This is a genomic window from Idiomarina sp. D18, assembly GCF_057748155.1.
This window is the reverse complement of sequence record NZ_CM173240.1, coordinates 692,058-1,153,430: the sequence shown is the minus strand read 5'-3', so window position 1 is coordinate 1,153,430 and position 461,373 is coordinate 692,058. Positions and strand designations below refer to the sequence as shown.

Genomic DNA, 461,373 nt, shown 5'->3' with positions numbered 1-461,373 from the left:
GAGACTTACTTGCGGGCTGCCTGCCCAATCTAAAAAGCTGAATTGCGTACTCTCAGTGCGGTAGCCGATTCGTGCACCACGCAATTGGTCGGTGGAATACGAAGCGGATACGTGCCATTCATCGGCTTTTACAGGTAATAAAAAGGTTGCTGCTGCCAATGCGACAGCCGCGGTTTTGATACTGCTCATACTACTTCCTCTCACATACAGGTAATGATAAATACGTGACTGTATGTAAAAGGATCAGAAAAAATTAAGCTTTTCTTAATGTGAGATTCACACGTGTTTGTTGCGTGAGCGGGTGGGTGCCTTCGACGAGTTTATCAATTCCATGATAATTGAGTCGGCTAGGTCCGCCCCAAACTAATACATCACCGTGATTAAGGGGAATACGCTGCTTTGAGCCTGTGCGCGTTTGACCCGCCCAAATAAAACGCGCGGGCAAGCCAAATGAAAAGGACACCACCGGTTGGCTAAGATCTGACTCATCGCGATCCTGATGCAGTCCCATTTTAGCACTGGGTTTGTATACATTTATTAAGCAGGTATTAGGCAAAAATCCGGGGTAGCCTGCTTGTTCAGCGACTTGTGTTGCGTCATTAAGCAAAATCGACGGCATTTCAGGCCAAGGTTTATCTGACTTGGGGTCGGTTGCTTGATAGCGGTAGCCTTTGCTATCCGAAACCCACCCGAAATCACCGCAGTTACTACTCAACACTGACATCGTCTTATTGCCAGGCGTCATAAAATGACGAAGCGGCGCTTGACGCACACACTCACGTATCGCCACCAGTATATCCGCAGCCTGTTCTGAGGCATGATTCGGAAAGAGCCATGCCCCAGGCGCAAACTCAATGGGTTCAGACGCGTCCAACAGAGGCATTAAAGCGTCCCATACAGTATCAGACCTGCAATTAACCAAACGCCGGCAATAATACAAAGACCGTTCATCAGAGAGTCGCGCCATGAGTTACTGCTACCATGGTCGTGATCATGATGATGGTGGTGTTCGTGATGGTTATGTTGCTTTTTCTGCCGCTGAGTCAAATAGATTAAACCCGCGCTCACAGCTAAAAAGATCAGGTTAAGAATGAACCCGTAGTCGACCGAGAAGAACGCACGTTCGGTGATTTTTTGTTGTTGGGAATGGTCGGGCAGGGCGTCAAAAGCAAACAAGCCATAATGCAACGTTAAGGCGGTTAATACCAAACAGACGAATAACATCAGGGCAATGTATAACGCCATTTTCCAACCGTAGTACTTAGCGTTGATACGCAACACTGGCAATACGATTAAGTCGGAGAATATAAACGCCATGACGCCCGCAAAGGCGACTCCCTCACCGTATAGCACTGCGGCGAGCGGAATGTTACCCATTGAACCAATAAAGGTGAAGAACGCGGCTAAAGGACCCACAATGGTCTGTTGTAGCACTTCCAAAAACGATGCGTCAGCGACATTGGCGCCAGAACCTTGGAATAACCAGTTAAAAAACTCACTGGGTACAAAGGCGGAAATGATACCCGCAGCAGTGAAGCCAAGAAGCACGTCTTGCCACACCATCTGCCATTCCATTTGGTATTTTTTTGCGACTTGTTGCCATGTTTCGCGTGTCAGCAAGGCGCTCCATGGCTTCGTTGAGTTGTCCTCATCTTCAGCGTTTTCGTTTTTGCGAGCCGATTTAATCAAACCCGTAGGTGATGTCAGCTTAATATATAGCCAAGCAAAAGCGATAAGTAACACGCCACCAATATATTCACCTGCGACAAACTGCCAACTCAAGAAGATCGCAATCACGAACCCAAGTTCGATAACGAGGTTGGTGGATGCAAGTAAAAATGCCATGGAGGCGGGGAAGGAGGCGCCTTTATTAAACAAAGCGCGCGTTGTTGAAAGCGCTGCGAAACTGCAAGAGCTCGAAATAAACCCAAAAAAAGTGCCGAGTGTCATCGATTTAGCTGAGTCGTCACCCATCAGGCTTTTCATATGTCCACGACTGATCATGACCTGAATAAGACTACTTATTAGATATCCGAGCGCGAACGCCCACAAGGCCATCCAAAAGAAGCCAACACTGGTGTGTGCTGCATTTGCCCACTCTTGTAAAAAATTCATGGCTAATCCTTGTTTGTGATTTTCCTCTGCATTATGAGTCTGTGTTCACGCAGCCCGAGGTAATGCTCAGCCTTTCTAACAACTTCGAAACCAAGTTTTTGGTATACGCTGATTGCGGCTGCGTTGCTTGGGGCGACGCTTAGAAGGACACATGTCACCCCCTGCTCATCTAAACTACGCAAACTATCGCTTAACAGTTTTGTGCCCACGCCACGGCCTTGGCAACCTGGCTTTACTGCGGCGGACATCAACCATAATGTATTGGCCTTTTCGGCCGGCGCGTACATGGCATACGCAAGGATGTCATTGTTATCACGACAAATAAACTGAGAGTTCGGCCATTGATGTGCGGCCTGATAGAACAATAGTTCAGGATAGGCGAGGTTATCGTAGAGCTGTTGTTCGATAGATACCACCTTTGCAATCGCGTGACGATCTAAATTAAAGCGCTCAGTCTTTAGGCTGGAATTGGGCATATTGGCGACTCCTAGGATGCATCGATATCTTTGACTTGTAACTTAAGCCAGTTAAGTAGCGCGACGAGCGCAACGGAATAGCGACGCTTTTTACGATACTGCGCATACACAGCTACACTCTGTGACGACTCAGTTTTGCCCAAAGTGTGCCAGTCTGATAATGATGGATGCTGTGTCAGTTGTTCATCGACAATAGCCACTCCTTGATATGTGTGTGCCAAGTCGAGCGCCATAGTCGTATCGGCACATTGATTAATAGTCAGCGGGTGAGTGCGGTTTGTGTGCTGTTCTATCACTCGTTGATGCATGGGGTGTGCCTTATCGACAAACCACGTTGCCTGAGTCGAGTCACAATTTGCATCGGGGCTGATCGCGACATAACTCGGTTTATAGAGTGTGGTTTGCTGTATTTGCGTATCCCGTAAAAGACTTTGGCTGATAAGCAGATCAATGTTTTCGTGTTGAATTTGACTCGCCCAGTCAGCTTGCTGTGCATCATTGACTTGCTCATCGCTACGAACAAAGCTGAGTTGGATATGTGGGTAAATCGAGTGAAAGTCAGCAAGGCGATCTTGTAGCCAGTAACGTAGACGCTCAGAACTAATAGCCAGTGTAAGCCGGGTAATGTTATGATCCGCGGTGGAGCGGGCACGTTGTATGGTGTGATCTAACTCGCGAAAAATACTTTCGAGTGCGGGGGCAAGCTCTAATCCCGCCGGCGTTAGTGCATGAACACGGTTGTCGCGTTGAAATAAGCGCATGCCTAACTGATTTTCGAGTGTCTGAATCTGTCGTGTGACAGCCGCTTGGGTGACGCCCAACTGCTGAGCGGCTTGTTTGAAGGTGCCTGCACGCGCCGCGACGTCAAACACGCGCAGAGCATTCAGCGATAAGTTTGATTTAGTGCTCATAGTTGACCAGTTTTATTTAATTTGAATTAACTAAAAGTTAACCTTAATTGCATGGAGGCGCAAGTCGTGTCTTATTGGGCTGAGTTTATTACTATTGCCACCTATCATCTGCTCGCCGTTGCAAGTCCTGGTCCAGACTTCGCGGTGGTGACGCGTTATAGCTTATCTTACGGTCGCAAAATCGGCGCGTTTGTGAGCTTGGGCGTAGCCGCAGGTATTATTTTGCATGTGACTTATTCACTGGTGGGTGTAGCCATTATTATTAAACAAACGCAGTGGTTATATGCAGCTATTTTGACAGCGGGTGCGCTCTATTTAGCCTACATGGGCGTGGGCGCATTGCAGTCAAAACCGAAACCTGCGCCCGACACCCATGAGCACGACCCGCAACGTCCGTCTGAAAGGCGCGCGTTTATGACGGGCTTTATTACTAATGGGTTGAATGTCAAAGCAACGTTGTTCTTTCTGACATTGTTTACTGTAGTGATTAGCCCTGACACACCATTTGCTTGGCAGTTAAGCTATGCCATTTATTTAATTCTCGCCACGGGCGTATGGTTTTTGTTTCTGTCCCGAGTGCTGTCGTCGGAGCGCGTATTTAAACGCGTGTGGCGTTACATGCACTGGGTTGATCGACTCATGGGTGTGTTATTGATTGCCCTCGCTGTGCATTTATTCATTGATGTACTCAGCGAACTGAAAATTATTGTTTAAGCCGATGAGCACTGGGTGCGTAACCCAATGAATAGCGTTATAATTGAACCGATTTTTATGAGATGTAAGCGAGAGCTATGCTGTTATTTGTAGATGATTTGACCGTGATTGATTGTTCTTACCTATGTGCCGAGCGCGGCATCGTGGGCGAAAGCTGGATTGTAGATATTGAGCTCGATGGCTCACTTAATGAACAGTCGATGGTGCTTGATTTTGGTCGCGTGAAGAAGCAGATCAAAGCGATTATTGATCGGTCAGTTGATCATAAGCTACTGGTACCGAGTAGCCACGCATACACACGTGTCACACACTCTGATGACGACGAGTCTCACTGGGTTGACTTTATGCGTCCCGAAGGGCGCTCGATTCATCTATTTTGTCCTGCTGAAGCCTTTGCTTATATCGATGCGGAAAAAGTGGATGCACTGACCGTGACCGACTACTTACGCGCAGTAATAAAACGCGAATTGCCCGGTAACGTACAAGGATTGCGCTTGTCGCTGCGCCCCGAAGCAATCGATGGCTTCTATTATCATTATACGCATGGGCTCAAGAAGCATGACGGTAACTGCCAGCGTATCGCTCACGGTCACCGTTCAAAAATTCAAATTGCGTTGGATAATATTCGTCAACCAGTGCTCGAGAAACAATGGTCTGAGCGATGGGCTGATATTTACATTGGTTCAGAAGAAGACAAAGCAGAGATTAAACGGTTACAGCGGTCAGAATCGGCTAAGCAGCTCAGTGAAGCGACTCATGTGGGTTACAGTTATGTTGCTGATCAAGGCTTGTTTGAATTGATCGTACCTAAGAGTGAGAACGATTTTATTGATTCGGACTCTACGGTGGAGTGTATTGCAGAGTTTATTGCTGCAAAAATCAAACAAGACCATCCTGAGCAACGTGTACGGGTTAGAGCGTTCGAGGGAGTAGGCAAAGGAGCAATTGCTTATGCTTAACCGTTTCAAAGTGATTATCCCACTATTATCGATAGTGAGTATTGCGTTTGGCAGCGCAGCTAAAGCGGCTCAGGAAGAGACACCCGTGACAGAGACACCCGTGACATGGTACGGCGAGTTGACTCAGGGGGCGTTGCTGATCGGTCAAGTTGAGCCCAACTCAGAGGTAGTTTATCAAGGTGAGCGCCTTGATATCAGTGATGATGGTTACTTTGTTATTGGTTTTGGTCGCGATGCTGCGTTAAATCAAACCCTTGAAGTGGTTGAAGGCTCAGAAAAAACACCGATTAATCTGACTTTAAGCAAACGTGAATACAAGATTGATCGAGTTGAAGGTGTGCCGCAAAAAACAGTCACCCCGGATCCCGAGCAGGTTAAACGCGCCAAGGCTGAAGCAGCTAAAGTATGGCGTGCTCGCCAAACTGACTCGAAACGAATGGACTTTATGACCCCGGTACGTAAGCCTGCGGAAGGGCGTATCAGTGGTGTTTATGGTTCACAGCGATTCTATAATGGTGAACCTCGCCGCCCTCATTATGGCGAAGATATTGCCGCACCGACTGGAACCCCCGTCTACGCGCCTTGGAGTGGTGTGGTGACGCTAGCAGAACCTGATTTGTTCTATTCAGGTGGCACACTCATTATCGATCATGGGTACCGTGTGAATACCACGTACCTGCACCTAAGCAAGCTCTCGGTTGAGGTCGGTGATACCATTCAGCAGGGTGAAAAGATTGGTGAAGTAGGCGCATCGGGCCGCGCCACGGGCCCACACCTTGATTGGCGCGTAAACTGGGGCAATGAGCGCCTCGATCCTGCACTATTACCCCAGCTATATCCTCTCGCAAATAACTAAAGGTTGATTTTCAACCAATCATTAAGATACTCAGGCTGCGTGATAGAAAGCACGTAGCTTGTTTTCTTAGGTGCTTGCCAAGTCAGCTTTAATGTTCGCAATTCGTCACGTCTAAAGGCGTGCACAGTAACGCTATCGCCCGGCTTGAATGCATCTAATATTTCGTTGATGTTATCGCTGGTAACTTGGAGATGGTCGATGGCTATTAAGCGGTCATTGGCTGATAACCCTGCTTCATAAGCGCTTTCATCGTGGTATACCTGCGTTAACTCCAATCCTTGAGGATGGTTTTTGTAACGCGCTCCTAAGGTCACTTTAGCGGACTTTTCGGGTAATTTGCCGTTACTTTGTAAGTCGTTGGCGGGCACATGTCGTGACACCTTTACGCCAAAATTCTCTAACAGCTCTGACACGGGCAGTTGCTCACGAGAATATAAAGCGTCGTGAAGGAACTCATTCACGTCAAGGGCTGTATAGTGGCTCAAGTATTCGAAAAAAGTGTGATCTTCAGTACCTTCGCCGGTTTTACCGTACCGATGCCAAAAGTCATGCATTATTTGCTGTAAATCGAGTTGATGATCGCTTTGTAGACGAATGGTTAAGTCCAAACACAAGGCGATAAGAGCCCCTTTAGCATAGTAACTAACAATGCTATTGGGCGCGTTTTCATTCTGTTGGTAGAACTTGGTCCAAGCTAAAAAGCTCGATTCAGTCACGGATTGTTGATGCTGTCCGACACCGCGTTCAACACGCGCCAAGGTGTTGCCCAGCAAACGTAAATAACGATCAGCAGAAATAATGCCGGCACGATGAAGTAGGTAATCATCAAAATATGAGGTCATGCCCTCGTAGAACCACAGTTGTTCTGTGTAGGTTTCTTGCTCCAGCGGGTAGGGAATAAAAGCTTTAGGCTTCAGCGTTTTAATATTCCAGCTATGGAAATACTCGTGGCAGCATAAGCTTAAAAACGTCTCATAGTTATCGTCTACCTTAGTCTGCCCAGGTTTAATGAGGTCCTTGCGGCTGCACACCAGCGCAGTCGAGTTGTTGTGCTCAAGTCCGCCAAATCCATCGCCTACGACCATGGTTAAGAATGTGTAGTGCTTAAAGGGTGCGGGTTCGCCAAACATTTTTAGCTGATATTCACAAATACGCGCTAGGTCAGCGGTGATGCGCGAAGTATCGGCTTTGTGTCGGCCGCTCAGTACTAACGAGTGTTTTATTCCATGGGCAATAAACTCTTCAATGGTCAGTTCACCGAGCAAGAAAGGATAGTCGATTAATTTATCGTAGTTTTCCGCTTCAAATTCACCCCAACCGTGCGCATTTCCGGATACGCGCGGCATACCGGTTGCAATACGCCAGTGTGCGATGGCATCGCTTGGCTCGAGGCTCAAGCGACAAGGGTTTTGCTCTTGCCCGGCGACGGCAAGACAGAGTGATGTGTTGTTGAAAAAGCCTTGTAGTTCGTCAAGATAAGCGCTTCGCACGGAGAGGTCGAACGCGTATACTTGGTACTTTACCTGAATAGCATGCTCCGAGGATTCAAGGCGCCAGCGGTTTTTGCTGATTTGATCGAGCTTAAGGGAACGTCCATCGCTTTCTGCATAGATACCGACGATATGTTTGCTAAAGTCGCGTATGAGATAACTTCCCGGTATCCAATTAGGTAGCCAAAGTTCTTGACCATTGGGATCGGGCTTTTCAATATGCAGCGAGACCTCAAATAAATGACCTTTGGGGTCAATTGGGGTAATCTGATAATGGATCAAACGGATACTCCTTTGCTTGACAGTCAATGACTTATAGCGAACATATTAGCATACTTGATTTTATTAGTAGGGGATTGCATGGCAGCAAAAATCAAGCAGTTGACGGTAGGGCAGAAAGTTGAAATACAAATTTCTGGTCTCAATGTACCGGCACGTTTTCAAACCGAGTTTATCGGTGCTGTTTTAGGACGTTGGTTCATTGTCAATATGCCTGATTCTAGGCGTTATGGAGAGTTACGGGAGCATCTTTACGAGGGCGTTCCGATTATTGTTCGCTTTGTTCTTGAGAACGAAAACGGCGAAATTTGTGCGTTTAGAAGTGATATTGACTTTGTCGTCGCCCACCCAACCAAAATGTTGTTTTTAGACTGGCCTAAGCAGGTTGAAAGTCGCGTTATTCGTCAGGGTCGACGCTTTGACGCTTACTTACCTTGCAAGGTATCGCGTTTGTCTGAAGATAATTCGGTGGATGCGTCCGTTGAAGCTATTATTCTCGATGTTTCTGAAACCGGGTGTAAATTACAGTACGTCAACGCCGAAGCGGCTGCCGACGATACCGCCAGTCCGATTAAATGGGAGACAGGACAGCGGGTTAACATTACGGTTAATCAGAAGTCTGGCAACACTGTTGAATTGGGAAGTATTGTACGTCAAGTAAAGGCTGCAGAAACTGAAACGACGCTAGGTGTTCAGTTTAATAGTCAGCAAAAAGAGGCTATTAACAGCTTGTTTTCCGGCAGCTTAGTGGATATTGATGCGCTCTCGCGGTCGCAGTCCTAACTTATAGCTCGCTCAACGAGAAGGTTTCAAGGTTGTTAAAATCATTGCTCAGCAAATCATGGTTTCCAAGTTCGGACCGCGGCTTTTGGCTACTGCAATTCGGCGGATGGGCAGGGTATGCATTAGTCAATTATATCGGTTCCTTAATGCATGAAATGCGCGATATATATGGTGTTGTACTTGTCTTAGGGGCTTACTCTGGTTTCTTGCTTACGCTTCCGTTACGGTATTTTTACCAACGCGTTTGGGAATGGCATCCACTGTTATTAATGTTTGTTGTTATTCTTGCAAGTTACATTACCGCGTGTCTCTGGGCCGTGGTCGATAACGCGACATATTGGGAGATTTATAAGTTTGGTTTTACACCAGACAGTCATCTTGCCTATTTTAAAAATAATATAGCCAAGTTCTACATCGTATTGAGCTGGAGTGGCTTATATTTTGGTATTAAATATTACCGTATGTTGCAAAACGAAAAACAGAAGGCGCTGATGGCTTCCTCAATGGCGCACCAAGCGCAGTTGAAAATGTTGCGTTATCAACTCAACCCCCACTTTTTGTTCAACAGTCTTAATGCAATTTCTACGCTGATCTTGGTCCAAGATACAGCTATCGCCAATAAGATGGTTAACCGCTTGAGTCATTTCTTGCGTTTCTCGCTCGACAACGATCCCATTAAGAAGATCACCTTAAAAAAGGAAGTCGAGGCGTTGATGTTGTACCTCGATATCGAAAAAGTGCGCTTTGATGAGCGCTTAGAGATCCTGATAGATGTGAGTGATGAGGCTAAACGGGCATTGGTGCCGAGTCTACTTTTTCAGCCGTTAATTGAAAATGCTATTAAGTATGCAATTGCTAAAACTGAGGAACAAGGCGTATTATCACTAAAGGCTTACGTTGAGCGCAATCGCTTAATTGTGCAACTGTGTGACAATGGACCTCATGCTCCTGAACAGCCTGAATTGCTGATGAAGAATGCAGGCGTGGGTCTTAAAAACACACGCGAGCGATTAGCCGCGCTCTACGGTGATGAATTTACGTTCAGTATGACAAAAAATGAACCACAAGGCTTATGTGTTGAGATCGTATTGCCTTTTGAAACGTTGGAGAGTGTATGAGTCGTAGTTTTACTGCTTACATCGTGGACGATGAGTCTTTAGCACGTAAAGGACTGGCGATCCGATTAGAATCATTTGACGAAATCACGTTGGTAGGGCATCAGGGGAACAGTCGCGAAGCGGTTGCTGAGATCAGTGCGTTGAAGCCCGACATTGTATTTTTGGATATTCAGATGCCCGGTTTGAACGGGTTTGATGTGCTAAAGTCTTTGCAACAATGTATGCCGACGTTACCCGCGATTGTGTTTGTTACGGCGTTCGACCAATACGCAATACGTGCTTTCGAAGTGCGTGCTCTGGATTACTTGCTTAAACCTGTTGATGAAGAACGTTTAGTAGAGACTATCGAGCGAGTGAAGCAAGAATTAGAACCCAATGAGTTCGATGCGACGCAGCAGAAATTAGTCAACTTGGTCGCCGAGGTTACTGGCGAAGACTGTGATGTTATTCTGGAGCGTTTAGCAAGCGGTGACGACGTTCCGATGAGTCGTTACCCGGAACACATTGCGATTAAAGACAGTGGCGAGATCACGCGAGTACCAGTGAATGCTATTGAGTGGGTTGATGCGGCGGGTGATTACATGTGTATTCATGCGAGCGGGGAAACGTTTATTCTTCGTCGAACCATGAAAGAGCTTGAAAAAGAATTAAATCCTCATTTATTTCAGCGCATCCATCGTTCTGCCATCGTTAATGTCAACCAAGTCGAAAAATTGTGCACGCGTCAGAATGGTGAATATCATATTTCGCTTAAGAATGGTCAAAAACTAAAAGTCAGCCGTAGTTACAAAGATAGGATCAAACAACTTATCTTAAACTAATGCGTCGAATTTATACGGCAGTACTTTGTTTATCTGCGTTGCTAATAGGCTGTACCGCACAGTTTGGTTATCGTTATTTAGACACTTTTATCGAGTGGCAACTCGATGATTATGTTGAATTAACTGATGACCAACAAACGCGCGCATCGAGGATTATCGATGAGTTGCACCAGTGGCACGCTACCCAACAAATTCCTCAGTATCGAATGCGTTTACAAAGTTTGCGGCAGGCGCTTGCTGAAGACACAGTCGATAAGGAACTCATCGCACAACTTGAAAGCGATGCGTGGTATTTTTGGCAGCAGATTAAGGACCAAATAGCGGCGCATACTGCGTTTCTGAATGAGCTCTCAGTTGATCAAAAGCAGCAGTTAATTACCTCGATGCAAGAAAAGCTTGATGAGCAGCGCGAGGAAGAAGCGGAAGCGGGCGATGACTTATTTGCTTCTTATGATCGCGTTAAGCGTCGTCAAGAGGCTTTGGAAGAGCGGCTAGGCTCGCTCACCGATGAACAGCGCCAGTTGGTCAAATCCTGGGTATCTGAGTCTGACGCTGTTCCTAATGAGTATGATTGGTTAGCTTACCGCCAGCGTTGGCTCGATAGTTTCAAACAGGCACTATTAGCATCGCCTATGCAGGCTAAGGTGATAAAGTCGCTGATTACGGACCCTGAACAAATGTTATCAGAGGCCCAACAGGATAATCGCCGCGCAAAAAGCACGATTCGCCATCGTTACCTTGCCAAGCTCAGTGGAAATCTAACGCAAGAGCAACGCGAGAACCTCATCGAGCAGCTTGATGAATATATCGAGTTATGTCGTGACATTGAGGCGCACTTCGGCGCGTGACGCCGAAGTGCGGTCAGCTTACTGAACCTCGATAACTTTACAGGTATTGCTTGAGCCAACGGTTTCCATGACATCGCCGTGTGTAAGCACAACGAGATCACCTTTTGCAACATGCCCCAAACCCTTTATTACCGCAATCGCGTCTAATATCGGATTTTTTGATTCGGTTGAGTCAAATTGAATAGGGTATACGCCTCTGTACAATGCACACTTATGACGACTACCCGAGTGACGAGATAGCGAGAAAATAGGCAAATGAGAGGTAATACGAGACATCAATTTAGCCGTAAATCCGGATTCCGTGAGTGCGATAATTGCTTTTACACCCGTTAGGTGGGTGGCTGCATACATTGCGGACATGGCCGCCGCCTCGGAAATACTGGAAAAATGTTCTTCTAAATCGTGATGTTTAAGTTGGGCACTTGGATGCGTTTCTGCACCCAGACAGATTTCAGCCATTGCTTTTACGGTTGCAACTGGATGTTTGCCTGCCGCCGTTTCAGCAGATAGCATCACGGCATCTGTGCCATCTAGCACTGCGTTGGCAACATCCATCACCTCTGCGCGGGTTGGCATCGGATTTTCTATCATGGACTCCATCATTTGGGTTGCCGTAATAACGACTTTATTGAGTTGGCGTGCCCGACTAATTATCAGTTTTTGTTTACCGACGAGTTGTGCGTCGCCAATTTCGACACCTAAGTCACCCCGTGCGACCATCACAGCGTCGGATGCTCTTATAATCTCATCCAACGCGTGCTCCGATGCGACGGCTTCTGCACGTTCAATTTTGGCACAAAGTACGCCATTCCCGCCTGCCGCACGTAATAGCTGACGTGCCTCGTTAATATCGTCACCGCTACGAGGAAAAGAGACTGCCAAATAATCCACACCGATTTGTGCGGCTGTTTTTATGTCTTCTAAGTCCTTTTCTGTCAGTGCTTTTGCAGAGAGTCCGCCACCGAGCCGATTAATACCTTTATTATTAGATAACTGACCGCCAACAACGATCAGCGTATGTACAGCAGACCCATCGATACGTTCAACTTGCAAACGAATACGGCCATCATCCAGTAGGAGGATGTCACCCGGCTCAACGTCATGTGGTAGTTCTTTATAATCAAGTCCGACAATGTGCTCATCACCCGATTGGCTATCGTACTGGGCATCGAGGGTAAACTTTTCACCCTGCGAAAGTGTGACTTTGTCGTTTTTGAAGCGTGCTACCCGTATCTTTGGTCCTTGCAGATCACCTAAGATAGCGACATGTGCTTTTAATTCAGCGGATAGCTTACGAACCATTTCAGCACGTTTGATATGGTCGTCCGCCGAACCATGAGAGAAGTTTAGACGTACTACATTAGCACCTGCTTGTATAAGTGATTTAAGAACACTAGGGTCATCAGTAGCAGGACCTAGGGTGGTAACGATCTTTGTACGGCGCAACATGTAAAACTCCGAGCAGCTGAAAGTGATTGGATGTTAAGTCTAACACAGTGTTTGTTAACAAGGTAAGACAGAACAGAGACATAGGTGAGTCATGAGTAATCAACAAAGCGATACTAATTGGAACGACCTGAGTGATGAACAATGGCGTGAGCGATTAACACCTGAGCAATATCAGATCCTGCGTCAACAGGGTACCGAGGCACCATTTAGCGGCGACTTTATTCAGGTAAATGAACACGGTGAATATCACTGTGCTGGCTGCGGGCAATTATTGTTTACTGGGCAACGACAGTTTGAAGGTCATTGTGGCTGGCCAAGTTTTGATGAAGCTATCGATGGAGCTATCGAATACCGCGAGGACACTAGTCACGGCATGCAACGTATTGAAATTGTCTGTAGCCGCTGTAAAGGCCACTTGGGTCATGTTTTTAACGATGGCCCAACGGAAACAGGGCAACGCTATTGTGTTAATTCGTTGGCACTGACCAATCGGGGCGAAGATTAAAACGCCCCTCCGTGATTCGGTCTGTGAGTCTGTCAGCAATGTCACGAAGTTGCTCTTTGCGCTCATCGGGTTGCGTAAAAATATCATCGAGCTGCTCAACATCGAGTACCTTGGATTTGAAATTGACGGCAACGAGAGACCAGACATAGGCCTTATCAACCGATCCTTGGTTTAGGTAATAGGTTGCTAAAGATTCGGGGATCTCGACATTGAAGCGTTGACCCGGTTGATACAGCTGTAATGCGCGATAAAGATAGGCAAGCATTTTATCGGTGTTTTCTTTCGCGTAATAGGTGGCTAAAGCAAATTGTAGTTCAGAGGTTTGCATGATGGGTGCCCCCTCAAGCGCTAATAAACGTTTGAGGGCCGCTTGGTTGTTGCGGTTCGCCCAGTGCCAGTAGAGTAATAAAGGGTGCTCACTTTGACGAGTCTCTTGCGCGCGCTTTTCGATATTGCGCAGACTATTAATATAAGCTTCGATACGATGTGATTGCTTTTCCTTGAGCTTTTTGTGTTCAATCGCCGAAGCGAGCTCAATGCACTGAGAGTAATTTTGTAAATCCTTCAGTAAATAATATTTACTTTCTGCAGATGGATTCATCTTATGACTGTAGCGCGTTAATATCAGCTGACGCCGTTCAGCATTGCACCAATTATCTTGATTTAAGTCTGAACACATAGTCGGGTCGAAGTTACAAGCTTCACGGACAGTTATTGGGCGATCGCCACACCCGACGACGAGCGACGCCAACACGACACTGCAGACTCCGATAATATATCCATATTTCATCGCTATTTTCCGTTAAGTAAACGAGTAACTAATAACTTGGCCAGCATAGGTTGGCTTATCTGTGCGCTTTTCAGTACAATATGCATCGAGATTTTTTGAGCATATCATACCATGAGGACTTAGCTAATGAATGCTAACCAGCAGGACCCGACACTCTCAAGTTGGCAGGAGCGCCAAGAGTACGCAGAACTCATGCAGCCATTGATCGGTAAATTGTACCGTAACTTTGGTGTTGAGATTCTTGTTTATGGTCGTTCACTTTTAAACGTCTCGACAATCAATATTATCAAAGCACATCGTTTGATTCGCCGTTATGAAGGTCAGAAAGTACGTTTACGTGAGAGCTTCCCATTCCTAGAGGCTATGGCAAAAATGCAGATGGCGCCGGCACGTGTCGATCTGGGTAAACTTGCTTACGGTTATCACCACGGTGGCAAAGCCGACGGCTTATCAATTGAAGACTATTTGCGTCGTGAATTGAGTGACGTTGTTGATGCAGACGATAGCATCGAACCACGCGATATCGTGTTATACGGTTTTGGACGTATTGGACGCTTATTGGCGCGCTTACTGATTGAGAAGAATGGTGCGAACAATAAAATGCGTTTACGTGCGATAGTTGTCCGTGGGGGTCGCGAGGGTGATCTTGAAAAGCGTGCGAGCTTGCTACGTCGCGATTCAATTCATGGCCAGTTCAATGGTTCGATTACTATTGATAAAGAAACAAATAGCATCAAAGCCAACGGCACCTCAATTAAAGTCATTTATTCCGATGGCCCTGATCAAGTCGATTACACGCAGTATGGCATTGATAATGCAATCGTAATTGACAATACCGGTATCTGGAAAGACGAAGCAGGTTTAGGTCTCCACCTTAAATCTAAAGGTGTCGCTAAGGTATTGTTAACTGCGCCTGCAAAAGGTGACATCAAAAATGTCGTGTTTGGCGTCAACGATAGCGACATTTTAGAAGATGACCGGATTCTCTCTGCAGCAAGCTGCACAACCAATGCAATTACGCCAGTACTTAAAGCGGTTCATGATGAGTATGGCATTGAAAATGGTCACGTAGAAACGGTTCACTCCTACACTAACGATCAAAATCTGATTGATAACTACCATAAAGCAGAGCGTCGCGGTCGTTCAGCGCCCCTCAACATGGTCATTACCTCAACCGGCGCGGCTAAGGCCGTTGCGAAGGCTTTTCCTGCATTAAAAGGCAAATTAACAGGTAATGCGATTCGTGTACCGACGCCTAATGTGTCCATGGCTATCATGAATTTGAATTTAGGCCAGTCAACTGATCGCGAAGCGTTGAACGAATACCTTCGTAAAACCGCTTTGCACTCTTCTCTTGAAAGCCAGATCGATTACACTGCCTCGACTGAAATTGTGTCGAGTGATTTGGTGGGTAGTCGCTATGCAGGTATTGTTGATTCACAAGCAACGATCGTTGAAGACAACCGCGCTGTGTTGTATGTGTGGTATGACAACGAATTCGGCTACAGCTGCCAAGTTGTGCGTGTTGCTGAGCAAATGGCAGGTCTTAAAGTGCCAAACTTGCCTCGCTAAATGCGAAAAATCGAAAAAAGCGCCCTCGGTGGCGCTTTTTTCGTATACTGGTATGCACTCGTTTTAATTACTATTAAGGAAACGCATGATACGTATTAATACAGCCTTTGATAGCGGTAACATCGATGTTATTGAAGCGCAGTCTTGTGAGAATATTCGTCTTGCAATTCGCAAGGATCATCAATCGGACTTCTATCAGTGGTTTCATTACAAGTTGTTTGCCGAGATTGGCGAGGAACATGTGATGGTCATTGAAAATGCAGGTCAATCAGCGTATCCCGATGGCTGGAAGGATTACCAAGCGTTGGCTTCGTATGATCGCGATACGTGGTTTCGCGTACCGACCGAGTATGATGGTAAGCAACTCACTATCCGCCATACGCCAGAGCAAGAATCAGTCTACTACGCCTACTTTGTCCCGTATTCGTATGAGCGTCATTTAGATTTGATTCAGCAGGCGCAACAATCTGTGGATTGCTATCACGAGTTACTCGGTGAAACGCTTGATGGACGTGAGTTAAACCTGCTGATAATCGGCGAACCCAGCGACGATAAAAATACCATTTGGGTGACTGCACGCCAGCATCCCGGCGAGTCGATGGCAGAATGGCTAATGGAAGGATTTTTAGGGCGTTTGTTAGATGATGAGGATGGCGTCGCTCGGAAACTGTTAGATGAAAATGTGTTCTATGTCGTACCCAATATGAACCCAGACGGCAGTGTTCGAGGTCATTTGCGAACTAACGCGGTAGGTACTAACCTGAATCGAGAGTGGGCGGAACCTAGCCTAGAGAAAAGCCCAGAAGTCTTTTATGTACTTAAGCGGATGCAGGAAACCGGCGTCGACATGTTTTTAGATGTGCATGGTGACGAAGCGCTTCCCTATAATTTCGTGGCAGGTTGTGAGGGTATTCCCTCGTATGATGAGCGACATAAGCAGTTAGAAGAAATGTTTAAAAATGCTTTGTTAGCGGCAACGCCTGAATTCCAAGATGAATATGGCTACGAGAAAGATGAGCCAGGCAAAGCGAATATGACGGTTGCGTGTACCGCCGTTGGTGAGCGTTTTAAATGCTTATCGTACACTTTAGAAATGCCATTTAAGGATAATGCCGACTTACCTGATGAAGACTTTGGGTGGTCGTTGACACGTAGCCAACGTCTAGGCGAGGACTTGCTAACGGCTATATTGGCCGTGTCACCTATCTTGCGTAAGGCTTAACAAGCTCGGTGAAAATAACAATAAATAAAGGGGATACACCTTGGAAACGCTGAATAATATTTTGTTATGGATTGATGGGTTTTTGGGCTCGGCAGCCTATTTCCCATTTCTTTTGTTGGGTGTGGGCTTATTCTTCACACTTTATTTGGGCTTTCCTCAAGTACGCTACTTTCGTCACGCGTGGCGCGTATTGAGCGGTAAGTTCGATAAAAAAGACTCACAAGGGGATACCAGCCACTTCCAAGCGCTTTCGACCGCGCTCTCTGGAACCGTGGGTACCGGTAATATTGGTGGTGTAGCATTGGCTATCTTCTTAGGTGGTCCCGCCGCTATTTTTTGGATGTGGATGACTGCGTTCATGGGAATGACCACTAAGTTTGTTGAGGTCACCTTATCGCATAAGTATCGTGTAAAAACTGAAGATGGCACCATGGCGGGCGGACCTATGTATTACATGGATCGCCGCTTAAACATGAAATGGTTAGCAGTGATTTTCGCTATCGCAACCATTATCAGCTCCTTCGGTACGGGTAACATGCCCCAAATCAATAACATCGCTCAGTCAATGGAACAAACGTTCGAGATAGACCCTGTTGTTACTGGTGCGGTGTTATCGATTCTACTCGCCATGGTTATCATCGGCGGTATTAAGCGTATTGCAGCGGTCACCTCTAAGATTGTACCTATTATGGGTATCTTGTATGTGCTTGGCTCGCTGAGTGTCATTGCATTTAACATTGATAATATCGGTGAGTCTTTTGTTTCTATTTTCCGCGATGCATTTACGGGCTCTGCGGCCGCTGGCGGTTTCTTAGGCGCAAGTTTTGCTTATGCCTTTAACCGCGGTGTTAACCGAGGTTTGTTCTCGAACGAGGCGGGTCAGGGTTCTGCACCGATTGCCCACGCATCAGCACGCGCGAAAGATCCGGTTTCCGAAGGTTTGGTTTCAATTCTTGAGCCTTTCCTAGATACCATCTTAATCTGTACGCTGACGGGTCTCGTGATTCTATCCTCAGGCGTTTGGACCCAGAAATTTGAGAATAACTTCGCACGAAGTGACCTCGACTTCATTGCTGGGCACTATGATGACACCATAACGGCTGACCGTGAGAAACTCTATGCGTATCTGAATCAGACGGATGAGAACCAGATCAAGCGGTATAGTGGTGTGGTGAGCGTTGAGAATGGTGTTGCTCAGACTAATGATGAGTTTACTATCTTACATGCACGTTCGGTGGCTGAAGATGTACGCTTTATTGTAGCCGGCGAGGATGCTTATACCGGGACGGTGAAAGTTAAAGATGGTAATTTGATCAAAGACGATATCGAAGTAGTCGGTAAGTCGTTGGTTCACTCGGCGGCGCTAACGTCACTCGCTTTTGCAAACGGTTACTTGGGTGACTTTGGGCAGTACATTATTCCTGTGACGCTATTGCTGTTTGCCTTTTCGACGGCGATTGCTTGGTCCTACTATGGTGATCGCGCTGTGGTCTATCTATTTGGTCAGAAGGGTGTCATGCCATACCGTATTTTATACGTAGCAGGCTTTTTCTGGGCATCGTTTGCCGATACGACATTGATTTGGACAGCATCAGCGGTCGCCATCGTGTTAATGACCTTACCAAACCTGATCGGTATGTTGTTATTACACAAAGAGATGAAGAGTACTGTTAAGTCGTACTGGCAGGACTTTAATAAAGAACAAAAACGTAAATAGCCATAACGTTTATTCTAAAAAAGCGAGGCAAGCGCCTCGCTTTTTTTATTTAAACCTCATTTATTGGGGCTGTCCCTTGAATTTAGTGATAAAAGCCTTATATTGCTTGGTATATATCGGTAAAGGTGTTTGATATGGCATTAGTTAATTGCCCTTCGTGTGGTAAGCGCGTGTCTTCTAAGGCAAAAGATTGCCCTCATTGCCAATTTGTTTTTGCGGGCAATTCAAAAGAAGACATCGAGCGTGAAGCGATTCGATTGAGGCAGGAAAAGTCAGATAAATTGGTTTCTCAATCGATGTTGGCCTTGTTGCTCTCCATTGCTGCCTTTGTCTATCTATTTTTCCAACAACCTCTCGCCAATAGTTGGCAGCGTAGCGCTGCATTGTTGTTTATTGGCATTGGTTTGGTTTGGTTTGTCATTAACCGTGTACGCCTCATCATGCTTAAAAGAAAGCGGTAAAGCTAATAATGCAATTTGAAGATCTCATCAACAGTATGAGCCAAGATACGTATGAACGCTTGGTCAGTGCCGTCGAAACAGGACGTTGGCCTGACGGTGCAAAATTATCGGAAGAACAACTGGAAAACTCGCTCCAATTAGTAATGGCTTATCAAGCACGGTTTCTTGATAGCGACCAACATTACTCAGTAGGTAAAGATGGACGTATAGTCACTAAATCTAAAAGTGAACTTAAGCGGCAGTTCTCGGAGCAGAGCGGAGCCGATACCATTGCGCGTTTTAACCTAAATGAAGATGAGAGATAAGAGGTACCATGCAAGTAGTATCAGTACGTGATGATATCGTGACTCAATGCGAAGCCATCACAAGTGGAGAATCCGATTTAATTGCTAATTTAGCGAATATTTCAGCACTCATTTTTGACCAGTTTGAAGACATTAATTGGGCTGGGTTTTACCTCACTCGAGGTGAGCGCGAGCTCGTATTAGGGCCGTTTCAAGGCAAGGTTGCTTGTGTACGGATTCCCTTCGGTCAGGGTGTATGTGGTGTAGCAGCCGACTCACAAGCCTTGCAACACGTGCACGATGTGCATGAGTTCAGCGGTCATATCGCCTGTGATGCCGCTTCAAACGCAGAGGTTGTAGCCCCTATTATTGTCGATGGAAAAACTGTCGGCGTACTCGATATAGATAGTCCTACCGTAGGACGATTCAGCGCAGAAGACGCAGAGATGTTCGCGAGAATTGCGGCAATCTGTGCTACTTTTAATTGGAATCAAGCCTAACCCTATGTTTGCAGATTTTGATATCCAACTTTATTTGGTCAACTACGAAGACACAATTTTCTTTGAAGGCGAGGAAGAAGCCGCGGCTGACCAAATCAATGAAATGCTGCATCTAATTAATGATCAGCGTATAGAAACCGATACCGTAGAGCAGCTGGAAGAGGCTGTGCGCCTTACGTTATATGAGTGGATCGAGGAGCCTCGGCTGCTTGAACTTGAATTCGATGATATGGACATGTTTGTTCGTACTGTTTTAGAAAACGTCCGTGAACAGGAAGAAGATTGGAATGAGTGAGTCTGAAAAACTGACGAAAAGTAAAGACGTCATTGCGTATTTGGCTGAACAGTTTCCGAACTGTTTTAGCCTTCAGGGTGATGCAAAGCCATTAAAGATCGGGATTTTTGAAGATCTTGCGAAGCGTCTAGAAGACGACGAAAAGGTAAGCAAAACTCGCTTGCGTACTGCATTACGTCATTACACGAACAGTTGGCGTTATCTTCGCAGTGTGAAAACAGGAACAGAGCGTGTCAATCTGGACGGTGAAGCTGTTGAAAAGGTACTTGACGAGCATCAACAACATGCTGCGGAGGCACTTAAGGAATCAAAGGAACGTGCCGCTGAGCGAGCGAAGCAGCGTAAAGCAACAGATACAAAATCTGAAGAAGCACGTACTAAACCGAAGCGGAGAGCACCCAGTGCGAACAAGGCTGCTAGAAAGCCAAAGCCGGCGCGAAAACCAACCCCTAAATTGAAAGATGTGGAACTTAATAGTCTTTCTGTGGGTCAACAGGTTCAAGTTAAAGCAGGTAACAGACCGATGCCAGGCACGGTGGTTGAGATCGATAAAAGCGATGTTCAAGTCCAGCTTGCCAATGGTCTGAGTATGAAAGTAAAAGCCGAAAACGTATTCGTAAAACAATAAGCGTCTGTCAGGAGTCGTCAATATGAAGTCAGGATTATTCAAGTTAAACGCGTTAGCTCTGTTAGTTGTAGCCCCGAGCGCGCTGGCGATTCCACCGACGCACGATATTTCTGAATTACCCCAATTAACGCAAGATAGTCAGCACGAGACAGTCAGTGAGCGTGTGTTAGCGTATTTTACACGTTATCACTTCTCTCAGCCTGAGCTAGATGACTCGCTATCAGAGCAGATTCATGACCGTTACCTAGAAATGCTCGATTTCAATAAAATGTTTTTGTTGAAGTCTGACGTTGACGCGTCAGAAGAGTATGCTCGGTTGTTTGATGACATGCTTGAGAGCGGTGAGCTCGAAATTGCCTATGAGCTTTACCAAACAAGTTTAGAACGTCGTTTTCAACGTTATGTATATGCGCTTTCTTTGCTTGATAAAGATAAGCCCATGAGCTTCGATGAAAAGGGCGAAAAATATTACTACGATCGTGAAGATGCCGACTGGGCGAAAGATGAAGAGGCATTGAACGAGCTTTGGCAAAAGCGCGTCAAATATGATGCTCTGAACTTGAAATTGGCGGGCAAAGAGTGGCCAGATATCGTTGAGACCCTTGGTAAACGCTACAATAGTGCGTTGAACCGACTCACTAACTCAAAGAATGAAGATGCCTTTCAAACGCTGATGAATGCGTTTGCTCGTTCCATCGAACCTCATACGAGCTACTTATCACCCGCTAACTCTGAACGATTTCAGCAAAACATGAATCTTGAGTTGGAAGGTATTGGCGCCGTCTTACAATCAGAATACGACTACACTGTGATTCGTAGTTTGGTTCCAGGAGGACCTGCTGACAAGACGGGTGAGCTCTCTCCAGAGGACAAAATCGTTGCCGTTGGGCAAGGTGTTGGTGAGGACGCTGAGGATTTTGTGGATATCATTGGCATGCGTCTCGATGACGTTGTCGATATGATCAAAGGGCCGAAAGGTTCTTCTGTTCGCCTACAAGTCTTAGAGGCTTCACAAGGCGTTGGCGGCACACCGAAAGTGGTTGAAATAGTCCGCGATAAGGTCAAGTTAGAGGATCGAGCTGCAAAAGCGCACGTAGAGGTACCGGAAGAGGGACCTAATAAAGGGCGTAAAATGGGTGTCATTGAGATACCTGGCTTTTACAACAACTTGACTGCAGATGTCAAAAAGCTGCTTGAGGATCTTAAGTCTAAAGAGGTCGAAGGTATCGTTATTGACCTTCGAAGTAACGGTGGTGGCGCACTTAATGAAGCGATTGGATTAACGGGCTTATTTATTGACCAAGGCCCCGTCGTTCAGGTCAGTGATGGGCGCGGCCATGTTGAAATCAGTAAAGATCGAGATGGTGTTACCTATTACGAAGGTCCGCTGGTGGTGTTAGTTGACCGCTATAGTGCGTCCGCATCGGAAATCTTTGCTGCGGCAATGCAAGACTATAAGCGTGCGCTGATTGTAGGCGAGAATACGTTCGGTAAAGGGACTGTCCAACAGCATCGCGGGCTTAACCGTCGTTTTGATTTCTTTAGTGAGCCGTTAGGCAGCGTGCAATATACGATCGCGAAATTTTATCGGATTGATGGTGGTAGTACGCAGTTAAAAGGTGTGGCGCCTGATGTCACCTTGCCTTCATACGTGGAAGCGTCGGAGTGGGGCGAGAGCCGTGAAGACAACGCGCTACCGTGGGATCAAATCAAGCCAGCGCAATATGACACCTTCAGTTATCTTGATAGCGCTGAAATCCAGTCGTTAAACAAGAACGCTCACGAGCGTTTAGAGAAAGATCCTGAGTTTTCGTACATATTCAAAGATATCGATGAGCTACGTAAAAACATGGAAAAAACATGGGTTAGCTTGAATATTGAAGAGCGTGAGAGTGAGCAAGCTGCGGACAAGAAAGAGCGCCTAGCCCGAGTCAATGATCGTCTCAAACGGATGGGAATGAAGCCAGTTGAATCGATTGATGATGTTGACGACGAGGTGCTTGAAGTGGATCCGTATCTTGATGAGACCATTTCTGTTGCATTTGAATTTATTGATGATGTGAAGCTCGCTCAAAACGACTAAGTCAATAGTCATAGATATGCTCAAAAAACCGCCGCTTTATGGCGGTTTTTTTACGTATGCTTGGCAACCCACGCAGTTTGTGGTCAACTACCGCGTTATACTAAAAAAATGATCTAGAACAACAATGAAAAACTCAGCATCAATATCAAGTCGTTGGTCAAGTCGATTGTCATTTATTTTGGCATCGTCGGCGGCCGCCGTAGGCCTTGGCAATATCTGGAAGTTTCCCTACGTGATGGGAGAAAACGGAGGCGGTGCTTTCGTTTTAGTATATCTGCTTTGTATCGCATTCATTGGCATCCCTATCATGATGGCCGAAGTGGTCATTGGTCGACGAGGTCGTCACTCACCGGGATACGCGGCAGAGCAAGTCGCAGTCGAGTCTAAACGTAGCCGGCATTGGCAATTGGCAGGTTGGCTAGGCATGTTGACGGGCTTTCTCGTCTTGAGCTTTTATGCCGTTATTGCAGGGTGGGCGCTCGATTACGTGTTTAAAGCGGCGGGCGGCGCATTCAATGGTGCCTCAGCCGAGCAAGTCGGGGGGCTATTCTCTGGCATGTTGTCATCGGCGAGCGAGTTGATGCTGTGGCACACACTCATATTGATTGGCGTAGTGGTTGTCGTGGGCAAGGGAGTCAATAAAGGACTCGAACGCTCGGTTCGTTTTTTATTGCCGGCTATGTTTGTATTGCTGATCGCTTTGGCGGTCTATGTTGGAAATATTGGGGCGTTTGGCGAAGCCGTAGAGTTCATGTTTAAACCTGACTTTTCAAAGCTTTCGATTAACGGCGTGATGATTGCGCTGGGTCACTCTTTCTTCACGCTCGGTTTAGCATCCGGCGTTGTCATTATGTATGGCGCTTACTTGCCCAAGGAAACTTCGGTCGTACAAACAAGCGTTTGGATAGCGGTGATTGACACACTGGTTGCTTTAATTGCAGGTCTCGCCATTTTCCCGTTGGTATTTGGCTTTAATCTAACACCGAGTGAAGGACCTGGATTAATCTTTACCACCTTGCCACTGGCTTTTGGTGAAATGCCAGGGGGACAATGGGTAGGCACTCTATTTTTCACCATGTTAGTGATTGCCGCATTTACTTCGGCGATAGCAATGATTGAAGCGTCGGTGGCTTTTGTCTCAGAAAAATTCAATCTATCGCGTTGGCCCTCAACGATCATTTCCGCCAGTGTATTATGGTTGCTGGGGCAGCTCACGATCCATTCGTTCTCCGGGAGCTCGTGGGCGCAACTGAGTACACAGTGGCTGGGTAAGCCATTGAATTCAATTTTTGATGTGATTGACTTACTCACATCGAGTCTATTATTACCGTTAGGTGGCTTGCTGCTCGCCGTTTTAGCGGGCTGGGTAATGACGCGTGATAACGCTAAAGACGAGCTTGATGCTGGCAACCACATTTTTGATATTTGGCATTTGTGCCTCAAATACGTTGCACCGATCGCTATTATTATAATTTTTCTTCAACTTATCGGCATTATCGAGATTTAGGATAACGCATTCATGACACAACAAATAAAACAGCCCACACTTTTTCAGGCACTGATTCCGCTGGTCGCTTTGGTCATTATGTTGGCCTCATCAGTGTATTTCTTTGGCGAAGACTCATCCTATGGACCTAACCAAATAGCGCTTTGGATAGCTGCAGGTATTGCCTGTATTATCGGCTTTAAAAATGGCTTCAGCTGGGAGCAAATTGAAAAAGGTATTCAAGAAGGTATCTCTGTTGCTTTAGGCGCCATGTTGATTATTCTTGCGGTAGGCTCCTTGATTGGTACTTGGTTGCTCTCAGGTACCGTACCGACGCTGATTTACTACGGTTTAGAGTTGTTAAACCCGGGGCTGTTTTATGCTGCTAGCTGTATTATTTGCGGTATCATTGCATTGTCGATTGGTAGCTCTTGGACGACGGCTGCAACCATTGGTGTTGCGTTAATGGGAGTCGCATCGGGCATGGGTCTTGACCCTGCTATCGCAGCCGGTGCTATCGTTTCGGGCTCGTATTTTGGCGACAAAATGTCGCCGCTATCAGACACCACGAACTTGGCACCTGCAGTCAGCGGAACCGAACTGTTCGCACATATCCGTTACATGGGCTATACCGCAGGTCCCGCGTTTATTATTTCAGTGACAATTTTCCTATTCTTGGGGCTGAACGCCGACTCATCGGTATCTCTTGAAAAGCTGAATCAAATGCAAAGCCTGCTCGACAATACCTTTAATGTAGGTTGGGCAATGTTAGTACCCTTAGGTGTCCTGCTATTTTTAGCAGCAACCCGTAAACCTGCGTTACCGACTGTGTTTTTTGGTGCGTTGCTAGGTGGCGTTTGGGCACTCATTTTTCAACCTGATATGGTGCAGCAGATGGCGGGTGGTAATGACACCTTCTTATCGCACCTGAAAGTAATTTGGCTCGCAATGTCTGATGGTACGACGGTCAGTACCGGAAGCACAAACCTTGATTCGCTGCTGAGTGGCGGCGGTATGTCGAGCATGCTTAATACCCTATGGTTGATTTTAAGTGCAATGACGTTCGGCGCCGTCATGGAAAAGCTCGGGCTGTTAAAGCGCTTTATCCAGGGCATGCTAAAGTCAGCGAAGTCAGTAGGCAGTTTGATCACTGGTACGTTATTTACCTGTTTTGGTGCCAACGTATTAACTGCCGACCAATACATGGCCATCGTATTGCCTGGCCGTATGTTTAAAGAAGAATATCAACGTCGAGGGCTGGATCCTCGAGTACTTTCTCGTACATTGGAAGACAGTGGTACTTTGACTTCCGCATTGATTCCATGGAACACCTGTGGCGCATACATGTTTAGTGTTCTGGCTGTAAGTCCGCTAGACTATGGTATATATGCATTCTTTAACTATTTGACACCATTAATTGCGATTGTACTGGCTTATACTGGATGGACGATTTTACGCCGTGAGCCAGAAATGACTGAAAATACTCAAACGTCGTAAAGAGGGTTTATGTCACAAAAAACCGCGAAGTATCGGAAAGATTACCAAGCACCTAAGTTCACCATCGATACGGTGAACTTAGTTGTTGAATTGGACGAGACAAACACACGCATCACTAATACCATGAAAATAAAGCGCCAAGGCGAGCACAGTGATGCGTTGGTACTCGATGGAGAGCACATCGAACTGGAAAAGGTTGTTTTAAACGACCAAGCTCTCAGCACTTCAGATTATACAGTCACTGACTCAACGCTGACCATTGAGGTTGAGCAAAATGAGTTCACACTGACAGTGGTCAATACATTGAACCCATCGACCAATAAAGCGCTGGAAGGGCTTTATCTGGCTGAAGGTACTTTTTGTACCCAATGCGAGGCAGAGGGTTTCCGCCGTATAACTTACTACTTAGATCGCCCCGATGTATTGGCGACTTTTACTACCAAAGTTATCGCACCGAGTGCAGACTATCCGCATATTTTGGCGAATGGCAACAGCGTTGAGCACGGTGAGGAAGAGGGCAAGCCGTTTGTCACTTGGCATGACCCATACCCTAAACCGAGCTATTTATTTGCGTTGGTGTGTGGTGATTTTGATTTACTTGAGGACACCTTCGTGACGCGCGAAGGACGCGAAGTCGCACTGCAGTTATTTGTCGATAAAGGTAACTTAGATCGCAGTGAGTACGCGATGGTGTCGTTAAAAAATGCAATGCGTTGGGACGAGGAACGCTTTGGTCTGGTTTACGATCTCGATATCTACATGATTGTCGCGGTCGATTTCTTCAATATGGGCGCTATGGAGAACAAAGGACTTAATGTCTTTAATTCTAAATATGTGCTTGCTAATCCCAAAACCGGCACCGACCAAGATTTTTTAAATATCGAATCGGTGATCGGTCATGAATACTTTCACAACTGGACGGGAAACCGAATTACTTGCCGCGATTGGTTCCAGCTTTCGCTGAAAGAAGGCCTGACGGTATTCCGTGATCAAGAATTTAGCTCAGATTTAGGTTCACGTGCGGTTAATCGTATTCAAAACGTCAAGGTGATTCGTAGTCACCAGTTTACTGAGGACGCAGGGCCAATGGCTCACCCCATTCGACCTGACAAAGTTGTGGAGATGAATAACTTTTATACGGTGACCGTGTATAACAAAGGCGCTGAAGTCATTCGTATGATGCATACATTACTGGGCGAAACTGGCTTTCAGCGTGGCATGAAGTTTTATGTCGAACGCCATGACGGTGCCGCAGTGACCTGTGAAGATTTTGTCAAAGCGATGGAAGATGCCAACGATCGGGATTTTACACTATTCCGTCGCTGGTATGAGCAAGCTGGGACACCGAGTGTGGAAGTCGAAACCGCGTTTGATACTGACAAGCAACAACTCATTATCAACACCCGTCAGACGGTTCCAGCTACACCAGGTCAGGCGGAAAAACGACCCATGCATATTCCAATGCGTATATCTGCCTATGCACCTAACGGTAACCGTATAGTGCTCGCTGAAAACCTGCTCGAACTGACTGAAGAACGTCAAAGCTTTTACGTCAATGGCGAATTTGCAGCTCAATTGGCGTCGAATGAAGAACCGATTGTCTCGGTCTTCGATGATTTTTCTGCACCCGTTAAAGTGCAACGTGATTTACCTGAAGCAGCGATGTTGACCTTAATGGCGCATGCAGACGATCCGGTGAGTCGCTGGGACGCTGCACAGCAGCTATTTACAAGTCGCGTGGTGGATGCGGTCAAGTCGCAATCAACAGTCGAAGTGGATAAGGCGCTTGTCGATGCGTGTGAACGTTTGATCACGTCGGATACTGATCCTGCGTTAATCGCATTGACGCTGACGTTGCCAAATGCGGCTACCGTTGGCGAGTATTTTGAAACCATTGAGATTGATACCATTGTTCACAACTTGCGACAGTTAAAACGTCATTTAGCTGAACAGTTGCACGGCACGATGAGTGCACGTTATGCCGCTATTTATGATGAATTGCAGCAGCGTGACTACCGCTTGTCAGGTGAGGATATAGCGCTACGGCAATTGCAAAATGTACTATTGAGTTACCTCACCGTAGCGGGCGATAATTACGTGAATCTGAGTCAAACGCAGTTTGATAACGCAACGAATATGACGGATCGACTGGCGGCACTGCAGGCATCGGTTTGGGGCAACGCATCAAATGCTATCACGCTTGTGGAAGCTTTTGATCAGCAATGGCGCGGTGATAAACTGGTGATGGATAAGTGGTTCCAGACGCAGGCATTAGCCGATACGGACGGTACCATTGCCAATGTTAAAACCTTAATGAAACACCCCGATTTCAGTCTAGATAATCCGAACCGAATTTATTCATTGTTGGCGGCGTTTACACAAAATAGCGCAAGATTTCATCAGTTTGATGGAGCCGGTTATGCGTTAATTGGTGATGTCATTTGTCAGTTAAATGATAAAAATCCGCAGGTAGCGTCGCGTTTAATATCAAGCTTTATGTCTTGGAGACGGTACGATGCCGAGCGACAGGCATTGATGAAGCAACAACTGGAAAAAATCCAAGCGTTGCCGAACTTAGCAAGTGATTTACAAGAAAAAATAGAAAATAGTTTAGCTGCATAACTATTTTCACGAAATAGCGAGTTGGGAGTCATCCTGTGATTGAATATCGTTTTTCAATTTCTATGTCGTATCAGGAATTTATCGATATTTACTACGGTGGTGGCGCCCAACATTTAGTTGTACTGTCTGATACTAACGTACGAATTGCTATTCCGGCCGGTCGTATGGTTCCTTTTGTGGACCCAACTGGCGTATCCGGTCGGTTCATTATACAGCTCGATAACAATAATAAATTCGTTTCCCTCAAGCGTATTTAGCTCCTAATTTGGATAGTTATTGAGTTATTTTTCATAAGCTTTACTGCTCGCTGGTCTAAACACTCATTTATTGCACGAATATGCGTTGAAAGCCTGCCTTAAATGTCCGACAATAACATCAATCATAGGTAGATTATCAGGCCGTGGGCCGCTTTGTGGCTTGCCTACGACGTTTCATCAAAAAAATAATCTCAAGGACTCTGCAATTATGTCGTTGGTTGATGGTCAATCCCCAGTACTTTTAGAAAAAGTAGTCGAACTTATTCAAAAGAAAGTTGCTTCAAGCCAAGCACCGCTTGTGCAAGATTTCGCGAAACGTCTTTATCGTAATATTTCCTCAGATGATTTGAGTCACCGTAATGACAGTGATATGTACGGTGCTGTGCTGGGTTTATGGCACAGCTTTAATGAATATAAACCCGGCGATAAAGCACTGATTAAAGTATATAACCCAGACGTGCCGAATGATGGCTGGGAATCACCGCACACGATTATTGAAATTATTCAGAGTGACATGCCGTTTATGGTGGACTCAGTCCGCATGGCTTTATCACGCTTGGGTATCACGAGCCACTTATTGTTGCACATGCCTATTAGCCATAAGCGTGATAAAGATAATCAGGTCACTGATTTATTACGCCCGGGTACTCGTGATGATAATTTTGTCGATACCGCATTCTTAATTGAGGTCGACCGCCAGAGCACCAAGGACGAATTAAAAGCGCTGAAGAAAGAATTGAGCTCTGTCATGGAAGAGATCAGCTTGGCGGTCTCCGATTGGCAGCCGATGGTGACCAAGCTCTCTGAAGTCGCAGAAGAAGTGACTGCCGATTATTATCCAGGCTCGAAGGAAGAAAAACAAAATATCCAAGCGTTTTTACGCTGGTTGGCGGATGATAACTTTACCATTACAGGCTATCGCTCTTATGACTTAAAGCCTGTTAAAGGCGATTACGAACTCAGCCAAACCGAAGATAGCAGTTTGGGCCTAATGCGTAATTCGGTCAGTGAAAAAGGTCGTTTAATTTCAAGCTTGCCAGAGGATGCGCGTGAAATTACACAGGACGATCGCATTCTGTTACTCACGAAAACCAATTCAAAATCACGTGTTCATCGCCCAGCGCATTGCGACTACATTGGTGTCAAACGCTTTAATAAAGAAGGCGAGGTCATTGGTGAGCATCGCTTTATTGGTCTTTACGCGTCGAACTTCTACAACAATAGCGCGCGTGATATTCCACTGGTTTCGCAGAAGCTCAAGCGCGTGATTGAAGCGTCTGGTTTTGCTCCACAATCGCATGCAGCAAAAGCATTAGTTAATATTTTAGAGACCTATCCGCGTGATGAAGTCGTGCAAGCAGAGGATGATGACCTACTGCAAGTTGGTTTGGGCGTTTTGCAGATGCAAGAACGGGATATGACTCGGATTTTCTTGCGTCGCGATATTTTTGGTCGCTTTATGACATGCATGGTGTATGTACCTAAAGAGCGTTACAACACTCTATTACGTGAACGCACTCAGCGCATTTTAAAACAAACCTTGCGTACTCAACACGACGTTGACTTTACCACTTATTTCTCCGAATCAAATCTCGCACGAACGCATTACACCGTGCGCCTAGAAGACGACCAGCAGGACGTAAATGTGAAGGAATTGGAACAGAATCTTATTGAGGCCGCTCGCACTTGGGAAGATAACTTTGAGCGTATTTTAAACTCAACCTTTGGTGAGGCGCGCTCAACACGTTTGAATAAACGTTATGGTCAAGCGTTCCCGCGTGCTTATAAAGAGGATGTGCTGCCTTCTGTTGCGATTTCAGATATCAACCAGCTTGAGTCCCTTGACGATGAACATAAGCTCGGCATGGTGCTTTATCGCGCTCAGGAAGAGAAAGACGACAGCAAATACTTGCGTCTCAAGCTTTTCCATAAAGATCAACCCATCCACTTATCAGACGTGCTGCCGATGCTCGAAAACTTTGGCCTGCGTGTGATTGGCGAGAGCCCTTATCCCGTTAAAGCGGCAGACGGCAATGTATTTTGGATTTTAGATTTTCATATGATCCATACCGGTGGGGCGCTCGATTTAGAAACCAGTCGCGAACTATTCCAAGATGCGTTTGCAAAAGTTTGGAAAGGTGAACTTGAAGATGATGGCTTTAACCGGCTCGTACTTGGTGCCGGTATGACGGGTCGCCAAGTCACTATTTTACGTATGTTTGCGAAGTACATGCGTCAGATTGGTACGACCTTCAGTCAAAGCTATATTGAAAGCACGTTTAGCAAGTACCCGCTACTCGCTAAACTCGTCATTAAGATGTTCTACACGCGTTTTGAGCCCGGCACTAAAGGTGTTGAGAAGAAACTGGACGCGTTACATACGCGCATCAATACCGAATTAGATAGCGTCGCTAACTTGGACGACGATCGTATTATCCGTCGCTATGTTGAATTAATTGACGCCGCTTTACGTACAAACTTCTTCCAGAAGAATGAAAAAGGCAATGATAAACCTTACATCTCAGTTAAGTTCTTACCTGAACTGGTACCTGAGATGCCGTTGCCGTTGCCTAAGTTCGAAATCTTTGTCTACTCGCCGCGGGTAGAGGGTGTCCATTTACGGGGTGGTAAAGTGGCTCGTGGTGGCCTGCGTTGGTCGGACCGTCGTGAAGACTTCCGTACTGAAATTTTAGGCCTGGTGAAAGCACAACAAGTTAAGAACACCGTTATTGTACCTGTGGGTGCAAAAGGTGGTTTCTACTGTAAACACCTGCCCGAAGACCGTGAAGGTATGATTGCAGAAGGACAGGCGTGTTATAAAACGTTTATTCGTGCGTTATTAGATATCACCGACAATATCGTCGAGGGTGAAATCGTACCACCTGTTGACGTTGTTCGTCAGGACGAAGACGACCCTTACTTGGTTGTCGCAGCTGATAAAGGCACAGCGACGTTCTCAGATATCGCTAACGGTATTTCTGCTGAATATAACTTTTGGCTGGGCGACGCCTTTGCTTCCGGCGGTTCAGTTGGCTACGACCATAAGAAAATGGGTATCACCGCTCGTGGTGCTTGGGAGTCGGTTAAACGCCACTTCCGTGAAATGGGCATTGATTGCCAAACCACTGACTTTACCTGTGTTGCGATTGGCGACATGGCGGGGGATGTGTTTGGTAACGGCATGTTGCTATCTAAACATACTCGCCTACAAGCTGCGTTCAACCACATGCATATTTTTATCGACCCAGAACCAGACGCAGCCAGCTCTTGGAAAGAGCGTGATCGCTTATTTAAATTGCCGCGCTCAAGCTGGGAAGATTACAACAAAGAGTTGATTTCTAAAGGTGGCGGTATCTTTAGTCGTAGTGCTAAAGCAATAGAGCTGTCGCCAGAAATGAAGAAGATGCTGGGCTCCCAGAAGAAATCAATGACACCTAACGAGCTCATTCGTGCGTGTCTAACCATGGACGTTGATCTTATTTGGAACGGCGGTATCGGTACTTACATCAAAGGTAAGGATGAAACCGATTCTGATGTGGGTGACCGAGCCAATGACGCACTGCGCGTTAATGGTGCAGAATTGAAAGCCAAAGTGATCGGCGAGGGCGGTAACTTAGGTTTAACTCAGTTGGGTCGTATTGAATTTGCTCAGCGCGGCGGTCGTATTAATACCGACTTCGTTGATAATGTTGGCGGCGTGGACTGTTCAGATAATGAAGTCAACATCAAAATCTTGCTGAATGGTTTAGTCAATAACGGTGACCTCACGAAGAAACAACGCGATAAGTTATTGTACGACATGACTGATGAAGTGGCAGAAATCGTTCTTGACGATTGTAATCGTCAAACACAATCGCTCTCGATTACTGCGCTTCGAGGTAGTGACCAAATCAAAGAATTGCAACGCTTTATTCACCAGTTAGAACGTGACGGTGCATTAAATCGTTCGCTGGAGTTCTTACCTTCAGACGACGAGCTGGCGGAACGCCAAGCCCAGAATAAAGGTTTGACACGTCCAGAACTATCGGTTTTAACAGCCTATGGCAAAATGGTGCTTAAGGAGCAGTTAATCACCGATGAAATCACTGAAGATCCGTTCCATGGCAAAGCATTGTTCCGTTCGTTCCCTAAACCGTTGCAAAAACAGTTTGCTGATTCGATGGCTTCACACCCGTTGAAGGGACAGATTATCGCGACTAAGTTAGCTAATACGATCGTCAATGATATGGGTCCTAACTTCGTGTTTCGTAAACAAGAAGCCACCGGAGCGACCATCGCTGAAGTTGCATCGTCATTTGTAGTGGCTCGCGAGTGTTTCCGCGTTGAGGAACTTTGGGATGCCATTGAAGCGTTGAACAATAAAGTGCCGGCTGAAACACAGAACGATATTCTGTTCCAGGTTCGCCGTATGGTGCGTCGAGCTACACGTTGGTTCTTGCGTCACCGCAACACTAAATTAAATGGTATTCAAGAGCACATTGACTTTTACATGCCCGCTTTTGATGACTTGCGTAAAAACTGTCTAAGTTATATGAACGAAGATGAAGCGGCTGTGATTCAAAAAACGATCGACCGCTATATTGAGCAAGGACTTCCGAAAGAGTTGGCTCAAGAAGTGGCGAGCTTGAGTACCGTATTTTCGGCAATGGACATTGCCGAAATTGCTGACGAAACCGAACAGTCGTATCAGACCGTTGGCAACATGTACTTCTATTTAGGTGCTCGTCTGAATCTACATTGGTTCCTCAATCAAATTAATAATCAACCGGTTGCTAACCACTGGCAAGCGCTGGCACGTGCCGCATTCCGAGAAGAACTGGATTGGCAGCAACGTGCGTTGACCTTAGTTGTATTGAAATCGGCCTCAGAGATAGGTGAGCCGTTGCAAATGTTGGATGATTGGATGGACCAAAACGAATCCTTGCTGCAACGTTGGCAGTCAATGTTATCGGACTTCCGCACCACGAAGAGCCACGAGTTTGCTAAGTTCTCAGTTGCATTGCGTGAACTCATGTTGTTGAGCCACAACTGTGCGCCTAAGGTTGCGGGCTAGTGTATAACCTGGTCAGAAAATGGCTGTTTAACCAAGATGCCGAGCGTTCTCACGACTGGACGCTCGGTATGCTTCGGCGGTTTGCTAATACGCCATTGTCACTCGCGTGGCGTCAACGTCTGCCGGCCAAGCCTGTGACCGTGATGGGGATCGAGTTTCCGAATCCTGTCGGTCTTGCAGCGGGTCTCGATAAAAATGCGCGTTGCATGACTGCATTTGGACAGATGGGCTTCGGTTTTATTGAAGTGGGTACGGTGACGCCGAAACCACAGCCAGGCAACGAAAAGCCAAGACTGTTTCGGTTGGTTGATGATGAGGCCATTATTAACCGCATGGGTTTTAATAATGACGGTGTCGAGGCGTTGGTTGAACAGGTCAAGCGACGTACTTATAAAGGTGTGCTGGGCATTAATATTGGTAAAAACAAAGTCACTGAAGAGCAAGATGCTTTACAAGACTACGTTGCCTGCCTAACTCAGGTTTATCGTTATGCCGATTACGTGACCATCAATATTTCTTCGCCAAATACACCGGGCTTACGCAATTTTCAGCACGGCGATGCTTTAAATGGTTTGCTAGCAGGCTTAAAAGCTGAGCAGAAAAAACTAGCAAAAGTGCATAGCAAGTATGTACCGCTTGTTGTTAAAGTCGCACCTGATCTGAGCCCAGAAGAAGTGCGTATGATGGCTGAGGCGTTTAACGAGCAGGGCATCGATGGTGTTATTGCAACGAATACAACGCTTTCGCGTGATGGTGTTTCGCATAGCAAACTAGCGGATGAAGCGGGTGGCTTGAGCGGCAAACCAGTGCGTGATCGCAGTACCTGTATTATTCGGCTGTTACGTTCAGCGTTGGACTCGTCAATTCCTATTATCGGAGTAGGCGGCATCGATTCTGCAGGCGCCGCGAAAGAAAAGCTTGAGGCGGGCGCATCGTTAGTGCAGGTTTACACCGGTTTTATTTACAAAGGACCTAGGCTTGTAAAGGACATTGTCAATAACTTGTAAAACTAGGTGACTTTGGGTAATCTATTTGCCAAATTTATAACAACATTCATAATAATAAAGGTGTGCAAGTTGGAAATTAATCAACACATGTGTTGGCTATACGACGATAAAGCTCAGCCACTGTCAATTCAGGCGGGGGATGGCGCACCTTTCCGTTTGCCTTATAAAGGCAAACAACTCGTGAATGTCGATTTTTGCTCTGCGCCTTTTAATGTTGAAGATTTGACTCTCTTACAGAATTTTGTCGATGTATTAGAAGGTTACTCAACAGATGACTTAGGTACGAGTGTCGAAGAGGCATCGTTGTGCGCAGCGGCATTTGTTCGTTTTGGGTGTCCGCAAATGCCTCAAAGTTGGCATTTTCAAAAGTCGAACATTGAAGAATGGGCGCCCGAACGTCATATCTGTGAATTGAATAGCGGTTTTGATGACGGTTTATTCTTGATAATCGACCGTGATGATGAATTTGCTTCATGTCTATTGTTGTCAGGTGATATGAAATTGTCACCGATTAAAACGATTAAACAGTATCACGTCATCAAAGTGCTTCATAATCGGTTGCTTCCCTCGACCCTAGAAATGCGTCAAACAATGCTATCTAGCCAACAGCTCGCATAAATTACTGCGCGTGAAGTCAATTGAGTGCTTTCGATAGTGTGCCGAGAATACTTTTATGGAAGATGTGATCTTGGTAACAGCTAGAAATGCTTAATGAAGGCATCGGAGTTGGTTGCGGGGGCAGGATTTGAACCTACGACCTTCGGGTTATGAGCCCGACGAGCTACCAGACTGCTCCACCCCGCGTCCGATGTGGGGTGCATAATATACATGTCCCACCGCTTGCGCAAGCGCTTTTTAATAAAATACAGTTCAAATGCATAAAAAACACACATACCGAACAACCTTTGTTCAGTTTACAGTGTTTTAAAGACACATTGATTGAGAAACGCTATAATCGCGGCCAAATTACTGAATGGAATAAACTATGTTGCGTTTATTTGTATCGTGCGCAAAAGGCATGGAACAATTATTAGAGAATGAGTTGCAGGGGCTCGGTGCCAAATCAATTACTGTGACTCAGGCGGGGTGCTATGTCGATGCAGACTTAAAACTTGCGTACACCATTGCTCTATGGTCGCGTCTAGCTAGTCGTGTGCTCGTCGAGTTAGGCCGCGCTGAAACACTCAACGCAGAACAGATTCAGCAGGCGATTAGTGTCTTCGATTGGACACAGGTCATGCGTGATACACATAGCTTTGTCGTTGACTTTCATGGCACCAATGATGAGATACGTAACACGCAGTTTGGTGCCCAGGTCGTTAAGGACGGTATTATTGACTTTTTTCGGGGTCGTAACGCACAGCGCCCGAATGTCGATAAACAGGTTCCTGATATTCGAGTAAACGCGCGTTATCACAAGAATGAACTTATCTGGTCTTTAGATTTCTCTGGAGGTGGGCTGCATCAGCGGGGTTATCGCAAACAACAAGGTGAAGCGCCACTACGAGAAACACTGGCAGCCGCGGTGCTCATACGTGCTGGAATTCATCAACAATTAGAACACGATGAACCTGTTATCCTTGACCCGTTCTGTGGTTCGGGCACATTGGTGATTGAAGCGGCCATGATAGCGGCCGACCAAGCGCCGGGCCTAAACCGTCGCGACTGGGGCTTCCTGCGATGGGTAGGGCATGACCGCAGTATTTGGCACAGTGTGCTTGAAAACGCCGAAGAGCGCTTTAAGGAAGGTCGCAACAAGATGACTGCGCGTTTTTATGCCAGTGATATGAATCCCAAACTCATCGGTATTGCGAAAGAAAATGCGGCCCGCTGTCAGCTTGGTCAATTTATTCAATTTGATACATCCGATGTGCTTGATATGCAGGCCCCTGCTGATCAAGGTCTTCTGATTGCAAACCCGCCTTATGGTGAACGCCTCGGTGAAGAAGTCGAAACACTATTACTATACCGCCGTTTGGGCCGTCGATTAAAACAGTCTTTCTTAGGCTGGCAAATAGCACTTCTTGCTGGCGACGAGACATTATTAAAACGTCTAAAACTGCGTAGTCATAAAAAATATGCGTTTATGAACGGTCCGATCGCCACCACATTGGCGCTATTTGACCTAACTAAAGAGCAAGTTGAGTTTACAGAAAGTCAATCTGAAGATTTGTCTAACAGGCTTAAAAAGAATTATTCAAAACTTAGCAGGTTGGCGCGTAAAGAAGGGCTCGAAGCATGGCGTGTTTATGATGCCGACTTACCGGAATATAATGCGGCGATTGATATCTATGGCGATCACTTAGTAATACAAGAGTATGCGCCCCCCAAAACTATTCCTGATGGGGTTGCAACCGATCGTCTTTGGCACTTAGTGGAAATGGTTGCTGAGACTTTGCCGTTTGATTCAAGCCACATTGTATTAAAGGTGCGTAAACGGCAGAAAGGGCAAGAGCAATACGAGCGTCGCAATCGTCAGAAACAAGATAGCGTTATTTTCAACGTGCAGGAATATGGCGCCGAGTTTGAGGTTAATCTGACCGACTATCTCGACACTGGCTTATTCCTCGATCATCGCTTGGTTCGCAAAGAGCTGTTTGATAAGTGCGAAGATCTCGATGTTCTGAACTTATTTAGTTACACCTGTACCGCTTCAGTGCAAGCGGCGTTGGGCGGTGCGCATTCGGTCACGTCGGTAGATATGTCGAAAACGTACCTTGCTTGGGGTGAGCGTAATTTTCATTTGAATGGGTTGCGTGGTCGTCAATACGAGTTTATTCAAGCCGATTGTTTTACTTGGATGCGTGATCAACGCGACGATAGACGTTACGACGTCATTTTTATCGATCCCCCAACATTTAGTAACTCAAAACGCATGACGGGTACGCTGGACATTCAGCGTGATCATGTTGGCTTAATTAAAACGGCTGGACGACTGCTGAACGAGGGCGGCGTGATCTTATTCTCTAACAACCGCAAGAAGTTTAAGATTGATGAAGCGGGTTTAGAGAAGGCCGGTTATTCGGTAAATAACCAAACTGAGGCCTCTATCCCTGAAGATTTTAAACGTCATAAAGGGATTCATCACTACTTCATTATTAGTAAAGAGTACTAGGTGGAAATGTGTTTTATTTATTAACTAAGCCACATTGTCCTCTGTGTAAAGAGGCGTTACTGCTGCTCAATCAAATAGATTTAGATGAGTCGATTGAATTGAGTGTTGTCGATATTTGTTCGGATGAAAGATTGCAAAAAGAATATGGTTGGCTCGTTCCGGTGTTAGTTGATGCCAATGATAACGAGCTGCGTTGGCCTTTTGATGCTCAAAAGGCAAAGGAGTTTATTGAATCATGAGTTTGATACGCGTTCAGGATGCACAGCTGGCTTTTGGCGCTGATGCAATTCTGGATCATGCTGAGTTTATTTTAGAGGCCGGTGAGCGAGTCTGTTTGGTCGGACGCAATGGCGCGGGTAAGTCGACGCTTCTTAAGGTCATCGATCAAGAAATTCACTTAGACGATGGTCAAGTTCAGTATGTGGGAGATACGATAGTCACCCGGTTGCCTCAAGACCCGCCCGCGCAACTCGAAATGTCGGTTTATGATTATGTGGCTCAGGCGTTAGCCGATGTGGGCGAGAAATTAAACGAGTTTCATCGTTTATCAAATATGATTGCAGACGATCCGAGTGATGAAATGATGAAAGCGCTCGATAGTCTGCAAACACAGATCGATGCAAAGAACGGCTGGCAATTTGCGACTCGTATCGAGCAGGTTTTAACGCGCTTAAGTCTGCCTGCCGACGTATCGATGTCGCAATTATCGGGCGGCTGGTTGCGTCGTGTTGCACTCGCGCGTGCGCTCGTCGTTGATCCCGATGTGTTGCTACTTGACGAGCCGACTAACCATCTGGATGTCGAAATGGTGCAGTGGTTAGAAGAGCAATTACTGCAATTTAACGGTGCGATTTTATTTATTAGTCACGACCGTGCCTTTATTCGTAAACTTGCGACACGAATCGTTGATTTGGATCGCGGCGCTTTAACTTCATTTCCAGGTAACTATGACAGCTATGTCACGAAAAAGCAGGAGTTGCTAGAAGTTGAGCAATCACAAAACGCTGAGTTTGATAAAAAGCTTGCGGCAGAAGAAACCTGGATTCGCCAAGGAATTAAAGCACGTAGAACTCGTAATGAGGGACGCGTTCGGGCTCTACAGCAATTGCGTAAGGAGCGTGCGCAGCGACGTGAGTTGCAAGGTAATGCCAAGATGCAGGTCAATCAAGCGCAGCGGTCTGGCAAGCGCGTGTTTGAGGGCGAACATGTTGAACTGAGCTTTGATAAACCGATCATTCGTGATCTTGACTTACTGCTACAGCGCGGCGATAAAGTGGCGCTTGTGGGACCTAACGGTTGTGGTAAGAGTACGCTGATTAAAGTTATTTTGGGCGAACAAGCCGTTGATGCGGGAAATATTAAGCTCGGTACAAATCTGGAAGTCGCGTACTTTGATCAGCACCGCTCCCAACTTGATCCTGAAAAGTCGGTGATGGACAACGTGGGCGATGGCAAGCAGGACATTGTGTTTCAAGGTCGTCCACGTCATATTCTCAGTTATTTGCAAGACTTCTTATTTAGTCCCAAACAATCAAGGACTCCGGTACGCGCCTTATCTGGTGGTGAACGCAACCGTGCCTTGCTGGCTAAAATATTGCTAAAACCAAGCAATATTTTAGTACTCGATGAGCCGACTAATGATCTTGATATAGAGACCTTAGAGTTACTCGAACAGATTATTGCGGATTACGAAGGCACTGTCTTATTAGTAAGTCACGACCGTGAATTCGTGGATAATACGGCGACCTCCGTTTTGTTATTTGAGGGTGAAGGTCAGATCACCGAGATTTTCGGGGGATTCTCTGAAATTGAGCATTATCTCGCTCGTAAAAGTTTGCCCAATGATGGAACAAAATCAGCGTCTAAAGAGTCAGAGAAGCCGTCTTCAGAACAAAGTAATAACAAGGGTTCAGTAACAAAGCAGAAAAAGTTATCCTACAAGTTACAACGTGAACTCGATGAGTTGCCTGCAGCAATAGAAAAGATAGAAAGTGACATCGAAACCTTGCAGCAACAAATGAACGAACCGGAGTTTTTCTCTCAACCCATTGATATCACGCAGCCCGTGATGGAGCAAGCGGGCGCTCTAGAGGAGCAGTTAATGAGCTACTTAGAGCGTTGGGAAGAACTCGAAAATTTATCAAAACAGAGTAGTTAATCGTGATGAAACCATTTTCTAAGCATTTATTGGTAGCGAGTGTATTAGCAGGTTGCAGTGTTACGGCAAGCGCGGATACGTTCTCAATTGAAGAAATTGCAACGGCGGATAACTTTCGTAATAGCTTTCCGCGTGACTTAAACGAGCAAGGATTCATCGTTGGTGTCTCAAGTTTTCAGACCAATGTTGACATCGATTTAAGCCAATTAACTGCGACGCAGCTTGCGGCTTTGGGTATTACAGATATTGAAGAGGTGACTGAATTGACGCCTGCTCAATATGATTACATCGTCAACGCGTTGGCCGCTAACGTAAACAATAACTTTCTGCAAAAGTCGATTGCGCCGTATCAAGCGTTTATGTATGACGGTGTGACCCAGTCAGTGTCTTTCTTTGATCAACCTGATGATGTCTCCACAATAACGCACTTAAACAGTATCAACGCTGCGAATACCGCTGTGGGGATGGGGTACGGTGCTTATAAACCGGTCGAGTTCACGTATAAAAATGCGGATGATGAAGATGTCACGCGCACATACTATGTGCGAGATTTTATTTCTCGAGGTGTTTGGTATCAAGATGGCCAGACGACCACCATCGCGCCACCTGACCAATCTGTATTGGGTGGCGAGAGCGCATTGATGGACGTAAATGATAGCGGACTAGCTGCAGGCTATGCCAGTATTGGTCTAAGCCCTGGCGCGACCACGACTATCGACAACTGTACACCTGCCGAAGATAGCGATGCGATACAAACACGACCGTTGGAAGTGTGTGCCTCTGAGCTGTGGATAGACTTGCACAACGCTACAGCGAATAACATTGCGCCGATTTTATTCTACAGTCGTTCAAATTACGCCTCACGGCGTTCGATTTACGATATTCGTGGTTTTTTGTGGCAGTTAGATGCAAACGGTGAAGTGATTTCATCCACTGAACTAGGCACGCTTGCGGAGCGCCGCGAAGACGATCAATCTGACTTCTCAAGCTACGCGTTTGCTGTCAACAATAATGGTATCGCTGTTGGTCAGAGTTTCACTTATCACCCTAGTCGTGGTCCCATTCGCATGCCAGCCATTTTTATTGATGGCGAAGCTATTCCAGTCACTGAGAGTGATGAATATTATTGGGGCTCTGCGAATGCGATAAACGACAACAATCGCGTTGTCGGCTATTTAACTTCAACACGCGCCGCAAATTTGAGAAACACCGGCTTTTACTATGACGTGGATAGCGCCACGCTCGAAACGTTACCGGGTTTCTTTGAAGGGTCGTCAACGGTGCCCAGTGATATTAATAATAATGGCGTAGTGGTCGGTACAGGAGAGATCGAGCCTTCGCTATCGTCATCGCGTCGCCGGGTTGGGTTCGTGTACGATACAGCTGCCGAAAACGCTGAGTTCATTAACCTTAACGATGCCATTGCGTGTGACAGCCCGTACTTTATAGTCGACGCACGCGCGATTACAGACTCTGGCGAGGTCGTCGCTTCGGCACTTAAAACTGAAGAGTACGTTGATGGTGAAGGGAACACTCAAACCCGCCAGGTTTCAGTTACTATAAAGATGGATCCGATCGAAGGTGAGTTGAACAACTGTCGTGAAGAAGAGAATAAAGTAGAGCGTAGTGGCGCTAGTTTTGGCGGCTTCCCGCTAGCGGGATTATCGCTACTCGGTTTCTTTATTACACTTTCGCGCCGTCGTCAGCTAAAAAATATCAAAAAATCATAACGAAAATATCATAAAAAAGTAACACAGTTTCAACTTGTTAAGTTTTTTCAAGTAGGCTGTGTTACTTTTTCACATTGAACTATCCTGGTTTCGCGTTATCAATTATAGGGAGGGCATTAGTTAATGCGCTCTTTTGATAATCACAACCGAATAAGAAAGTGAAAAAGGGGTAGTTTTATGAAAAGACAGAAGCGTGATCGCTTTGAAAGAGCCCACACTCAAGGCTTTAAAGCCGGATTATCAGGACGCTCGAAGGATCAGTGTCCGTATCAAACCCAAGACGACTTCAGGTCTCAATGGTTAGGCGGTTGGCGAGATGCCATGGAGGCTAGGGGGACCGGCTTGTTCCGCTAAATGTCTCAGCAAATTAATATACAAACGCCGGCAAGTAGCCGGCGTTTTTTTATTGCACTTGGTACATCGTTTTAGAATGTACTGGTATCGGTAAATAAACCAACCTTTAAGTCTTTAGCGGTATAGATAGGGCGGCCGTCAACTTCGACTACGCCATCACCCACACCCATGAAAAGTTTGCGCTTGATGACACGTTTCATGTCGATCTTATAGGTGACTTTGCTATGGTGCGGCAAGATTTGACCCGTGAATTTGACTTCACCCACACCAAGCGCACGTCCACGACCGGGGCCACCTGACCAACCTAGATAAAACCCAACTAATTGCCACATAGCGTCTAGGCCTAAACAACCTGGCATCACAGGGTCACCCTTAAAGTGACAGTCAAAAAACCACAAATCAGGATTAATATCTAATTCTGCATGAATAAACCCTTTGTCATGCGCGCCACCTTTCTCGGTAATATTCACGATGCGATCCATCATCAACATGTTAGGGGCGGGTAAGCGACTGTTACCTGGGCCAAATAATTCGCCTTCACTGCATGCAATCAGATCTTCGCGAGAAAAACTCGATTGATTCATAACGACCTTTTATGTTGTATACCACTGAAATCAGATTGCAGTTTAGCGTACAGCTGTACGCTAAACAACTCCGATTAGTGGAAGTGGGTGCTTTGAATCAACTAAACCAGCGTTGCCACCATGAACGATTCTCCGATTCTTGTTCATGATGTGCGTTTAGTTTGACTTGCCGATATAAGTCTTTCACAGGCATATCACATAAATATGACAACGCCTCATCAACGTGGTCAACGGTATGGATATGAAACTGACCTTGTTCGACCGCTTGGACTATGTCGGGTCTCAACACTAATTGCTTTTGGTTCGACTTGGGGATTAATACACGATGATTGCCATCTAAGCCACGCAACGCGCATAAATCAAAAAAGCCTTCGATTTTCTCATTAACACCGCCAATCGCTTGCACCTGACCAAACTGGTCAATAGCGCCGGTTAGCGCAACTGATTGCTTGAAGGGGACATCAGCAAGCGCACTGATTAAGCAACAGAGCTCACCTAAGGAGGCGCTATCACCGTCGACCTCATGATAAGACTGTTCAAATACCACCGTAGCAGAAACCGACATGGGTTCATGACGGGCAAAATGATGTGCTAAATAAGCGCTCAAAATCATCACACCTTTTGTGTGAATGTTACCCGAGAGCTCCGATTTGCGTTCGATATCGATAATATCGCCATCGCCATAATGGATGGTTGCCGTGATCCGCGATGGCTCGCCGAACTCCACGCCAGCGACACTGACGACCGTTAAACCGTTCACCTGACCCACGACTTTACCCGCAGTATCGATACGGACTTCGTTATTTAGAATACTGCGCCGACTCACTTCTTCTATATAACCACCGCGCTCACGTTGGTGTTTCACGGCACTACGTATGCTGTCACTGTCTATTTGTGTCTTTTCCTCGTGTGAGGCAACGGCATTCGCTTGTTTAAGCAATTGAAGGAGGGCGATGGCATCTAAGCTCAGTTCATGTTGATGCTCAGCCCAGCGCGACAACTCCGTTAGCACAGCGGCGTATGCGTCTTCGGTTAATGGCAATACGTCGGCAACATCCCATACATAGTCGAGGAATTTAAAATATTCTGAAACGGGCTGCTGTGTTGTGTCGTAACGCGACTGAAAGTCCGCTAAAAACGGGAATAGATCGCTGAAGTCGTCGTCATAGTCAGTGAGCGTCGCATAACTGCTGCGGCTTCCCACCAAGATAATTTTTATATCGATAGGTACCGGCTCTGGACGATAAAAATAAGCGGCTCCCGCTTCCATGGTGGGCTGCGGCCACTCAAAATAGCCACTCTTAAGCACTTCTTTTAAGCGCTTGTACATTGCCGGTTGGTCCAACAAAGCATCAATATCGATGGCTAGCACACCGCCATTGGCTTTTAGAATCCAACCGGGCTCTAAAAGATGAAGATCTGAACGCACAGTGCCACCAATGGACTGTACACCCATTTGGCCGAATAACTGCGATTCTGATACCCGATCACAATAATAATAAGGAGCAGGGTGCTCATGTCCGACAATCACTGTCGCAAATTGGTCGGACGCAAAATCATCAAAGGTTTTTTGTTTAACACGTTGGATATAGTCGCGCAGAGCGCGCGTATCGAACGACGTAACGAGTTCTTCAATAAGGTCATCACGCTGGTCGAGCGGTTGCTGCAAGATGTGCTGTAACGCACCAATTACCGCAAACGCGTTACCCGATGGCACATTGACACACAGCGGGCGCAACGCATCGTCCGGGTCAGCTAAATACAGCCAATCAAACCAACGACTGTGTTGCCATGTGGTCGTCGCAAAACACTCATCAAACACTTCTCTATGATTAAAGCCACGAGGGACGATCGCAAAACAGTGACCGTAAGCACCCGTTTGCCGTAAAGCGGCCGCTAAACCGTTTAAGGCACGCTGTTGACCGACAAGCAATTGTGAACTGCATTCTTTCGGCCGTTGCGATAACCATGTGTGTGTTTGAGGAGTTAGTTGCGAAGCGCTCAGCTGCATATAAATCGAGTTCCTTATCCTATGGCCAGCTTAGATATGACCACAACAATCTTAGATGAAATTAATCGACCGATGTTAGCACAGGTTGGCTTTAGCTGTTAGCTAATAGCACGACGATATTGCTAAAGCTCGTACGCAAAATCTGCGATACATAACAGCCAAAACTGGACAAAATTTCACGTAGCAGCGCCTGAATAAACAGGCGCATTTTAGAGTCGAAATCCTTAAATCGACTACGGCAAAGGCCGAGCGAGTGAAGCCGCTTATCGACCGCCCCAAACTACCATATTAATGATTGCGTATAATGTATATTATGTTAAATCGTAGGTATATAAGCATATGAGCAAGGTGAAGTCCTCACATTTTTACGTGAGCGCTGCCCTGTGTATGGTTGTTAGTAATTAAATAACTCGGCGCGTTTGGGTAAGTTTTCGGTGAGATAATCTATCAACACGCGTACCGCTGGCAGTAATCCACGTCGGTGTGGATACGTGAGATGCATAATGCCCACAGGCAATGTCCATTCGGGTAACACTTGCATTAATTGTTGGTTTTGTACGGCTTCATTACATAAGTAAGTTGGTAAAGCGGTCACACCTTGTGCCTTGATAGCCGATTCACGCAAAACAATCATATCGTCGGTAATAAGGCGTGGCTCAAATTTAATGGTTTGCTGCTCGCCTTTTTCGTGGGTCAATAAATAACGGTACTGACCGCTGGTGTAATGTAAAGACAAATGATTCAGTGCTAATAAGTCGCTAGGCTCGTTTATTGGGTGTTGTTCTAGTAATGCCGGTGCGGCAAATAATGTCAGTGGCGATTCGCTCAATGGACGTGCAATTAAACTCGAGTCCTCAATATTTGGACGTACCCGTAACGCAACATCGATGCCTTCATCAATTAAGTTAATCGGGCGATTAGTTACTACTAAATTAATGTTTATTTCTGGATACAGTGTCATAAACTCGGGCAATACATCCACAAGTAAACTTTGGCTTAATGCATAAGGCGCACTGAAATTAACTCGACCGCGTGGCTTTTCTAATAAGCGCTGGGTAACTTGCTGTGCACTTTCTGCGGCTTCGACCAGTTGCTGGCAATGTAATAAAAAAGCTTCGCCTACATCGGTGAGCCGCACCCCCGACTGAGACCGGTTAAACAAACGCATGCCCTGCTCTGTTTCGAGCTGTTGTAATCGCCGGCTCACCGTGGCTTTGGGCAAGCTTAACGCCCGAGCCGCAGATGAAATACTGCCAGCCTCAACCACTTTGGCGAATAAATAATAGTTAGTGATATCCGGAAGCGCCATAGAGTGTACCAATTATGGAACGAGAGTTCTCATTTTAGACATCTTTTTAATTTTATGGAACACCATACAATAGCAGTATCAAATAATTGGAGGTGGTTTATGAACATTTTACACGTAGATTCTGGTATTTTCGTCGAGCAATCAGTCAGCCGTAAGCTCAGCGCTGATGTTGTAGCGCAGTTAAAAGCAAGCAATCAGAACGCACGCGTCACCCATGTTGACCTTATTCAAGCCCCGCTTGGTCATCTAACAGCAGAAGAGTTGTTGGCTGAAGAAAAACCGCATTTCGATAAGTACGTAAGCCAGTTACAAGAAGCTGATGTACTCGTGATTGGTGCACCGATGTACAACTTTACTATTCCGTCTCAGTTGAAAGCATGGATTGACCGTGTTTTACAAGCTGGTGTGACTTTCCAGTATACCGAGCAAGGTCCTGAAGGGCTGCTTAAGGGCAAAAAAGCAATTATCGCCTCAGGCCGTGGCGGTGTGTATTCAACAGGCGATTTAACTGAACTTGATCATCAAGAAAGCTACCTTAAACATGCCCTCGCATTTATTGGCATCACGGATGTCGAGGTCGTACGTGCTGAAGGCATGAACATGGGTGATGAAGCACGCGAACAAGGTTTTAAAAACGCAGCCGAGCAAATCGAACAGTTATAAGCTCATTCGTCATCGCGGCGCGCAATCAGTTGCGCGTCGTCCCCTATTTGTAAGATCTCTAATTCTATCGGCTGACAGCAAATCTGGCAGTCGACGATTTGGCGTGTGCCTAAATCATTAATCCAATCTAACTCGAGTTCATTAATGGCCATACAATATGGGCATTCAAACGTTCTTGCTTCAGCTAAACTCATCGCTACACTCCAGTACACGGCAATGATTAAAATCCAACCGCGTTGTTTTTCGCGTATACAAGTAAACTCAATAACGACCGCAGGCTGTTATGAAACCCTATACTTTACTGTTTGCATCGCTAGTTGCTATGCCTTCATTGACTGTAGCACAAGATACGCAAGTGACCGTTGATAAGGCTCACTTTCGTGCGCCGATGAAGGAAGTGCGTGTACCTTCGGTTGTAAATACCATAGAACAAAGCCAGCTGAGCTTTGCTGTGGAAGGCCTACTTAAAGCCCACAACGTTGACGTGGGCGCCAAAGTAGTTCAGGGCGAAACTATCGCGGAACTCGATAAACAACAAAGCGAAGCACAGTTGACAGAGTTGAGCGCGCAGGTGCGCGCAAGTCAAGCGACGTTGGATAATCAACAACAACAGTTTGATGAACTGAACGCACTCACCGCGAGTCAATCCGTGGCAAAAAGTGAACTTAGACGCGCTCGTGCCGCGCTCAATATGGCACGCGCTGAATTAGAAAGCCGTAAGGCGGCGTTGCAGCGTGCACAAGTTGAACTTGATTTTCATTCGTTAAAAGCGCCCTTTGATGGCGTTGTATCGGCGCGCTATATCGATCTAGGTGAATGGGTAACGCCTGGCTCCTCGGCGTTTGAGCTAACGCGTTTGGATAAGCTATACATTGATGCCTTCTTACCTTTTCGTTACTTACCGTATGTTGATAAAACGACCGATGTAACCGTGGTTCGCAAAGATCTTTTCGGTGATATTCAGCAATATGACGCGTCCATTTCGGATATTGTGCCGACGACGACAAACAGTGAACGCGCTTTTAGAGTACGCATCAGTGAATTCACGGCCGATAGGCTCTATGTGGGTATGCCCGTTGATGTTCAATTTGAAGTAAAGCTGTCAGAGCCAAGCACGGTAATAAATAAGGATGCGCTGATACGCTACAGTGACGGACGGACATCGATTTGGCTGGTTGAGAGCGAAGGTAATCAAACGCTCGCAAAGCAGCAGTTTGTTAACGTGACCTACCGTTTTGGCGACTTTATAGCCATTGAAGAACGTTTACCTGAAACTACGCAGATTATTGTGCGTGGAAATGAATCGTTGAATGATGGGGATAAAGTAACCATCGTATCGGGTGATCAATATGATTGAATGGCTCATCCGACATAAGCACACGACCATAGTTGCAGTCCTGATCCTTTGTCTGCTTGGTATCACGGCAGCGTTTCGCATTCCAGTCCAGATGATCCCCGATCTTGAAGTCAGAACCATCAGTGTTCAGACACAGTGGCCAGGAGCAACACCGCAAGATATTGAAAAGGAAATTCTCATCGAGCAGGAAGAGTTTTTAAGAACGATTCCGAACTTACAGCGCATGGAAAGCACGGCGAGTACAGGGCAAGCAACCATCGAATTGGACTTTCCGTACTCCATTAACGTTGCCGAAACATTAATACTGGTTAACAATGCGTTAACTCAAGTGCCAAATTATCCAGAAAATGTCGATGAACCTAAGATTTTTGCCGCCTCATTCTCGAGTAATGCGTTCATGTACTTCCGAGTGGCGCCTGTTGAGGGAAATCCTCAGCAACTGGACATGATAATGATGCGGGATTACATCGAAGACAATGTAAGACCGCGCATGTCGTCCGTTGCCGGCGTCTCTCAAGTTGAGGTAAGCGGCGGTGCTGAGCGACAAGTAAGAATCCAGCTTGATGATGCAGCATTGGTTCAACACAACGTTTCAGTCGCTGATGTTCAGCGCGTGTTACGCGCTCGGAATCAGGACACCTCTGCCGGCGATTTAGAGCAAGGTAAACGGCTATACCTGCTTCGCACAACGGGGCGTTACGATGCATTAGAGGATATCGGCGATACTATTATTCGTCGTGATGGCCAGCAATTAGTGCGGTTGAGCGATGTTGCATCAATTACCCTCTCCCACTTTGAACTGCGCAGCGAATCTTGGTTTAAAGATAATCAGGTGCTGAGTCTTCAGGTGCAGCGCGAGAGTGGCAGTAATGTTATCGATATTAAGTATGCCATGCTTGATGAAGTGGAGCGTATTAACCAAGAGTTACTGCGCCCTGCGGGCATGGAGATTATCTTAAATTCCGATGATGTTCGTTATGTCGAACAGTCAATCTCGAATGTATTAGTGAACCTGTTCATCGGTGCGGTGTTCGCTACATTAGTCATGTACGCGTTCATGCGCACTTTCCGCGGCACTATGATGGCGGTAATTGGCATCCCTATTTGTACCCTTGCCGGATTTATTGGTTTACTGCTGCTTGATCGCACGATAAATGTAATCTCGCTTGCAGGTATCGCGTTCGCACTCGGAATGACACTCGACAATGCGATCGTAGTATTAGAGAGCATTGAACATGAGCGGCGGCAAAATAGAAAGCCTATGCAGGCGGCGATTGATGGCGTCAAGCAGGTTTGGACCGCAGTACTCACATCGACACTGACAACGGTGTTGGTCTTTTTACCCATTCTATTTATTCAACAGGAAGCCGGACAGTTATATTCTGATGTCGCAATAGCGATTTCATCAGCGATCGTCGCGTCGATGATCCTCTCCGTCACACTGGTTCCACTACTAGCCGCTCAGTTACCTCCACCACTTAAAAAGCAAAATATGGATTGGGCAGATGCCATCACTTCACGTGCTGAAAAGGTATATAAGCACCGAGGCCGTAGTTTAACCACAGTGGGAATTACTACGGTCGTTGTTGTTGGTATTTGGTGGTGGTTAATGCCCCCTGCTGAATATGAGGGTTGGCAGGGATTTGATTGAAAAATTTCAAATGCCCCATTAGGTTATTGAATAATATAAGGTAATGATTTAATCACCCCATTCCCTGGCGTTTAACTGCATTACAAAAATTAATTATCTCCAGCTGTTACTAATTAGAAAATCAGAAACATCTCTTCATTGCATCTAACTTCCACCAATTCAATTATTATCGAAATCCGATAACGGTATTCGTTAATGATAGTGTTATGCAGCAATGAACTCTACTTTGTAAGGGTTGGACTGGCACCTTTCAGCTCGCGCCCTGCTTACAATTAAAGCCCTATCCACTGCTGAAATAATAAGCGGGAAGATGTCGTATGTGTAATCTTCGTGCAGTTTTGCAGTGATAAAACTGAAAGGTGTGGATTGTATAGTTTTCTACATACAAATTTAAATGAGACGAGGAGTGAGTGGCGTGTCTAACAAATTAGTTAGGGGAACAGGATTGCTTGGTGCACTTGTTATCGGACTAGGTTCGATTCTTGGTACTGGTGCCTATGTCAGCATTGGTTTGAGTGCTGACATTGCCGGAGATAACCTTGTTTTTGCCATTTTGATAGCTGCTATTACTGCCCTAATGAACGGCCTTTCATCCGCTCAGTTAGCCGCGGCACACCCTGTGAGCGGCGGAACCTATGAATATGGCTACCGATTTTTGAGCCCGCTAAGTGGTCGGGTTGCCGGTTGTCTTTTTGTTGCTGCCAAAAGCGCCTCTGCGGCAACAGCGGCGCTGGCTGTCGCCTGGTATATTAGTCTTACTTTCAACATATCTGCACAAGTTGTCGAGTATATTGCTGTCAGTCTGCTGCTTATGTTTACCGTGCTGGTGTTATCGGGTATTCGCCGCACAAATTGGCTCAACGCATTGCTGGTTCTAATAAGCCTGCTGGGCTTACTTACCTTCATTGGAATTGGCTTAACCAGTAATGCTATTTCTAGAACAGACACTGCCGACTCTTCATCTTTATCATTGTTTCACGCCGCGGCACTAACGTTTGTCGCTTTCACCGGGTACGGAAGAATTGCAACAATGGGAGAGGAAATACGTGAGCCCCGACAAAATATACCCAGAGCAGTTATCATTACGCTTGCAGTTATCAGCACTATTTATATCGCGGTGGGCTATACGATTTTGCATTTGGGAGGTATTAAATCGTTCGAACAAAGCAAATTTAATATTGCGACCCTGATCTCTAATCATAACTGGAGCAGGCTTGTAGTAATTGGCGGTGTAATTGCCATGAGCGGCGTCGTGCTTAATTTAGTGTTAGGCGTTTCTCGTGTCATTCTTGCTATGGCTCGTCGTGGTGATTTACCTGCCAAGCTGGCGAATGTGAGCAGTGACAGCAAATCGGCTCCAGCAGCGACATGGATGACATTTGCGATAATGTCGGCTATTGCTTTGCTTGGTGGTATTGAATCAGCCTGGACACTAAGCGCTTTTACCGTGTTACTTTATTACGGAATCACCAATATTGCAGCACTTAATGTACCACTCTCTGATCGTTTTATACCCAAATGGGTGTCTGTATTTGGCTTACTGAGTTGCTTTGGACTGATAGCGCTAGCAACTCTTTCTTACGTCATTGCGTAGTCCGCTCCCAGTCAATTTGTAAACGTCGCCTAACCGCGTTAAGCCATATTAAATAATTGACAATATAAGGATCAATGAGTGACACACATGGTTGGAAGCAAACTATAATGACGTCTGACTCACCCACCAATTTATTTATTCGTCTGGCAGTTGGCTGTGTTTTTTTACCCGAAGGTATTCAGAAGCTAATCTTTCCTGAAATTCTAGGCTCGGGTCGCTTTGCAGATATTGGCATTCCATGGCCTGAGCTAATGGGACCTTTCGTGGGATGGGTCGAGCTGATATGTGGGTTATTCATTCTGCTTGGTTTCGCCACCAGAGTCAACGCTATCCCGCTGACGGGCATCATGATTGTTGCACTAATTTCAACGAAAGTGCCGATCTGGCTTGGGGAAGATTGGTGGATATTCAATGTGCGAGAGTTGGATCGTTACGGCTTTTGGAGTATGGCTCATGCATCTCGCACCGACTGGGCAATGTTAATGGGATCGATTTATCTTCTGATTGCTGGCGCAGGGCGGTGGTCCGTTGATGCATGGTTAACGCGTAGAAAGTATAGTCGTTTGGCCGATTAAAGGTAAGCGTCACATAAACCACACAACCGGCCAAGATAATTGTCGCTGAGATGATTTCGGTGCCACCCGATCACGCGTTTCGGTTTAATCCGATCATTGATTTCGGTCTATCCGAACAGTCTTTGGCGGGTCAGTTTGATTGACCGTTTTTGTCGGCGTTGATGTGCCAGGGCAGCAGTTGGTCGAGGTCATCACCGTCGTTGAGTAGCGGCAGTTGCTCGAACAACATCATGAGATAGTCGACCGGCATCAGGCCGTTGGCCTTGGCGGTTTCGACCATGCTGTACAGGATAGCGCTGGCCTGCGCGCCGCCTCGTGAGTTTGAGAACAGCCAGGCTTTGCGACCGATAACGAACGGTTTTATTGCGCGCTCGGCACGGTTGTTATCGATATTAACGTGGCCGTCATGCAGGTAAACCTGCAGTTTGTCCCATTGTTTAAGCGTGTAATGGATGGCTTTGCCGAGCAGTGACTGCGGGTTGACCTGCAGCGCCGACTTATCCAACCAGGTTTTTAGCTTGTCCATCACAGGTTGTGCTAAGGCGGTGCGTTTTTCCTGCTTTTGCACCGGGCAGGCGTCTTTGATTTTCTGCTCAACGCCGTACAGTTTCTGGATAAAGCTCAGCGCCTGGTCGGCTTTGCCGCTTTTGCCTTTACCTTGTACGGTTTTGGCTTCAATAAACTTACGACGGGCATGCGCCCAGCAACCGGCCAGCCGGGCGCCGGTTTGCTCATAGCCCTGATAGCCGTCCACCTGCAGTGGACCGCAATAGTCAGCTAAAAACGCAGCGGGGTGGGCGCCACCGCGCCCGTCCTGGTAATCATACAGCACGATATTCGGTGATTTATCCGGCCTCGGCTTATCGGTGCCACAGCCGTAAACCCACATGTAGCATTTGGATTTATCCACATCGAGCACGTTTAAGGTCGTCTCGTCAGCCCAGAGAGCCGGTTGTTTTAGCAGGATGTCGTGCATGCGCTGATAAAGCGGCCGCAGTTTGTCGCTGACGGTCAACATCCAGCGACTCATGGTCTGGCGACTCAACTCGATGCCGTATTGTTTGAACATCGCTTCCTGACGATACAGCGGCAACCCGAACTGGAACTTGGCGCTGATGATTTGTGCCAGCAAGCTCGGCGTTGCGATGCTCTTGGGCAGTAGGCTCGGTTTAACCAGTGCGATTTTGACAGCGGTTTGTGTGCCGTGCTTTTCGCAGGCGCGGCAGCTGTATTTCGGGCGTACATGGCGCACCACCCGGCTGGTGGCCGGGATAAATTCCAGCTCTTCGCTGGTTTCCTCGCCCATACGGTGCAAGTCATGGCCACAACAGTCACAGACTTTGTCTTCGTCTGCGATATCGTGCAACACCTCTTCGCGCGGCAATGATTCATCAATACGCGGGCGGCGCGGTTTTTTACGGGTGTAGGTAACGGTTTGCTCTGCGGCTACTTCTTCCGCTGTCGGCTCAAGAGCCTCTTCAAGCTCGTTAAACAATTCACCCTGACCGGGCAGCCCTTCGCTACTGGCACCGAAGCGTTTTTGCACCAACAGTTGCCACTGCTCTCTCAGGTAATCGAGTTGATGTTGCAAACGCGACTTCTCAGCCTGCTCTGTTTGCAGCTGAGATTGCATGTCGAGAACCATCTTTTTCAGGCTCTCAACATCATCCGGGAGTGTGTTTGCATCGCTCGTTTTCATGGGGGCTATTATACCCCAAAAATACCGTCGAAGCCGTTGTTTTAGCGGGTTTACTTAGACCAATTCGTGATCGTAAAACGGTTTTTATGCAGGATCTTTATAAGCCGTTTTCGATCAGATGGTGGCACTAAAATGCAATGGCTGATGGCCTTTCATCAGGGTAATATCGAGGCCCTCGAGCAACCACTGCCATTGCTGTGCGCTTAAATTAAGGACATCGCCTTTTACCTTGCGCGGCCATTTAAACTTATTCTTTTCCAACCGCTTATACCAAAGACAAAAACCGGTTTTGTCCCAGTAAAGCGCCCGGACTTTATCGCGCCGGCGGTTGCAGAACACAAACACGGCACCGCTGAACGGCGAGCGGTCCATCTCGGCTTCGACAATAGCACTGAGGCCATTGATGCTCTTGCGAAAATCGACCGGCTGCTTATACAAATAAATCGCCGGCGGCTCGACGAACATCTTCATACGCTGAGGGCTTTGACCAGCTCAGCCACCCAGCGGGGCGATACCGACATCGGCAATACTAACTGCGCATCGCCGACGCGAACCTGCATGGCCGCCGCGGATGCCGGCGACGACTCAGTCGCCACCTGTGCAAAACCGGTACTCTCGGTTTCCTGCTGCAACTGACGGCGGCGCTGACTAAAGTAGTTCGGATTAATACCCCGGGCTTCACAAAACGCCTTGCGGCTTAGACCGCTTTGCTCAAACTCATTAATTAGCGCCTGCCACTGCGCTTTAGAGCGGTATGCTCGACTCATAAATCACCTCGTTGGTTAGAACGTGGCGATAAATTAGGCTATCTGCAACGTGCTGACTAGGCGTGGTTTATGTGACGCTTACGATTAAAGCAGGTTGCGCAGGAGCATAACATAAACCCAGCCAACTTATTGTTACCCGGCAGGATTTGCTCATTAAAGGGGCGTCAAATGGAACATAGAGACTTATATACCGGATTTATTCGCCTTCATATTTTACATCATGCAGCACAGGAGCCTATTTTTGGCATGGGAATGATTGAAGAGCTTCGCCATCATGGCTATCAAATTAGTCCTGGTACCTTGTACCCAATGCTGCATAAGCTTGAAAAATACGGTTGGCTCACCTGTTCGACGAAAGAGGTAAATGGCAAAACTAGAAAGTATTATCGCTGTACAATGGAAGGGCTAAACGCGCTGAATGAAGCGAAGATTAAATTAAAGGAATTGATAGGCGAGTTGTTGTAAGCTACCAGCAACGGAACGCTCAACGGTTTTAATTACATAATGTGGTGTGGTGACTGGACTATTCTGACAAAAGACGAGGAATTATGTACAGTACCACTGACTATGGCAAAGCTTGACTACGTTGTCACTCTCAAAACGCTTTTAAGCAGACAGATGAGAAAAAAATGAATCGATTTTATTCGTGTCGAGACAGCGAGATCCCTCCCATTTTCAGGTAGCCGGTTTTTCACAGGTACCGCTCATGGTCATGAATACTTTCGAGGCCGAGCAGCTTATCAAAAGAAAACCCGTAGCTGATTCTACCCCGGCTAGCATTCTAAGATGTCCGGTTGGCTCAATACTGCCAAGGCCAAGCGTAGTGATTGTTGTCAAAGAAAAATAGAAAATATCGACAGCTGCAGCAGGCTGTTTAAAACCTCCCAATTCCAGGGTCAGCCCTGTTGCATAGGCCAATGCAAAAATGACAGCAAGTAAAAGCTGGCTGCAAATAGCAATGAATACCACGGCCTGTGTTTTTGTCCAAACTTTACTCAGTTTTCCGACAAATTTGTCAGCAACCACCGATATATTAAAAAGGTGTAAAGCCACGCTTAATAACAGCGCTATCGCGCTGATAATTATTGCAAAAAGCATAGCTATTCCTCCAGTGGTACGAATCTTGAACTCACGTATATTTGTTCATTTATTCCCTCTTGGCGAGAGAATATTACACAAATAGTCTTTTCTTAAGTAAGGATTACATATGAAATACTCAAAATTTGCTGCAATGATTGTAACATCGACTGCCGCGATGTTTATCATGATGTACCTGAACACGTACGCAATATCGCATGTATGGTTCAGTGAAACGCGAACTTATATGGCATTGTATATGGGAGCGGGCATGGCAATCATCATGTTGGCGTTTATGCTGGGTATGTACAATAATAAAAAGCTTAACGTGACTATTTTTCTGATGGCAGCAGTGATCTTCGTCGCTTGCGTTTATCTTGTGCGTTCTCAAAGTACCGTATCTGACACTGCCTATATGAAAGCGATGATCCCTCACCATTCCATTGCCATTCTTACCAGCGAGCGCTCCAATATCGAGGATGTGCGGGTGCGTGAACTGGCAGATGGGATTATCAAAGCGCAACGAAAAGAAATTAAAGAGATGGAATGAGGGTCGGCCGGGATTCGTGTAAAATTCGCCAAAGAGAAGTTAACTTTTTGAAAATAATGCCTATTTATAAATTCAATAAACGTTATTTTTATTAAAAGCTGGTTAGTTCGTGTTGAAATAACTCAAGAAATCGACGTGTTCCGGAACGATTGCCTGCCCAAAAATCACTGAAAATATCTGTTATTACCCCGCATAGAACCTTCTTTCATTGAGGTTAATACCTTAAAGGGGAGATAAATTATAAGTTTATCTCCCTTTAGGCAATTTCAGTCACACCCCAGTGCTTATTCGCTTTGTTTAGCGATGGATTTCTGTGCTTTTAACGCTGAGCGTATTCCTTGCGCCAGTTTTTCGGGATCTCCTTTGCCCCAATAATGTAAAAAGTAATAAGGAGGAGTTTCACCAACCATATGGTTGTGCAACGCAACAATATGAATATTGGCCTCGCGTAATGCATGCATCACAGCTTGGACTTCGTCAGCGGTCATAGCGAAATCTCCGTCAACAACCGCATGCTCTTTATTGCCAGAGAAAGCTGCCCAGGTTGACAAACCCATTGGCGCACCAAATTCAGTACCATGCATCGTCGCGGAACGTTCAAACGTGAACTTGAGTACTTCGCCGTTGAGACTGCCCTCGGCTCCCAAAATACCTTCAAGTGCCTCAGTTTTGTACTCCCCGGTAATATCAGGAACACTGCCTGGGAAGCGATCTACTGGTTTGGCGTGTTGTTTACGAACTTCCTTAATAGCATCCCACATCGCTTTTACGCCTTCGGCAAGCTTTGCAAGGTTTTTTCCGTGGCCACCTATGTGCATAAAGTAAACAGAAGGGCTATCAAACACAAAGTGGTTGTGGAGTGCTGTGATTTCTAGGTCGTGTGCGAAAGCTGCGTCCATCGCAGGCGTGATTTCATCTTCGAAGACCACGGTATCGCCCATCAGCATAAAACCGCCGTTAGGCATTTCTTTAAAGCCAGCCCAACTTCCCAACCCGGCCGGAGTAGGAAGCTTTAGGCCGTCAACCATGACAGGCACATCGTCGCGCTGCCATCCCACGCGCACAACACCATTCGCTTTTACCGTTGCAGGTGTGTCGACGATGTCACTGATAATATCAGCACTGTCACCGCCGGGTGAGCTTGCAAAAACGACAGGTGCATACAAAAATAATGCGCAGGCAATCAAGAGCATTTTGGGTGAGAGAATATTCATAACCATCTCCATTGATGTCAGGAGTGTTTGATAGTACGCGTGATTATGACGTATATCAACGAGTCGGAGTCAAGTCCGAGTAGAGAACTATCTCACGACCGGTACTCGAATTAAGACTCTCCGTGTGGGGAGAAGGTTTTAAGTTGCCCGGAAGTAAACCAGTGCTCAATCATTTCTTTTTGTGTTGCAATCACCGCGTTCAGTTGCACTGATTCATGCTCTAACGCCTGTTTTTCCTGCGTAAGCTCCGTGAGCGATGTTTGTAAGCGCTCCTGTTTGTCTTGGGCACCTTGTAATTCGCTCGTTACGCTTACAAACCGGTTGTCCAGTCGATCGTACTGTTGTTTTAACTCGGATAGCTGAGCGTCCGTGCTTCGACTTTCCTGGTATACGGCGTCGTAGTGTCTTTTAAGCTCCGTCAATTGGGTTTCCAATTGGGTATTGCGTTGCGTCAGCTCTGAATAACTGTGCTGCCGTGCGGTCAATGCCTGCTCCAGCTCGTTGATCTCACTTTGCAGCCCCTGAACGTCGCGCTCGTAGCGCCGCTGCTCGTGCTCTCGTTGCTCACGGACCGAATCACGATAATGATTTAACGCTTCCCGGGCTTGTGTGTGTTTTTCTTCCAGTGACGCAATACGCTCATCTTTTTCAGACAGGCGTTGTTTCTGTGAGGACAGATCGGACTGGAGCCGCTCATTATCTACCTCCAGCCGGTGGTTTGTCTCCTGAAGTTGCTGTTGTTGCTGCTCGGCTTGTTTCAACGTTTGCAGCAGCTCTTCAACATGCGCTTGTGTGGCCAATAACTCCTGGCTTTGTTGCTCAAATCGCTCCTGCCACGCCGTCACCTGCTCGCTATGCCGCTCTTCTTGGGCTTCCAGCGTCTGATGTGCCTCAGCTTTGAGACGACCGGAGAGTTGGTTGACCAACGCGATGAGCTCGTCACTTAAAGACTCTGAAAGTGCCGTTTTGTCGTCTTCGGTTTCCAGCTCTTTTAAGTAACGGTGAATGGTGGTCTTTGAGCCGGTATTCCCGAGCTCGATACGAACGGCATCAATGGAAATTGACTCTCCTCGTGCGAGTAACGCATTGCGCGCCTGCTCGACCGCCTTTTTGGTTATACCGCCTCTGGCCATTCTGTCCTCCTGATGATTTCATACTGAGGTATGTAATATGTATTTACATATTAAACTATATTTCAAATTTGTCTAATTTAAACTGTTTTTAATATTAGATAATCTGAAATTATGATGGGTTAGCCTGTTTCTTATTGATTTATCGGCTATTCTGTTACGTAATAAACGAGAATAAGCGACTGAGCAGTACAGAGCACCGACGGTCAATTCGAGCCGTCAACTGTACTGTCCGAATGAGGACATCATGAGTGATTTGGATCGATACCTGCACGCCGCGACCCGGGAGAATACACGGCGCAGTTATCAATCAGCCATTGAGCACTTCGAGGCGCACTGGGGCGGCCGGCTGCCGGCCACAGCGGAGCAAATTGCCCGGTATCTGTCGGATCATGCCGGTGTGTTGGCGCATAATACGCTGAAGTTACGGCTGGCCGCGCTGGGACAATGGCATCAGTCGCAGGGCTTTGTCGATCCCACCAAATCGCCGTTGGTTCGTAAGGTGTTAAAAGGGATCCGCGAGTTGCATCCGGCTCGTGTTAGGCAGGCGCGCCCCATACAACTCGAAGCCCTGGAGCAGACCTGTGATTGGTTAGATCATTGTCGCCTGGCCGTACCAACCATCAATGCCACCTCTCTTCGGGCGAGCCGGGATAAAGCGCTGCTGCTCATCGGATTTTGGCGGGGATTCCGCAGTGATGAGATCACCCGGCTGAATGTAGAGAACATTGATTTGGCGCCGGGTGAAGGCTTGTCGATCTACTTACCCCGCAGTAAATCCGACAGAAACAATCAGGGTCAGGCCTATCGTACACCGGCGTTGTCGACGCTTTGCCCGGTTCAGGCCTATCAGGATTGGTTAAACGATGCAGCGATCACCGAAGGCCCTGTGTTTCGAGGGATCAACCGATGGGGGCAAATGGCTTCACTGCCCATGAATTCGGCCAGTGTGTTGCCCTTATTACGGCAACGCCTGAAAGAAGCGGGTGTGTTAGAGGCTGAGCAGTACAGTAGCCATTCACTGAGACGCGGATTTGCCAACTGGGCGACCCAGCAAGGCTGGTCGCTGAACGAGCTGATGGAGTATGTTGGGTGGCGCGATCTCCAGTCAACCGTGCGCTACCTGGAAGCCTCTACCCCCTTTGAAACGATGCCCTCCAATGCTCAAGTGGTACGCCAGAGTAAAAAACTGACCGAAGCCACGCCCATTGTACTTACAGTTGAACTGCGCTTATTAAAACTTGATCACAAAACACGAGCAGAGCGAACCGTTCAAAAACGTCTCGAGCGGTTCGGCTTAAAGGCCTTTAGTGAGAACGTGGAACAGATAGAGCCGCATGGTTATCGACTACAGTTGGCACCCGGGCATCAATCGGGGCTCGATACGGTGGCCGACGAGTTACTGGATCGGCTGCATAGCATTGCCAGTGACGAACGTTATTATCTGGAAGCGGTGATCCGCGAACCGGAAACGCAGCGCCAATGGGAATAACAGAATGAGAGGCGGTACCGTGCCATGACACAACGAGTGCAAACCGCGTATCCGAAACTGGAGGCGCACTTTACCTATGCCATTTTATCGGCCCGGTATCACCCGACGGAAAATGAACGCCAATGGGCGGCGAGCATTTCACAACCCATCGCCCGCTTAGGTTTTTTGGTGCAACTGAAACTGGTGCAACGACTCGGTTACTTTCTGTCACCCGCGGAGGCACCAAGCCCCATCATTGAGCACATCCGAAAAGTCGCCGACATTCACGTAAAACCCACCCCTGAGCAATGGGCAAACTATCAACGCTCGGGTACCCGGCAACGTCACATTACTCAGATCCGCCAACATCATGGGATCCGGCGTTTTACCCAATTAGAGCACGGCTGGTTACGTCAGGTCGCTGAAACCGCGGCGCTTACGAAAGAAGCCATTACCGATATCATCAACGTGATGCTCGAAGAGCTCGTTCATCACCGTTTTGAGTTACCCGGACTCAGTGTCTTAGAGCGACAGGCCCAACAGAGCCGACAACAGGTCAATGATCAGCTGTACGCAGGGATCACGACAAAACTGAGTACGGTGGCTAAAAAACAGTTGGATCGGTTGCTGTCAACGCAAGTCTCATCAGGCACGTACAGTGACTGGCAGCGACTCAAACGTGAGCCTAAAAAACCGACCAACAAGGCGATCCGAAGTTACTTACATCACGTGGAATGGCTGCGGACGCTGGAAACCCAAATGCCAACCTTGTCATTACCCACCGCCAAGTACCGGCAGTTTATGCTGGAAGCCCGGGCACTGGATGCCAAAGAAATGCGCGACTTAAGGCCCAACAAACGGTACGCTCTGGCCGTGATCTTGATCCGCAGTCAACACGGACAGGCGCTGGATGATGTGGCTGAGCTGTTTATTAAGCTTATACGAGGGCTGGAGAGACAGGCGCAAGACAACTTACAACGCTACATCCTGCAGCAACAGGCACAGACGAACGAGCTCATTGGCACCCTGCGCGATATGCTACTGGAAATGGATACGCCCGGCAGTGCCGCAGAGCGTCTCAAACGTCTCGATGAACGCGCGGGTCCGGATAAAGAAGCGCTGATGGCAAAATGCGATGAGCACCTGGCTTACTCCGGCAATAATTACTATCCCTTTCTTTTGCGGCCTTATCGCACCAAACGGTCGCTGTTATTCAATTGCCTGTCCATCCTCACATTGCGCAGCACCTCCAGCGACAAAACCACCGAACGTCTGATACGTTGTCTGTTATCGTTGCGCGATGTCCGTCAGGAGCACATTGACACACGCTATGTGTTGGAGGCCTTTGATGGTGTCAAAGGCAGTAAATGGTTATCTACTGCCTGGAAAAAGCTGGTACTGGGACCGCCCAAGCGGGACGACGATTTTATGACGTTTCACCGCAAATATCTGGAGCTGTGCATTTTACTCCACATTAAACAGGAATTGGCATCTGTGGATCTGTACGTGGTCAACAGCGAGCAATACAAGGATTATCGCAAGGGGCTGATTGATGAGGCAACCTACGCACGCGAGCTGCCACGCTACGCGCAGCAGGTCGAATTACCACTGGAGAAGCCCGGTGAACTCATTCAGCATTTGAAATCTAAACTGGCGCGGTTGGCACAGCGAGTGGATGAACGTTTTCCGGAAAATACCTACGCTCAGATAAAAGAGGGTCGGATCAGTTTAAAGCGATTATTAACACAGCGACCCGGAGCGGCCATCCAGCGTGTGGATGATGCCATCAGCCAACAACTGGAGCCAACGAGCATCGTTGACATTTTGGTGGACAGCGAACGTTGGTTAAATCTCAGTGATTTATTTTATCCCTTGTCCGGCCAACAAAGCCGGGTGGATGATCCGGCCAGACGTTTCGTTACTACGTTATTTTGTTACGGATGCAATTTAGGGCCCACACAAACGGCGCGCTCTATCAAGGGGATCAGCCCTAAGCAGGTGGCCTGGTTGAACTTAAAACAAGTGACGGATGATCGTTTAGATAAGGCCATTGCCAACGTCATCAATGCATACAACCAGTTCGATCTGCCGAGGTTCTGGGGCAGCGGGCAGCACGCGTCGGTAGACGGAACCAAATGGGAGTTGTACGAGCAGAACCTGATGTCTGAGTACCATATTCGCTACGGTGGCTACGGCGGCATCGGTTACTACCACGTATCCGATACCTACATTGCGTTATACAGTCATTTTTTGTCCTGTGGTGCCTACGAGGGAAACTACTTAATTGACGGACTACTGAATAACCAATCCGAGATCCAGCCTGAGTTTTTACACGGCGATACTCAGTCGCAAAGTTATCCGGTATTCGGGCTCTCGTACTTGCTGGGTATTCAATTGATGCCGCGGATCCGAAACATCCATGATTTAAATTTATTTCGACCCGACAAGACCTGCCGCTACGAGCACATCGATCAACTGTTTGCCGGCAGCATTGATTTTGCGTTGATTGAGCAGCTGCTTCCCGACATGCTGAAAATCATTTTATCCATAAAATTGGGCCGCATGCCCGCATCGTCTTTGTTACGCCGACTCGGCACATACAGCCGGAAAAACAAACTGTATTTTGCGTTTCGGGAGTTGGGCAAAGTGATCCGAACACTGTTTCTCCTGAACTACATTGATAATGTGGACTTACGGCAGGTCATTCAGTCAGAAACCAATAAATCTGAAGAGTTTAACGGTTTTATTAAATGGCTGTTCTTCGGCGGTGAAGGTGTTATTGCACAAAATGTCCGTCACGAGCAAAATAAAATCGTGAAGTACAATCATCTAGTGGCGAACATGGTCGTGCTGTACAACACCGAGCGCATGACGCGTGTGCTCAAGCAGCTAATGGAGGATGGTACCGAAATCACTGCCGACATTATTGCCGGGTTGTCGCCATACCGAACCGCGCACATTAATCGTTTTGGTGATTATATACTGGATATGAACCGGCAGGCACTGCGCCCGGATTATCGTATTGAGGTACTGAATAAGCCAAGCGATCACGAATAGCCAACTTCCTTTTGATGTCGCACTGCAAGGATGATCGTTTCAAAGCCATCGTAACGGTAGAGTGCAACATAACCGCTTTGACCAAAATCAATGAGCCACTCTCTGAATTCAATGGGCATATCATCCAGCGGGCGGCCAATTTCGGGTTGACCAGCCAAAATAAGGACGTTTTGGCGGATGCTTTTGACGGCCTTACGGGCCACTATCGGATCTTTCTCTCGCAAAAAATCATGCAGACGTTGCACATCCGCTAAAGCGGCCGGGGACCAAATTACTTGTGACACGTTGGCAACTCAGCATTGTCACCCGATTCAAGTTTGGCTAACCATTCATCGGCTTCCGCTGCCGTCAAATGCAAACCATTACGTTGGTAATCTTCCCAGGCACGACGTGCATCTTGCTTAAACGTTTCACGTTTTTCTTCACGTTCAACATAATCCTGGATCGCCTGACGCATGATCCAATGCGCTGAGCGATGACGAACATCTGCTAAGTGCTGCACGCGTTTTTTCATATCGTCATTCAGTTTTACGGATGTTGCCATTTCTAACCTACCTAAGTATTAAAAGGTACTACCGTTTAATACTATCGCAAAAATGTCGTGTTATCCAATAATGTTTACTGAATAATAAATCAATGTCTTACCGTATGTTTTCAATTAAGCTAGTGCTGCCAACAGCACTAATCCAAAACAACTCAGCAAACCAAGAATAGATACCCATTTCGGTATAAACCGTTGTGTCTGAGAGACTTTCAGTGCAGCTATGTTCGTGATCCCGTAATAAATTAATACGGTGAAGGCACTGAGTGTCCAGGCGGCTTTAATCCCCCCAAACAAAGCGATTAGGGACATTATCGCGAAAGTTATCCATGTCGCTGCCGGTGCTGATTTACTATCGCCGCTCAACCCTGCCACTTTCGCTGGTAGATCGCCGCGCCGGCCCATTGCAAGAATGACACGGGACACCCCTAACACCAGGTTCAGAACGACACCACTCATGGCGATTACGCCTCCAGTAACCACAAGCCATCGCCAGCTATGATTAGGGATCAAGTTAGCAATATTGAAATTACTTTGCTCGAATGACTGAATACCACCTAAATGCAAAATCGTAAGGCCGACCGCAATGTAAATAGCGCTAATAACAGCCAGTGTTATGATGACGGCTTTGGGGATGTTTCGACGTGGAGCACTAATCTCTTCACCCATGGTTGCAATCCTTCCATACCCCGTAAAAGCAACAAACATCAGTGCTGCTGCGTGGAATAGTGACAAGGAAGATGATGTGACTGGGTCTACTCCAGACATGCCGCTACTGCTTAAGCCTATTCCTACGAAAGCAATTAAGCCTAGTAAACTGACGAAAACCAATAATGCATTAAGCCAATTTGTCCGGCGTACACCAGACAAGACTAGCACGGTAAACGTTAGCAGTAGTCCGACAGCGATAAATTTGACGATCCACGGAGGGACATTCAAGCCTAGGCTAATATACCAGGCAACCGCAAGCGCGGCCGTAGCTGCAGAAGCGCTTTTGGCTATAACAAAAAGTATACCAGCAATTCGGCCACTAAACGGGTTCAGGAACTGGTAACCGTATTCATACGTTCCGCCGCTAACCGGGTGCGCAACGGCAAGCTGTGCCGACGATAGACCGTTCATTAAGGCAGTCGCAGCGGCGACCAGTATGGCCAAAACCAAGCCTGAGCCCGCAATTTCAGCGCTTAAACCAACGCTGACATAGGCTCCCGTACCAACGATTGAACCCAGACCGATGACAAGTGCACCAAATAAGCCCGTTTCCCTAACTAACTTGTTCGACACGTCAATAACTCCTATTCTTGCTCGAGCTCAAATAGCGATTGATTGTTCATATAGCCAACACCTTCTGCCTGATGACAGGCCATGCAAGCGCGTTTGGCTTCTCCGAAAGCATTCCATGCAGTCTCTTTATCAGCGCTATCAAACGCTTCTTTTACGCTTTCCCATGTTCCATTGAAAAAAATACTATCAGCATTTGGTTTACGCTTAGGGCGCTTTAAGTATCCATTTTGAATAGTGGTTCTGATTTTTCGCCAGTGATAACCGGCTAGCTGATAATTTTCACGCGTCAAAGCCTCATGAACCTTTTCATAACGCTCTCCAACTTCCCACATGGGTTGATCAAAGCCGCGTAAATACCCTTGAATAAGTTGAAAACGTTCTTCACTTGAGTCCGCATTTAAAATCCAGTCATTCGGGTTTTCCTCTTGTGCTAAACTGAACGTGCTAAACAGTAACGCATAGGCCAAGAGCAAGGGGCGTGATAAAACTTTCATAGTTTCTCCTTGAATAACACAAGTTCTGGCGTACTTAAGAAATAAATATCGGATTTCGATATCGATACTCGATAACGATAGTATTGCTGAGGGTAAAATGCAAGATAGAGATTTGTTTTCTGGTTTTATTAAGTTACATATATTGCACCATGCTGCCCACGAGGAAATATTTGGCGCTGGGATGATAGATGAGCTAAGCACTCACGGCTATAAACTCAGTCCCGGGACACTCTATCCGATGCTGCATAAGATGGAAGTAAATGGTTATTTAAGAAGTGAAAAACGCGAAGTCAACGGGAAAATTCGTAAATACTATCGTTGCACTGAAGATGGTCAACGAGCACTGAGCTTAGCAAAGGAAAAAGCTCGTGAATTATTTGGCGAGCTTTTGGAACCTCAGGCTTAGGCCAGTTGACGCGATATTACGTTATCTAAAAAATGGTAAAACCATTAAATATCAATACATTAGGATTCTTTTGGCGAATTCTGTACGAATCCCGGCAGACCCTCCTTAATGCCGAATGTTAGCGCTATTGAAAGGCATGTCGGCCAGCTCGCCTACAATCCGCTGTCGGTCAAAGACGGGCAAAAGCACGGATCTCATAAAGACGGCTCAGATTGTTGCGAGGACGGTTGCTTCTGCACAATGGCGAATTGCAATCATGTATCGACGTTGGCTTGTTTCTCTCACAGCCATTTAGCGCTCAACTATGCTGAGCAATATGATTTTATTAGCCTTGCCGTTCCTGTAGGTATTTATTCCCCCCCATATCGACCACCCATAGCCTGACTTTCGAATACCCCAACAAGATATTTTCCCAGGTTGAAGTTTTTCTGCCTGAATACAATCATATTTAAAGGCTAACTTTATGCGTAATTCATTTAATGATGGTCGTCGCAGATTCGTTCTTGGCGCTATGACTGCGAGCGCAGCGGCGGCCCTGACTAAGGTCAGTCCGCTTTGGGCCGCGCCCGCTGGTCGTCACTTTAAAGATCAGGTGCTGACTGATGACATTAAAAATCTGACGATTTCTGAGGCCAATTTAGCAATAGGCTCAAAAACTGGCCTGCCTATTACCATCAACGGCCAGATGCCGGGGCCCCTGATAAGGCTAAAAGAAGGTCAGCGTGCTCAACTGAATGTTACCAACCGACTTGAACAAGATACGTCTATTCACTGGCACGGCATTATTTTGCCCGCTGGGATGGATGGAGTACCAGGCGTTTCGTTTGCTGGGATAAAGCCAGGTCAGACATTCAATTATGCGTTTGATGTAGTGCAAAACGGAACATATTGGTATCACAGCCACTCCGGTCTTCAGGAGCAACGCGGGCATCTTGGCCCACTCATCGTTGAGCCTGCCGACGGGGACATCGGCGCAGACCGGGAACACACTATCATCCTAAGTGACTGGACCTTTGCTGACCCTCACGACGTGATGAGAAAGCTGAAAGTGGCTGAGGGTTATTACAATTACCAAAAGCGAACTATCTTCGACACATTGGAAGATGTTGAAAAAAAAGGTCTTAGCGAAACATGGAAGGAACGCGCCATGTGGGGCGCAATGCGCATGAGCCCTCGTGACATCGCAGATGTCACAGGCAGCACTTACACCTACCTGATGAATGGCCGCACCCCAGAGGATGACTGGCAGGCGCTGTTTAATGTGGGTGAGAAAGTGCGTTTACGCATCATCAACGGTTCTGCTATGACCTACTTTGATTTTCGTATTCCGGGATTAGAGATGACGGTTGTTGCTGCTGACGGTCAGCCCGTTAAGCCGGTCAATGTAGATGAGTTCCGAATTGCAGTAGCTGAAACTTACGATGTCATTGTCCAACCAAAAGAACGAAAGGCTTATACCTTTTTTGCTGAGAGTTTTGACAGAAGCGGCTATGCCCGCGGTACGCTCACCCCATCGATAGGTATGACCGCAGCGATTCCACCACAACGAACCATCACGGAGCGCGGCATGGCAGCCATGGGCATGGACATGTCAGGGATGGACGGAATGAACATGCAAAAATCAGAAAGCATGAAAGAAGGGATGACTTCTTCAGAGATGGATATGAAGAAAATGGCACAGCATGGCGAACATACAATGCATAGCAACATGATGCAGGGGGATATGAAATCTTCACGGGTGCTGCCCGTAGAAAAGATAGACATTGTTCATAGTGAAGACGGGCATGGTCAAGGCGCCGCTATGATCGCACAAAATCCACGGCCGCGTTTAGACGAGCCGGGCATTGGGTTGGAAGACAGTCCACATCGCGTATTGGTTTACGCTGACCTAATAGGCGAACATGCATGGCCTGATGAGCGAGAGCCAGAGCGTCAAGTCGAGCTTCATTTAACAGGAAACATGGAAAGATACATGTGGTCGTTCGACGGCAAGAAGTTCCGCGAAGTAGATGGGTATGTCCGTTTTAATTTTGGAGAGCGGCTTCGTCTAGTTCTGGTTAACGACACCATGATGGACCATCCCATTCATTTACATGGTATGTGGATGGAACTGGAAAATGGCCAGTATCCAAGACCGAGGAAGCATACCATCAGCCTCAAACCCGGTGAGAAAGTATCGTTGCAGATTAGCGCAGATGCACCCGGAGAGTGGGCTTTTCATTGTCACCTGCTTTACCACATGGAAGCGGGCATGTTTCGTGTTGTTCAGGTTGCATAGGAGATGAAGATGAACAAGATATTGTCAACAGGGCTCATCGCCTTTGCTCTAGGCTTCAATAATATGGTAATGGCGCAGTCAAAAGATAACTGGCCGTCTCCTATTCCGAATGAGAACTTTGGTCAGGTACTGTTTGACCGACTCGAGTATACGCGAACTGATGAACAACAAAATCGGGCTGTGTGGGATATGCAGGCCTGGTATGGCGGTGATTATCATCGCTTAGTGTTTAAAAGCGAAGGTGAAAATACCCAAAACGACGGCATGCCCACGGATCTTGAACGCGCCGAGGTACTTTACGGGTACCTCGTTTCTGCTTTCTGGTCTGTGCAGGTCGGCGTTGGTACGAAAGGCGAAATGTCGTCAGATGCTGACATGGAAAACTATGCGGTGATCAGTTACCAGGGACTCGCCCCCTATTGGTTTGAAATGGAAAACTCACTTCGTATCAACGAAGACGGTGACATGCAGTTCATCAATGAAACAGAATACGACTGGCAGTTAAGTCAGGTTTCCTATCTGCAACCGCGCCTGGAAGTAGTAGCTAACCTCACCGATTCGGAAAAATATAACCGTCAAAGCGGGCTGAGTAACATTCGTATCGGTTTGCGATACCGCCATGAGATAGTGAGGGAGATAGCGCCCTATGTTGGCGTTTATTACAGCAAAGCCTTAGGGAATACAGCTGATGCGTTAAAAGCAGACGGCGAGTCAACCAGTGAAACTGGCGTAGTAGTAGGGGCTAGGATCTGGTTCTAACACCACGCATAAAAAATAGCCGAAAACATATTTCGGCTATTTTCTCTGTCTACTACGGGAGAGCCAGCAGCGTTCATTCATTATGGTTATTACGCATTATTTGTACTTCACTAGAGAAGATGTGCAGTATGAGCTGCATATTAAATATGCATTATTTTCAACTAACTCTTAACGTTTGAAATATTATCGTATCAGTATATTGAAGGGCATACTAATGATATATCATCCCATCTTCTCTTTAACTGAGATAGATTTTAAAAAAGGAGGATAGGTTAAGGGTAAATATTTGTGAGACTTACTATTATCTATTCGACGTCGGATTTATTAGCATCAAACTTCGCTTAGTAAAAATAACAAAACCACCACTGATTGCGATGCTAATAATCGAAAAATCCTCAAAAATCACTCTACCGGGAAGGAAGCTATGGTCGAAGTCTGTTACCTCTGCTTCACTGGTAATATAAAGCTGCTTATCTAACTCGACGAGGATACCAAAATGCCCATACTGACGAAGTGCTTGCCTGAAACGGGTCGTGCTTTCACTCCAAGTAACGAACCTTCGCTCTGTTGAAGGGATTGCCTGATAAGACGACAGGGCTTTTACTTGTGGTATCGCCTTGTCATAAATTTCATTAAAATCATTCAACAGCTTCTCAAGCAGTGACTCTGCGAGCAACTGAGACTTTACCATTAAAGATGAAATAGTTTCGTTATGATCAATATCAAATTTCTCTTGAACAAGAATATCTCCATCGTCTGGAGTCTCGGTGAGTTTGTGTATGGTAACGCCTGCATATTCTGGGTTATCAATCAAATATGTCAAAGGCGTGGGTCCCTTTCCTTTGGGTAATAATGATGGGTGAATATTGACGGCATATTGTACATCTGTCTTTGGTAATATATAACCATAATCAGCTACGATAAAAATAGTTGTATCAATACTTATATATTGATTAAGAATCTCTTTTACCGGTCGGTCTGAACGCCACTTTATGTTATTCTCATCTGAAATTTTCTTAATGAAGTTCGCGTTACCTTGTAAGTCATTAATAAAAACGACTTCAATACTTATTCTTTTTCTGATTAAAAGTGATAAACAGTTCGAAAACAAATCACTTCCAAAATAAATGATCTTCATATTTGACAGACTCTCTCACATGCTAACTGCAAAGACATTAAAGCTGATGCATTATGGAATAAACATGTCGGTAATGACCATTCCCTTGTTCGAGCACAAGGTTCGCCCCATTGTTTAAACCCCGAATTGAATTATCGTTTTGTATTCTCACTTCTTTGTGTTTTGATAAATATTTTTTCAATTTGTCCTACATCCGCTTGGACAAAGTTAATTAAACTGTTCCTCGTACGTACTCACTTTCTTATAAACCTTACTTGACCCATCATTCATTAACAGGAGTATTTCGTAGGGTTGAAAGCGATCATTAAATTCCATTCCAGGACTTCCTAGCGGCATGGCAGGTACACTTAATCCCACCACGTTTGGCAAAGGATTAGCCTGAAATTGTCGAATAAATTTAGCAGGGATGTGACCTTCAAATACAACACCATGCTGATCTACCGCTGTATGGCAAGATTGATAACGAGGCTCGATTGAATATTGAGCCTTAACTGAAGTTAAGTGTTCATGGTTTATGATTTTTGTCTCAATTCCAGCTTCCTCTATGTGACTTACCCATTTTTTACAACACCCGCAAGACGAGGTTTTGTGAACAGTTAATTGATAAAGATCCTGTGCTACCGCACTCAACGAAAAATGCGCAGTTGCAAAAATTAACGCAGACAAAAATGCTGACTTTTTAGTAATTTTGTATTTCATTGTTTCCCCCCGGGAATGCAGTTCATGGTGCGCAAAGGCACCCATTTAATTTTGACAGAATAAGACTATGCGCTTTCGATGCGCACTAACAATAGCTTAGGAAAGTTTTGGAGGGCGTAGGTAGGGTTTCGACATTACTTCGAAGCTGGGTTGGTCAGTCATTTGAATTTTGCCATCAGGCGTGTGAGCAGATGCCAGAAATAGAACCGGAACAATAACAGAAACTTGATGACAGACCGTCACGAGACAGCTGCATTCATCGGGGCAGTGTTGACCGGAGTCATTCGAGTGAAAGTTATGAACTGAATCAACGATTTCGCCCGAGAAATGATGGGCTGTCGATTGGGCAGAACTTGCCATGACATTGTGATGACTATCCATTTCACATTGCGGAGACGCAACCACGAGTGATTGAGCCACAAGCGCAACCACACAGAAAATTAACACAGTAACTCTGCTAATAATATGTTTCATCACCCCAGCAAGGTAGCAAATTATAAAGATATGTACAACATTAAACACTCAAATCTCTCTGTTAGTTGACGAACCACTGGCCTTATCATTAATTTGTTTGATAGTTTTGATATTTAAAAGATGAGCGCTGCCCTGAGTTTGATCGTTGCGACACATCTCTTGCGTTTTGATCTATTTTCAGTGGAAAAACTTTAAAGGTAAAACAAGACAACTCGTTCAGGTGTGATATGTGGAATGCTAAATAGTCTAAACAAAACGAACAATCCAATTCCATACCAGAAAACTTTACCCAATTAGCGAAAGAGGATGATTGACGATGAATGATCACGAGCATTCAAACAGTAAAGATTCGTTAAGTCTTTGGGGCGCAGTGTCAATGGGAACCGGTGTGATGATTGGCGCAGGTATATTTGCCTTAACCGGTCAAATTGCTGAGCTGGCTGGCACATGGTTTCCTTTTGCGTTCCTGGTAGCGGCAATAATTGCAGGGTTTAGTTCATACAGTTACGTCAAAATGGCGCAGAAATACCCTTCCGCAGGGGGTATCGCCATGTTCTTAAAAAAAGCTTATGGCAGAGGCCTGATGACCGGAGCCTGCGCATTGCTGATGTTTTTTTCCATGGTTATCAATGAAAGTCTTGTTGCCCGTACTTTTGGCACTTATGTTCTACAGCTGTTCGACACCCAGGGCGCTGAGTGGCTCATTCCAGCACTTGGGGTAAGTCTTCTTATTGTTGCGTTCATTGTCAATATTCTCAGCAATCAATTCATTCAGACGCTTTCGTTTATTATGGCTTTTATCAAAATAGCCGGGCTGGCGATTTTGGCAATAGGCGGGCTGTGGGCAACTGGTTTGTCGTTTGAGAGTGTTTCAGCACACCCCCAGGAAACCAGCGCAACCGGATTTCTGGGGGCAGTAGCACTGGGTATTTTGGGCTACAAAGGCTTCACAACAATCACAAACAGCGGCGGAGAGCTAAAACAACCGGAAAAAAATGTAGGAAGGGCCATCATCATTTCTATTTCGATCTGTGTGGTACTTTATGTTTTTGTGGCGGTCGCAGTAGGAGCAAACCTGTCAATTGACGAAATAATACAGGCTAAAGACTACTCTTTAGCTGAGGCATCACGACCTGCCTTCGGCCAGTATGGCGCATGGTTTACTATAGCCTTTGCGATTATTGCCACCTCTTCCGGTGTCGTTGCCAGCATATTTGCAGTTTCTCGCATGCTATCGATGCTTACATCAATGCAACTTGTGCCTCATCGTCACTTTTCGTTACCAGGAGATTTAAGAAGACATTCCTTAATTTATACGTTGGTAATCGCGATCATTCTGACCATATTCTTTGATTTAAGCCGTATAGCCTCGATCGGTGTAGTTTTTTACATCGTAATGGATATTTTCATCCATTGGGGCGTGTTTAAGCATTTGCGAGAAGACGTACACGCTAAAGCCTGGATCCTAGTAAGCGCGATTATTCTCGATTTCGTTGTCCTTTTGGCGTTTTTGTGGGTGAAAGCAAAGTCAGATATCTTCATTGTTTGGGTTTCTGTGGCCGGAGTTCTTATTGTATTTGCGGCTGAGAAGTGGTTTCTAAAGCTACACGCGTATGAAGAAGATGACAAAAATTATAACTGATGTGAGTCACTGTGCAGTATACGAATCACGCCCACTGGAAAATACAACCGTAGAAGCGGGCTGAATAACGGTCGAAACAGTGTGCCCTGCTGTCATCGGGCAGTAAGGGGAATAACCGGCATTAGCGCGCCGGTTATTTCTTCTCGCGGCATCCTTTAGCCGCTTTTTTGTTGCTTTATTGTATCCAGTATTTCAGCAAACTCTTGTCCCTGCTGCTTTGACTCAGAAGACTGGCTACAGCCCGATTTCTCTGTACTGGGTTGGTCGAGTAATTGCGCAGCGGGCTGCAAGGTTTCTGGATTACTAGTGATCATAGGTGCCTCACTGGTTGGTTAAAAACATTAATACGCAAATACTGTTCCGAAGTTAAGATTTTTAGAGCGAAGTATTTACAAAACCATGCGTCCTGAAGTTGTATATCATACATTATTGGCAATAAACCATCCCAACTTACTGGCTAACAACACACACTGATTTCCCCCTATTATTACACCAACTTCGCATTTGCCATGCCTTTCCAGTCTGTGTGTGCCACACATCATCTGTTGTGGAAAACAAGAGGCGCTGTCAGTATGAAAATATTATTTGGAGAGCTTCAGCAAGCTCTTGGCTTCGCTTAAGATGAATTAGTCTACGTCGTGTTACAGTTTACCCCGATCCACTCTCTAAATGGCCTGTTCATCCCCCTTCATCGCGATCAGTCTGAACAGCAGTGAGCTGGGTTAGGCTTTTTATTTGCAGTAACTGCTCAACAAATGTCTCTTTTGCTTTCAATGCTGTACTCAGTTGAATATTACTGTGACGTAATTGTTCCATTTCTGCTTGTTGCGTCAAAACTTGACGCTTATATCCAGCAAGCTTTTCGCTTTGTGCTATCACCACCACCTCTTTTTGTTTCAAATTACCTTGTATCACTGTTAACTCACTCTTGAGCTGAGCGGCATGCTGCTGCTCCTTTTCAAGATTTTGACGGGCGCTGGACAACTGCTCATGTGTCACCTGCAACCTGGCTTCTAGCGAAGCGTGGTTATGCATTGCCTTATCGAGGCTTTCCTGAACAACAGCAACCTGCTGCTGCGCCTTGCGCAATTCAGCCTGCACCAGTTGCACCTGATGCTCGTGACGTTGCAGATCTTGTTCGCGCTGTGTTTTCGTTGCTGCTCTGAAATGTTCCAGCGCTTCCCGGGCATGGGTATGCTTTTGCTCTAGCGAGGCAATATGAGCTTGCCGTTCGCTTAGACGCTGATGCAACCCTGATTCTTTTTCGGTAGCCTGACCCAGCGAGATCCTCAGTTGCTCTCTTTCTTCACGGAGTGACGCCCCGATACTCTCCAGCTCATTGACTTGCGCGATAAGCGACGCGCTTTGCGCCTGAGCGCTGGCGAGCGCGTCCTCCAGCTCCTGTTTCTGGGTCTGCCATTGCTCTCGCTCATTTTGATAGCGTGCCTCATTCTGAGGTCCGGCCGGTAAAAGCGTTGAATTTAGCCACTCAGAGCATAATTCATTGAGTTATATAGATTTAATCGACAAGCAGCTCAAATGTCATGGGTTTGACTTGCTTAGTCAGGTCCAGCTCAAAACTTCCCAGCCGGCCCAAATGCTCGGTATGGTAAGGTGAGAATGCGGCCATATGGTCGCGGGTGATATTGTGGCCTTCTGACCTCATCTGATTAAACACCTCTGTCATCGCGTTCACGTTGTACAGGATCGCAAAGTTTGCCAGCAAATGATTGTATTTCACGATTTTACTTTGCTCATGCTTTAAGTTGGCGGGAATTTTTCCGCCATTAGCAAAAAACAGCCAGCGGGCAAATTCACTAAACTCCTCGCTCTTACAGGTCGCGTCCTGGATCGTTTTGCGCAGGTCAATATCGGTAATGTATTCGAGCAAAAACATGGTTCTGACCACGCGTCCAAGCTCTCGGAGCGCAAAATACAGCTTGTTTTTCCGGTTCTTTGTGCCAAACCGACGCAAGATCGTTGACGCGGTAATTTTACCTGCTTTCACTGACATTGCTGTTCGAAGCATATCCGCATAATGCTTTTCAATGAGATCCCATTCAATCCGTGGCCGGAGACCGCTTCAAAATGGGTGTCCTGCTTTACGACGGAGATCACACGACAGCCTTTGGTGACCATCTTTACGCCGTACCGCTGGGAGCCCTTTGGTCATGACGTCGCATTACGCCATCGGTCAACTGGCCAAGACCGCTGGCGTCAATGTCGAAACTATCCGCTATTACGAACGCCAAGGTCTCATCACGCAACCGCCGAAAACAGCCCTAGTGCAAGTGAAAAGTTTAATTCACCCCTAACTACGCTTCACATCATCCCGACCATCTTTTCCATAAGTATCATCAAGCATTTCGGAGAGCTTGACTCTGTAGTGGCTACAGGGTTTATAATGCGATTAATTATCATTAACAATCGTATAAGTAGAGATATCGACCATGCTAATTCGCTGGATGCCCCATTTTACAGATCAGAGATGGTCAATGGTGAAAGCCATGCGGCTATGCCTGCTGTTATCGTTTGCGTTGCTCACAAGCGTCAGTCATGCGGCCGATAACAGCCATCGCCAAATTCGACAATTGGCTCAACTGGCTGAGTACATCGGTGCTGACTATGTTGCTGCGGTAGATCACAACACGGTGGTCAATCTCGATGAATACCAGGAAATGCTTGAGTTTGCGCAATTACTGGTCGATAAAAGCGCAATGATTGCCAAGCCCGCCCTTGATTCTCACAATCTACAAGCCGAAGCGGGCGCTCTACAGCAAGCGGTTCAAAACAAACAGGACGTTCGCCTTGTTCGCCAACTGAGCACTCAACTGCGGCGCTCTTTACTGGCCTTGATGCCGCAATCCACATTGCCAGATCGCTTGTCGCCCAAAAGGACGGTTGAATCGTTATTCAAGGATAACTGTACAACTTGTCATGGCTTAACGGGAAAAGGTGATGGGACTCTGTCAACGCAGCTGAATCCCGCACCCACCAATTTTACCGATAAGGAACGGGCGTCGAATCGATCAGTTCTCGGGCTGTTTGATGCCATATCCAATGGTATCGATGATACTGCGATGCCTGGCTTTAATCAGCTGACCGAGCAACAACGCTGGTCACTGGCATTCTACGTAGGCAGCCTGGCGTTTCAGTCTAACCCCAAACCATCTGTCAACGATTCGAATATTTCTTTGTCCCAACTCGTCAACTTCAGCCCAGCACAGATTGCCGCCGGGCAGTCGCAAGAGGTCGAATATCTTGCCGAGTGGCTGCGCGCCCATCCAGAGCAATTGTTTGACAAGCAACAAAACCCTCTTGCCATCAGCCGCGAGCGTTTAATGGCCGCCCATGCCGCTTACCAGAAAGGTGATTATCAAGCGGCCAGCGAACTGGCAATCAGTGCTTATCTGGACGGCTTTGAGCTGGTTGAAAACAGTTTGGACACGCAAGATCCAACGCTTCGTAAAAATATTGAAGTCAATATGATGAAGTTGCGCCAGGTCATTAACCGGGCACAACAGAACGGTGAGTTGGACGCCCTCATGACGGAAACACTGGCGCAGTTGAGTGAAGCTGATCGCCTACAGAATGAATCGACCTTATCCGGTGGGACGTTATTTACGGCCAGCTTGATCATCTTGTTGCGCGAAGGGTTGGAAGCCCTGCTGGTCATCATTGCATTGATGACCGTGCTGATCCGTACGCAACGACAAGATGCCCTCAAATACGTACACACCGGTTGGATCGTGGCACTCCTGTCGGGCGGTGCAACCTGGGTAGCAGCCCAGTCGTTGATCAGTATCAGTGGGGCTAGTCGAGAGGTGATGGAGGGCGTCGCCGCATTGTTCGCAGCGCTGGTATTGTTTTATGTCGGGATCTGGATGCACAGCAAGACCCATGCGGCGCAATGGCAGGCTTACATACAGAAGCACGTCAATGAGCGGCTGAAATCCGGCACTCTGTGGGGGCTGGCAGCGCTCTCTTTCATTGCAGTCTATCGGGAAGTCTTTGAAACTGTCTTATTCTATGAGTCTCTCCTGACACAAGCGGTCGAGGCACAATATTCAGTTGTTGCCGGAGGCTTTTTGCTTGGTGTTGCCATGCTGGCTGTGTTGTCCTGGGTGCTGATCCGGTATTCAATCAAGCTACCCATTGCCAGGTTTTTTTCGACGACGACCTACCTGCTCTTAGCGCTGTCTTTTATTTTAACAGGGAAAGGGATTTCCGCATTACAGGAAGCGGCCCTCATTGGAATGTCGCCGTTACCGGTGAACGTTGATTTGAGTTGGATAGGCCTCAAATCCACTTGGCAGGGGATCACGGCACAGGCCTTGATCCTGGTGGTGTTTATGGTGTTTATCTGGGGATCAAAAGTGAAGCAGCGCTTGCGTCCGTAAGTTTCCAAAGCGCCAGGCATGAAGGGCTTACCGGTTACCGCTTCGGAGTCCGATTAGCTGACAAATTGTGCAAAATGCCACACTGCTCAACGGTTCGCTCATTTGAGCAGCTGTTGCGCAAGGTTTTTAACTGTTGTCGAAGGTGGCTGAGTTCTTGAATTCGGGCTTCCACTTGCTCGATGTGTGTGTCGATCATTCGGTTGACGTCATCGCATTGTGTGTCAGGCGATCCGGTTAACGCTAACAGTTGCCGGATCTCTGATAAAGCGAGGTCAAGATTGCGGCAGTGCTTGATAAACATCAGCCGTTCAATGGCAGTTGCATCATACAAACGAAAATTCCCTTCGCTGCGCTGGGTAGATGCCAACAACTGTTCTTTTTCATAATAACGAATTGTCTGCACTGAGCAGCCGGTCATTTTCGCCAGTTCACCGATTTTCACCGCATTGATCTCCAACACTTGACTCTATAGTTACAATAGAGTTTAAACTGGGCACTACGGGTATAACAAGGGCTTTTTATGGCAGAGCAATGCAGCGGCACCTGCGGGACTGTGAACAATTCAGAGGGTTGTGTCACTCAGGATTCAGTAGACAAAGCAAAGATAGATACCGGTTACGTTAGCGAATACCGTGTAGCCAAGATGGATTGCCCTTCGGAAGAAGGCATGATCCGCATGGCGCTGGATAGCGTTAACCCAAAGGTGACGTTGGAATTTGATACCCCCAATCGAAAGGTTCGCATTTTTCACGGTGACAACGCGGCAACCATTGAGGCTCGAATGCACGCGCTTGGACTGGGGGCGACGCTTGAGCACACTCATCCAGTGGAAAATAATGTCTTCATCCAGGCTCAAGTATCGGCCCAACAAACGTCACAAAATGAAGCCCGTATACTCAAATGGTTGTTAGTCATTAATGCGGTCATGTTTGCGGTTGAAATCACGGTCGGCTGGCTGGCTCAATCCACGGGATTAATCGCCGACTCACTGGATATGTTTGCCGATGCTGCGGTGTATGGCGTATCGCTTTATGCCGTTGGGCACAGCGTTCGGATGAAGCTGCGCGCCGCACATTTGTCCGGCTGGTTGCAGGTGATATTAGCCTTAGGCGCCTTGAGTGAAGTATTGCGGCGATTTTGGTATGGCAGCGAGCCAGTTTCCAGCCTGATGATGAGCTTCGGTTTGGTCGCATTGATGGCTAATGCTTGGTGTTTGGTATTGATTGCTAAAAACAGAGATGGCGGTGCACACATGAAGGCGAGTTGGATTTTCTCCGCCAACGATGTCATTGCCAATCTTGGCGTCATTTTGGCGGGCTTTTTGGTCGCTTGGACGGGATCGCGGTATCCGGATTTACTGATCGGCCTCCTTATTGCTGTGATTGTGCTCAGTGGCGCACGTCGAATTTTACAACTTAAGTCCTAAGGTGCGGACCAAGTGGCTAAATTCAACGCTTTTACCGGCCGGACCTCTAAAAGACAGAAAGTTTTGTAACTTCGAAGGGTTACGGTTCAAAACTTACTTCACTTACAATTATAATTACTTATCAGATAGTTAGCCTTAATTTGGCGATTATTGTACAAATCCCGGTGTCCCCTCTAAAACCGTCAGATCTCGATAGCCTGCCAGTCATTCAACGCGATGGACGGCCAGTATTTTTATCATCAGTTGCTGATATTGTGGAAACGGTGGATACGAGTACTGTAAGGCGCGTCGATAGTCGTCGCACTGTCACTTTAAATATCATTCCACCTGACTCGGTTGCCTTGGAGCAAGGTGTCGAGCAAGTTCGCAACGATGTGATTGGCTATTTGCGTGAACAAGGAGTCATACCTAACGACATGACTACGCAGTTGTCAGGTGCAGCGGACCAGCTTGCTGAGACACAAGCCGCATTGATGGAGAATTATCTGTTAGCGGTGGCTATTGTTTATTTACTCATGGTGGCCATTTTTGCTCATTGGGGACATCCGTTACTGATCATGACGACGATTCCTATGGGCATCAGTGCAGGTATCGCTGGGTTAGCCCTGCTTAATGGAGTTGGCTTATTTCAGCAACCTTTCGATATGATTACGATGCTGGGTTTCCTAATTCTCATGGGTACCGTGATCAATAACCCCATACTCGTTATTGAGCGCACGCTTTATTTAAAGCATCAACAAGCGTGTTCGGTTCAAGATGCGTTGAGCGGCGCATTGAAAAGTCGTATTCGCCCTATTGCCATAACGACAGTAACCACCTTATGCGGTATCGCACCGTTAGTGTTCATCCCGGGCGAAGGTACCGAGCTTTATCGCGGCGTTGGCACCATCGTGATGTTTGGCTTAATGGGGGCTGCCATCGTTACAGTAACGACGTTACCGGCATTAACGGCACTATTCTTGCGAAGTAAACTCAGTAAATGAGCTCATTTGTAGCGACAAGACCTTGTCTACAACCGGCGCAAGTTGGGTAAGATCAACGCTGGGGTATCCGCTAACGATATACTCCAGCGTTAACTCACTATCGCTGAAGGTCAAGGTCATCGTACCGTTTAACCCCAATCCCTGCAGCGGACCTAAGCCGCCTGTGAGACGAAGTACACGGCCGGGATCGACATAGGCAACGGTCATATGTTGAGCTTGTCTATCCCCTGCTATCTCGCAAAAACAGCCGCCGGCGACAGGGTCAATTGTCAGCGTGCCGTCGGCACCAAACCAAGTGTGATCAACAGGCCACCAGCTATCAATGTCATCGACAAATACGCGATATGCATTTGTCGCGCCGTCTTCATAGCGATGCGTTTGTTTGATATGAAAACCCGTACTGTCACTTGATACAACGTCTGCCGAAGCAAAAGGTGATAAGAATAACGCGCTCACTAGGAAGGACAAGTGTGTGGTTTTTCGCATAGTTATCTCGTTAATATTTTAATTAAACGAGCATAGCATAGCGGACATAAAAAAAGCGGCAATATCATTGCCGCTTTTTTTCTTAGGGGTCAAAGCTGGACTTATTGACCAGGCATCAACACGGCATCAATCACGTGGATCACGCCATTTTTAGCTTTGATATCCGCTTTAATCACCATCGCGTCATTAATCATCACGCCATTTGTTGCATCAACGGCAATAGTAGAGCCCTCAACGGTTTCTACATCGGTGGTTTTACCTTTGATGTCTGTGCTCATAATGTTGCCAGGTACTACGTGATAAGTCAGTACCGCACGCAACTTATCTTTGTCTTTAAGCAACTCGTCAAGTGCGCCGTCTGGCAGCTCCGCGAACGCATCATTAGTCGGTGCGAACACGGTAAATGGACCGTCACCTTTTAATGTGCCTACTAAACCGGCTTCTTTAATAGCCGTGACTAGGGTTGAGAACTGCGGATCTTTAGATGCAATTTGTACAATATCCTAATCACCTTTCATCTCTTTTTTACCACCGTGATGATCGGCCAACGCTTGGGTTGATGAAAATGCGAGTACACCGCCTACTACTGCAAACATGAATTTACGAAACATAATATGCCTCCTCGAATAATTAGGGCATCGAATAATACGACGGCGTGTTTGATTTCGATTAAAAATAAAACTGTAAATGTTCTGTAATTTTGCCGATAAACCTATTTAGGAAGCGTTATCTGCATTGGAGCAAACATGGCTATACTCAATCGCTACTCGATCGTTCAACGACTCATTGCCCTACTCGGCATCGCAGCTATTGGCACCGCACTGATGGTTGCCTTTATGATGTTTATTCTGCGTGGTGTATTTGTCGATGAGGAAAAACACAAACTTGATGCCGTGCTGGATTCTGCGATAAGCGTTATAAGCTACTATCATAGTCTTCAAGAACAAGGTGAACTGACGGAAACTGAAGCCAAACAACGCGCGTTTGCCCGTCTTAATGAAATCCGCTACGAGGGAGAAGAATATATTTTCACCATCAACCGTAGCGGTGACATGGTGCAACATCCGTTTGCTAAGCAGCTTGTTGGGACAAATGTACTCGATTACAAAGATCCCAACGGTACGCGGCTATTTCAACAAATGGTGGACGGGGTAAAAAATCAAGATCGCGCAACGGTTGAATATATTTGGCAAAAAGGTGCCGATAAGAATAATTTGGTTGATAAGATCAGTCGAGTGCAAGTTTTTCAGCCATGGAACTTGATTGTCGGCACCGGCCAATACGTTGATAACATCGCCGCCCTACTTTGGGCGCAATTCTTTAAGCTAGTGTTACTGGCGATATTTCTATCCGTGCCATTGCTCGTTCTCTTTTTATTAATTATTCGAAGTATCGTACGTCCATTAAAAGCCATTAATCAAGCGATGGAAAATATTTCCGAAGGTGACGGTGATCTCACCAAACGACTTGAGACTCAAGGCAATGACGAACTCACTCGAGTGGCTGAGTCATTCAATACCTTTGTTCATAAAATCCAGCAGCTTGTCACCAATGTGCAGGATTCGGTTGACGCTGAGCAGGCGGCGGCTGAGCAGTTGGCAAAATTATGTGATTCGAGTTCTTCGCAAACCGAGCGCTTAAGCCAACAAACCGAAGCCGTTGCTACAGCCGTCAATGAGCTTACATCTTCCGCCGGCGAAGTCGCAGATCATGCGCGCGAAGCAGCGGAATCAGCCAGTGTCGCGGATGAGCAATCGGGTCGTTCAGCCACCACAGTTCGGCGCGCCGTTCAGAACATTGATGAGTTGACACAACGTTTGAATCAAGCCAATCAACATGCAAAAACCTTGACGGAAGGTTCTAAGGAGATTGGCGACATTCTGAATGTTATTATCACAATTGCTGAGCAAACCAACTTGCTTGCGTTAAACGCCGCTATTGAAGCGGCTCGAGCGGGTGAAGCGGGACGGGGCTTTGCTGTGGTTGCAGACGAAGTTAGGCAGTTGGCGACCAAGACACAGAAATCGACGGATGAAATTGGCAGCATTGTCGACAACATTCAGCGCGCCATTAGTGATGTAACGAATATTATACGCGAAGCTGAATCAAGTTCTGAGCAAACCCGCGGTGAAACCATCGAAGCCGAACAAGCCATTAGTCAGATCCAAGAGGCTGTCGCAAATATCTCAGGAATGAATGTACAAATTGCGTCTGCAACGGATGAGCAAAGCCGTGTAACGCAAGACATTAGTCAGAATATAACGTCGATAAGTACGCTGACACATGACACTAAAGACGCGAGCCAACAGGTAAAACAAGTGTCTGATTCACTTATTAAAAACAGCGTTGATTTGAGTCAAATGATACGGCGGTTTCGCGTAAAATAGCCTTTTAGTTTATGGGGATATTGTTAATATGTCCTCTGTACGTTTATAGCCGTAAGGTGTAAACTATTGGCACTTTTACAAGGGAGCTGACTTTTATAAGTAAGCGGGTAAAAGTCGTCTTTTTCCTGAACTCAATCACCGCGGAATATCAAGATGAGTGAAACACTTCAAAACCAACCGATCGAATATAATATGAAGGTCGTTCGGCAGTTTACTGTCATGACCATTATTTGGGGTATCGTCGGCATGGGCTTGGGCGTGCTTATTGCTGCACAACTTGTGTGGCCTGAGCTGAACTTTAATACGCCTTGGCTTACCTACTCTCGCCTTCGTCCACTTCATACCAATGCCGTTATTTTTGCTTTTGGTACCAGTGCATTATTTGCAACCTCCTACTACGTTGTTCAAAAGACATGTAAAACCAAGCTGTTCTCGGACCGCTTAGCAACGTTTACATTTTGGGGTTGGCAGGCTGTTATCGTGGCGGCAGTCATCACATTGCCCATGGGCTTAAGCACTACAAAGGAATATGCTGAGCTTGAATGGCCGATTGATATCCTGATTGCCGTTGTGTGGATTGCTTATGCAATCGTATTCTTCGGTACGTTAGCGATTCGTAAAACCTCGCACATCTATGTTGCAAACTGGTTCTACGGTGGCTTTATCGTGGTTATCGCGATGCTACATATCGTGAATAGCATGGCGATTCCGGTCAATTTCGTTAAGTCGTACTCCATCTACTCGGGTGCGGTCGACGCCATGATTCAGTGGTGGTATGGACACAATGCGGTAGGCTTCCTGCTCACAGCCGGTTTCTTGGGTATGATGTATTACTTCGTACCTAAACAAGCTGAGCGCCCTGTCTACTCATACCGTTTGTCGGTTGTTCACTTCTGGGCCCTTATCTCACTTTATATTTGGGCAGGTCCTCACCATCTTCATTACACTGCGCTTCCAGATTGGACTCAATCAGTGGGTATGGTGATGTCTGTAATCTTGTTCGTACCTTCTTGGGGCGGCATGATCAACGGTATTATGACCCTGTCTGGCGCATGGCACAAACTGCGTACTGACCCCATCTTGCGTTTCTTGATTGTTTCTCTATCGTTCTACGGCATGTCGACTTTCGAAGGCCCGATGATGGCGATTAAGTCTGTAAACGCCCTATCGCACTACACGGACTGGACCATTGGTCACGTTCATTCAGGTGCCTTGGGTTGGGTTGCGATGATTACAATCGGTTCAATGTACTACTTAGTTCCACGTTTGTTCAACCAGAAACAAATTCATAGTATCAAGTTGGTCAACGTGCACTTCTGGCTACACACGATCGGCGTAGTTTTCTACATCGTTTCGATGTGGATTTCAGGCGTAATGCAAGGCTTGATGTGGCGTGCAACTAACGCTGACGGCACCTTGACTTACAGCTTTGTTGAGGGCGTACAAGCTTCATATCCGTTCTGGACGGGCCGCTTTATCGGTGGTTTGTTTATTATCATAGGTATGCTGCTAATGGCTTACAACTGTTATCAAACCATCCGTGCCGGCCGTCGTGAGACTGCCGCAGGTAACGTCGTACAAACAGCCTAAGGGAGATAACAATGAGTCGTGTAAAACATGAATTTGTAGAAAAGAACCTTGGCTGGTTGTCTGTTTTGATGATTATCGCAGTGTCGATTGGTGGTCTTGTAGAGATCACCCCACTGTTATTCCAAAGCCAAGTACAAGAGCCGGTTAAAGGTTTGAAACCTTACACCGCACTTCAGTTAGAAGGCCGCGATATTTACATGCGTGAAGGTTGCTCTAACTGTCACAGCCAGATGATTCGTCCGTTCCGTGCAGAAACCGAACGTTACGGTCACTATTCACTGGCAGGTGAAAGTGTTTGGGACCACCCTTTCTTGTGGGGCTCAAAGCGTACTGGACCTGACTTGGCTCGTGTAGGTGGTCGTTACAGTGATGATTGGCACTATGTGCATTTGATGAATCCACGTAACGTTGTACCTGAGTCAAATATGCCTGCCTTCCCTTGGTTAGCTGAAAACACGTTAGATGGTGCTTACACAGCTAAGAAAATGGAAGCACTTCGTACATTAGGCGTTCCTTATACGGATGAAGATATCGCTGGCGCAAAAGAAGCTGTTCAAGGTAAGACCGAGATGCAAGCGCTTATTGCTTATCTTCAATCACTCGGGACCGCTCTGAAACGCGCGGATAACGAATGAGTTACGAAGATTACGGCACTTGGCGGGGACTCTTCTCCATCGTGATTTTGGTAATTTTTATTGCCATCGTACTTTGGGTTTACCTGAGCCGCCGCGCCAACAAACAATTTGATGAGGCTGCTAACTCAATCTTTGACGAGAATGAGTCGGAGTCCTCATCTAACGAAAATAGCGAGAAACCGGAGTCCAAGAAAGATGAGTAACTTCTGGAGTGCATGGATCATTGTTCTAACGTTGGGGTTGTTGTTTGTCCTCATCTGGCTATTGCGTTGGAACATGAAAAACTATACGGACATCGATGAAGGCCAGGAGATGGACCATGAGTTCGATGGCATCGTTGAAGTCAATAACCCACTACCTAAATGGTGGACCTACTTGTTCTGGGCGTGTTTTGCTTGGGGCTTTGTTTACCTAGCACTGTATCCGGGGCTTGGTAAGTTCGACGGTTTATTAGGTTGGAAAAGCTCGAACCAAGATGTGCAATCGTTAGCTGAGTCACGTGCAGCCATGAAAGCTTCAAAAGATGACGGCTCTATCGTTCAGTACGACCGCGAAGTGCGTGATGCTGAGGAAGAGTTTGGTCCAATTTTCGAAGCCTATGCTCAAACGCCGATTCAAGAGCTGATCAAAAATGAGGACGCTTTAGAGGTGGGCCAGCGCCTATTCCTGCAAAACTGTTCTCAGTGTCACGGTTCAAACGCAATGGGCGGACGTGGCTTCCCTAACCTGACTGATGACGACTGGTTATATGGCGGTACTCCGCACGACATCAAGACGACCTTGCTTAACGGTCGTCAAGGCAACATGCCTGCATGGGGTGAACAGTTCAGTGATCAGGAAATTACTGAGTTAGCGAACTATGTAGCGAGCCTAAGTGGTCGTGAACGTGACCCAGAACTCGTTGCCGCAGGTAAGAAAAACTTTGCGGTCTGTTCAGCGTGTCACGGTCCAAATGGTAAAGGTAACCAGCAGCTAGGTGCGCCTAATTTGACTGATAATGTTTGGTTGTACGGTGGTTCTATTGCCACTATCGAGGAAACTTTACATTACGGAAGAAACGGTGTGATGCCAGCGTGGAAAGATATTCTCGGAGAGGATAAAATACACGTTGTCTCAGCGTACATTTACAGCTTGTCTCACGATGAGTAAGTAAATCTGGTTTAAAGCCCCGCTACGGCGGGGTTTTTTGTTAAAGAGGATTATTATTATGCAGAAACCCTGGTATAAGCAGTTTTGGCCTTGGTTTCTAATCGCCCTGCCCGTAACCGTCATGTGCGTGTGTGCGACGATTATTTACCTCTCTGCATCCCAAGGTGGTTTTTCAATGGTAGTCGATGACTACTATAAACGCGGCAAAATGATCAACGCGGTCATTGAACATGTAGAAAAAGCAAAAAAACTGGGAATCTCATTTAATGTCACCGCTCACGACGGTAAGTTCACGTTGCAATATGCGTCTGGACAGCCTAGCGAACTCTCAGCACTCACGGTTGAGTTTGTCCATGCAACGCAATCCACTAAAGATTTTACTCGTCAAGTGACGGTTGGTGCAGATGGTGTATATCGAACCGATATACCTGCTGACATGTCAGGCAAGTACACGATTACCGTGACACCTCACAGTGCTGATTGGAAAGTCAGTGAACAGTTTTATTTTCCATTAGACAAAGCCACGTTGTTGGAGCCGAACCTCTATGGCGTCTGACGTTGAAGACGGCGTTTGTTTTCACTGTTTGCAACCGATACCGCACGGCGTCGAGCTATCGGTTGCGTTCCAAGGTGACGACAAAGCGGTGTGTTGTGCTGGCTGCCAAGCGGTCGCTGAAACCATCATTGAACATGGTTTAACAGCTTATTATAAACATCGTGATTTAGATAAACCTCAACAAACGCCATTATTACCCGAGCAACTCAAAGAACTCGACGTATATGACAACCCTGACGTTCAGTCAGATTTTGTCCGAAACACGGGTGATCATAGTAAGCAAACCACCCTTACCGTGAATAATATCACCTGTGGTGCCTGTGCATGGCTTATCGAGCGAGAACTTGCAAAAACACCCGGGATGATTAAATCGGTCGTTAACGTGAGTAACCAACGTCTTCACATAGAGTGGGACGGTAGCATAATCAAGTTAAGTGATATCATAGCCCGGCTCGCCCGTATTGGGTATCAAGCTCTACCCTTTCAGCAGAACCAAATAGAAGCCAACATCAACGCGCGGCGCAAAGGATTTATTAAACGGTTGGGTGTCGCTGGCTTAGCCACCATGCAAGTCATGATGATTGCCTTCGCTCTTTATTTTGGCGTGGTTTCCGATCTTGACCCAACAACTCAACAATATCTGTGGGTTGTCAGTTTAGTGTTTGCAACTCCCGTGATCTTATACAGTGGCCAGCCTTTTTATAAGAGCGCGCTCAAAAGTATTCAGGCGGGTAGCGTTAACATGGACGTTCCCGTCAGTATCGCGTTAATCGGTGCATACATTGCAAGTTTATATGCAGTCATTATCGGACGCGGTGAGGTCTATTTTGAATCGATCTCGATGTTTACCTTTTTCCTGCTGACGGGTCGTTTTTTAGAGTTGTTAGCCAAAGAAAAGGCTCTCAAATTTTCTACCAATCGCCTTACTTACATGCCCAACTTGGCGCACCGTGAATATGATGGTGGACTAGAGGATATTGCAGCCAAACAACTCAAAATTAACGACATTATTGTTATTAAACCTGGCGAAACCATACCCGCGGATGGCGTTCTCTTGAGCGATAAGGCCTCGGTCGATGAAAGCTTGCTGACGGGAGAAAGTCGCCCAGTCACCAAAGCAACCGGTGACGGTATTGTAGCAGGCTCGGTTAATCAAAGCGCGACACTGAGAATTAAAGTCACAGCTACCGCTCAACAAACCGTATTGGCTGGCATTGTTGCTATGCAAGATGCTGCTTTAGCCGACAAGCCCAAAGTGCAGAAAGCGATTGACCATATCGCGCAGTATTTTGTGATGACGCTGCTTGCGATCGCCGCGGTTACTTTTTTAGTGTGGTCTTGGTTTGATCCCGATCATGCCCTGTGGGTGACCTTGGCAGTATTGGTAGCTACTTGTCCGTGCGCCCTGTCGTTAGCCGCGCCCACATCGATTACAGGCGCCGTGCATCGACTCAACCGGATGAACGTTTTAGTCAAAGGTGCACAACTGCTTGAGAGCGTAAAACACCTTGATACGGTGGTGTTTGATAAAACCGGTACACTCACTTACGGTCAATTTAAACTGATCGCGCGTGAAGACTATGCCGACATCGATATGATAAATGCGATTGTAAGTGGTTTAGAGCAGCGCTCTGAACACCCGATTGCGGCCGCCTTATCTCAGTTAAGCGATCAACCCACATCACCTGATGCCATTCAAAATTACCCTGGACAAGGCATACTGGCGGAAATTGCTGGCACCGACTATCGATTAGGTCGTTGCGAGTTTATCCAAATCTGGCACCCTAACTGGCAACCCAAGCGACAAAGCAATGTTATTTTAGCCAACCGTCAAGCTGTGTTGGCAGAATTTCAGGTAGATGATGAGGTGCGAGAGGATAGCCATGACGTCATTTCTGCGTTAAAACTGCAAGGTATCCGAACCATCATGTTAACGGGTGACAGCGACGCACGGGCTCAAACACTTGCCTCTCAGTTGGACATTGACGAGGTGCTCAGCGAGCAGTCGCCAGCTGATAAGGTTGATACCATTAAGTCACTGCAGCAACAAAAGCATACTGTTTGGATGATCGGTGACGGGATTAATGACAGTCCCGTTTTAGCACAAGCGGATCTTTCAATGACCTTTGCTCATGCATCCGATATGGCGCAAACAGCGGCGGATGTGGTGCTACTTAATGACCAACTAACACGTGTATTGGATGTTATCGAAACGGCACGAAAAACGCGTATCATTATGCGTGAGAACTTTATCTGGGCAGCAGGCTACAATCTGACCATTTTACCTATCGCTGCGTTAGGTTTAGTTGCGCCTTGGGCGGCCGCATTGGGTATGTCGTTAAGCTCGTTAGTCGTGGTGGCAAACTCACTAAGGTTGTACCGTTTATGAGTGTTATTTACGCATTAATTCCTGTCGCTATCCTGTTTGTCATTTTAGCTGTCGTTATCTTTTTTTGGGCTGTACGCTCAAATCAATTTGAAGACATTGAACGTCAAGGTATGACGATTCTAATGGATGACGATGACGTAAAAGAGCAAGAAAAGCCAAACGATGACCGATCAGATTAATTGGTTTACTCCTCTTTTGATGGGGCTTGCGGGAGCGGGCCATTGCTTGGCGATGTGTGGCGGCCTTGCCGCAGCCATGGGTGTTAATCAGAACCGCCTAACTGTGTTTGTTTATAATTTAGGCCGTCTTACATCCTATTCGTTGTTAGGCGCTATTATGGGTGGCGCAGTAGCATTACTCGCCCCCGACACGCCCTACACGACCCCTGTTCTTAGAATTTTTGCCGCCACCATGATGATACTATTAGGCCTATACTTAGCTGGGTGGTGGCCAATACTGGTTAAACTTGAGTCATTAGGTCGCCCGGTATGGCGTAAGCTCCAGCCGTTCGCCGCAAAATTGCGTGGACAACACGGATTACTACCTGCTTACCTTGCGGGCATGTTTTGGGGCTGGTTACCTTGCGGTTTAGTGTACAGTGCATTGAGTTACGCAGCGGCTTCGGGGAGTGCCTTTAGTGGTGCAGGTTATATGGCTTTATTTGCTTTAGGTACGTTTCCCGCGATGATCGGTTTGGGACTAATTAGCCAGCATGTTGCTCAGCTATTCAGAAGCCAAGGGGTTAGAACAGCCTTAGGCGTCATGATGCTACTCTACGGTTTATGGTCGCTTTTGATCGTAATCAAAGCGTTGCTACAGGGTTAATGCTGATCACTGGTATAGCATCCATTATTGCGCTAAGTTAATGGTAACAATCATTGGTTATGTGTGTGGGAGCATAACATGGAACGATTTAAACGGATTCTCGTCGTGGTTGACCCCGCTGATGAAGAGCACAAAGCGATAAACCGATCATTGCATATCGCTCGTTTAACGCAGGCAAAAATCAGCCTACTCCTCTCTATTTATGATTTCTCTTATGAAATGACCACGATGTTATCGCGCGATGAACGCGATACGATGCGCACAAACCTGATCGCTGATCGTCGAGCCTGGATTGCCGACTTACTAGAGGGCTTTGATACGGATGGGCTCGATATTGATATTACTGTCGTTTGGCATAACCGTCCGTTTGAAGCGATCATCGAGCATGTTCAAAAGCTCGAAGCGGATCTGTTGGTCAAAGCAACTCAAGTTCAACCGAGTTTTCAAAATCTATTATTCACCCCGACCGACTGGCACTTACTGAGAAAGGCACCCTGCCCAGTCTTGTTGGTCAAGGAACATGCTTGGCCACAACATGGACAAGTGTTGGCCGCCATACACAGTGGATCGGAAGAGCACGAGCACCAACAGCTTAATGACCGTGTTGTAGATACCGCTCAAGCAATGACTGAAGTGCTCAATGCGAGCTTGCATTTAGTGAATGCCTACCCGGCGGCACCTATTAACGTCGCGGTAGAGATTCCCGAATTTGACGTGACTCAATATAGCGACGAACTCGAAAAACATCACAAAAATGCAATGGCTAACTTTGCTCGTAAATACCGTATACCTAATGCACAGCAGCATGTCGAACAAGGTTTGCCTGAACAAGTGATTCCCGACTTAGCTAAACGACTGGATGCAGAACTTGTCGTTTTAGGGACGAAAGGACGGACTGGCTTTTCGGCGGCGCTGTTGGGAAATACCGCTGAACATGTACTAGAGCGTCTTAACTGTGATGTCCTTGCTATAAAGCCCGCTGATTTTAAATCGCCAGTGGCATAATAAACAGTGGTTCGCTATAATCGCGCCCTATTTTTCGACGATATCAATATAGGCGTGAGTGGGTATGCAAACGGATCGCACTGAAGCGAAAAAACAGTACGGTTTTAATAAACTGCAAAAGCGCATCCGCAGAGAGACCGGTAAGGCGATTCAGCAGTTTTCGATGATCGAGCATAACGACAAGATCATGGTTTGCCTCTCGGGAGGCAAAGATAGCTACACCCTGCTCGACACCCTAATGTACCTAAAGCGTGTGGCCCCTATCAGTTTTGATATTGTGGCAGTTAACCTGGATCAGAAGCAACCCGGGTTCCCAGAGCACGTGTTACCCAATTATCTCAATAGCCTCGGTGTTGATTACGAAATTGTTGAGGAAGACACCTATAGCATCGTAAAAGACAAAATCCCCGAAGGAAAAACCACTTGCTCACTCTGTTCACGCTTACGCCGAGGGATTCTATATAAAACGGCTAAGCGATTAGGCGCTACTAAAATTGCGCTTGGTCACCACCGCGATGACATGATAGAAACGCTGTTTTTAAATATGTTTTATGGTGGGAAACTGAAATCGATGCCGCCGAAGTTAGTCAGCGATAATGGCGAACACGTGGTTATCCGACCACTAGCTTTTTGCCGGGAGAAAGACATTGCACGTTATTCTGAGGCGATGGCGTTTCCAATAATTCCATGCAACTTGTGTGGTTCACAGGAAAATCTTCAGCGCAAAAATATCAAGGCAATGTTAAATCAATGGGACCGCCAATTCCCCGGCCGTATTGAGAGTATCTTTACTGCTATGCAAAGTGTGACGCCATCGCACCTAGCAGATAGTCAGTTGTTTAACTTCGATGAGGTGCGAGCCACTGGTTTAGAAACGGAAGAAGGCGACACCGCATTCGATGCGCCCTCTTTTAACCAGTCATTCGCTCCTGAAGACGATGATGAACAGTTGATGTCCTCTATCAAAATTACACATATCGCTTAATTTGAAGAAACGGCGGCTTCTGGAGTCGCCGAGTTTTCTTGTTCCATAATAGCTTCAACGATCGGACGATTAACCCGAATCATCGCTTTCAGCTCATCAATGTAATCTTGTCCGCGCTCGGAATAGCTGTGCAAACCGCTTAGTAGAGGAATCGCACGTACTTGCTCCTCTCGATCACGCATCACTTCACGGATCTGACGTAACTCAAGATACGGTTCATGTGTGTTAATGTTGCGCATGTAACTTCGAACCGATTGCGCCACGTGGTCAAACTTTGCCACTTCGTGATTCATCCCCTCAGGTCGTTGGCTTGGTACTAGTCCACAACCCTCGCGATAACACCACTGGCCAAATAAATTGAGCCCTTCTTGTGCAAACCGTGATGTACCCCAGGCGGACTCGTTCGCCGCTTGAACGAGCACCATCATGGTCGGAATAATATCCACCCGGCGCTTGAGGATTTCAAATTGCTGTTCGTTATCTAGGGTTGGATCAACTTCGTAGTAATCGACTAAACGAGCGAGTTGACTTTTATCTTGTTCGTTTTCAAAACCTCTGCTGTACGCATTCTCGATGGCAAATAGCTGTTGTCTTTCGTGCAGAATACGTAAATTCTCCGCTTCAATGATGGGCAGTAGATAGCGAAAAAACTCCCTCTTTTTCTCTTGTACATCATTAAACTCGTCAAAATTAGGGATCTCTGTACGAGGTTTTAGGGTTGGCACTGGAGGCAAACCGTGGCTCACTATATCTTTGTCGCTTGTCGGCTTCTCATATTTACTAAAAAACGGTAACAACAAAGCGGCTATACATACCAAGATAAAGAAAATAATAAATAATTTTTTTCGCATTTGAACTCCTTTAAGCAGTCCAGTCATCGGATTGATTAGATTGAGAGGGTGGCTGCAAGCGCACATTGACACCGATGACTTGGCGATAAACCAAACCCAACAGATTTACTAAATAAGGAATCAAAACAAAAAGCAATAGCCCATATGTAATGAGACCCATGATAAAAACCATGTAAAAAGCAAATGTTAGCGCAATAAAAAACGGCAAATGATAATGAGTAATACGGATTGAATAATAGATTGCGTTCAATGGCGATATGCGGCGTTCGACAACTAAGGGTATCGCTAAACAAAAAATCGCTGATGTATACAAGGTCACTATGTAGCCTAGTAAAGGCGAGATGCTTGCAGCCAACCAAACAAACAGTTGTGAAATTAACGTAGTGATCACGCCCGCAGCAATGAGCGAGGTCACCACTTCAAATCCCTTAAAAATGTGCAAGCCCTTGGTCGGAATATCGATGCTGTGACGTATGCCCATCAGAATAATGCCGCCAAACAACGGAGCCGCTATCGCAGTACTAAACACGGCTAAGCCTAAGCCTTGAATGGGCGTCATTTGATTAATCGCTTCGGGAGATGAAAGTACTGACATCGGCAACACAACTTGAATGACAGTGACGATAACGAGTAGTACTGCGAGAAAGCTGATCATGGCCGTTACCAGAGGCCAAAAATGCCGCCCAGTAATAGCAAACGCTTCCTTTAGCCATTGCACCGGATGAACACGGTAGTTTCCCTTCAATGCTTCGGCTAAATCTCCGCCCACAATCATTTGTTCTTTTGATTCGTTTTGCTGCAATTTCGACCCCATAAAGCTCTATACATTTGATATAATTAGCGTCAACCATCGATTTTACCATCGATTCTGTAGCTGAGGAAATTTATGCCCACTCAACATCGACGTAAGCGCAGCCCGAAGCGTCCACGTCCAGTAAACCCGAAACTTGTTCTACTCAATAAGCCTTATGGTGTACTCAGTCAGTTTTCTGGGGAGCCAGGTGATGTCACCCTTAAAGATTTCGTTCCTCATTCAAACGTTTATCCCGCCGGGCGGCTTGATAAGGATAGTGAAGGTTTAATGTTACTGACAAATGACGGCGTCTATCAGGCGCGTCTTGCAAATCCGAAATATAAAGTAGCTAAGACTTACTGGGTACAAGTTGAGGGCATTCCCGATGAAGCACAATTAACGGCATTGCGTAATGGTTGTGAATTAAACGACGGACTTACCAAGCCGGCACAAGCTTTTGCAATTGACGCGCCTATAGGTTTGTGGCCGCGCAACCCGCCGGTGCGTGAGCGTAAAACAGTTCCCGACTCTTGGTTAAGCTTATCGATCACTGAAGGGAAAAACCGTCAAGTTCGTCGTATGACCGCTCACGTAGGACTGCCTACCTTGCGATTAATCCGTGCTCAAATCGGTCCGTTTAAGTTGGCTGGGTTACAGCCAGGAGAATGGCGCGAAGAGCCCCCAGTATGGTAAACTGGGCGACTAGCGTTCCGTGTAGTAACAGAGACAGTAAATCATGACTGAGTCCAAGAAAAACCCCAGTGAAACCAAAGTCATCGTCGGTATGTCTGGCGGCGTAGACTCTTCCGTATCCGCCTACCTGCTTCTTCAACAAGGCTATCAAGTTGAAGGCCTCTTTATGAAGAACTGGGAAGAGGATGATGACGATGAATATTGTGCCGCCGCTGATGATCTCGCCGATGCAGAGGCCGTGTGTGAAAAACTGGGCATTGAGCTACACACCGTTAATTTTGCCGCGGAATATTGGGACAACGTGTTTGAGCATTTCTTAGATGAATATAAAGCCGGCCGCACTCCTAACCCTGACATCATGTGCAACAAAGAAATCAAATTTAAAGCATTTCTGGAATTTGCAGCGGAAGCCTTGGGCGCCGACTATATTGCTACGGGTCATTACGTGAGACGCGCTTTTAACGATGGCAAGTGGCAGTTATTACGCGGTTTAGATAATAACAAAGACCAAAGCTACTTTCTTTATACGTTGAGTCACGAGCACGTTGCTCAAACGTTGTTCCCTGTTGGTGAGCTCGAAAAGCCAGAAGTGCGCCGTATTGCCGAAGAGCAAGGTTTAGTTACTGCCGACAAAAAGGATTCGACAGGTATCTGTTTTATTGGAGAGCGCAAGTTTAAAGACTTTTTGCAACAATACCTTCCTGCTCAGCCGGGTAAGATCGAGAGCGTTGATGGTGAAGAGCTCGGTGATCATGAAGGCCTAATGTACCACACCATAGGTCAACGCAAGGGACTTCATATTGGCGGTTTAGCTGACGCCGGCGATGATCCGTGGTACGTCGTTGATAAAGATGTCGAGCGCAATGTACTCGTCGTTGCTCAAGGCAAGAATCATCCTCGCCTATTCTCAAAAGGCTTAATAGCGAACCAATTACATTGGGTCAATCGTGAGGAAATAACAGAGCCGTTGCGGTGTGTGGTAAAAACACGCTATCGCCAAGCCGATATAGCTTGCCAAATAACACCTGCCGAAGATGGACGTATTACGGTTTCTTTCGATGAACCTGTGGCTGCGGTAACGCCTGGGCAATCGGCGGTGTTCTATATCGATGATGTCTGTCTGGGAGGCGGAATTATTGAACAACGTATTACCGATTTTGAGGTGCGTTTATGAACGATTGGCAACAACGGGTTGTTGCTTTAGCGGGAATGGCACAAGCCGCTATCGCCGTTCAGCAGGTCGCACGTACGGGCCGAGTCCATCATGAAGCTGTAGTGGACACCCTTATCAATAGCGTACTTAACCTAGAACCAGAGTCGACAGAAGCGGTCTATGGTGGTTTAGAAGGTGTTCGTCCCGGGTTGATTTTACTCGCCCAACAGTTTCGCAATAATGCCCAGCGTGACCTCGAAATTACTCGGTACATGGTAGGCATGGTGCACCTATCTAAACGCTTGCTGAGTCAGCCAAAGTCGCTCAACTTATTAGCAGAGCGGCTGCATCAGGTTGGCCGCCAGTACTATGAGTTTGGCTTCGATAAATATCAAATAACGGCGAGTCTCGCTTCGATTTACCGTGAAGTGATTAGCCCATTAGGGCAACCGATAAGAGTCAATGGCAATCCTAAACTATTAAAGCATGAGGCCAACCAACACTTGATTAGAGCCTTGCTTCTATCAGGTGTACGTAGCGCAGTATTATGGCAACAAGTCGGTGGTAAACGACGTCAGTTTTTATTAGGACGCAAGCGTATGCTGGCGGCCGTCAATGAACTACTCAGCGTGAGTGCATAACTTAAACTGTTTAACTTGGAGAACTTTGGATATGTTACCTTTTTCAACCCTTACGGCTATATCGCCTGTTGACGGGCGTTATGCCAGTAAAGTTGAGCCATTACGCGCCATATTTAGTGAGTATGGCCTAATTAAATACCGCGTGACTGTCGAAGTGCGTTGGTTACAAATGTTGGCTCAGCATGAGGGCATTAAAGAAGTTGCTCCACTTAGCGATGAAGCGAATCAACGCCTTAATGCGATCGTTGAAACATTCAGCGTCGAAGATGCTGAACGTGTGAAAGAAATCGAGCGCACAACAAACCATGACGTGAAAGCGGTCGAATACTTATTGAAAGAGAAAGTCGCTGACTTGCCAGAATTAGCCAAAGTCAGTGAGTTTATTCACTTTGCTTGCACGTCAGAGGATATCAACAACCTATCACATGGTTTAATGCTTACAGCTGCGCGAGACGATGTCTTAGTGCCTGTTATGCAAGATATTGTCGATACTGTAAAAGCAAAAGCACGTGAATACCGCTCGGTAGCAATGATGGCACGTACTCACGGCCAACCCGCTACGCCAACCACCATGGGTAAAGAGTTTGCTAACGTCGCGGTGCGTTTGCAACGTCAGCTTGAGCAAGTGCGCGCAGTGGCACTGATGGGTAAAATAAACGGTGCAGTGGGTAACTACAACGCGCACTTAGCGGCTTACCCGAACGTTGATTGGCATCAGGCTTCAGAACAGTTCGTGACTTCTTTAGGCCTGACTTGGAACGCTTACACCACCCAAATCGAACCGCATGATTATATCGCCGAATTATTCGACGCGGTCGCACGCTTTAATACCGTGTTAATCGACTTTGATCGTGACTTATGGGGTTATATTGCGCTTAACCACTTTAAGCAGAAAACGATTGCTGGCGAAGTAGGCTCATCAACCATGCCGCATAAAGTAAACCCCATCGATTTTGAAAACTCCGAAGGTAACTTAGGCATCGCCAATTCGGTTATGAGTCACCTCGCGCAAAAGCTTCCGATTTCCCGCTGGCAGCGCGATCTGACCGATTCAACCGTGTTACGTAATCTCGGTGTTGGTATCGCCCATGCGGTTATCGCGTATCACGCTTCCTTGAAGGGCCTGAGCAAACTTGAAGTGAATGAATCTGTACTCACGGCTGAGTTAGACGCAAACTGGGAGTTGATGGCCGAGCCCGTACAAACGGTGATGCGTCGCTACGGCGTCGAAAAGCCATACGAAAAACTCAAAGAGCTCACGCGTGGTAAGCGTATCAAGCCGGCCGATTTGGTAACATTCATTGATGCGCTCGATGTTCCTGAAGCCGCGAAAGATGAAATGAAAGCCATGTCACCGATGAACTACATTGGTCGTGCTGAAGCATTTGTAGACGAGCTTAAGTAATGCATTTACAGAATGTCGATAAGCAAGTCTTTCTCGATTCTGACTGGCAAAAACGCCCGCGCTTGTTTAAGCGTGGGCTCGCCAACGTTGACTTGATCGAACCCGAAATTTTAGCCGGTTTAGCCATGGAAGATGGCGTTGATGCTCGTATTATCGAACATCGAGATCAAGCCTGGTCAGTCACTCACGGCCCTTTCGAGGAGTACGAATCGCTCGGTGAAGAGAATTGGACGTTACTCGTGCAAGCAGTCAATGAATGGATGCCCGATGTCCACTCGCTGTTGCAGGCGTTTCGTTTTTTACCCGAGTGGCGCATTGATGATGTGATGGTGAGCTTCTCCGTTGAAGGCGGTGGCGTTGGGCCACACGTTGACGAATACGATGTGTTTATTGTGCAAGGTGCGGGTCGTCGTCATTGGCGCGTGGGTGCACGTCAATCGACTACGCCAACTTATCCGTGCGAGGATCTCAAGCAGATCAAAGAGTCCTTTGATGCGATCATCGATGAAGTACTAGAACCCGGTGATGTTCTGTATATTCCAGCCGGCTGCCCACATGATGGCATCGCACTTGAACCTTGTCTCAATTATTCCGTCGGTTTCCGTGCGCCGAATCAAGCCGAATGGCTTGCTCAGCTCGCTGACATGGCATTACAGACTGAGCAACTCAAACAACGTTACACCGATCCGAACCTCTCGTGTGACAACCCAAGTCATATCGTAACTGAAGCTCAGCTAGGCCAAGTCAAACAACTCCTTAAATCAGCGGTTGAATCGAGTGATTTTGATGAGCTCATTTTACGTGCTCAGTCAATGAGTAAGCGCCCTCTTCCTGAGCCCGAGTTGCCGATGGTGCCCGAACAAGTGCCTGCTTTACTAACGATGGATAATGCAACCGTCGTTCGTACACCGGGTTCGCGTTTACTAAAGCACTTCGACAAACCACATTACTTTGCCAACGGTGAGTTGTTTGTGGTGACCGCTGAAGCTGAGGCACTGGCTAAGCAGCTTGCAGAGCTCACCGATGAAACAGCGATTACCGAATTGGCGCCCGTGTGCAGTGACGCGTGTGGGCAAGCGCTGATCGCATGGTTAGTCAATCAGGGTGTTATTGAGCTATTAATTGACTAATTTTTGTTAACAAGTTGCCGTTTACGTCAACTGTAAACAACAGTTGCTAAACACCCGTTTGAATAACGATTTTAGTTTTGTTTTTTAGTAGCGCGTTAACATTCCAAGTGGTAATGTGCGCGCAATTTTGAAAACCAATGAGGATGGAAATTCATGTCTCTATTTGAGCATATTGAATTCGATAATCACGAACAAGTGACCTTCTGCCATGATGAAGAATCTGGTCTTAAGGCTATTATTGCCGTTCACGATACAACGCTCGGCCCGAGCTTGGGCGGTACGCGTTTATGGAACTACGCTTCATCGGCTGAAGCATTAACCGACGTGTTACGTCTTTCACGTGGCATGACCTATAAAAGCGCCATGGCTGGCCTTCCTCTAGGTGGCGGTAAAGCCGTGATCATCGGCGATGCTAAAACCATTAAAAGTGAAGCCCTATTCCGTGCTTACGGCCGTTTCATTGAAACCTTAGGTGGCAAATACATCACCGCTGAAGACGTTAACATTCGCACGGCGGATATCGATATCGTTGCTAAAGAAACAAGCCATGTTGCCGGTACTGCAGATAAAGCAGGCGATCCATCGCCTCACACTGCGCTCGGTACTTATTTAGGCCTTAAAGCGGCGGCAAAACACCGTTTAGGTTCTGATGACCTTAATGGCGTAACGATTGCAGTGCAAGGTTTAGGTGCTGTTGGTTATGACTTTGCCGAATATTGTGCTAAGGAAGGCGCGAAGTTGATCGTAACGGATATCAACGAAGACGCCATGCAACGTGCTAAAGATGAGCTCGGTGCACAGGTTGTGGGTCTTGACGAAATCTATGGCGTCGAGGCTGACGTATACGCGCCATGCGCACTCGGTGCAACAATTAACGATGAAACGCTTAAGCAGTTAAAAGTTAAGATCATTGCAGGTAGTGCAAACAATCAGTTAGCGACTCCAGCACACGACCAGAAAGTTAAAGACATGGGTATTCTATACGCACCTGATTATGTCATTAACGCAGGTGGTGTTATCCACGTCTGTTCTGAAGCAGCTAACTTCTCGCTTGAAGAGACTGACAAACGTGTGCGTGATATCTACAACACACTCGATAAGCTCTTTGCTCGTGCCAATGAAGAAAACCGTCCAACCGGCGAATTGGCCGACGAGATGGCGCGCGAAATCATCGCTAACGCGAAAAAATAATAGCGTAATGGGCTACCTTAGTGATTAAGGTAGCTCAAAATAACTTCAAGCGGGTGTCTCACCCGCTTACCTTCCAAACGTTTTACCTGCGAGCGGCAAGAGAATCCAGTCGCAGTAATACCACTGGTTCCGTACTGTTTAACCGCTTCAGCCCAATCCATTTGATACAAAGCAATACTCTCTTTCAAATTGCTACGTTCATGCCCAAACGTTCCGGCCATACCACAACAGCCCGCTTGGACAATATCGAGCTGCAAGCCGACACTGGTAAATAGCGCCTGCCAGTGCTTTGCTGACTCGGGAATGAAGCTCTGCTCGGTGCAGTGTAACAGCAAACCGTAACGGCGATGACTGCTCTCGAGATCGAGTTTCTCTGCCTTGCCCTGTAACCACTCGATGACTGTTTGCACGTTCAATGCTGCAGCTTTATCACCTAATACGTGGTGATACTCGTCGCGGAATACCAATGCGGTGGACGAATCAACACCCACGCGTTCAATTTCGGTATCGAACAAGGGCGCTAGGTACTCATAAACACGTTCAGCCGTTTGCTTAAACTCCGATAAGAAGCCTTTCACATGTTGAGCTTTACCTTGTCCAACAAACGGTATCAATACAGGTTGATAACCTAAACGAGCGGCGAGTTGCGCGAAAGCATGCACGATCTCAGCTTCGTAAAAGCTGGTGAAAGGATCTTGTACGATAGCCACTAGCTGTTGTTGCTGTTCTACTGGTAACTGGGCGAGCTCACTCGGCTCCGCGACTCTAAACTCTGACTGTTGCCACCGTTTAACCAAGTTAGGCACTGAAAACGCGGGCGTATCGACATAACCCACAACTTGTTTCAAGAAAAAGTTGCTCAGTGGGTTTTTGATAATGGCATTACTAAACTTAGGAAACTTTGCACCCACCTTAGCCGTGCTTTCAACACTTCGCACAAGATGATCTTTAATGGGGCGCGGATACCGAGAGTAGTAATGCTGTAAAAACTCAGCCTTAAACGTCGGCACGTCGACACTCACTGGACATTGATTAGTACAGGCTTTGCACGCCAAGCACTTGTCCATTGACGCCTTCACTTCATGGCTGTAGTCATCTTTCGAATCATTGCGGTTACGCCACTTTTCAAACCAAGATACTTCGTCATCAGGCTGCTTATCCGCGCGGTAATTCTGTTCCGCAGTTAAGCGCAACCATTCACGCATCAATGACGCGCGTCCTTTGGGCGACATACGACGGTCACGTGTCACTTTATACGAAGGACACATTGCTGCTTTGGTATCGTAGTTGAAACACAGTCCGTTGCCATTACAACTCATGGCATTGGCGTAGTAGTCACGTGTCTCAATGGGAATTTGACGGTCAAAATAACCGCGCTTTTGCGCATCAACAGAAACTAACTGCGCTTCGCTGTTTAACGGCGTAGCGATTTTACCGGGATTAAACTGGTTAAACGGGTCAGCGGCTGCTTTTACTTTTTGTAGTTCTTGATAAAGCGCCTCGCCAAAGAATTTCGGCGCATATTCTGAGCGATAGCCTTTACCATGCTCTCCCCACATCAAGCCACCGTATTTGGCTGTCAATGCAGCTACTTTATCACTGATTTCGCGCAATAGAACTTCATCATCTGGATTGGTTAAATCCAGCGCGGGGCGCACGTGCAACACCCCTGCATCCGCGTGACCAAACATGCCGTAATGGAGGTTGGCATCGTCTAAGATGTCGCGAAACTCCATTATAAAAGCCGCCAACTGCTCGGGAGGAACCGCGGTGTCTTCTGCGAAAGCAACGGGTTTACGCGCACCTTTAGTGGCACCTAACAGCCCGACCGCTTTTTTTCGCATGGCATAAATGGTTTGGATACTTTCTAGGTCATCGCATATTTGATACCCGATCACCCCTTTATTATCTTTAGCTTTAATAAGCTTATCCAAGCGTTTACAAAGCGCATCAATTTTCCGCTGATTTTCCGCTTGGTCCGTCGCGGCAAACTCGACCATGTTGATGCCATTCATGACCTGTCCCTCGACCTCTTCTAGCAGCGGCGAAACGCTATGCCAGATGATGTCTTCACGCGCCAAGTTCAGCACATTGGAATCAATGGTCTCTACTGATGTTGCTTCAGCTTCAACTAAGAACGGTGAGTTATTCAGTGCCGCTTGGAAATCGGAATACTTTACGTTGATTAAGGTACGGTATTTGGGGATCGGTGTGATGTTGAGTTTTGCTTCTGTGACAAAGCCTAACGTACCTTCGGAACCCGCAATCAGGCGCGATAAATCGAGCGTATGATGCTCTGCATCGAAGGTGTGTTTTAAGTCATACCCGGTTAAAAAACGGTTTAACGGCGGAAATTTGGCGTCTATCGCCTCGCGCATACCCACACAGGTATTTAGTGCTTGTTTATATAACCGCCCTACCCGCGAATCAACTTCGCTGTACGTTTGTGCCTGCTGTAAGTCCACCGGTTCACTGGCTAACAGCTCACCACCTTGTAAGACCGTGCGTAACGATAAAATATGATCACTGGTTTTACCGTATACCAACGAGCCTTGACCCGATGCATCCGTATTAATCATCCCGCCGAGCGTGGCACGATTGCTGGTTGATAAGTCCGGTGCAAAGAAATAGCCATGTGGACGCAACGCGTCGTTCAGCTGATCCTTTACCACGCCGGTTTGTACACGCACCCAACCCTCATCCGCATTGACTTCCAACACGCGATTCATATGGCGACTCAAGTCCACCACAATACCCGGCGTTAACGATTGTCCGTTAGTGCCCGTACCACCGCCACGAGGGGAAAATGTCACTGAATGAAACTCATCTTGAGCTGCGAGTTTCAGTATCGTTTGAATGTCGGCTTCGTTGACAGGATAAAGGACGGCCTGCGGCAACTGTTGATAAACACTGTTATCCGTCGCCGCGATAAGCCGTCCTGAAAACGTGACATCAATCTCCCCACTAAAATCTGACTGTTCAAGCTCACTAATATATGCCTGATACAACGACGGCAGTGCGCGCTTGGCGTCTAACTTAGGGAGTTGTGTCATAACGTTTTATAGTCCTCTTACAGTTGTTCTGATAAGTACATCCAAGTTTCAATAACAGTGTCAGGGTTAAGCGAAACCGAATCAATTCCCTGCTCGACTAACCATTGAGCAAAGTCAGGATGATCTGACGGACCTTGACCACATATACCGACGTACTTACCACGTGCTTTAGCCGCTTTAATGGCCATTTCAAGCAATGCTTTAACAGCGTCGTTGCGCTCATCAAATAAGTGTGCAATTAAACCTGAGTCCCGGTCGAGTCCCAACGTTAGCTGGGTTAAATCATTCGAACCAATTGAGAAGCCATCGAACATATCAAGGAATTTATCGGCCAATAGTGCGTTTGATGGTAGTTCACACATCATGATCACACGTAAGCCGTTCTCACCTTGTTTCAGTCCCTGCTCTTCAAGTAAATCGATAACTTGGCGACCTTCCTCTAGAGTACGTACGAAAGGAATCATGATTTCGATGTTGCTCAGACCCATTTCATTACGTACACGCTTAATCGCTTCGCACTCAAGTGCAAAACAATCACGGAATTCCTCTGAGATATAGCGCGATGCGCCACGGAAACCGAGCATCGGGTTCTCTTCGTCAGGCTCGTATTGACTACCACCGACTAAGTTTGCGTATTCATTCGACTTGAAGTCTGACATACGCACAATAACGCGCTCCGGCGCAAACGCTGCGGCTAAGGTTGAGATCCCTTCAGCAAGACGCGCTACATAATATTCACGAGGTGATTCATAACCGGCGATCATGGTGCTGATCGTTGCTTTCAACGCATCTGGTTGATCGTCAAAGTTAAGTAATGCTTTTGGATGCACACCGATCATGCGATTAATAATAAACTCAAGGCGTGCAAGACCTACACCCGCATGCGGTAAACCAGCAAAGTCAAAAGCACGGTCCGGGTTACCGACATTCATCATAATTTTTAATGGTAAATCTGGCATTGCATCAACGCGCGACTCAGTAACTTCAAAGTCAAGTTCGCCTTCGTAGATGTATCCGGTATCACCCTCTGCACAAGATACGGTTACTGCTTGGCCATTGCTAATCAGCTGAGTTGCATTACCACAACCTACAACCGCTGGAATGCCTAACTCGCGAGCGATGATAGCCGCGTGGCATGTACGACCACCGCGGTTGGTCACGATAGCCGCCGCGCGCTTCATAATAGGCTCCCAATCCGGGTCGGTCATATCAGTAACCAGCACATCACCAGGTTGGACTTTGTCCATTTCTTCGATGCTATCCAATACGCGTGCCACACCTTTACCGATGCGCTGGCCAATCGCACGACCTTCACAGACCACCGCACTGGTGTCTTGTAGCGCAAAGCGTTCGATCGCTTGCCCTTTTTGGTTTGACTGCACCGTCTCCGGGCGTGCTTGTACGATATATAACTTGCCATCGATACCGTCTTTAGCCCACTCGATGTCCATCGGACGACCGTAGTGTTTCTCGATGATTAATGCTTGGCGAGCCAGTTCTTCTGCTTCTGCATCGGTAATCGAAAAGGTTTGGCTTTTAGCTGAATCGATGTCCTCGATCAATGTTTGCTTACCATGTGCACGATCTTCAGAAAACACCATTTGGATTTTCTTACTACCCAAATTACGGCGCAACACCGCTGGACGTCCCGCGTTAAGCGTTGGTTTGTGCACATAAAACTCGTCTGGGTTTACCGCACCCTGAACGACCATCTCACCCAAGCCGTACGATGAGGTGACGAAAACGACTTGGTCAAAACCGGATTCAGTATCAATTGTGAACATCACGCCTGATGAAGCAATGTCACTTCGAACCATGCGCTGTACACCCGCCGAGAGAGCTACGCCTCTATGGTCATAACCTTGGTGCACGCGATAAGAAATCGCACGGTCATTGAATAACGAAGCGAAAACGTGTTTGATGGCTTCCATCACGGCATCAAGACCGCGGACGTTTAAGAAAGTTTCCTGTTGGCCCGCAAACGAAGCATCCGGCATATCCTCTGCCGTTGCCGAGCTACGTACAGCAAAGCTGAATTCATCGTTGTCTTCACTGAGTTGGCTAAAGGCTTGCTTGATATCGGCTTCGAAGGCAGGTTGGAAAGGCGTGTCGATGATCCACTGACGAATGGTGCGGCCCGCTTCGGTTAATTTATTGACGTCATTAACGTCGAGGCCGTCGAGCAATTCATATATTTTGTCATTCAGACCACTTTGCTCAAGAAACTCGTTATATGCATCTGCTGTCGTCGCAAAGCCGCCGGGGACTTCAACCCCTGCACCCGCGAGGTTACTAATCATTTCACCGAGTGAGGCGTTTTTACCCCCCACTCTGTTGACATCTTGCATTCCTAGTTGCTGATACCACAGTACGTTTTCTTGCACGTCTTTTTCCTCGATTTAATCCGATGGGAGGTATGATGTGGCGAACATTTTACACATACTTAGCCAACAAGTTAATATCCGATTTACAAAGCTTTCGATTTTTATCTATAGAATAAGGAATAAACGGTCATGAGAACCGCGTTTTACGTCTCTGATGGGACCGCTCTCACTGCAGAGGCGTTTGGTCATGCTTTGCTTTCGATGTTTACCACCGAGTTTCGACATAAAACACTGCCATTTATCGATACCCAGGCTAAAGCGGAAATGGCGTGCAAACAGATTCAGCGTGCCGCTGAGGACGATGGCGAACCGCCGCTCATTTTTCACACCTTTGTCAATGTAAAACTCAAGCAACGTATTACCCAGTGCGGTGGAATTAGTTATGATTTTCTCGATAACTTTGTCGGCCAAGTCGAGCACGAGCTGGGGATTAAAGCAAAACCAAAAACTCACCGTACTCATGGCGTGCATAAGGACTACAACTTTCGCGTCGAAGCGATTAACTACGCGCTCGATAACGACGATGGCAAAAAGCTGAACCAGTTGGATCAGGCTGATTTGATTCTTGTCGGTGTATCACGCACGGGTAAGACACCAACCAGTCTTTACTTAGCTATGCAATACGGCATCAAAGTAGCGAACTACCCGATAACAGAAGATGACGATTTCGAACGACTCAGTCTGCCCTATGAGTTAAAGATGCAGCGTCACAAATTGTTTGGACTCACGCTCGATTCGCAACGTTTACATGAAATTCGCAGTCAGCGACGTGAGGGTAGCCAGTACGCGTCGATGCAGCAATGTCGATTCGAATTGTCGGAAGTCGAAAAGTTATATCGCAAAGAGGCCATTCCCTTTATTAACTCGACACGTTTTTCAGTCGAAGAGATCGCTGCCAAAATCCTCGCACAAACGAATCTTCAACGCCGCCGTTACTAGTTCGTTATTGGTCAGTTCCAACAATAACGGCGACCTTTTGGTCGCCGTTCAATACTGCTAACGCTGAGTTTAACTTGCGTTGGTGCTTTCGAAAATCTTATCCGCAGATGCCGCAACGAAGCCCGAATACAATTTACCTGGCTCAATTTCGTAGCGTTTAGCGAACTCATAAAAGCATGAGGGAATTTCTACTGTCTTATCGCTGAACTCGACTGGATGGTGATTAGCCATGGTCGAGGACTGTTCAAGGTATACTTCAGGAGAGCCTTTGATTTCGCCACCCGAAGTGTTCAGTTTAAAACCATTATCTTTAAGCGTTTGGTTGACCTCTTCTAGATCGGTGTAACCCGGTAATTGGTTAACACTCACGGTGAAGTGGTTAGCACAGAAACCGAATGCAGCCATCCACGCCGCGTATTCGCTTTCTTCTAATAACGCTTGATAATCTTCATGACTGACTTGCCAATGCGTTCCCGAGTACAAGAAGTCGTCCTTTTTGACATCTTCTGGATTAATGTGGCTCACCATTTCTTTGACCTTAGCCTGCAAGCTATCACTAAACTCCTCAGTCATCAGCTCGCTGATGAAGACCTTAGGCAACGTTGGATCTTCGTGCTCAAAGTGCTTCGCACGGAGTTTCTTGGCTTCAAAGTGATAGTCTCCACCCTCTTTGTAGCCTAGATCTAAAAAGTGTTGCGCGAGCGCTTCAAGACGTACCGGGGCAATATCAAACGTTCGGAAAGCAACGTGATCGTTTACAATCGGATGCCCTTTCCCGAGGACTTCGTGCACCTTAGGTGCCGATGGTGTACGAGAAATGTAATCTTGCCAAAGACGTTCAAACAGCTGCTCGACATGTTGAGACATGAAATTTAATCCTTTTAACGTAAAAGTTACTCAAAAATAGTGGCGAATTAACCGTGCCCATTTCGTGCGGCCCCGAGTGACTCAGCCACTAAAAAGGCAAGCTCTAGCACTTGGTCGGCGTTCAGCCGGGGGTCGCATTGGGTGCGGTAGCGGCTGGATAAATCAGCTTCGCTAATTTGGTACGCACCACCTGTACATTCTGTCACATCCTCGCCGGTCATCTCCAGATGGATACCACCTGCATAGCTTCCCTCTGCTTGATGTACCGCAAAGAATTGACGTAATTCTTTATGTATGGCGTCAAAGTTACGTGTTTTCAACCCACTATCCGCTTTTGTTGTGTTGCCATGCATAGGATCACTCGACCACACCACATTCCGGCCTTCTTGCTGTACACGTCGAACCAGACGCGGAAGGTTGTCGGCTAAATTGTCTGCTCCCATCCGTGAAATGAGCGTTAGACGGCCTGCCTCATTATCAGGATTGACCGCGTCGATTAATCGAATTAGCTCGTCAGGATCCATGGTCGGCCCCACTTTGACGCCAATCGGGTTGTGAATACCACGCATGAATTCAACATGCGCGTGGTCAAGTTGGCGAGTGCGCTCACCAATCCAGATCATGTGCGCCGAACAGTCGTAGGGTAGACCGGTCAATGTGTCGGTACGTGTCAAAGCTTGCTCATACGGCAATAATAAGGCTTCATGTGAGGTGAATAGCTGAGTTTCATGTAAGGTTGCATTATTTTCAGCATTAATTCCCAACACTTCCATAAATTTAAGCGCGGACTGAATTTGCTCGGCAATCTCTTGATAGCGTTCTTTCAGTGGGTTCGCGGCCAAAAAGCCCAAGTTCCACTTATGAACTTTATGCAAATTAGCGAGGCCGCCTTGAGCGAATGCGCGCAAAAGATTTAGCGTTGCTGCAGAGTGATGGTAAGCCTTCAACATGCGTTCTGGATCAGGCGTGCGAGCCGCGTCAGTAAATGCCATATCATTAATGATATCACCGCGATAGCTCGGTAAGCTCACACCATCGATCGTCTCAAGATCACTTGAGCGTGGTTTTGCATACTGCCCGGCCATTCGTGCGACCTTAGTCACTGGGCACGAACCTGCAAAGGTCATCACGATGGCCATCTGCAAAATCACTTTGAATGTATCGCGGATCTTTGGTGCATTAAAGTCTGCAAACGATTCAGCGCAGTCACCGCCTTGCAGTAAAAAGCCCTCGCCATGACAGACATCCGTCAACTGACTACGTAACGCACGTATCTCTTCTGCGAACACTAATGGCGGAAATTGACTCAGTTGTGACTCAACGTGTTGTAAGTGTTCTTTGTTTGGGTATTGCGGCTGTTGCTTGATGGGTTTATCACGCCAACTACGTGCACTCCACTGGCTCATAACATCCTATCCAGTTGTGGTTATCGAAACCACCAATCTAGCGAGGTCAGGCGTGAAAAGCAATGCCCAACCCCGCGTGAATGCTAAGTTTTTATTTAAATTCTGCGTAATGCATCAATTCGCTCGCTCAAGGGCGGGTGTGACATAAACAAACGACTCAAGCCACTGCGTTTACCGTTGATACCAAAAGCCAACATTGAACCCTTTAATTCAGGTTCCTGCCCCCGCTGTAAACGCTCGAGTGCGGCTATCATTTTTTGCTTACCAACCAGTTGAGCCGACCCCGCATCAGCACGAAACTCACGTTTGCGTGAAAACCACATCACGATGATGCTCGCCAAAATACCAAATACGATCTCTAGCACCATAACGATCCCAAAGTATGCCAGGGTTCCAAGACCGCCACCTTGCTGATTATTGCCACGGGTCGCGTTATCAATCGCACTCGCAATAATGCGAGCAAAGAACATCACGAACGTATTCACTACGCCTTGAATCAGCGTCAATGTCACCATGTCACCGTTAGCAATGTGGCTCACCTCATGCGCTAACACCGCTTCGATCTCATCTTGATTCATCTGTTCAAGCAACCCGGTACTGACAGCCACCAGAGAAGCAGACTTACTGCGACCGGTGGCGAATGCATTAGGCGCGTGAGACGGGAAGATAGCGACTTGTGGCATCGGTATACCGGCTTTTTGTGTTTGTTGCTTAACCGTTTCAACCAACCAGCGTTCAGCCGGTGTCCGCGGTTGCTCGATAACTTGCGCGCCTGTTGCCCTAACCGCCATCCAGCGCGAAATAAATAGTGATACGAAGGCACCACCAAAGCCAAACAAGCCACACAGTATTAGAAGCCCTAGCGGGTTTTGCACGGTGAGACCCGTGTTAGCGCTTATGATATTAAACACGAAACTAACGACCACCAAAATGGCTATATTGGTCATCAAAAACAGCAAGATGCGTTGCATACACATTCCCTCAGTAAGCCAGGACAAATCGGTCTAGATGATATGCTAAATATGGGTGATTGGCTTACATTTCTAGTGGCGAATACGTAAAATATTTTAATTATTCACGTTAGAACTAGAGCTAACCCATGACACAACATAAGAATCTATTACTTTTAAGCAGTTCTCGCGTCGGAGATACCGACTATCTTGCCCACAACAGAGAATGGATTAAGAACGCCGTAGGCGATGCAACCGTGCTTTTTATTCCCTATGCAGGCGTGGGTATGACGCATAGCCAATATACCGATAAAGTTCGCAACGCGCTTGCACCTGTTAACGTGGCCGTCACTGGTATAGAGGAATATGCCGATCCGATAGCAGCCGTGCGTGAGGCCCAAGCAATTGCTGTGGGTGGTGGCAACACCTTTCAGTTATTGAATTTAATTTATCAACAACAGCTGATTGAGCCGCTTCGCGATACCGTAAATGCGGGGACTCCCTATGTTGGCTGGAGTGCAGGTTCAAATATTGCGGGTAAAACGATCAAAACCACCAATGATATGCCGATTGTTGAGCCACCAAGTTTCAATGCTCTGCGTTTAGTTGAGCTACAAATGAATCCACATTACACCGACTATCATCCACCTGGCTTTAATGGCGAAACGCGCGATGATCGCCTCAACGAATTTATCGCACTCAATAGCGCCGAAACAGTCTTGGGTTTGCCCGAGGGTACAGGGCTCCAAATACGGACCGGAGAGTGTTACTGGCGCGGAGATGCAGAGCCCGTGCTCATTGATAGCGCGGGCAAACAGATTCAACACAACTTAGAACGCATTCGCACATTAATCGGGTAAATTAATTAAGTGCCCGAGTGCCAAGTTTTGCCAGTTCGCATCAAAGCTTATCGAGCCAAGGTGCGAACTCGCCATACGCTGCTTTAGGGTGTCGAGGTTCTGTTCAAGTCGTGCCATGGGTTCAACAGTGGGTTGATTAGTTATCCAGCCAGAAATAGGCACTGACGATGAAAATATCGCTTGTTCAGTAAGCATCGCATGATTCAGACAGCCAAGCTTCATGCCCACGGTTAGAATGACCTCAGCATTAATTGCTTTTACAAACTCGGGCATCATTAATCGCTCGGAGAGCGGTAAAAGCCAACCACCGGCTCCTTCAACAACAATGGCATCGGGGTTCAACGCAACAAGTCGCTCAAACTGCTGCAGCATATCCTCAAGTGATAATGAGACACCGGCTTCCTGTGCCGCAATATGAGGAGCGATTGCCGGCTCAAATGCAAATGGGTTAGTTAAACCATAATCACAATCCAACGTCATATGGCGTCGTGCATTGGTCGCATCAGCATTAATCCAGCGCGTCCCATCCCAGTCACAACCACTCGCAACGGGCTTCATAGCCAGCGTTTTGAGCCCTTTGTCTGCAAGGTGTTGTAACACAGCTTGGGTAACAACAGTTTTACCAGAGTCTGTGTCAGTACCTGTAATAAAATAAACTTTCATATTAACCTTTAATTAATACATCTTGTCTTTAATTAATGTTACTTCTAGCACTTTCCAGGTCAATGGGAGTCCTTTTGATGTGCGTTTTTGCTCATAATTGGCTTTCAATTTTTGCCATCGTGTCGGCGTCATTAGACCGCGATCTTGCTGTGGTGTTTGGCTCGCACCCACACCTTTTATATGGCGCAGTAAACTCTCAAACTGCTCAAAATAATCCGTATAAACGACAACCTCACTGGCAACTTCAAATCCTGCTTGACGGAACTTAGCTTCAACTTCAGCTTGTGTGCGGTAAGCTATCGTGTGCTGTTTATCATCTAGCGCTGAATAGGCGTCCACAAGTTCAGCGAACGTCCCCGTGAGTAAAGTGTTCATCAGTACTTGACCGCCGGACCGAGTGACACGACAAAGCTCATTCGCCACGGTGTTTATATCAGGGCACCATTGCAATGAAAAATTAGCAAATACGGTGTCAAACTGAGCATTTTCTGCCGGAATACATTCTGCGCTACCCTGCTTATACGCAACCTGCGGAAACAACTTGCTCGCCTGAGCCAGCATGCCCACAGCGGGGTCAACACCGAGGTAATTACGACAGTGCTCAAGTAGTAGCTGTGTTTCTGAACCCGGTCCACACCCCAGATCTAAGCAGTCGCCCAGATTGCTACTTTGTGCTTTTTGGTATAAACGCTGCGCAAAGACGTGCTGTGTTTTATTAAATTGCGTATATGTCGTGGCTGCTTTATCAAAGCGCTTAGCTACTTGAGTGAGCCATTGTTCAGGTTGCATTGTCACCGGTTATGTCCTTTCTGCATTAAGATGATCGAACATCACATCAATCATCTTCATATCAACCGTACTATTGAGGCTAATACGTAGACGCGCTGTGTCTTTTGGCACTGTAGGTGGGCGCACGACGCTGACATCGATACCGGCTTGCTTTAACTGTTGGCCTGCAGCCATCGCTCTGGCCTCATCGCCCAAAATTATAGTTTGAATGGCGCTATCAGAATCTACCGAGCGATACTGATGCTTTTTGATAAGCTGTTTCACTCGCCAAATTCTCTCGTTTAACGCATCTCTTCGTAACTGCCCTTCGCGTCCTCTAACAATCTCAATCGATGCGAGTATCGCTGCCACCTGCATCGGTGGCATCGCAGTCGAATAAATATATTCGCGACAAAATTGGCGAATCTCGTCGATGTCATCTCGACTGCCAACAAGCGCCGCCCCACTGGCACCCAGCGCTTTTCCAAAGGTGATGGTGCCCAGCTTAACCTGTTGGTTGAGCTGCCCTAGATAACCTTCACCGTGCTCTCCGATGACACCAATACCATGTGCGTCATCCAGTAACCACTGAACAGGTGATTGTTCAGTGAAGTCCCGGCTTTGAGCAATGCTAAGCCGATCCCCATCCATGCTGTAGATACTTTCACTGATAAACCAGTCGTGAGTTTGAGCTGTTGATGGCCAAGTTAAGTGAGGCACGCGCTTAAATCGAATACCGCTATTTAACATGCCTTCCACCATGGACGCGTGTATCAAGCGATCAGCGTAAATGCGTCCGCCCTGTGCTTGGCAATGCGCCTGCAATAAACAGGTAATGGCACCATGATTTGCCGCGAATCCTGTATTAAACAGGATAGCATCCTCGAACCCCAACCAGTCGCACAGTGTTTCTTCAAGCTGTTGATGCAACTGGGTGTAGCCACTCAACAAGGGGGAGCCTGTACTTCCCACTCCCCAGTTATCAATTGCTTGTTGTGCCGCGGCTTTTACCCGTGGATGTTGCGCTAAACCCAAATAATCATTCGACGACAACTGCGCAGGTCGCACACTGGCGGTGCGCACCTGCTGCGTTCTATAGAGATTTGAATCGCGACGCTGCTCAAGACGCGTCGTAATAAAGTGGCGGTTGCTGTTGTTCACTAATCGCCTCGTTAATGACGGTTTGATGGACTTCATCGTCATAGCCATCACGGGTTTCTGGCGTAATACCTAAACGGTTAAACAATTGCAGGTCGGCATCGGCTTCGGGATTACTCGTGGTGAGCAACTTCTCACCATAGAAAATAGAGTTTGCGCCGGCTAGAAAGCACATGGCTTGCATTTCATCACTCATGTACTCGCGACCTGCCGACAGACGCACATGCGAAGCAGGCATCAAAATACGTGCAACAGCAATGGTGCGCACGAAATCAATCGGATCTAAATCGTCTAGGTTTTCAAACGGCGTACCTTTCACTTTAACCAACATATTAATTGGAACGCTTTCAGGGTGCTTGGGCAAATTAGCTAACTGGACCAACAATGATGCACGATCCTCAACGGATTCACCCATCCCAACGATACCGCCCGCACAGACTTTCATACCCGCATCACGCACATTACGCAAAGTATTGAGTCGGTCTTGATAAGTACGGGTAGTGATAATGTCGCCATAAAACTCGGGCGAGGTATCCAAATTATGATTGTAATAATCAAGCCCTGCCTGTTGCAGCGCAGCGGCTTGTTCGGGCGATAACATACCAAGCGTCATGCAGGTTTCTAAGCCTAACTCTTTTACACCTTTCACCATCTCAATAACATAAGGCATGTCGCGATCTTTTGGATTTCGCCACGCAGCCCCCATACAAAAGCGGCTCGCACCTTTATCTTTTGCGAGTTGTGCCTCTTGCAATACTTTTTCAACGGCCATGAGCCGCTCACGATCAAGCCCCGTGTGGTAATGCGCACTTTGTGGGCAGTATTTACAATCTTCGGGGCACGCACCTGTTTTAATTGATAGTAAAGTGCTGACCTGCACTTGATTAGGATCAAAATGCTGACGGTGAACAGTCTGGGCTTGAAACACCAAGTCGTTAAAAGGCATTGTCAGTAATTGGCTGACCTCTTCCGGCGTCCAGTCATTTCTCACTTCTGTCTTTATTTGCGCGCTCATATCGCTGTTCTCTTTTATTTATTGGCTTCTCATGCTCGACTAGATTACTGCTAATCGATAAACTGTCAATTTTTTACGAACGCAAAACTTTACAAGAGGTTATAAAGTGAGCAACTCGTTACAGCAAGCTATCCAGTTTGACCAGCAACACATATGGCACCCTTACACCTCTATGACGGATCCCTTACCTTGTTATCATGTCAAATCCGCAAGCGGATGCGAAATTGAGCTGTCATCCGGCGAAATCTTGGTGGACGGTATGTCCTCTTGGTGGGCCGCTATTCACGGGTATAACCATCCTCAACTCAATGCGGCATTGCATGCGCAAGCCGATAAGATGAGTCACGTGATGTTTGGTGGCCTCACCCATCAACCCGCAATCAACATGGTTGAGCGTTTAATAGACCTCACACCTGCACCTCTTGACCGCGTGTTTATTGCGGATTCGGGATCAGTCAGCGTCGAAGTCGCGATAAAGATGGCACTCCAATACTGGTTCTCTATCGAGCAGCCCAAGAAAAACCAATTATTAACCATTCGTGGTGGCTATCATGGCGATACGTTTGCTGCTATGTCAGTGTGCGATCCGGTTAATGGCATGCATCATATGTTTCGTCACGCTTTATGTAACCAGCATTTTGTCGAGCGTCCGGCAGTGGAATTTGACGATGAATGGGAGCCCAGCAGTTTAAGCAGTATTCAACAAGAGCTGGAGCAACATCACACAGAGATTGCCGCGGTGATCATCGAGCCCGTAGTGCAAGGTGCTGGCGGAATGCGATTCTATCACCCAGAGTATTTAACGCAGTTGAGAGAGCTCTGTAATCATTATGACGTCTTGTTGATCGCAGATGAGATTGCCACGGGGTTCGGTCGCACGGGTCAACTATTTGGCTGCGATCATGCCGGTATCGTACCGGATATTATGTGTGTCGGTAAGGCACTGACCGGAGGCTATATGACGTTAGCCGCAACGGTGACACATGCTAAGGTTGCAGAAGCCATTGGTCAGGGACAAGGCGGTGGCGCATTAATGCACGGACCTACCTTTATGGGAAACCCACTTGCCTGTGCCGTCGCAAACGCGTCCTTAACCATAATTCAAAGCGGTGACTGGAAAACGCAAGTACCGCGTATCGAATGCCAGTTACGCGAGGAACTTGGTCCATTAAAGCGTCACCCGAGTGTTGCGGATGTCCGAGTATTGGGTGCAATCGGCGTTGTTGAACTGAATAAACCTGTTAATGTGGCGCGCACGCAAGCACTTTTTGTCGAGCTCGGTGTGTGGATACGTCCATTTGGTCGTCTCATGTACATTATGCCACCCTACTGCATCAACGGACAGCAACTCAGTAAGCTTACGCATGCGATTGCGGTCTACCTTGAAACAACCACTAATTAGCTAAAACCGTAAAAGAATAATAATAAGCCACTGATACTGGCGAGCCCCAGTATCAGTGTATTCACCCATATATGCGTTCGACGTCTTCGGTGGAGCCATATATTCAGCACACACGCGACACAACTCACTACAAGCCCCAGCGCCATTAGGAAAAGATAAAGCTGAGCTAGGCTCGCAATCCAACCTGAACGAAGGTCTACATCCAACCATTCACTGAGTAATGTACCCGTTTCCGGTTTTGCGTAGTCATAGACTATCAATGCAGCAATAAAAATAAGCCAGCCGAGGATAGAAAGCGTCCCCATGACTCGCCGCCAGGCACCCAATTTCTGCAATCGTTTACTGTCATTGCTACGCATATCGTCAGTTTTAATAGGATCCTACTTGAGTCTGTGCCAAAGACAGGTAACATAGCAACCTTTATTTAGTTAAATTTGCATTTCGGAGATTTCTAACCCATGTCGTATGCTTCTGTCGTGGATGTGTTAGCAGGAAAAGTCGCCGTTGATGAAACAGTTACGGTCCGTGGATGGGTACGGACGCGGCGTGATTCAAAAGCGGGTATTTCATTTATTAACGTACATGATGGCTCATGCTTTGATGCCATCCAGGCTGTTGTGCCTGCTGAATTACCTAATTATGAGTCCGAAGTGCTCAAATTAACGACTGGATGTTCAGTCGCTGTAACCGGTGTGGTGGTTGAGTCACAAGGTAAAGGTCAATCGTTTGAGCTACAAGCGACTGGCGTAAAGGTATATGGCTGGGTCGAAGATCCCGATACCTATCCGATGGCACCTAAGCGCCACAGCATGGAGTATTTGCGCGAATACGCTCATTTACGCCCGCGCACCAACGTGACCGGTGCTGTAATGCGCGTACGCAATACATTGTCTCAAGCCATCCACCGATTTTTCCACGAGCACGGTTACCTGTGGGTCAGCACACCGATTATTACTACGTCGGACTGTGAAGGCGCCGGTGAAATGTTCCGTGTTTCGACGCTTGATTTGATGAATGTCCCTAAAACCGAGCAAGGTAATGTTGATTTCTCACAAGACTTCTTCGGTAAAGAAGCGTTTTTAACGGTCTCGGGGCAGCTCAACGTTGAATCCTATGCATGCTCATTGAGCAAAGTTTATACCTTTGGTCCGACATTCCGAGCGGAAAACTCAAACACGAGTCGCCACTTGTCAGAATTTTGGATGGTTGAGCCAGAAGTTGCGTTTGCCGACCTCGATGATGTCGCGCACCTTGCCGAAGACATGTTGAAGTATGTCTTCAAAGCGGTACTTGAAGAACGCCCTGACGATATGGCGTTCTTTGAGCAACGCATTAATAAAGACGTGGTCGAGCGCCTCACACGTATGGTCGACAGTGACTTTGTTCACATGGACTACACGGATGCCATCGAGATCTTGAAAAACTGTGGTAAGAAATTTGAGTACCCAGTTGAATGGGGAGTCGACCTACAATCGGAGCATGAGCGCTATTTAGCCGAGGAGCACGTCGGAGCGCCTGTCATCTTGAAGAACTACCCTCGTGATATCAAAGCTTTTTACATGCGTCAGAACGAAGACGGCAAAACCGTTGCAGCGATGGACGTATTAGCACCAGGTATTGGCGAAATCATTGGCGGTAGTGCGCGTGAAGAGCGCCTTGATGTGCTCGACCAGCGTATTGCGGAAATGGACCTGCCAGCTGAAGAGTACGAGTTCTATCGCGACTTGCGTCGCTACGGTACTGTGCCACATGCAGGTTTTGGCTTAGGCTTTGAGCGTTTAGTGTCTTACGTTACGGGTATGCAAAATATTCGTGATGTGATCCCTTTCCCGCGTGCGCCCAAATCGGCACAGTTCTAAGCTCGCCCGCTTATCCAATATGAATATAAAAAAGCCAGCAACTGCTGGCTTTTTTATTATTGACACTCTATTGCGCTACTCGCCCACTTGGCTCGCGGTTAAAAAGTAAGGCAAATAGTCCTTCTCAGGTTTTATAGGTGTGGGTACTGCGGGCGTTCCAATGTAAAGAAAACCTACAATTTCATCATCTGCGCTACATTTAAATTGCTCGCGCACGTAGTCGCTCTGAGCTGGCCAACCCGTACGCCAAATAGCCCCAAGCCCTTGTGCAAAAGCCGCCTGTTGCATCGCCATCAGCGCACAGGCTGTGGTAGCAAACTGTTCGTCACGAGGCACTTTATCGTGCTTTTGATAACGCAAACAGGCAGTAATGATAAGTGGTGCCCGAAATGGGATTTGGCCCGCTTGTTCAACTCGTTCTTCGGAAAAATCGTTAAGCCTCGCAGCCTGTTGATAGATGTCCGCCAGTATTTGTCGATCACTCCCCATAAATTGATAAAATGCATAGGGACTTAGGTTCACGTGATCGGGTACTCTCACAGCAGCTTTTTTAATGATTTCAAGCTGTTCGGGGGTTGGCGCTGGTTCTATTAAGCGCGGCATTGATGAGCGTGTCTGTAGCAGTTCTAGCGCGTCCATATTACCTCTATTTTTTCTGCTTTTGTCATGCTTCGTTACATTCTTACTCTGGTTATGCCCATACGGATTGTATAAGCTACGGAATAATATCTTAAGTTAGGAAGGCCCTATGCGTTTTATTGGCTCTATATTTAAATATATTTGGCGAATCATCAATGGATTACGCGTTGTAATCCTTAATATCATTTTCTTCGCATTATTAGTCGGCTTTATCGCCGTTCTTGTCAGTGAAGAAGATCCCGTTGAAGTACCTGACAATAGCGTACTCGTATTGAACCCTCACGGTATCTTGGTCGAAGAACAGACATACCGTGACCCGGTCGACCAATTTTTTAATCGTGCATTTGGTGCTGAAGATGAGATCCCTGAGGTCCTATTATCAGACGTCATTGATGCCATCGAGAAAGCGAAAACTGATGATCGCATCGGTGCATTATACCTCGACCTTTCGGCACTGTACCCAAGTGGTGTGAATAAGTTACAGGCCGTTGGTGAGGCTCTGAGTGATTTTAAAACCAGTAAAAAACCTATCATCGCTGCTGGCGATTACTTTGAGCAGTACCAATATTATCTCGCCTCGTACGCGGATAAAGTCTATTTAAACCCTTTAGGTTCAGTCGCTTTTGATGGGTTTGATTATTCCCAAGTCTATTTCAAAGAGCTACTCGATAAGCTTAAAGTCAAGCCACACGTATTTAAGGTCGGTACCTATAAGGCAGCGGTTGAACCCTTCATACGTAATTCAATGTCCGACGAAGCGCGTGAAGCGAACGAATATTTGTATGATGCGATGTGGGAAAACTTCAAAGCAGATGTCACCGCACAACGTCAACTTTCAGACACTATCACTAGCGGTCAGCTTGACGACTATATGGCGGCGTTTGAATCAGCGAATGGCGATATGGCGCAAATGGCACTCGATACCAACCTTGTCGACGCACTTAAAACACGCACCGAAATTCGCAATGAGTTGATTAACCTGTCAGGTTACGATGAAGATGCGAAAACCTTCCGTAACATTGGTTTTTCATCCTACATTACTGAACCTGATGAAGATCTTAACCCTCTTGCTGAATCCAAGAAAGATCAAATTGCGGTTGTGGTAGCCCGTGGGCAAATTGTCAATGGCACACAGCGCGCAGGCATGATTGGCGGTGACAGCACAGCTGCCCTATTGCGTAAAGCAGGTGAGGATGAACGTACAAAGGCAGTCGTTTTGCGCATCGACTCACCGGGTGGTAGTGGTTTCGCTTCAGAAATTATTCGTCAAGAAATTCTGCAGCTAAAAGAAAAAGGAATCCCCGTTATTGCGTCAATGAGCAGTGTCGCCGCTTCTGGTGGCTACTGGATTGCCGCTGAAGCGGACGAAATCTGGGCGGCGCCAACTACAATCACTGGCTCAATCGGTGTATTTGGCTTGGTCATGACGTTGGAAGACAGTGCTGCTGCAATTGGCGTACATAGTGACAGCGTGAGTACCACAGAAATTGAGTCACTGAATACCCTTGAAGGTATCAGCGACAGTCAAGCACGTATCTTGCAACGCTCAACTGAGAACTTTTACAAGTTCTTTATCACCATGGTCGCCGAAGCACGCAATATGACCCCTGAAGCTGTCGACGACGTGGCACAAGGTCGTATTTGGACAGGACGTCAAGCACTGGAGCGTGGCCTGGTTGATAACTTAGGTGACTTTGATGATGCCATACAGGCGGCAGCTAAACGTGCGGATTTAAATGATTATACGGTTAACACTATTACTCAAGATTTAAGCCCGCAACAACAGTTTTTCGCCAATTTGATGGGTCAAACAAGCCTATCATGGCCGTTCGTATCTAATGAACAAAACTGGTTGATTCGTAACGTAAGACATGTTGTGAGCGAGTCTCAGGCGTTGCAAAACTTTAATGATCCAAAAAATATCTATACCTACTGTGCACTGTGCGTCCAACCGCGGTAAACTGTGTCTCAACACACAGTCACCCTTTGGAGTAGAGTTTGGAGCGTAAGAATATTTACGTCGCCTATACAGGCGGTACCATAGGTATGAAGAAATCGGCTCAGGGTTATGTCCCAGCAGCGGGACACCTGAGCCAATGTGTCGAAAATCTACCTGAGTTTTTCCGGGATGAAATGCCTCGCTTCGATATCCATGAGTATACACCGCTCATGGACTCGTCAGATATGACCCCTAGCGATTGGGTTCGTATCGCGCGAGATATAGAGCGTAACTATCATCAGTACGACGGGTTTGTCATACTGCACGGTACTGATACCATGGCTTATACCGCATCCGCTCTCTCTTTCATGTTGCAAGACCTAAGCAAACCAGTGATTGTGACAGGCTCTCAAATACCGCTCTCTGCTTTACGATCAGACGGGCAAATTAATTTGCTTAATGCGTTATATATTGCCGCTAACTATCCGATAAATGAGGTCAGCCTGTTTTTTAACAACACCTTATTTAGAGGTAACCGCGCCACTAAAGCCGATGCTAATGGTTTTAATGCGTTCTCGTCACCTAATTATCCCTCCTTGCTGGAAGCCGGAATTCAAATAAAGCTCAATGCCGGTGAGTTAGGTAAACCGCCTACGGTCCCCATGTCCGTAGCAGAAATGACGCCTCAGCCAATTGGCGTTGTCATGCTCTATCCTGGCATTTCGGCAAAGTTAATTGATAATATGATGCAGCAACCGGTAAAGGCGCTCATCATTCAAAGTTACGGTGTTGGTAATGCGCCACAGGATAAACAGCTACTCGATAGCTTTAAGCGTGGCATCGATCAAGGCATTATAATTGTTAATTGTACGCAGTGTTTTAAAGGTCGAGTCAACATGGATGGTTACGCTACGGGCAACGCGCTCGCGCAACTGGGTATTGTCTCAGGTAGTGATATGACAATTGAAGCAGCGCTCACTAAGTTGCATTATCTGTTATCACAAAACCTCTCTCGCCAAGCCATTATTGAACACATTACAACGGACTTGCGCGGCGAACTAACACAATAATTTACAACAATAATAAGAACAGTATATGGCAACTCAAAAACCAGCTTTTGCCTCACGTTTAGGCTTCATACTTGCCGCTGCGGGTTCCGCGGTAGGCGTTGGCAATATTTGGGGCTTTCCCACTCAGGCCGCTAGTAACGGTGGTGGGGCATTCCTGCTCGTATATCTCGTCATGATATTGCTACTCGCCTATCCCATGTTGGTTGCTGAAATCACCATTGGACGGCTCAAGCGCACCAACCCTATTGATGCCTTACGGTCGATGTCTGAACATAAACTTGGACGTATGTTTGGCGCTATCGCTGGTATTGTCGGATTGTTAGTACTAGCGCTTATTTTGAGCTTTTATGCGATTGTCTCGGGGTGGCTTTTATCATATATGTTGGCTCCACTCATGACACTTATTGGACTAAACGCAACAGCAGCTTGGCTTACTGAATTCAGTGTTGAGCGCAACTTAATTGCGATGCTTGTGTTCATGTTGTTGACCGTCTATGTCGTTCGCGGTGGTGTCAATCAAGGGATAGAACGTTGGTCTCGGCGGCTCATGCCAATGCTATTTGTGCTCCTAATTGGTATGGCTTTTTATATTCTTGCTCAACCGGGTGCCTCTGAAGGTTTGATTATGTATTTGCGTCCAGACTTCAGTGAGGTTTTTAAACCGGAACTGATTATCAGCGCAATGGGACAGGCATTCTTTTCCCTTTCGCTGGGTGTTTGCGTGATGATGACCTACGGCGCGTACCTTTCCAATCAAGAAAACATTCCTAAAACTGCCGGTTGGGTGACGCTAATTGATACCAGTGTTGCGTTTTTAGCGGGCCTTCTGATATTACCGGCTATGTTTGTCGCACAAAATAATGGCGTAGAAATCTACGCGGCAGATGGCACGTTAAAATCCGCAGACACACTCGTATTCACTGTGCTCCCGGCAATGTTTGATAGCTTAGGTGTTGCTGGTCTGTTTGTTGCGTTTGCATTCTTTTTGCTAATGCTGATAGCCGCAATTACATCATCCATTTCAATGCTTGAAGCACCTGTCAATGCGTTACGTGAAGAGCTTAATCTTGAGCGACACTCTGGGACTTGGGTTATTGCAACAATAGTTACTTTAATTTCTGGCGTGATTGTCGTTAATTTCGAATCGTTATTTGGTGCCGTCATTACTTTCAGTACGGTTTATATGCAGCCCATTATGGCCTTGGTATTTGGTGTGATGTTGACTTGGATTTTGCGTCAACACTTACTGCTTAAGGCGTTGCAGCAAGGTGCAGAAGATATTGAGCGGTCACTTTTCTGGAAAATTTGGCCATGGTACGTGAAGTTTATCTGTCCAATACTCATCGCACTCGTTATCTGGCAAGGCTAGAGCCTTGCCAGATAACGCCATGGTTAGGCTAATGAAAATAGCTGCATAAATTCGTCAGCGGTCATCCTCAAAGTCGATGAAGCATCATCACACTGAGACATAATATGATTCGCACGCTGCGCAGGGTAGCAAGTCTTCAAGTTGGCTAAAAACTTGGATTTTAACACTTCCATACCCTCCTCTCGGCGTTTCCTATGACCGATCGGATACTCAACAGTCACTTGTTCTGTTTTTCCTCCATCTTTAAAGAATACTTGCACCGCATTCGCAATCGAACGTTTATTCGGATCTAAGTAATCAGCACTGAAGGATTCATTTTCAGTGACTTCCATTAACTCACGAAGTTGGTCAATTTTAGGATGCTGCTCATGGAAGCTATCCTCGTAGTGATCAGCTGTGAGCTCACCGTAGGCGAGACATACTGCGGTCATATATTGTAGGCAATGGTCACGGTCGGCGGGGTTATTCAGTGCGCCACGCTTAGAGATAATACGTATAGCTGACTCATGTGTAGTTATTTCGATGCGCTCAATTTCGTCTAATCTATCTTTTACCTGCTCGTGCAATTTAATAGCTGCTTCACAGGCGGTTTGTGCATGAAACTCGGCCGGAAAACTCAGCTTAAACAAAATGTTTTCCATAACATAACACCCGTAATCACGCTCAAAAAAGAACCGCCGCTCGCTTTCGGGCTTCACCTTTTGGTCTCGATTAGTTTTGCTGAAGAGGACATCATAGAACCCCCATTGAGGCGCCGACAACGCGCCTGGGATCCCCATTTCACCTCTTAATGCAATATCGGCAAGCCGAACCGCGCGCCCACATGCATCGCCAGCCGCCCAAGATTTGCGCGAGCCCGCATTAGGCGCATGACGGTATGTGCGCAGCGCTTGACCGTCGACCCATGCATGCGACAAAGCGACTTCAATTTGTTGTTGGTTTCCGCCCATAAGCCAAGTAGCGACCGCTGTGCTTGCGACCTTAACGAGCACTACATGATCCAAACCAACCCGATTAAAGCTGTTTTTTATTGCTAAATTACCTTGTATCTCGTGCGCCTTGATCATCGCTTCTAAAACAGTATCCAGACCAATGGCCGCTTTCCCCTCCGCGCGATTTCGTTGACTCACGAAGTCGGCAACGGCGAGAATAGCGCCGAGATTATCGGAGGGGTGTCCCCACTCTGCGGCAAGCCACGTATCATTGTAATCTAGCCAACGAATGATGCAACCGATATCCCAAGCCGCTTTCTCAGGATCAAGTTGAAAGTGTGTTCCAGGCACACGGACCTGTCCTGAGTTTGCGTTGAGCCCCAATCGCGGACCTAAATGCTTGACACATTCTGGATATCTTAGTGCGAGTAGCCCACAACCTAGCGAATCTAATAAACATGCATAAGCGGTATCTTTTGCTTCATCACTCGCTTTCAGTGGCGTAGCAACGTATTCAGCAATGTTCTTGATTTCAATATCAAAATCTGGACGCTCGTTACTATCAAATTGATCCGACACGTATCACCTCCCTGCTATATTTATTACATGGCTACGTTGCTGTGGCGAGATTCGATCGCTGACATCGGACAAAAAAAACCCGAAGCAAATGAATAGCCTCGGGTATAGGGGAATGGCTCAAATGATGAGCCGTGCGCTAATCAAACTATTAAGTGGCTAAAAAGTAGCCACTACATCTTAGTCTAGAACAGATTTTTGAAAGATCTACTTAATTTAAATAAATTTTAAAAATTTAATGAATCAATTGATTAGCGCTTGTAGTCGCATTTAAATCACAGCATGCCAACAACTTATGCACAACCTTTAAACAGGTTGTAGAAGTTCTGCGTCGTAACCCGAGCAACCTCTTCTAACGATACACCTTTAGTATCCGCGACACATTTTGCGACATCGGTCACATAAGCGGGTTGGTTCTGCTTGCCGCGATGCGGTACAGGAGCAAGCCAAGGACTGTCTGTTTCAATCAATAGACGTTCCAACGGCAGTGCTTTAACCACATCTCTAAGCGCTTGCGCATTACGAAAACTTGCGATACCTGAAATCGAAATATAAAACCCGAGTTCTTCAATCGCGCGCTCGGCCATCTCCAAAGTCTCAGTAAAGCAGTGCAAAACACCGCCGCAACGCTCAGCATGACCATCTTTAAGCAAAGCCAATGTGTCTTCTCGCGCATCGCGTGTATGAATGATCAGAGGTTTATCTAGTTCAACGGCGACATCGATATGTGTTGCAAAACTTTGTTGCTGAATCGCTTTGCTATCAGGATCATAAAAGTAATCTAACCCGGTTTCACCGATAGCTACCACGCGAGGTTCACTTGATAGCTGTTTAAGATGTCCATGCATATCAGCAAGTGGCGTCTTGTTATCATTCACATAAAGTGGATGTAAACCACAGGATATACTCACATCATCGAATTCCACCACGCTATCTCGCATATGAGGAAAATCTTCTAAGGTCACGTTCACACACAAAATCTTCTCAACTTTCTGTGCGCGCGCGTTGTCGACCACTTGTTGCAAAGTCAGCCCAATTTTATCTGGATCGATTTTGTCTAAGTGGCAGTGGGAGTCGACAAACATTTTTGCTCCTAAATACTAAAACAACCTAGCTAAAATGGTACCACATAATTGCCGATGAGGCTGAATCAAGGCTAAACAGCGCATTCGTAATAAGGCGTGTTGCTCATTGATCATGAACCCGGCGAAATGAATACCATTGATACCAATCAGGTGCGCACTGCGCGCTAATTTACCGACGTAAGGTGGTAGGTGGTCGGGCAATAAAATACTGATACGCACATCATGATGGGGTTGAGCCGATACGGGACACCAAAGAATAAGCTGGCTATCGATTTGTGTGATGTGCCGTGCGAGTTGCTCGGCTGAATCAAAGGTATAGCTCAGCTGTGGGATCAGTTGCATATTCTTGCGTCCAAGTTAACCAATGGTTCTGCAAGATTATAGCGATATTAAGCCCGCGGGCTTGTGTTGATAACTGTCTTAATTGTCGAATATCGCGTATTTTTTCCTCAAGCGGAGCTAATCCGCCTAAGCCATTAACCACTATCAAACGATAGGCTTCGTAACAGTCAGGAAATGTCAGCTGGGCGATAGGTGCTGTAGCACTCACCCGCCATAAATCCGTTAAAACATGCTCACTTACGTCAAGCCATTGCTGCAAGCTATGTTTGGCTCCTAAAGCGGGCCAAGGTGAGCGCTTATCGATGGCACTGATCAACTGTTCAGCTAATCGTTGCTCAGATTCGTATTCAGGCTTAGGTAAGGCAATGTGGATCCACTGCATTCGACTGCGTAAAGTCGCTAAAATTCGCTCGGGTTGCTCAACAGACAATAACCAAACGACATTTTCTGGCGGCTCTTCTAAAATTTTTAAAATAGCATTGGCGGCTTGTTCAGTCATTCTATCCATAACTTCAAGGTAAATGACACGTCGACCGCCTTGGTTGGCTGTTTGATGAATAAAACGCGTTAGGCGCCGCACCTCATCTACACCTAAGGTACTTTGCTTTTCATCCACATTAAACTGAATTACGTCCGGATGATTATTGGCCTGACGTAATAAGCACGCCTTGCAGCGTCCACAGGCTCTTTGCCCTGGTTGACGACATAACAACAAAGAGATAAATTCCTGCGCAAGCGCCTCAGTACCCTGTTCGGGAGCATGTTTAAAATAGTAAGCATGAGATAATCGTTGCGCCTTAAAGGCTGCCAATAAGTGCTGCCAGGGTTGTCTCATCCAAGGAAAGCTCATTAAAACAAATGCTCCTCTAGCGCTCTTAATATGGCTTGGTGAACGTTTAACATTTCTTGGTTTGCATTGATTATGACGATGTTTGGATCGCGTTTAGCCAGTTCTAAATAGCGAGTTCGTGTGCGTCGGAAGAATTCAATATCCTCTTCCTCAATACGGTCGAGCTCTCCGCGACCACGAGCACGCTGTAAGCCTGTCTCCTCGTCAACATCCAAATATAACGTGAGATCGGGCACAAAAGAGCCGAGCGCAATGTCCTTTAGCTTTTCCAGTAATTCGGCACCTAGCTCGCGACCTCCCCCCTGATACGCTTGCGAGGAAAGATCATGACGATCACCAATAACCCAGGCTCCCTGTTCAAGAGCAGGCTCAATAACTGTTTTTACCAACTGCACACGGCTTGCGTACATTAAAAGTAATTCGGTCGCCGGTTGAACTTGCTCTTCCCAACGTTGCTTTACAAGACTGCGAATAGCCTCGGCCATGGGTGTTCCCCCCGGTTCTCTTACGGTCTCGGTACGAATACCTTTGGCTTGAAGGTGGCTTACAACGCTCGCTATGGCAGAACTTTTACCGGCGCCCTCTAAGCCCTCAATGACGACAAATTTCCCTTCCATTTAAACGTTTTTCCCTATTCGGTCTCTTAATTTAACTGATAACGGTTCACCGCACGTTGGTGCTGCTCTAAGGTTTTAGAAAACACATGTTCACCTTTCTTGTTGGCGACGAAGTAAAAGTATTCCGACGGTTCAGGCTGTGCTGCTGCCCATATTGATGCCTCGCTGGGGATTGCAATCGGTGTTGGTGGCAGACCATCTATTCGATAGGTATTATACGGTGTTTTTTCCCTTAAATGTGCCCGCGTCAGGTTGCCATCAAAATTATTAATTCCATAAATCGTCGTTGGATCGGACTGCAAACGCATCCCTTTGCGGAGTCGGTTATGAAATACGCTAGACACCATGCGCCTCTCACCCGACACGCCGGTTTCCTTCTCAATAATCGAGGCTAAAATAAGTAGTTCATACGGCGACTGTACTTCGCACAATGTATTACGCTGTTGCCACGCCCTATCGATAAGCGTCACCATCTTAGCATGTGCACGACGCAAAATTGATAAATCTGTTTCGTGCGCACGATAATGATAAGTCTCGGGGTAGAACCACCCTTCTGCGGAGTCTTGCTTGATATTCAGTAAGTTGGATAAAGCCTGAGTATTTTTGATTGATTGACGGAGGTAGTCGGCACCATGTAGCTGTTTTAGCCACTGTTCTAGCGTCTTTCCTTCGATCAGCGTAACACTAAATAATGCTTCATCATTGTTTTTAATACGTGCCCATAACGAACGCCACGTATCTTGATGCGATACACGATAAACGCCAGCTGGCAGGTTATCAACACCCACTAAAACTTGGCTTAACCGATAATCAAGCGTTGCAAAGTCTCTACTAAAACGCGTGTTAATGCGCGTAACAATGGTACGCGCTGTATCACCCGGTGCGATTTCGAACACGCCATCCTTTGAGTCCACTTTGGCCAATGGCTGGGCCAATCGCCAATCGACTAACACAAACACCGCGCTAGTCGCTATGATCAAGAGAGACAACAGTAAAATTAAGAGCTTAAGCGCACGTTTCATCAGTAAAGGCTTTTAGGTCCGCTGGAATCGTATTATCAATAACCTTATCATGAATTTGCGAAACGGGAATCACACCGCGTACTGAATTTACAATCAACATCGCATCAATATCAGTCAGATCAGTGAGCTCTTCTTCAACTATCGAGACGGAGGGTAACAACCCTTGGTCCAGTATCGCCTGTCTCAATATGCCGGCAATACCGCATCGCTCGAGTTTAGGGGTAAACCAGCGATCATGACGCCGCCAAAATAAATTGCCTTGTATTGCTTCAATAACGTACCCCATACTCGAACATACAATCAGATCGTCAAACCCCCTTTCCGCTCGCTCTTTGTGCAACATAACTTGTTCCAAACGGTTAAGCGTTTTCAGCCCAGCCAGCAACGGCTGTTCACCGAGTTGCATGTCGGCAAAGCCCACATGACACGATGAATTAAATCGTGAGGGTAATGGTGAAGTCGTCAGGTACCAATTGGGTGAAGCTTGCTCCGGTAAACGGTAGCCTTGTTGACTGTTTCCGCGCGTGACAATCACTTTCATAACACCGTTTTGCTGTTTCTCGCATGTCTTAAAAACGGCTTGCGCGATGTCGTTAAAACATGCATCGCCGAGTCGCATACCTAAGCGTTCGCTTGTAACCAGCAATCGTCGCTTATGGTAAGACCACAGCTGCGGTTGTCCATGTTTGAATACTAACGTCGTAAAATGACCGTCACCAAACTGAATTCCGCGATCGAGACCTGCATTAGCATCGTAAAGCGTATCGAACATAACTCAACCTCGGCTATATCAGGGATCCCAGCACCATCTGATATAAAAAAGGCGACCTGTGGTCGCCTCTCAAAATCTTGCAAGCAATGCCGTTTATTAGTCGTCAGAGTGAGACTTCACGTAATCGATTGCCGCTTGAACAGTTTTGATTTTCTCTGCTTCTTCATCAGGAATTTCAGTTTCGAACTCTTCTTCAAGAGCCATTACCAGTTCAACTGTATCAAGTGAATCAGCACCTAAGTCGTTTTCGAAAGAAGCTTCTGGTTTAACTTCTTCTTCTTTAACACCTAGTTGCTCAATGATGATTTTTTTAACGCGTTCTTCGATAGTGCTCATGATTATAAAATCCTTAAATAGTCTTCACGAGTGTCAAAATTTTCGGCTAGTTTAGTGAAACCAGCGCGAAATATAAAGTAAAAATTTAAAATTATCCTAGAGGTCGTACCCCTAAGACTTTACACCATGGCCATACCACCATTCACATGAATGGTTTCACCGGTGATATAGGCTGCCCCTTTGCTCGCTAAAAAGACCACAGCAGAGGCAACTTCCTCAGGTTGACCTAAACGCTCTGCTGGAATATTAGCATAGATCGCTTGTTTTTGATCGTCCGTTAATGATTTCGTCATATCGGTGTCAATAAAACCAGGTGCGACACAGTTTACGGTGATACCGCGCGCTGCTACTTCTTTGGCTAGCGACTTGGAAAAGCCGACTAATCCAGCTTTCGCAGCACAGTAATTAACTTGTCCTGGGTTTCCAGTCGTCCCAACGACAGAGCTGATATTGATAATTCGACCATGGCGTCGTTTCATCATGCCACGGATAACCAATTTACAAATACGGAATACAGCAGTGAGGTTGGTATCAAGAACCGCATTCCACTCATCCTCTTTCATACGCATCATCAGGTTATCTCGCGTTATTCCGGCATTATTGACCAGAATATCGATTTTACCATGCGTCTTTTCAAGATCTTTGATTTTATCCGCCAGCTCGTCTGTTTCATTGACGTTTAACGCCAAGCCCTGCCCTTTATCACCCAGGTATTCCGCAATCGACGCCGCGCCTTTGTCACTTGTCGCTGTACCAATTACAAAGGCTCCTTGAGCCGCTAACTGCTCAGCAATTTTGCGACCTATACCGCGGCTTGCACCGGTCACGAGTGCAACGTGTTCGTTCAATGAAAACATGATTAACCTCTTTACTTATTCTGTTTCAAACGCTTCAGGTGTATTAAGTGCTTGGCAACCAAAAGCTTTAGTAATTCGTTTTGAGAGACCGGTTAATACTTTGCCCGGGCCTACCTCATAAGCGGCCTCAACACCCATTTCAGCTAGCTTTTCTACCGTTTCTGTCCAACGAACTGGAAAATACAATTGCCGAACTAGCGCGTCTTTAATTGCCTCAGGATCATCGTTAATAGAAACATCCACATTGTTGATTACATCACATGATGCCGGCTTAAAAGTGACCGCTTTTAACGCTGACATGAGTTGTTCAGCTGCGGGCTTCATTAATTCACAGTGCGACGGCACACTCACCGGTAGAGGCAATACACGTTTCGCTCCGGCTTCTTTAAGTAATTCACTTGCCCGCGCAACGGCATTGCGGTGTCCTGCAATCACAACTTGACCTGGAGAATTATAGTTTACCGGTGTCACCACTTCATCTTCGGCCGTTTTCTGACATAACTCAGCAATCACCTCGTCGTCCAGACCAATGACTGCAGCCATTGCCCCTTCACCTGGAGCGACCGCGTTTTGCATCGCTTCACCTCGCAATGCAACAAGACGAACCGCATCACGAAACTCTAAAACACCCGCGCAAGTTAACGCCGAGTACTCACCCAAGCTATGACCCGCCATCACTTGAGGCTGGCTCAACTCTTTTTCCTGCGCCAAACGAAAAAGTGCAACACTTGCCGTTAATAATAAGGGTTGCGTGATCCGCGTATCGTTTAATTTTTCGTCCGGACCCTCTTGCGCGATAGTCCATAGATCGTAGCCCAGTTCCTCGGACGCTTCTGCAAAAGTTGTTTGAATAATATCATTTGTTTGCGCTAACTCAGCTAACATGCCTTTCGCTTGTGAGCCTTGACCTGGAAATACATAAGCTATTTTTGTCATAGTGTCCTCTAAAATTTGACCAACGCGGAACCCCACGCAAAGCCGCCACCAAATGCTTCTAGTAGCAAATTGTCACCGCGCTTAACGCGACCATCCCGCACTGCCACATCCAACGCTATAGGCACCGACGCAGCAGATGTGTTACCCGTTCTATCGAGTGTTATAATGACCTGTGACATCGGTAGTTTCAATTTTTTAGCGGTTGCTTTAATGATTCTTAAGTTCGCTTGATGCGGAATTAACCAATCTAATTGCTCGGGTTGCAGATTATTCGCCGCCAAGGTATCTGTCACTAATCGACTCAGCTTATCAACTGCGACACGAAATACCTCGTTGCCTTTCATATACATCCAACCTTCGCTCGAGCTCGTTTGCGTGCCTCTGACCGGCTGTGATGCGCCCAATAAATGCCCAAACTCACCAGCGCTGGCAAGATGCGTCGAAAGAATACCTGCATTGTCATCAGACTCGAGTACAACGGCTCCTGCTCCATCACCAAATAGAACCAACGTATTACGGTCTTCTGGATGGCACATTCGCGCTAACACGTCGCTACCAATAACCAAGACGCGTTGATGCTGACCCGTTTTGATATACTGGTCTGCTACACTTAACGCGAAAATAAAGCCAGAGCACGCAGCGCCAATATCAAATGCGGGTATCTCAGTGACCTCTAACAGGGCTTGAATTTCGCATGCGGCACTCGGAAATGCATGGTCAGCCGACGTTGTTGCAACGACAATCATATCGATATCATTTGCAGTAAGACCAGCGGCTTCTAGCGCCTTTCTAGCAGCGGCGGCCCCCATGGAGGCAACGCCTTCGTGGGTATCGGCGATGCGACGCTCTTTTATTCCTGTTCGCTCTGTAATCCATTCATCAGAGGTATCAACTTGTTGACTGAGATCGTCGTTCGTACGTCGTAGACTCGGGAGGTAATGTCCCGTGCCGACGATTTTTGAATACGTCATAAAATGGGTACTTAATGTTGTTCTAATAGGACCGATTCAACACGATCTTGAATTTTTTCTGGAAGACGATGGTTCGCTTCCTTAATCGCGTGAGAAATCGCGCTTTCAAATGCCTTTGCATTCGCACTACCGTGGCTTTTCACAACCACGCCACGCAATCCTATCAAACTTGCACCGTTATAGTGGTCGGGCTTCAACCGTTGCCAGGACTTTTTAGTCCGCTTTTGTAGAAACTTAAAGAACCAACTATACAGCCAATGAGACGTCAACGATGCTTTCAATTCATCGATAATTAACGTTGCCAGACCTTCACAGCTCTTCAATGCAATATTTCCAACAAAGCCATCACATACAATAACATCCGCACGTCCGCTAAAGAGGTGATTACCTTCAATAAAGCCGATATAATTGACATGCTCTGACTGACTCAACAACTGTGCCGCACTGCGCACTTCATCGTTGCCTTTCAGTTCCTCCTCACCCATATTCAGAAGCGCAACAGATACATTTTTGTCAGACTCCAGCACATGCGCCGCTACCGAGCCCATGACACCAAATTGAAATAACGTTTCTGAATCGCAACTTGGATTCGCACCCAAATCAAGCAAATAAGACCGTCCTCCGGTCATATTGGGTATTGCTGCCATTAGCGCTGGTCGCAGCACGCCCGGGATGGGCTTCAAAATAAAATAGGCTTGGGCCATCAAAGCGCCTGTATTGCCGCCACTGACAACGCCATCGACTTCGCCGTGAGCATGCATGTCGAGCGCAATGCGCATGGACGATTGTGGCTTTTGACGCATCGTCGCACCTGGCTTGTCGGTCATTTCGACGACTTGTTCGGCGTGAACACATGTTACTTGAGGATGATGAGAGAGTTCAAACTGGTCAAAAAGAGGAGATAAAATAGTCTCGTCACCGACCACGACGAATTGTGTCGTTGTGTTCTGTTTAAGACTATTTTTTAAGGCTTCGAGCACAACAGAGGGGCCGTTGTCGCCCCCCATTGCATCGATCGCTAGTTTTAATTCAGGCATCGCCTGGAATCAACAATTACTTGTTGACGACCTTGCGACCTTTATAATAACCGTCAGCTGTTACATGGTGGCGACGATGAGTCTCACCAGAGGTAGAGTCAACCGACAGTGTAGGGCCGCTTAGCGCATCGTGTGAACGACGCATGTCGCGTTTTGAACGACTTTTACGATTCTGTTGAACAGCCATTTACGCTATCTCCTAGTTATTTACGCTTTAATTCTTGTAACACAGCAAACGGGTTGTCAGAAGGCTTTTCATCGTCTTCTTCGATTTCACCCCATGTCATTGCGTCACGGTCTACGGAGCAATCCTCTGGAGCATGTCTTGCTACAAGAGGCATTGCCAAAATAAGTTCATCTTCAATTAACCCGTGAAGGTTAACTTCGCCGAATTCGTTAGCCTCGATCGCTTCATAGCGTTCAGGTAACTCATCAGCTCCCTGCTTGGAAGAAACAGGAGCATACGCAAATTGTGCAGTAATATCAACCTCAAATGGTTGATTACAGCGCTGGCAGGTTAAAATAACGCTGACCGACGCCGTACCGGAAAAATAGCTCATGCCCTGCTCATCTACACCAAACTCAACCACCACATTGGGATCGGCCTCGCAAGGCTTTGCAAGCAACTCCTGCAAACGCTTTAAAGTTTGGACGGGGACGACCCCATCAAACGTTTGCTTTTTATTCGCGCTCTTTACCGGGTCAACGCTGACCGGAATTCTGACCTTTTGCATAGGCGGTTAATGATACCTTTAATAACTGACTCTGACAAGCTTAATCCTTTTAGGTAAGCGGGTTAACGCCGACATTACGTAACAGTTTAAGCAACTTAATTGTGGGTAACCCGATCAAGCTGTTCGGATCACTACCTGATAATTCTGCGAATAATGCCGTACCTAAGCCTTCACTTTTGAAGCTACCCGCGCAATTCAGCGGTTGCTCAAGCTCAACGTAACGACTGATTTCTGCCTCTGTTAGATCGTTACGGAAAGTGACATAGAAGGGTTCGCATACGGTTTGTGCCGTATCTTCTCTCGCATCGTACAAGCTTAAGCCGGTAAAAAAAGTGACCTTTTGTCCTACGAAACTGAGTAGTTGCTCTACTGCTCGCTCATGAGTGTGCGGCTTACCGAGGATCTTGCCGTTACAAACAGCAACTTGGTCTGAGCCAATAATCAGAGCATCTTCTGCACCGCGCATTACGCGACTTACCTTTTTAGCTTTTTCTTCAGCGAGCCTCTGTACCAACACTTGCGGTGCTTCGCCGGATAAAGCTTGTTCATCGATTTCCGGTTTAAACGTTTGGAAATCGAGATGCAGACGCTTCATCAGTTCGCGTCGGTATGGAGAAGACGAGCCAAGAATAAGTGTTCGAGCCATATCATTCATCCTTTATACAGCAGTTTTTATTCGTTTCAGCACGGTGGGCAAACCCATCAGATCATCTATCACCGTCACAGCGCCATGTTCGATAAGCCGCTCTCGGGCATGGGTGCCAAAGCTTACACCCACCGCTTTTACGCCAGCGTTGCTCGCCATTTGCATGTCATGAATAGAGTCACCGATAAGCACTGTCTCGTGTGCGTCAACCTCGAGTTCAGTCATGAGCTCATGCAACATTCTAGGCGAAGGCTTGCCTTCGCTCTCGTCGCTGCATCGCGTTGCCGCAAAAAAACCGCCGGTTTGAGTTTCGAGCAACACGCGATCAAGCCCTCGTCGCGCTTTACCCGTCGCAACCGCCAACTTAAGAGCGTCTTGCTGCAGTTGCTGTAGCAGTGTCAAGGCACCGGCAAACAAAGGAGATGGCGTTTGGTTGCGATCTACATACTCATCCCTATACACCGCTAAGAAGGACTGATGAGTATCGGCATCAAGCCGACCAAATAGACGTTCAATCGCTGGTTCTAAGCTGATGCCGATAATCTCTTGCACGTCACTGCGAGAAGGTATTGGAAGCGATAGCATACGTGCAGTTTCTTGCATTGCAGAAACGATACGCGGGACAGAGTCCATGAGTGTTCCATCCCAATCGAATACGACCAGTTTGACCACGTTAACCTCGTTTACTTATTAAATACGCGTCAGCTCACTGAGAATAGCCGTTAACGAGCTATCCATTGGCGCCTCGAATGACACTGTTTTTTCGGTAACGGGATGTTTAAATGACAGTTGCCAAGCGTGTAAAAACAATCGCGTCAGTCCACCTTGCTGCATCCGTTCATTGAACGATGCGTCACCATATTTAGGATCGCCGGCAATTGGATGACCTGCGTGCAACGCATGTACGCGAATTTGATGGGTACGCCCTGTCACCGGTGAAGCTTCAACGAGTGTCGCCTCCGCGTATCGTTGGTTAATTCTGAAGCGGGTATGAGAAGGTTTACCTTCGGCATCTACGCGAACAATTCGCTCACCCGACTTCAGCGTATTCTTTTTTAAGGGGGCTTCGACATTGCGCACATTCTTCTGCCACTGACCACGAACCAGCGCGAGATATTGCTTATTCATCTCTTTATCCCGCAATTGAGCGTGCAGAACCTTAAGCACATTGCGCTTTTTCGCAATCATAATTAAACCGCTGGTATCCCGATCAAGCCGATGCACTAACTCGAGCGCCTTATCTTGCGGACGCAGTGCGCGTAACCCTTCAATCAGCCCAAAGTTCAGTCCAGAGCCACCGTGCACAGCAAGTCCCGAAGGCTTATTCACGATCATAAAGGCATCATCTTCATATACGATCGCCTGCTCGAGCTCAGCTACCTTTGCCAATTTAGGTGACGGTAATTCAGGCTTAGGAGACACCTTAACAGGCGGAATTCGGATAGCATCCCCAGCTTTTATTTTGTAGTCCGGCTTTGTGCGCTTTTTATTTACGCGCACTTCGCCCTTTCTCAGAATACGATATACCAACGACTTCGGGACGCCCCGCAGCCGCGCGATTAAAAAATTGTCGATACGCTGCCCTGCTTCATCGCTGGCAACGTCGTGCCACTGCACTTGATTGAATTCTGTGTTCATGACGCTATTTTAACACCAATCTGCTTGTGCGTGTGTATAAAAAAACATGCTTGTCTTGCAGGCATGGTTTGTGATTTAATGAAGTGTCAAATTTTATACCTCGCTGAGTATGCTTTTGCAGCCGTGTGTGGCGCGCGCTCGGTGAAGGGTTTGAAACGACACAAATCGTGTGGTTGGTGACAGACCATGCTCCTCCCCTACGTCGAGATACGGTTTTAGCCGAGATGTCGAATGCACAGGGCTGTTTTGGAGATGTTTTTGTTCGCCAGTCACGTTTGTAATTAACGCTACTTGGTAGCGTAGCCCCCATCCACTGCATGTGTTGGGGAGCGGATTTGAAGACAGACAGTCAATCAGATAAAGAATAGTTTGCGGCACACGTTCCGTTCAGCGAAGTTAGAACTCGACGGGTGGCCATGCAAGGTTCCTCACGAACCCCAAGTACAATCAGTTATAGAAGTAAAGCACGTCTGCTACCGCTATACGCTTACCAGTGGCACAATAATATTGAGTCACTAAAATGAAGAGAATGTTAATCAATGCCACGCAGCTCGAGGAGTTGCGTGTCGCGCTGGTTGATGGTCAGCGCTTGTACGATTTAGACATCGAAAGCCCAGGTCATGAACAAAAGAAAGCAAATATTTATAAGGGTAAAATCACCCGCATCGAGCCGAGTTTAGAGGCTGCTTTCGTAGACTATGGCGCCGAGCGCCACGGCTTTTTACCCCTCAAAGAAATTGCTAAAACCTACTTCCCCGATGGTTACACATTTAATGGTCGCCCCAACATCAAAGATGTTGTCCGTGAGGGTCAAGAAGTTATTGTCCAAATTGATAAAGAAGAACGTGGTCAGAAAGGTGCTGCTTTAACCACCTTTATTTCATTGGCCGGCAGTTACTTGGTGCTCATGCCCAATAATCCACGCGCTGGCGGCATCTCACGTCGAATCGAGGGAGAAGAACGCTCCGCTCTCAAAGAAGCGCTGAGTGAAATAAATGTTCCCAAAGAAATGGGTCTTATTGTACGTACCGCAGGTGTCGGTAAGTCAAAGGAAGAGCTCGAGTGGGATTTGAACGTTCTCATTCATCACTGGACGGCTATTAGCGAAGCGGCACAAAAGCGCCCCGCTCCGTTTCTAATCCACCAGGAAAGTAACGTTATTTTTAGAGCGTTACGTGACTATCTTCGCCGTGATATTGGTGAAGTGCTCATTGATAGCAAAAAAGTATTTGAACAGGTTCGCGACCATATTCAGTTAATTCGTCCCGATTTCGTCAATCGCGTTAAATTGTACGAGGGCGATGTACCTCTGTTCAGTCACTACCAGATTGAAAGCCAAATAGAGTCGGCGTTCCAACGCGAAGTGCGCTTGCCATCCGGCGGTTCTATCGTGATTGACCCGACTGAGGCGCTGACGTCCATTGATATTAACTCAGCGCGCGCAACCAAAGGCGGCGATATTGAGGAAACGGCATTCCAAACAAACCTCGAAGCCGCTGAAGAAATTGCACGCCAATTGCGTCTGCGCGATGTTGGTGGCTTAGTCGTTATCGACTTTATCGATATGACACCAACACGTCATCAACGTGAAGTTGAAAACCGTTTACGCGACAGCCTTGCACATGATCGCGCACGCATTCAAGTCGCAAGAATTTCTCGCTTCGGCTTGCTCGAAATGTCGCGCCAACGCCTGCGCCCTTCGTTAGGCGAGTCTGCTAACGCCATTTGCCCGCGTTGCAGTGGTCAAGGCACCATCCGCTCAAGTGAATCTTTAGCACTATCGATCTTACGCCTCATCGAAGAAGAAGCAATCAAAGACAATACCGTGCAGGTTCAAGCGCAAGTTCCGGTGTCGGTTGCGACCTTCTTACTAAACGAAAAGCGTGCTTCAGTTATCAAGATCGAAGAGCGCCATAACGTAAAAGCCGTTATTATTCCAAACCACCATATGGATACACCTCATTTTGAGGTTGTCCGTATCCGTGATGACGAAGTGCCAGAGGCGGCAAGTTTTAATCAGGTGCAAAAACCGGAGCAACAAGAAGAAAGCGTTGCGATAACGCTGACTAAAGAGCGTCAACAGCTTGAAGAGCCAGCACTTAAAGGCCTACAAGCACCGACGGCGCCACCGGCACCTACACCACAGTCACAACCTAAAGCTAAAGCGGGTTCTGTCTCGCTACTGAAACGTATTAGTCAGTGGTTGAGTCAGTTATTTGGTACCGATGAAGTTGAAGAAAAGCAGCAGCCTAAGCCGCGTAACAACAACAATCAACGCCGTGGCCGCAATAATAACCAGCGTCGCAACAATCGTAACAACGGTCGCCGGAATAATAATCGCTCAGCGAATAATCGCGATAGTGACAAACCAAACACGAGCACAGACAGCAAACCTCAGGATAAGTCGAAGACTGAAAATGAACGCTCCAACTCAGAGGGTCGTGCTAATTCGAATCGTCGCAATCGTCGTGGTCGCAATAGAAACCGTAATCAACACCAGAACGCATCAGCTAACAAAACGAGTGAAACTGTCACTAATCAAGCTGAAGAGCAAGCTGTTGAAAAGTCTAAAGGTGAGACTCAAGACAAACGTGAATCACAGCCTAAAAAGCGCCGTGAACCAAGAAAACTAGAGCGTTCGGTGCGTGTTAAAGGTGATCAGACTGAAAACCCAACGGCCAAAAAGGATGCGGCAAAATCAGCTGAACCTGAGCAAAGCAAGGCAAAACCTGCTAAGCAAAAGCAGAAAGTGCAACAAACTGAGGTTGTAGAGCAACCCAAAGAGGTAACAGCGTCAAACGAAGCAAAACCTCAGGTCCAGTCAGCACCGGCCGATGACGTAATTAAGCAAAAGGTCATGGATCCGCGGATGCAGGCGGCTGCAGAAATTGTTAAGCAAGCAGCAGATAGCAGCGACAAAGCGCCGCAGCAAGATCCGCAAGAAACGCCTAAGGAAGCAACTAACTCAGCTCAACAAGAACGCACGAACGTTGCTACAGGCAGCGAATCAGAGTTGCCTGAGGAACCGGTCGCGGCTGATGTTGATGAACCTGCTCGTGATATTGAGGCGGATACGACAGCAGAGTCAGAAACGTCACCGACGGCCGCAACTGAGCACGCGTCTGCACCGACTGCATCACCGACAACGGAACAACCACCTAAAGAACGCAACCGTTCACGCCGCTCGCCTCGTCACATGCGAGCAGCGGGCCAACGTCGTAAGCAGGAACGCGAAATGAGTCAGCAAAGTAAATCAGTGACTACACCGGTTATTCCATCTACGATTACCGGCGGCAAAGCGTTTGCTCAGATGACAAAGGCGTCAGCTCAACCTCGAAACTCGGAGTTTAGTGCTTTATCGATTGCAGCGGCTGAAACTCGCATGCCGTTTGCTAAATCAGAGCGTGTGGCATCTTTCGCTTCGGCGACCCATTCCGCGCACGCTGTGATGACAAAATGCACGAGCAATTAACCCGTCGTTGAAGGTTAAATGTGAGAAAGGCTGCAACTATGCAGCCTTTTTTTGTAGCTTCGTAATGTGTACAGCCTACTCGATAGTTAGTCGATCTCGGTTTTTATCGAGCGTGCGCTGACCAATCCCCTTCACCTCAAGTAATTGGTCAATTTTTTTAAATCCACCTAACTGCTCACGAAATTTAACAATATTTTCAGCTTTCGATTTCCCTACGCCAATCATAGCCACGGCTATTTGTTCAGCCGTCGCTGTATTGATGTTTAACTTCTCGTACTGACTTTCGGCAGCTTGCACATAAGGCATTAAAGGTGAGCTCATTGGTGTAGGTGTAGGTGCAGCTACTGCCGCTTTACCCATTGAGAGACCTGAGAGCACAACTACTGCTGTGGGTATTAGAAATTTACGTAACATTGATTTCTCCTCTTGCTACGCTGATCGATTCAGCGCAACAAGCATAGTGAAAAGGAGAAAACTTTGCGGGTCTTTTTAGGGAATTACGTCATTACCTCGATAGAGAAGCAATAATGTCTGACACTGCCTGAGCGGGATCGCTGGCTTTTGTAATCGGGCGTCCTATGACCATGAAGTCAACGCCTGCTTGTTGCGCTTGCTGGGGCGTCATCACTCGCTTTTGATCATCCTGTTGGCTTCCTTTGGGACGGATACCTGGTGTCATAAGTTTAAAAGACTCACCCAATGTAGACTTAAGTATTTCAGCCTCTTGTGCTGAGCAAACAACGCCATCTAAGCCCGCACTTTGAGTCAGTTTGGCTAATGCCATCACCTGCTCCTGAGCAGTTCGGTGCACACCGATTTCAGTCAGATCCTCATCCATCATACTGGTAAGTACAGTCACGGCAATGAGTAGAGGTTGGTGAGGTTCCTTTTCCAAGGCTCGTTTGGCGGTAGTCATCATCTCCCGCCCGCCCGAGGCATGAACGTTAACTACGTCCACACCAAGTCTTGCCGCCTGTACGACCGCTTTTGCGACTGTGTTCGGGATATCATGAAACTTAAGGTCGAGAAAGACTGAAAAACCATGTTCAACCCAGTTTTTAACTAATTCGGGTCCTGCCGCGGTGAATAACTCTTTGCCGACTTTGAGTCCAACTAATTTCGCATCCAGTTGTTCAGTGAGACGATTAGCCTCTTCTGCAGTTTCAAAATCAAGTGCAACGTAAATCAAAGGTAAGTTTTTATTATTCACCGTCTAATCCTTTAATGGGTTTAGTGGAACCCCATGTTTTACACGAGGGGCATTGCCAATAGAGGGTTTGTCCAGAGAAGCCGCACTGGCGACAGGCATAACTCGGGCGTTGTTTAATATGCTCAGCAACCATTTTTTGCAACATGCGCAAGCTCTCCCGAGCATTGCCTACATCTGCTGCACGAATGTGAAAGTCCATAAGTTGGTGGAAACCTCGCATGGTTGCATGTTGTTCCATCGCTGAGCGAATAAAGCGTTCTGCCGCATCACCGCCTTGATTCTCAAACAGGTATTCGGACAATTCAATGACCGCACTCGTACCTGCGTTAGCGGCCACACATCGATTAAGGAACTCAATGTAGCCGGCTTCATCCTGTAAACTCATGTAACATGCTTTCAGGGGCTGCAATACATCACGTATGAACTGTTTATCTTGTTCAAGCACATACTCATAGCTATGAATGGCCTCTCTGAGTTGGTCTCGCCCAGCGTAAATTTGACCGAGCAATATACTCGCTCGCACGCACCGCTTATCGTATTTCAGCGCCTTTTTGCAATATTTGATTTGCTTCGGAACCGATTGTTCAGTGAGAGACAATTCACAATATAGCTGCCCTACCACAGCTTCGATGTGATCATCACGATTTAACCTTAGAGCGACTTTTATCGCCTTATCCCAATCATGGGTTGCTTGGAAGAGTTCGAGTAAATAGTGTCGGCTTGCAGTTCTAAATAGCTTGTGATTTTGCAACCGCGAAAACATTTGTTCTGCGCGGTCATAAATACCCGCTGATAAGTAATCCTTACCCAGTTCAAACATCGCATTCAGTCGATCGTATTCGGTAATATTACTTCTATTGATAAGATTCTGATGGATTTTAATTGCACGTTCGACTTCGCCACGGCGACGAAATAATGTACCTAACGTCCAATGAGTTTCAAGCGTGTCGCTATCAACGTCAAGCAGTTCGACAAATAGATCAACCGCCTTATCAGGTTCATCAGATAGTAGTAGGTTAAGACCCGCTGCATACTTCTTAGAAAACTGTTGCTGTTCTTTGCGCTCTTCTGAGCGCACACTGTTACGTCCCATGAACCAACCATAGGCAGCTGCAACAGGAAGAAGTAAAAACAGCAGCTCTAACATAAACGATTACGACTGCTTTTCACGTGATTCAGTCGCCTTATGCTCGGCTCTTTTTAAGCGTCTCTCAAGCTTAGCATTACGCATTCGCCACTTTACACCATACAGCACTAGCAAAATGAGACCTATGGAAAATCCAACGGCAAGAAAAATGGCCGCTAAACCAGCGACAGAAAAGTCAGTTTTTGCTACAAGAAAGTTTACACTCACCACCGTTGGGTTCTGTGCACCAAACGCGAGTGCTAGCAAAAACAAGAGGATAATGGGAACTAATATTAATATCCGTCTAAGCACGTTCCGAACCTCATATAAATAAAAACGGCATGCTAGTATAGCATGCCGTTTTCAACGAACGAACGCAAACTAATTAAAATTGTCGACGCGCTCCCGTAATTCTTTACCCGGCTTAAAGTGAGGAACGTACTTACCATCCAACTCAACTTGATCACCCGTTTTAGGATTACGTCCAATTCGAGGTGCTCGATAATGAAGCGAAAAGCTTCCAAACCCACGAATTTCAATACGCCGACCCTTTGCTAAACTTTGAATCATCTGTTCAAGAATATCTTTCACAGAAGACTCTACCGTTCGCGGAGGCAGGTCCGAGAACTTCAGTGTTAATTTCTCAATCAACTCCGACTTTGTCATCTTACCTACCTCCTCGCTAAAGGTTTAATTAATCGTCAGTCTTAGCCGCTTTGAACGCATCAGCCATAGCGCTGTTGATACCAGAGCTTTCTTGCTGTTTGTTCACTTGTTCAACGGCTTCTTTCTCTTCAACTTCGTCTTTCGCACGGATAGACAAGCTTAACGTACGGTTCTTACGATCGACGCCCATGAAGCGCGCTTCAACGCTATCGCCAACGCTTAACTCAGTGCTTGCGTCTTCAACGCGCTCGCGTGAGATGTCAGCTGCACGGATATAACCTTCAACGCTGTCTGCTAATTCAACTTTAGCACCTTTAGCGTCTACTTCAGTGATAGTACCGTTTACGATAGAACCTTTCTTGTTCGCTGCCAAGAAGTTGTTGAACGGATCTTCTTCAAGCTGTTTGATACCTAAGGAAATACGCTCACGCTCAGCGTCGACTTGCATCACAACCGCAGTGACTTCTTCGCCTTTCTTATAATCGCGGACCGCTTCTTCGCCAGTCGCGTTCCAGCTGATGTCTGAAAGGTGAACCAAACCGTCGATACCGCCTTCTAGGCCAATGAAGATACCAAAGTCAGTGATTGACTTGATCTTGCCAGAGACTTTATCGCCTTTGTTGTGGTTCTTAGCAAACTCTTCCCAAGGGTTAGGTTTACACTGTTTAAGGCCAAGAGAAATACGACGACGTTCTTCGTCAATTTCAAGGACCATAACTTCAACAGTGTCATCCAAGTTAACCACTTTAGAAGGATGAACGTTTTTATTCGTCCAATCCATTTCTGACACGTGTACAAGACCTTCAACGCCTTCTTCGATTTCAACGAAGCAGCCGTAATCAGTCAAGTTAGTCACGCGGCCAGTCAGGCGAGTGCCCTCTGGGTAGCGGTTTGCGATATCCGCCCATGGATCTTCGCCAAGCTGCTTAAGACCAAGTGATACACGAGTACGCTCGCGATCAAACTTAAGTACTTTAACAGTGATTTCGTCGCCCACATTAACGATTTCGCTTGGGTGCTTAACACGTTTCCAAGCCATGTCGGTAATGTGTAATAGGCCATCTACGCCGCCAAGGTCAACGAACGCACCGTAATCGGTAAGATTCTTAACGATACCTTGAACTTCTTGACCTTCTTGCAAGTTCTCAAGAAGCTCTTCGCGCTCTGCACTGTTTTCTTTCTCGATAACTGCGCGGCGAGAAACAACAACGTTGTTACGCTTCTGATCAAGCTTGATAACTTTGAATTCAAGGTCTTTGTTTTCAAGGTGTGCAGTTTCACGTACTGGACGTACGTCAACCAATGAACCTGGCAAGAACGCGCGAACGCCACCCAGATCCACAGTGAAACCACCTTTAACTTTACCAGAAATGATACCAGTAACAGTTGCGTTATCTTCGTATGCTTTTTCCAGCTGCAGCCAAGCTTCATAGCGCTTAGCTTTTTCGCGTGAAAGAATTGTTTCACCGAAACCGTCTTCAACCGCGTCTAACGCTACGTCGATCTCGTCACCTACGGTGATTTCAAGTTCGCCGTCAGCATTACGGAATTGTTCGGCAGGGATAGCACTTTCAGATTTCAGGCCTGCGTCGACTAAAACAAGATCTTTTTCGATCGCAACGACAGTACCTTTAACGATAGAACCCGGACGAGTTTCGACTTCTTTCAGGCTCTCTTCAAACAGCTGTGCAAAATTTTCTGACATATGTATTAACTTCACTTTTTAGATGACATCCACTGGACATCCTGTTCAGCGGGGTTATTAAATTCACCTGCACGTATCCTTACAGCAGGTCCCTAAATAGCTCGTCTTAATGACCAGCTAGCTAGTTTGTGACAGTTTGCTATGTGCAAACTCCATAACCGAATCGACAACTTCCTCTATGCTTTTATCACTTGAATCGATGTACAAAGCATCTTCGGCCGGTTTAAGCGGTGCGACAGCACGATTTGTGTCGCGATCGTCGCGCTCTTTAATTTCGGTTATTAATTGGTCAATGTTAGCATCAAAACCTTTTTCCTTCAATTGCAGGAAGCGACGTTGTGCACGCTCCTCAGCAGAGGCGGTCAAGAATACTTTGGCTTCAGCATCAGTAAATACCACTGTGCCCATGTCTCGTCCGTCGGCAATCAGGCCTGGAAGCTCTTTGAAACCACGTTGACGCCTTAACAACGCTTCTCTAACCCTTGGTAGCGCAGCGATCTTAGATGCCATGTTACCCACGCTTTCAGTGCGAATTGTCAGGGTTACATCCTCACCTTCTAAGATGATATGCGTTAGGCTTTTGTCTTCCTCGGCTTCGAATTTCACATCTAGGTGTGAAGCTAACGTGACAAGTTTTTCTTCTTCTTCGGGCTTAAAGTCGTGATGAATCGCGGCTAATGCCAAAACACGATAGATTGCGCCACTATCAAGAAGATGCCAGCCTAATTTCTCGGCCAACAAACGGCTCACTGTGCCTTTGCCTGAGCCACTTGGCCCATCGATTGTAATTACGGGTACGCGAGTCGCCATAAATTCCTCTATTTGCCCTGCTCTTTGCAGATTTAAGCGCGCAATTATACTGATTTGTGAAAATTTTGCATCTTTTGTCACGCGCCGTTTACATCAAAGTTTGATGTAAGACTATATTTTAATCGTGACAAAGCCGTGAAAACTCATCAAAAAATTGCGGATAAGTCTTTGAGCAGCATTGAGGATCGTTGATGCTGACGCCTACCGGAGAAAACGCAATCAAAGCACTACACATCGCCATGCGGTGATCATCATAGGTATCTAGCAAAGCATGTTGCCAATGCGCTGGAGCCATCACTGATAAATAATCTTCGCCCTCTTCCACCTGTGCACCGACTTTACGTAGTTCAGTCGCCATCGCTGCCAATCGGTCGGTTTCTTTTACGCGCCAACTGGCGACGTTACGAATCACCGTCGTTCCTTGAGCAAATAATGCCATAGGAGCGAGCGTCATTGCGGCATCAGGCAGATCATTGCAATCCACATCGATGGCTTTCAATTCAGTGCTCCGGGATACACGAATTGCGTTATCCAACATCTCGACGTTTGCACCCATTTGCTGCGCTAGTTCAGCAAAATGTACGTCGCCCTGAATTGAATTTTTACCCACGCCATAAATCGTGATTGGACCACCACTAATTGCTGCCGCGCCGATCCAGTAGCTCGCTCCGCTTGCATCACCTTCAACAAAGTAACTGCCTGGCGAACGATAGCTCTGGCGACCGGGAATTTTGTAATGACGGTCACTGTGTTTATCAATTTGAATGCCAAAATCACGCAGCATCGATAAGGTGAGTTCGATATAAGGAACCGAGATAACCTCGTTCACTAATAACAATTCGCTGTCGTCAGCAAGCAAAGGTAAAGCCATCAACAACGCCGAGATGTATTGACTCGACGCGCTACCATCAATAGTCACCTCTCCGCCCTTAAAACCACTCTCGATAGTCAACGGTAAGAAACCGGGTTCTGCATGACACTGAATGTTTGCGCCGGCCGCGGTTAAGCTGTCAATTAGCGCCGCGATTGGGCGCTCGCGCATGCGCGCATTGCCATCAAGCCGCATCACTTGCGTGTTGCTCAATGAGGCGGCAAGCACAGCGACAAGAGGACGGACGGCAGTGCCTGCATTGCCAAGATAGAGTTCGTTATGAGCGGGTTGCCAACGGCCACCACAGCCTTCGACTTGGTATTCGGAGGGATCCAAATCACTGCGTTTAACAGATACGCCGAGTGTCGTTAAGGCATCGATCATGCGCGCCGTATCATCACTTTCAAGCACATTCTTTAAGGTCACAGGTTGGCCACACAATGCCGCCATCAGCAGTGCACGGTTTGAGATGCTCTTCGAACCCGGCAGTGTAACCGTGCCGCTACACGCTGAACGCGGTGCAAGGTGTAGCGGATCAGGTAAATTCAACAACGTAATACCTTTATTTAACAATGCGCACCATTGCTTCGATGAACGCTTGGTTCTCTTCTGGCAGACCGATACTTACACGCAGATGATGAGGTAATTCGTAGCCTGCGACTGGACGTACAATCACGCCTTCATGCAATAACTTTTGATAAATATCATCAGCATCCGCTCCCACTTCAATAGTAAGGAAGTTGCCGTACGAAGGAATATAATTGAAGTTGTGTTGCTCGCAAAAGCGAATCAACTGCTGCATCCCCTGTGCATTAACGCGCACCGCTTCAGCGAGATAATCATCATCGTCTAATGCCACTTCCGCCGCTTTCAATGACAGCGCATTAACATTAAATGGTTGGCGAATACGGTTCATTAAGTCGGCAATCGCCGCAGAACTCACCGAAAAGCCAGCACGTAACCCTGCAAGGCCATAGGCTTTTGAAAAGGTGCGTGTCACAACCAAATTATCGAATTCAGCTAACCACTCAATTGAAGGCGCGCGCTCGTCATTCGGAATATATTCGTAATAGGCTTCATCAAGCACAACCAAAACGTTATCAGGTACTTGTTTGACAAAGTCATACAACGCATTTGTCGTCAAAAAGGTGCCCGTCGGATTATTTGGATTAGCGACGAATATCATCTTCGTTTTCGGTGTTATCGCCGCGAGCATCGCATCGAGATCATGCCCATAATCTTTGGCGGGAACCGCGACCGGTGTTGCCCCAATCGCTTTCGTCACCAGTGGATAAACAACAAACGCATGCTGAGAGAAAATGACTTCGTGCTGGTCACTGACAAAGGTACGCGCTAATAGCTCGAGTACGTCATTTGAGCCATTGCCTAAGGTCACTTGATTTGTCGCTACCGAGAACTTGTCAGCAATTTTGCTTTTAAGATAAAAGCCATTAGCGTCCGGGTAACGAATCAAATCATCGATTTCACCCTGAAGGGCTTGCTTGACACGAACACTAATACCCAACGGATTTTCATTTGAAGCCAACTTAACGACTTTATCTAAGCCTAGTTCACGCTGCAGTTCATCCATTGGTTTGCCCGCTTGATAGGGTTGTAACTCCCTAACGCCGCGGTTTGCCATCTGGGTTGCATCAAACTTTGCCATGCTCATTCCTTCTTTTGTTCTTTTATTTTGATAAGCAGATTTAGCCGTTTGTACGCTCAAATTCGCGCATAAAGTCAATCAACGCCTCAACGCCCGCATAAGGCATGGCATTGTACAGGCTCGCACGCATGCCACCGACAAACCGGTGACCTTTGAGACCGACTAGGCCTGCCTGATGAGCTTGCTCTAGAAAGTGCTTGTCGAGCTCATCGTCAGCTAATTGAAAGGGTACATTCATAATAGACCGATAGTCAGGGTGAACTTCATTTCGATAGAAGTCAGACGCGTCAACATAGTCATACAAAGCCTTGGCTTTACGCTGGTTGAGCTCACCAATACCCGCAAGACCGCCTTGCCTTTTCAGCCACTTAAACACGAGCCCAGAGAGGTACCAAGCAAAGGTGTTGGGCGTGTTGTACATCGAGTTATCTTTGGCCTGTAACTGATAGTCCATAATCGAACTCACCTCAGGTTGTGGTTGACCTAAAAGTGACTTTTTAACAATCGCGATAGCAAAACCTGAAGGACCAATGTTTTTTTGAGCGCCTGCGTAAATAACCCCAAACCGGCTAACATCGAGGGGTGCAGAGAGGATATTTGAAGACATATCGGCAACGATAGGTGCCTGCACATCAGGAATATCGTGAATCGCGATACCATCCACTGTCTCATTCGGGCAATAGTGGAAGTAACGCGCATTGTTACTTAATTGCCATTCACTGGCGGGTTGGATACGTTTGCCCTGCTCTGTTTGTTGAGCTGCGCCCACAACATTAACTTGGCTCACATACTTCTCAGCCTCTCGAATGGCATATCCTGACCAAGTGCCGCAATCAAGATAATCGACAGTGTCTGTCTTTGCTGCAATGTTTTGTGGTACGGCAGAGAACTGACCGCGACCACCGCCTTGCAAAAACAGTACATGATAATCATCCGGTACGCTCAACAACTCTCGCAAGTCTTGCTCAGCTTCTTGCGCCATTTTTACGTAAGCAGGATCGCGGTGTGAAAACTCCATCACCGAGACACCTGTACCGTTCCATTGTAAGAACTCTTCCTGTGCTTGCAGCATGACCTCGGCCGGTAACATCGCCGGCCCGGCCGAAAAGTTAAAGATCTTACTCATCGTTTGCCTCAGATTTATCAGACGACTGTTGTTCAGATGTCACTTCACTTGCTTCACCTTCAACAACCACATCTTCGAGATCGTCCTCGTCGACTTCATCAATGCGCTGTAAGCCAACAACTTGTTCATCGTCACCGGTACGGATCAAACGCACGCCTTGCGTGTTACGACCGACCATCGAGACTTCATTGACGCGCGTACGAACCAACGTACCTTTGTTGCTGATCAGCATGATCTCATTGCCATCTACAACTTCCATCGCGCCGACTACAGCACCATTACGTTCGCTGACTTTTATCGACACAACACCTTTAGTAGCACGGCTCTTAGTCGGATATTCCTCGACCAAGGTGCGTTTACCAAAGCCGTTCTCTGTGACCGTCAGAATCGCCGCTTGTTGCTCATCTTCGTACGTGCCCGGAACGATAAGGCTAACGACTTTCTGTCCTTCCTCGAGACGGATACCACGCACACCGGTAGCCGTACGACCCATTGAACGTACTTGGTCTTCTCTAAAGCGAACAACTTTACCGCCGTCTGAGAACAGCATAATCTCTTGCTCGCCATCGGTGATATCAACACCTATTAATTCGTCGCCTTCATTCAGGTTGAGCGCAATAATACCGCCGTTACGTGGGCGTGAATATTCAGGTAATGGTGTTTTCTTAACCGTGCCGTGCTTAGTCGCCATGATGACGAACTTATCTTCTGGATAATCACGGGTTGGTAGAATCGCCGTAATACGCTCATCCGATTCAAGCGGTAATAGGTTGACAATAGGCTTACCGCGCGAAGCGCGACTCGCCAACGGCAACTGGTAGACCTTCATCCAATAAATACGACCCCGGGTCGAGAAACATAAGATGGTGTCGTGAGTATTGGCAACCCACAGGCGTTCAACGAAGTCGTCGTCTTTCATCTTCGTGGCTGCTTTACCTTTACCACCACGGCGTTGCGCTTCGTACTCAGTTAATGGCTGATACTTCACATAGCCTTCGTGAGACAGCGTTACCACAACGTCTTCTTCGTTGATCAAGTCTTCCATGCTGATATCGTGCGCAGCCGCGGTGATTTCGGTTTTACGTGCATCACCGAAGTTGTCACGAATTTCAACCAACTCTTCGCGAATCACTTCCATCAAACGTTCAGTTGAGCGCAAGATATGCAGGAGTTCTTCGATCTGTTTCAACAGACCTTTATATTCGTCAAGGATCTTCTCGTGCTCTAAGCCGGTCAGCTTATGCAAGCGAAGATCCAAAATAGCCTGTGCTTGCTCTTCGGTCAGGTAGTAGCTACCGTCACGAATACCATACTCTTCTGGTAGGTGTTCAGGACGCGCTGCATCCACACCCGCGGATTCTAGCATGGCCGCGACATTGCCTAACTGCCAGCCACGCGCGACCAACCCCTGCTTAGCTTCTGCTGGGGTTGGCGAGCGACGAATAAGCTCAATCACTTCATCGATATTCGCGAGTGAAATCGCCAAGCCTTCTAAAATGTGAGCGCGTTCACGCGCTTTGCGTAATTCATATACCGAGCGACGTGTCACCACTTCACGGCGATGACGAACAAACGCATCCAATACCTGATAAAGGTTGAACAGCTTAGGTTGACCTTTATCAAGCGCAACCATGTTAATACCGAACACGACTTGCATTTGCGTATTGGCGTACAGGTGGTTGAGTACCACTTCGCCCACATCACCACGACGAATCTCAATAACGATACGCATACCGTCTTTATCCGACTCATCGCGCAAGCCACTGATACCCTCAAGGCGCTTTTCTTTCACCAACTCAGCGATTTTCTCGATCAAACGCGCTTTGTTCACCTGATATGGAATTTCACTGACGATAATGCTTTCACGACCTGACTTTTCGTCAACTTCGACCTCGGCTTTAGCACGCAAATGAATGCGGCCGCGACCTGTTTTGTAGGCCTCGACAATACCGGACCGACCCGAGATTGACGCCGCCGTTGGGAAGTCAGGTCCTGGAATAAACTCCATCAGCTCTTCAATGCTGATTTCTGGATTATCAATCAGCGCTAAGGTGCCATTGATAACTTCGGTTAAGTTATGTGGAGGAATGTTGGTCGCCATGCCCACCGCTATGCCCGATGAACCATTGACCATTAAATTAGGCACTTTAGTTGGCAAAACGTCTGGAATACGCTCGGTACCATCGTAGTTATCAACAAAATCGACGGTTTCTTTGTCGAGATCGGCTAACAACTGATGGGCAATTTTTTCCATCCGAATTTCGGTATAACGCATGGCTGCGGCTGAATCACCGTCAACTGAACCGAAGTTACCTTGACCATCAACCAAGGTGTAGCGCAGCGAGAACGGTTGTGCCATACGCACGATGGTATCATAAACCGCACTGTCGCCATGTGGGTGATATTTACCGATAACGTCACCCACCACACGGGCAGACTTTTTATAGGGTTTGTTGAAGTCGTTCCGCAATTCATTCATCGCGAAAAGTACGCGACGATGCACGGGTTTCAAACCATCCCGAACATCTGGAAGCGCTCGACCCACAATCACGCTCATCGCGTAATCAAGATAAGAACTTTTTAATTCATCCTCGATATTGATGGGTGAGACTTCTCTAGCCAGATCGCTCATATATGTATCCCTAAACTCAAGCTATACTTAATCGTTGTTATAATTAATCAGGTATTGTACCCGTCACGGGGTGAACACGCACCCTCTTTTTCAAAAACGTCCGCTGATGTAAACTCTATAGAAGTTACGCCAATTTGGAACCTCTAACACATGTCAGAACGAGCCTCTTTAAGTGCCCTTAGCAATAACGTTGACGAAAAAGAAATCGAAAAATTTTCCGCCCTTGCTTCGCGATGGTGGGACACCGAAGGCGAATTCAAACCGCTGCATCAAATTAATCCATTGCGATTAACCTTTATTGAACAGCAAGTAGGCGGGTTATTCAACAAGCATGTTGTTGATGTGGGTTGCGGTGGTGGTTTATTAACCGAAGGTATGGCAAGTCGTGGTGCTCGAGTAACCGGTATCGATCTCGCTCACGACTCGTTAGAGGTCGCTCGGTTACATGCATTGGAATCGCAACTCAGTATCGACTATCAACAAGTCAGCGCTGAAAACTTTGCTGCAGAAAATTCCGCACAGTTTGATGTCGTCACGTGTCTGGAAATGCTCGAACACGTTCCTGACCCTGCCGCCATTGTAAGCGCGGTATGTGAGATGGTGAAGCCGGGCGGTTACGCTGTTTTCTCTACATTAAATCGCAACGTGAAGTCTTGGCTGCTGGGTATTGTGGCAGCTGAACATGTTTTACGTTGGGTGCCCAAAGGGACTCACCAGCATCAACGATTTATCAAGCCTTCTGAATTGCTGCGTATGACAGATGCCCATGGATTGCAAGCAATGAAGATGAATGGCATCGTATATAAGCCATTGCAAGGCTTTATGCTAGACGAACATGATGTCGACGTGAATTACATCGTTGCACTTCATAAACCAGACCGTTAACTCATTAGGGAACTCGCGTGAACAAACATCCGGTAGCTGCAGTTTTGTTTGACCTCGATGGCACATTATTAGATTCAGCACCGGATTTGGGCTTTGCGCTTAATCAAGTCTGTCGCGAAAATGGACTTCCGGAGATACCCGCAGAGGTATTTACGCCTGTTGCTTCGCACGGTTCTCGTGGGTTATTAGGTTTAACGCAATTGGATGAGGATGCGCTACTTGCGCTAAAACCAAGGTTTCTCGATATCTATCGCAGCAACTTAGCGCTTCACAGTAAGTTATTTGACGGTATCGAGATGTTACTGAGTTCGCTTCGCCGCAATCAGATTAAAATAGGTATCGTCACCAATAAACCAGAGTTTCTTACGCACCCTCTGATTGCGCAGTTTGAAGCATTACAAAGTATCTCGGTAGTCGTCTGTGGTGATACATTGGAAGAAGCCAAACCGTCTCCCAAACCACTTTACTACGCAGCAGAACAACTTGCTGTCGATCCCAAGGACTGTGTGTATATAGGCGATGCAGAACGCGATATCGTGGCCGGGCGTAATGCAGGTATGGTGACGGTACTTGCAGAGTATGGCTATATCTCGAGTACTGACCAACCACAACAATGGTTAGCGGACTACACCATCGCTCACCCCAATGCCTTGATGGAGCTACTCGCTTTACCAAAGTAGATGTTCTAAATCGTTCATTTTTTAATAGTTTTTATGACACCTTTTTTGCATAGAACGCTTGTTTCTAAATGCATGATTTTTTCAACTAAAAAATTATAAAATTTACACTTTCACGCAAGCCTATGCACCATAAGCGCTTGCAAAATTTCAAGCGGCTTTAAACGAATATTTACTACTAAATAGACTTGATCGATGTGCGGGTTGTATCTAGTATGCCTGTAACACATCGACTACTAGATATTGTGTTCATTTGGTGTACAGACCGAAAATCACACAATATCTTGTGGCCACAAATCTATAACAAACAGCTAAGAGTCGGCGCTAAAATGAACGAGCAACTTTTCGTTACCAAACGCAGTGGTCAACGCGAACCGCTGAATTTAGATAAGATTCATCGTGTCATCATGTGGGCTGCAGAAGGTCTTAATAATGTTTCTGCTTCTCAAGTCGAAATTAAGTCACATATTCAGTTCTATGATGGGATCAAAACCGAAGATATTCATGAAACCATTATCAAAGCAGCGGCTGACCTAATTTCAGAGGAAGCGCCTGACTATCAGTATATGGCTGCGCGTCTGGCCATTTTTCACTTACGAAAGCGTGCGTACGGCAAGTTTGAGCCCCCTCGCCTCTACGACCATGTCAAGAAAATGGTTGATGAGAAGCGTTACGACGCACATTTGCTAGAAGATTTTAGTGAGCAAGAATTCGACCAGATGGACGAGATCATTGATCACTGGCGTGACATGAACTTTTCTTACGCTGCAGTTAAGCAGCTAGAGAATAAGTACTTGGTGCAGAACCGAGTCACCGGTGATATCTACGAAAGTGCTCAGTTTCTTTATATTTTAGTGGCGGCTTGTTTATTCGCTAATTACCCTAAGTCCACTCGCATGGACTACATCAAGCGCTTTTATGACGCGACATCAACGTTCAAAATATCGTTGCCAACGCCTATCATGTCTGGCGTGCGCACGCCGACCCGCCAGTTCAGTTCATGTGTATTGATTGAGACGGGCGATAGCCTTGACTCAATTAACGCGACAGCCAGTGCTATTGTTAAATACGTATCACAACGCGCGGGTATTGGTATCAATGCCGGACGTATTCGCGCACTCGGTAGCCCTATTCGCAATGGTGAAGCGTTCCATACGGGTTGTATCCCATTCTATAAGTATTTCCAAACAGCAGTGAAAAGCTGTTCTCAAGGCGGTGTACGTGGTGGCGCGGCAACGCTGTTTTATCCGCTGTGGCACCTTGAGATTGAAAACCTGTTGGTACTTAAAAACAACCGTGGTGTGGAAGAAAACCGTGTTCGCCATCTCGACTACGGTGTGCAGTTCAATCGCTTGATGTATCAACGCCTCGTCAAAGATGACTTCATCACACTGTTTAGTCCATCGGATGTGCCTGGCTTGTATGACGCATTCTTTGAAGATCAAGAAGAGTTCGAGCGTCTCTACGTCCAATACGAAAACGATGAAAATATTCGTAAGAAGCGTATTAAAGCCATCGAGCTGTTTAGCTTGTTTATGCAAGAGCGTGCGAGCACCGGCCGAATTTATGTGCAAAACGTCGATCACTGTAATACTCACAGTCCGTTCGATTCAAAAGTTGCGCCTGTTCGTCAGAGCAACCTGTGCTTAGAGATTGCGCTACCGACCAAGCCACTCAGTCACGTCAATGACGAAGAAGGTGAAATTGCGCTATGTACTTTATCAGCGTTTAACTTAGGTAAAATCGAATCGCTCAGCGATTTCGAAGAGCTCGCGGATCTTGCCGTACGTGCTCTCGACAGTTTGCTTGATTATCAAGAATATCCCGTACCTGCGGCTTATAACGCCACCATGAACCGTAGAACGCTCGGTATAGGGGTCATTAACTTTGCGTACTATTTAGCTAAACACGGCGTGAAGTATTCCGATGGTTCAGCCAACGGTCTTGTGCACCGTACCTTTGAAGCGATTCAGTTCTATTTGATGAAAGCGTCAATGGAACTCGCTAAAGAGAAAGGCAAATGTCCTAAATTCAATGAAACCACCTACTCTCAAGGTATTTTACCGACAGATACCTACAAGAAAGATTTAGATGCGTTTTGTTCAGAGCCACTCCACCTCGACTGGGAGCAGCTCCGTAAGGACATTCAAGAACACGGCATGCGTAACTCAACGTTGTCCGCCTTGATGCCTTCAGAAACGTCGTCGCAAATCTCTAACGCGACCAATGGTATCGAACCACCGCGTGGGTTTGTCAGTGTCAAAGCCTCTAAAGACGGTGTGACAAAGCAAGTGGTGCCCGATTACGAAAACCTGAAAAACAATTACGAGCTATTGTGGCAGATCCCGGATAACAAGGGATATTTGCAACTGGTCGGCATTATGCAGAAGTTTGTCGATCAAACTATCTCGGCCAACACCAATTACGACCCGGGTAAGTTCAATGGTGCTAAGGTACCGATGAAACAATTACTTCAGGATCTATTAACAGCGTATAAGATGGGTGTGAAAACACTTTACTATCACAATACGCGCGACGGTGCAGCCGATAACCAATCCGACATTTCCGCCGAACAAAAGCGTCAACGTAAGCAAAGTGATCGCCCTGCCGAGGTGGTGATTGAAGAAGACGACGATTGCGCAGGCGGTGCGTGCAAGATTTAATAAGGAGCGATTTGCGTGTCTTATTCAACGTTTAACCAAGAACAAACTAATCCGTTGGCCGAACCCATGTTTTTTGGGAACTCGGTCAACGTTGCACGTTACGACCAACAAAAGCACAGTATTTTTGAAAAGCTTATCGAAAAACAGATAAGCTTCTTCTGGCGTCCAGAGGAAGTCGACGTGAGTCGTGATCGTGTTGACTTTAACAAGTTAACCGCCAGTGAAAAGCATGTGTTTATTTCAAATTTGAAATATCAAACACTGCTCGACTCGATCCAAGGTCGAAGCCCTAACATTGCGCTACTGCCTATCGTTTCGCTGCCTGAGCTCGAAACTTGGATTGAAACATGGTCTTTCTTTGAGACCATTCACTCGCGTTCGTACACGCATATTCTGCGTAACTTGTTTAGCGATCCAAGTGAAATTTTCGAAGATATCGTCATTAATGACCAAATCAAATTGCGCGCTAACGACATCTCTCGTTACTACGACGATTTGATTTTCTACACGCAGCTGTGGCAAACCCATGGCGAGGGCAAGATCACCGTCGATGGTGAAGAGCATAACGTGACTCGCCGCGAACTGAAGAAAAAACTCTTCTTGTGCATCAACTCAGTTAACGCGTTAGAAGCGATTCGTTTTTATGTCAGTTTTGCCTGTACCTTCGCATTTGCAGAGCGCGAACTCATGGAAGGCAACGCAAAAATCATTCGTCTTATTGCGCGCGATGAGAACGTACATCTAACCTCGACACAGCACATGATCAACCTGTGGCAAGACGGTGAGGACGATCCTGAAATGGCTGAGATCGCCGAAGAACTCGCCGACGAAGCCTATGAGATCTTCATGACAGCCGTTAAGCAAGAAAAACAATGGGCCCATTACCTGTTTAGAGATGGCTCCATGATTGGTCTTAACGAAAGTATGTTGTGTCAGTACGTCGAATATATTGCCAACTTGCGTATGCAGGCGATCGGCTATGATGCGCCTTTCCCGGAGCAGCGCTCAAACCCATTGCCGTGGATGAATAAATACTTGGTATCCGATAACGTACAGGTTGCACCACAAGAGGCTGAAATCAGTTCTTACTTGGTCGGTCAGATCGACAGCAGTGTGGATGCCTCGGACTTAGGCGACTTTGACCTTTAGCGCGCCTGATGACAGCAAAACTGTTTAAAGTCAAAGTCAACGGTCAGCATGAGCTGACCGTTGACGCTTCAGAAGGCACTTTACTCGATGCGCTCGAAAAGCATCAGTTAGAGGTACATTATCACTGTAAAAGTGGTTTTTGCGGTGCCTGTCGTTCTAAACTCAAAAGTGGCTCAGTTCGCTATTTGACGGATCCCCTCGCCTACGTACGTAAAGGAGACTTCTTACCCTGCTGTTGTGTCCCTGAATCCGACCTTGATATCGAACATTAATCTCACCATTCGAAAAAAACGATAACCGCCATCGTTCGGATACATTGTAGAGCACCGGTTAAATATGGATAATAGAGTCAAATTCAAGGATTCGAGGATTATTCATGTTTACAGTTATTTTTGGTCGCCCAGGTTGTCCCTTTTGTGTTCGCGCTAAAGAAGTCGCTGAACAGTTAAAAGCAGACCGTGATGACTTCGATTATCGTTACGTTGATATTCATGAAGAAGGCATCACCAAAGCTGATTTAGAAAAAACAGTCGGGAAACCAGTGCACACAGTGCCACAGATTTTCGTTGATGAAACACATGTTGGTGGCTTCACCGAATTTGAAGCCTATGCTAAAGAGCACCTAGGTTTATACGCCGCTTAATTTTTTTGATTAGGTGAGTAAAAAATAAAGGCACCTCAAGGTGCCTTTATATCGTTTATGGCTTGCTTAATCCGCTTCTCGGACACAGGGTACTTAGTCCCCAGCGTCTGCGCAAAGAGTGATACGCGTAACTCTTGAATCATCCAATAGATCTCTCGAACCTCAGTTGGTACGATACGACGATAGCGTTTAACCAACGCATTGTAGCTCTCAGTCAATTCATCAAGCATTAACGTTGCCAGCCTGTCCTTGTTCGGATTTTCAGGTAACTTTTCCAGACGACGCTGCAACGCACTCAAGTAGCGTTCAATATCTTGCAACCGTTCGGCACCAACCTCAGATACAAAACCGCGATAAACAAGTGACTCAACCTGCTTCTGCACATCGCCACGCGATTGAATCTGGTCCAATGGGATTTTTCCTTTCAGTTGTTTCTTCAAATCGTTGGAGCGGATTAAACATTGCTCAACTTGCTGCGCGATACGCTCAACGCGCTCATTCAGCTCAGCACGGGTTTTTTCCACTAAAGCGTTGAACGCAGACTCCGTGCGAACCTCGTCTTGCTCCGCAACAAAATCTTGATACAGATTATCCACTGCCGCATCGATACAGTCCTTGATAAGTGCATCAACTTTACCCCAGGGGTTGAAGTACATCGCCAGCTTGGCTTTATTAGACAAGCTTTTCTGTAAGTATTTGATAGGGGAAGGCACTTGTTTAAGCACTAAGGCACGAATTCCTTGTGCATGCGCCAGCTCCGCCTCTTTTTGATGATCGAACATCTGAACTTGTAATTGATCATCAGGCGTTACCGTTACCGCTGGGTATGCCCGCATTTCAAAACCGTGCTGCTTTTCGCTTACCACCTTGGGCAAATCGTTGATCGACCAGGTTTCCAATGGTTCACGTTCAACTTCCTGCCCCGCGGTCTTATCAAGACGCGCCTGTACGCGACCCGATAGCGCATTTTTAAGCGCCGTGAGGTCACGGCCCTGACGTATTAGCTTCTTACCATCAAGAATTTTAAAATTCATTTGCAAGTGAGCATCAATTTGTTCGGGCTTAAAGTCACTGGGCTCCACTCGCACGCCCGTCATACGCAGTAGCTTCTTACACATGGCTTCAAGCAGACTCAACTCACTCGGTTCAATATCCGCAAATACGGCCTGAGCAAAGTTAGGTGCCGGCACAAAGTTTCTGCGAATCGGCTTGGGCAATGATTTAATCAACGCGGTTATTCGTTCTTCACGCAACGCGGGAATATGCCAGTCAAATCCTTCATTTTCGACTTGATTGAGAATTGCCAACTGAATATTCACCGAAACCCCATCATCTTCAGCGGAGGGTTCAAAATGATAGCTCAGCGGCAATTTCAGGTTACCCTGTCGCCAAAACTCGGGGTAACTTTGTTCCGTAATATGGCTGGTATCTGCGTCAATCAAATCGTCACGCTTGAAGAACAGCAACTTAGGCTCAGACTTTGCGGCCTTATGCCACCAGCCTGCGAGTAGCTTCTCGTTATAAATTCCCTCTGGAATATGACGCTCGTACGCCTCAAATAATTCCTGTTCATCAACGAGGATATCCCGACGGCGCGATTTTTCCTCCAGCGCTTGTACACTCGCGATCAAATCCAGATTGTGCTTGATAAAAGGCAATTGACGTTTGATTTGGCCCTGCGCCAGCCCCTCACGAATAAAAATATGTCGCGCGAGCGTGGGATCGATGGGACCAAACTGTACGCGCCGACGCGCCACCAGTATCAGCCCGAGCAACGTCACTTGCTCGTCAGCAACAACGCTGCCTTGTTTGGCTTCAAAATGCGGTTCAAGATACTGTTTCTTAACCAAATGCCCAGCAGCCTGCTCAATCCACTCAGGCTCAACTTTGGCGTTAACGCGCGCATATAACTTTGATGTTTCAACGAGTTCAGCACTGACAACCCATTTAGGTGGTCGTCCAAATAAATGAGAGCCGGGGAAAATATGAAAGCGAGTTTGACGCGTACCCTGATACTCGTGCTTGGCATCCTTTAAACCGACTTGAGACAGTAAGCCTGCGAGTAGTGCTCGGTGCACCTGTTCGTAAGTCGCCGCTTCCTCATTAATGCGTAATCCTAACTCACGTGCCGTTTGTCGGCTTTGGGTATAGACATCCTGCCATTCACGCACACGTAAAAAATGCAGGAACTCTTTCTTTAATTGCTTACGAAACTGATTACCTGAGAGTGCTTGCTGTTGCTCTCTTAAATAATTCCATAAGTTGAGAAAACTCATAAAGTCTGAATTGTCATCGGCAAACCGTGCGTGTGCTTGGTCCGACTTTTCCTTTGCATCACTCGGGCGCTCGCGAGGATCTTGAATACTGAGCGCCGAGGTAATAATCAGCATTTCGCGCACGCAGCCCTGCTCATGTCCGGCGAGCACCATACGTGCGAGTTTAGGATCGAGCGGTAAACGTGCCAGTTGTCGACCGGTGTCTGTTAATCGTGGTTGCTGTTGTTTTCGGTTGGGCGCAATCGCGTTGAGTTCTTCCAGCAGATTTAAACCATCTTTAATAAAACGTTCATCCGGTTTCTGGACAAATGGAAAGCGCCTAATATCACCGAGTCGCATCGCGGACATCTGCAATATAACTGCCGCCAAATTAGTCCGCAGAATTTCAGGATCGGTATATTCTGGGCGACTGAGAAAATCTTCCTCGCTATATAAGCGAATACAAATACCTGGTCCCACGCGACCACAACGACCTTTACGCTGATTCGCGCTTGCTTGCGAAATCGGTTCAATAGGAAGACGCTGTACTTTAGTTCGGTACGAATAACGACTCATGCGCACGGTACCCGGATCGATCACGTAGCGTATGCCTGGCACCGTCAGTGATGTCTCCGCAACGTTAGTCGCAATCACCACACGCCGTTGGCTGTGCGACTGAAAGACACGGTTCTGCTCACTCGACGATAACCGCGCATAGAGCGGCAACACTTCGGTATCGCGCAATTGCAGTTCTTGAATCGCCTCCGCGTAATCACGTATTTCACGTTCGCCGCTGGCGAAAATCAAAATATCACCGGGACCTTCAGCTTGCAGCTCTTGCACCGCATCTAATAAACTTGCCAGAACATCATTCTGAGCCTCAGGTTGCTCCGATGGGTCACGATAACGCACTTCGACGGGGTACGTGCGCCCGCTTACAGTGAGTACAGGCGCATTATCAAAATGCTTAGAGAAGCGTTCGGTTTCGATAGTGGCGGAGGTGATAATAATTTTAAGATCCGGGCGCTTGCGACGTAGTTGGTGTAACACGCCAAGCAAAAAATCGATATTTAAGCTCCGTTCATGCGCCTCATCGATGACAATTGCGTCATACTGTAGCAATAAAGGGTCATTTTGCAGCTCCGACAATAACATACCATCGGTCATTAATTTGACCGCAGTGGTCGGTGCCGTTTCGTCTTGAAAACGGATCTTATAACCGACCTGCTGCTTTTGCGTATCACCGAGCTCTTCACCTATACGCGCGGCGACACTACGTGCCGCCAGTCGACGAGGTTGCGTGTGTGCGATAGTGCCTTTGCGTCCATACCCCAGCTCTAGCAACATCTTAGGTAACTGAGTCGTTTTACCCGAACCCGTTTCACCCGCAATAATGACCACCGGATGTTCGCGCATCGCTGTTAAAATACGCTCGCGTTCCTGCGCGACCGGCAGTTGTTCGGGGTAATCCAGTTTAAATTGTTGCTCTTGCCGCGCGAGCAAATGCAATTGCGCTGTCTCGATATCTTGCTCAATTTGGCTTTGAACGCGCACGCGTCGCTCAGTATCTTTAATTTTGACACTGCCACGCAGTCGCCCTCTAAGAAGCGCGGCATCCGCTAACGTACATTCTGCCAGTGCATTTGCAAATTTATCGAGCACCTGTTTTTGCGCTTGTTTTTGCTCCGCAGATAGCGGTTTAGTTTTTTTGGGGGTACGACTCATAAACGCCCGCTTTAATCCTCATCTTTGTAAATCGCAGTATGCACTTTGCCATTGCGAATATAACCCCGGTACATACCTTCGGTGTTAAACGGTGTTGCAATGTGACCTTGTGCATCCATAATAATGACACCACCTGTGCCACCCGCTTGTTCTAAAATACCATGAATAACCGCATCACCCGCTTCTTGCACGGTTTGATTCTGATACTTAACACGCGAACAAATATCCGCAGCCACATGATAACGAATAAAATACTCGCCATGTCCAGTTGCTGATACACCACAACTACTATTGTCCGCCCAAGTGCCAGCGCCAATAATCGGTGAATCCCCTATTCTACCATAACGCTTAGCAGTCATCCCGCCGGTTGATGTACCAGCACTGAGGTTACCCGACTGATCCAGTGCAACAGCGCCCACGGTGCCGTATTTATAATCGAGATCGAGATAGCGCCAAGCTTGTTGTTCCGGTTGCTCACTTTTACGAATCGTTTGTTTGGCTTTAATTAACTGCTGATAACGATGTTCGGTGTCAAAGTAGCTGTTATCAACCAACGCTAAGCCTTGCTGCTGAGCAAATTGTGCCGCGCCGTCGCCACTCAACATCACATGGACCGACTTATCCATAATCGTACGCGCCAATTCAATCGGGCTTTTTACGGTTTTTACGCCCGCGACAGCACCGGCATTGCCCGTCGCCCCGTTCATGATTGAGGCATCAAGCTCATGCTCGCCATCCCAGGTATACACCGCGCCTTTACCCGCATTAAATAACGGTGAATCCTCCATCACTTGAATCGCACTAATCACCGCGTCGGTGCTACTGCCGCCATGCTCAAGTACTGCATAACCCGCCTGCAGAGCCTCTTCGAGTTTCGCGTGGTACGCGGCCTCTTGTTCTGCGGTTAAATTAGCTCGGGTAATCGTGCCTGCACCGCCGTGAATAACCAGAGCAATGGGTGTCTTGTTATCCGTGGACTCATGTGTTTCAGCTTTCGTTGCCGCGGTAGTGAACGTTCCCGCCAATGCAAGCGTAAGCATAGTCAGTGTTGTTTTTATTTTCATGGTTCTATCCTTAATGACGGATTCGAACTACACATTACAGGGTAATCGACACCACAATGCAATGTTTTTGGAGGTAACTCTATGCCCACTTATCGCGTTAACTACGATCATCTTGGTGCACCCGAGCAGGTGCAACTCAACGTACCGACGGTTGAGCATTCAGATAGCGATCGCGACTTGCGCGACGAAATCGCTCGTCGACTCGCTGAGCGTGTTCTACCTCATGCCGAGCTGGCGGTTAATCACGATGACCACCGTAACGTCGAAGAAAAACTCTACAAAGCATACGACTTAAAAATCACTCAAATTGAGCGCCTTTAGTTGCCGCTCTTAACGACTTCAATATCAAAGTGCTAATATTGCAGGGCTACCAACAATGGTGTAGCCTCCAAGCCAACTAAATTAAGCCGGTATGAGACATGCAATCCGTTCCAGAAAATAATAAAAACCAACCCACCTTCTACTGGCACGACTACGAAACGTGGGGTGCACGGCCACTGATTGATAGGCCTGCGCAATTTGCTGGGATGCGCACCACGTTGGACTTTCAACCCGTGGGACGCCCTCTAACGATCTATGCGCAACCCACGCCGGACTTTTTACCCGACCCCGAAGCGGTACTCATTACCGGGATCACTCCGCAATATGCGCTGAATCAGGGCGTTAACGAAGCCAACTTTGCGCAAGCCATTGTGCAAGAAATGAGTCAACCTAATACCATTATTATTGGTTATAACAACATCCGGTTTGATGACGAGGTAACGAGGTCACTGTGTTATCGCAATTTTTATGACCCCTATGCTCATACTTGGCAAAACGGTAATTCGCGCTGGGACCTGATTGATGTGGTACGCGCCTGCTACGCACTGCGTCCCGAGGGTATTCATTGGCCGGAGGACGAAGATGGCCGTGTGACCTTGCGACTTGAAAAGTTGACCCAAGCAAACCGTATTGATCATGGGCAAGCGCATGATGCTATGTCCGATGTCCGAGCGACCATCGCGATGGCACAACTGCTTGCAGAAAAGCAACCGAAACTGTGGCAGTTTGCCTTACAGCATCGCCATAAGAATGACCTGATGAACCTCATTAATTGGCAACAGATTAAGCCTTTGGTGCACGTCTCGGGTTTGTATGGCGCCGATAATTTCTTCGTATCGGCTGTGCTGCCGATTGGTTTTCACGCTCAACGTGCTAACGCACTGATCGCTTGGGATCTACGTATTAATCCAGCAGATTTTGCGGATTATTCGACTGAGCAATTACGAGATTTACTCTTTGCCTCACGTCAGCAGCATGAAACCAACGGAACCCAACGACCCGGCGCCACCCAGATTACGCTAAATCGTTGCCCGTTCTTAGCGCCGCTGGCAACGCTGACTGCGGAAGCGCAACAGCGTACCCAAATCGACTTGGTCACGCTTAGGGAGCGGACTCGTTGGTTAGCCGAGAACAGTGACTTCCGTGATCGCATCATGACGATTTTTGATAGCGCACGCGAGCGTGGCGAACAGCCGCCTTTAGACGTTGATCAACGTTTATACGATGGTTTCTTCGACGCCCAAGATAAGCAGAACTTACAGATGATCCGTGCGATGAGACCCGAACAGTTAGCCGGTATTGAGCTGAACACGCAAGATAACCGTCTACCCGAGCTATTGTTTCGCTATCGTGCACGGAATTATCCGGCGACACTCGATCAAAGCGAGCTCCAACGCTGGCAGCAGTTCTGTCGTCAACGCCTTACTGAACCTACCAACGGGCAACTTTCGATAACCGAGTTTGCAGAAAAACTTGAAGGTTTAGCGCAGCAGTATCAGGATAATAAACATCGCATGCAGCTGCTGAAATCACTTTATGACTACGCACAAGGGCTTTGAACACAGTTTTGACTATATCATCGTCGGTGGTGGATCGGCTGGCTGTGTGCTTGCCAATCGACTGAGTGAAGACGGACGATTCCGCATTTTACTCTTAGAAGCTGGGCGCAAGCCGCCCGGCTTTTTCTCCGCGATGCCCTCTGGCTTTGCCCGCTTTATTCATAGCCCGACCTTTAATTGGCTTTACCGCGGCCAAAGCTTCGCTCAACAAACAACCTACACACCTCGGGGTAAGGGGTTAGGTGGCTCAAGTGCCATCAATGCAATGATTTACTGCCGAGGTAGTCAACAAGACTATCAACGCTGGGCCGATGCCGCTGGCCACGAGTGGAGTTATGCTGCATTACTTCCTTACTTTAAAAAGTCCGAAGCTAATCAGCGTGGTGCTAGCTATTACCATGGCGCTCAAGGTCCGTTAAAAGTCAGTGATAAAGTCCCCTATTACCCCGTTTGTCGTGCATTTTTGGAGGCCTGCCAAGAGTTCGGGCTACCGTACAATTCTGATTTTAATGGCGACACCTTAACGGGGGTCGGTCCATTCCAATTTACTATGGCGGATGGCGAACGTTGCAGCACCTATAAAGCTTACTTAAAACCGGTGGCAGACCGACATAACTTAACCATACTGTCGGGTTACGATGTTCATCGTGTGCTATTTGATGGAAACAATGCCCAAGGTGTCGAGGCGTTTTGTGAGGGGCAAAAGCAACATTTTTATGCCAATCGTGAAGTCATTCTTGCCGCCGGTGCACTCGCATCACCTGTTATTTTGCAACGTTCGGGAATTGGTGACAGCGAATCACTTAAATCGGTGCATGTTCCGGTGGTATACCATGCGCCCGAAGTGGGTAAGAATCTTGCCGAACACGCAGATATTTGTGTCCATGTAAAAAATAGAAAACGTAACGGACTGACACTTACACCTTGGGGTTTGCTGAAACTCTTACCCGCGTTTTTTTCCTACCTGATCAATAAAAATGGACAGTTGAGCCATTCATTGGCTGAGGTAGGCGCATTTTTTGATGTGAGCGATAACGATTGGGCGAATGGCAACGAACCTAGATTTCAGTGCCACGTGTTACCCGTCATGTTTAAAGACTCAGGTTATAACTGGTGGCCCACATTAAAGCATGGCTTCAGTATTCATGTCTGTTTGCTCCGACCTGAGTCGCTCGGAAGCGTTCAAATTAACCCCGAGGATCCGTTTGGAAAACCACTCATCAATTACCGTTTTTTCGAAAATCCCAATGACTTAGTCGCGTTGACAGCGGCGGTTAAAAAGGTGTGTAGCTTACTCGAGACCGATGCCCTAAAGCCATTCGTAGGTAAACGGTTGTTTCCTCGCCCCTACAATCGAGATAGCGAACTCGCCCAGCAAATTACCGAGGAAATCGGCCTGATCTACCACCCTGTAGGTACGTGTCGGATGGGTCAAGACCAGCATTCCGTCGTTGATCCACGATGCTGTGTGCGCGGAGTCAACAAATTACGAGTTATTGATGCGTCAATAATGCCAACGCCTATCAGTGGTAATACCAACGCCCCTACCATCGCTATAGCTGAAAAAGGCGCCGACTTGATTAAAGCCGACGCCTTTTGACTTTTTTCCATAAATTATACGCGTTTATTTTTGATGCAGTTTTCCGACCTTAAATAGACGCGCCAACGCAGGTATCAAGATCAGCGCACCAAGCATGTTCCAAAGGAACATAAAGGTGAGCAAAATACCCATATCGGCTTGGAACTTAATCGGTGAGAAGATCCACGTCGCGACACCAATCGCTAACGTCAATCCAGTAAAGCCGACCGCTTTACCCGTGTTCTCAAGTGCATAACGATAGGTAGCAGGCAGATCCATACCACGTTGCAGGCCTTCCTTAACCTTACTGTAAATATAGATGCCATAGTCGACACCAATACCGACACCGAGTGCAATAACAGGCAAGGTCGCAACTTTAATACCTATCCCTAGCACTGCCATTAACCCTTGACTCATGACCGTTGTAAACGCCAGTGGCAAGACGATACAGGCGACTGTGCGTAGGCTTCTAAAGGTCACTAAACAGAGGAAGATGACCACACCGTAGACCCACAGCAACATTTTGTTCTGTGCGCTTTCAATAACAGAGTTTGTCGCCGCTTCAATACCTGAGTTGCCTGCTGCCATCAGCAGATCAATACCTTCTTTTTGGTAGTTCTGCTTAAATGACTCCACCGAGGCGACCACATTTTTCAGCGTCTCAGCTTTGTGGTCATCAAGATAAATGATAATCGGCGCCATCGAACAATCGTTATTAATTAAGCCATCAGGGATACGGCTCAACGATGCATTGGTAACAAACTGGTTACGGTTTAAGGTGAACCATTTTAAATTACCTTCGTTAATGGCAAACATACCCATTTTGGACACATACACAATCGATTTTACGTCTTGTACACCGTTGGTGTTTTGCATGTGCCAACTAAAGCGATCCATAAACTCGAGGTTATTGTACGCGATACATTGCTGTGGCTCAGTCGCAGCCATAACCACAAAAATATCGGTACTCGAGCTGTAGTTATCGACAATATAGGCATTATCGAGGTTATAACGGCTATCTGGACGTAACTCGGGTGAGCCTTTATCCAAGTCACCAATCTGCATTTGCTGGCCGTAATAAAGACCCCATGCCAATAACACTATCGCGATACCCAAGGCACTGTAGGCCCACTTCGGTTGAGCAAACTTCTCAAAGGTACGCACCACGATGTGTTTTTCGCTTTCCGCTTTGCTGTGATACTCGACACCTTTATCAGATACCCCGAAGTACGACATCACAATAGGTAATAAACCTAAGTTAGTCAGTACCACAACCGCTACACCGATACTGGCCGCAATCGCAAGCTCTTTTATCACAGCGATATCAATCACCATCAGCGTGGTAAAGCCAATCGCATCACTCGCCAATGCGGTTAGACCCGCAATGTATAAGCTCCGAAAAGCAAGCTTGGACGCTTCAAATTTGTCGAAACCATGCGTGCGATTGTAACCAATGGCATTAATAATTTGCACACCGTGAGAGACGCCAATAGCAAACACCAAAAACGGTACTAGCATCGAGTATGGGTTTATCCCGCTACCAATCAGGTCGATAATTCCCAGTTGCCAAATCACGGCAATGATTGAGCAGCCCAGTACGGTGAAGGTACTACGCCAGCAGCGACTGTACACATACAACATAGCCAAAGTGATAAGGATCGCTAGCAAGAAGAACAAACCCACTTGCTCGGCACCATCGATCAAATCACCAATCAACTTGGCAAAACCGGTAATGTGAATACCAATTTCATCACTTTGATATTTGTCACGTACTAAGGTTTCTAAGCGCTCCGAAAATTCCCCATAATCCAGCTTTTCGCCCGTTTCGGGATTCACTTCGTCGAGAGGGACATAAATGATAGTTGACTCGAAGTTGTTCGCAACCAGGTTACCCACCTCACCGGAGCGAAGCACATTTTCCCTCAGTTGAGCTATGGACTCTTTGCCACCATCGTAACCGTCTGGGATAACCGGGCCGCCCACAAAGCCTTCCTCAGTGACTTCCATCCAACGTACATTGGGTGTCCATAAGCTTCGTAAACCTGAGCGATTAACACCAGGAATGTAGAACACTTCGTCGGTAATTTGCTTGACCGTTTCTTGGAACTCAGGCTCAAAAATATCGCCTTGCTTATTTTCAACGGCAATACGCACCACGTTGCCAAGACTCGATAGATCCTTTTGGTATTCAAAATAATTTTGAATAAACGGATGCTGAGTCGGAATCATTTTGGTGAAAGAAGCGTCTGGGCGCACTTGAACGGCGTTGTAGCCCAGCACAAGGGTGACCGCCGCAAATAACAGTAACCAACCTAAACGAAACTTAAATAATGCCCGCTCGAGTAAAGAGGGTTTTTTATTTTCGATATTATTATCCACGCTACTCTAGCCCCTTTTCCGCTGTGTCACTTTGGGTTGTTTTTGCTGGCCAATAGTAAATACCAGAACGACTGGTCAGTACTTTTTCGCCGTTAAATTCAACCATATCGCCGAATACAGCACTACTTGGATGTGTGTGTTCAGTCACGTCGAGAGAGGGCGTAATTTCTAAAATGACACCTGAGTTACCCACGATCCATTGAGTACCTTTAGTACCCGCGTAGCCACTCATCAAGTTGGCATCCGCAGGGCTATCAATTGCGGTATAACGCTCACCTAAGTCGTCCGAGACAAAAATATTGCCACGTAGTCCATAGGTCCATAACCGACCTTGGTTATCAAAGTGAGCACCAAACAATGAACCATCGTACGGCGGTGCAACCGACGACCATGATGCGCCGCCATCTTGGCTCGCATACGCGGTACCCGCTTCACCGGCGATAAATACATTGTCGCCCTGCGTAGCGATGGCGTTTAAGTGAAAACCATTTGGGTTATCTAGACGACCACTAATAAGTTGCCAATTCGCCCCCTTATCTTGGCTGACCAACAAAGTGTTGTAAGCGCCTACCGCCAGCACATCGCCATTGGCTAGCGTTTTAATATCTAATATCGGTTTTGAAGGGCCTGTCTCTTGTTTTGCACGTTGTGCATTTTCTAAATAGAACTTGGCATCATCGAGCGCCCACTGCAAATCACCCGACTCATCACCGTCTGCGGCTATTTTTTGTTCGAGTTCTGCAATGCGTTGCTGATAAAACGCAACTTCAAGATCGAGCAGATCAAAGCCATCAAAGATACGCTGCCAAGTATTGCCGCCATCGGTCGTTTTTAATATCACGCCATGGTGACCTGCGGCATAGCCTATCGAGTCAGATTCGAAGTCGACACTGGTCAGTAACACACTGGTCGGAACATTAGCCTGTTTCCATGTGTTACTATTGAGATCTCGAGTAATGATATTGCCATGTGAGCCGACCGCAACAAGGCGGTTAGATAGCTTAGCGGTTGCAATAAGCGGGTTTTTTATAATTAGTTTGCTGCTTGCTTGCATTGCCGGCGCGTAAATCACATCAAATTCTTGCTGCGACGACACATCGGTTTCTTGTGCGAATGCAAAAGTGCTCAAAACCCCACTGAGCAACAACCCAATATGGGTTGGGGACAGACGCATGGAACCTCCTAAACAAAAAAAATGTCTTAGAATTGTATAAGGTTATATTCATTTGAAAACCTTTTTCGCATATTTTCCTGCTTTTTTTAGTGAAACTATTGTCTTACAGGTCTAACCTCTGGCAAAGTGATGTACGAAAGTAGAACAACAAGGAAATTACCCATGAATAAACTGATGCTAAAAGCGGGTGTATTCGCCCTATCAGTTATCTCCGCCAGCGTAATGGCTAAGGTCACGCCTGACCAAGCCGATCGTTTAGGCAAGGATTTAACACCGATTGGTGCTGAAAAAGCCGGTAATGCAGACGGTTCAATTCCAGCTTGGAATGGTGGTTATTCTGATGCAAGCGTTGAGATTGTGCGCGGCACGGACCCGTTCGCAAGTGACGAACCACTGTTCACGATTACTCACGATAACCTCGATCAATATAAAGACAACCTGACGCCAGGTCAGATTGCGATGTTTAATAAGTATGACGATTACAAAATGATCGTTTATCCAACGCGTCGCTCTGCAACCTACCCTGACTCACTTTGGCCAAAAATTAAAAAGAACGCAGAGAATGCTGAGTTAGTTGCGGGCGGTAATGGTATTCAAAACTTCGAAGTTACAACTATCCCATTCCCGATTCCGGAAACAGGTGTTGAAGCGGTTTGGAACCATATCACGCGTTTCCGTGGTGGTAAGGTTACCCGTAACGTTGCCCAGTTCCCAGTATTGGCAAGTGGTGATTTTGTTCCCGTTGAACTAAAAGAAACTCTAGTATTCCCAGAGTACCTAGAATCAGGCCGTGGTCCAGAAGATGACAACATCCTGTTCTATTTCCTACAAGAAGTAGAAGCGCCTGCACGTTTAACAGGTACTGTATTGTTGGTACATGAAACCATTAACCAGGTTAAAGAAGGTCGTCGCGCGTGGATCTACAACGCCGGTCAACGCCGCGTTCGTCGTGCGCCTAACGTAGCCTATGATGGACCAGGTACAGCAGCTGATGGTCTTCGTACCTCAGACAACCTTGATATGTACAATGGTGCACCTGACAAGTATAACTGGGAGTTAAAAGGTAAGAAGGAAGTTTATATTCCTTATAATAACTTCAAGATCATGGATCCTGAGCTCGATTATGATGAAATCATCCAAGCGGGCCACATGAACCAAGACTTGATTCGTTATGAAAAGCACCGCGTTTGGGTTGTCGAAGGTACATTGAAAGATGGCGAACGCCATATCTACTCAAAACGTACTATGTATCTTGATGAAGACACGTGGACAGCGTCTATCATTGACCACTATGATGGTCGTGGTGAACTCTGGCGCGTCGGTGAAGCGCTTAATACTCAGTTCTATAATCAGGACGTGCCTTGGATGGCAGCCGAAGCATTGTACGACCTTAACTCAGGTCGCTACATCTCATTGGGCTTAGGCAATGAAGAGAGTGATTACATGGATTGGGACATTGAACCTAACCGTAATGACTTTACTACTAACGCATTGCGTCGCACGGGTTTCCGTTAAGCCGTACGCTTTGCAAGCATCAGAAAAGGAGGCATCAGCCTCCTTTTTTATTATTCCCAATCGCCAGCTAATTTATCTAATCGTACCATCAAGCTTGAAGTGTCCCAGCGTGAGCCACCGAGGCTTTGCACTTCAGCATAGTATTGATCAATCATCGCAGTCGACGGCAGCGCAGCTCCGTGGCGGTTAGCCTCTGCAATCGCAATACCCAAGTCTTTACGCATCCAGTCAACGGCAAAGCCGTGATCATATTCTTGGTCCCACATGGTTCTGTACCGGTTAACTAACTGCCAGGAGCCAGCAGCGCCAGCGCCAATTGCATCGACCAATGCATCGGGGTCAAGACCAACTTTTCGTGCCAAATGCAGACCTTCGGCGACGCCTTGAATGACGTTGGCAATGCACACCTGATTAACCATTTTAGCAAGTTGACCCTTGCCGGCTTCACCCATACGAACGATTTTCTTCGCATAGCAGTTCAATACAGGCTGCGCTTTATCAAAGGTTGCTTGTTCACCACCGACCATCGTTGTGAGAATGCCCTTCTCTGCGCCTGCTTGGCCGCCAGAAACCGGAGCATCTAAGAATTCACCCTGATGTTGTGTAACTGCCGTATCGAGCTCACGCGCAAGATCGGCCGATGCCGTCGTATGGTCAATAACGATTGCGCCTGACTTCAACTGTGCGAGTATGCCGTCCTCACCATAAAAAACGCTACGCACATCGTCATCATTACCCACGCATACCATCACAAAGTCTGCATCAGCCACCGCTTGAGCGGGTGTATCGGCACGACAGCCTTGATACTCATTGACCCACTGCTCGGCTTTACTCGATGTGCGGTTATAAACACAAACATCAAACCCTTGTTGCTGAAGGTGCCCAGCCATTGGGTAGCCCATCACACCCAAACCAATAAAACTACAGCGTTGTCCCATACGTTTTCTCCCTTTACTTGTCCGGCTTGCGGATCAACCAATGTTGATAACGGCCTAACTCTCGAAACGGTGATTGTTGATTATATTCCATTTCAAGATCCAACAACTCGTCATAGCGTTGCTGGTGCTCGACTTCGCGCAGATAGTCATGAAAACAGCGCACGCCCGTTTTAGTATCCACCTGCAAGCCCGCCTCTGTGAGCCACTTTTCAACATCCTGCGGTCTGCGCGGCTGTTGAGGACTTAAACGGACCGTTTTTTTAACTTTTAAGCCGCGCGCGATATAATCAAAGTTACCATAGACCGCATTTGCCATTAATTGTGCATCGCGATTATAAAACATTAAGGACAAAGTTCCGCCAGGCTTAAGTAATTGAGATAAGCACTGAATTGCCTGCTCACCGTCTTCAACCCATTCGAGTACCGCGTGGCATAACACCAAACTAAACTGTTGATCAGGTAACTGCGCTGTGAGCGCTTCGAGTGGAGCCACGATGTACTGAGCTCTTCGTGTTAAACCCAATTGCTCATGATTTTGTTGTGCTTCTTCGACCATATCGGCAGCAATATCAGTGTGAATCACCGCATGCCCTTTCGTAAGAAACCATTCATTCACTTGGCCTAAGCCTGCGCCAACATCCAATATTGTTCGCTTAGGCCCATCAATGAATGGCGCTAAGTCACGCTTCAACACAGCCATGCGCAGTCGGCCCTTGGTCGAACCGTAAATATTTCGGGCGAATTTTTGACTGATACCCGTGAAATCGCCACGTGCTTGTTTTTTATTCATGCAGGGTTATCGATATCGACAAAGCTCACGTCGAGGTTAAATTGCTGTTCCAAATGTTCGCCGAGTGCTTTGGCTCCGTAGCGTTCGGTCGCATGATGCCCAGCGGCGAAAAAGGCAATCCCCTGCTCGCGAGCACTGTGCACCGTTTGTTCTGATACCTCGCCTGTGATAAATGCATCAACACCGAGTGCGGCCGCCTCGTCAATAAAGCCTTGCCCACCACCTGTGCACCATGCCAGCCGCCGAATAGGTTGCTGACACGGAACATAGCACGTTAAATCGCGGTTGAGCTTTTCGATCAACGCATCCGCCAACTGTTCGCTTGTGTGGGGTTGTTCAACATGACCGTGCATCAACACATTGCCAGGATCGCTCGGGTTAGCCGTACCGTCGATTGACCAACTCATTAGCTTGGCCAATTGCGCGTTGTTGCCCAATGAAGGGTGGGCATCGAGTGGTAAATGATAGGCAATCAAATTGATATCGGCTTCCAACAACGCCTTAATACGACGTTTTTTCATCCCCACAATAGGTTGATGTTCGTTTTTCCAGAAGTAACCATGATGCACTAATAAGGCATCAACGTCGGCAGCAACGGCTGCATCGACCAACGCCTGACTCGCAGTAACACCTGTCATGATACGCTTTACATGCGATTTGCCTGCCACTTGCAAGCCATTGGGGCAAAAATCCTTTATTTGACGTGCTTTTAACAACTCATCTAAATAGTCAGTGAGCTGACTTACTTCAATTGTCATTTATTCACCTACTTTTACGGCGTGTTTGCGACTTATTTTACCTTAAATTAGACATAAATCCGAAAAAACGGTATAAACAATCAGGTAGATTACTTTTTAATCGTTTCTGTTAAATTTTTATAATCGAATAGGGTTTGATTAATGAGCAAACTGGATAAAGAGAAAGTTCTTGCAGATTACACCGCAGCTTACAAGAAAGCACACGGTAAGGCGCCATCCATTGAGGCAAAAAGCGGTTGGTACAGTGTAAACGGTGGTAAAAACGTTCGTTTAGCTCAGCTTGCGGAAGAAGCAGAGTCACTCGCTGAGGGCGCAGGCACGCCCGCAAAAAAAGAGAGCAAACCCAAAGCAGCGGTGTCCAAATCAGCGCCCCAAAAAGCTACCGTAAAATCAAGTAGCAAAGGCGGATTAACGGCAAAAGAGCTGTGGCAACAGAAATTGCAACAAAAATCCGGTCGCTGTCGCTTCCCCAGAGGGTCTTAATGGAACTAAAAAACCAACCTTTCGGTTGGTTTTTTTATTTATAGCACGTCGGGATTTTTACCTGCGACACGATCGATAGGGACTCGGATTTTGCGGTAGCGATACACGATAAACTCTTCACGTTTAAAGCTAATAAGCTCATCACCAAAATCAGCCTGAGATACCACATAAGAGCCATCTTTATTTTGTTGCTTTACAATACCTAGCTTACCGCAGTGGGGACCTCTTTTTACAAAAATGGTCTGACCGTTAATGCGCGGATTATTGTAAGAAAACGTCGGTCCTGCCATAAATGACTCATACACCCTAATATTCAAAGATGCTCATTATATCGACCAGCGCCCTATTTTCTACAACCATTTCTTGTAAATGCGTTACTGCTTTCCGATATAGAGCGTAATTTCACCCACGGGCAAGCCGTATTTATACATTTGCGTGCGGTTAATCATATTGTTTTCATCAACCAAGTACATCCAATCATCCAACGAGAGCGCCATCATTTCGCCATCGACTTCAACCTGTAACACGTATTCCCAGTTAAGTGCATTACCCGCTGTGGTACCAACAGCGACACCTTCAACATCCGATGCCCGCCCCTCGTAGGTGTTGGGACCCGTTTTTGTGAGCTTCCAAATACGTTCCTGTGTGCGACCGTCCGCGTAGGTGAATTGCTCGTCAAGTGTGCCTTGGTTACCATCCCAAGAGCCTTGCATTTGCACGGTAAAACGCTGAATGACCTTACCAGAGTAATCTTGCACGACACCATGAGCGACCAAATCGCCCTTAAAAAACTCCTCTAACTGTAACTTCGGTTGCTCACCTTGATACTCTTCTATCGCTGTTGAACACGCCGAAAGCGATAACAAGGCAACCACTGCCAATAGCCATTGAGATACACGCTTATTACTGTTTTCCAACCAGCTCATCTCTTTCCTCCTCAAAACGCGACCCAGGTGATAACCAAATCGCTAAAAATTGTTCAGTAAACTGACTCGAGTTAATCACACCCAAGCTTTTATCGCCTTGATAAAATGCCGCATAACCCTCTTTGGTCTCTTTCAATAAGATACAGTCATCTTCTTTGATATCAGGCCACATTTCCGAAAGCTTATCTAACCACTGCGACTGTTCCTGACTATTGAAGCCAAGTTTCTCCCACTCTTCTGACGTGGTTTCCACCAACTCCTTTGCTTCAATATCACGTAAGTAGCGCAACAATAGGGCTTTGCGTTGCTGCTTGCGTTGCGACCAGTCAAAATCGCCATCTGTCGTATAAAGGAAGGCATCGTAAACGTCCCAAAACAGCACACGGAGACGTGTTTGACCAACTTCTTTATATTCATCAGCCAATGGCTTCTTACATTCATCGATAGATTGTGCGCCGACAGCCGTGCTCAGCCCAGCACATACTAAGGCACTTGCTAAAGCTAATGACTTGGTTTTCATAGAACTAACCTCTCATTTGGACTGGCTCGCATAGCACGACAGAAAAACAACATAAAGAGTCCCCACACAACCGCGTAGACGAGTAACGTAAAGAATAGCGATTCAGCCGCCCCCGCACCGAACCCTAATCCAACATAGTAAGTAAACGGGCCAGAAACTGCGCCTAATAAGGCTGCAACGAACGGCATCTTAACGAGCCAATCCAATGCGACCGGTGCCATCGCAGCAAATCCGACCCATAACAACGCCAACCACAACGGAAAAACCGAGCCCACAAAGTCAATCGCACCGAGGCTAATGGCTATCGCCTCGAGTAATAAGCCCACAGCTAACAGTTGTGCCATTTTCTTAACGGGTATTTCAGCAATCCAGTAGCTATAGGCAAATTGGGCGATGGCCAGCACAATAGTCAGCCATAGGTAATCACTCCGTCCTGCAACTGCACTTAACCACAATAAGTTAAACAGTACGAAGCTAACGATCTTGTGTTGTAGCGAAGTTGACATAGGTCTCCTTGGAAGCGCCTTATGACGTTTTGGATGCAGTGACTTGTACTACAGATACGGTCTTTTCTAAAAATCCGCCTTCGCAATAGCCAAAATAATAATTCCACAAGCGCGAAAATCGAGCATCGTAACCAAACTGCTCTAGTTCACCGGCACGACCATTAAACCGATCACGCCAAGCCGCTAATGTCTTGGCATAACTCTCACCAAAATCTCGCACATCGCGAACCACCAACGATGTTTCTTTCTTAAATAAGTCGGTCATTAGAGAGAGCGATGGTAAAAAGCCACCGGGGAAAATATGTTTCTGTATGAAGTCGACCGAGCGGGAATAACTCGCGTAACGTTGGTCAGCAATCGTAATCGCCTGAATACACATCAGTCCATTCTGCTTTAGGCGATCATTACAAACTTGGAAAAAACCAGGCAAATAACGCTTACCGACCGCTTCGATCATTTCGACCGATACCAATTTATCGTACTGACCGGTGAGGTCGCGATAGTCTTCTTTCAACAGTGTGATACGGTCTTCCAGTCCGAGCGATTTGATACGCTCCGCTACATATTGATACTGCTGCTCTGAAATCGTTGTAGTCGTCACTTGACAGCCATAATTCTGCGCAGCAAAAATTGCTAAGCCACCCCAGCCAGTGCCTATTTCTAAGAGGTGATCCGTCGGCTTCAACTCCAATTTCCGACACAGACGATCCATTTTATTCAATTGCGCTTGTTCAAGTGTCTCGTTGCCTTGTAAGAACAGAGCACTCGAGTACTGCATATTTGTGTCTAAAAAGCGGGTGTACAGCTCATTACCTAAATCATAGTGTGCCGAAATATTCTTCTTAGCTTGCGCCTTGTGATTTCGGTTGGCCCAATGACGGTATTTATTAATTGGAAAGGTGAGCCAAGCGACTTTTCGCTCCAATTTATCAAGCGCGTCCATATTGCGAGCAAATACCTGGATCACTGCCGTTAAATTTGGTGTTTCCCACGCTTTATCAATAAAGAGTTCAGCCGCGCCAATACTGCCACCGGTCAACAAGCGCACATAAAATTTAGCGTCTAATACATTTATCTCAGCGCATAAGTCTGAAGACTTATCTCCATAATGACCGACCAGTTTGCCTTGTTCTTTAACAATCAACTGGCCTTCGCCTAAATGAGCAAGCAACGCCTGCGTCATACGTTTTGCTGCTTTATCTATCCAGCCGTAAGTCAGCGGTGCTTGCATTACAGTTTCGCCTTGAGACATCGATCGTACCCTTTATCTAGTCTTACTTTTTTTTGTTTTAGGATGGTCGTATATGGGAGTGCGCTTGATGAACAACTTTAACGCTTGCCAATAAATTCCACCGATTATTCTTAGCGCCATAAACGGCACAGTTTTTATTACGTGTTTTATTGATTTACGGTTTAACTCACTTCTAGACAACTTCATGCCTGCGATAAACTCAGCCCTTTCGCGGCAAGCTTTTATGGTTACCGACAACTTATCAGTTGGTGGCTCGATATACCATCGATAACGCATATCCATCGGGTTGAAAGGAGAAACATGGAATGCCTTTTCGTGCTCAGGCACGGTTTCGGCCAAGTCAACAAGGTAATAGTGCCTCTCCAGCCAAGGTGTATTGCTGACCTCAGCGAGCACGTGGGTAAAGTGCTCACCCTGCTGCAGAAAATATAGGTTGAGAGGAGAGAAATAAATACCAAAAGTTCGCAGATTACCGACAAACCAGATTCGACCGCTAAGCGCTCGCGAATTGAGCTGGTTCATTTTTTCAAGCACAGCGGTTTTTAGGTCCCCTGTTGAGCCCCGTAGGTAATCATTACGTCTGAACCACAGCGGCGCAAAGCCTCGGGTACTGAGCCAGCGGCTTTGCTGGTGTACCTCGTCAAGCTCGTCTAGGCACACGCACCACTGCATAAACCGATAGTTAAACTGATGATGTTTTGGGGTTCGGCGTTCATGAAAAACTTGCCCCCAATAGATACCGCTATCCATTATCTACATTAAGCTCCGACGCAATCATATTAACCACGTCTATGGCACTGTGTACACCGTCTTCATGGAAGCCGCTGTACCAGTAAGCACCACAAAAATAGGTGTTGCGATGACCATTGATCAGGTCTCTATCTTTGCGGGCAGCCATTGAGGTTGTGCTGTATTGAGGGTGTGCATAAAACAGTTTTTTAATCACCTTGTCCGGATCAACAGCCTCACTATTATTGAGCGTAACAAGGTAGTGCGCTTGCGTCTTTAAACCCTGCAAAATATTCATGCTGTAGGTCACTGAACTTGGTTCGCGCTGCGCCGACTCACCGACTCTTAAACGATAATTCCAGCTTGCCCAAGCGGCCTTTCGAAGCGGCAATAGAGCACGGTCGGTGTGCAATACAACCTCATTTAGTTTATAGGGGATGCTACCCAAAATACGCTTTTCGGCATCATTAGCGTCTGCTAGCAATGCCAATGCTTGGTCGCTGTGACAAGCAAACACAACACGATCGAAGTGCTCAACATGACCATCTAAGAAGGTTAACGATGCGCCATTCTCAGTGCGTCGGACTCCACTAATATCTTGAGACAAACGAATACGGTCACTAAATTTAGCGGTTAATTTGGGAATATAAGCGCTAGAACCACCTTCAATCGTATGCCACTGGGGGCGATTGCTGATGTCCAACAGACCATGGTTTAAGAAAAAGCGCAAGAAAAAGCCTAATGGAAACTGGTAGGCATCTTTAATACTCGATGACCAAATCGCGGAGATCATCGGTAGCAAATAATAATGCGCGACTTGCTCATCTAAATCCAGCGAATCGATGAACTCACCCAAGGTTATATGGTCGTTATCGCTATTCTCTTTTGCAGCCTTTTTTGCCGCTTCGTTAAACGTAACAATACCTTTAAGCAATCTATAAAACTTGGGTCGAAACAAGTTACGTTTTTGGGCAAACAAAGTAAGTAAAGTATGTCCGTTATACTCAAGACCTGACTCTGGATCTTGCACACTAAAGCTCATTTCAGTGTCCCGCCACGTCACACCCACTTCAGTCATTAGACGTTTGAAACGCGGATAGGTTCGGTCATTAAACACGATAAAGCCCGTATCGACACCAACAGGGCCTTTCTCATCATTGACCTCAATGGTATTTGTATGACCGCCGATATAATCGTTTTTTTCGAATACCGTCACCTCATGGTGGTCAGTTAAGTAATATGCCGTTGTTAAGCCTGCAATACCACTTCCTACAACTGCTATTTGCATTAATTTCCCTTCGACATACGTTTACTGAGCGCTACTTGCCACGCTTGAGGCAGAATAGACATGGTTTTTAACATCAATGTAAAAATGGTAGGAAAACCGATATCTCGTTTGTTCTTGTCGATACCTTTGCGGATACACTGAGAGGCATAATCGACAGAAACTCGCATCGGCATTTCAAAATCGTTAGCATCGGTCATCGGGGTTTTAACAAACCCAGGTGAAATCGAGAGCACCCGAATACCTTTAGGGGCAAGATCCACTTCGAGTGAGCGACTAATATAATGAATCGCTGCTTTTGATCCGCCATAGGCTTGAGCCCGCGTAAATGGCAATAGTCGTGCAAGACTACCTACCAGCACTAATTTCGAACCTGGTTGAAGCGTCCGCAACAAACCTTGCACGCAATTCATTGTGCCTTGCACATTAACGGTAAATACCCGTTCAAAGAGCTCTGCGTCAAATGATTCAATATCCAAGTATTCACAGACACCCGCACTCAAAATGGCAACATCGATTTGATTGATTGATCCCAAAAGCTCAATTGTTTTATCGCGATCAACCGTGTCGAATTGTAACGTTTCGACATAGTCAGGGAACTCGTCTGCCAATTTTTTCAGCGCATCGGCGTTGCGCCCGCAAGCGATCACGTTATGACCCTCGCAGGCATAGTCTGCAACGAGTTGTTGACCAATCCCACTGGTAGCACCGGTGATGAGTACTTTCATGATGACACCAGCCTCTGTTTGATCTTATCAATAACAAACCCGACCAACGGTACATGCTCGTATAACATGGCACCCAAATCATAGTGGTCTTCTTGTAATCTTATTTTTTCGTCTTCAAACTGAACATGTGAAACACCTGGCAGAATGATTTCACGACCGTTGGCGAGCTTTGGATGCGAAAATCGCATTTGCCAACTCAAGTAGGCCTGCTTATCACCAATGACTTCGTCTTCAAACGTAAAATGACAATACTCTACGTTTTCCATGGTGTGCTCAAAATAGTTGCGCAAGTCATCTCGGCCCACGACTTGGTGAATGGGATCATTAAACGCAACATCGTCATGATATATCGAGTCTAAATCATCGAGTTGATCCGTCGAAAATTCCTCGTAAAAGCTCTTAAGCTTTTCCACTAACTCTTTGTTATCCATTTTTCACCTGCTTAAACGTCGATAAAAATCGCTCACGCGCCTCGCTATGATCGACTATCGGAGACACGTACCCCGTTTTATGCTGTTTCAAATACGAATGTGGCCAATGAATATGTTTACTCGGTACATCCGCTAGTTCTTTTATCCAAGTACGAATGTAGATTCCGTCGGGATCAAACTTCTCACTCTGCCGGACAGGATTAAAAACCCGAAAATAAGGGACCGCATCAGTACCAACCGATGCACTCCATTGCCAGCCGCCGTTGTTAGCTGGAAAGCTGCCGTCCACAAGGTTACGCATAAAGTACTGCTCTCCTTTGCGCCAGTCGATCAGTAGATCTTTGACTAAAAAATTAGCCACGATCATACGTAAACGATTATGCATCCATCCGGTCTCATTGAGCTGTCGCATGCCGGCATCGACGATAGGAAAGCCTGTGCGCCCGTCACACCAAGCTTGAAAATCTTCTTCAGCGTCTCGCCAAGGTAACCCTTGGGTTTCTGTCTGATAGTTCTCTCCTCGACTTAATCGCGGTTCATGAAACATGAGGTGCTGATAAAACTCTCGCCACGCAACTTCTGTTAGCCAAGTGTCTGCGCCGGGCTCGAGCCCATACGGAAACTCTGGTGACAATGACGAGAGTGCGCGCGCTACAGTTTTCGGTGCAATCGCTCCCATTTCAAAATATGCAGACATCATCGAGGTACCATCAACGGAGGGTTGATCGCGACGCGCTTTGTAGTCGTCAACCTGATGTTCAATAAATTGACCCAGTTTACCCATAATGGCTTGTCGTCCGACCGGGTAGGTTTGACTATTTTTACGCTCTAACGGACACTGCGGTAGCTCGGTACTGCTCGCTACGGTATTTTCAACGCGCCAAGACTCTGGGGTCCAATCACTGATTTTAGCAACCTCAGTACGCCAAGCTCGGTTAAATGGCGTGAATACTTTGTAGTAGCCGCCCTGTTTTGTTTCCACAGCCTCTGGCGGCACGAGTAAGTTACCGTCAAATAATTGAAACTCGATATTACGCTGCTCAAAGCATGCCCTGGCTTGCTTATCACGCTCTATCTCATCCAGTGGATACTCTCTATTTGCGTATACCGTATTGACTTTATGTTTCTCACAGAAATCGGCAATCGTTGCGCCACTTTGGCTAAATCGATCGATTGTAAAAATCGAAAAACCAATTCCTTTGTCAGCGAGCTCCTGCTTAAACTCTGCTAAATGACGCCACCATAAATCGACTTTAATGGGCGCCCAGTCATGCGCCTGCCAAGTACGCTGGGGTACTAAAAATAACGCATAAACGTGTTTGTGATTAAGACAGGCTGCATCGAGCGCCGGATTGTCTACCGTTCTCAAGTCACTTCTAAACCAAACAACTGCCGCCATAGTTATAGTCCATATCTTAATTTTAAATCTTCAGGGTATGGTGTGACATACCACTGTTCGGCTAGATATTCATTGGGAAACTCGCGTAAGTAATGACGAATAAGCGTCAAGGGAGCCATAAGCGGTAACGTACCATCGTGATAGTCGAGTATTAGTTGACTTAATTCGTGCTTCTGTTCTTTATCTAAATGCTGCTTGAAGTAACCTTGAATATGCTGCAATACATTCGTGTGGTTACGCCTTGAAGCCGGCTTACTAAGCGCGTTCATAACTTGTAAGATGTAACGTTGGCAGAAGCCCTCATCAATTGATTTTGCTTCACCGACCTCGCGCCCCAGGGCGCGATATTCGGCTTGGTTGTGAGCCATCAAAATCAATTTAGACTGTGTGTGAAATTTTAATAATGCCGACTTACTCAACGGATGCGGCAAGGATTTCCAGCGACCGTATAAAAATACACGCAAGATAAAGTTTTCTCGTAAGTGAGGGTCATTCAGACGACCATCTTCCTCAAGCGGTAGTGCAGGTTCCAATTCATGCAATCGCTCGGCAAACAAGCCCATCGCCTCTTTGCGCGCGCTGCCGGTTTTCGGATCGTAGAGTTTTACCCGCTCCATACCGCAACTGGGTGACTTCGCGCACAACACGTAACCCGATAGATCCTTAAGTTTTGGTTGAACTCGGTCTGCAAAACTTTTCAATGAATCGGTTACGTCTTCACCGGTTTTAGGAATGACAGCGCGTATCTGCTGATCGTGAAACTCAAGCCTAATGGTGGGTCGAGGCACTGGTAAACCAATGCCCACTTCCGGGCAAAACTTGACAAATTCTACGTGTTTGGCAAGTTCATTTTCACAAAAAGGTGAACGCTTATGTCCACCATCGAAACGCACTTCGTCACCCAACAAACAGGCACTTATTCCAACTTTTAGACGCATCAAAACTCCGTTTATTTACAAGCTTATAATACATTATATATATTGTTGCATCGGTGTTGCCATCTACCATAACGGACTTACAGCAAAAAAGGTTTGCTTAAGTTATACAAATTTAGATCCAAGCTGAATAAGCATGCGTAAAGCATGTTAAATCAAACCAAATTCAGGATAGTTGTATCGTATGGAAAAAGTGCAGCGTTTACCCTTATTTCCCTTGACGGCGCATGTCATGCCGAATGGGAAGCTTAAATTGCGCATCTTCGAACAACGCTACACACGACTGGTTAAACATTGCATGGCAAGCCAAAGCGAGTTTGTGGTGTGCATGTTTGACCCGGGTATCGACAAATATGATGCTGACTATATTCTGCCCTTTGGCACCGCAGTCACTATTGTTGACTTTGAAATGCTCAACGATGGCTTTCTGGGTATTACTGTACAAGGTGAACGTCGAGTTCATATAAAACATCACGAATTCGAGGAGGATGGTCTTCGAGTCGGTGACGTCGAAGCGCTGCCTTTTTGGCAGCCGACACCGATTACGGATGAGGTTGCCGTGCTTAGAGAACGTCTTGAAGAAATTTATGGTGTTTATCCAGAACTCGGGGATTTGTATGATGAAAAACCGTTTGAACAACTCGACTGGGTGTGTCAACGTTGGCTCGAAATTTTACCACTCGACGTTCACACCAAACAAGAGTTAATTAAATCGCAATCAAGTGAGCAAGTTGCTGATTATCTGCTAAACTTGGTTACGTAACTTTTTTGAGATCGACTGATCCAAACTTAAACTTGTTCTCGTAGTTAGATATACCAACTAACAACAATAGCAGGTCTAGTTATGCAAACGGTGACATCTCATACTTCACAACGGGGAGTTATGACCACATCCCAGCAGGACACTGCAGAAAAAGCTGCGCAACTTTTGGCTCAAATTGCTGAAACGCGTAGCCGTCAAGCGTTCAGTGAATTGTTCTCACACTTTGCGCCTAAGTTGCAAGCTTATGGAACGCGTCAGTTTGGTAACGAACAAACTGCGATGGATCTTGTGCAAGAAACAATGACTAACGTATGGCACAAGGCTCATCTATTTAAGGCCGATAAAGGTTCTCCCTCAACGTGGATCTTCACAATCGCGCGTAATATTCGATTCGACTTATTGAGAAAGAATAAAAAACGCAAAGATGATATAAGTGCAGATGAACTTTGGCCGATTTTGGCTGAACAGAATGATAACCTAGATGACGATTACGCGTTGGATCAAGACATTCTGTTGCAAGAGATTTCTCACTACTACGGTCAGTTGCCAGATGCGCAACGTATCGTGGTAGAAAAAATATATGTCGAGGGTAAGTCGCAACAAGAAGTTTCCGACTCTCTTGGAATTCCATTGGGCACGGTTAAGTCTCGTACGCGCCTTGCATTAAAGAAATTGAAAGAGTTAATAGTTGAGCATGATTAAGTCACATCCCTCTGAAGCAATTTTGTATCAGTACGCTTCAGGCGACCTTAGTGCGTCAATGACATTAGTTGTTGGTACACATATTGATATGTGCCCTATTTGCAAGCGAACAGTTTGTGAAATAGAGGAAGGTTTATGTAACAAGCATTTGGATAGCCTTGTTGAGACGATTTGTGCCCCCTCTAAAGGTGCCATGTCGAAAACTCAATGCGACCAAATGTTAGAAGCGATTTTTAACTCTCAGGCTAAACCAGCGGCTCAACGCGAAGACTTAATTAGCCTTGAGGGTCGTCGCTTTAATTTACCGACGACTTTGGCGCACAACGCTCATCGTATCGGAGAATGGACTCACTTAGTGGGTAAGCTATGGAGAGCACCAGTTGCTTTGTCCGATGATGGGCAGACCAACTTAATTTACATGGAACCTGGTGCGCAAGTACCGGAACATACTCACAAAGGGCAAGAAGCCACACTGGTGATTGATGGCGTATTCAATGATGAGCACGATGCTTATTATGACGGTGATTTCATCTTGTTGGATGCGGATCGTAAGCATACCCCTCGCACTGCGACGGAAGACTGCTTAACGCTCGCGACACTCGATGCGCCGTTATTCTTTACGTCGGGTATTAGTCGCCTGCTCAATCCATTTAGTAGTTTATTTTTTCGCTAACGTTTTAAGCATAACGTAATAACAAAGCCCGAGCTAATGCTCGGGCTTTGTGTTTTCTACGCGGCTTTTGAACTTTTGACCGGGTTTAAAGCTCACCACTCGGCGAGCTGAAATAGGAATATCCTCACCCGTTTTTGGATTCCGGCCTGGGCGCTGATTCTTTGTTCGAAGTTCAAAGTTACCAAAGCCTGATAACTTGACCATTTCCCCCGACTCTAAAACAGAACGTATTTCTTCAAAAAACGCCTCTACTAAATCCTTAGCGTCTTGCTTACTTACACCGTACTTGTCAAAAAGTACCTCAGCGAGTTCTGCTTTAGTCAGCGCCATATCCTAATCCCTCAAGGTTGCATCAAACTCCGACTGTAACGTCGATACTAGCTTTTCCATAATGCCGTTTATTTCGGTTTCTTCAAGTGTCTTTTCGTTATCTTGAAGTGTGACAGAAAGAGCTAAGCTACGCTTACCTTCTGGCAAGTTATCGCCTTGGTACACGTCAAATAAGTTTAGGTCAATCAACTGATTAACGCCAATGTTCTTCAACGTAGTTAACACTTCACCCGCCGCGATACGCTCATCTAAAACAACCGCTAAGTCTCGGCGGATACTCGGAAACCGCGACACGGGTTGAGCCGATGGAATACTACGTTGGTTAATCGCATCAAGTTGCAATTCGAACACAAACGCGCGTTGATTAAGACCGAATGTCTTCTCAAACTTAGGATGTAAGGCGCCCATATAGCCAATGCACCGCTCACCACGGTATATCGCTGCCGATTGCCCTGGATGCAGAGCGCTGTGTTCGCTCGCTACAAAACGAACATCATTGACGCCCGTTTTTTTCAACAAGGCTTCGACATCACCTTTTACATCATAGAAGTCGACGCCACGGTCTTCCGCCGACCAATGTTCGCCATAGGCCTTACCTGAACGCACGCCAGCAAACATCGGTTGCTGCACCACACCATTTTCAGCCGCTTCATCAGGGATAAAACGTAAGCCTGTTTCGACAAAAGCTAACACTGATTGCTGACGCTTTTGGTTATGCGCTAGCGCATTCAATAGACCTGGCCACAAGCTTAACCGCATTGATGACATGTCCACCGAAATAGGATGGGGTAATGTTAACGATGCACTTTCATCAAATAACGCCGCTTGATGTTTCGGATCGACGAAGCTATACGTAATTGCTTCTTGATAGCCCCGCTCGATCATCGCATCCACTAAGCGATGTGTGCTGATCAGTGATTCCTGTTGTGGGCGCATACGTAATTGTGCAGCAGGCGCAGCTGCCTGAATATTGTTATACCCAAATACGCGTGCGACTTCTTCGATAAGGTCTTCTTCAATAGCAATATCAAATCGATAAGTCGGCACTTTGACCAACCACTCGCCTGTCTCCACTTTGACGTCAAAGCCTAGACGCTCGAGAATTTCAGTCACGCGAGCAGTTTCAATATCAATTCCTAATACACTCGCGAGCCGTGCTGCACGTAGTGTCACCTCAGCTGGCTTAGGTAGATGCTCGTCTGACTTCGCTTCGACGATAGGACCCGCCTCGCCACCACAAATTTCAATCAATAACTGTGTTGCGCGCTCCATGGCTTGACGTTGCAATTCGGGGTCAACACCGCGCTCATAACGATGAGACGCATCCGTGTGTAAACCAAAACGGCGTGCTTTACCTAAAATCGCATCAGGTGCAAAAAACGCGCTTTCGAGGAATATATCTTTGCTTTCTCGTGTTACACCACTGTCGAGACCACCGTAAACGCCCGCCATAGCCAATGCCTGCGTGTCATCAGCAATAACTAGCACATCGTCATCGAGCTTCACTTCTTGCTCATCCAATAAAGTTAAGGTCTCACCTTTATTGGCATAGCGCACATGCACATCGCCTTGAACGCGCTCGAGGTCGAATGCGTGCATCGGATGGCCGAGCTCCAACAATACATAGTTGGTGATATCAACCACAGGATCAATGCTACGTATACCACTGCGACGTAGTTTCTCACTCATCCACAACGGTGTTTGTTGCTTAACATCGACATTTTTTACTACGCGCCCCAAGTAACGAGGACACCCAACCGGTGCATCTAAATGAATCGCCTTAGTCTCTTCGAGGGTTACTGCAACCGCGTCTACTGTCGGCTCGGACACATCAATGTTATTCAGTACACCGACCTCACGTGCTATGCCACGAATACTCAGGCAGTCACCGCGGTTGGGTGTTAAATCGATATCAATAGTTAAGTCATCCAGACCCAAATACTCGCGGTAATCTTTGCCGATGGGTGCGTCTGAAGGTAGCTCAATGATACCGTCGTGGTCATCAATTAGACCCAGCTCTTTAAACGAGCACAACATACCATGCGATGGATGTCCGCGCAGCTTTGCCTTCTTAATTTTGAAGTCACCCGGTAATACCGCGCCAACCTTAGCGACCACAACCATTAAATTCTTACGGCAGTTTGGGGCACCGCAAACGATATCAAGTAATTCATCCTCACCCACATCGACTTTAGTGACCTGCAACTTATCAGCGTCTGGATGAGGACCACATTCAACGACTTTACCAACGACAACAGTATGAAAGTCTGCTGCAACCGGCTCTAAGCCATCAACCTCAAGGCCAGCCATACTGAGTTGCTCACTCAGTGCTTCACTAGAAATGTCTGGATTGACCCAACTTCTTAGCCAATTTTCACTAAATTTCATGTTCGCCGCCCTCTTAATTAAACTGTTTTAGGAATCGCAGGTCGTTCTCGAAGAACGCACGCAGATCGGTCACGCCGTAACGCAGCATGGTTAATCGCTCAACACCCATGCCAAAAGCGAAGCCCGTGTATTGCTCAGGATCAATACCGACTGCACGAAGCACATTGGGGTGAACCATTCCGCAACCCAATACTTCTAACCATTTACCATCTTTACCCATTACATCCACTTCAGCAGAAGGTTCAGTAAACGGGAAATAAGAAGGACGGAAACGAACCGTTAACGACTCCTCAAAAAAGTTATTTAAGAAGTCTTCTAAAATGCCTTTTAACTGCGTAAAGCTCACGTCTTTATCAACCATCAAGCCTTCTACCTGATGGAACATCGGTGTGTGCGTTTGGTCATAATCGTTACGATAAACGCGACCTGGTGAAATGATGCGTAATGGTGGCTGCTCAGCCTCCATAGTGCGGATTTGCACACCCGAAGTTTGCGTTCTTAGCATCGTTGAGGGAGTAAAGTAGAACGTATCGTGGTCTGCACGTGCGGGGTGATTCGCCGGAATATTGAGTGCGTCAAAGTTGTGAAAGCCGTCTTCCACTTCTGGGCCCTGCTTCACACTAAAACCTAAGTCACCAAAGAATGATTCAATACGGCGAATGGTTTGTGTAACGGGATGTACGCCACCCACTTGGCTAGCGCGTCCAGGTAAGGTCACATCAATACGCTCAGCATCAAGCTTTGCTTCGAGCTCAGCCGCCTTTAAAACCTCTTTACGGGCGTTAATATCAGCTTGGACTTGTTGTTTAGCTTGGTTAATTTTTTGTCCCGCGTCCCGACGCTCAGATGGTTCAAGTTGACCTAAGCCTTTTAACAGCTCAGTTAACCGACCTTTCTTGCCCATGTATTCAACGCGCACTTCGTCCAGTGCTTGCGGCGAATCAGCTTCAGCAATAGCTTGCTGCGCCTGTTCAACAATTTGTTCTAACTGCATTCGTTCCCTCAACCTATCATGCAAATTACGAAAGCTCTATTCTAACGAAAAAGCCATAAAAAAGGGAGCCAAATTGGCTCCCTTTTAAATCTGTTTATCGGTTTTTGGCAAAGCCTTTATTGCCGATTACAGTGCACCTTTCGCCTTTTCAACCAAGGCTGCAAAACCGCTTTGGTCATGTACAGCGATGTCGGCAAGGATTTTGCGATCGATTTCTACCGATGCTTTCTTCAGACCGTTGATAAAGCGGCTGTATGACAAACCGTTTTGACGCGCTGCCGCATTGATACGAACAATCCACAATTGACGGAATTGACGTTTCTTGTTGCGACGGTCACGGTATGCGTATTGACCTGCTTTAGTAACTGCCTGCACCGCAACGCGATATACGCGACTACGAGCACCATAATAACCTTTCGCCTGCTTTAGGACTTTCTTGTGACGCGCACGCGCGATCACACCACGTTTAACTCGTGCCATTTGCTAATCCCTCCTTACGCGTATGGTAACATACGATCGACTAATTTGACGTCGGCCTCGTGGACCATGCTCTTCGCGCGAAGCTGACGCTTACGCTTAGGTGTCTTCTTAGTCAGAATGTGACGCAAGTGAGATTGCTTGCACTTGTAACCGCCTGAAGCAGTCTTTTTAAAGCGCTTTGACGCGCCCTTGTTTGATTTCATTTTTGGCATGAAATAAAACTCCGCATTGTTGATTAAAAGTGTGACAGGGTGAGTTCAACCGAGGCTGAACTACTTGTGTACCACAATCACTTCTTAGCCGGTGCCAGAACCATAATCATCTGGCGACCTTCGGCCCTTCTAGGGAACGACTCAACAGTTGAGATTTCGTCTAAATCGTCTTTAATACGAGTTAGCAGCTCAATACCCAACTCTTGGTGTGCCATTTCCCGGCCACGGAAACGGATAGTGACTTTAGTTTTGTCACCTCCCTCGAGGAAACGACGCAGGTTGCGCAGTTTTACCTGGTAGTCGCCCTCATCTGTGCCAGGTCGGAATTTGACTTCCTTAACCTGAATCTGTTTCTGCTTTTTCTTCTGCTCTTTCTGGTCTTTACTCTTTTCGTAGAGAAACTTACCGTAATCCATAAGGCGGCAGACAGGTGGCTCAGCATTTGGACTCATTTCGACCAAATCAACACCAGCATCCTCTGCTGCTTCAAGAGCTTCATTGATACTTACAATACCGATCTGTTCACCTTCCGTGCCAATTAAGCGAACTTCATTAACACGAATTTCGTCATTGATACGATTTTTGTCAGCGCTTTTCTGAGTTCTTTTTCCGCCTTTAATGGTTTATTCCTCCAAACTAATTAATTGATTTTGCGTGTACGCACTTCTGCTTGTAACTGCTCAACAAACTGTTCGAGCGGAAACTTACCTAAGTCTTCACCGCTACGAGTACGAACCGCAACCTCGCCAGCCTCGACTTCTTTGTCGCCGACAACTAGCAAATAGGGAACACGTTTTAAAGTGTGTTCTCGGATTTTAAAGCCTATCTTCTCATTTCTCAAGTCGGCTGATGCACGAATTCCCTTTTCATTCAGGGATTTCACTACTTTATTGACGTAATCGCGTTGATTATCGGTAATATTCATCAACACAACTTGCGTCGGTGCAAGCCACAACGGGAAATTCCCCGCATACTCTTCAATAAGAATGCCCATAAAACGTTCAAGTGAACCAAGAATGGCTCGGTGAATCATTACAGGCGTATGGCGATCGTTATCTTCACCTACGTAGGTCGCATTTAAACGACCTGGTAAGGCGAAATCTAACTGTATTGTACCACACTGCCACGCACGACCTAAGCAATCGAATAAAGTAAATTCAATTTTAGGACCATAAAATGCGCCTTCACCGGGTAAATAGGTGAAGTCGATATCATGTGCTTTCAAGGCATCGGCTAAAGCTTTTTCACTGCGATCCCAGGTTGCATCATCGCCGAGACGTTTTTCTGGGCGTGTTGAAAGCTTCACATCGATCTTATCGAAACCAAACGTTTCGTATGTTTCGTAGACCATTTTGATACACGCAGCGACTTCTTCTTGCACCTGATCTTCAGTACAAAAAACGTGCGCATCGTCTTGTGTGAAGCCACGTACACGCATCAGCCCGTGCAACGCACCTGAAGGTTCATTCCGGTGACACGAACCAAACTCTGCCATACGTAATGGCAGATCACGATAAGACTTAAGGCCTTGGTTAAAGATCTGTACGTGACCTGGGCAGTTCATTGGTTTTACCGCGTACTCGCGGTTTTCCGATGATGTCGTAAACATCAGGTCTGAAAATTTCTCCCAATGACCGGACTTTTCCCACAATACACGGTCCATCATCATCGGACCTTTAACTTCTTGGTATTGGTATTCGCGTAGTTTCTCACGCACAAAGTCTTCGAGTTCGCGGAAAATGGTCCAGCCATTATGATGCCAAAATACCATGCCTGGCGCTTCTTCTTGCCAGTGGAACAGGTCTTGCGCCTTACCAATTTTACGGTGGTCGCGTTTTTCGGCCTCTTCTAAACGTTGCAGATACGCTTTTAACTGTTTTTTATCCGCCCACGCAGTACCGTACACACGCTGCAACATCTTGTTATCTGAGTTACCACGCCAGTATGCGCCCGCCATTTTCATCACTTTAAAATGTTGGCAGAATTTCATCGTTGGCACGTGTGGTCCACGGCACATATCAATGTATTCTTCGTGGTGGTAAAGACCCGGCTTAGCGTCCGTTGGAATATCTTCGTCGAGAATTTCGACTTTGTATGGTTCATGGCGCTCGACAAACGTTTCACGCGCTTCTTGCCAGCTGACTTTCTTCTTGATGACCTGATACTCGGTTTTCGCGAGTTCTTTCATGCGTTGTTCAAGTTTATCGAGATCGTCCTGCGTTAAGGTGTGATCAACGTCAACATCGTAATAGAAGCCATTATCGATGACTGGACCTATCGCCATTTTTGCGTCCGGCCATAATTGCTTAAACGCATGGCCTAATAAGTGAGCACAGGAATGACGAATAATATGTACACCGTCATCATCTTTCGGTGTCACGATCTCAATACGCGCATCGTGCTCAATCATTTCACAGGCATCGACGAGTTCCCCGTCAATACGACCTGCCACGGTGGCTTTAGCTAAGCCAGCACCAATATCTTGAGCCACATCCATAATAGATACAGGTTGATCAAATTCGCGTTGACTACCGTCAGGGAGAGTGATTACAGGCATGAAACTTCCTTTCTACAGTGGTGACACCTACCAAGTGCCACATGCGCTAACATCGATTCTTTGTCGAACCATACGAAATTGTTTACGTTCGGTACCATCGAACGTAAACCCACACTATAATGCAGGCTTTTTGTGAGAGCAAGGGTAACACATGGATCTAGCGAGTGTTTGGGGGCAGCTAGCAGCGTTAACAGCAGCCGCTTTTTGGGCAGTGGCTTCGATACTTTATCATCGCGCCGGTGCACACTTTTCGGCGTTACAAATGAATCTCATCAAAGGCGCAATTGCCAGTCCGTTGCTATTCGGTATGAGTGCCCTGTTTGGCGCACCGTTGGTATTTAGTGCAGGGCTCTGGTTACTCGCCCTCAGCGGAGTAATTGGTATTACCGTAGGCGACAGCTGCCATTTTGCCGCATTGCGCCGTTTGGGCCCCTGGCACGCCATGCTACTCGAATACTTAGCGCCACCGCTAGCTGCGTTTATGGCTTGGTTATTTTTAAACGACGGTCTTTCAGGTATCGAAATTATCGGCGCGTTCGTGACTTTGTTGGGTGTTTTGTTGGTCATCACCGAACGTGCGCCTAATCAGCAGCCGACGCTATCCATCAGCGGAATCCTGTTTGGCTGTGGTGCTGCGCTCTGTCAAGCAACTGGGCTGGTAATGGCTTTTTCGGTATTACAAAATGATGTCATTGATCCGCTCAGTGCGGCATTTATTCGCCTTGCCGCCGGTTCTATTCTATTAGCGCTGATTGTTGGAATATCACAACGCCACGCTTTTCAAGCCATTTTTCGCCAGTGCCGAGCCATTAACCCACTGCCACTGCTGGGTGCTATCTTTTTTGGGACCTTTTTAGCGATTTGGTTACAGCAGCTATCTATTGCACATATTAATCCGGGTTTAACACAAACACTTCTGTCCACTGCACCACTTTTTTTAATTCCAATTTCTTTATTGAAAAAACAAAAGATTACCGTGCGTTCGCTGTTCGGCGCACTGGTATCATTAGGTGGTATTGCGATTCTCTTTCTATAATTAAGGCTATACGAAAAAACCAAACGGTGTCCGTTATGCACGAGGAAGACCTGACCCATACCATCGTTCGTTGCCCCCACTGCGGGCATACCACGCAACTCGGCGTAGATACCAGTAACGGCAATCAGGATTATCAAGAAGAATGTTCAGCCTGCGGTGATCTGATTCATATCCAGCTCACCGTGGACCCCATTAATGCCCAAACTCGTTTAAGGGTCGACGGCAACGATGAACAATTCTATTGACCGCGTGCAGCGAGGACGCGTTCCACCGTTGTGACAGTCGTGATAGTTTGTTGGTCCATTTCAATGTTCACATTATCGCCTGGCTTCAGTGCAGCCAAGTTCGTTAAACGCAATGTTTCGGGAATAAGGTGCAAACTAAACTTATTACCCTGTACCTGCCCAACCGTCAAACTCGCACCATTCACGGCAATAAAGCCCTTCGCGAACAAATAAGGTACTTGAGCTTGCGGTAACGACAACCAAGCTGACCAATTATGTTCACTGACTTCAATATCAAGGATCGAAGCGGTGCAATGAATGTGCCCTGATACGTAGTGACCGCCCATTTCATCGCCAACCCGCAACGAGCGTTCGAAGTTAACCTCCGAGCCTACTTTTAGTTCGCCTAGGTTAGTCAGCCGCAGCGTTTCATCGATCACATCAAATGAAACCTGTGTCTCATCAAAGTGAACCACTGTTAAGCAAACACCGTTTATCGCTATACTGGCCCCCAGTTGAACGCCATCAAGATGGTGCGGCTCAACTGAGACGGTCAAATGACGAAAATCGCTTTTATCAGTCAGCGATTCCACTTTGGCTTTGGTTTGAACAATACCTGTGAACATTTAGCTTATGTCCTTAGTTGACAACACAATACTGACCAGTTTAAAGCTTTTATTTACGCGACTCCAGCCAAAGCGTTGTGTCAACGCATGGACAGTGGCAATTTTATTAGTTTCGTTGGTAGGTTGTTCGCAGCCCTCGACTGTATCCAGTTTGCACGATCTACACGAGCGCGTAGCCTTTACCTTAGATATTGAATTAACGCCGCTCACATTCGAGCCCCGACCGCCACAGTTACCTGACGTTCGCGTCCTCAAGCCGACTGCGTCAACACCCACCATGCGCTTTTTAACAGCGCTGCAACTGAATCATTGTCGCGCGGGTCAACTGATTGCTGAGCGTAACAGTGCATTAGGTCGCCTTGATGATGGATTCTCTCGTTTTCAAGATGATCAAAGCCTCATTAAAGCGCTCAGACAATGTGCTAAGTCACCGCAGTCAGAAGCTTTTGCAGCTGAGCTCATTACCGCTGCGCAGCAACTGAGCGACACAACGTCTGCTCGTCTGGCACGCGCGCTTGCAACGGACAAAGGACTCAGGCACGCGCTAACGATGGCTGCAACGCCATTAGTAACCATTTCCGACACTGAATTTAGTCACAGTATAAATGCGTTGAATGCGGTCACTTCATGGCTTGAGGAGCCAAATACAGCCGTTGACCTTAATGAGCCCTTAAAAGTCTTGGCGCAAGAAAACTACTTGCCTCAACTGATGCGAAGCATCGCTGAGTACTCTGTTTTACTCACGCAATTTTCCTTGCAACTCGATAACCTTGCTCAGCCTGCCGGTTGCTTATCGAAAGGTATACCCGAGCGCGCTCACCGTTTACATAGCGCCTTTATTTCAGTTTTTATCAAACAAACGCAAGGCGACTTAGCAGATATACAACGCCAGTACCAACGTTTTAGCGAGGCATTAAACACGCTTGCAATGAAAGCGCCGCAACCTGAGCTTAAACACTATTTAAATCAATGGGCCCTTTACGACGCGCGGTTAACGCAAGCAACTAAGTCTTTCGTCCAACCCTGGCAACAGTTTTTTGAAGCATGTGGATTTAAGGCTGGACGCTAAATTTCGTACACTTTGGTGATTTAACAAGCAAACACACGCTATCCGATAAAAAAGTACTTGCATGCTTAACTTCAAATCAATAATATAGCGCCCGTCTTCACGACAACCCCAAACAGTGCGTCCGTAGCTCAGTTGGTTAGAGCGCTGCCTTGACATGGCAGAGGTCGGTAGTTCGAGTCTACTCGGACGCACCACTTCCTTAAATTTAACAATTTTTATTTTTATACCCTCTGATCCGCTCAAGTTGCTCTATTCGTAAGTTTCGCACATAGTTAATCTGCATCGTCAGTACACTTACCTGTAGCGAGGAGCTTCATGAGCCAATATAAAGCAATTAAACTAGTCAAACGTCCTCAGCCTGGTCCTGTCTCCAAGGATATTTTCGAGATCGTTGAACTCGATCGTCCCAGCGTCGACGACGGTCAAATACTGATTAAACAAACCCACATGTCATTGGATCCCGCCATGTTTGGCTGGATGAGCCCAGACAAAGAAAGTTATATTCCACCGGTTGAACTCGGCTCTGTGATGCGCAGTTCAGGTGTCGGTGAAGTCGTTGCAAGTAAACACCCTGATTTTGCCGAAGGCGATCGTGTCATGGGAATGATGGGCTGGCAGGAGTATGCGCTTAGCGATGGTCAAGGAATTAATAAAGTGCAAACAGATGCGCCCGATGAAATGGTGCTTTCGGTGTTTGCTCTTCCCGGCCTTACCGCAACACAAGGTCTATTAAACGTGGGAAAACCCAAACAAGGTGAAACGTTGGTAGTCACAGGCGCAGCCGGCTCCGTCGGCTCGATTGTCGGTCAAATGGCTAAAGCCGATGGCCTCTCGGTTATTGGCGTAGTCGGTTCAGACGAAAAAGCAGAGTGGATTGTTAACGAACTTGGGTTTGACGGCGCAGTCAACTACAAGACTGATGATATTCCCGCCAAGTTAGCTGAATTAACGCCTAATGGCATTGACCTCTATTTTGAGAATACCGGCGGTCCGATTCAACATGCGGTCATGGGACGCATGAATGCACATGGACGCATTGTTGTCTGTGGCATGATTGCGGATTACGATAAAGAGCAACCAAGCCCTGGACCGAGCTGGATTCCAATCATTAAGAAGCGACTGACAATTCAGGGCTTCACGATGCCTGACCATTTTGATCAAATCCCGACCTTACTGAAACAATTAACGCCTTACGTGACAAATGGCGATATCAAATATCGGGCTCACGTGCTTGAAGGCTTAGAGTCTGCGATTGAAGGACTTAACATGTTTCTAAGTGGTGAGAACCAAGGTAAATTACTGGTCAAACTATAATAGTTCAGCCGCTTGCGTGTTCATCGCAGGCGGCTGTACAACCGACTACTCGTCAAAAAAAATGTCTTCAATAGAGCATTGAAATACCTTGGCAATTTTAAATGCCAGCGGTAAACTCGGGTCAAACTTCCCTGTTTCAATCGCGTTGATTGTTTGACGCGAAACCGACAGTGCTTGCGCAAGATCATTCTGAGTCCAGTTTCTCTCAGCCCTTAACACTTTGAGTCGGTTTTTCATTGGTATTTCCTCATCCCTAATAAAAGCGCAACAATATAAGTGACGCCGAGTACCATCATCAAGTGTGAAATCTCAAAATCAAAGCCCAACAAGCTATTTTGCGTTAGAGATGTCGCCGCAAGGCCTAAAACAACACTGATGCCAAGCGCTAAACTCATGGCCTCGAGTTGAACTTTTCGTTGTAGCTCGTCTTGATGGTCTAAGTGGCGTTTGTTCGCCCATATCATGGCAGCGCCCATAATAATATTTACCACCGTAGCTAAATAGGTCATTGTCGCGCTTTCCCACCATTGTTGTGGTCCAAAGCTCGACAACGCCAGTGTCAGTACCCATAACCCTGTCCAAACCGCCAGTAACTTATTCGATCGGCACTGCTGTTGCTGCCATTCGTTACGTTCAGTCATTTTTGTTCTCCATTCAGTAAAGTAAATAAAACACGTCATAATGTAAAATACACTTTACCATAGTAGACATACAAAGAATAAAGTCAAGTTTATTTGACATGCGAATCAATTATTGTGGAAGAGTCTCTCAGCGCGCCAACTCAACTCGATTTCGACCGTTTCGCTTTCCTTTGTAAAGCATCTCATCAGCGCGCTGAATGAGCAGATCCAAGCTGCGCTCATTGCCTTTCATTGCGAGACCGACTGTGATACTGACCGAAACTTGGTTGAGCGGGGGTGGTAACTCGATTGCGTTGATATTGGAAGTTAATCGCTTAGCTAACTTGACCGCCTCTTTATGGTGCGTGTTCGGCATCGCCACGATAAACTCTTCACCACCAAAACGACCAACCAAATCGACACGTCGAAGCGATTGACGAATGGTTTTAGCAACCTGCTTAAGTACCTCATCACCCCGCGTATGACCCCAAGTATCATTAATTTGCTTGAAGTGATCGACATCTATCATAAGTAAGCAAAATGCCGTGTTTTCGCGTAAAGCTCTTTCTAATAAAGCTTCAGCACGTTTAATGAAATGGCTACGCGTATCAAGCTCGGTTAAGGTATCCCGTTCGGCTAATCTTCTTAACTGTGCTTCGAGAGACTTTCGGTGTTCTACTTCTTGTTGCAAGGCTAAATTCTGGTCGCGCTCTTCATTTAATAAAGAAAACTGCTTACGTTGGAGTATTTCAAGTCTTAACAACGCGCAATAACCGACAATATTCGCCATGATAAGAAGAAGAACGAGACGCGTAGCAGTAGGTGCGGATACGTCGGCATAGGCCACTGAAGCTACTATAAATCCAACACTGAGAAATCCACTCGCCCAACTGGCAATGGTTAATAGACTTGGAATGAGTAAATAGAATGCCATGATGGCGACAACAACCGCCGTAATTTGAGTATAAAGGCTTTCGGGTCTTAATGGGACAATCGAGATAATACCCGCGGCAAGAACCCATAACGGCAAGGCATGTAGAAGTGGTTTTCGAGAAAAACTACCGACCCGTCCAAGAATTAATGCCAACACGACACAACTTGAAACCACGACCACTCGCATCGATATTAAGGTATAAAAATCAGTTGAATGACCGAGCAGATTATAATCGGTGACAGCAAACATCGCGAAAATAAGGGAAACCAGCATCAGTGCTAAGCGAGAGTCATGCCTAACCCGTAATTTTATCGAGTCGCGATAGCTTGCTTCGAGCCGTGAATCCCTAAACTGCCCTGTTAGCCAATTAATGTCATTGTATTTTTGTTGTAATGACAAGCGAGAAAGTCCTTGTACATAAGTTATGATGGTGAGCACCGTTATCGTAATTCACGCAGAACTGTTTAACAAATAAAATACGCTGAAGCCGAGAAAATAGACAGGGCACTTGACGAATCTATTGATTTAAGTGCGACACAAATATATATTCATAGCACGATGTTAAAAATAAGTATCCTTTAAATGTCATAGCGATTCGCTTGCATGTTATCTGCAATGTGAGTTCTATAGACGTTGAGTTAACGGTAGCGAGGAACCGTGATGCCACGTAGAAGTAAATCATTAATCGAGGGGTTGCTCGACTTATTCTCAACTTGGCCTTGGTATATCAGTCTTTTTCTTGCCCCCATTACCTACTTTAGTATCAATCTCATTGTTCAGTCGCATACATGGGGTACCGTTGAAATAGACATTAATGATCCCACCAGCATGACCGCTTATATGGCCCACTTCATGGGGCAACTGCTGTTACCTCTATTGCAATTTGCGCTCCCTGCACTTCTAATTTTGGCCAGTATCGTTTCATTAATAAACGCTTTATCGAACCAACAACGCTATGAACGTGTTATCCAATCGTCCGAACCTGCCGTATTAAAAACTGTGGATTGGGAGCATTTTGAACAACTCGTTGGCGAATTTTTTAGCCGCGAGGGCTATCATGTGAAGCCAACACCTACTGGACCAGATGGTGGAATTGATTTAAGGATCGAACGAAACGGTCAGTTGTATTTGGTGCAATGTAAACAGTGGAAATATCGCAAAGTACCTGTTTCAGTCGTAAGGGAACTATTTGGTGTTGTCATAGCAGAAGGCGCCGCTGGTGGCTTTATCGTAACGTCTGGCGAGCTGACGCATGACGCGCACATTTTCGCAAAGGGAAAACCCATACATATTATCGATGGCGAAACCTTCCATCGATTTGTGCGACAACGCGAAAAAGCCGCTGTTAGATTTCCCCCAAGCCCAAACACACGTCCAACCACACAGGTTTGTCCCAAGTGTGAAGGGCCTATGGTAAAACGCATAGCCCGTCGTGGACCCAATAGGGGCGAATCTTTTTGGGGTTGCAAGCGGTTTCCAAAATGTCATGGCACGCGCCCATAGTGCTGGGTTAATCGCGTATGATGCGCGACCTACGCAACATGGGTGTCATAGTAATTGAGTAAAAGAGATATTGCATCGTCAAGCGGCGAGTCACTTTTCAGGATGTCAGCACTGTCGAGTAGCAAACGCATCATCACTTGGTTATCCTCCTCCTCTCGCCACATCTTAATGTAACTGCCCTCTCTATAGCCCCGTTGTTGGCGCACATGATTCAGCGCATTTTTCCCTACGTAACTGATATAAACCGCTTCTGCAGTACCGTAGGCTTGATATAACATGCTAAATAGTTGCGTCAATGATTCATTACCAAAGCACAACGGACGGTTTAAGTCTGGGCGTCCTTCTAACGCAGTATGACGCAACAACCACCGGGCGTCTCGAGCTTCATCAGCATGTGCGCGAATACTCGCTTCAGCGAGCTTAAGTGCGGCTGTCTCAACGGGACTGGCACTGTCATCTTCTACCAAAATTTCGATAACGTCAGACACCGCGAAGTGCAGCACATCGATCAACTCCATATTGGCTTGGGCGTGGTCGACGGTTTGCTTTTTCCACCACTTGTAGCCAAGGTGTTCATAGCGTTCACCAAGCTCCACAATGACAGCCGCGAAATCATCACGGACCAGTTTTGGCGCTATCGGCCAGTGTGCATCGAGGCCCTGATTAAATTGAGTCTGTAACTTAGCAATTTGTTGGGCTTGTTTGACCGTTAATTGAGTATCGGCGGGCATGAATGCGTCCTTGGTTGACGAATAGGGCAAAAGCGTACCTTATAGTAGCGGTTCGTAGGTTGCCCATGCAATAGGAAGGGTCAATAGATGTGGGTTACCTGGAATACAGATAACCCAGTTGCAACATTACTTAGGCATGATCCATGAGCCACCCACGCAACTTACGTTAGGTAACGCGAGGTAGTCTTGGTAGTTGCTCTCGTTGATACCGCCTGTGGGGCAAAAGCGAATGTCAGGGAACGGTCCATGAATCGATTTCAATAATTTTACGCCGCCAACGGCTTCAGCCGGAAACAACTTAAACCGATCATAGCCGTACTCGATCCCCATCATTAATTCAGATACGGTTGCAATGCCGGGAATCAATGGAATATCAGCGCCCTTGCCTGCCTCTAATAAAGCGGGCGTGGCACCTGGACTTATCGCAAATTGTGCGCCGGCCGTTTCCACTTGGGTAAGCTGAGTGATGTTTGTGACGGTACCCGCGCCAACAATAGCATCGGGTAGCTCGCGGCGCATTTCCTCAATCGCGTGCAACGCAGCGGTCGTCCTTAAGGTCACTTCCAACACTTTAAAGCCTTGCTTACAAAGTGTTCTCCCGAGCGGCACAGCCTGTTGAATGTCATCAATGACAATGACTGGAATAACGCTTGACGCATTAAGAATATCGTTAGCAGAATAGTTCATTAGAGTCCTCAATCGATATCAGCTGTCGCTGGTGCTTTACGCAATGTTTGTTTTAAGTACTGTGCCACGCCGCGCATGCCCGCATGTTCGGCGGTTATCACATAACAGGGAATCGACTCGGCTAAATTACAGAAACGACCTTTTTGTTCAAATCGTGTTCTAAATTCGGAAGCGGCCATGAGTGGCAATAGTTTGGGTACCACGCCCCCTGCGATATACACACCGCCGCGAGTGTTAAGCGTGAGCGCAAGGTTGCCCGCAAAACTACCCAGGCTGGCAAAAAACTGATTGACGGTCTCTGTCGCTATCGCATCGCAGTTAGTTAAAGCGCGCGCTCCAATTGTCTTCGCGCGCAACGGCGGTACTGCTCTGTCGTGGTAGTGCGCAATGGCTTGATAAAGGTTTTCAATGCCGGGGCCGGAAAGAAGACGTTCTGCTGATACCCGACCATCAAAACGACGTGCCAGAAATTCGTGAATCGCCCACTCCTTTTCATTAAGTGGTGCCCAATCGGCATGCCCGCCCTCACCCGGCAACGGCATTACATCACCGTTAGGCATGTGCACCAAATGTCCCACACCGAGACCGGTACCTGCGCCAAGTACAGCACAGGGAGCCGTTTCCACCTTTTTACCGCCGCCGATTTTCTTCATCTCGCTTTTATCGAGTGTCAGCAAGCTCATCGCAGCGGCCGCAAAATCGTTTAATACGATAAAACTGGTTAATCCCAGTGCTTCACGCGTACCACGCACGGAAAACTGCCAGTGGTGGTTAGTCATTTGAATCGAGTCACCCTCTGCTGGACAAGCAATGGCAATCGCTACATGTTCTAACGCAACGTCTTGTTGCTCACGATAAGCAATGAGCGCATCAGTTAGATTCAAATAATCCGCACAAGGAAACACTTGTATGCGATCGAGTTCAAAGGTTTTTAAGTTGATACGACCGAAACGCGCATTGGTACCACCAATATCTGCGACCACGGCAAATTCCGTGCTTAGGTCGAGTTGTGAGTCATTTACCATTTACTGATCTTCCCTAAAGAGCACGGATGCGCCTGACTCAGCGCCACTCAAATTAGCTCGAAAGTTGCCAAACAACTCTCGTCCCATGCCAAATTGATATTCTGATAAGTCTGGCGCGACTATATCACGCGCATTGAGTTCATTCTCGTCAACAAGCACCTCTAAACGGGCATTTTCAAAGTCAACGCTAACCAAGTCACCATCCTTGATCTTCGCGATCACCCCTCCATCGACCGCTTCGGGCGTTACGTGGATAGCCGCAGGCACTGTCCCTGATGCGCCTGACATACGCCCATCCGTGACTAAAGCCACGTGGTAACCGCGCTTTTGTAGAACACTCAGTGATGGCGTTAGCTTATGCAGCTCAGGCATACCGTTGGCTTTGGGTCCTTGATAACGCACAACGACTACACAATCTTTGTTGAGCTTATCCGCTTTGAATGCATCAACCAGTTCATGCTGGCTGGTAAACACCGCTGCCGGTGCAGTGATCGGTTTGATGCCCTCAGGTAGAGAGGATGTTTTGATGACCGCACGGCCCAAGTTACCAGACAGGACCTCTAAGCCTCCATGCTTATTGAATGCTTGGGTGTGCGGTCGTAAAACGTCTTCGTCGAGCGATTCTTCAGCAATATCGACCCAGGTCAGCTGCCCTTCTTCGGTGAGCGTTGGGCGCTGCTGATATTTGTCGAGCCCGTGGCCGACAACCGTCTCAACGTCGTTATGTAATAAACCGGCTCGCAATAGTTCACGAATTAAGAACGGCATACCGCCGGCGCGTTGAAAGTGATTAATATCCGCTTGTCCATTAGGATATATTCGTGTCAATAACGGCGTAACGGATGATAACTCAGCGAAATCATTCCAATCGACTTGATAACCTGCGGCTTTTGCTACCGCTACAAGGTGCATGGTGTGATTGGTCGAGCCGCCTGTTGCCAACAGACCAATGATCCCGTTTACGATAGTCTTAGCCGTCACAATTTCGCCGATAGGCCGATAATCGGCTCCCAGATCGGTGATACGCGTGACGTGCTGCGCAGCGGCACGAGTCAATTGCTCACGCAGTTCACTGCCAGGATTCACGAACGAAGCACCGGGCAGGTGCAACCCCATCATCTCAATGACCAGCTGATTCGAGTTGGCGGTGCCGTAAAACGTGCACGTTCCCGCCGAGTGATAAGATGCAGATTCAGCGTCAAGTAACTGTTCCTTATCAACTTTACCTTCCGCATAAAGCTCGCGGATACGCGCCTTTTCTTTATTAGAAATACCCGACGGCATGGGACCTGCAGGTACGAAAATAAATGGCATATGACCAAAGCTCAATGCAGCGATCAATAGACCGGGTACGATCTTATCGCAAATGCCAAGCATCAAGCCGCCATCAAACATGTTGTGTGACAAACTCACAGCGGTTGCCATGGCAATGACGTCGCGACTCAGTAGGCTCAACTCCATGCCCGGTTGTCCTTGCGTAACCCCGTCACACATAGCGGGCACACCGCCGGCGACTTGTGCGACGCTGCCAACATCACGAATCGCCTTTTTTAGCTTTTCCGGATAATCATGGTAAGGCTGGTGAGCTGATAGCATATCGTTATACGCTGTCACGATACCAATATTTGCTTTCGTCAAGCTGCGCAGCTCACTTTTGTCCGATTGACCACAAGCAGCAAATCCATGCGCTAAATTACCGCATGACAAAGCGCTACGGTGTGGACCTTTGCGTCGCGCATGTTTCATGCGCTCCTGATATGCGTGACGTGTTGCTTCGCTGCGCGCTTCAATACGCTGCGTTACGCGTTCTACTACCGGATTCATAAGCACCTCTTACGCGGCTGAATAGTAAACATTAATAGGCGTTGTTCCCGCGTGAACAAAATCACTAATCGGATATTTTTTCGGATCAGGTTGCTCGAGCGCTGTTTGCAATACCGACCATTTATCATCGCCCGTAATGTGAAAAAACACATTATGACTGTTCAACAGGCGCTGTTTGGTTAAACTCAGTCGTGTATAAGGTGCCGTTGTTGGCTGCGTCGCAATCAGTGCCTGCGGCTGAGTTAGCCCAGCTTCAAGTTGCTCGCAACATGGAAAGAGTGAAGCGGTATGCCCGTCGTTACCCATGCCCAACACGACCACGTCAAATGTGGGTAAACTCGCTATTCTGGTTTCTAATGCTTTAGCAGCATTTTCAGCATGTTCATGACCTGTAAAAAGACTGACGTACTTAGCAGCAGCCGCTTTATTCTTCAATAAACAAGTTTTTATCAGCTTATCGTTGCTGTCGTCTGAATCGGGTAACACCCAGCGTTCATCAGCTAACAATATAGTAACCTTTGACCAATCAATAGACTGTTCATTAAGCTCAGAAAATAAAGGTTTCGGTGTGCGTCCACCGGATACCACTAAGGTCGCTTCGCCCTTTTGTTCGATGGCGCACGCAAGAATTTCTGCGATACGATCGCTTAATGAACTCGATAATGCTTGGTTACTATCAAAAGTATTCACGTTGATTCCCTCTATTTTATTCATCCCACTGTCTTCCGTCATGCGCTAATAAAGAAACGGCGGATACAGGTCCCCAGGTGCCTGCGTGATAAGGTTTTGGCGGCTGTTCATTTTGTTCCCATGCAGCGAGAATGCCATCGACCCAACGCCATGCATACTCGACCTCGTCACGGTGCACAAATAGGTATTGGTTACCCTGCATTGCCTCGAGCATGAGTCGCTCATAAGCATCGGCAATACGCTTTTTCTCGAACGTTTCATCAAAACTTAAATCCAGTGTGGTCGCCTTTAGGTGCATTTGTTTGCCAAGACCCGGGATCTTATTCAACATTTGCACTTCCACACCTTCGTCGGGTTGGAGGCGAATAACCAATTTGTTTGGCTGTAAATCTGCGGTTGTATCGCTAAAGATGTTGTGAGGCTGTTTCTTAAATGTAATGACGACTTCACTGCGTTTTTCTGGCATGCGCTTGCCTGTACGCAAATAGAATGGAACGCCTGACCAACGCCAGTTATCAATATTGACTTTTAGGGCGACAAAGGTTTCTGTATCGCTATTCTCGCGAGCGCCCTCTTCCTGCAAATAACCCGGTACTTTTTGCTCACCGATAAAACCACCTTGATACTGACCTCGTACCGAAACATCTTTGCAGTTTGACGTATCAATCGGTCGTAGAGCTTTCAAGACCTTTAACTTCTCCTCACGAATACTCTCTGCATCAAGCCGAGAGGGTGGCTCCATTGCAATGAGCGAGAGCACTTGCAGTAGATGATTCTGCACCATATCACGTAACTGACCCGCGTCATCGTAATAGCTCCAACGCCCTTCGACACCCACTTTCTCGGCAGCCGTAATCTGAATATGGTCAATAGCCGAGTTGTCCCAGTTGGAAGCAAATAGTGCATTGGCAAAACGTAGCGCGAGCAAATTTAATACGGTTTCTTTACCGAGGTAATGGTCGATTCGATAGATTTGACTCTCTTGAAAGTACTGCGCCACCGCTTGGTTAATCGTTTGTGAAGAAGCTAAATTGTGACCGATAGGTTTTTCCAGAATAACCCGCGTACTGTCATGAATCAGTGACTGGCGGCTTAAGCCGGCGCAAATAGTGGCATACAGACTAGGTGGCGTAGCGAGATAAAACACGCGATCGACTTCATCGGAGGTCGAGGCTTTGAGTGCTTGGTAAGCTTCATCTTGAGAAAAATCCATTTCAACATAATGAAAGCGCTTACAAAAACGTGCCAATACATCGTCAACTAACTCATCGTTAGACACAAACGTTTGCAGCGTATCCTTAACGCGCTCTTCAAACTGGCTGGCACTTAATTCCTCTCTGGCGACACCAATAATTTTACTCTCTTGATGCAATAACCCACTGCGATCTAATTGAAAAAGCGCAGGAATTAATTTGCGCCGTGACAGGTCACCCAGCACCCCGAATAACACTAAATCACTGCGTTGCAAACTGTCTGTCATGCATGCCTCGATTAATTTTAGTTGCTTGTTTTTGTAACTTTACTACATTTAGACTAGTTTAAGGGTGATAACTTTGTCAATATAACAAATAATTTCGTAACTAAATTACATAATGAGTCGTAAAACATATGGATTTGATTAACCGTATCTCGTCAGAGCAGAGTCAGTTCAGCAAGTCTGAACGCAAAGTGGCTGCGCTGATTTTGCATGAGCCCGAGCAAGCCATCCACCGAAGCATTGCCAGTTTGGCGGCTCTGGCGGGTGTCAGCGAACCGACCGTCAATCGATTTTGTCGTCGCTTGGGATGCAAAGGCTATCCTGACTTTAAGTTACAGCTAGCACAAAGTCTGGCGCAAGGTACGCCGTACGTGAACCGCGATATCGAAGAGAACGACAATGTTGATCAAATCACACAGAAGATTTTTGACTCAACATTAAATGCGTTGAGTATTGCGCGGCAGTCGCTGGATAGCCGCCCTATTGCTGCCACCGTTGAAGCCATGGTGAGTGCTCGAAAAATCGCATTTTTTGGTTTCGGTGCGTCCGCCTCTGTCGCCCACGACGCACAGAACAAATTTGCCCGATTTGATACGCCATCGGTGTTTTCAGATGATCCACTGGTCCAACGTATGTGGGCTATTAATAGCGAACCTAATGACGTCCTTGTTTGCATAAGCCACACGGGCCGCACCAAGGCACTCTGTGAAATAGCCGCCATAGCACACAACAACAAGGCAACGGTCATCGGTATAACGGCACCGAATAGCCCGCTATCCGAAAACTGTCAATTTACTGTGTCGACAAACGTGCCCGAAGATACCGACCAATATATGCCAATGGCCTCTCGTATCGCTCAGTTGGTACTAATTGACGCGATCATTGCCGGTTACACATTGCAACGAGGCCCTAAATTTAGAGAAAAACTCGCGCGTGTAAAAGAGGGTCTCAAGGGCTCCCGTTACAGCAAACAAACCACAACAAAAGAATAGTTAGGAGTAGTTATGCCCATTCGTATAGCAATTAATGGTTTTGGACGAATCGGAAAAAATATTGTACGCGCTCTTTATGAACGAGGTCTGACTGACCATATCGAGCTCGTCGCGATTAACGACCTTGGCTCACCCGATGTACTTGCACATCTGCTTCAATTTGACACGGTTCACGGTCGATTTGCTGCACAAGTGGAAGCTGGCATCGATAGCTTGTCGATAGATAGCCATACTGTAAGTGTTTACGCTGAGCGTGATCCGAGCCAGCTACCCTGGCAGGCACTAAACATTGATGTTGTACTAGAATGTACAGGCTTATTCACGGAACGCGATAAAGCCAAAGCACACATTGATGCTGGCGCAAAAAAAGTAATTATCTCTGCACCAGGCAAAAACGTTGATGCGACCGTCGTGTTCGGTGTTAATGATGAAATACTAACAGCAGACATGGATATTATTTCGAACGCCTCCTGCACAACTAACTGTTTGGCACCGGTGGCGAAAATACTGCACGAATCCCTGGGTATTGAGTCCGGTTTGATGACCACCGTGCATGCATACACTAACGATCAGCGCTTAACTGACTCCTATCACAGCGACTTACAACGTGCCCGAGCAGCTGCACAAAACATGATTCCATCAAAAACAGGCGCAGCTGCCGCGGTTGGACTCGTTATTCCCGAGTTACAGGGTCGTTTTGATGGTTTGGCTGTGCGTGTCCCGACCCCGAATGTGTCTTTAGTGGACCTCAACTTTATCGCAGCACGTGATACAACCGTAGAAGAGGTGAACGCTATCGTTAAAGCCGCTACAAACCAAGCGCCTATGAGCCAGGTCTTGACGATCAACGAGTTACCTTTGGTTTCCTCTGACTACAATCATAATGATCATTCGAGTATTTTTGATGCGCGCCAAACTCGGGTCAATGGACGATTAGTTAAAGTGATGGCGTGGTACGACAATGAATGGGGCTTTAGTAATCGTATGCTTGATAATACAATAGCTCTGATGAATGCGGCGTCCAAAAAGGTTGTCACAAATTCTAAACAAGAAGTTGATACCACACATTGACGTTGTTAATTTTTTGTTCTAATTTGTGAAAGCGCTTACATTTTATACGCAGCCGTACAACAAGAACGATGAATCAGGAATTCAATTATGAACCCGATAACAACAAAAATACGCCCTATTGCCGCAGCGCTCGTAGCGCTCGGCTTAGTGGGGTGTGGTGGCGACAGTGTCGAAACCAACACTGACTACACCCAAATTGATACTACTGCTCCCGTTGAGGACTGGGAACTTGTTTGGAGTGACGAGTTCGACGGTAACAGTATTGACGAACGTAAATGGAACTTTGAAGTCAACTGCCAAGGTGGCGGCAATAATGAGCAACAATGCTACACCGACAGTCCTGACAATGCGTATGTTTCCGACGATACTTTGAAAATAGTTGCCCTGCCCGCTGGAGAAGGTGCTGAGAAACCATATACATCAGCACGTTTAAACAGCAAAATGAAAGGAGACTTCAAGTACGGCCGTATCGAAGTACGTGCAAAAATGCCGTCCGGGCAAGGTAGTTGGCCCGCAGTCTGGATGATGCCAACCGATTCAGTCTATGGTACTTGGCCGAAATCTGGCGAAATCGATATTGTCGAAGCCGTTAACCTCAAAACGACCGACGAAGAAGGTAACGTTGAGAACAATGTCCACGGTACCCTTCACTATGGTAGCGAATGGCCTGATAACGATTCTTCGGGTAAGTCATACGCTGTAGAAGGTAATCCAGCAGATGCTTTCCACACCTATGCTATCGAATGGCAAGAAGGCGAAATTCGTTGGTACGTAGACGATTATCTGTATGCAACTCAAATGGAGTCCACGGTTCGCTATAACAGCAAAGGTGAAGCCATTGGTTTGAATCATCAAGGTTGGTATACCGAGTTTTATAATCAGAGTACAGGTGAGCTAGAAGTTGCCTATGGTCCTGAGCCATTTGACCAACGTTTTTACCTCATCATGAATCTCGCTGTCGGCGGAGACTGGCCAGAAAATACGAATAACACGGGCATAGATGAAAGCGCTTTCGCAGAAGGTCAAACATTAGAAATCGACTATATTCGCGTATTCCAATGCTCACAAAATCCGGATACGGGTAAAGGTTGTGAAACCGTTCGTGCAGGTTATAAAGACGAAGAAACCCTTGTCACAGGTAAAGCCCCTATTCCAGTACCTCCAAGTACAACTATCCCCGACACGTTAACCATTTTTGACGGCACGCCTAATCCAGCATGGCCTGCATGGGATTGCTGTGGTGGTTCAACACCCGAATTGGTCAGTGATGCCGACAAAGGTGATGTTTACAAGTTTGTGGTCAACGAAACACCGACTGTAAATGGCTTTGTAAGTCGCGAAGCGTTTATTGAAGACGAAACCGTTTCGCCACAACCTTACGATGCTTCACAAATCATCGATTCAGGCTATTTCACCTTTGACTTAAAAGTGGTAACGCCACCCAGTAACGGCAGCGCAGAATGGCTGTTCAAGGTTGAAAACAATGACGGTCAATACGCAGGACAGCTGCCGCTAACTGCGAGCGAAGAAGGTGTCGCTCCAACAGTCGGCGAATGGCAAACTTATACCTTCCCAATTAAAGCATTGGTCGACGCCGGCTTAAAAGAAGCCTCAGCAATCGATGTGTTAATGATCTTCCCGACATGGGATATGGGTAATGGTGCTGAATATCTCGTTACTAACGCCGAGATCGTATCACCAGAAGCGGCATCGCCTGAACTGGTTTTATTCGGTGACAGCGAAAACCCTGACTGGCCCATGTGGGATTGTTGTGGCGGTACGACACCCGTTGTTGTTACTGATGAAGAACGTGGCAATGTCGCGGAGTTTTCTGTTGGCGCTGAACCCGCAGTATTGGGCTTTAAGCCACCCGAAGATTCAGGTATCAAGTTTGATGCGAGCGCCCTAATGGTCGAAGGTGTGGTTCAGTTCGATTTAAAAGTCGTCGAGTCACCCTCTAACCCTGACTCTGTTTGGAAATTCAAAATTGAATCCAACAACGCGAAATCAGCACTTGAACTTGACCTTACTGAGGGTAGTGGTGGCGCAGAGCCGGTCGTGGGTGAATGGCAAACTTATACCTTTAGTTTGCAAGAACTCGCCAATCAAGGTTTTGACCTCTCAGCCATTGACGTTGTCATGATGTACCCAGCTTGGGACACCGGTGAAGGCGCTGTCTATCGTGTTGATGAGGCACGCATTTATAATCCTAGTGCTGGGCAAGAAGGTTTGGCGATATTTGAAGAGTCCTTGAATGAAGACTGGAACCTGTTTGATTGCTGTGCCGGTTCCAAACCTGGTGTCGTCGATAGTGGCGATGACCATGGACAAGTCACTGAGTTCGTCATTCAAAGTACCCCTGAGACGGTACTTGGCTTCCAAGCGAAGGACGAGGTTTCTTTTGACGCTTCAGCGATGTTAGCTAACGGTGCAATCAGTTTTGATATGCGAGTTATGAGTCAGCCGGAAGGTGCTGACGCACAGTGGTTATTTAAAGTTGAATCGAGCGATAGCAAAATATTCGTGGAAGTGCCTCTGGCCAGCGGTAACTACGGCGAAGAGCCAATAGCAGGTGAATGGGCGACTTATAACTTTACCCTGCAATCACTGTTTGACGCAGGTTTAGATATTAGCGATATCAAAACCATTATGATTTTCCCGACCTGGGGTCAGTCGCTCGGTGCTGAGTATCAAGTCGATAACTTAGTCATCGATAACTTCTAAGCAGTACGACAAACAGAAATGGATAGAACAATGAAAAAACCAATGACGTTTAGCATAAGTCCTGTTGCGACGGCAGTGTCACTCGTACTGACCGCGGGTCTGGCGTTTCCTGTATATGCGCAAGATCAAGGACAAGATAACGAAGAAAAAGCCAAAGAAGAATCCATTGAAGTCATTAATGTCAGTGGTATTCGCGGTAGCTTAGCACGCTCAACTGACTTTAAACGCCAGTCAAGCGGTGTTGTCGACGCAATTTCTGCTGAGGAAATGGGTAAATTCCCAGATACCAACTTGGCAGAATCACTGCAGCGTATTACCGGTGTCTCGGTGAGTCGAAATGATGGCGAAGGTAGCCAAATAACCGTACGTGGTTTTGGCCCAGAGTTTAACTTGATCACCCTCAATGGCCGGCAAATGCCAGGTACTGGCTTTAGTCGTTCTTACAATATGGAAGCCCTTTCGTCTGAGGGAGTTACAGCACTTGAAGTGTATAAAACTGCACGGGCTGATACACCCAGTGGTGGTTTAGGAGCAACGGTAAATATTGTTACTACTCGCCCATTCCAGCACTCAGGACAAAAGTTCGTAATCATGGGCAAAGCCCTGCACGATAGCTCAGTCGAAAAAGGCGATAGCGTGACGCCAGAACTGGCTGCGGTGTACAGTAATACGTTTGCCGATGATACGTTCGGTATCGCTTTCTCGGTTTCCCAGCAACGCCGTGACTTCCGCCAACAGTACGCCAATATACAAGGTTGGCAGGCGAATGTCGGTTTACCTGACCTTGACGAAGGGGACTATGTTGATCCTCGCCCCATCGGCGAGGATGGTGAGCGTATCGGCAACCACTTCTTTCCTAAAGATATGAACTATGGCTTTACCGACGTTCAAAACGAACGTACTAACGGTCAAGTGACGCTACAGTTTGCACCGACCGATACCATGGTACTGACTGCCGACTACACCGGTTCACGCCGAACGTCGGGTCGCGTCGGCTTTGGCTGGGGTATTTGGAACGAATTTGGTGGTAACATCAATTCCTATATCTTAGATGAGAACGGTACAGCGGTTTATGCCGATATCGCAGGTAATGATGCCTCATTTACCGCAAACTGGGATACCACTGAAATCGAGGCGGACTCCGTCGGTTTAAACCTGACATGGGACATCACGCCCGACTTTAGACTTTGGGTCGATGCCCATGACTCAAGCAACAGCATCGACAACGGTGCCGATCCCGGTCTCGGTTCAAATGGTCAAATCATTATGGGTTCTGACCAGTTGCAAACCAAATTCTACGACTATCGCAACGGCGAAATTCCGCAAGCGAGCGTACTTTGGAACAATGGGACTTCGGTGCTAGCACCCAACGAAATTGGCTCTAACTTTGGTCAATTCATCCACTCTCCAGGCGAATCCAACGTAAAACAGTATCAGATTGAAGGTACTTGGTATAATTCGGTGTTGGATATTCCTCTGGTCTCTGTGAAAGCGGGTATTTCACGCACCGATCAAGATATGAGCGGTTACGAAGCTTGGAGTGGTTTACGCGGTGGGCCCGGATTCAGTCCTAGTTTCGCCGAAATATTCCCAGACGGTATGTTCGAATACCATGACACCAGTGGTTTCCTAGACGAATTTGAAGGTGGCGGTTCTGACCTCGCACAAAACTATTATTACACCTACGATTACAACGAAGCGCTTGCGCGTCATGTGGCTTATCTAACCGAAGATCTCATGGGTGCTGATGAGTTTGTAGCCGATGCCTACTATGACGGTATTGATAGCCAAAGCTACGTGCGTGAGAAAACAGATGCCATCTTCTTGCAGACATCATGGGAATTCTCGCTCGGTGCGTTTCCAACCGAGCTCAATGTCGGCGTTCGTTATGAAACAACGGATGTTACCAGTACAGTGCGTCAACGAGTTGAACAGCAAGTCAACTGGGTCAGTGCTTCAGAGTGGATCATGCAGTATGAAGAAGGTGATGCGACTTTCTTGACGCAAACCGGTGAACACGACGTGTTCTTGCCAATGCTCGATTTGAAGGTCAACTTTACTGATCAATTGATTGGTCGCTTCTCAACAGGCAAAACCATCTCTCGTGCACCATTAGGCGCATTAGCCGGTGGTCGAAGTTTATCAGCAAGTCCAAAACCGGGTGCTCGCACAGGTAGCTCAGGTAACCCTAACCTGTTGCCATTTGAGTCAACCAACCTCGACTTAGCCATTGAATATTATTATGGCGAAGGTAGCTATGCATCGGTTGGTTACTTTAAGAAGGATGTTGATAACTTTGTTCAAACCACCATCACCGAAACGACGGTAGAAGGTTTGCGTGACATCTTTGAAGGGCCTCGCTATCAGCAAGCTGTCGCTGATGTTGAAGCGCGCGGTGAGCAAGCCACCAGTACTGCAATCTTTGAGCAAATGATAGCCAATGGTTACGGTAATGCGGATGGTGCTATTGAGCCAAATGCAGATGACCCTTTAATTGTTTGGAGCATCAGTCGCCCAAGCAACACCGATAGTAAGAGCGTCGACGGTTTCGAAATTGCGGCGCAACACCTCTTTGGACGTTCCGGATTTGGTTTAGCTGCTAACGCAACGTTCGTCGATGGCGATGTTCGTTTTGACGTAACCAGCCTTGAGCAGCAAGCACCGCTTACAGGCTTAAGTGACTCAGCTAACTTCCAAGCATTCTACGAGAAAGATGGTTGGTCTATCCGCGCTACATACGCGTGGCGTGATAGCTACCTGATTGGTGTTGGTCAGGCACAGGGCTCTTCTGATGCGCCACCACAGTTCGCTAAGTCTTATGGACAGTGGGACTTAAGTGTTAACTATGACGTGACTGAAAAGCTAACGGTATTCTTTGAAGGTATTAACCTCAACAACGAAACCGAAGAAGGTTACGGACGCTACGAAGAGCAGTTCCTGTTCGCACGTCAATACGGTCCACGTTACGCAGTCGGTGCACGTTACACCTTCTAAGTTTGCGTAACTCAGTTGCTTGTTGTCTTCCCTGGACCAGCAAGCAACACCCATTAAAAAGGCCAGCTAATTTATTAGCTGGCCTTTGCTTTTGCCTTATCAGCGATTGGTGAGCGAACTAATTATCGTCTTCCGACAAACATAGCACTTCATCGTTTATGGCTTTGGTGACTTGCAAGCGCGCATCGCGAATACTGACATGGCTATCCGCAGAGCTTCCCAGACGCAGTACTTCACCCGTACTCGCCGTGTCTACGCCGGCTTGTTCCAAGCATTGAACCGAGAAGTTTAACGTGGTCCATTGTTGCGCTGAGTCTTCATTTAGATACGCTTCAATATTCTGACTAAACTCACAGGCATCAGGTCCGCAGTTCAGTGACAATGTCAGCGGCTTATCTGGACTCGCTTTAACCGTCACACTCAACACGCCATCCTCGACACTATACGCCCGCAAATCTCGTGGAAAAGGACTTACAAAACTAAAGTAGTTTGCACCCTCGCCTTCAAACATAAAGCGTCGGGCATCCTCTTGAACTTGATCATCAAAAGTTTCAGCTTTTACGCCGTTCAGTGACTGGATGCTGCTTGTCACTTCAATACGCTTTGCGCTATTGCCTATCATCAAGCGCCAAGGCGCTTGTGGCGAGCGCTCAAAGATCGCCATTTCTAACGGTTGGTCGCCAGTCGCAAAGTCGGTGTTTAACGTATCAAGGGTTACATTATCGTCAAAACTCAAACCATAGCCGAGTTTAAATAGTGGATCGTAATTGGCCTCATCACCGTTTAAGCGTCCCTGAGTTGGCGTCTTCGGCCAAGAAAAAGGCAATTGACCAGAGATAGGGAAACGTGTCTGTCCTTCTGCATCTGTCACAAGTACATCCGCAACGCCTGCGCCCTCGCTACCTGGTAACCAAGCCGCTACAAAGGCATCAGAAGCATTGAGCTCCGGGTTCACATACATGGGTCGACCACTGATAAACACCGAAACAACAGGAATAGCCTTCTCTTTAAGTCGTTTTAACAGTTCAAGATCAACCGCATTACCGCGTTGATAATCTACATTATCAATATCGCCATTACCTTCGGCGTAAGGTGTTTCACCATAAACGACCACTGCAACATCAGGTTTTTCTTGATACTCACCATTAACAGCAAGCTCAGTTTCGCCGCCGGCTTGTTTTACAGCATCAGCGATGCCATCGTAGATCGACGTGCCACCTGGGAAGTCTTCATTGCTATTCCCGGTACCCTGCCAGCTTATCGTCCAGCCACCGGACTGTTGACCAATGTTATCGGCTGCCGGTCCAGCAACCAACACACGTTGGTTCGGCTTTATCGGTAACACGTTGTTGTTGTTCTTCAGTAACACTAAAGACTCTCGCACGGCTTGACGAGCAATTGCGCGGTGTTCTTCAGCACCAATGAGTTCGGTTTTACCCGACAATGGACGGTTAGCGGGTGACGGCTTATCAAATAGCCCAGCACGCATTTTTACACGCAAAATTCGGCGCACTGCGTCATCAATACGAGATTCTGCAATAGTGCCATCTTTTACCTGTGCAATGAGGTTTTCGTATAGCGGTTTCCAAGCTTGGGTTGGCACCATATAGACATCAAGCCCTGCGTTCGCTGCTTGTGGGCAATTATCATTGGTGCAGCCTGCAATTTGTCCATGACCGTTCCAGTCACCCACGACAAAACCATCAAAGCCCATTTTTTCTTTTAAGACATCAGTCAGCAGGTATTTACTACCGTGAATCTTATCACCATTCCACCGGTTGAAGCTTGCCATCACCGTTTGTGCGCCAGCCTCGAGGCCTCCCACATAGCCTTGAGCATGGATATCAAATAAGGTTTGCTCATCGACTTCTGTATTTCCTTGGTCGATACCGTCGGTCGTACCACCATCACCAATAAAGTGCTTTACCGTGCTAATGACATTCTTTTCTGAAAGAAAGTCGCCATCCACATGGCCTTGCAATCCGCGCACAATTGAGGCTGCATAATCGCGCACTACCGCGGGATCCTCAGAGTAGCTCTCGTAGGTGCGTCCCCAGCGCACATCGCGTGCCACCGCAACAGTCGGCGCAAACACCCAGTCTATCCCAGTGACCATCACTTCGGTCGCCGTTACTTCAGCGATAGCTTCGATAAGCGCCGGGTTGCGTGCGGCTCCTAGACCAATATTATGCGGGAAGATGGTCGCACCCAATACATTGTTATGACCGTGCACCGCATCGGTACCCCACATCGTAGGAATATCAATACCATCGACACTATCATCAACAGAAGCTTGGTACATTGACTCTGCAAGAGCAATCCAATCCTGCGGTGTGGCATATTTATCGTTATTTGGGAAAGCACCACCACCGTTTAGGTAGCTACCAAAACCGTAACGACGCATATCTTCAACCGTAATGTCACGAATTTCAGGCTGGATCATCTGTGCGACTTTTTGCTCGAGCGTCATCTCGGCGAGTAATGTGTCAATACGTTGTTCCATTGCTGGCTTTTGAGCAACAGGAATATCCAACTGTGGCCAAACTGAGTCCTCACTCATAGGTGCCGTTGTGTCTGCCGTACAGGCCGAAAGAATGGCTGCGGGTAACGCAGCCAATAGCCATTTTTTTTGTCTCATTATTCTGCCACCTCAGCTGTTTGCTTTGCTTTTTTAAAGGCACGGGGTACATAGCCAGCCAGACCGTAGTATGCGATGTAGGCATAACACATAAGGGGCACAATAAAGGCTGTTTGCACGCCTACCACATCAGCCAACGCTCCTTGACATAGTGGCAACACCGCGCCACCGACAATAGCTAAACACAAGATGCCAGAGCCTTGACCCGTGCTTTCTTTCAAGCCTTGTAATGCAAGACTGAAAATCGTTGGGAACATAATTGAGTTGCACAATCCAACAAATAGAATCGACCACATTGCGATGGCACCTGAACTCAAGATGGTAGTAAGAACAAGCAATATCGCACATGTTGCGTTAAACAATAGCACTCGATTGCCAGCAAAACGTTGCATGACGGCGGCTCCGATGAAACGTCCAACCATAGCACCGCCAAAATACCAAGATATATAATGAGAGGCTTGCGATGTCGTCATTCCGCCAATGTGGTCTTGTGACAAGTAAATCGCTAGAAAACTGCCAATACCAACTTCTGCGCCGACATAGACAAAAATCCCCAGCGCTCCTAATACCAGGTGCTTTTGACCCCATGCACCGCCTCCCGTTGGAAGTGGTGCCGCTTGGTCGACTTTGCCCATCGCGGGGAGCTTCAACCGAACGAAAATCAACGCCATGATGACGAGTGTTGCCGCTAAGATAAAGTAAGGTAACGAAACGGTATCCTTTGACACACCGGATACCTCGGGATCGGCTACACCACCAAAAATAAGCCAAGTGCCAAAGAACGGCGCTACTGTTGTGCCCAAAGAGTTAAAAGCTTGTGTCATCGTTAGGCGGCTGGATGAGGTCTTTTCTGGACCTAACCGTGTGACATAGGGATTCGCTGCGACTTGTAGAATCGTAACCCCGGATGCCAAAATAAATAAGGCACCTAAAAATAAACCGTAAATTTCTAGCTGTGCAGCGGGATAAAACAGCACACAACCTGCCCCCGCGGTTAGTAGGCCAACGATAATCCCAGACTTATATCCGATTCGACCCACCATCAACCCTGCCGGTACTGAAATGATGAAGTAAGCACCAAAAAAACAGAATTGGATCAACATAGACTGCGCGTAATTTAAATCGAATAACAAACGCAAATATGGAATAAGAATGTCATTGAGGCAGGTAATAAAGCCCCAGATAAAAAATAGTGATGTGAGCGCGGTCAGAGCAAACCGATAATTGGTCGGTTGTTCACTCCCGTGTAACGCTGAGGTTTGTGGAGTTGTCATAATTCCCTCTTGCTTTATTTTTTGACGATAGCCATCAGACCATCTAATATTATGTAAGCGCTTTCATGTATAGCATAATTTAATTCAAAGGCAATTAAAACCTGCCTGGCGAGCGAACTCTTATGAAAAAAATAACGCTACCTTATCAGTCACGACTAAACCATCCGAGTTTCACGTTTGGTGTTGCTACATCATCATTTCAAATTGAAGGCGATATTGCTGGCCGCGAACCCTGTATCTGGGACAGCTTTTGTCAGCAACCGAACGCGATAAAAGATGGCAGTAACGGCAACGTGGCTTGCGATCACATTCACCGTTGGCAAGAAGATGTTGAACTAATTAGCGAGCTGGGTGTTGATGCATATCGCTTTTCCATCGCATGGGGGCGTGTAATCAAAGCCAATGGTGAAATTAATCGAAGCGGTTTAAACTTTTATATCAAGCTCGTTGAGGCACTCGCGGAGCGCGGAATCCAATCTCACATAACGCTATACCACTGGGATCTACCTCAGTATTTGGAGGATCAAGGAGGATGGTTAAATCGCGCAACTGCCTATCGTTTCGCTGATTACGCGCGTGTGATAGCCGATGCACTCGGTCACCAAGTATCAAGTATTGCAACACTGAACGAGCCTTTCTGTAGTGCATATTTAGGTTATGAGGCAGGTATTCATGCTCCAGGACCTCAAGCAGGTGATGCTTCACGTCGCAAACAAGGACGTCAAGCTGCTCACCATTTGCTTTTAGCACATGGTTTAGCATTACAAGCCCTGCGCGACAGCTTCGCTGATGGTAAAGCGCCGGCGTTAGGCGTGGTACTTAATTTTAGCCCGTGTCATCCGCTGACTTCGCAGCAAGCCGATCGCGACGCCGCTGAATTTGCTCATCAGTACCACAATTTATGGTATCTACAACCAATGCTTAGCGGTACTTATCCCGATGTTATTGAGCAATTGGCTGTTACGGATCGTCCGCAAATAAATGCCGGCGATATGGCGATCATCAATCAGCCACTCGACTTTCTCGGTGTAAACTACTATACCCGAACCGTATTTAAGGCCAACCAACAACATGGTTTCAGTGATGTGCCGGCATCGGGCGACGGGTTAACCACCATGGGTTGGGAAGTTTATGCGAAGGGGCTGACTGAAATTTTGCTCACACTGGATCGCCAATATGACAACCTACCACCGATTTACATTACCGAGAACGGTATTGCGACCGCCGACAGCTGTAATAAAGGTGAAGTTGACGATGTGATGCGTATCGATTATTTTCAGAGCCATTTATTGGCGGTTCACGACGCAATTAATCACGGTGTGGATATAAGGGGCTATTTTGCCTGGAGCCTGATGGACAACTTTGAGTGGGCAGAGGGCTATACACAACGCTTTGGGATTATCTATGTCGACTACAATACACAACAGCGCACATTTAAAAACAGTGCAAAAGCTTTACAGAAACTCTTCTTAGCTAGACAATCACAGCATCACGCTGTGGAGGATATATGCTAAGTCGCACCGAAAAAATAGCCTACGGCTTAGGTGACACAGCCAGTAACATCATTTTCCAAACGGTTATGTTGTTTCTGGCTTTTTTTTATACAGACATTTTTGGTATCTCAGCCGCCGCTGTGGGCAGTATGTTCCTCGTTGTGCGACTTATCGATGCCGTCACCGACCCACTCATGGGTTTACTTACCGACAAGACACGCTCGCATCACGGTCAGTTCCGCCCCTACCTAGTATGGATGGCAGTACCCTTTGCAGTTTTCAGCGTATTGGCGTTTACTACTCCCGAAGTAGACGGTTTCGGTAAACTTATTTATGCATACATTACGTACACGTTACTCATGTTGGCCTACACGGCGATCAATATTCCTTATTCCGCACTTGGTGGCGTATTAACGGAAGATCCATCGGAACGTGTATCAATTCAATCGTATCGCTTTGTACTTGGCATGTTAGGTGGCTTACTAGTCACCACTTGTACGTTGCCTCTGGTCGATTGGTTCGGCGATGGTAGTCCAGTCATTGGCTATCAACTCACTATCGTCACGTTGAGCATATTCGGAATGATACTTTTTGTTGTATGCTTTTTGGGTACAAAAGAACGTCTCAGACCACCAAAGCAACAACATCTTTCGTTTCGACAGGCGCTTCGGACCTTATGGCAGAATGAACAATGGCGCCGACTATCCGTTGCAGCAGCGCTTGTACTGACAGGTATCGCTTTAAAAAATACACTCGCTGTTTACTATGTAAAGTATTACCTTGTGCGCGATGATCTAGTGACCGCCTTTGTAAGCACTGGTATGGTCGGTAATATCATGGGTTGCGCATTAGCCCAGTATGTGTGTCGATATATGGATAAAGTCAATGCCTACATTAGTATTCAGATACTCGCTGCTATTGTTTGTATTGCTGCCTTCTGGGTGAGTCCCGAACAGTTGGTTACCGCTTTTGTCATGTATTTTTTATGGGGCTTATTCCTGCAAATGGGTACGCCTATGTTATGGGCAAAAATAGCAGATGTTGCAGATTACGGGTATTGGAAGACCGGCGTAAGAGCCACAGGTTTGGTGTATTCATCGGTCGTCTTTTTTATTAAGTTTGGTCTTGCACTGGGTGGCGCCATTAGTGGTTGGTGGTTAGCTTTTTACGGCTATACCCCCAATCAAATTCAAAGTGAAGAGGCACAACATGGCATTCAACTCGCCTTTACCATTTTGCCTGCCTTGGCTTCGTTGCTGGTGGCAGCGGTAATGCTACGCTACACCTTGAAGCAAAAACGCGTACAACAAATTTCAGAAGCCTTGGAGCAATACTCATAATATGGCGACCATTTACGAAGTATCTAAACTGGCGGGTGTTTCTTTAGCAACCGTATCACGCGTGATTAATAATAATACGCCGGTGCGTGAAGCAACTCGAGTCAAAGTACTTGAAGCCATGGATAAACTGGGCTATCACCCCAACTCCATTGCACAGTCCTTGGCTTCGAGCCGCTCCAATTCCATTGGTATTGTGGTTTCAGAACTCAACGGTCCATTTTTTGGAACTTTGTTAAGTGATATTGAGGCTGCTTTCAGACGTGCAGGAAAGCATGTCATTATCGCTGCGGGTCACAGCGATGAACGGTTGGAAAAAGAAAGTATTGCCTTTCTAAAAAGTCGCAATTGCGACGCACTTATTTTACACGTTGAAGCGGTCTCAGATGATTACTTACGCCAGCTCAATGAGGGCGGCACGCCATTTGTAATTCTCAACCGATTTGTCGAAAGCATGTCCGATCGCTGTGTCACTTTGAACAATCAGCACGGCGGCTACCTCGCCACTCAGCATTTGCTTCGCAACGGGCACCGTAAAATTGGTTACATATCGGGTCCTATGTGGAAAAACGATGCGGAGCAGCGCTATCTTGGTCATCTGCGCGCCCTCGCCGAGTACGGTATCGAATCCAAAAGTAGCTTATTTTACGAGGGCGACTTTCATGAACTCGGTGGCGTTAAAGGCGTTGCTGCACTACTACATGCTGATGCTGACATCACCGCTATCGTTTGTGCGAACGACGAAATGGCGGCAGGCGCTGTCACAACGGCACGCGAACAGGGCCTGCGACTGCCCGAGGATTTATCAATTGTCGGGTTTGATAATGTAAATTTTTCACATTACATGTACCCTAAATTGACTACCATTGATTATCCCATTGGCGGCATGGGTGTCATGGCGGCGCGCTGGGTACTCAAACACATTTATCAGCAAAAACTCGATAATATCCAGACCGTGTTTGAGCCTCGGGTGATCGAACGCGATTCAGTTCACAGTATTTAAACGCATAAAAAAAGCTCGTGCTTCACGCACGAGCTTTTTTACGCCTGAGCGGTTAAAGCAGACTAAGCTGCTTTCACATCAAAACGGTCTGCATCCATGACTTTGACCCACGCATTGATAAAGTCTTTTACAAACTTCTCTTGGTTATCATCTTGCGCATACAGCTCAGAATAAGCACGCAAAATTGAGTTTGAACCAAATACCAAATCGATACGATTGGCTGTCCACTTGACCGTATCAGTCGCTCGATCACGGACTTCATAATGATCACCCGCTTTTTTCCAGACATTTTCCATATCCGTCAAGTTGACAAAGAAGTCATTGGTCAATGTGCCCACACGGTCAGTGAAAACGCCATGTTTAGATTCACCATAGTTCGCGCCAAGTACGCGTAGACCACCGACGAGCACTGTCATCTCAGGTGCCGTTAACCCCATCAGTTGAGTTCGGTCGAGCATCAACTCCTCTGCTGGAACTTGGTAGTCCTTCTTCAAGTAATTGCGGTACCCGTCGTGTAAGGGCTCAAGTGGTTCAAAGCTCTCAGCGTCGGTCCACTCGTCGGTCGCGTCACCGCGCCCTGGCGTGAACGGCACAGTAAAATCGTATCCTGCTTTGTGCACAGCTTTCTCAACTGCGGCCGTGCCGCCTAAAACAATCAAGTCAGCAATACTAACAGGCTTTTCGAGTTCGCGTCGAACACGCTCTAAAGTCGCCAACACACGTTGTAATTTCTCGGGCTCATTACCGTGCCAATCCTTTTGTGGCGCAAGACGAATGCGGGCGCCATTAGCACCGCCACGATAGTCTGAGCCACGGAATGTACGTGCACTATCCCATGCCGTAGAAATCAACTCGTAATCGGTTAAACCGCTTTCAAGTAGCTTTTTCTTAAGCTCAGCCACTTCGCTATCAGACAGGCTGTAACCCACTTTCGGAATCGGATCTTGCCAGATCAAATCCTCTTCAGGTACATCGGCTCCAAGGTACCGATCTTTTGGACCCAGATCGCGGTGCGTCAACTTAAACCAAGCACGTGCGAACACTTCGGCAAAATAGTCGGGATTATTGTAAAACTTCTCAGAAATCTTACGATACTCAGGATCTTTAATCATCGCCATATCGGCGTCCGTCATAATTGGGTTATGGCGAATCGAAGGATCTTCTACATCAACGGGCTTGTCTTCCTCTTTGATGTCGATAGGTTCCCACTGCCAAGCGCCCGCCGGGCTTTTCTTAAGTTCCCAATCATAGTTGAATAACAAGTAGAAGTAGCCGTTATCCCATTGAGTAGGATGAGTTGTCCAAGCGCCTTCAATACCGCTCGACATTGTGTCACGACCCATGCCCTTGCCAGCGCTGTTGCGCCAGCCTAGGCCTTGCTCTTCCACATCGGCGGCTTCTGGTTCTGGACCTAAGTTCTCTTCCTTACCGTTACCATGACATTTACCAACCGTATGACCACCGGCTGTCAAAGCGACCGTTTCCTCATCATTCATAGCCATGCGTTTGAACGTTTCTCGCACGTCTTTCGCAGTACGCAACGGATCGGGTTGACCGTCAACACCCTCTGGGTTGACATAGATAAGACCCATTTGAACAGCGGCTAACGGATTCTCGAGTGACTCACGCTCTTGATCCGAGTCATAACGGTTCTTAGTTGCATCCAACCATTCTTTCTCACTACCCCAATAAATATCTTCTTCTGGATGCCAGATATCTTCGCGTCCCCCAGCGAAACCGAACACCTTAAGCCCCATTGACTCATAAGCCATGGTGCCAGCAAGAATGAACAAATCTGCCCAAGATAGCTTGTTGCCATATTTCTTTTTAACTGGCCACAACAGACGGCGAGCTTTATCCAAGCTGACGTTATCAGGCCAACTGTTTAACGGTGCAAAGCGTTGGTTACCTGTACCGCCACCGCCGCGACCGTCAGCGAGACGATAGGAACCTGCAGAGTGCCACGCCATACGAATCATAAAGCCACCATAGTGACCCCAGTCAGCTGGCCACCAAGACTTACTGTCGGTCATCAAGTCTTTTACGTCTTTCTTTAACTCTTCCAAGTTTATTTTTTTAAACTCTTCAGCGTAGTTAAAATCCGGATCCATTGGATTCGCTTTGGTATCATGCTGGCGCAGGATCTCGAGTTTGAGTGAGTTGGGCCACCAATGTGTATTCGTTTTTCCGGTATTGGTCATGCTACCGTGCATGACAGGACATTTACCTGAACTCATATGTCGCTTCCCTCTTTTCGTTGTGTTGAGATAACTACGAACCTTTCTACTGATTAGATTTATAGCACTCAGAGGGTAAATAGCCCAAGGTTATTAAAACGGTCACCTTAAAAGGTTTTTTCGATTAGAGTTTAAGGGATACTTGATCTTTGTTGATTTATTAAACAAACTAAATGATAACATACGCATTACTTTTACAAGCCCACTCTGCCTTATGAAACGATTTCTACTTTATTTTCTTGTTTTTGTGACCCCACTCGTATCAGCCAGCGATTTTGCGGGTATTTGGCGCGGTGAGCTTGAAGTTGGGCGCGGTGCTTCTATCGTATTAGGGTTTGATATCAATCAAGATACAGACGGTGAGATTAGCGTCTTTATCGACAGTCCTAATCAAGGCATGTACGATTTTCCAGCGTCCTCAGTCACTGTGAATAATAATCAGCTAACCATTAAAGTTGACAAGCTCAAAGCTCAATTTGTCGGTCAAGTTGATGACCAAGTATTGAACGGTGAATGGCAGCAAGGCCAAGCGACGCCGATTAAACTGACGCGTTTAAACAACGAAGACAAACAACGGCTGCGTTTTGAAGGGACCTACAAAGGCACATTAGAGATAAATACTCGCACAACATTACCCCTACAACTTAACATTGCGGTTGTCGCCGATGGGTACTTAGCGACCCTCGATAGCCCAGCCCAAGAGTCCTTTGGCATTCCAATTAATCAAATTAACATCGGTGACCAACAACTTACTTTTAGCTCTAGCCTGATTGGCGCATCATACACAGGCACTCTGACCAAGGATGGATCATCAGGTTGCTATCAAGGACAGTTTTCCCAGGGCGGGCAACTACCTCTTACCTTGTGTCTTGAGCAAACGCAGACCGCTTCGACCCAACAACAGTTAGACCCTGCCGGGTTCAACGTCGATGGTGCGGTGATCACTTATAATAATGACCGCTGGCAAATAAAACGATTTACTCACCAAGTACCTGCGGATGCTCAATTTGAGATTGGTTCAGTGACAAAAACTATGGTGGCGTTTTTACTGGCTAAGGATTTGGCAAATGGAGTATTAGCGAGTGATGCGCAGTTGGGTAACATTTGGGACGAGTTATCAAAACCGGTCAGTGAAATCAGTTTAGTTTCGCTTGCTACCCATTTTTCAGGCTTACCGCGTTTACCTGCCAACCTCGACGTCGACGACGATCAGAATCCGTATGCAGACTATCATCTCAATCAGTTATCGGACGCCCTTCGCGACACCGATTTAGCATCACCCGTAGGTTATCAGTATTCTAACTTTGGCTACTCCGTGCTCGCCGAAACATTGGTTGCTTTTCATCATCAATCGCTCGATACACTGCTCACTGAATCCGTATTTAGACCATTAAACATGAACCATAGTTATCTTGCTCTGGAAAATGAGGAGCATGTTAAAGCGCATATTCACGCGCTTGCTCAAGGACATCGGTTTGATGGTCGTTCAGCACCACACTGGTATTTCGATGCGATGGCGGGTGCTGGCGCCGTGGTATCCACGGTTGATGATATGGTTGCTTATTTAAAGCTGATGATGCAACCGCCCGACTCACAAACAGAAACCGTCGCGACCGTGTTAGCACCACGCGAATCACTCAGCCAACAAACGCAACAGGCACTGGGTTGGTTAATTCAACGCAACGGCCAACAAGAATGGGCTTGGCACAACGGTCAAACAGCGGGGTTCACCAGTTATGTTGGATTTACATTAGATGGTCGTCGCGGCGTCGTGCTACTGAGTAACCAGGCACGCCCAGTTACTCAGTTAGGTCAGCAGCTGCTGCTAGCACCTGCGGACTAATTACTCTAGGTTAAGCGGATCGTCCAACGACCGAGAGGGCTCAGTAAACCATTTCGGTCCCTCATCGGTCATATAAAAATGATCTTCTAACCGGACACCAAATTGTTCTGGCTGTATTAACATGGGTTCATTACTAAAACACATACCGCGCGCTAAAGGTGTTTCGTCTCCGCCCACTAGATAAGGCCATTCGTGTAAGTCCATGCCGATACCATGCCCTGTTCGATGAGGCACTCCCGGTAGCTGATAATCCGGTTTAAGGGATAAGCGAGCAAGCTCCTGCCGCACTGCGTCATCCACGCTAGAGCATGGCTCGCCTAGATGCGCCGAGTCGAAAGCGACTTGTTGCAATTGACGCTCATATTGCCAAAATTCACGTTGCTCAGACGTCGCTTCACCAAAAGCGTACGTACGCGTGATGTCAGAGTGATAACCATGCAACTTGCAACCTGTATCAATCAACACCCAGTCGTTAGCGTTCAAGTATTGTTCGTGCTGAACGCCGTGCGGATAGCTGGTTGCTTGACCAAATAGGACGATACAGAAAAAAGAGCCCGAAGCACCAACTCGACGATGTGCTTCATCAATGAATGTCCGCACTTCCGTCGCACTCATCCCCTCTTTCAGCATCGATGCTGTCGCGCGATGAACAGCAATCGTCATATCCATGGCAGTTTGAATGAGTGCAAGTTCGGCCTCTGACTTGTGCATTCGACATTCAGCAATAACTGTTTTGGCATCACATAACTGCTGTGCCGGGACGTATTCCTCCAGTCGAGCGACGAAACTGTAGGCCGTTGACTCGTCAATGCCCAGCCTTAATTTAGCGCCGAACGTATCCTTTAACGTGCTTGCCATCAGCTCAATGGGCGATTCATGCTCCTCCCACAGTAATGGCTCAAGGGGGACCTGCATCGCTTGCTTTAGTGAACCGAGTTCGAAAGCCGGAGCAATAAGCCGCGGTGTACCTTCAACTGGGATAATTGCCCCCACTAACCGTTCGCTCGGATACCAACGCAACCCTGTAAAGTACTCAAGATTCGTGCCCGCATTAAGATAAATAGCATCGATCCCCTGCGCTTTCATGAGAGTCTGAGCGCGCTCGATACGTTGATTAAACTCGTCAATACCAATTGGTTTAGCTCCCTTTGCCCTATTCACCAATTGAGTTAATGCTTCGTTCTGTGTTTGATAACCAATACCGCGCGTCATACTGCACTCCAGCCTTAAGTAATGAAAACTCAAATATTGAACAGCAAGGCTCGCATGGCGCAGACCAAAAGGCAAATCATTGCTTTTTGAATGCACACTCAGAAGGGTTTCAATTATTTAAAATAATAGTACAATAGATGCTATATTCATTCGAAAATATAGGGGTATCGTGTGTTCAACTTTGACATACTGAGTCAGTATTTTCTTGCGATTTATTTTACTATTATAGCCGTTCACTACAGTAGCGTTGCGCTTGGCCGAAAAGCAAGAACACAACAAAAACAAGTGCACGTAGGCAAGGCTCTGAGCGCACCATGGTGGATAAGACAAACCTTCAACATGTTTCGTTCGGCAATATTAGCCATTTGTATTGCTCGTTTACTGTGGGATATTGACACCCAGCTTGGCGTGATTGAGGTGATTTATCAGCCCGTAACCGTTTATTCTGGGGTTATTCTGATGCTTTGTTCGTTTTTCTTAGTAAGTTTTAGTCACGCTTACATGCAATCCCAGTGGCGTTCAGGCATTGATGAAGATTCGCAACACCCCCTGCTAGTGAGTGGTCCTTTTAAACGAACCCGCAACCCTATCTTTAAGGGCGTGTTGCTCGGTCAACTCGGTTTGTTTTTAACCTTCCCTTCACTATTTACACTCGTCTGCCTTATCACGGGCGTTACCATGATTTGTCTCCAAGTTCGTCAGGAAGAAATAGCGCTCGAAAAAAGCCATGGGGACGTCTATATCCAGTACAAGCAAAAGACACCGCGTTGGCTCTAATTCAGTGTTATAAATTGCACTGTTCACAGCGAGCTTGCCCGGTAACCCAGCGTGATATACGGTTACGATGTTTGGCAAATAATAAATAAGCTCGGTCAGCAAACCAACGGATCACAGGCCATCGCAGGGGCGCGATATAAGCGCCCTTCCCAACCGCCTGCCAAGCAGCGTGAGTCACATCAAGACCGTATATTGCGTTCCCATCGGCGTTGATACCATGTAAAAATTGATTGGCGGCATCTGGATCGATGTCGGGATACCGCGCACTGAAATCCTTCACATTAATATTTTCAAACGCCAGTTTGTTGTTGGTATCTAAACGCTTTAAGTGACGCATTTCCTTCACACATAAAGGGCATCCGCCATCATAAAAAATGAGCACCTTGCCACTGGTCTTTGGTTTACTTTTTGACACAAGACACCTCAAATTAGGTTTCAATTTGTTGCCTTTAAAATACGATTTATTCCAAGTTATCGATTAATGAGTCGAGCCATTTCTCAGTTAAAGCGTACACCGTTTGCGGCTTTTTACCGATAGCGAACATGATTATTCGAACTAATCTAGTCAACGAAAGTCACTTTAACTGAGAGTCTTTATGAAAGTTTTTTTTAATATTTCAGCATTCGCCTTAATTGCATCAGTTTCTTTTCCTAGTTTTGCTCAAAGCGCATTTACCATGCCCGCACAATCCCTCAACCAGTTAACATTTAGCGGTTTAAGTACTGAAACCGACTTAGATGGCGGCTCTAAACAAAATGCATTTGATGGTGGTGGCGCTCGTGCTGAACTTCAACTGCAATGGCAAAATGATTGGTACGTTGGTGTCTCAGGTCAATTTTCCGAAGTCAGCCATAACGACATTGACATGCTCACTGACCAAATGAGTGTACGACTAGGCACACAACATTTCTTATCAGCGAACACACGGTTGTTTTCAGAGTTATTCATACAACGTCTTACGGTTGAAGTTGACGACGGCACCACGCGTACAGAAGATCAAGAAACGGGTCCTGGCATTGAGCTCGGTATTGAACACCAAACTCAAACTCAGCTAACGCTATTTGCTTCTGCGAGCTATAGCCGCCTCACACGCGATGTGCGCTATTGGCAGACCGAATTGGGCGCGTTTTACATGATGAACCCACGCACTGCACTTGGCGTCAGCTATCAACGCCGCACTGCCTCTGATACCGACTATCGACAAGACAACTATCTTCTTAACCTACGTTTTTGGTTTTAAGTGGGGTTGTCCATCTGAACATGGCATACTTGGCATTTTGTGAGACAAGTATGCCCTATGGATCTTGACCATCAATGCCCCTGTGGTAGCGAAAAGAGTTTTAAACACTGCTGCCATTTGTTATTGAGTGATCGAACACTCGCACAAACCCCCGAACAACTCATGCGATCGCGTTATACGGCGTACGTAATTGGCGACTTGCCCTATATCCGCAAGACATGGCACCGAGATTACTGTCCCCCAGACCTATCACTTGAGGGATTACCTGAATTCATCCGTTTACAAATCGTATCTCACAGTCACTCAAATAACCGAGGTTACGTTCACTTTCGCGCATTCTATTATACGCGGGATGAACTCACATGGATGGAAGAGCAAAGTCAGTTTGTTAAGCTATCGGAGTGCTGGCTCTACACAACAGGAGAAGTAAAATAGCCGGCTCACCACTCAAACCCTCTGTCATTTGCTATAAAAACAAGGGTTTTTACTCGCGTGGGTGAACTGTTTACTCTAAACTTCGGTAAAATAAGTGTAAATTTGCAGAATGTACTCACTAATCACAACAAATAAAGGGGATGTCCATGAGCGAAAACAAGGATATAGATGAAAGTAAGGCGGAGAAGGATCCGATGATCCCGGATGGGGAAGTCAACCCCATCAATACCGATTACAAAGTTGGACAAGACAACGTCGTGATGAATTTAGGCCCGTTTGGATTAGACTTCCACAATCGGGTTTTTGCTGTTTCAGGCCTTGCAATCGTTGCATTCGTTCTCTTTGCTTTAATTTTCCAAGAACAAGCTGAACCATTATTTAGTGGAATTCGTGGTTGGCTTACATCAAATCTTGATTGGTTCTTCTTAAGCGCGGCTAATATTTTTGTCGTGGTTGCACTGGTCCTAATCTTTACACCACTCGGTCGCGTTCGCATTGGCGGCACAGAGGCCAAACCAGACTTCTCATACATGGGTTGGTTCTCGATGCTGTTTGCTGCAGGTATGGGTATCGGCCTTATGTTTTATGGTGTGTCTGAGCCGATTTCCCACTTCTCGTCTTCGCTCGGGGGTATCTCCATGGAAAATGGAGTGCGGACCGACTGGGCGCCATTAGGTGCTGCGGGCGGCAATGAAGCAGCTGCACGCGAATTAGGCATGGCAGCGACTATCTTCCACTGGGCACTTCACCCATGGGCTATTTATGCAATCCTAGCGTTGGGTCTAGCGATCTTCTCATTTAACAAAGGCTTGCCTCTGACTGTTCGTTCAATTTTCTACCCGATTTTGAAAGAGCGCGTTTGGGGATGGCCAGGTCACATTATCGATACCATCGCTATCTTAGCGACGCTATTCGGGCTTGCGACCTCGCTCGGGCTAGGTGCCTCACAAGCTGCCGCTGGACTCAACTTTCTGTTTGATGTACCCAAAGGGGATACGACAGAAATTCTTCTCGTTATGGGTATCACAGCCATCGCACTCACATCGGTGCTGGCAGGTTTAGAATCAGGTGTACAGCGTTTATCGCAGATCAATATGACGTTAGCGGCGCTACTCCTTCTATTCGTCATTATTGTCGGTCCCACGCTCGCAATTATCACTGGTTTCGGCGAAAACTTAGTCAACTACATTGCTAACCTACCTGCCTTATCTAATCCTGTAGGACGTGAAGACTTAAACTTCACTCAAGGCTGGACATCGTTCTACTGGGCTTGGTGGATTGCATGGTCACCGTTCGTTGGTATGTTCATCGCACGTGTATCTCGCGGTCGTACTGTGCGTGAATTCCTAGTATCGGTATTGTTGGTACCTTCACTGGCTTGTGTATTCTGGATGTCTGTATTTGGTAATATTGCTATTGAACAGGTGATTAACGGAGCACAAGACTTGGTTGACGCGGATCTTTCGTTGAAACTATTTGTTATGCTTGAAGGATTACCATGGGCGTCAGTGACTTCATTCATCGGAATCATACTGGTCATCGTGTTTTTCGTCACCTCGTCTGACTCAGGCTCTTTAGTTATCGACACCATCAGTGCGGGTGGTAAAGTTGAAGCGCCTGTACCCCAGCGTGTTTTCTGGTGTACCTTCGAGGGATTGGTCGCAATCGCCTTGATACTTGGTGGTGGACTTGTCGCACTACAAGCAATGGCTGTTTCTGCGGGTCTACCATTTACTATCGTATTATTGGCGGCCTGCGTCGCGGTTATTCAGGGCTTGCGTTCTGAACCACGAATCGGTAAAAACGGATAACACGCAGCTGTTGTCTTCAAACAAAAGCGGCGCACTAAGCGCCGCTTTTTTGTACCTGAGGTGATGTCATGGAAGCCGAACACGTCGAAATACTAAATTTCATTAAACAATATGCACCCTTCACTATTCTGCCCGAAGCGGAATTACAAACGATCTCACAACAAATCGAGGTCGGCTATTTTCAGAAGGGTGACCAGGTGCTTGATTACAACCAACCTATTTCTGATCTCCATGTGATTCGTAGCGGCGCCATAGAAACGTATAAACGCAACGGCGAACTTTTTAATCGCTTAAGTGCCGGAGGTTTTTTCGGTGAAGCCGGCTTATTACGTAAAGGCCGTGTACGTTATCCTGTAAAAGCGTTAGAAGACAGCCTGATTTACTATGTACCGGGTGCCCTATTTAATCGGCTTTACGACGAATACGACGCCTTTGCGGATGCGGTTGAGGTTGAAGAACATCAACGCGTTAATTTAGCCGTGCGCGAACGCGAGCAGCGTAACGATTTATTTATTGAAACCGTCGAAACATTGTTGAGTCGCCAGCCTGTTATTATCGAGTCTGATGCCAGTATTGTAGAGGCCGCTCAAAAAATGACTGACGAGCAAGTTTCGTCATTACTCATTTGTGGTGATAACCCTGATGACGTACTCGGTATTATTACCGACAAAGATTTACGTAAGCGTGTACTCGCCGTTGAACGTTCTCCCAGCGATCCCGTACGTGACGTGATGTCCTCGAATTTAGTTTATATTGAGCATAATCAACGCATATTTGAAGCGATGTTAACCATGCTGAGGACTAACCTGCATCATTTACCTGTATTAAAAAAACAGCGCTTGATCGGTGTTATTGCCTTATCTGACGTCGTGCGTCACGAATCGAAATCAAGTCTGTACGTAGTCAGTAGTATCTTTAAACAAAATACGTTTGAAGAGTTGGCGCAGTTAAAAGAGAGTGTAGAAGCAAGCTTTGTGCGTTTGGTCAACGAAGACGCTAATTCACGAATGATTGGCTCAGCCATGGCCACCATCGGTCGTAGCTTCAAGCAACGCCTTTTGGAGTTAGCGGAAATCGAATTAGGCCCACCACCCATTCCCTACTGCTTTCTCGCACTTGGTTCAATGGCGCGTGATGAACAATCTATCGTAACCGACCAAGATAACGCACTGGTATTACACGACGACTTTAACCCTAAAGAACACGATGCCTATTTCAAAGCTTTGGCTAAGTTTGTCTCGGACGGTTTGCATGAATGCGGCTATACGTACTGCACAGGTGGTATTATGGCAACCAATAACCAGTGGCGACAACCGCTGCGCGTTTGGAAGAAATACTTCACCGACTGGATTGATAACCCCTCTCCCGAGCGCTTACTGCACTCCTCTATCTTTTTTGACTTAGACGGCGTATGGGGTGAGTTTAGCTTTGCCAAACAACTGAATGAATTAATTCGTGTAAAAGCCAAAAATAATAAACGTTTCTTAGGCTCTATGGCGCGTAATGCGTTGAGTAGAACGCCACCGCTCGGCTTTTTCAAAGATTTCGTGATGGAAAAGGACGGTAAGCACCGCGACAGTATCAATACGAAGCGCCGCGGCACAGCACCGGTGGCTGACCTGATTCGCGTGCATGCGCTGGCGGTCGGCTCGACTCAACGTAACTCGTTCGCTCGCTTAGAGGACATAATGGAGGCCAACATACTCCCCAAAGGTCGTGGACCGGATTTACGTGACGCCCTTGAATTAATCTCAATGGTGCGTATTCGACACCAGGCTATTGCCCTAACGGAGGGCGACACGCCCGATAATAATGTCGCACCAGAGCAACTTTCAGACTTTGAGCGTAAAAACCTAAAGGATGCGTTTCAAATTCTCAGCAATGCACAGAAATACTTACGTTACCGCTATGCAGGAGGCTAAGCCGGCATGTTTTACTTAAAACCGCGTGAGGTGATTAACTCCGACGCTGAGCGCGATTGGTCGACGGACTTTGCCACTTGGGCAGCGCACGTCAAAACGCCGATGTTTAAACACTATTTTGAACAGGGCATGGTTAATAAAGAGACCTTGATTAAAGACGCACCGATGGTCGCTGTTGATTTCGAGACCACCGGCCTAGATTGCCAGCGTAACAGCATCGTTAGTATCGCTGTCGTCCCCATGACAACACAGCGTATTTTTATGTCACAAGCGCGGCAGTGGGTCGTCAAACCACGACAAGACCTAACCGACGAATCGGTAGTGATTCACGGCATAACTCATTCTGATATTCAATCAGCACCGGATATCGAAGATATTTTACCTGAACTGCTTGAGTTAGTTGCAGGCAAGGTCTGGGTAGTACATTACAATGGCATTGAGCGCCCTTTTCTGCAAAAAGCGATGGATGCACGATTTGATGAGCATATTCACTTCCCTGTCATCGATACCATGGCCATTGAAGCCCGCTTTCATCGTCAACGGCGGTCATTATGGTCAAAACTAATGGGCAAACAGCCTTTATCCATCCGTCTTGCGGACAGTCGCGAGCGCTATAACCTGCCCTTTTACGCACCCCATGATGCGCTCACCGATGCGCTTGCATGTGCTGAACTTCTGCAGGCACAAATCCGACATCGCTACAGTCTCGACACACCACTTCAAGACATCTGGCTTCCCTAATCCAACGTGCAACTATGCAACACGTTTCGGTGGTGTCACCACCAAGTCTTCTATAATCTGCACGTTGTTGGTAGTGCTTACAGGACGCTCGTGACGTTGCAGTGGCAACTGCGCTTGTACGGAGCGAGCAAGCGTCTGATATTCACTGAGTACTTGAAACAACCAGATCTCGCCGTGCCACTGCAGTTCGTGCTGGGTAAGGTAGCTAAGCGCAGATTGCGCCTGCTGACTTTGAGCAACATTAATAAAGAACTGATCAACATCTTGTTTTAATTGGCGTTGCTGGGTCTCGAGTATCTCATCGTCAAACTGCTCGGTCGCTTGCGCTGATTCACTCAAAGGTGTTTGTTCACCACGCAAATGCCGCGTTTGCTGTAATGCATCATGCAAAGCCGCTAAGGTTTCACGCTGAGCATCTGAATTGTGGACATCGACATGCGCTGCTGCGCGAATAGCACGAGCTTGATTAAACAGCGTCGGTACCTGACTCTGTTCGGTATAATCACTGATCTTGAGTTCGGGATGCTGACGAAGAAACTGCGCCATATTACCAACCAATAAACTGCGCGACTGTTGCTCACGAAAGCGACTCATTAATTCAATCATACGGTGTTGAATTTCTAGCATGCTGGCGCGCTGCAAGCTCGTGCGTCGCTGTAACTGAACGACTAAAAGGTGCCGCAGCTTTACATGACCATCCGCGAGCGCAATACACTCGTCGTAGTCAATCATTGATAGACCTTCGAGCAAGCGTTCAATTTGATTCTGCGCGCGTTGATTTTCAGCCACCTTTTCGTCAAGGTTAGCGGCAAAACCAAAATCGGTATTCAGGCGATTCCATAAGCTGTGAATCGCCTCATCAAACTCAGCTACCAAATCATGTACACGCTCTTCAATCACCTGTAGTTTCAACTCTGCCAGATAGATATCGCTGCGCTGCTGCGCTTTTCTGAATGCATCCACCTGACCACGAATCGCTTCAAGCTTATCCGCGACGTCCGCTTGAATGGAACGCCGCCGCTCGTCCACAACCAAATTAGCAATCAGTTGTGCAACAGGTGCTCGTAAACGATATCCTTGGCCGCTCTCGGGCTGATAAATGATACGTGCATTTAAAAGGTTGCGTAATACACCCTCATTAACGCTGAGCTCATCTAAAACACCGGTTTGGTACGCCTGCATTAAAATAGCTGCGTGCCGACCTATCAGATTAAGTCGCTTTTCACCTTGCTCGATTCGCTGATCAGAAACATTTATTTGCTCGCCCGCCATTTACAGTAAAGCCTCTTGCTCTGGTTTTTCGTCAACTGGTAAATTTTCTTCGTCACGAATGAAGCGAATCACATCAATCAAATAATCCACTTTCCCAGTTACAATAAAGTAAGGTCTGTCACCATGAGGCTGCATTAAATAACCATGCTCGACCAACCGCTTAGCGATTTGCTTGATTTGCGCATCGACGGTTTCAGCTTGCGAGTTAAAAAAGCGATCACGCGCTAAGTTTGCTAGCCGTTGCTTTAAGCTTGGATTGTCCTCACAGGCCATCACCCACTCTGGCAGTTTTACCGTATCGCCCGGTACCAACGTACTATCATGACCGAGTGCTTCTTGCGTCAAGGTGAGCCACTCTAGTAACGGCATCAATGTAGCCAGAGTCTGAGTAAACTGTTGACGTAAATGCTCGCGCCCCTGCTTATCAAGCTGCTGATAGCTCAAGAAAAATACACTGCCGTCCGCCGCCTGGCTCACTGTCCTGTTCAGCGGCCGTAAATAATCATTTATCTGATTTTGTAATGTCTCATCCTGTAACTGCTGGTGATACTCTGGAAAACGTTGGGTACAGATAAACTCGCCCGCCAGTAGCGTCTCGATAATGGGACCAAATGTCATCATACGTGGTGCTCCTGTTGAACAAGGTAAGCCAGCTTCTCAGATAATCCAGAAACCTTTGGTTGAATGCGTTTCAACTGTCCTTTTCCCACCTTATCTGGATGTGCCTCAATTAAGTAACGATGCTTAAATAGCATCAAAACATCAGACTCAGGATTAGGAAAGGCGCCTACAATTTGAATGTGATTGCTATCACACGCATCAAAAAGTTTCTCGACGTTGTGATAGGCCAAGGTACCGATTTCGTCAATCGGCCAATGGAGCGTTATCGCCTCGCTATCCGTGCGCAACAAACGTGTGAAGGCTAATAAGAATTTACACAAGATCAGATAAGCCATTCCATGGCTCGACGATTCAGCAAGCTGGCGATCATTCCGAATCACAAGCTCATTGCCAGCTTCGGTCAAGAACAACTCAATCTTCAATAATGATTCGATACTGTATTTTTGATCGGCCCGCAAAATATCGGCGACCATTCCCAACTGCAACAAGTAGTCTTCGTTTGGGAGTCTATCGCCGGACTGCTGCCATTGCTCATAACTTGCTACAAACTGTGTGAGCGGTTCCCAAAATCCCAACGCATCGATAGTTGAACTGATTTTTACTTCGGCGCGGTCAATACCAGACAGTGATAATTCATTACCCACCGCATCCGTTAAACGACGACTGTATTGAGCCACGCGTTTATGGATATCATTGAACACAGTAAAGAAGTCGACTAGATCTTTACTAATATTATGACCGGTCGCCAATATCGCTTGCTGATGTTCCTCAAGGTAATTCAGCATGGCTTGGTACAGCGCTAAATTGGAAGCAATATCGTCACCTACATTCATGCGTTCTCGACTTTCTTCCATGAAGTTAAGGAAATCAGTTTGGGCATCACGGCGCAATTGATTATCAAACTGACGAAGCTGCTCATTCAGCACTTTATCACTATGCAAAAAGCGCTCATATACGTCGTCGCAGCGTCCTATAAGTTCACTACTATCACTGTGTTCTAGCGACCCTTTTTGCCTGCTCTGTTGTAACTCGGGTGTCAAAGTCGGTATGTGTTCGAGCTTGTTTACACTCTCTCGCAAACGCTGTAAGAGCGTAGTGGACTGCTCTAACGTTAACTGGGTACGCTGACGTTGCTCGACATCTTGGGCCTTGCTTTGCTCAAAGGCATCTTTAGCCAAGCGTTTTTTATCTTCAAGCGCGAGAATTTCAGACTGCAGCTGTTGCTCTCTCTGCTGCCATTGTGGACGTGCCGACTGCCAAACTGACTCTTTAAAGTGGCGATACTCTCGCACTAGTTCTTGGCGCTCAAGCGCTTGCTGTATCGCTTCGTTTAGCTGTTCCTCACGCTGCTTTAACTGGTTAATATCGTGCTCATTAACGCCCTGCTGGGCAAGCTTGTCACTGAATGCACGTTCCAATGCTTTAATGTCATCTTTGAGTTGTGCACGTTCCTCAGCCTGCTGCTGCCGCTCAAAGTCTTGAGATTCGTGCAATTGCGCAACCGCGTCTTGCTGCTCCGCTTTTAACTCTATCTCAGCGCTACGCTGCTGTTCTATCAATTCTTGCGCACTGAATTCAATATGTTCATTAAGGCTCTCCAAGCGTTCCTCAAGTGTCGCTTTCTGCGCACTTAGTTGTTCAGTCCGTTCAGAGATTTGTCGTTTGATCGCTGCTTTTAAGCGCGCTTGCGCATCGAGTGCATATTCTAATTCACGTTGCTGCTTGTGAAGCTGTTGCTGCACCATTCTTAGCTGCGCCTCGGCATCAGTGACATGTTCAGTTTCACGCGCTAACTGTTGTTCGGTTTCGTCGACGCACTTAATCAGTGACTGTTGTTGTTTTTGCAACCGTTCTAGTTCAGCTCTACCCTCTGTGTCATCGTGATAGGTCGCTTCAATCGCCGCAAGATCAAGCTGCAAGCCAAATACACTGGTGTTATCTTGTCCAAGCACGGGATTCAGATCAGTTCGCTCTAACAACGCGGGTGAAATGACCTTACCAATCGTCTCATGCCACTCCGGTGCTTGGCTATGTAAAAAGCCTCGTAAACTATCGGGTTCGGGCTCAAGCTCAATGCTCTTTTGCTTAATTGCGATCTTGACCGAAGCGAGTTGCTCACGCTCACGATTAAGTTCTTCGCTGACGCGTAAACGGTTGCGTTGGGCTAAGTTTAATTGCTCACGCGCATGCTCCAGTTGGTCGCGCTGCAACGTCAGCTGCTCTTGCGCGTCAGCGACGCGTTCAACCATCGCATCCAATTGCTGTTGCTCTTCCGCATTGGCATTATGACTCTGTTCAGAGTGAAGCGCAGCCAACTTGAGTTTGACCGCCTCGCGCTCATCGCGCCAACGTTCGGTTTGTTCATTGCGACGCAGTTGATGTTGCTCACGGAGCGCGGCCAACACCTCACTGTGGCTCGCGTGCAGTTCAGCAAGCTCAGTAGCAAGCCCATCGAGTTTGGCTTGATGCTTACCATCACGGCGCTGCTGTCGCTCAGTCAGCTTGAGCTTCTCGCTATCCAGTTGTTGGCGTTCACTCTGATGCGCCTCAAGTAACACAATACGCTGTTGCTTAACTTCATCAGCTTGCTCCCGCAAGGCTGGCAAACGCTCAATTTTGTGTTCCCACTCCTCAATATTCGCATCGCGAAAAGCATCGGCTTTACTTTGAGCTTCATCTAACTGCCGCTCTACTTGCTTAAGCTCAGCCTTATGTTCGCTTAGCGTTTCATTAACTTGGTCACGTTGCTGTTCATAATCGGCCGTACGTTGACTGATCCGTTGTTCTATCGTTCTTAACGTTGCTTTTAAATCACGTTCTTGATCGGCTAACTGCTCTCTATGCTCAAGCAATAAAGGTTGAATAGCCCAAAGCTCTGCTAACTCATCGCCATAGCGATGAGCACCGCTTGAGAGTTTGGTGAAAGCGGCCTGTAGATCATCCAAGCGCATCGTTTGCCGCATTTGTTCAATCCATCTGCGGATCTTTTCACCACGAATCGAACTGTGGGGGACAGCATGTCCGTCTTCTTCTAGAATCGCTGCTAACATGCTACGTAAAGTATCCATTTTGCCTTCTTTAGCATGCACAGCACTGACCAGTTTTTCGATATGACGTAATTTATGAGGCGCTTTCACCAACGCAAAGCGTGCCGCCAATTGACGCAGTTTTACGCTATCTTTTTGGGTATGTTGCAACGCTTGTACATCATTTTGAATCAGCGTACGAAACTCGCTTGTTGCACTAATTTTATGGCTAAAAAGATGCCCTTTCGCGCGCAATCGCTTCAACCACTCCTGATAGTCAACCGCAATCACTTTATCACCTTGCTCGTCGAGGTAATCTTGTGGGCAATATTCAGCATCGATAAAACGGTAATCAACGCCATCGTTACGTTTGGTCAACACCACTTGGACGTCGCGTTGCGCCGCAGACTGATATGAATAAATAATGTAGCTATTACTATACGGCAGATAGAACTTGTCAAAGTTGTCGCGGGTTTTAGGCACCACTTTATTGGGTTGCTCGCCATAAAACACGGGGATCATACGTTGTAACGTGGTTTTCCCCGACGCGTTACTACCACAAATATTGGTGTGCCCTTCTAAATCCAGTTCCACGATACCCGGGAGGTGACCGTTAATCATAATTATTTTTTTAAGACGAGCCGCATTACCTGCCATATTGTTCCTCGTAACACCTTCACCAAAGCCGTTAATGATAGCATGCATTCTGCATCGTGAGCGATGCACTAACGGACAATTTACATCCGTTAAAACCATAAAAAAAGCGCCCCAAAGGACGCTTTCAGCAATCGTTATGAATTAGCGGGTCATTAATCCAACACCTCTGCAGGTACTCTCACCCAGCCTTCCATAAGCACACGTGCACTTCGACTCATAATGGCTTTGACAGCACGCCATTCACCATCTTTTAGGAGCGTTTCAGCACCGACTTGCAACGTACCCGACGGATGACCAAAGTTGACCATCGTGCGCTCACCGCCACCGGCGGCTTGGTTTACTAATGTACCTGGAATAGAAGCGGCTGTGCCAATTGCCACCGCAGCCGTTCCCATCATCGCGTGATGTAGTTTACCCATCGACATAGCACGGACAAGCAAGTCAACATCACCGGCCTCAATCACTTTACCGCTCGAGGCGGTGTAGGTCTTACCGGGTGCTACAAAGGCTAATTTCGGCGTATGTTGACGCTGCGCGGCTTCTTCTACTTGATCGATCAATCCCATGCGAACCGCGGCATGAGCCCGAATCGTCTCGAGTCGCGTCAAGGCTGCTGCGTCACCATTTATCGCTTCTTGCAACTCAGTTCCCTCGTAGCCTAACGCCTCGGCGCGCAGAAATACGGTAGGAATACCCGCATTGATAAAGGTAGCCTCTAAGGTTCCGACGCCAGGCACCTCAAATGTATCGACAAGATTTCCGGTGGGAAACATCTGCTCACCATCGGCGGAGGGATCCATAAACTCGATCGCGACTTCAGCCGCTGGAAACGTCACACCATCAAGCTCAAAGTCACCCATTTCTTGTACTTGTCCGTCTTGCATCGGTACCTTATTGACAATAGTTTTGCCAATGTTTGCCTGCCAAATACGGACTTCAGCGATACCGTTTTCCGGCACGCGATCGGCGTCAACGAGGCCTTGAGTTATTGCAAAAGCCCCCACCGCAGACGACAAATTACCGCAGTTACCGCTCCAGTCAACAAAGGGGGTATCAATCGATACCTGACCAAATAGGTAATCAACATCATGGTTGGGTTGCGTGCTTTTCGACACGATGACCGTTTTACTGGTGCTTGATGTCGCGCCGCCCATACCATCAGTATGCTTAGCGTAAGGATCGGGGCTGCCAATCACGCGCATCAGAAGTGCATCGCGCACCTTACCTGGCTGCTGCGCGGCCTCAGGTAAGTCCGCTAAGTTAAAAAATACACCTTTTGAAGTCCCGCCACGCATATAGGTGGCGGGAATTTTCAACTGTGGCCTAAATTTCATATCAACTTGCCTCAGCCTCAAGAAAGTCTTGTGCAAACCGTTGCAGCACACCACCCGCCGAATAAATGGATACTTCTTCTTTGGTATCCAAGCGGCAGATCACGGGCACTTCAATATCTTCACCATTGGCTCGGTGAATCATTAAACTCAGTCGCGCACCAGGAGCCGGTTCGCCCTTAACATCATAGGTTTCAGAACCATCAAGTGCTAATGTCTTGCGGGTTGTGCCCTCTTCAAACTGCAGCGGCAAGACGCCCATACCAATTAAGTTGGTACGATGAATACGCTCGAAACCTTCTGCGACGATAGCTTCAACCCCAGCTAAGCGGACACCTTTAGCGGCCCAGTCGCGCGATGAACCTTGACCATAGTCAGCACCTGCCACGATGATCAATGGTTGCTTTTGAGTCATGTAGTGCTCAATCGCTTCCCACATGCGTACGGTTTTACCTTCAGGTTCAATCCGTGCCAACGAACCTTGAATCACATTGCCAGCATCATCCCGCACCATTTCGTTAAACAATTTCGGGTTGGCAAACGTTGCACGTTGAGCCGTTAAATGATCGCCACGGTGGGTCGCATAAGAGTTAAAGTCTTCTTCTGGCAAGCCCATTTTAGCGAGGTATTCACCCGCTGCGCTGTCAGCAAGAATCGCATTCGAAGGTGACAAATGATCCGTAGTGATGTTGTCGCCAAGTACCGCTAAAGGACGCATCCCTGTTAAGCTTGGCTTAGCGGCCAATGCACCTTCCCAGTACGGGGGCCGACGGATGTATGTCGACATTTCACGCCAATCATAGAGTGGGTTAATATCGTCACCGTAATCGACCGAAAGATTAAACATCGGATCGTACACTTTCCGGAACTGCTCAGGCTTAACGCTCGATTTAACGATAGCGTCAATTTCTTCGTCACTTGGCCAGATGTCTTTTAACGTGACTGCGTTGCCGTCAGTGTCATAGCCCAACACGTCTTTCTCGATATCAAAGCGCATAGTGCCCGCAATCGCATAAGCAACAACCAATGGCGGTGATGCTAAGAACGCTTGTTTTGCATAAGGGTGAATCCGACCATCAAAGTTACGGTTACCCGATAGCACTGCTGTCGAGAATAAATCACGGTCGATAATTTCTTGTTGGATCTTAGGATCAAGTGCACCACTCATACCGTTACAGGTCGTGCATGCAAACGCCACGACACCAAAACCGAGTGTTTCCAGCTCTGGCAACAATTGCGCTTCTTCTAAGTACATCTTAACGGTCTTAGAGCCCGGTGCGAGTGAGCTTTTTACCCATGGCTTACGCGTTAAACCCAATTTATTGGCGTTACGCGCTATCAAGCCCGCCGCAATCATATTGCGTGGGTTACTGGTGTTTGTACAGCTCGTAATAGCTGCGATAATTACCGCGCCATCAGGCATTTTTCCATCTTCAGGTGACTCAATATGCTTCGCCACTCCCCGCTCAGTCAACTCGCCAGCGGGCAACAATGAGTGAGGATTAGATGGACCGGCTAAGTTACGTTTTACTTGGCTTAAGTCAAACGTTAGAACGCGCTCATATTCTGCGGTCTCAAGACTATCGCCCCATAACCCTGTCTCTTTGGCGTATTGTTCCACCAACTCAACCTGATCGTCATCACGTCCGGTTAATTTAAGATAATCAATGGTCTGCTCATCGATGTAGAACATCGCTGCCGTGGCACCGTATTCTGGCGTCATATTAGAGATGGTCGCCCGATCGCCGACAGTCAGGGCTTTAGCACCTTCACCATAAAATTCGAGGTAAGCACCGACCACACGTTCTTTACGCAGGAACTGAGTCAATGCGAGTACCAAATCGGTGCTGGTAATGCCTGGCTGTAACTTACCAGTCAATTCAACGCCCACGATATCGGGCAAGCGTAGATAAGATGCACGCCCAAGCATGACACTCTCAGCCTCAAGACCGCCCACACCTACCGAGATGACACCCAAGGCATCAACCATCGGCGTGTGGCTGTCCGTGCCTACGCAGGTATCTACAAAGGCGACATTGTCACGCACTTGCACAACCGGTGACATCTTCTCCAAATTGATCTGGTGCATGATGCCGTTACCTGGAGGGATAACATCCACGTTTTTAAACGCAGTTTTAGTCCAGTTAATGAAGTGAAAGCGATCATCATTGCGACGGTCTTCAATCGCACGGTTCTTCTCGAACGCGTCCTTTTCAAAGCCTGCGTGCTCCACCGCGAGCGAGTGGTCAACAATCAACTGAGTGGGAACCACCGGGTTCACTTTTGCCGGATCACCACCTTTCTCAGCGATAGCATCACGCAACCCCGCTAAGTCGACCAACGCGGTCTGACCTAAGATATCATGGCAAACGACACGGGCTGGAAACCACGGAAAATCATACTCACGTTTGCGGTAAATTAATTGCTCAAGTGACTGTTTAAGAAGCTCCGGTTCACAGCGGCGCACCAAGTTCTCGGCAAAGACACGACTTGAGTACGGTAGCTTGTCGTAGGCGCCCGCTTCTATATCTTCCACCGCCGCTCGAGCATCAAAGTACTCGAGCGTGGTGCCTGTTAACGATTTACGATAATTCGAACTCATCCCACCACCTACTTATCGTTCGCTGATAGCGGGTACTGGACGCGCTTCTGGACCGGTGTAATCCGCCGAAGGACGAATGATACGGTTGTTTGCACGTTGTTCTTTCACGTGTGCCGTCCAACCTGTAACACGTGACATCACAAAGATTGGCGTAAATAGTTTTGTAGGAATGTTCATATAGTTGTAGGCTGACGCGTGGAAAAAGTCCGCGTTCGGGAACAGCTTCTTCTCACGCCACATGACTTCTTCACAGCGCACTGAAACATCATACAAGCGAGAATCCCCATTCTCTTCGGCAAGCTTCTTAGACCATGCTTTGATGATGTCATTGCGTGGGTCAAACTCGCGATAAATCGCATGACCAAAGCCCATGATCTTTTCTTTACGCTCGAGCATACCCATGAGTGTTTTCTCAGCATCTTCTGGATCTTTCATGTCCTCGATAAGCTCCATTGCTGCTTCGTTGGCACCACCATGCAGTGGACCACGCAATGAACCGATCGCACCGGTCACACACGAGTGAATGTCAGACAACGTCGATGCACATACACGCGCTGTGAAGGTTGATGCATTGAACTCGTGCTCTGCATACAAGATCAACGACGTGTTCATCACGTCAGCATGTAATTTAGACGGTGATTCATCATGCAATAAGCGTAGGAAGTGCGCTCCAGTGGACTGCTCTTCAGAGTCAGTATCGATACGCACGCCATCGTGCGTAAAGCGGTACCAATACAACACCATACCTGGGAAAGTTGCGATCATACGTTCAATTTTATCGTCCGCTTCATCGAAGCTTTCTTCAGTCTCGAGGTTGCCTAACATTGAGCAGCCTGTACGTAGCACGTCCATCGGATGCGCTTCTTTTGGAATACGCTCCAGTACGTCTTTGACTTCCTGCGGTAGGATGCGCATGGATTTTAGACGCTTACGGTATGCATCTAATTCAGCTTGATTAGGCAATTCACCTTTCGCGAGCAAATACGCGACTTCTTCAAAGCTCACCTTCTCCGCTAACTCTTTAATGTCATAGCCGCGATAAGTGAGGCCAGAACCTGATTTACCCACGGTACATAGTGCGGTTTCACCCGCTGATTGGCCACGTAATCCTGCACCACCTAGTTTTTTCTCTGCCATGGTTTTATTCCTTCTTAATTTGTTGTGATTGACTTGCGCCTAAGGCGCAAGCTACATAATCAATTCTTGCGCCTTAGGCGCAAGCTACCGAGCTTATTTTTTGAATAGGTTGTCTAGTTTTTCTTCGAACTCATGGTAGTTCAAAAATTCATAGAGTTCTGCACGCGTTTGCATATCATCAACAACCGCTTTCTGATCGCCGTTCTCAAGAATACTATTGTAGACATTTAACGCTGCTTTGTTCATCGCACGGAATGCGCTCAACGGATACAATACAATATCGACACCGACGTCAGCCAGCTCTTGCTTATTGAACAATGGCGTTGCTCCGAATTCGGTAATGTTAGCCAATACTGGCACATCAAGCGCTTCAGTGAAGGCTTGATATTGCTCCAGTGTGTGCACCGCTTCTGCAAAAATCGCATCCGCACCCACGTCGACACACGCTTGCGCGCGCTCAATGGCAGCATCTAAGCCTTGTTGCTGTAACGCGTCAGTACGCGCCATAATTAGAAACTGGTCATCAATACGGGCATCAACGGCCGCCTTAACGCGGTCAACCATCTCAGCTTGAGTAACGATCTCTTTATTTGGGCGGTGACCACAACGCTTTTGCGCAACTTGGTCTTCAATATGAATACCCGCTGCACCTGCACGCGTCATTTCTTTAACAGTGCGTGCGATATTGAATGCACCACCCCAGCCTGTGTCGGCATCAACTAATAATGGCAAGTCTGAAGCGCCGGTAATACGGCGAATATCTTCGCACACGTCATTCAGTGAAGTCATACCCAAGTCAGGTAAACCAAAAGAGGCATTAGCAACACCTGCGCCCGACAAATAAAGCGCTTTGTGGCCCACTTTTTCAGCCATCATGGCTGTGTAAGCGTTAATCGTACCGACGATCTGCAAAGGATTTTCTTGTTCAATTGCACGACGCAGTTTTGCGCCCGCACTTTGGATTCCGTTACTCATTATCACTTCTCCTGTTGTGCTAGTTTAATTTCGATGTTTTTACGCGACGCGCTAATATGACGCCGCATCAATAAGTCCGCGAGTTCACCGTCACGATTGCCAATGGCGGTCAAAATCGCTTTATGCTCATCAAAGGCGCGTGAAACACGAGGTCCATTCATCCCCATCTGGACGCGATACATCCTGACCAAATAGTAAAGTTCATCACAGAGCATATTTATCAGATAGGGATTCTTGCTCCCTAAGATGACACGATAATGAAAGTCCAAATCGCCCGCTTCTTGATAGTAACTTTCACCTTCGCGCACGCGCTGATGCGCCAAGTGTTGATCAAGCAAACTCTGAAGTTGCTCGATTTCCTCGGTTGCCATGTACTCGGCAGCCAACCGACACGCTAACCCTTCTAATTCTTCACGAATTTGATATAAATGGATGAGTCCTTGATAAGATAGCTGAACGACACGGGCTCCGGCATTTGGCGTTCGTTCAATGAGATGGCAGCGCTCCAACCGAGCAAGTGCCTCGCGCAGAGGTGCACGGCTGATGTTAAATTTACGAGCAAGCTCAGGCTCGCTAATTTTGCTCCCAGCGGCAATTTCGCCCTCGACCACGGCTCTTTGAATCTGAACAAGAACCCGGTCAGCGGAGGTTACAGCTGGTTTGGCAATAGGTGAAAGCACTTCCATATGAAATTGTCGACATAATTAAGTGTTGTCACTATTCTGCCCGATCATTTAAGTATATTACAAGCATATTTATAAAGTATTGTCGACAATACTGGAAAGATTGCTTTTCAGTTGAAGACCTTCACTATAATTTAAGACGTCAAATTTCGGAGAAGATTATGTTTGAGTGGATCGCCATGCCCGAGGCATGGATTGCATTGGCTACACTGACCGCATTAGAAATTGTACTGGGCATTGATAACATTATTTTCATTTCTATTTTAGTTGGTCGTTTGCCTGAACACCAGCGGAACCGAGCTAGAACGCTGGGCCTAATATTAGCAATGGGCACGCGACTATTGCTTTTATTCTCCCTCACTTGGGTCATGTCATTAACAACTCCCTTATTCGACGTCCTTGGTAAATCAATCTCGGGGCGTGATCTCATCTTACTGCTGGGTGGCTTATTCTTACTTGGCAAAAGTACCTTAGAGATACACCATGCGCTTGAAGGCGAGTCGAGCGAGGGACACGGTGCTGTACAAGCCAATTTTGTCGCTATACTGGTGCAAATTGCAGTGCTCGATATCGTATTCTCACTTGATTCAGTCATTACTGCGGTCGGTTTAGCGGATCATCTGTCGGTCATGGTGATTGCGGTTATCCTATCCGTTGGCGTCATGCTGATTGCGGCTAAGTCGGTTTCAGATTTTGTCGACAAACACCCCACTATTAAGATGTTAGCGTTAAGTTTCCTCATTTTGATTGGCATGACCTTAGTTGGCGAGGGAATGGGCTTTCATGTGCCTAAAGGGTATGTCTATTTTGCCATGGCGTTCTCACTTGCGGTGGAATTTTTAAACATCCGCGTGCGTGCCAAAAAACGGGCTTCAGAACCTGTACAGCTGAGAAAGTCTATCCCGGGGGACAGCCAACCCAAAAACCAATAAATTCATCGCTAAAGGTTTTAATCATGGGCATTGGCTAGTAAAGTATGACCACTTTTTTCGACTTCGACCAAAGTCGAATGGGTCAACATTAATTTTTATAACAAACGGATAATTAAAATGGATCCAAAAAATATTGTCGACAAAGACGCTAGTTTTTTCGGACAGCCAGGGGGACTTCAAACCCTGTTCTTTACCGAAATGTGGGAGCGCATGAGTTACTACGGCATGCGCGCGTTGCTCGTGCTGTTTATGACCGCCTCAATGCAAGAAGGTGGACTTGCCATTACCGTCGCCTCCGCTACAGCAATTTACGGTCTTTATACCGGTGCTGTTTATTTCATGGGTCTTCCTGGTGGTTGGATTGCTGACCGCCTTCTGGGTGGCCAACGCGCAACCTGGTATGGTGGCATTATCATCATGCTGGGCCATATCGTACTGGCAATCCCAAGCGAAGCCAGCTTCTTTATCGGTATGATCCTCGTTGTTCTTGGAACAGGTCTTCTCAAACCGAATATCACGGCGATGGTGGGTCAACTGTATAGTTCAAATGATGACCGTCGTGATGGTGGCTATACCCTTTACTACATGGGTATTAACATTGGTTCTATTATCGGTTACTTCGTTACCGGTTACTTGCAAGAAAATGCCGGTTATCACTGGGGCTTTGGTGCTGCAGCCGTCGGTATGGCTTTTGGCCTAATTCAATACAAATTGACACAGCCCAAGTTAAAGGGTGTTGGCGAGAAGCCAGCTAAACCGATGAGCGCAGGTGCTGCCAAGCGTAGCTGGGCAGTAATTTATTTGCTATTGGCGGGTCTGGCAACCGTCACCTATCTAGCGCTAAACAATATTATTGTTATTGATCCAGTGGTATTAGCTGGCAACGTGGCCGTTATCTTTACTATCATTTTCTTCGTGTATTACCTGAGTATTTTCCTGTTTGGTAAACTGACACGCAATGAAATGAAACGCCTCGGCGCCTTGTTCCTCGTGTGTATCGCATCAACCATGTTCTGGGCAGGCTTCGAGCAAGCCGGTTCTTCATTTAATTTGTTTGCACGTGACTTAACCGATCGTATGATTGGCGACTTTGAAATTCCAACCACTTGGTTCCAATCGTTAAATTCAATTTTCCTGGTCACGTTGTCACCATTCTTCGCGGCGCTTTGGATTAACCTCAGTAAACGCATGATTAACCCTTCTTACGGCTTTAAGAGTGCAATCGGTCTGATGATCATGGCAACCGGCTTTATCGTCATGTTCTTCGCCTCTCAAGCCGCTGCAAGTGGACTTAAGGTCGCGCCTTACTGGCTAGTTGCTGTTTACTTCATTCACACCGTGGGTGAACTATGCTTGAGCCCTGTCGCATTAAGTGCCGTCAGTAAATTGTCGCCAAAACGCATGGCGGGCCAGTTAATGGGCGTATTCGTACTGACCTATGCGATGGGTAACTTAATTGCTGGCTTGTTAGCAGGTGGTCTTGATCCTGAAAACCCTCAAGCCATGCCAGAGCTCTACTGGACGATATTCCTATTCGGTGTCAGTGTGGGTGCGGTAGTATTCGTTCTCGCCTTCTTCACTCGTAAGTGGGAAAAGCTGCCACCAGACGACGGTGAAGCTGACAACGATGATCATCCAGGTGCAGTTATTGACGCTAATGAGCCAGTCAATAAACCGTAAAGTGAGATGTATCGCATCATTAAAAAAGGGGCTTAGGCCTAATGCTTGTCAGTTAAGCTAACGACTAGCATTTTTTCTAGGCGACCGCATCGGATAACGTTGCGGTCGCCTTTTTATTGCTCGTGGATAGTGCCGTTCTCGTCGGTCAGGTAATACAAACGCGCTGGCCATTTCCATCATCTGCTCCATGACTTTGGGTATTTTCCCTGGAGAGATATTTACGAGCATATGAAGCTGTCCAACGAGGTAGTGCGATGCCTGTTTAAAGCTGATTTGATTGGGCTCGACCTGCTTCAGGCTGTAAGCCATTTGAGCCATCATATATCGTAACAAGTTGTATGCTACGAGCATGCCCCAGAGCTCTTGTTCAACTAGCTCGGGACGCTTACTTCGCAAGGTCAGTTCATTTTTCAGCATATACTGCTTCATTTCTCGGTAAGCTTGTTCGATTTCCCAGCGGTGAGCATATAAGTCCACGATATCCGCTTCCGGATAGCGCATCGTATCTGTCATTGAGGTTAAGATAGCCACATCTTTCTTACCGACTTTCTTGCTCACCAACCGAGCTTCAACGGTTTCGGGTGCGTTATCCCACTTCTTTTTTGCCTGTGGGGATAACTTAATTTCCACCAGTTTATCGGTGCTACTGAATGATGTTTTTACAGTATATTGCGCGCCTTTTCTGAGCGGGATAAGCCAGTGGCGCTCTTCACCCGCCCGATGCCACTGCTCTAATAGCCCCAGCGCATAGAAGCCCTTATCGAATAGCGTCAGTGAATGGTCAGGCGTTCGCTCGATAAGTTTAGCTGCCAAATCAACTTCACTGGCTTGTGCAATACTGCCAAACTCCGTTGCTGTCACTAAATGACTGCTGACTTCCATTTGATTAACCATACGAATTTGAGGATAGTCTGACTCTTTGAGTTGATTCGCTGTGCGTCCAAACCTCGCACTATTTTCAGGCGTATCGGGTGTACGCCAGACAGTCCCGTCTACTGCCAAAATCGATAGGTTATTCCAATGAGACGTGGGTAATTTATCGAACCATAACTGATTAGTGAGCTCAAACATCCGCTTCATCACATCAGCGCCTAAGCGCTGACGTGCCTGAACCACAGCACTGGGTGCAACGTAGGGCCTGTTACCAGGCAACATTAAATCAAGATGCGAAACCAGTTGCCGCATGGGCATGTCTCTGAAAAGCGCCATGCCAACAACAGCCCACACCATAAAATCCATGGGCAAACGACGCTTACGCACCGTCGTAACGCCTGTATCCTGCAAGCATTGCTCGACTAATTCAGGCTCGAGTAAGTCGGGTAACTTACTGAAATCATCTGGGGTAAACTCTTGCAGCTGTTCTAACGCTTGACTTAAAAACATAAAAAAATCCATAGCCAGAAATTCTGACTATGGATTTTGAAGACTCTGCCGGATCGGTCAACCGATCATTGAAAATTTCTTAACTGATCGGCATTAGGCTTAGGCCCCTTTTTTAATGGTTTATGACTTAGGCTTTACCGGCTTTTCCGAAACATAAATCGTAATATGCCCTGCGGCCACCACAGTACCATCGTCTCGATAGGCAGTGACTTCGATAGGCTGATCGCCAACTTGCCATGTTTGCTCTGTCGCTCGCGCTTCAATGCGCACATCACTATTGGTCTTAGCCAAGTAATTGACCTGCATCCCCTTAGGCAGCCAACGTAAGTGCTTAGGAATGGACGCCTCAGCTAATGCCCCCATCGCCATTTCCATGCCATTACATACAGCAATCGCGTGTACGGTACCAATATGATTTTCAACCGCTTTGCGTTTTTTAAACGTCAGTTGACAAAAGTTAGGCTCAAGCTCAGTGACTAGCGGCTTTATCGAAGCAAAGTAAGGCGCTTTGCGAGCGAACATCATGGAGAAGATACGCGCCCCCAACGGCAGCTTTAAACACTGTGCTCTCAGTTTTAGTAGATAATTTTGTTCACTCACGTGTGTTCCTCAACAGTTAGACATAAAAAAAGCAGGCCGCAGCCTGCTTTTTATCACAACCTTATGTCCATTATAAGCTTGCGAGCGTCTCGTTCAATACTGAACATGGGCGCATAGCAGCAGATACCTTATCAGCGTCTGGCTGATAGTAACCACCGATCTCGACTTGCTTGCCTTGAACACCGTTCAATTCGTCCATGATGGCTTGCTCGTTCTTCTGCATAGCTGCAGCGAGTTTCTCAAAGCGCTCTTGAAGCTCTTTGTCCTCAGTTTGCTTAGCCAGAGACTCAGCCCAATACATCGCCAAGTAGAAGTGCGAGCCGCGGTTATCAATCTCACCCACTTTACGCGAAGGCGATTTGTTCTCTTCCAAGAACTTCGCGGTCGCATTATCAAGCGCATCTGCCAAAATCTGCGCACGACGGTTGTCGGTCGCACGGCTGAGATGCTCAAGTGAAGCCGCCAACGCAAGGAATTCGCCCAGTGAATCCCAACGTAAGTGGTTCTCTTCCACAAACTGTTGTACGTGTTTAGGAGCTGAGCCACCCGCGCCGGTTTCGAATAAGCCGCCACCGTTCATCAATGGGACAATCGAGAGCATTTTCGCAGAAGTGCCCAACTCAAGGATCGGGAACAAGTCAGTCAAGTAGTCACGTAATACGTTACCCGTGACTGAGATCGTGTCCTTGCCTTCTTTCACGCGCTTCAACGTGTGGCGTGTTGCTTCTTCAGGCGACATGATTTGGATATCCAAACCATCGGTGTCGTGCTCTTTTAAGTAAGTCTCAACTTTGCTGATCAACTGAGCATCATGGGCACGGTTTTTATCGAGCCAGAATACGGCAGGCATGCCACTTAAACGTGAGCGATTAACGGCAAGCTTAACCCAGTCACGGATAGGCTCGTCTTTAACCTGACACATACGCCAGATGTCGCCTTCTTCAACCGCGTGTTCAAATACTACATCACCCGCTTGATTCAATACTTTTACCGTACCATCCGCCGGGATTTCGAAGGTTTTATCGTGCGAACCGTATTCTTCCGCTTTTTGCGCCATCAAACCAACATTAGGCACTGTACCCATGGTTGCAGGATCAAACGCACCGTTTTCACGGCAGAAGCTAATCGTCTCTTGGTAAACACCCGCATAGCAACGATCGGGGATCATCGCCTTAGCTTCTTTCTGTCCACCTTCTCGGTCCCACATTTGGCCCGAGTCACGAATCATGGCAGGCATTGAAGCATCAATAATAACGTCGCTTGGTACGTGTAAGTTAGTGATACCTTTGTCTGAATTAACCATTGCTAACTCAGCCTGTTTGGCATAAACGGTATTCAAGTCATTCTCGACTTCCTGACGCTGTTCATCGGTCAGTTTATCGAGCTTAGAGTACAAATCGCCAATACCGTTGCTGGCATCAAACTCAATTTCTTTCATTAAATCGGCGTGTTTTTCAAGTACATCTTTGAAATAAACACGCACCGCGTGGCCAAACATGATCGGGTCAGAAACTTTCATCATGGTGGCTTTTAAATGCAATGACAGTAGAACGCCCTGCTCTTTAGCAGCAACCGTCTCTTTCTCGAAGAACGCTTGTAGCTTCTTGCGGCTCATAACAGCAGCATCAACAACTTCGCCGGCCAGCACTTTGATACCGTCCTTAAGTACGTTTTGCTCACCGTTACTCTCCAATACGATTTTAAAGCTATCGTCTTGGCTTGAAGTCATTGATTTTTCTGATCCGTAAAAATCGCCTTCTTCCATGTGCGCAACGTGGGCTTGGTTATCTTTACTCCAAGCGCCCATGCGATGGGGGTGCTTCTTAGCGAAGTTTTTAACCGCCATCGGTGCACGGCGATCTGAGTTACCTTCACGTAACACAGGGTTCACCGCACTGCCTTTAACGCGGTCATAACGTGCACGAATATCTTTTTCTTCGTCAGTCTGTGGATCAAACGGGAAGTCAGGTAATTTGTAGCCTTGTGCTTGCAGCTCTTTAATGCACGCAGTCATCTGTGGAATAGATGCACTGATGTTCGGCAATTTAATAATGTTAGCTTCTGGTGTCTTCGCTAATTCGCCTAACTCAGCCAATGCGTCTGACTGGCGCTGTTCCTCAGTAAGATACTCAGAGAATTGCGAAATGATACGACCTGCAAGTGAAATATCACGCGTTTCAACTTTAACGCCTGCCGCTTTAGTAAAGCTTTGGATGATAGGCAGCAGCGAGTAAGTAGCTAAACGTGGTGCTTCATCCGTTTCAGTATAAATAATCTTCGATTTGTCGTTCGACATAATGATTCCTATCGTTTATCAGACTTCGTAATAGGTTGAACTGTGGGCGAATTATACGGGATCTACCCTCTAATTACCATTCACCCGTATTTTCCATCGTGTCCCAAGGTGCCTCTGGTTCACGCGCGCCACCTTTTTGCAGTAGTTCGATCGAAATGCCATCCGGAGAGCGGACAAATGCCATGCGTCCATCACGTGGCGGACGGTTAATCGTCACGCCGTTATCTTGTAACTTTTTGCACAGTGCATAAATATCGTCCACTTCATAGGCTAAATGGCCAAAATTACGCCCGCCGTCATACGACTCTGGATCCCAGTTATATGTCAGCTCCACCATCGGCGCTTTGTTTTCGTTGGCCGCATCTTCGTCTTCGGGTGCAGCTAGAAACACCAATGTAAAACGCCCGGCTTCAACTTCTTTCCGGTACATTTCTTTAAGGCCCAACAAGTCACAATAAAAACGCAATGACGCGTCGAGATCCTCGACCCGAACCATGGTGTGTAAATATCTCAACGTTAACTCCCTACAACAGTATTTACTTCAGTTTAATCATATCGTTAATACAACACGATTCGACCTTTGGCGAATGTTTCAGCCAAACAGTTTTCTCTTCACCGCTCGACCAGCAATGCGCAGCTTCTGACGGGTCGGAAAGCGCTTAAAAGTTGACTTTACCGTACCTTGAGTAAAGCGCGTGGGTTTACTGTAATCAATATTAACATCAACCAATACACTCTGTCCTTTAGCTGCGACGTCGAATGCTTGGGCTATATACGCATCGAGCTCAGCTTCGGTTTCAATACGAATATAATGCGCTCCGGTCGCTAATGCCATGCCTTCAAATTTCGCACCCACCAATGCCGTACAGGGTTTTCGCGCATAAGGCGTTTGCTGCGCTTGCGCGATTTGAGAAAGTTCGCCGTCGTTGAATACAAAACAAACAACGCCAACCTCCTGCTGTTGCGCTGTCAGCAACTCCATTCCCGTCATAACAAAACAGCCATCTCCCACAATGGCAATGGTTTGTCGCTCGGGCTGAGCCAGCTTTGCACCGATTGCGGCAGGAACAGCATAGCCCATCGCGTTATAGTCAGTGGGAGTCAATAATGTCATGCCGGCTTTTAGGGGCAATAATTCCGCCGCTAAGTACGTATGATTTCCATCATCCAAAACAAGGGTCGCGTCATCCATCATTTGTGCGGCAATTGACCTAAAAAGCACGTATGGATTAATGCGCTCGTGACTATCATGCGCTTGCCATTCGTCAAAATAATCCTGTTTTAATTGCTTAATTGTAGCCTTGAGCGATGCATTTTCGGGACGTGGAGGCTGCCCGTGTAGCGCATCATTTAACAATCTCAGTACCTCGGTCGCGTCTCCTCTGATACTCACTTTGCTCGGATAATTTCGATTGAATACCGACTCATCGATATCAATATGAATGAGGTTTTCGGGCACTTTTGCACTGAAACTGCCTGTTGGGATTTCGGCAAAACGTGTACCAATCGCGATCATTAAATCGCAGTCTTTAAAGCTTGCTTGCGCTGCGGGTACCGCCGAAGCTGAAAAACCAAAGCCCACATGCAGTGGATGATCATGAGGAAAAACCGACAGTCCCTGCAAGGTGGTCGCCACCGGTGCTTGCAGATATTCTGCTAAATCAATTAGTTGCTGTTGCGCGTGTCGAGCACCCCAACCGACAAACAGTCCGGGTCTCTTACCCGCTGATATGAGTTCAACAGCCCGTTGAATGGCTTGCTCATCGATAGCCGGTGTAGTGGGCTGAGGCGGCTGTTGAGGTTGAGCAACGGTTGCATCAAATAGCTGCAAATTGACAGGGATTTCGACTAACACAGGACCTGGCTTTCCTTCAGTCGCCAGTTGGTAAGCTTGATACAGCACATCGGTTACATCATTTTGATGATTAACACGAAACGCGCCTTTGGTGATCCCTTTTGCCAGTTCCAACTGGTCAACACCATGCAAGACAAAATCAAACTCGGTATCAGTGCGCACCCCACCCGAAATCACAAGCATCGGAACACCATCAAGATACGCCTCACCAATACCACTCGCTGCATGAGTGAAACCCGCTGCGGGAACAATAGCGAGTACACCAATGCCCTCGTGCATTTGCCGAACGCGACTCATGCCATCGGCCATAAACGCGGCGCCCCCCTCATGAGTGACTAAGATAGGGGTAATCTGCTCACTGGCGTGCAGCGCATCATAAAACTCTGTGTTGTGCACACCGGGAATACCAAACGTATGCGTCACCCCGAGTTTTTCGAGCGCTGCTACGGCTAACTGTGCTGCATTTTTTCTCACACCCGCTCCTTATTATTAGCTTCTTATTAAGTGCGATTCATTGAGTTGATTAATGTCGTTGCACCCCATTAACGCCAAGCTAACGGAGAGCGCTTTCCGCCACTGTTTAAGTAGTTGTGTCACGCCAAACTCGCCATAGCCAGCCAGTGCGTATATCCATGCACGCCCTAATAGCCCACCATCGGCACCCAGCGCTAGTGCAATTAACAAATCCTGTGGGTTACGCAGCCCGCCATCGAGCCAAAGTTCAATGCGTTCGCGACATCCCTGATTCAATAAGTGTTGGTGAATTTCGGGTAATATATCAATTGGACATGGCGCGCCATCCAGTTGACGCCCCCCATGATTAGAAATGATCAAACCGTCGGCACCGACTTTTACAGCCTGCAGTGCATCATCAGAATGCAAGATACCTTTGATTACTAACTTGCCGGGCCAACGGGAGCGAATCCACGCAATATCATCCCACGTGACACGAGGATCAAACTGTGCGTCGACCCAGCTTTTGAAGTCTGTCAATTGTCGTGCGTTGGGCACCGCGTCGGTGAGATTACCAAAAACGTGGGGGCCACCTTTTAAGCCTACGTCCCATAACCATTGGGGATGTGATACAAAGTCATAGAATCGCTTTAACTTAGCGAGCCCCGTGCTTGATTCGAAGCCATTTCTGACATCTCGATAGCGCACACCCAACACCGCCAAATCGACCGTCACAACGAGCACTTCAACACCTTGTGCTTGCACGCGATCAAGTAGCTGTGCAACAAACTCGCGATCGCGCATCATGTATAATTGAAACCATGCTGGTTGAGTATCACGGTGCTGATGAATTTCATTAATACCACACAGTGACACGGTGGATGCGCAGAAAGGAATGTGTTCGTGTTGAGCAGCTCGGTATGCCTGTGTTTCGCCACGACGCGCCATCATGCCTGCTAAGCCGACAGGTCCTAGCGCAAGCGGCGCTGCATAAGATTGACCCAGTCGATTCACCGCAAGGTTTATATGTTCAACATCACGCAGCACACGTTGTTGTATGCGCCAGCGTGAAAACGAATGGACATTAGCGTGTGCGGTTTGTTCAGCGAATGCACCGCCATCAATATAATCAAATAGTGCACGTGGCAAACGCCGCTTAGCAGCTTGCCTAAAATCCTCACTGCCCGCTGGGGTAATCGGGTATCTCATAATGGTTCAAACGTTGTTTTAATGAACGCCAATTCGGCAGAAATGAGTCCATTAACGCATAAAAACGCCTGTTATGGTAGCGCTCAAATAAGTGCGTAAGCTCATGAACAACAACGTACTCAAGCAACTCCAAGGGAAAGTGCACTAATTGGAAGCTCAGCCAAATCTTCTCGGTTCTTGTGTTACAAGTGCCCCATCGTGTATGCATTTTGCGGATGCCGAAACAACTTGCTTTGACACCCATCAAGGGTTCCCAATAAGTAAGGAGCGCCGTGATCCTCTCACTTAAGTAGCGGCGCAGTTGTCGTTCGACGTGTTGTTCAGTCAGTCCCTTATCGCCCCGTACAGTCACGTTGAACAGTGCCGAATCAGCCTCAGGGCCAGCCGCCTTGGCGTTCCGGCAAGCCTGGCATAGATACCAGCGACCCGCGAGTAACACGCGCTCCGTACTGAGTAACGGCACGCTGGGCGAGCGCGCCGTATCACGCAACTGTGCACGACGTTGTGTAATCCAGTCATGCCGCTCTGCAATGAGTTCATCAATGTACTTTTGAGGACAGCGTTTAGGTGCACTCACCTCTAGCTCATCAGCCGAGCGTAAGCGCAAATAAATATGCTTTATCGGCTTACGCAGAATGTTAACTTTAAGAGGCGTCGTTATTTGTTCCATGCCCACCTTGTTTGACGATAAGCTGCTTTAACTCGGTGATCTCTGACCGTAAACCAGCGATTTGCTCGTTTAACTGCTGCTCGCGACTTTGTTCAAGCTCTTGCTCACACGCTTGCAGTTCAAGTCGGCTTTCTTTATCCATTACATTGACAACAATACCGATCACCATGTTCAGAAAAGCAAAAGCGGTCAAAAAAATGAACGTCATATAGAACAGCCAACTCCATGGATAGACTTCCATTGTCTCATATTGGATATCCGTCCAGTCTTCAAACGTCATCACGCGGAACAGAGTGAGCATCGAACGTGCGATGTTTTCCCAGAGGAACGGATTAATATCTTTAAATAGATAACTCCCCAGCGCAGCGTAGATGTAGAAGATAATGAACATCAACAATACGACGTAACCCATCTGCGGCAGTGCTTTTAGCAAGGATGTAATGAGCGTTCGTAATTCGGGAATGATCGATATCATTCGAAGCACTCGGAAGACACGCACAAGGCGAGCCAACAAAGCAAGTTCCGAGTCGTTTACTGGAATGAGGCTGACCACAACTACCAGCGTATCGAACACGTTCCAGCCATTTTTAAAGAAGTGCTTTTTATCGCTATCGGCGATGAAACGAATGGTAATTTCAACCACAAAAAAAACTGTGATGAACCAGTCCAAGCCCACCAGCATCGTATTTACCAAGTTCGGTAGTTCGTAAGTTTTGGCACCAATTTCCAACGCCGAGATGATGATTACGGTAATCACCGCAAACTCAAATAAACGGTTGTTCTTTAACGCGGCTAAGCGCCCTTTTAGTGCTTCATACATACGATTGTTTTACCTTAAATATCGAAACACGTTTACAGATAGAAAACCCAAACTAAATAGCCTGCCAGTAGAAAACGGTAAATCACGTAAGGCCACATACCAACTTGATTTAACCATTTCAAAAACAGGTGAATTGCAGTGATAGCCGTTATAAATGAGGCCAAGGTACCTATCATGAATGCAGTCCAATCGATCAATATATCCTCGCTGACCACATCCATTAATTTTAGGGTTGCCGCTGCTAAAGTGATAGGAATCGCCATGAAAAACGAGAATTTTGAGGCGGTTTCTCGCGTCATTCCCAAAAATAGCCCTGCCGTAATCGTCGACCCTGATCGAGACGTACCAGGAATCAGAGCAACGGCTTGAAATAAGCCGACAATGATGGCGTCTTTTAAACCAATTTGATCGAGTGTTCGCGTTCCGCGACAAAACTTATCCGCCACCGCGAGCAATACGGCAAACACGACCGTTGTCGTAATGATGACTGCGACGGCGCGTAATACCGAATCAACGTAATCAATCAGGAAATAGCCGGCTACACACGCTGGAATGGTCGCGATCACGACCATCCATGCAAGTTTGCTCTCACCAACATGTTTTCCTCTCGGTATGGAACGCAAGCCATCAAAAAGCAAAGTCCCCACCTCTTTGCGGAAATAGCCAATAACGGCTAACAACGTTCCCACGTGAACCGCTAAATCAAAAGCAACCCCTTGATCTTGCCAGCCTGTAAGCACGGGCAACAAAATTAGGTGAGCAGAACTAGAGATGGGTAAAAACTCAGTAATCCCTTGTAATATCCCCAACCAAATAGCGTGTAAAAGATCCATATTAATGCCTACTAACTGATGTTTTTATCATTTTCGCAGGCATTATACGCACAACCGCTTTTAATTTAATAAGCGAAAGAATAAATTTTCGGTCTCTTATCGCTTAATGCGCGCATGTAATCGCGTGACCACGTCAATCGTATCCCTCTCTGGAATAAGAAAACACAGGTTAAATTCACTGGCACCCTGGCAAATAAGCCGCACGGGTGTTGGTGCGACGGCATCAAACACCCATTGGCTGAGCTGGGACTGACGACCAATTTGATTACCTATAAGTGCTATGAGCGTTAAGTTGTACTCAAGTTCAACTTTAGCAAACAGTTCAATCTCTGCGATGGCTGCGGCTGGCACAGATACCGCGTGATTAGCTTGACTACCTCCCTCATCTAACGTGAGCGCAATACTTACTTCTGAAGTCGTGATCAGGTCAACACTAATATCGTACTTAGCGAAAATCGAAAACAACTGCGCGAGAAAACCCGAAGCATGAAACATATCAATGCTATGTACGGTCATCAAAGTCTGCTGTTTACGGACTGCGACTGCCCTAACATCGGGTTTATGAGTACTGTTCTTTACCAAACGAGTTCCGCCACGAGCAGGATACGCCGCATGCCCGACAAATACCGGTATCTGATACTCAATAGCAGGCAATAAGCTCGCAGGATGTAAAACTTTAGCGCCAAAAGTCGCCATTTCAGCCGCTTCATCAAAGCTCATTTCAGCGATTGCAAAAGCATCTGAACATAGTCTTGGATCCGTCGAATACACGCCCGCCACATCGGTCCAAATTTGTAACTCTTGAGCTTGGACGACAACCGCGAGCAACGCTGCTGAATAGTCACTTCCGCCGCGTCCCAGGGTTGTTGTTTGACCCCTCTCATTTTTTCCGATAAAGCCTTGGGTTACATAGAGCCGACCAGGCTCTAAGGTTTTAAGCCATTGTGGTGCTTTTTCTATCATGGCTTTAAGCTGCGGTCTCGCTCGACCGTATCGACTGTCGGTAAAGAGCCAAGTTTTCGCCTCAAGTACTGCGCTCGGTTGTTCTGTTTTCGCTTCCCAAGCCCAGCTAAATAGTAGGCTTGAACAATACTCACCAAAACTCAAAAGCTGGTCTCGCCACGCGACAAACGAAGCATCATGGGGAGTAGGTCTGCGCGCCACATGTTGTCTCAGTCGGTCATGCAAGTCATCAAGCGCTAATTGCTTCTCCACCGCGCCGCCTCTGTTTAAACGGGATAATTCATCGGCGATCTCTGTATGTCGATGCACTATCTCAGACAATATAGACTCCACATTGTCAGACTCGTTAGCGAGCATCACTAGCCGGTCGGTAACGCCAGCACATGCACTTACGACCACTAAGATAGGTTGGTTTTGTGATTTTACGTTGGCAACCGCGGCGCATATTGCCGAATAATTAGCGACACTGGTTCCACCAAATTTTGCAACTCGAAATGTATGTTGGGGATTAGTCATTTGATCCTCTGAACAACTTACAACAATGTTCAGAGAGCTTGGTACATGATGAGGATTCTCAATACTGCAGCCAGAAGCTCTCCACCCGTTTGGTGACAACTGCAGGTGTTCAAACCCAACAGCCGATAACTAAGCATCCAACCGCTCAGTTACCTCGGCGAAAAACTCCCTCACATTTCTTAAGTGTTGGAACTTATCAAGAAATGCTACCTAGCTATCGCGCCTCTTCCTAAGCCTTATTATTAATCGTTCGTTGATGAGATTCAACTGCCGAAATGAAACTACAAACCTGGTTACGACCATTTGACTTTGCTTGATACAACGCTCGATCGGCTTGTGAGATTAACTCTTCTGGGCTCTTAACTCTGTCAGCGCTCGATACACCGATGCTCACACTGGTCGTTACCGATTCAGTAATTGACATATTCAGACTACGGCGAACGCGTTCCGCGAGTCCTAAAGCATCACTTTTTGAGGTGTTCGGAGCGATGATTAGAAATTCTTCACCTCCCCAACGGCCGACAACATCGTCATCACGAACGACCTCAGTGAGACGTTGAGCCATTTTGACGAGCACTTCGTCGCCAAACAGGTGGCCGTGTTCATCGTTAATTCTTTTAAATAGATCAACATCGAGTAATAGGACAGAAATCGGTAATGTCCGACGCTCTTTATATAAACTGAATAGCGTTACGTCGAGATACTGTCGGTTATACAACTGTGTCAGTTTATCCGTCTTCGCCATTTTTTCTAAGCGAATACTTTGTTCTTGTAATAACTCATTGGCCTCGGTTCGCGTCTTTTCATAAAAACGGTACAAAAGAAGACTAATAACAAATACCTCGAGCGTATTTAAAAAGCCGCCGAGTGATAAGTAAGGCACTTGTTTAACGAAAATGCTGATGTAGAGCTGAATCAGGAAGATAGTAAAAAAGACAACGGTTAACCAAAAACCCCGTGTCTTACCTAAAAGAAAAAACGCAAAAGGAGGAAAAACAGCGGTCCATAAGTAGCCATTATTGCTTCCAGCCGCCAATGATAAAAACGCAGTGATCAATAATCCCAGAGTGAGAACAAAAAGCCAACTTACCAGCTCTAGTAATCGCTTCCGTTTAACAAGGTACAGCAGGCTCGCCGCAATAACCGCACCCAACGCATCAAGCAGAGCGAGTACCGGGTCACCGAATACAGCTAAATTTATTACCGCCAGTAGACACAGTGCGCCGACCCCCATCATCAAGCACGCTTGTAACAGTTGGCTGCGGCGATAATTAGGATCAAGCTTATCGATGATATATGTAGGACGAAGTAATTTTTTCACTCAGATTGATTAACCGCCCAAATAAAAAAAGATTGACGGAAAAATAAACACCCGTCAATCTTTTTTGGAATCGATTAACTCAATCAAGCGGATTGTTTTAACGTATCCATGTCAATAACAAAACGATATTTAACATCACCTTTTTTCATTCTTTCGAAGGCTTCGTTAATATTCTTGATATCAAGCATTTCTACATCACAGTGAATGCCATGTTCACCACAGAAGTCCAACATTTCTTGGGTTTCTGGCATTCCACCAATCAGCGATCCTGCAAGTACACGACGCTTCATTACCAGTTGCCCTGCCTGTAATGCGGGATCTACTGGCTCAAGCAAGCCGACCAAAATATGCGTTCCATCAAATTTCAGACAATTCAAATACGGATTTAAATCATGCTGAACAGGCACGGTATCAAGCATAAAGTCAAAGGTTTCTGCCACCGCTTCCATTTGTTCCGGATCAGTCGAAATAACAACGTGATCAGCGCCTTGCTTTTTAGCTTCTTTGACTTTACTTTCCGAGCGCGTGAAGAGGGTCACTTCTGCGCCCATCGCTTTGGCGAACTTTACACCCATGTGACCTAAGCCACCCATTCCAATCACGCCGACTTTGTCACCCTGCTTAACACCGTAGTGACGCAGTGGAGAATAGGTGGTTATCCCTGCGCATAACAAAGGAGCACTCTTGGCAGGATCGAGGCTGTCGGGAACGCGAACAACAAAACGGTCACTGACAACAACATTTTCTGAGTAGCCGCCGTAGGTAATTGAGCCATCATGCTTGTCCTCACCGTTGTAAGTCGGCACCATGCCACTCAAGCAATATTGCTCTAACCCTTGATCACATGCCTCACAGCTACGACAAGAGTCAACCATACAGCCAACACCAACAATGTCGCCTTCTTTATAGTCTTTAACATCCTTACCGACAGCCGTTACGCGACCAATTATTTCATGACCGGGAACCACCGGGTAAATCGTTCCACCCCAGTCATTCTGTACGTAGTGAATATCCGTGTGACAAACACCGCAATACAGAATATCGATGGCTACGTCATCTGCGCGAGGCTCACGCCGTTCAATAGTATGGGGAGCCATACCTGAGTTTTCAGATTGAGCCGCATAAGATTTAGTCATGCTTTATCTCCAAAGTTGATATAAATTTAGATTCAGCTATTACGAATGTTGTAAGTAATGGTAATCAATTTACAATTCACGTACCATTTGAAAGTCAGCAACCTTCAAAGTCGTGACAAAATGCTCAAACACGTGATGCTCAGTAAGCTTAAAATCATTTCACTCGTTACCGCTGTTTCAATTCTTAGCATAGGCAGCTTCGCGCATAGCGCACCGACTGATCCTTCCATCAATACGACGCAGTTCGATCTGCCGGTCGATCAGTCAATTCACTATATGACTCGTCAGACTTGGACAACCCGCGATGGCTTGCCCCACAACTCGATAAATGCCATTGCACAAGATAAGCAAGGCTTTCTCTGGTTTGGAACTTGGCAAGGCCCGGTCCGCTTCAACGGCAAAGACTTTGAGATCTACGATGATATACGCATTACTGGATTACCCGACATCGGTATTTTCTCAATTGCGCTCAATCCGTGCGACGATAGTATCTACGTTGCGGGTGCGCGCGGAGGACTTAGCCGCTTTCATGACAACCGCTGGCTTCCACTTGAGCCTGCACCTCCATTTGTCAACGAAGTAGAAATCGACGCGCACTGCACGATTTGGGTTTCAAGTAGCGAACAAGGCTTGCTCACGTACGAAAATAATGAACGTGTATCGCAATTTACTACCGAAAATGGCTTACCCTCAAATAACGTCTATCAAGCACGTATTGATGACAAAAGCAATTTATGGGCGGCAACGTCTGCCGGGCTGGCGGTCAAGCCTGCGGGTTCAACACGGTTTAAAGTCATCGAAGGAATTCCCGCTGACCGTATTCGGAAACTTTTTCTCGATACGGATGGTCAGCTCTTGATTGGCACCGGCAACGGGGTTTACCAACAACAACCTAATACATTTGAATTTAAACAGTTGTTGCCAAATATCAATTACACCATCAGCGCGATCAATCGTACAAGAGACGGAGCCCTGTGGTTAGGGACCTACCGTAATGGCGTATTGCGTCTGTACAATGGCGAATTGCAACAAGTTACTACGGCCAATGGACTCCCCAATAACCACGTCTTAGATATTCTTGAGGACCAAGAAGGGAGTGTTTGGGTATCGACCCACGGTGGTCTCATGCAGTTTCGGCGTTCATTGTTCACCACGATGCAATCTCATAACGGTCTTGCTGGCGACTTTGTAAGGTCGGTTTATGAATATAAAAACCAACTATACGTTGGAACAAGCAACGGCATAAGTACCGTCAACGAGTCACGTCTCGCAACCTTTAACCCCCCTCACCCTTTGGCAAATCAATCTGTTCTTTCGTTTGCTGATTATCAAGGGCAACTGGCCATTGGTACCTATACCAATGGCTTATTCATCTGGGATGGTGAACGCGTTACCGACCACTTAACTACCGATAATGTTCTTAAATCAGAAGAAGTGCGTGCCATCGCAACGTCAGAACAATATGGTGTATTCCTCGGTACGCCGATTGGGGTTACCCAACTAGTGAAGACAGCCAACGGCTGGCAGTCAAAATTAATAACGACCCGAGATGGACTGCAAAATAATTACATCACCACGCTCCGAGTCATTGGCGATGAACTTTGGGTTGCCTCAGTCAGTGGTGTTTCTGTCATTGACTTAGCCGCGTCATCAGATCATTCGTTTAAGATTAATAAGCTTGATTTCAGTGGCTTGAATGACGCCCAGTTAACCTTTCAAATTAGTCTGAAAGGTCCTTACGTTTTTCTCGCTACCGATCGAGGTCTAATATATCACCATCAAAAGAATGATACCTGGGGCATCATTAACCGAGATCAAGGATTACCATTGGATAACTATATGTCCATGGCCTTTGATGGGGATGCAAACATTTGGTTAGGTTCTAACCGTGGCGTCCTGTTTATTGCCCATGATGTATTTGATGACTTTCTCAATGGCACGATCGATAAACTGACCTATCAACGCTTTACCGAAGTCGATGGTATGGGGAGTTCACAAATTAACAGTGGCAGCCCTGCAATGATACGCAGTAGTACGGGACGAGTATGGATGAGCACTGCGCGTGGCGTATCGTCGATTGCACCCTCCGATTTGAAGTCGATGGTACAGGTCGCCCCACCCGCGGTTATTTCATCCGTGACAGCCGACGGCGAGCGAGTGACTTATGGAGGCCATATACCGGCGGATACGCAACGCCTTGTAGTCAATTACGCCGGATTAGGATACCTCATGGCCGACCACATCGAATATCAAGTTCGCCTTGTGGGTTTCGATGATAATTGGCTTGCTCGCGGTTCAATGACCACATCTGAATATACGTCCTTACCCGCCAATGATTACGTATTTCAGGTCCGCGCTGCTTATCCAGGAGGTGCTTGGAGTGAACCCGTCAGCTTCGCCTTCACTCGTTCTGAACATCCCTGGCAACAATCATGGTTTTGGCTATCTATCATTTTTGCCTTGGGATTGGCGGCAACTATATTAGTGCGAGCACGAATTCGCTTTTTGAACAACCAACGGGCTCAACTCGAGCTGATGGTTGCCGAAAAAACCAAAGAGCTTAAAGGGCTTGCACGTCAAGACTCACTGACTCAGTTAGGTAATCGGCGAGCATTTGATGAGCAGCTTCAGTATGAATTTAAACGTTGTGAGCGATCGGAACAGCCTCTATCGCTTGCTATTATCGACGTCGATCACTTCAAATCTATTAATGACCGTTTTTTACATGTGATCGGTGACCAAGTACTGATAGAGCTCTCGGCGCTATTAAGCAACATGTTAAGAGATATAGACTACATTGCGCGCTGGGGCGGCGAAGAGTTTGCATTGTTAATGCCCGAGACAACCGCTAAAGAAGCGCTACAAGCAGCCGAACGAATTCGTCAGCGGATAGAGGACACATCTTATCAACATCTTGCCGATGAGCTAGCTGTGACAGTGAGTATTGGCGTGGCCTCGAGCGAACATTACCCTAATCACAGTGCGCTGTTAGTAGCTGCTGATAAAGCGTTATATAAAGCCAAGCAAAGTGGTAGAAATAGAACGGAGTTAGCCTAAATATGAAAAAGTCACTTATCGCGTTGACGGTGGTCGGGCTGCTCGCTGGTTGCGGCGACGCCACCACTCATGAGCAAAACGCTAACACCAAAGTGTCGGTCAAAAGCGTCTCAATGTCAGAGAAGCTCAATGAAATTTATCAAGGGTATTTTACCGAAAATCTCGATTTAAATCCTCTCACGGCGACGTATATCGGGCGCGAAGGCTATAACGACAAACTGCCTAATTTTTTGTCACCAGCCCACCGTAAAAAACAACGCCAGTTAGAGCAGACATACCTAGATAAAATCGATTCTATTGATATCGACTCATTAACTGAAAAGCAGAAAATTAGCTATCAAATATTTCGTCAGGACCGCATTAACGCCATCGCAGGGTTTGCGTTTCCTTCGCACCTGATCCCGATTAACCAGTTTTATAATCTGGCAAATCAATATGCGATGCTTGGTTCAGGTGACTCGGCTCAACCATTTAATGATGCTGAAGACTATGCCAATTGGGCAAAGCGGATGCATCAGATCCCTGTCATATTTGATCAAGCTATCGCAAATATGAAAGAAGGCGTAGAAACAGGTATTGTTCAACCTCAGGTACTCATCAAAAAATCAATAACACAAATCCGAGCTCAGCAAGTTAATGATGTTAAAGAAAGTATTTTCTGGCGCCCCATTGACCAGTTTCCAGATACGTTATCGGAGCAACAACAGGAAGCGTTCCGCACTCAATACGCCAACATATTGAATAACGAAGTTATTCCCGCCTATCAACGCTTAGCAGACTATTTAGAGCAAGAATACTTACCTCACACACGCACCAAGAGTTTCGGAATTGGTCAGCTTCCAAACGGAAAAGCATGGTATCAGCACCAAATCAAAGTCAATACATCAATCGATATCAGTGCCGACAAGGTTCACCAACTCGGTAAGCAAGAAGTCGCGCGTATTCATGATGAAATGCGTCAAATAATGACTGAAATCGACTTTCAGGGTGATTTAAAAGCATTCTTTAACTTCATGACCAACGACGAACAATTTATTTACCCAAGTCGTCAAGCCATGCTGGAAGACTACCGTGCTCTCCGCGCAAAAGTGGACGCGCGTGTGCCGAAACTATTTAATATTTTCCCGCAAGCGGACTACGAAGTGAGACCCGTTGAACGCTTCCGCGAGCAGTCAGCCAGTTCCGGTAGTTATCAATCTGCACCGAGGGGGAACACGCGCCCTGCTATATTTTACCTAAATACGTACGATCTTCCCTCTCGCCCCACGTGGGCAAAAACCGCTCTATTTTTGCACGAGGCAGCACCGGGACATCATTTCCAAATTAGTATTCAGCAAGAATTGGAGGACTTACCGCTATTCCGTAAGTACGGTCGACAAACAGCATATACCGAAGGCTGGGGTCTCTATGCTGAATCGTTAGGCGATGAGCTGGGATTGTACCAAGATCCTTATCAGCGATTTGGTGCGTTAGCGGCTGAGCTCTGGCGGTCTATTCGTTTAGTTACTGACACCGGCATTCATGATAAAGGTTGGACCCGCCAGCAAGTGCTCGACTACATGTACGATAATGCTCCAGTAGCAAAAGCACGGGCTGTTTCAGAGGCAGAGCGCTTCATGGCGTTACCGGGGCAAGCCCTCGCTTATAAAATAGGTCAGTTGAAAATCGCAGAGTTACGACGCATGGCAGAACAAAAGCTCGGTCCTAAATTCGATATCAAGCGTTTTCATCGCATCGTGCTAGAAGATGGCGCACTGCCTCTATTTTTACTCGAGAAGAAAGTTCGTCTATGGATAGCACAGCAACTTTAATCCTCATCCGACTGCTGGCGCGCCGCGCGGCGTGCCAGCCCAGCACAGCGTTTCGAGCAGTACTTAACCTGTTCCCAATCGCGCTCCCATTTCTTTCTCCACGTAAAGGGTCGATGACAATGGGCACAGCATTTGGTGGGTAAATTAGATTTTTTATGTGCCATGTTAAAGTAAATGATCAACGGGGAGCCGAGCGGTAAGCCATACAACAAACCGACGTCGCCAGCCGGCATCAGGTTCGCGATAAATACGTTTGACCGGAACATGACTGCGATCCACCCAATAAAGTTTATAAAAACGGTTTAACCTAACTTGATACGCCCGCAGCGGTAATTCATGATCAAAAATCTCGATGATGCGTTTTGCCAGACTTGGCGATTCGATAATGAGGCCCGCTTCGGTATTAATTTGTGCTGACCGTGGGTCAAAATTGAACGACCCAACGAAGACCGAACGCTCATCAACAGTCACCGTCTTAGCATGCAAACTTGTCGCTGAGCGACGAAAATAGGGCAACACCCGATTTTGGGGAGATTCTTCAGTGCGCCGTATTTCGTATAGTTTTACACCCGCGGTTAGCAGGCGTCGCCGACGCCGTTGATAACCCGCGTGTACTGCGGGTACATCTGTTGCTGCTAACGAGTTCGTTAGTACTTGAAACTGAACACCCTGCTCGAGCATCGCTTCAATCTGTTGAACACCATTTTGCGTTGGCACAAAGTAAGGCGAAACCATACGAACCTGTTGTTTTGCACGACTCAACACCTTAACCATTTGTTGAACCACTAAACGCGATGGCTTGCGTGACATTGATGCTTTGTACGGATCATCACTAATCCATTGGGCTTCTGCCGAATGCCAGGTTAATCGACTTAAATCGAGATCCTCGTCAGCGAGACCACCGAATACATACTCATTCAGTTGCTCTGCATGGGCTTGTTTACTGAATTGCTGCCAACGCGCAATAAACGCCTCGGTCCGACTGCGACCCGATATATTGTCAATCGACACAGCGAGATCACACTGCCAATAGTTCGACCAGTCCTCAGCAATAGCGCTCACGCAATCACCCTTGACGAGTACATCTAAATCTGAAAATAGCTGCCCTGCATGGGTTCCAAAATACTCGTCACCAATATTGCGACCACCCACGATGGCATAGCAGTCATCGACAATGAACGCCTTATTATGCATGCGTCGATTAACGCGTCGAAAGTCAGTAAAGTAATTAAGCCAGCGCAGTTTGCGATGAACTAAGGGGTTAAACAACTTAACTCGAAAGTTCGGATGCTGACTGAGATCACGTAACAACTGTTCGGTTGGCTTACTCGTAAAATCATCCAACAGCAAATAAACCTTCACGCCACGCTCAGATGCCAGTTTGCACTCATTCAACAGCGTTAAGCCACTGGCATCATCGCGCCACATGTAATATTGCAGCTTGATTGAGTGCGAAGCCATGCGGATGAGCGCAACGCGTTGGCGTAGACTTTCTCGGGCATCATCAAGCAAAGCAAACTGGTTGTGCTGTTTCATCGCAGGTGCTCGATTGCCTGCTGGATTCCCGCCAGTGTCAGTGCTTCCATCCGTCCGGACATGATCTCATCGATCATCTGAATAGAGGGGTAGTACTTCCAATGACTTTCAGGCTGAGGGTTGAGCCATACTGCGCGCTCAAATCGAGCCAACAGACGCTCTAACCAGACCTTTCCGGGCTCCTCGTTCCAGTGCTCAACACTCCCACCGGAGAATGCAATTTCATAGGGCCCCATGGTTGCATCCCCAACGATGATAAGTCGGTAATCCTCACCGAACCGTTTAATCAGAGATTCGGTGCTAACAAAGCTTGAACGCCGACGCGCGTTGTCATGCCAGACGCCTTCATAAACACAATTATGAAAATAGAAGCGTTCGAGGTTATGAAACTCGCCCTTCAGTGCTGTAAAAAGTTGCTCGACCTCGTAGATGTGATCATCCATCGAGCCACCAATATCCAACAGTAACAACACATTTACGGCATTGTGTCGTTCAGCTTGCCATTGCAGATCCAGCAGCCCACCTTTTTTACTTGTCGCTCGGATTGTTGCTTCAAGATCCAACTCGGTCTGAGCTCCCGTTCTTGCGAACTGACGCAAGGACCGCAAAGCCAGTTGATATGAGCGTTGCTCTAATGCAGCATGCTCGTCTAAATCACGGAATTCTCGTTTATCCCATACTTTGGCTGCACTTCGATTTCGGTTCCCCTCTTGCCCAATACGGATACCGTTTGGATGATAACCGTAGGCGCCAAACGGCGAAGTACCTCCAGTACCTATCCATTTGTTGCCACCTTGATGCCGAGACTGCTGCTCCTTTAGCCGCTCCTTAAAGGCCTTCATTAGCTCGTCTAGGCCACCTAACTGGTTTAGCTTCTGTTTATCCTCTTCGGATAGATTTCGCATCAGCGGGTTATTCAGCCAGTCCTCAGGGATACGTTCGGCCACATCCACATCGACGACTTTATCGATATACTCGGAAAAGGCGCGGTCAAATCGATCAAAAAAACGTTCATCTTTGACCAATATAACTCTCGATAATCGATAAAAGTCATCGATACTCCCCCAAATCACTTTTTTTTCTAACGCTTCGAGCAACGTGAGATACTCAGTGATAGAGGTTTTTAGGCCGTGTTTTCGAAGCGTAAAGTAAAACTCAATAAGCACGAGACGCCCGCTCGATCAATTCGATATCTTGCTCATGTTTCAACAGTGCACCGGCTAACGGCAACACAGATGGACGCTCGCGATACTCAGCAAGTTGCTCGGGTGAAATATCTTCGGTTAGCAATAAACGCAACCAATCCAGTAACTCCGACGTTGACGGTTTCTTCTTTAAACCTGATATCGAGCGCACACCAAAAAATACCGCGAGTGCCTCATCAAGTAATCGAGCTTGCAGGTTTGGAAAATGAACTTTCACGATCTCAGCCAACGTAACTTCATCCGGAAATTGGATATAATGAAAAAAGCAGCGACGTAAGAAAGCATCGGGTAATGTTTTTTCATTATTAGACGTGATAATAACGATAGGTCGCTGTTTTGCCTCGACCTGCTCCCCGGTCTCATAGACGTGAAAAGCCATTTGATCGAGCTCTTGTAATAGATCGTTAGGAAACTCAATATCGGCCTTATCAATTTCATCTATCAATAATACAGGACGTTTTTCGGCGCTAAAGGCTTGCCACAACTTGCCCGGCTTAATGTAGTTTGAAATGTCATGTACTTTGTCGCTACCCAGTTGACTATCACGTAAGCGCGAGACCGCATCGTACTCGTAAAGGCCTTGTTGTGCTTTTGTCGTCGACTTGATGTTCCACTGCAAAAATGGCGCATCAAGTGACTCCGCAAGTTCGATTGCTAAACGAGTCTTGCCGGTACCCGGTTCTCCTTTTAGTAGCAACGGCTTTTCGAGTGTCACCGCCGCGTTTACGGCCTGTGACAAGTCATCAGAAACGATGTAATGCTCTGTGCTTTTAAAACTCATTAATTTTTAACCTTATCAAGTCGATTCAAAATTCTGGCTAAATCCGCTTTCACAAAGGGTTTTGTCAAATAATCATCCATCCCCGAACGCAGAGCGTGAGTGCGGGTTTCAGGGTATGCATTAGCGGTCAATGCAACAATATGTGGTTGATGTATCGGTAGGTCACGAATTTTTAACGTGGTCTCAATACCATCCATGGTCGGCATATGAAGATCCATAAAAACAACATCGACAGTGTTCTGTTTTAGCATCTCAACAGCCTCATGACCACTCGATACTTTTGTCACATGTTGATCGAGTGATGTTAGCATCTCGCTCACGATCAGCTGATTGATAGGATTGTCATCCACAATCAATATACGGCGAGGCACAAGCGTAGGTAGTTTCGGCTTATCAAGCGCTTCGTGATTAACATCATCACTATAAACCGCATACATGGGTAGACGTAGACTAAAACATGTCCCTCGATTCGGCTCACTATCGACTTCAATTTCACCATCTAATAGCTGTACTAAGTTTCGTACGATGGCTAAGCCAAGCCCGCTGCCGCTTTGCTTTTTACTTAAGCCTTGATGTTCTTGTTCAAAGAGTTGCCAAATACGTTGTGTGTCACGAATGCCCGCACCTGTGTCACGTACTTTAATCAGCAACTCGCCCTGCGCTTGCGTTTGAGTCGTTGTGGCTGGATCGACAGACCAGTCAATCGACAGCATAATAGTGCCTTGTTCAGTGAACTTAACGGCGTTGTTCAGCAGATTTGTCAATATTTGTATCAGTCGGGCGCGATCACTAAAAATCCGTTCGGGCAACACTTGGCTGTGATGAATAATAAACTTCACACCCTTTTCTTCGATTGGCGCACGATACATCGACTCAATGTGTTGCAGAATCCGCGCTAGCTCTAACACGTCTTTATTAAGCTTCAACTGACCTTCTTCTGAGCGTGTTAGATCCAATAAATCATTGAGCATCTGTAGCAAATGATCACCGCTCTCTTTAACGGTCATGAGTAATTGATGTTGATGAGTATCCAAAGCAGTATTCTCGAGCACACTGACTAAGCCCAAAATACCATGTAACGGTGTCCTCACTTCATGGGACATATTGGCTAAAAATACATTCTTAGCACTGGCCGCACGACGCGCATTAATTTCTGCCTGCTTTTGTTCAGTGACGTCCGTTACCGTTCCGGCGTAGCGCGTTGCTTTTCCGTGTTCATCCCGCTCAATGACACGACCTCTGTCAAGAACATAAACGTAATGTCCGTCACGGTGGCGAATGCGATGTTGGCTCTCATAAAACGGTGTAATTCCATCCAGATGATCTTTAACCGCTCGCCATACGCGGTCATAGTCATCTGGGTGAAGTCGGCTTGACCAACTATATGGACTTTGCTCTATTTCCTCTCGTGACCAGCCGAAAATCTGCGCCCATCGGTCGTTGAAAGAAGTTAAGTTAGATTGAGGATTCCATTCCCAGGTGCCGAGTCGAGTCGCGTCGAGTAGCAATTGTAACCGATTACGCTCAGTTTCTAATTTTATCTCTAACTCTTTGCGCTCCGTAATGTCGATTAAATAGCCAAATAATAATGGCACGCCGTCATCAGTATCCATTTTTATAATCGTGGTATCGGATACCCACACATGACGTCCATTTTTATGCTTAATGCGATAATCATTGTGTGTGATACGAAAACCCGTTTCGCCGCTTTTTAAGCGTTTAACTTCCTCATTGACACGAGGTAAGTCATCCTCATGTATAAGAAACTTAAAATGAACTTCACGGTCGATAAACTGCTGTTTATTGTAACCAAAGATGGACTCAACATTATCCGACACATAACGCACCGGCCACAGTTCCGAGTCTTGCCAGACAAACAAGCACACACTGTTGCCCGCAGCAAGTAACTCTGCAAAGTTTTGATTACCGATCTGCTCGGGGTTAGGTACACTCAATGTTTCTTTCATTTACTCACGCGTCGCATATCACAACTCAATGCATTCTAACCATAACGTACATAAACTGACAGCACCCTTGGACGACTTAAAACAACTAGTCCCATAGTGAAACCCGGTCAGCTAAACGACCATTGGCTAAAGTGGTTTGAAGTTCATCCGCCATCCAACGGCCGGCATCGATCGCCTTGCTCCAGTATTGAATTCGTTGTGCCGCATCTAATTGCGCGAAGTCATTTCGATCGGGAATTTTTTGATAGGGCAACTTATTTAGAAAAGCCTCAGTTGGACTAATAAAAATGGTATTGGGCCAATTTCGTCCTGTACTGCGCCGCCATTTCAGACGTTTATCAAACCACCCAGGAATCGCTTCATGATGAAAATGCGGATAAAGGGTCAAGCCATCGACACCCGACAAATCAATATCAAAATGATAGTCAGTAATCCCACCGTCGCGATAGACTCCACGCGGAGCGCCCGGGATATCGCGTACCCCTTCCAACACCATCGGAATGGAGCCGGTAGCCAACAACGCTGGCTGGAAATTGCGCTCAGTTAAAGCAACATGCTGTGTGGGTAAGTCGTTCCAACCTTTTGAGAGCGCTAAATTTGACGCTGGATGGTGAAACACGACACGTTCATAATAACGCCCCAGCCAGCTACGGTTAATGCTATTTGCAAGAGCAGAGGACAGCAGTCCCAAAGCTTGTCGACGTCCCTCTTTAGCGGTAGACCGCAAACAACGTACGGCAATAAAGTGATGATGCACACGCGTCTGTGACAAAATCGAGGATACGGCTGATTCTGGAACATATCGATGCAGTAGCTTCTCGGCTTCGGCAGTAATCTCCCGTTGATCAGGTCTCGCACTGTAAGTTTGATGACTGTAGAGCTCAGCGAATAGACGACTGGCAGCGACCGGATCCTCTTGACCTAACGATGCAAAACGCCAAGCGCCGGCTGAAGTGCCAAGGGTATTAAGAGGCTGCTTTTTATCGGCGAAGAATTCCCCGAATAGCCACTCATCAATACCTTGTAATACAAACCATTTCGGCCCCCCGGAAGCGCCCATTAAAAGCCCAATATCATCAGCGGTCAAACCGTTCTGTTGAATATGAGCTAAAGCGCTCGCTCCTGCACGAATGGAAACAAATGATTGCGTCATGGCGCCACGTCCTTATAGTTGTTTTTTTCGTTCTGCCAATACACCCAACACCAGCAATAAGCCAAGGACAGCGGGTCCGAGCAAATGCAATGGAATGGTATAAATCCAACTCGCTAGTATCGGCGTGAAGCCAATTAACAAATAGCCATAGCCAAAGGCACACAAAGCCACAAAAATTAGTGCTCGCACAATGAACGGGTAGTTCGAAACTGATTTTTTAACTAAACGGTTCACCTCATCACCATAAATCACTAATAATGTAGCCAATATCATCATAGCGATTTCATGGGTGTGTTGCCGAAGCATCATGCCTAGCTGGTTCATCAATTGCAGCAATCGAATTCTCCTTAAGCTTACCTAAGCTTCGAAGTATACCGATTTTTACTTATTCGAACATCCCCCGTCCCCTCTTTGCTACTCGCAGCGCCGCGTCAACTTTGGTATCCTCATACTTATCATTAATCAAAAATACACATGACAACGCATGAAATTTATCTCATTTAATATCAATGGAATCAGGGCTCGACTTCACCAATTGCAAGCGATGATCGATAAACATCAACCTGATGTCATCGGACTTCAAGAAACCAAAGTTCATGATGACCAGTTCCCGCAACAGGCCGTGGAAGATATGGGTTATCACGTGAACTTTTTTGGGCAAAAAGGTCATTATGGCGTTGCTTTACTGAGTAAGAAACCACTCACAAACGTGCAAAAAGGCTTTCCAAATGAGCCCGAGGATGCTCAACGCAGAATGATCATGGGGGATTACCCGCTCGATGATGGTGCTACCGTACGCGTTTTAAATGGTTATTTTCCACAGGGTGAAAGCCGCGACCATCCCACAAAGTTTCCAATGAAAGCGCAGTTTTATCGTGACCTCATTAACTACCTCAATGATGACTTATCCCCAGAACAACCCGTTATTGTGATGGGCGATATGAACATCTCTCACCAAGATCGTGATATCGGTATCGGCGAAACGAATGCTAAGCGCTGGTTAAGAACAGGTAAGTGTAGCTTTTTACCCGAAGAACGTGACTGGTTAAATGAAGTACTTGATTGGGGACTGATCGACACTTATCGCACGTTAAACCCCGAGCAAGATAACGAGTTTAGTTGGTTTGATTACCGTTCTCGTGGATTCGACGATAATCGTGGTCTTCGTATCGATTTAATTCTTGCCACGCAAACGCTCGCCGAGCGTTGCGAAGAAAGTGGCATAGACTATGAGCTACGAGGCATAGAGAAACCCTCGGATCATGCTCCAATTTGGAGTCAGTTCTCTATCTAACTTATTAGTAAAAGGATCGCGGTAATGGCGCTGCTACTTAATATTGTTGCACTTTGCATCGTCATCGCTACTTGGGTGAATGACAGTTGGCGCATATTGAGAAGCAGCCGCCTATTACAGCACTTATTATTCGGTTCCGCTGCCGTCATCAGCTTTATTTGGCTATTTTCAGCCAAGCTCGAACAAGGCCTGAGTATTCATTTCTTATTGATTACCACACTCACCCTCATGCTTGGGTTCCGCTATGCATTGCTGGCAGGGGTCGCTATTATAGCTGTCAATAGTTTTGCCAATAGCTATCCATTGAATGCGATTGGCGCGCTCTACATTAGCCACATTGTAATACCGGCTGCGGTAACTTATGTGGCTTATGCCGTTATATATCACAGACTCCCGCGACATCCCTTCGTTTATATATTTTTAAATGCATTTCTTGCCGCGGCAGTTGCCATCGCTATGACCCAATTAGCACATGCGGCTTGGGCCTTAATGAGTGACCGTTTGACGCCCAAACAAATATGGGAAAACTATTTAATGATTACACCTCTGGTGATGTTTCCCGAGGCACTTTTGAATGGCATGGCGGTGACACTAATGGTTGTTTATCGACCGAATTGGTTAGTCACATTTAACGATAAGCAATATATTGACCCGAACTAATGTTGATCAGGAGGCAGTACAGATAGCGCTTGCTCCAACACATAGGCTAAGTCCATATAGGTCGGCCCTCCGTCAGTAGGCTTTTTTAAAACCGCACGGCTTTGTTTCAGCTTATCTCGTAGTTCCCAATACCAACCTCGTAACCTCCTCGGAAGGGGTTGATTCGCGCGCCAGCCAAACCAAGCAATTAATTGCAACGGCATACTTAGAATCACCAACGACGTGAGTAAGCCCTGCTGCCAATAGGCATGTAAAAATTGCCAATGTAACATTGCATTGACGACAGCAATCGCGGGTACCCAACGCTCCATCATCCGCAACAAAGGTACTAATCGGGTCTCTCGGAATGCTGCAACGACCGCATGACGAGGCCATCTTCTCGCGTACACATGTCCGTCTTTAAATAGTCGGAATATACTGAGTTTCAAATCGTATTCCTTCTCATTGACTGAGCTTCAGTTATTCAAGTTATCAACGTTTTCTGTGGATAACTTTGTTGATAGGGTGTACTCATTAGCGCACACCTCGCGAACTATATACGCTTTTGCTTACTGGACGTATTATAATCAACTACAGGTTTGTTTTGCACCTTTATGGCTAATTCAGATAAGCTATGGTTAAGATAGTTCGTAGGAGATGTCATGCCAGCCCCTTCTTTATTAGCGCCATGCTCGGGTCGCTTGCTCACGTCAAGTCATCACCCTAGCCCGCTGATTCAGTCACAGTGGCTTGGCCACACCACATGTATTGATGTCTCTGGCAACCAAGTGTTCGCGCCTGCCGATGCCGTCATCAGCTATATATCACCGGCCGGCAACTTTATTCACCTCAACACTGACGCGTTGGGTCGCGTCCTACTGTGTCTCGGCGCACATGAGCCAGCCAATAAATTGACAGCGCTACACCGCCATGTCGGTAGCGGTGATGAGGTAACTCGCGGCACGCCGCTATTGTCGCTGAATCAAGCGTTAATAAGACGACAAGCGAATGCTTACAATCTAATGGCCGTTATACTGCAACCTAATTACTCGTTCGATAAACTGACATTGAGAGAAAGCGGCGCCGTCACCGCTTTAGAATCTGAATTAGTTATTCAAAAGGACATATAATGATCAAAGTGCATGGCATCAAAAACTGTGACACCGTAAAAAAATCGATAAAATGGCTAGAACAACATCAACTTAAGTACGAATTCCGTGATGTGCGCGAAATTCCGCTATCCACAGCTGAGGTCGAGCAATGGCTCACCGATATACCCGCTGACCAACTCGTGAATAAGCGCAGTACCAGTTGGCGACAGTTGGACGAATCACAACGTGATCTGAGTAATCAGGCGTTGGTGTGCCAGCTTATAGTCGAGCAACCAACATTGTTTAAACGTCCGCTAGTTCAAGCCAAAGGAGAGACACGCGTTGGCTTTAATGCCCAACAGTGGGAGGCATGGTTAGGCTGATGTCAAATAGTGAAACATTGCAACTGACTAAAACGCTATTAGAGAGGCCATCGATCACGCCTGCTGATGAAGGCTGTCAGCAAGTACTCGGCGACCGGCTAAAGTCGCTTGGCTTCGAATTGGAGTCGATGATATTTGAGGATACGACTAATCTTTGGGCGCGTCTGGGGCAAGGCAAGCCAGTATTATGTTTTGCCGGTCACACGGATGTCGTTCCTCCTGGCGAGCCCAGTGATTGGTCGTTCCCTCCTTTTCAACCCACCGAGCATGAAGGCTATCTTTATGGTCGTGGGGCTGCCGATATGAAAGGGAGCCTCGCAGCGATGATCGTTGCGGTTGAACGCTATCTCAAACAGGTCGACGAACCGCCTTTCGATATCGCTTTTTTGATCACCAGCGACGAAGAAGGTCCGTTTATCAATGGAACCAAACGCGTGATGGAGACCTTGGAGTCTCGTAACGAAAAAATAACTTGGTGTATCGTGGGAGAACCCTCTAGCACAGAACAGCTCGGCGACGTCGTCAAAAATGGTCGTCGTGGAAGCCTTTCTGGCTCGCTTAGTGTGATTGGAGTACAAGGGCATGTCGCCTACCCTCATCTCGCCGAGAACCCTGTTCATAGTGCAGCTAATGCGCTTGCTGAACTGACCCAAACACGCTGGGATGATGGTAATGAATTTTTTCCACCGACCACCTTTCAAGTGTCTAATATTCATGCAGGTACGGGGGCTGGCAATGTGATCCCAGGGCGCTTAGATATCGAATTTAACTTTCGGTTTTCGACTGAGTCAACATCAACTCAGTTGCAACAGCGCGTAGAGGCTATCTTAGACGCCCACAACCTTAATTATCAGCTTAACTGGAATCTCAACGGTCCCGCCTTTTTAACTGCACAGGGTCTTCTCATCAATAAAGTTCAGTGCGCAATTGAGCGGGTTTGCGGCTATCCAACAAAACTCTCGACCGCTGGAGGAACATCGGATGGACGTTTTATTGCGCCAACAGGCGCTGAGTTAATTGAACTTGGACCGGTAAATGCCACTATTCACAAAGTCAACGAATGTGTGAAGATAACTGATCTTGATACGCTCACAGACGTTTACCAAGCCATACTGGAAGAAATGAGTGTTTAACGATGATAACTTCAGCGCAGCGTTTGGGTAAGGCCCAGGATCATTTACTGACATTAATCGACGGCCACATGCTTCACCCTCTGGCAGCACGAGCTTTTGAGGAGATGAAAAAGGCGGCGTCGCGTGATGGTATTACCCTTGCTATTGCGTCGGGTTTTCGTAGTTTTGACAGGCAGTTGCTGATTTGGAACCGAAAATGGTCTGGTGAACGTTCGGTCAATGACGAACAGGGGCATCCGCTTAATACGACCCAGCTGAGTGATGAAGAAAAGCTACATGCGATTCTTTACTGGTCAGCGTTGCCAGGCGCCAGCCGCCATCATTGGGGGACCGATATTGACGTATGGGACCCCTCTCGTTTTAGCTCTAACCAAACGCTTCAACTGGTGCCCGAGGAGTATGAACACATCAATGCACCCTGTTATCCATTGTTGTGCTGGTTGCAACAGCATGCTCACGAATTCGGCTTTTTCTTTCCATATCGCGTCTACCAAGGTGGGGTGTCTCACGAACCTTGGCATTTGAGCTATCAGCCAGTCGCCGATCATATTCAACAATCGTTGACGCTCGACGAGCTCAAAAACGCGCTGAGCAACACTGATATCGCGGGTAAAAAGACCGTATTAGCGCACTTACATGTCATTAAAGAACGTTACTTTGACAATATCTGTCGTAGTAACACAGGAGAAGAATAATGCAAGAGCATTGGGTTTGGTTAATTATTTTGTTGGTATTGGGCGTCGTTGTGAGTAATTTGATGGTACTTAAATACAGTAGCAAGTTAAAATGGCCTACTAAAAATAAGCCGCCCAAAGAAAACTCTGAGGACGACTCAACTAAACAATAAAAAGTAGGTCGGCAGTCTAGACTAGGAAAATTGCACACCCAAACGCTGACCGACCTCCTTATAGGCTTCCACTACCCCGCCAAGGCCCTGACGAAAGCGATCTTTATCAAGCTTCTCACGAGTCTTAGCATCCCATAAGCGACAACCATCAGGGGTAAATTCATCGCCTAATACGAGTTGTCCGTCGAACACGCCAAACTCGAGCTTATAGTCGACTAACAGTAACCCAGCTTGTTCAAATAATGATTTAAGCACCGAGTTGACTTTAAACGTCAGCGCCTTCATTTGCTCAATTTGCTCCTTTGTCGCCCAACCAAAGGCTTCTATGTGATACTCATTAACCATCGGGTCATGCAAGGCGTCATTTTTTAGGAAAAACTCAAACGTCGGCGGATTTAGTGTTTTACCTTCCTCAACACCTAGGCGACGAACTAACGAGCCAGCGGCTACGTTGCGAACAACGCACTCAACTGGAATCATATCCAACTTTTTAACCAATGATTCTGTATCACTCAGCAACTCATCTAATTGCGTTGGAATACCCGCCTTTTCTAATTGAGTCATAATGAAATGATTAAAACGATTATTAACCATTCCTTTATCTTCGAGTTGCTCTACTTTCTCTCCGTCAAACGCGGAAGTATCGTTGCGGAACTCCAACACTAATCGTGATGGGTCATCTGTCGTATACACGGTTTTTGCTTTCCCACGATACAGCTCGTTTCGTTTTTCCATAGGTTGTGCCGCCTTTACTGTTGACTTGCTACTTTTAATGCTTGCTCAAGAGCAGGCTTAACCGACTCGAGCCATGCCTGATCGACTACTTCATCATTTGACCAAACGCTAATGGCCGTATCATCCCCAAATTCGACTAAGCGAATTTCATAATTTCCTTCTGGAATACCCAACGATTCATAATCGTCCCCACCGATGAATAGGAAACCTGAGTCCGGCTCGGTGTACTCAACAAAATAGGTGCCTGCCTCGCGGTTTAAGTCATCAATGCTCAAACCTATTTGTTCTAATGCTTGACCGGTGAGCACCCAAGCGTCATCGAAGTCTAGCTCAACCACAAATACGGGTTGCTGTTTAGCATTGGTACTGACTGAAACGGGCACGCCCGCTTCTCGGCTCTGTTGGATTGATTGTTGGTGGACACGATTCACTTGAGACACAACTTTATTCAACAAATCAACTGATAAGTTATGCTGAGTCAGTTCTGCCATTTCAGTGCGATCGCCGTTTACCTTTTGCGATACGTCCGCTAACGTCACTTCAAGCGCAGTCGTCCGACCGTGCGTTTCTGGCGCCTGCGTTAACACGTAGCGAAAACTTTGTTCCAGAGACACAGTAGTATCTCCGTCACCTAACAACCACCAACCACCATCGCCTTCTGCTTCATATTCGTCTTCGGTAGTAAGCAACTCAGTGGTCCACTGGTTTTCGCCCGTTTTAGTAAAAGTTAGACCTTTGCGGTCTAAGACTTGTTCAGCTGCGGTCCAGACAGTGTTTACAATACTGTCTGACATACCTTCAACCAAATCAAAATACACCCGTGCTTGTTTTTCGTTTTCGAGTACACGACTCCCCAACGCAATAGGATGAACCTGGCGAGGTGAAACAACGCGAACTTCTTCGCCTATGGGTCCAGAGGTATCTGCAGCAGGAATTTTGTAACTATTACTGTAGTCAGGCGTTTCCAAACCCGAAGGAACGTTTAACTCGGGTCGTTGCTTTAAGTTGACATAATCAAAGTCACCATTCGCTTGCTCTTTTTCAATCGAGCTACACGACGCGAGGGTAATCATCGCCAACGAAGTCACGATGGCTGTACGGCGAAAATTCATTTCCACTCCTGCTACTTAAGTAAGTGTAATTGGTTGAGGGCGCGCTCGATAACAAGCTGACTGTCTTCGCTTGGCGGCGTCAGAGGTAAACGATAATTGGCGCTACATTTACCCATTAACGCGAGAGCCCACTTAACTGGAATCGGATTTGATTCAACAAACAATGCATTATTGAGTTCACGGAGTTCACTATCGATTTGTTCAGCTTTTTCACGTTCTCCACGAGTCGCAGCATCAACCAGCGCTTTTATTCGGCTTGGCACTACGTTGGCTGTAACACTGATAACACCATGCCCACCGCGCAACATAAATTCACACGCGGTCGGGTCATCGCCACTCAGCAAAATAAATTGGTTGCCACAGCGACGCTTCAGTTCTTCGACACGAGAAACATCGCCCGTCGCTTCTTTAATGCCAATCACATTATCAATTTCAGCGAGTTGTTCAACCACTTCAGGTGGCATGTCTAATGCGGTTCGACCGGGCACATTATATAAAATCTGCGGCTTATCTGAGGCGTCAGCGCAAGCTGAATAATGGGCGATCAGGCCTTCTACTGAAGGCTTGTTATAGTAAGGTGTGACGTTGAGAAAACCATCGACACCAAAGTGACTCATCTTCTCTGTGAGTTGCACGGCCTCGGCGGTGGAGTTTGAGCCGTTACCTCCAATTACTTTGATGCGGCCATTAGCGAGTTCGACCATCGCAGCAACAACATCAATGTGTTCTTCATGGCTGAGTGTGGTTGACTCCCCCGTTGTGCCTACCGCGACAATTGCGTCTGTCCCGGATTCAACATGGAAATTCACGAGTTCTTCAAGTTCGTTATAGTCGATATTCCCATGCTTAGTCAGCGGTGTGACTAAGGCAACAATACTACCTGTTAGCATATAGGCTCCAAATTCCTAATCATGGGGCCTAATGTTACTGGTAGCCCCAAATAAACACAAGACTAGGAACACGTAGCACGTAATTTGTTCCCTTCATTTTAATCCAAACCCAGCTTCGCTATCATATATATACTGGATCTTATCGTTAGGAGTTAGAAATGGAACGTTTACAAGCTGGCGACAAAGCGCCTAACTTTGAACTTTTAGATAAAAACGAAGAAAAAGTATCTTTACAAGCATTACTGAAAGACCATCGTGTGTTGGTGTATTTCTACCCAAAAGCAATGACCCCTGGTTGCACTGTTCAAGCGCAGAACTTGCGTGATGAAAAAGATCGTTTACTAGAACACAATGTCATCTCAGTCGGTATTAGTCCTGATGCGCCTAAGCGATTAAATAAGTTTACTGAACGTGACGAGCTTAACTTCACGCTACTGAGCGATGAAGATCATGCGATTGCAGATAAGTTTGGAGTTTGGGGTCCAAAAAAATTTATGGGCAAAGAGTACGATGGTATTCATCGAATCAGCTTTCTAGTTGAACAGGACGGTACGGTGAGTCACGTATTTGATAAGTTCAAAACAAAAGAGCACCACCAAGTGGTACTCGATCATTTAGAGCAGAACTAAAGTCATTTCGGAATAAGGCGCACTGAGCGCCTTATTCTTCGGCTGGACTACTCTTCTCAATCAGGGCTTCTCGACTTGACCAAGCGGTTATCACCGCTTTGACTAAGCTCGCCAACGGTATCGCGAAAAATACGCCCCAAAAACCCCAAATACCACCAAAGATAAGCACCGCAGCAATAATATAGACCGGATTGAGGCTCACCGCCTCGGAAAACAATAATGGCACGAGCACGTTGCCATCTAACGCTTGGATAATGAGGTAGCCAATCATCACGTAAATGAATGGACCTGTAGCACCGAATTGAAATAATGCCACTAATGCGACGGGTATGGTCACCACGACGGCACCAATGTACGGTATCAATACTGATAACCCGACTAAAATTGACAGCAACGTCGTGTAACGTAAATCAAAAGCAAAGAACACAGCAAAAGAGGTCACGGCAACCACAATGACTTCCAGAGCTTTGCCGCGGATATAGTTCATGATTTGCAGGTTCATTTCCTGACCGACTTGCGTAATTAAACGACGGTTAGTGGGCAATATGCGGCTGAAATGAGCAAGGAGCGTATTCCTGTCTTTGAGCATGAAAAAGACTAATAACGGCACGACAATTAAGTAAACCAGCATCGCCATTACATTGACCAGTGAAGTCAAAGAGCTCGTCAATATTTGCTCGCCGAGCCCTACGACACGACGTTTAACAGTTAGCATCAACTCGGTTATTTGCGATTCATCAATCACCGATGGAAACAATTCGGGTAGTTTGTGCAACCACACTTGCAAGTTCGCCAACATATCAGGTAGCTCACGAATCAGCGTTGTGCTTTGTTGCCAGACCACTGGCACGAGCGTAAACAGGCACAGCGTCGCAATACAAATGGTGAGGCTCATAACAATAATGGTGGCAGCCAAACGCCCCATCCCCGCGTCAATCAATCGATTTACAGGCCAATCAAGTAAATAAGCGAGCGCAATCGCAGCTAGAATGGGTGCTAATATTCCACCGAAAAATACAATCAATAGAACCGACACAATGAGCAATAAAAATAGCGTCACTGCATTGGGGTCTGAAAACTTATTCCGATACCACTGCTGAATATGTTGGAACATTCCGAGCTTCCTGTTCGGTGTGATTAAAGGTTCACGATGCTTGCAATCTTACGGTAACACCATAGAGTAGAAAAGGAACTTATTGTAAATTAATAACTCTACGTAGAATATTGCGTTATAACAGCGGTTAATGTGAATGTTGTATCTCAGAAAAACTCAGCGCTTTATGACAAGTGGGATTGCGCTTGCGCTCATGTTAGCGCTTCCCTCCGCGTTTCAAGCACCCGAGGCCCTTGCTCAGCAACATAGAAACCTGCCCGAAATCGGCACCACCGGAGCGGGCTTTATGAGTATTGAGCGAGAAAAGGTCGTTGGTGACTACTATATGCGCCAACTACGCGCAACGGCACCTGTTATTCAGGATCCTGTATTAAACAGCTATCTTAAAGATGTTGGACAACGTTTAGTACGAAATGCGGACAACGTACGCTACCCTTTCTCATTTTTTTGGTTAAATATTAACGAAATAAATGCGTTCGCCTTTATGGGAGGATATGTCGGTGTCCATACTGGGCTCATTCAGCAAGCTCGCAATGAGTCTGAGTTCGCAGCGGTCCTTGGGCACGAAATAGCACACGTAACTCAGCGCCATATTGTGCGGAGTATGCAAGAGCAACAACAGAACATGCCGCTCACAATAGCCGGCGTGATTGGCTCTATCTTGTTAGGGATTGCCAATCCAGAAGCAGGCGCTGCCGGACTCTACACAACGATTGGCGCAACGGGTCAGGCACAAATCAATTATACACGCCTATTTGAACAAGAAGCCGATCGTATTGGGATAACAACACTCGCCAATGCCGGTTTTGATCCCATGGGGGCGCCTAATTTTTTTGGTCGTCTAGCCGACCAATACCGTTACGTATCAAAACCTCCTGAAATGTTACTGACTCACCCCGTTCCCGAGTCCCGTATCGCGGATACGCGCACCCGTGCTGAGGCATTAGGTCGTCGTGATGTACCACAAAGTCTAAACTTTGAACTTGCTAAAGCGCGAGTTGATGCGCGTTATACACGCAGCACGCCGAATAGTGAGTTCGTTAAAATGACCAAAAGCGATAATATCATCACTCAACAAGCCGGCGGCTATGCATTGGCCATCAGAGCACTCGATGCAAGCAATCCTGATACGGCACAACAATGGTTAACCCCGTTACTTGAGCGCGATCCTAGAAACCGTTTCTATATTGATGTGCAAACCGATATTTACCTTGCGTTGGAACAAAATGATAAGGCACTTGATATGCTGAAGCGCGAGTACACGCGAAGCCCTGACGATCCGGTGATTATACTCAACTACGCGAATGCTGCGATTCGTTCAAATGAGGCTGAGCTGGGCGTGAAATTATTGCGCAATTACCTGTTAGCTGAACCGGGTTCATTAATTGCCCTCGATCTGCTTACCGATGCCTATCAGCGAACTTCTGATAGAGCCGCGATGTACGAGACACGCGCAGAAGCCTTGGCGCTCCGCGGTGGTTTCGATCTTGCTATTGATCAACTACAAACAGCGCAAAATCACACACAGAATAAGCTAACCGAGAAACGACTTAACGCGCGTATTGATCAAATACGCGCCGAAAAAGAACGCCTGAAAGGACTACTCTGAGCGCGCTTTAGCAATCGCTTTTCGCAGACTCGCTCGTGTTTGCTCACCCAACAGTGGACCGGTCACCTTTCCACCTGGACCAACAATGTAAGTGGCCGGTAACATACCCGGCTTATCAAACGGTAATTTCGGTGCTGGCAGGCTCAACGCCAAAGGAAAATCAATATCATGTTTTTCCGCCAGCGCGTTGATTTGCTGATTACTCATCGGATCAAAACTGATGCCAATCAGTGTTAGTTGGCTGTCGTCACTGACTTCGTTGTGATAAAACTCGTTAAGTTCAGGCAACTCACGCAGGCAGGGAGTGCACCACTCGGCGAAGTAATTCACCACCACGGTGTTCGCTTTACCATTTTGCCAGTTTATCTGGCTTTCGTTGTTGAGTTGAATGTCCGGCTCTTGTGAACAACCCACTACACCCAATGCTAACACTGTCGCAACTAGCAATGACAATTTCATATTCGGCCCGTATTCGTTATGATAAGAAACAACGTTTGACTAATAGAGTGAATCAATATGTCTAAAGTTACCATATACCATAATCCGCGTTGTTCAAAGTCACGCCAAACGCTTGAGTTATTGCAACAGCATGGTATCGAGCCAACCATTATCAAATACCTCGAAACCCCACCAAGTCAAGCCGAACTGAGCAGTTTGCTGAATAAACTCGATATCAGCCCTAGACAACTGATGCGCACAAAAGAAGCGGTATATAAGGAACTTAAGTTAGCCGACGAGTCGGATGATGAGGTATTGCTCACTTCGATGGTCAATAACCCCAAGCTTATTGAACGTCCGATTGTCGTTAAGGGTGAGAAGGCCGTATTAGGACGCCCGCCGGAGAATGCGTTGGAGTTGATAAAGTGAGTGGCTGTAACGTCGTCATATTTTATTTTAGCCGAGGCGGTCAGACACGTTTACTTGCAGATGCCATAGCCGAAGGCGTTCAGGCAACCGGAGCTGAAGCGCTTTTACGCACGGTCGAAACCGATAGCGATGCCGCGAGTATGCGTGATTTACTTCTTGATAAAAATGAGCTGATCAACTGTGATGCGTTAATAATGGGAAGTCCAACTCGTTTTGGTCACATGAGCGCACACCTGCAAAAATTTTGGGAGACGACCAGCCGCGAATGGCTAAATGGTGATCTAATTGATAAACCTGCAGCCGTTTTTACGACAACCAGTTCATTACACGGTGGTCAAGAGAGTACCCTACTTAATATGGCATTGCCTCTGCTTCATCACGGCATGCTACTAACGGGCATTCCTTATGAGCAACCGAGTTTACATCACGATAATGCAGGTGGTTCGCCTTACGGTGCTGGTGCGTTAAATGCATCATCCAATTTGACATTATCGGCCAATGAGCGAGCCAGTGCCGTTGCTTTGGGTCAACGAGTTGCAACAATTGCACAACAGCTAAAATCAACCAAGGATGCATAACATGGCCGTTCAAATGGCACCAAAAACACGCTTTTTTCGCATCGCCACACAGACCGGTTACTGGCTGCTGTTGGCACTTCTGATTCTGTGGCATGGTCTCATTCCAGAAAGTGACACGAGTGCCCTACCCACTTACCTATCGTTAATTTTTTGGGTTTTACCGATGTTATTTCCACTCGTTGGATTAGTTAAAGGAAAGCCCTACACACACGCTTGGTTTAATTTTATTTTGATGTTCTACTTTTTGCACGGACTCACAACCGTATACACACATCCTGATGAACGTGTATGGTCAGTTTTAGAAATACTTTTCACGACAGTTGCTTTTGTCGGTGCAACAGGGTTTGCACGGCACCGCGGACGTGAATTAGGGCTGGGCCTTAAAAAGCAAAAAGAGGCTAAATAGCCAATACTTGTTTCACAAATGGAATCGTGAGTTTTCGTTGGTGCGCGATAGAGGCTTTATCGAGTTGATCTAAGTGCGCCAACAACCCTCCCATATCGCGTCCCAACCGATGCAACATGAAGACAGCCACATCGTGCGGCAACTGCAAACCTCGCCATTGTGCACGAAGCGTCAATGCGCTTGCCTTGCCATCATCATTGAGTGGGCTGAGTTGAAACGCCGTTGCCCATTGTAAACGAGAACGCAAGTCAGCGAGTTCAACTGATAACTGACTCGCACTCGCATGAGCGGTCATCATCAAGCGACAGTGCTCAGCATCTGTAATCGTGTTAATTAATTTGAATAACTCATAGCACCAAGTGGGGTCCTTAAGTACCGTATCAATATCATCTAGACAGATAATATTGAATGCATCCAAGCCTGCTAGCACTTGCTCGGCGTTGCTTTCTTTCAAATCCGCCAACGGCAAATACATGACTTGGGTATGTTGTCCAGCTAATGAGACAATCGAATGTAACAGGTGACTTTTCCCTGAGCCCGAAGGACCTGATAAAAGTGTCAAGCGTTCGCCCTGCGTTTCACTCAGAGGTTTTGTCGCGATTTGCTTGAGCCAACGCACCACATTATCATTCTGTTGCTCTAAGTAGGTGGTAAAATTTTCATCATCAGGCAACTGCACTGCAAGTGTTAGTTGCTGAGGTTGTTGCTTACCGGCTGTCATTATTCTGTTGCCACCCACCGATAAGTCGTTTCCTCCTCAGCGCTTTGCTCGCGCAAAGCAAAGGGATCGCGACGCTTTTGTTGTAAACGCCCATCTAACTCAATAGCTTGTAACAGATGATCGGGCGTATCCGTTAAGGTCACCTCAAAGCGGCTGAATGTTGGGCTGTAATCAGTTAGCTTGACTTGCTGTACAGAGGTCACACTCGCAATGAACCTTTGAATATCTAGAATACTTTGCCAACCCTGCAAACCTTCCACACGAATAGGAAACTGAATCAACTGACTCTCACCTGACGCAATCAAAGCAAATTCATTAGCAAGCGATTCATGCAATTGATTCATGAACGGACCTGCAAGAAAGTCGCGTGAATTTGCAAACACTTCGCCCGACTTTCTAATATCGCCCACACGGACCACCCAGTCTAACCGCCAACGGCCTTTTTCGGCTTCGCCCTCGGCTTTAGGTTCATCATCCGTCACGCCGCGTTCTGCTACCTTCGCGACCAAATAGCCATCTGCTCGATATCGCTGTGAAGCGTCGCCGATAGGGGTCAAAAAACGTCCCCAAATGTCAGAAATAGACACTGACGTTGCATCCGTCAAATCCATTAAAGGAAACTGTAAGGGTAAACCGCGTTGCTTAGCGAGGTGGCGGATCTGTTGAATAAAGATAGACTCGTCGTTTGCTGCTAAAATATGCCGTTTGCCACGCTCGTCGCTACTGGCTACCCACATCAACAATTCCGGACGTCTACTCCCCCAGTAGGGCAGTTGATTAACCTTAAATAACTCAGACAGCTTACGTCCATCGAAGTTGGCGGTGAGATATAACGTATTCCCGTTACGCCGATAACCATACTGTAATAGGTAGTCGTCCAACTGACTCTTAGCATTCTTTATCGCACGATGCTCGAGTGTCTTCTCGCTTCCCGATATTTTTAATATCACCTGTTCAAACGCTGTGCGCAACGCTTCATCACGTTGGCTCGCTGCCTGCGAGGACACTTCTATTTCCGCTGAGAAAAGATCATCAATAAGTCGACCCTGTGCCGACAAGCACAGTAATAAACTTACCATACAGATGAAGTATTGAACTGTTGCGCGCATCATAGGCCAGCCTTCAAAAAATCGTTCATGAAATGCATGTTAAACACCCAAACGCAACACGGCAAGTGACAACTTGTGGATAACCTTGTGGGAATGCCCTCGACAACGTAAATTCAAGTAATTTATTGATAGCCTAGTCAAAAACCGGTCATCTCGCTAAAATGAAACAAATTTTGTGACTAGGAACATTATGCTTAAAAAACAATTACGTGGCATTAGCTCGTTATTATCGAGTATCAGCTTGATTGGGGTCTGTGTCGGTATGACCAGTACGCTCCTCAGTTTGCGCGCCACGATTGAAGGTTTTGGCACCTTAGTCACTGGTTTTATCATGTCGGCCTACTTTATTGGCTATTTATTTGGCTCGACTCGCGCCCCCAAAGATATTCGTCGAGTCGGTTATATACGTTCGTTTGGCGGACTGGCTGCCCTCGCCGCGGCCAGCGTGTTAGTTCAAGCTATCTGGATTGACCCTGTCGTCTGGTTTGTCATGCGGTTTGTGACTGGCTTTGCGATATCAGGCATCTTCGTCATTGTTGAAAGTTGGCTAAATACCATGGCTGATAACAAGAGCCGTGGCACCTTGTTATCCATTTACCTCGTTATCATTTACAGTGGTCTGATTGCCGGTCAGTTAATACTCGGTGTCGCAGATCCCGGCGGCTTTATCGCCTTTGCCATTGTGGTACTGCTTATCAATTTAGCGCTAATCCCCATCTTAGTAAGCGTTACCGTTGAGCCAACCACGCACGAAAATCGCAAGGTACCCGTTAAAATGTTATTGAATACAGTACCATTGGGGGTTATCAACGCATTTGTAATGCAAGCATGTTACGCCATGTTTTACGGTATCGGTCCGATGTATGCTTCGTATATTGGTCTTTCCGTACTACAGATCACGTTCTTTATGTCAGCGTTTATAGTGGGAGGACTTCTCTCGCAAACACCGTTTGGCTTGCTATCAGATCGCATTGATCGTCGTATTGTTATCGCCATTTGTGCCGCAGGCGGAACCGCAGCCGCTATTGTACTTGCACAGCTTGGTGCCGGAAATGCCTTACTCATTTATCTAGTCGTAGCGGTGCTTGGCGCCTTTATTCTACCGCTCTACTCGCTCGGTATGGCACACACCAACGATTACCTCGAGAAAGACCAGATGGTTGGTGCCACGGGCGCTATCATCAAAATCGGTGGTGCAGGTAGTATCATTGGTGCGCCGGCGGTCGCTGCGTTAATGCAGTTCGGTGCTATTAACTACTTCTTTCTACTGCTTGGTGGTCTCACCGCTTTTGTGGGTTGTTACGCACTGTACCGCATCACGCGTCGTGCTAAAGCTGAGGAACAATTACACAGCAACTTTGCTATTCTAGCACCGTCACAAACCTCCGATGAGCTATTAACTTCCATGGCGGAAGAGGCGCCAGATGAAGAGGACGATACCGAAGAAGAAGTGGATGGTACGGCGGTACTGAAGCGCTAACGCGCTTCAGTACACTAACAATTACTGAATAAGCTCAGCGACCCAGTCGCGCGCTTCAGCAATGATTTGCTCGAGGTGTGCGGCTGATTTAAAGCTTTCCGCATAGATTTTATAAACCGGCTCAGTGCCTGAGGGTCGTGCGGCAAACCAGCCATCTTCTAACACGACCTTGACACCACCAAACTGAGCGTCATTACCCGGCGCTTTTGTAAAAATATCGACAACGTTACTTTCAGCTAACGTGGTTAATTTCAATTTGTAGGCTCGAATATCCTTGAAGCGCGCGTTCTGTTCCAACGACGATGCAGTATCAACCCGCTGATAAAAGGCTTCGCCGTGCTGCGCACATAATTTTTTGTAATAAGCGCTCGGGGATTCACCGGTGGCAGCTTGCAGTTCTGCGGCCAACAATACCATCACGATACCGTCTTTATCGGTGGTCCAAACATCACCTTGGCGATCAAGCAAAGTGGCTCCTGCACTTTCCTCGCCTGCGAAACCAATATCACCATCACGCAGCTGCTGAGCGAACCACTTGAAGCCAACAGGCACTTCATAAACCTTACGCTGATTATCTTCTACAACGCGATCTATCATTTGGCTAGAAACGAGTGTTTTACCGATTGCAACATCGGCTGCCCATTCCCGCGACTTACACAAATAATCAATAGCCACAGCAAGGTAATGATTAGGATTCATTAGGCCATCCGGCGTAACGATACCGTGGCGATCATAATCGGGGTCATTTCCCCCGGCTAAATCGTATCGATCTTTATAAGCCAACAGACCTGTCATCGCATAAGGTGATGAGCAATCCATGCGTATCTTGCCGTCTTTATCGAGGGTCATAAACTGAAAGCCTGGGTCGACGTGATCGTTGAAAATATCGATATTGAGCCCATAAGTCTCAGCGATTTGGTGCCAATAGTCAGCACCTGCGCCACCCATTGCATCGACCGCAAGACGCAGGTTTGCGCCTTTGATAAGGTCCATATTGATACAGCGGGGCAGATCGTCAATATAGTGCTTACGCCAATCAACAAAGACTAACTTTGGATGTGATAACACATCTTCCCGTTCACAGGTATTAACGCCTTGAAGCCCAGACGACAGTAGTGCATTCGCATATTTTTCAATCACCCGCGTGGCATCAGCATCGGCAGGTCCCCCATGCGGCGGATTATATTTAAAGCCACCATCCTGTGGTGGATTATGTGAAGGCGTGATGACCACCCCGTCACATTGCTTTTGATGGTTTGCGTTGTACATCAAAATAGCGTGACTCAATGCAGGCGTGGGCGTATAACCATGCTCTGTTTGTACATGTACTTCTAACCCATTACCTAAAAACACATCGAGTGCCGAAATGTAAGCCGACTCTGAAAGTGCATGGGTGTCCTTGCCGAGTAGAATCGGACCCTCAATGCCCTGCTCTTCACGATAGGCACAAATTGCTTGTGCAATTGCTAGAATATGTGCTTCATTGAAACTTCGCGCCAGCGCAGAACCGCGATGACCCGATGTTCCAAAACTCACTTTTTGATGAGCTTTACGTGGGTCCGGCTCATACACATAATATGCACTGACCAACTGCGCGATGTTTACGCTATCCGCTGCGGTTGCGGGCTGCCCCGCTCGTTCATGCACCGTCATTATAAAAAGTCCCTAATTTGCTCGACTTCAGGTTTGCTGTATCCAAGCTTTTGCGCAACCTGAGTCAACATCGATTTTTTCTTCGTCGTATTATTGTTCGTCACCACCCAAAAAGGTGATGAGGGAATCGCCTTAGGATTCGTACTATTACCACTGGTCAGCAACGCCTCTTCCGAACGGGCAAAATATTGGCGGTCACGGCCGCGAATAGTCAATACGGTTTCAAACTGTTCGGGATGAGTCTTATACAGCATGCTCAAAATGTAGAGAAATCGTGCCACTACGCTTTTCTGTACATTAACATCTTGCTGATTTAGACGGTTAAACACAGAGTCAGTAGCACGCTCTTCGACCTGCACCGGTTCAACCTGAGCAATGCTGTCGAAGCCCAATAGACGGCGCAAAATATCTGATGCGCTCTCACCGATTTGTTGCGTGTGGCTCGCGATATACGCGTATAAATCGTCTTCAACTTCGATGCGTTTCATCGGTTTTTAATTCCTCATTGTTATCGATTCGCAGGGTTGACTTGCAACCAACCACTAAAGCTCGGAAAATATTAGCAAAGTTTAACACTAAAGGCACAACGATGGCAGAGTCAGAATTACTGCATTACGAAACCATGGGTGACAAGCAGAATCCCGCCGTTATTATCATTCACGGTTTGTTCGGAGATGGAGATAACCTAAAGAGCCTTGCTCGCGATTTGGAGCGCGACTACTTCTGTGTTCTACCCGACGCTCGCAATCACGGTGATTCCCCTCACCATGACAGTATGACCTATACGGAAATGGCGGACGATATTGTGGCACTTGCAGATGCATTAGCCTTAAAAAAGTTTTCGTTAGTTGGTCACTCCATGGGCGGTAAGATTGCCATGGAAGTGGCTATGCGCTACGAAGAGCGTGTCCAAGCAGCGGTGTTCGCAGATATTGCTCCAGTCGCCTATCCTGCTCATCACAACACAATATTAGATGCCTTAGCGGGTTTAGATTTACACCAAATAACGAGCCGCACGGATGCTGATAAACAACTGAGTTCGGTGATCAAAGAAAAAGGTGTGCGCCAATTTTTACTGAAAAACCTCCGCAAGGATGGCGACCATTTCGCGTGGCGACTCAATTTAACCGCGATTACCGAGCGATACGACGATATCGCCGGCAGTGTCAGCGATGGCGATTATTCCGGCCCTTGTTTGTTTATAAAAGGCGGGAATTCAGACTATCTAACCGAACAACATAAATCGCAAGTCACCGAGCGTTTTAGTAATTCGCAGGTTAAAGTTGTTGAAAACACGGGCCATTGGTTACATGCCGAAAAACCGCGCATTTTCAATCGTCTTGTAAAGGATTTTCTAGCGAGCCACGGTCGTCTTTAACAGTCTACTGTGCTATTATAAGAGGCGTTTCTGTCGGCCTATAGGGTGGTATCTTAAGGATGTTGGCTGAATATTATGAGCAAATAGAAGTACTCGTTACTAATATTACGCTAGGTATACTTTTCTTACTAATAGGCTTAGCTATTCGAGATGTGCTTAATCGCTCATCGGTCCCCAAATTCGGACGCATTATCGTATGGATGGTGTTGTTTCTTGGCTGCTTTGGTTTTATTGCTAAAGGCATTATCCAAGTGATTTGGGAGGTCGGTGTCTAAAATCGACCGAAAACACATGGCAAAAGAAAACACGGATAAAGTAACGATCGATTTGTTCCTTGATCAACCGCGTAAAGGTCGACCTCGAACAAATCCATTACCACGTAATGAGCAGTTAAAAATTAATAAGCGTCGGCAACTGCAACGAGACCGACGTCAAGGTAGAAAGCGAATAGAATTGAAAGTCGACCAGTCAGTGCATGAGCATTTGAACGAAGTCGCATCATCCTCGGGCTGCACCCGCAGCGATTTAGTCGAAGCGATGATTAAAATCTCGCTGGCAAACCAAGAACAAGTGCTGCCAGCTGTCGTTAATTTAGTAAAATCAGGTGAAAGTTGATTTATGGCAACTGTTGGAATTTTCTTTGGAAGTGATACGGGTAATACCGAAGCGGTCGCCCACATGATTGAAAAAGAACTCGGCAAAAAGCTTGTTGAGGTCAAAGATATTGCAAAATCGAGTAAGGAAGATATTGCGAGCTACGATCTTCTTTTATTTGGTATTCCCACTTGGTATTACGGGGAAGCGCAGTGTGACTGGGATGACTTCTTCCCTGAGTTAGAAGAAATTGATTTTACTGACAAACTCGTCGCCATCTTCGGCTGCGGAGACCAAGAGGACTACGCCGAGTACTTCTTAGACGCAATGGGTATGGTGCGCGATATCGTTGAAGCAAGAGGAGCAATCATTGTTGGTCATTGGCCAACCGAGAGCTATCACTTTGAGGCTTCAAAAGGGTTGGTCGATGAAAATCATTTTGTGGGTTTAGGTATCGATGAAGATCGTCAGCCAGAACTGACAAAAGACCGTGTTACCCAATGGTGTAAACAGGTTTATGAAGAGATGTGTCTCGCAGAGCTAGCCAACTAGGATGGTTTTGCGCTATTTTGAGCAAAGCTATTGAACAACTAAACAAAAAGCGAAGAGCACCATGGCGACAAATGATGAACAATTGAAAAAAGCTGGTCTTAAAGTAACGTCCCCACGCGTAAAAATTTTGGAGATCCTTAAGCAACCAGATAATCAGCATATCAGTGCCGAAGACGTCTACAAGATTTTGCTTGAGCAAAAGGATGAAATTGGCCTCGCCACGGTTTACCGCGTGTTAAACCAGTTCGATGATGCAGGTATTATTACCCGTCACCATTTTGAAGGCGGTCGTTCGGTCTTTGAACTCAGTGCGAAAGAACACCACGATCATTTGGTGTGCTTAACCTGCGGTCACGTGTTTGAGTTCGAAGATGATGTTATCGAAGAACGTCAGGTACGTATTGCCGAGCAAAATAAAATCAAACTAACTAATCATAGCTTATATCTGTATGGCGAGTGTCAACGAGGTGAAGGTTGCGAATATAAAGCAGCTGAGGAAGCCTAACGATGGCACTGCGTTGGCTTATCTATGGTGCAAATGGATACTCAGGTAAACTCATTGCTCATAAAGCCGTCGCACGAGGTTATCACCCTGTACTTGCAGGACGTAACGCAACCGAAATCGAACACTTCGCTGGGGCGCTTCAGCTCCAGCACCGTGTTTTCAGCCTCTCAGATCCGTCAGAGGTCAAACAGCAACTGATTGACATCGATCTGGTTATCAATTGTGCAAGCCCTTTCAGCAAAACGGCCACCCCGCTCATTCAAGCCTGTATTAGCACCGCTACGCATTATCTTGATATTACTGGCGAGATTGACGTGTTTGAATATGCACACTCGCAGTCTGAGGCTGCTAAAAAAGCAGGTATCGTGCTCTGCCCAGGTGTGGGCTTCGATGTCATTCCTACGGATTGCTTGGCTGCACGTCTGTATGCACAAATGCCTGACGCAACACATCTCGCGTTGGGATTTGATTCGGCCTCAAGAATGAGCCGCGGCACAGCTAAAACAAGTATTGAGCGTTTAGGACATGGAGGCGCAGCACGCATCGACGGTATTGTCAGCTCAGTGCCATTGGCATGGAAAGAGCGCCGCATTGACTTTGGTAACGGTGTTAAGTCGGCGATGACCATTCCATGGGGCGATGTGGCGACCGCATTTTACACCACATCGATACCCAACATTGAAGTTTATATTCCAGCCCCACCTAAGTTAATTAAACGACTTCGTAGAGTGAACTGGTTACGATGGTTGTTTAAGTCACGCTGGGTACAGAACCAACTGAAAGCAAAAGTCGATCAGCGCAGTAGCGCGGGTCCAGATGAAGACGCACGTAAAGCCAACCCGACCTATATTTGGGGAGAGGTCAAAAATAAACGTGGAGACACGAAATCTATGCGCTTCAAAATAAAAAATGGCTATACCGTCACAGCAGAAGGAGCCGTTGAAGTCGCACTTTATATTTTACAACACGACGCTTTGCCAGGTGGCTATTACACGCCATCTCGCCTATGTGGCGCCAAACTACTTGATCAGTTCATTGAACATTAAAAAACCGGCTGATGAGCCGGTTTTTTTTGATAAGCACTTATGCAGCATCGCCCTGCTGTTCGATTTTAGCCCAGCTATCACGTAGACCCACGGTTTGGTTAAAGATAAGGCGCTGTTCTTTCTCAGCGTCACTATCCAACACATAATAACCTAAACGTTCAAACTGGTACGGTTGCTCAACTTTCGCCTCGGCTAAGTTGGCTTCAACAAAGCCGTGCTTAACCACGAGTGAGTCAGGGTTTAGCGCAGCGAATAAGTCATCTTCCGCAGCAGGATTCGGCACACGGAACAGACGGTCATAGATACGAAACTCAGCTTCTTTCGCTGTATCTGCCGAAACCCAATGGATAACGCCTTTCACTTTACGACCATCGGCTGGATCTTTGCCCAAAGTATCAGGGTCATAGGTACAGTATACGGTCGTTACTTGCCCGTCACTATCAACATCACAGCGTTCAGCCTTAACCACATAACCATTTCTGAGACGCACTTCTTTGTCTAACACCAGTCGCTTAAACTTCTTGTTAGCCGATTCACGGAAGTCTTCACGTTCAATGTAGACTTCACGTGAGAAAGTCACTTGGCGGCACCCCATATCCGGGTTATTCGGATGATTAGGCGCATCAAGTAGCTCCTGCTGACCCTCTGGATAGTTTTCGATAACCAGTTTAATGGGATCCATTACCGCCATCGCACGCGGCGCATTCTCGTTTAAGTCATCACGGATACAGGCTTCAAGCATACCCATTTCAACTTGGTTATCCATTTTGGTGACACCAATACGACGACAGAACTCACGGATAGACGATGGCGTGTAGCCACGACGACGCAAACCCGCAATACTCGATACACGAGGGTCATCCCAACCCGACACTTTGCCTTCCTCAACCAAGTTATTGATGATGCGTTTACTCATCACGGTATATTGCAAGTTCAAGCGCGAGAATTCGATTTGCTGAGGATGACAGTCGATACTGATATTATCCAAAACCCAGTCGTACAAACGGCGATTATCTTGAAACTCCAAAGTACACAATGAATGCGTAATGCCCTCTAACGCATCAGAAATACAATGTGTGAAGTCATACATTGGATACACACACCACTTGTCACCGGTTTGGTGGTGATGCACGTGTCGCACGCGATAGATAACTGGATCACGCATGCACATGAACGGTGATGCCATATCAATTTTAGCTCTCAAGCAACACTCGCCATCTTTATATTCGCCCGCAGTCATGCGCTTGAACAGATCAAGGTTTTCCTCGACCGACGTGTCCCGGTAAGGGCTGTTGGTGCCCGGCTCTTTCAACGTGCCGCGCATTTCACGCATGGTCTCTTGGTCAGAGAAATCCACGTACGCAAGTCCCTTTTCAATGAGCTCCATCGCAAACCCGTGTAACTCATCAAAGTACCCCGATGAATAACGAGGCTTACCTTCCCACTGATAACCTAACCAAGCAACATCGCGTTTGATCGACTCGACGTAATCAACTTTTTCTTTTAATGGGTTGGTATCATCAAATCGCAGGTTACAGGTACCCTGGTAATCTTCGGCAATACCAAAGTTCAACACGATTGATTTAGCATGACCAATGTGCAAAAAACCATTCGGTTCCGGTGGGAACCGAGTATGTACTGACGTATGCTTTCCTTCTGCCAAATCTTTATCAATAATTTGGCGAATAAAATTACTTGGACGATGCTCAGTTTCTGACATGCGTGTATGTTCTCCAACAACTTTTGAGCTCAAAAAAGGATATTACTTATGATCGCAATTAATGATCCGTCTGGCAAGCAGGTGTGATGCCAAAAAAGTCATAATAGTTTTTTAATTGCTGTTGTACTTTAGCAACTTCAACTCGAGTAAACTGCACGGTTTGACCCGGTCGACATTGTGCCAAACGTGACAGATCCAGTGGACTTATATTACCAAGCTTAGGGTACCCCCCCAACGTTTGGCGATCGTTCATCATAATAATAGGTTGGCCATTCGGTGGCACCTGCACTGAGCCAATATTGATTCCCTCTGACACTAAACCTTTGCCCGCATACTCAATGGCAGGCCCTTCGAGTCGAATGCCCATCCGATCGCTTTGCTGGCTAATTTTATACTCGTGGAAACTCAACTTTTCGCGCTCAGCCATGGCAAACTGGTCGTACTGAAACCCGGGTATCAGACCTAAGACCGGTGGCTTACTGTAATCAGGACGGTAACGCCATGGAATACGCTGCGTTAACTCACAGGTTGAAGACTCAATAGCCAATGTATCGCCTTTTTGCAGCGCACTACCATCACCGCGGTGACCGCCTAATTGCTCACGCTTAACCGTCGCGCAACTACCCCATTGCGGCTTGACCTGTATTCCACCTGCAACAGCTAAATAGGCGCGCAATCCGCTACGTGCAGGCCCAATACTCAGCACCTGCCCAGCTTCAACCTGAAACGTTTCCCAAATACTGCGCTCTTCGTCATCCAGTTTTAAGCTGACATCTGCACCGCACACGGCGACTGCAGCAGCGGTGGAAAACTTAAACTTTGAGCCCCCCAATACAATTTCAATCTGAGCGGCACCCGGCTCATTTTTTAGCAGATAGTTGCCCCATAAAAAGGCATTCTCATCAATAGGTCCGCCGCGTGTTAAGCCTTTTTTTAAGTAGCCTAAGCGACCAAAATCCTGAATAGTGGCGTACATGCCGGGTTCAATCACTTCAATCATTCGAATGCCTCCACTGAGCCGCCAGCCGCGATAAACTCATCCTTTGAAATCGCCTTAAATCGCACCGTATCACCTGAGTTAAGTTGATTCAGAATGCCTTTCTGAGGTTCATATAATGGAAAGGTCGTGCGACCAATGATGTTCCAACCGCCAGGCGATGCTAAGGGATAAATTGCTGTTTGCCGTTCAGCAATGGCAACACTCCCCGCTGGTATTCGTGTTCTAGGTGAATCCAGCCGAGGTGCCTGTAAATCTTCGGCGACTTCGCCCATGTAAGCAAAGCCCGGTGCAAACCCCAATGCATATACGCGATAGCTGTCCCGACAATGGCGCTCTATAACCTCCTCGACACTACATTCGTGAAGCTCCGCAATACGTGCTAAATCAGGCCCGACCGTCTCGTCGTAATAAACAGGAATGACGTGTGTTTGCCCCTGCTCCGCGTTAACCTGTTGGAGTTCAGGCAGGGACTCAATGATAGCTTTGATCGAGGCACGTATATCGGTATCTGAATGCCGGGTAATATCGTAATAAACCATGAGCGATGAGTATGCCGGTACGGTTTCGAGTATCGCTAAATCGCTGCTGGCTATCGCTGAATCAAGTTGCAGTACGCGTTGGTTCGCCTCGATGCTGATCTCATCTGCAAAATAGACGATCACCGCATCAGCACCCGCATTGACTATGGAAGGTTTCACGCTCAGTTTCCCTCTTGTTGTTATTCGGGTATCGAGTGGAGTAACTCACGTATTTTCGACACGGTTTCGACCGCGGATGGGTTGTCGCCGTGAACGCACAGTGAGTCGATACTAATCATTCGCTCGTTACCATCTTTGTCAATAATAGGCTCGCGTCGAGCAAACCGGTTCGCTTGTTCAAGTACATCGGCTTCCTCGGTCAGCACCGAGCCGCTTTGCTTTCGTGATACAAGCCGACCTTTATGGTTATAGCGACGGTCTGCAAAACCCTCAAACCATAAGTAAACGTCATAGTTAGATGCTAATGCCTGCCACTCAGAGTTTTGCGGAGTTGCCATAACCATCAGTGGTAGCGGTTGACGTTGTTGGGTTTGCAAGTAACTAACTGCCTTACACACCGCTTTAAATATCTCACTGTCACGCAGCATATCATTATACAACGCACCGTGAGGCTTAACGTAAGCAACCGATTCATCATAACGTGCGGCGATACCATTAAGTGCACCGACTTGATACATGATGAGAGCAATAATTTCTTGCTCTGAGCAGTCCATATGCCGCCGCCCAAAACCAACAAGATCTGGATAGCTCGGGTGAGCCCCAATCTTGACTTGGTGTTGTGCTGCCAGTGCCACCGTCTGAGTCATCGTCAGTGGGTCGGATGCGTGAAAGCCACATGCAATATTAGCGCAGTCGATGTGCGGCATGATAAGTTCATCCTCGCCCATCTTATAAGCGCCAAAGCTCTCACCGATATCACAGTTGAGTGTAATTTTTCTAATCGTATGCGTATTCATACGACAAAGTATATCATGATTTGGTTTTGTCTTGTTTACGTGCGGTAATGTCACCTGTTAATCGAGTGTAGCTCACTGCAAACAAATACAACCCGACACCGATACTGGCAATTTGCAGGGCAGGTAAAGCCAGCACGACTAGCTGGTGTTTAGCGAAAATAGCGACAGCACCCACGAGCCCCATCGTCGTTAAGCCGCTTGCTATCAAAGTAATCGGAGGCAGCCAACTCAATAGCTTTTGAATACGCAACAATGCGAGTAAACCACCCAAAATGATGCCCCATGCAACTGGCACACCCAGTTGATACCAACTCAATTGATAGTCAGCAATTGCAGCGACTAATTGGTCTTGTGAAGCGGTATAAAAAAATAGGCCCACCGCGCCCGCTAAAATGACAATTCGCTTAAAAAGATTCATGCCTGCTTTCCTTACAGCGCTAAGCTCACACAATAAATAATAATGCCTATCACGGGCACCCAAACAATTGGAGACTGATACCACTTGAGCGGCTGTTTACTTTGTTCATTCAGCTTATTCAACGTGGGCAACCGATACAGCCAAATTAAAGCCACCAGCATTAAGCCTGCGCCCGTTAGCCGAATGGTAGTATCAAACTCGCTTACGACTCCGAGTACAGCTAAAAGTAAACCTACAATCAGCAGTACTATTGCAGTAACACGTTGCCACATTTATTCACCTCGTTATTATTATGCTTTGGTCGAATACCACCATAACGCTTTTTTAACAGACAAAAAAGAATATGTTACCTTAGAGCCTACGCTGACAGGGATTGAACAATACATGCAGATATTTAAACGAATGGCGCTGATCATTGCGGCCGCTGGCGTGACCTTTGGTTTAATCGTAATAAGTATCGTGGTGTACCAGTACACCATCATGGCACCCGACCTACCCCATGCCGGTGACTGTCAGTTACAACAACTCGAACAAACTCAAGATCGTGCTGCTGAAGTGCACACCTATCAATGTACTCGCGGTTCAGAAACGACTTGGCAGGGTACCGAGATATGGCTCTATGAACCTTTGACTGAAGAGTGGCAGCGGATGTTAACCGTTGCAGGCGAACCCTGTGTGCGCATTCGCCTCAACGAGCGTCGTCTAACGGTCTCCCATGCGGGCAACAAGCTCGATTTTAACCTCGCTGAACCGGTCTTTATCTACAAGGATAAAGAAGGCACAAGCCATAGCTTGGCTGTCGCAATCGATAACCAAGCAACGGCATGCGATGATTAATTAGGTCAGTTTGAGCACCCAACTCAGCGGTAAGCGCTTCATTAAAAAACCAATAACGCACCACGGCCAACCGGGTACATAGGCTTTGACGGGCGCTTTCTCTATGGCTTTTACCATTTTACGACAGCCCTCTTCGGTGCCAATCATAAAGGGTGTGTTCTTTACTTTTTCATTAATTTCCGAGCGAATATAACCCGGGAATAATGTGGTGACTTTGATAGGACTGTTGTTGCCATAGGTCTTAAGCAAATCAGCGCGGATCCCTTCAGACATCGATGCTAAACCGGCTTTGGTTGCCGCATATACCGTCATTGCACGCGGCATGCCACGCAATGCACTCATCGAGGCGATGGTGATCAAATGACCTCGCTCTTGTGCTCTGAAAATACCCATAGCCGCCTCGCATTGGGCCAACGCAGCAACAAAGTTCGTTTCAGCCGTGGCTCGATTAGCGGCAAAGTACCCTGTGCCTAACGAAGCGCCTTTACCCATCCCAGCATTAACAACGATTTTATCAATCGCGCCTGCCTCTGATTTAAACCGCTCAAACACGTCAAATACATCATCGTGTTGGTTAACATCAAGCGCTGCAATGTATACGTTGGCTTTTGGGTAAGCTTGCTCGATTTCACTTTTCAATGCTTCTAAACGCTCAATGCGCCGTGCGCACAGGCACAAATGATACCCTTTACTGGCAAATTCCCTTGCCATGCCCTCGCCCAGTCCAGAACTGGCGCCCGTTATTAATACGGTTTGTTGTTTTTGCATAATACACGTCCATTTATTGTTTTATTTTGCGACGGCAACGCCATAACAAGTAGTTGACCAAAAACCAGAAGTTTTTAAACGCTGGATTATTCGTTTGCTTATGGTGATAACGATAATAAATCTGCTGAGCAATTACGGCGAGGCGGAATAAACCAAACACCTCATAGAACTTAAAGTCAGCCACCGCTACGCCCGTCTGCTGACAATAATAGTCGATGATTTCTGCTCTATTTAACATACCTGGATAATCACTCGGTTGTCGTTTCGTCGCCCGGGCAATTTTGTCGTCGTCAGATTGAATCCAGTAGGCCAACGCATTACCCAGGTCCATCAGCGGGTTACCGAGCGTCGCGAGCTCCCAATCAAGAATGCCAATGATGTGAGTCGGATCATCGGCATCTAATACTAAGTTGTCCAAACGAAAATCATTGTGCGTCATGCAAATGGTCTCGTCGCTCGGTTGGTTTTCTCGAATCCAGCGCATGATGCTTTTAGCGCCAAATACGTTCCATGTTTTCGCCCGCTCAAATCGATTGCACCACCCTTCTACCTGCCGCTGGGTATAGCCTTTGCCTTTCGCTAACCGTCTTAGACCCGATGCATTGATATCTACATTATGTAACGCGACAAGGCGGTCAATCGCGTTTAAACATAATTGCCGCGCTTGTGTTTCACTTAACTCCAGTTGGCGGGGAAAGTGACGACGCGGAATAATTCCCTCTATATGACGCATCACATAAAATTCAGCACCAATAACCGACTCATCCTTGCAGTGTGCAAGCACTTCCGGCACCTCTGGAAAATACGGCTTAAGCGCTTTTTGAAAACGATACTCGCGCCCCATGTCGTGCGCCGACTTCGCCTTAGTGCCATCGGGAGGACGACGTAAAACGAGAGCGACGTCATGATAATCAAGCCGGTACGTCCAATTAGATGCGCCCCCTGTATACTGAGTGACCATCAGGTCCCCGGAAACATCACTGAATACGTCGGGCAATTCGGCTTTTAGCCACGTATCAAGCTGTTCAATGGGTAACGACTCTTCCGTTCTAACCGGAGAAGACTGGTCAAGTACGCTGTTTGCATCAACGCTCATTCATTCGCTCCTGCCAAGCTCTTACTTCTGTTTTAGCAATGGTTGCACGATGCACTGCGTCAGGGCCGTCGGCAATACGCAATGATTTAGCGACCGCTAATAAATCGGGTAAAGGCGTATCATGACACATCGCGGCACCCCCATACAGTTGCATGGTTTCATCCACCACACGTTGCAGGACTTGCGGCGCGACCAATTTAATTGATGAAATCGCTTTAATCGCCTTCATTGCACCCATCTTATCAATTTGCCATGCCGCATGAAGCGTGAGTAAACGCGCTTGATCAATGGCAACCCGTAAATCTGCGAGACGTTCTGTATTGCCACCCAACTTTAATAAAGGTTGCCCAAACGCAATACGGGATGTACCGCGCTCGATAAACATATCGAGCGTCCGTTCAGCAGCACCGATGGCGCGCATGCAATGATGAATGCGGCCTGGACCTAAACGCCCTTGCGCTATTTTAAATCCGGCGCCCGGTCCGACGATGATATGGTCCTTAGGTACACGCACATCGTCAAATATCACTTCACCGTGACCATAAGGCGCATCGTATTCGCCCAGCGCAGGGAGCATGCGCTCAATATGCACGCCGGGTGTATTTAAAGGCACAATCACCATCGAATGACGGCTATGCTTATCAGCATCCGCGTCCGTCAAACCCATCACGATGGCAAATTGAGCGTCGGGATGCCCAAGCCCTGTGCTCCACCATTTACGTCCGTTTATCACCCACTCATCGCCGTCAGCGGTAATCGTGGTTTGCATGTTGGTTGCATCAGATGACGCCACATCAGGCTCCGTCATACAAAAGACCGAACGAATGTCCCCTGCCAGGAGAGGTTCAAGCCATTGCGTCTTTTGCGCGGCACTCCCAAAGTGATACAGCACCTCCATATTGCCGGTATCAGGTGCATTACAATTAAAGATTTCCGGCGCCAACAAGCTGTGCCCCATACACTCGGCGATAGGCGCGTACTCAAGAGTTGTTAGTCCCTGCCCAAGCTCAGCGTCGGGCAAAAACAGGTTCCATAACCCCGCCTTCTTAGCCATGGCTTTTAGTTCTGCCACATGGGGTGGCACCTGCCATTCACGCCAGTGAGGGCCGGCATTAAGACGTTGGTTTTCTTTACGGTAGTCAGACTCATAAGGGACGATATGCTGTTCGATAAATTCTTGTACACGTGACAAATAATCACGACTTTTATCTGAAAATGAAAAGTCCATTCTACGTTTCCTTTAAATGCCCAATAACCGCATTGTAGGCATGAATGATTTTCTGGTACAACCAGTTTCCGCCGATTACTCCGCTTGCACTGGAGTCAAATTTTTATTACGGTTAAATACAAAATGGAAAAATTTACTTATGCGCTTAATAATAGTCGCTTTTATACTTTTGTATTTAACAGGCTGTACAGCCCTCGTTGCTGACCAAGTAGCCCACCCCCATGGAATGAATCTAAACTTTTCCGATGAACAATCAGCGCAAGAAATCTTTAGTCTGCAGTCCGGTAAGATCGGTAACCTCGATTACTTTTATGGATCTGCCGCTGGGTTTGCTCAACAAGAAAACGCGTTTGAAAGCACCATTACTGTGGCGCTAACAAACAGCAAAACAGGCACCACTACGACAACCCAATATCACTATGACGACAGCCATGCTCGTAAACTTTCAAAGCAAAGTGAGCCGCGCGGTCAGGTTATTATGCTACACAGCTACAGCACCGATAGCCGTTCACTTTATATTGATAGTCGAGCACTCCGGGCGCAAGGGTACGACGTGTTGCTGTTCGACCTGAATGGTCATGGGCGTGCAAGTGATAAGCCGATGAGTTTTGGTCCGGCGGATGTTGAACGTTTAGATCAATTAGTCACTATGATCCGTGACAACTCAAACTTGCCGCTGTTGCTGTACGGAAAATCCTATGGTGCAAGCGTAGCTGCACAATATATCGCGAAGCATGGCAAGATCGATGGTTTCATCGGCATTGCTCCGATGAATAACTTTACCGAAGCTGCGCTTATCGAGACAAAACGCAATTCGCCTTGGCTAACCCAGTTTATTAGCGATGAGTATATTACCGCAGGTATTGAACGCGCTGCCGCTTCGGTCGGAGCGAATGTCGAGAAGGCCAATACCGCACGTATATTGGCTAATCAGTTACAACAAGCCAGCTGGCCCCCATCACTCATTTTTGTTGGTGAACTTGATGAACTGAGTAAAAAAGAAACCTTTACCTCGTTTGATGACAACTTAAACGTTAAAGTCATCACGCTACCCGAGCGCCCACATATGGCGATGATGGTGTACGACAATACGATCGATAAGCAGCTATCCGAATGGCTTGTGATGTTTGAAGCGGGAAAATTACGTTAAACACATTACGTTAAACAGAAAATACAAAAAACCCGGCGCAAGGCCGGGCTTTTTATGAGCTTAAACAACGTTGATTACCAACCTGTTTTCTCACGTACTGCTTTACCGATATCAGCCAAGCTACGTACAGTCTTAACGCCAGCTGCTTCAAGTGCAGCAAATTTCTCGTCTGCTGTACCTTTACCGCCTGCGATGATCGCACCGGCGTGGCCCATACGCTTACCAGGAGGCGCAGTGACACCTGCAATGTAAGAAACCACAGGTTTGGTCACGTGGTTTTTGATGTATTCTGCAGCTTCTTCTTCTGCAGTACCACCGATTTCACCGATCATGACAATAGCTTCGGTCTCTGGATCCTTCTCGAACAACTCTAAGATGTCGATGAAGTTAGAGCCTGGGATCGGGTCACCACCGATACCAACACAAGTAGACTGACCGAAACCTTCGTCAGTAGTCTGCTTAACGGCTTCATAAGTCAAAGTACCTGAACGCGATACGATGCCGACTTTACCTTTCTTGTGAATGTGACCTGGCATGATACCGATCTTACATTCATCAGGAGTGATAACGCCTGGGCAGTTTGGACCAATCATACGAACACCTTTGTGCGTCAAGTATTCCTTAACGTACAACATGTCCAATGTTGGGATACCTTCAGTAATACAAACAATCAGTTCGATACCGGCATCTGCAGCTTCGATGATTGAATCTTTACAGAAAGGTGCCGGTACGTAGATAACTGATGCTGTTGCGCCAGTCGCTTCCACCGCTTCTTTAACAGTGTTGAAGACAGGTAGACCTAAATGCTCTTGGCCACCTTTACCCGGTGTTACACCGCCAACCATTTGCGTACCATACGCAATTGCTTGCTCAGAGTGGAACGTACCTTGACCACCAGTGAAACCCTGGCAGATAACTTTGGTGTTTTTATCGATCAAAACGCTCATTATTGACCTCCTGCCGCAGCAACCACTTTATCAGCAGCGTCAGAAAGGCTTTCTGCTGCGATAATGTTTAGGCCACTTTCATTCAATTTCTGCGTACCTAGTTCAGCATTGTTACCTTCAAGGCGAACAACAACCGGTACTTTAACGCCCACTTCTTCGACGGCACCGATGATACCTTCAGCGATCATGTCACAACGGACGATACCACCAAAGATGTTAACCAGTACGGCTTTCACAGAGCTGTCAGACAAGATGATTTTGAATGCTTCAGAAACGCGTTCTTTAGTTGCACCGCCACCAACGTCAAGGAAGTTTGCAGGTTCGCCACCGCTTAACTTAACGATGTCCATCGTACCCATCGCCAAACCAGCGCCGTTAACCATACAACCGATGTTGCCGTCGAGTGCAACGTAGTTGAGTTCCCACTTAGCCGCTTCTGCTTCACGCGCGTCGTCTTGTGACGGATCGTGCATTTCGCGGATTTTTGGCTGACGGTACAATGCGTTGCTATCGATGCCTACTTTAGCGTCTAGGCAGTGCAAGTTGCCTTCGTCAGTGATAACGAGCGGGTTAATTTCAAGCAATGCCAAGTCGTATTGCTCGAACATTTTCGCTAAGCCTAAGAAGATTTTGGTGAACTGCTTCACCTGATCTGCAGAAAGGCCCAATTTGAAACCTAATTCACGACCTTGGAAAGGCTGTGCGCCTACGGTCGGATCGATTTCAACTTTCAAGATTTTCTCTGGTGTTTCTTCAGCGACTTTCTCGATTTCAACGCCGCCTTCAGTTGATGCCATGAACACGATTTTACGTGAACCACGGTCTACAACTGCACCTAGGTAAAGCTCGTCTGCAATGTCAGTGCAGCTTTCAACTAAAATCTTAGCAACCGGCTGACCATTTTCGTCGGTTTGGAAAGTTACTAAGTTTTTACCTAACCACTGCTCAGCAAAAGCGCGAACTTCGTCAGTGCTTTTTACCAACTTCACACCGCCCGCTTTACCGCGGCCGCCAGCGTGAACCTGACATTTAACAACCCAAGTGTCTCCACCAATACGTTTTGCCGCTTCAACTGCTTCATCAGCAGTATCGCACGCAAAACCTTCAGATACTGGCAAACCAAACTCTTTAAAGAGTTGCTTACCCTGATACTCATGCAAATTCATGATGCTCTTCCGATTCGTTGAAACAACAAAAGCAGCGAAATGCTGCCTACCCGAATACCGCGCCGAATTCTAACGCGTACGGCGCAAAAATAACAGCCGTAAGCTGGAATCCAACTTACGGCTGAGTGCTCAGCGTCTTTAGATATCCAGGATAAGACGTTGAGGATCTTCCAACAGCTCTTTAACCGTGACTAAGAAGCCAACCGATTGTTTGCCGTCGATAATACGGTGGTCATAAGACAGTGCCAAATACATCATTGGCAATATCTCAATTTTACCATCCACCACCATGGGGCGTTCTTGGATTTTGTGCATACCCAAAATCGCGCTTTGTGGTGGGTTCAAAATAGGAGTTGAAAGCAGTGAACCAAACACACCACCATTGGTGATCGTGAAGTTTCCGCCCTGCATTTCTTCCAATGTGAGTTTTCCATCACGTCCTTTGATAGCCAAATCACGAATACCGTTTTCCATGTCTGCGATAGACATTTTGTCAGTATCACGTAACACAGGCGTGACCAACCCACGTGGTGTTGAAACTGCGATACTTACATCGAAGAAGTTGTGATAAACGATATCATCGCCGTCAATCGATGCGTTGACATCAGGGAAGCGTTTTAATGCTTCTGTGACCGCTTTAACGTAGAAGCCCATGAAACCTAAGCGTGTACCGTGTGTTTCTTCAAACACATCTTTGTACTTTTTACGAAGGTCCATAATCGGCTTCATGTTGATTTCGTTAAACGTCGTCAACATTGCCGTGTCGTTCTTAGCTTGTAATAAACGCTCGGCGATACGTTTACGTAAACGCGTCATAGGTACACGTTTTTGGTCACGGTCACCCGCCGCTTGCGGCTGCTGAGACGCACTCTGGCTGCTGCTAGAGCTTGACTTAGACTGTTGGCCTTTAACGTGTTTCTCAACGTCTTCTTTGGTCACACGACCACCTTTGCCGGTGCCTTTTACGTCACTCGGTTTCAGACCATGCTCGCCTAACAAACGACGTACGGCCGGACCTGCGACTTCGCTGTCGCCTTCGTCTTTCTGCTCAGTTGAAGTCTCTTCAGACTTTGCCGAGGATTTATCAGAAGAACCTGATGCAGCTGCGCCCGCTTCAACCGTGCCAATCACATCGTCAGCACCCACTGTCGCGCCTTCGTCTTGCGTGATTTCAGCCAATACACCATCGGCTGGCGCGACAACTTCAAGAACCACTTTGTCAGTTTCAATATCGACAAGGTTTTGGTCGCGCTTAACAGCGTCGCCTGCTTTCACATGCCAAGTTGCAATGGTTGCATCAGAGACAGATTCAGGTAACTGCGGTACTTTGACTTCAATTTTTTCGCCCGAGCCTGATTTTTCAGAAGCATTGTCGTCTTTTGACGAACTTTCTTCTTTCTTATCTTCTTCAGCCGAATCTTTGCTATCGCTATCGTCGTTGCTGTCGTCACCCGCGCCTTCTTCGATTTTGCCAATCACTTCTTCAGCAGTCACCGTAGTGCCTTCGTCAGCAATGATTTCGCCAATGACGCCATCGGCTTCAGCGACAACTTCGAGCACTACCTTATCGGTTTCGATGTCAACCAGATTCTGGTCACGCGACACTTTGTCACCTGGTTTTACGTGCCAAGTTGCGATGGTGGCATCGGCAACAGATTCGGGTAATTGAGGAACTTTAATATCAATCGCCATGGTTCATCTTCACCTATTTAATGGTTAGCGCTTCGTCAACGAGTTTTTGTTGCTGTTTATTATGCTCAGATAAATAACCGACTGCCGGAGCAGCTGATGCGGCTCTGCCTCGATAGGTTAATTGAGCACCTGATGGAATAGCCGCCCAGAAGTTATGTTGGCTACTGTACCAAGCACCTTGGTTCTGGGGCTCTTCCTGACACCAAACAAAATCTTTGACGTGCTGATAATCTTTCATAATCTCTGCGACTTCTTCCGCAGGGAACGGATAAAGCTGTTCGATACGGATAATAGCCACATCATCTTGTTCGCGTTTACGGCGTTCTTGTAACAGATCATAGTAAACTTTACCTGAACACAAGACCACGCGTTTTACTTTTTTCGGATCCAAGTCATCAATTTCAGCGATGGCATTTTGGAATCCAGTATTCTCTAAGTCACTCATTTCAGAGATAGCTAATGGGTGACGTAATAACGATTTAGGTGTCATCACCACAAGCGGACGGCGCACCGGACGCAGTTGCTGACGACGGATCATATGGAACACTTGCGCAGGTGTCGTAGGCACACAAACTGACCAGTTATGATCAGCTGATAGCTGCAAGAAACGTTCAAGGCGTGCAGAAGAGTGTTCTGGACCTTGTCCTTCGTAGCCGTGCGGCAGCAATAAAGTCAAACCACATAAACGACCCCACTTCTGCTCACCCGAGCTTAAGAACTGGTCAACCACAACTTGGGCACCGTTGGCAAAATCACCAAACTGGGCTTCCCACATCACCAACGACTTGGGTTCAGCGGTCGCATAGCCATATTCGAACGCCACTACAGCCGCTTCCGATAACACCGAGTCGTAGATTTCTACCACACCTTGATCATCTTTAATGTGATTCAACGGCATGTAAGTCGATGCATCTTTTTGGTTATGCAACACGGCATGACGATGGAAGAACGTACCACGACCCGAGTCCTGACCCGTCAAACGGATATGGATACCCTTATCTAACAAGGTGGCATAAGCTAAGGTTTCTGCAAAACCCCAGTCCATCGGCTTATCGCCTTTGGCCATTTTCATGCGTTCTTGATAGACCTTAGCAACGCGAGAGTTCAGCTTATGTTCTTCTGGATACTGGGCAATCTTCTCACCCAATGTCGCCAGCGTCGATTTTGACACTTTATAGTCATAGTCGACGTCCCAATCGTTGCCCACGTATGGGCTCCAATCGACCGAATGCTTACGCATCGGACGGTGTTCTTCAACGACGACCTCACCTTTATCTAAGGCATCACGGTAGTCTTGTACCCATTGTTTCGCGTCGTCTTCACTAACCACATTGGCCTTTGACAAACGCTCTGCGTAGATTTCACGCGGCACTGGGTGCTTTTTCACTTTCGCATACATCAATGGTTGTGTAGCACTTGGCTCGTCTGCTTCGTTGTGACCGTGGCGGCGGTAACATACCAAGTCAATTACAACGTCACGTTTAAAGGTATTGCGGAAATCCAATGCCAATTGCGTTACAAAGACCACAGCTTCAGGGTCATCTGCGTTAACATGGAAAATCGGTGCTTGGACCATTTTTGCAATATCAGTACAGTACTGAGTTGAACGCGCGTCTTCTTGCTTCGATGTGGTAAAGCCAACTTGGTTATTCACCACGACACGTACCGAGCCGCCGACCTGATAAGCACGCGTTTTAGACATGTTAAATGTCTCTTGTACGATACCTTGACCAGCAATTGCCGCATCCCCATGAATGGTTATCGGCAGTACTTTATCGCCTTTCGGATCTTGTAGACGATCCATGCGCGCACGCACCGAACCCATAACCACTGGATTAACGATTTCTAAGTGTGATGGGTTAAAGGCTAGCGCCAAGTGAACATCGCCACCGGGCGTTGCAAAATCTGACGAGAAGCCCATGTGGTATTTAACGTCACCTGAACCTTTGTTTGCCGCATGTTTACCGGCAAATTCGTCAAACAAATCTTGTGGCTTTTTACCGAGCACGTTGACTAACACGTTTAGACGACCGCGGTGGGCCATGCCAATAACGACTTCTTGCGTGCCCTGCTCGCCTGAGCGACGAATCAATGACTTCAATAGCGGAACTAAGCTATCGCCACCTTCGAGTGAGAAACGCTTAGCACCTGGAAACTTAGAGCCTAGGTATTTTTCTAAACCGTCGGCAGCAGTCAGTTCACGTAAGATGCCGGTCTGCTGCTCTTTATCAAAGCTTGGCTTACCGCGAACACCTTCTAAGCGCTGCTGAATCCAACGTTTTTCCTCTGTCGACACGATGTGCATATATTCTGCACCAATCGGGCCACAATAAATATCTTCTAACGCTTTGTGAATATCCTTGAGCTTCATCGTTTCGCTGCCAACGGCTAACGAACCAACGTTAAACTCACGGTCCAAATCGTCTTTAGTTAAGTCATGAAAAGCAAGTGAAAGGTCGGGTACCTCTTCTTGTTTCCACAAGCCAAGAGGATCGAGGTTAGCGTGTTGATGACCACGGAAACGGTATGCATTAATGAGCTGTAAAACGCGTACTTGTTTCTGATCCGCTACTGACGACTGACCGCCAGCTTGCTTGAGTTTATTCTTCGCAAGCGTACGAAACTGTTCCCGTACGTCACTTAATTTAGCATCTACTGCATGGTCATTGGTTGGCAATGAGTCGAACATATTTCGCCACTCATCACTCACTGCAGTAGGATCATCGAGGTAAGCTTCGAACATTTGTTCGATATAAGCGATATTGCCTCCGGCTAGATGCGATGATTCTAGCCATTCACGCATTACACCCTCTTGCATTGCGTATCCTTCACACTCAATTTGTTCAAACTATAAGAAATAGCCATCCGTGAGCCGGATGGCCATCTTCAGCATCAATTATAACGATTTCTTGCTAAGGCGTTGCAATTAAACTGCACGGCTCAGCAACATCGATTTAATGTGTCCGATTGCCTTAGTTGGGTTCAACCCTTTAGGACAAACATTCACACAGTTCATGATGCCGTGGCAACGGAACACACTGAAGGCATCGTCAAGGTCATCAAGACGCTGTTCAGTCGCCGTGTCACGACTATCGATCAAGAAACGGTATGCATGCAACAAACCGGCAGGACCGATAAACTTATCTGGGTTCCACCAGAATGATGGGCACGAAGTTGAGCAACAAGCACAGAGAATGCACTCGTATAAGCCGTCTAACTTCGCACGCTCTTCTGGCGATTGCAGACGTTCACGCGCCGGTGGCGTTTTCTCATCATTGATAAGATACGGCTTAATTTTCTCGTACTGTTTGTAGAACTGACTCATATCTACAATCAAGTCACGGATGACCGGTAAGCCAGGTAACGGACGAATCACGATCTTACCACCTTTCAAAGATGACATTGGCGTGATACATGCCAAACCATTTTTACCGTTCATGTTTAAACCGTCAGAGCCACACACGCCCTCACGACATGAGCGCCGGAACGCTAACGACGGATCTTTTTCTTTTAATTTAATCAAAAGATCCAGCACCATCAAATCCTGATTCTCTTCAATTTCAAGAGAATAGTCTTTCATGTATGGTGCGTCATCAACATCCGGGTTGTAACGATAAATCGAAATATTAACTGTTTTCATCGTTTTAACCCCTTATTAATAAGTACGTGCTTTCGGAGGGAAAGCTTCACGTAGCTTAGGTGCCATATTCACTTCACGCTTAACCATCTGCTCGTCTTCTGGGCGGTACACACTGTGTACTAACCAGTTATCATCGTCACGGTCAGGATAGTCAGCACGACTGTGCGCACCACGGCTTTCCGTACGGAAGTTGGCCGCTACAGCAGTAGAATAAGCTGTTTCCATCAAGTTATCGAGCTCCAAGCACTCAACACGCTGAGTATTGAACTCTTTAGATGTATCATCCAAACGTGCATTTTTCAGACGCTCGCGGATTTCTGCCAGCTCTTTAAGACCATCAGCCATCGCATCGCCTTCACGGAATACCGAGAAGTTCATCTGCATGCATTGCTGCAAGTCTTTCTTAATTTGCGCAGGGTCTTCACCTTTCTGGGTATTTTCCCAACGGTTAAAGCGGGTTAGCGCTGCATCGACATCGTCTTTTGACGCTTCGCGTGCTTCCGCATTCGCAGCCAAGTGTTCACCTAAGTGCATACCTGTTGCACGGCCGAATACGACCAAGTCAAGCAGTGAGTTACCACCTAAGCGGTTCGCACCGTGTACCGATACACAGGCGATCTCACCACAAGCAAACAGGCCTTGTACTGGTTTTGATTGACCATCTCTATCGATGTCCAATACTTGACCGTTCACGTCTGTTGGAATACCACCCATCATATAGTGACAGGTTGGAATAACCGGAATCGGTTCTTTAACCGGATCGACATGAGCAAACGTGCGTGATAAGTCGCATACACCCGGTAGACGGCTTTCAAGCGTCTCTTTACCCAAGTGATCGAGCTTCAATTTCAAGTGCGTACCCCAAGGGCCATCGCAACCACGACCTTCGCGAATCTCGGTCATCATTGAACGTGCAACGACGTCACGCGATGCCAAATCTTTTGCGTTTGGCGCATAGCGTTCCATGAAGCGCTCGCCATCTTTGTTAAGCAAGTAACCACCTTCACCACGGCAACCCTCGGTTACCAAGCAACCTGCACCTGCGATACCGGTTGGGTGGAACTGCCACATTTCCATATCTTGTACAGGTACACCGGCACGTAATGCCATACCTACGCCATCGCCCGTATTGATGTGCGCGTTGGTCGTAGAAGCATAAATACGCCCTGCACCGCCGGTCGCCAATACGACCGCTTTAGCTTTCACATAGTAGACTTCGCCGGTCTCAATATTCATCGTCGTGACACCGCACACAGCGCCGTCTTGGTTTTTAACGATGTCGAGTGCATACCACTCAGAGAATACCGTAGTCTTGTTTTTCACGTTTTGCTGGTACAATAAATGTAGCAAAGCGTGGCCGGTACGGTCCGCGGCAGCCGCTGTACGCGCCGCTTGCTCGCCGCCAAATTCTTTTGACTGGCCACCGAAAGGACGCTGATACACTTTACCATTTTCAAAACGAGAGAATGGCAAGCCCATGTTTTCGAGCTCTAAGATCGCTTCTGGACCGCTCTTACACATGTACTCAATTGCGTCTTGGTCGCCGATATAGTCTGACCCTTTGACGGTATCAAACATATGCCATTGCCAATCGTCTTCGTGGGCGTTACCCAACGCAACGGTGATACCACCCTGCGCAGAAACAGTGTGAGAACGCGTTGGAAACACTTTGGACATCAACGCACAGCTCATACCTTCTTGGGAAATTTGCAACGCAGCACGCATGCCTGCGCCGCCCGCGCCGATTACAACGGCATCAAATTCTAAAGTTTTTACGTTCACTTACACACCCCACAGTACAAACAAGCCAGTGAGCCAAACGATGATGAGCCCAACGCTGAATACGAACTGAATAAAAGCGCGTACACCCGAGGCTTTAACATAGTCCGTAAGTACTTGCCAGATACCAATCCAGCCGTGTACTAACACGCCGGTAAGCGCTAACAACGTGAACACTTTCATCCACAAATTCGAAAATAAGCCCGTCCAGTTGGCGTAGGTTACGTCCGCTGTTGACGCAAAGAAGCCCACCATGAACAAGACATATAGCAACATAACGACTGCTGAAGCACGCAACAAAATGAAGTCATGCGGGCCGCTACGTCCAAAGGTTCCAGCTTCTCTTACCATAACCACACCCCTACTAAAACTGACACGATAATCGAAATCACGATGGATGCAGTGGCACTGGCGCGGCCTGAATCAAGCTCTTCCCAGAAGCCCATATCCATGATCAAGTGACGAATACCAATGATTAAGTGGAATCCTAACGCTGTCAAAATACCCCAGCCAATGAACTTCGCGATAAAGCTAGTCATTATGCTTTCTACTTGAGCAAATCCCTCAGGACCACTGAGAGACGTTGCGAACGCCCAAATCAAGAAGGCCAGTGACACAAGCATAATGACACCGGAAACCCGATGCAGGATAGATGCTTTGGCAGCGGCAGGAAACTGAATGGTAGATAAGTCTAAGTTTACAGGTCTTTCTTTTTTCACGATAGATTGCCTTTCAATAAAGCACCAAGAAATGTAAAGAATGCCCGGAGCACTGTTAATTAATGCCACCTCGACGTATGTGAGTATATCGACCATAGCATTGAATTACAATGTCCAATGCCTATAACGGACATCGAAAGAATTTGGATTAAGACTAAAGTTGTATCTCGCATAAAAATGTAATCCTGTATTCACTTTATGCACGTATAATGATCGAGAGTGAGTTGCCATGTCCTTTACAAAAATTGACATTTGGCACGCATTTCGAGTTAAATTAGCGCACTTTTTAAAAAGTAGATGCAAGGAGAAGTCCTTATGGCTGATCGTAAAGCCACTTTACAGATCGATGGACAGTCAATTGAGTTACCCGTTTTATCCCCTTCTGCTGGTAAGGATGTCGTAGATGTCCGCAGCTTAGGCAAACACGGATATTTCACCTTTGACCCAGGGTTTTTAGCAACCGGCTCATGTGAGTCTAAGATCACATATATTGATGGTGAAAACGGTGTCTTATTGCACCGCGGTTACCCTATTGGCGATCTCGCCACCCAAGCGGATTATCTAGAAGTCTGCTACATGTTGCTTCACGGCGAAGCACCTGATGAAAAGCAATACCAAGATTTCCGTAAAACCATCACCAAACACACGATGGTTCATCAGGGCTTGCACAATTTCTTTAATGGTTTCCGTCGCGATGCTCATCCAATGGCAATGCTATGTGCTGTTACGGGCGCATTGTCTTCGTTCTACCACGATGATTTGGACATTCATGATCCAGATCAACGCTTACGTAGCGCCTACCGCTTGATTGCGAAAATTCCGACAATCGCAGCGATGGCTTACAAGTTCAGCATCGGTCAACCGTTCGTTTATCCGCGTAACGACTTAGGCTATGCGGAAAACTTCCTGAACATGATGTTTTCTGTACCTGCAGAGGATTATGAAATTAGCCCTGCTGTTGCAAAAGCAATGGACCGTATCTTTATCCTTCACGCCGACCACGAACAAAACGCTTCAACGTCGACTGTTCGTTTAGCAGGCTCTTCAGGTGCTAATCCATACGCATGTATCGCGTCAGGTGTTGCATCGCTATGGGGTCCTGCACACGGTGGTGCCAACGAAGCATGTTTGCGTATGTTGGCTGAAATTGGTTCAGTAGAAAACATTCCTAAGTACATCGAAAAAGCAAAAGACAAGAACGACCCGTTCCGCCTTATGGGCTTTGGTCACCGTGTTTATAAGAACATGGACCCACGTGCGACGGTCATGCGTGAGTCATGCCACGAAGTACTGAAAGAATTGAAACGTGACGATCCATTGTTGGATGTTGCGATGGAACTTGAGCGCATCGCGCTTGAAGACGACTACTTTGTAGAGAAGAAGTTGTTCCCGAACGTCGATTTCTACTCAGGTATCGTACTTAAAGCGATTGGTATTCCAACCAACATGTTCACAGTAATCTTTGCGTTATCGCGTACGGTCGGTTGGGTATCACACTGGCACGAGATGATGAGCGAAGAGAGCCAAAAAATCGGCCGTCCTCGCCAATTATACACAGGCCACACGCAGCGCGACTTCAAACCGATCAAGAAGTAAGCGGTATCGTAAGTGACCTGCAAAGACATACAGAGCGCCCCGAGGGGCGCTTTTTTTGCGCTCGATGACAGGATAAAGGCGCCTCTAATTCCCCATCACTGTACCGGTTTGAGCGATTGCCACAATCGATTTTATTAAGAGTACATACGATTAAATCCCACGGTTTACGTGCAACCACAGGGTAATTTCATTATAATACAGCGCAATTTTGTCTATTGCGCCGCTAATGGCACTTACAACATATAGAGAGGCTTATGCAGCAAGTAGTTAACGTACAGCAACCCGTAATTACTCCGCGTCGCTTCAAAGTTTACCAACATCGTCAGTTGGATAAGATTGAAGCACTTAAACGCGTACCCGATGATATTCGATTCGAAATGAAAGTGGTCGCGAACGTATTACCGTTCCGAGTCAACGAGTATGTTTTTAATGAGCTCATCGACTGGGAAAACGTACCTAACGATCCGCTGTTTCAGCTCACCTTTCCACAAAAAGATATGCTCGATCCCAGTGCATTCCAACGTATGGCTGATTTGATGTCAGGCAAGCATACGACCAATGAAGTCTTTGACCTCGCTACTCAGTTGCGCCAAGAGATGAATCCGCACCCAGCCGGGCAAATGCAGATGAACGTACCTCACGTCGATGGCGAACCATTGCCAGGCATGCAGCACAAGTATCGCGAAACGGTTTTATTTTTCCCTGCTCAAGGTCAGTACTGCCATAGCTATTGCACCTTTTGTTTCCGCTGGGCTCAGTTCGTCGGTAAAGCGACACGCTTCAACTCCAATGATGCCGATCAACTACATCGCTATCTGGCACAGCATAAAGAAGTGACTGACTTACTCGTTACAGGCGGTGACCCAATGGTCATGCGTACACGTAAGTTGAAGCATTATTTGGAGGGGCTACTGCAGCCTGAATTCGACCATATTAAAACGATCCGTATTGGCACCAAAGCGCTAACATTTTGGCCGTACCGCTTCATTACGGACCCCGACGCTGATGAATTAATGCGTTTGCTTGAGAGGCTTGTGCGTGGGGGGAAACATGTCTCCATTATGGCGCATTTGAACCATCACAACGAATTACGCACCGAAGTCTGCGAAGAAGCAATTCGTCGTTTACGTGCCACAGGCGCACAGATACGCTGTCAGGCGCCTTTATTACGCCACATTAATGACGACCCTAAAGTATGGGCGGATATGTGGGAGCGCGAAGTGCAGCTCGGTATGATCCCCTACTACATGTTTGTCGAGCGTGACACGGGTGCTAAACGTTACTTTGAAGTACCGCTCGAGCGTACATGGGAAGTATTCCAACAAGCTTATCAACAAGTATCGGGTATTGCGCGCACAGTTCGAGGTCCATCGATGAGTGCAGGTCCTGGTAAAGTTGAGGTACAAGGTGTGACTGAAGTGGCAGGCGAAAAAGTCTTCGCGTTACGCTTCATTCAAGGCCGTAATCCAGACTGGGTACAGCGTCCATTCTTTGCTAAATATGACCCAGACGCAACTTGGTTACATCAATTGAAACCGGCCTTTGGTGAGGACAAGTTCTTTTTCGAAGATGAGTATGCGCAGATGGCAGCGATGGACTAACCATCGCTGCTACGCGCTTTATTTTATACGCTGGCGGGCTTGTTCTAAGTCCTCTGGCGTATCAATCCCTGCGGCTGGGGGCATAATGGCCTCAGCAACATGAATTTTCTCGCCATGCCACAGGACGCGCAATTGCTCTAACGATTCAATCCGCTCAAGCGGACTCTCATTCCAAGCTACATAGCGTTTAATAAAGTCCGCACGATAGGCATAAATGCCGATATGCCGCATGTAACCATCGACCTGTTCGGGCTGCTGATTGTTCAATGACTTAAATTGTTCACGGTTATAAGGAATAGGCGCTCGACTGAAGTAAAGCGCGTATCCTGCCGAGTCACATACCACCTTTACTGCATTCGGGTTGAACACTTCATCGGAGGTCGCCATCGGCACTGCTAATGTCGCCATCGGTGCAACACGTTGATTCGCCAAGTTATCAGCCACTTGCCGGATAATTTCAGGCGGAATAAAAGGCTCATCACCTTGAACATTAACCACGACTTGATCTTCGGACAAGGCCAACTGCTCTACGACCTCAGCCAGCCGTTCTGTACCCGATTGATGTTCGCTTGAGGTCAGCATACTGCGTCCACCAAAACGTTCCACTTCGTCAGCAATACGCTGGTCATCTGTAGCAATAATCACTTCAGCCGCACCACTTTGCAAAGCGCGCTCATAAACATGTTGAATCATCGGCTTGCCGCCAATATCGGCTAGAGGTTTACCTGGTAAACGGCTCGATGGGTAACGCGCAGGAATAATTACAGTAAAACTCATAAAGGTACCTGCTCCATCTCATCCGAACTCAACGTTTTAGCCTTTTCGCTCATAAGCACAGGGATGCCCTCTTCCAGCTCAAATGCTAATTGTTCGCCTCGACAAACGAGCCACTGCTTGGCCTCATGCCACACTAACTTGCCTTTACAACTAGGGCAGGCAATTATGTTCAGTAAACCTTTATCAAAACTCACGGTTAAACCTCATTTATGAATATGCCGAATTGCCTCAAGCAAATCAGCCTTAAATTTATCAGGAAATTGTGCAGATATCGGTTGATAGTACCAATTATCTGTCGCCATGCCACGACACTTCGCGGCATCTTTCTGAGTCATCAGTAGCGTTTTATCTTTGAACACCTGCAAATCGTCGGCTGTAAACCGGTAATGATCAGGAAACGCTTGCGTACTGGCAAGCTCGATGCCTTGATGACGTAAACTAGTAAAAAACCGCTCTGGATTACCAATGCCGGCCAACGCGTAAAATGCGCCATGTTCTGGCAGCTCAACCACTTCGTCATCAATGACACGTCGCCAAGCCTGTGCTTTCACCTCGCCCACATAGTGAGCAAACGGGTGTTGAGCATAGAGTGACAATACCCAACGCGCTCCACGCAAACGCCAAGGTCCTTCTCTCAATGGACCTGTTGGTAACAGCCAACCATTACCTAGACCTCGCTCAGCATCGACCAAAATTACTTCTAAGTCACGACCCAGCGCATAGTGTTGCATACCATCATCGCTAATAACGAAATCAATGTTCGGATGTTCGGCTAAAAGGTGTTTAGTCGCGTCGGCGCGGTTGGGGCTAATAACCACAGGTACACCGGTAATCTGACGTAACATCAGCGGTTCATCTCCCGCTAACTCAGCAGTATCGTCGACCGCGACATGATGCGGACTTTGAGCTTTAGCACCGTAACCTCGACTCACAATGCCCGGTGTGTAGCCCTCAGATTTAAGCATATCAACTAAAGCCACGACCGTTGGTGTTTTGCCGGTACCGCCCACACTAATGTTGCCGACCACAAGCACGGGTACAGGCGCCTTAAATGACCGTATCAACCCCATACGATAAAACGAACGTCGCAAATTGGTCAGCAGCCAAAACAGCAGCGACAGTGGCGTAAGAAGATACAATAACGGGTGTAAGCGTTTGCGATACCATTGTCGCTCGAGCCACATCTAATTAACTCCACTAAATTGCAGGTTATGTAGCTGGTAATAAGGTCCCTCGTTCGCTAATAACGACTGATGATCCCCACGCTCGACAATATGCCCGTTATCCATGACTAATATTTCATCGGCATTCTCAATCGTGGATAAACGATGTGCTATTACAATTGAAGTTCGATTGGTACGTAACACGCCCAATGCTTTTTGAATATGACGCTCAGACTCTGTATCAAGCGCTGACGTCGCCTCATCGAGTATCAAAATAGGTGCATCCTGCAGTAACGCACGCGCGATAGCGATACGTTGGCGTTGTCCACCTGATAGCATGACGCCGTTTTCGCCCACCATGGTGTCTAAGCCGTGACTCATATTGTCCGTAAACTCGGTGACGTAAGCTTGCTCTGCGGCCTTAATAATATCTTCTCGCGAAACATTCTTTGATGTTCCGTAGGCAATATTATTGGCAATAGTATCGTTAAAGAGTGTGACATGCTGCGACACTAACGCAATCTGACGACGTAAACATTTTAAACGGTAATCTTGTATGTTCCGCCCATCAATCGTCACTTCGCCGTTAGTTACGTCATAAAAGCGAGTTAATAGATTTGAAATCGTTGATTTGCCGCTCCCCGAGCGCCCTACTAAAGCGAGGGTCTTACCTTCTCCCACCGCAAAGCTGATATCGTCCAAAGCGGGGTCTTCGTGTTCATTATAGCGAAACGTCACATGATTAAACTCAATATCACCTTTAACTCGTTCCACCATATGTGTGCCCTTGTCAACTTCAATGGGCTGGTCGAGAATCTCGAATACACTTGAGGCGGCGGCTAAGCCGCGCTGAAAATCACTATTCACGTTACTCAACTGTTTCAATGGTCGCAGCAACATAATCATTGATGTCAATAACGTGGTAAACGCACCCGCCGATAAGTTTTCCAACATCTCGGGAAAACTGGCAATAACGAGGACCATCGCCAAGCTCAACGACGCAATAAACTGGATCACCGATGTGCTGATCGCGCGCGTGCTCACCAGTTTCATGTTTTGGTTGCGAGTGATGTTGTTGATTTCGCCAAAGCGTTTTGACTCGAGCTTTTGACCTTCATGCATGACCACAACTTTGTGCCCGTTGATCATTTGTTCGGCAGTGGTCGTGACGTTCCCCATCGCAGTCTGAATACGCCCACTGACAACACGAAAACGTTTCGATACAACTCCGACAAATTTAGCAATGACGGGCCCAATCACCAAGAAAACCAAGCTAAGCTGCCAGCTCTGATAAAACATCAAACACAACAAACCGACTACAAATCCGCCATCACGGATTAAGATCAGTAAAGCACGACTGCTTGCTTCGGCCACCTGTTGGGTGTCGTAAGTGATTTTAGATATCAAGTCACCCGTAGAATGGTTGTCATGAAACGCCACCGGTAGCTTCATGAGGTGCTCAAACAGTTGCTGACGCATGCGTGTTACCACTTTAAAACCCACCCAGCTTAAGAAATAGGTAGAAATGAAGTTGAATAACCCGCGCACAATAAAAAACACCGGCACGAATACGGCCCCCCACAGCAAGACACTTGAGTCTTGTTGAGTCAAACCTTCGTCTATGAGTGTTTCAATTTGTGAGAAAAAGAGAGTATCGACGCCTGCGTAGCCCAACATACCGATGATAGCGACGATAAAGGCAGATTTGTAAGGCTTTATATAAGATGCGAGCCGCTTAAGTGAGCTCGTTTGTTCCTTGTTAGAATCCATGCAATGCCATTAGTTTCTGAAAATCCCAGCTATTTTATCTGCTTTATATCACGGTTGGCTAGTCGAACTGTAGGACTTTGCATTCGTTTTGTCGAATAACGCGGGTGTTTTCAAGCGCCACACACGGTCTTTGATAGCAATCGATAACTGCCCCCAATCTGCCGTCGTCGCCCATTCACTGCCGAAATCTAGCGCTCTTTGTTGAGTATACATATCGGGCATTCCATAGGCGTTGGAACGTCCGACACTGACTAAGGTCACGTCAGGCTGAGTCGCCTCAAGTAGCAACGACCCTAACGAAAAAGCACTGGCATGATGCGGTGCCACCAGTATTTCAACAGGCCCAACTAATTGCTCTTCAACCATCATACGCTCTTCGGCAAAACCGATGTCGCCCGTTATTAGCCAGTCAATGGCACCATAGCTAAATTGGTAAACACACGACGCCGCGTTACTATTTTTAACATCGACGCGGTTTGGCCACAGTACCTTCCAAGAAATACCGCGCCAGCGTCCGCGCTGCCCAACTTGACACGGCTGCTGAGTCATCGTGCCAAACCATTGCGCATTGGGTAGCCGCGTTTGTGCTAAACGCCAGTCGCCACTGTGATCTGAATCACTGTGAGTAATAGAAACCCGCTCTACCGTCAAGCCACGTTGCTTAAGAAAGGGTTCAATCACTGACTCAAAGTGACCACGTCCACGATAGAACCTTCGTCCCAAATCGATAAGCCAAGCCTTATGTTGCCGTTCAATGACCAGCGCCTGCGCTTGACCGACATCCAACACATGAAACATAACATCCGCTTTTTGCCCTCGTTCTAAGAAATAATAACCGCTTGCAATAGCCGCCAACACAGCACTTCCTATCGAGAAATACCGCGGTAGCCAATACGGCAACAGCAGCGCCAGCGCGAATAACCAAAAAATCGTGCCAGTGACTGTCGGTAATGTGCTCGAAAACCATACTAGCGGCACATCAGCAAGCGTTGTTAGTAATGGCTGAATCGCTATTAACGGCTGTTCGGCTAGCCACCAGAGATTCGCTGCAAAACTATCTGACCAACACATCGCTGCTATTGCGCCCAGAAGCGTTAAGGGAAGCACCCAGATAGCAATAATAGGCACAACGAATAGATTGGAAAACGGTGCAATCAATGACACGCCGTCAAACAACGCTAGCGATATCGGCCCCATCAGGGTTAAGAATAATAATTGCAGGTAGAAGGTCTGCCAGATACGTGTTACCCACGATGCAGATGGCTTATTTCGCCAACTCCACTGGCACAATAAAATGACGGTGACAGCTAAAATTGAAAACCAAAAACCAATATCGTGCCAACTACCCGGGTCGCTTACGACCAAGATAATCGCGGCATACCAAAGCCTTTTCCATGATCGGGTCGTTAAACCGAGCCATCGCTGCCCCCAAAAAAGCAACAACATAAGCCATGCGCGTTGTGCTGAAATAGCAAAGCCAGCTAATGCGGTGTATATAAGTGCACCCAACAACGCAATAACTGCAGCGACTGGGTTCAAGACTAAACGCTCTCGGTTACGCAGTAAGAATCCACGGTGAGGAAACACCGATAGACACTGCCTAATCAATAAAAAAACAAGTCCCGCAACCAAACTGATATGTAACCCAGAAATCGCCATGAGATGTTGCAAACCATGACGTTGCCAAACCACGCGTTGCGCCTGCGGGATGTCACCTCTATAACCGATTGCTAACGCTTGCAGTAAGCCGCGAAACTCAAGATCAGCGTGTTGAAACGAATCGTAGATACGCCAACGGAGGGATGGCGCTACCTGATTTAGTTTCATAGCGCGCACGTAACCTTGCTTTGCGAGCTGCTTAGCCCACAGGTAGCGCGCCGGCCGTTCACCTCCCTGATTCCAATATGTGGTTGGATTTTTTAAATTGATTTCGGCGCTATAACGCTGTCCAGGTGCTAATTGATACCTCTTCGAGTCGCCATACCAATATAATTGCACCCGGCATTGACAGTCCTCGACGAGGACGCGCCCCGCAAACGAGACTCGGGACAATTCGGCAACAAAGCGACTTCTCTCATCACCGTGGTAATCAACTTGCTCTATTTTTAAGTGAACCAACAACCACTCGCGGTCCGGCAGTTGGCTCTGTTGCTCAGCCAGGTTTGATACAAAATAAGTTCCTGACAGTATTCCTATAAGAAGTAAAATAAAATGGACAAGAAATCGTCGAAAGTGGGAACAAAACGGTACAAGGCAACTCACCACAACAATCACGAATGCGACTAGCCACGTTTCGATTAAGTGAGTAGAATACAGCGCCATTACTGTTCCGGCGAGCAAAGTTAACGAGCTGTATCCCATTCGGTGTTTCCAGTTCAGTCGCACAATTAGATGTAAACGGGAATTGCAATGGCAAGACGCATGATCAAAAAATGGATGCCGAATCATGAAAAAATTCGCCAAACACGCGCACTGAGGGTATTTGGTTCATTATTGCATGATGCTAACTTGTGGCACTTAAATCGCCGCTCTGCCTCGGGTGCGTTTGCGGTGGGGTTATTTTGTGCATTTATCCCGGTTCCGTTTCAAATGCTTCTAGCCGCAGCAGGCGCCATTATGTTTCGGGTCAACCTTCCGCTGTCAGTTGGCTTAGTCTGGGTATCTAACCCCATTACCATGCCACCCCTGTTTTATTTCTGCTACGAAGTTGGTCGCGTGGTCCTTTCTGCACCCGCGCATCCTTTTAATTTTGAATTAAGTTGGGACTGGCTTATCTATAGTATCGAGACCATCGGTCCCGCATTTTTACTCGGCTGTTTTATAATGGGCACGCTAACAAGTTTGGTGAGTTACATTACCATTCGTGTTATGTGGCGTGTATCCGTTGTGCGCGCCTGGGAGGCGCGCCAACATCGTGGTAAACAGCGCAATTAATGATGTTCATGTAATGCTTGCGCAGGTTCTATTTGTGTTGCTCGCCACGCAGGATAAAGTGTGGCAATCGCACTCATCGTAATTGCGACACAACACACCAGCACGACATCAATCCAACGCCACACAGACGGTACTTCACTGACGAAGTATACATCGTCGGATAAAACCTGAAAGTGTAATGCTTGCTCCAATAGAAGAATGATTTGCGGTAACGCAGAAGCCAATGCAACGCCCCATAGGCTCCCCCAAAATGCACCTTTCAATCCACTCAACGTGCCTTGCCAAAAGAACGTAGCAACAATACGACGGTTATCTAATCCCATTGTTTTCAACATTGCGATCTGCGGTCGCTTCTTTGTCACTGTCATGACTAATGTGGAAACAATATTAAAGCATGCAACCGCCATCACGAGTACGAGAACCAAGTAAATCACCGTGCGAACGAGCTCAATATCACGGTAAAGGTGTCCCTGCGTACGCATCCAGTGATCGACATACACCAACTCGGGTAACTGATTACCCACTGAATTCGCCACCTGAGGCGCTTGAAAAACGTCAGTTACTTTTAATTCTACCGTCGAGACACCGTGTTTAATTTCACCAATAACGCGAGCCGTATCAAGACTGACATAGCCCATTTGATGATCGAGTTCACCACCGAACTCAAATAGTCCGACGACTTTCAAACGGTGACGTTGCGGCGAGCGAAACTGTTGACTGCTTTTATCGGCAACCAACAGTTCTAATGTATCACCCACCTCAACACCGTAAGTGTGCGCAATACCCTGACCCAACACGATGGTGTTGAGTTGATTGAGTTGCGCTCGCGCACCGTCAGTAAAAAACTCAGTGGCACTCGGATGAGGACCATTAGGTGCGATACCCTCTAACATGATTCCTTTGAACTGATCACCCGAACGAAGCATCGCAGTTTGTTTGATCACCGGATAAGCCTCAGCGACTCGGCTATCACGTTTGGCGATTTTGACGATACGTGCCCAGTTATCAAAGGTGCCTTCTACTTTGGTAAATGAAGCATGAGGAACCGCTTTAAGTAACTTCTGTTCTAACACGTTCTCAAAGCCATTCATCATTGACAGGCTCGCTATCAACACAGCACAACCGAGCACAATACCCACCGTCGATGATGATGCAATAAAGGCGAATAAACCTGAACGACTGCGGCGTTCAGAAAAGCGTTGAGCTAATTTAAATGTAAGCATTAAATCGTATCCACAGCAGTTAAACAGCCATCATGGAGTCGATAAACCGAGCCTATCCGCTCAGCAAGCGCCATATCATGCGTAACAATAATAAATGCCGTACCAAATTCTTTATTCATTTCAAGAATCAACTCAAACACCGACTCTGCCGTTTGCCCATCCAAATTACCCGTTGGCTCATCCGCAACCACGAGTTTGGGCTTATTGGCGAATGCGCGAGCGATCGCCACTCGCTGACGTTCACCACCAGACAACTGCGCGGGACGGTGATGCATTCGTTCGGATAAACCCACTCGTTCAAGTAAAAGCTGCGCACGCTCAGTTGCAATGCTCTCAGTCTCACCCGAGATACGGAGCGGCATCGCAACATTCTCCAATGCGTCAAACTCTGGTAACAAGTGATGAAACTGATACACAAAGCCAATATTTTGGTTTCTAAGCTGCGCCTTTTGTGAGCCCGTTAACTGTGTAATTTCAGCATCCTCAAAATACACCTCACCGGATGATGGGACATCTAAGCCGGCCAATATATGAAGCAATGTACTTTTACCAGAACCTGAACTGCCAACTATTGCCATCACCTCGCCATGTTTAACTTCAAGGTTAACGTGCTTCAACACTGTTACTTGGTTATCACCATCTCGGAAAGTCTTGTTCACATTGTGGGCTGTGATCAAATCATTAGTCATATCTTAACGCCTCGGAAGGTTCAGTTTGTGCCGCTTTGGCTGCTGGGTAGAAAGCGGCAACAAGGGCGAGTATCAGTGCGAAAAAAGCGATGAAGCAGACCTGCGTCCACTCAAATTGAACGGGGAGCTGTTGTCCTAAACCGGCAACAAAATGCGTTCCCAGTGCTTGCAAAATAGGGTTAATAAACAGCGCCAAAAGGATACCTAGCAACAACCCTACCGAGGTACCCACAACCCCTATATAACAGCCCTGAATGAGAAATACTCGACGCACTTGAGCCTGAGTTAAGCCAATGGTTTGTAAAATTGCGATATCATGGCGTTTATCATCAATCACCATCGCCAACGCCGACAGTGTATTAAATGCGGCAACAGCAATGATCAGTGCGAGCATCAACCACATCATACGTTTTTCCATACCGACCGCATCAAACAGTTGACCATAACGTTGTCGCCAATCCGTCACGGACAATGTGCTATTCGAACGAATGATTGAAGCTACTTTCGGCGCATTGAAGGCATCATTGAGCTGGAGCTGAACTTGCTTTTGTGCTGCACGGGGATCACGAATTAAACGGGCTACATCATCAATGTTTGCAACCGCTAAGTGCTTGTCTAAGTCAGATTGCATTGCAAAAATCCCCACCAGTCGAAAAGTTCGCTGTGAGGGGAGCATACCGAGTGGACTATAGACGGCCCCCTTCGATGAGACGATACGTACCTTATCACCAATCGCTAACTTCAGTTGATTTGCAAGCGTTTGACCTAAAATAATATTGTATTCACCCGTTGCAAGTCGACTCCACTGTCCCGCTATTAATGCCTGCTCGAGCGCTGTCGGAATCGTGCGATGAGCCGAATCACCGGTATCAAAACCTTGTAACGTCACGACGGCAAGATTACCCGGCACTTGCACAAGCGCTTCGGTAGACACATAAGGAGAAACCGACTGCAACGCGCCTTTTGGTAGTTTTTCGGTTACATCATCAAGCTCAGCAAGCACATGATCACCGTAGAGCTGAACGTGGGGTACACCGCCTAGAATTCTTTGTTTAAGCTCATTCTCAAAGCCATTCATTACGGACATCACGACAACCAACGCCATCACTCCGACAGCGATTCCGCCTAATGCAAATCGTTGAATAAACCGAGTGAACGCCGAGTACGCTTTTGTTCGGCTATATCTCAACGCAATAGAAAGTGTAATTGACCGCAAACGACGCCCTTGAAATGATGGTTGCTTATTAGGAAAGCTCAAGGATAATGAGTTGTTAGCAGCCTGACAACTTTGCGAGACAAAAATGCAGCCAAATCAGTCTATTAATTTACGTCCTATTGGCGACTATTTTACTGTAGCTGATAGCTTACCTGTGCAACTGACGCCCGTAGCGGTGGACTCTGTTCCTTCTGAACAGGCACTTCAGTCAGAGATCCCGGAGCTTTTTAAGCTTTGCTCAGAGCTCGCTGGGAGTGATCAGTCGGCACTCCAGCGAGTGCGTTCAGAAAACCCGAACTCTCCTGCGCTCGTTGATGCCTTAGCACTCATCAACCAGAGAATGGGAATGATGCTCGGATATTTATTGAGTCAAACACACGGTAACGAGTATGCACTTACCGCTCATGAATTTGGTGGCGGTGGGTTTCGTGTCAATTCTGACACGAGATGGACTGTGGGCGATACTTTTCAGGCTAATTTAATATTTCGCGAGGAGTCGCTGGCTATCTATTGCTATGTCGAGTGCACTGAGTCTGAAACAATATCCGATGACAACTATCAAGCGACCTTCCAATTTGCTCAGATTAGGGAGCAGGACCATGAACACGTAATACGTCACAGCTTGCATAGCCAGACTCGTCACCTCAAAGCGCGAGCAGAGCAACGCAAACAATCGAGCAAATCAGAAAACTCCGAGCGATAACATCCAAATTGCCGGTGATTTAAGTATAATGCAACACAGAATTGTAGTTAACATTAGGTTGTCATGACTAAAGTTTCGGTTTTTAATCCCCCTTACACAGACTCGCCTCAGAAAGACATCAGTTGGACCGATCTCAACGGAAGCTCACCTGCATTGGCGCTAGCAAAAGTCATAGATAGAACGCCTGGGCGGGTACTTGTCGTGACCGCCGATGCAAATCAAGCGCACCGGCTGGAACAGGAAGTTCGCTATTTCGCAGGTGAGCATACAGATTATCATGATGATATTACCGTTTTCCCAGACTGGGAAACGCTACCTTATGACACCTTTTCACCACATCAAGACATCATTTCCGAACGTCTGAGCGTGCTTGCCCGTCTCCCGCAAGCCCGACGTGGCGCGTTAATTGTTAGCTTAAACACGCTGTTACAACGTATTGCCCCAGTCGAGTTTGTGCAAAGTCAGTCGCTCAACCTCACCGTCAACCAACAACTTGATGCCCTTGCGTTGCGCGAGCAACTTGAGCGTAATGGCTATCGTGCAGTTGAGCAAGTCATGGAACACGGTGAGTTTAGTAGTCGTGGCTCAATCTTAGACCTGTTTCCGATGGGCAGTACAACCCCCTATCGGATTGATTTCTTTGACAACGAAATTGATAGCATCCGTCCGTTTGATCCTGAAACACAACGCTCTTTGACACCGGTTGAATCCGTCAAACTCCTCCCGGCTCATGAGTTTCCGTTAACGAAGGCTGGTATAGAGCATTTCCGTTCAGCCTTTAGAGAGCGTTTCGAAATAAGTCATGAGCGCGAATCACTTTACCAGCAAGTAAGTAAAGGCCAAACGCCAGGTGGCATTGAGTACTACTTACCGTTGTTTTTTGAACAAACGGCGACATTATTTGATTACCTACCTAACGACGCATTGCTCGTTACCTTTGGCGATATTCAAGGCACTCTTGAGAAGCTCTGGATCGATATAAATCATCGTTATGAGCAACGACGCTACGATCAGCAGAAGCCGTTATTACATCCAAACGAAATATTCATGTTGGCGGAGCAGGTTCATAGCCGCTTTAAGCAAATGCGTCGCATTCGAGCCGCAATTCCAAGCGGTAAACCAACACCCGGTGCGGTGTCCTTCAATACTGCACCTGTGACAGACATCGCTGCGGAACATCAAAATAAGCAACCCTTTGCCAAGCTGAAGCAGTTGATCAGCACTGCGATAGATCAGGGGCAACGTTTGCTATTCGTCACCGAGTCCGCCGGACGAAAAGAAGCACTGCACGATATACTTGGGCGCATTGGTTACCCTGCACCGAGTGTTGTTCACTTCAGTGACTTTGAACAATCCAATGAACCGCTGGCACTGACAGTCGGCCCCATCATTAATTCGGTTCATTTAAAATCAGAAAATATCTATCTAATTACCGAAACCGAGTTGATGGGCAATCGTGTCTCACAACGACGTCGACGTGAACAAAAACCGACGCAAAGCTCCGACGCGCTCATTCGCAACTTAGCCGAACTCAAAATTGGACAACCTGTGGTTCACATAGACCACGGTGTGGGTCGCTATCAAGGCCTAACAACTCTTGACGCGGGCAACGTCACCACTGAATTTGTCACTATCGAATACGCTCAACAATCAAAGCTGTATGTACCCGTGGCAAGCCTGGATGTATTGAGTCGTTATAGCGGGGGGGAGGAGAACCATGCCCCACTGCATAAACTCGGAAACGACAGTTGGGAGAAAGCCAAAAAACGAGCGGCTGAGAAGATCCGCGATGTAGCGGCAGAATTACTTGATGTTTATGCAAAACGAGCGTCCAACGAAGGATATGGCTTTACCATTGATGCAGACGACTACCAACGTTTTGCGGATAGTTTTCCATTTGAAGAAACGACCGACCAACTGAACGCAATTAATGCGGTAGTGCAAGATATGGCGGCGCCCCACCCGATGGACCGTCTGGTTTGTGGCGATGTAGGCTTTGGTAAAACGGAAGTCGCGATGCGTGCCGCTTTTATTGCTGTAAACGACAGTCGTCAGGTGATGGTTTTGGTGCCTACAACCTTGTTAGCTCAACAACATTACGACAACTTTAAAGACCGATTTGCCGACTGGCCCGTGCGTATCGAGGTGCTATCACGCTTTAAGACCGCTAAGCAGTCAAAGCAAATTATTGCCGATACTGAAAGCGGTCAAGTCGATATTTTGATTGGTACTCATAAGCTATTACAGGGCGACATCAACGCGAAAGCGCTTGGTTTATTGATCGTCGATGAAGAGCACCGCTTTGGTGTTCGTCAGAAGGAAGCGATAAAAAGATTACGTGCTAACGTCGATATATTAACATTAACTGCCACGCCGATTCCCCGCACACTGAATATGGCGATGAACAACATTCGTGATTTATCCATCATCGCAACCCCTCCGGCGCGGCGTTTAGCAGTTAAGACCTTTGTTAGAGAACACGACAATGCCACTATTCGCGAAGCAATCTTACGGGAAACGTTGCGGGGCGGACAGGTATACTTTCTACACAACAATGTAGACACCATTGAAAAAACGGCAAGAGAAATAGAAGCGCTTGTTCCCGAGGCAAGCGTCACAGTTGCTCATGGACAAATGCGGGAGCGTGAACTTGAACGCATCATGAGCGACTTTTATCATCAACGTTTTAATGTGTTGGTTTGTACGACCATCATAGAAACCGGCATCGACGTGCCGTCGGCTAATACCATTATCATTGATCGCGCAGACCATCTTGGTCTAGCTCAGTTACATCAGCTAAGGGGACGTGTGGGGCGCTCTCACCACCAAGCGTATGCCTATTTATTAACGCCTCACCCAAAACGAATGACAAAAGACGCCCTAAAACGGCTTGAGGCTATCGCACAACTAGAAGATCTAGGTGCCGGATTCATGCTTGCGACACACGATCTCGAAATTCGTGGCGCGGGCGAATTACTGGGTGATGACCAAAGCGGTCAAATAGAGAGTATTGGCTTTACACTCTACACTGATATGTTAGAGCAAGCTGTAGAATCTCTTAAGAATGGTCAGGAACCAACGCTTGAGGGGTTAACCCGAAACCGAGCAGAAATTGATTTGCGTATTCCCGCTTTGTTACCTGATGACTATATTGCCGATGTTAATATTCGCTTGAACATTTATAAGCGTATTGCTGGTTGCAATAATGATGAACAACTCGAGGATATTCAGGTTGAGCTTATCGATCGATTTGGCTTGTTACCCCAAGCTAGCAAAAACTTAATCGCACAAACACGCATACGCAACCACTCAGAAGCGTTAGGAATACGTAAAATTGATATGGGTAATCAAGGCGGTACGATAGAGTTTGGTGAAACAACTAAGGTGAAGCCGGAGACCATTATCGGGCTCATCCAAAAATGTCCGAATCATTATCGCCTCGAGGGACCGACGAAACTCAGAGTCACTCAGTCGATTGAGGATACTCAAAGCCGCTTAGAACTGATACAGTCGCTTTTAGATGAGCTTGCTAGTGATAAATAGATCTGAGGAAAACAACATGAAGTGTAAGGGGCTAGTTTTTGGGTTACTGACGCTGAGCAGTCTATTCGCTTTACCCAAAGCACAAGCCAAGCAGGACCCTGAATACTGGCGCTGGTTTGAAGTTGAAGTGTTGCTATTCAAACACACAGTTGAGCAAGATATCAGTGAACAGTTTCCGCTTCATCTTGAACCAATTGATACTTCCAATGCAAATGACTTGATTGCACAAGTAGTCAATGCAAATCACCACAACTTGCGAGCCAATTTACCACTTTGTGAACTTGCAGAGCACAACTGGCAATGGAATGCCCTGCCCTGTAGTTATGAGGACGAACGTCTTAGCATCGAAATAAATGGTAGTCCTTTCAACCGTCCGAGCAAACTCTCACAGCTCGTCAAACTTCCTGTTCATTTTTTTGGCCCTGAAAAAGATATCAAAGATGCCCGCAGTCCTTTTTTAGTCCCTAAAAGCCACTGGGTGCTGAATGAAACCGAGCAAACGCTGGAGCAGCGCGGCTTAGCACAGCCCTTGCTGCACCTAGCTTGGCGACAACCTGTGTTTGGTCGTGATGATGGTTACAAGTTTCATCTTTACGGCGGTAAAAACTTTGCTGATCGATATCAGTTTAACGGCTTTATGAAACCTCAAGATTCAGTCAAGTTCGCTCCTAGCACCGTTCGTAACGAACTTGACCCGCTCTCTCAACGGATGCAGAACATAGAGCAATTATTCGACATTCTCGCAAAGGGGCAACACCGTTTTGGTGCAAATGAGGACGGACAGTCCCTCGCACCGTTGCAAACTGAACCCAATAGTAAGCCGGTGTGGGAACTCGATGGCACACTTCATATCTTTCTAGTGGGCAATTATTTACATATCAAAGGCGATTTTAATCTTCGTGAGGAAGTTTTCATCGCTCCGCCGAATGGCGATCTTGCCGCACAAGCGTCAACATTGCTGACCTCAACGCAGGATAAAACTGAGGAAGAGCGATTTTTGCGTAGCTACCGCTTTGACCAGTTACGTCGGGTGATTAGTCACGAAACACACTACTTTGATCACCCCAAATTGGGTATGATTGTACAAATACGTCGTACCGATTTATCTGCGCGACGCTATTAGACCACCGGTTTCAACTTTTAGGAGCGACAATGGAAAAGTATGAAGAGCTTTTACTCGCGTTACGTAAAGTCATTCGAGCCATTGATCTGCACTCCAAACAACTCAACAAATACTCGGGATTAACCGCGCCACAGTTACTCATTCTACGTGAAATTGTTGCTCGGGATGGTATTACCGCAAGTGAAGTCGCGCAAAATATCACGTTAAGCCCGGCAACGGTCTCAAATGTTATTGAGCGAATGGAGCATCGCGGTTTAATCTATCGTCGACGTAGCAACACCGATAAACGTCGAGTGTTGATGTACATTACCGAGCAAGGTCAATCGCTACTGGCTCAAGCGCCACAACCCTTACAGGAAGACTTTATTGAGAGGTTTCAAGCACTTGATGAGTGGGAGCAATCCTTGCTGCTATCATCAATGCAACGAATTGCGACCATGATGGATGCTGAGCGGCTTGACGCAGCCCCCGTCTTGGAAGTAGGTAGTTATCACAAAATGGACAAGCATTCATGAATAAACTTTTTATCGCCATGGCTGTGCTACTCAATGCCACAGCCGCCTATGCTCAAGACTGTGGTGAAAAGCAAGCCGAGATTACCCCGATATCCACTATTCAAGGTGAGGAATGGCAATCTCCTCTAGTTGGGCAGAACGTAACCACTTCGGGAACAGTCACAGGAAAATGGACGGCTAACGATCAGCTGGCTGGATTTTTCATACAAAGCACAGAGCCCGATAACAACCCGAGAACATCTGAAGGTTTATTTGTTAGCTCAACAACCCAACAACCTTTTTCAGAAGGCGATTTTGTGGTTGTTACAGGACAGGTGACAGAAGCCAACGAACAAACACGTCTCGTTGACGTGACTTCGCTTTCGGCATGCCCTCAAGCACGCCCGCTACCCGCGCCCGTTGAAGTTAAGTTGCCTTTTGAAAGTAATGAACAACGCGAGCAACTGGAGAATATGTTAGTTACATTAGTCGCCGAAAGTGGGCAAGAACTAACAATCTCCGGTCATTATCAATTACCACGTCATGGCTACTTTGACGTATCCAGTGGTCGTTTGTTTACACCATCACAAATTGTTGAGCCAGGCGCTGACGCACGCGAGCAAATGCGCATCAACCAATTGAATCGTGTTCAAGTAGACGATAACAGTGATGTAGAACCCAACACACTTCCGTTTGAACAGCTGACGAGCTCAGCGCAAAACTCAATGCGCAGCGGAACAACGATGATGCCGATTGTTGGCATTCTTACAGAGTTTCGTGGTAGAGCACGCATTCAGCCTACGGAAGCCGTAGTCGCAAAACATATTAGCGAGCCAGAGACACCCAAGGCAAAGAATGAGTATCTACGAATCTCAAGCTTTAATGTGCTGAACCTGTTCAATGGCGAAGGTGACAAAAATGGTTTCCCGACCGAACGCGGTGCGAAAAGCTTCGATGCGTATCAACGCCAACAAGCTAAAATTGTCTCAGCGCTGGTCGACATTGACGCCGATGTGTTTGGCTTAATGGAGGTTGAGAATGACGGTTACGGCTCCGACAGTGCAATTGTACAGCTCGTTAATCAGTTAAATGAGGCACAAGATAGCCCGTATGTTATCGCCGAGCCAAGAGCTCAACGATTAGGTGACGATCAAATTGCTGTCGGTCTCATTTACAATCGTAATCGCGTTAAACCGATTGGTCATGCGCATACAATAACTCAAGGTCCTTTCCGCTCAGGTAGCCGACCACCTTTAGCGCAAGTGTTGGAGGACAAGCAATCCGGGCAGCAATTTACCGTTATCGTAAACCACTTCAAGTCGAAAGGTGGATGCCCTGACAATGGACCTAACGCCAACCAAAATGATGGTCAATATTGCTGGAATCAGCAACGCCTTGACTCAGCCGCGGCGCTAATCGAGTGGGTCAAGCAAAATGCATTCCCAGCACCTGTGCTATTGGGGGACTTCAACGCCTACTACAAAGAAGATCCGGTACAGTACATAGCCAACCATGGTTTTAGTAACGTCTCGCACGCCGACGAATACTCTTATGTATTTGATAGTCAAGCCGGTGCGCTAGACCACGTGTTTATTGATCAGGGTTTGACCGACAGCGTTAAAAATGTCCAACATATTCATTATAATAGTGATGAACCCACGGTATTTAGCTACCAAGATACCGAGTACTTCAAGGTGGGACCCTATCGCTCATCGGATCACGATCCAGTGTTTATCGATGTTGAGTTCTAATGTTGCTTGTTACCAAACCTGAGCTCAAACTCAACACCTAGCATCCAGTGGCCTCGACGGGTTTCATAACGTTCCTCTCGAGGCCAATGGTGCCCCACCCATGTCTCCATCAACAGCCACGACTTGTATATTCGGCGTCTATCAAGTACCCGAATACCATAATCCGTTACCGTAACAGGAGCTTCGTTTTCTCCTTCGGACCAAATTTCTGTTGCATAGGCATGATCATTACCTGTTAAAAAATAGACCGTTGCCGATGAGCCCCACCGCACACCCTGCGTCTCTTGAGCAAAGGTCCCGATCGCGGACCATTTAGCGACAACATGTGTTGTTAATTGAGTTTCGGTATCGATACGTTGTGCAACACCAAAACCATCACTATCGCGCCAAAATATTGAGGATTCCCAGCGCATTAAACTGATATCTGACAAAATGCTATCAACCCGATAGCGAGCACGCGCATAGGTATCAAGCTTAATACCGCCCCGCACCCCAACACTGTAGGTCAACCGGTGTGCTTCGTTTACTTGACGGCTAAAACCTAGCCCAATAAGCCACTCATCATCTGTATTTGGAGAGTTGATCACTGAAGGCTTACCCACGTCCTGCTGGTCTAAAAACTCACCCTCGTCGACTTGGCCTAGAAAAGCCGAGAAATCTTTTTTTGCGTGTGGCAGCTGAAATCGGGCACGAAATCGTGAATCGACTTCAAACTTATGGTAACCCGACCACTGCGGCGCGACTGTTAAGCGTCCATAAGTTTCATGTTCACCACTGTTCATGCCTCGGTCAGCAAAAAAACTGTCAACCCAGCGAGCGCTGGACTCAACGGAGGTCTCTAAACCATATCTAAACTGCTCAAGCCAACCATCTGAGGTATTTTCTTGAGACACCGAACTCGAGTCATTCGCATCTGATTGCGCCTGTGCAAGGGAAGGTGCTGTCCATAGCACGAGCATAAAAATTCCACTCACATAAATCTTTTTCATCCCAACTGACCTATATTGTTATTAGAAGCAGTAATGCAGGAGGCCTTTTATGTCCAAATATATATTCATCATGCTCGCTGTTCTTTTCACTCACTTGAGCATGGCACAAAATGAAATCAACGAAAAGCAATCTCACGAGCAAATAGCGACTTTTGCTGGCGGCTGCTTTTGGTGTGTTGAGGAAGCATTTGAGCAAATGAACGGCGTTCGAGAGGTCATTTCAGGTTTTAGCGGCGGAACAGAGCTCAACCCGACCTACCAGGAAGTTTCCGCAGGTAAAACAGGTCACACTGAGAGTGTACAAGTCTATTATGACCCTAACATTGTTTCATACGCCGCCCTTTTGCAAAAATTCTGGCGTATCATTGACCCCACGGATAATAAAGGTCAATTTGTCGATCGTGGTCAGCAGTACCGTCCAGAAATTTTTTATCACACCGATCAACAACGTAAAATTGCTCAGCAGACTAAACAATATCTAGCCGAACACGGACCATTCAAAAAGCCTATTGTTGTGCCAATAACACGGTTTAAGTCCTTCTATCCCGCCGAGGACTATCATCAAAATTATTATGATAAAAATCCGATCCGCTACAAAGTCTATACGTTTAATTCAGGACGTTATGACTTCATCGAGAAGTTCTGGGGAGATACCTCAGATATCGATTATCAGCAGTACACCAATCAAAATCCCAATGGAGTCAATCAATCGAATGCAGCGCAAGCACGTTGGAAAAGTTACAGCAAGCCGAGTGATGAAGTGTTGCAGCAAAAGTTAACTGACATTCAGTTTGAGGTAACACAAGAGGATGGTACTGAGGAGCCATTTAATAACGCTTATTGGGATAACAAGCGCCCCGGCATTTACGTTGATATTCTAAGTGGTGAGCCCTTATTTTCATCTACAGATAAATACAAATCGGGTACCGGTTGGCCCAGCTTTACCCAGCCGATCACATCCGATGCGGTGGTGGAAAAAGAGGATAACAGTTGGTTTTACACACGCACAGAAATTCGCAGCCGCTATGGTAATAATCACATTGGTCACGTTTTCAGCGATGGTCCAAAACCAACGGGGTTACGCTATTGCATGAACTCAGCTGCTCTAGAGTTTATCCCTTTAGATGAAATGAAAGAACATGGTTACGGCGATTACATAAAGTATGTAACCGCCGATAACTAGAACGGTTAAGCGTGCCAGCCGAGCTCTTGAGCACGCTGTTGAGCTTGCTTTGGAACATCGGTTGCGACGAAGTGATGATGTAACACTTGTACACCGAGCATATGGTTGATAACTGCATCAAGCTGTACTTGCTCTTCAGCGGTGACATCACTTGAGCTGTGACGCGCAAACACGGCTTGTACCGCATCAAAATCGAGTAAGCCCGCATCCTTTACCGCTTGCTCACTCAAAAACTCCTCCGCTAAACGTTCTACTGCTTTCCATTTTTCGGGATCGGTATGCGCAGGTGGCGCCATAAATGCAAACTTTTCGCGTTTATAGAGCGTTTCCGGCAACAAGCCTTTCATCGCTTCACGCAATACATATTTCTCCTTGTTACCTTTTATGCGTAAATGCGGAGGCACCGTAAAGGCGTATTCTGCTAAGTGATGATCGAGAAACGCAGGTCGCGCTTCCATTGAGTTAGCCATATCCACGCGGTCCCCGCCCCATGTTAGAATTTGCCCCTCTAACATGGTTTTAATCCACACGTACTGTGCGCGATCAAGCGGATGGCGCCCGGTCAGGTAGGCTTCATCTAATGTGTCTGCAATCGCCTGGCCCGGGTCGTAGTCCTTAAGTTGCTGTTGCAGACTTTTGTTAATTAGTGGTTTAGCGACGCTACTACAAGACAGCCAAGGTTGCACACAACTCGGCGTAAAGCCCACTTTTTGGTTTAACGCATCGCTGCTGAATTCTTCTCGAGCCAGCATTGCACCTTTAAACAACTGATTATTTTTTTCCAGTAGCTTTTGCCATTCAAGCCGTTCAATTTCCGGTAAATGTTCGAGACCATGTAAAAACATATCCTTGCGAAACGCTGGGTAGCCAGCAAACAGTTCATCGGAGCCTTCGCCTGTCATAACGACTTTATAGCCCGCCTCATGCACTTCCTGACTCATCAAGTACTTAGCGACACCCAGCGTGTTGTAGATAGTCCGTTCAGTGTGCCATAGCGTTTTTACAAAATGGTCGTACAGATCATTCGCCTTGAGCGCCATAATGTGATGGTCAGCGTCAGTCGCCTCGGCCATTTCACGCGCAATGGGCGTCTCGTCATAGTCGTCCGAATCAAATCCAATGGTGAACGCCTTAACTGAGGTTTGGGTCGATGCCGATGCAAGACCCAAGATCGAGCATGAGTCGATGCCTCCCGAGAGATAGCAGCCTACGGGTACATCAGCGGTCATACGATGCTGTACCGCCTCTAAGAGCTTTTCGCGCACGCCCTCGACATATTCTGTCTCATCGACCTCATCACCGGGATAGTCGTGTTCATTAGGAAAATCCACGTCCCAGTACTTCAGCGTATCGATGTTGAGTGTGCCATTATTACGTTTGATTTTAACCACTTGCCCAGGCTGCACTTGATGAACTCCTTCAAATGCCGTTGAGCCGGGCACCATCACTTGAATCAGTTGGTGGTATAAGCCCTCAGCAGAAAACGCCCGCTTTACTTGCGGATGAGCGAATAGCACTTTCAACTCCGATCCAAAAACGACACCTTCGTCTGTCTCAGTCCAGTAAAGGGGCTTAATACCAAAACGGTCACGCACTAAATAAAGTGCATCTTCGTCTTTATCATACAAGCCAAATGCAAACTCACCCCGTAGTTCCTTTAATGTGGCTTCGAGGCCATAGCGTTCAAATAGATGAAGTACGATTTCAGAATCGCTTTTCGTTCTAAAACGCGCCCCCCGTGCCGTCAAATCGGCTCGAATACGTTTGAAATCATAAAACTCACCGTTGTGAGTTAGCATCAGTCGTTCATCAGCAGACAAAAAAGGTTGCTTAGCACGCTCTTCATCTAAGTCAATAATCGATAACCGAGCATGACTAAAACCAATCCCCTGCTCCGATTGTATGTGATAGCCATATCCATCAGGACCCCGATGATGCATTATCGCAGCCATATTGACCAAGGTCTGAGCGTCGATAGGATCATTGACGCGGTGATTGAATACTCCAGCAATTCCGCACATCTTCGTTTTTCCTTGTGTTATACGACATCGATAACGCGCTCAGCGCGTTGAACCATACACGTAAGTAGCGCCATCCTCAAAAACACCGCACCTCGAGCTTGGCTGAAATACCAGTTATGCGGTGTATGATCGAGATCCGTTGCTAGCTCAGGTCCACGAGCCAATGGGTGTAAAATAATAGCGTCTTCTTTCAAAGGCGACTGTGCATCCAAACTAAACGACTTACCATACGTATTGAATGTCTCTCCCTCCCAAGATATCGCATTGATGTAGACCACATCGATATCTGGCAACGTTGCATTCAAATCAGTCGACGTCCGCACATGAATGCCTGCTTGCTCTATCTGCTCTCTTTGCTGTTCAGCAAATAGATGCTCTGATACAGAGTCATCATGAATAATGACCAACTCTTTAATCGCATCCGGAAATTTGAGTAAACTTTTTATCAGGCTCCTAACAGTTCGCATTCTATTGGGGACACCAATAATACCCACACTCACCGCGTGTTGTTTAGCATCGGCTGTCGTTAGTTCTGGTTTCCATTTAAACAAGGCATAAAGGTCAGCTAGCGCCTGCGTTGGATGCTCATCACATCCATTACCTGCATTGATGATCGGTATTCTCAACGAATCGATCATTTCCTCTAACGAGGACTCGTTGTTATCTCTTAGTACGACACAGTCGCCATAGTTATTAAACATTTCAGCGACATCGGCGAGGCATTCTCCCTTAGCAATCCCAGTAGTAGAGCGATCAGTGATCGACATAATATCGCCGCCTAAACGGTGCCAAGCACTCTCAAATGAGAGTCGCGTGCGCGTACTCGGCTCATAGAAGGCAGAAATTAAGATTTTGCCCTGCAACGACGTGCTAAAACGTCGTGGATTGGCCTCGTACTTTGCTGCGAGTCGAAACAACTGCAACATACCATTTTGTGTAAACTGATCCGACGAAACAATGTGTTGATTAGCCAGTTTCAACAGGTAATCACCATCCTCTTGAATCGCTCTTAGCAATGCTTTGGGATGTGCGTCGCCGCACACGTCAGGTCTGTCCCGCTCAAAGGAAACATCCTTTATATTCATACAGTTACCATATTGATTTAGAAAAATAATCTTTTAAAAACAAACCGATGAGTACAACCGGCGCTAATACTGTGAGTATGAGCGCCCCCGTGACCAATAAATAAAATGCAGTTTCTGAAATAATCATTGTCCATTCTCCTGCAATTCATGCCACGAAAACTGACGTTTGTTGAATACAATACCGATTGCACAAATCAGGCCTGATACAGCACAAGAAACCAATGCTGCGACGTAAAATCCAATCCAAAAATAAGCGATCAGCCCGGCTATCGTACCTGCCGCCATCGCTATTCCCGCGAAAATCCCTTGCAGACGTCGCCAGTAAAGCCCTATCACGATAGGCCAAATGGTGCTTGCGACAAAAGCTCCCGCAAAGTTTAACAGCGCACCCAAGGTCGCTATTCGCGGCAAGCACAAGAGCCAGGTCATCACGCCAATGCCGAGCAAGCAGTACCGATTAAATCGCATCAGTTGCTGATCAGATGCGTGCTTCTTAATTAATTTATGATAGATATCCTGAGTGACTAAGTCAGACGAGGCCGCCAGCAAAGAGTCAAGACTAGACGCCAACGCCGAGAACACAACAATAAATACCAGTATGGCACCTGTTTTGCCGAGCACCGATGCAGCAACCGCCGGCCCTATCATATCGGCCGATGCCGGAAATATGCCCAGTTGTGGCGCGGCCAATGCAATGAATCCAGTCACAACTGGAATCGGTAGCCACAACAAGCCACCGGTTAAATAAGCTTTGTATGCGACATCCTTACGAAAGGACAAGGCTCGCGACCACCACACATTTGAGTGAAAAATTTCTCCCAATCCGAAAAATATATTATTAAACAAAAACATCACAGCGGCGGGAAATAGCAGATCTAATAGCTGCGGGTGCGCTTCACTCAGCTCTGTATGTATACTGGTTAAGCCCACGTTATCGATCAACCAATAAGCCACGACAGCAACACCGACGATAATAATTAAGGCTTGAATAAAGTCGGTAGCAATAACTGCGCGTAAGCCACCAAATAACGTGTAGCCCACACACATCGCCAAAATAATCGTCATGCCAATGTAATAATCCAAGCCGCTTAGTGCTTCGAGTAGAATACCGCCCGCCATACCGAGGCTCACCAGCCAACCAAAGGCATACACCACAGAAATTACCAAGAACACGGCCCAAGCGAAGCGACCATAGCGCAATCGGACAAAGTCGCCCGATGTGTAACCTTGCGGCAGCAATTGTTTAATTCGTTTAGCCATCGGCGCGAATAACAACAATCCCAACGCAGCAAAGGAGTACCCGACCATCCCCCATACACCTAACTGATAAGTGAGTTGAGGCGCCACCAAGGTTGTATTGCTCGTCACCCATGTCGCCATGGCGGTTGCCGCTGCGAACGCGAAACCAACATTCCGCCCGGCTAGCGCAAAGTCCTCATGAGACTTATTCTTTCGCCCGAGCCAAACACCAAAAGCAATCCATACCAAGGCAAAGCCAACGATAATGAACAGTGCAGTCTGTGTATCCAGCGCAAATTCAGTCATTAGCTACCGCCTTCTTGTGTCCCATAATTAATGTCAGCAACAATAATAGAAATAGCAATGCGCCCAACAAAAACAGTGTCAACGCCTGCCAAATCGGATAGTGCTCAACAGTGACTTCAATCGCCGTTTGGCTGACCACGCGCTGTTGATGCACGGCGCGAATATAATAATGACCTGATTCGAACCCTGTCAGGGTCACTTGGTTGAAGTTGCCCATGATTGGCACGGTCTGCAGTAAGCTGGCAAAAGACTTGGATTGACTCACTTGGAGTGACAAGGGGCGTAATGTCGGCGAGACGTGATCGAGCTCAACAACGAAATAGCCCGCACGCACTTTCTCGACAGGTCCAGAAAGCACAACGGCATCCTCGCTCTGCGCCACCGCCGAACAAGATATTAATATAGATAACAACGCAAATAGCGCTTTGTTATAGCTTTTCAGCCACACCTGAAAGCTTGTCATAGCATGAGTTCTTATTATCTTTGACACAAATTTCAGCCTATCAGCGGTTCTCGGGCTTTTCAACTTAACTGGCTGAGTATGACGCATTGATACATAATTCTTAACAATTCGCTAATTTCAATAAAATCAGATAACTTGATACAAACCAATTAGTTTTGAATTGCGTATAATCTTTCAATGTAATCAACCACAAAGTTAATCTATGAAGTATTTATGTAGTTTAGGCTCAAATATCGAACCAGAACTCCACTTTTCTCGCGCTAAGCACTATCTTTATCAAATTTCTGATGAACTTGCTTTTACACGCGACATTCTTACCCGTCCCGTCGATATCGATACACCACACCCTTTTCTGAATGCGTTATTCACTATCGAAACAACCCTGACAGCTCAGCAATTAAAACAACGTTTTAACGAAATTGAAGAGCAACTCGGGCGTGACCGTGACGACCCGAATCGCAGTATCAAAGATCGTACAATTGATATTGATATCCTCGGTCCTGTCGATGAAGAGCCCGAGGTGCCTACTTATTTACAAGAGATTGCTTACGAACTGAAGGAAGGATAATCATGGCAAAGAATGTGCTGATTACTGGTGCTGGCCGACGCTTTGGCTATGAGCTAGCCAACCACCTCATTGACGAGGGCTATCAAGTGTTCGCCCATTACAACAGCTCTAAAAACGGAGTTGAGGCGCTCGAACAGCGCGGTGCGATTCCTCTACAAGCCGATTTTAACGAGCCTAGCGCGGTACAGTCATTGATTGAGCAGATTAAAAAAAAGACCGATACGCTCGATATGTTAGTCAACAATGCATCGTGCTTTTTTGATAACGAGACTGTTGATAGCGACACCGACGCACTAGCGGCCGTTTATAATGTTCACGCGGTAGCTCCTTACTTACTCATTACTGGACTTCAGTCGCTACTCGAGCACAGTGATAACCCTTTGGTGGTGAATATCACTGATATCTACACTGACAGTCCTTCACCGAGCTATATTGCTTACTGCGGCGCCAAAGCTGCGCTAGCGAATATGACGCAAGGGTTTGCTAAAACTTTAGCGCCCAAAATTCGGGTCAATGCCATCCAACCGGGTCCGATTCTCTTTTTACCCGACCACGATGACGCGCATCGTCAGAAGGTTATGTCCGAAACACCATTGAATGTTGAAGGCGGTTTGCAGCCGATGATAGAGACGGTCAAGTTTTTACGCGACAATCCTTTCCTTACGGGTGAGTCAATTAAGGTTGATGGCGGGCGTTCACTGAACATCTAGTCTGCTTATTCTCAATAAAAAAGCCGCCCGCATAGAATGTGCGGGCGGCTTTTTTGTCGCTATCAAGTGCTTATTTCTTTTCGAGCATTTGACGCAGTACGTAATGCAAGATACCGCCGTTTTTGTAGTACTTCATCTCATTTGAAGTATCAATGCGGCATTTAGCTTGGAATTCTACTTCCTTGCCATCTTTACCTTTCGCAACGACATCGAGCATCTGCCCTGGTTTAAGGTCTTTATTTAAACCTTTGATTGAGATGGTTTCATCGCCTGTCAAGCCATGCGCTTCAACGCCTTGACCGTCTTCAAACTGCAACGGTAAGACACCCATACCAATCAGGTTAGAGCGGTGGATCCGCTCATAACTTTCGGCAATCACGGCTTTGACACCCAATAACCGCGTACCTTTCGCTGCCCAGTCACGGCTTGAGCCAGTACCGTACTCTTTACCGGCGAGCACAACCAACGGCGTGTCGTTCTCGATGTACTTCATTGCTGCATCGTAAATCGACATTTCCTCGCCAGTCGGAATGTACTTGGTGAAACCACCTTCAACGCCATCAAGCATTTGGTTTTTGATGCGAATGTTACCAAAGGTACCGCGCATCATGACCTCGTGATTACCGCGACGAGAGCCATACGAGTTAAAGTCTTTCACTTCTACACCATTTTCTTGCAGGTAACGACCTGCTGGCGAGTCCGGTTTAATCGAACCGGCTGGTGAGATATGGTCAGTCGTGATCGAGTCAGCAAACACTGCAAGCACATTGGCATCTTCGATGTCGCTTGGATCAGCCAACGGCTCATTAATGTCGTCAAAGAATGGTGGATTTTTCACATAGGTTGAATCATCCTGCCAATCATAGGTTTTACCTTCCGCGACTTTAATAGAACGCCACTCTTCATCACCTTTAAAGACTTCGCCATATTCCTTACGGAACATTTCGTTATCAACCGTCTTAACGGCTTCGGCAATTTCAGAACTGCTTGGCCAGATGTCTTTTAACATCACATCGTTACCGTCTTTATCTTTACCGAGCGGATCTTTGCTCAGATCGGTACGCGTTGTACCTGATAAAGCATAAGCCACGACCAACGGTGGTGAAGCCAACCAGTTTGCTTTCACATCCGGGTGAACACGACCTTCAAAGTTACGGTTACCCGATAGCACTGACGATACCGTCAAATCACCCTCGTTGATCGCATCACTGATCTCGTCATCTAACGGACCTGAGTTACCGATACATGTAGTACAGCCGTAGCCAACTAGATGGAAGCCGAGCTCTTCAAGGTACGGCGTTAGACCGGCTTTCGCCAAGTAGTCAGTTACCACTTTAGAGCCTGGCGCAAATGAAGACTTAACCCAAGGCTGGCGAATAAGACCTTTTTCAACCGCTTTCTTAGCGAGCAAACCTGCCGCCATCAACACACTGGGGTTTGATGTATTGGTACAGGACGTAATTGCAGCTATCACAACATCGCCGTGAGAAAGCTCAAAGTCTTGGCCTTTCACCGGAACCGACTTATCTTTTTCGTTGGCTTTGCCGTTAGTCTCTAAGATGAGATCAAAGTTGCTACCCAGTTGCTCCATGTTCACACGGTCTTGTGGACGCTTAGGTCCCGCAAGCGATGCGCGCACTTCACTCAGATCCAACTCAAGCGTATCAGTAAACTCTGGCTCGTTGTCATTGCTACGCCACAAGCCTTGCTCTTTACAGTAGGACTCAACCAGCGCCAGCGTCTCTTCATCACGTCCTGACAAACGCATGTAGTTGATAGTTTCTTCATCTACTGGGAAAAAGCCACAGGTCGCACCGTATTCTGGCGACATGTTTGAAATGGTTGCACGGTCCGCCAGTGGCAAGTTATCCAAACCTGGACCATAAAATTCAACGAATTTACCCACTACGCCTTTCTCGCGTAGCATTTGCGTTACCGTCAACACTAAGTCAGTTGCCGTCACGCCCTCGTTCAGCTTGCCTGTCATACGGAAACCGACAACTTCCGGAATCAACATTGACACCGGTTGTCCGAGCATAGCGGCTTCGGCTTCGATACCGCCAACACCCCAGCCTAATACGCCAAGCGCGTTGATCATGGTGGTGTGAGAATCCGTACCAACTAACGTATCTGGGTACGCAACGGTTTTCCCATTTTCTTCTTTGGTCCAAACACTCTTACCAAGATACTCAAGGTTGACTTGGTGACAAATGCCGGTGCCCGGCGGTACAACGCGGAAGTTTTCAAACGCTTTCTGCCCCCAACGTAGGAACTCATAGCGCTCTTTATTACGCTCCATCTCGATGCGAACGTTTTCTTTGAACGCCTCGGGGGACGCGTACTTATCAACCATCACTGAGTGGTCAATAACCAAGTCGACAGGCGAGAGCGGATTGATTTGTTCAGGGTTCTGCCCTGCGTTACTGACCGCATCACGCATCGCTGCCAAATCAACAATGCCTGGCACGCCTGTAAAATCCTGCATCAGGACACGTGCTGGACGATATTGGATTTCGCGATCAATTTTGCGCTCTTTCAACCAGTCCGCCATTGCAGAAAGGTCTTCACGAGTGACGGTTTCCCCATCTTCGTTACGAAGTAGATTTTCTAACAGTACTTTCATTGAAGCGGGCAATTTATCGATATTGCCGAGCTCCTTGGCTGCTTTCGGTAAACTGTAATACTCGTACGAGTTACCATTAACATCCAATGTACTTAACGTATTCAGACTGTCTTTGCCTGACATAGTACTCTCCCGTTCGCTCTTGCGTTAGTTAAGCTGATAGGTTTTTATTAATATAGTCAATGAGGCTAGGTTCAACCAAGCCTTTTAATTTATGCAAACATATTGCGCTGTAAAGAGCTACCAACAAGCGCTCAAATTTCACTCATAACCATCTATTTTTACGAATAATTGTGTCTATATAAGTAGTGATTAAAGACTAAATCAGATCATTTCGTTAAACTAACTGCATTGATATTAATCATAAACAAAGGAAATAGGCAATGAGCCAAGTATTGGATAACCTCCTTGATTTACTTCGCTTGGAAACAATTGAACAAGGTTTATACCGTGGAAACAGTCAAGATCTGGGCTTTGGCGCGGTATTTGGTGGTCAAGTGATCGGTCAAGCCTTATCAGCGGCTAAAGAAACTTTACCTCCTGAACGTCTTTGTCATTCATTTCACAGCTACTTCTTGCGCCCGGGCGATGCAAAGAAACCTATCGTTTATGATGTCGAGGTTATTCGCGACGGCAACAGTGTTTCCACTCGTCGGGTTAAAGCGATTCAACACGGCAAAGCAATTTTTTACATGACAGCATCGTTCCAACAACATGAAGAGGGCTTTGAGCACCAAGACGCTATGCCTGATGTTCCCGGTCCTGAAGGGTTAGTCTCGGACATTGATATTTATCGTGAACACGAAGAACTGATCCCTGCACCGCTGCGTAACAAATTCATCAGCGAAAAGCCCATCGAAATGCGCTTTGTTACCTCATACAATCCATTTAAACCCGAAAAAGACGAGCCGAAACGTTACGTTTGGCTACGCGCTAATGGCGCCATGCCTGATGACCCTCGCGTGCACAAATACTTACTCGCCTACGCTTCGGACTTTAACTTTTTGCCCACCGCATTACAGCCACACGGTAAGAGTTTCGCCCAACCCAAAATGCAGGTCGCGACCATCGACCATGCGATGTGGTTTCATCGTGATTTTCGCATGGATGATTGGCTACTGTATGCGATTGACAGTCCTTCTGCGAGTGGTGCACGCGGCTTAGTTCGCGGTCAACTATTTAACCGTGAAGGCACCTTAGTTGCATCGACAATACAAGAGGGCATGATCCGCGACCGCAGCTAACCACGCTAATCTTTAGACACAAAAAAGCCGGCTTAACAGCCGGCTTCTTAATTCGTGTCAATTACATGCTAGCTTAGTCCAATAAAGAAGCCTGCAATGGCTGCACTCATCATATTAGCGAGCGTTGCCGCCAATAAAGCGCGCATACCTAATCGTGCGATATCGTGACGTCGACTCGGAGCCATACCACCGAGACCACCAAGCAAAATAGCAATCGATGAGAAATTAGCAAAACCGCACAGAACAAAGGTAATGATAACTTGCGAATGCTCACTCAACTGATCTTTGTAATTAACGAAATCAAGGTAAGCAACAAATTCATTGATCACCAGCTTTTGTCCGATAAAACTACCGGCCAGCTGTGCTTCATCCCAGCTCACGCCTAAAACATAGGCGACTGGCTGAAATACATAACCAAATATTTCTTGTAAAGTCAGCTCGGGATAACCAAACCAGCCACCGACCCAGCCAAATATACCGTTTACCAGTGCAATTAGTGCCACAAACGCCAGCAACATAGCCCCGACGTTCATCGCTAGTTGTAGACCGCTTGAAGCTCCTGTTGCCGCCGCATCAATCACGTTAGCCGATTGATCATCAACCTCGACTTCGGTCAGGTCATTGCGTGGTTTTTCCGTTTCCGGAATCATCATCTTGGCCATTAAAAAACCGGCGGGAGCAGCCATAAAGCTCGCAGCAATCAAATACTTCAGCTCTACCCCCACACCGGCATAACCCGCTAATACAGAACCCGATACAGAAGACATGCCCCCGACCATCACAGCAAATAACTCTGAACGCGTCATCGTACCGATAAATGGCCGCACCATCATCGGCGCTTCAGTCTGGCCAACAAAAATATTTGCTGCAGCAGACATCGATTCGGGACGGCTGGTATTAAGCAAGCGTTGCAACCCGCCGCCTAAAATTTTAATAACCCACTTCATAATGCCTAAATAGTAAAGCACCGAAATAAGCGATGAGAAGAAAACAATGACACTCAATACTTGAATCGCGAAAACAAAACCAAAGTCTTCACTGGCAAGCGAGCCAAATAGAAAGTTAATGCCCGCTCCAGTGTAGCCAATCACTGTCGAAACGCCTTGGGCAAAGCCAAATAACATTTCTCGTCCGACCGGTACATACAGTACAAAACAAGCAAGTAAAAGTTGAATCGAAAATGCGCCAATAACCGTGCGCCAGCGAATGGCTCTGCGGTTAGTGGACAATAAGAAAGCAACGAAGAAAATAACGGCAATGCCAAGTAAACTATTCATAAAGGACCGTGAGTTATTCAGCCAGCAGCTGGCGTATTTTTGTTTTTATTATATCAATCGCAATTTCGTTTCGCCCGCCTCGGGTTACTACGAGATCAGCATACTGCTTGGAAGGAAATATATGGTCGAAGAAGGCTGGACGAACATATTTTTCATATTGTTCTGTGACCGATTGCAAATTGCGACCACGCTCTTCGATATCGCGCTTAATACGGCGCAGTAAGCAAATATCAAGAGGCGTATCCATGAATACCGAGATATCGAACTCTTCTCTTAAAGAAGGATCTGTCAGGAGTAAAATGCCCTCAACCATAATGACTTTCGCCGGGGCTACAGGAATACTCTCAGGCAGTCGCGTGTGAGTGGTATGACTATATTGCGGCATTTCGACGGCTTTGCCATCACGCAGATCGCGAATATGCTGCTTTAGTAAGTCATGTTCAAATGCAGACGGTTGATCATAGTTCGTCAACACGCGCTGCTCCATCGTCATGTGGCTTTGGTCTCTGTAGTATGCATCTTCGGCTAAAATCGCAATGCCGTCACTACCTAACTCTGCAACCAGTTCCTGATAAACTGTCGATGCAAAAAGACTCTTACCCGAGGCCGATGCCCCCGCAATAGCAATAACTGTCGTTTTACTCACAACCCTGTCATTTCCTTGTAACCTCTCTGACCGCGCGCAATTATCCTTGATTCCACCGCTAATTAAAACCCTTGCATTAAAATCCATCTTGTCTAATTTAGTTACAATTTTTAAACATCTAAAGCTACATAGTTCATTTAACGCTGTTTAATATAGTGATGTAACATACAACAATTAGGATGACACAACATGAAAATGGTAAAAACGCTCACGGCGATGGCCGTTGCATCCGTATTGCTGGGGGGCTGTCAAGCGACCTCTGCTGAACGTGAAAACACACAAACAGTTGCTGTACAACAGCAAAACCTACCTCAAGTTGATATCAATTACGAGACATTTACGCTCGATAATGGTTTAACCGTTGTCGTTCATGAAGACCGAAAAGCCCCGATCGTTGCTGTCAACGTATGGTATTCCGTCGGCTCGAAAGACGAAAAAGTAGGCAAGACGGGTTTTGCTCATCTGTTTGAGCACTTAATGTTCAACGGTTCTGAAAACTATGATGACGAGTATTTCGGTCCGTTTGAACGTGCTGGCGCGACCGAGATGAACGGCACCACCAATAACGATCGCACTAACTATTTTGAGAATGTACCGACCCCAGCCTTAGATATGGCACTGTGGATGGAATCCGATCGCATGGGTCACCTACTCGGCGCTATTACACAGGATAAGCTAGATGAGCAGCGCGGTGTGGTGCAGAACGAAAAACGCCAAGGTGAAGCACAACCTTATGGTCGGGTTTGGGGCTATTTGGCTGAACAAACCTTTCCAGAAGGCCACCCTTATTCATGGTCTGTCATTGGCTCTATGGAAGATTTGAATGCAGCAAGCTTGGATGACGTCCACCAGTGGTTTAAAGATTACTACGGCGCAGCCAATGCGGTTGTTGTATTAGCGGGTGATATCGATGTCGAGACCGCTAAAGCAAAAATGCAAAAATACTTTGGTGACATTGCACCGGGTAAAGCGATTAAGAAGACGGAGCAATGGATCGCTAAACGTGATGAAAGCAAACGCGCTGTGATGGAGGATAACGTCCCGTCATCACGTATTTACAAGGTGTGGAACACCCCACCGATGGGAACAGAAGACTCTGAATACCTATCACTACTTTCAGATATCCTTGCCGGCGGTAAAAACTCACGTTTGTATCAACGCCTCGTTTATGATGAGCAGATCGCGACCAGTGTATCTAGCTTCCAATATGCGCGTGACGTTGCAGGCCAATTTATGGTGATTGCAGACGCCAAGCAAGGTGTTGAGCTTGAACGCATCGAAAGCATCATTAACGAAGAGTTGAACAAGCTACTCGCCGATGGACCGACTCAAGAGGAACTTAATCGCACACGCTTTTCAACCATGGCATCTTTCGTTCGCCAAGCTGAGAAAGTGGGTGGTTTTGGCGGTAAGTCCGATATCCTTGCGTCAGGCGCAGTGTATCACGGCAATCCTGGCTTTTACGCCCAAGAAATGGACTGGGTTGAGAGTGCCTCGACGGCGGATCTCAAAACCACAGCTAATAAATGGTTAAGCAGCGGTGACTTTACCCTATTTGTGGAGCCACAACCTGACTATACTGCTGGCGAGAGCATGAGTGATCGCAGTCAGTTACCGGATGTGGGTGACCTACCACAACTTGAACTACCTGAGCTTCAGCAATTCACTTTATCAAATGGGCTTGAAGTCTACTTAACCGAGCGCCACGACACACCAACCGTAGAGCTTTCTTTGAGCTTTGATGCCGGTTATGCCGCGGATGCAGGTAAAAAGTCGGGTACCGCGAGCTTTGCGATGGATATGCTCAACGAAGGCACTGAAAACTACTCATCGATGGAGCTTGCCGCGCGTCTAGAGAGTTTAGGTACGCAATTATCAACACGTGCGGGGTTAGATACGTCAACCATTTCGCTAGATACGCTCACCGTTAATTTGGGCGAGAGCCTGAACCTCATGGATGAGGTATTACAACGCCCAACCTTTGCTGAGGATGAGATCGAGCGTAAACGCGCTAACTGGATCGAAAATATTCGCAAGGAACAGGCGCGTCCACAATCGCAAGCGCTACGCGTTTTACCAGGCTTAATGTTCGACGAAAACCATGCATATAGTCAGCCGCTAACGGGGTCAGGCACGATTGACTCAATTAAAGCGTTAACGCGCGACGATTTAGTGTCATACGTAGATACTTGGTTACGTCCAGACAATGCAAAATTGGTTATCGTTGGCGATACCACTGAGGCTGAAATCAAGCCTTTGCTTGAGAAGGCATTCAGCGAGTGGCAAGCACCGACAACCGCGGTACCGACTAAACAACTTGATACGCCAGCGCCTCGCTCAGAATCGCGTGTATTCTTGATTGATCAGCCAGGTACACCACAGTCGTTGATTATTGCAGGTCAGTTAGCGCCTTCTGGCACTTCTGCAAAAGCGGATTTGATTGACGTGACCAACACCATTTTAGGTGGCTCATTTACAAGCCGTCTTAATATGAACCTGCGTGAAGACAAAGGTTGGTCTTATGGTGCTCGTTCAATCTGGTTAGACTCTGAGGGCCCTGGTTTGTTAATCGCATTAGCACCTGTGCAAATCGATAAAACAACCGAATCGATTGAAGAGATCCTCAAAGAGTACAATCAGTACGAAGGTGATAAACCGGCCACTGAAGATGAACTCAAGAAAGTGATTGCTAATAAAACGGCTAAGCTTCCTGGCGCCTATGAAACAAAAAGTGCGTTAATGAGTGCACTCACCGAAACCTTGAACAAAGGTAAAACGATTGAGTATTTAGAAGCTTACCCAAGCCGAGTTTCGGCCATCACGCTTGACCAAGTTCAGAGCGAAGCGAAGGATTTACTGCGCCCTGAAGCATTAACATGGGTTATCGTAGGTGATCTCGATGTTATCGAAGATAAGGTTCGTGAAATGAACCTAGGCGAAGTCACCATTTTGAAAGAAACAAAATAACGACTGCGTTAACCTTAAAAAGGGCTGCGAATGCAGCCCTTTTTTATATCCGTACTAAATAATATGATTTCCTAATACGAGAATCTGACAAACAATGACTCCCACAGTCAGCATTAAACGCATAGGATAATATCGTGACTGGCTGGTCATGGTTGTTCCACGCGCCAGCTTGCGCTCAAAAAATAGTACTAAAGCGAAGCCAACGATTTGCAGTAACAGCGACCAAAATATTGTGTTGAGTAATAAGGTTAGCCAAGCGAGTAAAGCAAAAACATTGCTTGTAATTATTAACCCTTGGGTTGATTCAGTGTCCGCTCGATGAAGCGCCCGACCCCATAATATGCCGGATAAAAAACTCAATATAACCGCCCCATAAGAAACCAACGCAGGTAATGGGTTACCAATCAAAGGCAATTCGATCGCCATCAAACTTGATAATGATAACCCGAGAAACGGAAGCAAACCGCCGAAGCCGAGTAGATAGATCCATTTTGTTTTTACTGATGTCATGATCACGTCCAATTTATTGTTTTTTTCGTATACCCAAAGTACGTCATATCATATGTAAAGTTCAATTCATGGAAGCAAAACATCAAACAGGATTAGTCTGGTTTAACCTCGATCTGCGACTCATTGATAACTTAACCCTGATCCGTGCTGCAGAGCAGTGCCAACAGTTGGTATGTTGTTTCGTCATTGATGAGAGCTGGTTTAAAGGAAACCGATATGGCCTCAACGGCATCAGTCAACCGCGTTGGCGGTATATACAACAGGCGATCGCTGACTTAGCCGCCTCGTTACAGCAACACGGTCAACAACTGATTATTCGTAAAGGCCAGCCGACGACCGAAATATCAACGCTCATCAGCACCTTAGAAGTCGATGCGGTTTATTGTAGCGATGACCCAGGCGTATACGAGCGGCGCCGCTGGGATACTTTAGTAAAGCGTTTCCCCTACATTACTTTTGAGCGCGTAAGTAACCACACACTATTAACCGAGCGCGAGCTCGATTTCCCATTAGAGGAATTACCGGCAACCTATTCCGCGTTTCGCAAGCGCTTTGAGCCGCTCGCCGAGACCTTTCCCAGCGGCCAAGCACTATCACAATTAAAAGCTTTACCGCCAATGCCCCGACGTACCATCGCTTCAGAGCACACACCATTTGTCGAACCCAGCGGCTACTTACAAGGTGGGGAACTCGCCGCGCACGAACACCTAACCCAATACTTCAAGTCTTCAGCGCCGAGTCATTATAAGGAAACGCGCAACGCGCTTGATAATTTCGCGGACTCAACCAAACTCTCCGCGGCATTAGCCCTTGGCAATATATCACCTCGTCAGGTCATTGATGCCTTGAGAAACTACGAAGCGACCCAAGGTGCCAATGAATCCACCTATTGGATTGTCTTCGAGCTTATGTGGCGTGAGTATTTCCATTGGTATTTGCGTCGTTTCCAAGAAAAAGTGTTTAAATTCAGTGGCATCCAAGATAAAAAACCTGCGACAAGCTTTTATCCTCAGCGTTTTGCTGCTTGGTGTAAGGGTCAGACCCCCTATCCTATCGTAAATGCCTGCATGCACCAGCTTAACCAAACAGGTTACATGTCGAACAGAGGACGCCAATTGGTCGCAAGCTGTCTTATTCATGAGCTACAGCTAGATTGGCGTTACGGCGCGGCTTATTTTGAACAACAGCTAATCGATTACGATGTGGCTTCAAACTGGGGCAACTGGCAATACCTAGCGGGCGTAGGCGCTGATCCCCGAGGCTCAAGGCGATTTAACCTCGATAAGCAAACGCAAACCTACGATCCCAATGGTGAGTTTATTAAGCGCTGGCATGGCGAGCAAGCTGTCTCAAAAATCGACTTCACCGATGCGGCGGACTGGCCTCTAAGCTGATGGCAATAAACGTTGTTTGGTTTAAAAGGGACCTCAGGCTAAGCGACCATGAACCGCTCAAAGCCGCTATTTCAACCGGACGCCCCACGCTACTCTGGTTTAATTTTGAACCTTGGTTAGTGAATGACCCGCACTACGATGAGCGCCATTGGCGCTTTATCGTCGAATCAATTCGTGACATTAATCGCAAGCTAAAAGCATACAATACTCAAATTTACGTCACCTATGGCGATACGGTTGAACAACTTCAAATTTGGCATCAACAGTTTTCTATCGAAAGCCTTTATAGTCATCAGGAAGTTGGTCTACTAAATACATTCGACCGCGACAAACAGGTCGCCAGCTGGTGTCGCCAGCACCACGTAAATTGGTTCGAATCTCCTACTGGGGCTGTGCAGCGAGGTCTTAATAGCCGCCAACAATGGCAAAAACATTGGTATGAGACCATGAAAGCGCCACTGGCAACACCTGACCTTGCGCGCATTCAGCCAGTTAAAGCAGTGAGTGTTGACTATCGCACGCTACCTAAATCTTGGTTCGAACGTCGTCCGTCGTTTCAATACGGAGGCCCCGCCGCAGCGTGGGCTACTTTAAACAGCTTTCTTGAGCAACGCGGCCGAGCTTATCATTACAGTATTTCTCAACCCATTCGCGCCCAGCACCACTGTAGCCGTTTATCCCCCTATTTAGCATGGGGTAATCTCAGCTTACGCGAATGTTATCAAGCGACTGTCGATAAGCGCCGTGAAACAGGATGGCAACGGCCACTCAATGCGTTCTTATCGCGCCTCCACTGGCACTGTCATTTCATTCAAAAATTCGAATCCGAAACGGCGATGCAACATGCACCGCTTAACCGTGCTTACGAAAACTATCCTTACCGCTCGGATACCCAGGTCGAGCAACACCTTAAGGCTTGGCAACAAGGAAAAACGGGCTACCCCATGGTCGATGCGGCAATGCGCTGCCTGCTCCAAACCGGCTATATTAATTTTCGCATGCGCGCGCTGTTAGTGAGCTTTTTATGTCACTATCTTCATATTCACTGGCAGTATGCAACAACTCACCTTGCCGCGCTATTTCTTGATTTTGAGCCTGGCATACATTATCCACAGATTCAGATGCAAGCCGGTATCATCGGCACCAACACCATACGAATGTACAACCCCGAAAAACAGGCGATAGAAAAGGATCCGACCGGGGCATACATTGATCAATGGGTGCCAGAGCTTGCCGAACTGCCACTTGAGATAAAGCATGCGCCGTATCGAATAACGCCGATGGAAGCACAGATGTACGGGTTTAAATTAGGTGAGGATTATCCTTCGCCGATCGTCGACGTTGACGACTATCGCCCGATCGCACGCGATACACTGTATCGCATCAAAAAAAGTGTCGCGGGAACAAAAGAAGCACAGCGCATTTTAAAACGACACGTCGTATCGCGTTAGTTTAGTTTAATGATGTCTGGCGACGGCCGGCCAATATAGTAGCCTTGCAAAAACTCGATTTGTTGTTCAGTCAAGTAGCCATTGACCTGCTCAGTTTCAACAAACTCAGCGACCATCGGTATTTTCAGCTCACGACATATACTAATCATACCATTTAATATACTCGCGCTACTTGCATCCTCGAGAATGTTCTTAATAATACTGCCGTCGATCTTCAGGTAATCGGGCCTCAGTTGAATTAAGCGCGAAAAATTTGAGTAACCAACCCCGAAGTCATCAATCGCGATTTCAGCCCCTAGTGAACGCACGCGACGAGTAAACTCATCAACCATCGAGAAGTCCTCAGTGGACTCCGTTTCAGTGATTTCGAAAATTAACTTAGACTCAGGATAAGCTTCGAGTTGGTCAGTAATAAATGCGACCGTTTCGGGGTTCAAAATATCCTCAATCGATACATTGACCGATATTTGAACATCGTGTTGTGCGGACTGAACAACGGCTTGCTCAACCACTCGACGAGTAATTTCTGGATAATAGCGTGTCGTTTTCGCTTTATCGAGAAAAAACCCTGGCGGAATATCTTGTTCGCCATCGCGCATCCTAACTAAGGCTTCATAATAGTCAGGACGCTGCCCGCTGCTGCTTCTTATCGGTTGATAGTAATTAATAAAACGATTGTTTCTAATCGCCGATTGTATTTTGGGTAACCAGTTAATCGAGTTTTTAGCACAAAATTCACGCTCATGTACAACGTGTATTCGCTGTCCGGAGAAGACTGTTTTTGCTCTCGCTAGAGCACTTTCAGCGAGCTGGAGAAGTTTTCCTTTGCCCACGCCCATCCCAATTGCGATATCGAGCGCTACATTAGCGCCATTAACTTCAATGTGATGAGCGATAATATGTGCATAAAATCGCTGGAGTTGTTGTTCGAATAATGCGGGGACCATTCTAAATGAAGGTGCTAAAGCAAACTTATCGCCATACAACCGATAAATATTGATATGTCGTTCGTTAAAAAATGACTTACAGATCTCGCTAAAATTCATGAGTAAGCGATCACCAAATTCCAAACCGTAAAAATCGGCGTAACTACGGAATTTACGAATATCAATAATCGCGACCGTCTGTGTGTTCACACGCTTAATATCAGCGAGTAGATCGACTCGTGTGGGTAGTCCAGTTGTTTGATCAAAACGTGACTCGTTCAAGAGTTCGTCTAAAAACACCTCCCTTGAGATGTCTTGAAGCACCAACACTTGCTCCTGCAAGCACTGATTATCATCGTACAGCGGTACGAAGATAGCTTTAAACCAGTCAGCTCGGCGACTACCGAGGTTTAACTTCACAGTCCCCTGCCAATGGCTATGTTGGGTGACCGTGTAATCGAATTGATCGAGTAACTGGCTGCGCAAATCAGCATGCAACAGTTTACTGAGCGGCATACCCAGAGCAATTGTTTGTTGGCTATCGAGTTGTTTGAGGGCGTCGCTGAACCAAATAACTTGTCCCGCACTATTTACTCGAACACACAGCGATGCGCTTTCCATAGCATTCATCAATTGTTCAAGTATCTTACAATCTCTCACACTGGCTTTTCCTTGTACGGCTTCTTTTTATTATTATTTAACGACCATAGCATTGTTCCAACAAGCTGTTAATCTGCAATTCTTCAGAGTTCATCGCTGATTTTAATCTATAAGTCAGGCTGCACTCCCAACAACTTGTCTTCGACCGCGCTGTTTGGCAAGCAAGAGCGCTCTATCGGCTCTATCAATCGCGGAAACCGCATGCTCACTAGGGTGACAATCAACGACCCCGAAACTACAAGTTACAGGCTCATCCAGCCCATCAATAGTAAGCTGACTGATACCAGCACACAAGCGTTTGGCTATGACCTGAGCCTCAGAAAACTCCGTCGCTGGAAACATTAACATGAACTCATCGCCGCCAAAGCGCCCCATAATATCATTTTCTCTCAACAACTGACTGACATAATTCGTGACTGACACGAGCACGCGATCGCCCAGAATGTGTCCGTGCCGGTCATTGATTTGCTTGAAAAAATCAAAATCAAAAATCACTAAACAACAGGTTGAGTTTGGGGTACTGCGTTGCAACTCTGCTTCCAAGCGCTGAATAAAATGTCCACGCGAAGCCGCCTTTGTTAGACCATCGCGAGCGACGCGTTGTGCCAGTTGTGCGTTTTGTGTCATCAAGGTAGGAATCGTCAATGCAAACCAGACACAGCCCGCGGTCGTAATCATCGCAAACTGATACACAAGAGCGAAGTCAATCACGTGTAACTGCGAGACCAAAAACGCCAATACCGTGCTAAAGATAGCTAAAATAAACACGGTGGTGAGCTGACTGGTGGTCGTTGCTATCCATAAGAAAGGTAAAATGATAAAAAACACAGTAAACGAGGCTTCTATGCGCTGAGAATGATGTACCAACGTAAGTGAAATCAATAAAAGCCCCAACACGAGAGCTAATCGGGAAACAAATTTTTTCCAATTAATCGCCGTCAAACTAAAATTGAGTTCACCTAACTCTAACTGCACTTGATGATACCGCCAAGAAACGATAGCAATAAACACCGGGGCCAATACAATAATCCCCGCCATATCACCTATCCACCAAGGTAACCATGACAGCCACGGCTGCGCCTGAGTCATTAACCCGCCTTCCCAGATCGCCAAAATGCCAAAAAATGAAGTTAACATCGAACTGAGCGCGGCAACCATAAGAAAGATCAAAACTGTGCGTGCGAAACCATTAATACCATTCCGCCGGTATTCATTACGCACAATATAAGCGCCTAACCCAAGCGGAATCGTGTGAGCGAGTACGAAAAGCAAACTCGAGTTGAACCAACCCGTGACCGTTAGCGGCTCATTATAGATTTGAGCGATCCACGCGGTACTGACGAAGCCTGCCACCGCAATAGGAAAAACAGCACGCCAGCCAAGCACGAGTAAAGCAGCGAATGACAAACCTGCCGGCGGAAACCAAATACTGGCATGGGGTGCAAACTCGAGTAAAACAGATGCACGCCACAAGCCAAGCCACACCATAACCAGTACAATATTACGCACTGTTGAATTCATATAAGACCGTTATTCTTTTTATTTTAACAGTTAGATTACTTTATCTTCTACGATACGCCAATTAGTTTAGAACGATAACTGACAAGTGAAACTGGTTTCCGATAAATCAAAGCTCACCATCACGCCTAACTGCTGTGCAATGTTACCCACAATAGATAACCCGAGTCCTGTGCCCTCAATATCGAGGTGCCCGCCACGGTAAAAACGCTCGTCAACGCGCTCAATATCCAAAGCTGTATTAGGGGCGATGGTGTTAGATATGGTTAATGTTTGTGCTCGTTGCTGTAACGTGATGATGCTATTCTCTGCACCGTATTTAATCGCGTTGTCGATTAAATTGCTTAAAAGAATATCTAAAAGTGCCGCATCACTATAAATCTGTTGGGTGTCATCCAAGCTTAACTCGAAATTCTGTCCACGCTGCTCGGCTTTGTCGTACCACTGAGCAACGATCTCTCGTACTCGCGTTGCCAGTTTTATTGGCACTTCCTTTTTAAGGTCTCTTTCAGTACGGGAGAGTAACAGCAAGTTATCAATAAGCCGGGCAAGTTGATTGACCGATAGCATCAGTGACTCAAGTGATTCCTTTTGCGTCGACGTTGATGTATCAATCAGGTTCTGAATGCGTATTTTTAAATTAGCAACAGGTGTTCTAAGCTCGTGCGCTGCATCTGAAGAAAACCGCTTTTCGCGCGTGAAGGACTGCTCTACTCGAGTTAGATAGTGATTAAGTGAACGACTTATAACCGCGACCTCTTCCGTGTCATCAAAACCACTCAATTGTTCATAGTTGTCACTCGGTTTAGAACGAATCGTTCTCGCTAGACGCTGAAAACTGGCAAAGTTAAAGTTTACACTCCACCACCCTAACCAGATGATGACTGGCAGCATGAGTAAAATAGGGACCAGAGTATCGATAGTCAGATCCCCGCGCAGTTCAGCGCGAAAATCATCTTCTTGCAAAACGAGCATTCGCAGACCATTTTTCAGGTTGGTCGCACCAAACACATACCAGTGCGACTCGCCCTGCTGAAGTTCCGAAATACCCTCGGTATACTGAATGCGATCTGAATCAAGCCAGTCGCGGCTTGAGTAAATGATATCGCCATCCATCGTCTCTAAACGAATGGCCAATTTTTGCTCGTAATCCTGAAGCCAATCAGGCGTGTGGTAAATTAGCTCAGCATCAGATTCCACAGCATCAACGCGATCGCTGATATCACCGAGTTCAAATTGGCTGATTAAAGCGTTCATTGTGTGAGCTTGCTGAATCAATTCAGCATCAAACAGTTCGTCAACTTCATGGCTCACCTCAAAATAGATCCACAAAGCCGATACGCTACTACCAAATAAATAGACGACAGACACCGTTAAAAGTATACGGCGTCGTATCGACTTTAACTTACTAAAAAAACGCGCTAGCCTTTGCATTTTAATCGGTAACCGACTCCCCTAATGGTCTCGATCAATTCTCTTTGACCGAGCTTTTTCCGCAAGTTGTGGACATGAACTTCCAGTGCATTGCTCTCCACGACATGCGTATCTGAGCTCAACAATGCCTCCAGTTTATCACGAGGATGAACTTTCATAGGCTGCATGACAAATAGTTGAAGCAATTCGAACTCTTTGCGCGATAAAGTCAGTTCCTTTTCATTGATTAAAGCCTCCCGGCTTGATGTATCGATGGTAATAGGACCACACACGATGCGTGAAGACGAATAACCACTTCGCCGACGCAATAGGGCTCGCAACCTAGCGGCTAACTCGTTCACATCAAAGGGTTTAGTCATGAAGTCATCGGCACCCGCATCTAGTAAATTTATGACATCACTGGTTTGATCTCGCGCAGTAAGCACTAGAATAGGTATATCGAATCCTTTCTTTCTAATACTCTGTAGCACGCGCTCGCCCTCAATATCGGGTAAGCCTAAATCAAGAATTGCCACATCAAAATCGTGATGGTTGATGCTGGATATCGCTGCAGCGCCCGTGCGCACCCAAGTGACCATAAACTGCCGTTGAGACAACCCTATCTCAACGGCTTGCCCCAATGTCTGGTTGTCCTCGACCAGTAATAATTGCATGTGTTATCCCTAACGTTATTATAGTTTCTTATTAATTTTATCGATTAATGCGCGCACCTCAGCGCGCCGTCTTTCGTCTGCAAGCGGTCGCTCTGGACGCGGCTCAGCAGCAAGCGCTTGTTGCGCATAGGTCAGTGCCTGCTTGTATTTATCTTGCTCGTAAAGATAGTCGGCGTAGAAATAGTTACTATCGATACCTTTCGGATTAATTTCCAGTGCTTTTTTAAGTAACTTTTCAGCCTCGTCATCATCACCAAAACCAAACGGCCAACCTGGCACTTTATAGTAAAGGGTTCCGAGGCTTGCGTAGGCAGACCCCGATAGCGCATTGGGATCAATATCAAGTGCTTTTTCTAAGCTGGCTTTTGCCTCTTTCGCCAATCCAAGAGCACCTAGCCCGCCCACAGCGCCAGCCTCTGTACTCTTAATAATCCCCAACCAGATGTGGGCCTCCGCGTTATTAGGTTCAGCATCAACCCACGCCTGCGCCTCTTTAGCGAGCGATTCAAATGCATCTTCTTGTGCATCATCGGTAAGCGTATAATTTACTTCCGCCCAGCGATGTTGTATGTCCAACAACTTAGTTTGTGCTAACACCTGTGAGCTTGCAAGTAGCAGCGCCCCGGTTAGCGCAGAATAAACGACCTTTTTCATGACAATCACTCCTTAATTAGTGATTTTAACTTACGATTAATCTTGAACATTTCACCATCGAGCCAGCTCGGTTTGATGCCATTAAGCACCGCAAACAATTTCTCAGGAAATCCAATAAGCCGACTCACTTGGCCCTTTTCAATTTGTTGAATAATTTGTTGCGCTACGTTTGGTGGTTCATCTTCATGGGTTTTAGTTTGTGCATTTAACGCCTGCATTAAGGGTCCGTTGAAGCCTGTTTTTATAGCTCGAGGACCGACATACATTACGCGCACAAGCGTATCTGATAATTCGCGCCTCAGTGCTTCGGTAAAGCCTTTAAGACCAAACTTACTTGCGCAATACAGTGTTTGCCCGGGAAAACCAATACTGCCAAAAACTGAACCGACGTTAAGAATGAAGCTTGCGCGGTGTTTCAATTCTGGTAACAACTCATTGATTAGCAAAATTGGAGCGAGTAGATTCGTCGCTAACATCGCCTCGGCATGCTCGGCTTGTTGCGATAGCATCCCCTCAGCAGCCATACCAGCATTATTGATTAACCCTGTTACAGGTAAAGTCGTTGCTTGCGCACGCGCATGGGCTACCACTCTCTGGCGTTGCTCTGGTTGCGTAATATCAGCGACCAGATAGTCTTGCTCCAGACGTTTGGCAAACGCTTTTAGTGCTTGCTCATTGCGTCCGATAAGCGTTAGCCGCGCGCCGAGCGCTGAAAGTTGCTCAGCTAACGCTTGACCGAGCCCACCGGTTGCTCCGGTGAGCACAATGTGTTGTGCGTTCCAGTCAATACGCATGGCTCATTCTCCAGCCAAAGAAGGTATTGCTCGGAACATTTCGCCATACAGATGATACACACTACGCGCTGTTCGAATAACGGCTTGCTGCGCATCCACATCGGTGAGCTGGTTCATCAAGTCCTCAAAAAACTTGACATGGTCTTGATCCAAGTCGCCATGTGAGAGCAAATAACTAAAGGCACTATTAGGTAATTCAAGACGTTCTTTCACTTTATGTGCCGCTTGTGTCGCGAGTTGTACGCTAGTTCCCTCTAACACATGTGCCATACCGAAAAAGGCAGCGGGATGATAGCGTTGCATATGGTCATAAACAACGGACACCATGGCATCGGTCGTCCAGTGTGGCTCGGCATTTTTCACCCGCTCGGGATCCGCGCCTGTTGCCTTTAAATCGTTCAAGATCCAACGCTCGTGACCATATTCCTCGTCTACGTACTCAACAACCGCTTTACGTAACCACTCTAACGAGGGCGGTAGCAGACTCCCCGCGCGCATGAGTAACGGTACCGTATGTTTCACATGATGATAGGCTTGCCCTAAAAAGGACTGATACCGCTCGCGCGTAATATCACCTGCAAACGTATCTTTGATCACAGGCGCATCGAGTAATAATGCTCGTTCAGTTTGTGTTTGCTCGCACAACGTATCGAAAAATGTCATGGTTAGTACTCCGTTGATGACTCACTGAGTGGATACTGCTTTAAAATTGCTTGGCGCCTTAGCCGGCCTGTTCCTGTCAGCTGTTGATTGGCGACGGTAAAGGGTTGGGTTAGCACCCTCATGGTTTTGATGCGTGCATAATCGGGAAGCGTTGCATTTATTGTCTGGATGAAAGCTTCAATGGTTTCATCTGCAGCTTGACTCACAATAAGTGCACGCAGCGGAGACGACTCATCACCACTGACACAAACTTGTTCAATCGCGGGGTGAGTTGCTAGCTCGGTTTCAAGCCACTCTGGATCGACATTGCGCCCGTATGGAGTGACAATAATATTCTTTTTGCGGCCATCGATATATAAATGACCTGACTCGTCAAAATGAGCTAAGTCGCCAGTTGCAAACCAGTCGTCAGTCCGCCCTGACTCCCCTAAATAACCCAACATAAGCGGGTTTTTAATAAATAACTCACCCTCGTGAATAAGCGTTGAAACATGAGGCAATAGCGTGCCAACTGAGCCCAGTGGTCGTTCCGCTTGAATATTATTCAACGATACCACAGACGCACATTCAGATAGGCCATAGCCAACCACTACCGGAAGCCGCAGATCCATCGCACGCTGTTCGAGCGACGATGCTAATCGCGCACCGCCGACGGCAATAAATTCAAACTGCCGCGCTGGTACCCCCCAATGCTCCACCGCTGCACAAATAACTTCGAGTAGCGCAGGCGGAACAACCAATGTTGAGATTTGATTATGCACGATGCTCTTCACAAAGCGTTCAGCATCCAGCCCACTGGCGCCCATCAGTCCAAGCTCATGATTTGCCAACAAAATCACCTCTGCACCTAGCGCGAGTGTGACATAAACACCCGCAATATTTTCTAGCAATACCGCAAGCGGCATTACCACGAGGTGTGTCGAGTTCAATTGACTCGGTAATCTTTGCAATAAGCTGTCAACTACAATTGCAATACCGTCAGCTGAGAGACAAACGCCCTTAGGTTGCCCCGTACTACCTGAGGTATACATTATTTTTTGCGTACCCTTTGGCAGAGCTGTTGAAGTAGGCGCTTTTGCCAGCTTTAGAACTGAGCAACAGTCGTTCGCTATGGGTTGACCGTGGTTGACCAAGTGCTCGTACAGCGTTGCATCAAGATGCGTGCCTACTAAAAGCTCTGCTCCGCTATCGAGTAGTACGTTTTGCTGTTGCTGAGCGCTAAAAAATGAGGGAATTGGAATGAGAACCTTATTAACCTGTAAACAGGCGAGGTCCCAAATGACCCAATCAAATGAATTCTCAAGCGCTAAGCCAATACGCTGTTCTGAACGCCCTTCTAGCCAACTCGCGACACCGGAAACACGCGCCCATAGCGCTCGATGAGACAACGTATGGGTTGCACTTCGCAAGGCAATTGATGGGCTATGTGCGTGGCGTTTTAAAAGCGTCAGTAAATCAAGCATGCGCTGTCTCCTGAAAGCTTTGAACCAAGCTTTGTGGTGGTATGGTATCGGCTAATTTATAGCTTGCTGTCCAGCCGGCAAAAACACTAGGTTGATGCGCATAATAGGAGCCCCATTCAGCGTTAGCATCCAAGTCCAATTTACTACGTTCAGCCAACGCAAGCTTTTGCAGCTCAATACCGCGACGCTCTAAAAAGTGCGCCAAACCGCGTGTCGCTGTAAATAAAATTAATGTTCTTTGAACATCGCGCAGCGCGAACACAATGGCTTCGACTAGATAAGGTAAATAGCGACGTCCAAGTGTTGCCATCGAACCGATTTCTGCAATTGCATGTCGAGCAGGCACAGGTTTGCCCAGAACCGAATAGTTGCACAACGCTTGGTCCATATACTGTTCGGAAAATAAAGTTTTTTGATCGGCAAACTGAACTCCGCAGGCTGCAACTAACAGATCATTTTGATAGACGGCTAAAATATTTTCCGGCAGCTGAGTCAGGCACGCATTAAAACTGAACCAGTAACGCTCGCATATAAAATGCTCGACCTCTAAACGCCGTGGATCGGATGAATGTATCCAAAACGCGGTTAATTGAGTGTGGTTATCTTGTTTAAGGATATAACCTAGATTTGATGGCATGAAGCTATCTCCACTGCAATAAGCACGACTGCCTAAACTGAAGATAACTTTAGAGATGTTTTCTTAAATATTTCTTAAGATAATTTTTGTGGGAATGATTTCTTTACACTGAAGAAGTTCATTGAAAAGTTAAATACAATTTGTTGCGAATGATTCTCATCTTTAATAATCTAGGTAATTAAATGCTTAAGGAACTCACCACATGCAACCTATCGCAACACGAGCGCGACGCGTTAGCGTCTCAATTGATCGTGACCAACTTCTCAAGCTCATGCAGTCGCAAGCATTGGTGGCTTGCGACTTAAAAGCATGTGACGAAACAAGCCAAGCCTGTCTAAAACAGTTGGTGCTTGAGTGTAGCAAACAGACGCTCAACTCAGGTTAACGAAGATAATTCAGTGCACCGATAACCGCGGCAACCTGTGCATCAATACACTGGGCTGGCGTTGCATTCTCACTATCAGGATACACTTCTGTTGTTGTCGCGTACATTGCCTGACTGAGTCCCATACACAACCCTAGATCATAGGCGGGATAGCTGATAACGCCCGGTATATCAATGTCTGTACCAATCAGACGATTATCTTCATCGGCCGGCGCAATATGAGTGCTCTTAGCCACCTCTGCAAGCACGGCTTGTTGAAATTCAAGCTGTTTATTCTCCGAATTAGTCACTAAATAAAAGCCATCGGGAATATTCCAATTAGTGTTGATTTCGCCGTCACGCGCAGCTTTAGCCGGCCTGAACTCGGAATTATCAGTATCAGTCGTTTCATGTAAATCAACGTGTGCGAGCAAGTCGACTCCGAGCGTTTCTATCAATTGCAACACCAGAGCCGACTCTTGGGCTGGACTCTCCGAATAAAACGAACGATTCGGATCAATCGCATCCGGATTCCAACGATTGATAGTTTCATAGCCCCAAGGGCTAATACATGGCGTTACAATAAAATTAAAAATCGCTTCATAAGACTGCATCTGCTCATCAATGAACTTTAGCGCGCCATGTACACCACTCGTTTCATAACCATGCACTCCGCCAGTAATTAGCACCGTGGGTTTGTCATCGTCCCATTCCGCAGTCAGAACCGCATAGAGCGGGTAGTGTTGATTCGCGTAGTTCAACTGACCATATTCACGCACGTCAAAACGCGCCTTAAAACGCTCTATTTGACTCAATACATCAGTTTGATATGACCGTTGCACGCGTTGTTGCTCGAACCACTGCTTTTTCTCTGACGCTCCCCAGGGCTGCCCGGGAACACCAATTGGATATTGCTGTTGTTGCAAAATACTGACTCCCAACAGTTATTGATTAAGACGGCTATGCTATCACAGCGAGATGACCAAATTCGATTAATCAACATGAACAATAGCAACCATCGAGGAAAAGCTTTAACATAGGCGTCCATTTTTTCTTGCTGTAAAAATTCCATGAGTTATTCACGATCGCAAGTCGCTATCGCCATTTTTGCCATGGCGATAGGCACATTTTCTATCGGCATTGGCGAATTTGTCATGATGGGTTTGTTGCCAGATGTCGGCGCTGACTTCAGTACATCGGCACAACAAACCGGACACCTGATTAGTTTGTACGCGTTCGGCGTGGTTATTGGAGCACCGCTCATCACATTGTTAGGTGCTAGAGCGCCTCGAAAGCCACTGATCATCACCCTAATGCTCATTTACTCAGCAAGTAATTTGCTGAGTGCTCGTGCAGAAAGCTTCGCGGAACTGCAACTGTTTCGCTTTATTAGCGGACTTCCCCACGGCGCTTATGGCGGGATCGTATGTCTGCTCGCCGCCGGACTCGTGAAAAAGTCGCAACGCGGCATGGCGGTGACCATGGTCATGATGGGACTGACCGTTGCTATCTTAGTTGGGAACCCGCTAGCAACGTGGTTTGGTCAATTACTTGATTGGCGCACCGTTTACATGGGGGTCGGCCTCGTCGCGTTAACAGCAGCACTGCTTATCGTCGCTTGTGTCCCTACTCCAGAACAAGCAACATCAACGCGGGTTAGAACAGAACTTCAAGCATTGAAAAACAGCCAAGTTTTACTCACCCTTGCTATTGGAAGCGTTGGATTTGGCGGCATGTTTGCCGTGCTTAGCTATTTGTCGCCGACTTTATTAGAGGCAACCCAAGTTCATAAGTATTGGATTCCCATTGCACTACTCATATATGGGCTTGGATCATTTACCGGCAGTATTATCGGTGGAAAACTCACCGACATGAATATGAAGTGGGCTATCGCAGGTTCACTCGGTTGGGCAATTATCGTGCTTGCCGTTTTCCCATTCAGTATCTATTCCCTATATACTATTCTGCCCATGGCATTTTGCTTAGGTACGACAGCTATGTTGGTGCCAGCACTGCAAGTCAGGTTAATGGACGTGGCCGGTGAGTCACAAACACTTGCGGCATCTCTCAATCATGCCGCATTTAATATCGCCAACGGCTTGGGGGCTTTTCTAGGAGGTTTGTCGTTAAACTCTGCGTTAACTTGGCAAGCAACAGGTTGGGTCGGCTGTTTGCTGGCACTCTCTGGACTTTTTGTATTTATCATCACTAAGCATCATAGCCGAAAAAGCGCTATTCATATAAGTTTGTAGGTACTATGAGTATATTATCAATGTTTTTAATTGGGTTAGCGATGTCGACCGACGCCTTTGCTGCGGCGATCGGTAAAGGCATTGCGATGCGCAAACCGACAGTCAAGCAAGCATTGAAAATTGGTATTTTATTTGGTGTCGTGGAAGCCATTACACCGATGTTAGGTTGGCTATTAGGTAAAGCGGCAGCTCAAATAATATCAGAGTACGATCATTGGGTCGCATTAGTATTACTCAGCCTGCTAGGTCTTCATATGATAAAAGAGGGTTTATCATCAGACGATGACCAAGACAGTGAAGTTGATCCAACTCAGCAGCCGTTCATAAAACTATTTTTGACCAGCATCGCCACGTCTATTGATGCGATGGCCGTCGGCGTAGGTATGGCGTTTCTTGATGTCAACATACTCCTAGTCGCCGTTATTATTGGTTGTTCAACTTTTGCCGCCGTTACTGTAGGCGTCATCATCGGTCGCTATGCCGGTCATGTTATAGGTCGCTACGCCGAGGTTGTGGGTGGCGTAGTACTGATTGGTGTCGGCGTAGGCATTGCAGCAGAGCATGTCGGGCTACTTCAGTAACCCGACCGAGGCTCATGCATTCTTAGCCTTTATGTAAAAATAGATCGCATAAAAAACGCATAAACCAATAACAATCGCGAGCCCTGTAAATGAGAAAAAAATCACTGGGTCTTTAAAAAATTGCTGCCAAATACTCATAGCTATCTCCACTCAAATTATCTATTTATCAGTTTAATCAGTCCCCTCTTCTAACCCTTTGACTTAAATCATAAAAACTTTAACTTGAAAGACGAGGAAAATGAGTTGACTATGGCGCGATAGATTTAAAGCGGAGACAGTTAAAATGCACAAACTCGTGTGGGTACTCATATTTACTAGCTGCTTAGTTTGGTCGGCATACCATCCCAAAGATCCATTGACCTGGTGGCTAGAAGTATTACCTGCACTAGTCGGCGCTCTTCTGATGGCTATCACATATCGACGCTTTACATTTACACGTTTGGTGTATGGTTTAGCTTTGATTCATTGCATCATTCTTATGGTCGGCGGACATTACACCTATGCCGAAGTGCCTTTATTCGACACGCTGGGAAGTTACTTTGATTGGCAACGCAATAATTACGATAAGTTAGGTCACTTTGCACAAGGTTTTGTGCCCGCGATGGTTGTGCGCGAAATAGTGGTTCGCAATCACCTTATTTTTGGAAGGCTTTGGCAGTTTATATTTGTTACTTCTTTTTGCCTCGCGTTTAGCGCCTTTTATGAATTGATTGAGTGGTGGGTTGCTGTTGCAACCGGTGAAGGTGCAGACGCGTTTTTAGGGACTCAGGGTTACGCATGGGATACACAATCGGACATGGCGTTTGCTTTAATTGGCGCCGTTACCGCTTTGTTGTTACTCTCGGGTATACATAACCGACAAATCGAACAGAAGCGTTCACTGTATGGCAGAACACAATAAAACGAAAGGCAACAGCAACCTCGGTGTCAGCATGGGCATCGGCGTTGCGCTGGGAACGGCCATTGGCGTTGCTATGGATCAAGTGGCTATGGGGGTCGCGTTAGGCGTCGCTTTCGGCGCCGCCTACGGCTTTGCAACTAAAAAGAAACCTGAAGCGGATAACGATCAATCAGACTAAACTCGCGGTAAATAGTCACCCAAATAATCGTCGTCAGCGAATAACTCGGCAAGAATAGCTTGCTCGGTTTGATTTCTATCGTGCTCCTTGGTGGGCAGCCGCACAATTAAATGCAATTCTTCCGCACACTGCAACTGAATGGTCACGCGCGGCTCAACCACAGGTTGCTCGAGTCCAGTGCGATAACTCAGTCGTGCAAAGTGTCGCTTCGCTTGCTCAAGGTACGGCTCGCTATGTTTTTGAGCCAACTCAAGCAACTTCTGTTTAGCAGGCCGCCATTCATGCTGACGTAAAAAGGGTACACTGAAGGTATGTAGTACAAAGTCCTGCGAATAACTCTCATTGATCACCGCTTCACTCGCAAAGAGAGAGTTAGGCAGTACCACCATTCGACCGCTACGCTGCTGCATCGAGCGACCTGGACCTACTTCTAAAATTGTGGTGGTCAGTAAATTCTGATCAATGACATCACCGCGAAATTCTTTAACTTGAATTCTATCACCGATATTAAACGATCTCGCTCCGCCTTTTATGAGCGCGCCCGAGACACACAGAATAAGTTCTTTTGTCGCAATCACCAACGCCACCGCAATGGCAACCATTGATAACGCGAACGTGCGTAATTCATGGCCCCAAATGACAACTAAGCCTAAGACCAATACGATCAACAAAATATTGCGCAATTGAATCAGCCAACGTCTGCGCATCTCGCTCGACTGAATATTGCGCCGAATAAAGCGACGTAATAAAAAACGACTCACCGCCACGACCAAAATCAATAAGAGCGTACTCACTGTCAAACGAATCAGCGACTCGGAGTTTTTGAGCTCTTCCAAAAATGCATTAAACGCTGACTGCAACACATCTGACATAAAAATTCCCAATGATTTCGAAAATAACGTTCAACTATTATGATCGTTTATTGCAAAACTCGTGTAAATAGTCTGTGACGACATTTATTTTCTACTATATTAGAAATCGTTCTACTTAAACAGGAGGTGTTTTATGGCATCAGTAAAAACTTTATCGTTAGTTAGTTTGATGGCATTGGCAAGCTTAAGTCTTGCTGCGTGTTCACAAGATTCAGCGGAAGACAAAACCGAGCAAGCAATGGAGTCTGCTAAAGAAACTGCGGATAAAATGGGCGATGCTGCAGAAGAAAAGATGGAAGAGGCAGGCGAGTATCTCTCGGATTCTGCTATCACTGCAAAAGTTAAAACTGCTCTGTTCGACAACGGCGGCTTAGATAGCTCAAAAATCAGTGTCGAAACGCGCAACAAAACTGTTTATTTAAGCGGTACTGTAGCGACTGAAAATGACGCGGAAACAGCTGGCCAGTTAGCTGAAGGTGTCGAAGGTGTTGAAGACGTCGAAAATGATATTGTAGTAGGCAACTAAGTTTTTGTTGCTTGAACCACGAGCCCGTTTAAATACGGGCTCGTGCATTTATTAACGTATTGCGCGGAGTGAGCTCGCGTTCACAAAATGCCTTGAGAGAGACCTCATAGCCCTGCTCTTGTAAAAATACAGCCCTATCAAGTAATAACCAACGTTCAAGATATGGCTGAAATTTCAGTCTCACCTGTTCTATCGCCTCAGTCACTAAAAACCGTTGCTCACCACGTTCTAACCAATAGTCAGCATCAAAACATGAGCTTAAATTAATCTCATGTTGTGCCGCAGCCCAATGACAAAAGTCTTTGAATGAACCTGAAAAAATCGCCTTGGATACTGAATTAAGCGGTTGGTAGTGCGGATCATTCAAATGATCTTGGCGCCAAGACTCATAACCCAAGCGCCACACGAGCTCCGTTTGACGCAACTCTCGCTCCCGTTTTCCCGCGGTAACAAGCCCTTGCGCTGCGAGCCTAAGTGCGTTTTTACTCAGTCTTAAGTCACACTGTTGTGCGGTCTTGGACAACGGTTCATAGTGCCCCTGCCGAATTAAATGATAGCAACACGGCGCCACCAAAATATCTCGTATCTGTGCTTCAGTAGCGTGCTCCAACAGCCTAATATGTAAGTCACCGCACGCGTGTAATGCCACAGCCGTTTGACATCTGCGAAGTGTTTGCTGAATTTTATCATCACCGTCCTTCGCTAAGACATCCTGCTGAATAAACGCCTGCGGCAGTCGGTGATGTTGTGCAAGCTCAGTGCCCTCTGCACACAGCGCAGATTGCCACTCAATACTGACCACTGGACGTTGTTGGGTAAAACTCAACAATCGCCCTAAATGCCCCTTACCAGCACACCACTCTGTGACTATCGTCGAGTGTTTAGGTACGTGGTCGATAAACGCCTGCACTTGCGATAATTTACGGCCTTTGATGCCTTGGATAAGCCAAAATGGCAGGGGATGCTCTGAAGCTTTACTCGATTCATACGCCCACACGGGATCGACTAATAATCGCAGGTCGTCGAGTACCCTAGCGAGCGTCGATTCGCTTTCCCAGGGTAACTCCGTGTGTTCGAATGCAACAATGTCCCAAAATGCCCTGCTATCTGAAAGCGCCTGACTGTATTGCTCGAGCAGTTCTTTTAAGTTCACAGCGTTGACCTAATTAATAACCGATAAGTAGTTTATCTTACTTGATAGCCATTCTTCCAGACAGCCTGAGGGTCTAATAGTAAATGCATTCCCTGCGCGGGTGATGAACCGATCAACACCATGTCGGCGCGTTGCCCCACAGCGATACGCCCTCGGCCTTTAATTCGCCAACGCTCAGCTGCCAGTGCAGTTGCTGAATGAATGGCAACTTGCCAATTAACATCTTGAGCTTCGAGCCACATGAGCTCTGCTATTAGGCTGATGCCGTGTTCGGTACCTGGGTTGGGAGCATCACTCCCGACCAGCACATCAAGCTCGCTCTCATCAAGTAACCGAGTGTTAGTTTTTAAGTTATTATAAAATGGGGTTGAGGCCATGTTCGCGCCACCACGGCTCAAGCTATTTAGTTTTTGCTGATTAAAACAGTCTCCACAGGCGGGCAAGAGTACCTGCTTATTAAATTCACCGTGCACTAAGTGCTCATAAATCATATTGGTTGGTACGATGAACACCTGTAATTGTTCCATTTTATCAATCAGTTGTTCGCTTATAGGTTGGTCGAAAAAACCATGCACCAAACCATCAGCGCCGGCAGTGACGGCGTGCTCGGCAGAAAGATGGTCGGCGACATGAACAACGGCTAGCACCTGTTGGTCATGTGCGGCTTGAATAACGCGCTGCAGTTGTTGGTAACTTATTGATGGTCGATGGGGATAGTCAACGTCTTCTGCGGTATACACAATCTTAATAAAGTCCGAGCCTTCAGCAAGGCGTTCCGAGACAGCACTCTCGGCGCTATCATCGTCAGCGAATGGGTGGGGGCTAAACCCAAACTGCGTTCCATGTCCATCAGGCGCTGTAACCAACCGGCCAGCCCCCCACATATCCGCCTCCTGTTGCAATTGCACCGAGTTGCGTTGCTGCCGAGCTCGGCGTAATTCGCTTGGATGCCCAAATAGATCAATCACCGTCGTCACACCAAAATCAAGTGCGCGTTCTCGCGCATCACCCCAAGTATGGACATGGCTATCAATCAGCCCAGGAATAATCCACTGGTCTGGCTTGGTGGGATAAACACGTTGAACCGCTTTCGGAGGCTGCGATTCAACTCGCACAATAACGCCCTCTTCGACCGAAACATAATGCGCTCGTAGCACCTTCTCACCATCGAATACATTGATAGGCCCAATGGTAAAGCTATTGTCCTCGACCGGGGCTGGCTCAGGTAATAACCACAATAGCGCAGCGACAGCCCCAGCGCCGATAATCCAAGTAAGTTTATTCATGACTGGCTCCACTGAAGCGACCAGATAGGCTTCTTAACACTGCCATCATGCTGATACTGAAAAGGCACAAGTAGATAATATGCCAGTACCAGCTTACCTCATCGCCCTTCCCGATAACCGCATAGCCTAATTGCACCAAGTGATAACTGGGCAACCCATAAGCGATCCATTGCACCCAGTCCGGCATCAAAAACAGCGGAAACCACAAGCCAGACAGCAACGCCATGGGTAGATAGATCAGGTTAACAACGCCTGCGGCAGCACGGTCGGCTACTAAAGCGCCAATGAGCATCCCTAAAGCGGCAAAAGGCAAAGTACCTAAGGTAAAAATAAGTGTTAAGAGCCCCCACTGCCAAAACCATAATCGGACACCGGCAAGCCAAGCCGACTCGATGTAAAGTAAGAGCAGGATCACTGCAGAAAAAGCGGCGCTGTTGACTAACTTGGCAAAAATAAAGCTATTGAACTGCATTGGCGACAATAGCTTTAAGGTGAGCCAGCCATGAGTGCGTTCACTCGCAATACTCACCGCAAGGTGAAAAAACGGTGGTCCCATAATGCCAAAACAAGCATAGGAGATAAGAAGGTAATCACTGTGGCCGTTGGAAAAATCCACCATGATGCCAAAAAAGAAGTAGAACACGACCGGGAACGCAAACGCCGGTATGTAAAAGCTGGGCGAGCGAAGCAAGGCTCGCATATCCATTTGAGCTTCAACGATCCATTGACTCATGACGTAGCTCCTCCAATCAATGTGGACATCAGTTGTTCTAAAGACATACTTTTTATCGGTAATTTTTCGGCGGGCGCCTGTTTACGCAAAAGTACGACAGAGTCAGCCAATTGGTAGGCTTCCTCTATGTAATGCGTGGTTAGAATAATTGCGACACCCTGACTTTTCAGCGATTCGATACAACGCCACATCTGTTGCCGCGTACTTAGGTCCATTCCAACGCTAGGTTCATCCAAAAACAGTAGTTGCGGTCGCCCAATAAGCGCGAGCGTAAACATGACACGTTGCTGCTCTCCTCCCGACAGCACAGCGAAACGCTTATGTAGTAACGACTCGATAGGTAAGAGTTGCTTCAACTCCTCGATACCGATGGGCTTAGTGTAATAACTCTGATAAAGCGTAATCTGCTCTTGCACAGTCAACTGCCCATTCACAGCGCCGACTTGCATGACCACGCCCCAGCGCTGCTTAAGTGACGGGCTTCTGCTCTTTTTAGGCTGTTGTTCACCAAACAGACTAATATGGCCCGCGTCCGGAGCGGTCAATCCAAGAATACAGCGAATAAGCGTCGTCTTACCGACGCCATTCTCACCCAGTACAGCAACGACCTCTCCACACCTTACATCTAATGAAAAATCGTTGAGTACGGGTGCGTTAGCGTAAGACTTCGATAAATTTGTAATTGATAAAACCGTCATCACTCACCTCCATTTGCTGTAAGGTTAGTGAGTTAAACGGTTAAGGGGCAGTCACCTTTGTCATTTCATGATGATGACAAATGTCACTGGCATGAATTACAGGTTCGTTTCATAATGCAACTATGAAACTAAAACAACCACAGCTCTGTCTTGAACGTAAATACGCTTGGGTTTATTTGATGAACCTCGGCTTTTTCGTCGTGCCAATGTTTCTATACCCGTTCACAGTATTGGAATATCTCGCGATGACAGCTGCGCTGATTGGCTTTGTGGCAAGCTACTATTGGGCATTCAGCGTTTCATCAGCTCACATGTTGAAGCCGATTATCGTTATGTATGGGATCGCATGCGCGATTACCCCGATTAACCCAGCATCAATCACCATGTTCGCCTTTATTGGCTTTTTCCTGGGGTTCGCCTATCGTCTCCGACCCGCTCTATTGGGGCTGCTTGCTATTATATTGACACTTGCGTTGTTGCATTATTATGTCGTCGACACGTGGTCTTGGTTTGTTTATTACGGTGCAATATTAAGTGCTGCGATTTTTATCATTGGGCGTGTCGAGCGCGTGCGTCAAGAGCACTTACTGAGCCAGCAGCGCACTGATTTAGAAATTGAACAACTCGCTACTACGTTAGAACGCGAGCGCATTGCTCGTGATCTGCACGACACTTTAGGGCACACGCTTACCAGTGTGCTACTCAAGGCTGAATTGGCGCAACGCCACATCCATTCTGGTCAGAGCGACGCAGCCAGTCATCACTTGAAAGAGCTGACCGAGATTGCGCGGACCTGTTTAAAGCAAGTCAGAGAGAGCGTAACCGGTTATAAACATGGCGGTTTTGACTTTGTGCTACAACAACTCTCCGTACGCTTACAGGAAGCGGGATTCAAAGTTCATGTAGAGGGAGCGCTTACTCAGTTAAATAGGGCTTATGAAACGCCGCTTGTTTTGGCGCTCACCGAACTCGTGACAAATATCATTCGTCACAGTGAGGGGGATCACGTTCTCATAAAACTTATAGAGAAGGCTGATAATACCTACATTGAAATATTCGATAATGGACGTGTTACTGAGCTCGAGTTTGGTAATGGCTTGTTGGGAGTTAATGAGCGTATTGAACGCCTCGGTGGGCATATTGATATCAACACAACACAAGGTTGCCTAGTAAAGTTGTTCTTACCCGCAGCCGTAGTGGAATCCTGACTATGAAAATATTATTGGCTGAAGACCAAGCGATGGTGCGAACCGCCTTAGCGAGTCTACTGCGCTTAGATGGGGAATATGATGTCGATGAAGCCGCTGATGGAAACGAAGCTATAAATAGTCTTGAAGAGAATACCTATGACTTACTACTGACCGATATAGAAATGCCACATAGGACGGGGATTGACCTCGTGCATTGGGTCAAAGCTAACGCGCCTTCCACTAAAACAGTGATCATAACGACATTTAATCGCAGTGGTTATGTGAATCGTGCTGTGCAGGCGGGCGTTGATGGTTTTCTACTAAAAGATGCGCCGGTTGAGCAACTCATGCAATCATTGACTGCCATTTTGGCAGGCAAACGCGTGATTGACTCTGAGCTCCTACTCAATAGCTTTAATCAAATCGACCCGTTAACAGAAAAGGAACGCAAAGCTCTCCGGCTAGCCGCCGATGGACTAGCAACATCAGCAATTGCCAAGCAACTATTTATCGCTGAGGGCACCGCACGTAACTATCTATCCGAAGCGATTGCAAAAGTCGGTGCTAAAAATCGCGTCGAGGCAGCTCGTATTGCCCAGCTAAAAGGATGGTTATAGATAACTAACTAGGAATCGTTAACCAAAGACTCCCCATGAGCAATAAGGTTAACGTTATAATTGGTACGAATAATGCTGACGAATGCTTCTTCATAGCGCCCCCAATTTTTGTTGTTATTTTTGTTAACGTATTGTTATAGAAAAAGATTTATCTTGTGTCAATGCTTTGCACTTCGTGCTACGCTTGATCGCGCAATCACTTCGACCCTCTTTTTCAGAAAAAGTTCAATTTTTATGTATGATCACGCGTCTGAAATAGTTAAGGCTGCTGAATTGCTTCGTGGCAACACCCCGTTTACTTTGTTGTCTGGCGCGGGGCTCAGCACCGATTCGGGGATTCCTGCCTACCGTAATGCTCAGGGTAAATGGGTTCACTCGCCCCCGATGCAACACCATGACTTTATGAATAATGATGCGGCGCGAAAACGCTATTGGGCGCGTAGCTTAGGCGGCTGGTTAAATTTATATCATGCGCAACCAAACCGTGCACATCAGGTTATCGCACAGTTTCAACAACACGGGTTTATCGATACCGTTATTACGCAAAATGTTGATGGACTGCATCAAAAAGCGGGGAGTTCAACGGTGATTAACCTTCACGGATACGCCAACGACATCGTCTGTATGACGTGCGGCGATAGATCACCTCGTTTCGATTTACATCAACGATATGCCGAGCTCAATCCACGATTTAATCAATCAGCTTCGGTCATTAAGCCAGATGGCGATGCAAAACTATCAGCACCAACGGACGAATTTAAACTCATCCATTGCGATCATTGTGGCGGGATCTTAAAGCCCGATGTGGTCTACTTCGGCGATAATGTACCCAAAAAACGAGTTGAAGCCTGTTATCAAGCTATTGATGACAGTCAAGGTTTACTTATCGTTGGTTCCTCATTAAAAGTGTTTTCGGGATTTCGTTTTGCTCGCTATGCCTATCAACAACATAAGCCAGTGATTATTATCACAAAAGGTATAACGCGAGCGGATGATTTAGCCACGATTAAGATTGACGGAAACATTGCGGAAACGCTTGAGCAATTTCGTCGTTTATTACGACTACCAAAATAAACGCAGGTGTTTGTGGCACCTGCGTTTTGTTGCGGATTTCAGCCTGTAGAGCTTAAGGGTTATAGACGACGTTCAACGTTACACCATTAAAGCTTTGATAAGCGCGAATTCCAATATGCCAGGTACCTGTCTGTGGATTTGAGAAGCTACAGCTTTCATTATTGCCACTTAAATACGGACGACAGTCATAACTATTACTTCCAGGCTGACTACCATATTGAACGTACAAATCGGCGTCGCCAGAACCACCAGAAATATCAATATCCAGGGTGCTCATACCGGCAGGCACTTCGATGGTATAACGCACCCAATTACCTGTTGATGCAGAAAGATCGCTTACACTGCCGCCACCGCCAGTCGCACCGCCGTCACCGGGGTCTCCCGAGCCGCCTCCTGAAGCGCCGGTTACTGCACCGTTGGCATCAACGATACCGACGCCACAACCACTACAGCTTCCAGGAAAGCTTCGTGCTGTCTGCTTCAAGATGTTTTCAACATCATCTGGGCTAGCGCTCGGGTTAGCCTCTTTAATCAACGCAGCCACACCCGCTACGTGGGGCGTTGCCATTGATGTTCCTTGGCTGTAGCCGTAGGTATCACTTCCAGGTGTACTGGTACCCGAGTTATAAGTCGAGAGCACACCATTTGGATCATTGGCGTAAGACATTGCGCCACCCGGTGCAGCAACATCCACGTTAGAGCCGTAGTTAGAGTAGTAAGCTCGGCTTCCATTACGGTTAGTCGCCGCGACGTTGACGACGCCACTGCAGTTACCCGGATTATAATTGGTCGAGTTGTCATTACTATTGCCTGATGCCACAACCACCGTGGTGCCGTTACCTCGGGCAATATTAATTGCCTGCTGCGTTGCGCTCGAACAAGCGCCCTGTCCACCTAAGCTCATATTGATAACATCGGCTGGATTCGCATTGCTTGGTACGCCCGATACCGAGCCCCCTGAGGCCCAAATAATACCATCAGCGATATCTGCCGTGGTACCGCCGCAACGACCGAGAACACGCACAGGCACAACTTTTGCACCATAAGCAACGCCAGCAACACCTTGACCATTGTTAGTGACAGCGGCAATGGTGCCTGCAACATGCGTACCGTGCCAGCTTGAGTCCTGGTCTTGAGCCGGATACCCATTACCGCAGGCTCCCGCACTCACCCAGTCACCTGGATCACGCGGGTCGGAGTCTCGACCATTACCATCGTTGCCAATGAAGCTATTTGAAATCATGTCGTACCCGGGCAAAATATTGCTCACGAGATCCGCGTGAGGACGATACCCCGTATCTAAAACCGCGACCACGGTTCCCGCCCCCGTCACGCTATTCCAAGCGTTTTCAACATTGAGTCCGCCAGTAGACTCGTAATAGTGCCACTGATCGCTGTAATCAGGATCGTTGGGCGTTGCAAAGTGACGCAATAACTTGTTTTCTTCAACGCTGGCCACTTCAGGATGCTTGGCAATTTGTGCCATCATCTTTTTTGCCTGTCCGGGCGGAATTTTCTTATCAAGATCAAATACAAAATGGTTAGCAAGCCCCATTTCGCGTTCAAACTTAATTGCGCTACCCGTTTGAGCAGAAAAGTCCCGCGCTACGCGACTCGCCGCATTAGCTACTGCAGCAGCACGACTCAGACCTCGTTGTGCTGCTTGATTCGCCACCTCGTTCATTACTTGTGAACGTTCTTTAAAGGTAACTATGAAGCCTGTGGTTAAGGATTGATTAGGAGCAACCGTCTGTGTCGGAAGACCGACTGAAGCCTTGGGTGGCTGAAATGATTGGTTAACCGCGACAGCTGAGGGGACCGCTACAGTCGAAAGTGCAGCACTCACCCACACGGCAAGTCTTTGATTTTTCTTAAAACTTATATGTTTATACATGGTTAACCTTTTTTGTTATTTGAAGAATACTGGCAAAAAATCCAGCCATTAATCATTAACACATGTATATTTTATGTAAATAAATATGACGTCAATTTTACATTATATTTACACATATTGACATCACAAAAAGGCATAAGCAACGTGTGTATTTGTTTTTAGCCGGGTGTCACTATATGCTCAGGTAAAATCAATTTGAGGAAACAAAATGTCAGCATTTCAATCGCCCTTACCTACTCTGTTGATCATTTTAGCGGCCATCATTCTACTGGTGCTATCTGTTCGAATCGTTCCCCAACAGCAAGTTTATGTTATTGAGTTATTTGGCAAATATCGGCGTATGCTCACCCCAGGTTTAAACTTTATTATTCCAATCATCGAACGTGTGGCCCATAAGCAATCGATGCGAACCCGTGAACTGCAAGTCAGCGTCGAGACAAAGACGCAGGACAATGTTTTCGTCACGGTTCGTGTCAGCGTACAATACCGAGTCGAAAATAAAGATGCAGTTTACAACGCCTTCTACCAACTCGAAGACCCTGAGCGCCAAATGGAGAGCTATATTTTCAACTCAGTGCGGGCTCAGATTCCAAAACAACCACTTGATGAAGTGTTTGATAACAAAGACGCAATCAGTGATGCAGTACAAGCTGAATTAGAGAGTGTCATCGAAGGCTACGGCTTCAACATAATTGCATCGCTCGTTACCGATATCGATCCCGATGAAGAAGTCAAACATTCGATGAATAAAATCAATGCCGCGGAAAGAGAGCGTCGCGCAGCAGAACACCAAGCGGAAGCAGAAAAAATTCTCGCTGTTAAGAAAGCTGAAGCAGATAAAGAATCAAAAATCCTTCAAGGTGAAGGGGTCGCAGGACAGCGCAAAGCGATTGCGGAGGGCTTAAGTGAAAGTATCGCCCTAGTACGTAAAGAGGATAGCGACATCAGTGCTCATGACGTCATCGATCTACTGAAGTTCACCAATTACGTTGATACCTTAGCCGCCTTGGATACCGCAAACAGTAAAGTGATCATGGTACCCATGCCAACGACTCAGTTCGAACAATTCAATCAAGCCATTATTCGTGGTAACGAGGCTAGTGCAAAAGACTAGCCTCGGCGTTCGTTTACTGCTGATTTGGGATAATACGTAGTTCGACGCGACGGTTTTGCTGTCGGCCTTGCGCGGTATCATTCGTGGCAATCGGCTGACTTTCCCCAAAACCTTGCGTCGTAACGCGGCGCGAGTCGACCCCGTATCCGACTAGATAATTACGCACGGCATTCGCACGGTTTAACGATAGTTGCTGGTTATAATCGGCTGAGCCGGTGCTATCCGTGTGTCCCTCTATCATCATCGTTGTCTTGTTATACTTATTGAGTACCGCGGCAACGTCCTCAAGTACCGGATAAAAGTTTTGCGAAATATTGGCACTCTCAGAAGCAAAGGTAATATTTCCCGGAAGTTGCAAGCGAATATTATCGCCATCACGGATAACTTGCACACCCGAGCCTGACAGCTCGTCGCGAAACGCCTCTTCCTGCTTATCCATGTAGTTCCCAATCGCGCTACCGGCCAAAGCGCCCACGGCGGCACCCCAAAGATAGCGACTCTTGTCATGGTCGCCAGTTCCTTTACCTATTACTGCACCCGCAACAGCGCCAATGGCGGCGCCTTTTTGAGTGTTATTCATGGTATTCGAGCACCCCGTTAAAGCGAGCGTTCCTGCAATTCCTAGAATTAACAATCGACTATTCATACCTAATCCTCTACCCATCACGCCTATTGGTTAAAATTAGCATGTCTTTACAAAAAATCATTAACGCTTTTCATGATCTTTACGCAACACATAAAGTGAATCGATCAATCCAAAACAGCTGTGCCACGTATCACAAGGTCACAGTCATTTAGTAAATTGGAGTAAAAGATGTCTGAAGTTGCGAACAAAGTCGTTATTATCACAGGTGCGAGTAGCGGTTTAGGTGAAGAAACTGCTAAAATGCTCGCCAGCAAAGGCGCCAAATTAGTCTTGGGGGCGCGTCGTGAAGAGCGACTAAAAGCGCTGGCCGATAGCATCAAAAATGACGGTGGTGAAGCCATTTTCAAAACGGTGGATGTAACCGATAAGTCGCAAGTACAAGCCCTTGCCGATGCTGCGCTTGAGCAGTTCGGACGCATTGATGTGTTGGTAAACAACGCCGGCTTAATGCCATTAGCACCACTGGACGAGTTGAAAATCGATGAGTGGGACCAAATGATAGATGTCAATATTAAGGGCGTTATGTACGGTGTCGCAGCGGTGCTGCCGAGCATGCGTAAGCAAAAATCAGGTCATATTATTAACTTATCGTCGGTTGCAGGTCACGTGGTATTTCCAGGTGCAACCGTTTACTGCGCGACAAAGTTTGCTGTAAAAGCAATCAGTGAAGGGATTCGTCAAGAATCAAATGGCGAAGTCAGAGCGACCAATATTTCACCGGGCGCTGTGAGTACTGAGTTGACTGACCACATCAGTCACAAGGATTCGAAGGAAATGGCAGATGATCTTTATCAAGATGCAATTGGCTCTGACTCAATCGCACGAGCCATTACATTTGCGATTGAACAGCCAGGTGATGTTGACGTCAATGAGATGATCATTCGTCCTACCAAGCAGGAGTTGTAGTTTGCCGCAAGTCAGTATTTTGGATTTAGCACCTGTGCCTGAAAGCGGCACAGTTGCTGAGTCGCTAAAAAACGCTGTAAGTATTGCTCAAGCAGCCGAACGTTGGGGATATCATCGTTACTGGATGGCCGAGCATCATAATATGACGGGTATCGCCAGCGCGGCAACCGCTATTGTTCTAGGTCATATTGCAAGTCGAACCCAACACATTCGTGTGGGATCAGCCGGTATTATGCTGCCTAACCATCCACCGTATATTGTTGCAGAACAATTCGGCACGCTCGATGCTCTGTATCCCAACAGGGTTGACTTGGGACTGGGCCGAGCACCTGGTACAGATGGACAAACCCTGCGTGCTTTAAGGCGTTCACCGAACGACGCTGAACAATTTCCTAACGATGTGCAAGAGCTGTTGGGCTATCTCGCCGAAGCAGAAGATACTGACACCATCAAAGCCATTCCTGGTTTTCAGCAAAACATCCCCGTTTGGATCTTAGGTTCGAGCACCTTTGGCGCACAACTAGCTGCCCGACTCGGGCTGCCCTACGCGTTTGCATCTCACTTTGCGCCCGATCACCTGAGTCACGCGCTTACACTATATCGCAAGCAATTCAAGCCTTCGCGTTATCTTGATAAACCATACGCTGCTGCGGCACTGAATCTATTCGCAGCCGACACGGACCATCACGCTCGCCGCATGATGACATCGATGCAGCAACAGTTCATTAATTTACGTCGCGGGATGCCCGGGCGCATGCAGCCCCCTGTTGAGGATATTAAAGCCATAGCGGACCCCTATGAACTAGCGGCTGTTAATCACGCGCTGAACTTTACCGCGGTGGGCACAAAAGACACCGTCGCGCGTCACCTCACACAGTTTATTGAACAAACTGAGGTCGACGAGCTGATTTTGACCTGCAACGCCTACGATATATCAGATCGCCTAAACTCGTTTAAAATCGGCGCAGAAATACTACTAAACTAATATTAATCAGGTGACCCAAGCTATTCTTAAGGTATTTTTAAGGTTTCTTTGTTATAAAGTCGGTTTAATTTTAATTTAATTAAGCCGACTTTATGTCTCGTAAGATTTTAATCACTGGAGCCGCTGGTTTTATTGGGTTTCACACGGCCAAGCGCCTACTTTCAGAAGGGTTTCACGTCGTTGGAATTGACAACCTCAACGACTATTACTCAGTTCAGCTTAAGTATGATCGATTAAATCAACTTAAGAAATTTGACTCATTTTCCTTTCATTCGATCGATATTGATAACCCTATCGCATTGTCAGACTGCCTAGCCGATTATACGATTGATGATGTCATTCATCTTGCCGCTCAAGCAGGTGTGCGTTATTCAATCGATAATCCGCAAGCGTATGGGCGAAGCAACTTGATCGGATTTCTCAACATACTCGAGTGGGTTCGCAGTCACCCTGTAGACCACTTTATTTATGCCTCATCAAGCTCGGTGTACGGTAATACTGAGCGTGTCCCTTTTTCGACGAACGCGACCGCCGACAAACCGGTATCTTTGTATGCAGCGACGAAGCGTGCTAACGAACTGATGGCTGAAAGCTATAGCCATTTATATAATATCCCTGCGACTGGATTGCGTTTCTTTACCGTCTACGGTCCTTATGGTCGTCCCGATATGGCACCGATGAAGTTTGCCAAACAAATCATGCAAGGTGGTCAAATCGATGTCTATAACCATGGTGACCTATCGCGTGATTTTACGTTTATCGATGATATTGTAGAGGGCATATACCGCCTATTAGATAAACCTATTCAAACTCAGTCAGAGGGTGCGCGCCATCGCGTCTTAAATATAGGTCGCGGCGAACCTGTTAACTTGCTTAAGTTTATTGAAATACTCGAGAGCGCGTTCGAAAAACCGGTTAAAAAACGTTATCTTCCAATGCAAGATGGTGATGTAAGCACAACTTGGGCGGACGTGACAGAGTTAAGTAAAATAACGGGTTATTCACCACAGGTCGATATCGAGTCTGGCATTCAAAAATTCGCAGAGTGGTACAAAAAATACAATGCACATGGACAATTAGCATGATTGAGTTTTCAGTGATACTCCCGGCAAAAGATGAAGCCGATAATATTAGTGTTTTACTAAAAGAGATTGACGACGCCTTAAAAGACAGCTCATACGAAGTGGTGCTGGTAGATGATGGTAGTACAGATGCAACAGCAGAGCAGGCATTGGCGACCGCTAAAACCATGCAAGGACAAGTATCGGTTATTCAACATCAGTCGAGCTGTGGTCAAAGCACTGCGCTTTATACAGCAGCACAACACGCCTGCGGTGAGTTTATCGTAGTGCTTGACGCCGATGGCCAAAATGATCCCGCGGATATTCCTTCATTAAAGCAGGTAGCAAACGAGTTGCAATCGCACCACTTTTGCGTAATTGGGCACCGTCAACAACGAAAAGATACGACTTGGAAGCGATTTCAATCGCGTGTTGCCAACCGCTTTAGACAGGCCGTGTTGAAAGACGATACACCGGATACTGGCTGTGGGTTGAAAATCCTCCCTCGTCATACCTATTTACAACTCCCCTACTTCCACCATATGCATCGTTTCGTACCCGCGTTGGTCAAACGCATGGGAGGAGAAATAAAAAGTGTTCCTGTGAACCACCGCGCTCGCTTACAAGGCATCTCAAAATATAATGCTTGGAATCGTGCTTGGGCTGGCCTACTTGATATTTTGGGTGTTCTTTGGCTGATTTACCGCTCCAGAAAGCCGCAAATTAAAGCTATAAAGCGCAGTCAGGAGTCCTAATCCGATGCAACGCGCGATCAAACTATTAGCGATTGTCGGTGTTTTCTTTGCGCTTGCGTTGGCCATTCAACAAGGATGGTTAGATGCTATTTCGACGTCAGAACGAGCCATGCAGACGATCAAACAAGCTGGCGTCAAAGGCTATGCCATTGTATTGACCGCCGCCACTTTGTTTATGGCAATTGGCGGTCCGCGCCAGCTCATCGCGCTCGTATTGGGGTTTATACTAGGAACCGGTTGGGGCTTCGTCGCCGCATTATTGGTGAGCGGTCTTTCACTCGCGGTCACCTACTTTACTGCACACATGTTTTTACAGCCGTTAATAAGAAAACGTTTCAAAACCCAGAGCGAGCGACTGGTAAAGTGGATTAATGTAGCAACAACACGAAAAACCATGATGATTCGACTGATGCCCGTTGGCAGTAATCTTTTGACGAACTTATTTGCGGGCGCAGCCAATGTCGACTTTAAACGCTTTTTCGTCGGAAGCATACTCGGTTATATCCCACAAACTCTTGTATTTGTTTTAGTCGGCAGTGGTATTGGCCTCGCCCAATCTGAGAAATTACTCATCAGTGGTTTATTGTTTGTCATCGCATCAGCTATTGGTATCCACCTCTACCGCTCACAAAAAAGCCTGTCAGAAGGAGTGCCCTCATGAAGTGGTTGGACGCATTTGAGCAACGACTCTCATCCGAACGCACCGGTGAGTTCCTATTCTGGCTATTGGTTGTAGCGGCTTTACTCATCTTTTCGGGACTTGGGCTTCGCTCGCCTTGGCCACCCGACGAGCCCCGTTTTGCTGATGTAGCGCGTGAGATGGTCGTCACTGGACAATGGTTCTTTCCTGCCCGTGGTGAGGAGTTTTATCCCGATAAGCCGCCCATTTTCATGTGGGCTATCGCGCTATGCTATTATTTGATTGGCAATATAAAAATAGCCGCGTTATTGCCTAACGCGCTGTGCAGCCTAGTCAGTTTAGTGGCCGTATTTGATATCAGTAGACGGATATGGGGCATGCGTATTGCGAGACACGCAACGCTGCTTCTACTCATTACGCCACAATTTTTAATTCAGGCAAAATTCGCCCAAATCGATGCTATGGTCGCCTGTTGGATTACACTGGGTTGCTATGGTCTATTGCGCCACTTCTTCTGCGGTCCCCATTGGCGTTGGTACTTCCTCGGCTGGGGCTTCATGGGATTAGGTATTATAACCAAAGGCGTTGGCTTTTTGCCCCTGCTGATGCTGTTACCGATTGCAATTTATCACTTTACCCAGCAACGCTTAACAGGCAGCTGGCGTTGGCGCGCATTGCTAGGCCCTATCGTTATGCTAGCTGTAGTGGCATGTTGGCTCGTACCCATGTACTTGATTGTCAGTCAAAACGGTAGTCCAGAATATCTCGCATACCGCGATAATATCCTGTTTAAACAAACCGGCGAACGCTATGTGGATCCATGGCATCACTTTAAGCCTTGGCATTACTTTATCAGTAGCGTGGTACCTGCATTCTGGTTACCGCTGAGTGTATTATTACTGACGCAGTTAAAAACCGTCTTACAGCAGATTAAGCAGGACCCCCGTATTGCGGTGTTATTTGGTTGGGTTATTTTAGTCATCTTCTTCTTTAGCTTAAGTCCTGCCAAACGGGGCGTTTATATACTGCCTGCATTACCCATGTTCTGTATCGCGTTAGCCGCTGCCTGGCCCGATCTTTCGCTTAATCGTGCCAGTCGATGGTTTTTACGCGCCTTGCTCACATTAATCATCACCGTTTTCACAGCACTGACTTACTTTGCTGCGATACACCATGACAAGCTTGTCGACAAACTCGACAACTACACGCAGAGCTTTCAACTGCTAGATAGCCTCGCCATTATTTTTGCGATTATCGTGGGTGCTATTTGTTTCGCGTGTGTAGTGCTATGGCGTAAGAGTTTATGGGTCAAATATGGCTCAGCCGTGGCTATTATATGCGTTACTGTGAGTTGGCTCGTGTATCCTCTCGCGGAGCCCTTACGCACACCCCAAAACGTCATGCTTACCGCGGCTGCCGAAGTAGATGGCGGCGAATTGGCTATTCTCGATCTCAAAGAGCAACACTTGCTTTTTTCGCCTATTCCGTTAACTCACTTTAGCTATTTTACAGGCAATGCTGAACAGTTTCGTAACGCATGGCTATGGATAAACGAAGCACCCAATCGTTATATCATGGCGCCGGATAATATGCATTTTGAGTGTTTTGACCCAGCAGATGGAAAGTCATTAGGTATCGCACATCGCGAGCATTGGCTGCTTTTTAGCGCCAAGGATGCAGCCAAATCATGCCCGGCACCTGCCAAAGTGATTCGCTACCGAAGCCCAGCCAGTGATATTAATGAATAAACAATCTGTTTAAATTTAAGATTTAATTAATATAGTTTTTATAAATTCCGCATAGTGACTAATTTTTTAAGACAACTATGCGGAATTTTTTTATCAATTTATCCGACCGTTCTAGCCGTTCGTTATTGTTGGTTTCAGTACCTTTGTACTTGGCTTTATTTATTTTTTTTGAAGGGCTCGGGATAAAATTTGATGTGTCCCAATGGTTGTTCTCAATTTCCGGTCATGCTTGGGCGTTAAAACATAACCTAATTACCGAGTCTGTGCTTCATGACGGTTTCCGTGCACTTAACATCGTAATTGTCGCCGGTATCTTAATTTTTTACCTATCGCAATGGTTCAAACCTCTACGTGTAACCTCGCTTGTCCGCTTATCACAATTTATCGGTGCGCTATTGCTGTCTTTTATTGTCGTGAACCTGATGAAAGGTGTTATCGGGATGCATTGTCCTTGGGATCTCAACATGTTTGGCGGCCGCTTTGACTACCAACCTCTTTGGTTAGCCGCCAGCCAACCCGAGCCCGGACGCTGCTTTCCTGCAGGACACGCAAGTATCGGATACGCTTGGTTTTCGCTGTTTTTTTACCTACGCAAAGACTTCCCCGTTATCGCCCGCAAAGCCCTAATCGGTTCACTACTCATTGGTTTATTACTTGGTTTTGCGCAGCAGTTGCGCGGCGCACATTTCATTTCAGACGATATCACCACGGCTTTTATCTGCTGGGTTATCAGTGCATTGATATTTATTGGAGATAAGCCTAATGAAAACCGTTAAGTTATCCAGTCGACTTCTGATACTGATCGCTACGCTGTGGTTGACCCTAGCCTACTGCGGTCCCCTTTTATCCTCGCTAAACGAGTATCAAACTTCGCTTATCGCACAAATGGGCTTTCTTTTTGTTATCGCCTGTGTGTACGCTGTACTGTTTTTAATTGCACGCGCATTTCATTGTCTGAAAGGCGCCATATTCGTGCTATTTACCACCGCCGCGGTGGTCACCTATTGGATGAATCAGTACGGTGTAGTGATTGATCCTGATATGCTGATCAATGCACTCGAAACAGATACTTCTGAAGCCAGCGATCTGATTTCAGTTAAACTCATTTTGTCTGTCTTTCTCTGGGGCGTTGTACCAGCAATAGTTTTGATTTGGATGCCGGTGAAACCGCAACCTTGGGTACGTACGACATTGCTGAGTTTAGGGGCCGGGTGCATCCTTATTGCCGTTGCTATGGGCGTACTGATGACCCAATACAGTGAGTATTCATCACTATTTCGCAATCACCGTGACGTTAAATACCGAGTCATCCCCTTCAATGTCATATCTGCCAGTGTTTCGGTTGCTAAAGCCAAATTATCGACGCCAGAAACCTTCATCGCGCTGGGTCAAGATGCCACCCAGCAACCAGATAATGACAAAACTCCTAAAGTCATGGTTGTCATCGTCGGAGAAACGGCGCGAGCTGATCACTTCAGTTCCAATGGATACCCGCGCCCAACCACTACGGGTATCGAGCAACTCGCCCAGCAAGGTGAACTTATTAGCTTCACAAATGCAACATCTTGTGGCACCGCGACAGCCATTTCAGTCCCATGTATGTTTAGTTTTTATCAGGCTGAAAACTACGATAACCGTGCACGCTCGACCAGTAATGTATTAGATGTCCTTGATCACGCGGGTATCAATGTATCGTGGATTGAAAATAACTCGGGCTGTAAAAACGTCTGCGACCGAGTGGAAGAAATTACTGCCGAAGATTACTGTGATAGCGATCAGGAATGCTTCGATACACGGATGCTAGAAGTTCTGAAAACCAAGTTAGCCAATGCAAAGCAAGACAGCATTATTGTCTTACATTCAATGGGAAGCCACGGTCCTGCTTATTACAAACGATCGCCTCAAGCTCTTAAAAAATTTCTCCCCGAGTGCACCACCATCGAGCTCAATCAGTGCTCAGTCGACACCATTAAGAATGCTTATGACAATAGCTTGATTGTGACCGATAAACTCGTCACTGGCGCGATTAATACACTTAAAGAGGCACCGCAATTGGATACAAGCCTCATGTACATTTCCGATCATGGCGAGTCACTCGGAGATAACGGTGTCTACCTGCATGGGCTTCCTAACTGGATGGCTCCCGATGAACAACGCCACGTACCTTGGATTCTATGGCCTGCCAACGCTTGGGCAGACCGTCCTGATGCGGCCGCAAAGTACCCTGTTAATCATGGCTATTTAGCACATTCATTGCTCGGCTTTTTCAATGTTAAGACTTCGCTTTATCAACCTCAGCTTGACTTGGCGGAGCAACTGGCGCCTTAGTCCGTGATTCAGTGCGGAATAAGAGCAACAATGGTAACGAACATAAAGCCATCCAAGCCATGGCTTTAAAGTCATTCAGATAACCGATCGCGGCGGCTTGCTGAGTTAATTGCTGATTCATTTGAGCAACCGCCATACCCGGTCCGTTTTCTACCGCGATTCGTATGAACTCTTCTTTCACCGGAGCTCGGAACATTGTCAACGATTCGCCGAGTACAGCGTGATTAGTCTGTGTCGCGCGCGCTGCCAGCGTAACCATGACCGAAATACCAATACTGCTCCCGATATTACGCATTAAACTGAACATCGCTGTGGCTTCGGTTCGCAACTGAGGCGCCAGTGTCGAAAATGTCACCGTACTGAGCGGTACAAATACAAAGCCTAGGCCCAACCCCTGAATAATGCCCGTTCTGACAACATCCATCGGGCTAATAAACAGATTAAATGCGGCCATTTCGAATAGCGAATAGGCAGTCAATGATAGCCCGAGTCCTACTAGCCAGCGCACGTCGACACGATTAATCAGCCTGCCAACCATCAGCATGGCACACATGCTTCCAATACCTCGCGGCGCTAATATCTCGCCCGTGGTAATCACGGGAAAGCCCATTAGGTTTTGTAGAAACGGCGGTAGTAACGCCAGCGTCGCGAGTAGAATAATCCCTACAATGAAAATAAAGATAAGTCCTGTGACAAGATTACGATCTTTAAATAGTGCGGGTTCTATAAACGGATTACGGCTAGTCAGCATATGTGCGATAAACAAATATAAAAACAGAACCGCAACAATGCACTCGACAATAATTTCACTGGAAGCAAACCAGTCCTCGCCTTGACCACGGTCAAGCATCAACTGTAAGGCACCTATCGATAACGAGAGTAACGCAAATCCGAACAGATCAAAGCGGCGTTTTTCTGTTTCTGTTTCTTTAACAAAGGCGACAATTCCCGCAAACGCCAATAACCCCACTGGGATATTGATAAAAAATACCCATCGCCAGTTATAATACTCGGTCAGATATCCACCGAGTGTAGGACCTAGAATGGGCCCCACCATAACGCCAACGCCCCAAATAGCCATGGCAGAACCGTGCTTTTCTTTCGGATACGTATCGAGCAAAACAGCCTGCGACAACGGCACCAGTCCCGCGCCAAACACGCCTTGTAGTAACCGGAAAAACACCAGTTGTTCTAGTGAAACAGCAACACCACATAAGACCGAGGCGGCTGTGAAGCCAAATACCGACAACAGGAACAATCGCTTCCGGCCGATTTTCGCAGCAAGAAAGCCGGTCATCGGTGTCATCACTGCTGCTGCCACAATATACGACGTTAACACCCAGGCAATTTGCTCTGACGTGGCCGACATGCTGCCTTGCATATGAGGCAACGCCACGTTAGCTATCGTGGTATCGACCGCCTGCATAATGGTTGCAAGCATGATAGAAATAGTGATTAAACCACGGTTCTTAGCGAGCTGCTTTGCATTCATAACAACGTGACCCTTAAGCTGGCTTATCGCTACTTAATGCTTGCATCCAGTGGGCTAGCGGCTGCAAAAACTGAGGTCCCCGCTCGTGCCAGCCTGTATCAATAGAGATTTCCGTACTCATACCAGCTCTCAGTGGTGGCTTACCGCCTGTATCCACGACAGCAATGCGAACCGGAACTCGCTGAACCACTTTGACCCAGTTCCCTGTCGAGTTTTGAGCGGGCAAAAGAGCAAACTCAGAACCGGAAGCCGCAGCAATACTTTTCACCTTACCGTGCCATACGATGTCAGGATAAGCATCGACATGAATGACCACTTTTTGTCCCACTTTGACGTGCGTTAGCTGAGTTTCCTTCAGGTTAGCCTCGATCCATGGCGCCTCAGTCGCGACCACCACCATCGCTGGGTTACGTGGATCGATGTACTGACCTGCAGAGGGGGTTTTACTCGCATAACCTGACATCGGTGCAACCACATGCGTCTGTTCGAGGTTTCGTTCAGCTTCATCCAGCGCAGCTTTGGCTTGCAGATAACGCGGGTGTTGCTTAACATTGATATTCGGTTGCCCCGCTAAACTTGCCGCGATACGTTTCAGTCCTTGCTCAACCGACTTCACATTTTCCTTCGCAACGCGCCACTGGTGTCGATACTTATCCAAGGTTGATTCTGACACCGAGTCCGACTTTACTAATCGTTTCTGACGCGCAAATTCACGCTCGGCAAATGCTGCATTTGACTGCGCGAGAACCAGTTGCTCTTGCTGTTCTGCGTATTGCGCCTTCAACGTTTCGATTTCAGTAACGACTTGTGCCAACTGAGATTTCGCCTGTGCCACCTTAATCGCATAAGGCGCATCGACGATATCAAACAATAGGTCTCCCTGTTTTACGGGCTCGTTTTCCGACACAAAAAGTTGCGCAACGTTACCCGATATCTCAGGTACAATAGACACCTTATCATTTTGCACGTAGGCATTTTCAGTTTCTACAAACCGACCACCGGTGAGGTAGATCCCACCCGTTACCAATACGACAATTAAAGGTACTAGCACCAATAAAATCATCCGTAACTTAACAGCGCCCGACATTCGAATCGGATTGTTATACCGCGTGTTCATAGTAAAGAGCGTCCTTCAGCTTTCGGTTAAATTGTGTTTCATGGATTTCAGTGCATTGAGAATTTCATGGCGGGTCGCCTCAGAGATCCCAGCGAGGGTTTTAGCGCGCGTTTGCGCTCCGAGCTCCCGCAACTGATTCAACACCGGTTCTGCTTGCTCGGTTAAAAACAGCCGCCAAACCCGTCTATCATCCGGATCTGGTTTACGCTCAACCCAACCGCCCTGCTCCAGTCGATCGATATGGCGTGCAATCGTAATCGCTTTGAGCTCAAGTAGCTCAGCTAACCGCGACTGTTGAATACCTTGGCAGCGGACAAGACGTGCCAGAATTGACCACTGAGCGCGCGTTAAACCGAGTGATTTAGCGCGCGCATCGAAGTCCCATTTAGCCATGCGTGCCACGTCCGCGAGCAAGAACATCAACTCTCTGTCAGGGTGTTCCATAACGCCTCCCCAATTAGTAACTAAGGTTATTATAAGTTAGCTTACTATTTTTCTAAACTAAATGAGTTTAATAAGTCTTAACTCATTGGCAACTCTTCTAAACATGGCGCAATCCGTATTGCGTCCATACGCGTAATAAAACTCGGTATTTATTGGGAGTAAACTATGCAAACCACAACCACTTACATTGCCCTACTGTCAGCTTTATCGTTCAGTGCTGCAGCACAACAAGCTTCTATTCAAGCGCCTCAATCGGCTACTGCAAATGATTTTATAGAAGTATTCAAACAACTGAGTGGCGAACATCCTGGCGTACGTAAAGGTCACGCCAAAGGTGTTTGTGCACTTGGCTCATTTGAACCCTCCGCAACCGCACAAGCGCGCTTTGATACCCCCTTATTTAGCGAGCAAGCGCCAATTACGTTGCGCTTTTCCATGGGCGGAGGTAATCCAAATGCAGATGAGGCGGCAAACGCACCGCGCGGGATGGCAGTGATGTTTGATTTAGACAATAACAGGCAGCATAAGATTGCAGGATTAACCACACCGATGTTTGCTGGTAAAAACCCAGAACAGTTTCTTGGCCTTCTGCGTATCAATTATGCCATTGCTCAGGGTGAAGCAACTGGCGCTGACCGCAAAGCTTATCTTGAAGCTAACCCAGAAGCCGCACGTCAGGGAGAATGGTTACAGTCGCATCAACCGGCAGCAGAATACACATCGGCTAACTATTTTGGTATTCACACATTCTATACCACGTTGACTAACGGCGAATTGCAGGCATTTCGCTGGACATTAGTGCCTAAGGCAGGCGAAACGCTACTTACAGAGCAAGAGCAGAAAAATTTACCCAAGTCTTTCCTTGCCAAGCGACTCAGTGAGCGCCTTAAGGACGGACCGATCGAATACGAATGGCACTGGCAACTTGCTGAACAGGGTGATCCAATCAATGACCCGTCACAAGTTTGGCCAAAAGATAGAGAAACCATCAATGTCGGTACACTGAAAATAACCGAGTCCGGTGGAGAATCATGTACACCGATCAATTTTGACCCGAATCAGGTCACTGACGGTATCTCTACCAGTCAAGATCCGGTGCTTCAAATACGCTCGCCCGCCTATGCGATTTCTTATGGCAAACGTTTGCAAGGACAGTAAACTTTTTAGAGATTAAACATTCGAAATATTGAGTGTTTAATCTCTTAACTTTTTAACAATTTGTTCGATAATACCTCATAGGCATGTTCGCCTCATGGAGGAGTTATGTTTAAATTGTTCAACGATGACGCAGCTATTAAGACGGCGTAGTATCTAACAACCACCAACTCATTATCGAACTCTCTCAGACTTTGGAGAAACTTAATCAAAGGGTAAGCTAATCACGCACTTCGACCCAGTTTTGTCCTTTAAGTTTGAGGATATGCTTATCTTCCCAAATCATAAAGCGGATGTCTTTATTCTCACTGACCCACTTGCTATCAGGAATAGCGTCCGCTAAAGCTTCAGGCTGGTATGTCCCGCCCGCAAAGGGCTGTTGTGCAAGGGTGTTCATAATCAGTGATGAAATTGCATTTTGGTTGGTTTGCCGATCAACTCGAATAGTTTGCTCACTCGGATTATTGGCACCAATTAATTTGAACAATACAGGTACATGTGTGAGCGAATACGTCGGTACTTCGCGCAAGCCAGCGAGTTGAACCCCATCGGCTTTAAGTCCGGCTCCGTGTTCAGGGACAACGATAAGTAGCAACTTGCGTTGTTCTTGCTCTGCCGTCTCAATAATCGCCTGTATTTGTTCAAGCATCAGCAACGCACGTTCTCTATAGCTTTGTATGCTGGTTTTATTTGAGTTCAACCGTCGGTTGCCATCATGCAGCGTTAACGAATTATAGAAGCCAAAACGAGCGTTCGAATTGTCGCCTTGCGCTAACCAACGATCAATAATTTGCTTGTCATCGAACACAGCCGCGCCGTCAAAAGCGATCATCGTGGGTGAAAAGTACTGTTGAATATCGTCGTAGGTATTGAGTCCACCATCGTTTAACAGCGAGTTTTTAAAGTTATCAAACTCACCGTTATGATTCATAAATAGTTCAGACTTAAAACCCAGCGATGCAAGCTCCTCAGCAAGCAGGCATTGCTTTTTAGGTTGATAGATTTGTTGATGAGGTTTTTGTCCACAGCCCGCTTGAAGTATGCGTAATGCCGAAGGTCCTGAATAAGAGGAAACCGAATTATAATTTTCAAGGATAATATCAAATTTCTCAAATACGGGGTGAGTCTCAAGCCCTACCGTCTGTATATCAGCCCAAGAAATAGAACAAATATTGACTAGCAAAATATCAAAATCACGCCCTACTTGCTGACTTATAGCAGGACTTTTGACATGCCATTGTGATTGCGTTTGGAAAAAGCGCTCCAAAAATAGCTCGGGTGTTTCGACTTTTGCGTCATTCGTGCTTTGCGGTTCAATAGGCTTCATCGCGACGGTGCTACTTTCAGGAGCCGCTGTTTGCACATAAATACCTGTACCCAGCAAGCAAACAAAAGCAACGGTGCCCATTTTAAAGATATTCTTAAAATATAAAAACGCAATCCAAGCCACCACAAGCCAAGTAATCATTTTCATGGAAATGTAACGTTCGGCAAGTTCTAACCAATAGCCGAAACTGAACTGTGCGAGTTGCTCAAGGTTATTAAACAGTGACGTTATCGGAGGTAAGTGACTGTCGTAATAGAGCAGCGCGATCATTGCAGGCCATATCAGAATATCGCGCGTTCGTGACAACCAAGTCGGCTTAATTGGAAGCACAATTAAAAGAAAGAGCGCAAGATTATAGACCAGAGAAAAGGACATAAACGAGAGCCAACATAGCGCAGTTTTTAGCAAAAACACGAACGACCATTTGCCTGGACTGTGCAAGCTGAACAATGCACTGCTTAACCATTGTTGACGGAACAATTGGTACTGCCGATTATCCATTTCTGTAAGTCCCTTTCATTGTCTTGCTGCGTCGTGGTTTGCTGAGAATACGCACAAACCCGAACTTAACTGCAAGACTCGCAATTCGTTTCCCAAGCCACCGCCAAAGCGCAAGTGTCAGCCAGCCCGCAAAAACGCCTAGGATAAAACTTATTAAAACATAGGTTTCAGCAACGTGCTCAGGCATTATTTTTATCCCCTTTCAAAGACGCAACAGTCGCTGGTAGTGGATGAAAATTTTCAAATTGACGATCAGTTTGTTCGTCAACTTCATTAATCGAAGTAAACTCGGGTAACTGCCAGCCTTGTGTATCAGCTAATCCAGCGAGCTCATCAAGAGCTTCTTTAATAGCAAAAGTTGCGTCAAAACGCGCTTCCCGACTAAATAAATTTCGTGATGAAAAGCCCAGTAATTTAAGTAATGTCCTATCGACCTCAGCTTTTTCACATGCAAACAAAAAGATATAGACCGTATTACCTAACACAGTACACAGATCACCTTGGCGCCTGACTGAAAAACGCGACACAATCGCATCTGGTTTGATACCGGTAGCAACGACCCCCACAATAAGCTGAACATCGACTTTTTGATAATTAGCTAACTCGTTCATGCGACGTACTTGAGCGCAAAAACTCGGAGGCGGCAAATAACCTTCCGCCTCAGATGGAATAAATAGTTGCTGTAATGTCGCCAATTCTGGCAAATTGCCTTTGAACTCCCAACTGTGCAAGCAGTCAATAACGCTATCAATTTCATCAAGTGAAAGTGACTTAGGGGCAATATACGTAGCACCCGCATTGATTAAAATACGCTCATCATGGTGCCGAATACGATAATCAACTTCGCGTATTATAATTTTTATAAAGGGACCAATAGCACTTCTCAGGCGATATATTTTTTCTATCAGTTGTTTGCGAGATGCCATGTAAGCGTCATTAATAATAATGACGTCATTACTTCCCTGTTTAAAATTTTTTTCAATCTCGATGGGATGCTTAACTTGTTGCCAATGATTAGGTGCGATCTCCGTAGCTTTAATGGCATTATGCACGGCGTAAACTAACGAACCTGCTAACCGTTTAAACTGTGGTCTGCCCTGGTCCTCAAACGGCGTCACTTTTAAATACCCACCGCCTTGCTCGGCCGAAACACGTTGTATCGATATTTCTTCTTGCAATAAGTCATCTTCAACAAACCAATGCATTACTTTCCAAGTAGAGTAAGGACGCCCCTCCTCCATCAAGTGCATTGACGTGAAGCTCATTCGATGAGCGCGCAACCAGCTTTGCCCCAGTGGGGTATTTTCATCGCCTAAATAAGCGACCCATACTAATTTATTTCTATTAAGTGCCCACCGAGCAAGCAATAGTAGTGTCTCGCGGTCACTTAACAGGTTCGCAATTAATGAATCGGAGAATTGTGAAATAAAGACGACGCAATCAGCATCGCGACTCATTTTATCTAACAAATTAAATAGTTCGGATTGCCTTATCTTCGACCTAAACTTCCATTCGGCAACGCCAACATAAGCAGTCAGAGGTGTCGTTGAATCCACTTGCCTGAGTAATCGATGAGTATCACGAGTGAGAAAAACCTGTGTCGCCAATTCAGAGCTGATTTCTTTAATTAAGCTTACCAGCCAGTTTCTACTGTCACTTAAACAAGCATGCACCTCTCCCAGCTGTAGCGCTGGAAGTAGGCTCTCATCCCCAATCAAACGACCTAATAGAGTGCTCACAAGCGATCCATTCCTGTTTAAAACAAAACGTCTTGTATAAGACTAAAATCATGTTGTATGAATACTAATTTTATATCATAATTATTACAATATAAATTAATTTAAAATTTTTTTAACCTAAGCGTATTCTATATGACTAATCAGTTATGGCGTACAACATTAGTGCATGAGACCTCCGAGAGCGAAGGTTTTCAAAAGCATGTTGCTGGTTGGCAGCAAGAATCTTTTTTGGAGTTAAGTTCTCCCGTTCGGGTAAAACGAGCCCGAACGTACTGGCGACTGTTTGCAACCGAGTTGAAGTCACTGACTACGGTGCTATCTCATAAAGACATGGGGAGCGCGAAATAAATTGGCTATTATCACCGTGCAAAGTCTATTTTCGGGTGCAGGGGCAACGACTATAGTTGCCAACTTAAGCAATGCCCTGCTAAGAAAAGATAACAAAGTGATCGCTGTTGATCTTTGTCCGCACAACGATTTACGGCTTTGGTATGGGATGCCTATCCAGCAGCAAGGTGGTTGGGCAAAAAGTTATATCAACAACACAAACGATAGTCGAGAGTGTGCCTTTCGCAGTGATTTTGGCGCAATCTTTTTTCCACTGGGTTACGTTCACGATCAATTTGAAGAGCTCACCTCGCTGATTGAATATAATCCTCACCGATTTTTCAGCTGGTTAAGTGACGACCCAGAAACATTAGTTATTATCAACCTACCCAGCCAATCGATACGATTGTATCAGGCGCTGATAGAACACGTTGACCTTCACCTGTGCGTTTGGCAACCAGAGCCGCGCGTTTATCCACGTATGCAAGCGTTTATCCAAGCAACAGGACTGGATAGCGATGTCCCTGATGCATTTGTGTTTCTAGAAAATGCCATAGCCCCACAACTCGAACTTAGTCGCGATATTAGCGATATAATTAATCATGAACTGAGCGACAAAGTCACCGCGAATGTGGGCATCATGCGTGACCAACATTTGGTTGAAGCGCTTGCGACACAACAAAGTTGTTATGAGTACAGTGTTGCCGCAAGCGCTAATGCTGACTTTTCTGAACTAGCCACTTGGGTCGCACAGCGATGTTCCCGCGCTTAACTCATCAGTGGCGTGAGCTACGTCAGTCTAACTCTCGATTAGCCAGTCTTTCGTTTCTGATCGTGCTAATCACCGATGTATCGCTGCTGAACCGCCCTAAAAACCTTGATTTGAACGATCAAGGTCTTTCATATTGGATGCCGCAACTGGGACAAAAAAGTTTTCGTTTACTCGATCCGTTACGTTGGCTAATCCAACTAATCTGGCTACTTTTTGTTTACCAAACACCCGAGCCTTCTGCGCCTCGTACACGCAAGCCCAAGGCTCGTTACACACGTTGGTTAAAACCTATTGGTACCGCCTTTAATCGCGTGATGAACTTCATTACGATCCCTTTAGAGCCTTTAGTAAAAAGCCGGCGCAGAATCAACTTGGGGCTGCTCGCTATCGGAATCGCCATTCTTACTTTTGTTCTCACCTTGCCAATGGATGCCGCGCAACAAGGATTAATATTACTCATATTCTGGGGCATTGCCTTGTGGGTGCGTAAACAAGCTGGGCAGTTTCCAATGATAGTCATGATGCTGCTATCATTTTTTGTCAGTACTCGCTATATCTATTGGCGCATAACCGAAACTATCAACTGGAGTCAACCACTCGACGGGACGCTTGGCTTCATTCTTTTGTGTGCAGAGATATATGCCTGGATCATACTCCTATTTGGGTATATGCAAACCATTTGGCCGCTCAAGCGAAAAATAGCCCAATTACCTGAGGACACTGATAGCTGGCCGACAGTCGACATTTTTATTCCGACTTATAATGAGCCACTCTCCGTCGTTAAGCCCACAATCATGGCTGCGAAGGCCATCGAATGGCCTGCTGATAAGCTCAATGTCTATTTATTAGATGACGGTAAACGGGATGAATACAAACAGTTTTGCGCTCAGTTGGATGTGGGTTATATCGTTCGTCCCAATAGTGTGCACGCCAAAGCAGGTAACCTCAATCATGCGCTCACAAAAACGCATGGCGACTACATTGCTATTTTTGACTGCGACCACGTGCCTACTCGCGGTTTTTTACAAATGACCATGGGGTGGTTTTTTAAAGATCCAAAACTCGCGCTCATACAAACACCTCATCATTTTTTCTCGCCTGACCCATTTGAAAGAAACTTATCGATTTTTCGTAACCGCCCAAATGAAGGTGAGTTGTTCTACGGCCTGATTCAAGATGGTAATGATATGTGGAATGCGTCATTTTTTTGCGGCTCATGTGCCGTGCTAAAACGCGCGCCGTTAGAAGAAGTCGGAGGCATTGCCACTGAAACAGTCACCGAGGATGCGCATACTGCATTAAAAATGCACCGCCGTGGTTATCAAACGGCCTACCTTAACATTCCGCTTGCTGCCGGACTCGCAACAGAAAGTCTCGCTGATCACATTGGTCAACGTATGCGGTGGGCTCGCGGTATGGCACAGATTTTTCGTTTGGATAATCCACTGCTTGGTAAAGGTCTCAACTGGGCCCAACGCCTCTGTTATAGCAACGCTATGCTTTACTTTCTTAACGGCGGTCCTCGCTTGGTCTTTTTGATAGCACCTCTCGCTTTCCTTTTGTTAGGTAGCTATATTGTGTATGCGCCAGCCGTCATGATCGCAGTATACGCGCTTCCTCACATCATCCACGCGAACTTAACAAACTCACGCAAGCAGGGCGAGTATCGGCACTCATTTTGGGCTGAAATGTATGAAACTGTTCTTGCTTGGTACATTTTGAAACCAACCACAGTGGCTCTGTTTGCGCCACATAAAGGCAAGTTCAATGTCACCTCAAAAGGTCAGCGGGTAGATAAGAACTACTTCAATTGGCAAATATCAGCTCCCTACATCACGCTGGTCCTGATTTCTTTACTCGGCTTTATTTTTGGTATCTATAAATTTTTTACCATTGAAGATGATCAACAACTAACGGTCATCATTAATATGGCATGGCTAACTTACAACTTAATTATTTTAGGCGGTGCTGTTGCCGTCGCCGAAGAGGCCAAACAACAGCGCGCAGCGCATCGTGTGGCGGTCGATATACCGATCCACATCATAACGGAATCAGAACACAGCTTTGCCGCCAGATTAAGCGATTATTCAGCGCAAGGCGTTGGCGTCCTTCTACCGTCTGAACACCTGCTAAAACCCGGTCAGACAGTGCGTATAAATATCCGTCAGGCGACATCGCGCCGCTCGCTTTTAGCTGATGTCATCTCTTGTCGCAATAATGTTGCTGGGCTGGCATTAAGATTTGCCACTGCAGAAGAGGAGCAAGCGTTTGTTATGGCGACCTTCGGTCGTCTCGATGCGTGGTTAGGTTGGCGGCCACACCAAGAGGAACAGCCGTTAGCGAGCTTAAGAGAAGTTGTGGGATATGGTTTAACAGGCTATCAGCGTATAGCGGCACAAGTTGCGCCCTATTTGCTACCATTTTTTAAACATTTACATTGGATTGGGCAAAAACTCTCATCGTTTTTGCCAATGACTCCAGGAAAGGCGAGAAAATCATGAGTATGCGTCAAGTAGCAGGTTTCATTGCGGCAAGTATTTTAGGATTAATAGTCTTTGCTAATGTTGCTCAAGCACAGGATAGTCTTCCCGTGAATGTCGACGAACAACGTGCAAAAGCTCTTACATATCGGGCTCAATACCCATTACAAACGCTTACGTCATTGCAGCAGCTTCGACTTGATGGCTTTAATCCTCGCTTAGAGCTCGGCCTTGGGAGTCGGGCTGACCGTTTAGTTGAATCAGCCACGCTGTCTCTGAAGTACCGCTATTCACCGGCAATCCTTGCCGACGTGAGCCAAGTCAATGTTTTACTTAATTCGGAGACAGTTAAAACAATATCGCTCAGTCAAGAAAATGCAGATACGATTCAGTCTATTCAAATTGACCTACCCGAGTTACTGTTTACCGACTATAACAGAGTGACCTTTGAACTGATCGCACAAAGCAATAGTCAACAGTGTCGAGCGCCTAGCAGTAGCACTTGGTTTGAAGTGTTATCAGGAAGTGAGTTAAACGTTAATTATCTACAGCTACCTGTAGCCAATGAGTTAGCTTATTTCCCAGAGCCATTCTTTTATCGTTCGGACTTTACTAATGTCAAAATACCGTTCTTTTTACCAGCCGAACAGACCAAAGAGTTGCTTACCGGTGCTGGCATTTTGGCGAGTTATTTTGCGAGCGAAACTCAGTGGCGCCAACTCACGATTGAACCCAAGGTATATCAGCAGAAAAGAACTGCGGACAATGAGTTATTGACACCTTGGGGGCGAAGTCATGCCGTTATTTTTATGACAAACGCACAAAGGCCCGCAGCCTTCAGTCAACTTCCGAAGATCACTGAGCCTCGTGTCGAGGTCATGAATCACCCGCTTTACCCCGCGTTAAAAGTGCTCGCGATTATGGCACCTACCGATACGGGCTTAATCGACGCGGCACAAGCGCTGGCTGCGTCGGCCGGCTCTTTAAGCGGAGCTTACGCGGTCTTTAAGCAATATCAAGCCGAGCCTCGCGCGCCCTACGCTGCCCCCAACTGGATTTCCACTCAGCGCGAAGTCACTTTCGCTGAGCTCGTAAACGATACCAGTGAGCTTCAGCGCGAGGGCATCAAGTCAGCGCCCGTATCTATTGCCCTACGTCTACCGCCGGACCTCTTTATTTGGCAGAAATCAGGCGTTCCACTCGACTTAGAATACCGCTACACACCGCCGGTTAATAACGACGACAGTCGACTCTTAGTATCCATCAATAACGAATTCGTAAAATCATTTAAACTCGATGATGAGGGTGTCGCCAGTGGCGACGGTGAATTGCGAGTACCCATTATTGATACGCCGCTACTCAGCGGTAACAACCTTGAACTGCCGGCATTTAAGTTAGGCGTAGTGAATCAAATGCAGTTCCAATTTAAGTTTAGTCAAGTCGGTGATGCGTGTAGCTTACAGCCTGCAAACTCATCAGTTGGCGCTATCGATGGTTCAAGTACTATCGACTTGGTGGGATACGATCATTACGCACAGTTGCCGGATTTACAGTTATTCTCTAAAGCAGGGTATCCCTTCTCGCGCTACGATGACCTATCAAATACCTTAGTGATAATTGATAAGAAACCCAGCCTAGAACTGCTCACGCTATTCTTTACCAACATCGTCAAAATTAGCGCCTCAACTGGATATCCTGTCTATAAACTGACGTTAACCTATGCTGATCAAGTACCCAATGACGCCAGTCAAGATATGCTTGTGCTTGGTCAAGAAGCAAGTCAAGCCTGGTTAGAACGTTTTGGAGACCATAATCTCCAAGCCCAGTTGCTAGGGCACAAATTAGCCGGGCAAGGCGCGCTATTTTCTAATCCCAGCGCCGTACTCGCAAACAGTGGTCCATTAGCTGCACTTGTCGCATTCCAATCGCCGTTAAACGCATCGTCCACAGTTGTGATGCAAACAGCGACATCCGATAAACATCTTGGCATGTTAAATCAGCGCTTGCTATCGCCGACTGAAAGTTCGGAATTCCGTGGTTTCTTAAATCTAGTCTCGGTCGCAGGAGTGACTCATTATTCACCGACGCAGCATTATTTTGTGGGCGATTTAAGTTTCTGGAACCAAATTAAATATCACACAGCGCAGCATCCATTTATTCTGGTACTCATCGTGTTGTTTGCAGTACTTGTAGTTGCGCTGGCGATCTATCGCTGGCTGAGAAGCAATGCTAAACGCAAGCAGGCGAGTTAAATAATGCAAAGATTCTGTAAAGTATTTATTTTTGCCCTATCTGCTGTTTTGCTGAGCGGCTGCGATAGCGCTCAGCAACAAACAAGTGAGCAATGGCAGCCAACGAAGTCGACACTGCAATATCGTCATCACTGGCAACGCTTTAATGAAGACTTTATTGATGCACAGTTTCGCGTTATCGACCGCAGTAGTGAGGCGCTGATTAGCACCTCTGAAGGGCAAGTCTACAGCATGCTTTTTAGTCTCTTTGCTAATCAGCCCGAGCGCTTCGCAAAACTACTTGCCTGGACCGAAAACAACTTAGCTGACGGTGATCTTCACAGTCACCTCCCCGCTTGGCAATGGGGGCATGATCTTAGCGCTGATACATGGACAGTACTTGACACAAATTCCGCCACTGATGTCGATATTTTATTAATTTACGCGCTTTATCACGCGGCTGACGTTTGGCAAACGCCGGAATACCGTGAGACGGCAGAAGCACTTACGGCACGCTTAATGCGTGAGGCGGTCACTTACCATCGGGGGGAATTATTACTGCTACCTGCACCCGTCGGATTTTCTTCATCTGATAGCATTACGGTTAATCCGAGCTATGCGCCTCTGTTTGTCCTTGATGGTTTATTTGAACTCAGCGGTGACGCCCGATGGTTAGCGCTGAGCCAAGCACAGCAGCGCTTTATGAAAACATATAATCCCAGTGGGGTTGTAGCGGATTGGCTGGTTATTTCAAATAGTGGAGAAATTTTAAATAGCGATGAAGCAAAAGGGAGTTATGACGCTATTCGCAGTTACTATTGGTTTGCACTTGATCCACAGCAGCGTCTACTCGAACACTACCTCACAATGGCACATCAAAGTCAGGCGCAACCGCAGCCTCCAGAAACGTTAAACTGGTTAACCGGCGCAGCCGAAGGTGACGCAAATATCGGCTTCTCCGCTATGTTGCTTCCCTACTTTAAAAAGTCTGCACCGTTAGCTTATCAGCGCGGACTCAAACGTATCGAAACGACGCCTGTTTCTAACTACGCCAACAATTATTACGATCACGTACTCATTCTATTTGGGTTAGCCTATCAGCAGTGTTTTGACGTTAATCCAGATGGAACGCTCGATCTTTTTTGGGTTAAACATCAAGAGAATAAGGCTTGTCATGCGAATTAATGTCTTTGTCGCCTTTGTATGCGCCGTCAAGTTAATGCTAGCGTCCTCACCTGTTTATGCACAAGCCTCTGATGCGGTGGATATCCTGCTCAAGCGAATAGAAGAAGCAGAAGCTGCTGGTCGAAATTATCACCGAGATCGGCTTATTGAGCAGTTGCAACGGACGGCACCGAATCATCCACGCGCCATCGAATACCGGTTAATCAATGCATTAAGCAAGAACGAATTCACTGAAGCAGACACACTGCTCACGTTACTCCGCGAAGTGGCGCCTGATAGCCAAGCAACTAAACGCAGTGCAGAGCGGATTAAAATTGCTCAACCTCCCTATCAGTCACTTGTTGCGCAAGCTCGACTAAATATGCTGACGGGCAAGCTCGAAGCAGCAAAAACGCTCTATCAACAAGTGTTTGATAACATCCCTGCTTTAGAGCCCTACCGAAGCGATTGGCAAACTCTCGCATCGATACAGCAAAGTCGGAGTGAGGTCGTTACCCAAGCGGCTCAAACAGAAACACAATCTCCCGTTGAGCCAGCCCCTGCACCGGCTCGCCGAGAAGAGGAAAAGACAACACCTAAAGCCGCGTTGACACGCACCGTGACCTATACACCTATCATTAGCGATAACACGCTATTAGACCGCAGCAGCGCAACGTCCAACACAGTTCCCACTCGTACTCAGGACGCAAGCCCTGAACCCTTGGCAGAGAACCAAGGCCCCTATCTGACGGTGGGCTTTTTGCGGAATGAGCGTGATTCAGTTGACGGGAATACGTCATTTGCAAGTGACACTTTGATATTAGAATATCGTCACCCTACTGATACAGGGATTTGGACTGTAAAGGTCGATGGTTTTGATACTCAGGCAGGCGAGTTCGATCTAAGCAATACCTTCCAGAAAGATCGCTTTGGTACGGGACTTTTATGCCAAACCGACGAATGCAACCAGGGTTTTCTCCCAAATCTAATCGAACGGGGTGCTTCTATAGGCATCGCATTTGATAACACCACTTGGCACGCAGATATTGGTGTGAGTCCGTTAGGGTTTGACCAAACGGAGCTACTCGGCGGTCTTGAATACAGTGGTGATTTAGGTGAGTTTGGCTGGAGTGTCGGTGCCGAACGGCGCATCGAAACAACGTCGGTCTTAACCTTCTCGGGTCAACAAGACCCTTTCTCAACCCGGCATTGGGGACCCGTTGTGCGCCAGGGGTTAGGAGGCAGCCTCAATTGGGATCAAGGCGGTTTTATGGGATGGTGGTCTAACTTTGGTATCAACCATTACGGCGGGCGCAATGTTGATAGTAATAAACAGTGGTATGCCTATACCGGTGCTTATTTTCGTATCATTGATACGGAAGCCTTTGCGTTCACCTCAGGACTTACTGCCCTAAGTTGGGGATTCGATAAAAACCGCGGTGAGACTACTTTTGGTCACGGCGGTTACTATAGCCCAGCGCATTACGCGTCGTTGAGTTTGCCGATTGAGTTTTATGGTCGAATCGACCGTTTCTCATATATTTTACGTGCCTCATTCGGCCAATCCACTAGTCGTCTGGATGATGCTCCTTTTTATCCCACCTCTGACGAACTGCAACAACAAGCTGGCAATCCGATTCACACGGGCAACCCAGATGGTGGTGGCTTCGGGCGCAGTTTTCGTGCTGCCTTTGAGTATCGGATAACTAATCACTGGAGTGTGGGCTTAAACGCACAAATCGATCGTTCAGAGTTCTACACACCTAACAATTACCAACTGTATTTTCGATACCACTTTGACGGTGATGGGAACGCATTCAGACCGCCGAACCCACCCTCACGTTACGTTGATTTTTAATTTCATTAAAAAATGTGGGCTGCGATTACAGCAATGAGATAAGCTAAAATGCCGTAGCCTGCATATAACCCCCATGCGATTCGACTTTTACCTGTTTCAGCACGTAACATCGCGACCGTTGCAACACATTGCAATGCAACAACATAAAATAACAGCAAGCCAATGCCGGCACCTAACGTTAATCCATCAGCCTGTATCTGCGCCGCTAAGCCGGCAATGTTTTCCTCGGCACCCGACATACCAAACATCGTGCCCAGCGCACCGACAAACACTTCACGCGCTAAAAACGACATGATCATCGCCACGCCATAGCGCCAATCTAAACCCAGCGGTTCAAAGATAGGCTCAATAAAATGACCAATTTTACCCAGTAGTGAGTTTTCTAGACCTGCCCCTTGAGGAAAATAGCCCAACGTCCATAAGCATAAGGAAATAACAAAAATAACCGGCGCCGCGCGTTTGATGAATTGCAAGCCGCTGTTAATAACGCGTTGAAATAGCGGTTTCCAATGCGGTAAGCGATACGAAGGCAGTTCCAATATAAACGGCATGTCTTTGAGTTCTTTGCTTTTGCGCGTAAACACGTTCATCAAGGTACTCACGACGAGTGCCATCAGAATCCCGAAGAAATACAGCCCAAAAAAGGCAGCACCCTGCAGGTCAAACACGCCTAAAAACGTTGCATCTTTTGGAATAAGCACGGCTATCAGTAAGGCATATACTGGCAATCGCGCTGAGCACGACATCAGAGGAATGGTGAGCATCGTAATCAGGCGTTTGCGTGGCGACTCAATGGTACGTGCCGCCATAATTGCAGGGATAGCACACGCATGCCCCGATAAATAGGGGATAAAGCTACGCCCAGACAAACCAAATAAACTCAATGGCTTATGGCATATGAGCGCGGCTCGCGCCAAATAGCCGCTATCCTCTAATACACCAATAATAAGCGTCAAAACCATGATTTGCGGAACAAACACTAAAAACGCGCCGACGCCGCCAAATATAGCATCATTTAAAAAGTCAGAAACGATACCTGGTCCTATCACTCCCGTTAGTGTGCTGGCGATCCAACCTATTGCCGCCTCGGTACCATCCATGAGTGGCTGCGCCCAAGTAAAAATACTTTGAAATAAGAAAAACATAATCGCTAGAAACGCAATACCACCCAGCACATTATTCAGCAGAAAGGTATCAATACGGTTCTGATTTTTTAGCACCACATCGGAGCGAATACCATACTCCGCGTTAATCTCACGCGCGCGCTCGATGAATTTTCTTTGCTCCCCAAGCTGAATGTTTAGCTCAGTAGGCGCTTGTGCTTGTTTCGCCAAGCTTGGCAAAGCCTCCTTAAAGGCGGCAACGCCCTTAAGCGTTTTTGCAGAGAGCGCGTAGACCGGCGCACCAAGTTCCTTTTGCAACGCTTTGATATCAATATTCAAACCATAACGCTCAACCTCATCGATCATATTCAGCACAAAAACGACGGCTTTGTTATTTTTACGCGCCAAAGCTTGAACTTGAAGTGCAAAGACTAAACTACGCTCAAGTCGCGCCGCGTCTAAGACACATACGACGAGTTGCGTATCATCATCGTCTACAGCGAGGTTTAACTTTTCGACAGCGATTTCTTCGTCTTTTGATAGGCTATGTAGTGAATAAGTACCAGGAAAGTCGACCACTTCAAACTGATCAAACTGACCCGTCTTCAGCTCGACGGTGACACCGGGAAAATTTGCGACCTTTTGTCGTAAGCCGGTTAATTGGTTGAACAACAAGCTCTTACCACAGTTGGGTTTCCCCACTAAGACAATGCGTTCCATATACGACCCAAGTTGTTTTAAATGATAGGCTTAACTGGCCAAGGCAAGATTAATTTTTTCAGCAACCGCTTGTTCGAGTGAGTAAACACAATCACCGACTTGCACCACCAAAGGACCTTTAAAGGGCGAGCGGCGGACGCACACGACTTGTTGTCCCTCACTGAATCCCATTTCTTGCAATCGGCTAATAACCGATACTGTCAGCTGCGAGTTAATTGTTTCAACGACAGCCGCTTGCTTAGCTTTTAATTCCCAAAGTGTTTTCATACGCCCTCCCGAATGAGAACTATTATCATAAATATTAAGATTATCTTCAATAGATTGCTTGATCCAAAGCAAGTTCCTATCTAATGTGGTAAAACGCAGTCTGGCAGGGCTTATTAGGCGAGTCGTAAAGCCAAACGTACAACTTAGCAAGCTAACTAATTGGAGTGTAGAATGAGAGGAGTCGTACTCGACGCAGCTAGCTTAGGCAATGATGTCGATTGGCAACCCATCGCAGCACAATTGGATGACTGGCAAGTATTCAATGAAACCACTGCTGAGCAAGTGATGGAACGTATCCAAAATGCCGATATCGTATTTAGCAATAAAGTTGTGCTTGATAACGAAACGCTACGGTCTGCGACTCAACTCAAGTGGATAGGCATTCTCGCCACGGGCACCAACAATGTCGATCACGACACAGCTAAAGCACGCGGCATTAAGGTCGCTAATGTTGAAGCTTACGGAACCGCGAGTGTGGCTCAACACACGCTCACTCTAATGCTTAATCTTGCGACACAAGCACAACGATATCATCAGCTCGTTGCCTCAGGTGCGTGGCAAACTGCATCTCGTTTCTGTTTAAATGACTTTCCGGTGGTTCAGTTAGCCGGCAAACACTTGGTTATAGTCGGTCATGGTGAGTTGGGGCAAGCCGTGGAATCCTTAGCAAGAGCCTTTGGCATGAAAGTATCGATAGCGGCTCGACCCGGCAAAAAAAACGACCCACGCCCTAGCCTCGATAGTTTACTACCCGAAGCGGACGTCATTTCACTTCATTGCCCATTAACCGATGATACGAAAGACCTATTAAACAGTAACAATTTAGCGCACTGCAAACCGGAACTACTCATCGTGAACGCCGCTCGGGGTGGGATCGTAAATGAACACGATGCGGTTGAGGCTTTAAGAAACGACGTCATCGCGGGATTAGCAGTCGACGTACTATCGGAAGAACCACCTCGCAACGGCAATCCCCTACTCGATGCGATTAACGAACCACTTAACTTAATCGTCACGCCTCACTCCGCGTGGTTAGCACCCGAAGCACGCCAAGCAATTATCAATATCAGTGCCAGTAACTTGCGTCAGTTTCTTCAGGACGATGGGCAATAACATCCGCGAGCAACAGTATTCACCCAACCAGAGTCGAGCGGTGCAGCCGCCGCTCCAACGCGCTTTATAAGCGGTTCAATAAAGCTGCTTTCGGTATTACAAAACGCGCCGTCTGCGTAGGGTCCTAAGTAAACTAACTCACTGTTGGCATCGAAAATAATCACGGCAGGCGTTGCGGGCAAAAAGTGCCTAAGCATCGGCAACTCGTTAAGCGATAGTTCGACATTGGTGCCATTGCTGTCATTCACTTTACGCTTAACGACTTGCTTGTGGGCTTCTGTTCGCCAATTACACATACAGTGGGTATCCATCACATGAAAAACGCGTGAGTCTGTTTTATAACCCTTCTGACGAAGCCACTGACCGAGGCGTTCGCCGACTTGTCCCTGCGCGACTTGTGCCTGCAACTGCCCAGATTGATCGAACCACATTAACGGCTGATACAGCAAATAACTACTCAGCGCGATGACCAGCACCAGTGCGCTGACGGCTATGGCAATAAGTTTAATCCGTGTTTTATTCAAACCGATAGATCCAACGATAAAAGACCAATCTATTTTGGCATAATTTATACTTATCGCGAAGCCAATTAATGGCTTATAGTATTGATGTGTTTCACAAAAAATTAACAAAGGACTGAGTTATGAAAGAGCTCAAATGGGGTATTATTTTTAGTATCGCAATGCTGCTCTGGTTGACGGTTGAGCGACTCGCTGGCTTGCACCATCAAAATATCGAGTACCATTTCTTCCTAACAAATATCTTCGCAATTATCGCTATCGCCATTTACGTTCTCGCGCTACGCGATAAAAAACAGAGTTTACCCGAGCAAAAAATGACTTGGCTGACCGGTTTTATTAGCGGCGTTAAGCTTACACTCGTGGTGGCTATTTTAGCGCCCTTGGTGCAACTCATATTTCATACCACTATATCACCTGAGTTTTTCGACAATATGCGTCATCACGCCGTGACATCTGGCATGATGAGTCATATGCGAGCGCAAGAGTACTTTACCCTCACTGCGTATATTTTTCAGGCAATTATTGGAGCCATTGGTTTGGGGCTAATTACCAGTGCGATTGTCGCTTTCTTTTTACGCTCAAAAGACAAGTAACACACGCAACTAAACCTTCAAAAAAGCGTCTTATCTCTGACAAATAGTTTTGCCATCGTAATGCGCCTGTTGATCCTTTAGGACTCAGGCGCGTAACCATAGCTCAGTTGTATTGTAGTAGAGGTAAAGATGTCATCAATTAAGTCAAATTTCATCGCTAAAGATTTTGCACGTCGCGTTAAACAACGCCGCAAGACACTGATGCTTCCAATGACTCAACTCGCTAAGAAGTTAGGCGTAAGCGAACCTGAATACACCCAAATTGAGTCCGGCAGCCGCTCCCCTTCGCGCAAGCTACTAACGCAGATCTCGATAGAGCTGCGCACCTCAGAAAAATGGCTTATCGAGGGTGGTTATTAAACACCCTCGCGATTTTATTTTGCCAGCTCGCGCTCGGTTTTTAATCCTAGTACGCGGTTAAAAAAGATCGCGGCAGGACAGAACCCGGTAAACGATTGCTGTAATAAATTAGCCCCGACAAATACCGTCAACCACACGAATCCTGGATGGACCCATACCGTTAGTGCCACAGACAAAAGAATCATGATGCCAGCAAATGCCGTAACCGCTTTTTCAACACTCATGGTAATACCTCTTTAAATTACATTATGTTTTTATATATAATATCAATTGCACCAGTTTACAAGTAAAATAAGCGCCATAAATCTTCTTATCCTAAGTGCGCTCTAATGCTCGCAGGCTACGTATCTCTATTTTTCTCTTCCCTCATAGCCGCTACCTTATTTCCAATGGGGTCCGAGTTAGTGCTTATTGGATTAATCAAAAACGGTTGGCCAGTGGTGACGACGGTTGCCATCGCTTCGGTCGGAAATGTCTTAGGTTCAGTTATCAATTACGTGATCGGCTACCTACTCCACCGAGGTTTTATGCAGACTCGCTTAAAATTCTATAAAGCAAATCTGATAAGGGCTGAAGCGATCTTTCTGAAATTCGGTCGTTGGACCTTACTTTTTGCCTGGTTACCGATCATTGGTGATCCATTAACCCTTTTTGCCGGTTTATCTAGGGTTAATTTTGGTTTATTTTTGCTGTTAGTGTCTGTGGGAAAAGTGGCGCGTTATGCCGTAGTAGCCAGCAGCGTTTAGGGATAAATATGATAGGTATCATTCAGCAAGTATTGCTCGAGTTACTCGAAGAAAAAGGTGGCGATGAACTTAAGCAACGTGTTTTAAAAACAGCCCATGTCGACCCATCAATAAATTACCGTATTGATAAAAACTACAGCGATGACGAGTGTCTTCGATTAATTGCCGCGTCGGTTGAAGAGACAGGCTTTACCGAAAACGAAGTCTATGCCCTTTACGCCTCGGCATTTCTTAAAAAGGCGCGGTCTTTGTTTCCTCGATTTTTCGAAATCGCAGACGATTCCGAAGGTTTCCTACTCAGACAAGCACGCATTCATGCTGTCATGGCCTCGGGGTTAAAGCAGCAAGAGGAACGACAACATGTTAATGACAAGTTTTCTGCCTCCCCCATCGAGCCCGGTAAAGTCAGAGTGATTTACCGATCGCCTAATGGTCTCTGTCGTCTATATCAAGCCCTCGCGTTTGAAGTCGCCTCGCTGTATGGCGATGAGATTGAATTCGACGAGCCCTGTTGCATGCATAAGGGCGCAGTGCATTGTGAGTTCATAATAACTTGGCCGAATAAACGTCAGGAGGTGGTTCATGGCTGATACTCATCATCCATCGTTACGCCAAGTTATTACTCAAATAGCGGACCAGTTATGCGACACCATCGATAACAACTTCGATATTCACGTAAGCGTTGATACACAAGATACTGAAGGTCAAAAACTTGCGTTACTGGTCAACTTTCTATTGGAGAACGTACGCCGCTCACTGACTGATATGCAGTCACTTAATGAGCAACTCGAAGACAAAGTGAAAGAACGTACTTCGTTACTTGATCTGATTTTAGCGGGCTCAAATGATGGAGTATGGATTTGGGATATTGCAAACGATGAACTGACACTATCAGGTCGTTGGTACTCAATGCTTGAACTCCCGCACGACGCTAATACCCAATCGCCTGAGTTTTGGTATCAACAAATTCATCCTGCTGATCGCGAGCGCTTCAGCAATGCTATTCGTGGCTTACGCAAAGGCGAATCTGAACATCTCAATGTCGAATATCGCGTCAAAACCACGCGCCACGGATATCGGTGGATGCTGTGCCGCGGCGTTTGTCAGAAAGATAATGAACAGCAATGTTCAATCGTCGCCGGAACACAGACAGATATATCCGCTATGCGTATCTTTGACCAAGAGTCTGGCATGCCCAATGAGCGCTACTTACGTGAACGTGTCGAGGATGCGCTTGATGAGCAACAACCACTGTTTTTGATTTATGTAACGGTTGAAAATATCGATGCGATACTCAATGCAAGCGAGCATGCCAGTAATGCTCGTTTGTATCCTGTGATTCAAGAACGACTGAACCATGTCAATGGTCTACACCTAGTAGCGAGTAAGCTCAGCGCCATAACCTTTGCTGTCATGGGCTTCGAGTCAGAGTTAACCCACAGCGGATTAACCATTGAGGACGTATGCCAGCAAATACGTGACAACTGTGCCAATACTCACAACACGTTTAAAGACGACACGCGCTTTGAAGTCGCCGTCGGCGCGGTCGCTTCATCGATGCTCCGTATCGAGCAGTCACAACAACTTATCAACTATGCTTGGTCCGCTTTAAGGCGCGCACGCCAATTAGGTCAAACCTGTATATTTACTGAATCGCACATAAGCCAAGACAGTCGACGTATTCAAGTCGAGCAAGAGCTACGACGTAGCCTAATGCAAAATGCACTGGCACCGGATTATCAAGCAATTTACGCAGGAAAAACCAAACAACTTATTGGGTTCGAGGCGCTTGCGCGATTTCGGCACCCCGAGCTCGGCATTGTATCACCGGGGGAGTTTATTCCCATCGCTGAAGACTCGGGACTGATGCGAGAATTGGGCTATGCAATCTTAGACCGCACCATCGAGACCATTCAAACATGGCAGAATAACGCACTGCGCAATCATCCGTTTTATATCGCCGTCAACGTCTCAGCGATACAGCTTGAAGATCCCTACTTCGCCGATAATGTATTAGCTAAACTTGAAGGTGCAGGTGTCGACCCGCAGCGATTAAAACTCGAAGTAACCGAATCAACGCTGGTCGAGAGTTTTAAAAGTGCTGCCTTGCAACTCGATAAACTCCGCCACAATGGCGTAAGAATTGCCTTGGATGATTTTGGTACCGGTTACTCATCATTGAGTTATTTACGTAGTTTATCCATCGACACGCTCAAAATTGATCGGAGTTTTGTCGCTAAGTTGCATGAAAATGAACAAAAAGCCGCAATCATAAAGACAGTCTATGAGTTAGCCACACAGCTCAGACTGTCCGTCGTCGCTGAAGGCGTTGAGGAAGTCGAAGAGCTCAACTTCCTCAATAATATCGGTGATATGGCGATTCAAGGCTTTTTACTTGCTCGCCCGATGCCCGCAAAGCAGGCTATCGCTCAAGTATCACAACATCGCAACTAGTCGAGTACCGTCTGCAGTGGGACTAACTTTAAGTTTTGTCCCGCTTCGGGCATCCGATTGCGCCCATCTTGAACAACTAACGCGCCCTGCTCAAACCCTTTTCCAAGAGACTGTGTGGTGACCTCAAGCCCATCCGTTTCAGACGCGCCGTCAACCCCTAACTCAACATTCGTTCGAATTCGGAAGTGATGACGCAACGTGTAAGGCGCTTCAGCATCAAAAATCACATAGCTATCACTGCCCTGGCTCGACACAAACAGCAGCGTCTCGTTATTGTATTGCGCAAACGCTAAACCTTCGATGTCAGGCACAATTTCGGCGACATCAGTGGCCTTGATGATTAACTCGCCCTGTTCAGCACTATTAATGGCCGCATCAAATAGCCAGATGCCAACATCCTCTTCCCCAACGAACAGCCGTTGTGTTTTATCGTCAACCACACACCCTTCCGGCTGAGAAGGAACAGACATTTCGCGGACCTTTTTAACGTCATCAGCGCCCTTGATCCAAAACTGTTGAATGCGACCTGACTTGCCGTTTACATAAACTGATAGTCTATCGGTGTGCTCTTCATAGCCCATACACAGACCGTATATCTCATCCAGATCAGTACTCACCTGTTGCGCCATGCTGACTTCGCCAGCTTGACTAATATCGAAGAACTGAAGACTGTTGTTGTCGCGCAGCGAAGCGACTGCCACGTTGCCTCTGACATCCACGTTATTCAAACGACCGACGGCTAAGTGCTGCACTATTTCACCGTTCATTGAATAAACGTAGAGTCCAGTCCGTTTATCGGTTGCTAAAATGAGACTTTCCTCGGCCGCACTAGGTGATACCCAAATGGCTGGGTCATCAATCGCGTCGCCACGACGCGGTGACGGTTCAGTTTCAAGCGTTGCTGCCACTTGCGCGATGGGTTTCACCGGGGTATGCCGTTCGGCATCGCCTTGCACGACTCCAACTTCAACCATATGGTCGCCCGCCTCTCGTGTCAGCAATACACGTGCATCCGGCAACAGAGAAATATCCTGATATTCGTGCGTGGTAGAAATGAGCTGTGCCTCGGTTTCGCCTAGCGTATCTTCTTGAGTCGAAATCTTAAGTAACCGCGCAGGTGCCTCCTCCAGCGCCAGTAAACGGCCATCCTGCATAACGCTGAGTGCTTTTATTTCACCTTGAATATGTCCAAAAGGGGCACGTACCGCTTTTAGGTGACGTTTTTCCTCTGCTTCGGGTTCAGCATTATAAGCCCAAACCGACTGATCGGATTCAGCGACATAGAGCACTCCACGCTGCGAGTCGACCGCACAGGCAGTTGAATCGTAGGGCACGTTTAAATCACGAATCGTAATCGGCTCTTTCAACCAAGTTTCATCTTGTCTTAACAAACGTTGTTCTGCGCCACCGCGGCCTCCAATCAAGAACAGCGATAACTGACTGTTCTCGGCACTGTCATAGAAGCACAGATCTTCGACCACTCGTGTTTCAATCTCACCTTTATATAAAGGCAGTAAACGTCCCTGATGATAACGCCATACAAACAGCTCTTGGGTATCGCCTTCCATCGCTGCCAATATCGACTCACGCTCACCTAAGACATAATGTTTCAAATGATAAAAATCGCCTGCAATCAGCTGTTGTTCGCCGCGAGTAATGCCCTTACTGGTCACCTTTAAAACCGAGTTGTCGGGTAAAATCTCACGGTGTCGTTCGTTAGCTTTAGCGCTGCCAGTGTGAAAAGCCAATAACATGGATGCACTGAGTACTGCTACTTTAAATAAATTCATTTTTAATCTCTCTAATCTGGTTGCTTACCAATTAACCCACTGCACACCCAAGGTGTAACTGCGACCATAAGATTCATACTGCGCGTTGTAGCGCTTGTCGCCGGTGTAAACAAAGTACGCTTCGTCAGTGATATTATTGACGGCAAAATTAATACTGATCTGGTCACTGATCAGCCATTTGCTCGAGAAGTCCAAAGTGAGATTGTCGTCTTCGTAAATGTCATAGCGGCTATCTTCAACATCGCCCAGTTCTGCGAGGTACTTCGATTTATAGTTCGCCGCCAACCGCAGACTCAGCTGTTGTGTTTCATAGCCAATCGCAACGTTTGCCGTGGTATCCGACTGACTCGGCAACGGAATATCACGCTCCATAAGTTCGCCATCATCCAGCCAATCAACCGTTGCTTCAGAATCGGTAAAAGTCAGGTTGGTATTAATCAGAAAGTTATCTAACCAGTTATTAAAACCGCTGAACTGGTGCACTAAGTTAAACTCTAAACCAGCGACGTAAGCGTCATCGCCATTAATGTAAGTCACCGCCTCGTCAAATGATTCATAACCAGGACGACCCGCAATATCCGCTTCATAAACAAAGTTTTTAATCGATTTATAAAACGCGGTGGCAGAGATAACACCCAAGGTTTCATCGTAGTGTTCAATCCCCAGATCGAGGTTGCGTGAAGTCAAGGGTTCGAGTGCAGGGTTACCAAATTCAGCTTTAATATCACCGTCGTCATTTTCAACAAAATAGCTCGGACGGATTTGTTCAAAGCTAGGACGCACCAAACCCGTGCTATAAGCCATGCGTACAATTGTCGAGTTGCTCAGCTCATAACGACCAATTAAACTCGGTAGCCACTGAGCATCGCTGAATTCGGCATACTCTGGCGAGAACTCATTCAACTCATCATTATAACGAGTTCCGCGCGCATCACGTTGCTCGTGTTCATAGCGTGCTCCAGCGATCACCTGCCATGGACCCGAATTCACATCAGCCATAAAATACGCGGCATTAATATCTTCATCGATCTGATACTGTGCAATACGTGACTCCACCTCATCACGGAAGTCAGTCAACACTAACGTATTTAATGTTCCCCACAGCGCAGCCGCGGAAATACCCGGACCAAATCGGTCAAAGCCATAGTCAACGTTGCTAGTTGCATAATCTGCAAGGGTAAGTGCCGAAACCCCTAAATCATCAAAATCTTCAACAATGAAGATATCCTCACGAGCGGTTTTCTCGCGCCGACTGATACGCATACCGCCTTTGAACGTGACTTGGTAACTCGGTTGTAGCCAGTCGTAAGCCAAATCAACTTTCAGGCTATCTGCATTCTCTTCGGTATACGCATCACTGACTTCAACTTCATCGATGTTATACCCCTCAGCTTGATAAGCCCTATCAGGGGCGAGTAATTGTAGTTGTTCAACACCTCGATAGCCCAAGCCGTCATCAAACGATTGCACAAACTGAGCCCCACCAATCGCAAACGGTTGCGATTCACTCGCTTCACTGGTACCGAGCTCTATTGTCAATTGCCAATCTTGCCACGTTTGCTCAGTACCTATCATGTAGGCCTGTATTTCCTGCGTCTCTTTGCGATCTTTAAGCTCACGGGTGACTTCACCAGCGCTTGCAGTATTCTCAGCGAGCGGATCTTCAAACTCAGTGATAATCCCTTGGCGAATTTCAGTATCTGCAAACTTGCTATACAGCGAACGTAGGTAATATTGCGACGTATCACTTGGTCGGTAATCAAGATTTAATGCCAAGCCCGTTCGCTCTCGTGTAACTTGATAAGCACGCTGTTCGAACTCTTCTAAACCGGGCTCATCAAAATCCCAATTGCCACCTGTTTCAACATTATCCGTGCTAAATGAACGATCTTGATAGCTACCTGCGATAGCGATACCCAAACTGTCTTGTTTGTCGCCGATGTCAAAGGTATTACTGGCTACTGCTGAGAATTTCGGGTTGGTCTCGCTCGCTTGTGCGTTATAACCCAGCTCCGATGAAAGCGAGTAAAAAGCACCCTCGCGATCAAACGCCGTCATACTCTTAAGTTCAATATTTCCACCTAAGCTACCTGCAGGAATATCCGGCGTCAGCGTTTTACTGACAACAACCGATTCAAGCAAGTCAGATGGGATCACATCCAGCGCAACTGCGCGACGGCCCGCTTCGGGTGCCGCTAATGAGGTGCCATTGTAAGACACAGAGTTCAGATCCGGCGCCAAACCACGAATACGGATAAACCGCCCTTCACCCTGGTCGCGCTCTACCGACAAACCCGGCATACGCTGCAGAGCGTCACTCACGCTGTCGTCTTGCAATTTGCCCATATCATCTTTTTTTAGAACGTTGATGATACCGCCTGCATCACGTTGTTGCTGAACGGCCTGTTTAACGGACTCGCGGTAGCCAATCGTGAGTACCTCTTCAATGGGTGCGTCTTGTGCTTGCTGTTTTGATGTATTGGATTCCGTCTGCTGAGTTTGTGCAGCTGCATAAGTACCACTAAGCGCAGCAGCGACACAATAAACGAGGTAAGTTTTTTCATCATGTTCATGCCCTGGTGGTGAATGGTCGGCACATACTCTAGGTGGCTAACATGTCATTTTATGTGCCACGAACAGGTTGCGATGAGCTGTTCGGATTGCAGTCCGAACAGCTCAATTAAGTGACGTTTCTGTCATGTAAATGTCATGCTGCTCCTGTAACTTAAACATGTGCATAGGCACTGCATGGAGCTCAGGTATGTCGCGCAATACGCTTTTATCTCGCATGGTTTATGACTGGCGCCTGCCTTTCATGATGTGCATACTCGCGGTCTCACTGTTGCTTGCCAGTCAAGTCGGCTCCCTCAAACCCCGTTCCGCTATCGATCCGCTTGACATTATCGGTGAGTTTTCGACCTTATTGATTGTCTTGGTCGGCTTGGTTCTGATTGTGACGCAGCGACTCGATGGGGCTGTCACCCGACTGTTTTTTTGGGGCGGCTGTGTACTGACTTTTTCACTATCACTGGATCTGCTGGATGAGTTTTTCAGCTATCCAGAAGCGCTGCGGCTCATGAGTTGGCTAGAATCATTACCACAACCTTTCGGTTTAGTGATTCTCGGATTTGGTGCCGCTGAGTGGATAAAAGAGCAGCGCCAAGTGCGTCGTCAACTCAGTGTCCGAGAGAAACACTTACGTGCCCATGAGTGGGTTGACCCACTCACGACGTTATACACACTCCCCTACTTTGAAAAAGTGCTTGAGCGTGAGCTTGCACTGCACAAACACAATCGCCAACACGTGGTGATGGCGAGTATCAACTTACAGGCATTCGCTCGTTACAATGAAGAGATGGGCATGCAGGCCGGCGACCTTCTACTGAACAAAGTGAGTGAGCTGACCGCTTTGTACTTGCGTCCCGGCGACTGCCTATGTCGCTACCACAGTGATCAGTTTCTTATACTATTACCGGCAACCGACTGTCCTGAAGCGCTCAGCCTGATTCGACTATTGGCAGAAATGCTGCGGGAACAACTTGCCTTACCCCATTATATGGCGATAAAAACACGTGTAAGACGTGTTAATGAGGTGTCTCCGAAACACGCGATGAAACAATTATTGCAGCAACCAGAAGCGATTATTGCCGATGCGTCGCGAGCCCATCATTAAATCACGCGAGCTCATTGCTCGACCGCTGCTTAAAGCACTACTGCCTATCGCCGAGCGGCGCGGTGTGAGTCCTCATCAACTGCTTAAAGGCACGCACGTGTTTGATGCTGAAATCAAGCCTTCAGCAGGACGCTGTAGTGAGCAGGATCTGGCGTATATTATTACAGCGGCAGAACAGCTGATCGGCGATGCGCAGCTCTGGCCCCTAGTCGTTCAATCCCTGCACCAGCAAAGGCTGTGTCCCGCGTTTGATTGCATTCGCTACGCCAACACATTTAGCGCTGCACTACTATACTCTCTGCGCTATCAAACGTTGTTGCACCCTTTTATACTGGTACGCCCTAAGCGGTTACAGCAACGCCTTCACATAGACTGGCTTCCCGTTTCGGGGCTGTCCGGTAAACACAATAAAACATTCCGTGACGCATGCGACAAATTGATGTTGGCGTTGGTAATACATATAGCTCGGAATTGCCAAGTTAATTTGTCCGATTGGCGAATCGGCGTACATAATCCCGATAGCCTCCCCGTCAGCTGGCAAACGTGGATAGGCACTATCGACTCGCGCCCTATTCCATGTCTTTCGTTGCCCATGCATCACTTACCGACAAATAATCCAACAGCCTCTGCCAATAACTTTCAACAGGCGCGATCATTTGCCGAACTGCAACATGAAACCCTAAACACCCAGGCCCCCCTAACTGAAGCGCTCTCCTGGATGTTAAAGAAAGCAAAGCAGGGGGATGAATCATCACTGGAGGAACTGTCCAGCGCCCTCAACATGAGTGCTTCGACGTGTAAGCGACTACTCGCCTCACAAGGCATGAACTTTAAACGACTGGCAGACTATGCGCGGCTGAAATATTTCCTCTACCACTCAGAGGCTAAACCGCACACGCAAGCGGAACTCGCCGCTAAACTTGGCTACAGCCACGCAAACAACCTCAGGCGAGCCCGCCGACGCTGGCTCGCCAGTTTTTAAGCGTTTAGTCCACCTCACTGACACGGTATCCGGTTTCCTCAAGCAGCGTCAGTACGCCCTCATCACCCACTAGATGACCCGCACCGACCGCGATAAACGCGCTATCGCTTTGGTTATCTGTGGCGAGTTTAGCGATCCATTCGCGGTTACGTTTATAGAGCAGTTCTTCAGCCATTTGCGGAGGCATTGAGTCGTTTAATAGCTTGCCGAGTGCGGTTAAGTCGCCCTGCTGCCAACTAGCGATAATGCCATCTAGAACCTCATTAACCTGGTCAATTTCAGTCAACGTTTGCTCAATAATCTCTTGCTCACCTACATCACTTTGCGCCTGCACCAACGCATTGATCTGACGCTCAACTGTTTCCAAACTTTTAATAGGCACGCTGTTGGCATCTGCAAATTGCTCAATTTTACTTTCGACGCCCGCCTCTTGCGCATAGCCTGCGTGGTTAACTGCAGTAGCAACTAACACAATTTGTGCGAACCAGGCATTGAGTGGGTTGAGGTTTTGCTCTGGGATGCCATATTGTTGAGCGACCTGTGTAAACGCCTGCCAAGTTTCACTATCAACGTTCTCTTCTAGCGTGCCTTGTGAGCGCATCGCATGAGCCATAAACGCCGCTTGTGCATTCTTTAATTTTTCTGGTGCTACTTCCATCCAGATCACTTCACTTTGAGCCAGTGCATCTTGTGCCTGGTCAGAAAGTGCAAAACCGTCTCCCTTCGCGGCATGCACCGTACCCATGATCCAAAGTGTCTTGTCGCCCTGCACGGCCTTATAAAAGACCTCCGCCGAGCTGAGCGTACTCCAGAGCAATGCTAATAACGTAACGATGACGATTTTTAATTTCATGATATGTATCCTTTATTTTTATTCTTTGCGATCAGCGTTGGGTAATGAATAAGATTAATGCCACACCAATAAACATTCCCACCACCAAAGTCACCAAGAGTGGCAGCGCATCGAGCCAGGTTGGTCGCTGTGTATGATTGGTTTGTTCGGTGGAAGGTTCACTCCGCACACTGTTGTCGGCATCCTCGACCAACTCCTCGCGTGCGAGTTGGCATACCGCACACAGTGCCTGCACGGTGTCTTTTGAGCCAATACCGTCGCGCTCGACCCGCTGGATTGTACGCAAGCTGACACCACATGCGTCGGCGAGTTGTTGTTGCGTCCAGTCCCATTGTGAGCGACAGGCGATTACTTTGTCTTGATTGATACGCATAACCTACCCCAGCAACCAAAGCGCCAGCTTTGCGCTCAAAAAGCCAGCCGCCAAACCAATCACAAAGAACGATAAAATCAGTTTCCATGAGCCTTTTTGGCCCTTTAACGACGATTGCGACTCGGTTCGAACCACATCGTCACCCAACAATAAGTCGCAACGAATGGTTGATAATAAAAAGCCACCTACATCAAAATGTACTTTAAATGTCTCGTCCTCAATCAAAAATTCGTGAGTGCTTGATAAGCCAAAATTGCGTCGACTACTTACGCACTCGCCATCAACAAATACTTCTTCTTTCGCTGAAATCCCACTGGCACGTGCTTCAATAACATGCCCTTCGTACTCAAACTTAAATTCAAAATTTAAGTGTAATTTTTTTAGTAATGACCCTTTCATGTGAAATATCCTTTAATCGCCTTATTGCAGGAAGAACACTAGCAGTCGAATGCAGAAGTGCCTACGCCAGGCGCGTGGCAGTCATATGTCAGGCATACGACAGGCCACTGTCACCTTGCTGACACATGCTCATCAAGCACGATGACTTTGGCTTTGAGCGGCATCACTTCAAGCATATTCAAGAAGCGTGTTAGCGCTGAATGAGAAGACACATCGCCCATTCCCCAACTGGCATTACCATAGCCCCACGGAATCATAACTTGGCACTCGAGTTCATTGGCAGCAGTAATGGCATCCTCAGGCGTCATATGCACATAGCGATACCACTTAGGGCTGGTCGGCGAATAATAGGAAGCAATCGGGAGTAAGCAAACGTCGATTGCACCATAGCGCTCGTGGATATCACGAAAGTGCTCAGAATAGCCGGTGTCACCCGCATAAAATAATGTTTTACCTTGACTCTCGATCAACCAACCATTCCATGAAACGCGCTCATTATCTTCATATATAAATGGAACGTAGGTACGACTACTAAAATGATGAGCGGGTAACGCGGTAATAGTCGTACCCCGCGTTTGATTACTCAATGTGTCCTCAGAAAACCAACCCATTTCGGTAATGTGTGCCCCTATTGCAGGGAATTTTTCCCCCATACGCAATGGCACACGATAGCTAGGATGGTCACCTATGGACTCGACATCCGATTTATTAAAATGATCATAATGCAGGTGGGAGTATAAAACAGCGTCGGCTTGACTTACCTGTTCAACCGATAAATTCGGCAGATGAGAACGGTACTGACCATTAAACCAAGCGTGCAACCAATTAATGGGCCAATCAAATTCATCAAAAACTGGATCGGTGATTATCGTCGCATCACTCGGTGTTTCAATTTGAAAAAGCGCATGCCCGAACCACGTTACCTTGAAGGCTTCATCATATGAAGATTGTAAATAAGGTCCCGTGTAACGGCAGGCTTCATCAGTGCATTGAATATCGGCACGCTCACGGTAGCAGTCCGTTTCACACGTAGCAGGATACTGTTTTTCACCGGGATCTAGGTTTTCAAAACGATGGTCATTCGGATGCTCTATTTGTTGTTCCGAATTAATCACTTGAATAGTATTCGAGGTACACCCGGTAACGAATAAAACAATAAAAGAAAAAACAAATAAAACGCGGCTCATAGCTGATTATCTGATGATTATTATGCGTTGTATCATCGCACATCACATAATGTTGAGTCATTGTTAAAATGTAACTAAATACGATGTGTACGTTCAGATAGAAAGGCCACGACACAGCCCACTAGCAAACCCCAAAACGCACTACTGATACTAAAAAATGACACATCAGCCACAGTAACAATGAACGCGATTGCCGCCGCATAAGCACCTGATGTACTGCTAAAGGCGCGTTGCAGATTCTGCGTAATCACCGGCAATAATGCTAAGCCAGCCAGCGTGGCCGTTGCCGCTTGCGGCATCATCATGAATAGGCTCACGATAAGTGATCCTGCAAGCCCCATCAGAATATAAAATCCTCCGGCAGCCACTGCCGCTTTATAGCGCTGCGCCGGATCGGGGTCTGCATCCTCTGTTTGGCAAATCGCCGCGGTAATTGCCGCGAGGTTTATCGCAAAAGCGCCCAGCGGCGCCAGTAGCAACCCCGCTAAACCGGTGGTTGTGATAAGTGGCGATGTCGGCGGTGCGTAACCATTGGCACGCAGCATCATCACGCCGGGAACGTTTTGTGAAACCATCGTGACGACAAATAACGGAATGCCAACGCCAATGAGCGCAGGCCAGCTGAAGTCGGGCCACACCCAAATCCACTGCGGTGCTTCCACCATTAGCGATTGCTCATTAAGCTTGCCCGTAAAAAACGGTAATGTGATAGCCGCCAGCAGTAACCACAAAAAGACCCATCGCGGTGTATACGCACGGCAGATAAAGTAAATGATGATGAGACCACCCGCGATAATGGGAAACGAAATAAGCGCCGGCAGAATTGCACTCACAAACTTAAGTAGTATGCCTGCCAAAATAGCCGCCGCAACATGACTAGGCACCCATTTCATCATCCGGTCAGCAAGACCACTAACTCCAAACACAACAATCAAACTAGAGGAAAAAACAAAAACCCCGACCGCCTCAGCCACCGTTAAACCACTGAGTGAGCCAATCAGCAACGCAATGCCCGGTGTTGACCAAGCCGTCAGTACGGGGGCTTTGTAATATAATGATAATGCGATCGTTGAAATGCCCATCGCCAGCCCAACGGCTAGCAACCAGGCACTTTGCAGTGCGGGCGATGAGTCCAGTTGCGATGCTGCTTCGAGTATCAGTACAACAGCACTGCTATAACCGACAAAGACAGCCGTCGCGCCTGCTGATACTTGGCTCAGTAAACGAATCATGGTGTTTCTTAATGCCCCATAGTGCGTTATAACGTACAAAGTTAATCATAAGATAACAGCGTGCGTTATAACGCACAAACACTAAACCATAAACATTTGATAAATCATGCAAAATAATCATCACACTGTGGCGCGCCGATTAAAAAAACTGCGCAAAGATAAGGGTTGGAGCTTAACAGCCTGCGCCGAACACACCGGTGTCAGCAAGGCCATGCTCGGACAAATCGAGCGGCAAGAATCCTCGCCCACACTCGCGACGCTTTGGAAGTTGGCTACTGGTTTCAATGTATCTCTGTCATGGTTACTCAACGATGAGCAGCAGCCCATGACATTTGATTTTGCGCATGAGCGTATTCAAGTCGAGCGTCTGCTGGCATTTGATCCTCAGACCCAGCAAGAGGTGTACAAATTGTGCATGGCTGAAGGGGCACAGAGCCACTCCGACGCCCACCGCCGCGGCACCTTCGAAATGTTGTATGTACAGTCAGGTGTACTCGATGTTGTGGTAGGTGAAACACAGGCAACCATCAAAGCCGGTGACGCGTATCGCTTTGACGCCGCCCAGCCGCACAGTTACATCAATCGGTACTCAGGTAAAACTGAGTTTGTGGCGGTGATAAGTTATGTTTAACATGATGAACTTTCCGCCTTTTTAAGCGTAAAGCTAACTATGGCTTTCTACTTTTGTTGAAATTATGTCAAGGCAACCTCTCGCGTGTTACCTGCGTTGTATCCTTTGCTCGTTGATCTTCGCACTTTCATATAGCGCCCAGGCTATCTCATCAACCTTTGACCATAGCCATGCGCTGTTCAATCAAGTGTTAAAGCGCCACGTCGTCGTATTCGATAATCAGCATAAATCAGCGGTTGATTACCAAGCCATTGCTAAGCAACGTGGTCCCCTAAAGGAATATTTAGCAGAGCTGTCGGCAGTCACCCCACAACAGTACACGTCTTGGACCCTCGATCAGCAATTGGCGTTTTTAATCAATGCGTACAATGCCTTCGCTATCCAGTTAATTATCCAGAATATCGATGCATTTAATAGCGGTGAAGCCCAGTCAATCCGTGATTTGGGTAGCTTTTTTAAAAGCCCATGGGAGCAGTCATTTTTTAAGTTGCTCGGCAAACAGCGCACTTTGGACTGGCTTGAACATGAAAAAATCCGCGTCGATTTCAATGAGCCACGCATTCATTTTGCGCTCGTCTGCGCGGCAGTCAGTTGTCCCAAGTTACGCAGTGAGGCCTATCAGGCGAATCAATTAGACGAGCAACTCGAAAATCAAACCCGATTGTTTTTAAGTGATCGCGATAAAAATGGTGTTGATGAAGCGGGGATCTATCTAAAATCTTCAAATGGTACGGGGACGACTTCAATGATGTCCAACGCTATCTGAACGATTATGCGAGCTATCTCACAGACTCCGTTACGCGACAAAAGTCGCTGAAATCATCTACACTTCCTATACGATATACAGATTATAATTGGTCGCTGAACAAAAAATGACGTCAAATAACGTCATAACTTGTTAAAAAGGTGTAGTCTATGGTACAACAACTTTTTTAGAACGATTATTACAGTTTAGGCTTAAACAATGTATTTTATCTTCTCAGATTCCGAGACAGCTCGGTTCGAGCAATTATGTAAAAAAGCCCTCAACTTAGACGTTAAACCACTCCAGCTAGACTCAGTGGTGCATCAACCACAAGCGTGTCTCGTGCTTGAATTAAAAAGCTCCATGACACTCCTACTAGATATCTGTGAGCACCTAAAACAGCAAGATTTTGAGGGGTTGGTTTATGTGTTGTCAGAAGCACTCGACAAACGCCAAGACACACTCATGCACAAAGTGTTGACCTCTTATGGTCTTGACGCGTACATCGTCAACGGGCGCGAAAGCACCGAACAAGCACTTGAGTGGGTATGTCAGCACAGTACCGACTCCCGCTCTCGCTCAGTACCCCAAGAATCACTCTACGATAAAGAGTTGATACATGAACTTGTTGTTGCGGGAAAAATGACGGTTCATTATCAGGCGCAATTTCAAAGTGATTCGCTTGAACTGGTCGCATTTGAAGCGTTGGCAAGGTTGTATCACGAGGGTAAATCAGTCCCGTTAAACGAAGTGTTTGATGTAATCCATGAGCGGAGCCTCTGGTCATACTTAACTCAGTCGACGCTCAAAAACTCTTTAGAGACGCATCACTTGTTATTTGAGCGCTACCCTCACGCCAACCTAGCAATTAATTTATCAGCTAAAGAGCTAAGCGAAGAAAGCTTTTCTGACCAATTTAAAACTTTTTTGAACGATTCCCCCATAGCTCACCCTCGGCTTATGTTTGAGTTGACGGAGACCGAGCTTTACTCAACCCGTTCAAGCGTGTCACGTAATTTACTTTTAATAAAAGGCAAAGGCGCTCGACTTTCAATTGACGATTACGGCACCGGTCTTTCCAACGCTGCGCGACTCACTACCGCACCGTTCGACGAGCTTAAACTCGACAAATCATTTATTCAGAATATCCACGACATCAGCGAACATTCATTTGCTAAGTCGACCGCTGAAATAGCCCGTACCCTGCACATGAAAACTGTTGCTGAAGGCGTGGAAGATCAGCGCACGCTTGACTGTGTACGTGAGTTAGGAATCGAACAGGTACAAGGCTTCTTACTACATAAACCTCAGAGTTTTGACGACCTGATGAGCACCGATATTCGGCTTACCTAATGACTAAACAAGACGAGGTCAAAACCTTTTGATAGGCTAGTGCCACAATTTAAAACACGCAGCGGTAACTCTTTCGTATGCAAACAATTTTGGGCGCCAGCGGTCAAATCGGTATCGAGTTGGCACGAGCACTTCATCGTGATTACACCACTGATATTCGTATCGTCAGTCGCAATCCAAGTAAAGTGAATCGAACCGATAGCACTATGAGCGCAAATCTGTTGAATGCAGAGCAGACTGCCCATGCCGTCAAGGGCTCAGATATCGTCTATCTCACAGTCGGTTTGCCAATGGACACGGAACGTTGGGAGCAAGAGTGGCCGGTAATCATGCGCAACGTCATTGATGCATGTAAGGTGCACAACGCGAAACTGGTGTTTTTTGACAATACTTATATGTATCCGCAAACGGCCGAGCCCCAAACTGAGGACATCCTCTTTGAGCCTCACGGTAGAAAGGGTCAAGTACGCGCAGACATCGCCCAAGAGTTGATCTGTGCGCAAACAGAGAAAGATATTGTCGCACTGATTGCGCGCGCTCCAGAGTTTTACGGGCCCGAGAGAACTCAAAGTATCACTCAGTCGACTCTAATTGAGCCGCTCAAACGCGGTAAAAAAGCACGGGTCTTTTTAAGGGATGACACACAACGCACCCTTATCTACACGCCAGACGCTAGCCGTGCCTTGGCACTCCTGGGAAACACCCCCGATGCCTTTGATCAAACCTGGCACTTACCTTGTGACGATAACCGCTTAACCTATCGCGGCATGGTTGAAACGATTGAAACGATCACGCAAAAGCCCAGCGGCTACTCAATAGTGAAACCTTGGCAACTAAAATTGGCGAGCGTTTTTAGTAAAACGTTGCGCGACGCACATGAGTTACTGCCGCGCTATCAAGTCGATAACGTTTTTGTATCCGATAAATTTAAGGCGCAGTTTCCTGATTTTTCAATCACCTCTTATCAGGAGGGTCTTCAGGCCTGCTTCGATTAGCTCGCTACTCAAACGGCGAAGGCAGCTTTGCCGTTCGGCCTCCATCCACACGATGCGTCAAATGACTCAGGAAGAGAAAAATTCCCCAGCGCATGGCTGGGGAGAACATTAGCCAGGGAGAGAGTGTAGGCCAATGACCACATGTTAATGCAAATGATTTTTATTTTCAAATATGTTTTGAGCACAAAAAAAGGAGCTCGAAAGCTCCCTTTTGGATAATAGGTTCTACTCAGCAGTCGTTACAGCGCAACGATGTTTTCTGCTTGAGGACCTTTAGGGCCTTGAGTGATCGAGAACGATACACGTTGACCTTCGTTAAGTGTTTTGAAGCCATCGCCAGTGATTGCACTGAAATGAGCAAATACGTCAGCGCCGCCTTGCTGCTCGATAAAACCAAAACCTTTTGCTTCGTTAAACCATTTAACGGTACCGTTTACTGTATTAGACATAATCATAATCCTGATAAAAATAATAAAAAGCCGTCATGACCAACGTCACGAACGGATGGTGCGGGTAAAAACGGAAATTTAAAACTACAGGACGAAGATTGACTACAAGTAATGCGACGTAGAGGAGGTTTAACTAACTTTCTTATCCAACGCCGCTCACAATACGCGAGTTTAAATATTAGTCAACGATTATTTTTAATTTATTTTTAATGAGCAAGAACGGCAGTGTCCGTCCTTGCTCACTGGCGTATTAAAACCAAACTCTAGCACCTACAACGATGCCCGTTTCATGGGTTTGCCGCCCTTCTCGCTGTAATCGATCTGCGGTGTTACCGAGCGCTTGATTCCAATAGACGCCGATATACGGCGCAAATTCTCGACTGATTTCTTGTCGATAGCGCAACCCCACTCTTAGGTTACTTAGCCCCGATTCACGCTGGTATTTTTCCGAGTCGGTGACATTGGCGGTGATTTCTACTCGTGGTTGCAAATAGGCGGTTTGACTTAATCTCCACTCATACTCCGTTTCCGAGCGCAACTGTATATCACCTTCCTCATTCACCATGAGTGAGTTATCCATTTCAAACCAGTAAGGTGCCAAGCCCGAAAAACTTAACACGGCATAATGCTCAAACGAGCTATCGGATGAAAGCTCGCCACGGGCACCAACTCCCGCCTGAATTGACCAAAATGGAGACACTAAATAGCCATAGAGTAGTTCTGCTTTTTCGATATCGGTCGGTGCGCCATCATTTTGTACATTTTCACCCTCGGTTTTAAACACAAGTCGATGATAGTCTCCACCATACCAAGCCATCATATCCCAAACAGCTGATTGTTCATGCTGATTGGTTCGCGCGATTTCCAATCGGTCAAAAAGAACGCGTCCAGTATAGTGATCGCTTACAGGCTCTGGCCAATCATCCTTGGCATGTCCTGCTGACGCAATAAGAGGAAAAAGACCGCCTAACAATAATAGAAAGTTTTTCATCATCCGCTCCTTAAGAAACATTTACTACGCGAAACATACCCGCCTTCATGTGATAAAGAAGGTGACAATGAAAGGCCCAACTGCCGTGAGCATCCGCTGAGATGAGCAGTGATACCTTTTCGCTCGGCTTTACGCTGATGGTGTGCTTACGCGGGCGAGGATAATGACCATTTTCTAACTCCATCCACATACCATGCAGATGAATCGGGTGGTCCATCATCGTGTCATTAACCAACACGAGACGAAGCCTTTCCCCCTCATTAAACTGAATGGGTCCGTCTACTTCAGTAAACTTTTTCCCATCAAAAGACCACATGTAACGTTCCATGTTACCGGTCAAATGCAACTGTATGGTGCGCTCAGGTTCACGCGTGTCAGGCCATTCGTGAGCTCCTTTTAAGTCCGAATAAACGAGAACACGATGATCGACATTCTCAAGCCCGAGCCCCGGTTCGTCCAAGCGACTTACTGGATTTTTAGCAATCATAGCAGCACCGGGTCCGTGGCCACCATTAGCATGGTCAATTTGTATATTATCGACAGGTAATGGTTGCTTAGTGGACATATCAGATTTCATGGAAGACATAGACCCTTCCGTCATGCCTTCCATCTTCATGTTAGCCATTCCCATAGCCGCCATACCACGTTCAGGTACGGGCCGTAACTCCGGTATGGGCGCTTCAAGTCCTAATTCGGGCGTTAATGTACCGCGCACAAACCCACTTCTATCGAAGCTCTCAGCAAACAGCGTATACGCTTTACTTTCCCTGGGTTGTACAATGACATCGTACGCTTCGGCGACACCAATGCGGAACTCATCTATTGTGACAGGCTGAACAGGTTGGCCATCGGCGGCAACCACCGTCATCTCCAAGCCAGGAATTCGGACATCGAAAAAGCTCATCGCTGAACCGTTTATAATACGAAGGCGCACTTTTTCTCCGGGCTTAAAAAGCCCAGACCAGTTCATCCGCGAATCGCGGCCATTCATCAAATACGTGTAAGTACTACCAGTAACATCGGCTATGTCGCGAGGACTCATGCGCATCCGCCCCCACATTTCACGCTCTTGCCAGGTTTTTTCCAATCCTTGCTGACGAATATCATCAAAGGTGTCAAAGAGTGTGCGCTTATGGTAATTATAATAGCCTTCAGCGACTTTCAGCTTGCGAAAAACATCATTAGGATCAGAAAAGGTCCAGTCGGTTAGAATCACCGTATGCTCTCGATCGGCACCGATATCACCATCTTTGGAGTCAATAATAAGCGGACCTAGGTGACCGAGCTGCTCTTGCAACCCCGAGTGACTGTGATACCAATAGGTACCGCTTTGCTGCACATCATAGCGATATTTAAATGTTCGACCTGGTTTTATGCCCTCATATGATACGCCAGGAACGCCATCCATATTTTCAGGCAAAATGATTCCATGCCAATGAACAGACGTATCCTCCATCAGTTTATTGGTGACATTTAGCTTTGCGGGTTGGCCCTCTCGTAGACGGATCAAGGGTCCGGGCATTTGTCCATTTATGGTAATCGGACGACCCACCTTCTGACCGATGAGTAGCGGTTTTCGTGCAATCGTTAAGTTCACCTCGTCGGTGGCTAAAACGGAATCTTTAAAATGTCTACCCTGCGGGGACGCCCAGACGGGTGCCACTTTGGCAAGCGCAAGAGCGGAAGCCGCTGTCAGTGCTGATTTAACAAACTGTCGACGCGACGGATCAATAGAATTATTCATACAAAACTCCACAAAAATAAATTGTGTATTAATAACTGTGTGGCATTGCTGCCATGTAGAAATTAGCAGTAGAGTTTTGTGTAAATCGGAGGGCGAAATAGCTCGCTACCATGCTTTGGTCGAGTTTCTGTAACCGCACGGCTTTTTGCGCTTTCGGCTAAAACCGTTGCCGGAGTTTCAATCGAAGCATCACACTCAACATAGGCAATAGAGAGCCCTGTACAGTGAACTCTTAGAAGGTCATCGCAACAGTCATGCATCACCGAGTTATCGTGTTCACACGCATGAGCATTTTCTTGCTGGCACACACGCTCTGCGCTTGCCCATTGAGGCAACAGTAAAGTCGATGAAAAAATAACTAAAACGAAAAATGCTCTAGGTGACATTTGATATCCATACAGCATGTCGATTGCGACCTATCCACATTGGAATACCTCTAACTTTTTGTCAAATACCAACGAAAAGTGTCGAGAAACACAGTGTAAAGATAATATTGAAAATATATTCAACTTTTCGAATTTTATGTTACTTTCCCTTCAAGCACTTCGTTCTTTAGGGGGAACACCATGCTAGGATTCAACAACAGGCTAGAGCAATTGAGTCAACAGCAAGCCAGTGAAATCGTTGCATATAAAGCGATGCGGGAAGCGATGAAAGATGCCATGATTTATTTTGCGCTGGATGATCATGGTCGAATTGTGGAGGCTGACGAGTCATTCAAAGCATGTTTAGGACTCGACAGTTCTAAATTATTGAATCAACCGTTATCGGCTTTTATTGCACCAACGGCGAAAAATAAGCCCCACATTCAGCAAATGACCCGTGCCATTAAAACACAGTCACATTGGCACGGTGCTATTCAGTTTATTCATGCTCAGGGTCACGAAGTCTGGATACGCGTAATTCTAGAACCCGAAAAACTAGGAAACGACTCGCAATTAGCATTTGCGGCCTACGGTTGTGAACTCACGCATACCATTACAAAGTCGCGTGAAACAGAGGATTTACTCAAAGCCCTCAACCGCTCATCGGCTGTCATCGAGTTTACGCTCGACGGCCACGTGATCACCGCAAATGATAACTTTCTTGATGCATTAAATTACCGGCTAGACGATATCGTCGATCAGCACCACCGTGTTTTCTGCAGTGAGGAAGAAGTTCAATCCAAGGATTACAGTCGCTTCTGGCAAAAGCTCGCCGCTGGGGAGTTTTTCTCTGGACGTTTCCAGCGTATCGATAGCTTTGGTAATCCCGTTTGGTTAGAGGCAACCTACAACCCTGTTCATAATGAAGCGGGTCAACTCTACAAGGTGGTTAAGTTTGCGTCGGTGATCACCGATCAAGTTAAACGAGAACAAGCCATCGTCGAAACATCCGATATTGCTCATGACGTCTCGACTCAAACAGATAAGCATGCGCAACAAGGTATGGCCGTTATTCGAGAAACCATTGACGCTACGCGCGTCTTAGCACAAAAAATTGAGCAAACCAGTAATCACATCGCTGAACTCAACACTCAATCAACAAAAGTCACTGAGTTAGTCGACAGTATCCAAGGCATTGCCGCCCAAACCAACCTCTTGGCACTCAACGCAGCCATTGAAGCAGCACGCGCTGGGGAGCAAGGACGTGGCTTCGCCGTAGTAGCCGACGAGGTGCGTTCACTCGCATCGCGCACCAGCACGACCAGCGAAAAAATTATTGATGTGGTAGGTAAAAATAAAAACCTAACTGAGACCGCCGTCCAGCAAATACAACAAAGTCTGGATGAAGTCGAAAACTCGCTGAGCCTATCGACTCAGGCGAGTAAAGTGATGGAAGATATTCAATCAGGTGCCAAACACGTACTCGATGCTGTCAGTCAATTTAAGAGCAAAGTCACTTAGCACGAGGTTGATGAACACGAAGCGGTGCTCGCGGCGGTGATGGCTGGCATAATCGCAGCCACCATGACCGCTGCCTCAATAGCAGCAACCGCTTGTTTTGCCGCGGTCGACACCATTTCACCCTTTTCTAGTTGCTCAATGCGCTTTTTGCGCTGTTTCAGTTCTTGCTTAGTGAACACTTGCGGCAACAGCTTAGCGCTGTTGGCTAAAGCGACTAAAATCGCCACACGCGGTTCAACCTCATCATCACTCATCACAGCACTGCGCATTGCTTCACGTATTTGCTGTTCGGGTTCTGGGTTAAGCTCGGGGTAAACGCGTCGCTCAAACAGCCATAAAACCTTTTCCTTTTCTGCGGCTACGATATGAGCATCCGCCAAACTCTGGGCAACTTTGTGTTTTAAATCTTTAAGTTGGCCTAGCTTTTGTACCCAATCCTGCAGCTTACGTTGTCGCTTAGCAGACTTTATTTGACCCAACGCTTCGTCCAATAACGCATCATCGGTGCTGGCGTCATCCACAACCGACACTTTATTTTTATTATCCGCTTCAATCGCAATACGCTCATGCATCAAAAGCTCTGACAAAAGCGCGGCTGCGGTTGCATATTCTACATAGGCACCGTTCATGGTGCCCCGCTCTTCACTCAACGCGAGTAACATAACGGCTTGATACAGACGAATTGTATTTGCCATAAGCGACCTTAATAATTTTTGTTATTGATAATAGCCCCATAAATTCACATTGAGCAAATTTCGACTCGTGTCGACTAAAACTCTTTCTTGCGCAGCGCCTTCTTTTTTCCCTGTTGTTTTTTACTTTTCAGGCGTTTCTCTTTTGCCGATCGACTCGGTTTAGTCGCAATACGCTTTTTCTGCACATATGACACACTGCGGATTAAGCCAATCAGTTGCTCAAGCGCCAGTTCTCTGTTGCGCGCTTGGCTGCGCGTTTCCTGCGACTTGATGATCACTTTCCCACTTTGGGTAATGCGATGATCGGACAACTTAAGTAAACGCTGCTTATAAAAATCCGGCAGTGAAGATGCCTGAATATCAAAGATCAACTGTGCCGCGGTAGCGACTTTATTGACATTTTGGCCACCTGCACCGCTTGAGCGAATAAATTGCCACTCGATTTCATGGTCAGGGATTTCAACCCGTTGAGATATCTTTATCATTAACTTCTTCAGTGTTTTGTCAGAAGTATAAGGTTAAGCGTCTTAAACCGTAGGCACAAGTTAAGCGGTAACGACACAGTTTTTACCCGCTCTTTTAGCCGCGTAAAGTTGTTTATCAGCACGTCGAATCGCACTGCGGCTATCGTCATCGCGCTGGATAGGCGCAGCTCCCATGCTTAAACTCAAACATGAACGATCCGTCTTGGTGTGCTGGTGTGGAATATTCAACTCAATCACCTTTTCACGCAACTCATTAAGTTTGCTTTCGAGGTCATACGCAGAAGGAACAATCATTGCCAGCTCTTCGCCACCATAGCGATACACTTTGAGCGGTGTATTACTGCGTAGGCACTCTGCTATCTCCTTGATTGCGCTATCGCCCGCCTCATGACCGTAGTTATCGTTATAGGCTTTAAACTCATCAATATCTGCAATCATCAAATGATACGGCTTACCGGATGAGATAGCCGCGTCCAAATCACGATCAAACGCCCGGCGATTAAATAGCCCCGTTAAACCATCCATATGGGCTAAGGCATCAAGCTTTCGATTCGCTTCAGCTAACTCCGCTGTGCGCGATTCCACTTCACGTTCCAGTTCGTCTTGCGCGGCAATAAAGCGTGATGCCATGGTTTGAAATGCCTTCAACGCTTGTTTTACTTCGCCTCGCGCCTTAATTTTAGTCGTTTTATGGGTTTGTGCTTCTCGGTAATTGCGCTGCCCCATCAAAGAAGCGACTTTGGCAACTTCTTGCAACGGTCGGCTGACTTCGCGTTGAATGAGCCAGTAACTCATCAGTAAAATTAGAATCACCAGCCCCACGCCGGCACCAACAAGCTGTAACGGCAACACGATCGCCTGGTTACGCACCTCCGCAAGCGGGTACGTGGTAATGTGCCACCAGCCTGGGCCCGGCAGCTTATTGACGAATAGTAACTGACCTTCCACTTCGCCACTCAAAATAGTGGGTGTCTCTGAAAAGCCTCTATCAACCACCAGCTGACTCAACTGCTGATACAAAGGTTCGCTGTAGGTTTCTGAGGTGAGTGTCGAACGCGAAATAATAGCGTCTTGCGTGACATTAGATGCGGCAATCAAGTCGCCATTATCATTTAAGACTACATGCTCTGCGTTAGGCCGTTTCTTTTTCGTTAAATCGCTCACTAAACTACTGAGCACCACATCAAAACTCGCATTAGCGAGGTGTTTACCTGCCAGATCGACAGGCTTTTGATACGTAATGGTCAGTACATCGGCTGAAATATCATAATAAAGCCCGGTCCAGTTAGGTTTTCGCTCGGGGTTATTGACCTGCAATGTCGACCGCACAACCGAATAATCCGTCATCACCAAGTCTTTGTCTGCAAGCAGTCCCCACGGTGATTCAGTTGAATACATTAATAAAATATTTTCGGGCATCGAAAAGTGTGAATTCGACACCTCATTTTGCCAAGCGGGCCCGAGTTCATTAAGCGTATATTGAGCCGCAATCACGCGTGACTTGAGTTCGTCATCTAACGCAACGTCACGCTTACCTAAAAAAGCGCTCAAGTGTTCAAAGTACCTACCGCCCGCGGTAACGCCCCGGTCAAAACTCGGTTTAAGCCTCAAGACGCCGGGCGAGGTTTCTTCATACCAATCGTTAAACTGCTCAATAGGGCGCGACTCATTACGCATCAGTTTGTAATTCGATAGAAACTGCTGTGCCAGAATGTCACCGTTTTCTTCTACGTGATTAAAAAAAGCTTCGTTACGCTCAAGCGCAGGTGCCAAATCTTGCTCCAACAGTCCAATGACACGTTGTCTTGCATCATCATAAGCGACTTGAAATGTAATTGCCGACGCAATAACAACAATCGAAATTGCCCAAATACTGATTTTAAACAGCAAGGCATTGGTGAGTTTTTCGCGTTTTTTGATACGTCGATGTTTTGTTCTTCTTTCCAAAATCATTCGCTTTTTTAATTATAATTGGGCGTGCATGTTTAAACTTTATAATATTTTTTAAGAGCGTTTACTACTGTATCCGTCTGTCTATTTTTGTTCACCCATTCATTATTGAATCATCAAATACAATGCGTTGTTGGTCTCAGTGATGTAGAATGCGTCCTTCTTATCCCTTGTTTAGGTTGCCAATTTATACATGACTTTTTCTGATCTCGGACTTTGCCCTGAAATTCTTAACGCCCTTACACGCCAGGGTTATACTGAACCCACTCCTATACAAGCACAAGCAATCCCAGCCGTCATGGCCGGTAATGATGTGATGGCAGCGGCTCAAACGGGCACAGGCAAAACTGCAGGCTTTACCTTACCGATTTTAGAAATGCTCAAAGGCAATGAGCGTGCAAAAGCCAATACCGCGCGCGTGTTGATCCTCACGCCCACCCGCGAATTGGCCGCGCAAGTGGGTGAAAGCGTTGCCAACTACGGTAAAGACTTACCGTTAAGTTACGCCGTTGTCTTTGGGGGTGTAAAAATCAACCCGCAAATGATGAAGCTACGTAAAGGTGTGGATATTCTCGTCGCAACGCCTGGGCGTTTGCTCGACCTTTACCAGCAAAATGCGATTCGCTTTCCACAGCTCGAAACGTTGGTATTAGATGAAGCCGACCGTATGCTCGATATGGGCTTCATCCATGACATCAAGAAAATCATCAAGTTACTCCCCGCAAAGCGCCAAAACTTGATGTTCTCTGCAACGTTTTCGGATGATATTCGCAAACTCGCCAAAAGCTTAGTAAACAACCCGGTAGAAATTTCGGTAGCACCGCCGAATGCCACGGCCGAGCGTATCGAGCAAACCCTATATGCTGCCGAAAAAGCGCATAAACCGCGTATGTTGATGCAGATCTTACGCAATCTCAACTTGCCACAAGTGATTGTATTCTCGCGCACTAAACATGGTGCGAACCGGCTGGTTAAACAACTTGATAAAGACGGCTTTTTAGCTGCCGCGATACACGGCAATAAGAGCCAAGGCGCGCGCACCAAAGCATTAAGCGATTTTAAATCAGGTGCGGTGCAAATATTAGTGGCAACCGACATCGCTGCTCGTGGATTAGATATCGAAAAGCTACCCTATGTAATTAACTACGACTTGCCACAAGTGGCGGAGGATTACGTCCACCGTATCGGTCGAACAGGCCGTGCGGGACAAGTCGGTCACGCCATCTCCTTGGTGATGGACGAAGAATTTAGAACACTCAAAGCCATTGAAAAACTGATCGGTCAGCCCATTGAACGTCGTACGCTTGAGGGATTTGATGAAGTCGAACTGACCGGCAAAACACCTCCACCGAAGCGCGAGCAACGTCCACCACGTAAGTCACGTAGTGCGCCGAGTGGCAAACAAAAAAGCCCTGGCCGTGCTAAGCACCGACGCCAGGGCTCGAACAAGTCGAGTCAACGCTAGTTAGAATTGATAACTGACCGATGCCGAGTAGTTAGCCGGTGCGCCGTAGAAACCCTGCGCCCAGTACAAGCTATTTAAATACTTCTCATCGGTCACGTTATAACCGTTGACACGCACAGCAAGTTTATCCGTCACCTGCCAGCTTGCCATCAACCCAAGTAAGCCATAAGACGGCTGGTGCGTCACGATAGTCTCACCTGCATTGTCATAGGCAGGACCGACAGTGCCTTGCACACGAGAGGTCGCATCTTTCCACTGATAGGTCGCGCCAACACGTACGTCTGGCAAGCTTTGGAACTGATAGGTCAGCGATGTTCTGAACATCTTTTCAGCCGTGTAATCCTCAACCAATTGATCACCATCAACATCAAACACGGTTGCCGACACTTGACCTTGCAGACCCGTGAAAAGTTCGCCCGCGAGCTGAAGCTCCACACCTTCGCTAGTAATACCCTCAGCCGCACGATAGACGGGTTCAAGTACGCCTGTTGATGGGTTTTCAGCGTCACCATCACCCACCGCAAGGTTCTCTTGTTTCACGTGAAAATAAGCGGCACTCAGGAGTGCTTTATCACCAAACAGGTCGGCTTTAATACCAATTTCTGAGTTCTTACCTGTCAGGGGTTCCAAACGTTCGAAGTTACGGTTCACCTCAGACTGAGCAAGAAACGTTTCGGTATAAGAGGCGTAAGTGGTAATCGCGTCATTTACCGCATACGTCACTCCGACATACGGGATAAACTGCGCGTCATCACGGGACTGATCAACGCCGTAGCCAACACCGTCGGTCTGAAAATCATTGTAGCGACCGCCGAGCAATACTTTAAAGTCGTTGGTCAACGCTAATCGTGCTTGCGCGTAAACGGCTTTTTGCGTGTTATCGATAACACTTCCATCCCGTCCATCAGTAAACTCAGGGAACGGTGTATTACCATCCCAGTCGGCAAGTGAAGGCATCGCAGGGAAGCCATTACCGGTGTGGAAGTCGTACAGAGAAACATCAACATAATCTAAGCGCGAGTAGTTAGCGCCAACAACGACCTCGTGCAATTGGCCCCAAGCCTCAAAAGTACCATTGGCGTAAACATCAAAGGTATCTTGCTTGTCGTCTAAGTCGTACTCACTGCCATACCCGACGAGACCAAGCCCCGTTTCAGGATCCAACCCGAGCTCAGCATCGCCGAGATAGGTGTAAAATAAAAGGCTATCTTCATCGGTACGAACGCGGTTATACACTGCACGCAAGTTCCAGTTATCGGATAATGCCGTTTCAACATCAATAAAGCTGCGGCTTTCGCTTACTTCCCACTGCGACCAATCCGCCGCAACGTTGGTAGATTCATCATAATTTGTCGGCGTGCCATCACCGTAATAAAGCGTCAATGCGCCCCACATGTTGCCATCGGTATGGCTCTTATGCTCGCTATGACCCACGGTCAACATGGTGTCGTCGGTTAGAGCAAAATCAAAAACACCGTAAAAGACCTTGGTGTCGTTTTCGTAACGGTCAAGATACGACTCGCCATTATCCGCCGCTGCAACCACACGACCACGGACACGATCCGACAACTTGCCAGACGCGTCGATTTCTAAACGTTTGTTACTCCAAGAGCCCAGGCTGCCCTCGACACTAATTTGTGTTTCCGAAGTTGGGCGTTTGCGCACCATGTTGACGGTCGCTGCCGGGCTACCGACACCGGTCATAATTCCGTTCGCGCCATGGATCACTTCAACGCGCTCGTATAAAGCCGTATCAATTCGTCCATGAGTGTTACTGTTCACGAGCGGCAAGCCAACGCCATCAATCTGAAAGTTATTCAGTTCAAAACCACGCGAGGTGTAGTAAATACGATCGGTTTCGACATTCTCAACGTTAACCGCTGAAGCACTGTTCAATACGGAGTTGATGTCATTCAGACCAAAATCTTTGATTTGCTGCTGGTTAATAACCGTAATCGACTGCGGTGTTTCTTTTATCGTCAAACCGAGCTTAGTCGCACCTTCCGCTGAAGAAGACTTATAGCCCTCCTGCTTTTCACCAGTGATCTTTAGACGCTCAATCACCTGTTCAGTCTGTTGCGGTTCTTCCGCTACGGCATAGGTGCTTGTTAATGCACTCATCACGCACACAGCTAACAAAGATTTTTGCATTTTCATGGGGTTCCTCAAAATCAGCCTCGTTTAAGTGCGCACATCATAAATGAAAACGATTCGCGTTTAAAGTTTAATTTACGTTTTATGCTGTAACGCTTCGAATAGCCAGATTCCGCCTAAAAATGCTATCGTTAGACCAAACTCACGTTGAATCACGCCTGCTATATGACAATCGATGACTTGCCTTACTCACAAGCATGTGAAAACAACAAACAGCCTATTCTCGAGATATTGAACAGTGCTTTAGCCAACAGCCAGCGCGTTCTTGAAGTCGGCAGCGGCACGGGTCAACACGCGGTGTACTTTGCCCAACACCTGCCCCACTGCACTTGGCAGCCGACGGATCAAGCGCATTATCTGACGGGACTGAATCAACGGCTCGATAAACAAGCCCCTTCTAATGTTTTGCCCGCGCAAGTCTTTAATGTATTTGAGGATCTGCCCACCGGTGAGTTTGACGCCCTGTTTACTGCGAACACCTGCCATATTATGCCCGCGGCCGGCGTAGAAGGTTTATTTGCGTTGCTTAGTGCTGAGTTAAGCAGTATTCAAACCGTCTGTATTTACGGCCCATTCAACGAAGGTGGCGAGTTTACTTCACAGAGCAATCGCGCATTTGATGAAAAACTAAGGATGCGCGACCCCGAGATGGGCATTCGTGACAAAGAATGGATTCAAGATCTAGCTAGGCAGGCGGGCTTTACCCATGCGCAAAGCCACACCATGCCTGCTAATAATCAACTATTAGTGTTTCGCAGAGATAACCTAAGCTGATTAATAACTAAATATTTTACTTTGCCCATTGAAAATAAGAATGATTATCAAATACAATACAAAGCATAATCATTCTTATTTACCGCTTATTTAACTAGTAGGGCAAAATATCTAATGAACATGTTTACTAAAAGCAGTATCGCTTTAGCCATTGCGAGCATGACACTCTCCTCTACTGCTTTCGCGCAACAAGACACTGAAACGAAAAACTCAGATCCATCAGAAGACGTTTCTGAACATATTGAAATTACGGGTAGCCCGCTTGATCGCGCAACCACTGCAACAGGTTTACCACTCACTTTGCGACAAACGCCTCAGTCAATCTCAATTATCGATCGCACCTTTATCGATGGTTTTGCGTTAGACACCGTAGCCGATGTCATGCAATTTGCACCGGGCATACAAGCACAGCAGGCCGAGACTGATCGCTTTTTCTTCCGCTCGCGAGGCCGTGATGTAACTAACTTCCAGTTTGATGGTGTGCCTATCGCTTATAACAGCTTCTTTAGCGAAGCGCTCGCAGACTCGGTTATTTTCGAACGTGTTGAAATCGTTCGTGGAGCAACCGGTCTACTGACTGGTGCAGGCGAACCCTCCGCGGCTATCAACCTGATTCGTAAGCGTCCAAAAGCCGAAGATGGCGGCTACGCGAGCTTAGGTATTGGTTCATGGAGCAATTACCGCTTTGAGGCCGATCATTCGCAGACCTTGTCAGAAACGGGTAATGTCAAAGCGCGTGTCGCGATGGCTTACGAGGAAGGCGACAGCTATGTTGATCTATCAGAAAAAGAAAACGCACAAATTTATGCGGTAGTAACCGCTGATTTAACCACTCAAACGCGTTTAACCGCCGGTGCAGATTACAGTGAACGCAACCCGAAAGGCAGTATGTGGGGCGCACTACCTTTATTTTACTCGGATGGCACACAAGCGGACGATCTGCCAGTAAGCACCACCACAGCATCCCCTTGGAACCGTTGGGATCGTCAAAGCACAAACGCGTTCGTACAAGTCGAACACGCCTTTGATAACGGTTGGGATGTTCAGTTTGATGTTGAGCGTCGAGAAGGCAAGATGGATGGCTACCTGCTCTACTTCTCGGGTTTTCCTGACAAAGAAACCGGCACAGGTTTAGGTACCTCGCCTAACCACTATGTCGCCGACCGTGAACAAACATCTGTACGCTTCTTAGCATCGGGGCCATTTGAGCTGTTTGGACGTGAACACCAGCTCACTGCCGGCGCCCTGCACTCAAAACAAACCGTTGATTCAGTATCATACGGCACTAATGACGCTATTACGGTGCCGAGTATCTTTGACTGGGGTAACGGTGTAAAGCCCGTTAACTTTAACCAAACACCGAATTACAGCACCTTTGAGTCGTACAAGCAGCAGGGTATCTACGCGGCTGCACAACTGAGTCTGACTGATGAACTCACGACCATCATTGGCAATCGTTTAACGACTTACGAAACAACCGTAGAGTCACCCTTCTCACCGAGTGACTTTAAGAACTCGGGCGTGAACACCCCTTACTTCGGCATCGTTTACGATATCTCGGATATTATTTCGACTTACGCAAGTTATACGGAGATCTTTAAGCCTCAAAGCGCCATTGATGCAAACTTTGAGCTGGTCGGCCCCGTCGAGGGCTCCAACACAGAAATCGGTATAAAGGGTGACTTCTTTAACGAAGCACTTACCGCTAGTTTTGCAGTCTACAAAGTTAAAGAGGATAACTTAGCCATCACTGATCCCGATGCTGCAGAACCATTACCGGGCACCAACATTTATCCGTCAATAGGTGTCGCTGGTGCAGAAAGTGAAGGTTATGAGCTTGAACTAAACGGTAAACCCAATGACGCGTTAAACATCTTTGTAAGCTATACGCACAATGAGTCAACGGATCGTGACGGTTCAGACTATGCCCCGTTCTTGCCCGAAAACATGGTCAAAACCAGCGTGCTATTTCAAGCGTCTGATGCGTTAAAAGTGGGTGTTAACGCGAATTGGCAAAGTGATATCTCGAACCCTGGCATTGGTCCTAATGGTGAAACATTTACTCAAGACAGCTACACCGTGGTTAATGCAATGGCAAGCTACCAACTGACACCTCAGTGGGACTTAAGCTTCAACGTCAATAATCTCTTTGACGAAAAATATTACTCAAGCATCGATTTTTATAATCAAGGCTTCTTCGGTGCAGAACGTAATTTTGAGCTGTCTGTGAAGTACGCTTGGTAAGTTATCGTTTTAGTAAAAGCCGTGCAGTGCGAATTCACACTGTACGGCTTTCAACGAGTGAGTAAACAATTAAAACGTTAAACAAATCTTGCCAAAGTGCTTGCCCGACTCTTCGTAACGGAATGCGTCAGCCAATTCTTCAAGACCAAAGGTCTTATCGATAACAGGTTTCACGCCATTGGCTTCGAGCGCGCGCACAAAGTCTTTTTGATCATCGCAACTGCCCACGATAAGCCCTTGTAAGCGCGCTTGTTTGGCCATCAACTTAGCCGTTGGGACTTCACCCGCACTACCGGTTAATACACCAATTAATGCGATATGGCCGGCAATGGCAACGGCGTTAATTGACTGCGGTAACGTACCAGGGCCACCCACCTCAATAACGTGGTCAACACCGCGTCCATCCGTCAGCTTACGAACCGTTTTACCCCAGTCAGGATCGTCTTTGTAGTTAATAAGATGATCGGCACCTAATGCTTTATATTTCTCGAGTTTCTCGTTCGATGATGAGGTCGCGAACACCGTCGCACCCAGGCTCTTCGCGAGCTGGCACGCAAATACCGAAACACCGCCACTACCCAGTACCAACACCGAGTTGCCTGGTTTGATACCGCCGTCGACCACCAACGCGCGCCAAGCCGTGAGACCCGCCGTAGTTAGCGTTGCCGATTCAGCATGGCTATAGCCTTTAGGTTGGTGAGTAAAAAAATGAGCCGGGCGCACGACCACTTCACGGGCATACCCATCGATACCATCACCGGGCGTTTGCTTAAAGTCGCCCACAGGCGCTGGACCACTTTGCCAGTAGGGAAAGAACGTTGAAACCACAGGGTCACCCACGGCAAACTCTTCAACACCCTCGCCCACGGCCTCGACAACACCCGCACCGTCTGACATCGGAATGCGCCCATCTTCGGTTGGAATAAAACCAGCGGCAACACCATAGTCATGAAAATTCAACGAGCTGGCTTTAACCCGCACGCGGATTTCTCCCGCCGCGGGCTGACCCGGGTCGTCCAATTCAGTAACCTCGATGTTATCTAAACCAAAGGGGTCTTTGAGTTTTAGTGCTTTAATCTTATCTGTCATGTTCGCGATCCTTTAATAAAGGTGAGTACTGAATTGTAGTTTTGATAGCAAAGAATGGATCAGCCTATGCCGCCATTAGCTCAATCCTGATGTAAATCAATTTAATCTGCTTATTTATTAATTGTTTGTGATGCATGTGTTGACTAATTTTTAACCGCCCACCATATTCAAATAATACTCCTGAATACAACAGGGACGCTTAATGAGCAAAGTTATTGTCGTTGGTGCCGGATTGGGCGGCGTTTCAGTCGCTTTTGAGCTACGCGAGAAGCTATCAGCAACCGTTGATATCGAAGTGATTCATGAAGGCAATGAATTTAACTTCGTGCCGTCAAATCCATGGGTCGCGTTAGGTTCCAGAACACGCGAGCAAGTCGTCCTCCCTATTGCGCCGATATTCGATAAACATCACATCGGATTTAACAGCTCAGGCGTAAAACAAATTGATGTGGAGCACAAACGACTCACCCTCGGTGATGGCAGCCAAAAAGACTACGACTTTTTAGTTCTTTGTTCGGGACCCAAGCTCGCCTTTGAACAAGTTTCTGGTGCCGGTCCAGAGCACGGCTATACGCAATCGATTTGCACCGTTGACCACGCAGTAAAAGCACATCAAGCCTTTCAACGACTCATCGACGACCCAGGCCCCGTATTGGTCGGAGCGTTACCCGGCGCGAGTTGCTTTGGCCCCGCCTATGAGTACGTGCTTTCATTAGAGTATGAGCTGCGTAAACGTAAAATCCGTGACCGCGTGCCCATTACCTTTGTTACCCCAGAGCCGTATATCGGTCACATGGGGCTAGGCGGTGTTGGCGATTCAAAAGGTCTGATGGAACATCAGTTTCGAGAGCACGGAATAAAATGGGTCTGTAACGCGAAAGTGACAGAATTCAAGCAAGACAAAGCATCCTTTGAGGTCATCAACGACGACGGCAGCATCAAATCCCAGCAACAGCTACCGTATCACTTAGCGATGTTTTTACCCGCCTTTAAAGGTTCACCGGCCATCGCCGAGGTCCCCGATTTGTGTAACCCCAAAGGCTTCGTTAAAACCGACAAATATCAACGCGCCCTCGCCTATCCTGAAATTTATGCCGCCGGTGTTTGTGTCGCCATCGCACCTATTGAAGAAACCCCGGTGCCTGTCGGCGCCCCTAAAACTGGCCTCATGATTGAATCAATGACGTCCGCTATCGTGGCGAATATTCAATCGACCTTAGCAGAACAACCTGCAACCACAGAGCCCACACTCAGTGCATTATGCCTGGCTGATATGGGCAATACGGGTATGGCATTTTTGGCGGTACCACAAAACCCTCCACGCAACCAAAACTGGACAGGCTCCGGACGTTGGGTGCACTGGGCAAAAATAGGCTTTGAAAAATACTTCTTCCACAAAGTGAAACATGGCACCAGCGAGCCAGTATACGAACGCGTTGGCATGCGCATGCTAGGCGTTAGCCGGTTAAAACCAAAAGGTTAGGTTCGGCGTGACTAAAAGCTCGAATCCGGCGACTGAAGAAATGCCAACTCCTCAGCGATTGGGGAACATCCGAGCGCCTCATTTAATGGGCAAGTAAACGTCGGTGATCATTTCACTCTCTGAGACGTCAGGGAAAAAGCTTATCCGTTCAAAGTAAATCGGAAAATCTCTGATTTCGTAACCTGAATCCGCTAGCCATTGCGTGTACAGAAAGTTCACCACAATACCTATCGCGTCATCGCTGCCCGTATGTCTCACTCGCGCACACTTGCCGGCAGGAATAACACTATCGATAACACCATAGTCATTGGGTTCAGCAGACTGCTCTATGGAGCAACACAGATCAAAGCGGTAGTCTTCCGGCGCCGTCGTATTGGGGTCATCATAAACCAAATTGAACGTTCGACTTTTGCTCGGTGGAAGTCGATTCAGCTTGCGCCACTCTATAAACTTTTGAATCGTTTGCCCCAACCGATTTGGGGCGCCACGATGAGGCATCACAGCAATTGCAATTTCATCAACGTCAATCACATCGACATCAAAGTTATCGGTGTTACTCATTATGTTGTTCCTTAGCGTTAATATGGGGTCGTATTGAGCGTGCCAAGGAGCCCAGTTCGGTGTGTCCCGAAAATCGGATGGGCTTTTGTCAAAATACTTTTTAAACGCCCGCGAAAATGCCTCGTGACTCTCGTAGCCGTTCGCCAGTGCGATATCCAAAATACTGCCATTTTCTCTATAAGCGAGCTGATAAGCCGCCCGTTTAAGTCGCAGTAGCCGCACGAGCTTAATCACAGACATCCCAAAGAATGCCGAGCACTGGCGATGAAAATGGTATTTAGACAAATAGGCGTGCTGACATAACGCATTAACGTCAAGATCGGTATCAAGGTGTGTTTCTATGTAGTTGATCACTTCCAAAAACCGACGTTGATAGTTCGTCATACCGCACATTTCCCCCTCAGCAGGTCATCATTAAAACCCAACTGAGGTTGTCAGGCTTGATTAAAATTGCTCAATTCACAACGTTCGGTTAACACGCTGTTGCCACAGCAGATTGCCATCTAAATCGTGCAGCGTGACACGGTATTCGCCTTCATCAAGGAACAGTGGCCGTTTTTCGTTGGCTTCCGATAAGACTCGATCAGCCACTACATCAGTACCCGCATAATAGGCTTGCAAAATGACGGCCGTACTCGGCGGCCAGCTATCCGTACCTGGGAGAAATGCCTCGCCTAGCAATCGTCGAAAGTAACTCGGGTTATCAGCGGGTGCCATGGGCACGCGGATTTGGGTATCGACCGGTTGCACGCTACCAACATTAAGTACGTTACCGTCATTTAAATACGTGTAGGTTGTGGTCGGGCTTTCATCAACTGGTTCAAAAGCACAGGCGGTGGTATCAATGCTATAGGTTTCATAACCATAGGTGTTATTCAAAAAATCGCCCAGCACACGATAAGTTAACGAGTTTGGTCCGCGCAGCGGCGCTTCCCCGACATGCCCCCAGCCAGCAAACAGCACAAACTTAGCATCTTTGGGCGCTTTCTTAATTTCAGCGACAACATGCTCGGCTTGTTGCTTATCCCTAAACTCAAAGCGCTCTACAAAGCCGACATCTTCAGGCGCTGACTTCTTTGCCTCATAACCAAACACCTCAAAACCCAATTCCTCGGCAGTTTTAATCAAGTTAGACATCATCGGCTCTTGAGAATAAAAGCCGTCTTTACTCCGCTCTTTAGGCTCTAACGCCTCAAAACCAATATGAGAGAAGCCTTGTGCCTTGAGCCACGGTAACCATGTCATCGTAAGCGTTCGTGAAGCTGGATTAAAGTGGTTCTCGTTGATCATAAAAATCGACTCATCAGCGAGCGTCGCCTTTACTCTCGCTTCTCCGGAGATTTTTTCATAATCCCCACCGTCATTACAAAATGGCGCGTTAGAAAAACGCTGTATCAAATCATAGGCTTTATCAGCACGTCCCATAATCGAGTAGACCTGCGCCAACATTTGCGGTTGCTCAGAAAACTGAGACAAGATGTCGTTCACCTCACCCTTTCTTAACTGCTCAGGCAATTGGTCGAGCGACACCTCCTTGGCGTTTATTGATGCCATCAATACAAAGGGTATGAAAGCCAAAAGTAGCGCTGATTTTTTCATGGTAAAGCCTAATTTTTTGTTCTAATAACTTTAAACGTATCACCTAAACCCAAACATCATTGGCGGCCGTTTTACTATCCTCTTCGTCGCCAGTATTTACCACGCCACGAGGTTCAATTAGCAACACGTGAGCTTCATGCTCAGCATAGGGTTTGTGCTCGACACCTTTAGGTACGACATACATTTCACCCTCGGATAACTCTACGTAACCGTCTCTAAAATCAATACGCAACTGGCCCGCAAGCACAATAAAAGTCTCATCGGTATCTTTATGATCATGCCAAACAAAGTCGCCCTGCAACTTGACCACTTTAAATTGATAGTCGTTCATCTCTGCAATGACCTTAGGCGACCACTGTTCGTTAAACAGACCTAGTTTTTCTTTAAAATTGATAGCGTTGTGTGGCATTTGACTTCCTTATTAGTGTGCTTCATTGACTATGCCAGCCGAGTCCCATTGGGTACATCTCTATCCACGGTCGACAGAACGACAGAGCCATCTGCTCGATGCAGTCCGGTCACTAAGCACTCCGACATAAACGGACCGATTTGCTTTGGTGGAAAGTTGACGACCACTAACACCTGCTTACCGAGTAGCTCATCCGGTGTGTATAAGTCAGTGATTTGCGCGCTCGACTTTTTAATGCCAATTTTGTCACCGAGGTCGACCTGTAACTTATAAGCAGGTCTACGCGCCTCCGGAAAAGCTTGAACATCGACAATCGTACCAACACGAATATCGACTTTTTCAAAATCAGCCCAATTAATAGATTCCATAAGTCGCCCTCAGTAATTTTTCCACACGCATTAATGTGTATTTTTACTACGCATCATTGTCTGCATTTACCATATGTAGCTTTAAACCACCCGTATATTTAACAACGTAGTTGTACAGCAAAAACACGACTGCAAATGACAGGTAGGCGAGAATAAACATCAGTATCGGGGATAACAACAGTAGGCCGATTTTCCAAACTAAACCTTGCACGGAAATTGAAATGATATAATCAAAAGAGACGGTCGTCTGAATGCCGAACACGAGAGCAATAAAACCAAATACCGATATAAATAAATTGATTATCAATGCGACAGCAGCAAGTACTTTTGCGCTTTGTTTAACGTCGATTTTTTTGAGCTCATACTCCATTATAATAAACCTTTACATTAATGACCTGTCTTTCAAACTATCTGTTTATACATACTTTGACCAGTTAAAAATCGATAAATCCATTCTCGCGCCAAAAGCGCGAGCTACCTCTATGGGGCAGTCACAAGATTGACACACTCGCTTTATGGCTACATAATTTACTCATCCGATATATGGAATATAAAGATGTAAAATCTTTTTGATCGGACTTTCAACTTAATAGGGATATAAAATGGAGACTGTAAAAAATTTTGTGTAAATGGCTGTTTGCACTGTTAAATCCGATCCTGATACATGATCTCGAATTGCGCCATGGCCGGTTTCCAGTTGCGTATGGGCATCGTCCACTTTTTCGATGCCTGATGCAAGGCTAAGTACAATACCTTCATGATGGCCTCATCATTCGGGAACGACCGGCGAGTCTTGGTAATTTTACGCAATGACGCGTTCAGCGATTCGATGGCGTTAGTGGTGTAGATAGCCTTACGTATCTCCGCCGGGTATTCGAAGAATACGCTTAAGCGTTCCCAGTTTGCCCGCCATGAGCGGCTTATGGTCGGATGCTCTTCATCCCACTTTTCAGCGAACTCTTCCAGCGCCTGCTCTGCTGCAGCGCGGGTGGCAGCACCATAAATTAGCTTTAAGTCAGCTGCGATGATCTTGCGTTGCTTCCAGTTTACGTAACGCATAGAGTGGCGAATTTGATGCACGATGCACAGCTGTACCTGAGTCTTCGGGTAAACCGCTTCAATGGCTTCGGGGAAGCCCTTCAAGCCATCGCAGCAGGCGATAAAGATATCATCGACGCCGCGATTTTTAAGCTCGTTCATCACAGATAACCAGAATTTAGCGCCTTCGGTTTGCGCCATCCACAGGCCAAGGAGCTCTTTTTCACCGTCGGTGTTAATACCAAGCGCCAGGTAGACTGACTTATTTTGAACAACGCCAGAGTCACGGCTGCGAACCACCAGGCAATCAAGGTAAACGACCGGGTAAAGCTTTGCCAGTGGTCGATGTTGCCAGGCCTTTACTTCGTCCATCACCTCGTTTGTAACCTGAGATATGAATGTGGGAGATACTTCAACACCGTAGGCTTCTTCAAGGTAAGCCTGGATATCCCGGGTAGTCATGCCTCTGGCATAGAGCGCGACGATGCGCTCATCGAATCCGTTAAGCTGGCGTTCACCTTTGCGAACCAGTTTAGGCTCAAAGCTACCGTTGCGATCACGGGGAATATCCAGCTCGACGTCACCGTTGGTGCTACGAACAGCCTTCTTGGTTTTACCGTTGCGGGAGTTACCGCTGTTATTGCCGGCCGCATCATTTGGGGCGTAGCCTAAATGGGCTTGCATCTCGGCTTCTAAAGCGCGTTCAGCGACTTTTTTGGTAAGCTGCTTGAGCAGCCCAGCTTCACCTAAAATGTCGTCGGGTGAGTCACAGCCATCAAGCAGCTGATCGATGAGTTTGTCTGATATTGGCATTCTGATATCCTTCTTCGATATTGCTAAGAATGCCATTTACACAGATATTTTTACACTCTCATAAAATGAAAAAACTAGCTTTAACCGCCACACTACTAGCTACTCTCGCCATGACAGGATGTGCTCAACGAATCGCTGACTTTACCTTGGCATCGACTAAAAACGTCGATCTCAATAACGGTCAATTTGCTAAAGGCGAGCGTGTAGAAGGGATCGACACGAAATATATCGTTCTCGTTCCTTTAGGTGTACCTAGCGTGAAAGAAGCAGCCGACAGAGCAATTGAAACCAATCCTTGTGCTGTCGCATTGACTGATGTAACCGCAGACTCCGAAGCATTTGCATTTCTTTTCGGTTATGTGCAATACAAAGTCGAAGGCGATCTCGTAATTGATACGAGCCGCAATGGTTGTAACGTTAATTAAAAACAACTCGTTCCTCGAGAGCCATCTTATTTACGATGGCTCTATTCGTTAGCCTGTTCATCATTGGTTTCCAAAAAAGCCAGGAATCATCCCAGCTTAAAACACCTGCCTTGTGAAGTTTTCTGAGACAACCCTAAGTACTATGGTACTTTATAATCAATGCTGTAAGTGCAGCTGCACCCAAAAGGTCTCTCGTACATGCTAAAAATTATTTTACTCGTTATTGCTCTTTCACCGTTAACTGCGATGGGTTGCTCGTGTGTCAGCACAGCAAAAAGTATTAATGATGTCATTAACGAACATGATGCCATTTTCATGGGAGTTGCGCTTAAAACCGAAAAAACACCAGGTGACTGGTATACCTCATTTTACAAGACAAAAATAAAAGTAGAACAAATTTGGAAAGGTAACGGTATGCCTGCATCTGTTTTCATCAAAACTAACATCGAGACGAACTCGTGCGGCGGGCCTGCTCCTCAGGTTGGCAACAAATTTCTGATTTTTGCCCATAAAACTCAAGATAACTTGTATTTAACAGGTGGTTGCTCAACATTTATGGATCTCAACCAAGTCGAAAAAGATCTCGATTCTCTCAGTTCAGAACAACTGGCTGAGTGGCAATCGACGTTCTCAGAAATGTTTAAAGCAATGGCGAGTGCAGAGAAATAAACAAGTGAATCGCCACTAATTTCCTAGGCACCTCTTAGTTAGATATTGGAGTGGACCGAGAATCATAGACAATTCCTGACTATTATTTGAGCATAGGAGGAGAGTTTATGAACAACCTGTAGTTGCCCCCGCTAAAACGGACAGTGCTAACTTGCCACTTTGAGAGCACGATACTCTCGTGGTGATATCATTTTTAATCCGCTGTGCGGATGGTAAGTGTTGTAATCCTCGAACCAATCACCCAACTGAGCCATCACCGTTGCCGCATCCGGTCGGTCCTTCATGTACACGTAATCACGTTTAAACGTCTTCACGAACGCTTCAGCCATGCCATTACTTTGCGGGCTACGTACCGGCGTGGTACAGACCTTAAAACCGAGTGACTTGGCAAATTGCCGCGTTTCATCGGCAATGTAACAGCTACCGTTATCGGTCAGCCATTCGACTTCTTTTGGCAAAACTGACGTATCGCCAAAGCGCTTCTCAATGCTTTCAACCAAAACATCCTGAACCATCGTGGCGCTAATGCCTTTAGTCGTCGCAACATAGCTCATAATTTCGCGGTCACAACAGTCCAAGCTAAACACCACACGCACTTTTTCTTTGTTCCAACAGCTGATTTCGAAGCCATCAGAGCACCATCGCGTAATTGAATGCAGCATTACCACTTTACCCTCGTGAGCGCGATTATCACCAACGCGGCCAGTATGTTTCGGTAACAACAACTTGTTTAGGCGCATAATGCGATACACGCGCTTTGGTTTCACTCGAGCGAAACCATAATCACCTGAGCGCAGTTTTCGATTCAAATGCGCGGTGATGCGTCGATAGCCGTTCGTTGCACGGCCATCACACAGCTCCTCTATCAGCGGCAATAACAATCCATCTTCTTGCTTGTTATAACGCGCTGAACGGCCCTTTTGTCGTTCATAAATACGCTGATAAAGGTTCGAGCGCGACACGCCTAAGGCGCTTACGATTCGGATGATAGGGAATCGTCCGGTGGCAACAATGGCATGCGCGATATCAACTTTTTTGACTGGGCTATCTCCAGTGCCTCTTTGAGAATTTCCGTTTCCATCGTTTTACGGCCAAGCAGCTGTTCAAGCTGCTTCACCTTCTTTTACAGCGCTTTATGCTCGGCTGCGCTGACAACTTCATCGCCAGCTTGAATTGCGGACATGCCACCGTCTTGCATGAGTTTCTTCCACTTAAATAATAAACTCGGGGTGATACCGTTTTGCCTCGCCACCAGTGACACTGAATAGCCGGGCTGCATGGTCATGGCAACAAACTTTGCCTTCTCCTGCGGAGTATAACGACGACGGCGTTGTTCGCCAGTAAAAATTTCAATGCGCTCCATAGACACTCCTTAAAGATAGGTCTAAGCCTATCGCTTAACTAATGGGTGTCCGTTTTAAAAAGGGGCTAATACATTGAAGCAATGCAAGAATCAAGGACTTTGCAAGCAAACATTTTGTATATTGCGAGAACATCGCAGCCTTTTAATTGATATGAACTATATCAATGTCTTCAATCTTAGTCATCTTTCCAAAAAGCTTATTGTATTCCGCTGACTCAAAACAGTACGTACCGTAGACTGGGTAGTGTTCAGAATTCTGTGTCATTTCGTTAAACTAAGCAAAAAAGAGATGACATATGACCAAAAACAATTTCGACATGGATGCCGCTTTAAAGCAGTTGCGTGAAGGCAAAGACCTCACCGGCAAAGACGGCATCCTGACACCGCTTATTAAACAACTCACCGAAGCCGCGATGCAGGCTGAGCTTGAAGAGCATCTCAGTGATAAAGAGCAATCTAACCGCAAGAACGGTTCGACGTCAAAAACAGTCAAGAGTCCTGCCGGCAGCTTTGAATTAGATACGCCCCGCGACAGAGCCGGCTCGTTTGAGCCGCAACTGGTTAAAAAACATCAGACGCATTTAACCGATGAGCTGGAGCGTAAAATTATTGCATTGTTTTCGCTTGGAACCAGCTATCAAGACATTCGCATGCACATTGAAGATCTGTACGGCATTCATGTCTCAAACGGCACCATTAATGCCGTCACGGATAAGCTTCTGCCGGAGCTTCAGGCATGGCGTGAACGGCCTTTAGAAGCGGTTTACCCCATTGTATGGCTCGATGCCATTCACTATAAAATCAAAGAGAATGGGCGTTTTATCAGCAAAGCTGTTTATACCATTCTAGGCCTCAATATTGACGGTAAAAAAGAGCTTCTGGGGCTTTATTTATCCGAGTCAGAAGGCGCTCATCACTGGCTGAGTGTGTTGACCGATCTCCATAATCGAGGCGTTCAGGATATTCTGATTGCCTGCGTAGACGGCTTAAAAGGCTTCCCTGAAGCCATAGAAAGCATCTACCCGAAAACCGAGGTGCAACACTGCATCATTCACCAAATTCGTAATTCGCTGAAGTACGTGGCCAGCAAAAATCAGAAAGCCTTCATGGCCGATTTAAAATGCGTGTATAAAGCCGCGACGCTATCCGCTGCCGAAAGCGCGCTGGATGATTTAGAAACCAAATGGGGCGATAAATATCCCATCGTTATTCAATCCTGGCGCAATAAGTGGGCGACACTCTCAGCGTATTTTAAATACCCCGACTATGTGCGGACCGTCATCTACACAACCAATGCCGTTGAGGCGGTACACCGCCAGTTCAGAAAACTGACCAAAACCAAAGGCGGTTTTAGCAATGAAGGTAGCTTGCTTAAGCTGCTGTACGCGGGTATGTTAAAAGCAACTGAGCGCTGGTCGCACCCGGTGCAGAACTGGAATCTGACACTGTCTCAGCTAACCATCCACTTTGAAGGTCGACTGGATGGCCACATAGATTTATGAAAACTTGGCTGACACAGAATATTGAACACTCTCGTAGACTGTCACAATCTCCCCAGACAAATATTCCTTTGTTGATTCGAAATCATTTTTGCCAATAAATATTTCAATCGATTCACTTACATTAAATGTTTTTTTACTTTCCTCACTAGGGAATAACAGCACTTTTTGTGTACTGCTGTAGTTGTAAAACGCAATCCAGCCTCGTACACCTATTTTTTTTCCGTCCAATTCAGACTGCAAGGAAGCCAAAGTATAAAAGTTAACTTGTACATGATCCCTTTCTTCGTCGGCTGACACCGACAAAGAAATCATTAAAAAAACGACTCCGAATAAACTTTTTAAAAATTGCATTGTACACCACATATTGTTGTTGCACCGCCATTCCGCCAGGCACCATTTTTGACGTATGCTAAGTCTGTATAACCGTCACCATTGATATCTAAACTTTTCACCAAATCCGGTGCCCGCAGCGCCCCAAATGTGCGCTGCTGGGTAATTGCAGTGCTTGAGGCGTCGTCGGCCCAGTCAAACGTCACCGGCTTCTTGCAGTCATTTATACCGTTAACATTTGGTGCACACTCGGTGACCGATACTAATTGTGCGCCAAAGGTAAGCTGTAGGCTGTTGTCATATGAAAAATCCCACTTCCTAGCCATTTATCCGTCAATTAGGACTCGCACACGATTTAGTTGTGTTGATAAATCAAACGCTTCACCCGCGGAGAAACCTTTTACCGGATAACCCAAATCTTCATAGTCGAACGCCACGGTAATGTAGTGGGATAATGCATCGCCTGTGTGTGCGCCGTATTTTATGGAATCAATGCGCCGAGTCTGGCTTCCGCTCACTACCTGATATTGATAGTCGATACGATTGCTGACACCATCTTCAACGGAACTCAGCAACCACTGGGTTCTAGTGCCATTCTCTGTTTGCGCAACAGCGGCAGAGCTGCCGGAATGAGTACCCGCATTACCCAAATACATCGTATCCCGGGCTTTACTGTGAACTTTAAAATAAACTGGCCCTTTCGCCTGTGAGCCACCATGTGCTGAGATCGTTATGCCAGGCTGTTGATCAAGTCGGTAATCGGAGCCTGGAGCCCCATACACACCTGAAACCAAGTCCAGCCGTTGCCCATCAAGACAGAGCCTATCAGGTGACGTGTTTGTAACGGCACCAATGCTATTGTCGAGTATCGGAGTAGGGGCACAATGCTGAATTTGTTGGAGACCGGATAACAACCAACCGGTACCCGCCACAGATTGACTCAGTTGATTACTATTATAGGTAAACGAGACCTCGGGCTTTACACCACCCCTCGCGGTTGGAAGTGACAAAGGAAGGTTGATGCTGCCCGCTACTTGCTCTGTCACCTTAAATTCTGTCGAGACGCCCCCAGCAGTTTCACCAGCTAACGCGTCCGGGGAAGTAGCGACTAACAGAGAAAAGACAACCCCTAAAGGAACTAGTTTTTTCATAGAGTATCTATGTTATTTTTTTGTTATATGTTCTGTTGTTTTTTTCGTCTTGTCAAGATTACAACACAGACCTAGGAGTCATCTTAGTATTCCCAAGGAATTGCTCGACAAAGTCATGGTGGTTTTTCTCCAACACGGTATCGATAGAAATGGATTTACGGAACAGTTGCGCAATACACTACTAACAACAACTATAAATCAGGGTGAGAAATGAGTAATTCTTTATTTCAAAAAGATGGACTTCTCAGCTTTTACTAGACAGTCTGTAAATCCTCAAAGTACGCCTTTTCAAAGTTAGCAGGCGATACCCCGCCTGTATGAGAACGACGCTTTTTCGGATTGTAAAACATCTCGATAAAATTAAATATCTCAGTCTTCGCTATTCCTAACAATCTGGGTAACGTAATTTCGTCAGAAGCACTTTTCGACTTTGAACCGCAGCTTCGTCATTATGCTGAAAATGGCAGAAAACCTGGAATACTTGAAAAATGCCCTTGCCAAAGTGGACTTCGCTACAAAGATTGTCATGGAAGACTCTAAGTCTCTTTACATCATTCTTAAGTAACACAGTTTGCGACAGTTAATTCAATCAAACTTATACACTTCAACAATCTATCGAGCCTATTCGATCCCGCCTCCGCACCTTATAATTTAAAAGTTGCCGGCCCCTTTTCTAAAAGCCTCATCTAGGTAATCACCCCACCACTGCATCAACTCACGACGGCGCTCAAGGTATTGGGCCCGGTTATAAGCACTCCGTACCTGATTAGGATCTCCATGCGCCAACGCAGACTCGATCAGATCGGGATCTTTACCCTCTTCGTTCATAATTGTGCTGGCTAAGGTCCGTAAACCGTGGCTAACGAGTTTATCTTGGTAACCCATGCGTCTTAACGCCATATTGGTCGTTTGGCTGTTTGGCTGTTAATGGGTGCTTGAGGCTTCCGCAGTGAGATAATTATGTGCTCATACTGCTCGTTTACACTCTCATGTCGTCCAGCCATTGGATCTCGCTCCATTTAGCGCCAGCAGCCTCAGATGGTCTAGTCATTGTTAGTAGCTGCCATTTGATAACCTGACGAGTAATAAACGTAACGTTGGTTTCATGCGAGATGTCCACTTCCAAATGCGCACTGATCACGACAATCGTATCGGGTGCTGGCATCCGCGCTGCAATATCCCGCAACGCGTCGTTAAGGCTACCATCGCTATCGTCTTGCTCTAATAACGCATGGGTCCGCCGCCATGGGCAATGTAGAGAATTTGTCGCATGTTAACGTCCCATGTGTGATCGACACCGGGCAGCTCGGCGAGCTAGTTCCAGTGCTGTTTAAACCAGCCGATCATTTCGTCGACGATTTCTTCTCGCCGAGGTGCCGAGCGATGCCCTAGCCCTTCGTAAATCGAGAGCTTATGCTTAAAGCCATGTTTTTCCAATGACTCATCAAGAGCAATGCTCGATTCGACTCTGACTCTTTTATCTTCATCGCCGTGGATTAGTAAAATCGGCGTATCGTTATCCAGTTCATCGACCCAGTAAAGTGCTGACCGCTGTTTCAGGGCCTCTACTTTATTATCCTTGTAATTTGGGATTCTTTCGCGGTAAACCTTCTCCATTTCTGGTCGGTGTTTGAGCGCTTCTATCAAATCATAATCGCCGGCGTATAACACCGCCGCATCGACTTTCAGCCCTTGTTTCATTGACATCAGTGACTGCATAGCGCCTCGGCTTCCCCCGTAAACCGCAACCTTCTCAGGATTCACTGCAGGAAACTCACTAAACAGCTGAGGCAATGCCAACACGTCCTTAACATCCGCACCGCCAAACTCATCGCTACCCGGCAAACTCGGGTAGACACCACGGTAATTAGTCGCAAAAATAGCAACATCATGCGCTAGCGCGACCTCGAACAAACGCAGGTACACATTGCCAAATATCCAGGCACCAAAGCTCGCGTTGCCGCCGCGATTGTATATAACGATAGGCAAGTCAGACTGACCCGCCGGCGCTATATAAAAGCCATTGACTAACGCATCATCCACTTTATACATCAGCGTACGGCAATCGATAGTGTTTTTATAATGCTGAAACTGTTCTTTGTCCCAGAATGCTTTGTTCCGCTTTAAACGTTCTTTGAAGTCGGCAGTTTTTTTGCTGCTACCGCCCGAAATCAAGCTCATCCAACGGTCATAGCTTGAAAATTTGCCACTAAAGCAAGTGTCCGACTTTAACAAGGAAACGTCTTGCTGAGCTGCGGCTGGAACCGACAATGCGACTAATGCAGTTACGCACACGGCAGTAAAGAAGTGGGTTATTTTTATCATTGTCATTTGCCTGTGATTGTACGAAAAAACTCTTTAATCAACTTAACGTATTTTTAATAAACCACAAGTCATTGAATACCTTTTCCTTTAATGGTTTAAGTTATATTTTTACCATGAAAGGTGTCGGGGAGTCTCAGTCCTTACCATTCAGTGGCTTTGGCTTTATAACAACGAGCGGCCTAACACCGCTATCGGAGGCATTCCGCCCAAACACTTAACGCAAGCGGTTCATTAATTCTACGAATAACTGCTGCTTAAAATGGGGGGATTGCACTTTGACCTAACAGCAGTGCAAAGTGAAACGTTGGTATCTTTTCCTGTAAAGGTTAAATGCAATACCGCAAAGACGTTGGTTCACTCTCAAATCGACCGTTGGATAGAAACTCATGTTGACGACAGCGGCATCTTTTCGTTTGGCGATTTAATTCAGCCTGAACACCCCAAAATGTTCTGGATAATGGTAAACCTGCCCGATGTCCAGATCGAGAAAGCTCGCTACTTTCTGTTCAATGAAAGCACAATCCAAAAACTGATCGTCGAGAGGTTCCTCGTCTTTATAGAGCGTCACAACTACCGCCGCCCTAACGGTGGTTGCTCAAGACCAGCAATCCTGACCGTTAGAGAACTACTCGAGTTCGAAGACAACTGGGCTGTGCTGGATTCGTCGTAATTCGTAATTTTTTTGTTAAAAGTCACTTAAATACTTAGCTAGTCTATACTAGTAGAGGTTTTCCTAAATGCTATTGAATTAAATAAGGGTTCTACCCAGATTTTACGGACACATCCATAAAGAGGCATAATGTGCCCATAAGGAGTGTTCATGACCAAACGAAGAAAATACAGTACTGAATTTAAACGAGAAGCCGTTGAGCAGACTCGACAGCCCGGAGTCAGTTGTCGACAGGTTGCACTGGAAATTGGTGTTAACCCAAATATGCTGTCCCGATGGAAACGCGAGTTAGAAGAGGCTCCTGGTAGTGCTCACAAAGGCTCAGGCACGCCACGCGACGAAGAGGTTGCTCGGCTTAAGCGCGAGTTGGCCCGGATAAAAAAGGAGCGTGATTTTTTGCGCGAAGCGGCAACGTTCTTCGCAAAAGAGTCGTCCTGAGATATCAGGCGATCGAACGTTGTCGCGAACAGTTTCCGATACGCTTAATGTGCCGTTGTATGAAAGTCTCAGCCAGCGGCTATTATGACTGGGTAAATCGCCAACCGTCGCGTCGTGCCGTTGATAATGAACGATTGCTGACGCGTATTAAAGAGATCCATGAAGATAGCGGCGGTATTATTGGTGCGCCGCGCATGCATGAAGATCTTAAAGAAGAAAAGGAAACGGTCAGTCTTAATCGCGTTGCGCGATTAATGGCATTGCATGGGTTACAAGGTTGGCCGCGCAAAAAAGGGCGTGGTCGCAAAACACCATCTCAGCGCCCGGATGGTATTAAAAACCACCTGGGACGAGACTTCAAAGCCCTTGAGCCGAATACCAAGTGGGTAACTGACATAACCGAAGTGAAAACGGACGAAGGAAAACTTTATCTGTGTGTTGTGCTGGATCTGTTTAACCATGTCGTTGTCGGCTGGTCAATGCACCACCGGCAGGATAGAAAAATGGTTCTGCGAGCGGTGGAGATGGCAGTCTGGCAACGTCCTGAGGCGACACAGGCAATACTGCATTCGGATCGTGGAACGCAATTTACCAGCGGCGATTATCAACGGTACTTAAAAAACAACGACTTATTGGGGAGCATGAGTGCTGTCGGACATTGTGCCGATAATGCGGCTTGTGAAGGCTTTTTCGGTATGCTCAAACGCGAGCGCGTGAACCACCGGAAATACCGAACCAGAGACGAAGCTCGTGCCGATATATTTTTTTACATCGAGCGGTTTCATAATCCAAGAATGCGACGTAGAGTAGCGAATCAAGACAGGAAGTTTACAAACGTTTTAAACCGTCCGTAGAAACGGGGTAGAACCCTATCAGCACCGCTAGGATCAGGCATCACTTCACCAGGAGTAACGACAGCGTCTTTCAGCATAGACTTTTGAGATAGCAGCCTGTGGAGGTTCACATCAAATGACTCAAATTCAGGGTGATGCAGAATCGGTACGTATATATTCACATCTTTTTTCTGACCAATACGAAAAACCCTATCCGTTGCCTGAGCCTCTTTAGCTGGATTCCAATGTCTTTCGAAATGAATTACATTATTTGCGCCTACAACGGTCAGTCCAACACCAGCAGCGACAGGAGACATAATAATAATATTGAAACCTTCTCGGGCCTCAAAATTATTAATCATAGACTTACGACTTAACGTACCTTTTTTCTTCACCACCGCTTTCGCATCGCCATTTATCACATGCAGTGGGCCTAAACCAAAATAACTGCCCAAAGCGATACTCAGAAACCGCTGCAAGCGTTTATTAACAGCAAAAATAATACATTTTTCCTGACGCGACTCAATATCGCGTAGAACTTCAACCGTATTAGCCATTTTGGCAGACTCACTGAAGAGCATTTCGGTCTCTCGCTTGGATTTGGGCGCATCTAAACGCCCACTATCCACCAACCGTGGATGTAACGAACTGTCACGAAGACGCATTAAAGTGGTAAGTACATGAGCGTCCTCTTCATCAAGCTGCGCTTCAATTGCTCCGTCGTAAACTTTCTGTTGATAGGCTGGCATGACAGCTGATAACTTTGGCTCGAACTGCCATTCGGTATTCTCAATGCCGACCAGCATATGTTTTTTTGGAAGCCCTTCTAAGTTATCTTCTTTGACTCGACGCAACATTAGTGCACCAACCTTGTCCCGTAATTTCCTTCCTAATGTGGCTCTAACACTGTCAACCTCGTCACCAGCAGCTTGAAGTATCGGTGTAATATAGGTTTGCCTAAATGTTTGATATGATTCAAGGTATCCGGGACAGGCCGTATCCATTAAGC

426 protein-coding genes, 2 tRNA genes, 8 pseudogenes and 1 riboswitch (2 of these 437 running past the window's edge) are annotated in these 461,373 nt (G+C 46.9%); of the genes and pseudogenes, 194 read left to right on the top strand and 242 right to left on the bottom strand.

All coding sequences use genetic code 11. The features are described from left to right. From AC3AP5_RS05465 to AC3AP5_RS05445, 5 genes are all read right to left on the bottom strand, one after another. Positions 1 to 189, bottom strand: the beginning of a protein-coding gene (locus AC3AP5_RS05465; RefSeq protein WP_487327152.1) for an acyloxyacyl hydrolase. Its footprint begins 339 nt before the window's first position; 189 of the gene's 528 nt are visible here — the first part of the coding sequence; it begins with the start codon at positions 187 to 189; the stop codon falls past the left edge of the window. Positions 190 to 253: 64 nt separating this feature from the next. After that, positions 254 to 883: a DNA oxidative demethylase AlkB gene (alkB, locus tag AC3AP5_RS05460; protein WP_286682218.1), complete on the bottom strand. Its 630-nt coding sequence runs from the start codon at positions 881 to 883 to the stop codon at positions 254 to 256. Further along, on the bottom strand, positions 883 to 2,115 hold the full coding sequence (locus tag AC3AP5_RS05455; protein ID WP_272978816.1) for a permease: 1,233 nt from the start codon (positions 2,113 to 2,115) through the stop codon (positions 883 to 885). The genes alkB and AC3AP5_RS05455 overlap by 1 nt, the downstream gene beginning before the upstream one ends. 2 nt (positions 2,116 to 2,117) lie before the next feature. Continuing rightward, entirely contained in the window at positions 2,118 to 2,591 is a 474-nt protein-coding gene (locus tag AC3AP5_RS05450) for a GNAT family N-acetyltransferase (RefSeq protein WP_272978817.1), read from the bottom strand. Positions 2,592 to 2,602: 11 nt separating this feature from the next. Continuing rightward, the gene (locus AC3AP5_RS05445) at positions 2,603 to 3,502 is read right to left on the bottom strand and encodes a LysR family transcriptional regulator (RefSeq protein WP_487327151.1); all 900 of its coding nucleotides are present in this window, start codon (positions 3,500 to 3,502) and stop codon (positions 2,603 to 2,605) included. Positions 3,503 to 3,568: 66 nt separating this feature from the next. Here AC3AP5_RS05445 and AC3AP5_RS05440 point away from each other — a divergent pair, with 66 nt between their 5' ends. The 3 genes from AC3AP5_RS05440 to AC3AP5_RS05430 all read left to right on the top strand — a co-directional run bounded on the left by AC3AP5_RS05440 (position 3,569) and on the right by AC3AP5_RS05430 (position 6,031). Continuing rightward, positions 3,569 to 4,216 (top strand): LysE family translocator, encoded by a 648-nt coding sequence (locus AC3AP5_RS05440; RefSeq protein WP_050749996.1) that lies wholly within the window; start codon positions 3,569 to 3,571, stop codon positions 4,214 to 4,216. 77 nt (positions 4,217 to 4,293) lie between these two features. Beyond that, the gene (locus AC3AP5_RS05435) at positions 4,294 to 5,175 is read left to right on the top strand and encodes a 6-carboxytetrahydropterin synthase (RefSeq protein WP_006955844.1); all 882 of its coding nucleotides are present in this window, start codon (positions 4,294 to 4,296) and stop codon (positions 5,173 to 5,175) included. Continuing rightward, positions 5,168 to 6,031, top strand: a complete 864-nt coding sequence (locus AC3AP5_RS05430; RefSeq protein WP_487327150.1) for a M23 family metallopeptidase — start codon at positions 5,168 to 5,170, stop codon at positions 6,029 to 6,031. The genes AC3AP5_RS05435 and AC3AP5_RS05430 overlap by 8 nt, the downstream gene beginning before the upstream one ends. Here AC3AP5_RS05430 and AC3AP5_RS05425 read toward each other — a convergent pair. After that, on the bottom strand, positions 6,028 to 7,803 hold the full coding sequence (locus AC3AP5_RS05425; RefSeq protein WP_487327149.1) for a M61 family metallopeptidase: 1,776 nt from the start codon (positions 7,801 to 7,803) through the stop codon (positions 6,028 to 6,030). The genes AC3AP5_RS05430 and AC3AP5_RS05425 overlap by 4 nt on opposite strands. Positions 7,804 to 7,881: 78 nt before the next feature. Between AC3AP5_RS05425 and AC3AP5_RS05420 the strand changes: the two genes are divergently transcribed. From AC3AP5_RS05420 to AC3AP5_RS05405, 4 genes are read left to right on the top strand one after another with little or no spacing between them, the layout of a single operon-like run. Then, positions 7,882 to 8,583: a flagellar brake domain-containing protein gene (locus AC3AP5_RS05420; protein WP_006955841.1), complete on the top strand. Its 702-nt coding sequence runs from the start codon at positions 7,882 to 7,884 to the stop codon at positions 8,581 to 8,583. Between the two features lie 32 nt (positions 8,584 to 8,615). Next, a complete protein-coding gene (locus AC3AP5_RS05415) occupies positions 8,616 to 9,701 on the top strand; it encodes a sensor histidine kinase (protein ID WP_006955840.1) in 1,086 nt (361 codons plus the stop codon). Continuing rightward, the gene (locus AC3AP5_RS05410) at positions 9,698 to 10,522 is read left to right on the top strand and encodes a LytR/AlgR family response regulator transcription factor (protein WP_006955839.1); all 825 of its coding nucleotides are present in this window, start codon (positions 9,698 to 9,700) and stop codon (positions 10,520 to 10,522) included. The genes AC3AP5_RS05415 and AC3AP5_RS05410 overlap by 4 nt, the downstream gene beginning before the upstream one ends. Further along, on the top strand, positions 10,522 to 11,370 hold the full coding sequence (locus tag AC3AP5_RS05405; protein WP_487327148.1) for a DUF6279 family lipoprotein: 849 nt from the start codon (positions 10,522 to 10,524) through the stop codon (positions 11,368 to 11,370). The genes AC3AP5_RS05410 and AC3AP5_RS05405 overlap by 1 nt, the downstream gene beginning before the upstream one ends. A gap of 18 nt (positions 11,371 to 11,388) precedes the next feature. Here the strand turns inward: AC3AP5_RS05405 and pyk are convergent, their stop codons facing one another. Further along, positions 11,389 to 12,819: a pyruvate kinase gene (gene pyk / locus AC3AP5_RS05400; RefSeq protein ID WP_006955835.1), complete on the bottom strand. Its 1,431-nt coding sequence runs from the start codon at positions 12,817 to 12,819 to the stop codon at positions 11,389 to 11,391. A 91-nt stretch (positions 12,820 to 12,910) separates the two neighbouring features. Between pyk and msrB (AC3AP5_RS05395) the strand changes: the two genes are divergently transcribed. After that, positions 12,911 to 13,324 carry a peptide-methionine (R)-S-oxide reductase MsrB gene (msrB, locus tag AC3AP5_RS05395; protein WP_487327147.1) on the top strand — a complete coding sequence of 138 codons (414 nt, stop codon included), beginning with the start codon at positions 12,911 to 12,913 and terminating at the stop codon, positions 13,322 to 13,324. On the opposite strand, the gene AC3AP5_RS05390 is transcribed toward msrB (AC3AP5_RS05395), so the two are convergent. Then, a complete protein-coding gene (locus tag AC3AP5_RS05390; RefSeq protein WP_287830533.1) occupies positions 13,287 to 14,114 on the bottom strand; it encodes a DUF2989 domain-containing protein in 828 nt (275 codons plus the stop codon). The two genes, msrB (AC3AP5_RS05395) and AC3AP5_RS05390, sit on opposite strands and share 38 nt — an antisense overlap. A 126-nt stretch (positions 14,115 to 14,240) precedes the next feature. Here AC3AP5_RS05390 and AC3AP5_RS05385 point away from each other — a divergent pair, with 126 nt between their 5' ends. The 16 genes from AC3AP5_RS05385 to AC3AP5_RS05310 all read left to right on the top strand — a co-directional run bounded on the left by AC3AP5_RS05385 (position 14,241) and on the right by AC3AP5_RS05310 (position 35,416). Continuing rightward, positions 14,241 to 15,686, top strand: coding sequence for a glyceraldehyde-3-phosphate dehydrogenase (locus AC3AP5_RS05385; RefSeq protein ID WP_006955827.1), 1,446 nt, complete (start codon positions 14,241 to 14,243; stop codon positions 15,684 to 15,686). An 88-nt stretch (positions 15,687 to 15,774) separates the two neighbouring features. Further along, positions 15,775 to 16,908, top strand: a complete 1,134-nt coding sequence (locus AC3AP5_RS05380) for a M14 family metallopeptidase (protein ID WP_487327298.1) — start codon at positions 15,775 to 15,777, stop codon at positions 16,906 to 16,908. A gap of 40 nt (positions 16,909 to 16,948) precedes the next feature. Then, positions 16,949 to 18,625, top strand: a complete 1,677-nt coding sequence (locus AC3AP5_RS05375; RefSeq protein WP_006955823.1) for an alanine/glycine:cation symporter family protein — start codon at positions 16,949 to 16,951, stop codon at positions 18,623 to 18,625. A 134-nt stretch (positions 18,626 to 18,759) separates the two neighbouring features. Further along, positions 18,760 to 19,086 carry a zinc ribbon domain-containing protein gene (locus AC3AP5_RS05370; RefSeq protein ID WP_006955821.1) on the top strand — a complete coding sequence of 109 codons (327 nt, stop codon included), beginning with the start codon at positions 18,760 to 18,762 and terminating at the stop codon, positions 19,084 to 19,086. An 8-nt stretch (positions 19,087 to 19,094) separates the two neighbouring features. Beyond that, positions 19,095 to 19,391: a YeaC family protein gene (locus AC3AP5_RS05365; protein ID WP_006955819.1), complete on the top strand. Its 297-nt coding sequence runs from the start codon at positions 19,095 to 19,097 to the stop codon at positions 19,389 to 19,391. Positions 19,392 to 19,399: 8 nt separating this feature from the next. After that, entirely contained in the window at positions 19,400 to 19,870 is a 471-nt protein-coding gene (locus AC3AP5_RS05360; protein WP_006955817.1) for a GAF domain-containing protein, read from the top strand. A gap of 4 nt (positions 19,871 to 19,874) precedes the next feature. After that, positions 19,875 to 20,165, top strand: coding sequence for a hypothetical protein (locus tag AC3AP5_RS05355; protein ID WP_006955815.1), 291 nt, complete (start codon positions 19,875 to 19,877; stop codon positions 20,163 to 20,165). Further along, positions 20,158 to 20,793 (top strand): RNA chaperone ProQ, encoded by a 636-nt coding sequence (gene proQ / locus AC3AP5_RS05350; protein ID WP_272978828.1) that lies wholly within the window; start codon positions 20,158 to 20,160, stop codon positions 20,791 to 20,793. Before AC3AP5_RS05355 ends, proQ begins: the two co-directional genes overlap by 8 nt. 22 nt (positions 20,794 to 20,815) lie before the next feature. Further along, on the top strand, positions 20,816 to 22,876 hold the full coding sequence (gene prc, locus AC3AP5_RS05345; RefSeq protein WP_006955810.1) for a carboxy terminal-processing peptidase: 2,061 nt from the start codon (positions 20,816 to 20,818) through the stop codon (positions 22,874 to 22,876). 124 nt (positions 22,877 to 23,000) lie between these two features. Then, a complete protein-coding gene (locus AC3AP5_RS05340) occupies positions 23,001 to 24,383 on the top strand; it encodes a sodium-dependent transporter (protein WP_487327146.1) in 1,383 nt (460 codons plus the stop codon). Positions 24,384 to 24,395: 12 nt separating this feature from the next. After that, entirely contained in the window at positions 24,396 to 25,859 is a 1,464-nt protein-coding gene (gene nhaC, locus AC3AP5_RS05335) for a Na+/H+ antiporter NhaC (RefSeq protein WP_487327145.1), read from the top strand. Positions 25,860 to 25,868: 9 nt separating this feature from the next. Beyond that, positions 25,869 to 28,481: an aminopeptidase N gene (gene pepN, locus AC3AP5_RS05330; protein WP_487327144.1), complete on the top strand. Its 2,613-nt coding sequence runs from the start codon at positions 25,869 to 25,871 to the stop codon at positions 28,479 to 28,481. A gap of 35 nt (positions 28,482 to 28,516) precedes the next feature. Continuing rightward, complete coding sequence (locus AC3AP5_RS05325) at positions 28,517 to 28,738, top strand: DUF2835 family protein (protein WP_272978833.1); 222 nt, start codon at positions 28,517 to 28,519, stop codon at positions 28,736 to 28,738. Between the two features lie 208 nt (positions 28,739 to 28,946). After that, a complete protein-coding gene (locus AC3AP5_RS05320; protein ID WP_272978834.1) occupies positions 28,947 to 33,791 on the top strand; it encodes an NAD-glutamate dehydrogenase in 4,845 nt (1,614 codons plus the stop codon). Beyond that, positions 33,791 to 34,798, top strand: a complete 1,008-nt coding sequence (pyrD, locus tag AC3AP5_RS05315) for a quinone-dependent dihydroorotate dehydrogenase (RefSeq protein WP_348671187.1) — start codon at positions 33,791 to 33,793, stop codon at positions 34,796 to 34,798. Before AC3AP5_RS05320 ends, pyrD begins: the two co-directional genes overlap by 1 nt. Before the next feature lie 69 nt (positions 34,799 to 34,867). Next, positions 34,868 to 35,416: a cell division protein ZapC domain-containing protein gene (locus AC3AP5_RS05310; RefSeq protein ID WP_006955796.1), complete on the top strand. Its 549-nt coding sequence runs from the start codon at positions 34,868 to 34,870 to the stop codon at positions 35,414 to 35,416. Positions 35,417 to 35,525: 109 nt separating this feature from the next. On the opposite strand, the gene AC3AP5_RS05305 is transcribed toward AC3AP5_RS05310, so the two are convergent. Next, positions 35,526 to 35,602, bottom strand: a tRNA-Met gene (locus AC3AP5_RS05305). Positions 35,603 to 35,783: 181 nt separating this feature from the next. Between AC3AP5_RS05305 and rlmKL the strand changes: the two genes are divergently transcribed. From rlmKL to rmf, 5 genes are all read left to right on the top strand, one after another. Beyond that, complete coding sequence (gene rlmKL / locus AC3AP5_RS05300; RefSeq protein WP_487327143.1) at positions 35,784 to 37,913, top strand: bifunctional 23S rRNA (guanine(2069)-N(7))-methyltransferase RlmK/23S rRNA (guanine(2445)-N(2))-methyltransferase RlmL; 2,130 nt, start codon at positions 35,784 to 35,786, stop codon at positions 37,911 to 37,913. Positions 37,914 to 37,921: 8 nt separating this feature from the next. Then, a complete protein-coding gene (locus tag AC3AP5_RS05295) occupies positions 37,922 to 38,152 on the top strand; it encodes a glutaredoxin family protein (protein ID WP_006955793.1) in 231 nt (76 codons plus the stop codon). Beyond that, on the top strand, positions 38,149 to 40,071 hold the full coding sequence (gene uup / locus AC3AP5_RS05290; RefSeq protein WP_006955792.1) for an ATP-binding cassette ATPase Uup: 1,923 nt from the start codon (positions 38,149 to 38,151) through the stop codon (positions 40,069 to 40,071). The genes AC3AP5_RS05295 and uup overlap by 4 nt, the downstream gene beginning before the upstream one ends. A 5-nt stretch (positions 40,072 to 40,076) precedes the next feature. After that, the gene (locus AC3AP5_RS05285) at positions 40,077 to 41,801 is read left to right on the top strand and encodes a DUF3466 family protein (RefSeq protein ID WP_006955791.1); all 1,725 of its coding nucleotides are present in this window, start codon (positions 40,077 to 40,079) and stop codon (positions 41,799 to 41,801) included. Between the two features lie 177 nt (positions 41,802 to 41,978). Continuing rightward, on the top strand, positions 41,979 to 42,155 hold the full coding sequence (rmf, locus tag AC3AP5_RS05280; RefSeq protein ID WP_006955790.1) for a ribosome modulation factor: 177 nt from the start codon (positions 41,979 to 41,981) through the stop codon (positions 42,153 to 42,155). 71 nt (positions 42,156 to 42,226) lie between these two features. On the opposite strand, the gene fabA is transcribed toward rmf, so the two are convergent. The 3 genes from fabA to AC3AP5_RS05265 form a co-directional block, all read right to left on the bottom strand. Then, on the bottom strand, positions 42,227 to 42,739 hold the full coding sequence (gene fabA, locus AC3AP5_RS05275; protein WP_272977596.1) for a 3-hydroxyacyl-[acyl-carrier-protein] dehydratase FabA: 513 nt from the start codon (positions 42,737 to 42,739) through the stop codon (positions 42,227 to 42,229). 97 nt (positions 42,740 to 42,836) lie between these two features. Continuing rightward, entirely contained in the window at positions 42,837 to 44,750 is a 1,914-nt protein-coding gene (locus AC3AP5_RS05270) for an AAA family ATPase (protein ID WP_487327142.1), read from the bottom strand. Between the two features lie 394 nt (positions 44,751 to 45,144). Then, the gene (locus AC3AP5_RS05265) at positions 45,145 to 46,059 is read right to left on the bottom strand and encodes a LysR family transcriptional regulator (RefSeq protein WP_272977598.1); all 915 of its coding nucleotides are present in this window, start codon (positions 46,057 to 46,059) and stop codon (positions 45,145 to 45,147) included. Positions 46,060 to 46,158: 99 nt separating this feature from the next. Between AC3AP5_RS05265 and AC3AP5_RS05260 the strand changes: the two genes are divergently transcribed. Beyond that, positions 46,159 to 46,722, top strand: a complete 564-nt coding sequence (locus AC3AP5_RS05260) for an FMN-dependent NADH-azoreductase (RefSeq protein ID WP_487327141.1) — start codon at positions 46,159 to 46,161, stop codon at positions 46,720 to 46,722. Positions 46,723 to 46,724: 2 nt separating this feature from the next. Here AC3AP5_RS05260 and AC3AP5_RS05255 read toward each other — a convergent pair whose 3' ends face one another. Beyond that, entirely contained in the window at positions 46,725 to 46,916 is a 192-nt protein-coding gene (locus AC3AP5_RS05255; RefSeq protein ID WP_071462751.1) for a zinc ribbon domain-containing protein, read from the bottom strand. 89 nt (positions 46,917 to 47,005) lie between these two features. Between AC3AP5_RS05255 and AC3AP5_RS05250 the strand changes: the two genes are divergently transcribed. The 4 genes from AC3AP5_RS05250 to AC3AP5_RS05235 all read left to right on the top strand — a co-directional run bounded on the left by AC3AP5_RS05250 (position 47,006) and on the right by AC3AP5_RS05235 (position 51,899). After that, positions 47,006 to 48,079, top strand: a complete 1,074-nt coding sequence (locus tag AC3AP5_RS05250; protein WP_272977599.1) for an efflux RND transporter periplasmic adaptor subunit — start codon at positions 47,006 to 47,008, stop codon at positions 48,077 to 48,079. Next, a complete protein-coding gene (locus AC3AP5_RS05245) occupies positions 48,072 to 49,730 on the top strand; it encodes an efflux RND transporter permease subunit (protein WP_287830434.1) in 1,659 nt (552 codons plus the stop codon). Before AC3AP5_RS05250 ends, AC3AP5_RS05245 begins: the two co-directional genes overlap by 8 nt. 415 nt (positions 49,731 to 50,145) lie before the next feature. Further along, positions 50,146 to 51,324, top strand: a complete 1,179-nt coding sequence (locus AC3AP5_RS05240) for an APC family permease (RefSeq protein WP_170145481.1) — start codon at positions 50,146 to 50,148, stop codon at positions 51,322 to 51,324. Between the two features lie 74 nt (positions 51,325 to 51,398). Continuing rightward, positions 51,399 to 51,899 carry a DoxX family protein gene (locus AC3AP5_RS05235; protein WP_287201268.1) on the top strand — a complete coding sequence of 167 codons (501 nt, stop codon included), beginning with the start codon at positions 51,399 to 51,401 and terminating at the stop codon, positions 51,897 to 51,899. 130 nt (positions 51,900 to 52,029) lie between these two features. Here AC3AP5_RS05235 and tnpC read toward each other — a convergent pair whose 3' ends face one another. The 3 genes from tnpC to tnpA form a co-directional block, all read right to left on the bottom strand. Beyond that, positions 52,030 to 53,598 (bottom strand): IS66 family transposase, encoded by a 1,569-nt coding sequence (gene tnpC, locus AC3AP5_RS05230; RefSeq protein WP_006954081.1) that lies wholly within the window; start codon positions 53,596 to 53,598, stop codon positions 52,030 to 52,032. A gap of 114 nt (positions 53,599 to 53,712) precedes the next feature. Continuing rightward, positions 53,713 to 54,069 (bottom strand): IS66 family insertion sequence element accessory protein TnpB, encoded by a 357-nt coding sequence (gene tnpB / locus AC3AP5_RS05225; RefSeq protein WP_006954082.1) that lies wholly within the window; start codon positions 54,067 to 54,069, stop codon positions 53,713 to 53,715. Further along, positions 54,066 to 54,365, bottom strand: a complete 300-nt coding sequence (gene tnpA, locus AC3AP5_RS05220) for an IS66 family insertion sequence element accessory protein TnpA (protein ID WP_487326738.1) — start codon at positions 54,363 to 54,365, stop codon at positions 54,066 to 54,068. Before tnpA ends, tnpB begins: the two co-directional genes overlap by 4 nt. 168 nt (positions 54,366 to 54,533) lie before the next feature. On the opposite strand from tnpA, the gene AC3AP5_RS05215 reads away from it, so the two are divergent. After that, positions 54,534 to 54,830 carry a PadR family transcriptional regulator gene (locus AC3AP5_RS05215; RefSeq protein ID WP_117316690.1) on the top strand — a complete coding sequence of 99 codons (297 nt, stop codon included), beginning with the start codon at positions 54,534 to 54,536 and terminating at the stop codon, positions 54,828 to 54,830. A gap of 210 nt (positions 54,831 to 55,040) precedes the next feature. Here the strand turns inward: AC3AP5_RS05215 and AC3AP5_RS05210 are convergent, their stop codons facing one another. Then, positions 55,041 to 55,463, bottom strand: a complete 423-nt coding sequence (locus tag AC3AP5_RS05210) for an ion channel (RefSeq protein ID WP_117316687.1) — start codon at positions 55,461 to 55,463, stop codon at positions 55,041 to 55,043. A 109-nt stretch (positions 55,464 to 55,572) separates the two neighbouring features. On the opposite strand from AC3AP5_RS05210, the pseudogene AC3AP5_RS05205 reads away from it, so the two are divergent. Further along, a pseudogene (locus tag AC3AP5_RS05205) lies at positions 55,573 to 55,989 on the top strand (DUF305 domain-containing protein); the annotation flags it as partial. Between the two features lie 287 nt (positions 55,990 to 56,276). Here the strand turns inward: AC3AP5_RS05205 and AC3AP5_RS05200 are convergent. Then, a complete protein-coding gene (locus AC3AP5_RS05200; protein WP_199495194.1) occupies positions 56,277 to 57,206 on the bottom strand; it encodes a DUF1259 domain-containing protein in 930 nt (309 codons plus the stop codon). A gap of 110 nt (positions 57,207 to 57,316) precedes the next feature. Next, complete coding sequence (locus tag AC3AP5_RS05195; protein WP_199495193.1) at positions 57,317 to 58,339, bottom strand: DNA-binding protein; 1,023 nt, start codon at positions 58,337 to 58,339, stop codon at positions 57,317 to 57,319. Between the two features lie 244 nt (positions 58,340 to 58,583). Here AC3AP5_RS05195 and AC3AP5_RS05190 point away from each other — a divergent pair, with 244 nt between their 5' ends. Beyond that, positions 58,584 to 59,828, top strand: coding sequence for a site-specific integrase (locus tag AC3AP5_RS05190; RefSeq protein WP_487327140.1), 1,245 nt, complete (start codon positions 58,584 to 58,586; stop codon positions 59,826 to 59,828). A gap of 24 nt (positions 59,829 to 59,852) precedes the next feature. After that, on the top strand, positions 59,853 to 62,864 hold the full coding sequence (locus tag AC3AP5_RS05185) for a Tn3 family transposase (RefSeq protein ID WP_286911270.1): 3,012 nt from the start codon (positions 59,853 to 59,855) through the stop codon (positions 62,862 to 62,864). On the opposite strand, the gene AC3AP5_RS05180 is transcribed toward AC3AP5_RS05185, so the two are convergent. The 4 genes from AC3AP5_RS05180 to AC3AP5_RS05165 form a co-directional block, all read right to left on the bottom strand. Continuing rightward, positions 62,855 to 63,148, bottom strand: coding sequence for a type II toxin-antitoxin system RelE/ParE family toxin (locus AC3AP5_RS05180; protein WP_199495190.1), 294 nt, complete (start codon positions 63,146 to 63,148; stop codon positions 62,855 to 62,857). The genes AC3AP5_RS05185 and AC3AP5_RS05180 overlap by 10 nt on opposite strands. Then, on the bottom strand, positions 63,136 to 63,408 hold the full coding sequence (locus tag AC3AP5_RS05175) for a CopG family ribbon-helix-helix protein (protein ID WP_199495189.1): 273 nt from the start codon (positions 63,406 to 63,408) through the stop codon (positions 63,136 to 63,138). Before AC3AP5_RS05175 ends, AC3AP5_RS05180 begins: the two co-directional genes overlap by 13 nt. A gap of 114 nt (positions 63,409 to 63,522) precedes the next feature. After that, positions 63,523 to 64,689, bottom strand: coding sequence for an APC family permease (locus AC3AP5_RS05170; protein WP_199495188.1), 1,167 nt, complete (start codon positions 64,687 to 64,689; stop codon positions 63,523 to 63,525). A gap of 11 nt (positions 64,690 to 64,700) precedes the next feature. Then, positions 64,701 to 65,183 carry a hypothetical protein gene (locus tag AC3AP5_RS05165; RefSeq protein WP_272978489.1) on the bottom strand — a complete coding sequence of 161 codons (483 nt, stop codon included), beginning with the start codon at positions 65,181 to 65,183 and terminating at the stop codon, positions 64,701 to 64,703. A gap of 97 nt (positions 65,184 to 65,280) precedes the next feature. Here AC3AP5_RS05165 and AC3AP5_RS05160 point away from each other — a divergent pair, with 97 nt between their 5' ends. The 3 genes from AC3AP5_RS05160 to AC3AP5_RS05150 all read left to right on the top strand — a co-directional run bounded on the left by AC3AP5_RS05160 (position 65,281) and on the right by AC3AP5_RS05150 (position 68,626). Further along, positions 65,281 to 65,589, top strand: a complete 309-nt coding sequence (locus AC3AP5_RS05160; protein WP_272978487.1) for a PadR family transcriptional regulator — start codon at positions 65,281 to 65,283, stop codon at positions 65,587 to 65,589. A gap of 463 nt (positions 65,590 to 66,052) precedes the next feature. Continuing rightward, the gene (locus AC3AP5_RS05155; RefSeq protein WP_117316669.1) at positions 66,053 to 67,867 is read left to right on the top strand and encodes a copper resistance system multicopper oxidase; all 1,815 of its coding nucleotides are present in this window, start codon (positions 66,053 to 66,055) and stop codon (positions 67,865 to 67,867) included. A gap of 9 nt (positions 67,868 to 67,876) precedes the next feature. Then, entirely contained in the window at positions 67,877 to 68,626 is a 750-nt protein-coding gene (locus AC3AP5_RS05150) for a copper resistance protein B (protein ID WP_176582452.1), read from the top strand. A gap of 301 nt (positions 68,627 to 68,927) precedes the next feature. On the opposite strand, the gene AC3AP5_RS05145 is transcribed toward AC3AP5_RS05150, so the two are convergent. The 3 genes from AC3AP5_RS05145 to AC3AP5_RS05135 all read right to left on the bottom strand — a co-directional run bounded on the left by AC3AP5_RS05145 (position 68,928) and on the right by AC3AP5_RS05135 (position 70,910). Beyond that, on the bottom strand, positions 68,928 to 69,764 hold the full coding sequence (locus AC3AP5_RS05145; protein ID WP_117316667.1) for a formyltransferase family protein: 837 nt from the start codon (positions 69,762 to 69,764) through the stop codon (positions 68,928 to 68,930). A gap of 207 nt (positions 69,765 to 69,971) precedes the next feature. After that, positions 69,972 to 70,463, bottom strand: a complete 492-nt coding sequence (locus tag AC3AP5_RS05140; RefSeq protein WP_117316663.1) for a DUF411 domain-containing protein — start codon at positions 70,461 to 70,463, stop codon at positions 69,972 to 69,974. Positions 70,464 to 70,559: 96 nt separating this feature from the next. Next, complete coding sequence (locus AC3AP5_RS05135) at positions 70,560 to 70,910, bottom strand: hypothetical protein (protein WP_287830572.1); 351 nt, start codon at positions 70,908 to 70,910, stop codon at positions 70,560 to 70,562. 343 nt (positions 70,911 to 71,253) lie between these two features. On the opposite strand from AC3AP5_RS05135, the gene AC3AP5_RS05130 reads away from it, so the two are divergent. Further along, on the top strand, positions 71,254 to 72,579 hold the full coding sequence (locus AC3AP5_RS05130) for an APC family permease (RefSeq protein ID WP_117316661.1): 1,326 nt from the start codon (positions 71,254 to 71,256) through the stop codon (positions 72,577 to 72,579). A gap of 155 nt (positions 72,580 to 72,734) precedes the next feature. Here AC3AP5_RS05130 and AC3AP5_RS05125 read toward each other — a convergent pair whose 3' ends face one another. The 3 genes and pseudogenes from AC3AP5_RS05125 to AC3AP5_RS05115 form a co-directional block, all read right to left on the bottom strand. After that, positions 72,735 to 72,893, bottom strand: coding sequence for a hypothetical protein (locus tag AC3AP5_RS05125; protein WP_170145479.1), 159 nt, complete (start codon positions 72,891 to 72,893; stop codon positions 72,735 to 72,737). 364 nt (positions 72,894 to 73,257) lie between these two features. After that, entirely contained in the window at positions 73,258 to 73,830 is a 573-nt protein-coding gene (locus AC3AP5_RS05120) for a hypothetical protein (protein WP_287201285.1), read from the bottom strand. 268 nt (positions 73,831 to 74,098) lie between these two features. Next, positions 74,099 to 74,644 (bottom strand): annotated as a pseudogene (locus AC3AP5_RS05115) (Tn3 family transposase); the annotation flags it as partial. 106 nt (positions 74,645 to 74,750) lie between these two features. Between AC3AP5_RS05115 and AC3AP5_RS05110 the strand changes: the two are divergent. Both AC3AP5_RS05110 and AC3AP5_RS05105 read left to right on the top strand, forming a co-directional pair. Next, positions 74,751 to 74,855, top strand: a pseudogene (locus tag AC3AP5_RS05110) (MerR family DNA-binding transcriptional regulator); the annotation flags it as partial. 219 nt (positions 74,856 to 75,074) lie between these two features. Beyond that, positions 75,075 to 76,979, top strand: a complete 1,905-nt coding sequence (locus AC3AP5_RS05105) for a cytochrome c/FTR1 family iron permease (RefSeq protein ID WP_272978100.1) — start codon at positions 75,075 to 75,077, stop codon at positions 76,977 to 76,979. A gap of 34 nt (positions 76,980 to 77,013) precedes the next feature. Here AC3AP5_RS05105 and cadR read toward each other — a convergent pair whose 3' ends face one another. Next, on the bottom strand, positions 77,014 to 77,439 hold the full coding sequence (cadR, locus tag AC3AP5_RS05100; protein ID WP_272978099.1) for a Cd(II)/Pb(II)-responsive transcriptional regulator: 426 nt from the start codon (positions 77,437 to 77,439) through the stop codon (positions 77,014 to 77,016). 60 nt (positions 77,440 to 77,499) lie between these two features. Between cadR and AC3AP5_RS05095 the strand changes: the two genes are divergently transcribed. After that, positions 77,500 to 78,405, top strand: a complete 906-nt coding sequence (locus tag AC3AP5_RS05095) for a cation efflux transmembrane domain-containing protein (protein WP_286911324.1) — start codon at positions 77,500 to 77,502, stop codon at positions 78,403 to 78,405. A 140-nt stretch (positions 78,406 to 78,545) separates the two neighbouring features. After that, on the top strand, positions 78,546 to 79,388 hold the full coding sequence (locus tag AC3AP5_RS05090; RefSeq protein WP_272978097.1) for an efflux RND transporter permease subunit: 843 nt from the start codon (positions 78,546 to 78,548) through the stop codon (positions 79,386 to 79,388). Here the strand turns inward: AC3AP5_RS05090 and AC3AP5_RS05085 are convergent. Then, the gene (locus AC3AP5_RS05085) at positions 79,359 to 79,874 is read right to left on the bottom strand and encodes an SRPBCC family protein (protein WP_272978096.1); all 516 of its coding nucleotides are present in this window, start codon (positions 79,872 to 79,874) and stop codon (positions 79,359 to 79,361) included. The genes AC3AP5_RS05090 and AC3AP5_RS05085 overlap by 30 nt on opposite strands. A gap of 101 nt (positions 79,875 to 79,975) precedes the next feature. Beyond that, on the bottom strand, positions 79,976 to 80,365 hold the full coding sequence (locus AC3AP5_RS05080; RefSeq protein ID WP_337877990.1) for a fasciclin domain-containing protein: 390 nt from the start codon (positions 80,363 to 80,365) through the stop codon (positions 79,976 to 79,978). Positions 80,366 to 80,620: 255 nt separating this feature from the next. Here AC3AP5_RS05080 and AC3AP5_RS05075 point away from each other — a divergent pair, with 255 nt between their 5' ends. The 11 genes from AC3AP5_RS05075 (at position 80,621) to ttcA (ending at position 91,395) form a co-directional block, all read left to right on the top strand. After that, on the top strand, positions 80,621 to 82,261 hold the full coding sequence (locus AC3AP5_RS05075; RefSeq protein WP_348671387.1) for a methyl-accepting chemotaxis protein: 1,641 nt from the start codon (positions 80,621 to 80,623) through the stop codon (positions 82,259 to 82,261). A 153-nt stretch (positions 82,262 to 82,414) separates the two neighbouring features. Next, positions 82,415 to 83,851 carry a cytochrome-c oxidase, cbb3-type subunit I gene (gene ccoN, locus AC3AP5_RS05070; RefSeq protein WP_286682735.1) on the top strand — a complete coding sequence of 479 codons (1,437 nt, stop codon included), beginning with the start codon at positions 82,415 to 82,417 and terminating at the stop codon, positions 83,849 to 83,851. 11 nt (positions 83,852 to 83,862) lie between these two features. Continuing rightward, positions 83,863 to 84,486 (top strand): cytochrome-c oxidase, cbb3-type subunit II, encoded by a 624-nt coding sequence (gene ccoO / locus AC3AP5_RS05065; RefSeq protein WP_006955760.1) that lies wholly within the window; start codon positions 83,863 to 83,865, stop codon positions 84,484 to 84,486. Then, positions 84,483 to 84,689 carry a cbb3-type cytochrome oxidase subunit 3 gene (locus AC3AP5_RS05060; RefSeq protein WP_006955761.1) on the top strand — a complete coding sequence of 69 codons (207 nt, stop codon included), beginning with the start codon at positions 84,483 to 84,485 and terminating at the stop codon, positions 84,687 to 84,689. Before ccoO ends, AC3AP5_RS05060 begins: the two co-directional genes overlap by 4 nt. Continuing rightward, positions 84,682 to 85,635, top strand: coding sequence for a cytochrome-c oxidase, cbb3-type subunit III (ccoP, locus tag AC3AP5_RS05055; protein WP_006955762.1), 954 nt, complete (start codon positions 84,682 to 84,684; stop codon positions 85,633 to 85,635). Before AC3AP5_RS05060 ends, ccoP begins: the two co-directional genes overlap by 8 nt. A 58-nt stretch (positions 85,636 to 85,693) precedes the next feature. After that, positions 85,694 to 86,191 carry a FixH family protein gene (locus tag AC3AP5_RS05050; protein WP_006955763.1) on the top strand — a complete coding sequence of 166 codons (498 nt, stop codon included), beginning with the start codon at positions 85,694 to 85,696 and terminating at the stop codon, positions 86,189 to 86,191. Continuing rightward, a complete protein-coding gene (locus AC3AP5_RS05045) occupies positions 86,181 to 88,580 on the top strand; it encodes a heavy metal translocating P-type ATPase (RefSeq protein WP_006955764.1) in 2,400 nt (799 codons plus the stop codon). Before AC3AP5_RS05050 ends, AC3AP5_RS05045 begins: the two co-directional genes overlap by 11 nt. After that, the gene (gene ccoS, locus AC3AP5_RS05040; protein WP_487327139.1) at positions 88,577 to 88,759 is read left to right on the top strand and encodes a cbb3-type cytochrome oxidase assembly protein CcoS; all 183 of its coding nucleotides are present in this window, start codon (positions 88,577 to 88,579) and stop codon (positions 88,757 to 88,759) included. The genes AC3AP5_RS05045 and ccoS overlap by 4 nt, the downstream gene beginning before the upstream one ends. Continuing rightward, complete coding sequence (locus AC3AP5_RS05035; RefSeq protein ID WP_006955766.1) at positions 88,743 to 89,405, top strand: sulfite exporter TauE/SafE family protein; 663 nt, start codon at positions 88,743 to 88,745, stop codon at positions 89,403 to 89,405. Before ccoS ends, AC3AP5_RS05035 begins: the two co-directional genes overlap by 17 nt. A 78-nt stretch (positions 89,406 to 89,483) precedes the next feature. Continuing rightward, entirely contained in the window at positions 89,484 to 90,410 is a 927-nt protein-coding gene (uspE, locus tag AC3AP5_RS05030; RefSeq protein WP_006955767.1) for a universal stress protein UspE, read from the top strand. A gap of 64 nt (positions 90,411 to 90,474) precedes the next feature. Then, positions 90,475 to 91,395: a tRNA 2-thiocytidine(32) synthetase TtcA gene (ttcA, locus tag AC3AP5_RS05025; RefSeq protein ID WP_487327138.1), complete on the top strand. Its 921-nt coding sequence runs from the start codon at positions 90,475 to 90,477 to the stop codon at positions 91,393 to 91,395. Here the strand turns inward: ttcA and AC3AP5_RS05020 are convergent. Both AC3AP5_RS05020 and AC3AP5_RS05015 read right to left on the bottom strand, forming a co-directional pair. Beyond that, positions 91,392 to 92,246, bottom strand: coding sequence for a glucosaminidase domain-containing protein (locus tag AC3AP5_RS05020; RefSeq protein WP_487327137.1), 855 nt, complete (start codon positions 92,244 to 92,246; stop codon positions 91,392 to 91,394). The genes ttcA and AC3AP5_RS05020 overlap by 4 nt on opposite strands. Positions 92,247 to 92,256: 10 nt before the next feature. Next, positions 92,257 to 93,060 carry a hypothetical protein gene (locus AC3AP5_RS05015; protein ID WP_487327136.1) on the bottom strand — a complete coding sequence of 268 codons (804 nt, stop codon included), beginning with the start codon at positions 93,058 to 93,060 and terminating at the stop codon, positions 92,257 to 92,259. A 72-nt stretch (positions 93,061 to 93,132) separates the two neighbouring features. Between AC3AP5_RS05015 and AC3AP5_RS05010 the strand changes: the two genes are divergently transcribed. The 6 genes from AC3AP5_RS05010 to AC3AP5_RS04985 all read left to right on the top strand — a co-directional run bounded on the left by AC3AP5_RS05010 (position 93,133) and on the right by AC3AP5_RS04985 (position 99,252). After that, positions 93,133 to 93,732: a pseudouridine synthase gene (locus tag AC3AP5_RS05010; RefSeq protein WP_487327135.1), complete on the top strand. Its 600-nt coding sequence runs from the start codon at positions 93,133 to 93,135 to the stop codon at positions 93,730 to 93,732. Positions 93,733 to 93,775: 43 nt separating this feature from the next. Continuing rightward, complete coding sequence (mnmA, locus tag AC3AP5_RS05005) at positions 93,776 to 94,906, top strand: tRNA 2-thiouridine(34) synthase MnmA (protein ID WP_487327134.1); 1,131 nt, start codon at positions 93,776 to 93,778, stop codon at positions 94,904 to 94,906. Continuing rightward, a complete protein-coding gene (hflD, locus tag AC3AP5_RS05000; protein ID WP_487327133.1) occupies positions 94,903 to 95,526 on the top strand; it encodes a high frequency lysogenization protein HflD in 624 nt (207 codons plus the stop codon). The genes mnmA and hflD overlap by 4 nt, the downstream gene beginning before the upstream one ends. A gap of 31 nt (positions 95,527 to 95,557) precedes the next feature. Then, positions 95,558 to 96,931 carry an adenylosuccinate lyase gene (gene purB, locus AC3AP5_RS04995; protein ID WP_272978429.1) on the top strand — a complete coding sequence of 458 codons (1,374 nt, stop codon included), beginning with the start codon at positions 95,558 to 95,560 and terminating at the stop codon, positions 96,929 to 96,931. Further along, positions 96,931 to 98,061, top strand: a complete 1,131-nt coding sequence (locus tag AC3AP5_RS04990) for a JmjC domain-containing protein (RefSeq protein WP_487327132.1) — start codon at positions 96,931 to 96,933, stop codon at positions 98,059 to 98,061. The genes purB and AC3AP5_RS04990 overlap by 1 nt, the downstream gene beginning before the upstream one ends. A 153-nt stretch (positions 98,062 to 98,214) precedes the next feature. After that, a complete protein-coding gene (locus AC3AP5_RS04985) occupies positions 98,215 to 99,252 on the top strand; it encodes a Glu/Leu/Phe/Val dehydrogenase dimerization domain-containing protein (protein ID WP_006955776.1) in 1,038 nt (345 codons plus the stop codon). 17 nt (positions 99,253 to 99,269) lie between these two features. Here AC3AP5_RS04985 and ydiJ read toward each other — a convergent pair whose 3' ends face one another. Both ydiJ and ppsA read right to left on the bottom strand, forming a co-directional pair. Then, positions 99,270 to 102,305, bottom strand: a complete 3,036-nt coding sequence (ydiJ, locus tag AC3AP5_RS04980; RefSeq protein WP_487327131.1) for a D-2-hydroxyglutarate dehydrogenase YdiJ — start codon at positions 102,303 to 102,305, stop codon at positions 99,270 to 99,272. 17 nt (positions 102,306 to 102,322) lie between these two features. Next, the gene (gene ppsA, locus AC3AP5_RS04975; RefSeq protein ID WP_006955778.1) at positions 102,323 to 104,689 is read right to left on the bottom strand and encodes a phosphoenolpyruvate synthase; all 2,367 of its coding nucleotides are present in this window, start codon (positions 104,687 to 104,689) and stop codon (positions 102,323 to 102,325) included. 129 nt (positions 104,690 to 104,818) lie between these two features. Here ppsA and ppsR point away from each other — a divergent pair, with 129 nt between their 5' ends. Then, entirely contained in the window at positions 104,819 to 105,628 is an 810-nt protein-coding gene (ppsR, locus tag AC3AP5_RS04970) for a posphoenolpyruvate synthetase regulatory kinase/phosphorylase PpsR (RefSeq protein WP_487327130.1), read from the top strand. A 69-nt stretch (positions 105,629 to 105,697) separates the two neighbouring features. Here the strand turns inward: ppsR and AC3AP5_RS04965 are convergent, their stop codons facing one another. The 3 genes from AC3AP5_RS04965 to htpX all read right to left on the bottom strand — a co-directional run bounded on the left by AC3AP5_RS04965 (position 105,698) and on the right by htpX (position 108,872). Then, entirely contained in the window at positions 105,698 to 106,495 is a 798-nt protein-coding gene (locus AC3AP5_RS04965; RefSeq protein WP_006955780.1) for a DUF1338 domain-containing protein, read from the bottom strand. Between the two features lie 47 nt (positions 106,496 to 106,542). Beyond that, positions 106,543 to 107,901, bottom strand: coding sequence for a class II 3-deoxy-7-phosphoheptulonate synthase (locus tag AC3AP5_RS04960; protein ID WP_487327129.1), 1,359 nt, complete (start codon positions 107,899 to 107,901; stop codon positions 106,543 to 106,545). Positions 107,902 to 107,996: 95 nt separating this feature from the next. Continuing rightward, positions 107,997 to 108,872, bottom strand: a complete 876-nt coding sequence (gene htpX, locus AC3AP5_RS04955) for a protease HtpX (RefSeq protein WP_286682241.1) — start codon at positions 108,870 to 108,872, stop codon at positions 107,997 to 107,999. A 128-nt stretch (positions 108,873 to 109,000) separates the two neighbouring features. On the opposite strand from htpX, the gene pepE reads away from it, so the two are divergent. Continuing rightward, positions 109,001 to 109,711: a dipeptidase PepE gene (pepE, locus tag AC3AP5_RS04950; RefSeq protein WP_487327128.1), complete on the top strand. Its 711-nt coding sequence runs from the start codon at positions 109,001 to 109,003 to the stop codon at positions 109,709 to 109,711. On the opposite strand, the gene bioD is transcribed toward pepE, so the two are convergent. Genes bioD through bioB form a run of 4 tightly spaced genes read right to left on the bottom strand, consistent with a single transcriptional unit; the run spans position 109,700 to position 113,315 of the window. Beyond that, positions 109,700 to 110,374 (bottom strand): dethiobiotin synthase, encoded by a 675-nt coding sequence (bioD, locus tag AC3AP5_RS04945; protein WP_487327127.1) that lies wholly within the window; start codon positions 110,372 to 110,374, stop codon positions 109,700 to 109,702. The genes pepE and bioD overlap by 12 nt on opposite strands. A 12-nt stretch (positions 110,375 to 110,386) precedes the next feature. Further along, entirely contained in the window at positions 110,387 to 111,163 is a 777-nt protein-coding gene (locus AC3AP5_RS04940; RefSeq protein WP_487327297.1) for a methyltransferase domain-containing protein, read from the bottom strand. Between the two features lie 9 nt (positions 111,164 to 111,172). Continuing rightward, on the bottom strand, positions 111,173 to 112,303 hold the full coding sequence (locus AC3AP5_RS04935; protein WP_487327126.1) for an aminotransferase class I/II-fold pyridoxal phosphate-dependent enzyme: 1,131 nt from the start codon (positions 112,301 to 112,303) through the stop codon (positions 111,173 to 111,175). Then, positions 112,263 to 113,315 carry a biotin synthase BioB gene (gene bioB / locus AC3AP5_RS04930; protein WP_006955787.1) on the bottom strand — a complete coding sequence of 351 codons (1,053 nt, stop codon included), beginning with the start codon at positions 113,313 to 113,315 and terminating at the stop codon, positions 112,263 to 112,265. Before bioB ends, AC3AP5_RS04935 begins: the two co-directional genes overlap by 41 nt. Before the next feature lie 106 nt (positions 113,316 to 113,421). Here bioB and bioA point away from each other — a divergent pair, with 106 nt between their 5' ends. Next, the gene (gene bioA / locus AC3AP5_RS04925) at positions 113,422 to 114,717 is read left to right on the top strand and encodes an adenosylmethionine--8-amino-7-oxononanoate transaminase (RefSeq protein WP_272978561.1); all 1,296 of its coding nucleotides are present in this window, start codon (positions 113,422 to 113,424) and stop codon (positions 114,715 to 114,717) included. On the opposite strand, the gene AC3AP5_RS04920 is transcribed toward bioA, so the two are convergent. Further along, on the bottom strand, positions 114,714 to 115,076 hold the full coding sequence (locus AC3AP5_RS04920) for a hypothetical protein (protein ID WP_006955789.1): 363 nt from the start codon (positions 115,074 to 115,076) through the stop codon (positions 114,714 to 114,716). The genes bioA and AC3AP5_RS04920 overlap by 4 nt on opposite strands. A gap of 99 nt (positions 115,077 to 115,175) precedes the next feature. Between AC3AP5_RS04920 and asnS the strand changes: the two genes are divergently transcribed. Then, entirely contained in the window at positions 115,176 to 116,576 is a 1,401-nt protein-coding gene (gene asnS, locus AC3AP5_RS04915) for an asparagine--tRNA ligase (protein ID WP_071462722.1), read from the top strand. Between the two features lie 75 nt (positions 116,577 to 116,651). On the opposite strand, the gene AC3AP5_RS04910 is transcribed toward asnS, so the two are convergent. Further along, positions 116,652 to 117,215 carry a nitroreductase family protein gene (locus AC3AP5_RS04910; protein ID WP_006955746.1) on the bottom strand — a complete coding sequence of 188 codons (564 nt, stop codon included), beginning with the start codon at positions 117,213 to 117,215 and terminating at the stop codon, positions 116,652 to 116,654. Between the two features lie 109 nt (positions 117,216 to 117,324). Between AC3AP5_RS04910 and sppA the strand changes: the two genes are divergently transcribed. The 3 genes from sppA to AC3AP5_RS04895 are packed head-to-tail and all read left to right on the top strand — an operon-like array spanning position 117,325 to position 121,593. Then, complete coding sequence (gene sppA / locus AC3AP5_RS04905; protein ID WP_487327125.1) at positions 117,325 to 119,175, top strand: signal peptide peptidase SppA; 1,851 nt, start codon at positions 117,325 to 117,327, stop codon at positions 119,173 to 119,175. Positions 119,176 to 119,213: 38 nt separating this feature from the next. Continuing rightward, positions 119,214 to 120,224 carry an asparaginase gene (gene ansA / locus AC3AP5_RS04900; protein ID WP_006955726.1) on the top strand — a complete coding sequence of 337 codons (1,011 nt, stop codon included), beginning with the start codon at positions 119,214 to 119,216 and terminating at the stop codon, positions 120,222 to 120,224. Between the two features lie 25 nt (positions 120,225 to 120,249). Then, positions 120,250 to 121,593 (top strand): sodium-dependent transporter, encoded by a 1,344-nt coding sequence (locus AC3AP5_RS04895; protein WP_006955728.1) that lies wholly within the window; start codon positions 120,250 to 120,252, stop codon positions 121,591 to 121,593. 23 nt (positions 121,594 to 121,616) lie between these two features. On the opposite strand, the gene AC3AP5_RS04890 is transcribed toward AC3AP5_RS04895, so the two are convergent. The 17 genes from AC3AP5_RS04890 to rluC all read right to left on the bottom strand — a co-directional run bounded on the left by AC3AP5_RS04890 (position 121,617) and on the right by rluC (position 134,944). Then, a complete protein-coding gene (locus AC3AP5_RS04890) occupies positions 121,617 to 123,104 on the bottom strand; it encodes a bifunctional 2-methylcitrate dehydratase/aconitate hydratase (protein ID WP_348671204.1) in 1,488 nt (495 codons plus the stop codon). Positions 123,105 to 123,394: 290 nt separating this feature from the next. Further along, positions 123,395 to 124,186 (bottom strand): TatD family hydrolase, encoded by a 792-nt coding sequence (locus AC3AP5_RS04885; protein ID WP_487327124.1) that lies wholly within the window; start codon positions 124,184 to 124,186, stop codon positions 123,395 to 123,397. A gap of 15 nt (positions 124,187 to 124,201) precedes the next feature. Then, positions 124,202 to 124,528 (bottom strand): hypothetical protein, encoded by a 327-nt coding sequence (locus tag AC3AP5_RS04880; RefSeq protein WP_487327123.1) that lies wholly within the window; start codon positions 124,526 to 124,528, stop codon positions 124,202 to 124,204. After that, positions 124,494 to 125,363, bottom strand: a complete 870-nt coding sequence (locus tag AC3AP5_RS04875; protein ID WP_488301213.1) for a DNA polymerase III subunit delta' — start codon at positions 125,361 to 125,363, stop codon at positions 124,494 to 124,496. Before AC3AP5_RS04875 ends, AC3AP5_RS04880 begins: the two co-directional genes overlap by 35 nt. 14 nt (positions 125,364 to 125,377) lie before the next feature. Next, positions 125,378 to 125,995 carry a dTMP kinase gene (tmk, locus tag AC3AP5_RS04870; RefSeq protein ID WP_487327121.1) on the bottom strand — a complete coding sequence of 206 codons (618 nt, stop codon included), beginning with the start codon at positions 125,993 to 125,995 and terminating at the stop codon, positions 125,378 to 125,380. Between the two features lie 26 nt (positions 125,996 to 126,021). Then, on the bottom strand, positions 126,022 to 127,017 hold the full coding sequence (gene mltG, locus AC3AP5_RS04865) for an endolytic transglycosylase MltG (protein WP_286682255.1): 996 nt from the start codon (positions 127,015 to 127,017) through the stop codon (positions 126,022 to 126,024). Further along, entirely contained in the window at positions 127,001 to 127,789 is a 789-nt protein-coding gene (pabC, locus tag AC3AP5_RS04860; RefSeq protein ID WP_487327120.1) for an aminodeoxychorismate lyase, read from the bottom strand. Before pabC ends, mltG begins: the two co-directional genes overlap by 17 nt. A gap of 96 nt (positions 127,790 to 127,885) precedes the next feature. After that, positions 127,886 to 128,125: an acyl carrier protein gene (gene acpP, locus AC3AP5_RS04855; RefSeq protein ID WP_071462711.1), complete on the bottom strand. Its 240-nt coding sequence runs from the start codon at positions 128,123 to 128,125 to the stop codon at positions 127,886 to 127,888. A 119-nt stretch (positions 128,126 to 128,244) separates the two neighbouring features. Continuing rightward, entirely contained in the window at positions 128,245 to 128,982 is a 738-nt protein-coding gene (gene fabG / locus AC3AP5_RS04850; protein ID WP_006955316.1) for a 3-oxoacyl-ACP reductase FabG, read from the bottom strand. 15 nt (positions 128,983 to 128,997) lie between these two features. Then, positions 128,998 to 129,918 (bottom strand): ACP S-malonyltransferase, encoded by a 921-nt coding sequence (fabD, locus tag AC3AP5_RS04845; RefSeq protein WP_487327119.1) that lies wholly within the window; start codon positions 129,916 to 129,918, stop codon positions 128,998 to 129,000. Positions 129,919 to 129,926: 8 nt separating this feature from the next. Beyond that, a complete protein-coding gene (locus AC3AP5_RS04840; protein ID WP_272978458.1) occupies positions 129,927 to 130,889 on the bottom strand; it encodes a beta-ketoacyl-ACP synthase III in 963 nt (320 codons plus the stop codon). Between the two features lie 11 nt (positions 130,890 to 130,900). Then, positions 130,901 to 131,926, bottom strand: coding sequence for a phosphate acyltransferase PlsX (plsX, locus tag AC3AP5_RS04835; RefSeq protein WP_006955318.1), 1,026 nt, complete (start codon positions 131,924 to 131,926; stop codon positions 130,901 to 130,903). 16 nt (positions 131,927 to 131,942) lie between these two features. Continuing rightward, entirely contained in the window at positions 131,943 to 132,113 is a 171-nt protein-coding gene (rpmF, locus tag AC3AP5_RS04830) for a 50S ribosomal protein L32 (RefSeq protein WP_006955319.1), read from the bottom strand. A gap of 16 nt (positions 132,114 to 132,129) precedes the next feature. Beyond that, entirely contained in the window at positions 132,130 to 132,660 is a 531-nt protein-coding gene (gene yceD, locus AC3AP5_RS04825; protein WP_487327118.1) for a 23S rRNA accumulation protein YceD, read from the bottom strand. Positions 132,661 to 132,709: 49 nt separating this feature from the next. Continuing rightward, positions 132,710 to 133,306: a Maf family protein gene (locus AC3AP5_RS04820; protein WP_487327117.1), complete on the bottom strand. Its 597-nt coding sequence runs from the start codon at positions 133,304 to 133,306 to the stop codon at positions 132,710 to 132,712. Between the two features lie 12 nt (positions 133,307 to 133,318). Then, complete coding sequence (locus AC3AP5_RS04815) at positions 133,319 to 133,978, bottom strand: HAD-IA family hydrolase (protein WP_487327116.1); 660 nt, start codon at positions 133,976 to 133,978, stop codon at positions 133,319 to 133,321. Positions 133,979 to 133,996: 18 nt separating this feature from the next. Continuing rightward, complete coding sequence (gene rluC, locus AC3AP5_RS04810) at positions 133,997 to 134,944, bottom strand: 23S rRNA pseudouridine(955/2504/2580) synthase RluC (RefSeq protein ID WP_487327115.1); 948 nt, start codon at positions 134,942 to 134,944, stop codon at positions 133,997 to 133,999. A gap of 520 nt (positions 134,945 to 135,464) precedes the next feature. Between rluC and rne the strand changes: the two genes are divergently transcribed. After that, a complete protein-coding gene (gene rne, locus AC3AP5_RS04805; RefSeq protein ID WP_487327114.1) occupies positions 135,465 to 138,416 on the top strand; it encodes a ribonuclease E in 2,952 nt (983 codons plus the stop codon). Between the two features lie 75 nt (positions 138,417 to 138,491). Here rne and AC3AP5_RS04800 read toward each other — a convergent pair whose 3' ends face one another. The 11 genes from AC3AP5_RS04800 to gyrA form a co-directional block, all read right to left on the bottom strand. Further along, on the bottom strand, positions 138,492 to 138,830 hold the full coding sequence (locus AC3AP5_RS04800) for a ComEA family DNA-binding protein (RefSeq protein ID WP_487327113.1): 339 nt from the start codon (positions 138,828 to 138,830) through the stop codon (positions 138,492 to 138,494). Between the two features lie 91 nt (positions 138,831 to 138,921). Continuing rightward, positions 138,922 to 139,626, bottom strand: a complete 705-nt coding sequence (gene pyrF / locus AC3AP5_RS04795; RefSeq protein WP_487327112.1) for an orotidine-5'-phosphate decarboxylase — start codon at positions 139,624 to 139,626, stop codon at positions 138,922 to 138,924. After that, positions 139,619 to 140,773 carry a lipopolysaccharide assembly protein LapB gene (gene lapB / locus AC3AP5_RS04790; protein ID WP_272978468.1) on the bottom strand — a complete coding sequence of 385 codons (1,155 nt, stop codon included), beginning with the start codon at positions 140,771 to 140,773 and terminating at the stop codon, positions 139,619 to 139,621. The genes pyrF and lapB overlap by 8 nt, the downstream gene beginning before the upstream one ends. 6 nt (positions 140,774 to 140,779) lie before the next feature. Then, complete coding sequence (locus tag AC3AP5_RS04785; protein WP_286682262.1) at positions 140,780 to 141,064, bottom strand: lipopolysaccharide assembly protein LapA domain-containing protein; 285 nt, start codon at positions 141,062 to 141,064, stop codon at positions 140,780 to 140,782. Between the two features lie 69 nt (positions 141,065 to 141,133). Further along, positions 141,134 to 141,418 carry an integration host factor subunit beta gene (gene ihfB, locus AC3AP5_RS04780; protein WP_006955329.1) on the bottom strand — a complete coding sequence of 95 codons (285 nt, stop codon included), beginning with the start codon at positions 141,416 to 141,418 and terminating at the stop codon, positions 141,134 to 141,136. A 28-nt stretch (positions 141,419 to 141,446) separates the two neighbouring features. Beyond that, positions 141,447 to 143,123: a 30S ribosomal protein S1 gene (gene rpsA, locus AC3AP5_RS04775; RefSeq protein ID WP_286682264.1), complete on the bottom strand. Its 1,677-nt coding sequence runs from the start codon at positions 143,121 to 143,123 to the stop codon at positions 141,447 to 141,449. Positions 143,124 to 143,240: 117 nt separating this feature from the next. Further along, the gene (gene cmk, locus AC3AP5_RS04770) at positions 143,241 to 143,933 is read right to left on the bottom strand and encodes a (d)CMP kinase (protein ID WP_487327110.1); all 693 of its coding nucleotides are present in this window, start codon (positions 143,931 to 143,933) and stop codon (positions 143,241 to 143,243) included. A 118-nt stretch (positions 143,934 to 144,051) separates the two neighbouring features. Beyond that, positions 144,052 to 145,353, bottom strand: coding sequence for a 3-phosphoshikimate 1-carboxyvinyltransferase (gene aroA, locus AC3AP5_RS04765; protein ID WP_487327296.1), 1,302 nt, complete (start codon positions 145,351 to 145,353; stop codon positions 144,052 to 144,054). 13 nt (positions 145,354 to 145,366) lie between these two features. Next, positions 145,367 to 146,470: a histidinol-phosphate transaminase gene (hisC, locus tag AC3AP5_RS04760; protein ID WP_487327109.1), complete on the bottom strand. Its 1,104-nt coding sequence runs from the start codon at positions 146,468 to 146,470 to the stop codon at positions 145,367 to 145,369. A 40-nt stretch (positions 146,471 to 146,510) separates the two neighbouring features. Further along, positions 146,511 to 147,596 (bottom strand): 3-phosphoserine/phosphohydroxythreonine transaminase, encoded by a 1,086-nt coding sequence (gene serC / locus AC3AP5_RS04755; protein ID WP_272978476.1) that lies wholly within the window; start codon positions 147,594 to 147,596, stop codon positions 146,511 to 146,513. Beyond that, positions 147,589 to 150,228: a DNA gyrase subunit A gene (gene gyrA, locus AC3AP5_RS04750; protein ID WP_272978477.1), complete on the bottom strand. Its 2,640-nt coding sequence runs from the start codon at positions 150,226 to 150,228 to the stop codon at positions 147,589 to 147,591. Before gyrA ends, serC begins: the two co-directional genes overlap by 8 nt. Before the next feature lie 150 nt (positions 150,229 to 150,378). Between gyrA and ubiG the strand changes: the two genes are divergently transcribed. The 6 genes from ubiG to AC3AP5_RS04720 all read left to right on the top strand — a co-directional run bounded on the left by ubiG (position 150,379) and on the right by AC3AP5_RS04720 (position 156,245). Beyond that, entirely contained in the window at positions 150,379 to 151,113 is a 735-nt protein-coding gene (ubiG, locus tag AC3AP5_RS04745; RefSeq protein WP_487327108.1) for a bifunctional 2-polyprenyl-6-hydroxyphenol methylase/3-demethylubiquinol 3-O-methyltransferase UbiG, read from the top strand. A 17-nt stretch (positions 151,114 to 151,130) separates the two neighbouring features. Continuing rightward, positions 151,131 to 151,793 (top strand): HAD family hydrolase, encoded by a 663-nt coding sequence (locus AC3AP5_RS04740; RefSeq protein WP_006955344.1) that lies wholly within the window; start codon positions 151,131 to 151,133, stop codon positions 151,791 to 151,793. A 326-nt stretch (positions 151,794 to 152,119) separates the two neighbouring features. Then, entirely contained in the window at positions 152,120 to 154,453 is a 2,334-nt protein-coding gene (gene nrdA, locus AC3AP5_RS04735; RefSeq protein ID WP_006955346.1) for a class 1a ribonucleoside-diphosphate reductase subunit alpha, read from the top strand. A gap of 15 nt (positions 154,454 to 154,468) precedes the next feature. Further along, on the top strand, positions 154,469 to 155,602 hold the full coding sequence (gene nrdB / locus AC3AP5_RS04730) for a class Ia ribonucleoside-diphosphate reductase subunit beta (protein WP_006955348.1): 1,134 nt from the start codon (positions 154,469 to 154,471) through the stop codon (positions 155,600 to 155,602). 8 nt (positions 155,603 to 155,610) lie between these two features. Beyond that, entirely contained in the window at positions 155,611 to 155,874 is a 264-nt protein-coding gene (yfaE, locus tag AC3AP5_RS04725) for a class I ribonucleotide reductase maintenance protein YfaE (protein ID WP_006955351.1), read from the top strand. Positions 155,875 to 155,978: 104 nt separating this feature from the next. Further along, positions 155,979 to 156,245, top strand: coding sequence for a GrxA family glutaredoxin (locus tag AC3AP5_RS04720; RefSeq protein ID WP_006955353.1), 267 nt, complete (start codon positions 155,979 to 155,981; stop codon positions 156,243 to 156,245). Positions 156,246 to 156,280: 35 nt separating this feature from the next. Here the strand turns inward: AC3AP5_RS04720 and hrpA are convergent, their stop codons facing one another. Together hrpA and AC3AP5_RS04710 are read right to left on the bottom strand one after the other, a co-directional pair. Then, positions 156,281 to 160,225, bottom strand: a complete 3,945-nt coding sequence (hrpA, locus tag AC3AP5_RS04715) for an ATP-dependent RNA helicase HrpA (RefSeq protein ID WP_487327107.1) — start codon at positions 160,223 to 160,225, stop codon at positions 156,281 to 156,283. 11 nt (positions 160,226 to 160,236) lie between these two features. Next, complete coding sequence (locus tag AC3AP5_RS04710; protein ID WP_487327106.1) at positions 160,237 to 161,289, bottom strand: isoaspartyl peptidase/L-asparaginase family protein; 1,053 nt, start codon at positions 161,287 to 161,289, stop codon at positions 160,237 to 160,239. Between the two features lie 81 nt (positions 161,290 to 161,370). Between AC3AP5_RS04710 and AC3AP5_RS04705 the strand changes: the two genes are divergently transcribed. The 3 genes from AC3AP5_RS04705 to AC3AP5_RS04695 all read left to right on the top strand — a co-directional run bounded on the left by AC3AP5_RS04705 (position 161,371) and on the right by AC3AP5_RS04695 (position 164,769). Beyond that, positions 161,371 to 161,610 carry a hypothetical protein gene (locus AC3AP5_RS04705; RefSeq protein WP_006955360.1) on the top strand — a complete coding sequence of 80 codons (240 nt, stop codon included), beginning with the start codon at positions 161,371 to 161,373 and terminating at the stop codon, positions 161,608 to 161,610. A gap of 98 nt (positions 161,611 to 161,708) precedes the next feature. Further along, positions 161,709 to 163,169, top strand: a complete 1,461-nt coding sequence (gene sbcB, locus AC3AP5_RS04700; RefSeq protein WP_487327105.1) for an exodeoxyribonuclease I — start codon at positions 161,709 to 161,711, stop codon at positions 163,167 to 163,169. Beyond that, positions 163,147 to 164,769 (top strand): GMC family oxidoreductase, encoded by a 1,623-nt coding sequence (locus tag AC3AP5_RS04695; RefSeq protein WP_487327104.1) that lies wholly within the window; start codon positions 163,147 to 163,149, stop codon positions 164,767 to 164,769. Before sbcB ends, AC3AP5_RS04695 begins: the two co-directional genes overlap by 23 nt. Before the next feature lie 24 nt (positions 164,770 to 164,793). Here the strand turns inward: AC3AP5_RS04695 and AC3AP5_RS04690 are convergent, their stop codons facing one another. Continuing rightward, positions 164,794 to 167,127, bottom strand: coding sequence for an efflux RND transporter permease subunit (locus tag AC3AP5_RS04690; RefSeq protein WP_487327103.1), 2,334 nt, complete (start codon positions 167,125 to 167,127; stop codon positions 164,794 to 164,796). Position 167,128: 1 nt separating this feature from the next. Further along, on the bottom strand, positions 167,129 to 168,301 hold the full coding sequence (locus AC3AP5_RS04685) for a WD40/YVTN/BNR-like repeat-containing protein (RefSeq protein WP_286682276.1): 1,173 nt from the start codon (positions 168,299 to 168,301) through the stop codon (positions 167,129 to 167,131). Positions 168,302 to 168,463: 162 nt separating this feature from the next. On the opposite strand from AC3AP5_RS04685, the gene AC3AP5_RS04680 reads away from it, so the two are divergent. Continuing rightward, positions 168,464 to 169,816, top strand: coding sequence for a DUF1329 domain-containing protein (locus AC3AP5_RS04680; RefSeq protein ID WP_487327102.1), 1,353 nt, complete (start codon positions 168,464 to 168,466; stop codon positions 169,814 to 169,816). 50 nt (positions 169,817 to 169,866) lie between these two features. Here the strand turns inward: AC3AP5_RS04680 and AC3AP5_RS04675 are convergent, their stop codons facing one another. Genes AC3AP5_RS04675 through AC3AP5_RS04665 form a run of 3 tightly spaced genes read right to left on the bottom strand, consistent with a single transcriptional unit; the run spans position 169,867 to position 172,302 of the window. Continuing rightward, a complete protein-coding gene (locus tag AC3AP5_RS04675) occupies positions 169,867 to 170,754 on the bottom strand; it encodes an NAD(P)-dependent oxidoreductase (RefSeq protein ID WP_487327101.1) in 888 nt (295 codons plus the stop codon). 13 nt (positions 170,755 to 170,767) lie between these two features. Next, positions 170,768 to 171,544, bottom strand: a complete 777-nt coding sequence (locus tag AC3AP5_RS04670; RefSeq protein ID WP_286682281.1) for a methyltransferase domain-containing protein — start codon at positions 171,542 to 171,544, stop codon at positions 170,768 to 170,770. Next, complete coding sequence (locus AC3AP5_RS04665; RefSeq protein WP_487327100.1) at positions 171,541 to 172,302, bottom strand: Nif3-like dinuclear metal center hexameric protein; 762 nt, start codon at positions 172,300 to 172,302, stop codon at positions 171,541 to 171,543. The genes AC3AP5_RS04670 and AC3AP5_RS04665 overlap by 4 nt, the downstream gene beginning before the upstream one ends. Positions 172,303 to 172,443: 141 nt before the next feature. Between AC3AP5_RS04665 and AC3AP5_RS04660 the strand changes: the two genes are divergently transcribed. Further along, on the top strand, positions 172,444 to 172,785 hold the full coding sequence (locus AC3AP5_RS04660; protein WP_487327099.1) for a hypothetical protein: 342 nt from the start codon (positions 172,444 to 172,446) through the stop codon (positions 172,783 to 172,785). Positions 172,786 to 172,823: 38 nt separating this feature from the next. Here AC3AP5_RS04660 and AC3AP5_RS04655 read toward each other — a convergent pair whose 3' ends face one another. The 11 genes from AC3AP5_RS04655 to AC3AP5_RS04605 all read right to left on the bottom strand — a co-directional run bounded on the left by AC3AP5_RS04655 (position 172,824) and on the right by AC3AP5_RS04605 (position 181,499). Then, the gene (locus AC3AP5_RS04655) at positions 172,824 to 173,075 is read right to left on the bottom strand and encodes a DUF3912 family protein (RefSeq protein ID WP_006955378.1); all 252 of its coding nucleotides are present in this window, start codon (positions 173,073 to 173,075) and stop codon (positions 172,824 to 172,826) included. Positions 173,076 to 173,159: 84 nt separating this feature from the next. Continuing rightward, on the bottom strand, positions 173,160 to 173,711 hold the full coding sequence (locus tag AC3AP5_RS04650) for a DUF3833 domain-containing protein (RefSeq protein ID WP_287831783.1): 552 nt from the start codon (positions 173,709 to 173,711) through the stop codon (positions 173,160 to 173,162). Then, positions 173,689 to 174,231, bottom strand: a complete 543-nt coding sequence (locus tag AC3AP5_RS04645) for a chalcone isomerase family protein (RefSeq protein ID WP_272978388.1) — start codon at positions 174,229 to 174,231, stop codon at positions 173,689 to 173,691. Before AC3AP5_RS04645 ends, AC3AP5_RS04650 begins: the two co-directional genes overlap by 23 nt. Continuing rightward, positions 174,228 to 174,737 carry a DUF2878 domain-containing protein gene (locus AC3AP5_RS04640; protein WP_487327098.1) on the bottom strand — a complete coding sequence of 170 codons (510 nt, stop codon included), beginning with the start codon at positions 174,735 to 174,737 and terminating at the stop codon, positions 174,228 to 174,230. The genes AC3AP5_RS04645 and AC3AP5_RS04640 overlap by 4 nt, the downstream gene beginning before the upstream one ends. A 19-nt stretch (positions 174,738 to 174,756) precedes the next feature. After that, the gene (locus tag AC3AP5_RS04635) at positions 174,757 to 175,989 is read right to left on the bottom strand and encodes a class I SAM-dependent methyltransferase (protein ID WP_487327097.1); all 1,233 of its coding nucleotides are present in this window, start codon (positions 175,987 to 175,989) and stop codon (positions 174,757 to 174,759) included. Positions 175,990 to 176,001: 12 nt separating this feature from the next. Beyond that, positions 176,002 to 176,739 carry a DUF1365 domain-containing protein gene (locus tag AC3AP5_RS04630; protein WP_487327096.1) on the bottom strand — a complete coding sequence of 246 codons (738 nt, stop codon included), beginning with the start codon at positions 176,737 to 176,739 and terminating at the stop codon, positions 176,002 to 176,004. Beyond that, complete coding sequence (locus tag AC3AP5_RS04625; protein ID WP_487327095.1) at positions 176,732 to 178,006, bottom strand: NAD(P)/FAD-dependent oxidoreductase; 1,275 nt, start codon at positions 178,004 to 178,006, stop codon at positions 176,732 to 176,734. The genes AC3AP5_RS04630 and AC3AP5_RS04625 overlap by 8 nt, the downstream gene beginning before the upstream one ends. Continuing rightward, positions 178,006 to 178,731: an SDR family NAD(P)-dependent oxidoreductase gene (locus tag AC3AP5_RS04620; RefSeq protein WP_272978392.1), complete on the bottom strand. Its 726-nt coding sequence runs from the start codon at positions 178,729 to 178,731 to the stop codon at positions 178,006 to 178,008. Before AC3AP5_RS04620 ends, AC3AP5_RS04625 begins: the two co-directional genes overlap by 1 nt. Next, on the bottom strand, positions 178,728 to 179,162 hold the full coding sequence (locus tag AC3AP5_RS04615) for a nuclear transport factor 2 family protein (RefSeq protein ID WP_006955388.1): 435 nt from the start codon (positions 179,160 to 179,162) through the stop codon (positions 178,728 to 178,730). The genes AC3AP5_RS04620 and AC3AP5_RS04615 overlap by 4 nt, the downstream gene beginning before the upstream one ends. Next, positions 179,155 to 180,561: a deoxyribodipyrimidine photo-lyase gene (gene phrB / locus AC3AP5_RS04610; protein WP_272978393.1), complete on the bottom strand. Its 1,407-nt coding sequence runs from the start codon at positions 180,559 to 180,561 to the stop codon at positions 179,155 to 179,157. Before phrB ends, AC3AP5_RS04615 begins: the two co-directional genes overlap by 8 nt. Before the next feature lie 2 nt (positions 180,562 to 180,563). Beyond that, the gene (locus AC3AP5_RS04605; RefSeq protein ID WP_006955390.1) at positions 180,564 to 181,499 is read right to left on the bottom strand and encodes a YbgA family protein; all 936 of its coding nucleotides are present in this window, start codon (positions 181,497 to 181,499) and stop codon (positions 180,564 to 180,566) included. 181 nt (positions 181,500 to 181,680) lie between these two features. Here AC3AP5_RS04605 and AC3AP5_RS04600 point away from each other — a divergent pair, with 181 nt between their 5' ends. From AC3AP5_RS04600 to AC3AP5_RS04590, 3 genes are all read left to right on the top strand, one after another. Beyond that, on the top strand, positions 181,681 to 182,259 hold the full coding sequence (locus AC3AP5_RS04600) for an LON peptidase substrate-binding domain-containing protein (protein WP_272978394.1): 579 nt from the start codon (positions 181,681 to 181,683) through the stop codon (positions 182,257 to 182,259). A gap of 81 nt (positions 182,260 to 182,340) precedes the next feature. Then, the gene (locus tag AC3AP5_RS04595) at positions 182,341 to 182,961 is read left to right on the top strand and encodes a sigma-70 family RNA polymerase sigma factor (RefSeq protein WP_040487855.1); all 621 of its coding nucleotides are present in this window, start codon (positions 182,341 to 182,343) and stop codon (positions 182,959 to 182,961) included. Further along, positions 182,954 to 183,634 carry a ChrR family anti-sigma-E factor gene (locus AC3AP5_RS04590; protein WP_272978395.1) on the top strand — a complete coding sequence of 227 codons (681 nt, stop codon included), beginning with the start codon at positions 182,954 to 182,956 and terminating at the stop codon, positions 183,632 to 183,634. The genes AC3AP5_RS04595 and AC3AP5_RS04590 overlap by 8 nt, the downstream gene beginning before the upstream one ends. 33 nt (positions 183,635 to 183,667) lie before the next feature. Here the strand turns inward: AC3AP5_RS04590 and AC3AP5_RS04585 are convergent, their stop codons facing one another. The 7 genes from AC3AP5_RS04585 to thrS form a co-directional block, all read right to left on the bottom strand. Continuing rightward, positions 183,668 to 183,964 (bottom strand): integration host factor subunit alpha, encoded by a 297-nt coding sequence (locus tag AC3AP5_RS04585; protein ID WP_272978396.1) that lies wholly within the window; start codon positions 183,962 to 183,964, stop codon positions 183,668 to 183,670. Between the two features lie 3 nt (positions 183,965 to 183,967). After that, on the bottom strand, positions 183,968 to 186,352 hold the full coding sequence (gene pheT, locus AC3AP5_RS04580; protein WP_272978397.1) for a phenylalanine--tRNA ligase subunit beta: 2,385 nt from the start codon (positions 186,350 to 186,352) through the stop codon (positions 183,968 to 183,970). Positions 186,353 to 186,365: 13 nt separating this feature from the next. Then, the gene (pheS, locus tag AC3AP5_RS04575; protein WP_006955396.1) at positions 186,366 to 187,346 is read right to left on the bottom strand and encodes a phenylalanine--tRNA ligase subunit alpha; all 981 of its coding nucleotides are present in this window, start codon (positions 187,344 to 187,346) and stop codon (positions 186,366 to 186,368) included. Positions 187,347 to 187,472: 126 nt separating this feature from the next. After that, positions 187,473 to 187,826, bottom strand: coding sequence for a 50S ribosomal protein L20 (gene rplT, locus AC3AP5_RS04570; protein ID WP_006955397.1), 354 nt, complete (start codon positions 187,824 to 187,826; stop codon positions 187,473 to 187,475). Between the two features lie 14 nt (positions 187,827 to 187,840). Next, on the bottom strand, positions 187,841 to 188,038 hold the full coding sequence (rpmI, locus tag AC3AP5_RS04565) for a 50S ribosomal protein L35 (RefSeq protein ID WP_006955398.1): 198 nt from the start codon (positions 188,036 to 188,038) through the stop codon (positions 187,841 to 187,843). A 77-nt stretch (positions 188,039 to 188,115) separates the two neighbouring features. Beyond that, positions 188,116 to 188,658: a translation initiation factor IF-3 gene (gene infC, locus AC3AP5_RS04560; RefSeq protein WP_083405017.1), complete on the bottom strand. Its 543-nt coding sequence runs from the start codon at positions 188,656 to 188,658 to the stop codon at positions 188,116 to 188,118. Positions 188,659 to 188,678: 20 nt separating this feature from the next. Further along, complete coding sequence (gene thrS / locus AC3AP5_RS04555) at positions 188,679 to 190,595, bottom strand: threonine--tRNA ligase (RefSeq protein ID WP_071462661.1); 1,917 nt, start codon at positions 190,593 to 190,595, stop codon at positions 188,679 to 188,681. A gap of 151 nt (positions 190,596 to 190,746) precedes the next feature. Between thrS and AC3AP5_RS04550 the strand changes: the two genes are divergently transcribed. Together AC3AP5_RS04550 and AC3AP5_RS04545 are read left to right on the top strand one after the other, a co-directional pair. Continuing rightward, a complete protein-coding gene (locus tag AC3AP5_RS04550; protein WP_487327094.1) occupies positions 190,747 to 191,631 on the top strand; it encodes a DMT family transporter in 885 nt (294 codons plus the stop codon). Positions 191,632 to 191,666: 35 nt separating this feature from the next. Then, positions 191,667 to 191,876, top strand: coding sequence for a CPXCG motif-containing cysteine-rich protein (locus AC3AP5_RS04545; RefSeq protein WP_286682318.1), 210 nt, complete (start codon positions 191,667 to 191,669; stop codon positions 191,874 to 191,876). On the opposite strand, the gene AC3AP5_RS04540 is transcribed toward AC3AP5_RS04545, so the two are convergent. After that, entirely contained in the window at positions 191,870 to 192,481 is a 612-nt protein-coding gene (locus AC3AP5_RS04540; RefSeq protein WP_487327093.1) for a riboflavin synthase subunit alpha, read from the bottom strand. The genes AC3AP5_RS04545 and AC3AP5_RS04540 overlap by 7 nt on opposite strands. A 94-nt stretch (positions 192,482 to 192,575) precedes the next feature. Between AC3AP5_RS04540 and AC3AP5_RS04535 the strand changes: the two genes are divergently transcribed. The 3 genes from AC3AP5_RS04535 (at position 192,576) to AC3AP5_RS04525 (ending at position 194,864) form a co-directional block, all read left to right on the top strand. Then, on the top strand, positions 192,576 to 193,550 hold the full coding sequence (locus tag AC3AP5_RS04535; RefSeq protein WP_487327092.1) for a DUF3080 family protein: 975 nt from the start codon (positions 192,576 to 192,578) through the stop codon (positions 193,548 to 193,550). Positions 193,551 to 193,667: 117 nt separating this feature from the next. After that, positions 193,668 to 193,744 (top strand) — tRNA-Val (locus AC3AP5_RS04530). A 121-nt stretch (positions 193,745 to 193,865) separates the two neighbouring features. Continuing rightward, complete coding sequence (locus AC3AP5_RS04525) at positions 193,866 to 194,864, top strand: NADP-dependent oxidoreductase (RefSeq protein ID WP_286682294.1); 999 nt, start codon at positions 193,866 to 193,868, stop codon at positions 194,862 to 194,864. A 45-nt stretch (positions 194,865 to 194,909) separates the two neighbouring features. On the opposite strand, the gene AC3AP5_RS04520 is transcribed toward AC3AP5_RS04525, so the two are convergent. From AC3AP5_RS04520 to AC3AP5_RS04510, 3 genes are all read right to left on the bottom strand, one after another. Next, the gene (locus AC3AP5_RS04520; RefSeq protein WP_071462655.1) at positions 194,910 to 195,101 is read right to left on the bottom strand and encodes a helix-turn-helix transcriptional regulator; all 192 of its coding nucleotides are present in this window, start codon (positions 195,099 to 195,101) and stop codon (positions 194,910 to 194,912) included. Next, complete coding sequence (locus tag AC3AP5_RS04515) at positions 195,098 to 195,505, bottom strand: hypothetical protein (RefSeq protein ID WP_487327091.1); 408 nt, start codon at positions 195,503 to 195,505, stop codon at positions 195,098 to 195,100. The genes AC3AP5_RS04520 and AC3AP5_RS04515 overlap by 4 nt, the downstream gene beginning before the upstream one ends. Positions 195,506 to 195,632: 127 nt before the next feature. Next, a complete protein-coding gene (locus AC3AP5_RS04510) occupies positions 195,633 to 196,817 on the bottom strand; it encodes a GGDEF domain-containing protein (protein WP_487327090.1) in 1,185 nt (394 codons plus the stop codon). Between the two features lie 261 nt (positions 196,818 to 197,078). On the opposite strand from AC3AP5_RS04510, the gene AC3AP5_RS04505 reads away from it, so the two are divergent. Next, complete coding sequence (locus AC3AP5_RS04505) at positions 197,079 to 197,921, top strand: restriction endonuclease (RefSeq protein WP_006955409.1); 843 nt, start codon at positions 197,079 to 197,081, stop codon at positions 197,919 to 197,921. A 29-nt stretch (positions 197,922 to 197,950) separates the two neighbouring features. On the opposite strand, the gene AC3AP5_RS04500 is transcribed toward AC3AP5_RS04505, so the two are convergent. The 6 genes from AC3AP5_RS04500 to zwf form a co-directional block, all read right to left on the bottom strand. Next, positions 197,951 to 198,652 (bottom strand): dUTP diphosphatase, encoded by a 702-nt coding sequence (locus AC3AP5_RS04500; RefSeq protein ID WP_487327089.1) that lies wholly within the window; start codon positions 198,650 to 198,652, stop codon positions 197,951 to 197,953. 126 nt (positions 198,653 to 198,778) lie between these two features. Continuing rightward, positions 198,779 to 199,339: a bifunctional 4-hydroxy-2-oxoglutarate aldolase/2-dehydro-3-deoxy-phosphogluconate aldolase gene (locus tag AC3AP5_RS04495; protein WP_487327088.1), complete on the bottom strand. Its 561-nt coding sequence runs from the start codon at positions 199,337 to 199,339 to the stop codon at positions 198,779 to 198,781. 8 nt (positions 199,340 to 199,347) lie between these two features. Beyond that, entirely contained in the window at positions 199,348 to 200,364 is a 1,017-nt protein-coding gene (gene glk / locus AC3AP5_RS04490; RefSeq protein WP_272977501.1) for a glucokinase, read from the bottom strand. After that, complete coding sequence (gene edd, locus AC3AP5_RS04485) at positions 200,365 to 202,188, bottom strand: phosphogluconate dehydratase (protein ID WP_286682298.1); 1,824 nt, start codon at positions 202,186 to 202,188, stop codon at positions 200,365 to 200,367. Positions 202,189 to 202,197: 9 nt separating this feature from the next. Beyond that, on the bottom strand, positions 202,198 to 202,902 hold the full coding sequence (gene pgl, locus AC3AP5_RS04480) for a 6-phosphogluconolactonase (RefSeq protein WP_286682299.1): 705 nt from the start codon (positions 202,900 to 202,902) through the stop codon (positions 202,198 to 202,200). Next, positions 202,895 to 204,358 carry a glucose-6-phosphate dehydrogenase gene (zwf, locus tag AC3AP5_RS04475; RefSeq protein WP_006955415.1) on the bottom strand — a complete coding sequence of 488 codons (1,464 nt, stop codon included), beginning with the start codon at positions 204,356 to 204,358 and terminating at the stop codon, positions 202,895 to 202,897. The genes pgl and zwf overlap by 8 nt, the downstream gene beginning before the upstream one ends. A 128-nt stretch (positions 204,359 to 204,486) precedes the next feature. Between zwf and hexR the strand changes: the two genes are divergently transcribed. The 4 genes from hexR (at position 204,487) to AC3AP5_RS04455 (ending at position 212,136) form a co-directional block, all read left to right on the top strand. Beyond that, positions 204,487 to 205,347, top strand: a complete 861-nt coding sequence (hexR, locus tag AC3AP5_RS04470) for a transcriptional regulator HexR (RefSeq protein ID WP_006955416.1) — start codon at positions 204,487 to 204,489, stop codon at positions 205,345 to 205,347. Between the two features lie 12 nt (positions 205,348 to 205,359). After that, on the top strand, positions 205,360 to 206,418 hold the full coding sequence (gene gap, locus AC3AP5_RS04465; RefSeq protein ID WP_487327087.1) for a type I glyceraldehyde-3-phosphate dehydrogenase: 1,059 nt from the start codon (positions 205,360 to 205,362) through the stop codon (positions 206,416 to 206,418). A gap of 87 nt (positions 206,419 to 206,505) precedes the next feature. Then, a complete protein-coding gene (locus AC3AP5_RS04460; RefSeq protein ID WP_487327086.1) occupies positions 206,506 to 209,142 on the top strand; it encodes a glycoside hydrolase family 16 protein in 2,637 nt (878 codons plus the stop codon). 30 nt (positions 209,143 to 209,172) lie between these two features. Next, a complete protein-coding gene (locus tag AC3AP5_RS04455; RefSeq protein ID WP_006955419.1) occupies positions 209,173 to 212,136 on the top strand; it encodes a TonB-dependent receptor in 2,964 nt (987 codons plus the stop codon). Positions 212,137 to 212,254: 118 nt separating this feature from the next. Here the strand turns inward: AC3AP5_RS04455 and AC3AP5_RS04450 are convergent, their stop codons facing one another. Further along, a complete protein-coding gene (locus AC3AP5_RS04450; RefSeq protein ID WP_487327085.1) occupies positions 212,255 to 214,774 on the bottom strand; it encodes a glycoside hydrolase family 3 protein in 2,520 nt (839 codons plus the stop codon). After that, positions 214,774 to 216,048, bottom strand: coding sequence for a sugar MFS transporter (locus AC3AP5_RS04445; protein ID WP_487327084.1), 1,275 nt, complete (start codon positions 216,046 to 216,048; stop codon positions 214,774 to 214,776). The genes AC3AP5_RS04450 and AC3AP5_RS04445 overlap by 1 nt, the downstream gene beginning before the upstream one ends. Before the next feature lie 122 nt (positions 216,049 to 216,170). On the opposite strand from AC3AP5_RS04445, the gene AC3AP5_RS04440 reads away from it, so the two are divergent. The 3 genes from AC3AP5_RS04440 to AC3AP5_RS04430 are packed head-to-tail and all read left to right on the top strand — an operon-like array spanning position 216,171 to position 219,881. Next, complete coding sequence (locus AC3AP5_RS04440; RefSeq protein ID WP_006955422.1) at positions 216,171 to 217,562, top strand: GH1 family beta-glucosidase; 1,392 nt, start codon at positions 216,171 to 216,173, stop codon at positions 217,560 to 217,562. Further along, on the top strand, positions 217,556 to 218,881 hold the full coding sequence (locus AC3AP5_RS04435) for a glycoside-pentoside-hexuronide (GPH):cation symporter (RefSeq protein WP_487327083.1): 1,326 nt from the start codon (positions 217,556 to 217,558) through the stop codon (positions 218,879 to 218,881). The genes AC3AP5_RS04440 and AC3AP5_RS04435 overlap by 7 nt, the downstream gene beginning before the upstream one ends. A gap of 1 nt (position 218,882) precedes the next feature. Continuing rightward, a complete protein-coding gene (locus AC3AP5_RS04430) occupies positions 218,883 to 219,881 on the top strand; it encodes a LacI family DNA-binding transcriptional regulator (protein WP_287830554.1) in 999 nt (332 codons plus the stop codon). A 62-nt stretch (positions 219,882 to 219,943) separates the two neighbouring features. On the opposite strand, the gene katG is transcribed toward AC3AP5_RS04430, so the two are convergent. Then, complete coding sequence (gene katG, locus AC3AP5_RS04425; protein WP_487327082.1) at positions 219,944 to 222,118, bottom strand: catalase/peroxidase HPI; 2,175 nt, start codon at positions 222,116 to 222,118, stop codon at positions 219,944 to 219,946. Between the two features lie 214 nt (positions 222,119 to 222,332). Here katG and AC3AP5_RS04420 point away from each other — a divergent pair, with 214 nt between their 5' ends. Further along, positions 222,333 to 223,961, top strand: coding sequence for a serine hydrolase domain-containing protein (locus tag AC3AP5_RS04420; RefSeq protein WP_487327081.1), 1,629 nt, complete (start codon positions 222,333 to 222,335; stop codon positions 223,959 to 223,961). On the opposite strand, the gene AC3AP5_RS04415 is transcribed toward AC3AP5_RS04420, so the two are convergent. Next, entirely contained in the window at positions 223,962 to 225,173 is a 1,212-nt protein-coding gene (locus tag AC3AP5_RS04415) for a M24 family metallopeptidase (RefSeq protein ID WP_286682310.1), read from the bottom strand. It abuts the gene before it with no gap. Positions 225,174 to 225,344: 171 nt separating this feature from the next. Between AC3AP5_RS04415 and AC3AP5_RS04410 the strand changes: the two genes are divergently transcribed. Then, positions 225,345 to 225,950, top strand: coding sequence for a methyltransferase family protein (locus AC3AP5_RS04410; RefSeq protein WP_286682311.1), 606 nt, complete (start codon positions 225,345 to 225,347; stop codon positions 225,948 to 225,950). Positions 225,951 to 225,957: 7 nt separating this feature from the next. On the opposite strand, the gene AC3AP5_RS04405 is transcribed toward AC3AP5_RS04410, so the two are convergent. After that, positions 225,958 to 226,332 (bottom strand): thiol-disulfide oxidoreductase DCC family protein, encoded by a 375-nt coding sequence (locus AC3AP5_RS04405; protein ID WP_040487915.1) that lies wholly within the window; start codon positions 226,330 to 226,332, stop codon positions 225,958 to 225,960. Positions 226,333 to 226,546: 214 nt separating this feature from the next. Here AC3AP5_RS04405 and AC3AP5_RS04400 point away from each other — a divergent pair, with 214 nt between their 5' ends. The 5 genes from AC3AP5_RS04400 to AC3AP5_RS04380 all read left to right on the top strand — a co-directional run bounded on the left by AC3AP5_RS04400 (position 226,547) and on the right by AC3AP5_RS04380 (position 232,100). Then, on the top strand, positions 226,547 to 227,191 hold the full coding sequence (locus tag AC3AP5_RS04400; RefSeq protein ID WP_487327080.1) for an outer membrane beta-barrel protein: 645 nt from the start codon (positions 226,547 to 226,549) through the stop codon (positions 227,189 to 227,191). A gap of 57 nt (positions 227,192 to 227,248) precedes the next feature. Further along, a complete protein-coding gene (locus AC3AP5_RS04395) occupies positions 227,249 to 227,626 on the top strand; it encodes a YchJ family protein (protein WP_286682313.1) in 378 nt (125 codons plus the stop codon). Positions 227,627 to 227,772: 146 nt separating this feature from the next. Continuing rightward, on the top strand, positions 227,773 to 229,437 hold the full coding sequence (locus AC3AP5_RS04390; protein ID WP_487327079.1) for a BCCT family transporter: 1,665 nt from the start codon (positions 227,773 to 227,775) through the stop codon (positions 229,435 to 229,437). Positions 229,438 to 229,505: 68 nt separating this feature from the next. Next, positions 229,506 to 231,359: a DUF294 nucleotidyltransferase-like domain-containing protein gene (locus AC3AP5_RS04385; RefSeq protein ID WP_487327078.1), complete on the top strand. Its 1,854-nt coding sequence runs from the start codon at positions 229,506 to 229,508 to the stop codon at positions 231,357 to 231,359. A gap of 6 nt (positions 231,360 to 231,365) precedes the next feature. After that, complete coding sequence (locus AC3AP5_RS04380; RefSeq protein ID WP_290486126.1) at positions 231,366 to 232,100, top strand: 3'-5' exonuclease; 735 nt, start codon at positions 231,366 to 231,368, stop codon at positions 232,098 to 232,100. Between the two features lie 12 nt (positions 232,101 to 232,112). Here AC3AP5_RS04380 and AC3AP5_RS04375 read toward each other — a convergent pair whose 3' ends face one another. The 8 genes from AC3AP5_RS04375 to AC3AP5_RS04340 all read right to left on the bottom strand — a co-directional run bounded on the left by AC3AP5_RS04375 (position 232,113) and on the right by AC3AP5_RS04340 (position 244,407). Further along, a complete protein-coding gene (locus AC3AP5_RS04375; RefSeq protein WP_487327077.1) occupies positions 232,113 to 233,372 on the bottom strand; it encodes a hypothetical protein in 1,260 nt (419 codons plus the stop codon). Beyond that, entirely contained in the window at positions 233,373 to 233,993 is a 621-nt protein-coding gene (locus tag AC3AP5_RS04370) for a condensin complex protein MksE (protein WP_487327076.1), read from the bottom strand. Beyond that, complete coding sequence (locus AC3AP5_RS04365; RefSeq protein ID WP_487327075.1) at positions 233,990 to 237,676, bottom strand: ATP-binding protein; 3,687 nt, start codon at positions 237,674 to 237,676, stop codon at positions 233,990 to 233,992. Before AC3AP5_RS04365 ends, AC3AP5_RS04370 begins: the two co-directional genes overlap by 4 nt. 152 nt (positions 237,677 to 237,828) lie before the next feature. Further along, on the bottom strand, positions 237,829 to 239,010 hold the full coding sequence (gene prpF, locus AC3AP5_RS04360) for a 2-methylaconitate cis-trans isomerase PrpF (protein ID WP_487327074.1): 1,182 nt from the start codon (positions 239,008 to 239,010) through the stop codon (positions 237,829 to 237,831). 1 nt (position 239,011) lies between these two features. Further along, positions 239,012 to 241,609: a Fe/S-dependent 2-methylisocitrate dehydratase AcnD gene (gene acnD, locus AC3AP5_RS04355; protein ID WP_487327073.1), complete on the bottom strand. Its 2,598-nt coding sequence runs from the start codon at positions 241,607 to 241,609 to the stop codon at positions 239,012 to 239,014. 12 nt (positions 241,610 to 241,621) lie between these two features. Continuing rightward, the gene (gene prpC, locus AC3AP5_RS04350) at positions 241,622 to 242,746 is read right to left on the bottom strand and encodes a bifunctional 2-methylcitrate synthase/citrate synthase (protein WP_006955442.1); all 1,125 of its coding nucleotides are present in this window, start codon (positions 242,744 to 242,746) and stop codon (positions 241,622 to 241,624) included. Positions 242,747 to 242,839: 93 nt separating this feature from the next. After that, entirely contained in the window at positions 242,840 to 243,721 is an 882-nt protein-coding gene (gene prpB, locus AC3AP5_RS04345) for a methylisocitrate lyase (protein WP_006955443.1), read from the bottom strand. A 2-nt stretch (positions 243,722 to 243,723) separates the two neighbouring features. After that, on the bottom strand, positions 243,724 to 244,407 hold the full coding sequence (locus tag AC3AP5_RS04340; protein ID WP_487327072.1) for a GntR family transcriptional regulator: 684 nt from the start codon (positions 244,405 to 244,407) through the stop codon (positions 243,724 to 243,726). Between the two features lie 158 nt (positions 244,408 to 244,565). Between AC3AP5_RS04340 and AC3AP5_RS04335 the strand changes: the two genes are divergently transcribed. Further along, complete coding sequence (locus AC3AP5_RS04335; protein WP_487327071.1) at positions 244,566 to 245,336, top strand: TerC family protein; 771 nt, start codon at positions 244,566 to 244,568, stop codon at positions 245,334 to 245,336. Between the two features lie 117 nt (positions 245,337 to 245,453). Then, on the top strand, positions 245,454 to 247,016 hold the full coding sequence (locus AC3AP5_RS04330) for a peptide MFS transporter (protein WP_006955446.1): 1,563 nt from the start codon (positions 245,454 to 245,456) through the stop codon (positions 247,014 to 247,016). Positions 247,017 to 247,073: 57 nt separating this feature from the next. Here AC3AP5_RS04330 and AC3AP5_RS04325 read toward each other — a convergent pair whose 3' ends face one another. The 12 genes from AC3AP5_RS04325 to AC3AP5_RS04270 form a co-directional block, all read right to left on the bottom strand. Further along, positions 247,074 to 248,399, bottom strand: a complete 1,326-nt coding sequence (locus tag AC3AP5_RS04325; RefSeq protein ID WP_287832378.1) for an IS4 family transposase — start codon at positions 248,397 to 248,399, stop codon at positions 247,074 to 247,076. Between the two features lie 120 nt (positions 248,400 to 248,519). Next, on the bottom strand, positions 248,520 to 248,999 hold the full coding sequence (locus tag AC3AP5_RS04320; protein ID WP_071462619.1) for a hotdog fold domain-containing protein: 480 nt from the start codon (positions 248,997 to 248,999) through the stop codon (positions 248,520 to 248,522). 70 nt (positions 249,000 to 249,069) lie between these two features. After that, positions 249,070 to 251,295 (bottom strand): NADP-dependent isocitrate dehydrogenase, encoded by a 2,226-nt coding sequence (locus tag AC3AP5_RS04315; RefSeq protein WP_071462618.1) that lies wholly within the window; start codon positions 251,293 to 251,295, stop codon positions 249,070 to 249,072. A gap of 73 nt (positions 251,296 to 251,368) precedes the next feature. Continuing rightward, complete coding sequence (gloA, locus tag AC3AP5_RS04310; protein ID WP_040487867.1) at positions 251,369 to 251,809, bottom strand: lactoylglutathione lyase; 441 nt, start codon at positions 251,807 to 251,809, stop codon at positions 251,369 to 251,371. 78 nt (positions 251,810 to 251,887) lie between these two features. Beyond that, positions 251,888 to 253,624, bottom strand: coding sequence for a thiamine pyrophosphate-binding protein (locus AC3AP5_RS04305; protein ID WP_487327070.1), 1,737 nt, complete (start codon positions 253,622 to 253,624; stop codon positions 251,888 to 251,890). Positions 253,625 to 253,639: 15 nt separating this feature from the next. Beyond that, on the bottom strand, positions 253,640 to 254,812 hold the full coding sequence (locus AC3AP5_RS04300) for an alpha-hydroxy acid oxidase (protein ID WP_487327069.1): 1,173 nt from the start codon (positions 254,810 to 254,812) through the stop codon (positions 253,640 to 253,642). Further along, complete coding sequence (locus AC3AP5_RS04295) at positions 254,781 to 255,482, bottom strand: M48 family metallopeptidase (protein WP_006955456.1); 702 nt, start codon at positions 255,480 to 255,482, stop codon at positions 254,781 to 254,783. Before AC3AP5_RS04295 ends, AC3AP5_RS04300 begins: the two co-directional genes overlap by 32 nt. Further along, positions 255,457 to 256,302 (bottom strand): ion transporter, encoded by an 846-nt coding sequence (locus AC3AP5_RS04290; protein ID WP_006955457.1) that lies wholly within the window; start codon positions 256,300 to 256,302, stop codon positions 255,457 to 255,459. The genes AC3AP5_RS04295 and AC3AP5_RS04290 overlap by 26 nt, the downstream gene beginning before the upstream one ends. A 32-nt stretch (positions 256,303 to 256,334) precedes the next feature. Next, a complete protein-coding gene (locus tag AC3AP5_RS04285) occupies positions 256,335 to 257,135 on the bottom strand; it encodes an undecaprenyl-diphosphate phosphatase (RefSeq protein WP_006955459.1) in 801 nt (266 codons plus the stop codon). 96 nt (positions 257,136 to 257,231) lie between these two features. After that, positions 257,232 to 258,614, bottom strand: coding sequence for a lysine-sensitive aspartokinase 3 (gene lysC / locus AC3AP5_RS04280; protein ID WP_487327068.1), 1,383 nt, complete (start codon positions 258,612 to 258,614; stop codon positions 257,232 to 257,234). A 66-nt stretch (positions 258,615 to 258,680) separates the two neighbouring features. Continuing rightward, positions 258,681 to 258,850: riboswitch (Lysine riboswitch) on the bottom strand. Next, complete coding sequence (locus AC3AP5_RS04275; protein ID WP_006955462.1) at positions 258,844 to 259,935, bottom strand: GGDEF domain-containing protein; 1,092 nt, start codon at positions 259,933 to 259,935, stop codon at positions 258,844 to 258,846. (Overlaps the previous riboswitch by 7 nt.) Positions 259,936 to 260,018: 83 nt before the next feature. Further along, complete coding sequence (locus AC3AP5_RS04270; protein WP_006955463.1) at positions 260,019 to 261,071, bottom strand: NAD(P)-dependent alcohol dehydrogenase; 1,053 nt, start codon at positions 261,069 to 261,071, stop codon at positions 260,019 to 260,021. A 120-nt stretch (positions 261,072 to 261,191) separates the two neighbouring features. On the opposite strand from AC3AP5_RS04270, the gene AC3AP5_RS04265 reads away from it, so the two are divergent. Continuing rightward, complete coding sequence (locus AC3AP5_RS04265; protein ID WP_487327067.1) at positions 261,192 to 264,128, top strand: ligand-binding sensor domain-containing diguanylate cyclase; 2,937 nt, start codon at positions 261,192 to 261,194, stop codon at positions 264,126 to 264,128. A 2-nt stretch (positions 264,129 to 264,130) separates the two neighbouring features. Next, positions 264,131 to 265,939 (top strand): DUF885 domain-containing protein, encoded by a 1,809-nt coding sequence (locus AC3AP5_RS04260; protein ID WP_006955465.1) that lies wholly within the window; start codon positions 264,131 to 264,133, stop codon positions 265,937 to 265,939. On the opposite strand, the gene AC3AP5_RS04255 is transcribed toward AC3AP5_RS04260, so the two are convergent. The 7 genes from AC3AP5_RS04255 to AC3AP5_RS04225 form a co-directional block, all read right to left on the bottom strand. Then, complete coding sequence (locus tag AC3AP5_RS04255; protein WP_006955466.1) at positions 265,936 to 266,103, bottom strand: DUF2256 domain-containing protein; 168 nt, start codon at positions 266,101 to 266,103, stop codon at positions 265,936 to 265,938. The genes AC3AP5_RS04260 and AC3AP5_RS04255 overlap by 4 nt on opposite strands. A gap of 1 nt (position 266,104) precedes the next feature. Next, on the bottom strand, positions 266,105 to 267,475 hold the full coding sequence (locus AC3AP5_RS04250; protein ID WP_006955467.1) for a phospholipase D family protein: 1,371 nt from the start codon (positions 267,473 to 267,475) through the stop codon (positions 266,105 to 266,107). Then, complete coding sequence (locus AC3AP5_RS04245) at positions 267,472 to 268,641, bottom strand: vWA domain-containing protein (RefSeq protein WP_272978430.1); 1,170 nt, start codon at positions 268,639 to 268,641, stop codon at positions 267,472 to 267,474. Before AC3AP5_RS04245 ends, AC3AP5_RS04250 begins: the two co-directional genes overlap by 4 nt. Continuing rightward, positions 268,631 to 269,461 carry an AAA family ATPase gene (locus tag AC3AP5_RS04240; protein WP_006955469.1) on the bottom strand — a complete coding sequence of 277 codons (831 nt, stop codon included), beginning with the start codon at positions 269,459 to 269,461 and terminating at the stop codon, positions 268,631 to 268,633. The genes AC3AP5_RS04245 and AC3AP5_RS04240 overlap by 11 nt, the downstream gene beginning before the upstream one ends. Beyond that, positions 269,461 to 271,428 (bottom strand): PAS domain-containing sensor histidine kinase, encoded by a 1,968-nt coding sequence (locus AC3AP5_RS04235; protein WP_006955470.1) that lies wholly within the window; start codon positions 271,426 to 271,428, stop codon positions 269,461 to 269,463. The genes AC3AP5_RS04240 and AC3AP5_RS04235 overlap by 1 nt, the downstream gene beginning before the upstream one ends. An 85-nt stretch (positions 271,429 to 271,513) precedes the next feature. Beyond that, positions 271,514 to 272,581, bottom strand: coding sequence for an alpha/beta hydrolase (locus AC3AP5_RS04230; protein WP_487327066.1), 1,068 nt, complete (start codon positions 272,579 to 272,581; stop codon positions 271,514 to 271,516). A 12-nt stretch (positions 272,582 to 272,593) separates the two neighbouring features. After that, positions 272,594 to 272,917, bottom strand: a complete 324-nt coding sequence (locus AC3AP5_RS04225; protein ID WP_006955472.1) for a DUF3392 family protein — start codon at positions 272,915 to 272,917, stop codon at positions 272,594 to 272,596. 148 nt (positions 272,918 to 273,065) lie between these two features. Between AC3AP5_RS04225 and xthA the strand changes: the two genes are divergently transcribed. Together xthA and AC3AP5_RS04215 are read left to right on the top strand one after the other, a co-directional pair. Further along, entirely contained in the window at positions 273,066 to 273,875 is an 810-nt protein-coding gene (gene xthA / locus AC3AP5_RS04220) for an exodeoxyribonuclease III (RefSeq protein WP_487327065.1), read from the top strand. A 24-nt stretch (positions 273,876 to 273,899) separates the two neighbouring features. Beyond that, positions 273,900 to 274,535 (top strand): energy-coupling factor ABC transporter permease, encoded by a 636-nt coding sequence (locus AC3AP5_RS04215; protein WP_487327064.1) that lies wholly within the window; start codon positions 273,900 to 273,902, stop codon positions 274,533 to 274,535. Here AC3AP5_RS04215 and yfbV read toward each other — a convergent pair. Next, positions 274,532 to 274,963, bottom strand: a complete 432-nt coding sequence (gene yfbV, locus AC3AP5_RS04210) for a terminus macrodomain insulation protein YfbV (RefSeq protein WP_040487869.1) — start codon at positions 274,961 to 274,963, stop codon at positions 274,532 to 274,534. The two genes, AC3AP5_RS04215 and yfbV, sit on opposite strands and share 4 nt — an antisense overlap. Positions 274,964 to 275,176: 213 nt before the next feature. On the opposite strand from yfbV, the gene AC3AP5_RS04205 reads away from it, so the two are divergent. Genes AC3AP5_RS04205 through AC3AP5_RS04185 form a run of 5 tightly spaced genes read left to right on the top strand, consistent with a single transcriptional unit; the run spans position 275,177 to position 277,968 of the window. Further along, positions 275,177 to 275,644 (top strand): PTS glucose transporter subunit IIA, encoded by a 468-nt coding sequence (locus AC3AP5_RS04205; RefSeq protein ID WP_487327063.1) that lies wholly within the window; start codon positions 275,177 to 275,179, stop codon positions 275,642 to 275,644. Then, a complete protein-coding gene (locus AC3AP5_RS04200; protein ID WP_487327062.1) occupies positions 275,644 to 275,988 on the top strand; it encodes a Spx/MgsR family RNA polymerase-binding regulatory protein in 345 nt (114 codons plus the stop codon). Before AC3AP5_RS04205 ends, AC3AP5_RS04200 begins: the two co-directional genes overlap by 1 nt. Continuing rightward, complete coding sequence (dapE, locus tag AC3AP5_RS04195; protein WP_487327061.1) at positions 275,976 to 277,121, top strand: succinyl-diaminopimelate desuccinylase; 1,146 nt, start codon at positions 275,976 to 275,978, stop codon at positions 277,119 to 277,121. Before AC3AP5_RS04200 ends, dapE begins: the two co-directional genes overlap by 13 nt. 2 nt (positions 277,122 to 277,123) lie before the next feature. Beyond that, positions 277,124 to 277,816: a M15 family metallopeptidase gene (locus AC3AP5_RS04190; RefSeq protein WP_487327060.1), complete on the top strand. Its 693-nt coding sequence runs from the start codon at positions 277,124 to 277,126 to the stop codon at positions 277,814 to 277,816. Further along, positions 277,816 to 277,968, top strand: a complete 153-nt coding sequence (locus AC3AP5_RS04185) for a DUF2897 family protein (protein ID WP_487327059.1) — start codon at positions 277,816 to 277,818, stop codon at positions 277,966 to 277,968. Before AC3AP5_RS04190 ends, AC3AP5_RS04185 begins: the two co-directional genes overlap by 1 nt. Positions 277,969 to 277,989: 21 nt before the next feature. Here the strand turns inward: AC3AP5_RS04185 and purC are convergent, their stop codons facing one another. The 3 genes from purC to dapA are packed head-to-tail and all read right to left on the bottom strand — an operon-like array spanning position 277,990 to position 280,705. Further along, positions 277,990 to 278,703, bottom strand: coding sequence for a phosphoribosylaminoimidazolesuccinocarboxamide synthase (purC, locus tag AC3AP5_RS04180; RefSeq protein ID WP_006955481.1), 714 nt, complete (start codon positions 278,701 to 278,703; stop codon positions 277,990 to 277,992). Positions 278,704 to 278,717: 14 nt separating this feature from the next. Continuing rightward, complete coding sequence (bamC, locus tag AC3AP5_RS04175; protein WP_272978121.1) at positions 278,718 to 279,815, bottom strand: NlpB/DapX family lipoprotein; 1,098 nt, start codon at positions 279,813 to 279,815, stop codon at positions 278,718 to 278,720. 11 nt (positions 279,816 to 279,826) lie between these two features. After that, on the bottom strand, positions 279,827 to 280,705 hold the full coding sequence (gene dapA, locus AC3AP5_RS04170) for a 4-hydroxy-tetrahydrodipicolinate synthase (protein ID WP_006955483.1): 879 nt from the start codon (positions 280,703 to 280,705) through the stop codon (positions 279,827 to 279,829). Positions 280,706 to 280,863: 158 nt separating this feature from the next. Here dapA and bcp point away from each other — a divergent pair, with 158 nt between their 5' ends. Further along, positions 280,864 to 281,334 carry a thioredoxin-dependent thiol peroxidase gene (gene bcp / locus AC3AP5_RS04165; RefSeq protein WP_006955484.1) on the top strand — a complete coding sequence of 157 codons (471 nt, stop codon included), beginning with the start codon at positions 280,864 to 280,866 and terminating at the stop codon, positions 281,332 to 281,334. A gap of 31 nt (positions 281,335 to 281,365) precedes the next feature. Here the strand turns inward: bcp and AC3AP5_RS04160 are convergent, their stop codons facing one another. Beyond that, positions 281,366 to 282,448 (bottom strand): AI-2E family transporter, encoded by a 1,083-nt coding sequence (locus tag AC3AP5_RS04160; protein ID WP_006955485.1) that lies wholly within the window; start codon positions 282,446 to 282,448, stop codon positions 281,366 to 281,368. Positions 282,449 to 282,584: 136 nt separating this feature from the next. On the opposite strand from AC3AP5_RS04160, the gene bepA reads away from it, so the two are divergent. Beyond that, complete coding sequence (gene bepA, locus AC3AP5_RS04155) at positions 282,585 to 284,057, top strand: beta-barrel assembly-enhancing protease (protein WP_006955486.1); 1,473 nt, start codon at positions 282,585 to 282,587, stop codon at positions 284,055 to 284,057. Here the strand turns inward: bepA and AC3AP5_RS04150 are convergent. Further along, positions 284,049 to 284,516 carry a TlpA family protein disulfide reductase gene (locus tag AC3AP5_RS04150; RefSeq protein WP_006955487.1) on the bottom strand — a complete coding sequence of 156 codons (468 nt, stop codon included), beginning with the start codon at positions 284,514 to 284,516 and terminating at the stop codon, positions 284,049 to 284,051. The genes bepA and AC3AP5_RS04150 overlap by 9 nt on opposite strands. 57 nt (positions 284,517 to 284,573) lie before the next feature. Between AC3AP5_RS04150 and arsC the strand changes: the two genes are divergently transcribed. Genes arsC through AC3AP5_RS04135 form a run of 3 tightly spaced genes read left to right on the top strand, consistent with a single transcriptional unit; the run spans position 284,574 to position 285,908 of the window. Continuing rightward, entirely contained in the window at positions 284,574 to 284,924 is a 351-nt protein-coding gene (gene arsC / locus AC3AP5_RS04145; protein ID WP_006955488.1) for an arsenate reductase (glutaredoxin), read from the top strand. Further along, positions 284,921 to 285,502, top strand: a complete 582-nt coding sequence (locus AC3AP5_RS04140; RefSeq protein WP_006955489.1) for an NAD(P)H-dependent oxidoreductase — start codon at positions 284,921 to 284,923, stop codon at positions 285,500 to 285,502. Before arsC ends, AC3AP5_RS04140 begins: the two co-directional genes overlap by 4 nt. Before the next feature lies 1 nt (position 285,503). Continuing rightward, the gene (locus AC3AP5_RS04135; protein WP_006955490.1) at positions 285,504 to 285,908 is read left to right on the top strand and encodes a DUF2069 domain-containing protein; all 405 of its coding nucleotides are present in this window, start codon (positions 285,504 to 285,506) and stop codon (positions 285,906 to 285,908) included. Here the strand turns inward: AC3AP5_RS04135 and hda are convergent. Together hda and AC3AP5_RS04125 are read right to left on the bottom strand one after the other, a co-directional pair. After that, positions 285,901 to 286,629, bottom strand: a complete 729-nt coding sequence (hda, locus tag AC3AP5_RS04130) for a DnaA regulatory inactivator Hda (protein WP_487327058.1) — start codon at positions 286,627 to 286,629, stop codon at positions 285,901 to 285,903. The two genes, AC3AP5_RS04135 and hda, sit on opposite strands and share 8 nt — an antisense overlap. Beyond that, the gene (locus AC3AP5_RS04125; protein WP_272978119.1) at positions 286,629 to 287,741 is read right to left on the bottom strand and encodes a DUF2066 domain-containing protein; all 1,113 of its coding nucleotides are present in this window, start codon (positions 287,739 to 287,741) and stop codon (positions 286,629 to 286,631) included. Before AC3AP5_RS04125 ends, hda begins: the two co-directional genes overlap by 1 nt. A gap of 187 nt (positions 287,742 to 287,928) precedes the next feature. Between AC3AP5_RS04125 and AC3AP5_RS04120 the strand changes: the two genes are divergently transcribed. Then, on the top strand, positions 287,929 to 289,218 hold the full coding sequence (locus AC3AP5_RS04120) for an MFS transporter (protein WP_487327057.1): 1,290 nt from the start codon (positions 287,929 to 287,931) through the stop codon (positions 289,216 to 289,218). Between the two features lie 21 nt (positions 289,219 to 289,239). Here the strand turns inward: AC3AP5_RS04120 and pgm are convergent, their stop codons facing one another. Continuing rightward, a complete protein-coding gene (gene pgm / locus AC3AP5_RS04115) occupies positions 289,240 to 290,871 on the bottom strand; it encodes a phosphoglucomutase (alpha-D-glucose-1,6-bisphosphate-dependent) (protein WP_487327056.1) in 1,632 nt (543 codons plus the stop codon). After that, positions 290,871 to 291,359, bottom strand: a complete 489-nt coding sequence (locus AC3AP5_RS04110) for a replication initiation regulator SeqA (RefSeq protein WP_286681921.1) — start codon at positions 291,357 to 291,359, stop codon at positions 290,871 to 290,873. The genes pgm and AC3AP5_RS04110 overlap by 1 nt, the downstream gene beginning before the upstream one ends. 101 nt (positions 291,360 to 291,460) lie before the next feature. Here AC3AP5_RS04110 and AC3AP5_RS04105 point away from each other — a divergent pair, with 101 nt between their 5' ends. From AC3AP5_RS04105 to AC3AP5_RS04080, 6 genes are all read left to right on the top strand, one after another. After that, entirely contained in the window at positions 291,461 to 292,249 is a 789-nt protein-coding gene (locus AC3AP5_RS04105; RefSeq protein WP_272978117.1) for an alpha/beta fold hydrolase, read from the top strand. 59 nt (positions 292,250 to 292,308) lie between these two features. Continuing rightward, positions 292,309 to 292,524, top strand: coding sequence for a DUF2788 domain-containing protein (locus AC3AP5_RS04100; protein WP_006955498.1), 216 nt, complete (start codon positions 292,309 to 292,311; stop codon positions 292,522 to 292,524). A 16-nt stretch (positions 292,525 to 292,540) separates the two neighbouring features. After that, complete coding sequence (gene ybfE / locus AC3AP5_RS04095; RefSeq protein ID WP_040487872.1) at positions 292,541 to 292,864, top strand: LexA regulated protein; 324 nt, start codon at positions 292,541 to 292,543, stop codon at positions 292,862 to 292,864. 3 nt (positions 292,865 to 292,867) lie between these two features. Then, positions 292,868 to 293,395 carry a flavodoxin FldA gene (gene fldA / locus AC3AP5_RS04090; RefSeq protein WP_006955500.1) on the top strand — a complete coding sequence of 176 codons (528 nt, stop codon included), beginning with the start codon at positions 292,868 to 292,870 and terminating at the stop codon, positions 293,393 to 293,395. Between the two features lie 61 nt (positions 293,396 to 293,456). Next, on the top strand, positions 293,457 to 293,900 hold the full coding sequence (gene fur, locus AC3AP5_RS04085) for a ferric iron uptake transcriptional regulator (RefSeq protein ID WP_006955501.1): 444 nt from the start codon (positions 293,457 to 293,459) through the stop codon (positions 293,898 to 293,900). 2 nt (positions 293,901 to 293,902) lie between these two features. Beyond that, complete coding sequence (locus AC3AP5_RS04080) at positions 293,903 to 294,946, top strand: saccharopine dehydrogenase family protein (RefSeq protein ID WP_487327055.1); 1,044 nt, start codon at positions 293,903 to 293,905, stop codon at positions 294,944 to 294,946. Positions 294,947 to 294,983: 37 nt separating this feature from the next. Here AC3AP5_RS04080 and glnS read toward each other — a convergent pair whose 3' ends face one another. The 6 genes from glnS to AC3AP5_RS04050 are packed head-to-tail and all read right to left on the bottom strand — an operon-like array spanning position 294,984 to position 299,851. Next, positions 294,984 to 296,666, bottom strand: a complete 1,683-nt coding sequence (gene glnS, locus AC3AP5_RS04075; protein WP_006955503.1) for a glutamine--tRNA ligase — start codon at positions 296,664 to 296,666, stop codon at positions 294,984 to 294,986. Between the two features lie 58 nt (positions 296,667 to 296,724). Next, a complete protein-coding gene (locus AC3AP5_RS04070) occupies positions 296,725 to 297,666 on the bottom strand; it encodes a 5-oxoprolinase subunit C family protein (protein ID WP_006955504.1) in 942 nt (313 codons plus the stop codon). Continuing rightward, on the bottom strand, positions 297,663 to 298,364 hold the full coding sequence (gene pxpB / locus AC3AP5_RS04065) for a 5-oxoprolinase subunit PxpB (RefSeq protein WP_286681917.1): 702 nt from the start codon (positions 298,362 to 298,364) through the stop codon (positions 297,663 to 297,665). The genes AC3AP5_RS04070 and pxpB overlap by 4 nt, the downstream gene beginning before the upstream one ends. A gap of 20 nt (positions 298,365 to 298,384) precedes the next feature. After that, positions 298,385 to 299,161 (bottom strand): 5-oxoprolinase subunit PxpA, encoded by a 777-nt coding sequence (locus AC3AP5_RS04060; protein WP_071462570.1) that lies wholly within the window; start codon positions 299,159 to 299,161, stop codon positions 298,385 to 298,387. A gap of 13 nt (positions 299,162 to 299,174) precedes the next feature. Next, entirely contained in the window at positions 299,175 to 299,579 is a 405-nt protein-coding gene (locus AC3AP5_RS04055) for a hypothetical protein (protein WP_071462569.1), read from the bottom strand. 11 nt (positions 299,580 to 299,590) lie between these two features. Next, positions 299,591 to 299,851: a hypothetical protein gene (locus AC3AP5_RS04050; RefSeq protein WP_006955508.1), complete on the bottom strand. Its 261-nt coding sequence runs from the start codon at positions 299,849 to 299,851 to the stop codon at positions 299,591 to 299,593. A gap of 112 nt (positions 299,852 to 299,963) precedes the next feature. Between AC3AP5_RS04050 and AC3AP5_RS04045 the strand changes: the two genes are divergently transcribed. Next, a complete protein-coding gene (locus AC3AP5_RS04045; RefSeq protein WP_006955509.1) occupies positions 299,964 to 300,416 on the top strand; it encodes a hypothetical protein in 453 nt (150 codons plus the stop codon). Here AC3AP5_RS04045 and AC3AP5_RS04040 read toward each other — a convergent pair whose 3' ends face one another. Genes AC3AP5_RS04040 through AC3AP5_RS04030 form a run of 3 tightly spaced genes read right to left on the bottom strand, consistent with a single transcriptional unit; the run spans position 300,417 to position 303,508 of the window. Next, a complete protein-coding gene (locus AC3AP5_RS04040; RefSeq protein WP_006955510.1) occupies positions 300,417 to 301,184 on the bottom strand; it encodes an SDR family oxidoreductase in 768 nt (255 codons plus the stop codon). Between the two features lie 13 nt (positions 301,185 to 301,197). Next, entirely contained in the window at positions 301,198 to 302,280 is a 1,083-nt protein-coding gene (locus AC3AP5_RS04035) for a phosphotransferase family protein (protein WP_487327054.1), read from the bottom strand. Further along, a complete protein-coding gene (locus tag AC3AP5_RS04030) occupies positions 302,270 to 303,508 on the bottom strand; it encodes an acyl-CoA dehydrogenase family protein (RefSeq protein ID WP_487327053.1) in 1,239 nt (412 codons plus the stop codon). Before AC3AP5_RS04030 ends, AC3AP5_RS04035 begins: the two co-directional genes overlap by 11 nt. A gap of 139 nt (positions 303,509 to 303,647) precedes the next feature. Here AC3AP5_RS04030 and AC3AP5_RS04025 point away from each other — a divergent pair, with 139 nt between their 5' ends. Next, positions 303,648 to 304,658, top strand: a complete 1,011-nt coding sequence (locus tag AC3AP5_RS04025; RefSeq protein WP_487327052.1) for an alpha/beta hydrolase — start codon at positions 303,648 to 303,650, stop codon at positions 304,656 to 304,658. Between the two features lie 74 nt (positions 304,659 to 304,732). Here the strand turns inward: AC3AP5_RS04025 and sucD are convergent, their stop codons facing one another. From sucD to sdhC, 8 genes are all read right to left on the bottom strand, one after another. Further along, positions 304,733 to 305,605: a succinate--CoA ligase subunit alpha gene (sucD, locus tag AC3AP5_RS04020; protein WP_006955516.1), complete on the bottom strand. Its 873-nt coding sequence runs from the start codon at positions 305,603 to 305,605 to the stop codon at positions 304,733 to 304,735. Continuing rightward, positions 305,605 to 306,771: an ADP-forming succinate--CoA ligase subunit beta gene (gene sucC / locus AC3AP5_RS04015; RefSeq protein WP_006955517.1), complete on the bottom strand. Its 1,167-nt coding sequence runs from the start codon at positions 306,769 to 306,771 to the stop codon at positions 305,605 to 305,607. Before sucC ends, sucD begins: the two co-directional genes overlap by 1 nt. Positions 306,772 to 306,909: 138 nt before the next feature. Further along, positions 306,910 to 308,463, bottom strand: a complete 1,554-nt coding sequence (gene odhB / locus AC3AP5_RS04010; RefSeq protein WP_487327051.1) for a 2-oxoglutarate dehydrogenase complex dihydrolipoyllysine-residue succinyltransferase — start codon at positions 308,461 to 308,463, stop codon at positions 306,910 to 306,912. Positions 308,464 to 308,476: 13 nt separating this feature from the next. After that, positions 308,477 to 311,281, bottom strand: a complete 2,805-nt coding sequence (locus tag AC3AP5_RS04005; RefSeq protein WP_006955519.1) for a 2-oxoglutarate dehydrogenase E1 component — start codon at positions 311,279 to 311,281, stop codon at positions 308,477 to 308,479. Positions 311,282 to 311,389: 108 nt separating this feature from the next. Further along, positions 311,390 to 312,103 (bottom strand): succinate dehydrogenase iron-sulfur subunit, encoded by a 714-nt coding sequence (locus tag AC3AP5_RS04000; protein WP_006955520.1) that lies wholly within the window; start codon positions 312,101 to 312,103, stop codon positions 311,390 to 311,392. A 15-nt stretch (positions 312,104 to 312,118) separates the two neighbouring features. Then, a complete protein-coding gene (sdhA, locus tag AC3AP5_RS03995; protein ID WP_487327050.1) occupies positions 312,119 to 313,885 on the bottom strand; it encodes a succinate dehydrogenase flavoprotein subunit in 1,767 nt (588 codons plus the stop codon). After that, entirely contained in the window at positions 313,886 to 314,233 is a 348-nt protein-coding gene (gene sdhD / locus AC3AP5_RS03990; RefSeq protein WP_006955522.1) for a succinate dehydrogenase, hydrophobic membrane anchor protein, read from the bottom strand. After that, positions 314,227 to 314,601 carry a succinate dehydrogenase, cytochrome b556 subunit gene (gene sdhC / locus AC3AP5_RS03985; RefSeq protein WP_040487923.1) on the bottom strand — a complete coding sequence of 125 codons (375 nt, stop codon included), beginning with the start codon at positions 314,599 to 314,601 and terminating at the stop codon, positions 314,227 to 314,229. Before sdhC ends, sdhD begins: the two co-directional genes overlap by 7 nt. A gap of 315 nt (positions 314,602 to 314,916) precedes the next feature. Here sdhC and gltA point away from each other — a divergent pair, with 315 nt between their 5' ends. Together gltA and AC3AP5_RS03975 are read left to right on the top strand one after the other, a co-directional pair. After that, the gene (gltA, locus tag AC3AP5_RS03980; RefSeq protein WP_006955524.1) at positions 314,917 to 316,197 is read left to right on the top strand and encodes a citrate synthase; all 1,281 of its coding nucleotides are present in this window, start codon (positions 314,917 to 314,919) and stop codon (positions 316,195 to 316,197) included. Between the two features lie 254 nt (positions 316,198 to 316,451). Beyond that, positions 316,452 to 317,798, top strand: a complete 1,347-nt coding sequence (locus AC3AP5_RS03975; RefSeq protein WP_487327049.1) for a KamA family radical SAM protein — start codon at positions 316,452 to 316,454, stop codon at positions 317,796 to 317,798. A gap of 18 nt (positions 317,799 to 317,816) precedes the next feature. On the opposite strand, the gene kdsB is transcribed toward AC3AP5_RS03975, so the two are convergent. From kdsB to AC3AP5_RS03950, 5 genes are read right to left on the bottom strand one after another with little or no spacing between them, the layout of a single operon-like run. After that, positions 317,817 to 318,575, bottom strand: a complete 759-nt coding sequence (gene kdsB / locus AC3AP5_RS03970) for a 3-deoxy-manno-octulosonate cytidylyltransferase (protein ID WP_287830563.1) — start codon at positions 318,573 to 318,575, stop codon at positions 317,817 to 317,819. Then, a complete protein-coding gene (locus AC3AP5_RS03965) occupies positions 318,572 to 318,769 on the bottom strand; it encodes a Trm112 family protein (RefSeq protein WP_006955527.1) in 198 nt (65 codons plus the stop codon). Before AC3AP5_RS03965 ends, kdsB begins: the two co-directional genes overlap by 4 nt. A 9-nt stretch (positions 318,770 to 318,778) precedes the next feature. Continuing rightward, positions 318,779 to 319,759 carry a tetraacyldisaccharide 4'-kinase gene (gene lpxK, locus AC3AP5_RS03960; RefSeq protein WP_006955528.1) on the bottom strand — a complete coding sequence of 327 codons (981 nt, stop codon included), beginning with the start codon at positions 319,757 to 319,759 and terminating at the stop codon, positions 318,779 to 318,781. After that, positions 319,760 to 321,508: a lipid A export permease/ATP-binding protein MsbA gene (gene msbA / locus AC3AP5_RS03955; protein WP_006955529.1), complete on the bottom strand. Its 1,749-nt coding sequence runs from the start codon at positions 321,506 to 321,508 to the stop codon at positions 319,760 to 319,762. A gap of 48 nt (positions 321,509 to 321,556) precedes the next feature. Then, positions 321,557 to 323,830, bottom strand: a complete 2,274-nt coding sequence (locus AC3AP5_RS03950; protein WP_487327048.1) for a DNA internalization-related competence protein ComEC/Rec2 — start codon at positions 323,828 to 323,830, stop codon at positions 321,557 to 321,559. A gap of 87 nt (positions 323,831 to 323,917) precedes the next feature. Here AC3AP5_RS03950 and AC3AP5_RS03945 point away from each other — a divergent pair, with 87 nt between their 5' ends. Continuing rightward, a complete protein-coding gene (locus tag AC3AP5_RS03945) occupies positions 323,918 to 324,442 on the top strand; it encodes a DUF2062 domain-containing protein (protein WP_040487877.1) in 525 nt (174 codons plus the stop codon). On the opposite strand, the gene AC3AP5_RS03940 is transcribed toward AC3AP5_RS03945, so the two are convergent. From AC3AP5_RS03940 to AC3AP5_RS03930, 3 genes are read right to left on the bottom strand one after another with little or no spacing between them, the layout of a single operon-like run. After that, complete coding sequence (locus AC3AP5_RS03940) at positions 324,439 to 325,665, bottom strand: lipoprotein-releasing ABC transporter permease subunit (protein ID WP_487327047.1); 1,227 nt, start codon at positions 325,663 to 325,665, stop codon at positions 324,439 to 324,441. The genes AC3AP5_RS03945 and AC3AP5_RS03940 overlap by 4 nt on opposite strands. Next, positions 325,665 to 326,354, bottom strand: a complete 690-nt coding sequence (gene lolD, locus AC3AP5_RS03935) for a lipoprotein-releasing ABC transporter ATP-binding protein LolD (protein WP_006955533.1) — start codon at positions 326,352 to 326,354, stop codon at positions 325,665 to 325,667. Before lolD ends, AC3AP5_RS03940 begins: the two co-directional genes overlap by 1 nt. Further along, positions 326,347 to 327,570: a lipoprotein-releasing ABC transporter permease subunit gene (locus AC3AP5_RS03930; RefSeq protein WP_040487925.1), complete on the bottom strand. Its 1,224-nt coding sequence runs from the start codon at positions 327,568 to 327,570 to the stop codon at positions 326,347 to 326,349. The genes lolD and AC3AP5_RS03930 overlap by 8 nt, the downstream gene beginning before the upstream one ends. 85 nt (positions 327,571 to 327,655) lie before the next feature. On the opposite strand from AC3AP5_RS03930, the gene AC3AP5_RS03925 reads away from it, so the two are divergent. From AC3AP5_RS03925 to AC3AP5_RS03905, 5 genes are all read left to right on the top strand, one after another. After that, complete coding sequence (locus tag AC3AP5_RS03925) at positions 327,656 to 328,273, top strand: PilZ domain-containing protein (RefSeq protein ID WP_487327046.1); 618 nt, start codon at positions 327,656 to 327,658, stop codon at positions 328,271 to 328,273. Positions 328,274 to 328,336: 63 nt separating this feature from the next. Next, complete coding sequence (gene mfd, locus AC3AP5_RS03920) at positions 328,337 to 331,816, top strand: transcription-repair coupling factor (RefSeq protein ID WP_006955536.1); 3,480 nt, start codon at positions 328,337 to 328,339, stop codon at positions 331,814 to 331,816. A gap of 16 nt (positions 331,817 to 331,832) precedes the next feature. Continuing rightward, complete coding sequence (locus AC3AP5_RS03915; RefSeq protein WP_006955537.1) at positions 331,833 to 332,939, top strand: CsiV family protein; 1,107 nt, start codon at positions 331,833 to 331,835, stop codon at positions 332,937 to 332,939. 29 nt (positions 332,940 to 332,968) lie between these two features. Next, positions 332,969 to 333,454, top strand: coding sequence for a MarR family winged helix-turn-helix transcriptional regulator (locus tag AC3AP5_RS03910; protein ID WP_006955538.1), 486 nt, complete (start codon positions 332,969 to 332,971; stop codon positions 333,452 to 333,454). Next, positions 333,451 to 335,184, top strand: coding sequence for an ExeM/NucH family extracellular endonuclease (locus AC3AP5_RS03905; protein WP_487327045.1), 1,734 nt, complete (start codon positions 333,451 to 333,453; stop codon positions 335,182 to 335,184). The genes AC3AP5_RS03910 and AC3AP5_RS03905 overlap by 4 nt, the downstream gene beginning before the upstream one ends. Here the strand turns inward: AC3AP5_RS03905 and AC3AP5_RS03900 are convergent. After that, positions 335,181 to 336,173 carry a hypothetical protein gene (locus AC3AP5_RS03900; protein ID WP_487327044.1) on the bottom strand — a complete coding sequence of 331 codons (993 nt, stop codon included), beginning with the start codon at positions 336,171 to 336,173 and terminating at the stop codon, positions 335,181 to 335,183. The two genes, AC3AP5_RS03905 and AC3AP5_RS03900, sit on opposite strands and share 4 nt — an antisense overlap. Before the next feature lie 49 nt (positions 336,174 to 336,222). Here AC3AP5_RS03900 and msrB (AC3AP5_RS03895) point away from each other — a divergent pair, with 49 nt between their 5' ends. Beyond that, positions 336,223 to 337,356, top strand: a complete 1,134-nt coding sequence (msrB, locus tag AC3AP5_RS03895; RefSeq protein WP_006955541.1) for a peptide-methionine (R)-S-oxide reductase MsrB — start codon at positions 336,223 to 336,225, stop codon at positions 337,354 to 337,356. 5 nt (positions 337,357 to 337,361) lie between these two features. On the opposite strand, the gene asnB is transcribed toward msrB (AC3AP5_RS03895), so the two are convergent. Genes asnB through AC3AP5_RS03870 form a run of 5 tightly spaced genes read right to left on the bottom strand, consistent with a single transcriptional unit; the run spans position 337,362 to position 342,470 of the window. Beyond that, on the bottom strand, positions 337,362 to 339,377 hold the full coding sequence (gene asnB, locus AC3AP5_RS03890; RefSeq protein ID WP_487327043.1) for an asparagine synthase (glutamine-hydrolyzing): 2,016 nt from the start codon (positions 339,375 to 339,377) through the stop codon (positions 337,362 to 337,364). Between the two features lie 17 nt (positions 339,378 to 339,394). Continuing rightward, positions 339,395 to 340,462 carry an aspartate/ornithine carbamoyltransferase family protein gene (locus AC3AP5_RS03885; protein ID WP_040487880.1) on the bottom strand — a complete coding sequence of 356 codons (1,068 nt, stop codon included), beginning with the start codon at positions 340,460 to 340,462 and terminating at the stop codon, positions 339,395 to 339,397. Positions 340,463 to 340,466: 4 nt separating this feature from the next. Continuing rightward, positions 340,467 to 340,589 carry a hypothetical protein gene (locus AC3AP5_RS03880; RefSeq protein WP_006955544.1) on the bottom strand — a complete coding sequence of 41 codons (123 nt, stop codon included), beginning with the start codon at positions 340,587 to 340,589 and terminating at the stop codon, positions 340,467 to 340,469. Then, on the bottom strand, positions 340,586 to 342,007 hold the full coding sequence (locus AC3AP5_RS03875) for a sodium:solute symporter family protein (protein WP_487327042.1): 1,422 nt from the start codon (positions 342,005 to 342,007) through the stop codon (positions 340,586 to 340,588). Before AC3AP5_RS03875 ends, AC3AP5_RS03880 begins: the two co-directional genes overlap by 4 nt. Then, positions 342,000 to 342,470 (bottom strand): hypothetical protein, encoded by a 471-nt coding sequence (locus AC3AP5_RS03870; protein ID WP_006955546.1) that lies wholly within the window; start codon positions 342,468 to 342,470, stop codon positions 342,000 to 342,002. Before AC3AP5_RS03870 ends, AC3AP5_RS03875 begins: the two co-directional genes overlap by 8 nt. Positions 342,471 to 342,672: 202 nt before the next feature. Here AC3AP5_RS03870 and folK point away from each other — a divergent pair, with 202 nt between their 5' ends. Next, entirely contained in the window at positions 342,673 to 343,038 is a 366-nt protein-coding gene (gene folK / locus AC3AP5_RS03865) for a 2-amino-4-hydroxy-6-hydroxymethyldihydropteridine diphosphokinase (RefSeq protein WP_006955547.1), read from the top strand. A gap of 2 nt (positions 343,039 to 343,040) precedes the next feature. Then, on the top strand, positions 343,041 to 343,748 hold the full coding sequence (locus tag AC3AP5_RS03860; protein WP_006955548.1) for an SDR family NAD(P)-dependent oxidoreductase: 708 nt from the start codon (positions 343,041 to 343,043) through the stop codon (positions 343,746 to 343,748). A 70-nt stretch (positions 343,749 to 343,818) separates the two neighbouring features. Here the strand turns inward: AC3AP5_RS03860 and acnA are convergent, their stop codons facing one another. Next, positions 343,819 to 346,494, bottom strand: a complete 2,676-nt coding sequence (gene acnA / locus AC3AP5_RS03855) for an aconitate hydratase AcnA (protein WP_006955549.1) — start codon at positions 346,492 to 346,494, stop codon at positions 343,819 to 343,821. A 260-nt stretch (positions 346,495 to 346,754) separates the two neighbouring features. Here acnA and tesB point away from each other — a divergent pair, with 260 nt between their 5' ends. Continuing rightward, positions 346,755 to 347,615 (top strand): acyl-CoA thioesterase II, encoded by an 861-nt coding sequence (gene tesB, locus AC3AP5_RS03850; protein ID WP_006955550.1) that lies wholly within the window; start codon positions 346,755 to 346,757, stop codon positions 347,613 to 347,615. A gap of 68 nt (positions 347,616 to 347,683) precedes the next feature. Here the strand turns inward: tesB and AC3AP5_RS03845 are convergent, their stop codons facing one another. Then, a complete protein-coding gene (locus AC3AP5_RS03845) occupies positions 347,684 to 348,892 on the bottom strand; it encodes a NupC/NupG family nucleoside CNT transporter (protein WP_006955551.1) in 1,209 nt (402 codons plus the stop codon). 13 nt (positions 348,893 to 348,905) lie between these two features. After that, positions 348,906 to 349,538, bottom strand: coding sequence for a uridine kinase (gene udk / locus AC3AP5_RS03840; RefSeq protein ID WP_006955552.1), 633 nt, complete (start codon positions 349,536 to 349,538; stop codon positions 348,906 to 348,908). 189 nt (positions 349,539 to 349,727) lie between these two features. Here udk and AC3AP5_RS03835 point away from each other — a divergent pair, with 189 nt between their 5' ends. Then, entirely contained in the window at positions 349,728 to 352,505 is a 2,778-nt protein-coding gene (locus tag AC3AP5_RS03835) for a M16 family metallopeptidase (protein WP_487327041.1), read from the top strand. 54 nt (positions 352,506 to 352,559) lie between these two features. On the opposite strand, the gene AC3AP5_RS03830 is transcribed toward AC3AP5_RS03835, so the two are convergent. Further along, positions 352,560 to 353,015, bottom strand: a complete 456-nt coding sequence (locus tag AC3AP5_RS03830; protein WP_006955554.1) for a DUF3429 domain-containing protein — start codon at positions 353,013 to 353,015, stop codon at positions 352,560 to 352,562. Positions 353,016 to 353,083: 68 nt separating this feature from the next. Between AC3AP5_RS03830 and AC3AP5_RS03825 the strand changes: the two genes are divergently transcribed. Beyond that, positions 353,084 to 354,409, top strand: a complete 1,326-nt coding sequence (locus tag AC3AP5_RS03825; RefSeq protein ID WP_487327040.1) for a DASH family cryptochrome — start codon at positions 353,084 to 353,086, stop codon at positions 354,407 to 354,409. Next, complete coding sequence (locus AC3AP5_RS03820; RefSeq protein WP_487327039.1) at positions 354,409 to 355,860, top strand: FAD-binding domain-containing protein; 1,452 nt, start codon at positions 354,409 to 354,411, stop codon at positions 355,858 to 355,860. The genes AC3AP5_RS03825 and AC3AP5_RS03820 overlap by 1 nt, the downstream gene beginning before the upstream one ends. Here the strand turns inward: AC3AP5_RS03820 and AC3AP5_RS03815 are convergent. The 9 genes from AC3AP5_RS03815 to AC3AP5_RS03775 form a co-directional block, all read right to left on the bottom strand. Then, positions 355,857 to 357,446: an EAL domain-containing protein gene (locus AC3AP5_RS03815; RefSeq protein WP_487327038.1), complete on the bottom strand. Its 1,590-nt coding sequence runs from the start codon at positions 357,444 to 357,446 to the stop codon at positions 355,857 to 355,859. The genes AC3AP5_RS03820 and AC3AP5_RS03815 overlap by 4 nt on opposite strands. Positions 357,447 to 357,560: 114 nt before the next feature. Beyond that, on the bottom strand, positions 357,561 to 358,967 hold the full coding sequence (locus tag AC3AP5_RS03810; protein ID WP_487327037.1) for a GGDEF domain-containing protein: 1,407 nt from the start codon (positions 358,965 to 358,967) through the stop codon (positions 357,561 to 357,563). Between the two features lie 66 nt (positions 358,968 to 359,033). Further along, positions 359,034 to 360,398, bottom strand: a complete 1,365-nt coding sequence (locus AC3AP5_RS03805) for a histidine kinase dimerization/phospho-acceptor domain-containing protein (RefSeq protein ID WP_006955559.1) — start codon at positions 360,396 to 360,398, stop codon at positions 359,034 to 359,036. Further along, the gene (locus tag AC3AP5_RS03800) at positions 360,386 to 361,051 is read right to left on the bottom strand and encodes a response regulator transcription factor (RefSeq protein ID WP_006955560.1); all 666 of its coding nucleotides are present in this window, start codon (positions 361,049 to 361,051) and stop codon (positions 360,386 to 360,388) included. Before AC3AP5_RS03800 ends, AC3AP5_RS03805 begins: the two co-directional genes overlap by 13 nt. Before the next feature lie 18 nt (positions 361,052 to 361,069). After that, a complete protein-coding gene (locus tag AC3AP5_RS03795; protein WP_006955562.1) occupies positions 361,070 to 361,705 on the bottom strand; it encodes a tetratricopeptide repeat protein in 636 nt (211 codons plus the stop codon). 5 nt (positions 361,706 to 361,710) lie between these two features. Then, positions 361,711 to 362,499, bottom strand: a complete 789-nt coding sequence (locus tag AC3AP5_RS03790) for an SDR family oxidoreductase (protein WP_487327036.1) — start codon at positions 362,497 to 362,499, stop codon at positions 361,711 to 361,713. A gap of 3 nt (positions 362,500 to 362,502) precedes the next feature. Next, positions 362,503 to 363,162 (bottom strand): iron-containing redox enzyme family protein, encoded by a 660-nt coding sequence (locus AC3AP5_RS03785; protein WP_006955566.1) that lies wholly within the window; start codon positions 363,160 to 363,162, stop codon positions 362,503 to 362,505. A 2-nt stretch (positions 363,163 to 363,164) separates the two neighbouring features. Beyond that, the gene (locus tag AC3AP5_RS03780) at positions 363,165 to 364,625 is read right to left on the bottom strand and encodes an AMP-binding protein (protein WP_487327035.1); all 1,461 of its coding nucleotides are present in this window, start codon (positions 364,623 to 364,625) and stop codon (positions 363,165 to 363,167) included. Continuing rightward, positions 364,618 to 365,262, bottom strand: coding sequence for a thermostable hemolysin (locus AC3AP5_RS03775; RefSeq protein WP_286681893.1), 645 nt, complete (start codon positions 365,260 to 365,262; stop codon positions 364,618 to 364,620). Before AC3AP5_RS03775 ends, AC3AP5_RS03780 begins: the two co-directional genes overlap by 8 nt. 202 nt (positions 365,263 to 365,464) lie before the next feature. Between AC3AP5_RS03775 and AC3AP5_RS03770 the strand changes: the two genes are divergently transcribed. After that, positions 365,465 to 365,647, top strand: a complete 183-nt coding sequence (locus AC3AP5_RS03770) for a hypothetical protein (RefSeq protein ID WP_006955569.1) — start codon at positions 365,465 to 365,467, stop codon at positions 365,645 to 365,647. Here the strand turns inward: AC3AP5_RS03770 and AC3AP5_RS03765 are convergent. Beyond that, entirely contained in the window at positions 365,644 to 366,552 is a 909-nt protein-coding gene (locus AC3AP5_RS03765) for a M14 family metallopeptidase (protein ID WP_286681892.1), read from the bottom strand. The genes AC3AP5_RS03770 and AC3AP5_RS03765 overlap by 4 nt on opposite strands. 144 nt (positions 366,553 to 366,696) lie before the next feature. Here AC3AP5_RS03765 and AC3AP5_RS03760 point away from each other — a divergent pair, with 144 nt between their 5' ends. Next, positions 366,697 to 367,878, top strand: a complete 1,182-nt coding sequence (locus AC3AP5_RS03760; protein WP_286681891.1) for an MFS transporter — start codon at positions 366,697 to 366,699, stop codon at positions 367,876 to 367,878. A 5-nt stretch (positions 367,879 to 367,883) separates the two neighbouring features. Then, complete coding sequence (locus AC3AP5_RS03755; RefSeq protein WP_040487884.1) at positions 367,884 to 368,459, top strand: manganese efflux pump MntP; 576 nt, start codon at positions 367,884 to 367,886, stop codon at positions 368,457 to 368,459. 12 nt (positions 368,460 to 368,471) lie between these two features. Here the strand turns inward: AC3AP5_RS03755 and AC3AP5_RS03750 are convergent, their stop codons facing one another. Then, a complete protein-coding gene (locus AC3AP5_RS03750) occupies positions 368,472 to 368,597 on the bottom strand; it encodes a DUF3149 domain-containing protein (protein ID WP_006955574.1) in 126 nt (41 codons plus the stop codon). A gap of 145 nt (positions 368,598 to 368,742) precedes the next feature. Here AC3AP5_RS03750 and AC3AP5_RS03745 point away from each other — a divergent pair, with 145 nt between their 5' ends. Beyond that, positions 368,743 to 369,360 carry a DUF2238 domain-containing protein gene (locus AC3AP5_RS03745; RefSeq protein WP_286681890.1) on the top strand — a complete coding sequence of 206 codons (618 nt, stop codon included), beginning with the start codon at positions 368,743 to 368,745 and terminating at the stop codon, positions 369,358 to 369,360. Beyond that, entirely contained in the window at positions 369,344 to 369,538 is a 195-nt protein-coding gene (locus AC3AP5_RS03740; RefSeq protein ID WP_487327034.1) for a glycine zipper domain-containing protein, read from the top strand. The genes AC3AP5_RS03745 and AC3AP5_RS03740 overlap by 17 nt, the downstream gene beginning before the upstream one ends. On the opposite strand, the gene AC3AP5_RS03735 is transcribed toward AC3AP5_RS03740, so the two are convergent. Next, positions 369,535 to 370,410: a mechanosensitive ion channel domain-containing protein gene (locus AC3AP5_RS03735; RefSeq protein WP_006955577.1), complete on the bottom strand. Its 876-nt coding sequence runs from the start codon at positions 370,408 to 370,410 to the stop codon at positions 369,535 to 369,537. The two genes, AC3AP5_RS03740 and AC3AP5_RS03735, sit on opposite strands and share 4 nt — an antisense overlap. A 133-nt stretch (positions 370,411 to 370,543) precedes the next feature. Here AC3AP5_RS03735 and AC3AP5_RS03730 point away from each other — a divergent pair, with 133 nt between their 5' ends. Continuing rightward, positions 370,544 to 370,936, top strand: coding sequence for a BON domain-containing protein (locus tag AC3AP5_RS03730; protein ID WP_006955578.1), 393 nt, complete (start codon positions 370,544 to 370,546; stop codon positions 370,934 to 370,936). 28 nt (positions 370,937 to 370,964) lie between these two features. Here AC3AP5_RS03730 and AC3AP5_RS03725 read toward each other — a convergent pair whose 3' ends face one another. Genes AC3AP5_RS03725 through AC3AP5_RS03710 form a run of 4 tightly spaced genes read right to left on the bottom strand, consistent with a single transcriptional unit; the run spans position 370,965 to position 374,806 of the window. Further along, positions 370,965 to 372,089: a methyltransferase gene (locus AC3AP5_RS03725; protein WP_272978179.1), complete on the bottom strand. Its 1,125-nt coding sequence runs from the start codon at positions 372,087 to 372,089 to the stop codon at positions 370,965 to 370,967. Positions 372,090 to 372,121: 32 nt separating this feature from the next. Next, complete coding sequence (locus AC3AP5_RS03720) at positions 372,122 to 373,375, bottom strand: amidohydrolase family protein (RefSeq protein WP_487327033.1); 1,254 nt, start codon at positions 373,373 to 373,375, stop codon at positions 372,122 to 372,124. Beyond that, entirely contained in the window at positions 373,368 to 374,108 is a 741-nt protein-coding gene (locus tag AC3AP5_RS03715; RefSeq protein WP_006955581.1) for an ABC transporter permease, read from the bottom strand. Before AC3AP5_RS03715 ends, AC3AP5_RS03720 begins: the two co-directional genes overlap by 8 nt. Next, positions 374,105 to 374,806, bottom strand: a complete 702-nt coding sequence (locus AC3AP5_RS03710; RefSeq protein WP_272978182.1) for an ABC transporter ATP-binding protein — start codon at positions 374,804 to 374,806, stop codon at positions 374,105 to 374,107. Before AC3AP5_RS03710 ends, AC3AP5_RS03715 begins: the two co-directional genes overlap by 4 nt. 122 nt (positions 374,807 to 374,928) lie before the next feature. Here AC3AP5_RS03710 and AC3AP5_RS03705 point away from each other — a divergent pair, with 122 nt between their 5' ends. From AC3AP5_RS03705 to AC3AP5_RS03695, 3 genes are all read left to right on the top strand, one after another. Then, complete coding sequence (locus AC3AP5_RS03705) at positions 374,929 to 376,014, top strand: sensor histidine kinase (protein WP_487327032.1); 1,086 nt, start codon at positions 374,929 to 374,931, stop codon at positions 376,012 to 376,014. Positions 376,015 to 376,016: 2 nt separating this feature from the next. Then, positions 376,017 to 376,613, top strand: a complete 597-nt coding sequence (locus AC3AP5_RS03700; protein WP_006955584.1) for a response regulator transcription factor — start codon at positions 376,017 to 376,019, stop codon at positions 376,611 to 376,613. A 234-nt stretch (positions 376,614 to 376,847) separates the two neighbouring features. Continuing rightward, complete coding sequence (locus tag AC3AP5_RS03695) at positions 376,848 to 377,687, top strand: NAD-dependent protein deacetylase (RefSeq protein ID WP_286681882.1); 840 nt, start codon at positions 376,848 to 376,850, stop codon at positions 377,685 to 377,687. 52 nt (positions 377,688 to 377,739) lie between these two features. Here AC3AP5_RS03695 and AC3AP5_RS03690 read toward each other — a convergent pair whose 3' ends face one another. Next, positions 377,740 to 379,581 carry a S8 family serine peptidase gene (locus AC3AP5_RS03690; RefSeq protein ID WP_487327031.1) on the bottom strand — a complete coding sequence of 614 codons (1,842 nt, stop codon included), beginning with the start codon at positions 379,579 to 379,581 and terminating at the stop codon, positions 377,740 to 377,742. A gap of 208 nt (positions 379,582 to 379,789) precedes the next feature. On the opposite strand from AC3AP5_RS03690, the gene AC3AP5_RS03685 reads away from it, so the two are divergent. Continuing rightward, positions 379,790 to 380,695: an SPFH domain-containing protein gene (locus AC3AP5_RS03685; RefSeq protein WP_487327030.1), complete on the top strand. Its 906-nt coding sequence runs from the start codon at positions 379,790 to 379,792 to the stop codon at positions 380,693 to 380,695. A 13-nt stretch (positions 380,696 to 380,708) separates the two neighbouring features. Here the strand turns inward: AC3AP5_RS03685 and AC3AP5_RS03680 are convergent, their stop codons facing one another. Further along, entirely contained in the window at positions 380,709 to 381,341 is a 633-nt protein-coding gene (locus AC3AP5_RS03680) for a YiaD family glycine zipper/OmpA-like lipoprotein (protein ID WP_487327029.1), read from the bottom strand. A gap of 168 nt (positions 381,342 to 381,509) precedes the next feature. On the opposite strand from AC3AP5_RS03680, the gene AC3AP5_RS03675 reads away from it, so the two are divergent. The 8 genes from AC3AP5_RS03675 (at position 381,510) to AC3AP5_RS03640 (ending at position 389,764) form a co-directional block, all read left to right on the top strand. After that, entirely contained in the window at positions 381,510 to 382,247 is a 738-nt protein-coding gene (locus AC3AP5_RS03675) for an SDR family oxidoreductase (RefSeq protein ID WP_272978186.1), read from the top strand. Between the two features lies 1 nt (position 382,248). Continuing rightward, positions 382,249 to 383,232, top strand: a complete 984-nt coding sequence (locus tag AC3AP5_RS03670) for an LLM class flavin-dependent oxidoreductase (protein WP_286681881.1) — start codon at positions 382,249 to 382,251, stop codon at positions 383,230 to 383,232. 92 nt (positions 383,233 to 383,324) lie between these two features. Continuing rightward, complete coding sequence (locus tag AC3AP5_RS03665) at positions 383,325 to 384,317, top strand: GDP-mannose 4,6-dehydratase (RefSeq protein ID WP_487327028.1); 993 nt, start codon at positions 383,325 to 383,327, stop codon at positions 384,315 to 384,317. Continuing rightward, positions 384,314 to 385,048 (top strand): glycosyltransferase family 2 protein, encoded by a 735-nt coding sequence (locus AC3AP5_RS03660; protein WP_290614266.1) that lies wholly within the window; start codon positions 384,314 to 384,316, stop codon positions 385,046 to 385,048. Before AC3AP5_RS03665 ends, AC3AP5_RS03660 begins: the two co-directional genes overlap by 4 nt. 4 nt (positions 385,049 to 385,052) lie before the next feature. Further along, entirely contained in the window at positions 385,053 to 385,709 is a 657-nt protein-coding gene (locus AC3AP5_RS03655; RefSeq protein ID WP_006955593.1) for a TVP38/TMEM64 family protein, read from the top strand. Next, positions 385,706 to 387,436 (top strand): ArnT family glycosyltransferase, encoded by a 1,731-nt coding sequence (locus tag AC3AP5_RS03650; protein ID WP_487327027.1) that lies wholly within the window; start codon positions 385,706 to 385,708, stop codon positions 387,434 to 387,436. Before AC3AP5_RS03655 ends, AC3AP5_RS03650 begins: the two co-directional genes overlap by 4 nt. Before the next feature lie 77 nt (positions 387,437 to 387,513). Next, positions 387,514 to 388,212 carry a phosphatase PAP2 family protein gene (locus AC3AP5_RS03645; RefSeq protein WP_488301212.1) on the top strand — a complete coding sequence of 233 codons (699 nt, stop codon included), beginning with the start codon at positions 387,514 to 387,516 and terminating at the stop codon, positions 388,210 to 388,212. Then, positions 388,199 to 389,764, top strand: coding sequence for a phosphoethanolamine transferase (locus tag AC3AP5_RS03640; RefSeq protein ID WP_487327025.1), 1,566 nt, complete (start codon positions 388,199 to 388,201; stop codon positions 389,762 to 389,764). The genes AC3AP5_RS03645 and AC3AP5_RS03640 overlap by 14 nt, the downstream gene beginning before the upstream one ends. On the opposite strand, the gene AC3AP5_RS03635 is transcribed toward AC3AP5_RS03640, so the two are convergent. The 3 genes from AC3AP5_RS03635 to AC3AP5_RS03625 are packed head-to-tail and all read right to left on the bottom strand — an operon-like array spanning position 389,709 to position 392,817. Beyond that, a complete protein-coding gene (locus tag AC3AP5_RS03635; RefSeq protein ID WP_287830764.1) occupies positions 389,709 to 391,256 on the bottom strand; it encodes a DHA2 family efflux MFS transporter permease subunit in 1,548 nt (515 codons plus the stop codon). The two genes, AC3AP5_RS03640 and AC3AP5_RS03635, sit on opposite strands and share 56 nt — an antisense overlap. Before the next feature lie 13 nt (positions 391,257 to 391,269). Further along, positions 391,270 to 392,373: an HlyD family secretion protein gene (locus AC3AP5_RS03630; protein ID WP_287830763.1), complete on the bottom strand. Its 1,104-nt coding sequence runs from the start codon at positions 392,371 to 392,373 to the stop codon at positions 391,270 to 391,272. Between the two features lie 15 nt (positions 392,374 to 392,388). After that, positions 392,389 to 392,817, bottom strand: coding sequence for a MarR family winged helix-turn-helix transcriptional regulator (locus AC3AP5_RS03625; protein ID WP_006955599.1), 429 nt, complete (start codon positions 392,815 to 392,817; stop codon positions 392,389 to 392,391). A gap of 165 nt (positions 392,818 to 392,982) precedes the next feature. Between AC3AP5_RS03625 and AC3AP5_RS03620 the strand changes: the two genes are divergently transcribed. Beyond that, the gene (locus AC3AP5_RS03620) at positions 392,983 to 393,975 is read left to right on the top strand and encodes a catalase family peroxidase (RefSeq protein ID WP_287830761.1); all 993 of its coding nucleotides are present in this window, start codon (positions 392,983 to 392,985) and stop codon (positions 393,973 to 393,975) included. A 217-nt stretch (positions 393,976 to 394,192) separates the two neighbouring features. Here the strand turns inward: AC3AP5_RS03620 and bcsG are convergent, their stop codons facing one another. Then, positions 394,193 to 395,800, bottom strand: a complete 1,608-nt coding sequence (gene bcsG / locus AC3AP5_RS03615; protein ID WP_487327024.1) for a cellulose biosynthesis protein BcsG — start codon at positions 395,798 to 395,800, stop codon at positions 394,193 to 394,195. Positions 395,801 to 395,979: 179 nt separating this feature from the next. Further along, entirely contained in the window at positions 395,980 to 397,539 is a 1,560-nt protein-coding gene (locus AC3AP5_RS03610) for a hypothetical protein (RefSeq protein WP_487327023.1), read from the bottom strand. 132 nt (positions 397,540 to 397,671) lie between these two features. Between AC3AP5_RS03610 and AC3AP5_RS03605 the strand changes: the two genes are divergently transcribed. Genes AC3AP5_RS03605 through AC3AP5_RS03580 form a run of 6 tightly spaced genes read left to right on the top strand, consistent with a single transcriptional unit; the run spans position 397,672 to position 406,371 of the window. After that, the gene (locus AC3AP5_RS03605) at positions 397,672 to 397,887 is read left to right on the top strand and encodes a hypothetical protein (RefSeq protein ID WP_487327022.1); all 216 of its coding nucleotides are present in this window, start codon (positions 397,672 to 397,674) and stop codon (positions 397,885 to 397,887) included. Between the two features lies 1 nt (position 397,888). After that, the gene (locus tag AC3AP5_RS03600) at positions 397,889 to 398,638 is read left to right on the top strand and encodes a cellulose synthase operon protein YhjQ/BcsQ (RefSeq protein ID WP_487327021.1); all 750 of its coding nucleotides are present in this window, start codon (positions 397,889 to 397,891) and stop codon (positions 398,636 to 398,638) included. Then, on the top strand, positions 398,623 to 401,139 hold the full coding sequence (gene bcsA, locus AC3AP5_RS03595; RefSeq protein ID WP_487327020.1) for a UDP-forming cellulose synthase catalytic subunit: 2,517 nt from the start codon (positions 398,623 to 398,625) through the stop codon (positions 401,137 to 401,139). Before AC3AP5_RS03600 ends, bcsA begins: the two co-directional genes overlap by 16 nt. After that, entirely contained in the window at positions 401,136 to 403,370 is a 2,235-nt protein-coding gene (locus AC3AP5_RS03590; protein WP_487327019.1) for a cellulose biosynthesis cyclic di-GMP-binding regulatory protein BcsB, read from the top strand. The genes bcsA and AC3AP5_RS03590 overlap by 4 nt, the downstream gene beginning before the upstream one ends. A gap of 3 nt (positions 403,371 to 403,373) precedes the next feature. Next, on the top strand, positions 403,374 to 404,534 hold the full coding sequence (bcsZ, locus tag AC3AP5_RS03585) for a cellulose synthase complex periplasmic endoglucanase BcsZ (RefSeq protein WP_487327018.1): 1,161 nt from the start codon (positions 403,374 to 403,376) through the stop codon (positions 404,532 to 404,534). Continuing rightward, entirely contained in the window at positions 404,524 to 406,371 is a 1,848-nt protein-coding gene (locus tag AC3AP5_RS03580; protein WP_487327017.1) for a cellulose synthase subunit BcsC-related outer membrane protein, read from the top strand. Before bcsZ ends, AC3AP5_RS03580 begins: the two co-directional genes overlap by 11 nt. Positions 406,372 to 406,376: 5 nt before the next feature. On the opposite strand, the gene feoB is transcribed toward AC3AP5_RS03580, so the two are convergent. Further along, the gene (gene feoB, locus AC3AP5_RS03575) at positions 406,377 to 408,194 is read right to left on the bottom strand and encodes a ferrous iron transporter B (RefSeq protein ID WP_290614256.1); all 1,818 of its coding nucleotides are present in this window, start codon (positions 408,192 to 408,194) and stop codon (positions 406,377 to 406,379) included. 30 nt (positions 408,195 to 408,224) lie between these two features. Next, entirely contained in the window at positions 408,225 to 408,461 is a 237-nt protein-coding gene (locus AC3AP5_RS03570; RefSeq protein ID WP_286682426.1) for a FeoA family protein, read from the bottom strand. A 171-nt stretch (positions 408,462 to 408,632) separates the two neighbouring features. Here AC3AP5_RS03570 and AC3AP5_RS03565 point away from each other — a divergent pair, with 171 nt between their 5' ends. Next, complete coding sequence (locus AC3AP5_RS03565) at positions 408,633 to 409,574, top strand: D-2-hydroxyacid dehydrogenase (RefSeq protein ID WP_487327016.1); 942 nt, start codon at positions 408,633 to 408,635, stop codon at positions 409,572 to 409,574. Here AC3AP5_RS03565 and AC3AP5_RS03560 read toward each other — a convergent pair. After that, the gene (locus AC3AP5_RS03560) at positions 409,556 to 410,098 is read right to left on the bottom strand and encodes a DUF6436 domain-containing protein (RefSeq protein WP_487327015.1); all 543 of its coding nucleotides are present in this window, start codon (positions 410,096 to 410,098) and stop codon (positions 409,556 to 409,558) included. The genes AC3AP5_RS03565 and AC3AP5_RS03560 overlap by 19 nt on opposite strands. A gap of 119 nt (positions 410,099 to 410,217) precedes the next feature. Here AC3AP5_RS03560 and AC3AP5_RS03555 point away from each other — a divergent pair, with 119 nt between their 5' ends. Continuing rightward, the gene (locus AC3AP5_RS03555) at positions 410,218 to 410,688 is read left to right on the top strand and encodes a DUF4199 domain-containing protein (protein WP_487327014.1); all 471 of its coding nucleotides are present in this window, start codon (positions 410,218 to 410,220) and stop codon (positions 410,686 to 410,688) included. A gap of 129 nt (positions 410,689 to 410,817) precedes the next feature. Next, positions 410,818 to 411,048 carry a helix-turn-helix domain-containing protein gene (locus AC3AP5_RS03550; protein ID WP_287832152.1) on the top strand — a complete coding sequence of 77 codons (231 nt, stop codon included), beginning with the start codon at positions 410,818 to 410,820 and terminating at the stop codon, positions 411,046 to 411,048. Between the two features lie 14 nt (positions 411,049 to 411,062). On the opposite strand, the gene AC3AP5_RS03545 is transcribed toward AC3AP5_RS03550, so the two are convergent. Next, on the bottom strand, positions 411,063 to 411,272 hold the full coding sequence (locus AC3AP5_RS03545) for a YgaP family membrane protein (protein WP_071462482.1): 210 nt from the start codon (positions 411,270 to 411,272) through the stop codon (positions 411,063 to 411,065). 105 nt (positions 411,273 to 411,377) lie between these two features. Here AC3AP5_RS03545 and AC3AP5_RS03540 point away from each other — a divergent pair, with 105 nt between their 5' ends. Genes AC3AP5_RS03540 through AC3AP5_RS03530 form a run of 3 tightly spaced genes read left to right on the top strand, consistent with a single transcriptional unit; the run spans position 411,378 to position 414,248 of the window. Beyond that, positions 411,378 to 411,794 carry a YqaA family protein gene (locus AC3AP5_RS03540; protein ID WP_487327013.1) on the top strand — a complete coding sequence of 139 codons (417 nt, stop codon included), beginning with the start codon at positions 411,378 to 411,380 and terminating at the stop codon, positions 411,792 to 411,794. 8 nt (positions 411,795 to 411,802) lie between these two features. Next, positions 411,803 to 412,384, top strand: coding sequence for a heme NO-binding domain-containing protein (locus AC3AP5_RS03535; RefSeq protein ID WP_487327012.1), 582 nt, complete (start codon positions 411,803 to 411,805; stop codon positions 412,382 to 412,384). Continuing rightward, a complete protein-coding gene (locus AC3AP5_RS03530; protein WP_487327011.1) occupies positions 412,377 to 414,248 on the top strand; it encodes an EAL domain-containing protein in 1,872 nt (623 codons plus the stop codon). Before AC3AP5_RS03535 ends, AC3AP5_RS03530 begins: the two co-directional genes overlap by 8 nt. On the opposite strand, the gene AC3AP5_RS03525 is transcribed toward AC3AP5_RS03530, so the two are convergent. After that, a complete protein-coding gene (locus AC3AP5_RS03525; RefSeq protein WP_286682433.1) occupies positions 414,245 to 416,038 on the bottom strand; it encodes a phytase in 1,794 nt (597 codons plus the stop codon). The two genes, AC3AP5_RS03530 and AC3AP5_RS03525, sit on opposite strands and share 4 nt — an antisense overlap. A gap of 24 nt (positions 416,039 to 416,062) precedes the next feature. After that, positions 416,063 to 418,486, bottom strand: a complete 2,424-nt coding sequence (locus AC3AP5_RS03520; protein WP_286682465.1) for a TonB-dependent receptor — start codon at positions 418,484 to 418,486, stop codon at positions 416,063 to 416,065. A 313-nt stretch (positions 418,487 to 418,799) separates the two neighbouring features. Between AC3AP5_RS03520 and AC3AP5_RS03515 the strand changes: the two genes are divergently transcribed. Then, positions 418,800 to 419,711 (top strand): GGDEF domain-containing protein, encoded by a 912-nt coding sequence (locus AC3AP5_RS03515; RefSeq protein ID WP_286682434.1) that lies wholly within the window; start codon positions 418,800 to 418,802, stop codon positions 419,709 to 419,711. Beyond that, positions 419,689 to 420,693 (top strand): helix-turn-helix domain-containing protein, encoded by a 1,005-nt coding sequence (locus tag AC3AP5_RS03510; protein ID WP_286682435.1) that lies wholly within the window; start codon positions 419,689 to 419,691, stop codon positions 420,691 to 420,693. The genes AC3AP5_RS03515 and AC3AP5_RS03510 overlap by 23 nt, the downstream gene beginning before the upstream one ends. Before the next feature lie 4 nt (positions 420,694 to 420,697). Here the strand turns inward: AC3AP5_RS03510 and AC3AP5_RS03505 are convergent, their stop codons facing one another. The 5 genes from AC3AP5_RS03505 to AC3AP5_RS03485 all read right to left on the bottom strand — a co-directional run bounded on the left by AC3AP5_RS03505 (position 420,698) and on the right by AC3AP5_RS03485 (position 424,776). Further along, complete coding sequence (locus AC3AP5_RS03505; RefSeq protein ID WP_286682436.1) at positions 420,698 to 421,546, bottom strand: TraB/GumN family protein; 849 nt, start codon at positions 421,544 to 421,546, stop codon at positions 420,698 to 420,700. A gap of 31 nt (positions 421,547 to 421,577) precedes the next feature. Further along, positions 421,578 to 421,919, bottom strand: a complete 342-nt coding sequence (locus AC3AP5_RS03500; RefSeq protein ID WP_272977256.1) for a helix-turn-helix domain-containing protein — start codon at positions 421,917 to 421,919, stop codon at positions 421,578 to 421,580. 3 nt (positions 421,920 to 421,922) lie between these two features. Then, the gene (locus tag AC3AP5_RS03495; RefSeq protein WP_272977257.1) at positions 421,923 to 422,318 is read right to left on the bottom strand and encodes a hypothetical protein; all 396 of its coding nucleotides are present in this window, start codon (positions 422,316 to 422,318) and stop codon (positions 421,923 to 421,925) included. Positions 422,319 to 422,428: 110 nt separating this feature from the next. After that, complete coding sequence (locus tag AC3AP5_RS03490; protein WP_272977258.1) at positions 422,429 to 423,505, bottom strand: MBL fold metallo-hydrolase; 1,077 nt, start codon at positions 423,503 to 423,505, stop codon at positions 422,429 to 422,431. A gap of 74 nt (positions 423,506 to 423,579) precedes the next feature. After that, positions 423,580 to 424,776: a benzoate/H(+) symporter BenE family transporter gene (locus tag AC3AP5_RS03485; protein WP_272977259.1), complete on the bottom strand. Its 1,197-nt coding sequence runs from the start codon at positions 424,774 to 424,776 to the stop codon at positions 423,580 to 423,582. A gap of 67 nt (positions 424,777 to 424,843) precedes the next feature. On the opposite strand from AC3AP5_RS03485, the gene AC3AP5_RS03480 reads away from it, so the two are divergent. The 4 genes from AC3AP5_RS03480 to AC3AP5_RS03465 all read left to right on the top strand — a co-directional run bounded on the left by AC3AP5_RS03480 (position 424,844) and on the right by AC3AP5_RS03465 (position 428,461). Beyond that, positions 424,844 to 425,368, top strand: a complete 525-nt coding sequence (locus AC3AP5_RS03480; protein ID WP_272977260.1) for a helix-turn-helix domain-containing protein — start codon at positions 424,844 to 424,846, stop codon at positions 425,366 to 425,368. Positions 425,369 to 425,432: 64 nt separating this feature from the next. Next, positions 425,433 to 426,134 (top strand): DUF547 domain-containing protein, encoded by a 702-nt coding sequence (locus AC3AP5_RS03475; protein WP_487327010.1) that lies wholly within the window; start codon positions 425,433 to 425,435, stop codon positions 426,132 to 426,134. A 198-nt stretch (positions 426,135 to 426,332) separates the two neighbouring features. Beyond that, the gene (locus AC3AP5_RS03470) at positions 426,333 to 427,466 is read left to right on the top strand and encodes an EAL domain-containing protein (RefSeq protein WP_272977262.1); all 1,134 of its coding nucleotides are present in this window, start codon (positions 426,333 to 426,335) and stop codon (positions 427,464 to 427,466) included. A gap of 77 nt (positions 427,467 to 427,543) precedes the next feature. After that, complete coding sequence (locus AC3AP5_RS03465) at positions 427,544 to 428,461, top strand: NAD-dependent epimerase/dehydratase family protein (RefSeq protein WP_487327009.1); 918 nt, start codon at positions 427,544 to 427,546, stop codon at positions 428,459 to 428,461. A gap of 239 nt (positions 428,462 to 428,700) precedes the next feature. On the opposite strand, the gene AC3AP5_RS03460 is transcribed toward AC3AP5_RS03465, so the two are convergent. The 4 genes from AC3AP5_RS03460 to AC3AP5_RS03445 all read right to left on the bottom strand — a co-directional run bounded on the left by AC3AP5_RS03460 (position 428,701) and on the right by AC3AP5_RS03445 (position 432,031). Further along, positions 428,701 to 428,910 (bottom strand): cold-shock protein, encoded by a 210-nt coding sequence (locus tag AC3AP5_RS03460; protein WP_487327008.1) that lies wholly within the window; start codon positions 428,908 to 428,910, stop codon positions 428,701 to 428,703. A 250-nt stretch (positions 428,911 to 429,160) separates the two neighbouring features. Then, entirely contained in the window at positions 429,161 to 429,901 is a 741-nt protein-coding gene (locus AC3AP5_RS03455; protein WP_487327007.1) for a copper resistance protein B, read from the bottom strand. 10 nt (positions 429,902 to 429,911) lie between these two features. After that, a complete protein-coding gene (locus AC3AP5_RS03450; RefSeq protein ID WP_006955637.1) occupies positions 429,912 to 431,645 on the bottom strand; it encodes a copper resistance system multicopper oxidase in 1,734 nt (577 codons plus the stop codon). Between the two features lie 62 nt (positions 431,646 to 431,707). After that, positions 431,708 to 432,031 carry a hypothetical protein gene (locus AC3AP5_RS03445; RefSeq protein WP_487327006.1) on the bottom strand — a complete coding sequence of 108 codons (324 nt, stop codon included), beginning with the start codon at positions 432,029 to 432,031 and terminating at the stop codon, positions 431,708 to 431,710. A 180-nt stretch (positions 432,032 to 432,211) separates the two neighbouring features. Here AC3AP5_RS03445 and AC3AP5_RS03440 point away from each other — a divergent pair. Next, positions 432,212 to 432,994 (top strand): annotated as a pseudogene (locus AC3AP5_RS03440) (PAS domain-containing protein); the annotation flags it as partial. A gap of 78 nt (positions 432,995 to 433,072) precedes the next feature. Then, positions 433,073 to 433,531 carry a methyl-accepting chemotaxis protein gene (locus AC3AP5_RS03435; protein WP_487327295.1) on the top strand — a complete coding sequence of 153 codons (459 nt, stop codon included), beginning with the start codon at positions 433,073 to 433,075 and terminating at the stop codon, positions 433,529 to 433,531. On the opposite strand, the gene AC3AP5_RS03430 is transcribed toward AC3AP5_RS03435, so the two are convergent. From AC3AP5_RS03430 to AC3AP5_RS03420, 3 genes are all read right to left on the bottom strand, one after another. Next, the gene (locus AC3AP5_RS03430) at positions 433,528 to 434,226 is read right to left on the bottom strand and encodes a GOLPH3/VPS74 family protein (RefSeq protein WP_487327005.1); all 699 of its coding nucleotides are present in this window, start codon (positions 434,224 to 434,226) and stop codon (positions 433,528 to 433,530) included. The two genes, AC3AP5_RS03435 and AC3AP5_RS03430, sit on opposite strands and share 4 nt — an antisense overlap. A 74-nt stretch (positions 434,227 to 434,300) precedes the next feature. After that, the gene (gene arfB, locus AC3AP5_RS03425) at positions 434,301 to 434,711 is read right to left on the bottom strand and encodes an alternative ribosome rescue aminoacyl-tRNA hydrolase ArfB (RefSeq protein WP_487327004.1); all 411 of its coding nucleotides are present in this window, start codon (positions 434,709 to 434,711) and stop codon (positions 434,301 to 434,303) included. A 60-nt stretch (positions 434,712 to 434,771) separates the two neighbouring features. Further along, complete coding sequence (locus AC3AP5_RS03420; protein WP_487327003.1) at positions 434,772 to 436,664, bottom strand: GGDEF domain-containing protein; 1,893 nt, start codon at positions 436,662 to 436,664, stop codon at positions 434,772 to 434,774. 190 nt (positions 436,665 to 436,854) lie between these two features. Here AC3AP5_RS03420 and AC3AP5_RS03415 point away from each other — a divergent pair, with 190 nt between their 5' ends. Beyond that, entirely contained in the window at positions 436,855 to 438,126 is a 1,272-nt protein-coding gene (locus tag AC3AP5_RS03415; protein ID WP_487327002.1) for a DEAD/DEAH box helicase, read from the top strand. Here AC3AP5_RS03415 and AC3AP5_RS03410 read toward each other — a convergent pair whose 3' ends face one another. Beyond that, complete coding sequence (locus AC3AP5_RS03410) at positions 438,127 to 440,283, bottom strand: TonB-dependent siderophore receptor (RefSeq protein ID WP_487327001.1); 2,157 nt, start codon at positions 440,281 to 440,283, stop codon at positions 438,127 to 438,129. Positions 440,284 to 440,445: 162 nt separating this feature from the next. On the opposite strand from AC3AP5_RS03410, the gene AC3AP5_RS03405 reads away from it, so the two are divergent. Further along, positions 440,446 to 441,054: a DUF938 domain-containing protein gene (locus AC3AP5_RS03405; protein ID WP_487327000.1), complete on the top strand. Its 609-nt coding sequence runs from the start codon at positions 440,446 to 440,448 to the stop codon at positions 441,052 to 441,054. Positions 441,055 to 441,168: 114 nt separating this feature from the next. Then, on the top strand, positions 441,169 to 443,298 hold the full coding sequence (locus AC3AP5_RS03400; RefSeq protein ID WP_487326999.1) for a TonB-dependent siderophore receptor: 2,130 nt from the start codon (positions 441,169 to 441,171) through the stop codon (positions 443,296 to 443,298). A gap of 69 nt (positions 443,299 to 443,367) precedes the next feature. Here AC3AP5_RS03400 and AC3AP5_RS03395 read toward each other — a convergent pair whose 3' ends face one another. Then, positions 443,368 to 444,387, bottom strand: coding sequence for a zinc-dependent alcohol dehydrogenase family protein (locus AC3AP5_RS03395; protein ID WP_487326998.1), 1,020 nt, complete (start codon positions 444,385 to 444,387; stop codon positions 443,368 to 443,370). Positions 444,388 to 444,589: 202 nt separating this feature from the next. On the opposite strand from AC3AP5_RS03395, the gene AC3AP5_RS03390 reads away from it, so the two are divergent. Then, complete coding sequence (locus tag AC3AP5_RS03390; protein WP_487326997.1) at positions 444,590 to 445,870, top strand: NAD(P)/FAD-dependent oxidoreductase; 1,281 nt, start codon at positions 444,590 to 444,592, stop codon at positions 445,868 to 445,870. Positions 445,871 to 445,948: 78 nt separating this feature from the next. Here AC3AP5_RS03390 and AC3AP5_RS03385 read toward each other — a convergent pair whose 3' ends face one another. From AC3AP5_RS03385 to AC3AP5_RS03360, 6 genes are all read right to left on the bottom strand, one after another. Beyond that, positions 445,949 to 446,815, bottom strand: coding sequence for an AraC family transcriptional regulator (locus AC3AP5_RS03385; RefSeq protein WP_487326996.1), 867 nt, complete (start codon positions 446,813 to 446,815; stop codon positions 445,949 to 445,951). Positions 446,816 to 446,890: 75 nt separating this feature from the next. Then, positions 446,891 to 448,030 (bottom strand): hypothetical protein, encoded by a 1,140-nt coding sequence (locus tag AC3AP5_RS03380; RefSeq protein WP_487326995.1) that lies wholly within the window; start codon positions 448,028 to 448,030, stop codon positions 446,891 to 446,893. A 43-nt stretch (positions 448,031 to 448,073) separates the two neighbouring features. After that, on the bottom strand, positions 448,074 to 448,439 hold the full coding sequence (locus AC3AP5_RS03375; protein ID WP_071462454.1) for a cupin domain-containing protein: 366 nt from the start codon (positions 448,437 to 448,439) through the stop codon (positions 448,074 to 448,076). A gap of 29 nt (positions 448,440 to 448,468) precedes the next feature. Next, positions 448,469 to 448,807 carry a tRNA-binding protein gene (locus AC3AP5_RS03370; RefSeq protein ID WP_110573651.1) on the bottom strand — a complete coding sequence of 113 codons (339 nt, stop codon included), beginning with the start codon at positions 448,805 to 448,807 and terminating at the stop codon, positions 448,469 to 448,471. A gap of 46 nt (positions 448,808 to 448,853) precedes the next feature. After that, a complete protein-coding gene (locus AC3AP5_RS03365) occupies positions 448,854 to 449,177 on the bottom strand; it encodes a hypothetical protein (protein WP_487326994.1) in 324 nt (107 codons plus the stop codon). Between the two features lie 275 nt (positions 449,178 to 449,452). Next, positions 449,453 to 450,658 (bottom strand): IS256 family transposase, encoded by a 1,206-nt coding sequence (locus AC3AP5_RS03360; protein WP_487326572.1) that lies wholly within the window; start codon positions 450,656 to 450,658, stop codon positions 449,453 to 449,455. 65 nt (positions 450,659 to 450,723) lie between these two features. Between AC3AP5_RS03360 and AC3AP5_RS03355 the strand changes: the two genes are divergently transcribed. Together AC3AP5_RS03355 and AC3AP5_RS03350 are read left to right on the top strand one after the other, a co-directional pair. Further along, positions 450,724 to 451,083, top strand: a complete 360-nt coding sequence (locus AC3AP5_RS03355) for a hypothetical protein (protein ID WP_286682459.1) — start codon at positions 450,724 to 450,726, stop codon at positions 451,081 to 451,083. Between the two features lie 198 nt (positions 451,084 to 451,281). Next, a complete protein-coding gene (locus AC3AP5_RS03350) occupies positions 451,282 to 451,752 on the top strand; it encodes a hypothetical protein (RefSeq protein WP_487326993.1) in 471 nt (156 codons plus the stop codon). Positions 451,753 to 451,898: 146 nt separating this feature from the next. On the opposite strand, the pseudogene AC3AP5_RS03345 reads toward AC3AP5_RS03350, so the two are convergent. After that, positions 451,899 to 453,115 (bottom strand): annotated as a pseudogene (locus tag AC3AP5_RS03345) (IS3 family transposase). A 296-nt stretch (positions 453,116 to 453,411) separates the two neighbouring features. Between AC3AP5_RS03345 and AC3AP5_RS03340 the strand changes: the two are divergent. Then, positions 453,412 to 454,617 carry an IS256 family transposase gene (locus tag AC3AP5_RS03340; protein WP_487326376.1) on the top strand — a complete coding sequence of 402 codons (1,206 nt, stop codon included), beginning with the start codon at positions 453,412 to 453,414 and terminating at the stop codon, positions 454,615 to 454,617. Here the strand turns inward: AC3AP5_RS03340 and AC3AP5_RS03335 are convergent. The 3 genes from AC3AP5_RS03335 to AC3AP5_RS03325 are packed head-to-tail and all read right to left on the bottom strand — an operon-like array spanning position 454,612 to position 456,098. After that, positions 454,612 to 454,968 (bottom strand): hypothetical protein, encoded by a 357-nt coding sequence (locus AC3AP5_RS03335; protein ID WP_487326992.1) that lies wholly within the window; start codon positions 454,966 to 454,968, stop codon positions 454,612 to 454,614. The genes AC3AP5_RS03340 and AC3AP5_RS03335 overlap by 6 nt on opposite strands. Then, complete coding sequence (locus tag AC3AP5_RS03330; RefSeq protein ID WP_487326991.1) at positions 454,956 to 455,273, bottom strand: hypothetical protein; 318 nt, start codon at positions 455,271 to 455,273, stop codon at positions 454,956 to 454,958. Before AC3AP5_RS03330 ends, AC3AP5_RS03335 begins: the two co-directional genes overlap by 13 nt. Then, on the bottom strand, positions 455,274 to 456,098 hold the full coding sequence (locus AC3AP5_RS03325) for a hypothetical protein (protein ID WP_487326990.1): 825 nt from the start codon (positions 456,096 to 456,098) through the stop codon (positions 455,274 to 455,276). It lies immediately after the preceding gene. A gap of 348 nt (positions 456,099 to 456,446) precedes the next feature. Here AC3AP5_RS03325 and AC3AP5_RS03320 point away from each other — a divergent pair, with 348 nt between their 5' ends. Continuing rightward, entirely contained in the window at positions 456,447 to 456,638 is a 192-nt protein-coding gene (locus AC3AP5_RS03320; RefSeq protein WP_487327294.1) for an SEC-C metal-binding domain-containing protein, read from the top strand. 111 nt (positions 456,639 to 456,749) lie between these two features. On the opposite strand, the pseudogene AC3AP5_RS03315 reads toward AC3AP5_RS03320, so the two are convergent. The 3 genes and pseudogenes from AC3AP5_RS03315 to AC3AP5_RS03305 form a co-directional block, all read right to left on the bottom strand. Continuing rightward, a pseudogene (locus AC3AP5_RS03315) lies at positions 456,750 to 457,016 on the bottom strand (tyrosine-type recombinase/integrase); the annotation flags it as partial. 61 nt (positions 457,017 to 457,077) lie between these two features. Then, positions 457,078 to 457,263: a hypothetical protein gene (locus AC3AP5_RS03310; protein ID WP_487326989.1), complete on the bottom strand. Its 186-nt coding sequence runs from the start codon at positions 457,261 to 457,263 to the stop codon at positions 457,078 to 457,080. A 149-nt stretch (positions 457,264 to 457,412) separates the two neighbouring features. Beyond that, a complete protein-coding gene (locus AC3AP5_RS03305; RefSeq protein WP_487326988.1) occupies positions 457,413 to 458,423 on the bottom strand; it encodes an alpha/beta hydrolase family protein in 1,011 nt (336 codons plus the stop codon). Between the two features lie 259 nt (positions 458,424 to 458,682). On the opposite strand from AC3AP5_RS03305, the gene AC3AP5_RS03300 reads away from it, so the two are divergent. Both AC3AP5_RS03300 and AC3AP5_RS03295 read left to right on the top strand, forming a co-directional pair. Beyond that, on the top strand, positions 458,683 to 459,093 hold the full coding sequence (locus AC3AP5_RS03300) for a hypothetical protein (protein ID WP_487326987.1): 411 nt from the start codon (positions 458,683 to 458,685) through the stop codon (positions 459,091 to 459,093). A 150-nt stretch (positions 459,094 to 459,243) separates the two neighbouring features. Beyond that, positions 459,244 to 460,396: pseudogene (locus AC3AP5_RS03295) on the top strand (IS3 family transposase). A gap of 3 nt (positions 460,397 to 460,399) precedes the next feature. Here the strand turns inward: AC3AP5_RS03295 and AC3AP5_RS03290 are convergent. Further along, positions 460,400 to 461,373: pseudogene (locus tag AC3AP5_RS03290) on the bottom strand (DEAD/DEAH box helicase); its annotated part runs 2,014 nt beyond the window's last position; the annotation flags it as partial.

What these genes read in the sequence shown, in the direction of transcription:
- alkB (WP_286682218.1), bottom strand. Translation starts at nt 883, where the DNA reads ATGCCTCTGTTGGACGCGTCTGAACCCATTGAGTTTGCGCCTGGGGCA.
- AC3AP5_RS05455 (WP_272978816.1), bottom strand. Translation starts at nt 2,115, where the DNA reads ATGAATTTTTTACAAGAGTGGGCAAATGCAGCACACACCAGTGTTGGC.
- AC3AP5_RS05450 (WP_272978817.1), bottom strand. Translation starts at nt 2,591, where the DNA reads ATGCCCAATTCCAGCCTAAAGACTGAGCGCTTTAATTTAGATCGTCAC.
- AC3AP5_RS05445 (WP_487327151.1), bottom strand. Translation starts at nt 3,502, where the DNA reads ATGAGCACTAAATCAAACTTATCGCTGAATGCTCTGCGCGTGTTTGAC.
- AC3AP5_RS05435 (WP_006955844.1), top strand. Translation starts at nt 4,294, where the DNA reads ATGCTGTTATTTGTAGATGATTTGACCGTGATTGATTGTTCTTACCTA.
- AC3AP5_RS05430 (WP_487327150.1), top strand. Translation starts at nt 5,168, where the DNA reads ATGCTTAACCGTTTCAAAGTGATTATCCCACTATTATCGATAGTGAGT.
- AC3AP5_RS05420 (WP_006955841.1), top strand. Translation starts at nt 7,882, where the DNA reads ATGGCAGCAAAAATCAAGCAGTTGACGGTAGGGCAGAAAGTTGAAATA.
- AC3AP5_RS05410 (WP_006955839.1), top strand. Translation starts at nt 9,698, where the DNA reads ATGAGTCGTAGTTTTACTGCTTACATCGTGGACGATGAGTCTTTAGCA.
- AC3AP5_RS05405 (WP_487327148.1), top strand. Translation starts at nt 10,522, where the DNA reads ATGCGTCGAATTTATACGGCAGTACTTTGTTTATCTGCGTTGCTAATA.
- pyk (WP_006955835.1), bottom strand. Translation starts at nt 12,819, where the DNA reads ATGTTGCGCCGTACAAAGATCGTTACCACCCTAGGTCCTGCTACTGAT.
- msrB (WP_487327147.1), top strand. Translation starts at nt 12,911, where the DNA reads ATGAGTAATCAACAAAGCGATACTAATTGGAACGACCTGAGTGATGAA.
- AC3AP5_RS05390 (WP_287830533.1), bottom strand. Translation starts at nt 14,114, where the DNA reads ATGAAATATGGATATATTATCGGAGTCTGCAGTGTCGTGTTGGCGTCG.
- AC3AP5_RS05385 (WP_006955827.1), top strand. Translation starts at nt 14,241, where the DNA reads ATGAATGCTAACCAGCAGGACCCGACACTCTCAAGTTGGCAGGAGCGC.
- AC3AP5_RS05370 (WP_006955821.1), top strand. Translation starts at nt 18,760, where the DNA reads ATGGCATTAGTTAATTGCCCTTCGTGTGGTAAGCGCGTGTCTTCTAAG.
- AC3AP5_RS05365 (WP_006955819.1), top strand. Translation starts at nt 19,095, where the DNA reads ATGCAATTTGAAGATCTCATCAACAGTATGAGCCAAGATACGTATGAA.
- AC3AP5_RS05360 (WP_006955817.1), top strand. Translation starts at nt 19,400, where the DNA reads ATGCAAGTAGTATCAGTACGTGATGATATCGTGACTCAATGCGAAGCC.
- AC3AP5_RS05355 (WP_006955815.1), top strand. Translation starts at nt 19,875, where the DNA reads ATGTTTGCAGATTTTGATATCCAACTTTATTTGGTCAACTACGAAGAC.
- proQ (WP_272978828.1), top strand. Translation starts at nt 20,158, where the DNA reads ATGAGTGAGTCTGAAAAACTGACGAAAAGTAAAGACGTCATTGCGTAT.
- prc (WP_006955810.1), top strand. Translation starts at nt 20,816, where the DNA reads ATGAAGTCAGGATTATTCAAGTTAAACGCGTTAGCTCTGTTAGTTGTA.
- AC3AP5_RS05340 (WP_487327146.1), top strand. Translation starts at nt 23,001, where the DNA reads ATGAAAAACTCAGCATCAATATCAAGTCGTTGGTCAAGTCGATTGTCA.
- nhaC (WP_487327145.1), top strand. Translation starts at nt 24,396, where the DNA reads ATGACACAACAAATAAAACAGCCCACACTTTTTCAGGCACTGATTCCG.
- pepN (WP_487327144.1), top strand. Translation starts at nt 25,869, where the DNA reads ATGTCACAAAAAACCGCGAAGTATCGGAAAGATTACCAAGCACCTAAG.
- AC3AP5_RS05320 (WP_272978834.1), top strand. Translation starts at nt 28,947, where the DNA reads ATGTCGTTGGTTGATGGTCAATCCCCAGTACTTTTAGAAAAAGTAGTC.
- rlmKL (WP_487327143.1), top strand. Translation starts at nt 35,784, where the DNA reads ATGTTGCGTTTATTTGTATCGTGCGCAAAAGGCATGGAACAATTATTA.
- uup (WP_006955792.1), top strand. Translation starts at nt 38,149, where the DNA reads ATGAGTTTGATACGCGTTCAGGATGCACAGCTGGCTTTTGGCGCTGAT.
- AC3AP5_RS05285 (WP_006955791.1), top strand. Translation starts at nt 40,077, where the DNA reads ATGAAACCATTTTCTAAGCATTTATTGGTAGCGAGTGTATTAGCAGGT.
- rmf (WP_006955790.1), top strand. Translation starts at nt 41,979, where the DNA reads ATGAAAAGACAGAAGCGTGATCGCTTTGAAAGAGCCCACACTCAAGGC.
- fabA (WP_272977596.1), bottom strand. Translation starts at nt 42,739, where the DNA reads ATGAATCAATCGAGTTTTTCTCGCGAAGATCTGATTGCATGCAGTGAA.
- AC3AP5_RS05270 (WP_487327142.1), bottom strand. Translation starts at nt 44,750, where the DNA reads ATGCAGCTGAGCGCTTCGCAACTAACTCCTCAAACACACACATGGTTA.
- AC3AP5_RS05265 (WP_272977598.1), bottom strand. Translation starts at nt 46,059, where the DNA reads ATGGCGCTTCCGGATATCACTAACTATTATTTATTCGCCAAAGTGGTT.
- AC3AP5_RS05260 (WP_487327141.1), top strand. Translation starts at nt 46,159, where the DNA reads ATGAACATTTTACACGTAGATTCTGGTATTTTCGTCGAGCAATCAGTC.
- AC3AP5_RS05255 (WP_071462751.1), bottom strand. Translation starts at nt 46,916, where the DNA reads ATGAGTTTAGCTGAAGCAAGAACGTTTGAATGCCCATATTGTATGGCC.
- AC3AP5_RS05250 (WP_272977599.1), top strand. Translation starts at nt 47,006, where the DNA reads ATGAAACCCTATACTTTACTGTTTGCATCGCTAGTTGCTATGCCTTCA.
- AC3AP5_RS05245 (WP_287830434.1), top strand. Translation starts at nt 48,072, where the DNA reads ATGATTGAATGGCTCATCCGACATAAGCACACGACCATAGTTGCAGTC.
- AC3AP5_RS05235 (WP_287201268.1), top strand. Translation starts at nt 51,399, where the DNA reads ATGAGTGACACACATGGTTGGAAGCAAACTATAATGACGTCTGACTCA.
- tnpC (WP_006954081.1), bottom strand. Translation starts at nt 53,598, where the DNA reads ATGAAAACGAGCGATGCAAACACACTCCCGGATGATGTTGAGAGCCTG.
- tnpB (WP_006954082.1), bottom strand. Translation starts at nt 54,069, where the DNA reads ATGAAGATGTTCGTCGAGCCGCCGGCGATTTATTTGTATAAGCAGCCG.
- tnpA (WP_487326738.1), bottom strand. Translation starts at nt 54,365, where the DNA reads ATGAGTCGAGCATACCGCTCTAAAGCGCAGTGGCAGGCGCTAATTAAT.
- AC3AP5_RS05215 (WP_117316690.1), top strand. Translation starts at nt 54,534, where the DNA reads ATGGAACATAGAGACTTATATACCGGATTTATTCGCCTTCATATTTTA.
- AC3AP5_RS05210 (WP_117316687.1), bottom strand. Translation starts at nt 55,463, where the DNA reads ATGCTTTTTGCAATAATTATCAGCGCGATAGCGCTGTTATTAAGCGTG.
- AC3AP5_RS05200 (WP_199495194.1), bottom strand. Translation starts at nt 57,206, where the DNA reads ATGAATATTCTCTCACCCAAAATGCTCTTGATTGCCTGCGCATTATTT.
- AC3AP5_RS05195 (WP_199495193.1), bottom strand. Translation starts at nt 58,339, where the DNA reads ATGGCCAGAGGCGGTATAACCAAAAAGGCGGTCGAGCAGGCGCGCAAT.
- AC3AP5_RS05190 (WP_487327140.1), top strand. Translation starts at nt 58,584, where the DNA reads ATGAGTGATTTGGATCGATACCTGCACGCCGCGACCCGGGAGAATACA.
- AC3AP5_RS05185 (WP_286911270.1), top strand. Translation starts at nt 59,853, where the DNA reads ATGACACAACGAGTGCAAACCGCGTATCCGAAACTGGAGGCGCACTTT.
- AC3AP5_RS05175 (WP_199495189.1), bottom strand. Translation starts at nt 63,408, where the DNA reads ATGGCAACATCCGTAAAACTGAATGACGATATGAAAAAACGCGTGCAG.
- AC3AP5_RS05165 (WP_272978489.1), bottom strand. Translation starts at nt 65,183, where the DNA reads ATGAAAGTTTTATCACGCCCCTTGCTCTTGGCCTATGCGTTACTGTTT.
- AC3AP5_RS05160 (WP_272978487.1), top strand. Translation starts at nt 65,281, where the DNA reads ATGCAAGATAGAGATTTGTTTTCTGGTTTTATTAAGTTACATATATTG.
- AC3AP5_RS05155 (WP_117316669.1), top strand. Translation starts at nt 66,053, where the DNA reads ATGCGTAATTCATTTAATGATGGTCGTCGCAGATTCGTTCTTGGCGCT.
- AC3AP5_RS05150 (WP_176582452.1), top strand. Translation starts at nt 67,877, where the DNA reads ATGAACAAGATATTGTCAACAGGGCTCATCGCCTTTGCTCTAGGCTTC.
- AC3AP5_RS05145 (WP_117316667.1), bottom strand. Translation starts at nt 69,764, where the DNA reads ATGAAGATCATTTATTTTGGAAGTGATTTGTTTTCGAACTGTTTATCA.
- AC3AP5_RS05140 (WP_117316663.1), bottom strand. Translation starts at nt 70,463, where the DNA reads ATGAAATACAAAATTACTAAAAAGTCAGCATTTTTGTCTGCGTTAATT.
- AC3AP5_RS05130 (WP_117316661.1), top strand. Translation starts at nt 71,254, where the DNA reads ATGAATGATCACGAGCATTCAAACAGTAAAGATTCGTTAAGTCTTTGG.
- AC3AP5_RS05125 (WP_170145479.1), bottom strand. Translation starts at nt 72,893, where the DNA reads ATGATCACTAGTAATCCAGAAACCTTGCAGCCCGCTGCGCAATTACTC.
- AC3AP5_RS05105 (WP_272978100.1), top strand. Translation starts at nt 75,075, where the DNA reads ATGGTGAAAGCCATGCGGCTATGCCTGCTGTTATCGTTTGCGTTGCTC.
- AC3AP5_RS05095 (WP_286911324.1), top strand. Translation starts at nt 77,500, where the DNA reads ATGGCAGAGCAATGCAGCGGCACCTGCGGGACTGTGAACAATTCAGAG.
- AC3AP5_RS05085 (WP_272978096.1), bottom strand. Translation starts at nt 79,874, where the DNA reads ATGCGAAAAACCACACACTTGTCCTTCCTAGTGAGCGCGTTATTCTTA.
- AC3AP5_RS05075 (WP_348671387.1), top strand. Translation starts at nt 80,621, where the DNA reads ATGGCTATACTCAATCGCTACTCGATCGTTCAACGACTCATTGCCCTA.
- ccoN (WP_286682735.1), top strand. Translation starts at nt 82,415, where the DNA reads ATGAGTGAAACACTTCAAAACCAACCGATCGAATATAATATGAAGGTC.
- ccoO (WP_006955760.1), top strand. Translation starts at nt 83,863, where the DNA reads ATGAGTCGTGTAAAACATGAATTTGTAGAAAAGAACCTTGGCTGGTTG.
- AC3AP5_RS05060 (WP_006955761.1), top strand. Translation starts at nt 84,483, where the DNA reads ATGAGTTACGAAGATTACGGCACTTGGCGGGGACTCTTCTCCATCGTG.
- ccoP (WP_006955762.1), top strand. Translation starts at nt 84,682, where the DNA reads ATGAGTAACTTCTGGAGTGCATGGATCATTGTTCTAACGTTGGGGTTG.
- AC3AP5_RS05050 (WP_006955763.1), top strand. Translation starts at nt 85,694, where the DNA reads ATGCAGAAACCCTGGTATAAGCAGTTTTGGCCTTGGTTTCTAATCGCC.
- AC3AP5_RS05045 (WP_006955764.1), top strand. Translation starts at nt 86,181, where the DNA reads ATGGCGTCTGACGTTGAAGACGGCGTTTGTTTTCACTGTTTGCAACCG.
- ccoS (WP_487327139.1), top strand. Translation starts at nt 88,577, where the DNA reads ATGAGTGTTATTTACGCATTAATTCCTGTCGCTATCCTGTTTGTCATT.
- AC3AP5_RS05035 (WP_006955766.1), top strand. Translation starts at nt 88,743, where the DNA reads ATGACCGATCAGATTAATTGGTTTACTCCTCTTTTGATGGGGCTTGCG.
- uspE (WP_006955767.1), top strand. Translation starts at nt 89,484, where the DNA reads ATGGAACGATTTAAACGGATTCTCGTCGTGGTTGACCCCGCTGATGAA.
- ttcA (WP_487327138.1), top strand. Translation starts at nt 90,475, where the DNA reads ATGCAAACGGATCGCACTGAAGCGAAAAAACAGTACGGTTTTAATAAA.
- AC3AP5_RS05020 (WP_487327137.1), bottom strand. Translation starts at nt 92,246, where the DNA reads ATGCGAAAAAAATTATTTATTATTTTCTTTATCTTGGTATGTATAGCC.
- AC3AP5_RS05015 (WP_487327136.1), bottom strand. Translation starts at nt 93,060, where the DNA reads ATGGGGTCGAAATTGCAGCAAAACGAATCAAAAGAACAAATGATTGTG.
- AC3AP5_RS05010 (WP_487327135.1), top strand. Translation starts at nt 93,133, where the DNA reads ATGCCCACTCAACATCGACGTAAGCGCAGCCCGAAGCGTCCACGTCCA.
- mnmA (WP_487327134.1), top strand. Translation starts at nt 93,776, where the DNA reads ATGACTGAGTCCAAGAAAAACCCCAGTGAAACCAAAGTCATCGTCGGT.
- hflD (WP_487327133.1), top strand. Translation starts at nt 94,903, where the DNA reads ATGAACGATTGGCAACAACGGGTTGTTGCTTTAGCGGGAATGGCACAA.
- purB (WP_272978429.1), top strand. Translation starts at nt 95,558, where the DNA reads ATGTTACCTTTTTCAACCCTTACGGCTATATCGCCTGTTGACGGGCGT.
- AC3AP5_RS04990 (WP_487327132.1), top strand. Translation starts at nt 96,931, where the DNA reads ATGCATTTACAGAATGTCGATAAGCAAGTCTTTCTCGATTCTGACTGG.
- AC3AP5_RS04985 (WP_006955776.1), top strand. Translation starts at nt 98,215, where the DNA reads ATGTCTCTATTTGAGCATATTGAATTCGATAATCACGAACAAGTGACC.
- ydiJ (WP_487327131.1), bottom strand. Translation starts at nt 102,305, where the DNA reads ATGACACAACTCCCTAAGTTAGACGCCAAGCGCGCACTGCCGTCGTTG.
- ppsR (WP_487327130.1), top strand. Translation starts at nt 104,819, where the DNA reads ATGAGAACCGCGTTTTACGTCTCTGATGGGACCGCTCTCACTGCAGAG.
- AC3AP5_RS04965 (WP_006955780.1), bottom strand. Translation starts at nt 106,495, where the DNA reads ATGTCTCAACATGTCGAGCAGCTGTTTGAACGTCTTTGGCAAGATTAC.
- AC3AP5_RS04960 (WP_487327129.1), bottom strand. Translation starts at nt 107,901, where the DNA reads ATGAGCCAGTGGAGTGCACGTAGTTGGCGTGATAAACCCATCAAGCAA.
- htpX (WP_286682241.1), bottom strand. Translation starts at nt 108,872, where the DNA reads ATGCAACGCATCTTGCTGTTTTTGATGACCAATATAGCCATTTTGGTG.
- pepE (WP_487327128.1), top strand. Translation starts at nt 109,001, where the DNA reads ATGACACAACATAAGAATCTATTACTTTTAAGCAGTTCTCGCGTCGGA.
- bioD (WP_487327127.1), bottom strand. Translation starts at nt 110,374, where the DNA reads ATGAAAGTTTATTTTATTACAGGTACTGACACAGACTCTGGTAAAACT.
- AC3AP5_RS04940 (WP_487327297.1), bottom strand. Translation starts at nt 111,163, where the DNA reads ATGCAACCTGAACAATGGCTCACTCAAGTAGCTAAGCGCTTTGATAAA.
- bioB (WP_006955787.1), bottom strand. Translation starts at nt 113,315, where the DNA reads ATGAGCGCGCAAATAAAGACAGAAGTGAGAAATGACTGGACGCCGGAA.
- AC3AP5_RS04920 (WP_006955789.1), bottom strand. Translation starts at nt 115,076, where the DNA reads ATGCGTAGCAATGACAGTAAACGATTGCAGAAATTGGGTGCCTGGCGG.
- asnS (WP_071462722.1), top strand. Translation starts at nt 115,176, where the DNA reads ATGTCGTATGCTTCTGTCGTGGATGTGTTAGCAGGAAAAGTCGCCGTT.
- AC3AP5_RS04910 (WP_006955746.1), bottom strand. Translation starts at nt 117,215, where the DNA reads ATGGACGCGCTAGAACTGCTACAGACACGCTCATCAATGCCGCGCTTA.
- sppA (WP_487327125.1), top strand. Translation starts at nt 117,325, where the DNA reads ATGCGTTTTATTGGCTCTATATTTAAATATATTTGGCGAATCATCAAT.
- AC3AP5_RS04895 (WP_006955728.1), top strand. Translation starts at nt 120,250, where the DNA reads ATGGCAACTCAAAAACCAGCTTTTGCCTCACGTTTAGGCTTCATACTT.
- AC3AP5_RS04885 (WP_487327124.1), bottom strand. Translation starts at nt 124,186, where the DNA reads ATGTTTGTCGACTCCCACTGCCACTTAGACAAAATCGATCCAGATAAA.
- AC3AP5_RS04880 (WP_487327123.1), bottom strand. Translation starts at nt 124,528, where the DNA reads ATGCAACTGATCCCACAGCTGAGCTATACCTTTGATTCAGCCGAGCAA.
- AC3AP5_RS04875 (WP_488301213.1), bottom strand. Translation starts at nt 125,363, where the DNA reads ATGAGACAACCCTGGCAGCACTTATTGGCAGCCTTTAAGGCGCAACGA.
- tmk (WP_487327121.1), bottom strand. Translation starts at nt 125,995, where the DNA reads ATGGAAGGGAAATTTGTCGTCATTGAGGGCTTAGAGGGCGCCGGTAAA.
- mltG (WP_286682255.1), bottom strand. Translation starts at nt 127,017, where the DNA reads ATGAAACGTGCGCTTAAGCTCTTAATTTTACTGTTGTCTCTCTTGATC.
- pabC (WP_487327120.1), bottom strand. Translation starts at nt 127,789, where the DNA reads ATGTTCGATACGCTTTACGATGCTAATGCAGGTCTCGATCGCGGAATT.
- acpP (WP_071462711.1), bottom strand. Translation starts at nt 128,125, where the DNA reads ATGAGCACTATCGAAGAACGCGTTAAAAAAATCATCATTGAGCAACTA.
- fabG (WP_006955316.1), bottom strand. Translation starts at nt 128,982, where the DNA reads ATGTTTTCATTGAACGAACACGTTGCACTCGTGACCGGTGCAAGCCGC.
- fabD (WP_487327119.1), bottom strand. Translation starts at nt 129,918, where the DNA reads ATGACAAAAATAGCTTATGTATTTCCAGGTCAAGGCTCACAAGCGAAA.
- AC3AP5_RS04840 (WP_272978458.1), bottom strand. Translation starts at nt 130,889, where the DNA reads ATGACGTATTCAAAAATCGTCGGCACGGGACATTACCTCCCGAGTCTA.
- plsX (WP_006955318.1), bottom strand. Translation starts at nt 131,926, where the DNA reads ATGCCTGAATTAAAACTAGCGATCGATGCAATGGGGGGCGACAACGGC.
- rpmF (WP_006955319.1), bottom strand. Translation starts at nt 132,113, where the DNA reads ATGGCTGTTCAACAGAATCGTAAAAGTCGTTCAAAACGCGACATGCGT.
- yceD (WP_487327118.1), bottom strand. Translation starts at nt 132,660, where the DNA reads ATGCAAAAGGTCAGAATTCCGGTCAGCGTTGACCCGGTAAAGAGCGCG.
- AC3AP5_RS04820 (WP_487327117.1), bottom strand. Translation starts at nt 133,306, where the DNA reads ATGGCTCGAACACTTATTCTTGGCTCGTCTTCTCCATACCGACGCGAA.
- rluC (WP_487327115.1), bottom strand. Translation starts at nt 134,944, where the DNA reads ATGAACACAGAATTCAATCAAGTGCAGTGGCACGACGTTGCCAGCGAT.
- rne (WP_487327114.1), top strand. Translation starts at nt 135,465, where the DNA reads ATGAAGAGAATGTTAATCAATGCCACGCAGCTCGAGGAGTTGCGTGTC.
- AC3AP5_RS04800 (WP_487327113.1), bottom strand. Translation starts at nt 138,830, where the DNA reads ATGTTACGTAAATTTCTAATACCCACAGCAGTAGTTGTGCTCTCAGGT.
- lapB (WP_272978468.1), bottom strand. Translation starts at nt 140,773, where the DNA reads ATGTTAGAGCTGCTGTTTTTACTTCTTCCTGTTGCAGCTGCCTATGGT.
- ihfB (WP_006955329.1), bottom strand. Translation starts at nt 141,418, where the DNA reads ATGACAAAGTCGGAGTTGATTGAGAAATTAACACTGAAGTTCTCGGAC.
- rpsA (WP_286682264.1), bottom strand. Translation starts at nt 143,123, where the DNA reads ATGTCAGAAAATTTTGCACAGCTGTTTGAAGAGAGCCTGAAAGAAGTC.
- cmk (WP_487327110.1), bottom strand. Translation starts at nt 143,933, where the DNA reads ATGGCGACTCGCGTACCCGTAATTACAATCGATGGGCCAAGTGGCTCA.
- hisC (WP_487327109.1), bottom strand. Translation starts at nt 146,470, where the DNA reads ATGGCAAAGTTTGATGCAACCCAGATGGCAAACCGCGGCGTTAGGGAG.
- serC (WP_272978476.1), bottom strand. Translation starts at nt 147,596, where the DNA reads ATGAGTAAGATCTTTAACTTTTCGGCCGGGCCGGCGATGTTACCGGCC.
- gyrA (WP_272978477.1), bottom strand. Translation starts at nt 150,228, where the DNA reads ATGAGCGATCTGGCTAGAGAAGTCTCACCCATCAATATCGAGGATGAA.
- ubiG (WP_487327108.1), top strand. Translation starts at nt 150,379, where the DNA reads ATGTCAGAACGAGCCTCTTTAAGTGCCCTTAGCAATAACGTTGACGAA.
- nrdA (WP_006955346.1), top strand. Translation starts at nt 152,120, where the DNA reads ATGAACGAGCAACTTTTCGTTACCAAACGCAGTGGTCAACGCGAACCG.
- yfaE (WP_006955351.1), top strand. Translation starts at nt 155,611, where the DNA reads ATGACAGCAAAACTGTTTAAAGTCAAAGTCAACGGTCAGCATGAGCTG.
- AC3AP5_RS04720 (WP_006955353.1), top strand. Translation starts at nt 155,979, where the DNA reads ATGTTTACAGTTATTTTTGGTCGCCCAGGTTGTCCCTTTTGTGTTCGC.
- hrpA (WP_487327107.1), bottom strand. Translation starts at nt 160,225, where the DNA reads ATGAGTCGTACCCCCAAAAAAACTAAACCGCTATCTGCGGAGCAAAAA.
- AC3AP5_RS04710 (WP_487327106.1), bottom strand. Translation starts at nt 161,289, where the DNA reads ATGAAAATAAAAACAACACTGACTATGCTTACGCTTGCATTGGCGGGA.
- AC3AP5_RS04705 (WP_006955360.1), top strand. Translation starts at nt 161,371, where the DNA reads ATGCCCACTTATCGCGTTAACTACGATCATCTTGGTGCACCCGAGCAG.
- sbcB (WP_487327105.1), top strand. Translation starts at nt 161,709, where the DNA reads ATGCAATCCGTTCCAGAAAATAATAAAAACCAACCCACCTTCTACTGG.
- AC3AP5_RS04695 (WP_487327104.1), top strand. Translation starts at nt 163,147, where the DNA reads ATGACTACGCACAAGGGCTTTGAACACAGTTTTGACTATATCATCGTC.
- AC3AP5_RS04685 (WP_286682276.1), bottom strand. Translation starts at nt 168,301, where the DNA reads ATGCGTCTGTCCCCAACCCATATTGGGTTGTTGCTCAGTGGGGTTTTG.
- AC3AP5_RS04680 (WP_487327102.1), top strand. Translation starts at nt 168,464, where the DNA reads ATGAATAAACTGATGCTAAAAGCGGGTGTATTCGCCCTATCAGTTATC.
- AC3AP5_RS04675 (WP_487327101.1), bottom strand. Translation starts at nt 170,754, where the DNA reads ATGGGACAACGCTGTAGTTTTATTGGTTTGGGTGTGATGGGCTACCCA.
- AC3AP5_RS04670 (WP_286682281.1), bottom strand. Translation starts at nt 171,544, where the DNA reads ATGAATAAAAAACAAGCACGTGGCGATTTCACGGGTATCAGTCAAAAA.
- AC3AP5_RS04665 (WP_487327100.1), bottom strand. Translation starts at nt 172,302, where the DNA reads ATGACAATTGAAGTAAGTCAGCTCACTGACTATTTAGATGAGTTGTTA.
- AC3AP5_RS04660 (WP_487327099.1), top strand. Translation starts at nt 172,444, where the DNA reads ATGAGCAAACTGGATAAAGAGAAAGTTCTTGCAGATTACACCGCAGCT.
- AC3AP5_RS04655 (WP_006955378.1), bottom strand. Translation starts at nt 173,075, where the DNA reads ATGGCAGGACCGACGTTTTCTTACAATAATCCGCGCATTAACGGTCAG.
- AC3AP5_RS04650 (WP_287831783.1), bottom strand. Translation starts at nt 173,711, where the DNA reads ATGAGCTGGTTGGAAAACAGTAATAAGCGTGTATCTCAATGGCTATTG.
- AC3AP5_RS04645 (WP_272978388.1), bottom strand. Translation starts at nt 174,231, where the DNA reads ATGAAAACCAAGTCATTAGCTTTAGCAAGTGCCTTAGTATGTGCTGGG.
- AC3AP5_RS04640 (WP_487327098.1), bottom strand. Translation starts at nt 174,737, where the DNA reads ATGTCAACTTCGCTACAACACAAGATCGTTAGCTTCGTACTGTTTAAC.
- AC3AP5_RS04635 (WP_487327097.1), bottom strand. Translation starts at nt 175,989, where the DNA reads ATGTCTCAAGGCGAAACTGTAATGCAAGCACCGCTGACTTACGGCTGG.
- AC3AP5_RS04630 (WP_487327096.1), bottom strand. Translation starts at nt 176,739, where the DNA reads ATGGATAGCGGTATCTATTGGGGGCAAGTTTTTCATGAACGCCGAACC.
- AC3AP5_RS04625 (WP_487327095.1), bottom strand. Translation starts at nt 178,006, where the DNA reads ATGCAAATAGCAGTTGTAGGAAGTGGTATTGCAGGCTTAACAACGGCA.
- AC3AP5_RS04620 (WP_272978392.1), bottom strand. Translation starts at nt 178,731, where the DNA reads ATGAAAGTACTCATCACCGGTGCTACCAGTGGGATTGGTCAACAACTC.
- AC3AP5_RS04615 (WP_006955388.1), bottom strand. Translation starts at nt 179,162, where the DNA reads ATGGATAACAAAGAGTTAGTGGAAAAGCTTAAGAGCTTTTACGAGGAA.
- phrB (WP_272978393.1), bottom strand. Translation starts at nt 180,561, where the DNA reads ATGGCGGCAGTTGTTTGGTTTAGAAGTGACTTGAGAACGGTAGACAAT.
- AC3AP5_RS04605 (WP_006955390.1), bottom strand. Translation starts at nt 181,499, where the DNA reads ATGCGTCTAAAAGTTGGAATAAGTGCCTGTTTGTTGGGTGACGAAGTG.
- AC3AP5_RS04600 (WP_272978394.1), top strand. Translation starts at nt 181,681, where the DNA reads ATGGAAAAAGTGCAGCGTTTACCCTTATTTCCCTTGACGGCGCATGTC.
- AC3AP5_RS04595 (WP_040487855.1), top strand. Translation starts at nt 182,341, where the DNA reads ATGCAAACGGTGACATCTCATACTTCACAACGGGGAGTTATGACCACA.
- AC3AP5_RS04590 (WP_272978395.1), top strand. Translation starts at nt 182,954, where the DNA reads ATGATTAAGTCACATCCCTCTGAAGCAATTTTGTATCAGTACGCTTCA.
- AC3AP5_RS04585 (WP_272978396.1), bottom strand. Translation starts at nt 183,964, where the DNA reads ATGGCGCTGACTAAAGCAGAACTCGCTGAGGTACTTTTTGACAAGTAC.
- pheT (WP_272978397.1), bottom strand. Translation starts at nt 186,352, where the DNA reads ATGAAATTTAGTGAAAATTGGCTAAGAAGTTGGGTCAATCCAGACATT.
- pheS (WP_006955396.1), bottom strand. Translation starts at nt 187,346, where the DNA reads ATGCAGTTAGAACAAATTGTTGAACAGGCGCAGCAAGCTATTGCTGAA.
- rplT (WP_006955397.1), bottom strand. Translation starts at nt 187,826, where the DNA reads ATGGCACGAGTTAAACGTGGTGTGATCGCGCGTGCGCGTCACAAGAAA.
- rpmI (WP_006955398.1), bottom strand. Translation starts at nt 188,038, where the DNA reads ATGCCAAAAATGAAATCAAACAAGGGCGCGTCAAAGCGCTTTAAAAAG.
- thrS (WP_071462661.1), bottom strand. Translation starts at nt 190,595, where the DNA reads ATGCCTGTAATCACTCTCCCTGACGGTAGTCAACGCGAATTTGATCAA.
- AC3AP5_RS04550 (WP_487327094.1), top strand. Translation starts at nt 190,747, where the DNA reads ATGGATCTAGCGAGTGTTTGGGGGCAGCTAGCAGCGTTAACAGCAGCC.
- AC3AP5_RS04545 (WP_286682318.1), top strand. Translation starts at nt 191,667, where the DNA reads ATGCACGAGGAAGACCTGACCCATACCATCGTTCGTTGCCCCCACTGC.
- AC3AP5_RS04540 (WP_487327093.1), bottom strand. Translation starts at nt 192,481, where the DNA reads ATGTTCACAGGTATTGTTCAAACCAAAGCCAAAGTGGAATCGCTGACT.
- AC3AP5_RS04525 (WP_286682294.1), top strand. Translation starts at nt 193,866, where the DNA reads ATGAGCCAATATAAAGCAATTAAACTAGTCAAACGTCCTCAGCCTGGT.
- AC3AP5_RS04520 (WP_071462655.1), bottom strand. Translation starts at nt 195,101, where the DNA reads ATGAAAAACCGACTCAAAGTGTTAAGGGCTGAGAGAAACTGGACTCAG.
- AC3AP5_RS04515 (WP_487327091.1), bottom strand. Translation starts at nt 195,505, where the DNA reads ATGACTGAACGTAACGAATGGCAGCAACAGCAGTGCCGATCGAATAAG.
- AC3AP5_RS04505 (WP_006955409.1), top strand. Translation starts at nt 197,079, where the DNA reads ATGCCACGTAGAAGTAAATCATTAATCGAGGGGTTGCTCGACTTATTC.
- AC3AP5_RS04500 (WP_487327089.1), bottom strand. Translation starts at nt 198,652, where the DNA reads ATGCCCGCCGATACTCAATTAACGGTCAAACAAGCCCAACAAATTGCT.
- AC3AP5_RS04495 (WP_487327088.1), bottom strand. Translation starts at nt 199,339, where the DNA reads ATGAACTATTCTGCTAACGATATTCTTAATGCGTCAAGCGTTATTCCA.
- glk (WP_272977501.1), bottom strand. Translation starts at nt 200,364, where the DNA reads ATGGTAAATGACTCACAACTCGACCTAAGCACGGAATTTGCCGTGGTC.
- edd (WP_286682298.1), bottom strand. Translation starts at nt 202,188, where the DNA reads ATGAATCCGGTAGTAGAACGCGTAACGCAGCGTATTGAAGCGCGCAGC.
- pgl (WP_286682299.1), bottom strand. Translation starts at nt 202,902, where the DNA reads ATGAATAAAATAGAGGGAATCAACGTGAATACTTTTGATAGTAACCAA.
- zwf (WP_006955415.1), bottom strand. Translation starts at nt 204,358, where the DNA reads ATGACAGACAGTTTGCAACGCAGTGATTTAGTGTTATTCGGGGTGCTG.
- hexR (WP_006955416.1), top strand. Translation starts at nt 204,487, where the DNA reads ATGGATTTGATTAACCGTATCTCGTCAGAGCAGAGTCAGTTCAGCAAG.
- gap (WP_487327087.1), top strand. Translation starts at nt 205,360, where the DNA reads ATGCCCATTCGTATAGCAATTAATGGTTTTGGACGAATCGGAAAAAAT.
- AC3AP5_RS04460 (WP_487327086.1), top strand. Translation starts at nt 206,506, where the DNA reads ATGAACCCGATAACAACAAAAATACGCCCTATTGCCGCAGCGCTCGTA.
- AC3AP5_RS04455 (WP_006955419.1), top strand. Translation starts at nt 209,173, where the DNA reads ATGAAAAAACCAATGACGTTTAGCATAAGTCCTGTTGCGACGGCAGTG.
- AC3AP5_RS04450 (WP_487327085.1), bottom strand. Translation starts at nt 214,774, where the DNA reads ATGAGACAAAAAAAATGGCTATTGGCTGCGTTACCCGCAGCCATTCTT.
- AC3AP5_RS04445 (WP_487327084.1), bottom strand. Translation starts at nt 216,048, where the DNA reads ATGACAACTCCACAAACCTCAGCGTTACACGGGAGTGAACAACCGACC.
- AC3AP5_RS04440 (WP_006955422.1), top strand. Translation starts at nt 216,171, where the DNA reads ATGAAAAAAATAACGCTACCTTATCAGTCACGACTAAACCATCCGAGT.
- AC3AP5_RS04435 (WP_487327083.1), top strand. Translation starts at nt 217,556, where the DNA reads ATGCTAAGTCGCACCGAAAAAATAGCCTACGGCTTAGGTGACACAGCC.
- AC3AP5_RS04430 (WP_287830554.1), top strand. Translation starts at nt 218,883, where the DNA reads ATGGCGACCATTTACGAAGTATCTAAACTGGCGGGTGTTTCTTTAGCA.
- katG (WP_487327082.1), bottom strand. Translation starts at nt 222,118, where the DNA reads ATGAGTTCAGGTAAATGTCCTGTCATGCACGGTAGCATGACCAATACC.
- AC3AP5_RS04420 (WP_487327081.1), top strand. Translation starts at nt 222,333, where the DNA reads ATGAAACGATTTCTACTTTATTTTCTTGTTTTTGTGACCCCACTCGTA.
- AC3AP5_RS04415 (WP_286682310.1), bottom strand. Translation starts at nt 225,173, where the DNA reads ATGACGCGCGGTATTGGTTATCAAACACAGAACGAAGCATTAACTCAA.
- AC3AP5_RS04400 (WP_487327080.1), top strand. Translation starts at nt 226,547, where the DNA reads ATGAAAGTTTTTTTTAATATTTCAGCATTCGCCTTAATTGCATCAGTT.
- AC3AP5_RS04395 (WP_286682313.1), top strand. Translation starts at nt 227,249, where the DNA reads ATGGATCTTGACCATCAATGCCCCTGTGGTAGCGAAAAGAGTTTTAAA.
- AC3AP5_RS04390 (WP_487327079.1), top strand. Translation starts at nt 227,773, where the DNA reads ATGAGCGAAAACAAGGATATAGATGAAAGTAAGGCGGAGAAGGATCCG.
- AC3AP5_RS04385 (WP_487327078.1), top strand. Translation starts at nt 229,506, where the DNA reads ATGGAAGCCGAACACGTCGAAATACTAAATTTCATTAAACAATATGCA.
- AC3AP5_RS04380 (WP_290486126.1), top strand. Translation starts at nt 231,366, where the DNA reads ATGTTTTACTTAAAACCGCGTGAGGTGATTAACTCCGACGCTGAGCGC.
- AC3AP5_RS04375 (WP_487327077.1), bottom strand. Translation starts at nt 233,372, where the DNA reads ATGGCGGGCGAGCAAATAAATGTTTCTGATCAGCGAATCGAGCAAGGT.
- AC3AP5_RS04370 (WP_487327076.1), bottom strand. Translation starts at nt 233,993, where the DNA reads ATGATGACATTTGGTCCCATTATCGAGACGCTACTGGCGGGCGAGTTT.
- AC3AP5_RS04365 (WP_487327075.1), bottom strand. Translation starts at nt 237,676, where the DNA reads ATGGCAGGTAATGCGGCTCGTCTTAAAAAAATAATTATGATTAACGGT.
- prpF (WP_487327074.1), bottom strand. Translation starts at nt 239,010, where the DNA reads ATGAAATTTAGGCCACAGTTGAAAATTCCCGCCACCTATATGCGTGGC.
- acnD (WP_487327073.1), bottom strand. Translation starts at nt 241,609, where the DNA reads ATGAGTTCGAATTATCGTAAATCGTTAACAGGCACCACGCTCGAGTAC.
- prpC (WP_006955442.1), bottom strand. Translation starts at nt 242,746, where the DNA reads ATGGCAGAGAAAAAACTAGGTGGTGCAGGATTACGTGGCCAATCAGCG.
- prpB (WP_006955443.1), bottom strand. Translation starts at nt 243,721, where the DNA reads ATGAGTAACGGAATCCAAAGTGCGGGCGCAAAACTGCGTCGTGCAATT.
- AC3AP5_RS04340 (WP_487327072.1), bottom strand. Translation starts at nt 244,407, where the DNA reads ATGGAAGTGCTTTCACCTATTGCCAAACCAGCTGTAACCTCCGCTGAC.
- AC3AP5_RS04335 (WP_487327071.1), top strand. Translation starts at nt 244,566, where the DNA reads ATGTTTGAGTGGATCGCCATGCCCGAGGCATGGATTGCATTGGCTACA.
- AC3AP5_RS04330 (WP_006955446.1), top strand. Translation starts at nt 245,454, where the DNA reads ATGGATCCAAAAAATATTGTCGACAAAGACGCTAGTTTTTTCGGACAG.
- AC3AP5_RS04325 (WP_287832378.1), bottom strand. Translation starts at nt 248,399, where the DNA reads ATGTTTTTAAGTCAAGCGTTAGAACAGCTGCAAGAGTTTACCCCAGAT.
- AC3AP5_RS04315 (WP_071462618.1), bottom strand. Translation starts at nt 251,295, where the DNA reads ATGTCGAACGACAAATCGAAGATTATTTATACTGAAACGGATGAAGCA.
- AC3AP5_RS04300 (WP_487327069.1), bottom strand. Translation starts at nt 254,812, where the DNA reads ATGAGATACCCGATTACCCCAGCGGGCAGTGAGGATTTTAGGCAAGCT.
- AC3AP5_RS04295 (WP_006955456.1), bottom strand. Translation starts at nt 255,482, where the DNA reads ATGGAACAAATAACGACGCCTCTTAAAGTTAACATTCTGCGTAAGCCG.
- AC3AP5_RS04290 (WP_006955457.1), bottom strand. Translation starts at nt 256,302, where the DNA reads ATGTATGAAGCACTAAAAGGGCGCTTAGCCGCGTTAAAGAACAACCGT.
- AC3AP5_RS04285 (WP_006955459.1), bottom strand. Translation starts at nt 257,135, where the DNA reads ATGGATCTTTTACACGCTATTTGGTTGGGGATATTACAAGGGATTACT.
- lysC (WP_487327068.1), bottom strand. Translation starts at nt 258,614, where the DNA reads ATGACTAATCCCCAACATACATTTCGAGTTGCAAAATTTGGTGGAACC.
- AC3AP5_RS04270 (WP_006955463.1), bottom strand. Translation starts at nt 261,071, where the DNA reads ATGACTAAATCTTATGCGGCTCAATCTGAAAACTCAGGTATGGCTCCC.
- AC3AP5_RS04265 (WP_487327067.1), top strand. Translation starts at nt 261,192, where the DNA reads ATGCTCAAACACGTGATGCTCAGTAAGCTTAAAATCATTTCACTCGTT.
- AC3AP5_RS04260 (WP_006955465.1), top strand. Translation starts at nt 264,131, where the DNA reads ATGAAAAAGTCACTTATCGCGTTGACGGTGGTCGGGCTGCTCGCTGGT.
- AC3AP5_RS04255 (WP_006955466.1), bottom strand. Translation starts at nt 266,103, where the DNA reads ATGGCACATAAAAAATCTAATTTACCCACCAAATGCTGTGCCCATTGT.
- AC3AP5_RS04250 (WP_006955467.1), bottom strand. Translation starts at nt 267,475, where the DNA reads ATGAAACAGCACAACCAGTTTGCTTTGCTTGATGATGCCCGAGAAAGT.
- AC3AP5_RS04240 (WP_006955469.1), bottom strand. Translation starts at nt 269,461, where the DNA reads ATGAGTTTTAAAAGCACAGAGCATTACATCGTTTCTGATGACTTGTCA.
- AC3AP5_RS04235 (WP_006955470.1), bottom strand. Translation starts at nt 271,428, where the DNA reads ATGAAAGAAACATTGAGTGTACCTAACCCCGAGCAGATCGGTAATCAA.
- AC3AP5_RS04230 (WP_487327066.1), bottom strand. Translation starts at nt 272,581, where the DNA reads ATGACGCAATCATTTGTTTCCATTCGTGCAGGAGCGAGCGCTTTAGCT.
- xthA (WP_487327065.1), top strand. Translation starts at nt 273,066, where the DNA reads ATGAAATTTATCTCATTTAATATCAATGGAATCAGGGCTCGACTTCAC.
- AC3AP5_RS04215 (WP_487327064.1), top strand. Translation starts at nt 273,900, where the DNA reads ATGGCGCTGCTACTTAATATTGTTGCACTTTGCATCGTCATCGCTACT.
- AC3AP5_RS04205 (WP_487327063.1), top strand. Translation starts at nt 275,177, where the DNA reads ATGCCAGCCCCTTCTTTATTAGCGCCATGCTCGGGTCGCTTGCTCACG.
- AC3AP5_RS04200 (WP_487327062.1), top strand. Translation starts at nt 275,644, where the DNA reads ATGATCAAAGTGCATGGCATCAAAAACTGTGACACCGTAAAAAAATCG.
- dapE (WP_487327061.1), top strand. Translation starts at nt 275,976, where the DNA reads ATGGTTAGGCTGATGTCAAATAGTGAAACATTGCAACTGACTAAAACG.
- AC3AP5_RS04190 (WP_487327060.1), top strand. Translation starts at nt 277,124, where the DNA reads ATGATAACTTCAGCGCAGCGTTTGGGTAAGGCCCAGGATCATTTACTG.
- AC3AP5_RS04185 (WP_487327059.1), top strand. Translation starts at nt 277,816, where the DNA reads ATGCAAGAGCATTGGGTTTGGTTAATTATTTTGTTGGTATTGGGCGTC.
- purC (WP_006955481.1), bottom strand. Translation starts at nt 278,703, where the DNA reads ATGGAAAAACGAAACGAGCTGTATCGTGGGAAAGCAAAAACCGTGTAT.
- bamC (WP_272978121.1), bottom strand. Translation starts at nt 279,815, where the DNA reads ATGAATTTTCGCCGTACAGCCATCGTGACTTCGTTGGCGATGATTACC.
- dapA (WP_006955483.1), bottom strand. Translation starts at nt 280,705, where the DNA reads ATGCTAACAGGTAGTATTGTTGCCTTAGTCACACCGCTGACTAAGCAT.
- bcp (WP_006955484.1), top strand. Translation starts at nt 280,864, where the DNA reads ATGGAACGTTTACAAGCTGGCGACAAAGCGCCTAACTTTGAACTTTTA.
- AC3AP5_RS04160 (WP_006955485.1), bottom strand. Translation starts at nt 282,448, where the DNA reads ATGTTCCAACATATTCAGCAGTGGTATCGGAATAAGTTTTCAGACCCC.
- bepA (WP_006955486.1), top strand. Translation starts at nt 282,585, where the DNA reads ATGTTGTATCTCAGAAAAACTCAGCGCTTTATGACAAGTGGGATTGCG.
- AC3AP5_RS04150 (WP_006955487.1), bottom strand. Translation starts at nt 284,516, where the DNA reads ATGAAATTGTCATTGCTAGTTGCGACAGTGTTAGCATTGGGTGTAGTG.
- arsC (WP_006955488.1), top strand. Translation starts at nt 284,574, where the DNA reads ATGTCTAAAGTTACCATATACCATAATCCGCGTTGTTCAAAGTCACGC.
- AC3AP5_RS04135 (WP_006955490.1), top strand. Translation starts at nt 285,504, where the DNA reads ATGGCCGTTCAAATGGCACCAAAAACACGCTTTTTTCGCATCGCCACA.
- hda (WP_487327058.1), bottom strand. Translation starts at nt 286,629, where the DNA reads ATGACAGCCGGTAAGCAACAACCTCAGCAACTAACACTTGCAGTGCAG.
- AC3AP5_RS04125 (WP_272978119.1), bottom strand. Translation starts at nt 287,741, where the DNA reads ATGATGCGCGCAACAGTTCAATACTTCATCTGTATGGTAAGTTTATTA.
- AC3AP5_RS04120 (WP_487327057.1), top strand. Translation starts at nt 287,929, where the DNA reads ATGCTTAAAAAACAATTACGTGGCATTAGCTCGTTATTATCGAGTATC.
- pgm (WP_487327056.1), bottom strand. Translation starts at nt 290,871, where the DNA reads ATGACGGTGCATGAACGAGCGGGGCAGCCCGCAACCGCAGCGGATAGC.
- AC3AP5_RS04110 (WP_286681921.1), bottom strand. Translation starts at nt 291,359, where the DNA reads ATGAAACGCATCGAAGTTGAAGACGATTTATACGCGTATATCGCGAGC.
- AC3AP5_RS04105 (WP_272978117.1), top strand. Translation starts at nt 291,461, where the DNA reads ATGGCAGAGTCAGAATTACTGCATTACGAAACCATGGGTGACAAGCAG.
- AC3AP5_RS04100 (WP_006955498.1), top strand. Translation starts at nt 292,309, where the DNA reads ATGTTGGCTGAATATTATGAGCAAATAGAAGTACTCGTTACTAATATT.
- ybfE (WP_040487872.1), top strand. Translation starts at nt 292,541, where the DNA reads ATGGCAAAAGAAAACACGGATAAAGTAACGATCGATTTGTTCCTTGAT.
- fldA (WP_006955500.1), top strand. Translation starts at nt 292,868, where the DNA reads ATGGCAACTGTTGGAATTTTCTTTGGAAGTGATACGGGTAATACCGAA.
- fur (WP_006955501.1), top strand. Translation starts at nt 293,457, where the DNA reads ATGGCGACAAATGATGAACAATTGAAAAAAGCTGGTCTTAAAGTAACG.
- AC3AP5_RS04080 (WP_487327055.1), top strand. Translation starts at nt 293,903, where the DNA reads ATGGCACTGCGTTGGCTTATCTATGGTGCAAATGGATACTCAGGTAAA.
- glnS (WP_006955503.1), bottom strand. Translation starts at nt 296,666, where the DNA reads ATGTCAGAAACTGAGCATCGTCCAAGTAATTTTATTCGCCAAATTATT.
- AC3AP5_RS04070 (WP_006955504.1), bottom strand. Translation starts at nt 297,666, where the DNA reads ATGATTGAAGTGATTGAACCCGGCATGTACGCCACTATTCAGGATTTT.
- AC3AP5_RS04060 (WP_071462570.1), bottom strand. Translation starts at nt 299,161, where the DNA reads ATGAATACGCATACGATTAGAAAAATTACACTCAACTGTGATATCGGT.
- AC3AP5_RS04055 (WP_071462569.1), bottom strand. Translation starts at nt 299,579, where the DNA reads ATGAATCTTTTTAAGCGAATTGTCATTTTAGCGGGCGCGGTGGGCCTA.
- AC3AP5_RS04050 (WP_006955508.1), bottom strand. Translation starts at nt 299,851, where the DNA reads ATGTGGCAACGTGTTACTGCAATAGTACTGCTGATTGTAGGTTTACTT.
- AC3AP5_RS04045 (WP_006955509.1), top strand. Translation starts at nt 299,964, where the DNA reads ATGCAGATATTTAAACGAATGGCGCTGATCATTGCGGCCGCTGGCGTG.
- AC3AP5_RS04040 (WP_006955510.1), bottom strand. Translation starts at nt 301,184, where the DNA reads ATGCAAAAACAACAAACCGTATTAATAACGGGCGCCAGTTCTGGACTG.
- AC3AP5_RS04035 (WP_487327054.1), bottom strand. Translation starts at nt 302,280, where the DNA reads ATGAGCGTTGATGCAAACAGCGTACTTGACCAGTCTTCTCCGGTTAGA.
- AC3AP5_RS04030 (WP_487327053.1), bottom strand. Translation starts at nt 303,508, where the DNA reads ATGGACTTTTCATTTTCAGATAAAAGTCGTGATTATTTGTCACGTGTA.
- AC3AP5_RS04025 (WP_487327052.1), top strand. Translation starts at nt 303,648, where the DNA reads ATGCGCTTAATAATAGTCGCTTTTATACTTTTGTATTTAACAGGCTGT.
- sucD (WP_006955516.1), bottom strand. Translation starts at nt 305,605, where the DNA reads ATGAGCGTTTTGATCGATAAAAACACCAAAGTTATCTGCCAGGGTTTC.
- sucC (WP_006955517.1), bottom strand. Translation starts at nt 306,771, where the DNA reads ATGAATTTGCATGAGTATCAGGGTAAGCAACTCTTTAAAGAGTTTGGT.
- odhB (WP_487327051.1), bottom strand. Translation starts at nt 308,463, where the DNA reads ATGGCGATTGATATTAAAGTTCCTCAATTACCCGAATCTGTTGCCGAT.
- AC3AP5_RS04005 (WP_006955519.1), bottom strand. Translation starts at nt 311,281, where the DNA reads ATGCAAGAGGGTGTAATGCGTGAATGGCTAGAATCATCGCATCTAGCC.
- AC3AP5_RS04000 (WP_006955520.1), bottom strand. Translation starts at nt 312,103, where the DNA reads ATGAAAACAGTTAATATTTCGATTTATCGTTACAACCCGGATGTTGAT.
- sdhD (WP_006955522.1), bottom strand. Translation starts at nt 314,233, where the DNA reads ATGGTAAGAGAAGCTGGAACCTTTGGACGTAGCGGCCCGCATGACTTC.
- gltA (WP_006955524.1), top strand. Translation starts at nt 314,917, where the DNA reads ATGGCTGATCGTAAAGCCACTTTACAGATCGATGGACAGTCAATTGAG.
- AC3AP5_RS03975 (WP_487327049.1), top strand. Translation starts at nt 316,452, where the DNA reads ATGCAGCAAGTAGTTAACGTACAGCAACCCGTAATTACTCCGCGTCGC.
- kdsB (WP_287830563.1), bottom strand. Translation starts at nt 318,575, where the DNA reads ATGAGTTTTACTGTAATTATTCCTGCGCGTTACCCATCGAGCCGTTTA.
- lpxK (WP_006955528.1), bottom strand. Translation starts at nt 319,759, where the DNA reads ATGTGGCTCGAGCGACAATGGTATCGCAAACGCTTACACCCGTTATTG.
- msbA (WP_006955529.1), bottom strand. Translation starts at nt 321,508, where the DNA reads ATGGATTCTAACAAGGAACAAACGAGCTCACTTAAGCGGCTCGCATCT.
- AC3AP5_RS03950 (WP_487327048.1), bottom strand. Translation starts at nt 323,830, where the DNA reads ATGGCGCTGTATTCTACTCACTTAATCGAAACGTGGCTAGTCGCATTC.
- AC3AP5_RS03945 (WP_040487877.1), top strand. Translation starts at nt 323,918, where the DNA reads ATGGCAAGACGCATGATCAAAAAATGGATGCCGAATCATGAAAAAATT.
- AC3AP5_RS03940 (WP_487327047.1), bottom strand. Translation starts at nt 325,665, where the DNA reads ATGCTTACATTTAAATTAGCTCAACGCTTTTCTGAACGCCGCAGTCGT.
- lolD (WP_006955533.1), bottom strand. Translation starts at nt 326,354, where the DNA reads ATGACTAATGATTTGATCACAGCCCACAATGTGAACAAGACTTTCCGA.
- AC3AP5_RS03925 (WP_487327046.1), top strand. Translation starts at nt 327,656, where the DNA reads ATGCAGCCAAATCAGTCTATTAATTTACGTCCTATTGGCGACTATTTT.
- mfd (WP_006955536.1), top strand. Translation starts at nt 328,337, where the DNA reads ATGACTAAAGTTTCGGTTTTTAATCCCCCTTACACAGACTCGCCTCAG.
- AC3AP5_RS03915 (WP_006955537.1), top strand. Translation starts at nt 331,833, where the DNA reads ATGAAGTGTAAGGGGCTAGTTTTTGGGTTACTGACGCTGAGCAGTCTA.
- AC3AP5_RS03910 (WP_006955538.1), top strand. Translation starts at nt 332,969, where the DNA reads ATGGAAAAGTATGAAGAGCTTTTACTCGCGTTACGTAAAGTCATTCGA.
- AC3AP5_RS03905 (WP_487327045.1), top strand. Translation starts at nt 333,451, where the DNA reads ATGAATAAACTTTTTATCGCCATGGCTGTGCTACTCAATGCCACAGCC.
- AC3AP5_RS03900 (WP_487327044.1), bottom strand. Translation starts at nt 336,173, where the DNA reads ATGAAAAAGATTTATGTGAGTGGAATTTTTATGCTCGTGCTATGGACA.
- msrB (WP_006955541.1), top strand. Translation starts at nt 336,223, where the DNA reads ATGTCCAAATATATATTCATCATGCTCGCTGTTCTTTTCACTCACTTG.
- asnB (WP_487327043.1), bottom strand. Translation starts at nt 339,377, where the DNA reads ATGTGCGGAATTGCTGGAGTATTCAATCACCGCGTCAATGATCCTATC.
- AC3AP5_RS03885 (WP_040487880.1), bottom strand. Translation starts at nt 340,462, where the DNA reads ATGAATATAAAGGATGTTTCCTTTGAGCGGGACAGACCTGACGTGTGC.
- AC3AP5_RS03880 (WP_006955544.1), bottom strand. Translation starts at nt 340,589, where the DNA reads ATGATTATTTCAGAAACTGCATTTTATTTATTGGTCACGGGGGCGCTC.
- AC3AP5_RS03875 (WP_487327042.1), bottom strand. Translation starts at nt 342,007, where the DNA reads ATGACTGAATTTGCGCTGGATACACAGACTGCACTGTTCATTATCGTT.
- AC3AP5_RS03870 (WP_006955546.1), bottom strand. Translation starts at nt 342,470, where the DNA reads ATGACAAGCTTTCAGGTGTGGCTGAAAAGCTATAACAAAGCGCTATTT.
- folK (WP_006955547.1), top strand. Translation starts at nt 342,673, where the DNA reads ATGAAGTATTTATGTAGTTTAGGCTCAAATATCGAACCAGAACTCCAC.
- AC3AP5_RS03860 (WP_006955548.1), top strand. Translation starts at nt 343,041, where the DNA reads ATGGCAAAGAATGTGCTGATTACTGGTGCTGGCCGACGCTTTGGCTAT.
- acnA (WP_006955549.1), bottom strand. Translation starts at nt 346,494, where the DNA reads ATGTCAGGCAAAGACAGTCTGAATACGTTAAGTACATTGGATGTTAAT.
- tesB (WP_006955550.1), top strand. Translation starts at nt 346,755, where the DNA reads ATGAGCCAAGTATTGGATAACCTCCTTGATTTACTTCGCTTGGAAACA.
- AC3AP5_RS03845 (WP_006955551.1), bottom strand. Translation starts at nt 348,892, where the DNA reads ATGAATAGTTTACTTGGCATTGCCGTTATTTTCTTCGTTGCTTTCTTA.
- AC3AP5_RS03835 (WP_487327041.1), top strand. Translation starts at nt 349,728, where the DNA reads ATGAAAATGGTAAAAACGCTCACGGCGATGGCCGTTGCATCCGTATTG.
- AC3AP5_RS03830 (WP_006955554.1), bottom strand. Translation starts at nt 353,015, where the DNA reads ATGACATCAGTAAAAACAAAATGGATCTATCTACTCGGCTTCGGCGGT.
- AC3AP5_RS03825 (WP_487327040.1), top strand. Translation starts at nt 353,084, where the DNA reads ATGGAAGCAAAACATCAAACAGGATTAGTCTGGTTTAACCTCGATCTG.
- AC3AP5_RS03820 (WP_487327039.1), top strand. Translation starts at nt 354,409, where the DNA reads ATGGCAATAAACGTTGTTTGGTTTAAAAGGGACCTCAGGCTAAGCGAC.
- AC3AP5_RS03810 (WP_487327037.1), bottom strand. Translation starts at nt 358,967, where the DNA reads ATGAATTCAACAGTGCGTAATATTGTACTGGTTATGGTGTGGCTTGGC.
- AC3AP5_RS03805 (WP_006955559.1), bottom strand. Translation starts at nt 360,398, where the DNA reads ATGCAAAGGCTAGCGCGTTTTTTTAGTAAGTTAAAGTCGATACGACGC.
- AC3AP5_RS03800 (WP_006955560.1), bottom strand. Translation starts at nt 361,051, where the DNA reads ATGCAATTATTACTGGTCGAGGACAACCAGACATTGGGGCAAGCCGTT.
- AC3AP5_RS03795 (WP_006955562.1), bottom strand. Translation starts at nt 361,705, where the DNA reads ATGAAAAAGGTCGTTTATTCTGCGCTAACCGGGGCGCTGCTACTTGCA.
- AC3AP5_RS03790 (WP_487327036.1), bottom strand. Translation starts at nt 362,499, where the DNA reads ATGCGTATTGACTGGAACGCACAACACATTGTGCTCACCGGAGCAACC.
- AC3AP5_RS03785 (WP_006955566.1), bottom strand. Translation starts at nt 363,162, where the DNA reads ATGACATTTTTCGATACGTTGTGCGAGCAAACACAAACTGAACGAGCA.
- AC3AP5_RS03780 (WP_487327035.1), bottom strand. Translation starts at nt 364,625, where the DNA reads ATGCTTGATTTACTGACGCTTTTAAAACGCCACGCACATAGCCCATCA.
- AC3AP5_RS03775 (WP_286681893.1), bottom strand. Translation starts at nt 365,262, where the DNA reads ATGCCATCAAATCTAGGTTATATCCTTAAACAAGATAACCACACTCAA.
- AC3AP5_RS03770 (WP_006955569.1), top strand. Translation starts at nt 365,465, where the DNA reads ATGCAACCTATCGCAACACGAGCGCGACGCGTTAGCGTCTCAATTGAT.
- AC3AP5_RS03760 (WP_286681891.1), top strand. Translation starts at nt 366,697, where the DNA reads ATGAGTTATTCACGATCGCAAGTCGCTATCGCCATTTTTGCCATGGCG.
- AC3AP5_RS03755 (WP_040487884.1), top strand. Translation starts at nt 367,884, where the DNA reads ATGAGTATATTATCAATGTTTTTAATTGGGTTAGCGATGTCGACCGAC.
- AC3AP5_RS03750 (WP_006955574.1), bottom strand. Translation starts at nt 368,597, where the DNA reads ATGAGTATTTGGCAGCAATTTTTTAAAGACCCAGTGATTTTTTTCTCA.
- AC3AP5_RS03745 (WP_286681890.1), top strand. Translation starts at nt 368,743, where the DNA reads ATGCACAAACTCGTGTGGGTACTCATATTTACTAGCTGCTTAGTTTGG.
- AC3AP5_RS03740 (WP_487327034.1), top strand. Translation starts at nt 369,344, where the DNA reads ATGGCAGAACACAATAAAACGAAAGGCAACAGCAACCTCGGTGTCAGC.
- AC3AP5_RS03735 (WP_006955577.1), bottom strand. Translation starts at nt 370,410, where the DNA reads ATGTCAGATGTGTTGCAGTCAGCGTTTAATGCATTTTTGGAAGAGCTC.
- AC3AP5_RS03730 (WP_006955578.1), top strand. Translation starts at nt 370,544, where the DNA reads ATGGCATCAGTAAAAACTTTATCGTTAGTTAGTTTGATGGCATTGGCA.
- AC3AP5_RS03720 (WP_487327033.1), bottom strand. Translation starts at nt 373,375, where the DNA reads ATGAATAAACTTACTTGGATTATCGGCGCTGGGGCTGTCGCTGCGCTA.
- AC3AP5_RS03715 (WP_006955581.1), bottom strand. Translation starts at nt 374,108, where the DNA reads ATGAGTCAATGGATCGTTGAAGCTCAAATGGATATGCGAGCCTTGCTT.
- AC3AP5_RS03710 (WP_272978182.1), bottom strand. Translation starts at nt 374,806, where the DNA reads ATGACGGTTTTATCAATTACAAATTTATCGAAGTCTTACGCTAACGCA.
- AC3AP5_RS03705 (WP_487327032.1), top strand. Translation starts at nt 374,929, where the DNA reads ATGAAACTAAAACAACCACAGCTCTGTCTTGAACGTAAATACGCTTGG.
- AC3AP5_RS03700 (WP_006955584.1), top strand. Translation starts at nt 376,017, where the DNA reads ATGAAAATATTATTGGCTGAAGACCAAGCGATGGTGCGAACCGCCTTA.
- AC3AP5_RS03695 (WP_286681882.1), top strand. Translation starts at nt 376,848, where the DNA reads ATGTATGATCACGCGTCTGAAATAGTTAAGGCTGCTGAATTGCTTCGT.
- AC3AP5_RS03690 (WP_487327031.1), bottom strand. Translation starts at nt 379,581, where the DNA reads ATGTATAAACATATAAGTTTTAAGAAAAATCAAAGACTTGCCGTGTGG.
- AC3AP5_RS03685 (WP_487327030.1), top strand. Translation starts at nt 379,790, where the DNA reads ATGTCAGCATTTCAATCGCCCTTACCTACTCTGTTGATCATTTTAGCG.
- AC3AP5_RS03680 (WP_487327029.1), bottom strand. Translation starts at nt 381,341, where the DNA reads ATGAATAGTCGATTGTTAATTCTAGGAATTGCAGGAACGCTCGCTTTA.
- AC3AP5_RS03675 (WP_272978186.1), top strand. Translation starts at nt 381,510, where the DNA reads ATGTCTGAAGTTGCGAACAAAGTCGTTATTATCACAGGTGCGAGTAGC.
- AC3AP5_RS03665 (WP_487327028.1), top strand. Translation starts at nt 383,325, where the DNA reads ATGTCTCGTAAGATTTTAATCACTGGAGCCGCTGGTTTTATTGGGTTT.
- AC3AP5_RS03660 (WP_290614266.1), top strand. Translation starts at nt 384,314, where the DNA reads ATGATTGAGTTTTCAGTGATACTCCCGGCAAAAGATGAAGCCGATAAT.
- AC3AP5_RS03655 (WP_006955593.1), top strand. Translation starts at nt 385,053, where the DNA reads ATGCAACGCGCGATCAAACTATTAGCGATTGTCGGTGTTTTCTTTGCG.
- AC3AP5_RS03650 (WP_487327027.1), top strand. Translation starts at nt 385,706, where the DNA reads ATGAAGTGGTTGGACGCATTTGAGCAACGACTCTCATCCGAACGCACC.
- AC3AP5_RS03645 (WP_488301212.1), top strand. Translation starts at nt 387,514, where the DNA reads ATGCGGAATTTTTTTATCAATTTATCCGACCGTTCTAGCCGTTCGTTA.
- AC3AP5_RS03640 (WP_487327025.1), top strand. Translation starts at nt 388,199, where the DNA reads ATGAAAACCGTTAAGTTATCCAGTCGACTTCTGATACTGATCGCTACG.
- AC3AP5_RS03635 (WP_287830764.1), bottom strand. Translation starts at nt 391,256, where the DNA reads ATGAATGCAAAGCAGCTCGCTAAGAACCGTGGTTTAATCACTATTTCT.
- AC3AP5_RS03630 (WP_287830763.1), bottom strand. Translation starts at nt 392,373, where the DNA reads ATGAACACGCGGTATAACAATCCGATTCGAATGTCGGGCGCTGTTAAG.
- AC3AP5_RS03625 (WP_006955599.1), bottom strand. Translation starts at nt 392,817, where the DNA reads ATGGAACACCCTGACAGAGAGTTGATGTTCTTGCTCGCGGACGTGGCA.
- AC3AP5_RS03620 (WP_287830761.1), top strand. Translation starts at nt 392,983, where the DNA reads ATGCAAACCACAACCACTTACATTGCCCTACTGTCAGCTTTATCGTTC.
- bcsG (WP_487327024.1), bottom strand. Translation starts at nt 395,800, where the DNA reads ATGGATAATCGGCAGTACCAATTGTTCCGTCAACAATGGTTAAGCAGT.
- AC3AP5_RS03605 (WP_487327022.1), top strand. Translation starts at nt 397,672, where the DNA reads ATGACTAATCAGTTATGGCGTACAACATTAGTGCATGAGACCTCCGAG.
- bcsA (WP_487327020.1), top strand. Translation starts at nt 398,623, where the DNA reads ATGTTCCCGCGCTTAACTCATCAGTGGCGTGAGCTACGTCAGTCTAAC.
- AC3AP5_RS03590 (WP_487327019.1), top strand. Translation starts at nt 401,136, where the DNA reads ATGAGTATGCGTCAAGTAGCAGGTTTCATTGCGGCAAGTATTTTAGGA.
- bcsZ (WP_487327018.1), top strand. Translation starts at nt 403,374, where the DNA reads ATGCAAAGATTCTGTAAAGTATTTATTTTTGCCCTATCTGCTGTTTTG.
- AC3AP5_RS03580 (WP_487327017.1), top strand. Translation starts at nt 404,524, where the DNA reads ATGCGAATTAATGTCTTTGTCGCCTTTGTATGCGCCGTCAAGTTAATG.
- feoB (WP_290614256.1), bottom strand. Translation starts at nt 408,194, where the DNA reads ATGGAACGCATTGTCTTAGTGGGGAAACCCAACTGTGGTAAGAGCTTG.
- AC3AP5_RS03570 (WP_286682426.1), bottom strand. Translation starts at nt 408,461, where the DNA reads ATGAAAACACTTTGGGAATTAAAAGCTAAGCAAGCGGCTGTCGTTGAA.
- AC3AP5_RS03565 (WP_487327016.1), top strand. Translation starts at nt 408,633, where the DNA reads ATGAGAGGAGTCGTACTCGACGCAGCTAGCTTAGGCAATGATGTCGAT.
- AC3AP5_RS03555 (WP_487327014.1), top strand. Translation starts at nt 410,218, where the DNA reads ATGAAAGAGCTCAAATGGGGTATTATTTTTAGTATCGCAATGCTGCTC.
- AC3AP5_RS03550 (WP_287832152.1), top strand. Translation starts at nt 410,818, where the DNA reads ATGTCATCAATTAAGTCAAATTTCATCGCTAAAGATTTTGCACGTCGC.
- AC3AP5_RS03545 (WP_071462482.1), bottom strand. Translation starts at nt 411,272, where the DNA reads ATGAGTGTTGAAAAAGCGGTTACGGCATTTGCTGGCATCATGATTCTT.
- AC3AP5_RS03540 (WP_487327013.1), top strand. Translation starts at nt 411,378, where the DNA reads ATGCTCGCAGGCTACGTATCTCTATTTTTCTCTTCCCTCATAGCCGCT.
- AC3AP5_RS03535 (WP_487327012.1), top strand. Translation starts at nt 411,803, where the DNA reads ATGATAGGTATCATTCAGCAAGTATTGCTCGAGTTACTCGAAGAAAAA.
- AC3AP5_RS03530 (WP_487327011.1), top strand. Translation starts at nt 412,377, where the DNA reads ATGGCTGATACTCATCATCCATCGTTACGCCAAGTTATTACTCAAATA.
- AC3AP5_RS03525 (WP_286682433.1), bottom strand. Translation starts at nt 416,038, where the DNA reads ATGAATTTATTTAAAGTAGCAGTACTCAGTGCATCCATGTTATTGGCT.
- AC3AP5_RS03515 (WP_286682434.1), top strand. Translation starts at nt 418,800, where the DNA reads ATGTCGCGCAATACGCTTTTATCTCGCATGGTTTATGACTGGCGCCTG.
- AC3AP5_RS03510 (WP_286682435.1), top strand. Translation starts at nt 419,689, where the DNA reads ATGCGTCGCGAGCCCATCATTAAATCACGCGAGCTCATTGCTCGACCG.
- AC3AP5_RS03505 (WP_286682436.1), bottom strand. Translation starts at nt 421,546, where the DNA reads ATGAAATTAAAAATCGTCATCGTTACGTTATTAGCATTGCTCTGGAGT.
- AC3AP5_RS03500 (WP_272977256.1), bottom strand. Translation starts at nt 421,919, where the DNA reads ATGCGTATCAATCAAGACAAAGTAATCGCCTGTCGCTCACAATGGGAC.
- AC3AP5_RS03495 (WP_272977257.1), bottom strand. Translation starts at nt 422,318, where the DNA reads ATGAAAGGGTCATTACTAAAAAAATTACACTTAAATTTTGAATTTAAG.
- AC3AP5_RS03490 (WP_272977258.1), bottom strand. Translation starts at nt 423,505, where the DNA reads ATGAGCCGCGTTTTATTTGTTTTTTCTTTTATTGTTTTATTCGTTACC.
- AC3AP5_RS03480 (WP_272977260.1), top strand. Translation starts at nt 424,844, where the DNA reads ATGCAAAATAATCATCACACTGTGGCGCGCCGATTAAAAAAACTGCGC.
- AC3AP5_RS03475 (WP_487327010.1), top strand. Translation starts at nt 425,433, where the DNA reads ATGTCAAGGCAACCTCTCGCGTGTTACCTGCGTTGTATCCTTTGCTCG.
- AC3AP5_RS03470 (WP_272977262.1), top strand. Translation starts at nt 426,333, where the DNA reads ATGTATTTTATCTTCTCAGATTCCGAGACAGCTCGGTTCGAGCAATTA.
- AC3AP5_RS03465 (WP_487327009.1), top strand. Translation starts at nt 427,544, where the DNA reads ATGCAAACAATTTTGGGCGCCAGCGGTCAAATCGGTATCGAGTTGGCA.
- AC3AP5_RS03460 (WP_487327008.1), bottom strand. Translation starts at nt 428,910, where the DNA reads ATGTCTAATACAGTAAACGGTACCGTTAAATGGTTTAACGAAGCAAAA.
- AC3AP5_RS03455 (WP_487327007.1), bottom strand. Translation starts at nt 429,901, where the DNA reads ATGAAAAACTTTCTATTATTGTTAGGCGGTCTTTTTCCTCTTATTGCG.
- AC3AP5_RS03450 (WP_006955637.1), bottom strand. Translation starts at nt 431,645, where the DNA reads ATGAATAATTCTATTGATCCGTCGCGTCGACAGTTTGTTAAATCAGCA.
- AC3AP5_RS03445 (WP_487327006.1), bottom strand. Translation starts at nt 432,031, where the DNA reads ATGTCACCTAGAGCATTTTTCGTTTTAGTTATTTTTTCATCGACTTTA.
- AC3AP5_RS03435 (WP_487327295.1), top strand. Translation starts at nt 433,073, where the DNA reads ATGGCCGTTATTCGAGAAACCATTGACGCTACGCGCGTCTTAGCACAA.
- AC3AP5_RS03430 (WP_487327005.1), bottom strand. Translation starts at nt 434,226, where the DNA reads ATGGCAAATACAATTCGTCTGTATCAAGCCGTTATGTTACTCGCGTTG.
- arfB (WP_487327004.1), bottom strand. Translation starts at nt 434,711, where the DNA reads ATGATAAAGATATCTCAACGGGTTGAAATCCCTGACCATGAAATCGAG.
- AC3AP5_RS03420 (WP_487327003.1), bottom strand. Translation starts at nt 436,664, where the DNA reads ATGATTTTGGAAAGAAGAACAAAACATCGACGTATCAAAAAACGCGAA.
- AC3AP5_RS03415 (WP_487327002.1), top strand. Translation starts at nt 436,855, where the DNA reads ATGACTTTTTCTGATCTCGGACTTTGCCCTGAAATTCTTAACGCCCTT.
- AC3AP5_RS03410 (WP_487327001.1), bottom strand. Translation starts at nt 440,283, where the DNA reads ATGAAAATGCAAAAATCTTTGTTAGCTGTGTGCGTGATGAGTGCATTA.
- AC3AP5_RS03405 (WP_487327000.1), top strand. Translation starts at nt 440,446, where the DNA reads ATGACAATCGATGACTTGCCTTACTCACAAGCATGTGAAAACAACAAA.
- AC3AP5_RS03400 (WP_487326999.1), top strand. Translation starts at nt 441,169, where the DNA reads ATGAACATGTTTACTAAAAGCAGTATCGCTTTAGCCATTGCGAGCATG.
- AC3AP5_RS03395 (WP_487326998.1), bottom strand. Translation starts at nt 444,387, where the DNA reads ATGACAGATAAGATTAAAGCACTAAAACTCAAAGACCCCTTTGGTTTA.
- AC3AP5_RS03390 (WP_487326997.1), top strand. Translation starts at nt 444,590, where the DNA reads ATGAGCAAAGTTATTGTCGTTGGTGCCGGATTGGGCGGCGTTTCAGTC.
- AC3AP5_RS03385 (WP_487326996.1), bottom strand. Translation starts at nt 446,815, where the DNA reads ATGACGAACTATCAACGTCGGTTTTTGGAAGTGATCAACTACATAGAA.
- AC3AP5_RS03380 (WP_487326995.1), bottom strand. Translation starts at nt 448,030, where the DNA reads ATGAAAAAATCAGCGCTACTTTTGGCTTTCATACCCTTTGTATTGATG.
- AC3AP5_RS03375 (WP_071462454.1), bottom strand. Translation starts at nt 448,439, where the DNA reads ATGCCACACAACGCTATCAATTTTAAAGAAAAACTAGGTCTGTTTAAC.
- AC3AP5_RS03370 (WP_110573651.1), bottom strand. Translation starts at nt 448,807, where the DNA reads ATGGAATCTATTAATTGGGCTGATTTTGAAAAAGTCGATATTCGTGTT.
- AC3AP5_RS03365 (WP_487326994.1), bottom strand. Translation starts at nt 449,177, where the DNA reads ATGGAGTATGAGCTCAAAAAAATCGACGTTAAACAAAGCGCAAAAGTA.
- AC3AP5_RS03360 (WP_487326572.1), bottom strand. Translation starts at nt 450,658, where the DNA reads ATGCCAATATCAGACAAACTCATCGATCAGCTGCTTGATGGCTGTGAC.
- AC3AP5_RS03355 (WP_286682459.1), top strand. Translation starts at nt 450,724, where the DNA reads ATGAAAAAACTAGCTTTAACCGCCACACTACTAGCTACTCTCGCCATG.
- AC3AP5_RS03350 (WP_487326993.1), top strand. Translation starts at nt 451,282, where the DNA reads ATGCTAAAAATTATTTTACTCGTTATTGCTCTTTCACCGTTAACTGCG.
- AC3AP5_RS03340 (WP_487326376.1), top strand. Translation starts at nt 453,412, where the DNA reads ATGACCAAAAACAATTTCGACATGGATGCCGCTTTAAAGCAGTTGCGT.
- AC3AP5_RS03335 (WP_487326992.1), bottom strand. Translation starts at nt 454,968, where the DNA reads ATGCAATTTTTAAAAAGTTTATTCGGAGTCGTTTTTTTAATGATTTCT.
- AC3AP5_RS03330 (WP_487326991.1), bottom strand. Translation starts at nt 455,273, where the DNA reads ATGGCTAGGAAGTGGGATTTTTCATATGACAACAGCCTACAGCTTACC.
- AC3AP5_RS03325 (WP_487326990.1), bottom strand. Translation starts at nt 456,098, where the DNA reads ATGAAAAAACTAGTTCCTTTAGGGGTTGTCTTTTCTCTGTTAGTCGCT.
- AC3AP5_RS03310 (WP_487326989.1), bottom strand. Translation starts at nt 457,263, where the DNA reads ATGCCAGCACCCGATACGATTGTCGTGATCAGTGCGCATTTGGAAGTG.
- AC3AP5_RS03305 (WP_487326988.1), bottom strand. Translation starts at nt 458,423, where the DNA reads ATGATAAAAATAACCCACTTCTTTACTGCCGTGTGCGTAACTGCATTA.
- AC3AP5_RS03300 (WP_487326987.1), top strand. Translation starts at nt 458,683, where the DNA reads ATGGGGGGATTGCACTTTGACCTAACAGCAGTGCAAAGTGAAACGTTG.